Source organism: Janthinobacterium lividum (assembly GCF_011601275.1).
GTDB lineage: Bacteria > Pseudomonadota > Gammaproteobacteria > Burkholderiales > Burkholderiaceae_D > Janthinobacterium > Janthinobacterium lividum_E.
In genome coordinates this window covers 56,449-517,821 of sequence record NZ_JAAOLY010000002.1, presented here as the reverse complement: position 1 = coordinate 517,821, position 461,373 = coordinate 56,449, and the positions used below count along the sequence as shown (strand labels likewise).

At 62.6% G+C, this 461,373-nt stretch carries 410 protein-coding genes, 2 tRNA genes and 2 pseudogenes (2 of these 414 cut by a window edge); 254 read left to right on the top strand and 160 right to left on the bottom strand.

Features of this window, described 5'->3' with window-relative positions; all coding sequences use genetic code 11:
- The 5 genes from astB to GYK42_RS05075 form a co-directional block, all read left to right on the top strand.
- Positions 1-120: the end of an N-succinylarginine dihydrolase gene (astB, locus tag GYK42_RS05095; protein ID WP_166446572.1), read on the top strand. The gene continues 1,221 nt to the left of window position 1, outside the view; the window shows 120 of its 1,341 coding nt (coding positions 1,222-1,341); its start codon lies beyond the left edge, outside the window; it ends in the stop codon at positions 118-120.
- A 151-nt stretch (positions 121-271) separates the two neighbouring features.
- On the top strand, positions 272-4,999 hold the full coding sequence (locus GYK42_RS05090) for an NAD-glutamate dehydrogenase domain-containing protein (RefSeq protein ID WP_166446571.1): 4,728 nt from the start codon (positions 272-274) through the stop codon (positions 4,997-4,999).
- Positions 4,999-5,994 (top strand): succinylglutamate desuccinylase, encoded by a 996-nt coding sequence (locus tag GYK42_RS05085; protein WP_166446570.1) that lies wholly within the window; start codon positions 4,999-5,001, stop codon positions 5,992-5,994. Before GYK42_RS05090 ends, GYK42_RS05085 begins: the two co-directional genes overlap by 1 nt.
- A gap of 147 nt (positions 5,995-6,141) precedes the next feature.
- Complete coding sequence (locus tag GYK42_RS05080) at positions 6,142-7,110, top strand: DUF2167 domain-containing protein (RefSeq protein ID WP_166446569.1); 969 nt, start codon at positions 6,142-6,144, stop codon at positions 7,108-7,110.
- A 106-nt stretch (positions 7,111-7,216) separates the two neighbouring features.
- Positions 7,217-7,726, top strand: coding sequence for a DUF1993 domain-containing protein (locus GYK42_RS05075; RefSeq protein ID WP_166446568.1), 510 nt, complete (start codon positions 7,217-7,219; stop codon positions 7,724-7,726).
- A 99-nt stretch (positions 7,727-7,825) separates the two neighbouring features.
- Here GYK42_RS05075 and GYK42_RS05070 read toward each other — a convergent pair whose 3' ends face one another.
- The gene (locus GYK42_RS05070) at positions 7,826-8,395 is read right to left on the bottom strand and encodes a glycine zipper 2TM domain-containing protein (protein WP_166446567.1); all 570 of its coding nucleotides are present in this window, start codon (positions 8,393-8,395) and stop codon (positions 7,826-7,828) included.
- A gap of 160 nt (positions 8,396-8,555) precedes the next feature.
- Here GYK42_RS05070 and GYK42_RS05065 point away from each other — a divergent pair, with 160 nt between their 5' ends.
- From GYK42_RS05065 to GYK42_RS05040, 6 genes are all read left to right on the top strand, one after another.
- Entirely contained in the window at positions 8,556-9,668 is a 1,113-nt protein-coding gene (locus GYK42_RS05065) for an NADH:flavin oxidoreductase/NADH oxidase (RefSeq protein ID WP_166446566.1), read from the top strand.
- 154 nt (positions 9,669-9,822) lie between these two features.
- A complete protein-coding gene (locus tag GYK42_RS05060; protein ID WP_166446565.1) occupies positions 9,823-11,406 on the top strand; it encodes an ABC-F family ATP-binding cassette domain-containing protein in 1,584 nt (527 codons plus the stop codon).
- Between the two features lie 254 nt (positions 11,407-11,660).
- Positions 11,661-12,119 carry a RidA family protein gene (locus GYK42_RS05055; protein ID WP_058048365.1) on the top strand — a complete coding sequence of 153 codons (459 nt, stop codon included), beginning with the start codon at positions 11,661-11,663 and terminating at the stop codon, positions 12,117-12,119.
- A 116-nt stretch (positions 12,120-12,235) separates the two neighbouring features.
- Positions 12,236-13,666 carry an amino acid permease gene (locus tag GYK42_RS05050; RefSeq protein ID WP_166446564.1) on the top strand — a complete coding sequence of 477 codons (1,431 nt, stop codon included), beginning with the start codon at positions 12,236-12,238 and terminating at the stop codon, positions 13,664-13,666.
- A 288-nt stretch (positions 13,667-13,954) separates the two neighbouring features.
- Positions 13,955-15,427 (top strand): amino acid permease, encoded by a 1,473-nt coding sequence (locus tag GYK42_RS05045; protein ID WP_072457304.1) that lies wholly within the window; start codon positions 13,955-13,957, stop codon positions 15,425-15,427.
- Between the two features lie 67 nt (positions 15,428-15,494).
- Positions 15,495-17,444, top strand: coding sequence for a S9 family peptidase (locus GYK42_RS05040; RefSeq protein ID WP_240943453.1), 1,950 nt, complete (start codon positions 15,495-15,497; stop codon positions 17,442-17,444).
- A 1-nt stretch (position 17,445) separates the two neighbouring features.
- Here GYK42_RS05040 and GYK42_RS05035 read toward each other — a convergent pair whose 3' ends face one another.
- From GYK42_RS05035 to GYK42_RS05025, 3 genes are all read right to left on the bottom strand, one after another.
- Positions 17,446-19,398 (bottom strand): acid phosphatase, encoded by a 1,953-nt coding sequence (locus tag GYK42_RS05035; protein ID WP_166446563.1) that lies wholly within the window; start codon positions 19,396-19,398, stop codon positions 17,446-17,448.
- A gap of 95 nt (positions 19,399-19,493) precedes the next feature.
- A complete protein-coding gene (locus tag GYK42_RS05030) occupies positions 19,494-21,644 on the bottom strand; it encodes an FUSC family protein (protein WP_166446562.1) in 2,151 nt (716 codons plus the stop codon).
- 90 nt (positions 21,645-21,734) lie between these two features.
- Positions 21,735-23,423, bottom strand: coding sequence for a M14 family zinc carboxypeptidase (locus tag GYK42_RS05025; protein WP_166446561.1), 1,689 nt, complete (start codon positions 23,421-23,423; stop codon positions 21,735-21,737).
- Positions 23,424-23,574: 151 nt separating this feature from the next.
- Between GYK42_RS05025 and GYK42_RS05020 the strand changes: the two genes are divergently transcribed.
- On the top strand, positions 23,575-24,153 hold the full coding sequence (locus GYK42_RS05020) for a hypothetical protein (RefSeq protein ID WP_166446560.1): 579 nt from the start codon (positions 23,575-23,577) through the stop codon (positions 24,151-24,153).
- Between the two features lie 68 nt (positions 24,154-24,221).
- Here the strand turns inward: GYK42_RS05020 and GYK42_RS05015 are convergent, their stop codons facing one another.
- The 6 genes from GYK42_RS05015 to purB form a co-directional block, all read right to left on the bottom strand.
- On the bottom strand, positions 24,222-26,375 hold the full coding sequence (locus tag GYK42_RS05015) for a S46 family peptidase (protein ID WP_166446559.1): 2,154 nt from the start codon (positions 26,373-26,375) through the stop codon (positions 24,222-24,224).
- A 307-nt stretch (positions 26,376-26,682) separates the two neighbouring features.
- Positions 26,683-26,952, bottom strand: coding sequence for a GlsB/YeaQ/YmgE family stress response membrane protein (locus GYK42_RS05010; protein WP_034778894.1), 270 nt, complete (start codon positions 26,950-26,952; stop codon positions 26,683-26,685).
- A 165-nt stretch (positions 26,953-27,117) separates the two neighbouring features.
- Positions 27,118-27,693: a YceI family protein gene (locus GYK42_RS05005; RefSeq protein ID WP_034747598.1), complete on the bottom strand. Its 576-nt coding sequence runs from the start codon at positions 27,691-27,693 to the stop codon at positions 27,118-27,120.
- 33 nt (positions 27,694-27,726) lie between these two features.
- Entirely contained in the window at positions 27,727-28,281 is a 555-nt protein-coding gene (locus tag GYK42_RS05000; RefSeq protein WP_139090541.1) for a YceI family protein, read from the bottom strand.
- A 45-nt stretch (positions 28,282-28,326) separates the two neighbouring features.
- The gene (locus tag GYK42_RS04995) at positions 28,327-28,851 is read right to left on the bottom strand and encodes a cytochrome b (protein WP_046684510.1); all 525 of its coding nucleotides are present in this window, start codon (positions 28,849-28,851) and stop codon (positions 28,327-28,329) included.
- Between the two features lie 185 nt (positions 28,852-29,036).
- Positions 29,037-30,416 (bottom strand): adenylosuccinate lyase, encoded by a 1,380-nt coding sequence (gene purB, locus GYK42_RS04990; RefSeq protein ID WP_166446558.1) that lies wholly within the window; start codon positions 30,414-30,416, stop codon positions 29,037-29,039.
- A gap of 277 nt (positions 30,417-30,693) precedes the next feature.
- Here purB and GYK42_RS04985 point away from each other — a divergent pair, with 277 nt between their 5' ends.
- From GYK42_RS04985 to GYK42_RS04965, 5 genes are all read left to right on the top strand, one after another.
- Positions 30,694-31,308: a glutathione S-transferase N-terminal domain-containing protein gene (locus GYK42_RS04985; protein WP_166446557.1), complete on the top strand. Its 615-nt coding sequence runs from the start codon at positions 30,694-30,696 to the stop codon at positions 31,306-31,308.
- Positions 31,309-31,315: 7 nt separating this feature from the next.
- A complete protein-coding gene (locus GYK42_RS04980; RefSeq protein ID WP_240943452.1) occupies positions 31,316-32,344 on the top strand; it encodes a LacI family DNA-binding transcriptional regulator in 1,029 nt (342 codons plus the stop codon).
- A 309-nt stretch (positions 32,345-32,653) separates the two neighbouring features.
- Entirely contained in the window at positions 32,654-34,948 is a 2,295-nt protein-coding gene (locus GYK42_RS04975) for a TonB-dependent receptor (RefSeq protein WP_166446556.1), read from the top strand.
- 15 nt (positions 34,949-34,963) lie between these two features.
- Positions 34,964-36,844: an alpha-amylase family glycosyl hydrolase gene (locus GYK42_RS04970; protein WP_166446555.1), complete on the top strand. Its 1,881-nt coding sequence runs from the start codon at positions 34,964-34,966 to the stop codon at positions 36,842-36,844.
- Positions 36,841-38,169: an MFS transporter gene (locus tag GYK42_RS04965; RefSeq protein ID WP_166446554.1), complete on the top strand. Its 1,329-nt coding sequence runs from the start codon at positions 36,841-36,843 to the stop codon at positions 38,167-38,169. Before GYK42_RS04970 ends, GYK42_RS04965 begins: the two co-directional genes overlap by 4 nt.
- A 54-nt stretch (positions 38,170-38,223) precedes the next feature.
- On the opposite strand, the gene bfr is transcribed toward GYK42_RS04965, so the two are convergent.
- Complete coding sequence (gene bfr / locus GYK42_RS04960) at positions 38,224-38,700, bottom strand: bacterioferritin (protein ID WP_010401839.1); 477 nt, start codon at positions 38,698-38,700, stop codon at positions 38,224-38,226.
- A gap of 249 nt (positions 38,701-38,949) precedes the next feature.
- Between bfr and GYK42_RS04955 the strand changes: the two genes are divergently transcribed.
- The gene (locus GYK42_RS04955) at positions 38,950-39,117 is read left to right on the top strand and encodes a hypothetical protein (RefSeq protein ID WP_166446553.1); all 168 of its coding nucleotides are present in this window, start codon (positions 38,950-38,952) and stop codon (positions 39,115-39,117) included.
- 4 nt (positions 39,118-39,121) lie between these two features.
- Entirely contained in the window at positions 39,122-39,802 is a 681-nt protein-coding gene (locus GYK42_RS04950; RefSeq protein WP_046684505.1) for a Fe2+-dependent dioxygenase, read from the top strand.
- 166 nt (positions 39,803-39,968) lie between these two features.
- Here the strand turns inward: GYK42_RS04950 and GYK42_RS04945 are convergent, their stop codons facing one another.
- On the bottom strand, positions 39,969-40,670 hold the full coding sequence (locus tag GYK42_RS04945) for an energy transducer TonB (RefSeq protein ID WP_166446552.1): 702 nt from the start codon (positions 40,668-40,670) through the stop codon (positions 39,969-39,971).
- Between the two features lie 17 nt (positions 40,671-40,687).
- On the bottom strand, positions 40,688-40,903 hold the full coding sequence (locus GYK42_RS04940) for a (2Fe-2S)-binding protein (RefSeq protein ID WP_034745611.1): 216 nt from the start codon (positions 40,901-40,903) through the stop codon (positions 40,688-40,690).
- Between the two features lie 413 nt (positions 40,904-41,316).
- Between GYK42_RS04940 and GYK42_RS04935 the strand changes: the two genes are divergently transcribed.
- The 4 genes from GYK42_RS04935 to GYK42_RS04920 all read left to right on the top strand — a co-directional run bounded on the left by GYK42_RS04935 (position 41,317) and on the right by GYK42_RS04920 (position 44,024).
- Positions 41,317-41,601, top strand: coding sequence for a FeoA family protein (locus GYK42_RS04935; protein WP_046684504.1), 285 nt, complete (start codon positions 41,317-41,319; stop codon positions 41,599-41,601).
- Between the two features lie 2 nt (positions 41,602-41,603).
- Positions 41,604-43,505 carry a ferrous iron transporter B gene (gene feoB / locus GYK42_RS04930; protein WP_166446551.1) on the top strand — a complete coding sequence of 634 codons (1,902 nt, stop codon included), beginning with the start codon at positions 41,604-41,606 and terminating at the stop codon, positions 43,503-43,505.
- Between the two features lie 9 nt (positions 43,506-43,514).
- Positions 43,515-43,790 (top strand): hypothetical protein, encoded by a 276-nt coding sequence (locus GYK42_RS04925; RefSeq protein ID WP_070254735.1) that lies wholly within the window; start codon positions 43,515-43,517, stop codon positions 43,788-43,790.
- A 72-nt stretch (positions 43,791-43,862) separates the two neighbouring features.
- A complete protein-coding gene (locus GYK42_RS04920; protein WP_166446550.1) occupies positions 43,863-44,024 on the top strand; it encodes a hypothetical protein in 162 nt (53 codons plus the stop codon).
- A 35-nt stretch (positions 44,025-44,059) separates the two neighbouring features.
- On the opposite strand, the gene GYK42_RS04915 is transcribed toward GYK42_RS04920, so the two are convergent.
- Positions 44,060-44,980 (bottom strand): AraC family transcriptional regulator, encoded by a 921-nt coding sequence (locus tag GYK42_RS04915; protein ID WP_166446549.1) that lies wholly within the window; start codon positions 44,978-44,980, stop codon positions 44,060-44,062.
- 108 nt (positions 44,981-45,088) lie between these two features.
- Between GYK42_RS04915 and GYK42_RS04910 the strand changes: the two genes are divergently transcribed.
- The gene (locus GYK42_RS04910; protein ID WP_166446548.1) at positions 45,089-46,078 is read left to right on the top strand and encodes an oxidoreductase; all 990 of its coding nucleotides are present in this window, start codon (positions 45,089-45,091) and stop codon (positions 46,076-46,078) included.
- Between the two features lie 45 nt (positions 46,079-46,123).
- Here the strand turns inward: GYK42_RS04910 and nagZ are convergent, their stop codons facing one another.
- From nagZ to GYK42_RS04890, 4 genes are all read right to left on the bottom strand, one after another.
- Positions 46,124-47,665: a beta-N-acetylhexosaminidase gene (nagZ, locus tag GYK42_RS04905; RefSeq protein WP_166446547.1), complete on the bottom strand. Its 1,542-nt coding sequence runs from the start codon at positions 47,663-47,665 to the stop codon at positions 46,124-46,126.
- Between the two features lie 170 nt (positions 47,666-47,835).
- On the bottom strand, positions 47,836-49,446 hold the full coding sequence (locus tag GYK42_RS04900; RefSeq protein ID WP_046684501.1) for an FMN-binding glutamate synthase family protein: 1,611 nt from the start codon (positions 49,444-49,446) through the stop codon (positions 47,836-47,838).
- Positions 49,447-49,548: 102 nt separating this feature from the next.
- Positions 49,549-50,562: a M48 family metallopeptidase gene (locus tag GYK42_RS04895; protein WP_166446546.1), complete on the bottom strand. Its 1,014-nt coding sequence runs from the start codon at positions 50,560-50,562 to the stop codon at positions 49,549-49,551.
- Position 50,563: 1 nt separating this feature from the next.
- The gene (locus GYK42_RS04890; protein WP_166446545.1) at positions 50,564-51,616 is read right to left on the bottom strand and encodes a DUF898 family protein; all 1,053 of its coding nucleotides are present in this window, start codon (positions 51,614-51,616) and stop codon (positions 50,564-50,566) included.
- Between the two features lie 165 nt (positions 51,617-51,781).
- Between GYK42_RS04890 and GYK42_RS04885 the strand changes: the two genes are divergently transcribed.
- From GYK42_RS04885 to GYK42_RS04875, 3 genes are all read left to right on the top strand, one after another.
- Entirely contained in the window at positions 51,782-52,453 is a 672-nt protein-coding gene (locus GYK42_RS04885) for a glutathione S-transferase (RefSeq protein ID WP_166446544.1), read from the top strand.
- Positions 52,454-52,669: 216 nt separating this feature from the next.
- A complete protein-coding gene (locus tag GYK42_RS04880; RefSeq protein ID WP_166446543.1) occupies positions 52,670-53,443 on the top strand; it encodes a 5'-3' exonuclease in 774 nt (257 codons plus the stop codon).
- Between the two features lie 40 nt (positions 53,444-53,483).
- Positions 53,484-53,891: a response regulator gene (locus tag GYK42_RS04875; RefSeq protein WP_166446632.1), complete on the top strand. Its 408-nt coding sequence runs from the start codon at positions 53,484-53,486 to the stop codon at positions 53,889-53,891.
- On the opposite strand, the gene mnmA is transcribed toward GYK42_RS04875, so the two are convergent.
- Both mnmA and GYK42_RS04865 read right to left on the bottom strand, forming a co-directional pair.
- On the bottom strand, positions 53,888-55,009 hold the full coding sequence (mnmA, locus tag GYK42_RS04870; protein WP_166446542.1) for a tRNA 2-thiouridine(34) synthase MnmA: 1,122 nt from the start codon (positions 55,007-55,009) through the stop codon (positions 53,888-53,890). The two genes, GYK42_RS04875 and mnmA, sit on opposite strands and share 4 nt — an antisense overlap.
- 42 nt (positions 55,010-55,051) lie before the next feature.
- Positions 55,052-55,531, bottom strand: coding sequence for an NUDIX hydrolase (locus tag GYK42_RS04865; RefSeq protein ID WP_034745637.1), 480 nt, complete (start codon positions 55,529-55,531; stop codon positions 55,052-55,054).
- 412 nt (positions 55,532-55,943) lie between these two features.
- Between GYK42_RS04865 and GYK42_RS04860 the strand changes: the two genes are divergently transcribed.
- From GYK42_RS04860 to GYK42_RS04850, 3 genes are read left to right on the top strand one after another with little or no spacing between them, the layout of a single operon-like run.
- Positions 55,944-57,056: a Re/Si-specific NAD(P)(+) transhydrogenase subunit alpha gene (locus tag GYK42_RS04860; RefSeq protein ID WP_166446541.1), complete on the top strand. Its 1,113-nt coding sequence runs from the start codon at positions 55,944-55,946 to the stop codon at positions 57,054-57,056.
- A gap of 24 nt (positions 57,057-57,080) precedes the next feature.
- Positions 57,081-57,395, top strand: coding sequence for an NAD(P) transhydrogenase subunit alpha (locus GYK42_RS04855; protein WP_034745644.1), 315 nt, complete (start codon positions 57,081-57,083; stop codon positions 57,393-57,395).
- Between the two features lie 8 nt (positions 57,396-57,403).
- Positions 57,404-58,858, top strand: a complete 1,455-nt coding sequence (locus GYK42_RS04850) for an NAD(P)(+) transhydrogenase (Re/Si-specific) subunit beta (protein WP_092712002.1) — start codon at positions 57,404-57,406, stop codon at positions 58,856-58,858.
- Between the two features lie 45 nt (positions 58,859-58,903).
- Here the strand turns inward: GYK42_RS04850 and GYK42_RS04845 are convergent, their stop codons facing one another.
- The 5 genes from GYK42_RS04845 to GYK42_RS04825 all read right to left on the bottom strand — a co-directional run bounded on the left by GYK42_RS04845 (position 58,904) and on the right by GYK42_RS04825 (position 64,431).
- Positions 58,904-59,857 carry a GGDEF domain-containing protein gene (locus GYK42_RS04845; RefSeq protein WP_166446540.1) on the bottom strand — a complete coding sequence of 318 codons (954 nt, stop codon included), beginning with the start codon at positions 59,855-59,857 and terminating at the stop codon, positions 58,904-58,906.
- 115 nt (positions 59,858-59,972) lie between these two features.
- Positions 59,973-61,115, bottom strand: coding sequence for a UbiH/UbiF/VisC/COQ6 family ubiquinone biosynthesis hydroxylase (locus GYK42_RS04840; protein WP_166446539.1), 1,143 nt, complete (start codon positions 61,113-61,115; stop codon positions 59,973-59,975).
- Between the two features lie 9 nt (positions 61,116-61,124).
- Positions 61,125-62,447: a Xaa-Pro aminopeptidase gene (gene pepP / locus GYK42_RS04835; RefSeq protein WP_166446631.1), complete on the bottom strand. Its 1,323-nt coding sequence runs from the start codon at positions 62,445-62,447 to the stop codon at positions 61,125-61,127.
- Positions 62,447-63,166 carry an N-acetylmuramate alpha-1-phosphate uridylyltransferase MurU gene (gene murU, locus GYK42_RS04830; RefSeq protein WP_166446538.1) on the bottom strand — a complete coding sequence of 240 codons (720 nt, stop codon included), beginning with the start codon at positions 63,164-63,166 and terminating at the stop codon, positions 62,447-62,449. Before murU ends, pepP begins: the two co-directional genes overlap by 1 nt.
- A 197-nt stretch (positions 63,167-63,363) precedes the next feature.
- On the bottom strand, positions 63,364-64,431 hold the full coding sequence (locus GYK42_RS04825) for an aminoglycoside phosphotransferase family protein (protein WP_166446537.1): 1,068 nt from the start codon (positions 64,429-64,431) through the stop codon (positions 63,364-63,366).
- A 98-nt stretch (positions 64,432-64,529) separates the two neighbouring features.
- On the opposite strand from GYK42_RS04825, the gene GYK42_RS04820 reads away from it, so the two are divergent.
- The 4 genes from GYK42_RS04820 to rsmA all read left to right on the top strand — a co-directional run bounded on the left by GYK42_RS04820 (position 64,530) and on the right by rsmA (position 70,220).
- On the top strand, positions 64,530-66,767 hold the full coding sequence (locus GYK42_RS04820) for an LPS-assembly protein LptD (RefSeq protein WP_166446536.1): 2,238 nt from the start codon (positions 64,530-64,532) through the stop codon (positions 66,765-66,767).
- A gap of 103 nt (positions 66,768-66,870) precedes the next feature.
- On the top strand, positions 66,871-68,265 hold the full coding sequence (locus tag GYK42_RS04815) for a peptidylprolyl isomerase (protein WP_240943451.1): 1,395 nt from the start codon (positions 66,871-66,873) through the stop codon (positions 68,263-68,265).
- A gap of 19 nt (positions 68,266-68,284) precedes the next feature.
- A complete protein-coding gene (pdxA, locus tag GYK42_RS04810; protein ID WP_166446534.1) occupies positions 68,285-69,340 on the top strand; it encodes a 4-hydroxythreonine-4-phosphate dehydrogenase PdxA in 1,056 nt (351 codons plus the stop codon).
- A 100-nt stretch (positions 69,341-69,440) separates the two neighbouring features.
- Entirely contained in the window at positions 69,441-70,220 is a 780-nt protein-coding gene (gene rsmA, locus GYK42_RS04805) for a 16S rRNA (adenine(1518)-N(6)/adenine(1519)-N(6))-dimethyltransferase RsmA (RefSeq protein WP_166446533.1), read from the top strand.
- 8 nt (positions 70,221-70,228) lie between these two features.
- On the opposite strand, the gene GYK42_RS04800 is transcribed toward rsmA, so the two are convergent.
- On the bottom strand, positions 70,229-71,146 hold the full coding sequence (locus tag GYK42_RS04800) for a LysR family transcriptional regulator (RefSeq protein ID WP_034745670.1): 918 nt from the start codon (positions 71,144-71,146) through the stop codon (positions 70,229-70,231).
- A 225-nt stretch (positions 71,147-71,371) separates the two neighbouring features.
- Here GYK42_RS04800 and GYK42_RS04795 point away from each other — a divergent pair, with 225 nt between their 5' ends.
- Genes GYK42_RS04795 through GYK42_RS04765 form a run of 7 tightly spaced genes read left to right on the top strand, consistent with a single transcriptional unit; the run spans position 71,372 to position 78,292 of the window.
- Complete coding sequence (locus GYK42_RS04795; protein ID WP_235432932.1) at positions 71,372-72,487, top strand: porin; 1,116 nt, start codon at positions 71,372-71,374, stop codon at positions 72,485-72,487.
- A 56-nt stretch (positions 72,488-72,543) separates the two neighbouring features.
- Positions 72,544-73,566, top strand: coding sequence for an ABC transporter substrate-binding protein (locus GYK42_RS04790; RefSeq protein ID WP_240943450.1), 1,023 nt, complete (start codon positions 72,544-72,546; stop codon positions 73,564-73,566).
- A gap of 21 nt (positions 73,567-73,587) precedes the next feature.
- Positions 73,588-74,427: an ABC transporter permease gene (locus tag GYK42_RS04785; RefSeq protein WP_046684486.1), complete on the top strand. Its 840-nt coding sequence runs from the start codon at positions 73,588-73,590 to the stop codon at positions 74,425-74,427.
- A complete protein-coding gene (locus GYK42_RS04780; RefSeq protein ID WP_034778814.1) occupies positions 74,424-75,203 on the top strand; it encodes an ABC transporter permease in 780 nt (259 codons plus the stop codon). The genes GYK42_RS04785 and GYK42_RS04780 overlap by 4 nt, the downstream gene beginning before the upstream one ends.
- Before the next feature lie 13 nt (positions 75,204-75,216).
- A complete protein-coding gene (locus GYK42_RS04775) occupies positions 75,217-76,248 on the top strand; it encodes an ABC transporter ATP-binding protein (protein WP_166446532.1) in 1,032 nt (343 codons plus the stop codon).
- Positions 76,249-76,266: 18 nt separating this feature from the next.
- Positions 76,267-77,211: a nucleoside hydrolase gene (locus tag GYK42_RS04770; RefSeq protein WP_240943447.1), complete on the top strand. Its 945-nt coding sequence runs from the start codon at positions 76,267-76,269 to the stop codon at positions 77,209-77,211.
- A gap of 25 nt (positions 77,212-77,236) precedes the next feature.
- Complete coding sequence (locus GYK42_RS04765) at positions 77,237-78,292, top strand: adenosine deaminase family protein (RefSeq protein ID WP_166446531.1); 1,056 nt, start codon at positions 77,237-77,239, stop codon at positions 78,290-78,292.
- A 1-nt stretch (position 78,293) separates the two neighbouring features.
- Here GYK42_RS04765 and GYK42_RS04760 read toward each other — a convergent pair whose 3' ends face one another.
- Positions 78,294-79,676 carry a short-chain fatty acyl-CoA regulator family protein gene (locus GYK42_RS04760; RefSeq protein ID WP_139090566.1) on the bottom strand — a complete coding sequence of 461 codons (1,383 nt, stop codon included), beginning with the start codon at positions 79,674-79,676 and terminating at the stop codon, positions 78,294-78,296.
- 157 nt (positions 79,677-79,833) lie between these two features.
- Between GYK42_RS04760 and GYK42_RS04755 the strand changes: the two genes are divergently transcribed.
- From GYK42_RS04755 to mmsB, 5 genes are read left to right on the top strand one after another with little or no spacing between them, the layout of a single operon-like run.
- Positions 79,834-81,342 (top strand): CoA-acylating methylmalonate-semialdehyde dehydrogenase, encoded by a 1,509-nt coding sequence (locus tag GYK42_RS04755; RefSeq protein WP_346768058.1) that lies wholly within the window; start codon positions 79,834-79,836, stop codon positions 81,340-81,342.
- Positions 81,343-81,351: 9 nt separating this feature from the next.
- The gene (locus GYK42_RS04750) at positions 81,352-82,512 is read left to right on the top strand and encodes an acyl-CoA dehydrogenase family protein (RefSeq protein WP_166446529.1); all 1,161 of its coding nucleotides are present in this window, start codon (positions 81,352-81,354) and stop codon (positions 82,510-82,512) included.
- Positions 82,509-83,294 (top strand): enoyl-CoA hydratase, encoded by a 786-nt coding sequence (locus GYK42_RS04745; RefSeq protein WP_046684480.1) that lies wholly within the window; start codon positions 82,509-82,511, stop codon positions 83,292-83,294. The genes GYK42_RS04750 and GYK42_RS04745 overlap by 4 nt, the downstream gene beginning before the upstream one ends.
- Positions 83,287-84,402, top strand: coding sequence for an enoyl-CoA hydratase/isomerase family protein (locus GYK42_RS04740; RefSeq protein WP_166446528.1), 1,116 nt, complete (start codon positions 83,287-83,289; stop codon positions 84,400-84,402). The genes GYK42_RS04745 and GYK42_RS04740 overlap by 8 nt, the downstream gene beginning before the upstream one ends.
- Positions 84,403-84,424: 22 nt before the next feature.
- Positions 84,425-85,327 (top strand): 3-hydroxyisobutyrate dehydrogenase, encoded by a 903-nt coding sequence (gene mmsB, locus GYK42_RS04735; RefSeq protein ID WP_099409016.1) that lies wholly within the window; start codon positions 84,425-84,427, stop codon positions 85,325-85,327.
- Between the two features lie 187 nt (positions 85,328-85,514).
- On the opposite strand, the gene GYK42_RS04730 is transcribed toward mmsB, so the two are convergent.
- Both GYK42_RS04730 and GYK42_RS04725 read right to left on the bottom strand, forming a co-directional pair.
- Positions 85,515-86,096, bottom strand: coding sequence for a hypothetical protein (locus GYK42_RS04730; RefSeq protein ID WP_166446527.1), 582 nt, complete (start codon positions 86,094-86,096; stop codon positions 85,515-85,517).
- Positions 86,097-86,137: 41 nt separating this feature from the next.
- The gene (locus tag GYK42_RS04725; RefSeq protein WP_166446526.1) at positions 86,138-86,737 is read right to left on the bottom strand and encodes a hypothetical protein; all 600 of its coding nucleotides are present in this window, start codon (positions 86,735-86,737) and stop codon (positions 86,138-86,140) included.
- Between the two features lie 244 nt (positions 86,738-86,981).
- On the opposite strand from GYK42_RS04725, the gene GYK42_RS04720 reads away from it, so the two are divergent.
- Both GYK42_RS04720 and hrcA read left to right on the top strand, forming a co-directional pair.
- Positions 86,982-87,707, top strand: a complete 726-nt coding sequence (locus tag GYK42_RS04720; RefSeq protein WP_166446525.1) for an HAD family hydrolase — start codon at positions 86,982-86,984, stop codon at positions 87,705-87,707.
- Positions 87,708-87,808: 101 nt separating this feature from the next.
- Complete coding sequence (gene hrcA, locus GYK42_RS04715; RefSeq protein ID WP_034745713.1) at positions 87,809-88,825, top strand: heat-inducible transcriptional repressor HrcA; 1,017 nt, start codon at positions 87,809-87,811, stop codon at positions 88,823-88,825.
- Between the two features lie 51 nt (positions 88,826-88,876).
- Here hrcA and fur read toward each other — a convergent pair whose 3' ends face one another.
- Positions 88,877-89,308, bottom strand: coding sequence for a ferric iron uptake transcriptional regulator (fur, locus tag GYK42_RS04710; RefSeq protein WP_034745717.1), 432 nt, complete (start codon positions 89,306-89,308; stop codon positions 88,877-88,879).
- Positions 89,309-89,504: 196 nt separating this feature from the next.
- Between fur and GYK42_RS04705 the strand changes: the two genes are divergently transcribed.
- From GYK42_RS04705 to GYK42_RS04695, 3 genes are read left to right on the top strand one after another with little or no spacing between them, the layout of a single operon-like run.
- Positions 89,505-90,140 carry an outer membrane protein assembly factor BamE gene (locus GYK42_RS04705; RefSeq protein ID WP_235432943.1) on the top strand — a complete coding sequence of 212 codons (636 nt, stop codon included), beginning with the start codon at positions 89,505-89,507 and terminating at the stop codon, positions 90,138-90,140.
- 19 nt (positions 90,141-90,159) lie between these two features.
- Positions 90,160-90,969, top strand: coding sequence for a 4-hydroxy-tetrahydrodipicolinate reductase (gene dapB, locus GYK42_RS04700; protein ID WP_046684475.1), 810 nt, complete (start codon positions 90,160-90,162; stop codon positions 90,967-90,969).
- A gap of 8 nt (positions 90,970-90,977) precedes the next feature.
- Positions 90,978-91,304, top strand: a complete 327-nt coding sequence (locus GYK42_RS04695) for a barstar family protein (RefSeq protein ID WP_166446524.1) — start codon at positions 90,978-90,980, stop codon at positions 91,302-91,304.
- A 112-nt stretch (positions 91,305-91,416) separates the two neighbouring features.
- Here the strand turns inward: GYK42_RS04695 and GYK42_RS04690 are convergent, their stop codons facing one another.
- Entirely contained in the window at positions 91,417-92,664 is a 1,248-nt protein-coding gene (locus tag GYK42_RS04690; protein ID WP_166446523.1) for a CaiB/BaiF CoA transferase family protein, read from the bottom strand.
- Positions 92,664-93,842 carry an acyl-CoA dehydrogenase gene (locus GYK42_RS04685; RefSeq protein ID WP_035822683.1) on the bottom strand — a complete coding sequence of 393 codons (1,179 nt, stop codon included), beginning with the start codon at positions 93,840-93,842 and terminating at the stop codon, positions 92,664-92,666. The genes GYK42_RS04690 and GYK42_RS04685 overlap by 1 nt, the downstream gene beginning before the upstream one ends.
- A gap of 159 nt (positions 93,843-94,001) precedes the next feature.
- On the opposite strand from GYK42_RS04685, the gene GYK42_RS04680 reads away from it, so the two are divergent.
- Complete coding sequence (locus GYK42_RS04680; protein ID WP_166446522.1) at positions 94,002-94,898, top strand: LysR substrate-binding domain-containing protein; 897 nt, start codon at positions 94,002-94,004, stop codon at positions 94,896-94,898.
- Here GYK42_RS04680 and GYK42_RS04675 read toward each other — a convergent pair.
- A complete protein-coding gene (locus tag GYK42_RS04675) occupies positions 94,895-95,260 on the bottom strand; it encodes a VOC family protein (protein ID WP_166446521.1) in 366 nt (121 codons plus the stop codon). The genes GYK42_RS04680 and GYK42_RS04675 overlap by 4 nt on opposite strands.
- Positions 95,261-95,337: 77 nt before the next feature.
- Positions 95,338-96,126: a DUF6597 domain-containing transcriptional factor gene (locus GYK42_RS04670; RefSeq protein WP_240943445.1), complete on the bottom strand. Its 789-nt coding sequence runs from the start codon at positions 96,124-96,126 to the stop codon at positions 95,338-95,340.
- 150 nt (positions 96,127-96,276) lie between these two features.
- On the opposite strand from GYK42_RS04670, the gene leuS reads away from it, so the two are divergent.
- From leuS to GYK42_RS04525, 30 genes are all read left to right on the top strand, one after another.
- A complete protein-coding gene (leuS, locus tag GYK42_RS04665) occupies positions 96,277-98,916 on the top strand; it encodes a leucine--tRNA ligase (RefSeq protein WP_166446520.1) in 2,640 nt (879 codons plus the stop codon).
- Positions 98,917-98,918: 2 nt separating this feature from the next.
- Positions 98,919-99,530, top strand: coding sequence for an LPS assembly lipoprotein LptE (gene lptE, locus GYK42_RS04660; RefSeq protein WP_166446519.1), 612 nt, complete (start codon positions 98,919-98,921; stop codon positions 99,528-99,530).
- 10 nt (positions 99,531-99,540) lie between these two features.
- Positions 99,541-100,557 (top strand): DNA polymerase III subunit delta, encoded by a 1,017-nt coding sequence (gene holA / locus GYK42_RS04655; RefSeq protein WP_166446518.1) that lies wholly within the window; start codon positions 99,541-99,543, stop codon positions 100,555-100,557.
- A 17-nt stretch (positions 100,558-100,574) separates the two neighbouring features.
- On the top strand, positions 100,575-101,846 hold the full coding sequence (locus GYK42_RS04650) for a glutamate-5-semialdehyde dehydrogenase (protein ID WP_046684468.1): 1,272 nt from the start codon (positions 100,575-100,577) through the stop codon (positions 101,844-101,846).
- 68 nt (positions 101,847-101,914) lie between these two features.
- Entirely contained in the window at positions 101,915-102,352 is a 438-nt protein-coding gene (locus tag GYK42_RS04645) for a CopD family protein (RefSeq protein WP_034745744.1), read from the top strand.
- Positions 102,353-102,362: 10 nt separating this feature from the next.
- Positions 102,363-102,980, top strand: a complete 618-nt coding sequence (locus GYK42_RS04640) for a 2-hydroxychromene-2-carboxylate isomerase (RefSeq protein ID WP_166446517.1) — start codon at positions 102,363-102,365, stop codon at positions 102,978-102,980.
- Positions 102,981-103,064: 84 nt separating this feature from the next.
- Positions 103,065-104,270 carry a THUMP domain-containing class I SAM-dependent RNA methyltransferase gene (locus GYK42_RS04635; RefSeq protein ID WP_431190149.1) on the top strand — a complete coding sequence of 402 codons (1,206 nt, stop codon included), beginning with the start codon at positions 103,065-103,067 and terminating at the stop codon, positions 104,268-104,270.
- 74 nt (positions 104,271-104,344) lie between these two features.
- Positions 104,345-105,625, top strand: a complete 1,281-nt coding sequence (locus GYK42_RS04630) for a multidrug effflux MFS transporter (protein WP_200880291.1) — start codon at positions 104,345-104,347, stop codon at positions 105,623-105,625.
- Positions 105,626-105,828: 203 nt separating this feature from the next.
- The gene (locus GYK42_RS04625; RefSeq protein ID WP_166446516.1) at positions 105,829-107,991 is read left to right on the top strand and encodes an HDOD domain-containing protein; all 2,163 of its coding nucleotides are present in this window, start codon (positions 105,829-105,831) and stop codon (positions 107,989-107,991) included.
- A gap of 5 nt (positions 107,992-107,996) precedes the next feature.
- Positions 107,997-110,201, top strand: coding sequence for an EAL domain-containing response regulator (locus tag GYK42_RS04620; RefSeq protein WP_046684464.1), 2,205 nt, complete (start codon positions 107,997-107,999; stop codon positions 110,199-110,201).
- Between the two features lie 2 nt (positions 110,202-110,203).
- Complete coding sequence (locus tag GYK42_RS04615; RefSeq protein WP_346768062.1) at positions 110,204-111,778, top strand: SEL1-like repeat protein; 1,575 nt, start codon at positions 110,204-110,206, stop codon at positions 111,776-111,778.
- 181 nt (positions 111,779-111,959) lie between these two features.
- A complete protein-coding gene (locus GYK42_RS04610) occupies positions 111,960-112,664 on the top strand; it encodes a DUF4197 domain-containing protein (RefSeq protein WP_166446514.1) in 705 nt (234 codons plus the stop codon).
- A 358-nt stretch (positions 112,665-113,022) separates the two neighbouring features.
- Entirely contained in the window at positions 113,023-116,004 is a 2,982-nt protein-coding gene (locus tag GYK42_RS04605; protein WP_346768057.1) for a YjbH domain-containing protein, read from the top strand.
- Between the two features lie 271 nt (positions 116,005-116,275).
- A complete protein-coding gene (locus GYK42_RS04600; protein ID WP_240943443.1) occupies positions 116,276-118,534 on the top strand; it encodes a polysaccharide biosynthesis/export family protein in 2,259 nt (752 codons plus the stop codon).
- Between the two features lie 77 nt (positions 118,535-118,611).
- Positions 118,612-119,817, top strand: coding sequence for a GumC family protein (locus GYK42_RS04595; RefSeq protein ID WP_166446513.1), 1,206 nt, complete (start codon positions 118,612-118,614; stop codon positions 119,815-119,817).
- Between the two features lie 177 nt (positions 119,818-119,994).
- Positions 119,995-121,035 carry a GDP-mannose 4,6-dehydratase gene (gene gmd, locus GYK42_RS04590; protein WP_166446512.1) on the top strand — a complete coding sequence of 347 codons (1,041 nt, stop codon included), beginning with the start codon at positions 119,995-119,997 and terminating at the stop codon, positions 121,033-121,035.
- Positions 121,032-121,943, top strand: a complete 912-nt coding sequence (locus tag GYK42_RS04585; RefSeq protein WP_166446511.1) for a GDP-mannose 4,6-dehydratase — start codon at positions 121,032-121,034, stop codon at positions 121,941-121,943. The genes gmd and GYK42_RS04585 overlap by 4 nt, the downstream gene beginning before the upstream one ends.
- A 93-nt stretch (positions 121,944-122,036) precedes the next feature.
- On the top strand, positions 122,037-122,159 hold the full coding sequence (locus GYK42_RS29510; RefSeq protein WP_277346558.1) for a hypothetical protein: 123 nt from the start codon (positions 122,037-122,039) through the stop codon (positions 122,157-122,159).
- Between the two features lie 71 nt (positions 122,160-122,230).
- Positions 122,231-122,671: a sugar 3,4-ketoisomerase gene (locus GYK42_RS04580; RefSeq protein ID WP_166446510.1), complete on the top strand. Its 441-nt coding sequence runs from the start codon at positions 122,231-122,233 to the stop codon at positions 122,669-122,671.
- The gene (locus GYK42_RS04575; RefSeq protein WP_166446509.1) at positions 122,668-123,759 is read left to right on the top strand and encodes a DegT/DnrJ/EryC1/StrS family aminotransferase; all 1,092 of its coding nucleotides are present in this window, start codon (positions 122,668-122,670) and stop codon (positions 123,757-123,759) included. Before GYK42_RS04580 ends, GYK42_RS04575 begins: the two co-directional genes overlap by 4 nt.
- Positions 123,756-125,021, top strand: coding sequence for an O-antigen translocase (locus GYK42_RS04570; protein ID WP_277346557.1), 1,266 nt, complete (start codon positions 123,756-123,758; stop codon positions 125,019-125,021). The genes GYK42_RS04575 and GYK42_RS04570 overlap by 4 nt, the downstream gene beginning before the upstream one ends.
- The gene (locus GYK42_RS04565) at positions 125,014-125,967 is read left to right on the top strand and encodes a glycosyltransferase (protein WP_166446507.1); all 954 of its coding nucleotides are present in this window, start codon (positions 125,014-125,016) and stop codon (positions 125,965-125,967) included. The genes GYK42_RS04570 and GYK42_RS04565 overlap by 8 nt, the downstream gene beginning before the upstream one ends.
- Entirely contained in the window at positions 125,960-126,643 is a 684-nt protein-coding gene (locus GYK42_RS04560) for a DapH/DapD/GlmU-related protein (protein WP_166446506.1), read from the top strand. Before GYK42_RS04565 ends, GYK42_RS04560 begins: the two co-directional genes overlap by 8 nt.
- A 209-nt stretch (positions 126,644-126,852) precedes the next feature.
- Positions 126,853-128,127, top strand: coding sequence for a hypothetical protein (locus tag GYK42_RS04555; protein WP_166446505.1), 1,275 nt, complete (start codon positions 126,853-126,855; stop codon positions 128,125-128,127).
- A 471-nt stretch (positions 128,128-128,598) separates the two neighbouring features.
- Positions 128,599-129,630, top strand: coding sequence for a glycosyltransferase family 2 protein (locus GYK42_RS04550; protein WP_166446504.1), 1,032 nt, complete (start codon positions 128,599-128,601; stop codon positions 129,628-129,630).
- Positions 129,631-129,691: 61 nt separating this feature from the next.
- Complete coding sequence (locus GYK42_RS04545) at positions 129,692-130,792, top strand: glycosyltransferase family 4 protein (protein ID WP_166446503.1); 1,101 nt, start codon at positions 129,692-129,694, stop codon at positions 130,790-130,792.
- Between the two features lies 1 nt (position 130,793).
- On the top strand, positions 130,794-132,062 hold the full coding sequence (locus GYK42_RS04540) for a glycosyltransferase (RefSeq protein WP_166446502.1): 1,269 nt from the start codon (positions 130,794-130,796) through the stop codon (positions 132,060-132,062).
- Positions 132,063-132,193: 131 nt separating this feature from the next.
- A complete protein-coding gene (locus tag GYK42_RS04535) occupies positions 132,194-134,155 on the top strand; it encodes an acyltransferase family protein (RefSeq protein WP_166446501.1) in 1,962 nt (653 codons plus the stop codon).
- A gap of 128 nt (positions 134,156-134,283) precedes the next feature.
- Entirely contained in the window at positions 134,284-134,922 is a 639-nt protein-coding gene (locus GYK42_RS04530; RefSeq protein ID WP_166446500.1) for a GNAT family N-acetyltransferase, read from the top strand.
- A 309-nt stretch (positions 134,923-135,231) separates the two neighbouring features.
- The gene (locus GYK42_RS04525; protein ID WP_166446499.1) at positions 135,232-135,414 is read left to right on the top strand and encodes a hypothetical protein; all 183 of its coding nucleotides are present in this window, start codon (positions 135,232-135,234) and stop codon (positions 135,412-135,414) included.
- A 108-nt stretch (positions 135,415-135,522) separates the two neighbouring features.
- Here the strand turns inward: GYK42_RS04525 and rfbD are convergent, their stop codons facing one another.
- The 8 genes from rfbD to GYK42_RS04485 form a co-directional block, all read right to left on the bottom strand.
- Entirely contained in the window at positions 135,523-136,395 is an 873-nt protein-coding gene (rfbD, locus tag GYK42_RS04520) for a dTDP-4-dehydrorhamnose reductase (protein ID WP_166446498.1), read from the bottom strand.
- Between the two features lie 64 nt (positions 136,396-136,459).
- Positions 136,460-137,005 (bottom strand): dTDP-4-dehydrorhamnose 3,5-epimerase, encoded by a 546-nt coding sequence (rfbC, locus tag GYK42_RS04515; protein WP_166446497.1) that lies wholly within the window; start codon positions 137,003-137,005, stop codon positions 136,460-136,462.
- Positions 137,006-137,052: 47 nt separating this feature from the next.
- Positions 137,053-137,946 (bottom strand): glucose-1-phosphate thymidylyltransferase RfbA, encoded by an 894-nt coding sequence (gene rfbA, locus GYK42_RS04510; RefSeq protein WP_166446496.1) that lies wholly within the window; start codon positions 137,944-137,946, stop codon positions 137,053-137,055.
- Complete coding sequence (rfbB, locus tag GYK42_RS04505) at positions 137,946-139,025, bottom strand: dTDP-glucose 4,6-dehydratase (RefSeq protein ID WP_166446495.1); 1,080 nt, start codon at positions 139,023-139,025, stop codon at positions 137,946-137,948. The genes rfbA and rfbB overlap by 1 nt, the downstream gene beginning before the upstream one ends.
- A 106-nt stretch (positions 139,026-139,131) precedes the next feature.
- Positions 139,132-140,595 carry an undecaprenyl-phosphate galactose phosphotransferase WbaP gene (gene wbaP, locus GYK42_RS04500; protein WP_166446494.1) on the bottom strand — a complete coding sequence of 488 codons (1,464 nt, stop codon included), beginning with the start codon at positions 140,593-140,595 and terminating at the stop codon, positions 139,132-139,134.
- Between the two features lie 75 nt (positions 140,596-140,670).
- Positions 140,671-142,089, bottom strand: a complete 1,419-nt coding sequence (locus GYK42_RS04495) for a mannose-1-phosphate guanylyltransferase/mannose-6-phosphate isomerase (RefSeq protein ID WP_166446493.1) — start codon at positions 142,087-142,089, stop codon at positions 140,671-140,673.
- A 275-nt stretch (positions 142,090-142,364) separates the two neighbouring features.
- The gene (locus tag GYK42_RS04490) at positions 142,365-142,721 is read right to left on the bottom strand and encodes a diacylglycerol kinase (RefSeq protein WP_166446492.1); all 357 of its coding nucleotides are present in this window, start codon (positions 142,719-142,721) and stop codon (positions 142,365-142,367) included.
- 300 nt (positions 142,722-143,021) lie between these two features.
- Positions 143,022-143,261: a hypothetical protein gene (locus GYK42_RS04485; protein WP_139143361.1), complete on the bottom strand. Its 240-nt coding sequence runs from the start codon at positions 143,259-143,261 to the stop codon at positions 143,022-143,024.
- Positions 143,262-143,560: 299 nt separating this feature from the next.
- Between GYK42_RS04485 and GYK42_RS04480 the strand changes: the two genes are divergently transcribed.
- The 3 genes from GYK42_RS04480 to galE all read left to right on the top strand — a co-directional run bounded on the left by GYK42_RS04480 (position 143,561) and on the right by galE (position 145,591).
- Positions 143,561-143,634 (top strand) — tRNA-Gly (locus GYK42_RS04480).
- A 92-nt stretch (positions 143,635-143,726) separates the two neighbouring features.
- Complete coding sequence (gene trmB, locus GYK42_RS04475; RefSeq protein ID WP_166446624.1) at positions 143,727-144,407, top strand: tRNA (guanosine(46)-N7)-methyltransferase TrmB; 681 nt, start codon at positions 143,727-143,729, stop codon at positions 144,405-144,407.
- A 164-nt stretch (positions 144,408-144,571) separates the two neighbouring features.
- A complete protein-coding gene (gene galE / locus GYK42_RS04470; RefSeq protein ID WP_166446491.1) occupies positions 144,572-145,591 on the top strand; it encodes a UDP-glucose 4-epimerase GalE in 1,020 nt (339 codons plus the stop codon).
- Between the two features lie 177 nt (positions 145,592-145,768).
- Here the strand turns inward: galE and GYK42_RS04465 are convergent, their stop codons facing one another.
- The 8 genes from GYK42_RS04465 to gcvA form a co-directional block, all read right to left on the bottom strand.
- Positions 145,769-147,055 (bottom strand): Glu/Leu/Phe/Val family dehydrogenase, encoded by a 1,287-nt coding sequence (locus tag GYK42_RS04465; protein WP_034745922.1) that lies wholly within the window; start codon positions 147,053-147,055, stop codon positions 145,769-145,771.
- Positions 147,056-147,203: 148 nt separating this feature from the next.
- Positions 147,204-148,184: a LysR family transcriptional regulator gene (locus GYK42_RS04460; RefSeq protein WP_166446490.1), complete on the bottom strand. Its 981-nt coding sequence runs from the start codon at positions 148,182-148,184 to the stop codon at positions 147,204-147,206.
- Between the two features lie 44 nt (positions 148,185-148,228).
- On the bottom strand, positions 148,229-148,711 hold the full coding sequence (locus GYK42_RS04455) for a hypothetical protein (RefSeq protein ID WP_166446489.1): 483 nt from the start codon (positions 148,709-148,711) through the stop codon (positions 148,229-148,231).
- The gene (gene recQ / locus GYK42_RS04450; protein ID WP_166446488.1) at positions 148,711-150,534 is read right to left on the bottom strand and encodes a DNA helicase RecQ; all 1,824 of its coding nucleotides are present in this window, start codon (positions 150,532-150,534) and stop codon (positions 148,711-148,713) included. The genes GYK42_RS04455 and recQ overlap by 1 nt, the downstream gene beginning before the upstream one ends.
- Before the next feature lie 6 nt (positions 150,535-150,540).
- Positions 150,541-151,386, bottom strand: coding sequence for an undecaprenyl-diphosphate phosphatase (locus tag GYK42_RS04445; protein ID WP_166446487.1), 846 nt, complete (start codon positions 151,384-151,386; stop codon positions 150,541-150,543).
- A 155-nt stretch (positions 151,387-151,541) separates the two neighbouring features.
- Positions 151,542-152,690 (bottom strand): MFS transporter, encoded by a 1,149-nt coding sequence (locus tag GYK42_RS04440; RefSeq protein ID WP_166446486.1) that lies wholly within the window; start codon positions 152,688-152,690, stop codon positions 151,542-151,544.
- A 32-nt stretch (positions 152,691-152,722) separates the two neighbouring features.
- On the bottom strand, positions 152,723-153,493 hold the full coding sequence (locus GYK42_RS04435) for a DeoR/GlpR family DNA-binding transcription regulator (RefSeq protein WP_046684438.1): 771 nt from the start codon (positions 153,491-153,493) through the stop codon (positions 152,723-152,725).
- A 115-nt stretch (positions 153,494-153,608) separates the two neighbouring features.
- Entirely contained in the window at positions 153,609-154,520 is a 912-nt protein-coding gene (gcvA, locus tag GYK42_RS04430; protein ID WP_166446485.1) for a transcriptional regulator GcvA, read from the bottom strand.
- A 224-nt stretch (positions 154,521-154,744) separates the two neighbouring features.
- Between gcvA and GYK42_RS04425 the strand changes: the two genes are divergently transcribed.
- From GYK42_RS04425 to GYK42_RS04405, 5 genes are all read left to right on the top strand, one after another.
- Entirely contained in the window at positions 154,745-155,518 is a 774-nt protein-coding gene (locus GYK42_RS04425) for an SDR family NAD(P)-dependent oxidoreductase (protein ID WP_166446484.1), read from the top strand.
- Positions 155,519-155,717: 199 nt separating this feature from the next.
- Positions 155,718-156,062: a carboxymuconolactone decarboxylase family protein gene (locus tag GYK42_RS04420; protein ID WP_070311714.1), complete on the top strand. Its 345-nt coding sequence runs from the start codon at positions 155,718-155,720 to the stop codon at positions 156,060-156,062.
- A gap of 79 nt (positions 156,063-156,141) precedes the next feature.
- Positions 156,142-156,852 (top strand): cupin domain-containing protein, encoded by a 711-nt coding sequence (locus GYK42_RS04415; RefSeq protein WP_166446483.1) that lies wholly within the window; start codon positions 156,142-156,144, stop codon positions 156,850-156,852.
- Positions 156,813-157,952, top strand: a complete 1,140-nt coding sequence (locus tag GYK42_RS04410) for a flavin monoamine oxidase family protein (RefSeq protein WP_166446482.1) — start codon at positions 156,813-156,815, stop codon at positions 157,950-157,952. The genes GYK42_RS04415 and GYK42_RS04410 overlap by 40 nt, the downstream gene beginning before the upstream one ends.
- A gap of 20 nt (positions 157,953-157,972) precedes the next feature.
- Complete coding sequence (locus tag GYK42_RS04405) at positions 157,973-159,001, top strand: alcohol dehydrogenase (protein ID WP_166446481.1); 1,029 nt, start codon at positions 157,973-157,975, stop codon at positions 158,999-159,001.
- Positions 159,002-159,019: 18 nt separating this feature from the next.
- On the opposite strand, the gene GYK42_RS04400 is transcribed toward GYK42_RS04405, so the two are convergent.
- Together GYK42_RS04400 and GYK42_RS04395 are read right to left on the bottom strand one after the other, a co-directional pair.
- Positions 159,020-159,298: a YkgJ family cysteine cluster protein gene (locus GYK42_RS04400; RefSeq protein ID WP_166446480.1), complete on the bottom strand. Its 279-nt coding sequence runs from the start codon at positions 159,296-159,298 to the stop codon at positions 159,020-159,022.
- Positions 159,299-159,368: 70 nt separating this feature from the next.
- On the bottom strand, positions 159,369-160,238 hold the full coding sequence (locus GYK42_RS04395; protein ID WP_166446479.1) for a head GIN domain-containing protein: 870 nt from the start codon (positions 160,236-160,238) through the stop codon (positions 159,369-159,371).
- A 327-nt stretch (positions 160,239-160,565) separates the two neighbouring features.
- Here GYK42_RS04395 and GYK42_RS04390 point away from each other — a divergent pair, with 327 nt between their 5' ends.
- The 4 genes from GYK42_RS04390 to GYK42_RS04375 all read left to right on the top strand — a co-directional run bounded on the left by GYK42_RS04390 (position 160,566) and on the right by GYK42_RS04375 (position 163,837).
- The gene (locus tag GYK42_RS04390) at positions 160,566-161,216 is read left to right on the top strand and encodes a TetR/AcrR family transcriptional regulator (protein WP_046684435.1); all 651 of its coding nucleotides are present in this window, start codon (positions 160,566-160,568) and stop codon (positions 161,214-161,216) included.
- A 169-nt stretch (positions 161,217-161,385) separates the two neighbouring features.
- On the top strand, positions 161,386-162,036 hold the full coding sequence (locus GYK42_RS04385) for a protein-L-isoaspartate O-methyltransferase family protein (protein WP_046684434.1): 651 nt from the start codon (positions 161,386-161,388) through the stop codon (positions 162,034-162,036).
- A 13-nt stretch (positions 162,037-162,049) separates the two neighbouring features.
- Positions 162,050-162,373: a rhodanese-like domain-containing protein gene (locus tag GYK42_RS04380; RefSeq protein WP_034788759.1), complete on the top strand. Its 324-nt coding sequence runs from the start codon at positions 162,050-162,052 to the stop codon at positions 162,371-162,373.
- Positions 162,374-162,514: 141 nt separating this feature from the next.
- Positions 162,515-163,837 (top strand): TolC family outer membrane protein, encoded by a 1,323-nt coding sequence (locus GYK42_RS04375; protein WP_166446478.1) that lies wholly within the window; start codon positions 162,515-162,517, stop codon positions 163,835-163,837.
- A 70-nt stretch (positions 163,838-163,907) separates the two neighbouring features.
- Here the strand turns inward: GYK42_RS04375 and GYK42_RS04370 are convergent, their stop codons facing one another.
- Complete coding sequence (locus GYK42_RS04370; RefSeq protein ID WP_205711268.1) at positions 163,908-164,375, bottom strand: DMT family transporter; 468 nt, start codon at positions 164,373-164,375, stop codon at positions 163,908-163,910.
- A gap of 92 nt (positions 164,376-164,467) precedes the next feature.
- Here GYK42_RS04370 and GYK42_RS04365 point away from each other — a divergent pair, with 92 nt between their 5' ends.
- The gene (locus GYK42_RS04365; protein ID WP_166446476.1) at positions 164,468-165,373 is read left to right on the top strand and encodes a LysR substrate-binding domain-containing protein; all 906 of its coding nucleotides are present in this window, start codon (positions 164,468-164,470) and stop codon (positions 165,371-165,373) included.
- Positions 165,374-165,377: 4 nt separating this feature from the next.
- On the opposite strand, the gene gloA is transcribed toward GYK42_RS04365, so the two are convergent.
- The 4 genes from gloA to GYK42_RS04345 form a co-directional block, all read right to left on the bottom strand.
- Positions 165,378-165,785: a lactoylglutathione lyase gene (gloA, locus tag GYK42_RS04360; protein WP_010401713.1), complete on the bottom strand. Its 408-nt coding sequence runs from the start codon at positions 165,783-165,785 to the stop codon at positions 165,378-165,380.
- Positions 165,786-165,899: 114 nt separating this feature from the next.
- Positions 165,900-166,322 carry an OsmC family protein gene (locus GYK42_RS04355; RefSeq protein ID WP_035828320.1) on the bottom strand — a complete coding sequence of 141 codons (423 nt, stop codon included), beginning with the start codon at positions 166,320-166,322 and terminating at the stop codon, positions 165,900-165,902.
- Between the two features lie 105 nt (positions 166,323-166,427).
- A complete protein-coding gene (locus tag GYK42_RS04350; protein ID WP_166446475.1) occupies positions 166,428-167,738 on the bottom strand; it encodes a PQQ-dependent sugar dehydrogenase in 1,311 nt (436 codons plus the stop codon).
- A gap of 39 nt (positions 167,739-167,777) precedes the next feature.
- Positions 167,778-168,044 carry a hypothetical protein gene (locus tag GYK42_RS04345; RefSeq protein WP_166446474.1) on the bottom strand — a complete coding sequence of 89 codons (267 nt, stop codon included), beginning with the start codon at positions 168,042-168,044 and terminating at the stop codon, positions 167,778-167,780.
- Between the two features lie 262 nt (positions 168,045-168,306).
- Here GYK42_RS04345 and GYK42_RS04340 point away from each other — a divergent pair, with 262 nt between their 5' ends.
- From GYK42_RS04340 to can, 7 genes are all read left to right on the top strand, one after another.
- Positions 168,307-169,278 (top strand): NAD kinase, encoded by a 972-nt coding sequence (locus tag GYK42_RS04340; RefSeq protein ID WP_225242741.1) that lies wholly within the window; start codon positions 168,307-168,309, stop codon positions 169,276-169,278.
- A gap of 47 nt (positions 169,279-169,325) precedes the next feature.
- Positions 169,326-170,993: a DNA repair protein RecN gene (gene recN, locus GYK42_RS04335; RefSeq protein ID WP_166446473.1), complete on the top strand. Its 1,668-nt coding sequence runs from the start codon at positions 169,326-169,328 to the stop codon at positions 170,991-170,993.
- Between the two features lie 148 nt (positions 170,994-171,141).
- Complete coding sequence (gene hemH, locus GYK42_RS04330) at positions 171,142-172,251, top strand: ferrochelatase (protein ID WP_166446472.1); 1,110 nt, start codon at positions 171,142-171,144, stop codon at positions 172,249-172,251.
- Between the two features lie 346 nt (positions 172,252-172,597).
- A complete protein-coding gene (grpE, locus tag GYK42_RS04325) occupies positions 172,598-173,134 on the top strand; it encodes a nucleotide exchange factor GrpE (protein WP_166446471.1) in 537 nt (178 codons plus the stop codon).
- A gap of 91 nt (positions 173,135-173,225) precedes the next feature.
- Positions 173,226-175,169, top strand: a complete 1,944-nt coding sequence (gene dnaK / locus GYK42_RS04320; protein WP_034745982.1) for a molecular chaperone DnaK — start codon at positions 173,226-173,228, stop codon at positions 175,167-175,169.
- 161 nt (positions 175,170-175,330) lie between these two features.
- Positions 175,331-176,464, top strand: coding sequence for a molecular chaperone DnaJ (gene dnaJ, locus GYK42_RS04315; RefSeq protein WP_034745985.1), 1,134 nt, complete (start codon positions 175,331-175,333; stop codon positions 176,462-176,464).
- A gap of 136 nt (positions 176,465-176,600) precedes the next feature.
- Entirely contained in the window at positions 176,601-177,272 is a 672-nt protein-coding gene (gene can, locus GYK42_RS04310; protein WP_034788731.1) for a carbonate dehydratase, read from the top strand.
- Between the two features lie 18 nt (positions 177,273-177,290).
- Here the strand turns inward: can and GYK42_RS04305 are convergent, their stop codons facing one another.
- A complete protein-coding gene (locus tag GYK42_RS04305) occupies positions 177,291-177,776 on the bottom strand; it encodes a tetratricopeptide repeat protein (protein ID WP_166446470.1) in 486 nt (161 codons plus the stop codon).
- A 212-nt stretch (positions 177,777-177,988) separates the two neighbouring features.
- Here GYK42_RS04305 and GYK42_RS04300 point away from each other — a divergent pair, with 212 nt between their 5' ends.
- Genes GYK42_RS04300 through GYK42_RS04285 form a run of 4 tightly spaced genes read left to right on the top strand, consistent with a single transcriptional unit; the run spans position 177,989 to position 181,636 of the window.
- Positions 177,989-178,873: a TauD/TfdA dioxygenase family protein gene (locus GYK42_RS04300; RefSeq protein WP_166446469.1), complete on the top strand. Its 885-nt coding sequence runs from the start codon at positions 177,989-177,991 to the stop codon at positions 178,871-178,873.
- Between the two features lie 33 nt (positions 178,874-178,906).
- Positions 178,907-179,920, top strand: a complete 1,014-nt coding sequence (locus GYK42_RS04295; RefSeq protein ID WP_166446468.1) for an ABC transporter substrate-binding protein — start codon at positions 178,907-178,909, stop codon at positions 179,918-179,920.
- Between the two features lies 1 nt (position 179,921).
- Positions 179,922-180,767, top strand: coding sequence for an ABC transporter ATP-binding protein (locus GYK42_RS04290; RefSeq protein WP_166446467.1), 846 nt, complete (start codon positions 179,922-179,924; stop codon positions 180,765-180,767).
- On the top strand, positions 180,764-181,636 hold the full coding sequence (locus GYK42_RS04285) for an ABC transporter permease (protein ID WP_166446466.1): 873 nt from the start codon (positions 180,764-180,766) through the stop codon (positions 181,634-181,636). Before GYK42_RS04290 ends, GYK42_RS04285 begins: the two co-directional genes overlap by 4 nt.
- Here GYK42_RS04285 and GYK42_RS04280 read toward each other — a convergent pair whose 3' ends face one another.
- Entirely contained in the window at positions 181,637-182,530 is an 894-nt protein-coding gene (locus GYK42_RS04280) for an HTH-type transcriptional regulator ArgP (protein ID WP_034747696.1), read from the bottom strand. It lies immediately after the preceding gene.
- Positions 182,531-182,666: 136 nt separating this feature from the next.
- On the opposite strand from GYK42_RS04280, the gene GYK42_RS04275 reads away from it, so the two are divergent.
- From GYK42_RS04275 to GYK42_RS04255, 5 genes are all read left to right on the top strand, one after another.
- Positions 182,667-185,102 carry a penicillin-binding protein 1A gene (locus GYK42_RS04275; RefSeq protein WP_166446465.1) on the top strand — a complete coding sequence of 812 codons (2,436 nt, stop codon included), beginning with the start codon at positions 182,667-182,669 and terminating at the stop codon, positions 185,100-185,102.
- Positions 185,103-185,106: 4 nt separating this feature from the next.
- On the top strand, positions 185,107-185,730 hold the full coding sequence (locus GYK42_RS04270) for a trimeric intracellular cation channel family protein (RefSeq protein ID WP_034746006.1): 624 nt from the start codon (positions 185,107-185,109) through the stop codon (positions 185,728-185,730).
- 96 nt (positions 185,731-185,826) lie between these two features.
- Positions 185,827-187,734, top strand: coding sequence for a beta-propeller domain-containing protein (locus tag GYK42_RS04265; RefSeq protein ID WP_166446464.1), 1,908 nt, complete (start codon positions 185,827-185,829; stop codon positions 187,732-187,734).
- A gap of 49 nt (positions 187,735-187,783) precedes the next feature.
- Positions 187,784-188,353, top strand: coding sequence for a sigma-70 family RNA polymerase sigma factor (locus GYK42_RS04260; protein ID WP_240943438.1), 570 nt, complete (start codon positions 187,784-187,786; stop codon positions 188,351-188,353).
- The gene (locus tag GYK42_RS04255) at positions 188,350-189,192 is read left to right on the top strand and encodes a hypothetical protein (RefSeq protein WP_166446463.1); all 843 of its coding nucleotides are present in this window, start codon (positions 188,350-188,352) and stop codon (positions 189,190-189,192) included. Before GYK42_RS04260 ends, GYK42_RS04255 begins: the two co-directional genes overlap by 4 nt.
- 6 nt (positions 189,193-189,198) lie before the next feature.
- Here GYK42_RS04255 and GYK42_RS04250 read toward each other — a convergent pair whose 3' ends face one another.
- Entirely contained in the window at positions 189,199-190,344 is a 1,146-nt protein-coding gene (locus GYK42_RS04250; RefSeq protein WP_034746015.1) for an MFS transporter, read from the bottom strand.
- Between the two features lie 282 nt (positions 190,345-190,626).
- Between GYK42_RS04250 and GYK42_RS04245 the strand changes: the two genes are divergently transcribed.
- From GYK42_RS04245 to GYK42_RS04205, 9 genes are all read left to right on the top strand, one after another.
- Positions 190,627-191,394, top strand: coding sequence for a gamma-glutamyl-gamma-aminobutyrate hydrolase family protein (locus GYK42_RS04245; RefSeq protein ID WP_166446462.1), 768 nt, complete (start codon positions 190,627-190,629; stop codon positions 191,392-191,394).
- Positions 191,395-191,448: 54 nt separating this feature from the next.
- Complete coding sequence (locus GYK42_RS04240; RefSeq protein ID WP_035822563.1) at positions 191,449-192,819, top strand: glutamine synthetase family protein; 1,371 nt, start codon at positions 191,449-191,451, stop codon at positions 192,817-192,819.
- Between the two features lie 12 nt (positions 192,820-192,831).
- Complete coding sequence (locus GYK42_RS04235; RefSeq protein ID WP_166446461.1) at positions 192,832-194,292, top strand: aspartate aminotransferase family protein; 1,461 nt, start codon at positions 192,832-192,834, stop codon at positions 194,290-194,292.
- A gap of 151 nt (positions 194,293-194,443) precedes the next feature.
- Positions 194,444-195,592, top strand: coding sequence for an ABC transporter ATP-binding protein (locus GYK42_RS04230; protein WP_166446460.1), 1,149 nt, complete (start codon positions 194,444-194,446; stop codon positions 195,590-195,592).
- Positions 195,593-195,599: 7 nt separating this feature from the next.
- Positions 195,600-196,529 carry an ABC transporter permease subunit gene (locus GYK42_RS04225; RefSeq protein ID WP_166446459.1) on the top strand — a complete coding sequence of 310 codons (930 nt, stop codon included), beginning with the start codon at positions 195,600-195,602 and terminating at the stop codon, positions 196,527-196,529.
- A complete protein-coding gene (locus GYK42_RS04220; protein WP_166446458.1) occupies positions 196,526-197,377 on the top strand; it encodes an ABC transporter permease in 852 nt (283 codons plus the stop codon). Before GYK42_RS04225 ends, GYK42_RS04220 begins: the two co-directional genes overlap by 4 nt.
- 30 nt (positions 197,378-197,407) lie before the next feature.
- Positions 197,408-198,895 (top strand): aldehyde dehydrogenase, encoded by a 1,488-nt coding sequence (locus GYK42_RS04215; protein WP_166446457.1) that lies wholly within the window; start codon positions 197,408-197,410, stop codon positions 198,893-198,895.
- Positions 198,896-199,069: 174 nt separating this feature from the next.
- Positions 199,070-200,359, top strand: a complete 1,290-nt coding sequence (locus tag GYK42_RS04210) for a type II toxin-antitoxin system HipA family toxin (RefSeq protein WP_166446456.1) — start codon at positions 199,070-199,072, stop codon at positions 200,357-200,359.
- Between the two features lies 1 nt (position 200,360).
- Positions 200,361-200,693 carry a helix-turn-helix domain-containing protein gene (locus GYK42_RS04205; protein WP_166446455.1) on the top strand — a complete coding sequence of 111 codons (333 nt, stop codon included), beginning with the start codon at positions 200,361-200,363 and terminating at the stop codon, positions 200,691-200,693.
- Positions 200,694-200,699: 6 nt separating this feature from the next.
- On the opposite strand, the gene panB is transcribed toward GYK42_RS04205, so the two are convergent.
- The 6 genes from panB to GYK42_RS04175 form a co-directional block, all read right to left on the bottom strand.
- Positions 200,700-201,575 (bottom strand): 3-methyl-2-oxobutanoate hydroxymethyltransferase, encoded by an 876-nt coding sequence (gene panB, locus GYK42_RS04200; RefSeq protein WP_205711267.1) that lies wholly within the window; start codon positions 201,573-201,575, stop codon positions 200,700-200,702.
- Between the two features lie 109 nt (positions 201,576-201,684).
- Complete coding sequence (gene folK, locus GYK42_RS04195; protein ID WP_166446454.1) at positions 201,685-202,164, bottom strand: 2-amino-4-hydroxy-6-hydroxymethyldihydropteridine diphosphokinase; 480 nt, start codon at positions 202,162-202,164, stop codon at positions 201,685-201,687.
- Positions 202,165-202,172: 8 nt separating this feature from the next.
- Positions 202,173-203,549: a polynucleotide adenylyltransferase PcnB gene (pcnB, locus tag GYK42_RS04190; protein ID WP_058048420.1), complete on the bottom strand. Its 1,377-nt coding sequence runs from the start codon at positions 203,547-203,549 to the stop codon at positions 202,173-202,175.
- Complete coding sequence (locus GYK42_RS04185) at positions 203,542-204,213, bottom strand: HAD family hydrolase (protein ID WP_034747702.1); 672 nt, start codon at positions 204,211-204,213, stop codon at positions 203,542-203,544. The genes pcnB and GYK42_RS04185 overlap by 8 nt, the downstream gene beginning before the upstream one ends.
- Complete coding sequence (gene hda, locus GYK42_RS04180) at positions 204,213-204,881, bottom strand: DnaA regulatory inactivator Hda (protein ID WP_058048421.1); 669 nt, start codon at positions 204,879-204,881, stop codon at positions 204,213-204,215. The genes GYK42_RS04185 and hda overlap by 1 nt, the downstream gene beginning before the upstream one ends.
- 76 nt (positions 204,882-204,957) lie before the next feature.
- Entirely contained in the window at positions 204,958-206,040 is a 1,083-nt protein-coding gene (locus tag GYK42_RS04175; protein ID WP_133989202.1) for an AI-2E family transporter, read from the bottom strand.
- A gap of 188 nt (positions 206,041-206,228) precedes the next feature.
- Between GYK42_RS04175 and purM the strand changes: the two genes are divergently transcribed.
- Positions 206,229-207,272, top strand: coding sequence for a phosphoribosylformylglycinamidine cyclo-ligase (purM, locus tag GYK42_RS04170; RefSeq protein WP_034746051.1), 1,044 nt, complete (start codon positions 206,229-206,231; stop codon positions 207,270-207,272).
- 64 nt (positions 207,273-207,336) lie between these two features.
- Here the strand turns inward: purM and GYK42_RS04165 are convergent, their stop codons facing one another.
- Positions 207,337-208,668, bottom strand: coding sequence for an MFS transporter (locus GYK42_RS04165; RefSeq protein WP_166446453.1), 1,332 nt, complete (start codon positions 208,666-208,668; stop codon positions 207,337-207,339).
- Between the two features lie 127 nt (positions 208,669-208,795).
- A complete protein-coding gene (locus tag GYK42_RS04160; protein ID WP_166446452.1) occupies positions 208,796-210,412 on the bottom strand; it encodes a GMC family oxidoreductase in 1,617 nt (538 codons plus the stop codon).
- 163 nt (positions 210,413-210,575) lie between these two features.
- Between GYK42_RS04160 and GYK42_RS04155 the strand changes: the two genes are divergently transcribed.
- Complete coding sequence (locus GYK42_RS04155; protein ID WP_166446451.1) at positions 210,576-211,412, top strand: IclR family transcriptional regulator; 837 nt, start codon at positions 210,576-210,578, stop codon at positions 211,410-211,412.
- Here GYK42_RS04155 and GYK42_RS04150 read toward each other — a convergent pair.
- The 6 genes from GYK42_RS04150 to GYK42_RS04125 are packed head-to-tail and all read right to left on the bottom strand — an operon-like array spanning position 211,409 to position 219,344.
- Positions 211,409-212,623 (bottom strand): 6-phosphofructokinase, encoded by a 1,215-nt coding sequence (locus GYK42_RS04150; RefSeq protein ID WP_166446450.1) that lies wholly within the window; start codon positions 212,621-212,623, stop codon positions 211,409-211,411. The two genes, GYK42_RS04155 and GYK42_RS04150, sit on opposite strands and share 4 nt — an antisense overlap.
- Positions 212,624-212,656: 33 nt before the next feature.
- A complete protein-coding gene (locus GYK42_RS04145) occupies positions 212,657-214,678 on the bottom strand; it encodes an alpha/beta hydrolase family protein (protein ID WP_240943436.1) in 2,022 nt (673 codons plus the stop codon).
- Positions 214,679-214,716: 38 nt separating this feature from the next.
- Entirely contained in the window at positions 214,717-216,765 is a 2,049-nt protein-coding gene (locus tag GYK42_RS04140; protein ID WP_166446449.1) for a sodium:solute symporter family protein, read from the bottom strand.
- Positions 216,762-217,076, bottom strand: a complete 315-nt coding sequence (locus tag GYK42_RS04135) for a DUF4212 domain-containing protein (RefSeq protein WP_166446448.1) — start codon at positions 217,074-217,076, stop codon at positions 216,762-216,764. Before GYK42_RS04135 ends, GYK42_RS04140 begins: the two co-directional genes overlap by 4 nt.
- Positions 217,069-218,613, bottom strand: a complete 1,545-nt coding sequence (locus GYK42_RS04130; RefSeq protein WP_346768055.1) for a sensor histidine kinase — start codon at positions 218,611-218,613, stop codon at positions 217,069-217,071. Before GYK42_RS04130 ends, GYK42_RS04135 begins: the two co-directional genes overlap by 8 nt.
- Entirely contained in the window at positions 218,610-219,344 is a 735-nt protein-coding gene (locus tag GYK42_RS04125; protein WP_034746066.1) for a response regulator, read from the bottom strand. The genes GYK42_RS04130 and GYK42_RS04125 overlap by 4 nt, the downstream gene beginning before the upstream one ends.
- 255 nt (positions 219,345-219,599) lie before the next feature.
- Between GYK42_RS04125 and recA the strand changes: the two genes are divergently transcribed.
- From recA to GYK42_RS04090, 7 genes are all read left to right on the top strand, one after another.
- A complete protein-coding gene (gene recA, locus GYK42_RS04120) occupies positions 219,600-220,703 on the top strand; it encodes a recombinase RecA (RefSeq protein WP_034746069.1) in 1,104 nt (367 codons plus the stop codon).
- Between the two features lie 203 nt (positions 220,704-220,906).
- On the top strand, positions 220,907-221,362 hold the full coding sequence (recX, locus tag GYK42_RS04115) for a recombination regulator RecX (protein ID WP_151097258.1): 456 nt from the start codon (positions 220,907-220,909) through the stop codon (positions 221,360-221,362).
- A 155-nt stretch (positions 221,363-221,517) separates the two neighbouring features.
- Positions 221,518-223,056, top strand: coding sequence for a class I SAM-dependent methyltransferase (locus GYK42_RS04110; RefSeq protein ID WP_166446447.1), 1,539 nt, complete (start codon positions 221,518-221,520; stop codon positions 223,054-223,056).
- 278 nt (positions 223,057-223,334) lie between these two features.
- On the top strand, positions 223,335-223,895 hold the full coding sequence (locus tag GYK42_RS04105) for a DUF2889 domain-containing protein (protein ID WP_092711839.1): 561 nt from the start codon (positions 223,335-223,337) through the stop codon (positions 223,893-223,895).
- A 72-nt stretch (positions 223,896-223,967) separates the two neighbouring features.
- Positions 223,968-225,137: an ADP-forming succinate--CoA ligase subunit beta gene (gene sucC, locus GYK42_RS04100; RefSeq protein ID WP_046684394.1), complete on the top strand. Its 1,170-nt coding sequence runs from the start codon at positions 223,968-223,970 to the stop codon at positions 225,135-225,137.
- Positions 225,138-225,150: 13 nt separating this feature from the next.
- Positions 225,151-226,032 carry a succinate--CoA ligase subunit alpha gene (gene sucD / locus GYK42_RS04095; RefSeq protein ID WP_034746085.1) on the top strand — a complete coding sequence of 294 codons (882 nt, stop codon included), beginning with the start codon at positions 225,151-225,153 and terminating at the stop codon, positions 226,030-226,032.
- Positions 226,033-226,245: 213 nt separating this feature from the next.
- Positions 226,246-226,710, top strand: coding sequence for a pilin (locus tag GYK42_RS04090; RefSeq protein WP_166446446.1), 465 nt, complete (start codon positions 226,246-226,248; stop codon positions 226,708-226,710).
- 21 nt (positions 226,711-226,731) lie between these two features.
- On the opposite strand, the gene GYK42_RS04085 is transcribed toward GYK42_RS04090, so the two are convergent.
- A complete protein-coding gene (locus GYK42_RS04085) occupies positions 226,732-227,454 on the bottom strand; it encodes a flagellar brake protein (RefSeq protein ID WP_166446445.1) in 723 nt (240 codons plus the stop codon).
- A gap of 162 nt (positions 227,455-227,616) precedes the next feature.
- On the opposite strand from GYK42_RS04085, the gene GYK42_RS04080 reads away from it, so the two are divergent.
- Positions 227,617-227,997 (top strand): DUF6713 family protein, encoded by a 381-nt coding sequence (locus GYK42_RS04080; RefSeq protein WP_166446444.1) that lies wholly within the window; start codon positions 227,617-227,619, stop codon positions 227,995-227,997.
- Here GYK42_RS04080 and moaC read toward each other — a convergent pair whose 3' ends face one another.
- A complete protein-coding gene (gene moaC / locus GYK42_RS04075) occupies positions 227,998-228,504 on the bottom strand; it encodes a cyclic pyranopterin monophosphate synthase MoaC (protein ID WP_034746095.1) in 507 nt (168 codons plus the stop codon). It lies immediately after the preceding gene.
- A gap of 153 nt (positions 228,505-228,657) precedes the next feature.
- Between moaC and GYK42_RS04070 the strand changes: the two genes are divergently transcribed.
- A complete protein-coding gene (locus GYK42_RS04070; RefSeq protein WP_166446619.1) occupies positions 228,658-230,247 on the top strand; it encodes a M48 family metalloprotease in 1,590 nt (529 codons plus the stop codon).
- Here GYK42_RS04070 and GYK42_RS04065 read toward each other — a convergent pair.
- The 4 genes from GYK42_RS04065 to GYK42_RS04050 all read right to left on the bottom strand — a co-directional run bounded on the left by GYK42_RS04065 (position 230,244) and on the right by GYK42_RS04050 (position 232,550).
- A complete protein-coding gene (locus GYK42_RS04065; protein ID WP_166446443.1) occupies positions 230,244-230,840 on the bottom strand; it encodes a DUF2946 family protein in 597 nt (198 codons plus the stop codon). The genes GYK42_RS04070 and GYK42_RS04065 overlap by 4 nt on opposite strands.
- Entirely contained in the window at positions 230,833-231,858 is a 1,026-nt protein-coding gene (locus tag GYK42_RS04060; protein ID WP_166446442.1) for a YheT family hydrolase, read from the bottom strand. The genes GYK42_RS04065 and GYK42_RS04060 overlap by 8 nt, the downstream gene beginning before the upstream one ends.
- Positions 231,858-232,283: a YybH family protein gene (locus GYK42_RS04055; RefSeq protein WP_034746103.1), complete on the bottom strand. Its 426-nt coding sequence runs from the start codon at positions 232,281-232,283 to the stop codon at positions 231,858-231,860. Before GYK42_RS04055 ends, GYK42_RS04060 begins: the two co-directional genes overlap by 1 nt.
- A gap of 72 nt (positions 232,284-232,355) precedes the next feature.
- Positions 232,356-232,550, bottom strand: a complete 195-nt coding sequence (locus GYK42_RS04050) for a zinc-finger domain-containing protein (protein WP_034780619.1) — start codon at positions 232,548-232,550, stop codon at positions 232,356-232,358.
- A 258-nt stretch (positions 232,551-232,808) separates the two neighbouring features.
- Here GYK42_RS04050 and GYK42_RS04045 point away from each other — a divergent pair, with 258 nt between their 5' ends.
- From GYK42_RS04045 to GYK42_RS03995, 11 genes are all read left to right on the top strand, one after another.
- Positions 232,809-233,543 (top strand): AzlC family ABC transporter permease, encoded by a 735-nt coding sequence (locus GYK42_RS04045; RefSeq protein ID WP_166446441.1) that lies wholly within the window; start codon positions 232,809-232,811, stop codon positions 233,541-233,543.
- Positions 233,536-233,886: an AzlD domain-containing protein gene (locus tag GYK42_RS04040; protein ID WP_166446440.1), complete on the top strand. Its 351-nt coding sequence runs from the start codon at positions 233,536-233,538 to the stop codon at positions 233,884-233,886. Before GYK42_RS04045 ends, GYK42_RS04040 begins: the two co-directional genes overlap by 8 nt.
- 77 nt (positions 233,887-233,963) lie before the next feature.
- Positions 233,964-235,175: a phosphoglycerate kinase gene (locus GYK42_RS04035; protein ID WP_166446439.1), complete on the top strand. Its 1,212-nt coding sequence runs from the start codon at positions 233,964-233,966 to the stop codon at positions 235,173-235,175.
- Between the two features lie 113 nt (positions 235,176-235,288).
- Positions 235,289-236,749 (top strand): pyruvate kinase, encoded by a 1,461-nt coding sequence (gene pyk / locus GYK42_RS04030; protein ID WP_166446438.1) that lies wholly within the window; start codon positions 235,289-235,291, stop codon positions 236,747-236,749.
- A 78-nt stretch (positions 236,750-236,827) separates the two neighbouring features.
- Positions 236,828-237,892 (top strand): class II fructose-bisphosphate aldolase, encoded by a 1,065-nt coding sequence (gene fba / locus GYK42_RS04025; RefSeq protein ID WP_034746119.1) that lies wholly within the window; start codon positions 236,828-236,830, stop codon positions 237,890-237,892.
- Positions 237,893-237,996: 104 nt separating this feature from the next.
- Positions 237,997-238,890 carry a phosphoribosylaminoimidazolesuccinocarboxamide synthase gene (locus GYK42_RS04020; protein ID WP_166446437.1) on the top strand — a complete coding sequence of 298 codons (894 nt, stop codon included), beginning with the start codon at positions 237,997-237,999 and terminating at the stop codon, positions 238,888-238,890.
- A 1-nt stretch (position 238,891) separates the two neighbouring features.
- Positions 238,892-239,389 carry a 5-(carboxyamino)imidazole ribonucleotide mutase gene (gene purE / locus GYK42_RS04015; protein WP_046684384.1) on the top strand — a complete coding sequence of 166 codons (498 nt, stop codon included), beginning with the start codon at positions 238,892-238,894 and terminating at the stop codon, positions 239,387-239,389.
- A gap of 15 nt (positions 239,390-239,404) precedes the next feature.
- Positions 239,405-240,601, top strand: a complete 1,197-nt coding sequence (locus GYK42_RS04010) for a 5-(carboxyamino)imidazole ribonucleotide synthase (RefSeq protein WP_166446436.1) — start codon at positions 239,405-239,407, stop codon at positions 240,599-240,601.
- Complete coding sequence (locus tag GYK42_RS04005; protein WP_166446435.1) at positions 240,598-241,617, top strand: L-threonylcarbamoyladenylate synthase; 1,020 nt, start codon at positions 240,598-240,600, stop codon at positions 241,615-241,617. The genes GYK42_RS04010 and GYK42_RS04005 overlap by 4 nt, the downstream gene beginning before the upstream one ends.
- 241 nt (positions 241,618-241,858) lie before the next feature.
- Entirely contained in the window at positions 241,859-243,244 is a 1,386-nt protein-coding gene (locus GYK42_RS04000) for an SGNH/GDSL hydrolase family protein (protein WP_166446434.1), read from the top strand.
- Positions 243,245-243,342: 98 nt separating this feature from the next.
- Positions 243,343-244,029: an OmpW/AlkL family protein gene (locus GYK42_RS03995; protein ID WP_205711266.1), complete on the top strand. Its 687-nt coding sequence runs from the start codon at positions 243,343-243,345 to the stop codon at positions 244,027-244,029.
- Positions 244,030-244,072: 43 nt separating this feature from the next.
- On the opposite strand, the gene GYK42_RS03990 is transcribed toward GYK42_RS03995, so the two are convergent.
- The gene (locus tag GYK42_RS03990; protein ID WP_166446433.1) at positions 244,073-244,579 is read right to left on the bottom strand and encodes a flavin reductase family protein; all 507 of its coding nucleotides are present in this window, start codon (positions 244,577-244,579) and stop codon (positions 244,073-244,075) included.
- A 177-nt stretch (positions 244,580-244,756) separates the two neighbouring features.
- Here GYK42_RS03990 and msrA point away from each other — a divergent pair, with 177 nt between their 5' ends.
- On the top strand, positions 244,757-245,290 hold the full coding sequence (msrA, locus tag GYK42_RS03985) for a peptide-methionine (S)-S-oxide reductase MsrA (protein WP_166446432.1): 534 nt from the start codon (positions 244,757-244,759) through the stop codon (positions 245,288-245,290).
- An 18-nt stretch (positions 245,291-245,308) separates the two neighbouring features.
- On the opposite strand, the gene GYK42_RS03980 is transcribed toward msrA, so the two are convergent.
- Entirely contained in the window at positions 245,309-246,544 is a 1,236-nt protein-coding gene (locus GYK42_RS03980; RefSeq protein WP_166446431.1) for an SAM-dependent methyltransferase, read from the bottom strand.
- 127 nt (positions 246,545-246,671) lie between these two features.
- The gene (gene pdxH, locus GYK42_RS03975) at positions 246,672-247,880 is read right to left on the bottom strand and encodes a pyridoxamine 5'-phosphate oxidase (protein WP_166446430.1); all 1,209 of its coding nucleotides are present in this window, start codon (positions 247,878-247,880) and stop codon (positions 246,672-246,674) included.
- A 112-nt stretch (positions 247,881-247,992) separates the two neighbouring features.
- Between pdxH and tcdA the strand changes: the two genes are divergently transcribed.
- Positions 247,993-248,850: a tRNA cyclic N6-threonylcarbamoyladenosine(37) synthase TcdA gene (gene tcdA / locus GYK42_RS03970; protein WP_240943433.1), complete on the top strand. Its 858-nt coding sequence runs from the start codon at positions 247,993-247,995 to the stop codon at positions 248,848-248,850.
- Here the strand turns inward: tcdA and thpR are convergent.
- Positions 248,847-249,365 (bottom strand): RNA 2',3'-cyclic phosphodiesterase, encoded by a 519-nt coding sequence (thpR, locus tag GYK42_RS03965; RefSeq protein ID WP_166446429.1) that lies wholly within the window; start codon positions 249,363-249,365, stop codon positions 248,847-248,849. The two genes, tcdA and thpR, sit on opposite strands and share 4 nt — an antisense overlap.
- Positions 249,366-249,460: 95 nt before the next feature.
- On the opposite strand from thpR, the gene GYK42_RS03960 reads away from it, so the two are divergent.
- Both GYK42_RS03960 and cysK read left to right on the top strand, forming a co-directional pair.
- Positions 249,461-249,925 carry an FKBP-type peptidyl-prolyl cis-trans isomerase gene (locus GYK42_RS03960; RefSeq protein ID WP_046684377.1) on the top strand — a complete coding sequence of 155 codons (465 nt, stop codon included), beginning with the start codon at positions 249,461-249,463 and terminating at the stop codon, positions 249,923-249,925.
- A gap of 99 nt (positions 249,926-250,024) precedes the next feature.
- Complete coding sequence (cysK, locus tag GYK42_RS03955; RefSeq protein ID WP_046684376.1) at positions 250,025-250,957, top strand: cysteine synthase A; 933 nt, start codon at positions 250,025-250,027, stop codon at positions 250,955-250,957.
- Here the strand turns inward: cysK and GYK42_RS03950 are convergent.
- Positions 250,918-252,210 carry an SGNH/GDSL hydrolase family protein gene (locus GYK42_RS03950; RefSeq protein WP_240943432.1) on the bottom strand — a complete coding sequence of 431 codons (1,293 nt, stop codon included), beginning with the start codon at positions 252,208-252,210 and terminating at the stop codon, positions 250,918-250,920. The two genes, cysK and GYK42_RS03950, sit on opposite strands and share 40 nt — an antisense overlap.
- A gap of 99 nt (positions 252,211-252,309) precedes the next feature.
- On the opposite strand from GYK42_RS03950, the gene GYK42_RS03945 reads away from it, so the two are divergent.
- Positions 252,310-253,215: a LysR family transcriptional regulator gene (locus tag GYK42_RS03945; RefSeq protein WP_166446427.1), complete on the top strand. Its 906-nt coding sequence runs from the start codon at positions 252,310-252,312 to the stop codon at positions 253,213-253,215.
- Positions 253,216-253,315: 100 nt separating this feature from the next.
- Positions 253,316-253,717, top strand: coding sequence for a DUF2809 domain-containing protein (locus GYK42_RS03940; RefSeq protein WP_166446426.1), 402 nt, complete (start codon positions 253,316-253,318; stop codon positions 253,715-253,717).
- Between the two features lie 46 nt (positions 253,718-253,763).
- Here the strand turns inward: GYK42_RS03940 and GYK42_RS03935 are convergent, their stop codons facing one another.
- The 3 genes from GYK42_RS03935 to GYK42_RS03925 form a co-directional block, all read right to left on the bottom strand.
- Positions 253,764-256,583, bottom strand: a complete 2,820-nt coding sequence (locus GYK42_RS03935) for a M16 family metallopeptidase (protein WP_166446425.1) — start codon at positions 256,581-256,583, stop codon at positions 253,764-253,766.
- 89 nt (positions 256,584-256,672) lie between these two features.
- Positions 256,673-257,014 (bottom strand): hypothetical protein, encoded by a 342-nt coding sequence (locus GYK42_RS03930; protein WP_166446424.1) that lies wholly within the window; start codon positions 257,012-257,014, stop codon positions 256,673-256,675.
- Entirely contained in the window at positions 257,015-257,743 is a 729-nt protein-coding gene (locus GYK42_RS03925) for a hypothetical protein (protein WP_166446423.1), read from the bottom strand.
- 192 nt (positions 257,744-257,935) lie between these two features.
- Here GYK42_RS03925 and GYK42_RS03920 point away from each other — a divergent pair, with 192 nt between their 5' ends.
- Positions 257,936-259,708 carry a GGDEF domain-containing protein gene (locus tag GYK42_RS03920; protein WP_346768054.1) on the top strand — a complete coding sequence of 591 codons (1,773 nt, stop codon included), beginning with the start codon at positions 257,936-257,938 and terminating at the stop codon, positions 259,706-259,708.
- Here GYK42_RS03920 and GYK42_RS03915 read toward each other — a convergent pair.
- Complete coding sequence (locus GYK42_RS03915) at positions 259,698-260,180, bottom strand: CinA family protein (protein WP_166446421.1); 483 nt, start codon at positions 260,178-260,180, stop codon at positions 259,698-259,700. The two genes, GYK42_RS03920 and GYK42_RS03915, sit on opposite strands and share 11 nt — an antisense overlap.
- Before the next feature lie 222 nt (positions 260,181-260,402).
- Between GYK42_RS03915 and GYK42_RS03910 the strand changes: the two genes are divergently transcribed.
- From GYK42_RS03910 to GYK42_RS03900, 3 genes are read left to right on the top strand one after another with little or no spacing between them, the layout of a single operon-like run.
- Positions 260,403-261,020 (top strand): YfiR family protein, encoded by a 618-nt coding sequence (locus GYK42_RS03910; RefSeq protein WP_166446420.1) that lies wholly within the window; start codon positions 260,403-260,405, stop codon positions 261,018-261,020.
- Positions 261,021-263,051, top strand: coding sequence for an ATP-binding protein (locus GYK42_RS03905; RefSeq protein WP_166446419.1), 2,031 nt, complete (start codon positions 261,021-261,023; stop codon positions 263,049-263,051). It abuts the gene before it with no gap.
- Positions 263,048-265,636: an EAL domain-containing protein gene (locus tag GYK42_RS03900; protein ID WP_166446418.1), complete on the top strand. Its 2,589-nt coding sequence runs from the start codon at positions 263,048-263,050 to the stop codon at positions 265,634-265,636. The genes GYK42_RS03905 and GYK42_RS03900 overlap by 4 nt, the downstream gene beginning before the upstream one ends.
- 2 nt (positions 265,637-265,638) lie before the next feature.
- Here the strand turns inward: GYK42_RS03900 and thiL are convergent, their stop codons facing one another.
- The gene (gene thiL, locus GYK42_RS03895; RefSeq protein ID WP_166446417.1) at positions 265,639-266,619 is read right to left on the bottom strand and encodes a thiamine-phosphate kinase; all 981 of its coding nucleotides are present in this window, start codon (positions 266,617-266,619) and stop codon (positions 265,639-265,641) included.
- Positions 266,620-266,708: 89 nt separating this feature from the next.
- Here thiL and GYK42_RS03890 point away from each other — a divergent pair, with 89 nt between their 5' ends.
- Complete coding sequence (locus tag GYK42_RS03890) at positions 266,709-267,317, top strand: hypothetical protein (RefSeq protein WP_166446416.1); 609 nt, start codon at positions 266,709-266,711, stop codon at positions 267,315-267,317.
- On the opposite strand, the gene GYK42_RS03885 is transcribed toward GYK42_RS03890, so the two are convergent.
- On the bottom strand, positions 267,314-267,835 hold the full coding sequence (locus tag GYK42_RS03885) for a MarR family winged helix-turn-helix transcriptional regulator (RefSeq protein WP_166446415.1): 522 nt from the start codon (positions 267,833-267,835) through the stop codon (positions 267,314-267,316). The genes GYK42_RS03890 and GYK42_RS03885 overlap by 4 nt on opposite strands.
- A 122-nt stretch (positions 267,836-267,957) precedes the next feature.
- On the opposite strand from GYK42_RS03885, the gene GYK42_RS03880 reads away from it, so the two are divergent.
- The 3 genes from GYK42_RS03880 (at position 267,958) to GYK42_RS03870 (ending at position 272,065) form a co-directional block, all read left to right on the top strand.
- Entirely contained in the window at positions 267,958-269,157 is a 1,200-nt protein-coding gene (locus tag GYK42_RS03880) for an MFS transporter (RefSeq protein WP_166446414.1), read from the top strand.
- 34 nt (positions 269,158-269,191) lie between these two features.
- The gene (locus GYK42_RS03875) at positions 269,192-269,572 is read left to right on the top strand and encodes a hypothetical protein (protein ID WP_205711265.1); all 381 of its coding nucleotides are present in this window, start codon (positions 269,192-269,194) and stop codon (positions 269,570-269,572) included.
- Between the two features lie 174 nt (positions 269,573-269,746).
- The gene (locus GYK42_RS03870; RefSeq protein ID WP_046684361.1) at positions 269,747-272,065 is read left to right on the top strand and encodes an NADP-dependent malic enzyme; all 2,319 of its coding nucleotides are present in this window, start codon (positions 269,747-269,749) and stop codon (positions 272,063-272,065) included.
- A 51-nt stretch (positions 272,066-272,116) separates the two neighbouring features.
- Here GYK42_RS03870 and GYK42_RS03865 read toward each other — a convergent pair whose 3' ends face one another.
- The 3 genes from GYK42_RS03865 to GYK42_RS03855 all read right to left on the bottom strand — a co-directional run bounded on the left by GYK42_RS03865 (position 272,117) and on the right by GYK42_RS03855 (position 277,647).
- Positions 272,117-272,986 carry a hypothetical protein gene (locus tag GYK42_RS03865; RefSeq protein ID WP_166446413.1) on the bottom strand — a complete coding sequence of 290 codons (870 nt, stop codon included), beginning with the start codon at positions 272,984-272,986 and terminating at the stop codon, positions 272,117-272,119.
- Between the two features lie 306 nt (positions 272,987-273,292).
- Complete coding sequence (locus tag GYK42_RS03860) at positions 273,293-274,306, bottom strand: response regulator (RefSeq protein WP_166446412.1); 1,014 nt, start codon at positions 274,304-274,306, stop codon at positions 273,293-273,295.
- Entirely contained in the window at positions 274,303-277,647 is a 3,345-nt protein-coding gene (locus GYK42_RS03855; RefSeq protein WP_166446615.1) for an MHYT domain-containing protein, read from the bottom strand. Before GYK42_RS03855 ends, GYK42_RS03860 begins: the two co-directional genes overlap by 4 nt.
- A 288-nt stretch (positions 277,648-277,935) precedes the next feature.
- On the opposite strand from GYK42_RS03855, the gene GYK42_RS03850 reads away from it, so the two are divergent.
- The gene (locus tag GYK42_RS03850; RefSeq protein ID WP_431190148.1) at positions 277,936-278,745 is read left to right on the top strand and encodes a class I SAM-dependent methyltransferase; all 810 of its coding nucleotides are present in this window, start codon (positions 277,936-277,938) and stop codon (positions 278,743-278,745) included.
- Here GYK42_RS03850 and GYK42_RS03845 read toward each other — a convergent pair.
- The 3 genes from GYK42_RS03845 to GYK42_RS29045 form a co-directional block, all read right to left on the bottom strand.
- Complete coding sequence (locus GYK42_RS03845) at positions 278,742-279,242, bottom strand: hypothetical protein (RefSeq protein ID WP_166446410.1); 501 nt, start codon at positions 279,240-279,242, stop codon at positions 278,742-278,744. The two genes, GYK42_RS03850 and GYK42_RS03845, sit on opposite strands and share 4 nt — an antisense overlap.
- Positions 279,243-279,306: 64 nt before the next feature.
- A complete protein-coding gene (locus GYK42_RS29180; protein ID WP_166446409.1) occupies positions 279,307-280,053 on the bottom strand; it encodes a M56 family metallopeptidase in 747 nt (248 codons plus the stop codon).
- Positions 280,053-280,469, bottom strand: coding sequence for a GNAT family N-acetyltransferase (locus tag GYK42_RS29045; RefSeq protein WP_240943431.1), 417 nt, complete (start codon positions 280,467-280,469; stop codon positions 280,053-280,055). Before GYK42_RS29045 ends, GYK42_RS29180 begins: the two co-directional genes overlap by 1 nt.
- Positions 280,470-280,597: 128 nt before the next feature.
- Here GYK42_RS29045 and GYK42_RS03830 point away from each other — a divergent pair, with 128 nt between their 5' ends.
- Both GYK42_RS03830 and GYK42_RS03825 read left to right on the top strand, forming a co-directional pair.
- Positions 280,598-280,990, top strand: coding sequence for an Imm10 family immunity protein (locus GYK42_RS03830; protein ID WP_052140012.1), 393 nt, complete (start codon positions 280,598-280,600; stop codon positions 280,988-280,990).
- A gap of 207 nt (positions 280,991-281,197) precedes the next feature.
- On the top strand, positions 281,198-281,854 hold the full coding sequence (locus GYK42_RS03825) for a hypothetical protein (protein WP_166446408.1): 657 nt from the start codon (positions 281,198-281,200) through the stop codon (positions 281,852-281,854).
- Between the two features lie 462 nt (positions 281,855-282,316).
- Here GYK42_RS03825 and GYK42_RS03820 read toward each other — a convergent pair.
- Positions 282,317-282,403: transfer RNA gene (locus GYK42_RS03820), tRNA-Leu, on the bottom strand.
- A 172-nt stretch (positions 282,404-282,575) separates the two neighbouring features.
- On the opposite strand from GYK42_RS03820, the gene GYK42_RS03815 reads away from it, so the two are divergent.
- Entirely contained in the window at positions 282,576-283,340 is a 765-nt protein-coding gene (locus tag GYK42_RS03815) for an SDR family oxidoreductase (RefSeq protein WP_166446407.1), read from the top strand.
- Positions 283,341-283,408: 68 nt separating this feature from the next.
- On the opposite strand, the gene GYK42_RS03810 is transcribed toward GYK42_RS03815, so the two are convergent.
- Positions 283,409-284,725: an enoyl ACP reductase FabMG family protein gene (locus tag GYK42_RS03810; protein WP_166446406.1), complete on the bottom strand. Its 1,317-nt coding sequence runs from the start codon at positions 284,723-284,725 to the stop codon at positions 283,409-283,411.
- Positions 284,726-284,998: 273 nt separating this feature from the next.
- Positions 284,999-287,356 carry a DNA polymerase II gene (locus tag GYK42_RS03805; protein WP_166446405.1) on the bottom strand — a complete coding sequence of 786 codons (2,358 nt, stop codon included), beginning with the start codon at positions 287,354-287,356 and terminating at the stop codon, positions 284,999-285,001.
- A 133-nt stretch (positions 287,357-287,489) separates the two neighbouring features.
- Between GYK42_RS03805 and GYK42_RS03800 the strand changes: the two genes are divergently transcribed.
- Positions 287,490-289,169 carry an AMP-binding protein gene (locus GYK42_RS03800; protein ID WP_166446404.1) on the top strand — a complete coding sequence of 560 codons (1,680 nt, stop codon included), beginning with the start codon at positions 287,490-287,492 and terminating at the stop codon, positions 289,167-289,169.
- Positions 289,170-289,244: 75 nt separating this feature from the next.
- Here the strand turns inward: GYK42_RS03800 and GYK42_RS29720 are convergent.
- From GYK42_RS29720 to hutC, 9 genes and pseudogenes are all read right to left on the bottom strand, one after another.
- A pseudogene (locus tag GYK42_RS29720) lies at positions 289,245-289,364 on the bottom strand (PEP-CTERM sorting domain-containing protein); the annotation flags it as partial.
- A 51-nt stretch (positions 289,365-289,415) separates the two neighbouring features.
- Positions 289,416-290,225: pseudogene (locus GYK42_RS03795) on the bottom strand (choice-of-anchor A family protein); the annotation flags it as partial.
- Between the two features lie 198 nt (positions 290,226-290,423).
- Positions 290,424-292,148, bottom strand: coding sequence for an ArnT family glycosyltransferase (locus tag GYK42_RS03790; RefSeq protein WP_166446403.1), 1,725 nt, complete (start codon positions 292,146-292,148; stop codon positions 290,424-290,426).
- Positions 292,149-292,300: 152 nt separating this feature from the next.
- A complete protein-coding gene (locus GYK42_RS03785; RefSeq protein ID WP_034746247.1) occupies positions 292,301-292,570 on the bottom strand; it encodes a type B 50S ribosomal protein L31 in 270 nt (89 codons plus the stop codon).
- 418 nt (positions 292,571-292,988) lie between these two features.
- On the bottom strand, positions 292,989-294,251 hold the full coding sequence (rho, locus tag GYK42_RS03780) for a transcription termination factor Rho (protein WP_010401543.1): 1,263 nt from the start codon (positions 294,249-294,251) through the stop codon (positions 292,989-292,991).
- A 156-nt stretch (positions 294,252-294,407) separates the two neighbouring features.
- Positions 294,408-294,734: a thioredoxin TrxA gene (trxA, locus tag GYK42_RS03775; RefSeq protein ID WP_034780502.1), complete on the bottom strand. Its 327-nt coding sequence runs from the start codon at positions 294,732-294,734 to the stop codon at positions 294,408-294,410.
- Positions 294,735-295,048: 314 nt separating this feature from the next.
- Complete coding sequence (locus tag GYK42_RS03770) at positions 295,049-295,507, bottom strand: response regulator (RefSeq protein WP_166446402.1); 459 nt, start codon at positions 295,505-295,507, stop codon at positions 295,049-295,051.
- 70 nt (positions 295,508-295,577) lie between these two features.
- A complete protein-coding gene (locus tag GYK42_RS03765; protein ID WP_166446401.1) occupies positions 295,578-298,910 on the bottom strand; it encodes a PAS domain-containing hybrid sensor histidine kinase/response regulator in 3,333 nt (1,110 codons plus the stop codon).
- A gap of 331 nt (positions 298,911-299,241) precedes the next feature.
- Positions 299,242-299,961, bottom strand: a complete 720-nt coding sequence (gene hutC, locus GYK42_RS03760) for a histidine utilization repressor (protein WP_046684347.1) — start codon at positions 299,959-299,961, stop codon at positions 299,242-299,244.
- A 179-nt stretch (positions 299,962-300,140) separates the two neighbouring features.
- Here hutC and ada point away from each other — a divergent pair, with 179 nt between their 5' ends.
- From ada to GYK42_RS03700, 12 genes are all read left to right on the top strand, one after another.
- A complete protein-coding gene (gene ada / locus GYK42_RS03755) occupies positions 300,141-301,196 on the top strand; it encodes a bifunctional DNA-binding transcriptional regulator/O6-methylguanine-DNA methyltransferase Ada (RefSeq protein WP_058048197.1) in 1,056 nt (351 codons plus the stop codon).
- Positions 301,193-301,882 (top strand): 2OG-Fe(II) oxygenase, encoded by a 690-nt coding sequence (locus tag GYK42_RS03750; protein ID WP_166446400.1) that lies wholly within the window; start codon positions 301,193-301,195, stop codon positions 301,880-301,882. The genes ada and GYK42_RS03750 overlap by 4 nt, the downstream gene beginning before the upstream one ends.
- A gap of 74 nt (positions 301,883-301,956) precedes the next feature.
- Positions 301,957-303,615 (top strand): mechanosensitive ion channel family protein, encoded by a 1,659-nt coding sequence (locus GYK42_RS03745; RefSeq protein WP_166446399.1) that lies wholly within the window; start codon positions 301,957-301,959, stop codon positions 303,613-303,615.
- Positions 303,616-303,770: 155 nt separating this feature from the next.
- Complete coding sequence (locus tag GYK42_RS03740) at positions 303,771-304,397, top strand: GNAT family N-acetyltransferase (RefSeq protein ID WP_166446398.1); 627 nt, start codon at positions 303,771-303,773, stop codon at positions 304,395-304,397.
- 72 nt (positions 304,398-304,469) lie between these two features.
- Positions 304,470-306,143: an amidohydrolase gene (locus GYK42_RS03735; RefSeq protein WP_166446397.1), complete on the top strand. Its 1,674-nt coding sequence runs from the start codon at positions 304,470-304,472 to the stop codon at positions 306,141-306,143.
- Between the two features lie 106 nt (positions 306,144-306,249).
- Positions 306,250-307,959, top strand: a complete 1,710-nt coding sequence (gene hutU / locus GYK42_RS03730) for a urocanate hydratase (RefSeq protein WP_166446396.1) — start codon at positions 306,250-306,252, stop codon at positions 307,957-307,959.
- 8 nt (positions 307,960-307,967) lie between these two features.
- Positions 307,968-309,527 carry a histidine ammonia-lyase gene (hutH, locus tag GYK42_RS03725; protein WP_166446395.1) on the top strand — a complete coding sequence of 520 codons (1,560 nt, stop codon included), beginning with the start codon at positions 307,968-307,970 and terminating at the stop codon, positions 309,525-309,527.
- 20 nt (positions 309,528-309,547) lie between these two features.
- Positions 309,548-310,336 carry an N-formylglutamate deformylase gene (gene hutG, locus GYK42_RS03720; RefSeq protein WP_166446394.1) on the top strand — a complete coding sequence of 263 codons (789 nt, stop codon included), beginning with the start codon at positions 309,548-309,550 and terminating at the stop codon, positions 310,334-310,336.
- Positions 310,321-311,697, top strand: coding sequence for a formimidoylglutamate deiminase (locus GYK42_RS03715; protein WP_166446393.1), 1,377 nt, complete (start codon positions 310,321-310,323; stop codon positions 311,695-311,697). The genes hutG and GYK42_RS03715 overlap by 16 nt, the downstream gene beginning before the upstream one ends.
- Positions 311,697-312,272, top strand: a complete 576-nt coding sequence (locus GYK42_RS03710; RefSeq protein ID WP_166446392.1) for a HutD/Ves family protein — start codon at positions 311,697-311,699, stop codon at positions 312,270-312,272. The genes GYK42_RS03715 and GYK42_RS03710 overlap by 1 nt, the downstream gene beginning before the upstream one ends.
- A gap of 12 nt (positions 312,273-312,284) precedes the next feature.
- Positions 312,285-313,511, top strand: a complete 1,227-nt coding sequence (hutI, locus tag GYK42_RS03705) for an imidazolonepropionase (protein WP_166446391.1) — start codon at positions 312,285-312,287, stop codon at positions 313,509-313,511.
- A 21-nt stretch (positions 313,512-313,532) separates the two neighbouring features.
- On the top strand, positions 313,533-315,032 hold the full coding sequence (locus GYK42_RS03700; RefSeq protein ID WP_431190147.1) for a glycine betaine ABC transporter substrate-binding protein: 1,500 nt from the start codon (positions 313,533-313,535) through the stop codon (positions 315,030-315,032).
- Positions 315,033-315,043: 11 nt separating this feature from the next.
- On the opposite strand, the gene GYK42_RS03695 is transcribed toward GYK42_RS03700, so the two are convergent.
- Positions 315,044-315,223, bottom strand: coding sequence for a hypothetical protein (locus GYK42_RS03695; protein WP_034746290.1), 180 nt, complete (start codon positions 315,221-315,223; stop codon positions 315,044-315,046).
- Between the two features lie 14 nt (positions 315,224-315,237).
- Between GYK42_RS03695 and GYK42_RS03690 the strand changes: the two genes are divergently transcribed.
- Positions 315,238-315,576, top strand: a complete 339-nt coding sequence (locus GYK42_RS03690) for a hypothetical protein (RefSeq protein WP_166446390.1) — start codon at positions 315,238-315,240, stop codon at positions 315,574-315,576.
- Positions 315,577-315,798: 222 nt separating this feature from the next.
- On the opposite strand, the gene GYK42_RS03685 is transcribed toward GYK42_RS03690, so the two are convergent.
- The 4 genes from GYK42_RS03685 to GYK42_RS03670 all read right to left on the bottom strand — a co-directional run bounded on the left by GYK42_RS03685 (position 315,799) and on the right by GYK42_RS03670 (position 318,580).
- Positions 315,799-316,305 (bottom strand): GNAT family N-acetyltransferase, encoded by a 507-nt coding sequence (locus GYK42_RS03685; protein WP_166446389.1) that lies wholly within the window; start codon positions 316,303-316,305, stop codon positions 315,799-315,801.
- Positions 316,302-317,246 carry a DMT family transporter gene (locus tag GYK42_RS03680; RefSeq protein ID WP_166446388.1) on the bottom strand — a complete coding sequence of 315 codons (945 nt, stop codon included), beginning with the start codon at positions 317,244-317,246 and terminating at the stop codon, positions 316,302-316,304. Before GYK42_RS03680 ends, GYK42_RS03685 begins: the two co-directional genes overlap by 4 nt.
- A gap of 318 nt (positions 317,247-317,564) precedes the next feature.
- The gene (locus GYK42_RS03675; protein WP_166446387.1) at positions 317,565-318,014 is read right to left on the bottom strand and encodes a glycine zipper 2TM domain-containing protein; all 450 of its coding nucleotides are present in this window, start codon (positions 318,012-318,014) and stop codon (positions 317,565-317,567) included.
- A gap of 137 nt (positions 318,015-318,151) precedes the next feature.
- Entirely contained in the window at positions 318,152-318,580 is a 429-nt protein-coding gene (locus GYK42_RS03670) for a DUF962 domain-containing protein (RefSeq protein ID WP_166446386.1), read from the bottom strand.
- Between the two features lie 96 nt (positions 318,581-318,676).
- On the opposite strand from GYK42_RS03670, the gene GYK42_RS03665 reads away from it, so the two are divergent.
- A complete protein-coding gene (locus GYK42_RS03665) occupies positions 318,677-319,201 on the top strand; it encodes a DNA-deoxyinosine glycosylase (RefSeq protein ID WP_240943429.1) in 525 nt (174 codons plus the stop codon).
- Between the two features lie 3 nt (positions 319,202-319,204).
- Here GYK42_RS03665 and GYK42_RS03660 read toward each other — a convergent pair whose 3' ends face one another.
- Positions 319,205-320,413 (bottom strand): hypothetical protein, encoded by a 1,209-nt coding sequence (locus GYK42_RS03660; protein WP_166446384.1) that lies wholly within the window; start codon positions 320,411-320,413, stop codon positions 319,205-319,207.
- A 106-nt stretch (positions 320,414-320,519) separates the two neighbouring features.
- Complete coding sequence (locus tag GYK42_RS03655) at positions 320,520-321,386, bottom strand: HDOD domain-containing protein (protein WP_058048210.1); 867 nt, start codon at positions 321,384-321,386, stop codon at positions 320,520-320,522.
- Between the two features lie 63 nt (positions 321,387-321,449).
- On the opposite strand from GYK42_RS03655, the gene GYK42_RS03650 reads away from it, so the two are divergent.
- Complete coding sequence (locus GYK42_RS03650; RefSeq protein WP_166446383.1) at positions 321,450-321,677, top strand: hypothetical protein; 228 nt, start codon at positions 321,450-321,452, stop codon at positions 321,675-321,677.
- Entirely contained in the window at positions 321,674-322,252 is a 579-nt protein-coding gene (locus GYK42_RS03645; protein WP_166446382.1) for a DNA-3-methyladenine glycosylase, read from the top strand. Before GYK42_RS03650 ends, GYK42_RS03645 begins: the two co-directional genes overlap by 4 nt.
- On the opposite strand, the gene GYK42_RS03640 is transcribed toward GYK42_RS03645, so the two are convergent.
- Entirely contained in the window at positions 322,249-323,943 is a 1,695-nt protein-coding gene (locus tag GYK42_RS03640) for a methyl-accepting chemotaxis protein (RefSeq protein ID WP_166446381.1), read from the bottom strand. The genes GYK42_RS03645 and GYK42_RS03640 overlap by 4 nt on opposite strands.
- A gap of 68 nt (positions 323,944-324,011) precedes the next feature.
- Complete coding sequence (locus tag GYK42_RS03635) at positions 324,012-324,470, bottom strand: cache domain-containing protein (RefSeq protein ID WP_166446380.1); 459 nt, start codon at positions 324,468-324,470, stop codon at positions 324,012-324,014.
- A 282-nt stretch (positions 324,471-324,752) separates the two neighbouring features.
- Between GYK42_RS03635 and GYK42_RS03630 the strand changes: the two genes are divergently transcribed.
- From GYK42_RS03630 to GYK42_RS03610, 5 genes are all read left to right on the top strand, one after another.
- Entirely contained in the window at positions 324,753-326,117 is a 1,365-nt protein-coding gene (locus GYK42_RS03630; RefSeq protein ID WP_166446379.1) for a lysine 2,3-aminomutase, read from the top strand.
- 2 nt (positions 326,118-326,119) lie between these two features.
- The gene (locus tag GYK42_RS03625) at positions 326,120-327,469 is read left to right on the top strand and encodes an MFS transporter (RefSeq protein ID WP_166446378.1); all 1,350 of its coding nucleotides are present in this window, start codon (positions 326,120-326,122) and stop codon (positions 327,467-327,469) included.
- Positions 327,414-328,262, top strand: coding sequence for a fumarylacetoacetate hydrolase family protein (locus GYK42_RS03620; protein ID WP_046684323.1), 849 nt, complete (start codon positions 327,414-327,416; stop codon positions 328,260-328,262). The genes GYK42_RS03625 and GYK42_RS03620 overlap by 56 nt, the downstream gene beginning before the upstream one ends.
- Positions 328,262-328,828, top strand: a complete 567-nt coding sequence (locus tag GYK42_RS03615) for a carboxymuconolactone decarboxylase family protein (protein ID WP_166446377.1) — start codon at positions 328,262-328,264, stop codon at positions 328,826-328,828. The genes GYK42_RS03620 and GYK42_RS03615 overlap by 1 nt, the downstream gene beginning before the upstream one ends.
- 94 nt (positions 328,829-328,922) lie before the next feature.
- On the top strand, positions 328,923-330,476 hold the full coding sequence (locus tag GYK42_RS03610; RefSeq protein WP_240943426.1) for a S1C family serine protease: 1,554 nt from the start codon (positions 328,923-328,925) through the stop codon (positions 330,474-330,476).
- Between the two features lie 62 nt (positions 330,477-330,538).
- On the opposite strand, the gene GYK42_RS03605 is transcribed toward GYK42_RS03610, so the two are convergent.
- From GYK42_RS03605 to yjgA, 3 genes are all read right to left on the bottom strand, one after another.
- Complete coding sequence (locus GYK42_RS03605; RefSeq protein ID WP_166446376.1) at positions 330,539-331,207, bottom strand: alpha/beta hydrolase; 669 nt, start codon at positions 331,205-331,207, stop codon at positions 330,539-330,541.
- Positions 331,204-331,836 carry a molybdopterin adenylyltransferase gene (mog, locus tag GYK42_RS03600; RefSeq protein ID WP_166446375.1) on the bottom strand — a complete coding sequence of 211 codons (633 nt, stop codon included), beginning with the start codon at positions 331,834-331,836 and terminating at the stop codon, positions 331,204-331,206. Before mog ends, GYK42_RS03605 begins: the two co-directional genes overlap by 4 nt.
- A 91-nt stretch (positions 331,837-331,927) precedes the next feature.
- Complete coding sequence (gene yjgA / locus GYK42_RS03595; RefSeq protein WP_166446374.1) at positions 331,928-332,527, bottom strand: ribosome biogenesis factor YjgA; 600 nt, start codon at positions 332,525-332,527, stop codon at positions 331,928-331,930.
- Between the two features lie 92 nt (positions 332,528-332,619).
- Between yjgA and pmbA the strand changes: the two genes are divergently transcribed.
- Complete coding sequence (pmbA, locus tag GYK42_RS03590; protein WP_166446373.1) at positions 332,620-333,972, top strand: metalloprotease PmbA; 1,353 nt, start codon at positions 332,620-332,622, stop codon at positions 333,970-333,972.
- 44 nt (positions 333,973-334,016) lie between these two features.
- Here the strand turns inward: pmbA and GYK42_RS03585 are convergent, their stop codons facing one another.
- Together GYK42_RS03585 and GYK42_RS03580 are read right to left on the bottom strand one after the other, a co-directional pair.
- Positions 334,017-335,126, bottom strand: a complete 1,110-nt coding sequence (locus GYK42_RS03585) for a cytochrome-c peroxidase (RefSeq protein WP_240943424.1) — start codon at positions 335,124-335,126, stop codon at positions 334,017-334,019.
- 284 nt (positions 335,127-335,410) lie between these two features.
- Positions 335,411-336,535: a M14 family metallopeptidase gene (locus GYK42_RS03580; RefSeq protein WP_166446371.1), complete on the bottom strand. Its 1,125-nt coding sequence runs from the start codon at positions 336,533-336,535 to the stop codon at positions 335,411-335,413.
- Positions 336,536-336,675: 140 nt separating this feature from the next.
- Between GYK42_RS03580 and GYK42_RS03575 the strand changes: the two genes are divergently transcribed.
- Positions 336,676-336,930 (top strand): hypothetical protein, encoded by a 255-nt coding sequence (locus GYK42_RS03575; protein WP_166446370.1) that lies wholly within the window; start codon positions 336,676-336,678, stop codon positions 336,928-336,930.
- Between the two features lie 110 nt (positions 336,931-337,040).
- Here the strand turns inward: GYK42_RS03575 and paaX are convergent, their stop codons facing one another.
- Entirely contained in the window at positions 337,041-337,970 is a 930-nt protein-coding gene (gene paaX, locus GYK42_RS03570; RefSeq protein WP_166446369.1) for a phenylacetic acid degradation operon negative regulatory protein PaaX, read from the bottom strand.
- A gap of 266 nt (positions 337,971-338,236) precedes the next feature.
- Between paaX and paaA the strand changes: the two genes are divergently transcribed.
- From paaA to GYK42_RS03470, 20 genes are all read left to right on the top strand, one after another.
- Complete coding sequence (paaA, locus tag GYK42_RS03565) at positions 338,237-339,226, top strand: 1,2-phenylacetyl-CoA epoxidase subunit PaaA (RefSeq protein ID WP_166446368.1); 990 nt, start codon at positions 338,237-338,239, stop codon at positions 339,224-339,226.
- 28 nt (positions 339,227-339,254) lie between these two features.
- Positions 339,255-339,539 carry a 1,2-phenylacetyl-CoA epoxidase subunit PaaB gene (paaB, locus tag GYK42_RS03560; RefSeq protein WP_034746356.1) on the top strand — a complete coding sequence of 95 codons (285 nt, stop codon included), beginning with the start codon at positions 339,255-339,257 and terminating at the stop codon, positions 339,537-339,539.
- Positions 339,540-339,553: 14 nt separating this feature from the next.
- Positions 339,554-340,306 carry a 1,2-phenylacetyl-CoA epoxidase subunit PaaC gene (gene paaC / locus GYK42_RS03555; RefSeq protein ID WP_166446611.1) on the top strand — a complete coding sequence of 251 codons (753 nt, stop codon included), beginning with the start codon at positions 339,554-339,556 and terminating at the stop codon, positions 340,304-340,306.
- Positions 340,306-340,833, top strand: a complete 528-nt coding sequence (gene paaD, locus GYK42_RS03550; RefSeq protein ID WP_166446367.1) for a 1,2-phenylacetyl-CoA epoxidase subunit PaaD — start codon at positions 340,306-340,308, stop codon at positions 340,831-340,833. The genes paaC and paaD overlap by 1 nt, the downstream gene beginning before the upstream one ends.
- A gap of 40 nt (positions 340,834-340,873) precedes the next feature.
- Positions 340,874-341,953 carry a 1,2-phenylacetyl-CoA epoxidase subunit PaaE gene (gene paaE, locus GYK42_RS03545; RefSeq protein ID WP_166446366.1) on the top strand — a complete coding sequence of 360 codons (1,080 nt, stop codon included), beginning with the start codon at positions 340,874-340,876 and terminating at the stop codon, positions 341,951-341,953.
- Between the two features lie 60 nt (positions 341,954-342,013).
- Positions 342,014-342,805, top strand: coding sequence for a 2-(1,2-epoxy-1,2-dihydrophenyl)acetyl-CoA isomerase PaaG (paaG, locus tag GYK42_RS03540; RefSeq protein WP_166446365.1), 792 nt, complete (start codon positions 342,014-342,016; stop codon positions 342,803-342,805).
- Position 342,806: 1 nt separating this feature from the next.
- Entirely contained in the window at positions 342,807-344,375 is a 1,569-nt protein-coding gene (gene paaH / locus GYK42_RS03535; protein ID WP_166446364.1) for a 3-hydroxyacyl-CoA dehydrogenase PaaH, read from the top strand.
- A gap of 22 nt (positions 344,376-344,397) precedes the next feature.
- Positions 344,398-344,823, top strand: coding sequence for a hydroxyphenylacetyl-CoA thioesterase PaaI (paaI, locus tag GYK42_RS03530; RefSeq protein ID WP_419177867.1), 426 nt, complete (start codon positions 344,398-344,400; stop codon positions 344,821-344,823).
- Between the two features lie 68 nt (positions 344,824-344,891).
- Positions 344,892-346,220: a phenylacetate--CoA ligase PaaK gene (gene paaK, locus GYK42_RS03525; protein WP_046684308.1), complete on the top strand. Its 1,329-nt coding sequence runs from the start codon at positions 344,892-344,894 to the stop codon at positions 346,218-346,220.
- Between the two features lie 22 nt (positions 346,221-346,242).
- A complete protein-coding gene (pcaF, locus tag GYK42_RS03520) occupies positions 346,243-347,448 on the top strand; it encodes a 3-oxoadipyl-CoA thiolase (RefSeq protein WP_166446362.1) in 1,206 nt (401 codons plus the stop codon).
- 79 nt (positions 347,449-347,527) lie between these two features.
- The gene (locus GYK42_RS03515) at positions 347,528-348,679 is read left to right on the top strand and encodes an ABC transporter substrate-binding protein (protein WP_070301131.1); all 1,152 of its coding nucleotides are present in this window, start codon (positions 347,528-347,530) and stop codon (positions 348,677-348,679) included.
- 83 nt (positions 348,680-348,762) lie between these two features.
- A complete protein-coding gene (locus tag GYK42_RS03510; RefSeq protein WP_166446361.1) occupies positions 348,763-349,641 on the top strand; it encodes a branched-chain amino acid ABC transporter permease in 879 nt (292 codons plus the stop codon).
- Entirely contained in the window at positions 349,638-350,621 is a 984-nt protein-coding gene (locus GYK42_RS03505) for a branched-chain amino acid ABC transporter permease (RefSeq protein ID WP_166446360.1), read from the top strand. Before GYK42_RS03510 ends, GYK42_RS03505 begins: the two co-directional genes overlap by 4 nt.
- 1 nt (position 350,622) lies before the next feature.
- On the top strand, positions 350,623-351,378 hold the full coding sequence (locus GYK42_RS03500; protein ID WP_166446359.1) for an ABC transporter ATP-binding protein: 756 nt from the start codon (positions 350,623-350,625) through the stop codon (positions 351,376-351,378).
- Positions 351,378-352,109, top strand: coding sequence for an ABC transporter ATP-binding protein (locus GYK42_RS03495; RefSeq protein ID WP_166446610.1), 732 nt, complete (start codon positions 351,378-351,380; stop codon positions 352,107-352,109). Before GYK42_RS03500 ends, GYK42_RS03495 begins: the two co-directional genes overlap by 1 nt.
- A 9-nt stretch (positions 352,110-352,118) precedes the next feature.
- Positions 352,119-352,733, top strand: coding sequence for a phenylacetic acid degradation protein PaaY (gene paaY, locus GYK42_RS03490; protein WP_166446358.1), 615 nt, complete (start codon positions 352,119-352,121; stop codon positions 352,731-352,733).
- A gap of 95 nt (positions 352,734-352,828) precedes the next feature.
- A complete protein-coding gene (paaZ, locus tag GYK42_RS03485; RefSeq protein WP_046684301.1) occupies positions 352,829-354,880 on the top strand; it encodes a phenylacetic acid degradation bifunctional protein PaaZ in 2,052 nt (683 codons plus the stop codon).
- 379 nt (positions 354,881-355,259) lie between these two features.
- Positions 355,260-356,522: a hypothetical protein gene (locus GYK42_RS03480; RefSeq protein ID WP_166446357.1), complete on the top strand. Its 1,263-nt coding sequence runs from the start codon at positions 355,260-355,262 to the stop codon at positions 356,520-356,522.
- 10 nt (positions 356,523-356,532) lie between these two features.
- On the top strand, positions 356,533-356,937 hold the full coding sequence (locus tag GYK42_RS03475) for a hypothetical protein (RefSeq protein ID WP_166446356.1): 405 nt from the start codon (positions 356,533-356,535) through the stop codon (positions 356,935-356,937).
- A 58-nt stretch (positions 356,938-356,995) separates the two neighbouring features.
- Entirely contained in the window at positions 356,996-358,570 is a 1,575-nt protein-coding gene (locus GYK42_RS03470) for a methyl-accepting chemotaxis protein (protein ID WP_166446355.1), read from the top strand.
- Between the two features lie 34 nt (positions 358,571-358,604).
- On the opposite strand, the gene GYK42_RS03465 is transcribed toward GYK42_RS03470, so the two are convergent.
- From GYK42_RS03465 to GYK42_RS03410, 12 genes are all read right to left on the bottom strand, one after another.
- Complete coding sequence (locus tag GYK42_RS03465; RefSeq protein ID WP_166446354.1) at positions 358,605-359,828, bottom strand: M24 family metallopeptidase; 1,224 nt, start codon at positions 359,826-359,828, stop codon at positions 358,605-358,607.
- 45 nt (positions 359,829-359,873) lie between these two features.
- Entirely contained in the window at positions 359,874-360,410 is a 537-nt protein-coding gene (locus GYK42_RS03460) for a type II secretion system protein (RefSeq protein WP_240943422.1), read from the bottom strand.
- Positions 360,397-360,780 carry a type II secretion system protein gene (locus GYK42_RS03455; RefSeq protein WP_166446353.1) on the bottom strand — a complete coding sequence of 128 codons (384 nt, stop codon included), beginning with the start codon at positions 360,778-360,780 and terminating at the stop codon, positions 360,397-360,399. Before GYK42_RS03455 ends, GYK42_RS03460 begins: the two co-directional genes overlap by 14 nt.
- 5 nt (positions 360,781-360,785) lie before the next feature.
- Positions 360,786-361,256, bottom strand: coding sequence for a type II secretion system protein (locus tag GYK42_RS03450; protein ID WP_346768053.1), 471 nt, complete (start codon positions 361,254-361,256; stop codon positions 360,786-360,788).
- Complete coding sequence (locus GYK42_RS03445; RefSeq protein WP_166446352.1) at positions 361,253-363,133, bottom strand: secretin and TonB N-terminal domain-containing protein; 1,881 nt, start codon at positions 363,131-363,133, stop codon at positions 361,253-361,255. Before GYK42_RS03445 ends, GYK42_RS03450 begins: the two co-directional genes overlap by 4 nt.
- A gap of 17 nt (positions 363,134-363,150) precedes the next feature.
- Positions 363,151-363,690 (bottom strand): hypothetical protein, encoded by a 540-nt coding sequence (locus GYK42_RS03440; RefSeq protein ID WP_166446351.1) that lies wholly within the window; start codon positions 363,688-363,690, stop codon positions 363,151-363,153.
- Positions 363,687-364,307 (bottom strand): type 4a pilus biogenesis protein PilO, encoded by a 621-nt coding sequence (gene pilO, locus GYK42_RS03435; protein ID WP_166446350.1) that lies wholly within the window; start codon positions 364,305-364,307, stop codon positions 363,687-363,689. The genes GYK42_RS03440 and pilO overlap by 4 nt, the downstream gene beginning before the upstream one ends.
- A complete protein-coding gene (locus GYK42_RS03430) occupies positions 364,295-364,837 on the bottom strand; it encodes a hypothetical protein (protein WP_166446349.1) in 543 nt (180 codons plus the stop codon). Before GYK42_RS03430 ends, pilO begins: the two co-directional genes overlap by 13 nt.
- Entirely contained in the window at positions 364,828-365,616 is a 789-nt protein-coding gene (locus tag GYK42_RS03425; RefSeq protein ID WP_166446348.1) for a hypothetical protein, read from the bottom strand. The genes GYK42_RS03430 and GYK42_RS03425 overlap by 10 nt, the downstream gene beginning before the upstream one ends.
- Positions 365,603-367,309, bottom strand: a complete 1,707-nt coding sequence (locus GYK42_RS03420) for a GspE/PulE family protein (RefSeq protein WP_166446347.1) — start codon at positions 367,307-367,309, stop codon at positions 365,603-365,605. The genes GYK42_RS03425 and GYK42_RS03420 overlap by 14 nt, the downstream gene beginning before the upstream one ends.
- 10 nt (positions 367,310-367,319) lie before the next feature.
- Positions 367,320-368,513, bottom strand: a complete 1,194-nt coding sequence (locus tag GYK42_RS03415) for a type II secretion system F family protein (protein WP_166446346.1) — start codon at positions 368,511-368,513, stop codon at positions 367,320-367,322.
- Positions 368,514-368,761: 248 nt separating this feature from the next.
- Positions 368,762-371,293 carry a M4 family metallopeptidase gene (locus GYK42_RS03410; RefSeq protein WP_166446345.1) on the bottom strand — a complete coding sequence of 844 codons (2,532 nt, stop codon included), beginning with the start codon at positions 371,291-371,293 and terminating at the stop codon, positions 368,762-368,764.
- Positions 371,294-371,967: 674 nt separating this feature from the next.
- Between GYK42_RS03410 and GYK42_RS03405 the strand changes: the two genes are divergently transcribed.
- On the top strand, positions 371,968-372,624 hold the full coding sequence (locus GYK42_RS03405) for a hypothetical protein (RefSeq protein ID WP_166446344.1): 657 nt from the start codon (positions 371,968-371,970) through the stop codon (positions 372,622-372,624).
- 51 nt (positions 372,625-372,675) lie between these two features.
- Here the strand turns inward: GYK42_RS03405 and argH are convergent, their stop codons facing one another.
- The gene (gene argH, locus GYK42_RS03400) at positions 372,676-374,073 is read right to left on the bottom strand and encodes an argininosuccinate lyase (RefSeq protein ID WP_166446343.1); all 1,398 of its coding nucleotides are present in this window, start codon (positions 374,071-374,073) and stop codon (positions 372,676-372,678) included.
- Between the two features lie 265 nt (positions 374,074-374,338).
- Between argH and GYK42_RS03395 the strand changes: the two genes are divergently transcribed.
- The 3 genes from GYK42_RS03395 to GYK42_RS03385 all read left to right on the top strand — a co-directional run bounded on the left by GYK42_RS03395 (position 374,339) and on the right by GYK42_RS03385 (position 376,497).
- Positions 374,339-374,545: a hypothetical protein gene (locus GYK42_RS03395; RefSeq protein WP_128141869.1), complete on the top strand. Its 207-nt coding sequence runs from the start codon at positions 374,339-374,341 to the stop codon at positions 374,543-374,545.
- Between the two features lie 164 nt (positions 374,546-374,709).
- The gene (locus GYK42_RS03390) at positions 374,710-375,135 is read left to right on the top strand and encodes a GNAT family N-acetyltransferase (RefSeq protein WP_166446342.1); all 426 of its coding nucleotides are present in this window, start codon (positions 374,710-374,712) and stop codon (positions 375,133-375,135) included.
- Between the two features lie 96 nt (positions 375,136-375,231).
- Positions 375,232-376,497, top strand: a complete 1,266-nt coding sequence (locus tag GYK42_RS03385; protein WP_166446341.1) for an alpha/beta hydrolase family protein — start codon at positions 375,232-375,234, stop codon at positions 376,495-376,497.
- 36 nt (positions 376,498-376,533) lie between these two features.
- Here GYK42_RS03385 and GYK42_RS03380 read toward each other — a convergent pair whose 3' ends face one another.
- Positions 376,534-377,922, bottom strand: coding sequence for a YfcC family protein (locus GYK42_RS03380; RefSeq protein ID WP_166446340.1), 1,389 nt, complete (start codon positions 377,920-377,922; stop codon positions 376,534-376,536).
- 9 nt (positions 377,923-377,931) lie between these two features.
- The gene (locus GYK42_RS03375; protein WP_166446339.1) at positions 377,932-379,068 is read right to left on the bottom strand and encodes a succinylglutamate desuccinylase/aspartoacylase family protein; all 1,137 of its coding nucleotides are present in this window, start codon (positions 379,066-379,068) and stop codon (positions 377,932-377,934) included.
- Positions 379,069-379,267: 199 nt separating this feature from the next.
- Between GYK42_RS03375 and GYK42_RS03370 the strand changes: the two genes are divergently transcribed.
- The 3 genes from GYK42_RS03370 (at position 379,268) to GYK42_RS03360 (ending at position 384,507) form a co-directional block, all read left to right on the top strand.
- Entirely contained in the window at positions 379,268-380,269 is a 1,002-nt protein-coding gene (locus GYK42_RS03370) for a MurR/RpiR family transcriptional regulator (protein ID WP_166446338.1), read from the top strand.
- A gap of 32 nt (positions 380,270-380,301) precedes the next feature.
- Positions 380,302-383,100: a TonB-dependent receptor gene (locus GYK42_RS03365; protein ID WP_166446337.1), complete on the top strand. Its 2,799-nt coding sequence runs from the start codon at positions 380,302-380,304 to the stop codon at positions 383,098-383,100.
- Positions 383,101-383,253: 153 nt separating this feature from the next.
- A complete protein-coding gene (locus GYK42_RS03360) occupies positions 383,254-384,507 on the top strand; it encodes a cyanophycinase (RefSeq protein WP_166446336.1) in 1,254 nt (417 codons plus the stop codon).
- Here the strand turns inward: GYK42_RS03360 and GYK42_RS03355 are convergent.
- Entirely contained in the window at positions 384,498-385,721 is a 1,224-nt protein-coding gene (locus tag GYK42_RS03355) for a DUF418 domain-containing protein (RefSeq protein ID WP_166446335.1), read from the bottom strand. The genes GYK42_RS03360 and GYK42_RS03355 overlap by 10 nt on opposite strands.
- Entirely contained in the window at positions 385,718-386,320 is a 603-nt protein-coding gene (locus GYK42_RS03350; RefSeq protein WP_166446334.1) for a TetR/AcrR family transcriptional regulator, read from the bottom strand. The genes GYK42_RS03355 and GYK42_RS03350 overlap by 4 nt, the downstream gene beginning before the upstream one ends.
- A gap of 210 nt (positions 386,321-386,530) precedes the next feature.
- Between GYK42_RS03350 and GYK42_RS03345 the strand changes: the two genes are divergently transcribed.
- The 13 genes from GYK42_RS03345 to GYK42_RS03285 all read left to right on the top strand — a co-directional run bounded on the left by GYK42_RS03345 (position 386,531) and on the right by GYK42_RS03285 (position 404,294).
- Positions 386,531-387,973, top strand: a complete 1,443-nt coding sequence (locus GYK42_RS03345; RefSeq protein WP_166446333.1) for an IgA Peptidase M64 — start codon at positions 386,531-386,533, stop codon at positions 387,971-387,973.
- Positions 387,974-388,404: 431 nt separating this feature from the next.
- Positions 388,405-388,590 carry a hypothetical protein gene (locus GYK42_RS03340; protein WP_166446332.1) on the top strand — a complete coding sequence of 62 codons (186 nt, stop codon included), beginning with the start codon at positions 388,405-388,407 and terminating at the stop codon, positions 388,588-388,590.
- The gene (fabI, locus tag GYK42_RS03335; protein WP_205711263.1) at positions 388,587-389,369 is read left to right on the top strand and encodes an enoyl-ACP reductase FabI; all 783 of its coding nucleotides are present in this window, start codon (positions 388,587-388,589) and stop codon (positions 389,367-389,369) included. Before GYK42_RS03340 ends, fabI begins: the two co-directional genes overlap by 4 nt.
- A 10-nt stretch (positions 389,370-389,379) precedes the next feature.
- Entirely contained in the window at positions 389,380-390,828 is a 1,449-nt protein-coding gene (locus GYK42_RS03330; protein WP_166446607.1) for an efflux transporter outer membrane subunit, read from the top strand.
- Between the two features lie 18 nt (positions 390,829-390,846).
- Positions 390,847-391,920 carry an HlyD family secretion protein gene (locus GYK42_RS03325; RefSeq protein WP_166446331.1) on the top strand — a complete coding sequence of 358 codons (1,074 nt, stop codon included), beginning with the start codon at positions 390,847-390,849 and terminating at the stop codon, positions 391,918-391,920.
- Between the two features lie 2 nt (positions 391,921-391,922).
- Positions 391,923-394,670 (top strand): ribosome-associated ATPase/putative transporter RbbA, encoded by a 2,748-nt coding sequence (gene rbbA / locus GYK42_RS03320; protein ID WP_346768052.1) that lies wholly within the window; start codon positions 391,923-391,925, stop codon positions 394,668-394,670.
- 1 nt (position 394,671) lies between these two features.
- Positions 394,672-395,796 carry an ABC transporter permease gene (locus GYK42_RS03315; RefSeq protein WP_166446329.1) on the top strand — a complete coding sequence of 375 codons (1,125 nt, stop codon included), beginning with the start codon at positions 394,672-394,674 and terminating at the stop codon, positions 395,794-395,796.
- 48 nt (positions 395,797-395,844) lie between these two features.
- Positions 395,845-398,109 (top strand): DUF3141 domain-containing protein, encoded by a 2,265-nt coding sequence (locus GYK42_RS03310; RefSeq protein ID WP_277346553.1) that lies wholly within the window; start codon positions 395,845-395,847, stop codon positions 398,107-398,109.
- Between the two features lie 9 nt (positions 398,110-398,118).
- The gene (locus GYK42_RS03305) at positions 398,119-399,534 is read left to right on the top strand and encodes a bifunctional enoyl-CoA hydratase/phosphate acetyltransferase (RefSeq protein ID WP_166446328.1); all 1,416 of its coding nucleotides are present in this window, start codon (positions 398,119-398,121) and stop codon (positions 399,532-399,534) included.
- On the top strand, positions 399,531-400,748 hold the full coding sequence (locus tag GYK42_RS03300) for an acetate/propionate family kinase (protein ID WP_166446327.1): 1,218 nt from the start codon (positions 399,531-399,533) through the stop codon (positions 400,746-400,748). The genes GYK42_RS03305 and GYK42_RS03300 overlap by 4 nt, the downstream gene beginning before the upstream one ends.
- 214 nt (positions 400,749-400,962) lie before the next feature.
- Entirely contained in the window at positions 400,963-401,439 is a 477-nt protein-coding gene (locus GYK42_RS03295; protein WP_166446326.1) for a hypothetical protein, read from the top strand.
- Between the two features lie 163 nt (positions 401,440-401,602).
- Positions 401,603-403,933 (top strand): M43 family zinc metalloprotease, encoded by a 2,331-nt coding sequence (locus GYK42_RS03290; RefSeq protein ID WP_205711262.1) that lies wholly within the window; start codon positions 401,603-401,605, stop codon positions 403,931-403,933.
- Between the two features lie 13 nt (positions 403,934-403,946).
- The gene (locus GYK42_RS03285; protein ID WP_166446325.1) at positions 403,947-404,294 is read left to right on the top strand and encodes a hypothetical protein; all 348 of its coding nucleotides are present in this window, start codon (positions 403,947-403,949) and stop codon (positions 404,292-404,294) included.
- Here GYK42_RS03285 and GYK42_RS03280 read toward each other — a convergent pair.
- The 5 genes from GYK42_RS03280 to GYK42_RS03260 form a co-directional block, all read right to left on the bottom strand.
- Positions 404,291-404,479, bottom strand: a complete 189-nt coding sequence (locus tag GYK42_RS03280) for a helix-turn-helix domain-containing protein (protein ID WP_035822224.1) — start codon at positions 404,477-404,479, stop codon at positions 404,291-404,293. The genes GYK42_RS03285 and GYK42_RS03280 overlap by 4 nt on opposite strands.
- A gap of 189 nt (positions 404,480-404,668) precedes the next feature.
- Positions 404,669-407,023 (bottom strand): DNA topoisomerase IV subunit A, encoded by a 2,355-nt coding sequence (gene parC, locus GYK42_RS03275; protein ID WP_166446324.1) that lies wholly within the window; start codon positions 407,021-407,023, stop codon positions 404,669-404,671.
- Between the two features lie 48 nt (positions 407,024-407,071).
- Positions 407,072-408,877: a J domain-containing protein gene (locus GYK42_RS03270; RefSeq protein WP_166446323.1), complete on the bottom strand. Its 1,806-nt coding sequence runs from the start codon at positions 408,875-408,877 to the stop codon at positions 407,072-407,074.
- 12 nt (positions 408,878-408,889) lie between these two features.
- The gene (locus tag GYK42_RS03265; protein WP_166446322.1) at positions 408,890-410,599 is read right to left on the bottom strand and encodes a molecular chaperone HscC; all 1,710 of its coding nucleotides are present in this window, start codon (positions 410,597-410,599) and stop codon (positions 408,890-408,892) included.
- On the bottom strand, positions 410,599-412,596 hold the full coding sequence (locus tag GYK42_RS03260; RefSeq protein ID WP_166446321.1) for a DNA topoisomerase IV subunit B: 1,998 nt from the start codon (positions 412,594-412,596) through the stop codon (positions 410,599-410,601). Before GYK42_RS03260 ends, GYK42_RS03265 begins: the two co-directional genes overlap by 1 nt.
- Positions 412,597-413,058: 462 nt before the next feature.
- Between GYK42_RS03260 and kdpF the strand changes: the two genes are divergently transcribed.
- From kdpF to GYK42_RS03225, 7 genes are all read left to right on the top strand, one after another.
- Entirely contained in the window at positions 413,059-413,148 is a 90-nt protein-coding gene (gene kdpF / locus GYK42_RS03255; RefSeq protein ID WP_034746483.1) for a K(+)-transporting ATPase subunit F, read from the top strand.
- Positions 413,148-414,953 (top strand): potassium-transporting ATPase subunit KdpA, encoded by a 1,806-nt coding sequence (kdpA, locus tag GYK42_RS03250; RefSeq protein WP_166446320.1) that lies wholly within the window; start codon positions 413,148-413,150, stop codon positions 414,951-414,953. Before kdpF ends, kdpA begins: the two co-directional genes overlap by 1 nt.
- A 9-nt stretch (positions 414,954-414,962) precedes the next feature.
- Positions 414,963-417,047: a potassium-transporting ATPase subunit KdpB gene (kdpB, locus tag GYK42_RS03245; RefSeq protein WP_166446319.1), complete on the top strand. Its 2,085-nt coding sequence runs from the start codon at positions 414,963-414,965 to the stop codon at positions 417,045-417,047.
- A 10-nt stretch (positions 417,048-417,057) separates the two neighbouring features.
- Entirely contained in the window at positions 417,058-417,633 is a 576-nt protein-coding gene (gene kdpC / locus GYK42_RS03240; RefSeq protein ID WP_166446318.1) for a potassium-transporting ATPase subunit KdpC, read from the top strand.
- 149 nt (positions 417,634-417,782) lie between these two features.
- The gene (locus GYK42_RS03235; RefSeq protein ID WP_166446317.1) at positions 417,783-420,530 is read left to right on the top strand and encodes a DUF4118 domain-containing protein; all 2,748 of its coding nucleotides are present in this window, start codon (positions 417,783-417,785) and stop codon (positions 420,528-420,530) included.
- Entirely contained in the window at positions 420,527-421,225 is a 699-nt protein-coding gene (kdpE, locus tag GYK42_RS03230) for a two-component system response regulator KdpE (RefSeq protein WP_034746496.1), read from the top strand. Before GYK42_RS03235 ends, kdpE begins: the two co-directional genes overlap by 4 nt.
- Before the next feature lie 131 nt (positions 421,226-421,356).
- The gene (locus tag GYK42_RS03225; RefSeq protein ID WP_166446316.1) at positions 421,357-422,106 is read left to right on the top strand and encodes a TorF family putative porin; all 750 of its coding nucleotides are present in this window, start codon (positions 421,357-421,359) and stop codon (positions 422,104-422,106) included.
- A 54-nt stretch (positions 422,107-422,160) separates the two neighbouring features.
- Here GYK42_RS03225 and GYK42_RS03220 read toward each other — a convergent pair whose 3' ends face one another.
- The 3 genes from GYK42_RS03220 to GYK42_RS03210 are packed head-to-tail and all read right to left on the bottom strand — an operon-like array spanning position 422,161 to position 424,014.
- A complete protein-coding gene (locus tag GYK42_RS03220) occupies positions 422,161-422,670 on the bottom strand; it encodes a cobyrinic acid ac-diamide synthase (RefSeq protein WP_240943419.1) in 510 nt (169 codons plus the stop codon).
- 10 nt (positions 422,671-422,680) lie between these two features.
- A complete protein-coding gene (gene dapA, locus GYK42_RS03215) occupies positions 422,681-423,718 on the bottom strand; it encodes a 4-hydroxy-tetrahydrodipicolinate synthase (RefSeq protein WP_166446314.1) in 1,038 nt (345 codons plus the stop codon).
- Entirely contained in the window at positions 423,715-424,014 is a 300-nt protein-coding gene (locus GYK42_RS03210; RefSeq protein WP_225242621.1) for a hypothetical protein, read from the bottom strand. The genes dapA and GYK42_RS03210 overlap by 4 nt, the downstream gene beginning before the upstream one ends.
- Positions 424,015-424,233: 219 nt before the next feature.
- Between GYK42_RS03210 and GYK42_RS03205 the strand changes: the two genes are divergently transcribed.
- Together GYK42_RS03205 and GYK42_RS03200 are read left to right on the top strand one after the other, a co-directional pair.
- Entirely contained in the window at positions 424,234-425,241 is a 1,008-nt protein-coding gene (locus GYK42_RS03205; RefSeq protein ID WP_200968961.1) for a gamma-glutamyl-gamma-aminobutyrate hydrolase family protein, read from the top strand.
- Complete coding sequence (locus tag GYK42_RS03200; RefSeq protein WP_166446313.1) at positions 425,238-426,317, top strand: alginate lyase family protein; 1,080 nt, start codon at positions 425,238-425,240, stop codon at positions 426,315-426,317. The genes GYK42_RS03205 and GYK42_RS03200 overlap by 4 nt, the downstream gene beginning before the upstream one ends.
- A 272-nt stretch (positions 426,318-426,589) precedes the next feature.
- Here the strand turns inward: GYK42_RS03200 and GYK42_RS03195 are convergent, their stop codons facing one another.
- From GYK42_RS03195 to GYK42_RS03175, 5 genes are all read right to left on the bottom strand, one after another.
- Entirely contained in the window at positions 426,590-427,720 is a 1,131-nt protein-coding gene (locus tag GYK42_RS03195) for a YbdK family carboxylate-amine ligase (RefSeq protein WP_166446312.1), read from the bottom strand.
- Positions 427,721-428,908, bottom strand: a complete 1,188-nt coding sequence (locus tag GYK42_RS03190) for a cation:proton antiporter (protein ID WP_046684256.1) — start codon at positions 428,906-428,908, stop codon at positions 427,721-427,723. It lies immediately after the preceding gene.
- A 312-nt stretch (positions 428,909-429,220) separates the two neighbouring features.
- Positions 429,221-430,390, bottom strand: coding sequence for a vWA domain-containing protein (locus tag GYK42_RS03185; protein ID WP_070256030.1), 1,170 nt, complete (start codon positions 430,388-430,390; stop codon positions 429,221-429,223).
- Entirely contained in the window at positions 430,384-431,022 is a 639-nt protein-coding gene (locus GYK42_RS03180) for a GNAT family N-acetyltransferase (RefSeq protein ID WP_166446311.1), read from the bottom strand. Before GYK42_RS03180 ends, GYK42_RS03185 begins: the two co-directional genes overlap by 7 nt.
- 9 nt (positions 431,023-431,031) lie before the next feature.
- A complete protein-coding gene (locus GYK42_RS03175; protein ID WP_034746522.1) occupies positions 431,032-431,901 on the bottom strand; it encodes an AAA family ATPase in 870 nt (289 codons plus the stop codon).
- A gap of 233 nt (positions 431,902-432,134) precedes the next feature.
- Between GYK42_RS03175 and GYK42_RS03170 the strand changes: the two genes are divergently transcribed.
- Together GYK42_RS03170 and GYK42_RS03165 are read left to right on the top strand one after the other, a co-directional pair.
- Complete coding sequence (locus tag GYK42_RS03170) at positions 432,135-432,464, top strand: c-type cytochrome (protein ID WP_046684254.1); 330 nt, start codon at positions 432,135-432,137, stop codon at positions 432,462-432,464.
- 14 nt (positions 432,465-432,478) lie between these two features.
- On the top strand, positions 432,479-432,820 hold the full coding sequence (locus GYK42_RS03165) for a c-type cytochrome (protein WP_166446605.1): 342 nt from the start codon (positions 432,479-432,481) through the stop codon (positions 432,818-432,820).
- 14 nt (positions 432,821-432,834) lie between these two features.
- Here the strand turns inward: GYK42_RS03165 and norR are convergent, their stop codons facing one another.
- The gene (gene norR / locus GYK42_RS03160; protein WP_166446310.1) at positions 432,835-434,391 is read right to left on the bottom strand and encodes a nitric oxide reductase transcriptional regulator NorR; all 1,557 of its coding nucleotides are present in this window, start codon (positions 434,389-434,391) and stop codon (positions 432,835-432,837) included.
- A 150-nt stretch (positions 434,392-434,541) separates the two neighbouring features.
- Between norR and nirK the strand changes: the two genes are divergently transcribed.
- Genes nirK through GYK42_RS03145 form a run of 3 tightly spaced genes read left to right on the top strand, consistent with a single transcriptional unit; the run spans position 434,542 to position 439,018 of the window.
- Positions 434,542-436,011, top strand: a complete 1,470-nt coding sequence (nirK, locus tag GYK42_RS03155) for a copper-containing nitrite reductase (protein ID WP_166446309.1) — start codon at positions 434,542-434,544, stop codon at positions 436,009-436,011.
- Between the two features lie 29 nt (positions 436,012-436,040).
- Positions 436,041-436,718 (top strand): iron-sulfur cluster repair protein YtfE, encoded by a 678-nt coding sequence (gene ytfE / locus GYK42_RS03150; protein WP_166446308.1) that lies wholly within the window; start codon positions 436,041-436,043, stop codon positions 436,716-436,718.
- Between the two features lie 14 nt (positions 436,719-436,732).
- Positions 436,733-439,018, top strand: coding sequence for a nitric-oxide reductase large subunit (locus GYK42_RS03145; protein ID WP_166446307.1), 2,286 nt, complete (start codon positions 436,733-436,735; stop codon positions 439,016-439,018).
- Between the two features lie 135 nt (positions 439,019-439,153).
- Here GYK42_RS03145 and GYK42_RS03140 read toward each other — a convergent pair whose 3' ends face one another.
- Entirely contained in the window at positions 439,154-439,576 is a 423-nt protein-coding gene (locus GYK42_RS03140; protein ID WP_034746547.1) for a DUF1841 family protein, read from the bottom strand.
- Between the two features lie 442 nt (positions 439,577-440,018).
- Between GYK42_RS03140 and mqo the strand changes: the two genes are divergently transcribed.
- Positions 440,019-441,617 carry a malate dehydrogenase (quinone) gene (gene mqo, locus GYK42_RS03135; RefSeq protein ID WP_346768051.1) on the top strand — a complete coding sequence of 533 codons (1,599 nt, stop codon included), beginning with the start codon at positions 440,019-440,021 and terminating at the stop codon, positions 441,615-441,617.
- A 100-nt stretch (positions 441,618-441,717) separates the two neighbouring features.
- Here mqo and GYK42_RS03130 read toward each other — a convergent pair whose 3' ends face one another.
- A complete protein-coding gene (locus GYK42_RS03130; RefSeq protein WP_034746553.1) occupies positions 441,718-442,350 on the bottom strand; it encodes an RNA pyrophosphohydrolase in 633 nt (210 codons plus the stop codon).
- A 204-nt stretch (positions 442,351-442,554) separates the two neighbouring features.
- Between GYK42_RS03130 and GYK42_RS03125 the strand changes: the two genes are divergently transcribed.
- Positions 442,555-444,294, top strand: coding sequence for a proline--tRNA ligase (locus GYK42_RS03125; RefSeq protein ID WP_166446306.1), 1,740 nt, complete (start codon positions 442,555-442,557; stop codon positions 444,292-444,294).
- Entirely contained in the window at positions 444,291-444,908 is a 618-nt protein-coding gene (locus GYK42_RS03120; protein WP_166446305.1) for a transglycosylase SLT domain-containing protein, read from the top strand. Before GYK42_RS03125 ends, GYK42_RS03120 begins: the two co-directional genes overlap by 4 nt.
- Before the next feature lie 90 nt (positions 444,909-444,998).
- On the opposite strand, the gene GYK42_RS03115 is transcribed toward GYK42_RS03120, so the two are convergent.
- Together GYK42_RS03115 and ffh are read right to left on the bottom strand one after the other, a co-directional pair.
- Positions 444,999-445,394 (bottom strand): SWIB/MDM2 domain-containing protein, encoded by a 396-nt coding sequence (locus tag GYK42_RS03115; protein ID WP_071653383.1) that lies wholly within the window; start codon positions 445,392-445,394, stop codon positions 444,999-445,001.
- Between the two features lie 437 nt (positions 445,395-445,831).
- Positions 445,832-447,199, bottom strand: a complete 1,368-nt coding sequence (ffh, locus tag GYK42_RS03110; protein ID WP_166446304.1) for a signal recognition particle protein — start codon at positions 447,197-447,199, stop codon at positions 445,832-445,834.
- A gap of 239 nt (positions 447,200-447,438) precedes the next feature.
- Here ffh and GYK42_RS03105 point away from each other — a divergent pair, with 239 nt between their 5' ends.
- The 9 genes from GYK42_RS03105 to GYK42_RS03065 all read left to right on the top strand — a co-directional run bounded on the left by GYK42_RS03105 (position 447,439) and on the right by GYK42_RS03065 (position 458,070).
- The gene (locus GYK42_RS03105) at positions 447,439-447,948 is read left to right on the top strand and encodes a sigma-70 family RNA polymerase sigma factor (RefSeq protein ID WP_166446303.1); all 510 of its coding nucleotides are present in this window, start codon (positions 447,439-447,441) and stop codon (positions 447,946-447,948) included.
- A complete protein-coding gene (locus GYK42_RS03100) occupies positions 447,945-448,937 on the top strand; it encodes a FecR domain-containing protein (RefSeq protein WP_166446302.1) in 993 nt (330 codons plus the stop codon). Before GYK42_RS03105 ends, GYK42_RS03100 begins: the two co-directional genes overlap by 4 nt.
- Before the next feature lie 114 nt (positions 448,938-449,051).
- Positions 449,052-451,250, top strand: coding sequence for a TonB-dependent siderophore receptor (locus GYK42_RS03095; RefSeq protein ID WP_205711261.1), 2,199 nt, complete (start codon positions 449,052-449,054; stop codon positions 451,248-451,250).
- A 110-nt stretch (positions 451,251-451,360) separates the two neighbouring features.
- Positions 451,361-451,642 (top strand): hypothetical protein, encoded by a 282-nt coding sequence (locus GYK42_RS03090; protein ID WP_082127733.1) that lies wholly within the window; start codon positions 451,361-451,363, stop codon positions 451,640-451,642.
- Entirely contained in the window at positions 451,639-453,342 is a 1,704-nt protein-coding gene (locus GYK42_RS03085) for a PepSY-associated TM helix domain-containing protein (protein WP_205711260.1), read from the top strand. The genes GYK42_RS03090 and GYK42_RS03085 overlap by 4 nt, the downstream gene beginning before the upstream one ends.
- Entirely contained in the window at positions 453,339-453,680 is a 342-nt protein-coding gene (locus tag GYK42_RS03080; protein ID WP_166446300.1) for a DUF3325 domain-containing protein, read from the top strand. The genes GYK42_RS03085 and GYK42_RS03080 overlap by 4 nt, the downstream gene beginning before the upstream one ends.
- A 91-nt stretch (positions 453,681-453,771) precedes the next feature.
- A complete protein-coding gene (locus tag GYK42_RS03075) occupies positions 453,772-454,959 on the top strand; it encodes an efflux RND transporter periplasmic adaptor subunit (RefSeq protein WP_166446299.1) in 1,188 nt (395 codons plus the stop codon).
- A 5-nt stretch (positions 454,960-454,964) separates the two neighbouring features.
- Positions 454,965-456,959 carry a MacB family efflux pump subunit gene (locus tag GYK42_RS03070; RefSeq protein WP_166446298.1) on the top strand — a complete coding sequence of 665 codons (1,995 nt, stop codon included), beginning with the start codon at positions 454,965-454,967 and terminating at the stop codon, positions 456,957-456,959.
- Positions 456,960-457,086: 127 nt separating this feature from the next.
- On the top strand, positions 457,087-458,070 hold the full coding sequence (locus tag GYK42_RS03065; RefSeq protein ID WP_166446297.1) for an ABC transporter substrate-binding protein: 984 nt from the start codon (positions 457,087-457,089) through the stop codon (positions 458,068-458,070).
- Positions 458,071-458,138: 68 nt separating this feature from the next.
- Here GYK42_RS03065 and GYK42_RS03060 read toward each other — a convergent pair whose 3' ends face one another.
- Positions 458,139-458,678, bottom strand: coding sequence for a hypothetical protein (locus tag GYK42_RS03060; RefSeq protein ID WP_166446296.1), 540 nt, complete (start codon positions 458,676-458,678; stop codon positions 458,139-458,141).
- A gap of 330 nt (positions 458,679-459,008) precedes the next feature.
- On the opposite strand from GYK42_RS03060, the gene GYK42_RS03055 reads away from it, so the two are divergent.
- The 4 genes from GYK42_RS03055 to ampD form a co-directional block, all read left to right on the top strand.
- Positions 459,009-459,812, top strand: a complete 804-nt coding sequence (locus tag GYK42_RS03055; protein WP_046684240.1) for a cytochrome C assembly family protein — start codon at positions 459,009-459,011, stop codon at positions 459,810-459,812.
- Positions 459,809-460,069, top strand: coding sequence for a PP0621 family protein (locus GYK42_RS03050; protein ID WP_166446295.1), 261 nt, complete (start codon positions 459,809-459,811; stop codon positions 460,067-460,069). The genes GYK42_RS03055 and GYK42_RS03050 overlap by 4 nt, the downstream gene beginning before the upstream one ends.
- A 120-nt stretch (positions 460,070-460,189) precedes the next feature.
- Positions 460,190-461,263 (top strand): sigma 54-interacting transcriptional regulator, encoded by a 1,074-nt coding sequence (locus tag GYK42_RS03045; RefSeq protein ID WP_166446294.1) that lies wholly within the window; start codon positions 460,190-460,192, stop codon positions 461,261-461,263.
- Positions 461,241-461,373 carry the 5' portion of a 1,6-anhydro-N-acetylmuramyl-L-alanine amidase AmpD gene (gene ampD, locus GYK42_RS03040; RefSeq protein ID WP_166446293.1) on the top strand. It continues 479 nt past the right edge of the window, so 133 of the gene's 612 nt are visible here — the first part of the coding sequence; it begins with the start codon at positions 461,241-461,243; its stop codon lies beyond the right edge, outside the window. Before GYK42_RS03045 ends, ampD begins: the two co-directional genes overlap by 23 nt.

The window sequence follows — 461,373 nt, the reverse complement described above, 5'->3', positions numbered from 1 at the left end:
CACTACCGCGACCACCTGGAGCCGGGCGACCTGGCCGACCCGCAGCTGGCGCTGGAAGTGCATGCGGCGCTTGAAGAATTGACGATCATCCTCAACTTACCTGGATTGTACGACTTGTAGGCGATAGAAAAATACACAGAAAATCCGAGACAACTATCCGTAGCACAGACAGAATTGGACGGGCGACCCCCGTCTCTTGACACCGCTGCCGCCCAGCCACAAGCCCGAACGACAGCGTTGGACATTCACATTACCGTAATGGAGATGCAAGATGAATCACACGCCACAAGATTTGCGTACACAAACGCTGGAGCTGATTAACGCGGCTGACAAGGCAGGCAAGGCGGCAGCGCCTGTCGTGCAGCTGGTGCAGGCCTGGCTCGACTCGCTCGACGCCGAAGACCTGGCCGATATCGCGCCCGACAGCCTGGCACCCGTGCTGGTCGAGGGCTTCACGCAAGCGGCCAAGCGCACCGGCAACGGCTGCCAGATCGCCACCCTGCGTTATGCGGATGGCCGTGGCGGCATGGCGAGCGCCTTGCTGATCCTGAACGAAGACATGCCTTACCTGGTCGACTCCATCGTCATGGCCATGCGCCGCCAGCACCTGGCCGTGCGCGGCGTGATGAATACCGTGCTGCCCGTGCGCCGCGCCGCTGACGGCAGCGTCGAAGCGGTGCGCCAGCCGGGCGACCCGCTCGAATCGTATGTGCTGGTGCTGCTCGACGAAGAGCTGGCGCCGGAAGCCCTGGCCGCGCTGGTCGCCGCCCTGGAGACGGTCGCGCGCGACGCCGCCATCGTGCGCCGCGATGCCGCCGCCATGAGCGAGCGCCTGGCCGCCGTCGCCACGGCTGCATCGCAGCATGGCGAAGAAGGCGCGGAAGTGGCCGCCTTCCTGGAGTGGGCCCGCAGCGGCGGCTTTGAAGTATTCGGTTACGCCTACTACCGCGTCAAGCCGGGCGTGCGCGAACTGGAACGCGACATTCCTAGCCGTGTCGGCGTGCTGCAGGATACGGCGCACCCAGTCTACGGCACCTGCTTGGCGAATATTCCGGGCGACTTCGACACCCTGGCCAAGCGCGACTCGGCGCTGTCCATCGTCAAGGCCGACGTGGCGGGTACTTTGCACCGCGACCAGCAGCTGGACTTCATCGGCGTGCGCGACATGGATGCGCAAGGCGCGATCCTGGGCGAGCATTGCTTCGTCGGCCTGTTCACCCGTGCCGGCAATTCCACTCCGCTGGCGGCGCTGCCGTTTGCGCGCGGCCGCGTGGCCAAGGTACTGAGCCTGGCCGGCGTGCGCCAGCAAGGCTTCCGTGCCGAGAAATTCCGCGAAATCCTCGAATCGCTGCCACGCACGGAAGCGCTGGAAGCGGACCTCGACTGGCTGGCGCAAGTGTGCGGTTCCGTCGTTTCGCTGTACAAGCAGCCGCGCACCAAAGTCTTCGCGCGCCGCGACGTGTACGCGCGCCACCTGAACGTGCTGGTCTACCTGCCGCGCGAGCGTTACAGCGCCAGCGTCGCATCGAGCCTGGCAAAAGCCCTGCAAGCCAGTTCCGGCGCCACGCACGTGAGCATGCAAACCCTGGTGGCCGACGGCCCCCTGGCGCGCGTCTACCTGATCGCCCACGCCGCGCGCTACCCGCTGGACCTGGAAACGGACATCGAACAGCCGCTGCTGAGCGTGCTCGATGGCTGGCATAACGGCTTTGCCGCCGTGGCCGACGCCGTGCCCGACGTGGCCCTGCGCACCAGCCTGCGCAAACTGTGCGCCACGTTACCGCTCGATTACGTGGCCGCCACGGCGCCGGCCGTCGCCTTCCGCGACCTCGACACCATCCTGCGCAATACGGATCCATCGCACGTCGCCGTGCGCATCGAGACGGGCGACGTCACCACGATTCGCCTGTATTCGGCCAACAAGGTGCCGCCGCTGTCGACCATCCTGCCGGCACTGCACAATGCGGGCGTGGCCATCGACCGCGAACAGGCGTATTCCGTTTCGCTGGCCGACGGCACGCGCTATTTCGTCACCAGCCTGACGGTCGATGCCGCCAGCGCGGCGAAACTGGCGCAGCCGTCCGTCGTCGCCGTCGCGCAGGAGTTGTTTGCTTCCCTGTTCAACGACACGGCTGAAGATGGCCGCCTGAATGGCCTCGTTATCGAAGGCGGCCTGTCGACGCGCGAAGTGCAACTGGTGCGCGCCTACACCAGCTACTGGCGCCAGACGGGCAGCCGCTTCTCGGTGCGCTATATCGCCGAAAGCCTGCGCAAGCAGCCGGCCCAGGTCAAAGCCCTGGTCGAGGCCTTCCTGCAGCGCTTCGATCCTTCGCTGTCCGACGCGCAGCATGCGCAAGCCCTGGAAAGCATCGCCGCCATCAAGGCCGGCCTGCCCTCCGTGAACCACGCCGATACCGAGGAAATCCTCGGCGCGCTGGCCGACCTGATGGCCGCCACCCTGCGCACCAGCTACTTCCAGAACAATCAACAAGGCGACAAGATCATCTTCAAGTTCGACACCAGCAGCCTGGCGCTGGTGCCGGAACCGCGTCCTTACCGCGAGATTTTCGTCTTCTCGCGCCGCTTCGAAGGCGTGCACCTGCGCGGCGGCCCTGTCGCCCGTGGCGGCTTGCGCTGGTCCGACCGCATGGAAGACTACCGCACGGAAGTCCTGGGTCTGGTGAAAGCGCAGATGGTCAAGAACGCCGTCATCGTGCCGGCCGGCGCGAAGGGCGGTTTTGTCTGCAAGATGATGCCGAAGGACGCCGTGCGTGAAACCATCGCGGCCGAAGGCGAAGCCGTCTACCGCCTGTTCATTTCCAGCCTGCTGGAAGTGACGGACAACCGTTCGCTGGGCAATATCGTTCCGCCAGTCGATACCGTCTGCTTCGACGACGCCGACCCGTATCTGGTGGTGGCCGCCGACAAGGGTACGGCCACGTTCTCGGACATCGCCAACGGCATCGCCGTGCAGCGCGGTTTCTGGCTCGGCGACGCGTTCGCTTCGGGCGGCTCGAACGGCTACGACCACAAGAAACTGGGCATCACCGCCAAGGGCGCGTTCGAAGCCGTGAAGCGCCACTTCTATGAAATGGACCACGACCTCAATACCACCCCGATCACCATGGTCGGCGTGGGCGACATGTCGGGTGACGTGTTCGGCAATGGCGTATTGCTGTCGCGCCAGTTGAAACTGGTGGCCGCGTTCGACCACCGCCACATCTTCCTCGACCCGACGCCGGACGTCGCCGTCTCGTTCGAGGAACGCGCGCGCCTGTTCGCCTTGCCGCGCTCCTCGTGGGACGACTACAACAAGGACTTGATCTCGGCCGGCGGCGGCGTGTATCCGCGCTCCGCCCGCACGATCGAACTGTCGCCGCAAATCCGCGCCGCGCTCGATATCGCGGAAACTTCGCTGCCGCCGGAAGAACTGATGCACCGCATCCTGAAGTCGCCCGTGGACCTGTTCTACAACGGCGGCATCGGTACCTACATCAAGGCGTCGACGGAAACGCACGCACAGGTGAAGGACCGCGCCAACGACCATATCCGCGTCAGCGGCAATGAGCTGCGCGTGAAGGTCGTGGCCGAAGGGGGCAATCTGGGCGCGACGCAGGCGGGCCGTATCGAATTCGCGCTGGCCGGTGGCCGCATCTTCACCGATGCGATCGACAACTCGGCTGGCGTGGATTGCTCGGACCATGAAGTGAACGTGAAAATCTGGCTGGATGTGGAAGTCAACGCGGGCAAGCTGACGGAAGAAGAACGCAACCGCGAGCTGTATGCGATGACGGACGACGTCGAGCGCCTGGTCTTGCGCGACAACACGCAGCAGACGCATTTGCTGGTGCGCGAATTGCAGGCGCAAAGCGAAAGCGCCGTGCAGGATGGCTATGCCGCCCTGATCGCCAGCCTGGAAGAGGAGGGCGCCCTGTCGCGCGAGCTGGAGCAGCTGCCGTCGGTGGCTGAACTGGCGCGCCGCAAGAGCGACGGTCGTGGCTTGACGACGCCGGAACTGGCAGTGGTGATCGCCAACGTGAAGAACCGCTTCAAGCGCATCCTGTCCGCCTTGCCGTTGACGGGCGAAACGTGGGCCGAGCCGGTGCTCAAGCCGTACTTCCCGTCCTTGCTGGTGGAAACCCGTTCGGCGCTCGATCATCCGCTGGCCAACGCCATCCTGGCGACCGTGCTCGCCAATGAAGTGATCAACCGCTGCGGCCCGCTGATGATCCGCAACCTGGCGGCGGAACACGGCGTGGACGAGTCGGCCGTGATCCTGGCCTGGGGCCAGGCATGGGTGGCGCTGAACCTGGCGCCCGTGTTCGACGCGCTCGATGCGGATGCCTTGACGATTCCACGCGACGTGTCGATCAAGGTCGATGCGCAAACGCGCGTGCTGCAGCAAACGATGATCGCCGGCGTGCTGTCCGTGCCGGCCGAGCAATTGCGCGGCGCCGGCCTGGCCGAACTGACGCGCCTGTTTGGCGCGGAATCGAAGCGCGAGCTGCTCAAAGCCGTCGGCATCAAGTCGGAAGCGGCGCTGGTGCCGGGCTTGACGCCGGCCTTCGTGCAGGCGTGGGATGCGGTCGATGCGCTGGAAGTCGTCGCCGGCTTCCTGTTCCCGGCCCTGTCCGTGCCGCGTCCTGCTTCGATGGACCTGGCCGCCTTCCTGCAAGTGGGCCTGTCCCTGCGCAGCCAGGCGGGCATCGATACCTTGGAACGTGGCCTGAAGCTGGCCGCGCAAGGCAAGTCGCAGGAGCAGTTGCGCAACTACGCGCAGCAAGCCCTGCGCCGCACGCAACAGCGTCTGCTGACGCAGGTGCTGGCGCGCGCCGAGCAAGGCAATGCGGGCCAGGCTGTCGATGCCGTGACGGGCGCGCTGGGTTTGTCGGCCTATGTGGCGGCGACGGAACTGGAGCAAGCCATGCTGGACGTGTGGACCTTGTCGGAAGCCGTGAATAAAATCACGGCGAAAACCCCAGCGGAAGCGGCGGTGTAATGACGCAAGAAGTAACCCAGGTAGTAACACCGGTAGTGCAGGCGCTGGCGCAGGCCGATTTCAGCGGCGTGGCCCAGCTGTTTTCGGACGCCGGCTTCACGGTGGCCTTGCCGGCGCCCGGCATGCTGCAAGTCGTCAAGCCTGGTGAGGGCCGCGCCAGCGTGGCCGTCTCGGTGGGCGTGCATGGCGACGAAACGGGACCGATCGAAGTGCTGGCGCATCTGCTTGACGCGCTGTCGCGCGATGCGTCCGCACTGGCCGTCGATCTGCTTGTCTGCGTGGGCAATGTCGATGCGATCCGGGCCGGCAAGCGTTTTATTGACGCTGACCTCAATCGCATGTTCCGCCCCGTAAGGGGCAGCCTGGCGCAAGCGGCGGAAAGCGCGCGCGCCGATGAAATGATCGCCGCGACAACAGCGTTCTTTGAAGCGGCCGGTCCCGTGCGCTGGCACCTGGATTTGCACACGGCCATCCGGCCGTCCGTGTACCCCACGTTTGCCATCGTGCCGGACCTGGTGGCCGACGACGCCAAGGCACAGCTGATCGATTGGCTGGGCCAGGCCGCCATCGGCGCCATCATCATGAACCCGCAGTCGGCCGGCACGTACAGCTATTATTCGGCCGAGCATTTCGGCGCGGCCGCCAGCACGGTGGAGCTGGGCCGCGTGGGCACACTGGGGCAGAACGATCTGTCCCTGTTTGACGACGTGTCGCGGGCGCTGGACGGCTTGCTGCGCGGTCTGCCTGCGCAGCCTGTCAAGGCAGCGCCGCACGTGTTCAAGGTGGCGCAGGAAATCATCAAGCACAGCGATGAATTCCGCATGGCTTTTGATCGCAGCACGCAGAATTTCACGTCCCTGCCGCAGCACGCCGTGATCGCCAGCGATGGCGACCACGTCTACACGGTGCAGCACGCGGAAGAACTGGTGGTGTTTCCCAACCCGGACGTGCGCGTGGGTTTGCGCGCAGGACTGATGGTGGTGCGCGTCTCCTGATGATCCAGTAATCGTATCGCCTCAGGCGCCAGCCGGGATATCCCGTCTGGCGCTTTTTTTATATGGAAAATGCCACACAGAAATAATTATCCATTAAGCAATCAATTGATTTAAAATATTTACCCTTTGCAATTTTTTGGACCGATCATGTTGAAATGCCTGCTGACAGCCTTGCTGTGCCTGACCCTCTCCGGCCTGACGGCTGCCGCCCCTGCCGAAGAGAAGGCAGCCGCAACGGAAATGACGGCCGAGCAATTTCTCGCCCAGTTGCACCTGCAGCGGGGCAAGATCACTTTGCCGGGCGGCATCGCCACCCTGGATTTGCCCGCCAACTTCCGCTATTTGTCGCCGACGGACGCCGAGCGCGTGCTGGTCGATGCCTGGGGCAATCCGCCGGGCATGGAATCGCTGGGCATGATCGTGCCCGCCAAGACCAGCGTGCTCGAGCGCGACAGCTGGGGCGTGGTGGTGACGTATGAAAAGGAAGGGCATATCAAGGATGACGATGCGGACAGCATCAAGTACGACGAATTGCTCAAGGATATGCAGGCGTCCGTGCTGGAAAACAATGCGGAGCGCAAGAAGCAGGGTTATCCCGGCATTCATCTGATGGGCTGGGCGGAAAAACCCAGCTATGCCAAGGATACGCACAAGCTGTACTGGGCCAAGGATTTGATGGTCGATGGCGGCGAGCACTCGCTGAACTACAACGTGCGCGTGCTGGGCCGCGAAGGCGTGCTGAACCTGAATGCGATCGCCAGCATGCAGCAGATCGAGTCGATCAAGAAAGAGATGCAGCAAGTGACGGCGTTCACGGAATTTACCGACGGTAACCGCTACACGGATTTCGACAGCAAGACGGACAAGGTGGCCGAATACGGCCTGGCGGCGCTGGTGGCCGGTGGCGTGGCCAGCAAGCTGGGCCTGTTTGGCAAACTGCTGGCGCTGCTGCTGGCCTTTAAGAAAGTGCTGCTCCTGGCCGTGGTGGGCGGCGGCGCGGCCATCGTCAAGTTTTTCACCGGCAAGCGCAAGGACCAGCCGGCGCCGGTACAGCCGCAGGAGTCCGTTGAGCAGCCAGCGCATTTACCGGACGGCAAGGTCAACCTGGACAAGTAAGAGCAAGAGCAACTGGGCCGCTCGGTGCGCTGACGCACACGGGCGCGCTGCCGGAAAACAGCGGCTCGGGTACACTGGCTCATCGTTCAATTTCAAGGAGTCAGCCATGTCCGTGTCCATGTATCAGGCAACCATTCCCGTCTTCATCCGCGGCTTGCGCGTCGTCTCGGCCCTGCTGCAAAAGGGCCAGGCGCATGTGGAGCAAGATGGCATCGTGCCCGAGATTTTGCTCGGTGCGCAGCTGGCGCCCGACATGCTGGACTTGACGGCGCAGGTGCAGCGCGCCAGCGATACGTCGAAGATGTCGGTCGAACGCCTGAGCGGCGTGCCGGCGCCGAAGTTCGAGGATAATGAAGCGTCGTTCGAGCAGCTGCAGGAACGCATCGCCAACACCATCGCCTACATCGACAGCGTGAATGCGGGCCAGATGGCCGGCAGCGCGCAGAAGGAAGTCGTGCTGAACTGGACGGACGAGGGGACAAAGTTCTCGGGCGATGACTACCTGCTCAGCTTTGCCTTGCCGAACTTCTATTTCCACGTTTCCATGGTCCACGCCATCCTGAGAAACAATGGCGTGGCCGTAGGCAAGCTCGATTATCTTGGTCCTTATGATTAAAAATCGTCGCGAGCGGCGATGATTTGTGGCCGAGAAGCGCAACTGTGCTGAAGCACAGTGAGCATCGCAGGCCGCAAAGCGCGACGCGCAGCAGGTTTTTTAACGTTGCGGTTGCTGCTCGACCTGGTTCTGCACTGCATTGCCCAGCATGCCGCCGCCGATCACGCCGGCCACCGTCGCCAGCGCCTTGCCGCGGCCGCCACCTACCTGATTGCCGATCAAGCCGCCGATGACGGCGCCCGTGCCGATGCCCACGTAGTTGGGTTGTGCCGGCGCCGGCGCAGGTATTGGCTGCTGCTGGCGTACGGGTTCGCGGTAGGCCGTCTCGCGGTAGCCATCATTGTTGTCATTGTAGGCAGGGCGTGCTTGCGCCACTTGCGTGTGGTGCACGACGCGCTTGTGCACGACGGGTGCGGGGGCTGGTGCAGGAGCGGCTTGCGCGACAACAGGCGCGGCAAGCGGGGCAGCCGCGGGCGCTGCGAGGGCGGCGGCGGCCGGCGTCATGGCGGCCACGTCGGCAGGCACGGCAGCCGTGGCAGGCACGGTCGCCCGCGAATTGGGCAGGATGCCGGCGATGGATGCCGCGCCGACCAGGCACAGGACCGTCACGGAAATGGCGGCGCCGGCCATCAAAGGGTGGATGCGGCTGGCGGTAGTCGTCGTGTTCATGTGTTCTCCTGGGGTGGTACTGCGGGTGTTATTGATGTGTCCAGATTAGCGGCCCCGCCCGCGCAAGGCTAGCCCTTGCGCTGTATCAAACGTAAGCAGGTGTAAGCCGCGCTTTTCAAAGCACAGTAGAATCGGTGCTTGCCCTTTTTCGGAGTCCGCCATGAGCCAGCTATTCACGCCGTATGTACTGGGGCCGCTGCACGTGGCCAACCGCATCGCCATCGCGCCCATGTGCCAGTACTCGGCCGAGAACGGCAACGCCACCGACTGGCACATGATCCACCTGGGCCATCTGGCCCTGTCCGGCGCGGGCTTGCTGATGACGGAAGCGACCGCCGTCTCGCCCGAGGGACGCATCTCGGCCGAGGACCTGGGCTTGTGGTCGGATGCGAATCAGACTGCGCTGGCCAAGGTGGTGCAGGCGATCCGCCGGCACTCGCCGATTCCGCTGGTGGTGCAGCTGGGCCATGCGGGACGCAAGGCGTCGAGCCGCGCGCCCTGGCAGGGTGGTTCCTGCGTGCACCTGGCCGAGGGCGGCTGGCAAACGGTGGCCCCGTCCGCCATCGCCCATGCACCGGGCGAAACCGTGCCGATCGCGCTCGACGAGATGGGCTTGCTGCAAGTGAAGGGCGCCTTTGTCGCGGCCGCCCAGCGCGTGCATGCGCTCGGCATCGAAGGCATCGAATTGCATGCGGCGCACGGTTATCTGCTGCACCAGTTTTTGTCGCCCCTGGCCAACCAGCGCACCGATGCGTATGGCGGCAGCCTGGAAAACCGCATGCGTTTTCCGCTGGAAGTCTATGAGGCCGTGCGCGCCGCCGTGCCTGCCTCGGTAGCCGTGGGCGTGCGCATTTCCGCCACCGACTGGGTCGAAGGCGGCTGGGAAATCGAGCAAAGCGTGCGCTTCGCGCAAGAGCTCAAGCAACTGGGCGCCGACTTCATCCACGTCTCCAGCGGCGGTATTTCGCCGCAGCAGCAGATTCCCGTGGGTCCCGGCTACCAGGTGGCGTTCGCCGAACGCATCAAGCGCGACAGCGGCTTGCCCACCATCAGCGTGGGATTGATCACGGAAGCGCAGCAGGCGGAAGACATCATCGCCAACGGCCAGTCCGACATGGTGGCGCTGGCACGCGCCATCCTGTTCGACCCGCGCTGGCCCTGGCATGCGGCGGCCCAGCTGGGCGCGCAAGTGCAGGCGCCGCCGCAGTACTGGCGCTCGCAGCCGCGCGAATACAAGAACCTGTTCGGCGACACGACCCTGGGCCAGCGCTAACGTGTCTCGTCTGCTACACTGACGCTTCTTCATCCATTTCTCCAGGACGCTTCGACATGCGCCATTGATACTGCCGTGCTGTGCACGGCCTCGCCCATCCCGCCAGCGCGCCATTGCGCCGCGCGGATTCGCCAGCCTTGCTCAAGGAGTATCCATGCCCGCATTACTGCAACTCGACCGTCTTTCCTTTGTGCTGCCTGATGGCCGCGCCCTGTTTTCCGATCTGCAATTTTCTTTTGCCCCGCAACGTATCGGCCTTGTCGGCGATAACGGCGTGGGCAAGAGCGTGCTGGCGCGCCTGCTGGCGGGCCAGGCGCCGCCGTCTTCCGGCGCCGTGCGCTGCGACGGCAGCGTGCATTACGTGGCGCAGGAACTCGATCCTGAGCGCTATCCTACCGTGGCGGCGCTCGCCGGCATGGAGGATGTGCTGGCGGCGCTGGCGCGCATCGCCGAAGGCAGCGTTGACGAAGCCGATTACGCTCTCGTGGGAGATCGCTGGGATGCCCACGCCCGTTTGCGCCAGGCGCTCGATGCGCTCGACTTGCGCCATGTGGATGCCGCTACGCCAACGGCCAGCCTGAGCGGCGGCGAACGCCAACGCGTCGCCCTGCAGGGCGCCTGGCTGTCGCAGGCGGACTGGTTGGTGCTCGATGAACCGAGCAACCATCTCGACGTGCAGCAGCGCGCCCGCCTGGTGGCGCAGATGGCGCGCTGGCCGGGCGGCTTGCTGCTGGTCAGCCATGATCGCGGCTTGCTCGAGCATGTCGATACAATTGCCGAGCTGTCGAGCCAGGGTTTGCGCAGCTATGGCGGCAATTACGCGATGTATGCGCAGCAGCGCGCGCTGGAACAGGCCGGTTTTGCGGCCGCGCTGCAGGCGGAAAAGGCGGGCGCCAGACGCGAACAGCGCGAGGCGCAGCAGCAGGCCGAACGGCAGCAGAAACGGGTGGTGCGTGGTGAAAAAGACGGCCGCGAAGGCAATCAGAGCAAGCTGCTGCTGGGCGCGAGAAAGGACAACAGCCAGGATAGCCAGGGCAAGCTGCGTCTGCGCGCGCAAGAGGCGCAGCAGGCGCGCCAGCAAAGAGTGATGGACGCCAGCGCCCGCTGCGCGCCCGAGATGGAGCGGTTGCTGCTGGCGCCCGACAGTGCCGTGCCGAATGGCAAGCTGATCCTGGAATTGCGCGATCTGGTCTTGCCCTATGGCCAGGCCCAGCCTGTGAGCCTGGTCATCAGTGGGCCGCGCCGCCTGGCAGTGACGGGCAATAACGGCAGCGGCAAGTCGACCCTGCTGCGCCTGATCGCCGGGCAGCTGGCGCCCGCCGGCGGCGAGGTACTGTGCCACGCACGAGTGGCGTGGCTGGACCAGCATGCGGGACTGCAAGACGGCGAGCGCAGCGCCGTGCAGCGCTTGCAGGCACGCAACAGCATCGTGCCGGAAGGCGAGCTGCGCACGCGGCTGGCGCTGCTGGGCATTGCCGGCGCGCGCGCCATCATGCCCAGCCAGCTGCTCAGCGGCGGCGAGCGCCTGAAGGTGGCGCTGGCGGTCGAACTGTATGCGCAGGCGCCGCCGCAACTGTTGCTGCTCGACGAACCGGACAATCATCTGGACCTGGCCAGCCTGCAGGCGCTGGAGCAGATGCTGCTGCAATATCAGGGCGCGTTACTTGTGGTTTCGCACGACCGGGCATTTCTGGAGGCGATAAACCTTGACCCGGAGGGCTTGACATTGCACAAGTGACAATTTAATGAAAAAAGTCACGCTCGATGCCTGCAGAGCATGCTTCATGAACCGATGCTGAATTTTGTTTGATTGTCGGTATAATCCACTGAATAACCGGGCCTATTTGTGAACTAAAACTGCTGGTTCACCAATATGATGACGTTTAATCTGGCACTGTTGTCGGTCACTACCGCGCTGCCAGGGCGTCATCCTGCGTGCCCTGCCGTGCATGAATTTTGGTTTCGCTTATATTGTTTTCTTGGAGAAATAGCATGTCGTTTTACGAAAAAATCAAAGCCCTCAACATCGAACTGCCAGTCGTTGCCGCACCAGCTGCCGCCTACGTGATGCATGCCCGCACGGGCAACACCGTCTTCCTGTCCGGCCACCTGGCCAAGAAGGACGGCAAGGTCTGGGTTGGCCAACTGGGCAAGGACGTCACCACGGAAGAAGGCAAGATCGCCGCGCGCGGCATCGCCATCGAACTGATCGCGACCCTGCAAGACGCGTGCGGCGGCGACTTGAACAAGGTCAAGCGCATCGTCAAGGTCATGAGCCTGGTCAATTCCACCTCCGAATTCACGGAACAGCACCTGGTCACCAATGGCGCCTCGGAACTGTTCGTCGAAGTCTTCGGCGACAGCGGCAAGCATGCGCGCTCCGCCTTCGGCGTGGCGCAAATCCCGCTGGGCGCTTGCGTCGAGATCGAGCTGATCGCCGAACTGGCCTAATCATCTGAGCATGCCGGCGCTTGCCGCCGGCGCGCCTTTTCCTCCTTTCCAGCAAGAGCGGAACCGCCATTGGGGTGGAGGGATCGGTGTATTCAAGAAAAAAACGGAGACACGTAATGAAAACGAGTGAACAAGGCTTGCACCGCGGCCTGGGCGAGCGGCAAATCCGCCTGATGGCGCTGGGCGCCGCGATTGGCGTGGGCCTGTTTTTGGGTTCCGGCAACGCGATCAAGATGGCCGGTCCCGGCATCATGCTGTCGTACATCATCGGTGGCGCGGTCATCTTCATGATCATGCGCGCATTGGGCGAAATGGCCGTGCACAATCCGGTCGCCGGCTCCTTCAGCCGCTACGCCCAGGATTACCTGGGCCCCCTGCAAGGCTATCTGACGGGCTGGAACTACTGGTTCCTGTGGCTGGTCACGTGCGTGGCGGAAATTACCGCCGTCGCCATCTACATGGGCATCTGGTTCCCCGACGTGCCGCGCTGGATCTGGGCCCTGGCGGCCCTCGGTTCCATGGGCGCCATCAACTTGCTGGCCGTGAAAGCCTACGGCGAGTTCGAGTTCTGGTTCGCCCTGATCAAGGTCGTCACCATCATCCTGATGATCGTCGGCGGCACGGGCATGATCATCTTCGGTCTGGGCAACGACGGCGTGGCCATCGGCATCTCGAACCTGTGGACGCATGGCGGCTTCTTCCCGAATGGCGCGCAGGGCGTGCTGATGTCGCTGCAGATGGTGATGTTTGCCTACCTGGGCGTGGAAATGATCGGCCTGACGGCTGGCGAAGCGGCGAACCCGAAGAAATCGATTCCCGACGCGATCAATTCCGTGTTCTGGCGCATTTTGATTTTCTATGTCGGCGCCTTGTTCGTCATCCTGTCGATCTACCCATGGAATGAAATCGGCACCACCGGCAGCCCCTTCGTCATGACGTTCGAACGCCTGGGAATCAAGACGGCTGCCGGCATCATCAACTTCGTCGTGCTGACGGCAGCCTTGTCGTCGTGCAATGGCGGCATCTTCAGCACGGGCCGCATGCTGTATAACCTGGCGCTGCAAGGCCAGGCGCCGAAGGCGTTTGCGGAAACGACGGCCAGCGGCGTGCCGCGCCGCGCCATCCTCGTGTCTGTCTTCGCGCTGCTGCTGGGCGTGCTGCTGAACTACCTGGTGCCGGAAAAAGTGTTTATCTGGGTCACCTCGATTTCCACCTTCGGCGCCGTCTGGACCTGGGGCGTGATCCTCGTCACGCAAATCCAGTTCCGCAAGACCTTGACGCCGCTGGAAATCAAGAACCTGGTCTTCCGCATGCCGTTCGCGCCCTACGGTTCCTGGATTTCGCTGGCTTTCCTGGCGCTGGTGATCGGCCTGATGGCGTATTTCCCCGATACGCGCATCGCCCTGATGGTGGGGCCGGCCTGGCTGATCCTGCTGACTGTGCTGTACTACGCGCTGGGCCTGGCGCCGAAAGAGCGCCGCGACGACGTGCCGCAAGGCTACGAAGCAGGCTGGCCGCCGGCCGATGTGCCACACGGCAAGAAGTAATTCAGCTGAACTGAGCTGAACCAGAAGCGCGCCCCTGCCCCTGCAGCGGCGCGCTTTTTCTTTCATCTAGGCAATCTCACGCTCCGCTAGCGCCTATGCGCATTACGTGGCGCACGCCTGGCGTTGTTTCCTTGCATCAAAGTTCTGTTTAGCTGAGCCGATGAAAGCCCTATAATCGCTTAGTTTTTAAAATGGACGCGATCTTTCCGGTTTTCTGCCAGGTAGGGCCGGAGCGCTATTTGTTTTTACCCGTCATACGAAAGACGTATGCCTCATAAAGGAATGCTAGTGAGCCAAACCCTGGTCCAGAAAATTTGCCGCACCAAGCCGATCGATACCACGGTCGAATATGGTGAAGGCCTCAGCAGCAGTGGTTTGAGCCGGTCCATCGGCCTGTTTTCCCTCACCATGATCGGCGTCGGCGCCACCATCGGCACGGGCATTTTCTTTACCATGGTCGAAGCCGTGCCCAAGGCAGGTCCATCGGTCGTCCTGTCTTTCCTGATCGCCGCCATCACGGCCGGCCTGACGGCCCTGTGTTATGCGGAATTGTCGTTCCGCATCCCCGCCTCCGGCTCCTCGTATTCGTTTGCCTACGCCACCGTGGGCGAGTTTCTTGCCTTCATCATGGCCGCCTGCTTGCTGCTCGAATACGGCTTGGCGGGCAGTGCCGTGGCCATCGGCTGGTCGTCCTACCTGAACAATTTCTTGGAAAATGCGTTTGGCTGGCACATTCCCGAGATGCTGCGCACGCCGATGATTGTTTCCGGCCCGCACGGCATGGAATTTCATGCCGGCCACATCAACTTGCCACCGATCTTTTTGATCTGCATGTGCGGCTTCCTGCTATTGCGTGGCGCCAAGGAATCGGCCCTGATGAATGCCATCATGGTCGTCATCAAGCTGTCCATCCTCGTATTCTTCATTGCCATTGCCTTCTCCGGCTTCAATGCGGACAACTTCGTGCCCTTCTTCAATACCGACAATAGCAAGGGCTTTGCCGGCATGACGGGCGTGACGGCCGCGGCCGGCACCGTCTTCTTCTCCTTCATCGGCCTCGATACAGTGGCCACTGCGGGTGACGAAGTGAAAGACCCCAAGCGCAATGTTCCGCGCGGCATCCTGTATGGCTTGCTGATCGTCACCGTGTTCTATTTGCTGGTGGCCGTGGCCGCCCTCGGTGCGCAACAGGCGAAATTGTTCGAAGGCCAGGAAGCGGGCCTGGCGGTGATCCTGCAAAACGTGACGGGCAAGACCTGGCCCGCGCTGGTGTTGTCGGCCGGCGCCGTCATTTCCGTCTTCAGCGTGACCCTCGTGACGATCTACGGCCAGACGCGCATCCTGTTTGCCGTCAGCCGCGACGGCCTGATCCCGAAATCGTTCCAGAAGATCCACCCGCGCACCTTGGTGCCGGTCAGCAATACCATCATCGTCTGCCTCGTGGTGGCCGTGGTGGCCGGCTCCATCGATGCGACTTACCTGTGGGACATGGTCAGCATCGGCACCCTGACGGCCTTCATGGTGGTGTCGATCGCCGTGCCCGTGCTGCGCCACAAACAGGGCGCGAACCGCATCGAAGGCTTCAGCGTGCCGTTCGGCCCGTATGTGATTCCTGGCCTGAGCGTACTCGCCTGTCTGTACATCATGCGCGATTTGCCGCATACGACGTTTGTCGTGTTTAGTATCTGGATGACGGTGACGGTGGCCATTTACTTCCTGTACAGCATGCGGCATTCGCACCTGGGCAAGAAGGCCCGCTAGTGCAGTCTGTTCCATCCAAAACCGCCGCGCTTGCCGGCGGTTTTTTTTATTTCTAACCGGAATTTACATGATGAAAATAACTGATCTGGCCGCCTGCGGCGTGCTGGCAAGCAGCCTTTTTAGCGCCACGGTGCAGGCCGCTCCTGCAACCGAGCCGGCATTGCGCGATTACCGCGCCGTAGCCCTGTCCGCCGATGGCCGGCGCGTCGCCGCCATCGAATCGAACAAGGCGGGCGAGCAAGCGCAGCGCCCGCACGCAGCCATCGTCGTGCGCGACGCCGTCAACGGCGCCATCGTGCAGCAATTCGATCCATGTGCCGTGTGTTCCTACGACAAGCCCAGCTGGTCGCCCGATGGCAGGCAGCTGGCCTTTATCGGCTACGACGCCAAGGCGGGCACGGCGCAGCTGTACCTGGCCACCCTGTTGCAGGCGCCAGTGCGGAAGCTGACCAGCATCAAGGGCGTGGCCAGCACGGCGCGCTGGTCGCCGGACGGCAAGCAACTGGCCTTGCTCGCGACGGTGGGCGCGCGCAAGCTGGCCGGCGCCGTCGAGGCGGGCGCGCGCCAGGTGGGCGAAGTGGGCAGCGAAGACGACGCCCAACGCATCGCCGTCGTGCCGGCCAGCGGCGGCGAACCGCGTCTGCTGTCACCAAGTGATACCTACGTGTATGAATACAGCTGGACGCCCGATGGCCGCGGCTTTGTCGCCACCAGCGCGCAGGGCAATGGCGACAGCAACTGGTGGGTCGCCAAGCTCAGCCATATCGATGCGGCCACAGGCGCCCTGCGCGTGATCGCGTCACCTGCCATGCAACTGAACTTGCCTTCGGTTTCGCCCGATGGCAAGACGGTGGTCTTCATCGGGGGCCTGATGAGCGATTTCGGCTCCATCGGCGGCGATATCTACACGGTACCCCTGGCCGGCGGCACGCCGCGCAATCTCACATCCGACTACCGCGGCACCTTCAATGGCGTCGTCTGGCGCGGCGCCGGCTTGCTGTCCACGGCCCTGATCGATTCGCAGCTGGCGCTGGTGCCCGTCGATGCGCAGACCGGCCCCAGCCAACCTGTGATGCTCGGTGAGCTCAGCAGCAGCGGCAGCGATGGCCGTCTGTCCTTCAGCGCCGATGGCTCGCAAGCGGCGGCCGCGCAGGAAGACTTTACCCATGCCAGCTACCTGGTGGCGGGACCGGTGGGCCAGCTGAAAAAGATCACGCGCGACAATGATGGCTTTGCGCCGCAGTTGACGGTGCAGAACGTAGGCTGGAACAACGAGCAATACAAGGTGCAGGGCTGGCTGCTGGGGCCGTTGAAGACGGACGCAGGCAAGCGCCACCCGATGATCGTCAACGTGCATGGCGGGCCCGGCGCGGCTGCCTCGCCCCGTTACGTGGGAGCGGGCACCCTGATCCACGAATTGACGCAAAAAGGTTATTTCGTCTTCCTGCCCAATCCGCGCGGCAGCTTTGGCCAGGGCCAGGCATTTACGCGCGCCAATATGGCCGACTTTGGCGGCGGCGACTGGCGCGACATTCTTGCAGGCATCGATGCGGTGCAAACAGTGGCGCCCGTCGACGGCGAGCGCCTGGGCCTGATCGGCCATTCGTATGGTGGCTTCATGACCATGTGGGGCGTCACGCACAGCAACCGTTTCAAGGCGGCCGTGGCGGGCGCGGGCGTGTCGAACTGGATCAGCTATTACGGACAGAACGGGATCAACCAGTGGATGATCCCGTTCTTTGGCGCCTCCGCCTATGACGATCCGGCCGTCTACCGCAAGGCGTCGCCCATCGAATCGATCAAGGCGGCCAAGACGCCTACCCTGATCTACGTGGGCGAGCGCGACGTGGAAACGCCGGCTGCCCAGTCGCTGGAATTCTGGCACGGCCTGCGCGCCATGGGCGTGCCGTCCAGCCTGTTCATATACGACGGCGAAGGCCATTCCTTCCGCAAGCCCGAACACCAGCGCGACTTGCAGAAACGTACTATCGGCTGGTTCGAACGCTACCTCAAATAGCTTATACGTCCAGACGCAGCTGCAAGCCCGTTGCCGTGTACGTCGGCGTCACCTTGAAGCCATCGACGGTGATGCTGTCGAACTTGCCTTTCAGGCTGGCGGCCTGCAGCACGGTCAGGGTGTCGCCGGCGGCCGGCTTGTAGCCGTTCTGGAACGTCACCTTCAGGCTGCCGCCCGCCACCGTCATCTGGCCCGCCACGCTCAGGCGGCCTTGCTGCCCGCTGCCCAGCTTTAATTCCAGGTTGCCTGTGGCCAGCTGCGTGTACTTGCCGGCCAGCGCCAGGCCGGACTGGGCATTGCTGACCAGGGTGCCGCCGCTGACATACACGTCGCCCTTGCCGAAGGCCGTGGCCGACAAGCCTTCCAGGCGGCCCCCTTCCAGCTGCGTGCCGCCGCTCCAGCTATTGTTGCCGCCCAGCTTCAGGGTGCCCGTGCCTTGCTTGTTCAGCTTGCCCGTACCGCCGATGTCGTTGCGCCAGCGGTCGACGGCGTAAAAGCCGCCCTTGGCCGCATCCATGCTGATGACGACATTGCCCGTGAAGACGGCATAGCCATCGGCGGCGGCAAACAGGTTCAAGCGGCCCCAGCCTTCTGCATCGTCCATCACCGGGTAGCCCGATGGCAAGGCCGTTGTTTTCAGCACCACGCGGCGCTGCGCATCGGACAGGTACGGCAAACGCGTTTCCAGCAGCACTTCCGCGCCTTTCGGCACGACGGCCGGCGCATTGGCGGCGCCCGTCTGCGCGAAACCGAAGGTCAGGCGGCGGATATAGGCGGCCTTGGTGCTGGCGTAGTCCGAAAAGCGGTCGTTGGCGCCGCTGCCCGAATGGGCGTAGTCATAGAAGGTGTCGGCCGTGGTGCCGGTTTTCGCCATCAGGGTCGTGTGCGCCTGCGTCACGGCGGCGGCCTTGGTGGCGGCCGTGGCCGGGTCGAGCAAGTTGGCGGCGACGATGGCTTGCGCCTGCACGCGGCCGCTGATCACGTCGAGCGGCGAATGCATGCCGGCGATGATGCGGTTTTCGCCCAGTTCCAGCCCCCGCGCCACCATTTCCTGGTAGCGCTCGGGCAAGGCATACGCCATGCCCAGCGCACCGCGCACGGCTTCGGCAGAATGGCCGCTGGTAAAGCCGCCATCGGTGGCAGGCGTGGCGCTCCGGGCCAGCAGCAGGGCCGGGATCACGGCCACATTGCTGCTCCAGCGGAACGGGCGCGCATATTTGTAGAAGCGCTTGGCCGGTTCCGTCGAGCCATTGTTTCCCATGGCGTTGACCAGGCCCACCACATTGCCGAATTCAGCATTGGCGCTGCCCGCCACGCCCGTGTTGCTGCCGCTGTCGTTGTAGAGTTTGCTTGTCGCGTCCGGCGCGATGTCGGTGATGCTGGTGGTCTGACGCGCCGCGCTGCGCCAGGCGTCCGTCAGCGGACCCATGCCGTCGGTGATGCTGTAGCCCTTGCCGCGGCGGTCATCGAGGTAGGCGGCCAGTTCCTGCGCCGGGGTGCGGCTGGTCGTGGCTTTGACGACGAAATCGATGTTGGCATTGTGTACGCTGGCATTGACGATGGTGCCGCCTGGCGTACCATCGTTGGGCACGCCCGTCCAGGCGGAAGGCACGACGGCGGGGAAGCCGTCCACGGCTGGCGCCGAGACGCCGGCATCGACGATTTCCGTCAACGGTTTCCAGATGTCGAGCATGCCGATCAGCACGCGCACGCCCGCATTCGTGGCGGCCGTGGCGTAGCGCGCATCGCCGCGCTGGTTGCTGGCGATATTGTCGACAAAGGGGATGGCCGTGGCCGATGGCGGCGCCGTATCGGGCGCGCCCTGGTCGGCGGGCGCGGCGGGAATGACGAGCGCCGCTTCCTGGTGATCGGAGCCGCCGCAGGCGGCAAGGGCGAGGGCGGCGCTGATGGCCAGCGCCAGCGGCAGGCGCCGGCTCAGGGGAAATGCGTGCATGGATGACCTTGGCTGGAAGTGGAAAAACCATGGCAGCATAGAGAGGCCAGATGACCTCCTGATGACACCACTTGCGCCAGGGCGCCCCCAAAAAATTATCTGGGGGCCACGATATGCACGATCGCCGCGCTATGCACCACGATCTTGTCGGCATCGGCTTGCAACAGGCGGATGCGTCTTTTGACCAGCGGCCAGCCCGACCAGTCCACTTCGCTCACGGGCGGGGCGGCAGGGGCCGCCAGCGGGGCGCTGATGGCGGCCTTGTCGTCGAGCTGGTCCAGCGCGCGCGACAGGGTCAGACACACTTGCGTATGGCTGTGCCCAAGCAGGGCGTTGACGGGCGCGACGGGCAGCTGGCTGGCATGGCGCCCGAGGATCGAGCGCAGCGCCGCCACGTGGGCCACCAGCAAGTAATTTTGCACGATGAACAGGTTGATGTCTTCCACTGCCCGCTGCTTGCTGGCCGGTTCGTCGAGCATGCGCACCAGTGCCGAGCTGAGCGCGGCCAGGCTGTCCATCAGTCGCTTGCGTTCGATGCGGTAGGCGAAATCATCGAAACACTTTCCTTGCAGCAGCGCGAAGCTGGCCTGCATATAGCTGAGGTTCACGTTCAGCACCTGGCGCACGAGGCGTGGCAGGCTCTGGTACTCCCAGTTGGCCAGCACGAAGCTGAACACGGTGGCCACGGCCGCGCCGATCAGGGTATCGATCAGGCGTTCGCTGACGAGGTTCGGGTTGCTGGGCGCCACCAGGTGCATTTGCAGCAAGATCATCAGGCTGACGGCGATGGCCGTGTAGCGGTAGCGCAAATAGATGAAGGTGGGCGTGGCCACGATGGAGAGGAACAGGATGGCCATCAGCACGATATTGCTGTGCACGAAGCGGATCACGATGGCCGTGACCACGCAGCCGATGATGGTGCCGATGATGCGGTCGGCGCGGCGTTGGCGCGTCATGCTGAAGGTGGGGCGCAGGATGATGACGATGGTGAGCACGATCCAGTAGCTGTGCGCCGCATACGGCAGCCAGTGGCCGATCAGCAATCCCACGGAAATAGCCATCGATACGCGCAGGGCGAAGCGGAACACGGGCGAGTCCGGGCGCAGGTTGGCCAGCAGGGTCTTCAATTCGTATTTCTGCTGCGACAGGAACGGTGCCATGTCCGCGCCGCTCCAGAACGGCACATTGTCGTAGACTTTTTGCGTGGCCAGGTGCAGCTCGGCTATCATTTTCAGAATGGCGCGGATCTTGTTGCGCTGCGCGCGTAACGTCGCCAGTGCCTCTTGCGCGCTGTCGCCTTTTGCGTGCAGGCGGGCAATTTCTCCTTCGATATCGGCCCATTCCTTGTCATAGCTGATCTGCGCATACGAAGCGCGCTTGCGCGTGACGGCGTAGGCGACGGATTCGATGTCGCGCGCCGCCTTGTAAGCCAGGTCGTGCAGCGATGTCAAGACGTCGGAGTCGGCCAGGTGCTGGCGCAGCAGCGCGTAATCCGTGTGCGTCGAGAGTATCAGTTCATACAGATCGAGCATGCACACGTGCACTTGCACGACGATGGCGTCCTTGCTGTTCTTGTGGCTGCGCAGAATCAGATCGCGCGACGCCTGCTGGCGGTCGGCCAGGATGCTTTGGTGGCGCACCAGCTTGTTGAACTGTTCCGTCAGGTTAAAACGCGTGTCGTAGAAATCGGCCTTGATGTCGATGTAGGCGGCCAATTCGAAAAGGGCTTCGGCCAGCACTTGCTGCTTGATGCGGTGGCGCAAGACCCAGGCGATGGCCATGGCGTAGGCCAGATAGATCAAGCCGCCCAGCATGAACAGGCCCGCGTGGTGAAACGATTGCTGCCACGTCATCTGATGCTCCATCGACATGGTCATGATGAACAGGGCGGCCAGCTGCAAGGGCATGGATTTCTTGCCGTACACCACCATCATGCTGGCGAGAAAACTGACGAGCACGAGCACTGTCATCAAGAGCCACTGCACCGGGCCGCACAGGCTGATCAATAAAGTGACGGCGCTGCACAGCAGCACGGAAGCCAGCATCTCGTTGAACTTGTGGCGCAGCGGGCTGGGCATGTCCATCAGGGTCGTGCACAGGGCGCCGATGCATACCGTCATGGCGGTGGCGCTGTCGCTGATTTCCAGGGTCAGCAGGGTCAGGCCGACCAGGCCGATGGCCACGCGCAAGCCCAGGTAAAAATAATGGCTATAAATAAAGGTGCGCAGGTTCAGTGCGTAGTGCATGGGATTACCTTGTGGGCAGGGCACAGAAAGAGGCGCCGCACCGGGGTCTCCGATGCGGCGCCAGGATGTTGCATTCGCTACAGCCCGGAGTTACATCAGGGCGATCACAGGGTAGCGCCGCCATTCAGGCTCGGCAAAGCGCTGGCAGTGTGCAAAAATGAAGTCGAGCACGGCTTCCTGATTGCTCAGCAGGGCAGGGTTGGCCGCTTTCCAGTCGGCGAACTTGGCCGCCAGCGCCGGCTCATCGCGCAGCAGTTCGGACGCCATGTCCTCGAACACGTAATCGGAAAACGCTTCTTTCTTTTCCAGCACGCTGTTGAAGAAACCCCAGCGGAAGAAGCTGTCGTGCGCCTGCGGTTCCAGGGTTTCCACGGCATAGCGGGCATTATCCTGGTCCAGGCTGACAACATAATCGCCCGCCTGCACGGTGAACTGGCCCGTGCGCGCTTCCACGTCGACCGTGTCGTGGAACATGTGACCTTCGTAGGCCGTGGCGCGCGTGCCGACGTTGGTGATGTGGTAGTAGCGCGCCGTTACCGTCTGTTCGGCGGTAATGCGTGACATTTCGACGCCGTTCCAGCGCAGGCGCTCGATGACTTCGCGCCACGCTTGGGGCACGACATAGGCTTTCGGCGCGGCCACGGTAACGTCCGCATCGAAGCGGTTGTAATACTTGATATCGCGTTCCCACGGCTGCGAGCGGTCGTACGACAGGCGCTGGTAATCGCCCAGGATACTCGGCGTGTATTGCGCCGCATAGCCCTTGAAGGGGAAGGTCGACGGCTGTTCTTCGTTCATGCTCCAGTGGATGGGCCACTGGGCTTGCGTGCGTCCCGCCGCCTTGGCTTGCGCACGCAGTTGCTTGATCTGTTCGCCGTGTTGCACCGTGAATGCCATGGTGATGTCGAGCAGGGCTCGCATGGAAGCGTAGCGGTCGGCAAACGGTTTCAGCATGTGCGTTTCCGGCATGAAACCGATGACGTGATGCAAGGCCGCAAAGCCGGTCGAGAAACGGGGAACTTCGAGGAACTCGGCGATGCCGTGGTCGGGACTATCCTTGACGGGGTTCACATACGGGCAGGTGGGCCAGCCGGCGCTTTCCATCTGCGCAAAGATGTGCGGCAGCATGGTGTCTTGCAGGAAGGGACCCAGGCCATTGCCCAGCTTGTCCGTCTGCGTGTGGATCAGGGTCATCGTGTACGGGTAGTCGGCGCCGTTCGACGTATGCGTGTCGACCATCACGTCCGGGTCCCAGCTGGCCAGCAGGCGGTTGAACACTTGCGCGTTCAGGCTGTCGCACTTGATGAAATCGCGGTTCAAGTCCAGGTGGCGGCTGTTCCCTCGGAAACCGAATTGCTCCGGGCCATCCTGATTCACGCGCGACGTGTTGGCACGGTTCAGACTGCCATCGACGTTGTAGATCGGAATGAACAGCAGCACGGTGCTGCCCAGCGCCGCCAGGCGTTCCTGCTGCGTACACAGGTCGCGCACGATCGCCATGCAGGCGTCGATGCCTTCCGGTTCGCCCGGATGGATGCCGTTGTTGTTGAAGAACACGGTGCGGCCCGCGCGCTTGATCTGTTCACGGTCGAACACGCCGTCCGCGCTGACGACGCCAGCGTGAATAGGCACGCCCGAGTCGGACAGGCCGATCTGTTCGAAATGCAGCACGTGCGGATAGCGTGCGGCGAGATCTTGATAGAAGGTGATGCATTCCAGCCAGGTCGTGGTCTGGTTATGGTTACCGAGTTCGTAGGTCGTGCGCAAGTCTGGTGGCATAGCGGTCTGAGTCTGGGAGGGGGAAGGCGCGCTGGGTAAGTACGCCCGCTAGGGGCCAATTGTAGCACCGGCGTTGGCGCCTTGAGGCGCGGCAGAGGTCCCGGGCCGCACTTGTGTTATGAATAGGTTTCACGCGCGAGGGGGAGGCGGCATGGTGAAGACGCTGACAGCGATGGCGATAGCGGCTCTGCTGTGGTGGGCTTGCCTGGCGGCACAGGCGGCGCCATTGCGCTTGCCAGCAGGCACGGGACCGGTGGCGCAGGGCGGCTCCGTCACAGCCGCTGCACAAGGCGCGCTGATACGCTACCGGGGCTGGCTGCTGGCCGTCGATGGCGCAGTGTCCGAAGAACGGCCCGACGTCTTGCTGACGTCGGCGCTGGCGGGCCACGCGCCGCAGCTGCAGACCGGGTCCACGCAACGCCCTTTGCCCCTGTGGTCGGCCCTCGAATTCGTCAAGGGAAGTGCGCGCCTGCGTATCACGGCGCTGCCGGGGCCTGAGGCTCCCGCGCTGCTGCTGGACTTTGGCGGTGGCGACTACCGTATCGTGATTCCCGCCGCCGGTATCGCCCGGCAAGCCTATCCGCTGCTGGCGCAGCGCTTTCCCGGCGCCGACCTGGCCTTGCTGCTGCAGGACGGCCGGAGAGTGATGCTGCCCTTGGGAAGTGGCAGGGCGCAGGTGTTTGGCGAGGAGCAAGCCGTGCCTTACCGTTTCACCAAGGTAAAACGCTAGGCGAAAAAAAGCCACTCCCGCAGGAGTGGCTCAGGCTAAAGCGCCCGTTGCCGGGTTATTGCTTCTTGTTATTCAGCGCCCATTTCTTTCAGCAGGTTGTCTGCGTGATCGATGTGTTTCATGTTCCACAGCATGTAGCGCAGGTCGACCTGGATCGAACGGGTGTTGGCCTTGTTGTAGTCCCAATCGGAAATGATCGAGTCCAGGGTGCCATCGAAGGCCAGGCCGATGAATTCGCCTTTGGCGTTCAGAGCAGCCGAACCGGAGTTGCCGCCCGTGATGTCCAGGGTGGCCAGGTAGTCGACCGGTACGGTTTTCAGCTTGGGATCGACGAATTTACCGAAGTCCTTGGCTTTGATCGCGGCCAGTTGATTTGCCGGTGCATTGAATTCGCCCTGGCCCGTGGCTTTGGCAACGACGCCATTGACGGTCGTGAAGGCAGACCAGGTGGTGCCGTCGGCGCCATGGTCGCGGCCGGCCACTTTGCCGAACGTGACGCGCAGGGTGCTGTTGGCGTCAGGATAGACGGCTTGGCCCTTGCTCTTCATGAAGGCAATTTTGGCTTTCATGTAGTTGGCGTAGGCTTGCTGGATCTTGCCGGCCAGTTCTTCGTCTTCCGCTTCGTTTTTCAGCGAATCCGGGTACATGGCGACTGCTGCCTGGATGAAGCTGTCCTTGCTGGCCTGGAATTCGGCTGGCGTGCGTTTCAGCCATGCTGCGCGCTCTTCCTTGTCGGCCAGCTTGCTGCCCGCATACAGTTTGTCCAGGGCGGCGGACAGGTCGGCTGGCGACATGCCGTCCTTGATGCCGATGGCGGCGTCGAAGCTGGCGCGGCGCTGTGCTGCCGGTTGCGCGGCGTACTTGGTCAGGCTGTTCAGTACCAGCGCCTTGTCGACTTTTTCATCGTAGGTGCGCTCGACCGAAGTGATGCCCGCTTCCAGGCGTGGCAAGTCGCGCGTCTGGTAGCCGGACTTGCGTTCCGTATCGGCCTTGGTGCCTTCGTTCGACAGGCGGTACAGGCTGCGTGCCGTGTTCAGCAGGCGCGGCTGTGCGTAGCTGAGGAAGAAGTCGCGCTTGGTGTCGGCATCGCGCTCGGCGATCAGCTTTTCCACTTGTTCGATGTCGCCGGCAAATTCGGCCTTGCGTGCTGGCGTGGCGTTGACCCAGGTCTTCAGGGCTTCGTGTTCTGCCGTCTTGCGCGCCAGGAAGTCGCTGCCCGCGTACGAGTCCAGCATGCCCTGGCGGTTCTTGTAGTAATTGTTCACGCCAGCCACCTGACCCGCGTATTTCAGGGCAACATCCTTGTTGTCCTTGGTTTCGCGCGCGATGATGGCCAGGGTTTCGCCCGACGCTTTTACGAAGGCCGGGTAGTTCCAGTCAAACGTGTACGCCACTTCCGATGGCAGGCGGTGACGGTTGGTGCGGCCAGGGTAGCCCAGGACCATGACGAAATCGCCTTCTTTCAAGCCATCCTTGGCCAGTTTCAGCACGTGTTTTGGCTGGTAAGGCACATTGTCCTTGCTGAAGTCGGCAGCTTTGCCGTCTTTGCTGACGTAGGCGCGGTAGAAACCGTAGTCGCCCGTGTGGCGTGGCCACATCCAGTTGTCGGTGTCGCCGCCGAATTTACCCACGCCGGCTGGAGGCGCGTGCACCAGGCGCACGTCGCGGATTTCCAGTTGCTTGATCAGGTAGAACTCCAGGCCGCCGTAGTAGGCCGACACGGTGCAGCGGAAGCCCGCTTCTTTTTCGCATTCGGCGACCAGTTTCTTCTGGTTTTTCTCGATCGCGTCGATGCGTGCCTTGCCTTGCAGCTTGGCCACGTCGGCGGTAATGATCTTGTCGCTGACATTGGTCACGGCCGAGGTGACGAAGATGCGGCTGCCTGGGGCGGCCGGCAATTCTTCAGCGAACGTCTTGGCCAGGAAACCGTTGGCCAGCAAATCGCGTTCCTTGGTCGAGTTGACCGCCACGCTGTTGTAGACGCAATGATGGTTGGTGGCAACCAGGCCTTGCGGCGAGACGAACGATGCCGAGCAGCCGCCCAGGCTGACGATGGCGCCCATCGGGAATTCGGTCAGTTTGGTCAGATTGGTCGGATCGAGTTTCAGTCCGGCCGCTTTCAGTTCCTTGGCTACTTGTGGCAGCTGTTGGGGCATCCACATGCCTTCGTCGGCGTGTGCGAAGTTGCTCAGGATGGCGAGCGCGATGAGAGATTTTTTCATTCGAGTTCTGTTCTTTTACATTGTAGGGAAGTCGGAATCAGCGGAGTACCCGCTGATTGTGCAGCGGGCGACATAGAGTATCCGTATCGAACTCGCACTAGTCAATCACATTTTCCGAGCAGCATGTTCGCATGTGCTTGCTTGAATGGCATTATTTTGCTTGAGGCAGGGGCAGAAACGGGCTGGTAACGGGCATTTTTCCGTGCGGCGGCTGTGGTATTTGTACATACGTGTCTTGGCGACAATAAAAAATGGCCGGGCGCTTGCGCGGCCCGGCCACTTGCTGAATACGCTGCTTTTTGTCTGCTTAGCGTATTTTGCCGCGGCGTAAAAGATTCACGATGCCCAGCAGGATGACGGCGCCCAGGAACGAGACCAGCAACGAAGCCAGGCTGAAATTGTCGCTATTGATGGTGCCCGTGCCGAACAGGGGCGCCAGCAGCCAGCCGCCCAGGAAGGCGCCGACGATGCCGACGACGATATTGAGGAAGATGCCCTGTTGCGCATTGGTTTTCATGACCATGCTGGCCAGCCAGCCAATGACGCCGCCAATAACGATCCAGATAATGAAATTCATGTAGTCCTCCGCGCGTGGATAAGTGGGTGTGCCATGTCAGAACAACATCATGCCAATGGATAGTGATGCCGCACGATAGAAAAGTCCAGCGGATTCGCGTGGCGCATGCAAAAGCCCGCCTGGCTGCGGGCAGCGAGGCGGGCTTGTTGGGCGGCAAGGTCGTGTTTAGTCGGCCTTGATCGCTTCTACCTGGATGGCCAGCTTGACTTCCGGCGAGAACGCCGGCATGCCGTAGTTCAGGCCAAAGTCGCTGCGCTTGAATTCCGCCGTGGCGTCGGCGCCGCACACTTCGCGCTTGTAGCGCGGGTGCATGATGCACTTGAACTTGCTCACGTTCAGCTTGACGGGCTTGGTCACGCCCAGCAGGGTCAGTTCGCCATCGACTTCCACCAGCTGATCGCCGTTGAACTTGAGCGACTTGCTCTTGTAGGTGATTTCAGGGAATTTCTCGACGTTGAACATGTCCGCTTTTTTCGCGTGCGTGTTCATGGCGTCCAGGCCGAAGTCGATCGAATCGGCATCAATGACGAGGTCCAGGCTGCCCGTCTTGGCGGCGCGGTCCAGGGTCACTGTGCCCTTGGTCTTGTTGAACTTTCCGCGCCAGACGGACATGCCCATGTGATCGGCTTCAAAGCTGGGGAAAGTGTGCGTCGGGTCGAGGTTGTAGGTGTCGGTAGCGGCCATGGCCGAACCCGCGCCGGCGGCTGCCAGCACGGCGATCATCAAGTGCGAAAATTTCATGCAGATCCTATAGTTGAACAGGTTTTGGGGTTGTTATTGCGCTGCGACGTGGAATTTAATTGTGACCTCGTCTGCAACCATGCTCGTGTCTTTCCACTCGCCTTCGCCGATGTTATAGGTCAGGCGCTTGATCGGCAGGGCGCCGTCAAAGGCATATTTGCCGCCATCGGCTTTCACCGCCAGGGGGAAGGTCACGTCGGTGGTCTTGCCTTTGATGCTCAGCTTGCCAGTGACGGTCAGCTTGCCCGCGCCGGCGGCCTTGATGCTGCTCGAGACGAAGGTGGCTTTCGGGAACTGGGCCGAGTTGAACCATTCTTTCTTCGCCACTTCCTTGTTGTACTCGGGGTCGCCGATATCGATGCTGGCCGTCTCGATTTCCACCGACGCCTTCGAGGCGTCCGGCGCGGCCGGGTTGTAATCGATGGCGATATTGAATTTCTTGAACTTCGCTTCCACGGGCACGTTCATTTGCTTGAACACGGCCGACACGCTGGTCTTGGCGGGATCGACTTTCAGCAGGGTGGCGGCGGTGGCAGCCACGGACAGGCCCAGCAGGGAAGCGAGGACGATGCGTTGGGTGGTTTTCATCTTGTTTTTTTCCTGTAGTTTTCAGTGAGCAAGGGGAAGTCGGTGTTAGGGCAGCATGCGCTTGAGCACGCCATCGCGGTCGATGAACTGGTGCTTCAGCGCCGCCAGCACATGGGCGGCCACGGCGGCAGCCATCGTCATGTTCAGAACATAATGAATCTCTTTTAAAAGTGGCTTAAGTTCCGGGTTCGGCGCCATGATGACGGGCAGCTGGAACAGGCCCAGGTAGACCACGGGTACGCCGGCGGCCAGCGTGTACAGGTAGCCTGAAACGGGCACGGCGAAGATCAGGATGTACAGCAGCACGTGCATGGCGTCGGCCGCTTTCTTTTGCCAGGCAACCATGCTGGCCGGGTGCGGCGGCGGCACGTTGGCCTTGCGCCACAGCAGGCGGATGGCGGCGATGGCCAGCACGGTCACGCCCAGCCATTTATGCCAGGAGAAATATTTGAGCTTGGTGGGCGTCAGGCCGGGAATGTCGACCATGACCAGGCCCATGACGAAGGCGCTGATGATCAGCAGGGCGGTCAGCCAGTGCAGGATGATGGCGGTGGTGGTGTAGCGTTGCATCGATGGCTTTCTTGAAAGTAGTACGTATTAGGACTAATTCGACCTAATATACCAAAGAAAAGCAAATTGCGCTGCGTGCCGGAGATTCTACAAGAAAGATTGCCGGAAAAACCGCGGGGCGGGCAGCATTTGTGTGCTGGCCGCCCCGCGGGAGTGGGATTGGAAGATCCCCATGTGGAAACTGCTTAGATGGCTTTGGCCAATTGCGCCGCGATACCGATGTAGTTACCCGGCGTCATGGTCAGCAGCACGTCCTTGGCATCTTGCGGAATGGCCAGGCCGTTGACAAAGGTTTGCAGCGCTTCTTTCGAGATGCCCTTGCCGCGCGTCAGCTCTTTCAGCTGTTCGTACGGGTTTTCGATGCCATAGCGGCGCATCACGGTTTGTACGGGCTCGGCCAGAACTTCCCAGGTAGCGTCCAGGTCTTGCGCCAGGCGCGCGTGGTTCACTTCCAGCTTGTTCAGGCCGCGCAGGCAGCTGTCATACGCCAGCAAGGTGTAGCCCAGGCCCACGCCGATGTTGCGCAGCACGGTCGAATCCGTCAAATCGCGCTGCATGCGCGAGACGGGCAGTTTTTCCGACAGGTGTTTCAGCACGGCGTTGGCCAGGCCCAGGTTGCCTTCCGAGTTTTCGAAGTCGATCGGGTTGACCTTGTGCGGCATGGTCGACGAACCGATTTCGCCCGCTTTCAGTTTCTGCTTGAAGTAGCCCAGCGAGACGTATGTCCAGATGTCGCGGTTCAGGTCCAGCAGGATGGTGTTGGCGCGCGCAAACGCGTCGAACAGTTCGGCCATGTAGTCGTGCGGCTCGATCTGGATGGTGTACGGATTGAAGACCAGGCCCAGGCGCTGTTCGATGACGGCCTGCGAGAATGCCGGCCAGTCGAAGCCGGGGTAGGCCGACAGGTGGGCGTTGTAGTTGCCGACGGCGCCATTCATCTTGCCGAGGATTTCCACTTGCTCGATGCGTTTTACGGCGCGCTGCAAGCGGGCTACGACGTTGGCAAATTCCTTGCCCAGGGTGGTCGGGCTGGCCGTCTGGCCGTGCGTGCGCGACAGCATCGGCACGTCGGCATTGTCGTGCGCGATCTGCGTCAGCTTGGTCACCAGGCCGTTCAATGCGGGCAGCATCACGCCATCGCGCGCGGCTTTCAGCATCATGCCGTGCGAGGTGTTGTTGATGTCTTCCGAGGTGCAGGCGAAATGGATGAATTCCGACGCCGCCACCAGTTCCGGCACGTCCGCCACTTGTTCCTTCAGCCAGTATTCGACCGCCTTGACATCATGGTTGGTGACCGCTTCGATGGCCTTGATGCGGGCCGCGTCGGCTTCCGAGAAATCGGCCGCCATCTTGTCGAGCAGGGCGCTCGCTTCTGCCGAGAAAGGCTTGATTTCAGCGAAACCGGCTTGCGACAGCGCTTGCAGCCAGGAGATTTCCACTTTCACGCGGTGGTGCATGAAACCGGCTTCGGACAGGATCGGGCGCAGCAGATCGGTCTTGCTGGCGTAGCGGCCATCGAGCGGAGACAGGGCCGACAGCGTGGAATACGGAGTAGTAGAAGTCATGAGAGCGGACGCAAGTTAAAGAAACGGTTGGCGTGTGGCGCGCGGGGAGGGCAGGGTTATTGCAATACAGCAACATTGACGGCGCCACAGTAAAGGGCGATTTTACCACCGCTGGCCGCTGGCCAGCCGTCCGTCGACTGCGGATGGCCCCCATTTTGGACGAATCCGGCGCCGATGCGGCGTGCCTGCCACATACTGGAGGCCGCCGGGCGCGTGCTGCCAAACACCGCTGCCGCCGATGCTATACTGCTTGCTGCTCCTTTACCTTAAAGTACCTATGAAACTGATCGGTTCCCTCGCCAGCCCGTATGTCCGCAAAGCCCGTATCGTGCTGGCGGAAAAAAAGCTCGACTATGTCTTCGAGCTGGAAAACGTGTGGGCGCCGGAAACCCGCATCGCCCAGGCCAATCCATTGGGCAAGGTGCCTTGCCTGGTGATGGAGGATGGCAGCACGCTGATCGACTCGAAAGTCATCGTCGAATACCTCGACACGCTCACGCCCGTGTGCAAGCTGCTGCCGGCCGGCGGCAATGGCCGCGAGCGGGCCGATATCAAGAACTGGGAAGCGCTGGCCGACGGCATCCTCGACGCGGGCGTGCTGGTGCGCCTGGAGCGCACGCAACGTCCGCCCGAACAGCAAAGCGCGGCCTGGATCGCGCGCCAGCTGGACAAAGTCACCCTGGGCCTGGCGGCGCTGGAAGCGCGCCTGGGCGAAAGCGCCTATTGCGCCGGCAAGAACTACACCCTGGCCGACGTGGCCGTGGGCTGCACCCTGGGCTGGCTCAGCTTCCGCTTCCCGGAAATCGACTGGCGCGCGGATCACCCGGCGCTGGCGCGCCTGTTCGACAAACTGTCCGAGCGGCCATCGTTCAAGGACACCGCGCCGCAGTGAGCGCACGATGACCGGTTCCGACTCGAAGGCGCAGCAGCGCTTGCAGATGGCTGATATCGCGCGCCTGGCCGGCGTGTCCACGTCCACCGTGTCGCGCGCGCTGAGCGGCAGTTCGCTGGTCAATGAAGAGACGCGCGCGCGCGTCATCGCGCTGGCCCGTTCGCTCAAGTATTCCATCAATATCGGCGCGCAAAATCTGCGCCTGAAACAGAACCGCACGGTGGGCGTGGTGGTGCCGTATGACGCGGCCACGCGCCAGCACCTGTCCGATCCTTTCTTTCTGAGCATGCTGGGCAGCCTGGCCGATGCGTTGACGGAGCAGGGCTTCGACATGCTCATTTCGCGCGTGGATGCCGAGACGCTCGATGCGGCCGCCCAGTCCTTCGACAGCGGCCGCGTGATCGGCATCATCCTGATCGGCCAATGGCGCCACCATGACCAATTGAACCAGCTGGCCGCACGCCAGGTGCCCATCGTCGTGTGGGGCGCGCAATTGCCGCAGCAGCTGTATTGCACCGTCGGCGGCGATAACGTCGCCGGTGGCAGGCTGGCCACGGAACACTTGCTGGCGGCGGGGCGCCGGCGCATCGCCTTCTTTGGCGACGCCAAGCTGCCCGAAGTGGCGCAGCGCCACCAGGGCTATGTGCAGGCGCTGGCCGCGCAAGGACTGGCGCCGGACCCGCAACTGTACGTGGCCGGCTCCTTCCTGCCGCAGGGCGGTGCGACGGACGTGCAGGAACTGCTGGACCGCCAGTTGCCGTTCGACGCCATCTTTGCCTGCAGCGACTTGCTGGCCATGAGCGCCATCAACGCCCTGCGCGCGCGCGGCGTGGCCGTGCCGGAACAGGTGGCCGTGGTCGGCTACGACGATATCGAACTGGCCGCGTATTTCCATCCGCCGCTCACTACCGTGCGCCAGCCGATCCGCGCCGCCGGACGCGCGCTGGTGGCCTCGCTGCTGGCGCTGGTCGACGGCGCGCCTGCGCCATCGCTGCAATTGCCAACCGAGCTGATCGTACGCACCTCGGGCCGCTGAAGCTGTTGGCAAGAGATTGCAACCGATTGCAATAATTTCAGATCCACCCGTTTATTTTTATGCTGCACAGCAGCATGAAAAACGCTGTAATCGTCTCAACCTCCCCATGTTTTCCTCTGTATTGTCCGTAATATTCTCTTAAAAACAACAATATTTCCATGTTGCAGCGCTCTATTGCAATCGATTGCAATAAATTCTTATTCGTTGAATAATGGCGTACCGGCTCAGCCAGCGCGCCACGGCATGCGGCGGCCAGTACTCATAACAAGCCGATACCTCGATGTATCGGCATACAACACTGGAGACAAGATGAAGACACGTACTGCTCAACGCGGCTGCATGGCCGCAGCCGTTGCCCTGGCCATGCTGCAACTGGGCGCCGCCCAGGCGCAATCGGCCGCCGACACCGCCAGCGCCGCTCCCGCCGATGGCCTGAACCTGGAACGCATCGTGGTCACGGGCACCACCGGCGGCACGTCCAAAATGAAATCGAGCAATTCCGTCAGCAGCATGGAGCTCGACACCATCCTGCACAACGCGCCGACCAGCGCCGCCGAAGTCCTGCGCTCGGTGCCGGGCTTGCGCGCCGAATCCTCGGGCGGCGAAGGCAATGCCAACATCACCGTGCGCGGCCTGCCCATTTCCGCCGGCGGCGCGCGCTACGTGCAGATCCAGGAAGACGGCTTGCCCGTGCTGCAGTTCGGCGACTTCAACTTCACCACGCCCGACAGCTTCGTCAAGATCGATTCCACGCTCGATCACCTGGAAGTAGTGCGCGGCGGTTCGGCCTCCACCCTGGCCACCAATTCGCCGGGCGGCATCATCAATTTCATCAGCAAGAATGGCAAGGAGAAGGGCGGCAGCGTGGCCATCAGCCGCGGCCTGGGCTACGACCAGACGAGGGTCGATTTTGATTATGGCGCACCGATTTCGGAACGCACGCGCTTCTTCATCGGCGGCTCCTGGCGTACGGGCGAAGGCATCCGCCACAGTGGCGTGAACAGCGAAAAGGGCGGCCAGATCCGCGGCAATGTCACGCATGAATTCGACAGCGGCTTCGTGCGCCTGTCGTTCAAGCACCTCGACGACCAGTCGCCCACGGCCCTGCCCGTGCCCGTCAGCGTGCGCAATGGCCGCATCGGGGAAATCGCCGGCATCGACCCGCGCAAGGCCAGTTTCTATTCGCCATACTGGGTGCCCGACATGGTGCTGAACAAGGATAACCAGCGCGTGGCCACCCGCGTCAACGACGGCTTGCACGTCAAGAGCGATACCGTGGGTGTGGAAGCGTCGTTCAAGCTGGGGCAGGGCTGGAGCGTGAGCGAAAACTTCCGCTATGCCGACAACTCGGGGCGCTTTATCGGCGTGTTCCCGTCGAATAACGGCAGCGACGGCAGCTATGTGTTTGCCAGCGGCCCGAACCAGGGCAAGCCCTACACGGGCCGCGCGTTTTCCGCCGTGGTGTTCAACACGTCCATCGACGACGCCAGCAATACCCTGAGCGACACCAAGCTGGCCAAGACGTTTGTGCTCGACAGCGGCAAGCTGACCACCACGGCCGGCCTGTATTTGTCGCAGCAAAAGCTGGGCCTGACCTGGAATTTCAACGAATACCTGATGCAGGCCACGGGCGACCGGCCGGCGCTGCTGCAAACGGCCAGCGGCACGCCAGGCTACATCGGCCCGGCCTTTGGCGCCTGCTGCTCGCGCGCCGTCGACATGGAATACCGCACGACGTCACCGTACCTGAACCTGGCCTGGGAAAGCGGCGCGCTGAATCTCGACGGCGGCTTGCGGCGCGACCGCCAGCATGCCAGCGGCACGGCCAACCAGGCTACCGGCGCGCAGGCCTATCTGCCGTCGACGGTGCAGCGGGTCGACTACACCCTGGGCCACACCTCGTACTCGCTGGGCGCAAACTACAAGCTGCAAGCGAACCTGGCGGTGTTTGCCCGCGTCAGCGAAGGCGTGGCCTTCAATGCGGACCGCATCCTGTTCGGCACGCCGCTCGATGGCAGCGTGCCCGTGGCGATCAATACCGTGCGCCAGCTCGAAGGCGGCGTGAAATGGCGGCGTGGCCCCCTGAGTACCTTCGTCACCGTGTTCCAGGCCAAGACCAAGGAAAGCAATTACGAAGCGACCACCCAGCTGCGCACGGCCAACAGCTATGAAGCGAAGGGCGTGGAGCTGGAAGCGGCGTACAGCGCCGGCGACTTCCGCATCAATGGCGGCCTGACGTTCACGGATGCCGAGATCACGGGCACGGCGGCGGCCGACGTGGCGCTGATCGGCAATACGCCGCGGCGCCAGGCGCGTGTCGTGTACCAGATCGCGCCCACCTATGAATGGGGGCAGGCTACCCTGGGCGCGAGCCTGGTCGGCACGGGCAAGTCGTGGGGCGACGATGCGCACACGATCACCTTGCCCGCCTATCAGGTGCTCAACGCCTTCGTCAATTACCAGCTCACGCCGCAAATGCAGGTGGCGCTGACGGCGAACAATCTGCTCGACAAGATCGGCTATACGGAAGTCGAGGGCGATGGCCATGCGGCCCGCTCGATCACGGGGCGCGCCGTCAAGGTCAGCCTGAAATACGCATTTTAAGCAAGGATAGGATTCATGATCTCGATACGCAGCCCCCTGGCGCGCCTGCTGGCGCCGCTCCCCACGCACTTGCGCGACGATGCGGCACGCCGCTATGCGCGCCAGGAGGCGGTCTTGCTCGACCGCCTGGGCAGCCTGTATGGCCAGCGGCCGGACTTCCTGCCCTGGCTGGGCGATCTGATGGAAAGCGTGGGGCGGCTATACGCGGCGCGCGCCCCCGAGCTACGGCGGCAGGATGCGCAGCGCGAAACGCAGCCGGACTGGTTTGCCAGCCAGTCCATGCTCGGTTACAGCGCGTATGTGCAGCGCTTTGGCGGCAACCTGCAGGGCGTGGCGGCGCGCATTGCCCACCTGCGCGAACTGGGCGTGACGTATCTGCATCTGCTGCCGTTCTTGCGTCCGCGCGCCGGTGAAAGCGATGGCGGCTTTGCCGTCGCCAGCTTCGAGGAAGTCGATCCCGCGCTGGGCAGCAACGCCGACTTGCTGGCGTTGACGGCGCAGCTGCGCGCAGCCGGCATCAGCCTGTGCTCGGACCTGATCCTCAACCACGTGGCCGACGACCATGCGTGGGCGCTGGGCGCCAAGGCCGGCGATCCGCAGTTGCGCGATTTTTTCCATACCTATCCCGACCGCGTGCAGCCGGACCGCTACGAGCGCACCGTGGGCCAGGTTTTCCCGCAGGCGGCGCCCGGCAATTTCACGTTCGTGCCGGAGCTCGAGCGCTGGGTCTGGACCACGTTTTACCCGTACCAGTGGGATTTGAATTACGCCAATCCGGCTGTCTTCGCGGCCATGGCCGGCGCCATGCTGGGCCTGGCCAACAAGGGCATCGAGGTGTTCCGCCTCGATTCGACCGCCTTCCTGTGGAAGCGCGAAGGCAGCGATTGCATGAACCAGCCCGAAGCCCACAGCCTGCTGCAGGCGTTGCGGGCGATTGCCGCCATCGTCGCGCCGGGCGTGCTGCTCAAGGCCGAAGCCATCGTGCCCACGCCCAAGCTGCCCGCCTACTTTGGCAGCGATGCGGCGCCCGAATGCCATATCGCCTATCACAGCAGCCTGATGGCCGCCGGCTGGGGCGCGCTGGCCGAGGAAAGCACGGACTTGCTGCAGCAGGTGATCGCCGCCACGCCGCCGCTGCCGCCGGCCGCCAGCTGGCTCAGTTATGTGCGATGCCACGACGACATCGGCTGGAACGTGCTGCTCAATGAAGCGGGCGCGAACGGGCCGGCGCGCCTGGCACGCATCGCGCGGTTCTTTGCCGGCGCCCCCGGCAGCTATGCGCGCGGCGCCGCCTTCCAGAGCAGCAGCGCCGACAAGGCGCATGGCAGCAACGGCATGGCCGCCTCGCTGGCCGGCCTGGAAAGCGCCACCACGGTGCAGGAGCAGGAATACGCGTTGCGTCGTCTGCTGCTGCTGCATGGCCTGGCCTTGAGCTTTGGCGCCTTGCCGGTGCTGTACATGGGCGATGAACTGGGCATGACCAACGATCACAGCTACACGCAGCGCGCCGACCGGGCGATGGACAGCCGCTGGCTGCAGCGTCCCGCGTTCGACGACAGCCTGCTGGCATGGCGCCACGATGGCGTGAGCGCCAGCGGCCGGCTGTATCCGGCGTTGCGCCAGCTGATCGACGTGCGCCGGCGCTTGCCGGCCCTGGCCGCCGCCGCGCCGCGCAGCGTGCTGCCCGCCGACACGCCGGCCGTGCTGGCGCTGTTGCGCGGCGACGCGTTTCTCAGCCTGAGCAACTTCAGCGGCGCCACCCAGCGCTACACTTTGCCTGCGGGTGAATGGCGCAACAGCCTCGATGGCAGCGTTCTGTCCGGCACGGTGGGCCTGCAGCCCTGGCATATGCTGTGGCTGGAGCGGGAGCAAGAGCAAAAACGGGAAGCAGCATGAGCGACGCCAGCGCGCACCGTCCGCACCTGTCGTTCTGGCAGATCGTCAACATGAATGTCGGCTTTTTCGGCATCCAGTTCAGCTTTGGGCTGCAGCAAAGCAGCATGAGCCCCATCTACAAATACCTGGGCGCCGACGAGGCGAGCCTGCCCTACCTGTGGCTGGCCGGTCCCATGACGGGCCTGCTCGTGCAACCCTTGATCGGCGCCATGAGCGACCGCACGGTGACGCGCTGGGGCCGTCGCACGCCGTACTTCCTGATCGGCGCCATCCTGTGCAGCCTGGGCCTGCTGGCCATGCCGTTCAGTCCCACCCTGTGGATGGCGGCCAGCCTGCTGTGGATACTCGACGCGGCCAACAACGTGACGATGGAGCCGTACCGCGCCTTTGTCAGCGACAAGCTCGACAAGAAGCAGCATTCGCTGGGCTTTCTCACGCAAAGCGCGTTTACGGGGTTGGGGCAAACGCTGGCCTACCTGACGCCGTCGCTGCTGGTCATGCTGGGCATGAACAAGGATGCCGTCAATGGCAGCCATATCCCGCACATCGTCATCGCCGCCTTCCTGATCGGCGCCGTGTTCTCGCTCGCCTCGGTGCTGTGGACTTTAAAGACGACGCCGGAAAACCCGCTCACAGCCAGCGAACTGGCGGCCATCCGCAGCCGCCCGCCGGGCTGGCGCCACACACTGGCCGATATCGGCGCGGCCCTGCGCGACATGCCGCCGACGATGAAGCAGCTGGCCCTCGTCAACCTGTTCCAGTGGTACGCCCTGTTCTGCTACTGGCAGTACATCGCGCTGTCGCTGGCGGCGACCCTGTTTCACACGACGGACCCCGCGTCGCAAGGTTTTCGCGACGCGGGCCTGCTGAACGGGCAGGTGGGCGCCTTCTACAATTTCGTCGCCTTTGTCGCCGCCTTTGCGCTGGTGCCGTTCACGCGCCGCTTCGGTCCCAAACGCATGCACAGCCTGTGCCTGTGCGCCGCCGGCGTGGGCATGCTGAGCATCCCGCTGATCCACAGCCCGGCGCTGCTGTTGCTGCCCATGCTGGGCGTGGGCCTGGCCTGGGCCAGCATCATGGGCAATCCCTACATCATGCTGGCCGGCTGCATTCCGCCCGAGCGCACGGGCGTCTACATGGGCATTTTCAATATGTTCATCGTCATTCCGATGATCATCCAGATCTTCACCTTGCCCCTGTATTACCGCAGCTGGCTGGGCGGCAATCCGGAGAACGTCATCCGCCTGGCCGGCGCCCTGCTGCTGTGCGCGGCGGTGGCCGTACTGTTCGTCAAGCTGCGCCCGCCGCAGACCGGCAAGGCTTGACGGCAGGCGTAAAAAAACCGGCAAGCCTGCCGGTTTTTTGTTGGGTGCTGCAGATTATTCTTCCACGGCCATTTGGCTCTGGAGATAATTCTGGATGCCGACTTTGGCGATCAGGTCGATCTGCGTTTCGAGCCAGTCGATATGCTCTTCCGTGTCTTCCAGGATCATCAGGAACAGGTCGCGCGAGACGTAGTCGCCCGCTTTTTCGCTGATGGCGATGCCTTCCTTGACGGTGGCGTGCGCGGCGCGTTCCAGCTTCAAGTCGCATTCCAGCATTTCCGGCGTGTTCTCGCCGATCAGCAGCTTGTGCAGCGCTTGCAGGTTCGGCAGGCCGTCGAGCATCAGGATGCGGTCGATCAGCTTGTCGGCGTGTTTCATTTCGCCGATCGATTCTTCGTATTCCTTCTTGCCCAGCTTTTCCAGGCCCCAGTGCTTGTACATGCGCGCATGCAGGAAGTACTGGTTGATGGCCGACAGTTCGTTGGTGAGCTGTGCGTTGAGCATGCGGATGACTTCTTTATCGCCCTTCATGGGATTTCCTTTGTTCTGTGTCGCGTTCGATGATGAAACCGCAGGCTGCTGGCGTTCACTGCCGGGTGGCGTTGGCTGCCTGGTGGCGCGCAGGTTGCCGGTTTCGCTATGCCCGCATGATAGCGCAAAATGCCGGCGATTTCCGGTGCTAAACGGCATTTTTCCGTCTTTTTAACGTAAATATCGTGCGAATAAAACCCATTCTCAAGTGGATTGCCCGCTTGCGCCGTTTTTTATTTGTTAAGGAAAATGAAGGCCATTCTCATTCGCGTTTCTGATGATGTTTTGCCGCCGCTGGCGCGCGTGCACGGCCGCGCTGAAAAGGCGGGAATGTTTGATCGTTCTTGCTTTTGTCTCTTCTTGGCCGCTGCCCGCGATGCGATAATCGGGCAGCGATATTTACTGAAAAAAGGATAGCAAGATGATGCTGCATATACCCGGCGTGCTGACACCGGAACAGGTGACGCAGTTTCGCCAGCGCCTGGCGCAGACGGACTGGGTCGACGGACGCGCCAGCGTCGGGGCGCAAGGCGCGCAAGTCAAGCGCAACCGCCAGCTGGCCGAAGGTTCGCCGCTGGCGCTGGAGCTGGGCGAAATCGTCAGCCGCGCGCTGATGGCCAATCCGCTGTTCTTTGCCGCCGTGCTGCCGCTGCGCATCCTGCCGCCCTTCTTCAACAGTTATGCGGGCGGCGAGCACTATGGCCTGCACATCGACGGCGCCATCCGCACGCCGAAAAACGGCATGCAGTCGATGCGCGCGGATGTCTCGTCGACCGTCTTCCTCAGCGAGCCGGACGAATACGAAGGCGGCGAGCTGGTGGTGGTCGATTCCTACGGCACGCATGAAGTGAAACTGCCGGCCGGCGACGTGATCGTGTATCCGTCGAGCAGCGTGCATCAGGTGCTGCCCGTCACCAGCGGCGAGCGTATCTGCTCCTTCCTGTGGACGCAAAGCATGGTGCGCGAGGACTGGAAGCGCAGCATGCTGTTCGAGCTCGATCAGAACATCCAGAGCGTGCGCGCGGAGCATGGCGATTCGCCGGCGACCGTGGGGCTGACGGGGCATTATCACAACTTGCTCAGGATGTGGGCGGAGATGTAAAAAGGGTCAGACCCCATAGCGGGCAAAAAAAAGTCTGCCTGGCCCGGGGATGTAGGCTGGCAGACTGAAACAAGCAAATCGCTTGACTAAAATGGGCGCAAAAAAGCAAGCAGGGCACGCGGTGCGGTGCTTGCGGGCTGGCAGCGGCGCCTTGCGTCGCCGTGGGCTAGCTCAGTTGGAAGGTCAGCGGTACTAAAACGTACACGGGTACGGGCTTGCCGTTTTCAATCATCGGCTTGAACAGCGCGCGCTGGGCGGCCTGGCGGCCCGCTTCATCGAGGTTGGTGTAGCCGGTCGATTTCTGGATCAGGATTTGCTCGGGCAAGCCCTTTTCATTGATCAGGATGCGCAACACGACGGTCCCGCTTTCGCCCAGGCGGCGCGACAGATTCGGGTAGATCAGTTGCGGCGCCTTGATGTATTCGACGCTGCTGACGGTGCGCGGCGTCGACGGTGCCGGTGGTGTCGGCGACGGTGCTGCTGGTGCCGTTGGCGCGGCGGTAGCGACAGGCGCCGCTTCGGCGCGCGTCGGCTGCGGCGGCGTAATCGTCGGTTCGCTCGGCGCGACGGCGATCAGCGGCAGCGGCGGGATCACGGCGCGCGGCACGGGCGCGCTCAGTTCCACGGTTTTCGGTACGGACGGTGCCGGCGGTTTCGGTGGCGCCGGCGGGGCGATGATGCTGATGGTCGTGATGGTCGGCATGGCCGCCGTGACGACGCGGCTCAGCAGGCCGCTCTGGATGGCGTAAAAGCCGGCGATATGCAGGACAAGGATGGCCATCAGCGGCGCGAATTTGCTGCGCTTCTTGTCGAAGTCGGCAAATTGCTGCACGGCCTGCACCGTTACGGGCGGGGGCATCATCGTCATGGCATTCATCGCTTTCTTTAGTTTGTCAGTACAGCTCGCATCAATACGGTTTCTTGCAGCGCCACGGTGGCGTTCAGGTGATCGTTCAGCACTTCCCGTGCGCAGGTGTGGCATTTGCCGCAGCAGGTGGCCACGCCCAGGTCGCGGCGCAGTTCGGCCATGCTGGACAGGCCAAGATCGACGGCTTGACGGATTTCACGATCAGATATGTTGTTGCAGACACATACAATCATAGCTACACCTTCTGGCTGGAGGATGAACAGACACTAGTGCTTGGAAGCATTGTTGCTAGTGTTTTAATGAGAATCATTATCATTACGTTTCATTGTCGCGCAAAGTGCGGGACAATGCAAGCGATTTTGATCAAGTGTGCGGCAGTTGGCGGCATGGCGCGGCGCATCGATATGCCGTTTTTTCGGATGGCGCAGCCCTTGACGGGGGCGGCTCTCCGGGCTAAATAAAAACTATTCGCATTCATGTTTATAATGCTGGTATTGTCTCGGACGGTCACCGTCCGGACAGTTTGAAAGGCCGCTTGTCGGTAATGCGCAACAGTTGCGTTTTACCTCACAACATCCAGGTCAAAGGCGATGCGCCACGCGCAGCAGTCTGTCCCCGGTGTTCTTAATTTGAACGGAATTTGCTCATGACTCTAGTTCCACCCATGATGACGCTCGACGCGCTGGCAGTCGGCCAGAGCGGCACGGTGTTGCATATCACGCCCCACGCGGCAGGACAGACGGAGGACGGCGTTGACCTCGTCCGCCGATTGATGGAGCTGGGATTCGTTCCCGGCGAACGCATCCGCATGCTCAAGCGCGGCATTCCCGGCGGCGATCCGCTGGCCGTCAAGGTGGGCAATGCCACGTTCGCGCTGCGCCGCTTCGAAGCGGCGCTGATTACGATTCAACCGCTGCTTCAACCGGAATGACCATGGGTGCTGTCGAAACAATCGTCGATGCGGGCGTGCACAAGCCGCCGCATCAGCCACAAATTGCCTTGCTGGGCAATCCGAACTGCGGCAAGACCGCCCTGTTCAACCGTTTGACGGGCGCGCGCCAGAAAGTGGCGAACTACGCCGGCGTGACCATCGAGCGCAAGGAAGGCCATTTCACGTCGCCCGCCGGCAAACCCGTGCGCGTGCTCGATTTGCCGGGCGCCTACAGCCTGTCGGCCACCACGCCAGATGAAGCCATCACGCGCGACGTGGTGGGCGGATTGCGCCGCGGCGACCCGCGTCCGGACGCCATCATCTGCGTCGTCGACGCCACCAACCTGCGCCTGAACTTGCGCCTGGTGCTGGAAGTCAAGCGCCTGGGCCTGCCCATGCTGCTGGCGCTGAACATGACGGACGTGGCCCGCAAGCGCGGCATGCTCATCGACACGGCCAGGCTGTCGGCCGAACTGGGCATGCCCGTGGTGGAAACCATCGCGGTGCAGCACGATGGCGAAAAAGCCCTGCTTGACGCCATCGACGCCATGCTGCCGCTGCCGGCCGTGGAAGCGAAACCGCTGGCGGCCATCGATGCCGTCACCGTTGAAGAAACGCAGCGCGAAGTGCGCCGCATCCTGGCCGCCGTCAGCAACGACACGCGCGACAGCGGCAACCTGACGGAAAAGATCGACGATGTGGTGCTGCATCCCGTCTTTGGCCCCATCATCCTGGCCGTGCTGATGTTCCTGATCTTCCAGGCCGTGTTTGCCTGGGCCGCCACGCCGATGGAAATGATCACCGATGGCGTGGGCCACCTGGGCGCCGTGCTGACGGCGAACATGCCCGACGGTCACCTGAAAAGCTTGCTGGTGGAAGGCATCATCGGCGGCGTCGGCAGCGTGCTGGTCTTCCTGCCGCAGATCCTGATCCTGTTCTTCTTCATTTTGAGCCTGGAAGACTGCGGCTACCTGCCGCGCGCGGCCTTTTTGCTGGACCGCCTGATGGGCGGCGTAGGCCTGTCGGGCCGCGCCTTCATTCCGCTGCTGTCGAGCTTTGCCTGCGCCATTCCCGGCGTGATGGCGGCGCGCACCATCCAGAACCCGCGCGACCGCCTCGTCACCATCATGATCGCGCCGCTGATGACGTGCTCGGCGCGCCTGCCCGTGTATGCGCTGATCATCGCCGCCTTCATCCCCGAGCGCCAGGTGTGGGGCTACCTGAGCCTGCAAGGCCTGGTGCTGTTCGTCCTGTACTTTGCCGGCATCATCTCGGCCATGGCCGTGGCCTGGGTCATGAAGCGCAGCATGGGCGTGCGCGGCAACCAGCCGCTGATGCTGGAACTGCCCGCCTATCACTGGCCGCACCTGCGCAACCTGGCCGTCAGCCTGTGGGAGCGCGCGAAGATCTTCCTCACGCGCGTCGGTACCATCATCCTGAGCTTGATGATCATCCTGTGGTTCCTCAGCACCTTCCCCGGCCCGCCGGACAATGCGATCCATCCGCCGATCTACTACAGCCTGGCCGGCATCCTGGGCCGCGGCCTGGAAGTGATCTTCGCGCCGATCGGTTTCAACTGGCAGATCTGCATCGCGCTGGTGCCGGGCATGGCGGCGCGCGAAGTGGCCGTCGGCGCCCTGGGCACCGTGTACGCGCTGTCGCAAACGGGCGACGCGCTGGCCACCACGCTGGAGCCGCTGATCGCCCATTCGTGGTCGATGGCCACGGCGCTGTCCTTGCTGGCCTGGTATGTATTCGCGCCGCAGTGCCTGTCGACCCTCTCCGTGGTGAAGCGCGAGACGGGCGGCTGGCGCTATCCGCTGCTGATGGCCGGCTACATGTTCGCCCTGGCCTACGCCGCCTCGTTCATCACATACCGCGTCGCCCTGATGCTGGGCGCTTAGGAGAAAAGCATGTGGCAAACCCTCATCGTCGCCCTGATCGTCGCAGCCGCGCTGCTGCATTTTTCGACCAAGTACCTGCCGGCCGGCGTGCGCCGCGCCATCGTGCGTGGCCTCGTGCGCTGCGGCCTCGATGAGGCGAAGCTGTCGACCTTCTTCAAGGTGGCGCCCGGTTGCGGCAGCGGCTGCGGTTCCTGCGGCTCCTGCGACAGCCCGCCGCCCCCGTCCGCCACGCCGCCGGCCGACGGCAGCAGCAAGCGCGTGATCCTGATGCAGGTGCAGCGCTAAGGCCAGTATGTCAGTGTAGCCACGGGCCCGCCCGTGGGCTACACTGGGCCTTCCGCATGGCAAGGAGTGGCAATGGCGATACTGTTGATCTTCATGTTTTTATTTGCGGTCGCCACCTGGCTGCTGGCGAGCCGGCGCGGCCGCCACGGGGGACTGTGGTTCGGCATCGGCCTGTTCCTCGGCCCGTTTGCCTTGCTGGCGGTGGCGGCCCTGCCGCCCGTGCCGACACCCTGATCCTGTATTTTGAAAACCCGCAATCGCGGGTTTTTTTACGCCTGCGCGCCCGCGTGGTGCAGCCGGTACTGGCGCGGCGAACACGCCATCACGCGCTTGAAGGCATGGCTGAAGGCGCTGTCCGAATCGTAGCCCAGCGCCTGCGCGATCGAGGCGATGGACGCGCCGCCGTTCTTCAGGCGTCGCGTGGCCAGGCGCATGCGCCAGCGCAGCAGGTAGTCGAGCGGCGTCACGCCCACCCTGTTCTTGAAGTGCATGGCAAAGGCGGAGCGCGACTGGCCCGCGACGGCGGCCAGCTGCGGCAAGGTCCAGCGCTGCGCCGGCTGCGCATGCATCGCTTCGATGGCGGCGCGCAGCCGGGGATCGGCCAGCGCGAACAGCCAGCCTGCCGGGTGCGATGCCTGCGCGTCCAGATACTGGCGCAGCATCTGCAGCATCATCATGTGGCCCAGGTGGCGCGTCATCAGCGCCGCGCCGGGCGCCGTCGCCTGCAGTTCCTGCGCCAGGCGTTGCAAGGCCCAGTGCAGCACGCTGGCCTGGTCCGTATCGCCGCGCACGTGCAGCAGTGGCGGCAGGCAGTCGAGCAGGATGGCCGCCTCGTCGCCAAAGCTGAAGCGTCCGCCGATGAGAAAAAAATCGTGCGGCTGTGTTCCGTGGCGTGCCACGCCCTGCTGCGCGTGCCGGTACACGTCCAGCGCGTGCGCGGCTGGCAAGCCCGGTGTGCTGGCCAGGGTAAACGCGCGCCCCGGCGCCAGCAGGAAGCAGTCGCCCGTCTGCAGCGGCACGGGAGCGTCGATGCCTGCGACCGTCAGCCAGCAGCCGCCTTCGATGATGGCGTTGAACTTGATGCCGTCCGGCGGCGGAAAATCGATGGCCCACGCGCCGCCCGCCTTCAGGCCGGCAAAGTAGGAACTACGCGTGTCAAGCAATGAGAGTACATCGGAGAGCAAATCCATGGCGGGGGTCAATTCTGGACGATGGCGATAGTATTAAAGATTTTACGCCATTCACAGTCCAGGTTGCGGCGCGCACAATGGGTTTTTATCCATCACGCCCAAGCCACCATGAGCCATGCCACTACCTTTCAAACTCCTCTTCACTCCGGCTTTGGCGCGGCTACCACCGCCAGCGAGGCGCTGGCCGGGCGCGACCTGTCCGGCATGCAGGCCATCGTCACTGGCGGCGCGTCGGGGCTGGGGCTGGAAACGGTGCGCGTGCTGGCCGGCGCCGGCGCCCGCGTGCTGGTGCCGGCGCGCGACCCGCATCAGGCGCAAACGGCCCTGGCTGGCATGGCCGGCGTGGAGATCGCGGCGCTCGACCTGCTCGATCCGCAATCGATCGACGCATTCGCCGCCGCCTTCCTTGCCACTGGCCGCGCCCTGCATGTGCTGGTCAACGGCGCCGGCATCATGGCCACGCCCCTGCTGCGCGATGCGCGCGGCTACGAAGCGCAGTTCGCGACGAATCACCTCGGGCATTTCCAGTTGACGGCGCGCCTGTGGCCCGCCTTGCGCCAGGCACAGGGCGCGCGCGTGGTGTGCGTGTCGTCGCTGGGACACAGGCAGGCGGGCGTCGACCTGGACGACCCGCATTTCCTGCGCCAGCCGTACGACAAATGGCGTGCCTATGCACAGTCGAAAAGTGCCAATGCGCTGTTTGCCGTGGAGCTGGACCGGCGTGGCGCAGCGTGCGGCGTACGCGCCTTCTCGCTGCATCCGGGCGCCATCCTGACGCCACTGGTGCGCCACCTGGACCTTGATGATCTGCGCCGCGTGGGCGCGCTCGATGATGACGGCAAGGTGAATCCACCGCCGCAGTCCGGTTTCAAGAATGTGGCGCAGGGCGCCGCCACGGCCGTCTGGTGCGCCACCAGCGTGCAGCTCGAGGGCCTGGGCGGCGTGTATTGCGAGGATTGCGATATCGCTACCCTGGTGGCGGATGACAGCACGGAAGCGGGCGTGCGGCACTGGGCCGTCAATGCGTCGCAGGCGCGCCGGCTTTGGGTGCTCAGCGAGCAGATGACGGGCGTGCGCTTCGATTGCGACGCGGCATAAAAAATGCCGGGCAATGCCCGGCATGTGCACGAGGGCGGCGTGGCTTTAGGCCTTGCCCGCCAGCTTGTCGACGACCGGCACCAGCGCGGCCGGGCGGCAGCCAAAAGCGGCCAGGCGGCCTTGCGCCTTGGGCGCCAGGTCCAGGTCATACGGCAAACGGCCCGCGACCAGCCACAGTTTATCGTGCGGCAGGGCGTCGACCAGGCGGCGCTGGCCATCGACGAACATGGCGTTATACGTTTGCAGCACGATCTGCTGCGCGCCTTGCGCAAAGGCGATGGCCTCGTTGACTTCTTCGTCCAGCGCTTCCGCCGACAAGGCATATTCGCGCACGTCCAGACCTGCTTCCTGCAGCGCCGGCAGCATCGAGCTGCGCGCTTCCTTGTTGCGGCCCAGCGCCACTTCGTCGATCTCGCTGCGCGAGCGCACTTCCACCGTCAGCAGGGTCACGGGCAGGCTGGCGTCGAGCGGGCGGTAGTCGCCCTGCACGCGCAAGGCCGCTTTTTGCAGCAGCTGCGACAGGGCCATGGCGGCCGGCTGCATCAGTGCCGGCGGATTGACCGGGCGTTCGCGCCAGTCGCGCACGGCGCGGTTGCGCTTGAGTTCAGCCACGCGCGCACAAGCCGCGTCGATGCGCGAGACCGCAATGTCGCCGCGCTCCACGGCGGCGAGGACGGCGTCGATGGCGGCCGTCTGCTGCGCTTCGCGGTGCGAAATGAGGACGATGTCGGCGCCCGCCTGCAGGGTCGCGATGGCGCCCTGGGCGATGCCGATGCCGTCGGCAATCGCCGCCATCTCCAGGCAGTCGGTGATGACCACGCCCTGGTAGTCCATTTCGCCGCGCAGCAGGTCGGTCAGCACGCCTTTCGACAGCGTGGCCGGCACGCTGGTGTCGGCTTCGAAGGCGGGGAAAACCACGTGCGCCGTCATGATAGCGTCCACGCCGCCGGCAATGGCCGCGCGGAAGGGCGCCAGTTCCACGGCGCGCAGGCGTTCCTTGTCGTGTGGGACGAGGGCCATGGCGTAATGCGTGTCAGTGGCCGTGTCGCCGTGGCCGGGGAAGTGCTTGGCCGTGACGGCCACGCCGCTGGCGCGCTGGCCGCGCATGGCCGCCATGCCGTAGTCGATGACGGTGGCGGCATCCTCGCCATACGCGCGCACGCCGATGACGGGATTGTTGCGGTTGTTATTTACGTCCAGCACGGGCGCGAGCAGCATATTGATGCCCACCTGGCGCATTTCATCGCCGCTGATCTGGTTCATGCGCTCGCAGTCGTCGATGGAGCCGGCCGCCTGGAAGGCCATCGCCGCCGGGATCGGCGTGACCCCCTGTTCGATGCGCATCACCATGCCGCCTTCCTGGTCGATGGAGATCAGCAGTGGAATGTCGGATACTTCCGCATTGATTTCCTGCAGTTCGCGGCACAGGGCCGACACTTGCGCGGGCGTGTGCACGTTGCGGCGGAACAGGATCACGCCGCCCACCTTCTTTTCGCGTATCAAGGTCTTGATATGCTCGTCCGCCTGCAGGGCGTCGAAGCCCACCATGAATAGCTGTCCTACTTTTTCACGCAAACCCTGCTCCATGCTGCAACTCCTCCGGTATTCATTCTGATGACGACAAGTCCGTATTCTGGCCCCTGGTGACGCATCTGGACAATCACCGGAAAAGCTGCCTTTTTTTGGTATTGTATTGGATTTGGATTTTTGCGCAAGTGGTTATTAAGTGGTATTGCTCCACTGGCGCAATGTCCGCATCAATCGAGGCGCTGGAACGAGGCCGATTGCGCCTTCGGCCAGTACAGACCGAACACGGGCGGCAGTTGCGGCAGCTGGCTCGGGTCGAGCAGCTGGCCCGCTTCCAGAAACGGCAGCAGGGCCGATGCCAGTTTCACCTGGTTCGGCGAGATTCTGCGCACCAGGTGGTGCGGGCGCAGTTCCTGCGGGTGCGCCAGGCCGGCGGCGGCGATCAGTTCGGCCAGCGCCTTCATGGTGTTCTGGTGGAAGTGCGCCACGCGGGCGATCTTGTCGGGCACCACCAGCGCGCGCTGGCGCTGCGGGTCTTGCGTGGCCACGCCCGTGGGGCAGCGGTCCGTGTGGCAGCTTTGCGACTGGATGCAGCCCAGCGCGAACATGAAGCCGCGCGCCGAATTGCACCAGTCGGCGCCCAGCGCCAGCAGGCGGGCGATGTCGAAGGCCGTGATGATCTTGCCCGAGCAGCCGATCTTGATCTTCGCGCGCAGGTTGGCGCCCACGAGCGTGTTATGCACGAGCACCAGCGCTTCCTGCAGCGGCGTGCCCACGTGGTCCGTGAATTCCAGGGGCGCGGCGCCCGTGCCACCTTCGCTGCCGTCGACGACGATGAAGTCGGGCGTGATGCCCGTTTCCAGCATGGCTTTCACGATGGCGAAGAATTCCCACGGATGGCCGATGGCCAGCTTGAAGCCCGTCGGCTTGCCGCCGGAGAGCGTGCGCAGGCGGTCGATAAAGTGCAGCATTTCCAGTGGCGTGGAAAAGGCGCTGTGCGCGGCCGGCGAGACGCAATCCTCGCCTACCATCACGCCGCGCGTTGTGGCGATCTCGATCGTCACTTTCGGGCCCGGCAGCACGCCGCCGTGGCCCGGCTTGGCGCCCTGCGACATTTTCAGCTCGATCATTTTCACCTGCTCGGAGCTGGCGTTGGCGATGAAGCGTTCTTCGGAAAATGTGCCGTCCTGGTTGCGGCAGCCGAAGTAGCCGGAACCGATTTCCCACACCAGGTCGCCGCCGTTTTCGCGGTGGTAGGGACTGATGCTGCCTTCGCCCGTGTCGTGCATGAAGCCGCCGCTGCGCGCGCCGCCGTTCAAGGCCAGGATGGCGTTGGCCGACAGGGCGCCAAAGCTCATCGCCGAGATATTGAAGACGCTGGCCGAATACGGTTTTGTACGCGGGCAGTCCGGATGGTTGCCGATCTCGATGCGGAAGTCGTGGCCCGTGACCTTGGCGGGAGCGATGGAATGGTTGATCCATTCATAGCCCGCTTCATACACGTCGAGCTGGGTACCGAACGGGCGCTTGTCCGTCTGCTCCTTGGCGCGCTGGTAGACGATGCTGCGCTGGCTGCGCGAGAACGGCGTCGCTTCGCTGTCGCTTTCCAGGAAATACTGGCGGATTTCGGGGCGGATGCTCTCGAAGAAAAAGCGGAAATGCGCGAGGATGGGGTAGTTGCGGCGCAGGGCGCGCTTCGTTTGCAGCAGGTCGCTGATGCCGACCAGGGTCAGGGCACCGGCCAGCACGGGCAGCCAGTAATGATCGTAGTAAAACAGGGACAGGACAAAGATGGCTGCCGTCGCAATGAAGGTCAGGTAGCGAAATGGTACTAGGTGCATGGGCACTCCGGTGAAGTCAGACTGATACAGCTGAGTCTACCTTCGATTCGCGGAACGTGCTGGAGGGAAAGAACGCGGCACCCGGCGGACGCCGCGTGAGGATTAGCGTTGTGCCGCTCTGATGCGTTCGATGCGTTCAGTGCTGGCCGGATGGCTCGACAGGTAGGGCGTGCCCTGGTCCAGCTTGCCCAAGGCGACAAATACTTGCGCCAGGTGTTCCAGCGCGATGCCGTTCTGGCGCAGCATGGCAATGGCATAGTCGTCCGCTTCGCGCTCGACGTCGCGCGAATACTTCAAGTCCAGCAGCAGCGGCGGCAGGGTCGCCACCACGGTCGACACGTCGCCGAACAGCAGCGCCGCGCCGGCGCCCACGGCTGAAGTCTGGATCAGGCGGCGCGTCAGGTGGCGCTGCTGCAAATGGCCCAGTTCATGGGCCAGCACGCCCATGATGGCGTCGTCGTCCGGCATCAGTGCCACCATTTCATCGGTCAGCACGATGTCGCCCGACGGCAGGGCGAACGCGTTCGGACCGATCTTGCTCTTGCGGAAAACGATGCGGTGCTCGGGCGTGCTGTCGCCGGGCGTGGCCAGGCGCGCGAACCGGGCGCGCAAGGCTTGCTGGCGCGCGTCAGCGAGCTTGCTTGCCTCAAACACGTGCTCGTCGAGGAAATCGAGCACGCCCTGGCCCAGCTGGCGCTCGACGGACTGGGGAATCGCATACGCGACGCCCTTCGCCACCACCGGCAGCAGGTACTGATAGCTGAGCCACAGGGCCAGCACGGTGGCGACCGTGGCCAGCAGGGCGCCGCGCCAGCTTTGCTGCAGCCGCACCACCCAGCCGTCGCGGTGGCCCGTGTCGTGCAGCAGGCTGTTGAAGGCCGCCTGGTCGGCGATTTCCAGGTAGGCGCCATCAGTAAAACTGACCTTGCGCACGGCGTGGCTGCTGCGTTCGGACACGTGCAGCTCGCCCAGCGGGCAGCTGCGTTCGATGTCGCCGGCCAGCACGGCCATGCCATCGCGCACGCTGAGCGTGACGTGGTACAGGCGCGAGGTCTGGCCGTCGAAATAGCGCGCGGGCACGGGAGCCGCGCCCGGCGCTTGATGGTCGAGCGTCATGCTACAGCGACAGGTCGAAGTCCAGCAGGTCGACCATGCCTTCGCCCGTGGCAGACACTTGCTCTCCGGTGGCGGCGACAAAGGCATCCAGGTTGCCGTGCACCAGCATCGAGGTCGCTTCCAGGCGGTACTTCAGCCAGCGCACGTGGGCGAATGGCGAAAACAGGCCCAGGGTGACGACAATACCCAGCAGGTTGGTCAGCATGATGAAGGTGGTGCGGCCCCAGGTCAGCTGCGACTGGAACTGGTGCTGCTGCAGGCGCGTGTGGTTCCAGATCAGGTTCTGGATCATGGTCAGGAACAGCGGCAGCACGATAAAGGCCCAGGCATACAGGGCGGCCACGGCGCCGAAGATGCTGCCGGCCTTGGTGACATCGTTGGCATCGGTGGCAAAGGTGGCGAAGACGCTGGCAAAGACGACAAAGATCAGGACGAGGAAACCGGCCAGCAGCAGGGCGAAGAACAGCAAATAGGTTTTGTAGAAGCTGCCGACGCTGGCGTCGAAGCTGAAGTTGCTGCTGCCGAAGCGGCTTTGCGTGTGCTGGAAGCGCTTCAGGCGCTGGTGCAGGAATGGCGTCATCAGGCCAGCCGTGAAGGTGTTCAGGATGGGCAGCCACAGGAAGTATTTGTAGGCTTGCTTGGCGCTGCCGTCAAAGCCGAAGCGGATGCCGCGGTAGCTGGTGTTGTACAGCTTGAATTGCAGGCTTTTCCAGACCAGCCATGGCAGCACGGCCATCATCAGCACGAGCATGACGAGGCCGACGATGGGCGAGACCTGGAAGGCGATGTTGTAGCCGCCGATCAGCACGACGGCCGCGATGCGGCCCTTCAGGATGGCGACGGCATTGCCGTGGTATTCGAAGCTGCTGCCAGCCAGGTGGGTGCTGGAATAGAAATAGCGGTTGCGGCGCACCTTGGCCCAGGCGGAATAAATGCCCAGGGTGACGATGCTCAGCAGCAGGTTGACGATCCAGATACGGAAGTATTCGCTGCCCGTGGCGCTGAAGGTAATGGCTTCGCGCTGGGGCGTGGTGTTGTTGGTGTCGAAATCCACAGGGGGTTTCCTTACTTATTGGAAACAAAACAAGATAAGGGAATACTGAAAAGTTATCAATTGAAAATACTGTTTTTCGCAATTATTTTTGCCGATTCCCTTGCGCCGCCCCGATCCGGCCGTCCCGGCTATACTGGAACTCAACCATCGCCTAACGGGAAAACCATGATCGTCGTCCACCATCTGAACAATTCGCGCTCGCAGCGCGTACTCTGGCTGCTCGAGGAACTGGGCCTCGACTACGAGGTCAAGCGCTACCAGCGCGACCCGAAAACCATGCTGGCGCCCGCCTCGCTGAAGGCCGTCCATCCGCTGGGCAAGTCGCCCGTGATCACGGATGGCGCCAACACCATCGCCGAATCGGGCGCCATCATCGAGTACCTGGTCGAGCGTTACGGCAATGGCCGCTTGATCCCGGCGGCGGGTACGCCGGAGAAGCTGCGCTGGACCTACTGGCTGCATTTCGCGGAAGGCTCGGCCATGCCGCCGCTGCTGATGAAGCTGGTGTTCGACAAGGTCGAATCGTCGCCGATGCCGTTTTTCGTCAAACCGATTGCGCGCGGCATCGCCAGCAAGGTCAAGAGCAGCTTTATCCTGCCCAATATCAACAGCCAGCTGGCCTATATGGAAGCGGAACTGGAGAACAGCAAATGGTTTGCCGGCAATGAATTCACGGCGGCGGACATCCAGATGAGCTTTCCGCTGGAAGCGGCCGCCATGCGCGGCGGACTCGACGAGCGCCAGCCGAAGCTGACGGCGTTCCTGCAGCGCATTCATGCGCGGCCGGCGTACCAGCGCGCCCTGGAAAAAGGCGGGCCCTACGATTTCGCCAAATGAGAACGCCTAACCAAACCTACTGCGCGTCGCGACTTGCGGCCTGCGATGCTCACCGTACTTGAGTACGGTTGCGCTTCTTAGCCACAATTCACTTCCGCTCGCTACGGTTTTGTTAGGCGTTGTTACGCCGCGTACAACCTGCCAAGCGGAATTCGCGGGGAATAGGGCTTGCTCCATACGGTAAAATGATCAATTCAACCAGTATCCATTTACCGCATGGCCAGACTCCTCGCTATCGACGGCTTGAATATCGTACGCCGCGTCTACGAAGCCAGTCCTGAACCCGATTCCGACCTGAAGGCGGAGATCGCGCTGCGCCATGCGCTGTCGTCGTTCCGCACCCTCATCAACGACCACGAGCCGACGCACATCCTGCCGGCCTTCGACTTTGGCGGCCCCACCTGGCGCCACGCCCTGTATGCCGGTTACCGCGAGGGTCGCCAGCCGATGCCGCAGGTGCTGCGCGATGCCTTGCCGGGCTTCTATGCCACGTTGGCCAGCTTCGGCATGCACGTGGTCAGCATTCCCGAGGTCGAGGCCGACGACGTGATCGGCACGGCCGTCATGCGCTGGCTGCACGAGGGGCGCGGCGCGGCCGTCATCGCCACCACCGACAAGGATTTGCATGGCTTGATCGCCCACGGCGCGCTGGTATGGGACCACTTCAAGGGCATCTGGCACGACCACGCCTGGGTCGAGAAAAAGTTCGGCGTGCCGCCGGAACTGCTGCCCGACCTGCTGGCGCTGATGGGCGACGTCACCGACAGCATCCCCGGCGTGTCGAAGATCGGCCTGAAGACGGGCGCGAAACTGTTGCGCGCCTACGGCAATATCGACGCCGTGATGGCCGGCGCGGGAATTTTGCCCGGTGCGCTGGGCGAAAGCCTGCGAAAAGAGCGCGAAATACTGTATCTTTCAAGAAAGTTAGTTGCGCTGAAAACGGATGTCACGTTGGGCGTGACCTGGAACAAGCTGGCGTGGGAAAAGTAAGCGCCAGGCAAGAACAATCAAGCAAGGGAAGTAAATCATGATGTTAAAGACAGTCCTGATCGATAGCAGCGCCGTGGCGCGCGGCCTGCTGAACACGGTCCTGACCGATGGCGGCTACGATGTCTGCGGGCAGACGCATACGAGCGCGCTGGGGCTGGCGCTGCTGGTCAAGCACCACCCGCATTTTGTCTGCATCGCGCGCGAGCAGGTGGAAGACGGGACGAATGTGGTGCAGACCATCCGCGCCCAGTATCCGAAGACGCTCATTTTCATGGTCTCGGGCGGCATCGACGCCGCCTCGCTGCAGGCAGCCCTCGCCATGGGCGTGTCGGGCTTTATCGTGAAACCGTTCATGGCCGACACGGTCCTGAAAACCGTGCGCAATACGGTGATCGCCATGGTGCGCAAGCAGCAGCAAGCGCTTGCCGCCGCGCAAGGCAACAGTTAGACGCCAGCCAGGCCCGTCGCGCTGGCGATGATGCCGCCGCCGAGGCACACGTCGCCGTCGTACAGCACGGCCGATTGGCCCGGCGTGACGGCCCATTGCGCCTGGTCGAAGGCCAGGCCGAAGTGTTCATTCCCGTCCGGCAGCAGCTGGCAAGCCACGTCCGCCTGGCGGTAGCGCGTCTTGGCGCTCAAGGCGCCCGCCTGCGGCGCCACACCCGCGACCCAGCTGGCCTGGTCGGCGCTCAAGGCGGGCGACAGCAGCCACGGGTGGTCATGGCCCTGCACCACCCACAGTGTGTTGTTGGCGATATCCTTGCGCGCCACATACCAGGCGTCGCTGCTGCCGTCCGCGTTCTGGTACGACTTCACGCCGCCGATGCCGATGCCCTTGCGCTGGCCCAGGGTATAAAAACTTAGTCCCACGTGTTCGCCCACGGTCTTGCCATCGGCCGTTTTCATCGGCCCCGGCTTGTACGACAGGTAGCGATTCAAGAATTCGCGGAACGGGCGCTCGCCGATAAAACAGATGCCCGTCGAATCCTTCTTTTGCGCGTTCGGCAGCGCCAGTTTTTCGGCGATCTTGCGCACTTCCGTTTTCGGGATTTCACCCAAGGGGAACAAAGTCTTGGACAACTGCGCCTGGTTCAATCGGTGCAGGAAATAGCTTTGATCCTTGCTGGCGTCGACGGCTTTCAGCAGTTCATAGCGGCCCGCATCGGTGGGTGCCTGGCGCACGCGCGCGTAGTGGCCGGTGGCGATCAGGTCGGCGCCCAGGGTCATGGCGTGGTCGAGGAAGGCCTTGAACTTGATTTCGGCGTTGCACAGCACGTCCGGATTCGGCGTGCGGCCGGCCTGGTATTCGCGCAGAAAATCGGCGAACACGCGGTCCTTGTATTCCGAGGCGAAATTGACGGCTTCGATGTCGACGCCGATGACGTCGGCCACGCTGGCCGCGTCGATCCAGTCCTGGCGCGTGGAGCAGTATTCCGAATCGTCGTCATCTTCCCAGTTTTTCATGAACAGGCCGATGACTTCATAGCCTTGTTCCTTCAGCATCCATGCCGCGACCGAGGAATCGACCCCGCCGGACATGCCGATAACGACTTTCTTCTTGCTCATCTTGCTTTCCAGTGTACTTTAATAATATGGCAATGCGTATTGCTATGCGCTATTGAAAACGGACGCATGCGTGTGCAGCAGGGCCAGCGGCGCGCGCCGGCCAGCCAGGTATTCGTCCACGCACTGCAGCACCAGCGGGCTGCGGTGGCGCTCCTGGCACGCGGCCAGCTCGTCGCGCGTCATCCACAGGGTGCGGATGATGCCCTCGTCCAGCGGGCGGTCATGCTCGGCGCCGGCCGTGCCGCAAAAGGTGAAGCGCAAATAGGTCACGTCCTCGCCCGTGCGCAACGACTGATAGCGCGACATGTACATGCCGACCAGTGCCGTGGGGATGAAATCGTAGGCCGCTTCTTCCAGCGTTTCGCGGATCACCGCCTGTTCCAGCGACTCGAACGGGTCGAGGTGGCCGGCCGGTTGATTGATTTTGATGCCTTCGCTGGTCTCTTCTTCAATCAGTAAAAACAGGCCATCGCGCTCGACGATGGCGGCAACGGTGACAGAGGGTTTCCAGATTCTCGGCATGATTCCATCCTTGAAAGAGCCGACATTTTATCTTGTTCTGCGCGCGCGGTTTGAAGCCGGCCTTTTGTTGCGCGGACATATTGATAAATGACAACGTTTTAGCAAATAGCGGTGGGAGGTACTTACGTCTTTCCCGGGGAGCGCACTAGCATGGGGGCTTAGTCAGCAAGATGGCAGGAAGCGCCCGCTAATATAGGCTTTCCCTGTGGTCAAAACAAGCGCGCACACGTGCTCGACTGTGGTGAGATTGACACACCTTTCCCACAATATGGTCGCCGCGCCGCATGGTGAAACAAATCATGGGATGCTGATGAAATTAGTGTCGTACGACTAAAAGTTGCTGGTTCACAAACGTTTAACGCGCTGCTTTCCGTGTTAGATTCTAGTCAGTTTATCAATTAGCGGAGGCATCATGAGGATAGGCATACCGGCCGAAACACGGCCTGGTGAAACGCGGGTGGCAGCCACGCCCGAGACAGTCAAGAAGCTGGCAGCCAAGCACCAGATCGTCGTGCAGTCCGGAGCCGGCTTGCAAGCGTCGATTCCCGACGACGCCTATGCCGCCGCCGGCGCGCAGATCGGCACGGCCCAGGAAGCCTATGGCTGCGCCATCGTGCTCAAGGTGCGCGCGCCCGATGCCGGTGAACGAGCCCTGATGGCCAGCGGCACCGTGCTGATCGGCATGCTCAATCCGTTTGATGCCGACAATATCGCCGCCATGGCCACGGCCGGCCTGTCCGCCTTCGCGCTGGAAGCCGTGCCGCGCATCACGCGCGCGCAGTCGATGGACGTGCTGTCCTCGCAGGCGAACATCGCCGGCTACAAGGCCGTGCTGGTGGCCGCGAATACCTATCAGCGCTTCATGCCGATGCTGATGACGGCGGCCGGCACCGTCAAGGCGGCCCGCGTGCTGATCATGGGCGTGGGCGTGGCAGGGCTGCAGGCGATCGCCACGGCCAAGCGCCTGGGCGCCGTCATCGAGGCGTCCGACGTGCGCCCGCCCGTCAAGGAACAAGTGGAGTCGCTGGGCGCCAAGTTCCTCGACGTGCCTTTCCTCACCGATGAAGAAAAAGAGATCGCCAAGGGTTCGGGCGGCTATGCGCGCGCCATGCCGGCCGACTGGATGCGCCGCCAGGCCGAACTCGTGCACGAACGGGCGAAACTGGCCGACATCATCATCACCACCGCCCTGATTCCCGGCCGCGCCGCGCCCGTGCTCATTTCCGAAGAGACGGTGAAAGCCATGAAACCGGGCTCCGTCATCGTCGACCTGGCCGTGGAGCAGGGCGGCAATTGCCCGCTGTCGGAGCTGGGCAAGACCGTGGTCAAGCACGGCGTCTACATCGTGGGCGAGCCGAACCTGGCGACCCTGGTGGCGGCCGACGCTTCGGCCCTGTATGCGCGCAACGTGCTGGACTTCTTAAAGCTCATCATCGACAAGGACGATCAATTGCTGATCGACCGCGAGGATGAAATCATCAAGGCCAGCCTGGTTTGCGCAGGCAATGACATCCTCAGAAAATAACGCGGCGCCGGAGAGAACAACATCATGGAAATCAGTCACACCATCACCAACCTGATCATCTTCGTGCTGGCCATTTATGTCGGCTACCACGTCGTCTGGACCGTCACGCCGGCGCTGCATACGCCGCTGATGGCCGTCACCAATGCCATTTCCGCCATCATCATCGTTGGCGCCATGCTGGCGGCCGGGCTGACCGATGGCCCGCTGGCGCAAGTGGCCGGCACCCTGGCCGTGGCGCTGGCCGCCGTCAACGTGTTCGGCGGCTTCCTCGTCACGCAGCGCATGCTCGAGATGTTCCGTAAAAAAGAACCGAAGGCCAAGCAAGGAGCAAAAGAATGAGTCACGCCATGAGCTTCGTCACCATGAACCTGGTGACGATGATGTACCTGATCGCCTCGGTGTGCTTCATCCAGGCCCTGAAAGGCCTGTCGTCGCCATCGACGGCGCGCCGCGGCAATGCCTTCGGCATGAGCGGCATGGCCATTGCCGCCGTCACCACCGTGGCGCTGATCCTGAAACTGAAGGAACAGCAGACGGGCGGCATGGGCCTGACCCTCGTCATCATCGGCATCGTCACGGGCGGCGCCATCGGCGCCTACCTGGCGAAAACCGTGGAAATGACGAAGATGCCGGAACTGGTGGCGGCCATGCACTCGCTGATCGGCCTGGCGGCAGTGTGCATCGCCGTGGCGGCCGTATCGGAACCTTGGGCTTTTAATATTGCCAAGCATGGCGAGGCGCTGCCCATCGGTAACCGCTTCGAGCTGTTCATCGGCACCTTTGTCGGCGCCATCACCTTCTCCGGTTCGGTGATCGCCTTCGGCAAGCTGTCGGGCAAATACAAGTTCCGCCTGTTCCAGGGCGCGCCCGTCAGCTTCAAGGGCCAGCACATGCTCAACCTGGTGCTGGCGCTGGTGATGGTGGGCCTGGGCCTGGCGTTCTGCTTCGCCGACGGCGTCGAACCGGCCTGGACGCCGTTCATCGTCATGACCCTGATCGCCTTTGCGCTGGGCGTGCTGATCATCATCCCCATCGGCGGCGCCGACATGCCGGTGGTGGTGTCGATGCTCAACAGTTACTCGGGCTGGGCCGCGGCCGGCATCGGTTTTTCGCTGAATAACTCGATGCTGATCATCGCCGGGTCATTGGTCGGTTCGTCCGGCGCGATCCTGTCGTACATCATGTGCAAGGCCATGAACCGCTCTTTCTTCAACGTCATCCTGGGCGGCTTCGGCGGCGATGCACCGGCGGCCGGCGCGGCCGGTGCGCAGGAACAGCGTCCCGTGAAATCGGGTTCGGCCGACGACGCCGCCTTCATCATGAGCAATGCGGAAACCGTCATCATCGTGCCCGGCTACGGCCTGGCCGTGGCGCGCGCGCAGCACTCGCTGAAAGAACTGGTGGAAAAGCTCACGCACAAGGGCATCACCGTCAAGTATGCGATCCACCCCGTGGCGGGGCGCATGCCGGGCCACATGAACGTGCTGCTGGCCGAGGCGGAAGTGCCGTACGACCAGGTCTTCGAGATGGAAGACATCAACGGCGAATTCGGCCAGACGGACGTGGTGTTGGTGCTGGGTGCGAACGACGTCGTCAACCCGGCGGCGAAAGATCCGAAATCGCCGATCGCCGGCATGCCGATTCTGGAAGCCTATAAAGCCAAGAGCATCATCGTCAACAAGCGTTCGATGGCGTCCGGCTATGCGGGCCTGGACAACGACCTGTTCTATCAGCCGAACACGATGATGGTGTTTGGCGACGCCAAGAAGGTGATCGAGGATATGCTCAAAGCCGTCGAATAAGGACGGCTTGCAGCGACCGGACGGCCCGCCTTGCGCGGGCCGTTTTTATTCGGCTGCCGCTGCCGCCACGACTTTATTGCGTCCCTGGTGCTTGGCCGCGTACAGGGCCTTGTCGGCATCGGACATGGCCGCGTCCAGCGTGGCGCCGGCCGTCAGGGAGGCCACGCCGATGCTGATGGTCACCTGCAGTTCGCCGCCATCGGGCAACGGTGTGATGGCGGCGGCCACGGCGGCGCGGATGCGTTCGGCCACCACGTGCGCCTGCTGCAGGCTGGCGTCGGGGAACAGCAGGCCGAATTCTTCGCCGCCCAGGCGCGCGGCCACGTCGGTGATGCGTCCCGTATCGCGCAGCGCCTGCGCCACCGTGCGCAGCACGGCGTCGCCCACGGCATGGCCGTAGCGGTCGTTGATCTTCTTGAAATGGTCGAGGTCGGCCACGCCCACGGTCAGGGCGGCGCCGCTGCGCGCCGCGCGCGCCATCGCCTGCGCTGCTTGCGCTTCATAGGCGCGCCGGTTCGGCAGCGACGTCAGCGCATCGTGCAGCGCCTGCTGTTCCAGCTGCGCCAGCAGGCTGGCGTTCTTTGCCGCCAGTTCGCGCCGTTCGCGCACGTCGAGCAGGAAGGCGCCGAAATAGCGCATGCCGTCGACCACGCCCAGGTCCAGCGCCTTCATTTCGATGGGAATCATCTGCGTGTCGCGGTGGCGGATGGCGAATTCGCGTATCTTGCCCAGCACGCTGGAGGTGCGTGAGCTGCGGATGTAATTGATTACGTGGTTGTCATGCTGCGCGCCGACGGCGTCGGGCAGCAGGCCGTTCAGGGTCTGGCCCAGCAATTCTCCGCTGGCATAGCCCGACAGTGCCTGCATGGCGCCATTGATATAGCGGATGCGGCAATGCTCATCGATGATGATGACGGCGTCGAGGGCGTCTTCCAGCAGGCGGGAAAAAAGCACTTCGGGAAGAGCGGCAGGCGGTGCTGCGGGCAATGCATCTGTCATGGAACGGTCGCCAGAAACCAGGTGACAGCCATTGTCGCATCCGCGGGCCGTTTATTCCATGCCGGATCGCCCGCCTGTTTCTTTTTCGCCCGTTCCCTTTCCTTATTGTCAAGCCTTATCGGCGGCCGTACATCATCAGTCCAGCCAATGCCTTGCGTGCTGGGGAAAATGCGTCCAGCAAACCCAGCGACAGGCCCAGCAAGCCTTGCGTGGGGGCGCTGCCCGTGAAGATGCGCGCCATGGTGTCGGTGACGCGCACGGTCAGCCCCCGGTCGGCCTGGCGCAGGCTGGCGTAGCGTGCCAGTCCGGCCGGGCTGCTGTCCTGCGCCAGCACGCGGGCCAGCACGGCGGCGTCGCGCAAGCCCAGGTTCAAGCCCTGTCCCGCCACCGGGTGCAGGGTTTGCGCGGCATTGCCGATGGCGATCGTGCGCGCCGTGCCGTTCACCTGTGCGTTCAGGCCCAGCGGATAGGCCAGGCGCGGCGTCGTGTGGGTAAAACGTCCCAGGCGGCTGCCGAAGGCGGCGCCCAGGCGGGCCAGGAAGGCAGTGTCGTCCAGTGCCAGCAATTGCTCGGCGCGCGTGGGCGGCACGCACCACACCAGCGCGTAGCCGTCATCCTGCGGCAGCAGCGCCAGCGGGCCTTCGTCGGTGAAGCGCTCATACGCGCGGTGCGCGATGGGGCTGCTGACGCGCACATGGGCGATGATGGCGCTTTGGCCATAGTCGCGGCTGACGGCGCGTTCCGGCTGCTGGCCGAACAGGCCGCCCTCGGCTTGCACCAGCAGGCTGGCGCGCAAGCTCGATGCGGCGCCCGCCTGGTCGATCTGCACGCTGACGCCCTCGACGTCTTCCACGCTGCCTGTCACCAGGGCCGGGCGCAGGCTGGCCACGCCCAGGCGCTCGCACACGTCGGCCAGCGAACTGACGACGGCGCCGTAACGGGCCACATAACCGAGCGCTTCGACGCCATGTTCGCTGCGGTCCATCAGGCTGCGACCGAACTGGCCGCGGCGCGACACGTGGATCTGGTGAATCGGGGTCGCTGCCACGGGCCAGGCGCCCGCTTCCTCGAGAATCTGGCGGCTGCCGTGCGACAGGGCGATGGTGCGCGGATCGCGCCTCGCTTGTTCGATGGATTTGGCGTCGAGCAGGACGATGCCGGCGGCGCGGCTGCCGCGCTGCACCAGCAGGGCGGCCAGCGCCATGCCGACGGGGCCGGCGCCGCAGATGGCGAGATCGAAAGGGGACGGTGTATGCATGCGGCGGCGTTAATCCTGTGACATCAGTTGTTCGATTTCAGCGACGCTCTTGGGCGCCGTGCTGAAGATTTCATGGCCTTGCGGCGTAACCAGCACATCGTCTTCGATGCGGATGCCGGTATGCCAGAACTGCTCCGGCACGCCTGCGCCGGGGCGCACATAGATGCCCGGTTCCACCGTCAGCACCATGCCCGGTGCCAAAGCGCGCCACGGCTTGCCGGGAGTATCCGTGTCGCGGTAGGCGCCCACGTCGTGCACGTCCATGCCCAGCCAGTGGCTGGTGCCGTGCATGTAGAAGGGCATGTAGGCCTTGTCGGCGATGACATCCTGCACACCGCCGCTTTTTTGCCGGTCCAGCAAACCCAGGTCCAGCATGCCCTGCGCCAGTACCTGCACGGCCGCCTCGTGGATGGCGCTGTGCGGCAAGCCGGGGCGCACCATGTCCAGCGACGCCTGCTGCGCCGCCAGCACCAGTTCATACAGCGCCCGCTGGGGGCCGCTGAAACGGCCGTTGACGGGCCAGGTGCGCGTGATGTCCGAGGCGTAGCCATCGAGTTCGCAGCCGGCGTCGATCAATACCAGCTCGCCGTCTTGCAGGACCGCGTTGTTGGCGCTGTAGTGCAGGATGCAGGCGTTGCCGCCGCCCGCCACGATGGAGGAATAGGCGGGGAACTGCGCGCCGCTGCGCCGGAATTCGTACAGCAGCTCCGCTTCGAGCGCATATTCGTGCATGCCGGGACGCGTGGCGCGCATGGCGCGCATGTGGGCGGCGCTGGAAATGGCGGCCGCGCGGCGCATCAGCTGCTGTTCCTGCGTGTCTTTCAGCAGGCGCATGGCGTCGAGCATGCCATGGATATCATGCGCGATGGCCGGCGCCGTGACGCCGCTGCGGGCCTTTTGCCGCACGTTGTGTCGCCAGAGCTTCACTTGCGCATCGAGGCCGCCGCCCAATGCGTAGTAGATGGCGGGCGAGTCGGCCAGCAGGCGCGTCATTTCCACGTCGAGTTCCTCGATGGGGAAGGCACTGTCAAAGCCGAACGTGGCGCGGGCCGCTTCGGGGCCGTGGCGGAAACCATCCCAGATTTCGCGTTCCGTGTTCTTGGCGCGGCAAAACAGGATGGCGCGCGCGGGCGCTGTGGCGCTGGCGGCCACCAGGGCCACGGCGCTGTCCGGTTCCGTGAAACCGCTCAGGTAATAGAAATAGCTGTCGTGGCGGTACGGATAATCGCAATCGCTGTTGCGCGGCACTTCGGGCGCCGTGGCGAGGATGGCCACGCTGCCCGGCAGCATCTGCGCCAGCAGCGCCGCGCGCCGTGCCGCGTAATTGGCCATCATGTCGTGCTTGCCTTGGCCGTGACGCCATTGAGCACGTCGAGCTGCTTTGGGGTGCCCACATTCGTCCATTCGCCCGGATAGACTTCGCCGCCCACGCGGCCCTGGTCCGCGTACCGGCGCAGCAAATCGCCCAGCTTGGCGTGGCTGCCCGGCGCGATGCCGTCGAACATCTCGGGACGGTACACGCCGATATTGGCGAAGGTCCACTTGGTGTCGTCTGTATTGTTAATCGCGAACAAGGTCAGGCCGAAGTCGCCCTTCGGGTGGAAGTCGGGATTGGGCACCAGATAGGCCCAGGCGATGTCGCGCTCGTCGGCCGGGTACGGCGTGCCCAGCACATCCTTGTCGGCCAGCACGTCGAGCACCTGCTTGAAATCGAAATACGGGCAATAGATGTCGCCGGAAATGGCGAGGAACGGTTCCTCGCCCAGCAAGTGGCGCGCCTGGGCGATGCCGCCCGCCGTTTCCAGCGGCGTGGTTTCGGGCGAATACGAGATGCGCGCGCCATACGCGCTGCCGTCGCCCAGGGTTTCCTCGATCAGATGGCCCAGGTGCGAATGGTTGATGACGATGTCCGTGATGCCGGCGCGCACCAGGTTCAGCACATGCCAGACGATCAGCGGACGGCCGCGCACTTTCAGCAGCGGTTTGGGACAGGTATCGGTAAGCGGACGCATCCGTTCACCGCGGCCTGCGGCAAAGATCATGGCTTTCATGGTGGAACTCGTTTTCTGTGTCGTTCGGTAAAGGTTGCGTGGCGCGAGCCGCACAATAAGTTAATTCTGCAGTTACGACACCGGACAAAACCGTAGCGAGCGGCAGTGATTTGTGGCCGAGAAGCGCAACCGTACTGGAGTACGGTGAGCATCGCCGGCCGCAAAGCGCGACGCGCAGTAGGTTTTGGCCGGTGTCATCAGAATGTATAGCCGACTTGCGGTGTTTTATTCTCCAGTGCATCGAGCAAACGCACGAGCGGCTTGAGTTCCGTATAGCGGTTGGCTGTCTTGCGCACGTAGTCGAGCACGGTTGGCAGGTCGCCCATGTACAGATCCTTGCCATCGCGGTAATTCAGGCGCGCGAACAGGCCGAGGATTTTCAGGTGGCGCTGCAGGGCCGTGAATTCGAAATCGCGGTAGAAGGCGTCGATGTCGGGATTGACTGGCAAGCCCAGCTGCTTGGCGCGCTGCCAGTAGCGGATCACCCAGTCGAGCACCAGTTCTTCATCCCACTGGATATATGCGTCGCGCAGCAGCGAGGCGATGTCGTAGGTGACGGGGCCGAAGACGGCGTCCTGGAAGTCGAGGATGCCGGGATTCGGGATGGAGCCATCGTTGATGTGCATCAAATTGCGCGAATGGTAGTCGCGGTGCATGAATACTTGTTGCTGCGACAAGATGTTCGCCGTGATGGCTTCAAAGACCTTGTCCAGCTGGGTTTGTTGCACATCCGACAAGGTGGCGCCCAGGTGCTTGCCGATAAACCATTCCGGGAACAGATTCATTTCGCGCAGGATGAAGGCGCGGTCGAATTCGGGCAAGACGTCGGGCTGGCTGGCCAGCTGGATTTTCATCAACGATTCCAGCGCTTCGGCGTACAGCACGCTGGCGTTGTCGTGGTTCAGGGCGTCGAGATACGTGGTCGTGCCCAGGTCGGACAGCAGCAGGAAGCCCTGCTCCAGGTCTTGCGCGATGATCTCGGGCACGGACACGCCGGCGCCTTTCAGCAAGCCGGCCACCTTGATATAGGCGGGCACGTTTTCGCGCTCGGGCGGCGCATCCATGGCGATCAGTGTACTTCCTGGCAATGTTGTGTTGCCTGGCAGAACATCGAGACGGTAGTAGCGGCGGAAGCTGGCATCGCTGGAAGCGGGGCGGGCGGATTCGGGCGCGACGAGGTTAAGCGAGGTCAACCAGGCTTTCAACAGGGTCAGGCGAGCGTCGGCGGAGGCCGGCGCGGTGGAGGAATTGGGGGAGAATGACATTAAGCGGCCTGTGGAATCGGGTTGATGGTGCAGATTCCCATATAATAAGGGATTCAAATCAAAAAATCGCCTGTCATGGTGCTTGCCCCTTCCAATTCATGAGCTGGTTTTCGGCCTCCCCCCCTTCGCAGCGCTGGGCTTTCGCCATCAGCGCGCTCGTCGCCGCCACGACGGTGCCTGTCCACGCCCAGAAAGCACCGCGTCCGGTGCATGTGGAAGATCCCGACGCGCCCACCGTCATGACGGCGAACAGCATGAACGGTCGCCCCGAAAGGGAGGTCAATCTCGACCAGAATGTTGTGATTGAGCGCGGAAAAACCACAAAAATGACGGCCGATACAGCTTGTTACAAACAAGTTGAAGATCGGTTCGACGCCGAGGGCCACATCAAGATGTGGCGTTTCGGCGATTACTATACGGGTGACGTCCTGAAGCTGAACATGGAGACCGGCAAGGGTTTCCTGCTCAACCCGACGTACCGCTTCGAAGTGGGCGGCGGCCAGGGCAAGGCCGAACGCGTCGACTTCATCAACCCCGACGAAGCCACGGTCATCGACGGCACGTACAGTACTTGCGAAGGGCCGAATCCGGACTGGTACCTGAAATCGAGCACCTTGAACCTCGACACGGGCCGCGACGTGGGCACCGGCAGCAAGACCATCATCTATTTCAAGGACGTGCCGATCCTGGGCACGCCGGGCATTTCGTTTTCGCTGTCGGGTGCGCGCCGCTCGGGCTGGCTGGCGCCCACGCCGGGCTTTGCTTCGAAGAACGGTTTCGAGCTGCTGATGCCGTATTACGTGAACATCGCGCCGAACCGCGACCTGACCCTGTTCCCGCGCTATATCCAGCGACGCGGTATCCAGCTCGGTGCGACGGGCCGTTACATGGGCGAGACGGATGCCGGCCTGTACCAGGGCGAGACGTCGTTTGAGTTCTTGCCTAACGACAAGCAGACCAAGACCAACCGCTACATGATCAGGTCCAAGCATGAGCAGGCGCTGGCCAAGGGCTGGAGTTACAGCTGGGACTTGCGCGAGGCGTCCGACAATAATTACCCGAACGATTTTTCAAAAACCGTCGCCACCGCCACCGAGCGCCAGTTGCTGCGCGAATTGCGCACCGATTACCGCACCGAGGACTGGAACCTGACGGCGCGCGTGCAGAATTACCAGGTGCTGCAGGATCCCGATCCCAACGTGGTCGTGCCGCGCCCGTATGACCGTTTGCCGGCGGTGAACTTCCACGCTGGCAAATACGACGTCTGGGGCGGTTTTGACTGGACCTTCGACGCGGAAGCGACGCGCTTCGCGCATCCGACTCTGGTGCAAGGCTCGCGCCTCGTGGCCGTGCCGCAGGTGAGTTTCCCCATCATGCGCCCTGGGTACTTCGTCACGCCCAAGCTGATGCTCAATGCGAGCGCGTATCAGCTCGACAATGACGCTCGGACCAAGGCGCTGTTTAAAACCACCTCGTTTACGCGCGCCGTGCCGACGTTCTCGGTCGACAGCGGCCTGGTGTTTGAACGCGACACGAATCTGTTCGGCGCCAAGGGCGGCACGCAAACCCTGGAGCCGCGCCTGTTCTATGTCTACACGCCGTACCGCGACCAGTCGCAGTTTCCGAACTTCGATACGGCCGAGGGCACGTTCAACCTGACGCAGATTTTCACGGAAAACCGTTTTGTCGGCAGCGACCGCATCGGCGACGCCAATCAGGTGACGGCCGCCGTCGTCTCGCGCTTCCTGCAGTCGGACGGCACGGAGCGCATGCGCCTGACCTTCGGCCAGCGTTTCTATTTTGCCGACCAGCGCGTGCAGCTCAATTCGACGACGCCCGTTAACCAGTCGCGCTCCGATATCCTGCTGGCCGCGACGGGCCGCGTGTCCGAGACTTGGACCGCCGACAGCCTGGTGCAGTACAATCCCAGCGATCGCCGCCTGATGAGCTACAACTACACCTTGCAATATCAGCCAGGGCCGAAGAAGGTATTGAATTTCAGTAACCGTTTTCAGCGTGATGTGCTGCGCAATGCGGAAGTGTCGACGCAATGGCCGTTGACGGACCGCCTGTATGGCGTGGGGCGCATCAGCTACTCCATCAAGGATCGCAGCATGCTGGAAAGCCTGGTCGGGCTGGAATACAAGGGCGACTGCTGGGTGTTCCGCATGGGTGCGCAGCGTTTCGTGACGACGACCAAGACTGTTTCGACGCCGATCTTCTTCCAGCTGGAATTGACGGGCTTGTCGAATGGCCTGGGCCTGGGCGCGAATGGCCTGGAAACTTTTACAAAAACCATCCCTGGTTACCAGACACTGAGCCAGCCACTCCGTTAAGATAGGCACCGTTGCCGCCGCCGGTGTTCCCGGCGCTGGCACAAACCGGTTTTTTTATTCACCTGAACTCATGAGCGCTCTACACATTATGCGTAATGCCAGTATGCACCAACTCAAAATTGCAACGGTTTTGTTGTGCGCCATTTCCGGCGCCACGACCAGTAGTGTCTGGGCGCAACAGGCTGCGCCAGCTCCTGCGGCCAAGCCCGCTGCCGCTGCCCCAGCGCCGGCCAAGGGCTTCACGCCTCCCGCGTCGAGCAGTGGCCAGACCATCGACTCCATCGCCGTCGTCGTCAATGACGATGTGATCACGCGCAATGAAGTGGCGGCCCGTATCAAGAGCGTGGAGCAGCGCATGAAAGCGCAGAACGTGCCCTTGCCCGACCCGGCCGACCTGCGTCGTCAATTGCTTGAGCGCATGATTGTCGAGCGCGCACAAATGCAGCTGGCCAAGGAAATGGGCGTCCGCGTGGATGACCTGACCCTGGACCGTGCGATTGGCCGTATTGCTGAACAGCAAAAGATGACGGTGCAAGAGCTGCGCAACCAGATGGAAAAGGAAGGCACGCCGTTTGCAACCTTCCGCGAAGAAATCCGCGATGAAATCATCATGCAGCGCCTGCGCGAACACGAAGTCGACGCCAAGATCCAGATTTCCGATTCCGAAGTGGATAACTTCCTGGAAGCGGAAAAAGCGGCCGCCAGCGAACAGGTCGAGCTGAACCTGGCGCAGATTCTCGTGCGCATCCCTGAAAACTCGAGCCCCGAACAGATCGCCGCACGCCGCGCGCGCGCCGAAGAAGTCAGCCGCCAGCTGCGCACGGGCGCCGATTTCGCCAAGATGGCCGCCACCTATTCCGACGCCAGCGATGCACTGAGCGGCGGCGATATCGGCTGGCGCCATAGCGACCGTCTGCCGCCATTGTTCACGGAACAGTTGCTGAAATTGAAGCCGGGCCAGATCACGCCTATCATCAAGAGCAACACGGGCTTCCATATCCTGAAGCTGGTGGACCGCCGCAGCGCTGCCGAGGCGCAAGCCGTCGCCGCCGTGCAGCAGACGCATGCCCGCCACATCCTGCTGAAAGTGACGCCGACCCTGTCGGCGGCCGAAGCCAAGCGTAAATTGCTGGAATTGAAAGAGCGCCTCGACAACAAGGCCGCCAAGTTCGAAGACCTGGCCCGTTTGTTCTCGAACGACGGTTCGGCGGCCAAGGGCGGCGACCTGGGCTGGCTGTATCCAGGCGACACCGTGCCGGAATTCGAAACGGCGATGAATGCGCTGAAACCGGGCGAAGTGAGCGAGCCGATCGAGTCGAGCTTTGGCTTCCACCTGATCGAAGTGCTGGAACGCAAGAGCGACGACGTATCGAAAGAGAAGCAGCGCGCTGCGGCACGCAACGCCTTGCGCGAACGCAAGCTGGAAGAAGCGACGGAAAACTGGGCGCGCGAAGTGCGCGACCGTGCTTACGTCGAATTCCGCGCGGAAGACCAGTAATGCCGCTGATTGATTGCGCATGAGTAATTTGCCCCTTGCACGCCGTCCGGCCATCGCCATTACCTGTGGCGAACCGGCTGGTGTCGGCCCGGAAATTTCCATCCGCGCCGCCTGGGCCATGCGGCATGACGTCAACTGCATCTTGCTGGGCGACGCCGCCTTCCTGGCGCTGACGGCCGGCCTGATCGACCCGGAGATTCGCCTGGCGGCGCTGTCGCTGCAAGCCGTGCGCAACAGCGGCCTGCCCCAGTTCGGTCCTGGCCGCCTGGCCGTGATCGATATTCCCACTGTCAACAATGTCATTCCTGGCGTGCTGGACAAGGAAAACGGGCGTTCCGTGCTCGCCACCCTGGACGCGGCCGTGGAAGGCATCCAAGCGGGCTGGTTTGGCGCCATGGTCACTGCGCCCTTGCAAAAGAGCACGATCAACGACGCTGGCGTGGCCTTTTCCGGCCATACGGAATACCTGGCAGAAAAAACCGGTACGCCGCAAGTGGTGATGATGCTGGCCGGCGAACCTGGCCATGGCGAACCGACCCTGCGCGTGGCGCTGGCCACCACGCATCTGCCTTTGAAGGACGTGTCCGCCGCCATCACCATGGACAGCCTGGCCGTCACCCTCGATATCCTCCAGACGGACCTGCAACAGAAATTCGGCATCGCCGCGCCGCGCATCCTCGTCACCGGCCTGAACCCGCACGCGGGCGAGGGCGGCTATCTGGGACGCGAGGAAATCGATATCATCGCCCCGGCGATTGCCGCGGCGCAAGCGCGCGGCATCGATGCGCGCGGACCGTATCCGGCCGACACCTTGTTCCAGCAGAAATACCTGGCAGACGCCGACTGCGTGCTGGCCATGTACCACGACCAGGGCTTGCCCGTGCTGAAATATGCGACCTTCGGGCGCGGCATCAATATCACCCTGGGCTTGCCGCTGATACGCACCTCGGTCGACCACGGCACGGCGCTGGACCTGGCCGCGCAAGGGCTGGGACTGGCCGATGGCCACAGCATGGAGCAGGCGCTGCAAACGGCGCTCGACATGTTGCGCGCCAGCACTCCGACCATAGCATAGCGCGCAGGTCGGGTTAGCCGGCACGGCGTAACCCGACACTGCTTGCCCAACCGATCCCGCCGGCCTGTGCCGGCTTTACCGCATTGATAGAAAACACATTATGAAACACGTTGCCCGCAAACGCTTTGGCCAGAACTTCCTGCATGACCGCTTCGTCCTCGACGACATCACGGCCGCCATCGGGCCGCAGCCGGACGATGCCATGGTCGAGATCGGCCCCGGCCTGGGCGCCATGACGGAGCAATTGCTGCGCCACCTGAAGCAGATGCACGTGGTCGAGCTGGACCGCGACCTGATCGTGCGCCTGGAAAAAACCTTCAATCCGGCCAAGCTGACGATCCACTCGGGCGATGCGCTGAAATTCGATTTCGCGCAAATCCCCGTGCCGGCCGGCCAGAAGCTGCGCATCGTGGGCAACTTGCCATACAACATTTCCAGTCCCCTGCTGTTCCACCTGGCGGACTTTGCGCCGCTGGTGCAGGACCAGCATTTCATGCTGCAAAAGGAAGTCGTCGAACGCATGGTGGCCGAGCCGGGCAGCAAGGCGTATGGCCGCCTGTCCGTGATGCTGCAGTGGCGCTACAAGATGTCGCTGCTGTTCATCGTGCCGCCGACGGCCTTCGATCCGCCGCCGAAAGTGGAATCGGCCATCGTGCGCATGATCCCCGTGGCCGAGCGCCTGACCTGCGACCAGGCCACCCTGGAAGCTGTAGTCATGAAGGCCTTCTCGCAGCGCCGCAAGGTGATCCGCAACTGCCTGGCCGGAATGTTTACGGAAGAGCAAATCAAGGCGGCAGGCATCGACCCGACCCTGCGTCCGGAAACCGTGGGCTTGGAGCAATACGTTGCCTTAGCGAACTTGCTGAAAGCACCTGCTTAAGTATTAACTTAAAACCACTGATCGACCTGCTGCAAATCTTGCCGCAGCGCTGAAAAGCAGTCGTCCACGTGGTGGTTGCGGCTGATTTCATTGCGCCGCATCAGGGCGATCTTGCGCTTGCACGTGGGCTGGCGCAGTGGCGCCACGTGCAGGTCCTCGTCGTTGAGGAAGGTCGTGTACAGGCTGGGCATGATGCCCACGGCGATGCCGGCGCGCACCACGCCGTACAGCGATTCGCTGTGTATCATCTGGTACAGGCTCGACGGGCTCAAGCCATGCTGGCGCAGCGCGCTCGAGGCGAACTCCCAGATGCTGCCCTTGGTGAACACGACGATTTCCTGACCTGCCAGCTGGTCCCAGCGCACTTCCTTGAGCGGCGCCAGCGCATGGCGTCCCGCCGTCACCAGCACCAGCTCGTCTTCGAACAGGCCCACGCTTTCCAGCGAGACGGAACCGGGTACTTCGATGCCCACGCAAAAGTCCAGCTGGCCCGAATGCAGGGCGTGCAGCAAGCCGTCGTTGGGCATGTCCGACAGGACGATTTCCACTTCATCGCCATGCTGCTCGCAGTAGCGCGCCACCACGACGGCCGTCATCGCCATGGCCGACGGGATGGCGCCGATGCGGATGCGGTGCCGGCCGCTGCCGATGGCGCGCTGGATATCGGCAAAAGTGTTGCTTGCCGTATTCAATAAATGCGTGGCGTAGTCGAGCGCAAGCTTGCCTTCGCGCGTCAATTCCAGCTGGTGGGTTGTGCGGTTAAACAACTTTTTTCCCAGCTGATTTTCCAGCAGCTTGATCGACGCGCTGAGGGCCGGCTGGGTCACGCACAATTCCTGTGCAGCCTTGCTGAAGCTGTTTACCCGGGCGAGGGTGGCAAACGCTTGCAAATGTCGTAAGGAAATCTTCTTGCTCAGTTCATGCATGGGTTTGCTTATTAGAAAAAGTAATGGATTTATAAAAATAAACAAATTTTCTTATCCTGCAATTTACCATATTCTGGACTGGTCTTAACTTGTCTTGAAGGCAACAATCTTCGGAGAAGCGCTTGCCAGGCGGCGCCGGTACTCGCGGCAGCGGGCCATGCAAGGGACGCATCAATAAAATAATTCCAAAAAAACTCAGGGTTTATTCTTTTTAGGGTGGCGGCGATGAACAAATGGATGACGGGAACGATGGTAGTGGGGGGCTTGCTGGCGGCGCACGGCGTGGCGCAGGCGCAAAGCAGCGTGCAAGTGTATGGCTTGCTGTCGGCCGGTATCGGCTATGTATCGGATGAGGGTAACGGCAGCCGCACGCATGCGCTGAGCGGCACGAACCAGAATCCCCGCATCGGTTTCCGCGGCCAGGAAGACCTGGGCAACGGCACCAAGGCCGTCTTCGTGCTGGAAAACGGTTTTAACGTCATGACGGGCACGGCCTCGCAAAGCGGCCGCCTGTTCGGCCGCCAGTCGTATGTGGGTCTGTCCAGCAATGACAAGGGTACGCTCACCCTGGGCCGCCAGTACGAAGCCGTCAAGGATCTGCTGGGCCCCGTGGTCATCGCCAGTAACGGCGTGCACATCGGCGACAACGACAATGGCTACAACAACCTGCGCGTGCAAAACGCCGTCAAGTATGTGAGCCCGAACATCAGCAACCTGTCGTTTACGGGCTTGTATGGCTTCAGCGAAAACCCGGAAGATTCGAACCGCAACCGCGTCTACAGCATGGGCGCCGGCTACAAGGTCGATGCCTTCAGCTGGGCCGTCGCCTATACCAAGATGGACCGTCCGAACAGCCCCGATGCACCGAATGGCGCCATCGGCAATGACTACGGCAGCTCCCTGTTGATCTTCAACAAGAGCGCCGTCAAGGGCGCCGGCGTGGACAGCCAGGCCATCGCCGGCACGGGAGGCTTTTATAATGTCGGCAAGACCAAGTTCGGCGCGCTGTACACCAACGTGCGCTACCACTACCTGGATCAAAGCAATCTGACCTTGCAAAACGTGGACTTGAACGTGAACCACAAGCTGACGGAAGCGCTGAACCTGGGCGCCTCGTATTTCTATACCACCGGTAAATATGACGTGATCAACAAGACGCCGAAATGGCATCAGGTCAACTTCCAGGCCGATTACTTCCTGTCCAAGCGCACCGATGTCGCCATCACCTGGAGCTACCAGAAAGCGGCGGGCGATGCGACGTTCGCCCGCGTGTTCGGCTTTGGCGCCTCGGGCGGCAAGACGCAGAGCGTCCTGATCGCTGGCATGCGCCATTATTTCTGACACTGATTCATCTTTACAGGCGCTGTCCCCCGGCGCCGTCCCTGAAAGGAAGCATCTTGAAAAAGCACCTCATGTTGGCGTTGAGCCTAGGCTTGCTGGCTAACGCCGCCCACGCGGAAAAACGCGAGCTGGTCATTTCGGCCTACCCGATTGCCCAGCCCTTGTTCATGAAGTATGTGTACGAGCCGTTCAAGGCCAAATGCGGTTGCGATATCAAGGTGGAAACGGGGAATAACGCGGACCGCATCGCCAAGCTGGTGGTGCACGCCAGGAACCCGGTGATCGATCTGGTGCTGCTGTCCGATTCCGGCATGCTGGAAGCGGCGCAGAAGGGCGTCATCCAGCCCATGGATTACTCCAAGCTGAGCAATTACAAAGCCTTGTACGATGTGGCGAAAAACCCCATCGGCGGCAATTTCGCCGTCGGCTACACCCTGTATTCGGTGGGCCTGGTCTACCGCAGCGACAAGATCGCCCCGCTGACGTCCTGGAAGGACTTGTGGCGCCCTGAACTGAAGGGCCGCGTGGCCTTCCCCGACGTGAGTACCACGCAGGGGCCGTTGATGCTGCGCATGGCCGATGCGGCCTGGGGCGGCAAGACGGACGACTACGCGACCGGTTTTGCCAAGATCGTCGGCATGAAGGGCAACGTCGTCACGTTCTCGAAAAACAGCGCGCAGCTGGCGGCCCTGTTCGCTCAGGATGAAATCTGGGCCGCGCCCGTGGCGCGCTTTACGTGGTCGCAAATGCTCAAGACGGGCCTGCCCCTGAAATGGAGCATCCCGGCCGAAGGCCAGGCGGCCGGCATGAACGTGATGGGCATCGTGGCCGGTTCGAAGAACGCGGACCTGGCTTACCAGCTGATGGATTTCTGGCTGTCCAAGGAAGTGCAGACGCAGCTGGCGACCAACCTGGTCGACTCGCCAGTCAACAAGGACGTGCGCCTGTCCGTGGCGGCCGCGCAATTCAATACCTATGGCGCCGACCAGATCAATTCGCTGAAATTCGTCAAGCCGGAAACCATCATCAAACAGCGCAGCAACTGGATGACGCAGTGGAACAAGGCCATGAGCAAATAGTGGTGACGAGGAGAGAACACCATGTTTGCTGATCCAAAAAAGCGTCTGGGACTGTTGCTGGTCCTGCCGGCGCTGATCTTTATCGTCGTCTGCTTCCTGCTGCCCGTGCTGGCCTTGCTGGTCGACGCCTTCCGTGTCGGCGACGGCATGCAGTGGGGCGTGGACCGCTTCGTCGACTTCTTCTCGCAGGAATTCAACCGCACCATCTTCTGGCGCACCTTGCGCATCGCCGCGCTGGTGACCCTGGCCTCCATCATCCTCGGCTACCCGGCCGCGCAAGCCGTGGCGCGCGTGTCGCCGAAGTGGCGCGGGCTGGTGGTGGGCATGATGATCCTGCCGCTGATGGTCTCGCCGATCGCGCGCACCTACGCCTGGATCGTGCTGCTGGGCCGTAACGGCGCCCTCAACGCGGCGCTCGTCAACATGGGCTTCACGGAAGAGCCGCTGCGCTTGCTGTTCAGCGAGTTTGCCGTGTTTGTCGGCCTGCTGCAATTGCTGCTGCCATTGATGCTGATGTCCTTGGCGGGCGCGCTGGAAAACCTGCCGCGCGACGTGGAACCGGCTGCCGCCACCCTTGGCGCCAATCCCTGGCAAGTGTTTTGCAAGGTCACCCTGCCGCTGACGCAGGAAGGCCTGGTCGTCGGCGGCACGCTCGTCTTTACGGGCTGCGTGACGGCCTATGTGACGCCGGCCCTCCTGGGCGGCACCAAGGTGCTGATGCTGGAAACGCTGCTGTACCAGAAGGTCAGCGTGGAAAGCGATTTCGGCGCGGCGAATGTCATCGCCGTCATCCTCGTCTGCATGACCCTGCTGGTCAACGCCGGCCTTAAACGTATTTCCTCGAGCCGGAGTTCCGTATGAAAGAAAGCTTGTTTTCACGTGCCGTTTTATGGCTGGTGTTCCTGTTCCTGCTGGGGCCTTTCGCTATTGTTGTGCTGGCCGGTTTTAGCGGCGGCGAAACCCTGGCCTTCCCGCCCGAGTCGTACTCGCTGCGCTGGATCATCGAAGTATGGTCGGCGCCCGAGTTCCGCCGCGCCTTCCAGACCAGCCTGGAAATCGGCCTGATCGCTACCGTCATCGCGCTGCTGCTGGGTATCCCCGTCGCGTATGCGTTTTCGCGCATGCCGCCGCCCGGCATCGGCGCCATCCGGCAAATCCTGACGTCGCCGCTGATCATTCCCGCCATCCTGGTCGGCCTGGGCTTGCTGCACCACCTGGTGCTGACCATCAATGCGCCCGTGTATGTGGGCCTGTTGATCGGCCATATCGCGCTGTTGATTCCGTATTCGGTGCGCGTCGTGTACGCCAGCCTGGTCAACCTGCGCGTGGATATCGAGGATGCGGCCATCACCCTGGGCGCGTCGCGCCTGCGGGCCTTCTTCATGATCGTGCTGCCGAATATCCGCAACGCCGTGATCGCCGCCTTCTTCCTCGCCTTCGTCACCTCGTTCAACCAGGTGCCCGTCTCGCTGTTCCTGACGGGACCCGGCATCAGCACCTTGCCGATCGAGATGCTGGGCCATATGGAAAACAGCTTCGATCCGTCGATCGCTGCCCTGTCGACCTTGCTGGTCTTGTTCACCATGGCCTTCGTGATGGTGACCGAGAAGGTGCTGGGCATTTCTAAATACATGTAAGAGGCAACACACCATGAGTTATCTGGAACTGCACAAGCTGAACCTCGGCTACGCGAAGAACACGACGTCCGTGAAAGACCTGGACCTGCACGTCGAGCAGGGCGAACTGATCTCCCTGCTGGGCCCCAGCGGCTGCGGCAAGACCACCACCATGCGCGCCATCGCCGGCCTGATGCCGCTGCAGTCGGGCCGCATCGTGCTCGACGGCCGCGAGATCGGCAAGCTGGCGCCGAACAAGCGCAATATCGGCATGGTGTTCCAGTCGTATGCGCTGTTCCCGCACTTGAACGTGTACGACAACATCGCTTTTGGTTTGCGCCTGCGCAAGGTGGCGCCGGCCCTGCTGAAAACCAAAGTGGAAGCCGTGATCGCCGCCGTGGGACTGACGGGTTTTGAAACCCGCTTGCCGGCGCAGATGTCCGGCGGCCAGCAGCAGCGCGTGGCGCTGGCGCGCGCCATCGTCGTCGAGCCGGCCCTGCTGCTGCTGGACGAGCCGCTGTCGAACCTGGACGCCAAGCTGCGCGTGCAGATGCGTGCCGAGCTGCGCCGCATCCAGCGCGAACTGGGCATCACCATGCTGTACGTGACGCACGACCAGGAAGAAGCGCTGGCCCTGTCCGACCGCATCGTCGTCATGAACGGCGGGCGCATCGAGCAGCTGGCCGCGCCGGAAGCCGTCTTCAATACGCCGTCGACGCGCTTCGTTGCCAACTTCATGGGTTTTGAAAACCTGTTCGACTACCGCGACGGCGCGCTGCACCACGCGGGCGCCAGCCTGCCGTACGCGTCACCCGTCGCTGCCGGCACCACGGTGCTGGGCTGGCGTCCGGACAAGGTGCGCGTGTGTGCTGCCGACGACGCGGCCGGTAACTACCCCGGCACCGTGCTGGCGCGCGGCTTCCTGGGCGACACCGTCGAATACCTGCTGCAAACGCCGCTGGGCCAGGTCAAGGGCATCTGCGCGGCCGGCGGCGCCGCCTGGCGCGAAGGCACGGCCGTGTCCTTCGTGCTGCCGGCCGACAGCGCCCTGTGGCTGGCTGCCTAACTTCGACTGGAAACCATCATGGACAAACCCTTGAAAAAGATCTGGCTCGATACCGATCCCGGTTTTGACGACTGGCTGACGATGCTGCTCCTGGGCAGCAATCCCGGCATCGAGTGGCTGGGCGTGAGCGTGGTGGCGGGCAATGCACCCGTCGCCATCACCTACGACAACGCCTTGCGCATCAAGGCCCATGATGGTTTGCAAGTGCCGATCTACCGCGGCTGCGAAGAACCGCTGGCCGGCGTCATCGAAACGGCGCAGCGCATCCTCGGCGACAGCGGCATGCCGACGACAGGCGAGATCCTGCCGCCCGGCGCGGCCATGGATGCTGCCGGCCACGCCGTCGATGCGCTGATCGCCGCCGTGCGCAAGTATCCTGGCCAGATCACCATCATGGCGATTGCGCCCATGACGAACCTGGCAACCGCCTTGAGCCGCGCGCCCGACATCGCCGAGAAAATCGTCGAGATCATTTTGATGGGCGGCTCCACCGACCAGGGCAACCACACGGCGGCGGCCGAATTCAATATCTATGCGGACCCGGAAGCGGCCGCCCAGGTGTTCCAGGCCGGTATCCCGCTGCGCATGTTCGGCTTGAACCTGTGCCGTCAGCTCTTGGTGACGAATGCGGAAGTGCGGCAGCTGCGCGCCATCGGCACGCCGCGCGCGCAGCGTCTGGCCGGCTACCTGGAAGCGTACGTGCGCATCCGCAGCAGCGACGGTTCCGTGCCCATGCCCATGTACGATCCCGTGGTGGCCCTGTACCTGGAAGCGCCGCAGCTGTTCCAGTTCCAGAGCGCCCACGTGGCCATCGAATTGACGGGCGAACTGACGCGCGGCATGACGGTGTGCGAGTTCCGCGTGCCGCGCCGCGCGCCCATCAACACGCAGGTGGCGATGCTGGCCGATGGCCCGGCCGCCATCGAACTGCTGATGCAGCGCCTGGCCGGCATTCTCGCCTGATCCACTTCATTACGAAACGAGCTTCATGTCTAATTCCCCCCTGAGCATCGAACAGTTTTTACGCGCCATGCCGAAAGTGGAGCTGCATTGCCATTTGTTCGGCACGGTGCGCCAGGCTACTTTCCGCGCGCTGGCCGCCAAGACGGGCAATGTCGTCACCCCCGAAGAAATCGATGCGTTCTACACGCGCGGCGACAAGCCCGTCGGCGTGCTGCGCGTGCTGCGCGCGCTCGACGCGCACCTGATCGTCTCGCCGACGGACCTGTATTGCCTCGCCTACGAATACCTGGAAGACGCGCATGGCCACGGCGTGCGCTATGCGGAGTTCTTCTGGAACCCCACCGGTACCGTGCGCGTGTCGGGCATCCGCTACGAATCGGCGCAGGACGCCATCGTGGCCGCCATCCGCGACGCGCAGCGCGACTTCGGCGTGATTGGCCGTTTGATCCCCAGCATCGACCGTGAAGCGGCTCCCGCGGAAGCCGTGCAGATGGTGGAATGGATGAAGGCCTACCGCGCGCCGGAAGTCATCGGCATCGGTATCGACTACCGCGAAAACGACCGCCCGCCAGAGTTGTTCATCGAAGCCTACCGCGCCGCGCGCGCAGCCGGCTTCAAATGCACGGCGCATGCGGGTGAATTCGGCATGCCGTGGATGAACGTGGAGACGGCCATCGAACAGCTGCAGGTGGACCGGGTCGACCACGGCTACACGATTGTCGACAATCCGCAACTGGCGCAGCGCTGCGTGGAGCGGGGCCTCGTGTTTACGGTCGTGCCCACCAATTCGTATTATTTGCGCACCCTGGCGCCCGAGCGCTGGGCCCTCGATCACCCGATCCGCGCCATGGCCAAGCTGGGCCTGAAACTGCATCCGAACACGGACGATCCGACCCTGCACCACGTGACACCGACGGGCGCCTGGATGATGATGCGCGAGTTCGGTTTCAACCTCGATGACATGCGCGGCTTCATGTTGAATGGCCTCGACGCGGCCTGGATAGACGAGAGCACGCGGCGCGACTGGCGCGCGGAATTTACGCGCGAGTTCGACGCATTGCGCACCCGGGTCGTCGGGTAAATCAGGCTGACGCAGGCGGTGGCGCCAGCAGCGACGGAAACGCCCGCTGCGGGCAGCTTTGGCGCTCGCACACCTTGCAGCCCGTGCCGATCGGCGTGGCGCTGGAGGGGTCGTGCAGATCGAGTCCCTTCGAATAGATCAAGCGGTGCGCCTGCGAGATGTCGCAGCCGAGCGCCACGGCAAACGTCTTGCCGGGCGCGCGAAAGCCCGGCGACGCCGTGCTGACCTGGCGCGCGATCCACAGATAGGTGCAGCCGTCCGGCATGCTGGCCACTTGCGTGAGCACCTGGCCCGGATGGCTGAAGGCGTCATACACGATCCACAGCGGGCAGGTGCCACCCACTCTTGAGAAATGAAAGTCCGTGGCCGACTGGCGCTTCGAGACATTGCCGGCACGGTCCACGCGCACGAAAAAGAAGGGCAAACCCGCCGCATCGGGGCGCTGCATGGTGCTCAAACGGTGGCACACGGCTTCGAAGCCCACGCCGAACTGGTGCGCCAGGCGCTCGATATCGTAGGCGCGCGTTTCCGCCGCCTGCAGGAAGCGTTGATACGGCATCAGCAGGGCGCCCGCGAAATAATTGGAAAACGCCAGGCGCGCGCTTGTTTGCGCGGCCGCGCCGGACAATCCCGCCGCCAGCACGAGAGCGTCGATCAAGTCGCTATGTTCGAGCAGGCTGATTTGCGCCGCCATCTGGAATGCGCGCTGGCCGCCCGTCAGGGTGTCGGGCAGCCACAAAATCTGTTGCTGGGCGTCGTAGCGGTGTTTGCGCACCATGCCCGCGTCGCCATCGGACAGGCGCACTTCGATGCCGTGGCGTTCCAGCAGCCGTCCTTGCAGGGCGTCGAGCGTGCGCAGAGCGGGATCGAGTTCGCCGGCCACCAGTTCCGCCGCCCGGTCCAGTTCGTCGATATAGTTTTGCCGCCGGTTCAGGTATTCGCGCACTTCCTCGTCCGTGGACGGGGCCGCCGAGCTGGCGCCGCGGCTGCCATCGTCGAGACGCGCGGCCAGGGTATCTGCCCGTTCCGCCATCACCCGGTAGCGCCGCTGAAGCAGCAAGATCGAGCGGGCCAGTTCCGGCATGTTTTCCACCAGCATCTTGAGTTCGGCCATCGAGGTGGGCGGCGCGTCGGGCAATTCGCCGAACACGTCGCGCACGTCGGCCACGAGGCTGGCGCTGTCGTGTTCGGAAAAGATTTGCGGATCGACCCCCAGCACCGTACCGATGCGCAGCAAAATAGGCACGGTCAGCGGGCGCTGGTTGCGCTCCATCTGGTTCAGGTAGCTGGGCGAAATGCCCAGGGACTTGGCCAGCGCCACCTGCGTCATGCGCCGTTCCTCGCGCAGCCGCTGCAGGCGCACACCCATGAAAACCTTTGCCATCGCGTTTCCTCTTCCCCGGTTTGTGGAATCTGCAAATTTACAGAATTTGCAGATTAACAGATTCAGCTTTGCATTATCTCGCATTTTCACGCCTTGTTCGCGGCGGCGATTGTGCGAATAATGCAAACAGACCTATACCCAAATGAGGAGACACCGAGTGACCACGCAAACTGCAATTCCGACCGTCCCACTGTTGATCAACGGCGAGTGGGTTGAATCCCAAACCACCATCTGGCGCGACGTTGTCAACCCGGCCACGCAGGAAGTCCTGGCCAAGGTACCGTTCGCCACGCCGGATGAAGTCAATGCGGCCATCGCCTCGGCCCAGCGCGCCTTCAAAACCTGGCGCAAGACGCCGATCGGCGCGCGTGCCCGCATTTTCCTCAAATTGCAGCAATTGATCCGCGAAAACATGGCCGACCTGGCCGCCACCTTGACGATGGAACAGGGCAAGACCCTGCTCGACGCGGAAGGCGACGTCTTCCGTGGCCTGGAAGTGGTGGAGCACGCTGCCAATATCGGCACGCTGCAAATGGGCGAATACGCGCAAAACGTGGCCGGCGGCGTCGATACCTACAGCGTAATGCAGCCGCTGGGTGTATGCGCCGGCATTACTCCGTTCAATTTCCCCGCCATGATCCCCCTGTGGATGTTCCCGATGGCAATTGCCTGCGGCAATACGTTTGTCTTGAAACCATCGGAGCAAGACCCGCTCGTGACGGAAAAACTCGTGCGCCTGGCCTTGCAGGCGGGCATCCCGGCTGGCGTGCTGAACGTCATTCACGGCGGCGAAGACGTAGTCAACGCCCTGTGCGACCATCCGGACATCAAGGCGATTTCGTTCGTGGGCTCGAGCAAGGTGGGCACGCATGTGTACCAACGCGCCAGCCTGAACGGCAAGCGCGCGCAATGCATGATGGGCGCCAAGAACCACGCCGTCGTCTTGCCGGATGCAAATAAAGAACAGACCTTGAACCAGTTGCTGGGTGCGGGTTTCGGCGCGGCCGGCCAGCGTTGCATGGCCGCCTCGGTCGCCGTGCTGGTGGGCGAAGCGCGTGCATGGCTGCCGGAACTGGCCGCCAAGGCGCAAGGCTTGAGCGTCGGTGCCGGCAAGGACAATCCGGACCTGGGTCCCGTCATTTCCTGCGCCGCAAAAGAGCGCGTGCACAGCCTCGTCGCCAAGGGTATCGAGCAGGGCGCAGTGCTGACCCTCGATGGCCGCGACGTCAAGGTTGATGGCTATCCGAACGGCAACTTCGTAGGACCGACGATTCTGTCCGGCGTGAAGCCCGGCATGGTCGTGTATGACCAGGAAATTTTTGGCCCCGTGCTGATCGTCGTCGAAGTCGACACGCTTGACGAAGCGATTGCCCTGGTCAACGCGAATCCGAACGGCAACGGCACGGCGCTGTTTACGCAAAGCGGCGCGGCCGCCCGCTACTTCCAGGAAGAAATCGACGTGGGCCAGGTCGGCATCAACGTGCCCATTCCCGTGCCCGTTCCCCTGTTCAGCTTTACGGGTTCGCGCGGTTCGAAACTGGGTGACCTGGGTCCGTTCGGCAAGCAAGTCGTGCTGTTCTACACGCAGACGCAAACGATTACCCAGCGCTGGTTCACGGATGCGGCCTCGGTGGGCAAGGTCAACACCACCATCAGCCTCAAATAAGGAGCTGGCATGGACTTTGAACTGAGCGACGAGCAGCGCGAGTTCCAGCAGGCGGCACGCGCGTTTGCCGAAGGCGAACTGGCGCCGCATGCGGCCCATTGGGATGCGGAATCGATTTTTCCTGTGGAAACCATCGCCAAGGCGGGCGAGATGGGCTTTTGCGGCCTGTACACGCCGCAGCGCTGGGGCGGCCTGGGCCTCAGCCGCCAGGACGCGGCCATCGTCTTCGAGGAGCTGGCCGGCGGCTGCACCTCGACCACGGCCTACATCACGATACACAATATGGCCACCTGGATGCTGTCGCGCTGGGGATCGGAAGCCCTGTGCGACGAATGGGTGCCGGCCTTGGCCGCCGGGCAGAAGCTGGCCAGCTATTGTTTGACGGAACCGCAATCGGGTTCCGACGCGGCGTCCTTGCGCACCAAGGCCGTGAAGGACGGCGACTTTTATGTGCTGGATGGAACCAAGGCCTTCATTTCTGGCGCGGGCCAGACGAACATGCTGATCGTCATGGCGAGAACCGGCGGCGAGGGCGCTGCCGGTATTTCCGCCTTTGCCGTGCCGGCCAACTTGCCCGGCATCGTGTATGGCAAGAAGGAAGAAAAGATGGGCTGGAACAGCCAGCCCACGCGCATCATCAGCTTCGATCAGGTAAGAGTTCCTGTCGGTAACTTGCTGGGCGCGGAAGGCGAAGGCTTTGCCATTGCCATGAAGGGCATCGATGGCGGGCGCATCAATATCGCCGTGTGCTCGGTGGGCACGGCGCAGGCGGCCTTGACGCGCGCGCAAGCGTACATGAAGGAGCGCACGCAGTTTGGCCGCGAGCTGGCGCAATTCCAGGCTTTGCAATTCAAGCTGGCCGACATGCTGACGGAACTGGTGGCGGCGCGCCAGATGGTGCGCCTGGCAGCCTGGAAACTCGACCAGGAAAGCCCGGATGCCACGGCGTATTGCGCCATGGCAAAACGTTTTGCCACGGATGTTGGTTTTAACGTGGCCAACGATGCGCTGCAATTGCATGGCGGCTACGGCTACATCCGCGAGTATCCGCTCGAGCGCCACGTGCGCGACACGCGGGTGCATCAAATCCTGGAAGGGACGAATGAAATCATGCGCCTGATCGTCGCGCGAGCGATTTTGAAAGACGGCGCCACGGAGACCTTACGATGAGCAAAGTGTATACAAATTTACTGCTGGAACGCCGTGGCCATACGGCCCTGGTGACTCTCGATAATCCTCCGGCCCACACGTGGACTCTGGCCAGCCTGAACGGGCTGACGCAGCTGGTGGCCGACCTGAATGCGGACCCGGACGTGTACGCGCTCGTGATCACGGGCGGCGGCGCCAAGTTCTTCTCGGCCGGCGCCGACCTGAACGTGTTTGCCGACGGTAACAAGGACACGGCGTTCGCCATGGCCGCCGCGTTTGGCGAGGCGTTCGAGGCGCTGTCCGCGTTTCGCGGCGTTAGCATCGCCGCCATCAATGGCTATGCCATGGGCGGCGGACTTGAGTGCGCGCTGGCCTGCGACATCCGCATCGCGGAAGAACACGCGCAGATGGCCTTGCCGGAAGCGTCCGTCGGTTTGCTGCCATGCGCGGGCGGCACGCAGCACTTGCCGTGGCTGGTGGGCGAAGGCTGGGCCAAGCGCATGATACTGTGCGGCGAGCGCGTCGATGCAGCCAAGGCCCTGGCCATCGGCCTCGTCGAAGAAGTCGTGCCAACCGGCAAGGCTGCCGCCACGGCGCTGGCCCTGGCCGCCAAGGTGGCGCGCCAAAGCCCCAGCAGCGTGACGGCATGCAAGACCCTGATCCAGGGCGCGCGCAGCCATCCGCTCGTCAATTCCTTGCCCGATGAACGCACCCTGTTCCTGGGCCTGTTCGATACGCAAGACCAGAAAGAGGGCGTGCAAGCGTTCCTGGAAAAACGTCCGGCGGAGTGGAAGAATGGTTGAAACCGTGAAACTGGAAGAGCGTGACTGTCCCGGCGGCATGAAGCTGGGCATCATCACGCTCGATGCGCCGAAATCCTTGCACGCCTTGACACTGGACATGATACGCGCCATCGATGGCGCCCTCGTGCGCTGGGCCAGTGACGACGCCATCGCCTGCGTGGTGCTGCAATCGTCGACCGACAAGGCCTTTTGCGCAGGCGGCGACGTGCGCAGCCTGCGCTCGGCCATCGTGGAACAGCCCGGTGTCGTGCCGAACCCGCAGGCGCTGGCCTTCTTTGCCGAGGAATACCGGCTCGACCACCGCATCCATACGTATGCAAAGCCGCTGCTGGTGTGGGGCGGCGGCATCGTCATGGGCGGCGGCCTGGGCCTGATGGCGGGCGCCAGCCACCGGATTGTGACGGAAAGCACGCGCATCGCCATGCCGGAAATCACCATCGGCCTGTTTCCGGACGTGGGCGGCAGCTGGTTCCTGGGCCGCATGCCGGGGCGCAGCGGCCTGTTCCTGGGCCTGACGGGCGCGCCGATGAACGCGGCCGACGCCCTGTTCGCGGGCCTGGGCGACTATTTCCTGCGCCAGGAAGAGCGCGCCATGGTGCTCGACGCTCTGGCGCTGGCGCAATGGCAAGCCAGCCCGCAGGCGAACAGCGAGCAGCTGGACCGCTTGCTGCGCGGTTTTTCGGCGCCGGCGTCCGTGCTGCCCGTCTCTGAAGTGCGCGCCAACTTCGACGCCATCGCCGCGCTGACGCAAGCGCCCACCTTGCCCGAAGTGGTGGCCGCCATTGCCGCGTACGACGGCGATTCGGCGTGGCTGCAAAAGGCGGCCCACTCGCTGGACAAAGGCGCGCCCAGCTCGGCGGCCCTGGTCTGGGCCATGCGCGAGCGCACGCGGCACATGAGTTTGGCGCAAGTGTTCCAGCTGGAACTGATCGTGGCCGTGCAATGCTGCGCCCACGCGGACTTCAGCGAAGGCGTACGCGCCTTGCTGATCGACAAGGACAACGCGCCGCAGTGGCAGCCGGCCAGCCTGGACGACGTCAGCGATGCGTATCTGAATGAATATTTCGCGGCGCCATGGGATAGCCATCCTTTGCGCGACCTGCATTAAAAGAACAACAGGAGATTTTTACATGCAACATATCGCTTTCATCGGCCTGGGCAACATGGGCGCACCGATGGCCCGCAACCTGGTGGCCGCCGGCTTCCACGTGTCCGTCTTCGACCTGGCGCCGGCGGCCGTGGCGTCGCTGGTCGAGGCGGGCGCCACGGCGGCCGCGTCCGCCAGCGCGGCCGTGCAGACGGCCGACGCCGTCATCACCATGCTGCCAGCCAACAAGCACGTGCAGGAGCTGTACCTGGCGGCCGGCGGCGTGCTCGACTCGGCCAAGCCCGGCGCCCTGTTCATCGATTGCAGCACCATCGCCGCCGACGTGGCGCGGCAAGTGGCGCAGGCGGCCAGCGAGCGGGGCTTTGCCATGATCGATGCGCCCGTTTCGGGCGGCACGGCGGGCGCGGCGGCCGGCACCCTGACGTTCATCGTTGGCGGCAGCGAAGCGGCCTTGCAGCAGGCGCGGCCTCTGCTGGAAAAGATGGGCAAGAATATCTTCCATGCGGGCGAGGCGGGTGCGGGCCAGGTGGCGAAGATTTGCAACAACATGCTGCTGGGTATCTTGATGGCGGGGACGGCCGAGGCCTTGAACCTGGGCGTGGCGCATGGCCTCGATCCGAAAGTCTTGTCCGACATCATGGCCAAGAGTTCGGGCCGCAACTGGACCCTGGAAGTGTACAACCCGTGGCCCGGCGTCATGGACGGTACGCCCGCTTCGCGCAATTACACGGGCGGCTTCGGCACGGCGCTGATGCTGAAAGACCTGGGTTTGGCGCAGCAGTCGGCCCTGTCGGCAAACGCGCCTACGCCCTTGGGCGGCCTGGTGCGCCAGCTGTACCAGATGCATGCGCAAGCGGGGTATGCGCAGCAGGATTTCTCCAGCATCGTGCAGATGCTGCAGCCCGGCTTGGACAAACCCGCCTGAGGAATTTTGGGCAAAAAAAAGCCCGCTGGTAAAAGCGGGCTAAATCCAATTCTTGGAAGAGTTGGAGGAGACAGATGCATTATGCTGCATCGCCACATATAACTCCAATTTATCTTTGGAATATCAACTATAGATTTCCGTGATATCTCTTCCTGGCAGCCGCTTGGCGGCTGCCAGCGCTACAGCGTTAGCCCGGATTGCAGGCGATCTGCACGGTCGTCACGTTCGCTTCGCCCATGACGCCGACGCCGGTGTCTCCTACCACGGTGCATTTCAAGCCAGTTGGCTGGGCAAATACGCTGATGCCATAGGTGTCGCCATAGGGAACACGCGTTCCCATGGTGAAGGTCGTGCTGTCCTTGGCCACAGCGGTTTGCGCATTGCCGTAGATCAGGATCAGGCCATCTGCTGTCAGGCCAGTCACCGTGCCGCCTACCGTGTAGCTATTTTGCGTGCACAGGACCGCTGCCTGGATGCTCAGGTAGTGACCGGCCGAACCGGTGCCGCCACTGACGGCGCAAGTCATGTGGGCTGGCTGGCTCTGCACGGTGATGTTGTAATCGGTGCCATAGTCGATGCGCTTGGCAAAGGTAAACGAGGTCTGGCCCGATTTAATCGGGAGATTGACGCCGCCGTTGGCCAGGACCAGGCCGTCGGTGTTCAGGTTGCTGATGGTGCCACTGACATCATACGAGGCCTTGCCGCCGCAAGCAGCCAGTCCCAGGGTCAACAGCAGCGCGGCGAGTGGGCGCAGGCAGGATAACTTCATGTATTTCTCCAATCCAATATAGTGGTGACGAGTCGCGTGGCTTACAGCGCCGTGCAGTTCAGTGCGGCACCGGTCGTGGCGGCTGAGCCCATGGTGCCGACGACATCGCGGCCGTTGGCGCTGGCAGAGCCTACGAACTTGCACATCTGGCCCGTTGGATACGTCGCTATGGAAATATTGTAGGCGATGCCGTCATTGACATTCGGGAACGTATAGCTCGTGCTGCCTTTCAGCGGGCTCGTGGTGATACTGCCAATGGCCAGGGTCAAACCGTCGGCGGTCAGGCCCGTGATCGTGCCGCTCAGCGGGTAGGTATTGGTTTCGCAGCTGACGAAAGCCGTGGTCACGGAATAGCTCGATGCCTTGCCTGCGCCATTGGTAATCTTGCAAACGGCGCCTTTTGGCTGCTGCGCGATGCTGATGTCGTAGCGGTCATCGGTATTGACCAGCTTGGTGAAAACAAAGGAGGTCTGGCCTGCGGAGACCGGCAAGCGTTCGCCATCGTTCAAGAGAATCAGGCCATCTTTTGCCAGATTGGACACTTGGCCACTCAGATACAGGTTGCCGCCGCTGCCGCCGCAGGCTGCCAATGTGGCGGCGCAAGCCGCCGCCAGCATCGAGCGCAGGTACAAATTTTTCATACATTCTCCAAAACGAATTAGGTTGGGTAGCGCAACGCGGACGCTGGCGCCGCATTGGAATGGCGCCTATTTTAGTCTATCTGGCAAGCTGAATGATCTTGCCTTGTATCACCCTGTAACAATTTTTCGCCGGGAAGCGCTGGTCCGGCCCCATTTCACGGGGGCGCAGCCATGCCGGCGGCGGCGATCAATGCGACAATAGACGCAGGCTGCGCACTGTGGCGCGGCACCCACCGTGAATCCCATGTCCCTTGCCCCTTTAAAACCTGCCGTGCCGCCCAAGGCCATCCTGTTCGACCTCGACGATACCTTGTGGCCCATCGCGCCCGTGATTGCCGCCGCCGAAACCTTGCTGCACGGCTGGCTGGCCACGCATGCGCCCAAGGTGGCGCAGCAGTTTTCCATCGAGGTGCTGCGCCAGCACCGCCTGGCCATGCTCAATGATCAACCGCATTTCCATGGCAACCTGATCGAGTTGCGCCGCGCTGGCCTGCTGACCGCCTTCGAAGCTGCCGGCGAGGATCCCGCCCTGGTCGACGGCGCCATCGCGCAGTTCCTGGCTGCCCGTCATCGCGTCCAGCCGTATGACGATGTCTTGCCGGGCCTGGCCTGGATGGGCCAGCGCATGCTGGTCGGCTCCATCTCGAATGGCAATGCGGACCTTGAAATTATCGGCCTGGCACAGCATTTTAAAGTGTCGATCGCCGCCAGCGACTTTGGCGTGGCCAAGCCTGACGCCAGCATCTTCCTGGCCGGTTGCGCCGCGCTGGGCGTGGCGCCCCACGAGGCCGTGTATGTCGGCGATGACCTGTATTTCGATGTGACGGGAGCGCAAGGGGCGGGCATGCGTGCCGTGTGGATGAACCGCAAGGGCAGCGACGCCCACCTGGCCGCCGGCGTGCAGCCCGACGCCATCTGCGCCAACTTCGATGAATTGCTGCTGTGGCTGCAGGGGCAACTGGAAGATTGATCGCCGCGGAACGGGCGAACGTGCATAATAGGCGCTGTTGCTGCACGTTCGGCCGCTTTCGTTGCCGCTTGCTTAATAAAATACTTTCTAAATAGAACACAATGCAACTCGATACACGTGCCCAAACACTGCTGAAAGCCCTGGTCGAGCGATATATCGCCGACGGCCTGCCGGTCGGTTCGCGCGCCTTGTCGAAAATTTCCGGCCTCGACCTGTCGCCGGCCACGATCCGCAACATCATGGCCGACCTGGAAGAGCTCGGTTATGTGTCCAGTCCGCATACCTCGGCCGGACGCATTCCCACGCCGCGCGGCTACCGCATCTTTGTCGACACCTTGCTGACCGTCCGGCACCTGGACGAGCATCTGGTGGAGTCGCGCATGCGCCTGCAGACGCCGCAGCCGCAAAAAACCATCGCCAACGCGGCGCAGATGCTGTCGTCGCTGTCGCAGTTTGCCGGCGTCGTGCTCAGCCCGCGCCGCGAATCCGTGTTCCAGCAGATCGAATTCCTGCGCCTGTCCGAAAAACGCATCCTGCTCGTCATCGTCGCTCCCGGCGGGGACGTGCAGAACCGCCTGCTGTTGACGGAGGCCGACTATACGCCGGCGCAACTGGTGCAATCGGCCAACTACATCAATCAGAATTATGGCGGCCTGTCATTCGACGCCGTGCGCGTGCGCCTGCAGGGCGAATTGCGCCAGTTGCGCGACGACATGGGCAGCCTGATGCAGGCGGCCGTGGAAGCGGGCAGCGAAGCGATGGCCGACCATAGCGACGACATGGTGATTTCCGGCGAGCGCAACTTGCTCAGCGTGAGCGATCTGTCATCGAATATGCATTCGCTGCGCCAGATGTTCGATATGTTCGAGCAAAAGACGGGCTTGATGCAGCTGCTCGACGTGTCGAGCAAGGCGACGGGCGTGCAGATTTTTATCGGCGGCGAATCGAACCTGGTGCCGATGGATGAAATGAGCGTGGTGACGGCGCCGTATGAAGTCAACGGCAAGATCGTGGGAACGTTGGGAGTGATCGGACCGACGCGCATGGCTTACGAGCGCGTCATCCCGATTGTCGATATTACGGCCAAGTTGCTGTCAAGCGCGCTCAGCCATCATTGATGCGGTTCAATGCTGCGCCGGCCGGCCCCTTGCGGGAATGGCCGGCGTGGGTCAGGCTGTTTTGTGCGGGCAAGCTGTCTTGGTGCAGTTGCCGTAGATGGCCAGGGCGTGTTCGGCGATCTTGAAGCCGCGCTCTTCAGCCACTTTTTGCTGGCGGATTTCGATTTCTTCGTCGAAGAATTCTTCGACCCGGCCACAGTCGAGGCACACCAGATGATCGTGGTGGGAGCCTTCGTTGAGTTCGAAAATCGCCTTGCCGGTTTCAAAATGGTTGCGGTTGAGCAAGCCTGCCTGTTCGAATTGGGTCAGGACGCGGTAGACAGTTGCCAAGCCGACATCCATATTGTCGGCCAGCAGAATTTTATACACGTCTTCCGCGGTCAGGTGGCGTACCGGGCTACTCTGGAAGATATCGAGTATCTTCAGCCGTGGCAGGGTGGCTTTCAGGCCGCTTGCCTTGAGATCACTAGGATTGTTACTCATGTTTGTTGCTCGTATGTGGGTCAGGTGCTTTATCATATAGCGTTTTGTCGGGGAGTGCCAAAATATGCTTTTTTTTGGCGGGCCGGTCACTCCTGGCGTTTTGTTCATCCAATTGAGGTCATTTATGCGCGTAACACCGGCTGTATTGCCATCTCTCTGGCACCGTATTTCATTTCGAGCACCAGTCGTGGCAGGCATGGTCTGTGTCGCGCTGGCCATGTCCGGCTGCGCCAGCCGTGGCATCCTGGGCGAAAAGCCGGCAGCTGCTCAAAAAGAAGGCAAGGAAGTAGTCCCGGAACAGGGCGCACAAACGACGACCATTACGCCGCTGCAAAAATTCATGTGGTTCTTCTCGCCCTACCGTCCTGACATTCAACAAGGCAACTTTGTCTCGGAAGAGATGCTGGCCCAGTTGAAAGTGGGCATGACGCGCGACCAGGTGCGTTTCGTCCTCGGCACCTCGCTGCTGACCGATATCTTCCATGCCGACCGCTGGGATTACCCATTCCGCCTGGCCCGGGGCAGTGGCGAAACCACCAGCAGCCGCGTGGTCGTGTACTTCGGCAAGGATGGCAAGGTTGAACGTTTTGAAGGCGGCAACTTGCCGACGGAGAAAGAATACATCGACCGCATCGCCGGTCCGTCGCCATTTGCCAAGGTTGCCAAGGCCGACGTGCCTGCCGCCGTCGTGCCATCGCCGGTGGCGCCAAGCGCCGTGCCGGTGCCGGCCGATGCCGCCCCTGCCATTCCTGTGAGTAAGCCTGACGTTGCACCCGCACCCGCAACGGCGCCTGCCGCCGAGCCTGCACCTGCTGCCGAACCCACCAAATAAGCTGTTGTAAGAGAATAAAATGACTGAACTGAAAATCGCCATCGCTGGCGCCAGCGGCCGCATGGGCCATATCCTGATCGAAGCCGTCAGCAACGCGCCCGACGCCGTGCTCGCTGGCGCGCTCGACCGCGCCGGTTCGCCGTCCGTCGGCCAGGATGCCGCCGCCTTCCTGGGCAAGCCTGCCGGCGTGCTGATCGAGTCCGACCTGGCCGCCGGCCTGGCCGGCGCCGATTACCTGATCGACTTCACGCGTCCGGAAGGCACTTTGCAGCACCTGGCGTATTGCGCCGAGCACGGCGTCAAGATGATCATCGGCACCACCGGTTTCGATGACGCGGGCAAGGCCGCCATTGCCGCCGCCGCCGAAAAGACGGCCATCATGTTCGCGCCGAACATGAGCGTCGGCGTGAATGTCACCATGAAATTGCTGGAACTGGCCGCGAAAAGCCTGTCCGAAGGCTACGATATCGAGATTATCGAAGCCCATCACCGCTTCAAGGTCGATGCGCCATCGGGCACGGCCCTGCAAATGGGTGAAGTGGTGGCCGGCGCCTTGGGCCGCGACCTGAAGGAATGCGCCGTGTACGGCCGCGAAGGCGTGACGGGCGAACGCGACCCGTCGACCATCGGCTTTGCCACCATCCGCGGCGGCGATATCGTCGGCGACCATACGGTGCTGTTTGCCGGCATCGGCGAGCGCATCGAGATCAGCCACAAGTCGAGCAGCCGCGTCACCTACGCCCACGGCGCCCTGCGCGCAGCGCGTTTCCTGGCCGACAAGCCGACCGGCCTGTTCGACATGCAGGATGTGCTGTCGCTGAAGAACTGAGGAAGACCATGGCCACTGCCATCCTGAATGGAAAAGACATCACCGACGAAGCGAGCTTTCACGCGCAATGCGTGCAAGCCTTCGGTTTTCCCGAGTTCTACGGCAACAGCATGGATGCCTGGGTCGATTGCCTCAGCTATTTGCGCGACGACGAAAACATGACGCAGTTCCGTTTGAAACCGAACGAAGTGCTCGAGATCGTCGTGCAGGACGCGGAAAGCATGAAGGCGCAAGTGCCTGACTTGCTGGAAGAAATCACCTTCTGTATCGCCGGCATCAACGAGCGCTATGAGGATTATGGCGAAAAGCCGGCGTTGAAACTGGTACTCAAGTAAATAGAACCGTAGGTCGGATTAGCGGCAGCGCCGCGTAATCCGACACATTGTTGGCTGTGCAAGTCGGATTACGCGCAAGCGCTAATCCGACCTACGTCCAGACGACCAACATTTACACCACCTTGCGCTCGCGCAAGCCGTCAATTTCCGCACTGTCCAATCCCAGCCACTGCTGCAGCACTTCCTGCGTATGCTGCCCCAGCAATGGAGGCGGCAAGCGGTACTGCACCGGCGAGCTTGCGAGGCGCACGGGATTGGCCACCAGTGCCACCGTGCCCGCCGTCGGATGCGGCATCTCCACTTTCAAGCCACGCGCCACTACTTGCGGGTCGGCAAAGACCTGGTCGATGCGGTTGACGGGACCGCAGGGTACGGCTTGCGCCTCGAACGCGCTGATCCACTCGGCCGTCGTGCGCATGACCGTGGTCTGGCGCATCAAAGGGATCAATATCGCCCGGTGCGCCACGCGCTGCGGATTGGTGGCGAAGCGTTCATCCTGCGCCCATTCCGGGTGGCCGGCGACGGCGCAGAAGCGGGAAAACTGGCCATCGTTGCCGATCGCCAGAATCATGTCGCCATCGGCCGTGGGAAAGTCTTGATATGGAACAATGTTCGGATGCGCATTGCCCATGCGCTGGGGCACTTTGCCGCCGCACAGGTAATTGGCGGCCTGGTTGCCCAGCGCCGCCACTTGCACGTCGAGCAAGGCCAGGTCGATATGCTGGCCCAGGCCCGAGCGTTCCCGTTCGGCCAGCGCCGCCTGCACGGCGATGGTGGCGTACAGGCCCGTCAGGATGTCCGTCTGCGCCACGCCCACTTTTTGCGGCCCTGCGCCCGGCTGGCCATCGGGCACGCCAGTGATGCTCATCAAGCCGCCCATGCCCTGGATCAGGAAGTCATAGCCGGCGCGCGCCGCATACGGCCCATCCTGGCCGAAGCCCGTGATGGAGCAGTAGACGAGGCGAGGATTGAGCGCCAGCAAGCTGGCCGCATCGAGGCCATATTGCTTCAAGCCATCCAGCTTGAAATTTTCCAGCAGCACGTCCGATTCGGCAGCCAGCTTGCGCACCAGGGCTTGCCCTTCGGGGACGGCCAGGTCGATGCACAAGGAGCGCTTGTTGCGGTTGGCGCACTGGAAGTAGGCCGCTTCGGCCGTGTCGCGGCCGTCTTCATCCTTCAGATACGGCGGGCCCCAGGAGCGCGTATCGTCGCCGCGGCCTGGCTGTTCAACCTTGACGACGTCGGCGCCCAGGTCGGCCAGCATTTGCCCGGCCCACGGACCGGCCAGCACGCGCGACAGATCGAGCACGCGCAAGCCGGTCAGCGGCGCGGGCCGCAAGGTGGAAGCCAAGGCGTCCATTAGTTGAAGGCGGCGATGCCGGTGATGGCGCGGCCGATGATCAGCGCGTGCACGTCGTGCGTGCCTTCGTAGGTGTTGACCACTTCCAGGTTGACCAGGTGGCGGATGACGCCGAACTCGTCGGAAATGCCGTTGCCACCCATCATGTCGCGCGCCACGCGGGCAATATCGAGCGCCTTGCCGCAGCTGTTGCGTTTCATGATGGACGTGATTTCCACGGCGGGCGAACCTTCATCCTTCATGCGTCCCAGGCGCAGGCAGCCTTGCAAGCCCATGGTGATTTCCGTCAGCATGTCGGCCAGTTTCTTTTGCACCAGCTGGTTGGCGGCCAACGGGCGGCCGAATTGCTGGCGGTCCATCGTGTACTGGCGTGCTTTCAGGTAGCAGTCTTCGGCCGCGCCCAGCGCGCCCCAGGCGATGCCGTAGCGGGCGCTGTTCAGGCAAGTGAACGGGCCCTTCAGGCCGCGCACGTCGGGGAAGGCGTTTTCTTCCGGGCAGAACACTTCATCCATGACGATTTCGCCGGTGATGCTGGTGCGCAAGCCCACCTTGCCGTGGATTTCCGGCGCCGACAGGCCTTTCCAGCCTTTTTCCAGCACGAAGCCGCGGATCGCGCCTTCATCGTCCTTGGCCCAGACGACGAACACGTCGGCAATCGGGCTGTTGGTGATCCACATCTTCGCGCCCGACAAGCTGTAGCCGCCTGGCACTTTACGCGCGCGCGTGACCATGCTGCCAGGGTCGGAGCCGTGGTTCGGTTCCGTCAGGCCGAAGCAGCCGATGAATTCGCCCGTCGCCAGTTTCGGCAGGTATTTCTGTTTGGTTTCTTCATTGCCGAAGGCATTGATCGGCACCATCACCAGCGACGATTGCACGCTCATCATCGAGCGGTAGCCCGAATCGACGCGTTCGACTTCGCGCGCGGCCAGGCCGTAGCAAACATAGTTCAGGCCGGCGCCGCCGTATTCTTCGGGAATGGTGGTGCCCAGCAAGCCCAGCTCGCCCATTTCGCGGAAGATGGCCGCATCCGTGCGGCCGTGGCGGAACGATTCGAGCACTCTTGGCACCAGGCTGCCCTGGCAATAGTCGCGCGCCGCTTCCAGCACGGCGCGTTCGTCGCCCGTCAGTTGTTCTTCCAGCAGCAGGGGGGAATTCCAGTCAAATACGGTTTTGCTCATCACAGGCCTCGCAGGTGAGCGCCGGTGATCGGCGCAAGATTGAATATGGCTCATGGTAGGTTTTTGCCTAGCCTTGCGCAAACGATTTTTTCGCACCCAGACATGCGTGTTATGCATATCTTGCGGCATACTGGTGGCTTTCACCTGCCGGGTACGTCCATGTCACGCAAAATTCCGATGCTGCAAGCGCTCAATTGTTTCGAGGCGGCCGCCCGCCACCAGAGCTACACGCATGCGGCGCGCGAGCTGTCGCTGACGCAAAGCGCCGTGTCGCGGCAGATTTCATCCTTGGAAACTTTTCTGGGCGTGCAACTGTTCCAGCGCACGCGCCACGGTGTGCTGCTGACCAGTGCCGGCGCCGCGTATGCGCGGCAGATCGCGGCGCGCCTCGATGGGCTGGAGCGCGACACGCTCGACACCATGGCGCGCCAGGGTGGCGGCGGCGCCCTGCAGCTGGCTTCGGTTCCCACCTTTGCCACGCGCTGGCTGATGCCACGGCTGTCTTCGCTGGCGGGAATGCACCCCGATATCGTCGTGCATATCGACGCGTATACCAAACCGTTCATGTTTGCCGATACGGAATACGACGGCGCCCTGTACGCGGGCACGCCCGAGCAACTGGCGCGCTGGCCCGGCACCCGCGCCACCTTGCTCATGCATGAAGAAATCGTGCCCGTCGCCAGTCCGCGCCTGCTGGCCGCGCGCAGCGCCTGGCAGCCGCAGGATTTATTGGAACTGACTTTGTTGCAGCAAAGTACGCGCCCGGGCGCCTGGCGCCAGTGGTTTGACGCCATGCAGGTCGATGGGGAGCTGGCGCGCTACGGCGCCCGCTATGAACTGTTTTCCATGCTAGCCATGGCGGCCGTGCAGGGGCAGGGCGTGGTCTTGCTGCCCCGTATGCTGGTCGAAGCGGAACTGGCGCGTGGCGAGCTGCGTATCGCATGCGAGCGCCCACTGCGTGGCCAGCGCGCGTATTACCTGATCACGCCCGAAGCGGCGCACGAGAAACTGGCCTTGCAGCAGTTCCGCGTCTGGCTGCAAGGTGAAGCCGCTTAGACGACTTTGCTGGTATCGAAGTGGGGATTGTCGATGAGGCCGATCTGGTTGCCGAACGGGTCGAGCAACTCCACCGTGCGGATGCCGTCGCCCACGTCCGTGATCGGGTGGTGCAGGCTACCGCCCAGCGCCACGATGCGCTCGACTTCCTGCTCGATGCCGTCCACGCCCCAGTACGTCACGCTGCCCTGCGTGCCCGGCTGGCCGTCCGGCAGCAAGCCCAGCTCGAAGCCGCCGATATTGAAGCCCACATAGAACGGCTGGTCGAAGTAGGGCGTGGTGTTGAATACCTGGCTGTACCAGGCCTTGGCCTTGTCCAGGTCGGGGACGGGATAGGTGACGGTGCGCAAACCCTTGATCATGTGCTACTCCTGATGAATGAAGAATAAGGTCATCATGCCACCGGCGCGCGGCGTGTGATTGTAAAAATGGAAGGTATTCAACTGCGCCGGCCCACCAGCCACGCCTCGGGCGAACTGCGGGCGAAATCCTGGAAGTCGTGGATCAGGTGCGACTGGTCGAAATAGCCATATTGCAAGGCCACTTGCGCCCAGTCCTGCTGTCCCGCCATGCTTTGCATGCCCTGGCTGGCCGCGCGAAAACGGCAGATGCGGGCAAACAGCTTCGGGCTGATGCCCACTTGCTGGCGAAATTGCAGCGCCAGGTGCTGGCGCGACACGCCCAGCTGCCGCGCCAGGCCCTCCACGCGCACCTGGCCCGATGCCGCCTCGATGGCCGCGATGGCATGTTCGGCCGCACCTGCCTGGCGCAACGGCGGCGCAGCGCGCAGGCGCAGCAGCAGATATTCTTGCAAAATGGAAACTCGTTGCGCATTCGTCAAAGGCTCGCTCCACAGGGCGTCGCCGAGGCGCGCCGCCAGCTCGCGGCCCCACAGCTGCTGCAATCCCGTGCGGCCATCGTTGAGTTCGCACAAGGGCAACTGGAAGAAGCGGGCGGCCGCGCCCGGCTTGAAGCGGGCCGCCACCGTTTGCACGAGGCCCTGGCTGACGACGGCAATCGGCGCCGTCATCATGCCGACGGCAAAGCTGGCGTCCTGCTGGTCCTGGCACAGGATGTCGATGCAATTGTCGGGCAAGACCTGGTGCGTGAAGGGCGTGGCGCCCGTCCGCACGCGGCAGGTCCAGACGCAGTCCAGCCACGGCCGCAGGGAGGGGAGGGGCGGATATTCCTGGTAGACGATCATGGCCGGCTTTGATGCAAAGAACAAGATTGCGCATATATTACACAGCATAATTGCGCGCCTGCAAAAATATGCCGAGGCGGGCCGCCAGCACGCCGCGCTATCGGGCGGCGACAACCAGTATAATGCTCGGTTCATATTCACTTTTGGCCGGGCCACGCTGGTCGCACATCCATCATGCAAGATAAATATAGTCCCGCCGACGTCGAACAATCCGCCCAATCCTACTGGAAGGCGATCGACGCCTATAAAGCCGTCGAACACGACCCACGTTTCCCTAAAGGCAAGTACTTTGCCTGCTCGATGCTGCCTTACCCTTCGGGCAAGCTGCACATGGGTCACGTACGCAACTATACGATCAATGATGTGATGTACCGCTACCTGCGCATGAACGGCTACAACGTGCTCATGCCGATGGGCTGGGATGCGTTCGGCATGCCGGCGGAAAACGCGGCCATGGCCAACAACGTGCCGCCCGCGCAATGGACGTATTCGAATATCGCCCACATGAAGCAGCAGATGGAATCGATGGGCCTGGCCATCGACTGGTCGCGCGAAATGACCGCCTGCAAGCCCGAATACTACAAATGGAACCAGTGGATGTTCCTGAAGATGCTGGAAAAAGGCATCATCTACAAGAAGACCGGTACCGTGAACTGGGATCCGATCGACCAGACCGTGCTGGCCAACGAACAAGTTGTCGATGGCAAGGGCTGGCGTTCGGGCGCGCTGATCGAAAAGCGCGAAATCCCCATGTACTACGCGCGCATCACCGATTACGCGGAAGAATTGCTGGCCTATGTGGACGACAAGCTGCCGGGCTGGCCCGAGCGCGTGCGCATCATGCAGACCAACTGGATCGGCAAGTCGACGGGCGTGCGTTTCGCCTTCCCGCACACAATCGCTGATGCCGAAGGCGCCCTGATCGGCGACGGCAAGCTGTATGTGTTTACCACCCGTCCTGACACCGTCATGGGCGTGACCTTCTGCGCCGTGGCCGCCGAGCACCCGCTGGCCATCCATGCCGCGCAAAGCAATCCTGCGCTGGCGGCGTTCAACGCCGAATGCAAGCTCGGTTCCGTGATCGAAGCGGACATGGCAACGATGGAGAAGAAGGGCATGCCGACCGGCCTGTTCGTCACCCATCCGCTGACGGGCGCGCAAGTGGAAGTCTGGGTCGGCAACTACGTGCTGATCACCTACGGCGATGGCGCCGTGATGGGCGTGCCGGCGCACGACGAGCGCGATTTCGGCTTTGCCAAGAAATACAATCTGCCGATCAAGCAAGTGATCGAAGTCAAGGGCCAGGAATTTTCGACGGACGCCTGGCAGGAATCGTATGGCAGCAAGGACGGCGTCTGCGTCGCCTCCGGCAAATACGACGGCCTGCATTTCGCGTCCGCCGTCGATGCGGTGGCGGCCGACCTGGCGGAGCTGGGCCTGGGCGAAAAGAAAACCACGTTCCGTTTGCGCGACTGGGGCATTTCGCGCCAGCGCTACTGGGGCACGCCGATCCCGATGATCCATTGCGCCGATTGCGGCGTGGTGCCGGTGCCGGAAAAAGATCTGCCGGTAGTGCTGCCGGAAGACTGCGTGCCGGACGGCACGGGCAATCCGCTGAACAAATATGAAGCCTTTTTGCAGTGCGACTGCCCGCAGTGCGGCAAGCCGGCGCGCCGCGAGACGGACACCATGGATACTTTCGTCGATTCGTCGTGGTACTACATGCGCTATACCTCGCCAGGCTCGAACGACGCCATGGTCGACGCGCGCAACGATTACTGGATGCCGATGGACCAGTACATCGGCGGCATCGAACACGCCGTCATGCACTTGCTGTACGCGCGCTTCTGGACCAAGATCATGCGCGACTTCGGCCTGGTCAAGTTCGACGAGCCGTTCGTGAACCTGCTGACGCAGGGCATGGTGCTCAACGAAACCTACTTCCGCAAGGATGCGGCGGGCAAGACCACCTGGTTCAACCCGGACGACGTGCGCCTGTCCCTCGATGACAAGGGCCGTCCGCAGTCCGCCATCCTGGTGGCCGACGGTCAGCCGGTGGAAATCGGCGGCACGGAAAAAATGTCGAAGTCGAAGAACAACGGCATCGACCCGCAAGCGCAGATCGAGCAGTACGGCGCCGACACGGCCCGCCTGTTCACCATGTTCGCCTCGCCGCCGGAACAGACCCTGGAATGGTCGGGTAGCGGCGTCGAAGGCGCGAACCGCTTCCTGCGCCGCGTGTGGAACTTCGGCTATGCGCAGTCGGCGACGATCCAGGCCGCGCTGGCTGGCGGCGCGGCTCCCGCCACGGGCGACGCGCAGAAAAACCTGCGCCGCGAATTGCACAAGCTGCTGCAGCAAGCCGATTACGACTTGAAACGCATCCAGTACAACACCGTCGTGTCGGCCTGCATGAAAATGCTCAACACCCTGGAATCGGCCAAGCTCGATGACAGCGCGCAGTCGAAGGCGCTGATCGCCGAAGGCTTCTCCATCTTCCTGCGCCTGCTCAACCCTGTCGCGCCGCACATCACCCACGTGCTGTGGCAGGAACTCGGTTACGCTGGCGTGCACGGCGACCTGCTGAACGTGGCATGGCCGCAAGTCGATCCGGCCGCATTGGAACAGTCCGAGATCGAGATGATGATCCAGGTGAACGGCAAGCTGCGCGGCTCGATCACGGTGGCCAAGGATGCGGACAAGGCCAGCATCGAAGCGGCCGCGCTGGCGTGCGAAAGTGTGCAGAAGTATGTCGAGACCACGCCGAAGAAGATCATCGTCGTGCCAGGCAAGTTAATCAGCATCGTGGTGTAATCATGACGACTTCCTCTCCGACTTCCTCTCCAGTATCGCTGTTGGGCCGCCGCGCCGTGTTGGCGTTGGGCCTGACCGTCCTGCTGTCGGCCTGCGGCTTTCACTTGCGCGGCTCGAACGGCAGTTTCATGCTGCCGTTCGCGACGATGTATATCGGCTTGCCCGACTCGTCGCCGCTGGCGATCGGCCTGAAACGCTATATCCGCGCCATTGGCAGCACGGAGGTGGTCAACACCAAGGATGGCGCCGACGCCGTCCTCGAGGTGCTCACCGATCCGGAGAGGAATCGTACCAAGACCATTTTGTCCCTGAATACCAGCGGCCGCGTACAAGAGTACCAACTCGGTTATTCGATCAATTTCCGCGTGGTGGACAAGGCCGGCAACCAGTTGCTGGCACCGACGACCATCAGCCTGGTGCGTCCTATCACCTTCGACGACAGGCAGGTACTGGCCAAGGAAACCGAGGAAGCGGCGCTGTACCGCGACATGCGCAATGACCTGGTGCAGCAGATCATGCGCCGCCTGGCCGCCATCAAGCCGGTACTGCCGGCCATGTCGGTGGCGCCAGTGGCGCCCGTGACGCCGGTCGCGCCGGCAGCCCCGCAGCAGTAACGGGGACGCCATGCAATTGCGGATAGACGCGCTCGATGGGCATGTGGCCAAGCCGCTGGCGCAGCTGTATGTGATCACCAGCGACGAACACCTGCTGGCGCTGGAAGCGGCCGACAAGATTCGCCGCGCGGCGCGCGCGCAGGGCTACTCCGAGCGCGACGTGCTGACGGTGGAACGCAGTTTCAAGTGGGGCGAGCTGCTGGCGGCGAACCAGGAGCTGTCGCTGTTCGGCGATAAAAAACTGATCGAACTTCGCATCCCCACCGGCAAGCCGGGCAAGGATGGCGGTGCGGCGCTGCAAAGCTACGCCAAAAATCTCAGTCCCGACAACCTGACCCTGATCACCTTGCCCAAGCTGGACTGGGCCACGCAGAAGGCGGCCTGGGTCGCCAGCTTGCAGCAGGCGGCCGTGTATATCGACATTCCGAACGTGGAACGGGCGCAGTTGCCGGCATGGATAGCACAGCGCCTGGCCGCGCAGGGGCAAAGCGCCGAACGGGCCAGCATCGACTTCATCGCCGAACGGGTGGAAGGCAACTTGCTGGCGGCGCACCAGGAAATCCAGAAACTGGGCTTGCTGCATGCCGCGGGGAAGCTGACGTATGAACAAGTGCAGGACGCGGTGCTGAACGTGGCCCGCTACGATGTCTTCAAGCTGTCCGAAGCCATGCTGGCCGGCGACCCGGCGCGCCTGGTGCGCATGCTCGAAGGCTTGAAAGGCGAGGGCGAGGCGCTGCCGCTGGTCTTGTGGGCCGTCTCCGAGGAAATCCGCACGCTGTTAAAATTGAAGGCCGGCATGGCACAAGGGCGTCCATTGGGCGCGCTGCTGAAGGAGTACCGCATCTGGGGTCCGCGCGAGCGGATGATGGAACCGGCCCTGCGGCGTATTTCGCTGCCCGTGCTGGAAGCGGCGCTGCAGCAGGCGGCGCAGGTGGACAAGATGATCAAGGGCTTGCGCGCCAAGGGCTATGCGGGCGACGCCTGGGACGCCATGCTGCAGCTGGGCCTGAAGATCGCCCGAGGTTAACTTTTATGGATACGAGCATGGACATCACAGAATATATGCAGGACGTGGGCACGCGCGCGCGCGCCGCTTCGCGCGCCATGGCGCGTGCCGACAGCGCCACGCGCAACCGCGCCTTGAGCCTGATCGCCGCCGCCATCGTGCGCGATGCCGATCTGCTGCGCGCCGCCAACCAGCGCGACCTCGATGCGGCCGCTGCCGCCGGCCTGGCGCCGGCCATGCTCGACCGCCTGACCCTGTCCGATGCGGCGATTGCCACCATGGTCGAAGGCTTGACGCAGATCGTCTCGCTGGCCGATCCGATCGGTGAAATCTCGAACATGAAATTCCGCCCGACGGGCATCCAGGTGGGCCAGATGCGCGTGCCGCTGGGCGTCATCGGCATCATCTATGAAGCGCGTCCGAACGTGACGGTGGACGCGGCCGGCCTGTGCATCAAGAGCGGCAACGCGACGATTCTGCGCGGCGGCTCGGAAGCGATACACTGCAACCGCGCGCTGGCCAAGCTGGTGGCCGAGGGCTTGCAGGGAGCAGGCCTGCCTGCCGATGCCGTGCAAGTGATCGACACCACCGACCGCGCCGCCGTCGGCGCCCTGATCACCATGCCGCAGTACGTGGACGTCATCGTGCCGCGCGGCGGCAAGGGCCTGATCGCGCGCCTGATGGAAGAGGCCACCGTGCCGATGATCAAGCACCTCGACGGCATCTGCCACGTCTATATCGACGCCAAGGCCGATATCAGGAAGGCGATCGATATCGGCTTCAATGCGAAGTGCCACCGCTACGGCACTTGCAACACCATGGAAACCCTGCTGGTGTCGCGCGCCATCGCCGCCACCGTGCTGCCGCAGCTGGCCGAACTGTATTTGACCAAACAGGTGGAACTGCGCGCCGATCCGGAAAGCCATGCGATCCTGGCCGCCGCTGCGTATCCGCACCTGGTGCCCGCCACCGAGGAAGACTGGTCCACCGAATACCTGGCGGCCATCCTGTCCGTGAAAGTGGTCGATGGCATCGACGAAGCGATGGACCACATCAACCAGTATTCATCGAAGCACACGGAATCGATCATCACGGAAGACTACAGCGATGCGCTGCGCTTCCTGCGCGAAGTCGATTCCGCCTCGGTGATGGTGAACGCGTCGACGCGTTTCGCCGACGGCTTCGAATATGGCCTGGGCGCCGAGATCGGCATCTCGAACGACAAGCTGCACGCGCGCGGTCCGGTGGGCCTGGAAGGCCTGACCTCGCTCAAGTACGTGGTATTCGGCCACGGCGAAGTGCGCAAATAGTCTCTTCGCGGGCTGCCCACAAGGCGGCCCGCGCTCTGTTTTTCTCCACCTCCGACACTGGGAACCCCATGCTCTTTCTCTGGACCAAAGCCTTCCACATCATCTTCGTCATGTCCTGGTTTGCCGGCCTGTTTTATTTGCCGCGCATCTTCGTGAACCTGGCGATGGAGACGGAAACGGTGGCCACCGAGCGCCTGCTGCTGATGGCGCGCAAGCTGTACCGCTTCATGTCCCTGCTGGCGCTGCCGGCCATGGTGCTGGGGCTGGCGCTGATGTGGATGCTGTACGGCGGGGGCGAAGGCCGCATGAAGATGCCTGGCTGGATGCACGCCAAGTTGACGTTCGTGGTGCTGCTGCTCGGCTATCACCACGCCTGCGGCTCCATCCTGCGCAAGTTTGAAAAAGGTCTCAACAAGCGCAGCCACACCTGGTTCCGCTGGTTTAACGAAGTGCCGGTGGTGATGCTGCTGGCCGTCGTCGTGCTGGTCGTGGTCAAGCCTTTCTAAGGGAGTCGAGATGAGTGCAAGCCAGAGCAAAGTCGTGCAGTATTTCTTCGCGCCTCACTCGCCATGGACCTACCTGGGTCATGCGCGCCTGATGGCCATCGCCGCGAAGACGGGCGCGCAGATCGACGTGCGTCCCTTCGACCTTGGCAAGGTCTTCAGCGTCTCGGGCGGCCTGCCGCTGGCCAAGCGCGCGCCGCAGCGCCAGGCGTACCGCCTGGCCGAGCTGGCGCGATGGTCGGCCTTTCTGCAAGTGCCATTGACCTTGCAGCCGAAGTTCTTTCCCGTGTCGCCGGAAGCATCGGCCAAGCTGATCATCGCCACGCGCCTGGCGCACGGCGTGGAAGCCTCGCTGAACCTGGCGCATGCCATCATGCGCGGCCTGTGGGCCGAAGAGCGCAACATCGGCGACGAAGAGACGCTGGTGCAGATCGCCGTTGATGTCGGCTTCGATGGCCGCCAGTTGTTGAAAACGTCGGAAACGGCCAGCGTGCAGGCCGAATACGACGCCAACACGGAGGCAGCCACCGCCGCATCCGTCTTCGGCTCGCCGTGGTACATCGTCGATGGCGAGGGGTACTGGGGCCAGGACCGCCTCGATTTCGTCGAGCGCGCGCTGGAGACGTTGTAGGTCGGATTAGCGCTGCGCGCGTAATCCGACAAGTTTTGAAATTTTTAGTTAATTGTTTTTCAACGGATAAAAGGTATCCTAATTATGGCTTCATATTTTTGCCCATGCCCGCGCGGCATGGAAGCGGCACTGGCCGAGGAACTGGGCGAGATCGCCCAGGATAGTGCGACCATGAAGGTCCACAACCAGGTTCCGGGCGGCGTACACTGCTCGGGCGACCTGCTCGATTCCTATCGCATCAACCTGCATTCGCGCATCGCTTCGCGCGTGCTGATGCGCATGGCCCATTCCGGCTACAAGACGGAAAACGATATTTATGACCTGACCCTGGCGCAATCCTGGGAAGACTGGTTCGGCGTGCACCACACGATCCGCGTCGACGTCACGGCCGTCAAATCGCCGCTGCGCAGCCTGGAATTCACGACACTGAAGATCAAGGATGCGATCTGCGACCGCTTCCGCGACCAGTTCAACGAGCGCCCATCGGTCAACACCAAGACGCCGGACATGCGCATCGTCGGCTTCCTCGACGCGCATACATTCACCGTCTACCTCGACACCTCGGGCGAAGCCCTGTTCAAGCGCGGCTGGCGCGAAGAGACGGGCGACGCGCCGCTGCGCGAAAACCTGGCCGCCGGCCTGCTGCGCGTGTCGGGCTGGAAGCCTGGCATGGTGCTGTTCGATCCGATGTGCGGTTCCGGCACCATCCTGGCCGAAGCGGCGCAGATGCTGCAGGGGATTCCACCGGGCGCGTCGCGCCAGTTCGCGTTTGAAAATTTCCACGATTTCGACCCGGCGCCGTGGAATGCCATGAAAAACGCCATCAAGGTCAATCCGCTGCCGGCCAAACCGACGATTTTCGGCAGCGATATCTCGGGCGACATGGTGGCCATGACGCGCCATAACCTGCGCTGCGCCGGCGTGCGCTTCGACGTACCGCTGAAACAGATCGAGGCGCAGGAAGTCAAGCCGCCAAGCGACGTGCCGGGCATCATGCTGACAAATCCGCCGTACGGCGAGCGTATCGGCGTGCGCGGCGACAGCACCATCCCGGAAGACGAGCTGTCGACCTCCTTCTATTCGGCCATGGGCACGACCCTGAAGCAGCGCTTCGCCGGCTGGACCGTGTTCCTGTTTACGGCCGACCTGGGCTTGCCCAAGCTGCTGCGCCTGAAAGAAGCGCGCAAGACGCCATTCTTCAACGGCGCGCTGGAATGCCGTCTGTTCCGCTTCGATATGGTGGCGGGATACAACCGCCGTGAAGAGGCGAAGCCGAAACCACAGCAGTAAGCGTTCACCGTTATACACCCGCAGTAGCCCCGCGCGCGGACCAATGCAGGTCCGCGCGCCACTTTGGATCCGCCATGTTTCCCACCCCTCCGGCCGATGTGCCGCCCGACCCGGTTACTCCCGTTCCACCTCCCACGCCGAGCCACATGGCGCCGCTCAGCCGCGGTGCGCTGGCGATGATGCTGGCCGGGCTGTCGATGCTGGGGCCCCTGTCGATCGACACGTATCTGCCCGCGTTTGGCGCGATCCAGGGTTCGCTGCAGGCCTCGCCACTGGAAGTGCAGCAGTCGCTGACGTTCTACATGCTCGCCTTTGCCGGCATGGTGCTGTGGCATGGCGCCATCTCGGATACCTTTGGCCGGCGCAACGTCATCCTCGTCTCCCTGCTGATGTTTGCCATCGGCTCGCTCGGTTGCGCCTCGGCGCACACGGTGCACTATCTGTGGTTCTTCCGCATCATGCAGGGCGTCTCGGCCGGCGCCGGCGTGGTGATCAGCCGCGCCATCATCCGCGACCTGTATGCCGATGCGGCGGCGGCGCGGCTGCTGTCGCTGGTGACGATGATCTTTTCCATCGCCCCGGCCGTGGCGCCGATTCTCGGCGGCTGGATCGTCATCTGGTTCGACTGGCGCTCGATCTTCCTGTTCCTTGCCTTTTACACGGTGGTGCTGCTGGCGTTCTGCTACTGGCGCCTGCCCGAAACCCTGCCGATGGAAAAGCGCCAGCCGTTCAACCCGCGCTTCCTCGCGTCGAGCTATGGCCAGATCCTGCGTTCGCCCCTGTTCCACATCAAGGCAGGCATCGTCGCCCTCAATTTCGCGGGCCTGTTCCTGTTCATCACGGCCGCGCCGGAAATGCTGCCCAAGCAGCTGGGCCTGGGGCCGTCGCAATTCGCCTGGCTGTTCATTCCCTGCGTGAGCGGCATCTTCATGGGCGCCGCGGCGGCCAACCGCATCGCCGGCAAGGTCACGTTCGCGCGCCAGATCGGCATCGGCTTTGCCTTCCTGCTGTGCGCCGCCAGCGTCAATGTCGTGTATCACCTGTTCCTGCCGCCATCCTTGCCCTGGTCCGTGCTGCCCCTGTTCTTTTACACCTTCGGCATGTCGCTGGTGGGGCCGGGCGCGACCCTGCTGGCGCTCGACCTGTTCCCGCATATCCGCGGAACGGTAGCCTCGTGCCAGTCGTTTGCCAGCACCTTGCTGGGCGCCGTGGTGGCCGGTGTGATCTCGCCGCTGCTGTCCGGCTCCGTGCTGTGGCTGGCCTCGGGCCAGCTGGCGTTTACGGGCCTGGCGCTGGCGCTGTGGCTGATATCGCGGCGCTTCCGCCACCGTTTGCTGGGTTCCTTCAAGGCATAAGTTTCCACTGTAGAACGCTGGATTTATTTCAACTTAATTTTCTATATTGCAAGTAATATCCGGCGCTTATGATAAGATGACTGCTTTCCCGGCATCCTCTCAGGCAACACATTTTTTGCTTACAGGAGTGGAGGATTCCTCTGAACGTGGCCGCGCTTCGCTGCTGAGCGCTCATCCTTTTCGAACCGGCAATGCCTGATACGATGCATCAATCTGATCAAGATATTCGCAATCGCCTGCTGATTGCCCGCTTGCCGGCCATGCCGCAGATCCTCCTCAAGCTGATCGCCCACCTGCAGGCCGACGACGCCGGCATGCCGGAGCTGGCCGCCCTGATCGCCAAAGATGCGGGCATGACCAGCAAGATACTCGGCGTGGCCAACAGCTCGGCCTACCATCGCCAGAGCAAGGTCGTCAGCCTGGAGCAATCGCTCGTGTCGCTGGGAACGGACATGATCAAGACCCTGGTCATCAGCGAATCCGTGTTCCAGACTTTTAACAGCTTCCCCCATTCCGGCAGTACGGATTTGCGCGCTTTCTGGAAAAGTTCGCTGTCGGCCGCCGTCATGGCGCGCGCGCTGGCCAAGGCCATGGGCTATCCGCACGCCGAGGAAGCGTATCTGGCAGGCTTGCTGCACAACGTGGGCCGCCTGGCCTTGCTGGCCACGGCGCCGAAGGAATACGCATTCAATTTCACGGCGCGCGACGATGCCGCCCTGTGCGCGGTGGAGCAGCGCACCTTGCAGATCACGCATGCGGAAGCGGGCGCCTGGCTGATCGAACGCTGGCACCTCGATTCCTTCCTGGCCGACAGCGTGCTGTATCACCATGAACCGCTGGCGCGCCTGGAAGCGAGCCATCCCCTGATCCGCATCGTGCGCCTGGCGCACCTGCTGTGCTGCCATGCCGGCGATGCGGACGAGGCCGAGTCCATCACGCAGGCGGCAAGCCTGTGCGCGCTGGACGTCGAGACACTGGAAGACCTGGCCGGCAGCGTTGCGCGCCAGGTGGAGCAGGCCGCGCAGTACCTGGGCATCGACCTGGCCGGCGCGGACGATATCGCCACGCCGCCCGCGTATGCGCCGCCCGCCCCCGATCCGGTGCAGCAGCGCCTGTCCGACGAAGTGCGCAACATGGTGCTGGTGTCCGAAGTGGGCCAGACCTTCGCCCGCCAGCAGAGCGAGAGCAGCCTGCTCGAAGCCATCACGCGCTCGGCGCGCATCCTGTTCGATTTCGACACCGCCGTCATCCTGCTGCAAAACGCCACCGGCCATGCGCTCGTCGGCGTGGCGGCGGGCGAACATCAGCAGCGCCTGGCCGGCTTCTCGATCCCGCTGGCCAAGGGCGGACCCCTGGCCGCCTCGGCGCTCGAGTCCCAGTTGGCCTTTTTAAAGCGCGACATGCCGGCGCTGGGCATCGTCGAGGAGCAGCTGTTCCGCATTCTTGGCACGGACAGCCTGGTCTGCGTGCCTTTGGCGTCGGGCCAGCGCAGCCTCGGTGTGCTCATTGGCGGCGTGGCGGCGTGGCAGATTCCCGCTTGCCAGAAGCGCGAAGGTTTCCTGCGCGCGTATGCCAACCAGGCCGCCACGGCGCTTGAAACGGCCATCAGCGCGCGCGGCCTGGCGCGGCGCCAGCTTGATCACGTGACCGAGGAATACCGCGCCGCGTCGCGCCGCGTCGTGCATGAAGTGAATAATCCGCTGTCCATCATCAAGAACTACCTGAGCGTGCTCGATCACAAGCTGGAGAAGCAGGAGCCCGTGTCGGGCGAAATGGCGATCCTCAATGAGGAAATCGACAGGGTCGGCCAGCTGATCGGCGGCCTGGCCGATCTGCAGCCGGCAGCGGCCAATGGCGTGACCGATTGCGCGCGCGTTGTCGACGATGTGCTGCGCCTGTTCCGCGCCACCGACTTCCTGCCGCCGAAGATCGAGGTCGTCACGCGCATGCAGGATGCGCCATGCGAGGTAGAGGCCGATGCCGACATGCTCAAGCAAATTCTGCTTAACCTGCTGAAAAACGCCGTCGAAGCCTTGCCCGATGGCGGGCGCATCGAAGTGGCGAACCGTGGCCACGTCAACCGCGACCGCCGCCTGTATCTGGAGCTGTGCGTCAGCGACAATGGCGCGGGCCTGGCGCCGGAAGTGCTGGCCAATCTGTTTTCCCCTGTGCGCAGCAGCAAGGAAGGCGCGCATCACGGCCTGGGCCTGTCCATCGTGCATGACCTGGTCACGCGCCTGCATGGCGTGATCGGCTGCCGCAGCAGCAAGTCCGGCACCTCGTTTGAAATTTTACTGCCCATTCCCTTGCCGACGAGCGCTGCAGCCGCGCTGCCCGCACCCGGCAATACCGCCTTGTCCTCGTAACGTCCATGAACTCCTCCGCCATTCCGTTTGACCTGGAAAACAGCCCGCGCATCCTGCTGGTCGACGACGAGCCCCGTCTGCTCGCCTCCCTCCACGAACTGCTGAAGGACCGCGGCTACCAGCTGCACACGGCCACTTGCGGCAGCGAGGCGCTGGCGCAGTTGTCGAAGCTGCGCTTCGACCTGATCCTGCTCGACCTGCGCCTGCCCGACATGAGCGGCCATGAAATCATGGACCACATCAACCGGCGCGGCATCGAGGGCGACGTGATCGTCATGAGCGGCGACGTCGGCATCGAGGCGGCCATCGGCGCCCTGAAGCGTGGCGCCTACGATTATCTGCGCAAGCCCTACAGCCGGGAAGAACTGCTCAAGACGGTGGAGAACGCGCTGCAAAAGCGCAAGCTGGCGCTGGAGAACGAGCGCATCGCGCTGCAGCTGGAAAACTCGGAAAAGATGTACCGCTATCTGGTCGACAGCTCGCCCGACATCATCTATACGCTGAACCACGAAGGCCGCATCACCTTCATCAATGACAGGGTGCACCAGTTGCTGGGCTTTAGCCGCGAAGAGCTGATCGGCAGCCATTATTCCATCCTCGTGCACGATGAAGACCAGGAGCGGGCGCGCTATGCCTTCAATGAGCGCCGCCTCGACGAGCGCGCCTCGCGCAATGTGGAACTGCGCCTGAAGTGCCATAGCGGCACTGGCAGCGACCGCACCTTCAACAACACCTTGATGACGATTCCGCTCAATTCGATCGGCATGCACAGCCACGATCACGAAGCGAAAAAGCAGGAGTACTTCGGCACCTACGGCGTGGCGCGCGACATCACCGACCGCAAGCGCGCCGAGGAAGTCATCTCTTACCAGGCCTACCACGACATCCTGACGGACCTGCCGAACCGCATGCTGTTCAAGGACCGCCTGGGGCTGGCCGTGATCCAGGCGCGGCGCAAGCTGACGGAGCTGGCCGTGATGTTCATCGACCTCGATCGCTTCAAGCTGGTCAACGATACCCTGGGCCACGTGAAGGGCGACGAGTTGCTGCAGCAGGTGGCGCTGCGCCTGAAGGATTGTCTGCGCCGCGGCGATACGCTGGCGCGCCAGGGCGGCGATGAATTTACCATCGTGCTGCCGGAATTGCGCGACCGGCAGGATGCGCGCCTGATCGCCGACAAGTTCCTCGAATGCCTGCACCAGCCCTTCGACCTCGATGGCAACCAGGTGCATATCTCGGCCTCGATCGGCATCGCCATCTATCCGGGCGACGGCGAAACCATCGACGAGCTGCTGCGCCACGCCGACATCGCCATGTACCAGGTCAAGGCGCTGGGCAAGAATGGCCACAGTTTTTATCACGAGTCCATGCTCGACGTATCGCACCAGAAGATCGCGCTCGAGCAAAGCTTGCGCAAGGCGCTGGAACTGAACCAGCTGGAGATGTATTACCAGCCGCAGGTGGACGTGATGACGGGCCGCATCGTCGGCGCCGAAGGCCTGATGCGCTGGAACCACCCACAGCGGGGCTTGCTGACGGCCGGTGAATTCCTGCCGTTTGCCGAGGAAAACGGCTTGATGCTGCCGATCTCGGACTGGATGCTGGGCGCCCTGTGCCGCGACCTGGTGCAGTGGAACGCGGCCGGCGGCGAAGCCGTGCGCCTGTCGCTCAATTTGTCGCCGCAATACCTGGACCGGGGCGACTTTTTCGAGAAGATGCGCGGCGCGCTGACGCGCTATGGCATCGCGCCGGAAAAGATCGAAGTGGAAATCACGGAAAACATCTGCATCCGCAACCCGCAGTATGCGATCGAGCAGTTGAACAAGCTGTGCCAGCTGGGCGTGTCGGTCGCCATCGACGATTTCGGCACTGGTTATTCCTCGCTGTCGTACCTGCACCGCTTCCCCATCCACACGATCAAGATCGACCAGTCGTTTGTGAAGGAAATCCACGACGAGCACGGACACTATCCCGTCATCCTGGCCATTATCTCGATCGCGCGCGGCCTGGGCCTGCACCTGATCGCCGAAGGCGTGGAGACGGAAGGGCAAGCGCGCTATCTGCAGGATAAGGGTTGCACCACGATGCAGGGCTATCTGTACCATCGGCCCATTTCACTGGGCAGCTTTATTGGCGTGCTGCAGGAGCAGAACCGTCTGATCGCCAATGCCGCCCCCGCGCCGTCCCAGACTCTGGCCATCGAGGCTTGACCGTGCCGCTTGCCGCTCCCCGCTCCACGGCCGCTCATTACACGGCTGATTACCTGCGCCTGAAAGGACTGGCCGAGAAGGGCAATGCGAACGCCCAGCACAGCCTGGGCTTCATGTATTTCAATGGCCAGGGCATCGAACAAAGCTATGCGCTGGCGCTGCACTGGTACGGCCTGGCTGCCGCGCAGGGGCTCGAGCACGCGCAATATAACTTGGGCGTGATGTGCCAGAAGGGCCAGGGCGTGCCACAGGATTTTGCGCAGGCGGCGCATTGGTACCAGCAGGCGGCCGAGCAAGGCTACGCGGCGGCGCAGTACAACCTGGGCTGGCTGTATGCCAAGGGCCAGGGACTCGCGCAAGATAGCGGGCAAGCCATGCTGTGGTTCAGCCGCGCGGCGGAACAGGGCGATGCTGGCGCGCAGAATAATCTGGGCATGATGTATGACAATGGCAAGGGCGTGCCGCAGGATTTCGCGCAAGCCATCGCCTGGTACCGCAAGGCCGCCGAACAGGGCTATGCGCGAGCGCAGTTCAACCTGGGCCTGCGCTACGACAATGGCCAGGGCGTGCGCCAGGACCGCCAGCAGGCGACGGCCTGGATGCGCAAGGCGGCCGAGCAAGGCTATGCGCCGGCCCAGTTCAACCTGGCGCTGCGCTATGAAAATGGCGACGTGCTGCCGCAGGACAGCCAGCAGGCAATCGCCTGGTACCGGCGCGCGGCCGAGCAGGGCCACGCCAGCTCGCAGTTCAACCTGGGCCTGATCTACGACAATGGCCAGGGCGTGCCCTGCGATAAACAGGCGGCCCTTGAGTGGTACGTGAAGGCGGCCGGCCAGGGGCACGCCGCGGCCCAGCACAACCTGGGTTTGCACCATGAACACGCCGCGCACGATTACACGCAGGCGCAGGTGTTCTACCGCCAGGCGGCCGGGCAGGGCTTTCCCGCCGCGCAGTATCAGCTGGGACTGTTGCATGAGCACGGACAGGGCATGCCCGCTGATGCGCAGGAAGCCATCTTCTGGTACCGCAAGGCGGCCGACCAGGGGCATGTGCGGGCGCAGTTCGACCTGGGCCTGCGTTATGAGCATGGCCAGGGCGTGCCGCAGGATCTGTCGCTGGCGCTGGAATGGTACCGCCGCGCCGCGGATCAGTATTACGCGCCGGCGCAATACATGCAGGGTGTCTTGCACGACCGCGACGATGGCCCGGCGCCCGACAGCCAGCAGGCCTGCGCCTGTTACTGCCGCGCCGCCGCGCAGGGGCACAGCCTGGCCCAGTTTGCCCTGGGCCTGCGGCATGACAATGGCCAGGACGTGCCGCAGGACTATGCCGCCGCCTGGGACTGGTATGCGTTGGCCGCGCGCCAGGGCCATGCACGGGCCCAGTTTAACCTGGGTTTGATGGCGGCCAGCGGCCAGGGCAGCCCGCTCGATTTGCAGCAGGCGTATATCTGGCTGTCGATGGCGGCGGCGGCCGGCGTGGCCGGCGCGGAAAAATCCTTGCGCCAGACGGCGGCGCGCATGCGCGAGACGGATCTGGCGCGGGTGCGTGAACAATTGGCGGCGATAGCAGGTTAAGCCAAGCCTGCGGCGTTAGCGTGCGCGAATACAACAGCAGGTGCTGTATAGTCCTCTCCCTCCGCTCTCCGCGGCACCTCCTGTTTCCTCCAGACGCAAAAAATTGCTGCGGTATTTGCAGTTTTGATGTGCTAAGGTTCCAGAAGAAGGTGGTCTGTCTATTCTCTAGAAAAGGAAAACCATGCGCCTGAACCCTTTCCCTGGCCGTCCGGCCGCCGTGCTGTGTGCGCTCGCGCTGCTGTCGTCCGGCGCAGGCGCCGCCGGTCCCCTCGATGCCCTCAGCAACCAGGATGCCAGCAATGGCTTGAAAGCGGCGCTGGAAGCCGGTTCCGCCGCCGCCGTATCGAAATTGGGTGTCGAGAATGGTTTCCTGAACAACGACAAGGTCAAGATCAAGCTGCCGGGCATCCTGGAGCAAGCCAAGCCCTTGCTGAAAATGACGGGCCGCGGCCAGCAACTGGACGACCTGGTGGTGTCGATGAATCGTGCCGCCGAGTCGGCCGTGCCCATGGCCAAGCCCTTGCTGCTCGACGCGGTCAAATCGATGAGCGTGAGCGATGCGAAAAATATCCTGTCCGGTGGCGACACGTCGGTGACGGACTTCTTCCGCCAGAAGACTTCTGCGCCCCTGGCTGTCAAATTCCTGCCCATCGTGAAATCCATCACCGACCGTTCCGGCCTGGCCAGCAAATACAACAGCACCATGAGCCAGATCGGCAAGACGGGACTCGTGCCGCAGCAGCAATCGACGGTGGAGGGCTACGTCACGGATCGCGCGCTTGACGGCCTGTACCTGATGATCGGCGAGGAAGAAAAATCCATCCGCAGCAATCCGCTCGCATATGGCAGCAAGATTATCGGCAAAGTGTTCGGCAGTTTGAAGTGAGTGTTTGAGCGCGCCGCAGGGCTGCGGGCGGCATATGCGCTGCCTTGACAGGTGTGGCGCAAGGGAAACAAGTTAAGCATTTGCTACAAGAAAACAATGTTAAAATTCTGCGGTATACATTCCTGAGGCATGGTTAAGCAACGATCGGTGTCCGGGAGTACCCAGTTTTAGTGGCGAACTGACGCGTGGCATTGCAAGATGCCCGTCGGTTGGCCTTTTTTCGTTTTATTCACGTTTCCCCAAGCTCATTGATTTTCTGAACACATTGTCAGGAATTCCAGGTGCAGGATATTTTAGGTAGCCGGATTTGTTAAGCGTACTCAGAAAATCAATTAAATACACCTGGTGTGGCTGTCTGGTGCTTGGCGCGCCTTCGGTGATGGCCGCCACGCCGAATCATGGTGGTCAATCCGGCTATATCAATATGCCCAGCGCCGTGGTGGAAACGGATGGCACTTTCAGCGTCGGTTACAGCTACGACAGTCCCTATGGCCAGTTATGGGCCACGGCGAACATCCTGCCTTTCCTGCAAATGACGGGGCGTTATGTGTCGATAACGGGTATTCCTGGTTTTACCAACGTTCCCGGCGAATATGGCAGTGGCTATGGCCGCTACAAGGACAAGGTCGTCGACGGCAAATTGCGCTTGTGGACGGAAACGGAGTGGATGCCGTCTGTGGCCGTCGGCATGACGGATCTGTTTGGTACCGAGTTATTCAAGGGGCAATATGTCGTCGCCACCAAGACATTTGGCGCCACCAAGAATATCGAAGCGAGCCTCGGCTATGCCCATAAACGCCCCGATGGCGTGTTTGCCGGTGCGCGCTGGACTCCTGCCGCGTTGCCGCGCTGGTCGGTGGTGGCCGAATACGATACAACGAATTACTTGCGCGACTTCCGCTCCAGCGAAACGAATGCGGGCAAGCGCCGCAAGGGCGCTTCCGTTGGCCTCGAATACCGCTGGGGCTGGCTCGCTCTGCAAGCGGCCCGCAGCCGCGACCAGTTCAGCGTGAACGCCTTTATCAGCATTCCATTTGGCGAACGCGAGTTCATCCCCAAGGTGTATGAACCGCCGTATTTCGTGGACGACAAGAATCCGCCACCGCCGCCGAGCAAGGAAGAATGGCACCGCGACCCCGTGTATGGCGCCGACCTGGTCAATGCCCTCGTGAAGCAGGACTACAAGAACATCCGTGTCGAGCAAGAGGGCAATGTCCTCAGCCTGAGCTTGACCAACAGCCGTATTTCGAACATGGGCCGCGCCGTTGGCCGTGCCGCGCGCACCGCCGTCGCCTTCACGCCGAAAGGCGTGACGACCCTGCGCATCACGTATACCAAGCTGGACCAACCAATCGCCACCTACGAATTCTTTGATTTGCCAAAACTGAACGACTATTTGGCAGGCAAGATCGACCGCAAGGCTTTCCTCGACGTCGTGCTGTTGCGTTATCCTGAAAAAAGCGATGTCATCCGAGACGATCAGCAAGGCTGGCTGCAGGAATTCCTCGACAAGCCGGCACCGGCAGTTGTTGCAGCGCCCGCTCCCGCTCCCGCTCCCGCTCCCGCTCCTGTTCCTGCACCGGTACTCGCTGCAGCACCCATGCCCGCTTCCGCCACTGCGCCTGTCGTTGCACCGGCAGTGCCTGCGCCCGTAGCTGCCAAGGCTGCCGATGTCCTCAAGGACGACGGCAAGCTGGCCGTCGGCGTTGGCGTCGATGGCGACGTGGTGCAAATCAAATCGCTGGACCGGGAGGCGAACCGTTTCAAGATCGCTCCCAAGGTGGGCTTCTTCTTCAATGACCCGAGCGGCGCCTTCCGCTATTCGATTTCGGCCGTGGCCAACTATGACCGCCGCCTGGGTGATGGCCTGTACCTGAATAGCGCCGCCAGCCTGCAGTTGCTGGAAACGGTATCGGGCGTCAAGCAGCCATCGAACAGCAATTTGCCGCACGTGCGTACTGATGTGGCGGAATACTTGCGCGGCGGGCGTTTTTCGTTGAGCCGCGTCTTGCTGAACAAATACAACAATCCCGCCGAGCGCGTGTATACCCGCATGTCGGCCGGCCTGTATGAAGACATGTTCCGTGGCGTGGGTGGCCAGGTGCTGTACCTGCCGAAGGATAGCCGCTGGGCCGCCGACGTGGCTGTCGATGCCTTGCAGCAGCGTGGTTACAAGGGCTTGCTCGACTCGCGCGACTACAAGACGGTGACGGCGATCGGCTCCCTGCATTATCGCTTGCCGCACGATATTACCGTGACGGCGCGCGCCGGCCGCTTCCTGGCCAAGGACATGGGCGTGCGCATGGAATTCAAGCGCCGTTTCCAGTCCGGTATCGAAGTCGGCGCCTGGTACACGCATACGAACGGCAACGACATCACCAGCCCGGGTACGCCATCGAAGCCATACCAGGACCGTGGCATCTTCCTGTCCGTGCCGCTGAACAGTATGTTGCCGATGGACACGCAATCGACGGCCGGCTTTGCCATTGCGCCATGGACGCGCGACGTGGGGCAAATGGTGGCTTCGCCTGGCGACCTGTACGACATGTTCGAGCGCCCGCGCGCCGACATGCATAGCTACGATGGCTTGGGCAACTTTGCCGAGCGTCCGGACGAGCAGCACCTGCCTGCCGTCAATCCGCCCGACCGGCCGTTTGTCAGCCCATGGCCCGCCATGCGCGCGCGCCTGGAGCAATCCGCGTCCGCTACGCCGAGCGCCCCCGAATGGCTCAAGGCAACGGCGTTGGTCGGCGGCGTGGTGGTGGCTTCCGCGCTGGCCGACAAGCCGGTCGACCGATTCGTCAAGAAACATGACGATTCCAAGGTCTACCGCAACTGGGACAAGCTGGGCAAGGCCATGCCGTATGCGCTGGTGGGCGCGGCTGGGGCGGCGTTTGCGTTTGGCGATGAGCGCTTGCAAAATATCGGGCTCATTTCCATGCAGTCGGTGGCGGCCGCTACCGGCCTGGCAGTGGTGGGGAAATATGCGATTGGCCGTGCCCGTCCTGATGAGGAACGGGGCGCGTGGACCAGTGTGGGCAGCGGGAAATCCCGGTCGGATTCATCCTTTCCATCGGGACATGCGGCCATAGCATTTGCCGCCGTCACGCCATTTGCCAAGGAATACGATGCGCCATGGCTGTACAGCGTGGCCGCTGTGGGTTCTGCCGGCCGCGTGTTTGGCCGCAAGCACTGGGTCTCCGACACTGTCGCCGGCGGCATCCTGGGTTATGCCGTGGGCAGTTGGCTCTGGCACGCGCAGCGCGACCAGAGCAAATCGGGTTTGTCGATCAATCCCGGACCGAAGGAAATCAGCGTGACCTGGCAAACAAAATATTAATATGAAGGAAACTATGTAAATATTCATTTGCTTACTCAGCTTATCTAATTTTTTTGCATATATTGCGTTACCGAGCGCTCAAACCGACAAGGTCACGTAGCGGCAGCGTGGCAGCCATGCACTATATTGGTTGAATTATTTCTAGCATTCTGCGATCTACGGTAAGATGGCCGATTGAAGAAACATGTTCCCTGCAGTTCACTATTTACTCATTCAGTTAATGTCAAAACTCACAAATTGTTTCATAGCCGTCGCTCTGGCATCGGCTTCCATGACCGTGTTGGCGCAAAGTAGCCAAAATCAGAGTGATCTGTTAGGTCAGGATCCGGTCACGGAAACCGAAGTGCCTGTAGCGGCGCCAAAGCGGGTGAGTATCACCAACCGGCCCGTAGCAACCGATCAAGCTGCAGAGGGCGATGTGGCTGAGGCATCGAAGCAGCGTCCTGCCAAAGAAGCAGTGCGTAAATCGCGCCCCGTCGTCCAAAGCGAATTCCAGAAATTTGTTCTGGATAGTACCGGCACCGCTTTACCGATTTTCGGTTCTGAATTCTTTGCCAGCGCACCATCTACTTTTTCTCCCCTCGCCAATGCACCGGTGGTAGCCGATTATGCACTCGGCCCTGGCGATGAATTGATGATACGTGGCTGGGGCAGTATCGATATCGATTATCGTGCCACGATCGACCGTAATGGTTTGATTTCGATTCCGACCATCGGCTCGGTCGCCCTGGCCGGTGTGCGTGCGGGAGACGCGGAGGGTGTTATCCGTAATGCCGTAGCCCGCTTGTACAAAGACGTGACAGTCAATGTCAACTTTGGCCGCTTGCGCTCGATTACCGTATATGTTGTGGGGCAGGCCAGCCGTCCTGGTACCTACAATGTGTCGAGCCTGTCTACCCTCGTGACCGCGCTGTTCGCCAGCGGCGGCCCGAATGCCAACGGCAGCATGCGTCATGTGCAGATCAAGCGCGGCGGCAAAGTGGCCGCCGAACTGGACTTGTATTCTTTTATCGGCAAAGGCGACAAGTCGACCGACATAAGGCTGCAGGACGGCGACACTATCTTCATTCCTACCGCAGTTGGCCATGTGGCGCTGGTCGGCAAGGTGAATACGCCTGCCATCTATGAACTGAAAACCGCCAGCGACACCATCGAATCCTTGCTCGCCTATGCTGGCGGTGTGCCGGTCGTGGCTGACCCGCGTCGTGCCTTTCTCGAGCGTATTGATGCCAGCAGAAACCAACCGCGTAGTGTCGAACAGTTCGCCTTGGATGGCGCGGGCCTGAAACGCACGCTCAAGGATGGCGACGTGCTCAACGTCACCTCGATCACGCCGGACTTTTCCAACGCGGTCGTCTTGCGCGGCAACGTCGACCAGGCAGTGCGAGCACCGTTCAAAGCCGGCATGCGCATCAGCGACTTGATCCCCAGCCGCCAATATCTCATCACGCGCAATTCGATCAAGCGCCAGAACAACGTGGTGAATGCGGGCGAGGAGCGCCAGACCAACGAGGCGTCTGAGAGTATCGCCTCGCGTATTGGCGGCCTGATCGACGAAATCAACTGGGACTACGCCGTTGTCGAGCGCATGAATCGTAGTGACCTGAGCGTGAGCCTGGTGCCATTTAATCTGGGCAATGTCTTCACCAATCCGTCCGGTCCCGACAATGTGCAATTGCAGCCTGGCGACACTGTGACGATTTTTTCGCAACAGGACGTGGCCGTGCCAATGGACAAGCGCCGCATTTTTGTCCGCGTTGAAGGCGAAGTGAATGTACCTGGTGTGTATCAGATGACGGCAGGCGAAACGTTGCAGTCAATGTTGTCTAAGGCTGGCGGCACGACCAGCAATGCGTATTTGTTTGGTACCGCTTTCTATCGCGAAGAAGTACGCCGGCAGCAAGAACTGAACCTGGAAAAACTCGTGAAACGGCTGGAAAGCCAAGCGCGTGCTGACCAGTCGCGCTCGGTCGCGAATGCTCGCTCGACGGCTGATGTACAGTTGGCGGAAGTGCGGCGTCAGGCGGACGCCGCTGCAGCAGCTCAGGCAATCGCGCGTTTAAGCCAGTTGAAGCCGACCGGGCGTATCGCATTCGGCCTTGATCCGCGCGAAAAGCGCTTCGCGACCCTGCCGCAACTGAAGCTGGAAAATGGCGACCGCTTGGTGATTCCTGCCAAGCCTGAATTCATCTATGTATTCGGTGCTGTGAATGTCGAGTCGTCGCCGTTGTGGCGTCCGGGTGACCGCGTCAACGATTACTTGAAAAAGGTTGGTCTTACCGCCGAGGCAGACGAGGACAATATCTTCCTGCTTCGCGTCGATGGCAGCGTGGTGTCGCGTGATTCGGGCAGCTGGTTGTCGGGTGGTTTTGGTGGAACCGAGGTCATGCCAGGCGACTGCATTGTCGTGCCGGAGAAGTTTGACAAGGAAACCCGTTGGACGAAATTCATGACCGGCGCGCGTGAGTGGACACAGATTTTGGCCAACTTTGGACTGGGCGCCGCAGCCTTCAAGACGCTGCGTGATTAATTGCTTTCAGGCCAGAGGGGCCTGAAAGCAACACCGAATCTTTCCTATCTGGTATTAAAAATAAGCGGCTCATAAGTATGAATCAGATGCAATCAACGGCCTTACCGCCAACCCCGGACGCAGGTGAGCGGGAATTTAGCGTTCTCGATATTCTCATCGTTTTGGCGAAGCACAAAAAACTCATCATATGGTTGCCTGTCGTTGCGGCAATTGCCTCTGCAGCAATCAGTTTCGCCTTACCTAATGTGTATAAAGCGAGCGCGAAATTGTTGCCTCCTCAACAGGCTCAGTCCGGCGCCTCAGCGCTGTTGTCGCAACTCGGCGGTGCCGCAGGCGCTCTCGCTGGGGCCGCAGGGCTGAAAAATCCCAATGATTTGTATATTGGAATGCTCAAGAGTCGTACCGTTGCCGACAAATTGATTGCAAAATTCGATTTGCAAAAGGCCTACGATGTCGAGACGATGGATAAGGCACGCGCTATCCTGGAAGGGAGCAGTAACTTGGTTGCGGGAAAGGATGGCCTGATTTCGATCGACGTCGAGGGAGAGGACAAGAAGCTCGTCGCCCAGTTGGCCAATGGCTATGTCAATGAATTGGTGTCATTGACCAAGGTGCTGGCCGTGACTGAAGCATCCCAGCGCCGCGTGTTCTTCGAACGTCAACTGGAACAGTCCAAGGATAATCTGGCGAAAGCGGAAATGGCGCTGAAAGGTGCCCTCGATACACGCGGCGTGATCAGCGTCGATGCCGACAGCCGCGCCATCGTCGAAACCGTTGGCCGCTTGCGCGCCCAGATTTCGGCCAAGGATATTCAGTTAAGTGCGATGAAGGCATTCGTCACGACTAACAACCCGGATTACAAACGTGCCCAAGAGGAGCTGATCAGCCTGCGCGCCGAGCTGTCGAAGCTGGAAAATGGCCGTCCTGCCCTTGCCGGTGATGCGGAGGCCGATCCGACCAAGCAAGTTGGCCTTGAGAATATCAAGATCTTGCGTGACGTTAAGTACTATCAAATGTTGTACGAGCTGTTGGCGAAGCAGTATGAAGTTGCGCGCCTCGATGAGGCAAAAGACACAGCATTGATCCAGGTGCTTGATTCTGCGATGGAGCCGGAACGCAAATTCAAGCCTAAACGCTCGATGTTGATCTTGCTCTCGACCATACTGGCATTCATTGCCGCGGTTGCCTGGGCTTTCATGGCGGAGGCAAGAAAAAGAATTCTTGCTGACCCCGACGGTAAAGCGCAATGGGAACAATTCAAGCAACTTGCCCGATCAAAATAACAAGTCGTAAATGTCTCGCTGAGCGCGCTCAATGGCCGCGTCAGTCCGGGAAAGGTGGCGTTGCAACGGAACGCCGCCCAATCCGGCAGCCCCTTCGGCGAGAGTGATATTTTGTAACTGCAGAGCACCTTCGGCAGCGCCGGACCGTATTAATTCTAAATCGAGTACACAAAGAAAATGACCAAAAGAATTGCCCTCATCACAGGAATCACCGGCCAGGATGGCGCTTATCTGACCAAGCATTTGCTGGCGCTTGACTATACCGTGTATGGCACTTTCCGCCGCACCAGTTCGACCAATTTCTGGCGCCTGGCGGAGCTGGGTGTGGAGAACCATCCGGATTTGCATCTGGTCGAGTTTGACCTGACTGACCAGAGTGGCGTGTTGCGCCTGGTTGACCGTGTTCAACCGGATGAGATTTACAATCTGGCTGCGCAAAGCTTTGTCGGCGTATCGTTCGATCAGCCTGCCACCACAGCAAATATCACCGGCCTGGGCGCACTGTACCTGCTTGAAGCGATCCGTTTCGTAAATCCGAAAATCAAGTTCTATCAGGCATCGACATCCGAGATGTTCGGCAAGGTGCAAGAGATTCCACAACTGGAAACCACGCCTTTTTACCCGCGCAGCCCGTATGGCGTGGCCAAGCTGTACGCTCACTGGATGACGATCAACTACCGCGAATCGTATGGCATCTTCGGCGCTAGTGGCATCTTGTTCAATCACGAGTCGCCTCTGCGCGGACGCGAGTTCGTCACGCGTAAAATTACCGACAGTGTTGCCAAGATCGTTCTCGGCCAGCTCGATTGCCTCGAACTGGGCAATATCGACGCCAAGCGCGACTGGGGCTTTGCCCAGGAATATGTGGAAGGCATGTACCAGATGCTGCAGGTCGACGAGCCAGATACCTTTGTGCTGGCCACCAACCGTACCGAGACGGTGCGCGACTTTGTCACGATGACTTGCAAGGCCGCCGACATCACGCTGGAATGGCAAGGCGCGGCGGAGAGCGAGTTTGCTGTCGATACCGCCACTGGCAAGACGATTGTGCGCATCAATCCGAAATTCTACCGTCCGGCGGAAGTAGAATTGCTCATTGGCGATCCAGCCAAAGCCGAACGCGTGCTGGGCTGGAAGCCTGAAACGACGCTCGAAACGTTGTGCAAGCTGATGTATGACGCTGACTTCGCTCGCAACAAGCAGGGCTTTTCGTTTTGAAGATCCTGCTGACAGGCGCATCCGGTTTTACCGGACGACCTTTTGCCGACATGGCCCGCGCTGCGGGTCACGAAGTGGTGGCGCTGACGTGCGACCTGGGCGACAAGGCGGCGTTGCGTCAGCAGGTATTGGCAGCTGCGCCTGACACGGTCGTGCACCTGGCGGCAATCAGCTTCGTCGGCCAGGCGGACGACAACGCGTTCTATGCGGTCAACGTGGTCGGCACCATGAACCTGCTCGACGCTTTGCTGGCCTTGCCGCAGGCGCCGCATCGGGTGTTGCTGGCCAGCAGCGCGAATGTGTACGGCAACTGCGATGCGTCGCCGATCACGGAAAACCAGTCACCGGCACCGATGAACCATTACGCCACCAGCAAGCTGGCGATGGAACATATGGCGCGTACGCTTGGGAACCGGCTCTCGCTGATGTTCACCCGACCGTTCAACTACACCGGGGTGGGCCAAGACAATAAGTTTCTGATTCCCAAGCTGGTCAGCCATTTTGCGCGGCGCGCGCCCGCGATCGAACTGGGCAACCTCTATGTCGAGCGGGAATTCAACGATGTCAACATGGTGTGTGCCGCCTACCTGCAGTTGCTCGAGCATGGGCAGCCGGCCGAAATCTATAACATTTGCTCCGGCAATGCCTACACCTTGCAGCACGTGATTGAGTTGCTGTCCAGGATTACGGGGCACCATATCGACGTGACGGTCAATCCGGCGTTTGTCCGCATCGGCGAGGTGCACCGCCTATGCGGCAGTCCGGCCAAGCTGCAGGCCTTGCCGGCACCGGCAGGCGGAATCCCTGCCACGCGCAGCCTGGAAGAAACCTTGCGTCATATGCTAGCGGCCGCCGAACGTGAGTATCATGCGCTGGCTGCGACCACGGACAGTACTGTGCAGTCATGATCGTTGTGTAAGGTGCGGGCTGAATGAGCAACAAGGCAGTGGATTTCACAAGTAATGATTTGCCCTGAAGGGCAGAAGATAATGGCAGCGAACATGAATGAGTTTTTCGTCCACCCGCTGGCCAATGTACACACGACTGATTACAGCACCGCAAGCCGGGGCTGGCAGGTCGTGGTGATGCTGGGAAATGCCCTGATTGGCTCCGAGCCGTGGTGACATAAAAAATGTTTCTGCTGGCGTCAATGTGGTAGGCAATCCAGTGCGTATTCATCAACTGAATTCATAATATGACAATTATCACAAACAAAGAATTTAACATCGACACCTGTTCGGTCATTACGTTGCCGAAGATCTCAGATCCACGCGGCAATCTCACTTCGATCGAGGGGGGGCAGCATATTCCGTTCGACATCCAACGCGTGTACTACCTGTATGACGTTCCCGGCGGCGCTGAGCGCGGCGGCCATGCACATAAGGGCTTGCACCAGCTGATTATCGCGATGTCGGGCAGTTTCGATGTGGTGCTCGATGATGGCGTCAACAAGAAGCGCGTGCATCTGAGCCGCTCGTATAACGGGCTGTATGTATGTCCCATGATCTGGCGTGAACTCGACAATTTTTCATCCGGCTCCGTATGCATGGTGCTGGCATCGAACCATTACGATGAAGACGATTATTTCCGCGATTACGGCGACTTTTTGAAAGCAGCAGGGGTACCAGCAAAATGAATGTTCCTTTTTTAGATCTGAAAGCCGCCTATCTTGAGTGCCAGGCTGATATCGACGCCGCGGTACAACGTGTGCTGCACAGCGGGTACTACATCGGTGGTCCTGAAGTTGAATCGTTCGAGGTTGAATTCGCACAATTTTGTGGCGCCAAGGAGTGCGTCGGATTGGCAAACGGGCTCGATGCCTTGCATCTGGCCCTGCGGGCGATGGATGTGGGCCCTGGTGATGAAGTCATCGTGCCAAGCAACACGTATATTGCCACCTGGCTGGCCGTCAGCCAGTGCGGCGCGACGGTTGTGCCTGTCGAGCCGGATGCGCGCACCTTCAATATCGATCCTGCGCTGATCGAGGCCGCCATTACGCCGCGCACCAAGGTTATCTTGCCAGTCCATCTGTACGGCCAGCCTGCTGACCTGGATCCGATCCTGGCGATCGCCCGCAAACATGGTTTGCGCGTGCTGGAAGATGGCGCCCAGGCGCACGGCTCGCGCTACAAGGGCAAGCGGATCGGCGCGCATGGCGACATCGTTGCATGGAGTTTTTACCCGGGTAAGAACCTGGGGGCGATCGGCGATGGCGGCGCCATCACGACCGACGATCCGGTGCTGGCCGACCGCATCCGCGTGCTGCGCAATTATGGCTCGCGCGTGAAGTATGTTAACGAATTCCAAGGCTACAATAGCCGACTCGATCCTATTCAGGCTGCGATATTGCGCGTCAAGCTGCTCCGTCTCGATGAGTGGAATAGCCGCCGCGGCGCGATCGCCGCCCACTATCTGGAGCAGTTGCGCAACAGCGGCCTGGGTTTGCCATATGTGCCCGAGTGGGCGACGCCGGCCTGGCATTTATTTGTGGTGACGACTCCTTCCCGTGAAGCGCTGCAGCAGCGGCTCACCGCAGATGGCGTGACAACCCTGATCCATTACCCGATCCCGCCGCACTTGCAGCAATGCTACGCAGAGCTGGGCTGGAAAGCTGGCGTATTCCCGCTTGCTGAACAGATGGCCGAACAGGTGCTGAGCTTGCCGATTGGTCCTCAGCTGGAAACTGAAGAGCTTGCTACGGTCGTGCGCGCGTTGAATCGATGAGTTTGCTCCGATCGAGCCTGTTGAACGGCATTGCAGTGGTAGTGAAAGTCGGCGCAGCAATGATCCTGAACAAGGTTCTCGCTGTGTATGTTGGTCCATCAGGATATGCCTTGATCGGTCAGTTTCAGAATGCACTCGCCGTCGCACTTAGTCTTGGTGGCGGCGTGATGGGGCCGGGCGTCACCAAGGGTACGGCACAGCATTATGATAACCGTGCACAACAGCACGCAGTGTGGCAAACCGCGTTCAAGCTGACGCTGTCCGCAACGTTACTAGCAAGCATTACTTTTATTGTCGCGAACCAGTGGCTATCGTTCAAGCTGCTGGAGCGGACCGACATGGGAACGGTATTCATCGGATTGGGTCTGGCGCTGCCGGCAATTGCCGTCAACAACTTGTTATTGGCGATTATCAACGGCAAGAAGGATGTGGCGATTTACGTCAGTGCGAACATCATCGGCAGTTTGCTGAGTTTGCTGGTGGTCGGTGTTCTCACCTCCGTCTGGGGCCTGCATGGCGCGCTGCTGGCTATTGCAATCAGCCCGGCAGCTCTGTTGCTGGCCACTGGTGCGTTGGTATCGCGTCGCGATTGGTTCAAGGTATCGTTTTTATGGGGTAAGGTTAACCATAAAACGATGCGTGAATTGTCCGGCTTTGGATTGATGGGCCTGACCTCGGCAATCATGTCGCCGCTTGCCTATATGTTTATTCGTAACCATTTGTCGTCCACGTTAGGGCTGAATGCTGCCGGCTACTGGCAGGCCTCATGGAAAATTAGTGAGATTTATCTGATGTTGGTGACATTGACCTTGTCTATGTATTACTTGCCGCGTCTGGCTGAAATCAAGATGCGCGCTGAGCTAGGTAAAGAGATCGTCAAGGTTTACAGCTTGGTGTTGCCAATGGTGGTGATTGGCGCCATTGTGATGTATGTATTGCGCGATTTTATTATCGAACGTCTGTTTTCGCGTGATTTTGCACCCATGCGCGAGCTGTTCATGTGGCAGTTAACAGGTGATGTGCTGAAGATCGGCTCATGGATTTTAAGTTACATAATGCTTGGAAGGGCGATGGTCCGCACGTTCATATTTACCGAGGTGCTGTTTTCCTTGTCGTTTTATGGATTGACCGTGGCGTTCGTCTCTGCCTACGGCTTGAAGGGTGTGGCGATGGCCTATGCAGGTAACTATCTGCTGTATTGGATCGTGATGGCGTTACTCGTTAAAAATGAAATGAAGAGAATGGAAGCAACGCATGTCTAGCCTGAATTCGAACAGCGACCGACCACTGACGTCGGTGTTGATTCCCTTGTACAACCATGCCCTCTATATTGTCGAGTGCCTGGATAGCGTTCTGGCGCAGGGTCCGGCGAATATCGAATTGGTGCTGATCGATGATGGTTCTTCAGATGATGGTTTTTCCATTGCGCAACGCTGGAAAGAAGAGCATGGTAACCGTTTCGCACGCATCGAATTCGAGCGTCAAGTAAATGCAGGGATCACGCAAACATATGATCGCCTTCTGCGTAAGAGTACAGGTAATGTCATTCTGGTTGTTGCCAGCGATGATGTGCTGATGCCTGGATCAATTGTTAGTCGTTTAAGCTTGCTTGGGGAGCCAGGCGTGATGGCGGTGTTTGGCGATGCAATTCCAATCGATGGGCAGGGAAAGGTAACCGGCACTAGCGCGATTAGTGAGCTAGGCCAACCAAGCTCGCGTGCAGCACTGGTCGATCCGCGCACGTTGCCTTGGGAATTGATTTTTCGGTGGAACGTCTATGGTTCCGTATTGCTGTATCGGCGAGAAGCTGTGCTCAAGCCGGATGGCAATTCGGTGCTTAACCTCGACATCTTCAGTGAAGACATGCAACTATATTATCTCTTTGGATCGCGTGGATCACTACGTTATCTGAATCAACCGGTGGCCAAGTACCGTGTGCATGGGACGAATACCTCGCACACACAAGAAAATGTCAAAAAATTAAGAAAAAATATCTATCAATCGCGCAGGCATGCCATGATCGGTATGCCGTTCTGGCGCCGTGCTGTTGTGGCCATGCAGGCCTTTACCTACCATCGCTGGGGTACCGACTGGCGCACGCGCATGTGCCTGCCGATGGTGGCGTTTGCCTACATGGGGATCTTAACTGCACGCTTGATCTACGATTTCTATCGTACACGCGTGTTGAGGCAGGTGCGTGATGTCTGATTCGATACAGTTGATCCCAACAGCTAAGGGCAAGTTGGCGCGCCGAATAAAACAATTCAAGTCCGAGCCACTGTCTTGGGCCCTTTACATGCTAGGTGCATGGGGCTTCGCAAAGTTGCGCAGTGCGATGTATGCGCGCTTGCTCAAGGCACCGGGTCTGAATGTTGGTCCGCGCTGTGCTATCCGTGGCACCCAATGTATCACAATGGGAAGCGGTGTCTCCATCTATGGCGGGTTGTGGCTCGAAGCAGTCCAACATTACCGGCAGCAGTCTTTTTCTCCGACCATTATCATTGGCGACAATGTATCGTTTTCGCTAGATGTGCATATTACTTGCGTGGAAAGAATCGAGATCGGCAATGGTGTACTGTTTGGTAGCCGTGTCCATGTATCTGACCACAATCACGGAAGCTACGTTGGTACGCACCAGAGTCATCCGCAGCAGGCTCCGGCTGAGCGTGAGTTGGCCCTGCGCGGGGCCGTCATCATTGAAGATAACGTCTGGATTGGCGACAATGTCATTATTTTGGGGCCGGTACGAATAGGTGCCGGCGCAATCGTGGGAGCCAATTCCGTGATCAGCACAGATGTGCCGGCGGCGACCATGGTCGTCGGTGCACCAGCAAAAGTGGTCAAGCAATTTGATTACGAACTGAATCTATGGAAGAAAATTTAATCATGTCAACCAGGAAGTTATTGTCGATCTGCATGCCGGCCAATAGTTGTGCAATTGAGTTTCCGTCAAGGCAGTTTGACGTCGCTGCTGATGTTGCGTGCGATTACACGAATTATTTTTTTTATGCGTTAGCGATCAGTTAGCGTTGGGCAAAAGTCCGCGCCTCTGCCTCATTTAAAGCCGACTAGGCTCTGCAATCTTCCAATGACATGACAACCCTCGAATTTTCCCTGCTGGCCCTAAAGCACATGGAGTCCTATTTGGTGCTGTGGCTGGCACTGTTTGTATTGTATCGGCTGCTGTTCTGGAAAACTGTCAAATCAATTTTAGATCCTCTTTATTTCTTTGTTATTTTTACCAACTCGATTTGCACGGCTAATGTCGTCTTCCTGGCCATCTATAACGAAATAAAATGGTATTACACACTAACATATCTGTTTTCGGAAGCGGCCTTGCTTATCGGGATTTTGCTATTCGCCCGCCCACAGCCTGTACTACTGCCATATATGCCATCGCCAGAGTTCGTCAGACGGCTTAAATTCGGCATATTGCTTACTATGACAATTGCTATTGCTGCAAATATGATGATTTACATCAACAGGGGTATTCCTCTGCTGCTCGATAGCCGCAACGACGCGTCTGCTGGCGGATTTGGTATCCTGCTGCGCTTGTCACAAGTTGCCACTGCCTTGTTCGTACTCTTCTACTACGTCAAGAAAAAAATCACCGCATCTCCCAACTCTAGAATGGAGAAAATGCTCTTCGCGATAAGTATTGTCTTTGGTTTGCTTAGTGGCTATAAGGCGTTTTTTCTATTTTATATTTTTGTCTATTTTTTCACTAGCGGCCACACAGTGTCGATGTCGTTCAAGAAAAAAACTGTTTTCACCGCTGGCGGGATAATTGTGATGTTAGTAATGTTCTCGGTGGTGCTTGACACAACAGAATTAGGTCTTCTTGTCCCTGCCCTGCTGACACGATTGCTCGCCTCCGGCGATGTGTATTACATGGCATTCGTCAATGATACGATCGACATGTTGCCCCCTCAAGGATTCTTTTATCAGCTATTTGGATCCCTGTTGGCTTCGTTTCGCGTGGTCAGTTGGGATGCGGCTCCACTCAACTACGGCTATGCTATCAACGAAGTAGTCAACAAAAATGATTTATTGTTCGGCCCGACCTTTCGCTATAACGTCTTGTGGCTCTTGCTGACCAAAAGCCCAATCCTGACCATCATGCTGTCATTTATGGTTGGCGCCACGATCGGTTTGCTCAACAGGGCGCTGTACCGCAGCAAGAAATTAGGCCTCTCTTTTATCGTTATCGCTTTTTTTTACTATAAGTCATTTATGATAATTCTCGGGCCGGATCACGCCGTTAACGACATTGTGTTGTCCGCCACTATTTTCATAGTCATGGCTGCGTTGATATTTCTGCCCATCTATACGAAGCGGACCGTGCTTGCTGCGGGTACGGCATCGTAAGATTCGGTCGGGTATGGTTCATCATGCACCATAGTCGACCACTATCGACAATTCTCTGAAAATGCTTGGGCCCTAGTGAGGCACTATATCGAAGCGTATTTTCTTGTATCTGCAGGCGCGCGAAGCATGGACTAGTTGATGCGTAATCGAACGTGCAGGTCCGGAGCTTAATTCGAGATTGCTCCTTGCTGCAGAGTTTTTTTAGTTTTCTCAGATTCTTCGCGTATGGATGGGCCTAGAACAACATTTCCAGAGGGATTTTTGAGTAAATAACGCACGAATTCGATAAAAATCACTACTCTCACAGCGTATTCCTATTTGATGGAATCGTATTTGAGTCAATGTTTCAATAAAAGAAAAATATTTTTGCAGTGACATGGTCATGAGACTAATATCAAAGAAAGAAATTTTCCGACTTATATCATTTGATACTTTCTTCTTAATGGCACATGGAATTTTTTGGAATAATATATGAAATCTCCTAGTTTATCCGTTTGCATCCCTGCATATAATAGAGCGAAATACCTGAGGCAGGTATTGGATTCAGTTATCAGCCAGAAAGAATATTTATTTGAAATTGTTATTTGCGAAGATGTTTCTCCTCAACGTCAAGAAATTGGGGAAATAGCATGTGAATACAAAAAGAAATATGGCGACATGATTGTATATCATGAAAATATCACAAATTTGGGATTTGATCGAAACTTGCGTCAGTTGATACAGACAGCTAGTGGCGACTATTGTGTATTTCTCGGGAATGATGATGTTCTTTGTCCCGGAGCTCTGAAGAACTTAACTGAGGTAATAACCCGTAATAAAGATGTTGGCGTTATTCTGCGTGGATATGGTTGGTTTAACGGAACTCCAGATAATGTCGCCCAAACTGTAAAATATTTTCCAGAGGAACGGTTTATGCCAGCGGGGTTGGACAGCCTATCATTTTTCTTCCGGCGCGCCTGCGTGCTGGCTGGCTTGACGATCGCAAGGAAGCCGGCGCTCGAACTCGAGACATCGGAATTTGATGGGTCGCTATTTTATCAATTGCATCTGGTTGGAAATATCATATTGAAGCACAACGGTGTGTTCACGCCGGAGATTATCGCTTTGTGCCGTGCCGACGAGGCCCCTGATTTCGGTCATTCCAGCACGGAAAAAGGAAAATATACGCCAGGAGAATATACCATTGATGCGCGTATTCATATGATGACCGGCATCGTAACTATTGCGAAAGCGATCGATAAAAAGTATAAGGGCGCATTGAATGGAATTTTACGCGACATTGCAAATTATTCTTTTCCTTGGCTGTCATACCATGCCGATAAAAAATATGGAATCTTCAAGAGGTATTACCATGCATTAGGAGACATGGGGCTGAAGTCGTTTCCTATGTTTCACGTGTATTACTATCTTATTTTGATAATCGGTGCTGGACGGGTTGAGAAAATTATTAATTTTGCCCGAAATTCTCTGGGCTATACACCAAAACTGGGCGGACGCAAGTAAGAAACTGACTGTTGGTGTTTCCCTTTTTTGTAATATCGATTGATTATGGAATGTTGAAGTTATGAAGTTGTTGATAGATGGTTATTATCTGGATAAGCCACGAGGAATGGGCCGTTATTTACAGGAACTGCTATTCGCCGTGGCTCGCTTTGCACCTGAATATTACATCATTAGCGTAATGGTCCCAGATGATGTTTCCAATGCCTTGCTGGTTTTGCCAGAGCGAATTAATTATATTAGGAAAAAGCGCCTTCCATTTCCGGTATGGGAGCAATTTTCTGTTCCATTAACTGTATTGACGCAATGCCCGGATGTGGTTCATTTTCCTTACAATACGATGCCAGTTTGTATGAATCTTCCGTTTTTGCGCAATATTTTTCATGGCGCGCGGGTGGTTACTGTGCATGATCTCATCTATATGTCTTCGTCCGGTGGAAATTTTTATCAAGGTTGGGGAAATCGCTACCGAAAATTTTGTGTTCAATTGATATCAAAATTTAAGACTCGTATCATTACAGACAGCTATTTCTCGGCTGTTGAAATCAAATCTCTATTGAACCTGACTGCGGAAGTGGTCTATATACCCGTTGAGCGAACTTGTCCTGAGCAATTCGGTGAACGTTCGATTGCCGATAAATGGATCTCATCTAAAAATTATCTTCTGCATATCGGTGGCGTAAGTCCCCACAAGAATTCGAAGCGGTGCGTCGAAGCCTTTATCGCGGCCAAGCTTGAGGGGTGGCAACTTGCAGTGCTGGGTATGCCGTCCGATTGTCCGCTTGCACAAGAGCATGCGGGTAGCGATGCCGTCAAGTTTCCAGGCTGGGTCTCTGATCATGAAATGCGCACAATACTGGGACATGCAGATGGTGTCTTATTTCCAAGTCTGATGGAAGGATATGGCTTGCCTATCGTGGAGGCCTTCGCTTCAGGGAAACCTTTGCTCACATCTGACTTGCCACCAATGAATGAGTTGGCGGCTGATGCGGCTATCCTGGTAGAGCCAACCTCAATGTCAGAACTAACTGCTGGTATTTTGAAAATGGTTCATGATCGTCCCGGTAGTATTGCATTGGTAGAAAAAGGTTATTCCAGAATGCTCGATATTACTTCTGAAAAAATGGCTCAAAAGATGTTTTTGGTTTACGGAGCAATGAAATAAGATGAAAGTTGCGTTGATTTCTACTTTGTATCCTTTTCCTGCCGATGTAGGTAAAAAAGTCGTAGTGACGGGATTAATTCGTTTTTTCTGCGAGAAAATATCTGCGGAAAATTTCTTTTTGATATTTCCGTTGACGGACCTGATGACTAAAAATGTGCATGAATTTAATCAGGCAAATTATGTCTTGCCAACTGGAATGACGAAACTACGTAATATTTTTTTTCATACATTTCTAAAAAGAAAAAAAAGTATCCAGGAATCACTATTTTTTTCCAATGATATTACGACTTCGCTGCAGAAGACAATTAATGAGATTGATGCGGATATTCTGGTTTTCGATACCATTCGCATGGGGCAGTATCTTCCTTTGCTAAATACAGGAAAAGCGAAAAATGTACTATATTTGGAAGATCTTTTTTCTGTACGATATGAAAGTATGATCCGCGCTTTGAATTTGCCAGGAACGAAGAGTTTTAATCCGCTTGGTAATTTTGAGCGGCATGTGCCTCGGATATTTCGTTCGTATATAAAGAAATTTTCATTCGTCCAAAAGATGTTACTGTCTTATGAGTCAAAATTAGTGGCAAATTCTGAGGCGGTTCAGGCAAGAATTTTTCCTGATAGCTTATTGATTAATAAATCGGAAGTGAAATTGCTCAGTTCTTGGGGGGGGCGTGGCGTTCATGTATTTCCACCCTATGTATCCTCTAGCATGCGTCCCTACGCTCGTTCATGGAACAAATCACCTATTTTTGTGTTTCTTGGTGGACTAGATGTGCCGCATAACGCAGTAAGTTTGGAAAATTTCATTGATGCACACTTGCCAAAAATTATTCTGGATATTCCCGACGTACTTATACGTGTGATCGGGAAAAATCCTGCCCCATCGTTATTGGCGCTCGTGAAAAAATTTCCATTGCACGTGAGAATAGAGGGTTACGTTGAGAGTCTTGATGAAGTATTACTCGGAGCTTGTGCGATGCTGGTACCGTTGCTATTTGGTAGTGGAGTCAAGCTGAAAACGATCGATGCCTTGTCTTACGGATTGCCCATCATAGCAACAGATTTTGGCGTCGAGGGCGTCGGAGTTTCTACAGAAAATCAAGATTGCATTATTGAAAATAATTTATCAAATTATGGTATCTGGATGAAAAGGCTTCTTGACTCTCACTTTAATGAACAGATATCACGAAATTCTTATCGGCTATATATGGAAAACTACTCGGACTCCAGCGTTAAAGCCAAATACTCAAAAATATTTAATATTTGATAAATCTTGAAGATGGTGCGCAATTCTTTCAGGTTTTGTCGCAGGACCTGGAATTTTCGGCCTGATGCCGGCACTCGGCTCGTGAAGCGATTTGTTTTTTTATGCAATGATAATTTTATAAGCTTTAATTAATGGACTATAGAAGAGAAATTGATGGATTGAGGGCGTTAGCTGTTTTGCCGGTCATATTCTTCCATGCTGGTTTTGAAATTTTCAGCGGTGGCTTCGTAGGTGTAGATGTATTTTTTGTGATTAGTGGATTCTTGATCACCACTATTATTCTCGCTGAACTTGAAGCTGGAAAATTTTCGCTTATGAATTTTTATGAGCGGCGCGCAAGGCGAATTTTGCCTGTACTATTTTTTATCATGTTACTGTGTCTGCCATTTTCCTGGATGTTGTTAATTCCAGAGGATATGAGGAGATTTTCTCAAAGCCTAGTTGCTGTTTCTGCTTTTGCCTCTAATATATTATTCTGGGGGACTAGTGGTTATTTTGATAGTGCTGCAGAACTTAAACCATTATTGCATACGTGGAGTTTGGCGGTTGAAGAGCAATACTATCTGATCTTTCCAGTTTTTTTGATGTTCGCATGGCGACTGGGAAAGCGTTTTATATTAAGTTCCTTAGTCTTGGTTTTCATTCTAAGTCTGGCGCTGGCTCAATGGGCATCTTCAGCCATGCCGATGGCAGGTTTTTTCTTGTTGCCTACGCGTGGATGGGAATTGCTGATAGGAGCCTTTGTTGCATTCTATTTCGCAAATTCTAAAAGGAAGCCATCTTCAAAGAAGAAAAATGAAATTGGAAGTTTCGTTGGATTTATTTTAATAATTTTTGCAATTTTTGTTTTTGATAAAGAAACACCATTCCCAGGCATTTATGCTTTAGTTCCTACAGTCGGTGCTGCATTAATTATTTTATATGCAAATGGGGAAACATTTACCGGTAAAATTCTTGGAAGTAAGATTTTTGTTGGTGTAGGACTGATTAGTTACAGCGCATATTTATGGCATCAACCTCTGCTGGCCTTCCTCAGGCATAAATCTTTTGAAGATCCCGGGAAATTAGCTTTGTCAGTTTGTATCGGTGTTACTCTGATATTGTCTTATTTAAGCTGGCGGTATATAGAAAATCCTTTTAGAAAAAAATCGATTTTCAGTAGGCGATTCATTTTTACTTTCGCATTTGTCGGTTCTATTTTTTTTACCGTTGTAGGAATTTCTGGGCATTTCACTACAGGATTTCCCGACAGAGCAATGGCATTACCATTTAAAGCGCTGGAATATGAAACAAGCCGTTTGGGATATGTGAAATGCGATGATAAGGAGCTTGTTGCTGGGGCTAAAATTAACTATTGTCTGCAATCGAAAAAAGGTGAAATCAATGCGGTGTTAATCGGTGATAGCCATGCAGATGATAAGTTTTATGGACTGGGGAAAAATAGTAAGGACCTGAATTGGGCACTTATTGGAAATTCTAGTTGTCCACCCGTTCTTGATATTGATGTTGAAGCAGATCAAAAAGGTTGTCGGGAAAAGTTTGAGAAGATAATATCATGGGTAAAAAAATCACCATCCATTGATACAGTAGTACTTTCTTTTTATGGAAATTATGCATTAACTTCATCATTTGCAGCAGATCATATCAAACGCCACACAGGTCCAGATACGGTAAAGATTACCAGCGACGGTCACAAAAATTTTAACCGACTGGATTTGTTTTATTATGGCCTGAGTCAAACCGTTCGTGCACTAATTCCTTCTGGAAAAGAAATAGTTGTTTTGGTTGATATTCCAGAGTTGCCATTTTTTCCTTTGGATTGTATTAAAGGGAGGCCAAATTGTGAAGTTTCGCTTAGTGCCGTTCTTGTACGTCAGCATGAGCACAGGAAAACTCTGGATAGATTGAAAGATGAATTTCCATCTATATATATTTATGATCCTATAAATTTGTTTTGTACTGATAAAATATGTACATATAAGGCTCAGCAGAAAATACTGTATCGTGATTCCCATCATCTGACTTTTGATGGAAGCGATCTATATGCGAAAGACTTCCTTCATTGGCTGTCAAATTTGCCAATGCAGGAGTAACTTTCAATTGTGAGATTTGCAGACGCTGCCATGCTCGTCTGTGATCACATCATAAGGTAAGGTTTGTTTTCTTATTTAAGAGCATTAAACTTTTAATGTTTCTAAATATTGATAATTGAAATTTAAGCATGAAAAGTGATGAATTTAACTTTGAAATATTTTCATCATTGTCGGAAATTTATAACGTATCTATCGAATTGGGTAATAATGTGAAAAATATTGCTTTTGTTAAACCTGCCAAGGTAATCGGGAAAAATGTTGTGTTCCGCAACGTGAATAAGAATGATGCTGAGTTTATTCTACAGTTACGGACAGATCCAGAAAAGGGAAAGTATTTATCGGCTACGGCGGCAGACCTTGATTTACAATTAGCTTGGCTGGGAAAGTACGCAGATGATAATAGTCAGATATATTTCATCATTGAGGATAAGAACGGCGAGCGCTATGGAACAATCCGGCTCTACGATGTAAGAGAGGATTCATTTTGCTGGGGTTCTTGGATTTTGAGGGACGGTAGGCCCAGTGGCTTTGCCATGGAATCAGCTATTCTGGTCTACCAATTTGCACTCAGCTTGGGATTCAAAAAATCTCATTTTGATGTTCGCAAGGAGAATGTATCGGTTTGGCAGTTTCACGAGCGTTTTGGCGCTGTAAGGATCGAAGAGCAAGGAGAGGACTATATCTATAGTATTTCTCATGAAGCCATAAAAAATTCATTTGAAAAGTATAAAAAGTATATAAATGATGAAATGGAAATATACTCCTAATGAGAAGCGCTTGACGAATTAATTTTTTCTCGTTTCATTCTTTGAATGCTGAAATGAGGACTATAAGATCCAAGGCGAGTGCATGGTGGTTCTGTTGTAGATAAGAGATTGCTGCACAACGTTGTAACCATTTTTTTTCTATGGAACCGAATCGTGGGACTTACCATGTACTCCCTCTGTCAAAATAGTTGTCACCTCCAGGATTTGGAGTTCTAATCTGCCCTAGGGCGATGGATTTGACGATGACGAAATACACCAACGAGAAGAAAGAGTACGCGCTTGGCCAGATGAGCGCCGCATAACAAGCCTGTGGTCGAAGAACAGCGCCACAGCGGCGTTGCCGACGCCGTTCTGAAACAACGGCGCGAGGTCTACGCGCAGGCGCGGGAGCGCCATCCGTTGCGCTGGAAACTGTCGCCACGCGCCTGGCAGCTGGCCGACGAGGTTTGGCTTAACCCTCCGTCCAAACTTGACCAGCGTCACGCCGAATGACCTGTTGAAGAAAGGAAAAATCGATGCATTCTAAAATAGATTTATGCGACAACTGTCTTGACGCGTACCGAGGATTACTTAGCGGGAGGATCGTTTCGTAGAAAGCCTTTAGCCTTGGCATAGCCTTAGTGCATCTCGCCATTGTGGCAAATTGCAAAAGGTATCAATCAGCCGTTGTGAAGACAGCAGCGAGTTGACCGGACGCTTGGCCGGTACGGGATAGTCTTGCGCCAGGATCGCTTTCAACAGCGGCTTTTTCTCGATCGATGGATGTCCCATGATCGCTTCGGTGAAACCGAACCACGTGGTCTGACCTTGCGCGCTCAGATTATAGATGCCGGCGTGTTGTTGCAACCAGGCATATGGATCTTGCGCTGTCAGGCTTTGCGCGATGATGTGGGCGGTGGTGTCGGCGATGGTACGGCTCCACGTTGGTGCGCCATATTGGTCGGAAACAATGCTCAGCGTATCGCGCTCTTGCGCCAAGCGACGCATCGTGAGCAAGAAATTCTTGCCATGCATACTGTAGACCCAGCTAGTGCGCAGAATCAGGTGTGCAATGCCGGTGGCCGTGATCGCCTGTTCACCGGCTAGCTTGCTGCGACCGTAGACGTTGATGGGGCAGGTGGGATCATCTTCCGTGTATGGCATTTCTTTCGTGCCATCAAATACATAATCGGTGCTGTAGTGAATCATGGCGGCGCCCAGTTTACTGGCTTCTTCCGCCATGACGGCCGGTGCTTCGCCATTGATGCGCATCGCCAACTCGACGTCGCTTTCGGCCTTATCGACAGCGGTGTAGGCAGCGGGATTGACGATCAGCGTCGGTTTGATACGGCGGATCACGTCACGCACGTGATCCAGATCGGCCAAGTTCATTTGGCTGCGGTCGACGGCGATGATTTCGCCTAAGCCTTGCAGGCTGCGTTCAAGTTCATAACCGACTTGGCCAGTTTTTCCTGTGAGTAAGATACGAGTCATAGGTGATTTTTATAGTGGTGACTACGGCGCCGCCCGGCGGCGTCGTACAGATAGGGGTTCTGGATCAGGCAAATACGTCGGCGTTGACCAGCAGCGTCCCGGCCTTGTCCTTGCCGGACAGTAGTGGCTCACCATCCAACTGCCAGTCAATGCCGATCGCCGGATCGTTCCACAAGACGCAACGCTCAAACTCCGGCGCCCAGTAATCGGTGGTCTTGTAGATGAATTCAGCGCTTTCGCTGGTGACCACGAAACCATGGGCAAAACCTTCCGGCACCCACAACTGGCGTTTGTTCGTGGCCGACAGCACGACGCCGAGCCATTTTCCGAACGTTGACGAGCTTTTTCGCAGGTCAACGACGACGTCGAATACTTCGCCAGCCGTGACGCGCACCAGTTTGCCTTGTGGATGCTGGATCTGATAATGCAGACCACGCAATACCCCCTTGGCAGACTTGGAGTGATTGTCTTGTATAAACTCGCGTGTCACGCCGGTCAGTTCTGCGAAGCGTTTTTTGTTGAAGCTCTCATAAAAAAAGCCGCGGTCGTCACCAAATACGGTGGGTTCGAGTATCAACACGTCAGGTAATGCTGTGGTCTGAATTTGCATGGTCTATGATTAGTACGGTATGAACTAAGTGGAAGGCGTGGAGCGCCTCAGAATATCTTGTCGTCGAGTAAGCGCAACAAATACTGGCCATAGGTGTTCTTTTTCAATGGCTGGGCCAGTTGCTCCAGTTTGGCGGCATCGATATAGCCTTTACGATAGGCGATCTCTTCCGGGCAAGCTACTTTAAGTCCCTGGCGATTTTCGATGGTGGCGATGAACTGGCCCGCTTCCAGCAAGGACTCATGCGTGCCAGTATCGAGCCAGGCCATGCCGCGCCCCATCAGTTCAACGTTCAACTGACCGCGTTCTAGGTAGACCCGGTTGACGTCGGTGATTTCCAGCTCGCCACGTGGGGACGGGGCGATGCCGGCGGCGATATCGCATACCTGGCTGTCGTAGAAATACAGGCCGGTGACGGCGTAGTTCGATTTAGGCTTGAGCGGCTTTTCTTCGATGCTGATGGCGCGCCGCTGCGCATCGAAATCGACGACGCCGTAGCGTTCCGGATCGTGCACATGGTAAGCGAACACGGTCGAGCCGCTGGTACGTGCCGAGGCTTCGCGTAACTGAGATTCAAAGTCGTGCCCGTAATAGATGTTGTCACCCAGAATCAGCGCCGATGGTGCATCGCCGACAAACTCTTTGCCGATGATGAACGCCTGTGCCAGGCCATCCGGGCTCGGTTGCACGGCATAGGTCAGGCTGATACCCCACTGGCTGCCGTCGCCCAGCAACTCCTGGAAGCGCGGCGTATCTTGTGGTGTGGAAATGATCAGGATATCGCGTATGCTGGCCAGCATCAGGGTGGTCAGCGGATAGTAGATCATCGGCTTGTCATATACGGGCAGCAGTTGCTTCGATACGGCCATGGTGACGGGATACAGGCGCGTCCCTGAACCACCGGCCAGGATGATGCCTTTGCGTTCAATGGTGGTTGCCATTATTGCTGCTCCTGGGCCGTATCGCGCGCCGCGTAGTTTTTCTCCACCCACTTCAGGTAGTCGCCCGACTGGACATCGCGTACCCAGGCCTGGTTGTCCAGGTACCACTGGACGGTCTTGCGGATGCCGGTGGCGAAGGTTTCGGCCGGCTTCCAGCCCAGTTCGCGCTCGATCTTGCGTGCATCGATGGCGTAGCGGCGGTCATGGCCTGGACGATCCTGTACATAGGTGATTTGTTCGCGATAGCTGCCGGATGTCTTGGGATCGAGCGTGTCGAGGATATCGCACAGGGTGTGCACGACTTCCAGGTTGGCCATTTCATTCCAGCCGCCCACATTGTAGACCTCGCCCAGGCGTCCCGCCTCGAGCACGCGGCGAATCGCCGAGCAATGGTCGCCCACGTACAGCCAGTCGCGCACTTGCATGCCATCGCCATAGATAGGCAAGGCTTTGCCGGCACGGGCATTGCTGATGATGAGCGGAATCAGTTTTTCCGGGAAATGGAAGGAGCCATAGTTGTTCGAGCAGTTGGTGGTGAGCACCGGCATGCCGTACGTATGGAAATAGGCGCGCACCAGATGATCTGACGCCGCTTTCGATGCCGAGTAAGGGCTGTTGGGCGCATACGGCGTCGTTTCCGTGAACGGCGGATCATTCGGCCCCAGGGTGCCATACACTTCATCGGTCGAGACGTGCAGGAAACGGAAACCATCCTTGGCCTCGCCTGTCAGGCCGGACCAATAGGCGCGCGCGGCTTCGAGCAGGTTGAATGTGCCGTTCACGTTGGTCGTAATGAATTCACCGGGGCTATGGATCGAGCGGTCGACATGGCTCTCGGCGGCAAAATGCACGATGGCGCGGGGCTGGTGTTCCGCCAGCAGGCGGGAGATGTGGGCGGTATCACAAATGTCACCGCGTACGAAGATATGTCGCGGGTCTTGCTCCAGGCTGGCTAGATTGCTGAGATTGCCAGCATAGGTCAGTTTGTCAAAATTTACTACGGGCTCATCGTTGAGCGCCAGCCAGTCGCGTACAAAATTGGAACCGATGAAGCCGGCGCCGCCAGTCACTAAAATCATGCTGCTATCCTTTTTCTGGAACATTGCCACAATGCCCCGTCGATAAATTGTCTTGAGAGCGAGGGCAATTAAATTCTTAAATGAAATTATTTAATTAATAACCTTACTAATACGCGCCATCTTTCTTGAAAATGACTTTAACCGTTTTCAGCAGGATGACAATGTCATTGAATAAAGACCAGTTCTTGACATACCATGCATCCAGATAAACGCGCGTGTCATAGCTGACGTCATTCCTGCCGCTGACTTGCCAAAGACCCGTGACACCAGGCTTGGCTTCTAGGTAATAGTCTACCTGGGGGCCATACCGCTCCAGTTCCGCATCGACAACCGGGCGCGGTCCGACCAGGCTCATTTCGCCTTTCAGCACGTTCCATAGCTGAGGTAGTTCATCGAGGCTGGTCCGGCGCAGGAAGTGGCCGATCGAGGTAATGCGAGGGTCGTTTTTCAGTTTGAAATCACGGTCCCATTCGGCACGGGCTGCAGGATCGCGCTCCAGTAACTCCTTGAGCAAGACGTCGGCATTCACGGCCATGGTGCGGAATTTGTAGCAGAGAAAATGCTTGCCATTCTGGCCGACGCGTTTGTGGCCATAGAAGATGGGACGGCCCGATGCCATGACCTTGGCCGCGATCCACAGCAAGATGGGGGCGCCAACGATCAGCACGCCGATCGAGGCTATCAGATCAAAGCAGCGCTTAATCAGTTGCAAGCCTGGCCGCGCCAAGTTGTTGCGCATGGTCAGTAGCAGCACTTCATGTGCAAAGAAATGGTTCACTTCCATGCCGTACAGGGGCAGACCGCGTACGGCAGGTACCACTTGCACATTGGCAACACAACGGCTGACCTGCTGGATCATACCCTGATAGGCATCGATACCGCCTTGCTCCAAGGCGACAACCGTATGTGGGTCACCCAGTAACTTGAGCGTTTGTTCCGGGTTCTCGCCCAGTTGAATGCAAGGCACCGCTTGTTTGCTGCGATTCACATAATGATGTTCCAGGCGCTCTTGGCCCTCGGGAATAAGGAACGCAATCAGGCGATAGCCCATTAACGCCTCCTCATCGAAGGCGCGCGCGGTTTGCAAGGCATTGTCTCCCCATCCGATGATGACCATAGGCCGTATCCAGCCACCAGTTTTCATCAGCAGGTATTTGAAGAGGCCGCGCAGCAGCAAGACACAGCACGGCACCAACAGCCAGGTGGCCAATAGTGCCTCGCGAGAGGAGTCGCGCTTGTCGAGGAAGACCAGGGCCGCGTCAATCAAGCCCATGACCATGGAAACCTTCAGGAGTTCCTTGATTTCATTCGAGTACGGACGGCGTTTGGCATGATGGCCCTTCAGCTTGAAGATCGCCAGGGTTACCACGGATAGCAGGCTGTAACTGAGCAGGCGCGAGCTATCCAGTCCGAAGCTGTTCAAGTCGCTGGCATCGAGCGTACACTTGCCAGCAAACCAGAATGCCATGAACATGGCAACTGCATCGGCAAAGGTGAGAAAATATTTCTCTGCCCTACTGCTGCAATACCATTTCACTTCTTGTACAAAGATGCCTTCGATTGGTTTCATGATGCCTTGCTAAACCTTATAAACTTCAGTGTGAATTCTTGGTACCGCATGTGTGGGGATGACGTATCTGCTTGTTTAAGCGCGGCCGTAGCGGTCTTCAAAGCGGACAATATCGTCTTCCCCAAGGTAGCTACCCGATTGAATTTCAATCAATTCCAGTGGTAGCTTGCCGGGGTTCGCCAGGGAATGGACGACGCCGAGCGGGATGTAGGTGGACTGGTTTTCGGTCAGCAAATATTCCTTGTCGCCATTGGTGATCTGGGCAGTGCCGGATACCACGATCCAGTGCTCGGCACGGTGGTGATGCATTTGCAATGACAGCTTGGCGCCAGGCTTGACCGTGATCCGTTTGACCTGGAAGCGCTCGCCGTTGCCGATGGAATCGTACGATCCCCACGGACGGAACACTTCGCGGTGCATGGTGGCTTCAGCACGGTCTTTGGCAATCAACTGCGCCACCAAGGTCTTGGTATGTTGCGCCTGATCCGCATCCATGACCAGCACGGCATCGGCCGTTTCCACGATGACGGTATTGCGCATGCCGATGGCGGTCACCAGGCGGCTATTCCCATGCACCAGGCAATCATTGCAATCCTGCATCAACACATCGCCGTGGGCGCTATTGTTGTTGGCGTCTTTTTTCGCCACGTCGAGTACGGCTTTCCAGGAACCGATATCATTCCAGCCGGCGTCGAGCGCGACGGTGGCCGCATGGCTGGTGCGCTCCATGACGGCGTAATCGACGGCGATATCGGGACTGGCGGCGTAGGCATCGTGGTCCAGGCGGATGAAATCGAGGTCGCTTTTCGCCTTGGCCAGCGCTTCCCGGCACGCCGCGACGACGACAGGCTGAAAGCGTTCAAGTTCTGCCAGGTAACGGCTGGCGCGGAACACAAACATTCCGCTATTCCAGAAATAATCGCCGCTGGCAATATATTGTTCCGCCAGCGCCAGGGCAGGCTTCTCGACGAATTCGACAATACGCTGGACCTGGCCAGCTGCACCGCCCTCGGCGCGGATATAGCCGTAACCTGTCTCCGGTCCGGTCGGGGAAATGCCGAAGGTGAGCAAGTTACCTTGTTCCGCAGCATCGCGCGCCAGCTTGATGGCGCGGTGGAACGCTGGTGTATCCAGGATGACATGGTCGGACGGCAATACGAGAAGGATGGGGTCGTCGCCGTTTTCCATGGCTTGCAGGGCAGCTGTGGCAATGGCCGGCGCCGTATTGCGGCGCATCGGTTCGAGCACCATGCGGGCATTGTTCAGGCCTATCTCACGCAACTGTTCCGCGACAATGAAACGCGACGAGTCATTGCATACCAGCAAAGCCGGCGCCAAGGCTTCAATACCAGTCAGCCGTTGCAGTGTCTGCTGCAACATGCTGGTCTCGCCAGACAAACGCAAGAACTGTTTAGGGTAGCCTTCGCGGGACAGGGGCCACAAGCGTGTGCCGGAGCCACCGCAAAGAATCACTGGTACAAGGGGAGTATTCATCTACGCATCAATTCAAAAATTAAAACAGCTTCGCTAGAGGAAAACTGAGTCGTTAGCCGCTTGAAAATAAGCGATTATTGTTTTATGTAATTGTCATGCAAGCCACAAGGCGTGCTGAAAATCAGTATTGGTAAAGATAAAATATTTCAAAAAGGCATTATTTTAATGAATTATAGAAATTCATGTATTTCGTCTCGCCGCCTCGAATGTTGACGTGGACAGGGGAGGCGCCTTGGCGAACCATGCATTGTAATTTGCTTGGCAGCTATAGCTACTCAACTGGAAAATTTTTCCAGCAAAAAAGCAACAAAAATGCAGGCGGCACTCATGCTGAGAATGAACACAGCCCCTGCGGCGCAATCCTTGACGATCTTGATGCTGGGGTGCAGGCCAGGATGCAGGTGGTCAATCAAGTGTTCAAGCGCCGTATTGAACAGTTCAGCTGCCAGTACTAGGCCACAGTTGAGTAGCAGCAGTGCCCACCAGATCATTACCGGCTTGCTCCAGGCGAGCACGATTACGACCAAGAAGGCGGCAAGGCATTGCAAGCGAAAGCTCGATTCGAGACGCAGGGCGGCGGCAATGCCGCTCAAGGCAAATCCCATGCGCTTGAAAAAGGGCTGGTTCTTCATGGTGAGCGAGGCGCTTGAATAGGGTATCTCACGAACATGTCAGCTGGATTTCTTAATGGATAAATGGATACCGTATGTATGCACGCGCAATATTGCATCGTCCATCAAAACAGAAAAGTTGACGTCAGCCTCTTCGTTATTTTCTAAAAAGAAAAAAGCCCGTTTTCAAATGAAAAGGGCTTTTATGCAATAGTCGACTTATTTCATGTATATCAACTATTGCGGCACCAGGCCGTCACCTTTCGGCTCGACATCAAGCTGCAGGATAGGCCTACCTGTCGCTGCCTGGACAGCCAGGTATTAATGGTGGGTTGGGGTCGTGTGCGCGGTGGTCGAATCCGAGCTTGCTGCACCGGCCACAACGGCAACTGCTGCGCCGATTGCGATCATGGTGCTGACGCTCAGGCCGGCAACGGTGGTGCCGGCAGCGGCGCCAGCTGCTGGTGCAGCTGCTGCTGGTGCAGGAGCTGGTGCCGATTGAGCCATGGCTTGTGCGGAAGCGAAGCACAGGATTGCCGAAGCGATCAGAATTTTCTTCATGGGATTTCCTTTTAGGTTGAACAGCGGGAATGCTAAACTGTCACGCGATTGTAGCAACATTTCTCTTGCTAGTCTGTGCCACACAGTTCAAGACAACAACAATTTATTCTATTTTAGTCGTGTTCGAGCCCATTCATGCTGCCTGACCGCTCACGATGTTGTTCTCTATCAACAAAAATGCTGCCGCGCCGATGCCGCTCTCTGTCTTTTTTGTCAAATACCGCGAGAATTCCTGAGGAACTCGAATGCGATCTACAAGTTTGCCAAGTTCTTGCCATCCCGCGTAAAATGCAGGCTTCGCGGGTGTAGCTCAATGGTAGAGCAGAAGCTTCCCAAGCTTACGACGAGGGTTCGATTCCCTTCACCCGCTCCATTTTTCGCTGGCGCCTGGTTTTATGCGGCACGGCCACTTATTTCTTCATTCCCATGTCTTCTGATACCCCAGCAAACGGCCCGGCGCGGCCGATGATGTACGATCCGACCGAACACCGCATCCGCAGCTTCGTGACCCGCGCGGGACGGCTGTCTGTCGCGCAGGCGCGCGCGCTCGAGACCCTGGGGCCGCAGTTCCTCGTGCCTTTCGCCAAAGAACCGATGGACTTTGAGCAGGTGTTTGGCCGCAAGGCACCCGTGATCCTGGAAATCGGTTTTGGCATGGGCGCGACGACCGCGCATATCGCCAAAGCCATGCCGGAGAAGGATTTCATCGGTGTTGAAGTGCATACGCCCGGTGTCGGCAGCCTGTTGAAGCTGATCGGCGAAGAATCGCTGACGAATCTGCGCCTGCTGCAGCACGATGCGGTGGAAGTGCTGACGCACATGATACCGGCCAATTCGCTGGCCGGCATCCACGTTTTCTTCCCCGATCCATGGCACAAGGCGCGCCACAACAAGCGCCGCCTGATTCAGTCGCCATTCGTCAAACAATTGACCGATCGCCTGGCGCCGGGCGGTTATCTGCATTGCGCCACCGATTGGGAAGATTACGCAGGGCAAATGCTGGACGTGCTGGGCGCCGAGCCCCAGTTGCACAATAGTGCCGACGGCTATGCGCCGCAACCGGCGTACCGTCCCCTGACCAAGTTCGAGAACCGCGGCTTGAAGCTGGGCCATGGCGTGTGGGATCTGGTGTTCATCAAGAAATAAGCGCGAATGCGCTGGGGGCTGTCGGCCCGTGTACCGGAACAGAATCAGCCTGCCGCCACCGCGCCGCAGGCTTTTTTTATGCCAAATGGCGATTCGTCTGGTGTGCCGGCTTGGCAGGCCGGACGAATTCAGGTAGTCTTATCTTTTTTGCATTGATTGACATTATGGCCAAGAAAATACTCGTGACCGGCGCATCCGGTTTCATCGGTTCGCATACCTGCGTCGAATTGCTCGCTGCCGGCTTTGATGTCGTCGCGGTGGATAATTTGTGCAATAGCGCGCGCGAAGCGATGGCGCGCGTGGAGCGCATCTCCGGCAAAAGCGTGCCTTTCTACGAGGCTGACGTACGCGACCGCACGGCCATGGCCGCCGTCCTGCGCGAGCACGCCATCGATGCGGTGATCCATTTCGCGGGCTTGAAAGCCGTGGGCGAATCCGTGGCCCAGCCTTTGATGTACATGGACAACAATGTGACGGGCACCGTGGCCTTGCTGGAAGTGCTGGCGGCGGCGAACGTGAAGCGTTTTGTCTTCAGCTCGTCGGCCACCGTGTATGGCGACCCGGAAGCCTTGCCGATCCTGGAAACGTCGCGCCTGTCCGTGACCAATCCATACGGCCGCTCGAAACTGATGGTCGAGCAGATCCTGGCCGATCTCGTGCATGCCGATGCGCAGTGGCAAGTCGGCGTACTGCGCTATTTCAATCCGGTCGGTGCACACGCCAGCGGCTTGATCGGCGAAGATCCGGCAGGTATCCCGAACAACCTGATGCCCTTCATCGCCCAGGTGGCCGTGGGCCGCCGCGAGCGCCTGGCCGTCTTCGGCAACGATTACGATACGCCGGATGGCACGGGCGTGCGCGATTACATCCACGTGGTCGACCTGGCGCTGGGCCATGTGGCCGCGTTGAATCGCCTGTTTTCCACTGACGGCGGCTTTACCGTCAACCTGGGTACGGGCCACGGCTACAGCGTGCTCGACACCGTGCGTGCTTTCGAGGCCGCCAGCGGGCGCAAGGTACCGTACGACATCGTGCCGCGCCGCCCTGGCGACATCGCCAGCTGCTACGCCTCGGCCGACAAGGCCAAGGAGCTGCTGGGCTGGCAAGCGCAGAAAAACATCGACGACATGTGTACAGACCACTGGCGCTGGCAGCACCAGAACCCGCAAGGCTACGCAGTGTAGAAAATCCGGCAGACGTAAAAAATCCCGCTCACACGCAAAGTGTAGCGGGATTTTTTTAGATTGCCAGAAACCCAATGGCGCCTGAAAAATGCCCAGGGCTAGGCGCCGCCCCGAAGACAGTACGCTAGTACGGCGAGGGGCAGGCAACAACGCCTTGGGCTTTTTCTCAGGCAGCCATTATGGATACAGGCCGCGCACTTCGCGCGCTTGCAGCACGCGCGTGCACGCCAGGATGAAGGTCGCGGTACGCATCGATACTTTCTTCTCTTGCGACACTTGCCATACCGAATCGAACGCTTCGCGCATGATGCGGGTCAGGCGGCTGTTGATTTCTTCTTCCGTCCAGAAGAAGCTCGAGAAGTTCTGCGCCCACTCGAAGTAGCTGACGGTCACGCCGCCGGCGTTGGCCAGCACGTCCGGCACGATCAATACGCCGCGGTCGGTCAGGATGTCGTCCGCTGCCGGCAGGGTCGGGCCGTTGGCGCCTTCCAGGATGATCTTGGCGCGGATGACTTGTGCGCGTTCGGCCGTGATCTGCTGTTCCAGCGCGGCCGGGATCAGGATGTCGCAATCGATGCCCCAGAAATCTTCGCGTGGCACGAATGCCTCGGCGCCCGGGAAGCCTTCGACGCTGCCCACTTCGGCCACGTGTGCCAGCAATTGCGGGATGTTCAGGCCGCCGGAGTGCACGACGGTGGTCTTGTGGTCTTGTACCGCGACCACTTTCGAGCCCGCTTCAGCGAACATGCGTGCAGCGACGCCGCCCACGTTGCCGAAACCTTGCACGATGACTTTCGCGCCTTCGAGCGACATGCCGACCTTGGCGGCCGCATCGCAACCGACGACGAACACGCCGCGGCCCGTCGCGTCGCGACGACCCAGGCTGCCGCCCAGCGAGATCGGCTTGCCGGTCACCACGCCGGTCGACATATTGCCGCCGATCATGGCGTAGCTGTCCATCATCCAGGCCATGACTTGCTCATTCGTGTTGACGTCCGGCGCCGGGATATCCTTGTTCGGTCCGATGATCATGCTGATCTCGCTCGTGTAGCGGCGGGTCAGGCGTTGCAGTTCGTTGCGCGACAGGGTCTTCGGATCGACACGGATGCCGCCCTTGGCGCCGCCGTATGGCACGTTGACGGCTGCATTCTTGACCGTCATCCAGGCCGACAGGGCCATCACTTCCGACAGGGTCACGTCCTGGTGGAAGCGCACGCCACCCTTGCCCGGGCCGCGCGACAGGTTGTGCTGCACGCGGTAGCCTTCGTAGTGGGCAATGGTGCCGTCATCGCGCTCGATAGGCACGTCGACCGTCAGGATGCGCTTTGGACGCTTCAGCGTTTCCACCCAGCGCGACAGGTTACCCAGGTACGGCGTAACGCGGTCGATCTGCTCGAGGTAGACGCCCCATGGGCCCAGGTCTTCAGGATTGAGGTAGGAAGGAAGTGCGTGCTTGCTGGTCATGCTTGATAAGCTCCTGACAATACGAATACGTTAGAGGCACAGCCGAGATGCAGCTGCGCGCAGCGGAACCGCATCGTAGGCGATAGCATCATGCCCCGGCCAATGCTTTGTGCGCATCCGGTTATGCATTTATTGCATAGTTGAGAGATCAGGAGGGAGTTGGGGGGACAGCCGCGCGCCGGCGTTTTTTCCCGCCGCGCGCGGCGCTTTCCTGCGCCTGCACCAGGTATTGCCACAGGCTTTCGACGATCTGCTTTCCCGGACGCAGGCTGGACGGGCGCTCGCGATATAAACGGATTTCCAGCTCGATTTCCCAGCCTGGCGCGCCGCCGTCGGCGCGCGCCAGGTGCTTGTACTTGACGTCGCGCATGACGGCCGATTCGGGCAGGAAAGCGATGCCGCGCCCTTCCAGCGCCATCATTTTGAGGCCCTCGGCCATGTCCGTTTCGTAGCAGGTTTCCAGGAACAGGGGCGCCTTGGCGTCGGCCAGCAGCAATTCCACCATGCGTCCCAGGTAGGCGTTGCTGGTGTAGGAAAGGAAGGGCAGCGGCTCCTTGGCGCTGCCGGGCAGGACGAAGTCCGGCACCTTGTCCTGGCCGCAGCGCGCATACGCGCGCAGGGTTTCGCGGCCCATCACCAGCATGTCGTAGCGGCCCGGGTCCAGCTGCACCGGCTGGCGCGGATGGTGATAGCACAGCAGCAGGTCGCAGCCGCCGTCGACCAGCTGCAGCACGGCGTCGTGCACGTTCAGGGCCATCAGGCGGCTGTTGATGGGCGCGAAACCAACTTCGAGCGCCGTCAGCCACTTCGGCATGAAGGTCAGCGACAGGGTGTGCGGCACGGCGAAATCGACGCTCGTCTGCGTGGCCGCGCGCTTGCCGCGCAACAGTGCGCGCACGCCATTGATCTGCCCCAGCATTTCCAGCGCCTGTTCGTAGAACACGGCACCAGCCGGCGTCAAGCGCGTGGGGTAGGAGGTGCGGTCGACCAGGTCGATGCCGAGCCAGTTTTCCAGCGACTGGATGCGCCGCGAAAAGGCCGGCTGGGTCACGTGGCGCAGGGCTGCGGAACGGCTGAAATTATGCGTTTCAGCGAGCGAGATGAAGTCTTCCAGCCATTTGGTTTCCATCGCGGGACCGTTCTCTTGTCAAGGGCAAACGCAAGGTGCAGTGCTCAGGGCGTATCAGCCGATACCGCCGGCTGGTACAGGGCGGCGGGCAGGCCGAAGAAGGACGGCGGACCCAGGGTCGTGCCATCGAGCGAGCCGCCCGCGTTCAAGGCCTTGTTGATGGCCGACAGCAGGGAACTGCGGTCGGCCAGGTTTTGTATCAGCGCGCGCGGTCCGTTGTGGAAGGTGTGCTGGGCGATGTCCGCGGCGACGACAAAGATCGGCTCGCGGCGCAACGGGAACTCCACCCATTCGCCGTCCTCGTCCTGCGCGCAGAAAGTGTCGGGCAAGGTCATGTTTTCGGCGCCGGGAAGGTGCGATGCCAGCACCAGGCCGAAAGCTTCCGGCACCACGTCGGCCAGGCGGCGCACGGTGAGGTCGTCCTGCACCAGGGCGCGTACTTGCGCTTCCACCGCGTCGTCCGCGTCGGGCTGGGCGCCGAGGATTTTCACGGCCTGATAAATCAGGTCGGACGAGAGTGCTTCCATCAAATCATCTCCAGAATCATGGCGACGATTTCGTCGCCGTACGAAGCCAGTTTTTTCTCGCCCACGCCGCTCACGCCGCGCATCTGCTCGAGCGAAGTGGGCTTGGCTTTGGCGATTTCGCGCAGGGTGGCGTCGACGAAAATCACGTAGGCGGGCACATTGTGCGTGCGCGCCGTCTCCACGCGCCACCAGCGCAGCTTGTCGAAGATCGCCTGTTCGCTGGTGGACAAATCCGTCTCGACATAGCCTTTCGCCACGCTGGTGCTGCGCTTGCTGGTTTTCACCGGTTTCTGGTACTGGCGCAGCTGCACCTTCTGGCCGCCCTTGAGCACGGGGCGCGAGGCGTCCGTCAGCTTCAGCGAGCTGTATTGTTCATGGTCGACCGAGACGAGGCCCAGCGCGATGGCCTGGCGCAGGATCGATTTCCATTCCGCTTCGCCCAGGTCCGAGCCGATGCCGAACACCGACAAGGAATCGTGGTGCCAGGTCTTGATGCGTTCCGATTCCACGCCGCGCAGCACGTCGATCACGTGGCCGCCTGCGAAGCGCTGGTCGACGCGGTAGATGGCCGACAGCAGTTTTTGCACGGGCACCGTGCCATCGAACGACACGGGCGGCACCAAACAGGTGTCGCAATTGCCGCACGGCGAAGCCGGTTCGCCGAAGTATTCGAGCAAGCGCATGCGGCGGCAGCTGAGCGTTTCGCACAGGCCCAGCATGGCGTCAAGTTTGACGCCCAGCACGCGCTTGAAGGTGTCGTCCGCTTCCGATTCGTCGATCATGCGCCGCTGCAGCACCACGTCCTGCAAGCCGTACGCCATCCAGGCGTTGGCGGCCATGCCGTCGCGGCCCGCGCGCCCCGTTTCCTGGTAATAGCCCTCGATGCTTTTCGGCAGATCCAGATGCGCGACGAAGCGCACGTCGGGCTTGTCGATGCCCATGCCGAAGGCGATGGTGGCGACCATGACGATGTTTTCCTCGCGCAGGAAGCGCGCCTGGTTGGCGCTGCGCTTGGCGTACTCCATGCCGGCGTGATACGGCAGGGCGCGGATGCCGCTCTGGTTCAGAAATTCCGCCGTCTCTTCGACCTTTTTGCGCGACAGGCAGTACACGATGCCGCAGTCGCCCGCGTGTTCCGTGTTGATGAAGTCGAGCAGCTGCTTGCGGCCATTCGCCTTTTCCACGATCTGGTAGCGGATGTTCGGGCGATCGAACGACGAGACGAACTGGCGCGCGTCTTCCAGCTGCAAACGCAGGGCGATTTCGGCGCGCGTCTGCGGGTCGGCCGTGGCCGTGAGCGCGATGCGCGGCACGTCCGGGAACTGCTCGTGCAGCACCGACAGCTTGATGTATTCAGGTCGGAAGTCATGGCCCCACTGGGCCACGCAGTGCGCCTCGTCGATGGCGAACAGGGCGATCTTCGAGGCCTGGAACAGGTCCAGGCAGCGCTGCGTCATCAGGCGCTCGGGCGCCACGTAGACGACGTCGATGCCGCCCGTGCGCACCAGGCGCTCGATGCGGCTCGCTTCTTCGTAGGTCTGCGTGGAGTTCAGGAAGGCGGCGCGCACGCCGACTTCCTCCAGCGCGTCGACCTGGTCCTGCATCAGCGCGATCAAGGGCGAGACGACGACGCCGACGCCGTCGCGCAGCAGCGCGGGAATCTGGTAGCACAGCGACTTGCCGCCGCCCGTGGGCATCAGCACCAGCGCGTCGCCGCCATGGCTGACGTGGTCGACGATGTCGGCTTGCTGGCCGCGGAAGGCCGGGTAGCCGAAAACGGTTTGCAGCAGGTGCAGCGCGCGCTGCTCAAGATCTTGATTCATAGTGCCTTATTCTGCCCAAACAACCCAGCCGTAGTGGGCGCTGGCCAGGACCAGCAAGCCGAACACGATGCGGTACCAGGCAAAAAACGTGAAGTCGTGCGAGCTGATGTAACGCAGCAGCCAGCGCACGCACAGGAAGGCGGAGATGAAGGCGGCCACGGTGCCCAGGCCGAACAGGGGCACGTCGGTGGTCGACAGGATGTCGCGCGCTTTATACAGCGAGTAGAAGGTCGCCGCCAGCAGGGTGGGGATGGCCAGGAAGAACGAGAATTCGGTGGCCGTCTTGCGCGACAGGCCCAACAGCATGCCGCCGATGATGGTCGAGCCGGAACGGCTGGTGCCGGGAATCAGCGCGAACGCCTGCGCGCAACCCACTTTCAGGGCGTCGAACGGCGTCATTTCATCGACCGAGTTGACGCGCACGGTGACGGGGTTGGTGCGCGCGCGGCGCTCCACCAGCAAGATCACGATGCCGCCGATGATGAAGGCCATGGCGACCGGTACTGGCTTGAACAGCGCATGCTTGATCATCTTGCCGATAGCCAGGCCGATGATGGCCAGCGGCAGGAAGGCGATGGCCACGTTGAGCACGAACTTGCGCGACTTGACCTCGCTGCCGAAGGTGGACAGCACGCTGCCGATGCGCTGGCGGTATTCCCAGCACACGGCCAGGATGGCGCCGGCCTGGATGGCGATCTCGAAGACATCCATGACTTCCTTCGATACATCCTTGGTGAAATCGAGCAGACTGCCGGCCAGGATCAGGTGGCCCGTGGACGAAATTGGCAAGAATTCGGTGAAACCTTCGACCAGCCCCATGATGATGGCTTTTAACGCAAGAATGAGATCCATAGATGTATAAACGAGTATAAGTGGCAGGATGGGGGGAGTGCATGGCGCCAGCAATGTGCGCGGGGTCGAAGCTTACCACGCCGCAGGCCCGCGGACCTTATTGGGCGCTGCCGGGCGGCGCTTTTTTAGCGCCTTGCGGCAGGCAGGAGGGACGATCAGGATGCCTGTTTTGCCGGCGCCACCAGGCGCGCGCTGGCCGCCACCAGCAGCAGGGCGGCGCCCAGCATGGCGAAGGCGATATTCAGGCTGGTGGCGTGCGCGACAAAACCGATCACGGCCGGGCCGGCCAGGATGCCCGCATAGCCGATGGTGGTGATGGCCGCCACCGCCAGGCTGGCCGGCATGGCATGCTGCTGGCCCGCCGCCGTAAACAGGATGGGCACGATATTTGCCGCGCCCAGGCCGATCAGCACGAACCCAAGCATGGCCAGGCTGGCATGCGGCGCCAGTACCGCCAGGAAGAAGCCTGCCGCCGCGCACAGGCCGCCAACAGTAAGCACCCGCTTGCCGCCAAAGCGGCTGACCACCTTGTCGCCGGTGAAGCGTCCCACCGTCATGGCGATGGCGAAGGCCGCGTAACCGAGGCCGCCCTTGGCTTCTTCCACGCCGCGCGTGGTGGTGAGGAACAGGGCGCTCCAGTCGAGGATAGCGCCTTCGGCCAGGAAGACGATAAAGCACAGCAAGCCGATGAAAATGACGGCGCCATGCGGCATGACGAACAGCGGCGTCTTTTCGCCGGAGGCGGACGCCGTCGGCAGCAGATGGCCTTGCGCCGCGCCCAGCACGCCGCACAGCAGCAACATCACCACCACGCAGGACCAGGCCGGCGTCAGTCCCAGCCACAGCAGCAGGGCCATGCAGGCCGCGCCGGCAAAGCCGCCCACGCTGAACAGGGCATGAAAGCCCGACATCATGGCGCCGCCGTTGGCCTTTTCGATGATCACGGCCTGGATATTAATGGCCACGTCAAACGTGCCCATGGCCGCGCCGAATACCAGCAGCACCAGGCCCAGCTGCAGCGGCGTGGCTGCCAGCGCCAGGCCGGGCAGCACGGCGGTCAGCAGCAGGCCGGCGCCGACGATGACCTTGCGGCAACCGAAGCGTGCCGTGAGCATGCCCGTAAACGGCATCGCGCACAGCGAGCCGGCGCCCAGGCACAGCAGCAAAATGCCGAGGGTCGCTTCATCAAGGCCCAGGCGCGACTTGGCGTAGGGAACCAGCGGGGCCCAGGCGGCCATGCCTAGGCCGGCGGCGAAAAAGACCAGGCGCGTGGCGCGTTGCTGCAGGATGCCGGTGAGATGCATGGGTGAGCTTTTCAAGAGTCGGGTGGATAAAATCAGGCGTGGGCGCGCAACACTTGCACGCCCAGCCGTTCAAAGGCGGCCACGTGGACCGCATCGGCATCGGCTTCCAGCACCAGGTGCTGCAGCAAGCCCGTGGCCAGCACGCCGAAGGGCGCGGCCGTGCCCAGCTTGTCGCTGGTGACGGCCACGACGACCGCCTTGCTGGCGCCGGCGATGCTGCGCTTGAACTCGGCCTCGTCGTAGTTGAACGCCGTTACGCCCGCGTCGGCATCGGCGCCGCAAGCGCCGAGGAAACACAGGTCGGGATGCATGCGTTCGACGGTGCGCAGCGCCTGCGGCCCCAGGCTGGCGCCGGCACGGCGGTCGACCCTGCCGCCAGCCATGATCAGTTCGATTTCCGGGCGTTCCATCAGCGCCATGGCGATCGATGGCGCGTTGGTGATGACAGTGAGCGCCAACTGTGGCAAGGCGCTGGCGATGGCCAGGTTGGTCGAGCCCGCATCAAGAAACAGCACCTGCCCTGCGCGTACGAGGGACACGGCCGCCTGCGCCAGACGCGCCTTGCGTTCTGGCGCTTCCTGCTTGCGCTGAGTCAAGGTCCCGCCGTCGGGCGCCAGCGGCAGTGCACCGCCATACACGCGCTGGCACAAGCCAGCCGCCGCCATCTCGCGCAGGTCGCGGCGTATCGTATCTTCGGAAACGTCGAGCTGGCGCGCCAGGTCCAGCGCCAGCACGCGGCCGTCGGCCTGCAATTGTTGCTGGATCAGCGCGTGGCGCTGTTTGAGTAGCAGGGTGGCGGACATGTTGAACTTATAAACGTGCAGGAATGTGCATGAATATACGTAAACGTGCAGATTGGGTCAATGCTTATTTGCATGTCAGGGGCAAACAGCCTGACTGTCGTGACACTGCGCCTGTCTACTTTTTCGCCTCTTCGAGCAGCCAGTCGCGAAATGTCGCCAGCCGTGGCAGGCTTGCGGACTCCGGACGGTAGACTATGTAGTAGGCCAGCGGCGAGACAAAGCTTACCGTGCCGCACAGGCGCACCAGCCGTCCGGAAGCGATATCGTCATGTGCCATCACGCTGCGCGCCAGTGCCACGCCGTGGCCTTCGGCCGCCGCCTGCAGCACCGCTGCCGAGTTGTTGATCTTCATGCCGCGCGCGCTGGCGCTATCGCGTACGCCTGCCTTGTGCAGCCACGCTTCCCATGTTGGAAAATCGCCATGGCCATCCATCGACAGGTCGTGAATCAGCGTTTGCCGCGCCAAGTCGGCCGGCTGCCGCAATGGCGCATGCTGTTGCAGAAACGTAGGTGAACACACGGGATAGACTTCTTCATCCATCAATTTGTCGGCGCTCAGTCCCGGCCAGTTGCCGGTGCCGTAGCGCACGCCGATATCGATGCGTTGCGAGACAAAATCGACCGCCTTCAGATTGGTATCGAGCCGCACGTCGGTTTCCGGGCAGACCGTCTGAAAGCGATCGATCCGTGGCAATAGCCACTTGGCGGCGAAGGCGGGGCTGACGGTCACCGTCAGCACCCCGTTAAGCGAACCTTCCTTGAGTCTTTCCAGACCAAGCAGCAAGCGGTCGAAGCCGGCACGCAAATCCGGCAGGGCGCGCTCCGCAACGTCAGTCACTACGAGGCGCGTCTTGCCTGCCGTGTGCCGATGGAACAGCGGCGCGCCCAGCCAGTCTTCCAGGGTGCGCACCAGCTGGCCCACGGCGGCCGGGCTGACGTTGAGTTCAGCGGCGGCGGCCGAAAAGCTTTGGTGGCGGGCGCTGGCTTCGAATGCCCGCAAGGCGTTCAGATGGATCGGTGTCTTCATGATTTTCTTCCATGGTATCGCGTGATTGCGCGTCTCTGCGTGCCTATTCTAGTCACTCCGCGGCCGTGCCGCTAAAGATTTTCTTTCAATGACTGACATTTAATCTGGTTTGTTCCAGTGCGTAGGCAAGCGCAGAATGCATTGCATCGCGGCAGTACACAACTGCACGGAAGTTTTTCTTCAACAGCGCCTGCCTGGACGGCGGGTATAGGAAAGGAATGGAAATGAGCAAGCAATTCGAAGGCAAGAAACTGCTGGTCGTGGGTGGCACCAGCGGCATGGGTCTGGCGACGGCACGCGTGGTGCTGGAGCAAGGCGGCAGCGCCGTGATCGTCGGCCACCTCGCAGAGAAAACCGAAGAGGCGCGCAAGGCATTGTCGGCCCTCGGCACGGTGTGGGCCGTGACCGCCGACCTGTCGAGCGACGCGGGCCTGGCCGCGCTGCTCAAAACGCTGGACGAACAGCATCCGGACATCGATCTGCTGGTCAACGCGGCCGGCGTGTTCTTCCCCAAACCGTTCCTCGAGCACGGCGCCGCCGACTACGACCAGTACATGAATCTCAACAAGGCCTTGTTCTTCATCACGCAAAAGGTGGCCGCGCACCTGGTCGCCGGCGGACGCCCGGGAGCGATCGTCAACATCGGCTCGATGTGGGGCAAGCAGGCGATCGCCGCCACGCCATCGTCGGCGTATTCGATGGCCAAGGCCGGCCTGCACTCGCTGACCCAGCATCTGGCGATGGAACTGGCGTCAAAGCAGATCCGCGTCAACGCCGTCTCGCCAGCCGTCGTGCAGACGCCTATCTACGAAGGTTTTATTCCCAAGGCGGATGTCCATGAGGCGCTGCAGGGCTTCAACGGTTTCCACCCGATCGGCCGCGTGGGGACGCCGCAGGACGTGGCGGAAGTGGTGGCGTTTCTGCTGTCCGACAAGGCCGCCTGGGTCACCGGCGCGGTGTGGGACGTCGATGGTGGCGTGATGGCCGGCCGCAACTAAATACCTGGGGCAAGCCCGCCTTGCCCTGCTTTTTCGTCACTGTGCAAACAGGGCGCATCGCATGGCCTATCTGCAAATTGCCCCAAGATCGCTGACGCCAACCGCGCAGCCGCGGCGCCCGACGTGCGCATTTATACCGTGGCATAAGCGGGCACCCGCCCGCTGCTACCTACTATTCCCTTTTTATGGAGCAACAATCATGATGCAAGACTGGAATACCTACCGCGACTCCCTGCTCGAAAAAGTCGGCGATTACGCCGCACAGAGCCCCGACGTGATGCGCGGCGTAATGGCCATCGATGGCGCCGCCGCCAAGACCGGCCACCTGGCGCCGAAGATCCACGAGCTGATCGCGCTGGCGGTGGCCATCACCACGCGTTGCGACGGCTGCATCTCGGTGCACACCAGGAAAGCGGTGGAAGCCGGTGCGACCTTGGAAGAAATTTCCGAAGCGCTCGGCGTGGCGATCGCGCTCAATACCGGCGCGGCGCTGACGTATTCGGCGCGCGTGATGGAAGCCTACCAGCAACTGCCGAAGCAGTAAGCGCTGGCCGCCGCCACCACCGGTCAGGGCGCCATGCCTTGGCTGGCGGTGGCCGTTTTTTCAACTCTGGAAGTTTGCCATGCTGATCAATGCCGATTTTTCGCGCCCCGTCATCCTGGCGCCGCACCAGTACCGCTGGATTGCGTCGCCGCAGGGCGGCGTCGAGCGCATCATGCTCGATCGCATCGGCGCCGAGCAAGCGCGCGCAACGAGCATCGTGCGCTATGCGCCCGATTCCTTCTTCCCGCCGCATCGGCATCCGGGCGGCGAGGAAATCCTGGTCCTCGACGGCACGTTTTCCGAAGACGGCGTGGATTATCCCGCCGGCTGGTATTTGCGCAATCCGCCCGGCTCCAGCCACCGGCCGTCGAGCGGCGCGGGGGCGGTGATTTTCGTCAAGTTGCAGCAGATGCAGTCGCAGGAACAGCGCCATGTCCGCATCGACACCCGCGACCCCGCCAACTGGCGCGAAGAGCGGGGGCGGGCCGTCTGCCCGCTGTTCGACGATGCTGCCGAGCAGGTCAGCCTGCAGCGGCTGGCGCCGCATGAAGCCTTGCTGGCCGAGGCAGGCGGCGGCCTGGAACTGCTGGTGCTCGAGGGCGAGGTGCGCGCACGCCAGCATGCCTGCGCGCCGCGCAGCTGGATGCGCCTGCCTGCCGGCGCCTTGCCCGCCATCGTTGCCGGTGCGCAGGGAGCCACCGTCTACCTGAAAGTCCGGCATGTGGCGGACACGACTTTGAAAGGCTCAGCATGCAACACGCACGCATCATCATTATCGGCGCCGGCTTGAGCGGCCTGTACGCGGCCCACCTGCTGGAGCGGCTGGGCGTGGCCAATGTGGTCGTGCTCGAAGCGCGCGATTTCATCGGCGGGCGTATCGCCGGCATGCAGGCAGATGGCGGCAGCGACCGCTTCGACCTGGGCCCGGCCTGGTTCTGGCCCGAGCAGCAGCGTGAGCTGCATCGTCTGGTCAACGAGTTGGGACTGCAACGCTTCGCCCAGTACGACCAGGGCGACATGCTGTACCAGCGCGCGGCGGTGGAGGCGCCGGTGCGCATGCGCACGTACGCGAGCGCGCCGCCGTCGATGCGCCTGATTGGCGGCATGAATGCGCTGACCGATGCCTTGCACGGCACCTTGCGCAGCACGCGCATCGTCACCGGACAACAGGTGCTGCGCCTGCGCCATGCGGCCGATTACGTCGAAGTGGCGAGCGCGGATGCGGCGGGCGCCGTCACCGCGTGGCGCGCCGGACACGTGCTGTTGGCATTGCCGCCGCGTCTGGCTGCCGCCGGCATCGCGTACGAACCGGCCCTGCCTGCGGCGCTGGCGCGCGAGTGGGGCGCCAGCGCCACCTGGATGGCGCCCCATGCGAAGTACGTCGCCGTCTACGAGCGGCCGTTCTGGCGCGAACAGGGTTTGTCCGGCTCCGCGCGCAGCCAGAGTGGGCCGCTGGGCGAGATCCATGATGCCTCGATGCCGGGCGGCAGCGCGGCCCTGTTCGGTTTCCTGGCCGTGCCGGCACGCACGCGCCAGCGCCTGGACGACGGGGTCTTGCTGGCGCATTGCCGGGCCCAGCTGGTACGGCTGTTCGGCCCGCAAGCGGCCGCGCCGCGCACCGATGCCATCAAGGACTGGTCGCAGGACGTGCTGACCGCCACCGCCGCCGACCTCGACGCCGGCGGCGAGCATGGCCACGCCCCGGCAGCGGCGCCTGCGGCCGGTCCCTGGCAGGGCTGCCTGACGGCCATCGCCAGCGAATGGTCGCCGCGCTTTCCCGGCTATCTGGCCGGCGCGGTCGAGGCGGCCGCTCTGGGCGTGCAAGCCTGGCAAGGGGGGCAGCAGCGCGCCAGCGCGCCCACCGTGGCGCCCGGCAATTCTGTGACTTAACTCAACGAAGGAGAATGAAGATGAAAGCAACTTACCGCGCCATGCAAGTGAGCCGCCCCGGCGTGCTGGAACTGGTCGAGCGCACCACGCCACTGCCTGGCGTGGGCGAAGTCTTGATCGCCGTCGAAGCCTGCGGCATCTGTGGCGCCGACAGCGCCGACATCGACGGCGCCGACCCGGCGCTGCAGCCGCCGCGCGTGCCCGGTCACGAGGTGGTCGGGCGCATCGTCGCGCTGGGCGAACACACGCCGGGCATCTGGAAAATCGGCCAGCGCGTCGGCGTCGGCCGTTTGGGCGGCCACTGCAACGCCTGCCCGCCGTGCCGCCAAGGCCGTTTCCAGTTATGCCAGGACCAGCCGTTCGTGGGCGCCAGCCGCGACGGCGGCTATGCCGAGATGATGCTCGCGCGCGCCACCGGCCTGGTGTCCATTCCCGGGCAGCTCGATGCGGAAGAGGCGGCACCCATCCTGTGCGCGGGCCTCGCCACCTTCAATGCGCTCAAGAAGAGCGGGGCGCAGGCGGGCGATACGGTCGCCATCCTGGGAATCGGCGGCCTGGGGCATATGGCCTTGCAGTATGCGCGCCGCATGGGCTTCAAGGTGGTGGCGATCGGGCGCGGCAACGACATTGCGCAGGACGCCCTGGAGCTGGGCGCGCACGTGTATGTCGACAGCCTGGCCGAGGATGCGGCCGCCGTGCTGCAAGCGCATGGCGGGGCGCAGGCGGTCATCACCACCGTCTCCAGCGCGGCTGCCGTGACGGCGCTGATGGATGGCCTGGCGCCAGCCGGACGCTTGGTCGTGCTGGGCGCGGGCAAGGACCCGCTGCTCGTGTCTTCCGGTAAATTGGTGGTGGGCGAACGCGGCGTGCTCGGCTCGATCACCGGCACGCCGTATGACAATGAAAAGACGCTCAGTTTCAGCGTGCTGGCCGGCGTGCGTCCACGCATCGAAACCATGCCGCTGGAACGTGCGGCCGAAGCCTATCAGCGCATGAAGTCCGGGGACGTCAAGTTCCGCATGGTGCTGACCATGTTGCCGAAGGCCTAGGCGCGGGACGGCGGCGCCTCAAGTCTGCGGCGCCGTTGCCTGCTCCAGGTCGTCGAGCCAGCGGATGGCATGTTCGCGGCTGGCGCCGCACATGTCCTCGGAGGGCTGCAAGCCGCCGCAAAACGCGGGCCGCTCTGGCCGGCCGAAGATCTTGCAACGGTTGTCGTCAGCCAGCTGCACGCAGCGCACGCCCGCGGGTTTTCCATCCTGCATGCCAGGAATCGGGCTGGTGATGGAGGGGGCGGTGCAGCAGGCGCCGCACGATGGACGGCATGCCAGGGGGGCAGAGGGTGACATGGGATTTCAAACGGGCGGGTGAGGAGCCGACAGTATAGCAAGCCGGCTCCCGTACATCGCAGGTGCGCGGTCAGTGCACGACGCTGACGCGCTTGCCCGACAGGGTGCGGCGGGCCGGATCGCCATGCACGGTGATGCGGCCTGAACCGCTGGCGCGGGCATTGACTTCATTCTGGACGGTGACGTCGATGTCGCCCGAACCATTGCTCGCCAGATACGCGACGTCGCTGCGCAGGGCGGCCAGGTTGATGTCGCCCGAGCCGTTCACGTTGGCGTCGAGGCGCTGCACGGCGCCGCTGGCGCTGATGCTGCCCGAGCCGTTGACGGCCACGTTGATGCGTTCGCCGCGCACGCTGCCCAGCTGGATATTGCCCGAACCGTTCTGCACCGCGTCCGTGTTGCCGCTGGCTAGGGTCGCCGCGTTGATGCTGCCCGAGCCATTGTTGGCCACGTCGAGGCGTCCCACCGTGCCCGACAATTCGCTCTTCATCGAACCGCGCTGCTCCAGGCTGAAATCGTCGCCATTGAAACCGCTGGCCACCAGGCGGCCAGCGCCGGACACATTGACCTTCTTCAATTGCGGTGTCGTGTAGATGACGTGGATGCCGTTGCTGCTGCGAATGTTCGTGTCGCTCCAGATGCGCAGGGTATTGCCGCTCACTTCGCTATGGATACGCGGCTGCAGATTGCTGTCCGCTTCGATCACCAGCGATGTCGCCGGCCCCACGCGCACGTCAATCTTGATGTCGATGCGCTTCATGCTGTCGATGTCGAGCGTGTTGATGTTGCCGACCTGGCGCACGTCGCGGCTCACTTGTTCGTTGCCCTGGATGGCATTGCCGGCCGAATCAGCATGGCGCACTTCGCCATCGTTGGGGTTGATGACGATGGCGCAACCGCCGAGGGCAAGGGCGCAGCACAGGGCCAGCAAGGTACGCATGGTGTTTCCTTTATGATTGTTTTAGTTCGGGACAAGAAATAAGCCGGCTGCCGCGCCGCGGCTGCCGTGCTGTCGATGTCAAGATAGCAAAGCGCCTGTCTTTGCTGAACGCCAATGCGATGAACTGCGCAAAACGGGGGCTGAAACGCATTCTGGTTCACCCGGCGCCACAGGTCAGGCGCCAGAGCAGGTGTCGCCAACGCCGGCACGGAGCGTACAATACCCGTGTTCAGCATACGGGGCGGTGGTCCACGTCGCTCGCGCTTGACCTTGCCCGTAGACAGGGCTACTATTAATGACTCAAAAGTAAGTTACTTGGAAACATACATGCAAGCCCCGATTGATACCAAGCCCCGCTGGGAGCGGCGCAAGGATGCCCGCCCGCAGGAATTGCTCGCCGCCGCACTCGACCTGTTTGTCGAACGGGGCTTTGCATCGACGCGCCTGGAGGATGTGGCCAAGCGGGCTGGCGTGTCGAAAGGCACCTTGTACCTGTATTTCGAGAATAAACAGGAGCTGTTCAAGGCCGTGGTGCGCGACAATATCGTGCAATCGATCGGCGAGGCGGAAGACAGCATGGCCGCATCGGACAGCAGCAGTGCCGAGTTGTTGCGCAAAGTGATGATGCAGTGGTGGGAAGAATTCGGCGCCACCAAGCTGGCCGGTTTGACCAAGCTGATGCTGGCCGAAGCGAACAATTTCCCGGAACTGGCGCAGTTTTACAACGAAGAAGTCGTCACGCGCGGCAATGGGCTGATCGTCAGTCTGCTGGAACGGGGCATGCAGCGCGGCGAATTCCGCCAGGTCGATCCCGTGCTGGTCAGCACCATCCTCAGCGCGCCCGTCACCATGCTCATGATGTGGACGCATTCCTTCCTGCCGTGCGAAGTCAAGAATATCGATCCGATCGCCTACATGGATGCGTTTATCGACATGAGTTTGCGCAGCCTGCAGGCGGAGACGCCCGGGAAAAGCTGACCCGCCGTGCCCGCTACTACCGTTCAGTTGCCCCTTTTCCAAGGTTCGCCCCCCCAAATCTGCAGATCGTCGCAAATTTCCTCCATTCCCCGCCTTTATGGTTAACATGTGCTTTCAGCCAGTTCAACGATAAAATGGCGGATTATTACTTCACTTACCGAGTCCAAAGATGAATATCGAACAAGCCCGCTTCAATATGATCGAACAGCAGATCCGTCCGTGGGACGTACTGGATATCGACGTGCTGGAGCTGTTGAACGTGGTCAAGCGTGAAGATTTCGTGCCGGCTGCCTATAAAAACCTGGCCTTCGTCGATACCGAAATTCCACTGGGCGGCGGCGAATGCATGTTGACGCCGAAGCTGGAAGCGCGCATTTTGCAAGACGTAGCCGTCAAGAAGCATGAAAATGTGCTGGAAATCGGTACCGGCAGCGGCTACATGGCCGCGTTGCTGGCGCACAAGGCGCGCCATGTGACGAGCGTGGAAATCGTTCCCCAATTGAAAACCCTGGCTGAGCAGAACCTGGCCGCCAATGGCGTGACGAACGTCACCGTGGAACTGGGCGACGGCGCCCAAGGTTGGAGCAAGGGTGCACCGTACGACGTGATCGTTGTGTCCGGCGCCCTGGCCGTGTTGCCGGAAGCACTGTTGCAACAAGTAAAAGTCGGCGGCCGCATCCTGGCCATCATCGGCGAAGCGCCAATCATGTCGGCGCACCTGATCACGCGCAGCTCGGACAAGGCTTACGACACGCGCAAGCTGTTTGAAACCAATGTCACGCCGCTGCAAGCCGTGGCACCGTCGCATTTCCAGTTCTGAGGCGACCGATTCGATGGAGCATTTGAGTGCACCGCAGCTGGCCGCCTGGCTGGCTGACCCTTCCCGACCGCGTCCGTTCCTGCTGGACGTGCGGGAACAGTGGGAGTTCGACCTGTGCCACCTCGACGGTGCCACCCTGATGCAGATGAACTCGATTCCTGCCCGCATCGATGACCTCGATGAAGACGCCGAGATCGTCTGCATCTGCCATCACGGCATGCGCAGCATGCAAGTGGCGGCCTTCCTGGAGCGCAATGGTTTTGGCAAGATCAGTAATTTGACGGGCGGCGTGCATGCCTGGGCGCTGCAAGTCGACAGCGCAATGCCTAAATACTAAGTTATTTTGCAGTAGATGCACCCAGGCATGTTTTCCTGCATGCCTGAGGAGGCCTGTACCCCGCTCATCCGGCGGGCGCAAGGCAAGCGGTAGCAGATTTTTGATTCCATCAACTTTTGACGACTCCAACGGAGAAATGCAATGCGGAAACCCCTTATCGCCGTGCTGATGACCAGCGCCTTTGTCTCGATGACATGCTCGCTGCAAGCGCAGGCGGCCGATCTCATCCAGGTGTACCAGCAGGCGCTGGCCAATGACGCGCAGTATGCCAGCGCGCGCGCGGCCCTGTCGGCCGGGATGGAGCGGGTTCCGCAGGGGCTGGCAGGCTTGCTGCCGCAAGTGTCCGCGTCGGGCAGCAATACGCGCAACAGTATCGAGCCGATCACCAGCACGATTTCCATGCCGACGGTCAAGGTGCACACGAACACTTACAACCTGACTCTGGCGCAGCCGCTGTTCCGCTGGGATCGCTGGGAAACCTATCAGCAAAGCAAGCTGGCGCAGGCGATTGCGGAAGCGCAATTTGCACAGGTGCAGCAAGACCTGATCACGCGCGTGGCGCAGGCGTATTTCGACGTGCTGAGTGCGCAGGATAACCTGGGTGCCACGCAGGCGCAAAAAGTGGCGACGACGGAACAGCTGGCATCGGCCAAGCGCAATTTCGAAGTCGGCACGCAAACGATTACCGATACGCACGAAGCGCAAGCGGCGTACGACTTGGTGGTGGCGCAGGAATTTGCCGCCATCAATGACCTGGCCAACAAGCGCAGCGCCCTGCAAACCATCATTGGCGAGGCACCAACGTCGCTGGCGCCGATGCGCACGGGCGTGGTCATCAGCGCGCCGGAACCGGCCGCCGTCGAACCATGGGTGAGCTCGGCGGAAGAGCAGAACTTCGGCGTCGTCACGGCCCAGTTCAACGTGGAATCGGCCAAGCGCGACATCGGCCGCAACCGGGCCGGCCACTATCCGACCCTGGACCTGATCGCCAACGCGGGCCATACCTACACGACGGGCGGCGGCAGCGGCAGCTCCAACAACAACGCCATCGGCGTGCAGTGGAGCATCCCGATCTTCAGCGGCTTTGCCGTCACCAGCAAGGTGCGCGAATCGATCGCGCTGGAAAACAAGGCCCGCAACGACCTGGAATCGGCACGCCGCGCGGCATCGCAAGGCGCGCGCCAGGCTTTCCTGGGCGTCAACAGCGGCCTGGCGCAAGTCAAGGCGCTGGAAGCGGCGGAAGTGTCGAGCAAATCGGCACTGGAGTCGAACCAGCTCGGCTATCAAGTGGGCGTGCGCATCAATATCGACGTCTTGAATGCGCAGAAACAATTGTTCTCGACGCAAAAAGACCTGTCGAAAGCCCGCTACGACACCATCATGAACGGCTTGCGCCTGAAGGCGGCCGCCGGTACTTTGAAGGAAACGGACTTGATGCCTGTGAACGCCTTGCTCGACAAGTAATATTTGTCTCGGGATTCAAATGAAAACCAGCATCGGCGACGGCGCTGGTTTTTTTTCGTCCTGAACTGTTTCACACGGCGCGGCTGTTGGCGAATTGGGTCAGCACGACACCGGCCACCACCAGCCCCGCACCGGCCCAGTGCAGCGGAGAAATATGCTTGACGGCAAAACCTAGCAAGCCGTAGCGGTCGATGGCCAGCGCGGCCAGCATCTGTCCGCCGATGACGGCCGCCATGAAGGGGCCGGAACCCATGCGCGGCGCCAGCATCAGCGCGGCCGTAATATAAAACACGCCGGCCGCGCCACCAAGCCCGGACCAGCCCGGTCCCCGCATGGCGAGGCTGACATCGGGCGCCGGTACCCGCCAGACCAGCATCACCAGCGACGCGAGCACGGCGCTGACGGCCAGCGAGGCGAGGGTGGCCCACAGCGGGTGGCCCAAGTTGCGGCCCAGCGCGGCATTCGCGCCGGCCTGGAACGGGACGACGGCGCCGGCCAGCATGGCCAGCGGGGCAAATACGGTAATCCATCCATGCATGTGCGACTCCATTACGTTGAGTTGATGGAGTCATCGTATTATGCTGTTATCATTAAATCAAATTCGTAGTTTGTCATTAAAATATGCACCAAATGAATAATCTGCGGGCCGTCGATTTGAACTTGCTGGTGATCCTGGAAGCGCTGCTCAGCGAGCGCCACTTGTCGCGCGCGGCCGAGCGCTTGCACATGAGCCAGCCTGCCGTCAGCCATGCGCTGGCCCGCCTGCGCCATCTGCTCGGCGACCCGCTGCTGCTGCGTGGCAAGGGCGGCTTTCAGCCGACGGCGCGCGCTTTGGAGCTGGCGCGGCCGCTGGCCGAAGCCCTGCAAAGTGTGCGTTCCGTGCTCGGCGGCGCCGTCTTCGAGGCGGCCACGGCGCAGCGCGTGTTTCGCCTGGCCATGTCGGATTACGGCGCGGCGCTGATCTTGCCGCGTTTGTTGCGCCGTTTGTGCGTAGAAGCGCTCGGCATCGACCTTGCCATCAGCTATGCGAGCCGATCAGCTGTGATCGCTGGCGTGCAGGATGGCGAGATCGACCTGGCGCTGGGCGTGTTCCCGCAACTGCCCGAGCAGTTACATCGAGAAACCCTGTTCGAGGAAACCTTCGTGTGCGCGCTCGATCCGGCCAGCTTGGCGGACGGCGCAACATGGAATCTGGACACTTATCTGGCGCGCCCGCACGTGCTGGTGGCGTCTAGCGAGGGCGGCATGGCGGCCGAAGTCGACGCGGCCCTGGCCCAGCTGGGACAGACACGCCGCATCGCCGTGCGTGTGCCGTACTGGACGGTTGCACCGGAGGTCGTGAGGGGGACGGACTTGATCCTGACGGTGGCGCAGCGTGCCTTGCAGGGAAGTGCTGCGCAGGGGCTGGCGCTGTACGCTGCGCCATTTGCCATCGCGCCGTTTGCGTTTGAAACGATACGCCACCGCCGCACGGACGGCGATGCGGGCATCGCCTGGCTGCGCGCGGCCATTGCACAGGCCGCCGAGCCAGACTGAGCCACTACAAGCCGCCGCCCTGGCCGTCGAACTTGCGTTCGATCAATTCGATCTTGTAGCCGTCCGGGTCGGTGATGAAGGCGATGACGGTATTGCCGCCTTTCACGGGACCCGGTTCGCGCGTGACGTTGCCGCCATTCGCGCGTGCCGCGTCGCAAGCGGCGACGATATCGTCGGCCGAGATGGCGATGTGGCCATACGCCGTGCCCAGCTCGTAACTGGTGGTGCCATAGTTATACGTCAGTTCCAGTTCCGCGTGGTCGGGATTCGATCCGTAGCCGACGAAGGCCAGCGTGTACTGGTATTCCGGATTGTCGCTGGTGCGCAGCAATTTCATGCCCAGGACCTTGGTGTAAAAATCGATGGAGCGCTGCAGGTCGCCGACCCGTAACATGGTGTGCAAAATACGCATCGTAAATCCTTGATGATGATAGGGGAATGGCAGGATTTTATGCGTTTTACGGCTTTCGTGCCGAGACCGCCCCTGCCGGCCGGTGATGGAACAGCAGCGGACGGCAGGCCGGCATTACTCCAGATGGGCGTCCAGGGTGATTTCCGTGGCCAGCAACTTCGATACGGGGCAACCGAGCTTGGCGCGCAGGGCCGCGTCCTGGAACGCTTCGTCGGTGGCGCCGGGAATGGTCGCCACCAGGGTCAGGTGCACGGCCGTGATGGCATAGCTGCCATCGATTTTTTCCAGGCTGACGTCGGCCGTGGTTTTCAGGGCCGTGGCGCGCAGGCCTGCCTCGCCCAACTGGCCGGACAGGGCCATGGTGAAGCAGGCCGCATGGGCGGCGCCGATCAGTTCTTCCGGATTGCTGCCGGGACCGTCTTCGAAGCGTGTGTTGAAGCCGTATGCCACATTGTCGAGCGCGCCGCTCTGGGTGGAAATAAACCCTTTGCCATCTTTAAGGCCGCCACTCCAGACGGCTGATCCTGTTTTTTTCATGATGTACTCCTTGCGTGGTTCGAACGTCCATCATGCGCGAGCCTCCTTTGCCCTTCCGTTCGTTGCGCCACACAGGGGGCGCATGCGCGGCGCGGGTGTGGCCGCTCACGGCGCCGGCGTCACGCGCCAGATGACATTGCCTACGTCGTCCGCCACCAGCAGCGCGCCCGCCTTGTCGACGGCCACGCCGACGGGGCGTCCCTGCGCCTTGCCATTGCTGTCGAGGAAGCCGCTGACGACGTCCTGTGGCAGCCCGCTGGGCACGCCATTGGCGAAGGGCACGTAAATGACTTTATAGCCGCTGTAGGGCTTGCGGTTCCAGGAGCCGTGTTGGCCGACGAAGGCGCCGCCCCGGTAGCGTTCGGGCAGCAATGTGCCGTCATAAAACGCCAGGCCCAGCGAGGCCGTGTGCGCACCCAGCGCGTAGTCGGGCGCGATGGCGGTGGCCACCAGCTCGGGGCGCGGCGGCTTGACCCGCGCATCGACGTGCTGGCCGAAGTAACTGTAGGGCCAGCCATAGAAGGCGCCGTCCTTGACGGAGGTCATGTAGTCGGGCACCAGGTCGTTGCCCAGCTCGTCGCGCTCATTGACGGCCGTCCAGAGTGCCCCGCTGTGGGGTTGCCAGGCCAGACCGACAGGGTTGCGCAAACCCGTCGCATACACGCGTGCCTTGCCCGTGGCGCGCGTGAACTGCCAGATGGCGGCGCGGCCATCTTCAGCCGACAGGCCATTCTCTCCCACGTTGCTGTTCGAGCCGACGGTAACATATAAAAACTTGCCGTCGGTGCTGGCGATGACGTTCTTGGTCCAGTGGTGATTGATGGGCCCGCCCGGCAAATCCATCACCTTGACACCGGGCGCCGTGATGGCCGTCTGGCCTTCCTTGTAGGGAAAACGCAGCAGCGCATCGGCATTGGCGACATACAGCTCGTTGCCGACCAGGGCCATGCCAAATGGCGAATTCAGGCCTTGCAGGAACACGCTGCGCGTTTGCGCCATGCCGTTGCTATCGATGCCGCGCAGCAGGGTGATGCGGTTGGCGCTGGGTGTGGCGGCGCCCGCTTTTTTCATCTGCATCTGCATGATGGCGCCCTTGATGCCCTTGTTATCGTCGGGCTTCGGCGGCGCATTTGTTTCCGCCACCAGCACGTCGCCATTCGGCAGCACGTATAGCCAGCGCGGATGGTCGAGGTCGCGCGCATACGAACGGATGGCCAGGCCGGCCGCGACCACGGGGCGCTGCGTGGTCGACCAGCGCTGTACCGGGGCCACGTTGACGGTGGGAATCAGTTGCTTGTCCGGCGCGGGCAGGGCGGGTTGCGGGCCGAAGCCCACGGGCATGGCGGGCGCCTGGGCGTGGGCGATGGGTGCGCCGCAGGCCGCGGCCAGCAGGAATGAACAGACGTAACGGTGCATGGCGTACTCCGGAAAAATAGCGGTGCCTGACAGTTCGATTCAGCGCGCTTTCTTTGGTTCCAGCTGTGGGTCGGGACGCGCTTGCTGCGGCGTGGCGGGCTTGACCTTTTCCACGCCGGGCTGGGCGCGGCGGTCCGTATCGACCAGGCCCTGCTCCAGGTCGCTGGCCGCCTGTTCCATGATTTTGCGCGGGCGCACGTTTTGCGCATCGGGCGATTCATCGCGCTCGTGCGGCAGACGGTCGACGCCGTCATTCTTGACCTTTTCATCGGTATTGATCTTGCGTTCGCTATGCTGGGTAACCATATGGCCTCCTGACAGTAAAAGTGACGTGAAACCAGTGTCCTGCCGCGGCAAGCCCTCTGCAAGCGGATTTGTCCATGCAGGGAGCGCTGGCGCACGCATGGACGATTCTTTTTCTGCGCTACACTGCGTGCAACACCAAGAACGCCCCTTGCGGGCACACGGCAGCCGCACTATACTGTGCATATATACAGTATCATGCGATGCCGGCGTGCGACGCGACAGCCAGGGGCGGCTTGCCACCGAATTCACTACCGAGACTCTTATGCCCGTCGATACACACGCCGAACAGCGCGCCGAACAGCCAGCCGCGACCTTGCCAGCCCCGGGCGAGCGCTTCAACCTGGGCGCCAAGACCATCGCCCTCGTCGTGCGCCAGAATACGGATGGCATTGCCGAACCCGTGAAAAGCATCGTCGATTTCCTGCAAGTGCTGGGCCACACGGTGGTCTTCGAGGCGGAGACGGCCGCGCACCTGAACCTGGCGTTTCCCGGCGTGCGCGCCATGTCGCCGGCCGAGATCGGCGCCGCCGCCGATTGCGCCATCGTCATGGGCGGCGATGGCACCATGCTGGGTATTGCACGCCAGCTGGCGCCATTCGACGTACCCTTGATCGGTATCAACCAAGGACGATTGGGTTTCATGACCGATATCCCGCTCGAGCGCATGCTGCCCGTGCTGGCGCAAATTCTCGGCGGCCGTTTCAAGGCCGAACGCCGCACCTTGCTTGAAGGCAGCGTGCTGCGCGACGGCGAGTCGATTCACGTAGGCATGGCCGTCAACGATGTCGTCGTCTCGCGCGGCGCCGGCGCCGGCATGGCCGAATTGCGCGTCGAGGTCGATGGCCACTTCATGTACAACCAGCGTTCGGATGGCTTGATCATTTCCACGCCGACGGGCTCAACCGCGTACTCGCTGTCGGCCGGCGGCCCCCTGTTGCACCCGACCCTGGGCGGCATCGTGCTCGTGCCGATCGCCCCGCATGCGCTGTCGAACCGCCCCATTGTCTTGCCCGATTCCAGCCAGATCGTCGTGGAAATCGTGCGCGGGCGCGATATCAGCGTCAATTTTGACATGCAGACCTTTGCCAGCCTGGTGCAGCAAGACCGCATCCTCATCCGCCGTTCGCCGCACACGATTACCTTCCTGCATCCGGAAGGGTGGAGTTACTACAACACCCTGCGTGAAAAATTGCACTGGAATGAGTACCCGTCGGGCGAGGGCAAGCTCAGCTAAATTTTTCTCCACCTCAACCCGCGGTGCGCCGCCCAACCACAGAAGCCATGCTCCATACACTGTCCATTCGCGATTTTGTCATTGTCGATACCATTGAACTGGAATTTTCCGCCGGCTTCAGCGTGCTGACGGGCGAGACGGGCGCCGGCAAGTCCATCCTCATCGATGCGCTGACCCTGGCGCTGGGCGGGCGCGGCGACGCCAGCGTCGTGCGCGAAGGCGCGGCCAAGGCTGACATCACGGCCGACTTTTCCGTCAGCGAGGTGGCGCAAGCGTGGCTGGTGGCGCATGAATTCGCCAACGACGATGGCGGCGCTCTGCTGCGCCGCGTGATCGACAATGCGGGCCGCTCGAAGGCGTATATCAACGGCATCCCCGCCACGGCCGCGCAGTTGCGCGAACTCGGTGACATGCTGGTCGACATCCACGGCCAGCATGCACACCAGTCCTTGCTGAAAAGCGAAGCGCAGCGCGCCTTGCTCGACGGCCAGGCGACGGCGCGCGAAGCGGGCGCGGAACAGGATGCGCGGCAAGTGGCGGCCCTGCACAAGCGCTGGCGCGCCCTCGTGCGCCAGCGCGAAGAATTCGAAACCAACGCCGCCAACGTGCTGTACGAACGTGAGCGCCTGGAATGGCAAGTGGGTGAACTGGAAAAACTGGCTGCCAAGCCCGGCGAGTGGACGGAGATCACGAACGAGCACAGTCGCTTGTCGCACGCGGCCAGCCTGCTTGAAGGGGCGCAGGAAGCCTTGTCCCTCATTTCCGAGTCGGAAGACCATCCGATCGTGTCGCAACTGTCGGCCCTGAACCAGAAGCTGGGCAAACTTGTCTCCGTCGATGCGGAATTGCAGCCGATCGTCGACCTGATCGAATCGTCGCGCATCCAGCTGCAGGAATCCGTGTACGCGCTGAACAATTACCTGGACCGGGTGGAACTGGACCCGGAGCGCCTGCACCAGCTCGACGCGCGCATGGAAGCCATGCACGGCACGGCCCGCAAGTTCCGCGTCACGCCGGAAGAGTTGCCCGAGGAACACGCGAAGCTGTCGGAAAAGCTGCAGCACCTGGCCGACGCTTCCGACATCGAAGGCTTGCTGCGCCAGGAAGCGAAGATCGAGGCTGAGTACCGCGCCGTGGCCGAGCGCCTGTCCGCCACGCGCCGCGCCGCCGCCCTGGAACTGGGGCAAGCCGTCACGCGCGCCATGCAGGAACTGAGCATGACGGGCGGCAGCTTTGAAATCGCCCTGCACCCGTGCGAGCCGGCTGCCCACGGCCTTGAACAAGTAGAGTTTCTCGTCGCCGGCCACGCGGGCACGGCCCCACGCTCCCTGGCGAAAGTCGCGTCCGGCGGCGAACTGGCGCGCATCGCGCTGGCCATTTCCGTCATCACCTCGCACGCCACCACCACGCCGACCCTGATCTTCGACGAGGTCGACAGCGGCATCGGCGGTGCCGTCGCCGAAGTCGTCGGGCGTCTGCTGAAACGCCTGGGGCAGGGACGGCAAGTGCTGTGCGTGACCCACTTGCCGCAAGTAGCCAGCCAGGCCAATCAGCATTTTCAGGTGGCAAAAAGCACCCTGGACAATGGCAAGACGGCCTCGCGCATCGACATGCTCGACGCCAAGGCCAGGGTGGAAGAAGTGGCGCGCATGCTGGGCGGCCTGGAAATCACGGCCACCACGCGCAAGCATGCGCGTGAACTGCTCGCGATTTGATTCATGGCTGGGGCAGGCCGTAAATCCGGGGTCAGACCCCCGGTTGCGTTGGCATCGAGCTTGGCGTTAGCGGCATTGAGGGTCTGACCCCAGCAGTTAATACAACTATAATAACTGGCTATCCTATCCAACGATTTCGAAGAGTCTCATGTCATTTCAAACAGAACCGCCGTACACGCATGGCAGCATCGACCGCAGCGCCGTGGTGCTGGTCAACCTGGGCACGCCCGATGCACCGACGTCGTCAGCCGTGCGGCGTTACCTGAAGCAATTTTTGTCGGACCCGCGCGTGGTGGAAATTCCCCGCATCGTCTGGTGGTTCATCCTGAACCTGATCATCTTGCCATTCCGCTCCGGCCAGTCGGCTAAGAAATACGCGTCGATCTGGACGCGCGAAGGTTCGCCCCTGAAAGTGCATACGCAAAAGCAGGCCAAGTTGCTGGCCGGCGCCCTGGCCGAGCGGGGCCATGACGGCGTGACGGTGGCGATGGCCATGCGCTACGGTTCGCCTTCCTTGCCGGAAGTACTGGCCCAGCTGAAAAGCGAAGGCTGCGAGCGCATCGCCATCCTGCCGGCCTATCCCCAATACTCGGGCACGACGACCGGTTCCATCTACGACGCCGTGTTTGCCCATTACGCCACCGTGCGCAATGTACCGGAATTGCGTTTTATCAAGCAATATCACGAGCACGACACGTATATCGACGCCTTGCGCGATTCCGTGCTGAACCACTGGGAAGCGCATGGCCGTCCGGAAAAACTGGTGATGAGTTTTCATGGCGTACCCAAGCGTACCTTGCTGCTGGGCGACCCCTACCATTGCCAATGCCTGAAAACCGCGCGCCTGCTGGCGGAAAAGTTAAAATTAACTAAAGAGCAATATGTGGTGACCTTCCAGTCTCGTTTTGGCAAGGCCGAATGGCTGCAGCCGTACACGGCGCCCACCTTGGTGGCGCTGGCCCAGCAAGGTGTCAAGCGGGTCGACTTGCTGTGCCCGGGTTTTACCAGCGATTGCCTGGAAACTCTGGAAGAGATCGCCATGGAAGCGAAGCATGATTTCGAGGCGGCCGGCGGCCAGCAGTTTCATTACATCGCTTGCCTGAACGAAACGCCAGCCTGGATCGCGGGCATGGCGGAAATTGCGGAACAGCACATGATTGGCTGGCCGACGATGAAGACGGCGGCGCAGCGCGAAGTGGACAAGAAAGCGGGCGAGCAGGCGCGCACGGCGGCGCTGGCGCTGGGCGCGACGAACTGATATTCCTGCATTTTTTGCCATCGTAAAGCCGCGCTTGCGCGGCTTTGTCATGTCTGGCGCGGCCAAGTAACTTTCCAAATAGCAACACCGCCAGTGGCGATGGCCGTGGCGGGGCTGGTAGAATGCCCGCTTTGCCGCGGGAAGCCTGGAAAATCAAGGGTGGGCGCGCACGGATGAATGCCCGAAATGGGAAGCGCTTTGTAATAGGCTGTAACATGGACCGATGTAATGCTGGTTTTGCCACGCATACCCCTTGAAACAATAGGATATAGCCCCATCTGCCCGTTAGTGTTGTAAAGATAGTTAGACTAACTCATTTAAGTCATTGATTGTAGGAGCTTTTCAGATGCAAGATCAGGAAAACCAAGCTGTACCTAATCCGCAAGCGGACGCCACGGCGACTGCCCCATCGACTCCCGCAGAGCCTACTTTGGAAGAGCAGCTGGCGAGTACCGAAGCGCGTCTTGCAGAGATGCACGATGCCTTCATGCGCGCCAAGGCCGATGGTGAAAATATCCGCCGCCGCGCACAGGAAGATGTTGCTAAAGCACACAAATTCGCAGTCGAGAGCTTTGCCGAAGCCATGGTGCCCGTCAAAGACAGCCTGGAAACGGCGCTGACGGTGGAAGCACCGACCATCGAATCGTTGAAAGAAGGCGTCGAGATGACCTTGAAGCAATTGAATGCTGCGTTCGAGCGCAACCGCCTGGTGGAAGTGTTGCCAGTGCAGGGTGAAAAGCTCGATCCGATGAAACACCAGGCCGTTGCCGTGGTGCCAGCGGACCAGGAAGCCAATACCATCGTGTCAGTCCTGCAAAAGGGCTATATGATTGCGGACCGCCTGCTGCGTCCAGCCATTGTAACGACCGCGCAAGCAAAATAATCAGAGGGCGGCATCAAGCAAGCCTTGAAACCATGCCGCTTTGCCACATATAAGAACCATCTGAAATCTAGCAAATAAAAGGAAATAAATCATGGGTAGAATTATCGGTATCGATCTGGGAACCACGAATTCCTGCGTTTCCATCATGGAAAACGGTCAACCAAAGGTAATCGAAAACGCTGAAGGCGCACGCACGACGCCGTCGATTATTGCTTATCAAGAAGATGGCGAAATTCTCGTCGGCGCGCCAGCGAAACGCCAGGCCGTGACCAATCCGAAAAACACGCTGTACGCAGTCAAGCGTCTGATCGGTCGCAAGTTCGACGAAAAAGAAGTCCAAAAAGACATCGCGCTGATGCCGTACCAGATCATGAAAGCCGACAACGGCGATGCATGGATCGGCGTACGCGACAAAAAACTGGCGCCGCCGCAAATTTCGGCTGAAGTGCTGCGCAAGATGAAGAAAACGGCAGAAGACTACCTCGGTGAAGAAGTCACCGAAGCCGTCATCACCGTGCCTGCGTACTTCAACGACTCGCAGCGTCAAGCCACCAAGGATGCCGGCCGTATCGCTGGCCTGGACGTCAAGCGCATCATCAACGAGCCAACCGCGGCAGCGCTGGCGTTCGGCCTGGACAAGACCGAAAAAGGCGACCGTAAAATCGCCGTGTACGACTTGGGTGGCGGTACGTTCGACGTGTCGATCATCGAAATCGCGGATGTTGATGGCGAGAAACAATTTGAAGTGCTGTCGACCAACGGGGACACCTTCCTGGGCGGCGAAGACTTCGACCAGCGCGTCATCGATTACATCATCGACGAGTTCAAGAAGATCAACGGCATCGACCTGAAAAAAGATCCGATCGCCCTGCAGCGCATCAAGGCTTCGGCCGAGCGCGCGAAGATTGAATTGTCGTCGTCGCAGCAAACCGAAATCAACGAGCCGTACATCGCCATGGCGAACGGCGCACCGGTCCACTTGAACCTGAAGATGACCCGCGCCAAGCTGGAATCGCTGGTGGAAGAGCTGATCACGGCCACGATGGAACCATGCCGCATCGCTATCAAAGATGCTGGCGTGAAAGTGTCGGACATCGATGACATCATCCTGGTCGGCGGTATGACGCGTATGCCGAAGGTGCAGGAAAAAGTGAAGGAATTCTTTGGCAAGGATCCACGCAAGGACGTGAACCCGGACGAAGCCGTCGCCGTGGGCGCAGCGATTCAAGGTTCGGTCCTGTCGGGCGAACGCAAGGACTTGTTGTTGTTGGACGTTACTCCTCTGTCCCTGGGTATTGAAACCCTGGGCGGCGTGATGACCAAGATGATCCACAAAAACACGACGATTCCGACCAAGTTCAGCCAAGTGTTCTCGACGGCCGACGACAACCAGCCTGCGGTGACCATCAAGGTCTTCCAGGGTGAGCGCGAAATCGCCGCCGGCAACAAGGGTCTGGGCGAATTCAATCTGGAAGGCATCCCGCCAGCATCGCGTGGCACGCCACAGATCGAAGTGACCTTTGACATCGACGCCAACGGCATCTTGCATGTCGGCGCGAAAGACAAGGCCACCGGCAAGGAAAACAAGATCACGATCAAGGCCAATTCCGGCTTGACCGAGGCTGAAATCCAGAAGATGGTCAAGGATGCCGAGCTGAACGCGGAAGAAGACAAGAAGGTCAAAGAATTGGCCGAGTCGCGCAACCAGGCCGATGCTCTGGTACACTCGACCCGGAAATCCTTGACCGAATACGGCGACAAGCTGGATGCGGGCGAGAAAGAGAAGATCGAAGCGGCCATCACCGACCTGGAAGCAAGCATCAAGGCGGGCGACAAGGCTGAGATCGACGCCAAGGTGGAAGCACTGTCGAGCGCATCGCAGAAACTGGGCGAAAAAATGTATGCCGACATGCAAGCACAGCAAGCTGCCGGCGGCGCGGAAGGTGCACAGCAAGCTGCTGGCGCATCGGATGCAGGCGCCAAGCAAGACGACGTTGTTGACGCTGACTTCAAAGAAGTCAAAGACAGCAAGTAATTGTCTTGCGCTCCCATGAACTGGGGGCAGCCGGGCTGAACGCTACATCGCGGGATTAGCCGCGAAGACCGGCCGAGCCGAGTCGTTGCCCAGTGCAGCACTCGACTCGGCTTTTTCGTGTAATTTTTACATCAGTAGATAGACTGCAAGGTGCCGACAACATGGCAAAGCGTGATTTTTACGAGACACTCGGTGTCGCAAAAAATGCTTCGGAAGAAGAGATCAAAAAGTCTTACCGTAAACTGGCGATGAAATACCATCCGGACCGCAATCCGGATAGCAAGGAATCGGAAGAAAAGTTTAAGGAAGTCAAAGAAGCCTACGAGATGCTGACCAATCCGGAAAAGCGCGATGCGTATGACCGTTATGGTCACGCTGGCGTGGACCCGAACATGGGCGGCGGTGGCGGCTTCGGCGGCGGCGCTGGCGGCTTTGCCGACAGCTTCGGCGATATCTTCGGCGACATCTTTGGCGGTGGCGGTGGACGCAGCCGCAATGCGGGGCCACAGGTGTACCGTGGCGCCGACTTGCGCTACAACCTGGAAATTACACTGGAGCAAGCTGCTCACGGCTTCGACACGACTATCCGCGTGCCGAGCTGGGACAAGTGCGACACCTGCCACGGCAGCGGCGCCAAGCCGGGCACTTCGCCAACCACCTGCGGTACCTGCGGTGGCCACGGCCAGGTGCGCATGCAGCAAGGTTTCTTCAGCATCCAGCAAACCTGCCCGAAATGCCATGGCAGCGGCAAGGTCATCACCGACCCGTGCACGCCATGCGGCGGCGCCGGTCGCATCAAGCGCAACAAGACCCTGGAAGTCAAAATTCCAGTCGGTATCGACAACGGCATGCGTATCCGTTCATCCGGCAACGGCGAACCGGGCACGAATGGCGGTCCGTCGGGCGACCTGTATGTGGAAATCCACATCAAGCCGCACGCCGTATTCCAGCGCGAAGGCGACGACCTGCATTGCGAAATGCCGATCTCGTTCACCAAGGCAGCTTTGGGCGGCGAAATCGAAGTGCCTACCCTGAACGGCAAAGTGTCGTTCACGATCCCGGAAGGCACCCAGTCGGGCAAGACCTTCCGCCTCAAAGGCAAGGGCATCAAGGGCGTGCGCTCCGGTTACGCGGGCGACCTGTTCTGCCACGTGGCCATCGAAACGCCGGTGAAACTGACGGAAAAACAGAAAGACCTGCTGCGCGACTTTGAAAAGTCGACGACCGAGGGCGGTGCCAAGCACAGTCCGCAAAGCAAGACCTGGAAAGACAAGGTCAAGGATTTTTTTGAATAAGCACACGTAATACCATGCGCCGGGATGCTTCAACATCCCGGCGTTTTTTTCATCACGACTGAGAAATGTGCACGCATCGCCAGCCTATGGGCGCGATCTGCCGTCAATTCAGTCGTACGTACACAATGGGAGCGATATGACCGAACAGAAAAATGGCCCGGCCCTGGCGGAGCTGCTGCAGCGTAACCGCCGCTGGGCCGACTCGATGGTGGCGAAAGACCCGAATTTCTTCAAGAACCTGGAAGCGCAAACGTCGCCCGAATACCTGTGGATCGGCTGTTCCGACAGCCGCGTGCCCGCCAACGAATTGCTGGGCATGGCGCCTGGCGACGTGTTTGTGCACCGTAATATTGCCAATGTGGTCGTGCATTCCGACCTCAACTGCCTGTCCGTCCTGCAATTTGCCGTGGACGTGCTGAAAGTCAAACATATCATCATCGTCGGCCATTACGGCTGCAAGGGCGTGCATGCGGCCATGACGGGCACGCGCATCGGCCTGGTCGACAACTGGCTGCGCCACGTCCAGGACGTGGGTCAGAAGCATGAACGCTACCTGGGCGACGTGCTGACGAGCCGCCAGCGCGGCGACCGTCTGTGCGAACTGAACGTCGTCGAGCAGGTCTTGAACGTGTGCCAGACCACCGTCGTGCAAGATGCGTGGGAACGGGGCCAGGAACTCAGCGTGCACGGCTGGGTTTATGGCTTGAAAGATGGCTTGCTGAACGACCTGGAAGTGACCGTCACGGCTGGCCACGAGCTGGCGCCACGCATGGCGACGCGCCTGGCCCGTTACGAAGCAATCGCGTAATCGATGCCGGCGCCGTGCCTACGGCGCCGCATTATCCAGGCGGCCCAGGTAATCGGCCGCCTCCCGCACGCCTTCCTGCGCCGCCTGGCGCAGCCAGTTTCTGGCCTGGGGAATGTCCTGCGGCGTGCCCCGGCCTTCGGCCAGCGCCACGCCATAGTGGTAGCGCGCGAGCCGCGCATAGGCCGCGTCATCGTTCGTATGCGCACCGCGCCGCATCAGCGCCGTCGCCTGTTGCAAGTCCTTGGGCACGCCGATGCCCGTTTCATACAACTGGGCCAGCCAAATCATCGAATACACATCGTTCCAGCGCCGGATGCAATCTTCAAAGATGGCGACGGCGGCCGCATGGTCGCCCGTCTTGTCGGCCGCATAGCCGTACAAACACTTGATGCGCTTGTCGCTGTGCACGTAGGCTTTGTAGCTGAGATCACTTTCACTCTCGCTATCCTGCGCGTGGACGAAAGCAGGGAACAGCAAGGCGAGCAGCAGGGCATAGGTGGGCATGGCTTTCCTGATCAACGATTGAAGCTTGGTAGATAAGCAAGTTGCGTGCTGGCTCCATTCCCGGGCAAAGCCGGCGCTGCTGTGCCATTGCGTGACAGTGCCTGTTGCCGAGTGGCGCAACGCGCCGCGCATATCCATATAGTAAATGCTTCGTTTGCAAGCAAGGCTGGCCGGCATACAGTGGACTTCCCCAGACTCTTGGCGAACTCCCCATGTCGGCCGTCCTGAAACCCGTGCAGTCCACCAGCCATTTCCATATCGAGACTTTCGATGCGCCGCTGGGCGCGCAAGTGCTGGGGCTGGACCTGGCGCAACCGTTGTCGCAGGGCGATTTCCAGCGCCTGCACCATGCCCATCTCGACCATCACGTGCTGGTGTTCCGCGACCAGCGCATCACGCCGCAGCAGCAAGTCGATTTCAGCCGCCGCTTCGGTCCGCTGCAAATCCACGTGCTGCGCCAGTTCCAGCTGCCCACGCAACCGGAAGTGCTGATCATCTCGAACATCGTTGAAAACGGCCAGCCCATCGGCCTCGGTGACGCCGGTCATTTCTGGCATTCCGACCTGTCCTACAAGGAGGTGCCCAGCCTCGGCTCCATGCTGCATGCGCAAGAGTTGCCGGATGAGGGCGGCGATACCGTGTTCGCGAACATGCACCTGGCCTGGGAAAGCTTGCCGGCCGCGCTGCGCCACGCCGTGCGCGGCGCCCGTGCCGAGCATAGCTATTTGAGCCAGTATGAGGAATTGCGCCGCCGCAATCCATGGCGTCCCACCCTGACGCAGGCGCAGATCGATGAAGTCAAACCCGTCACCCATCCCGTCGTACGCGTACATCCGGAAACGGGACGCCGCGCCCTGTTCGTCAGCGAACATTTCACCACGCGCATCGTCGGCTTGCCCGACGATGAAAGCCGCGCCCTGCTCGATGAACTGTTTGCCCACAGCGTACGTCCCGAGCACCTGTATGTGCACCGTTGGCAACCGCATGACCTGGTGTTCTGGGACAACCGTTCCCTGATGCATCTGGCCACCGGTTGCCCGCCCGACCAGCGCCGCAAGCTCTACCGCACCACCATCGAAGGCGATGCGCCGTACTGATTTTTTCCTGTAAGCCTGACCCAAGGAGTGTCCATGTTGCCGATCTTGACCTTTTCCCGCCGCCTGCTCGCCACCATTGCCGTGCTGTGCATGGCCATGTCCATGGCCCGGGCCGAAGGGCAGATCCGCATCGCGGGCCAGCACGGCATCACTTTTCTTTTGCTCAATATCGCGCAGGAACAAAAGCTGATTGAAAAGCATGGCAAGCAGCAGGGCGTCGACGTGAAGGTCGAGTGGATCACCCTGTCTGGCGGCCCGGCCATCAACGATGCTTTGTTGTCGGGCAATATCGATATCGCCGGGGCTGGACTGGGACCGCTGCTGACCATCTGGGACCGCACGAAAGGCCGGCAGAACGTGCGCGGCGTGGCTTCGCTGGGCAACTTCCCCTATTACCTGATCAGCAATAATCCCAAGGTGAAAACCCTGACGGACTTGACGGACAAGGACCGCATCGCCCTGCCCGCCGTCTCCGTTTCCGTCCAGGCGCGCATCTTGCAAATGGCCGTGGCGAAACAGTGGGGCGACAAGGAATTCGCCCGCCTCGACAAGATCACGCAAACCTTGCCGCACCCGGATGCGGCCGCCGCCATCATCGCCGGCGGCACGGAGCTCAGCGGCCACTTTGGCAATTCGCCGTTCCAGGAACAGGAACTGGCGCAAAACCCGAACGCCCATATCATCCTGAACTCGTATGACGTACAGGGCGGGCCCAGCTCGTCGACCTTGCTGTATGCGACAGAAAAATACCGCAAGGATAATCCGAAAACCTATCGCGCCTTCATCGCCGCCTTGGCGGAAGCGGCGCAGTATGCGAGCAGCAACCCGCAAGGCGCGGCCGACATCTACATCAAGGTCAACAAGAGCAAAGTGGACCGCAATCTGCTGCTGAAAATCTTTGCCAATCCGCAAGTGCAATTCAAGATTGCCCCGCAAAACACCTATGGTCTGGCGCAATTCCTGCATCGCGTGAGCGCCATCCGCAATTTGCCCGACAGCTGGCGCGATTATTTCTTTGACGATATTGCCATCACGCAAGGAGGCTGACATGAACGCGCCCGCTTTCCACCTGGTCCGTCCTCCGGTTGCTTTGCAGCCCTTGCTCAGCGTCAAACATGTCAGCCTGGAATACCGTACGGAGCAGCGCACCGTGCGCGCCACGCATGGCGTCAGTTTCGACGTGTTCCGGGGCGACCGTTTCGTGCTGCTGGGGCCATCGGGCTGCGGCAAGTCGTCATTGTTGAAAGCCGTGGCCGGTTTCATCGCGCCGCGCGCGGGCAGCATCGCCATGCAGGACAAGATCATCACGAAGCCGGGGCCGGACCGTGTCGTCGTGTTCCAGGAATTCGATCAGTTGCCGCCATGGAAGACCGTGCTGGAAAATGTCATGTTTCCCCTGCTGGCCAGCAAGCGGCTGGACAAGGTAGCGGCCCGCGAGCGCGCCCATCACTGGATCGCCAAGGTGGGCCTGGCCGGCTTTGAAGACGCCCATCCGCACACCTTGTCGGGCGGCATGAAGCAAAGGGTGGCCATTGCCCGCGCCCTGGCCATGCAGCCGGAAGTGCTGCTGATGGACGAGCCGTTCGCCGCCCTCGACGCCTTGACGCGGCGCAAGATGCAGGAAGAGCTGAGCCGCTTGTGGGAAGAGTTGCGTTTTACCCTTGTGTTCGTCACACATTCGATCGAGGAGGCTTTGGTCGTGGGCAACCGCATCCTGCTGCTGTCGCCCCATCCGGGCCGGGTGCGCGCTGAATTGAACAGTCACCAGTTCGGCTTGCACAGCGCGGGCAGTGCGGAATTCCAGGCCGCCAGCAGCCGCATCCACGGCTTGCTGTTCGATGGGGAAGTCGCTCCCGTCCCGCAAGCAGTGACCGCGCAGCGGGAGGCCGTATGAGCGCGCTGCTGGAGCCGCCTATCCGCCAGGAATTCGTCTATGCGGCGCCGCCGCCGGCCGGCGTCACCGTCGAGCAGCCGCTGTCGCGCTGGCAGCGTGTGAGCCAGCATGCGCTGTGGCGCAAGGTGCTGATTTTGCTCAGCCTGGCCCTGTTGTGGGAAGGCGCGGCGCGCTGGACGCAGAACGATTTATTGCTGCCCGGTTTTCTACAGACGGCGCAGGCGTTTATCGGCGGCATCGCCAGCGGTGAATTGCTCACGCGCACGGCCGCGTCCCTCGTCGTCTTGCTGCAAGGTTATGCGGTGGGCGTGCTGGCCGCCTTCGTGCTGACCTTGCTTGCCGTGTCGAGCCGTATCGGGCGCGACGTGCTGGAAACCCTGACGGCCATGTTGAATCCCTTGCCGGCGATTGCCCTGCTGCCGCTGGCTTTGCTGTGGTTCGGCCTGGGGCGCGCCAGCCTGATCTTCGTCATCGTCCATTCCGTCATGTGGCCGTTGGCCCTGAATACGTATGCGGGCTTCCAGGGCGTGCCCGAGACCCTGCGCATGGCGGGCCGCAATTACGGGCTGAACGGCTTGCGTTTGGTGCTGCACATCCTCGTGCCGGGCGCTCTGCCGTCCATCGTTTCGGGTCTGAAGATCGGCTGGGCGTTTGCCTGGCGCACCCTGATCGCGGCCGAGCTGGTGTTCGGCACGACGTCGGGGCAGGGCGGCTTGGGCTGGTACATCTTCCAGAACCGCAACGAGCTCTACACGGACAAGGTGTTTGCCGGCCTGGCGGCCGTCATCGTCATCGGCTTGCTGGTGGAAAACATCGGCTTCCGCACTCTGGAACGCGTGACTCTGAAGCGCTGGGGCATGCAACGATAGCTATTTCAGCATGCTGCGCGCCGCCGCGATGATTTGCCGCGACAACTGCTCCATGCGCGGCGACTGCACCTTCCACGTATGCCAGTACAGGGCCACGTCGGCCGGGGTCTTGGGCGTGAGCATTTCCACCAGCTCGCCGTCCGTGTTTGCTTTCAATAACAGCTCGGGCACCATGCCATAGCCGAGGCCATAGCGGATGGCGTTGAAGTGCGAGGTGGCACCCGGCACGTAATGGCAGGGGTAGGCCCCTTCGGGCAGCCCCAGCGCCTCTTGCAGGAACGACGATTGCAGGGTGTCCTTGCGCGTGTAGGCGACGACGGGCGCCGTGCGCGCCGCCTTGCGCGTCAGGCCGTGCGCGAACCACTGCTGGCGGAACGCCGGCGTGGCCACCAGCCAGTAGCGCATCACGCCCAGCGGCTCGGCAGTGCAGCCGCGCATGGGTTTTGGCTCCGTGCTGATGCAGCCGATCGCCATGCCCGTTTCCAGCAAGGTATACGTGTGGTCCTGGTCTTCCACGGTCAGGTCCAGCAGTACGCGCTCGCGTATCAGCACCTCGGACAGGGCGGGGAAGAACCACGTGCCCATCGAGTCCGCGTTCAGCGCCAGCACCAGGGTCAGCGGGGCATCTTGCTGCACCGCCAGTTCCGCCTGCAAATCCGCTTCCAGCAGCTTTGCCCGTTTCAGATACTGCATCAGGCGCTGGCCCATGCGCGTGGCGCGCGCGGGGCGGCTGCGCACGATCAGGGCATTGCCCAGCTGGCTTTCCAGCGCCCGCACCCGCTGGGAAATGGCGGGTGACGTCAGGTGCAGCCGCAGCGCCGCCTGTTCGAAGCTGCCCGTTTCAACGACGGCGCGGAATGCTTCCGTGTGCTTGGGATTGAGATCCATGGTCATCACCTGCATAAGAAAAATTTATCAATACTAAATAATACTTACTTTTCATAAGGATGGATGTGTTGCAGTGCACAATGCCTCTTTGATGGAGTGCTGCGCGCCAGCGCGCGGCCTTCTGGCAGCAAGGAATACCACCATGGAAGCACAAGCGAACGACAGCAGCACCCGCAAGCCCCAGTCTAAGCTGGCGCGCAATCTGAAATTCGGCCTGGGATTGACCCTGGGCCTGGGCATGGCCGCCGCGCTGGCGGGCGGCTGGTGGCTGCGCCAGGCGTGGCAGGATTTGCCGGCCGTCGAACACCTGGCCCAGTACAAGCCCGCGCTGCCGCTGCGCATTTTTTCGAGCGAAGGCGAGCTGCTGGCCGAATACGGCGAAGAGCGCCGCGAATTTTTGCCGTTGAAGCATATCCCGCTGCGCATGCGCCAGGCCTTGCTGGCCATCGAGGATGCGCGCTTTTATGAACATGGCGCCGTCGACTTCTATGGCTTGACGCGCGCCACGCTCGCCAATGTCGTCACGGGCCACCACGCGCAGGGCGCCAGCACCATCACCATGCAGGTGGCGCGCGACTTCTTCCTGTCGCGCGAAAAGACCGTGCAGCGCAAGCTGACGGAGATGCTGCTCGCCTACAAGCTGGAACAGCATTACGGCAAGGACAAGCTGCTGGAACTGTATATGAACCAGATCTACCTGGGCGAGCGCTCCTACGGCTTTTCCGCCGCTTCGAACATTTATTTCGACAAGCCACTGGCCGACGTCAGCATCGCCGAAGCGGCCATGCTGGCCGGTTTGCCGAAGGCGCCATCGGCTTACAACCCCGTCGCCAACCCACAGCGTGCCACCGTGCGCCAGCACTACATCCTGCAGCGCATGCGCGAACTGGGCTACATCACGCCGGCCGAATACACGGCCGCCGTGGCGGAAAAGCTGGCCCTGAACAAGGACCGCAACAGCTCCGTGCATGCGGCCGCGTATGCGGTCGAGGAAGCGCGCCAACTGATCCTGCAAAGCTATCCCGAAGGCGCCTACAGCATGGGACTGGACGTGACGACGACCATCCGCATGGCGCCGCAACGGGCGGCCGACAAGTCGCTGCGAGATGGACTGTTGAACGCGCAGGCGCGGCGCGGCTACCGTGGCCCGGAAGCGCGCCTGGCCGCTTCCGAAGACAGCGTGGCGCGCCAGCTGGCCCCTTACCCGGACAGCGGTGAACTGCGCGCCGCCCTCGTGCGCAAGGCCGATACCGCCGGCAAGCGCCAGCTGACGGCGCAGTTGCGTAATGGCGACGAGATCGTGCTGACGGCATCGGAAGCGCGCCTGGGCGGCAAGCTGGCCTGGGATGGCAAGCGCGCCATCGTTGCGGGCAGCGTGATTCGCGTGATGCATGACGCGGCAAAGAAGGGTTGGCTTGTGAGCCAGCTGCCCGAGATGGAAGGCGCGCTCATTTCCGTCGAGGCGCACAGCGGCGAAATCGTCGCCATGGCGGGCGGCTTTGATTTCTACCGCAACCACTACAATCACGCGATGCAGGCCTACCGCCAGCCCGGCTCCAGCTTCAAGCCCTTCGTGTATTCGGCGGCGCTGGAAAAGGGATATTTCCCCGGCACGGCCGTCGACGACACGCAGCGCCTGCTGCTGCCGCAGGAAACGGGCGCACGGCCTTGGCGTCCACGCAATTACGGCAACAACTATGAAGGCTTCATCAGCGTGCGGCGCGGCCTCGTGCGCTCGAAAAACCTGGTGGCCGTCAGCCTGATGCAGGCGGCCGGCCCCGGCTACGTGCAGCACTACGCCACGCGCTTCGGCTTCGAGGGCGCGCGCAATCCCGTCTCGCTGCCGCTGGCGCTGGGCGCGGGCGCCGTCACGCCGCTGCAGCTGGCGCAATCGTATGCCGTGTTCGCCAATGGGGGCATGCAGATGCCACCGAAACTGATCAAGGAAGTGCGCAGCCGCAGCGGCGAAGTGCTGTTCAGCGATGCGGCGCTGCGCGCCAAGGGCGAGCCGGCGCCTGGTACGCAAGTCATCTCCACGCGCAATGCCTACGTCATGGACAGCATGCTGCGCGACGTCGTCAAGAGCGGCACGGGACGCGGCGCGCTGGCGCTGGGGCGCGGCGACGCGGCCGGCAAGACGGGCACCTCGAACAACGCCTACGACGCCTGGTTCGCCGGCTATTCGTCGGGCCTCGTGTCCGTCGTCTGGCTCGGCTACGATCAGCCGAAAAGTCTGGGCAATGCCACCGGCGGCACCCTGGCGCTGCCCGTCTGGCGCGACTACATGCAGGTGGCCGTGCAGGGCCGCCGCGAGCAGGTACTGGCCGAACCGCCAGGCCTGGCCCTGCTCGACGGCGATTACGTGTATGCCGAATACCTGGCCGGCGACTGCCTGAAGGATAACTTTGCTTTTATCCACAGCAGTGTCGGCTGCGGCAGCGGCGGTGCGGATACGCGCATGGCGCACGGCGAAGCTGGCGCTGGAAATGGCGGCTCCAGCACGGGCACGAATGAAGCGCGCACCCTGAGCGAAGCGCGCGAACGCGAACAAATTCTCAAATCATTTTCGGAAGAATAAGAGCATGCTGCTATATACGATTTACCTGGTGGCGATTGTCGCCGAAGCGATGTCCGGCGCCATCATGGGGATGCGGCGCGGCATGGATTTGTTCGGCATCTGCATGATCGGCACCGTCACGGCGCTCGGTGGCGGCACCGTGCGCGACGTGCTGCTGGGGCACTATCCGCTGGGCTGGATCGCGCATCCCGAATACCTGCTGTTTACCATCGGCGCGGCCATTGTCACGGCCTTCGTCGCGCGCTATTTGCACCATCTGCGCGCCATCTTCCTGCTGGTCGATGGACTGGGCCTGGTGGCGTTTTGCGTGATCGGCTGCGACATCGCCATGTCGGCCAAGATGCATCCGGCTATTGTCGTGCTGGCGGGGATGATCACTGGCGTCTTCGGCGGCCTGCTGCGCGATATCCTGTGCAACCAGATTCCCCTCGTGCTGCAGCGCGAAGTGTATGCCACCGTGGCCCTGTTCACGGGCAGCCTGTATGTCGGCCTGCTGTACTTCAAGGTCGACAGCTCGGTGGCGCAGCTGGCGTCCATCGGCGCCGGTTTCCTGTTCCGCTTCCTGGCCCTGCACTTCGAATGGCGGCTGCCGAATTTCAATGGCGACCGCATACGGGGTTTTGAATAAGGTGAACGCTGCGTGAATATTTTCACGTGTATTTAACCCCTTTTTCTGCGCTGCTGCGTTTCATGTTGGACACCCCAGCCAACCGGAGAAGAAGCGATGTCCAGCGCCCTCAAGATCACATTGACACTGTCCCTGCTGCTGTCGGCAGGCAGCCACGCCGCCGGCACGGCGCCGCGCAAGACCCTGGCGCCGTTCGCCAGCGAGCAAGCCTTGAGCAGCTACCTGCAGCAGCTGCACGCGCGTCAGGAGGCGTTGCTGCTGAAGCAGCAGAAACTGCAGCGCGCCACGGCGCAGTATTCGGCACAGTCCATGGCGCCGCCGCCCGCTTTTCCCGCCTCTCCCGCACCGATGGCGGCCAAGGCTGCCCCCGCGCCATCGGCAGAAGCTGCCGAATCCATCACCAATGTGCAGACGGCGGGCGTGGACGAAGGCGGCATCGTCAAGCTGCATGGCAAGCACCTCGTGATGCTCCGGCGCGGCAAGCTGTTCACGGTGGCGGTGGGCGGCAACGTCTTGCAGCCCGTGTCGTCGCTCGACGCGTTCGCGCCCGGCAGCGACCCGTCCGGCAGCTGGTATGACGAAATGCTGATCGATGGCGACACGGTGGTAGTGATCGGCTACAGCTACAACCGTGGCGGCACGGAGATCGGCCTGTTCGACGTCAACGGGGACGGCAAGCTGGCCTACCGTTCCACGTATCACTTGCGCTCCAACGATTATTACTCGTCGCGCAATTATGCGAGCCGGCTGGTCGGCGGCAAACTGGTGTTCTATTCGCCCCTGTCGCTGAACTTGCGCCGGGGCGACCCGTTCGGCGGCTTCCCCGCGTTGCGGCGCTGGCGTCCTGATGCCGTGCCGTCCGATTTCAAGCGCATCGCCCCGGCCACGCGCATCTACCGCACCGATGAAGAACCAGAAACGGGCTTCGGCCTGACCCTGCATACGGTCACCGTGTGCGATCTGGCGCAGCGCGACATGCGCTGCGAAGCGACGGCCGTGATGGGACCGCAGGGCCGCGTGTTTTATGTATCGGGCGAATCCGTTTTCGTGTGGACGACGCGCCGCGGCAGCGACTCGGGCGTGTTCCGCATTCCCCTCGATGGCGGCGCGCCCAGCGCCCTGAAGGTGGCCGGCGCGCCCGTCGACCAGTTCTCGTTCCTGGAAAGTAGCGATGGCCACCTGAACGTGCTGCTGCGCGCCGAAGGCCAGGGCGACGCCATGTGGGATGGCGCGCGGGGGCGCGGCGACATGGCCTTGCTGCGCGTGCCTTTGGCGTCGTTTTCCGATGGCCGCGACAGCGCGCCCGCCAGCAGCTACAAGGCGCTGCCCGGTGGTGGCGGCTACGGTTTGCAGAACCGCTATGTGGGCGCGTATCTGTTGTACGGCAACCCTGGCAATGCCGGACGCCGCAAGGCGGACCAGGCCTGGCCGCGCCAGCCCCTGTTTGCAGTGCGCTGGGCCGATGCGGGCAGCGTGCAAGCCTTGTCCCTGCCGCATGGCGTGGAACGTATCGAGGCGCTGGGCGATGACGCCGTGGTGATCGGCGCGCAGGGCAGGAACCTGCACTTCAGCAGCATCCGCCTGGGGGCGCAGGCGGCGATCGCCACGCGCTACATCCGCGCCGACGCGGCGCAGGGCGAGTCGCGCAGCCACGGTTTTTTCTACAAGCCGCAAACGGCCAGCGAGGGTGTGGTCGGCTTGCCCATCCTGGGTGCGGACGAGCGCCCTGGCCTCAACAAGCCAGCCGCCTCCGTCCTGTATCTGCGCAACAGCGGATTGCAGTTGACGGAGCTGGGCGCGCTGGCGGCTCGGCCGGGTCAAGTGCCGGACGACGGCTGCCGCGCGTCCTGCGTGGACTGGTATGGCAATGCGCGGCCATTGTTCCTGCAGGGCCGGGTCTTCGCCTTGCTCGGCTATGAATTGGTGGAAGGGGCGCTCAGGGATGGACAGATCCGCGAAGTACGCCGCATCAGCTATGCGCCCATTGTGTCCACCGTACGCTGACGGCGCAGGGAAATTGCCGCTGCCGCGCAGTTCGGCTACACTGCTCCGCATGCCCGACACCCTGATTACTGCGACGGATGAAGACCTGATGCTGCGCTACGGCGCTGGCGATCTGCCGTCGTTTCGCGAATTGTACCGGCGCCATAGCCAGGGCCTGTACCGTTTCGTGGCCTGGCGTGCGCCGCGCCGAGCGTGGGTGGACGAGATCGTGCAGGATGCGTGGGCCAGCCTGCATGCGGCACGCGCCGGCTACCAGCCGCAGGCGGCGTTCCGCACCTATCTGTACCAGATCGCGCGCAACCGCCTGATCGACATCCTGCGCCAGAGGGAAGCCTCGCCATTCGATGAAGGCAGGGACGAAGCGCCGCACGATGGACTGTCGCCGCAGCAGTCGCTGGAGCAGAAACAGCAGCACGCGCTGCTGCATGCGGCCATCGCCGCTCTGCCAGCCGAGCAAAGAGAAGCACTGGTGCTGCAGCAGTTTAGCGGCATGAGCATCCTGGATATCGCCGTGGTGACGGGGGCGGAAGCGGAAACCGTGAAAAGCAGGCTGCGCTACGCCATGCAGAAATTGCGGGCCCAGCTCGATAGCGCGGCCGGCACGGGAGGACAGGCATGAATACGCACGATACAGACAAGCACGAAGCCGATGACGAGGAATTGAACGCGCTGCTGGCCAGCCTGCCGCAGCCTGCGCCTTCCAGCGCGCTCGATGCGGCCATTCTGGCGGCCGCGGAAAAAGCCTTGCACCAGCCGGCGGCCGCGAACGACAGCGCCGATGGCGTGCTGCGCACCCTGCCTGCGAAAAAGACGCCCGATTCCCTGCCGCGCTGGCGTGTTCCGCTGGGCCTGGCCGCGGCCGTGCTGTTGACGGTCAACCTGATCGGCGTGGACTGGTTCGGATCGAAGCCGGCGCAGTTTCCCGTGATCGGGGAACCGGTCACGCCGGAGGTGACGCCGGCACCTGGCGCTTCTGCTACCACGTCCGTTCCGCCGCCGGCGGCTGAGGCACCGCCGCAACCCGCAGCTTTGCCAGCGGCACCGGCACCGCGCGCGGTGGCCAAGATGGCACCGAGACCGACACCGCAGGCCGAGCCAGCACCGCTGACAGCGCCGCCAGCGCCAGTCTCGTTTCCCACGCCTCAGACAGCACCAGTGGCGCCGCCAGCACCGCCGCCCCCGCCGGCGCCGGCGCCGGCAATGCGCGAGGCGATGGAGCAGCAGGCGGCCATGAAGGCTGAATCTGGCCTGCAACGCCAGGCGCCGGTGCAGCGCGCGCTGGCCATGCCGCCGCCGGCAAAGCTTGACGCTTCCGTGTGGCTGGTGAAGATCGACGCCCTGCTCAAGGCAGGCGAGGGCGCCCTGGCGCAGCAGGAATGGATGGCGTTCCGGCAGGCGTATCCCGATTATCCGGTGGCCGAAGAACTGCGGCAGCGCCTGGAAAAGCAGAAGCAGTAGCGCAAGCTACACGATCCCCTTCCTGCGCTCCCATACGGCGCTGCCGACAAAGATGGCGGCGCATACCCACATCACTGCCGGCAGCGCGTTCACGCCGACGGACTGCATCAGCACCCCTGTCAGCAGGGGGCCGCCGCCGCTGGTCACGCCCCAGGTGGCGTTGACGATGGCGCTGGCACTGGTCAGCGACAGTCCTGTAAACCGTTCGCCGCAGGCCACCAGCGCCAGCATGTAGATGCCGCCCGCCGCCGCGCCCAGCAGCAATAGCAAGGTCCACCACAGCCATGGCGTGCCGACGGCAAACGGCAGCAGCGGCAGCAGCAGGCAGACGGCCACGCCGCAGCCCGCGTGGACCTTGGCGCGGCCGTAGCGGTCGGCCATCCATCCCAGTGCGAATTGCAGGCCAGTGTCGCCCACCAGCACCACGGTGGCCGACAGCAGGGCCAGGTCCGTGCCGATGCCGTGTTCCATCGCGTACAGCGGCAGCAAGCTCAATGCCAGGGTGTCGAACAGGGCGAAGAAGGCGGCGCCCAGCACGATCATCGGCATGCGCGGCAGAATCAATGTCCACTTCACGCCATGTTCTTCCGGCTCCCTTTCCGGGCCGCTGTTCGAGATCAGCATCAAGCCGGGCACGGCCAGCAAAAACAGCAGGCCGCAGGCGGCAAAGCTCCAGCTGATCTTGTCGTTGAACAGCGCCACGAGGGCAGGACCGATCAGCTGGAAGAACGTAAAACTGGTGGTGTACATGGCCACCACGCGTCCGCGCGAATTGTCGGGCGCCAGGCGGTTTACCCACGCTTCGCCGATGGTAAACAGCACGCCCATGGCGCCGCCGAACAGGAAGCGCAGCACGCTCCACGCCAGCAGGTGGTCGGTACACTGCATGGCGATCGTCGCCAGCGAGGCCACCCACACGGCGCCCAGCATGGTGGCGCGCGCGCCGAAACGCCCCACCCAGCGCGAAACGAATGGCGAGGCGGCCAGGATGCCCAGGGCGCTGACTGCCGTGATCATGCCGATGATGTCCGTGCCCACGCCGCGCTGGTGCAGGGTCAATGCGGTGAGCGGCATGGTGGCGCCCAGGCCCAGGCCGACCACGCCGATGCTGACGACGAGGGCGAAGAAGTCGCGCCATGGCATGTGCTTCATGGCCGCCCCCTCGGGGTGGAAAAGGTGTTCAGGAAGGCTGGAATACGGTGTGGATGCATGGGAAAGTAAGGGACTTTGCCTGCGGCGCTGGTGTTTGGCGCCGGACGGGCATATGATGATTTTATCAAGAGCAATATTGCAAAGCCGTAGTGTAGGCGATGTGCGCCGCCGCTGGCCACGTCCATCGGTGTGGCCGCTGCCTGCGGCTCTGCTGTACAGTGAAGCGAGCGGCAGCGCTGTCATGGCGCTGTCATTGGATCGTCACGCCAGCGAGGAAGCTTTATGCGCCGTCCCATCGTTCTCGTTCCTGCCTGCCAGCGCCAGCTTGGCAGCCACGCCTGGCACATGGCGCAGGACAAATACCTGCACGCCGTGGTGCGCGGCGCCGGCTGCATGCCGCTGCTGCTACCCGCCCTGGGCGCGGATGCGGACCTGGAAGCGGCGCTGCACGTCGCCGATGGCGTCATGCTGACCGGTTCCGCTTCGAACGTCGACGCGCGCCTGTATGGCGAAGACATCCTGCATCCCGACCTGCCGCAAGACCCCGCGCGCGACGCCACCACCTTGCCCCTGATCCGCGCCGCGCTGGCGCGCCAGCTGCCCTTGCTCGCCATTTGCCGCGGCTTCCAGGAAGTCAACGTGGCCCTGGGTGGCAGCCTGCACCAGGCCGTGCACGCGGTGCCTGGCATGCAGGACCACCGTGAAAACGTGCTCGATCCTTTGGAGCGCCAGTACGGGCCCGCGCACCGCATCAAGCTGATGCCTGACGGCCTGCTGTCACGGCTCTTGGGCGGCGAGAGCGAAATGATGGTCAATTCCCTGCATGGCCAAGGCATCGCCCGGCTGGCCGAGGGCTTGCTGGTGGAAGCCCTGGCCGACGACGGCCTGGTGGAAGCATATAGCGTGGCCAGCGCCGCCGGTTTTACGCTGGCCGTGCAATGGCACCCGGAGTGGCAGGTGGAAGACAACCCGCAGTCGATGCGCCTGTTCGGCGCCTTCGGCCAGGCTTGTCGCGATTACCTGGAACAGCAGCACAGAAAGAATGGATGACAGGCGCGCCGCCGGCAGTACGCGGCGTTTGATCAAGACCAGCGAGAGGGAAGCATGGCAATACGCGAAAATTTCACCTATACGGACATGGATTTGTGGCTCAATGAAAAGCGCGTCACGGAAATCGAATGCCTGGTCCCCGACTTGACGGGCGTGGCGCGCGGGAAGATCCTTCCGCGCGGGAAATTCACCCAGGAGCGCGGCATGCGCATCCCGGAAGCAGTACTGGGCATGACGGTGACGGGCAATTATCCGGTCGACGATGGCGGTTATGACCGCGCCATTTCCAGCACCGACCGCGACATGATTTTGAAGGCCGATCCCACCACCATCACCATGGTGCCGTGGGCAACCGATCCCACCGCCCAAGTCATCCACGATTGTTATTTTGCCGACGGCGCTCTGGTCGATTTCGCCCCGCGCTCCGTGCTGCGGCGCGTGCTGAAACTGTATGCGGACAAGGGCTGGAAACCCGTGGTGGCGCCCGAGCTGGAGTTCTACTTGACGGCGAAAAACACGGACCCTGACTTGCCATTGAAGCCGCCCATCGGGCGCAGCGGCCGGGCCGAGACGAGCCGCCAGGTGTACAGCATTGACGCCGTCAACGAATTCGACCCGCTGTTCGAGGATATCTACGATTACTGCGAATTGATGAACCTTGACGTCGACACGCTGATTCACGAGATTGGCGCGGGTCAGATGGAAATCAACTTCCTGCATGGTGACCCGCTGGGCCTGGCCGACAAGGTGTTTTTCTTCAAGCGCACCTTGCGCGAAGCGGCCTTGAAACACGATATGTACGCCACCTTCATGGCCAAGCCCATGGCGGGCGAACCGGGCTCCGCCATGCACGTGCACCAGAGCGTCGTCGACGCGAAGACGGGCCTGAATATCTTCAGCAACGAGGACGGTTCGGCCGCGCCCATCTTCAAGCATTACATCGCGGGCCTGCAGCGCTACATGCCGTCGGCCATGGCCATCGTCGCGCCGTATGTGAATTCCTACCGGCGCATCGTGCGCCACACTGCCGCGCCGATCAACATCCAGTGGGGCCTGGACAACCGTACGGTGGGTTTTCGCGTGCCCGAGTCCGGCGTGCAGGACCGACGCGTGGAAAACCGCATCATCGGCGCCGACGCGAATCCCTACCTGGCGCTGGCCGTCACCCTGGCCTGCGGCTACCTTGGCATGACGGAGCAGCTGGAAGCGACGCCGATGATGGTGGGCAGCGCCTACGACATGAAGTTCGAATTGCCGCAAGGCTTGCCCGAGGCCCTGCAGCTGCTGCGCGCGGAAGACAAGCTGCGCACGGTGCTGGGCGAGCGCTTCATCGACGTGTATGCGGCCATCAAGGACCTGGAGCACCAGGAGTTCATGACCGTCATCAGCCCGTGGGAGCGCGAACATCTTCTGCTCCACGTTTAAGAAAGGATCTCAATGAGCACATCCAATAATCCGCTGGCGCCAATTGCCGCCCTGGTTGCCTCCGTGGCGCAGAAAAACGCGGCGCCGCAGGTGTATGACACGGCCGCCATCCAGCAGATGGACTCGGCCCACTACCTGCACCCATTCACCGATTTCCAGGACCTGGCGTCGAAAGGCGCGCGCGTGATGGTGCGCGGCGACGGCGTCTACCTGTGGGATAGCCAGGGCAAGAAGATCGTCGACGGGATGTCGGGCCTGTGGTGCGTCAACGTGGGCTATGGCCGCACGTCGATTTCGCAAGCCGTGTACCGGCAGATGGAGACGCTGCCGTTCTATAACAGCTTCTTTGGCACGACGAACGTGCCGGCCGCGCAGCTGGCGGCCAAGCTGGCGCAAATATCGCCGCCGCAGTTCCAGCACGTGTTCTTCACCAGTTCCGGTTCCGAAGGCAACGACACGAATTTGCGCATGGTGCGCCGCTACTGGGATATCCTCGGCTACAAGCAGCGCCACACCATCATCAGCCGCCACAACGCCTATCACGGCAGCACGGTGGCGGGAGCGTCCCTGGGCGGCATGGACGGCATGCATGCGCAGGGCGGCATGCCGATACCGGGCATCGCGCATATTGGCCAGCCCAATTACCTGGAGTCGGGGCACGGCTTGAGCCCGGAAGCCTTTGGCCTGAAGGCGGCCGGCTGGCTGGAAGACAAAATCCTGGAAATCGGCGCCGACAAGGTGGCCGCCTTCATTGGCGAACCGGTGCAGGGCGCCGGCGGCGTCATCATCCCGCCAGCGACGTACTGGCCCGAAATCCAGCGCATCTGCGACAAGTACGGCATCTTGCTGATCGCCGATGAAGTCATCTGCGGCTTCGGCCGCCTGGGGCGCTGGTTCGGTTCCGAACTGTTCGGCATCAAGCCCGACCTGATCACGTTCGCCAAGGGCGTCACCTCGGGCTATGTGCCGCTGGGCGGCGTGCTGGTGGGGGATCGCGTCGCTAAAGTCTTGATTGAACAGGGCGGCGAGTTCACGCACGGCTTCACGTATTCGGGCCACCCCGTGGCCTGCGCGGCCGCGCTGGAAAACATCCGCATCATCGAGGAAGAGCAGCTGGTGGCCAAGGTGGCCGAGGACACGGGGCCATACCTGCATCAGTGTTTCGCCAGCCTGGGCGAACATCCGCTGGTCGGCTATGCGGACAGCTGCGGCCTGGTCGCGGGCCTGAACCTGGTGCGCAGGAAGGGCGCCACCGTGCACGAGAACGAGCTGTTCGACGAGGGCCAGGGTGTGGGCATGATCTGCCGCGGCCACATGTTCGACAATGGCGTCATCATGCGCGCCGTGGGCGAGCGCATGATCGTTGCCCCGCCGCTGGTGATGACGCGCGCGCAGATCGATGAAATGGTGGGCTTGATACGGCTGTGCCTGGACAAGACGTATGCGGATGTGAAAGCGAAGGGCTGGGTGTAGGTTTTTGCCCCATTTTGCCGCCATCTGCGCATTTTTTGGACCGCAATGGCGGCAGTTCCGCTAAACTTCCATCTTGGCCGCTGCATTCGCGGCCAGTTTTTCATTTTGACACCATCTTATTGACATCCCCTTACCCAGAAGCCACCCACACATGACGATAGCAACACCCGCCGCGTCGGCCAGCGACGCCTCAGCGCCCTTCTTGCTGATTGATCAACTGGTCAAGGAATTCGATGGCGTGCGCGCCGTCAATGATATTTCCGTGACGATCAACAAGGGCGAGATCTTCGCCTTGCTGGGCAGTTCAGGTTGCGGCAAGTCGACCCTGCTGCGCATGCTGGCCGGTTTCGAGACGCCGACGTCGGGGCGCATCGCCCTGGCGGGCAACAGCATCGTCGATGTGCCGCCGCACCAGCGCCCGATCAACATGATGTTCCAGTCGTACGCGCTGTTCCCCCATTTATCCGTGTGGGACAACATCGCCTTCGGCCTGCGCCGCGACGGTTTGCCGAAAGCGGAAGTGGCGGCGCGCGTCGAGCAGATGCTGGCGCTGGTGCAGCTGGGCCAATACGCGAAGCGCAAGCCGCACCAGCTGTCGGGCGGGCAGCAGCAGCGCGTGGCGCTGGCGCGCAGCCTGGCCAAGCGGCCGCAATTGCTGCTGCTCGATGAGCCGCTGGGCGCGCTGGATAAAAAACTGCGCGAGCGCACGCAGATGGAACTGGTGAACATCATCGAGCAGGTGGGCGTCACCTGCGTGATGGTCACGCACGACCAGGACGAGGCCATGAGCATGGCCACGCGCATCGCCGTCATGAGCGAAGGGCGCATCCTGCAGGTGGGCGCTCCCGGCGAAATCTATGAAACGCCGAACTGCCGTTTCGTCGCCGATTTCATCGGCAGCGTCAACCTGTTCGACGGCCGCATCGCGCATGACGAGCCCGACCACGTGGTCATCGCCACGCCCGATGGCGAGCACTATGTCTCGCACGGCATCACGGGCAATCTGGGCATGGATGTCTCGGTGGCCGTGCGTCCCGAGAAAATCGGCATCCAGATCGCGCCACCCGCTTTGGAAGAACGGGCGTCGCCAGCGGAACATGGCTACAACTGCGCGCAAGGAGCAATCGTCGCCATGGCGTATTTTGGCAATGAAACCAGCTACCACGTGCGCCTCGACAGCGGCACGGTGGTGAAAGTGTCGCGCACCAACGCGGCTCGCCACGACGTCGCGCGCCTCGAGCGCGAACAGCGCGTGTGGGTGTGGTGGGATGGCGCCGACATCGTCGTGCTGACCAGCTGAGGCCATCATGACGTCCCTCCTGCAATCGCTGCGTAAGCTCGTCACCCTGCGTTGGGTGACTGGGCGCAACGCCGTCATCGCCGTGCCCTCGCTGTTCCTGGCGGCCGCCTTTTTGGTACCATTCCTGATCGTACTGCGCATCAGCCTGTCCGACATGGACACGGCGGGCAGCCCGTTCGGCGGCTTGCTGTCGTACGTCGACGGCATCGTCGTGCTGAAGGTGAAAATCGCCAACTACCTGTTCATCGCCGCCGATGAGCTGTATCTGCTCACCTACCTCAGCTCCATCAAGTACGCGGCCATCACCACGGCCATTTGCCTCTTCATCGGCTACCCGTTCGCCTACTTCATGGCGCGCGCCAGGCCGTCCATCCGGCCCGTGCTGATGATGCTGGTGATGCTGCCGTTCTGGACTTCGTTCCTGCTGCGCGTGTATGCGTGGAAGGGCATCCTCGCCAACCACGGCTTGCTCAACGACCTGTTGATCGCGCTGGGCGTGGTGAGCGAACCGCTGCACATGATGAACACCTCGTTTTCGCTGGTCGTCGGCATGGTGTACGCGTATCTGCCGTTCATGATCCTGCCCCTGTACGCGAATCTGGTGAAAATGGACATGCGCTACCTGGAAGCGGCGGCCGACCTGGGCGCCACGCCTTTGCAGGCGTTCTGGCGCATCACCGTGCCCCTGTCGAAGTCGGGCATCATCGCCGGTGCCATGCTGGTGTCCATTCCGTCCGTGGGCGAATATGTGATTCCCGAGCTGCTGGGCGGCCCGGAAACCCTGATGATCGGCCGCGTGCTGTGGGATGAATATTTCACCAATAACGACTGGGCCATGGCTTCGTCGGTGACGGTGCTGGTGGTCTTGCTGATCCTCGTGCCGATGGCGATTTTTAACAAATACAAGAAGGACCAGGACGCGGAGGAGCGCACATGAACGGACGTACTTTCCTGCAGCGCTGGTTCGGCCGCGGCTGGCTCTCGCTCGGCTATCTGTTCCTCTACCTGCCCATCATCGTGCTGATCGTCTTTTCGTTCAACAGCTCGCGCCAGGACATGGTGTGGAGCGGCTTTTCGCTGCGCTGGTACCGCGAGTTGATGAGCGATACGGAGATCATCTCGGGTTTTGGCCTCTCCCTGAAGATCGCCTTCATGTCGGCCACCTCGTCCGTCATCCTCGGCACGTTTGCCGCCTTTGCCTTGACGAGCTACCAGCGCTTCCGTGGCCGCACCTTGTTCTCGTCCATGGTCAGCGCACCGCTGGTGATGCCGGAAGTGATCATCGGCCTGTCCCTGCTGCTGATGCTCGTGTCCATGCAAAAGGTCTTCGGTTTTCCCGAACGGGGCGTGCTGACCATCTGGCTCGGCCACACCCTGCTGGGAATGGCGTATGCGGCCGTGGTGGTACAGTCGCGTCTCCAGGAAATGAGTAAATCCCTGGCCGAAGCGGCCATGGACCTGGGCTGTCGCGCGCATCAGGTGTTCTTCCTCGTGACCCTGCCGAACATCACGCAAGCGCTGGCATCGGCCTGGCTGCTGACATTCACCCTGTCGCTCGACGACGTGGTGCTGTCGGCCTTCCTGTCCGGTCCCGGTTCGACGACGATGCCGCTGGTGATCTTCTCGCGCGCGCGCCTGGGGCTCGATCCGCGCGTCAACGCGATCGCCGCGCTGACCATCCTGGTGGTGACGCTTGCCGTGATCGCGTATGCCGTGATGCTGGCGCGCGCCGACCGGCGACGGCGCAAGCAGATGTCTGCGGCCTATTCTCTGGAAAAGGAGTAGGCTGGCTCTTTTACTTGTCTGGAGACGACAATGACGGAGAACACCAGCTGGCATGCACGGGCCGCGGAGCTCAAGATCGATGGCCGCGCCTTCATCAATGGCGAACGCGTGGGGGCCGCATCAGGCCAGAGCTTCGACAATCTCTCGCCCATCGACGGGCGTGTGCTGGGGCAGGTAGCCCGTTGTGACGGCGCTGACGTCGATGCGGCCGTGCTGGCGGCCCGCGCCGCTTTCGAGGACCGCCGCTGGGCAGGCAAGTCCCCCGCGCAGCGCAAGCGGACATTGATCAAGTTCGCCGACCTGGTGCAGAAATACGGTCCCGAGCTGGCCCTGCTGGAAACCCTGGACATGGGCAAACCGATCAAATACAGCCAGAGCGTGGACGTGGGCGCCACGGCCAATTGCCTGCGCTGGTATGGCGAGGCGATCGATAAAGTCTACGATGAAATCGCACCGACTCCCGCCAACAGCCTGGCCCTGATCACGCGCGAACCGGTGGGCGTCGTCGCTGCCATCGTGCCGTGGAACTACCCGATGATCATGGCCGCCTGGAAGATCGCGCCCGCCCTCGCGGCCGGCAACAGCGTGATATTGAAACCGTCCGAAAAATCGCCGCTGACGGCCTTGCGCCTGGCCGACATCGCGCTGGAAGCGGGCGTGCCGGCGGGCGTCTTCAACGTGCTGCCCGGTTACGGCAATGAGGCCGGCGCCGCGTTGGCGCTGCACATGGACGTCGATTGCATCGGCTTTACGGGTTCCACGCGCACGGGAAAATTGATCGTGCAGATGGCGGGCCAGTCGAATTTGAAACGGGCGTGGACGGAGCTGGGCGGCAAGTCCGCCAACATCGTGTGCGCCGATTGCCCGGACCTGGACAAGGCCGTGGCGGCCGCCGTCGGTTCCATCTTCTTCAACCAGGGCGAAAGCTGCAACGCGCCCTCGCGCCTGTTCGTGGAAGCATCGATCAAGGATGAATTTATCGCCAAGGCGCTGGCCATGCTGCCCCGTTTCCAGCCCGGCGATCCGCTCGACGAAGCCACCGTCATGGGCGCCATCGTCGATGCCACGCAGATGCAAACGGTGATGGGCTATATCGCGGCCGGCAAGAGCGAAGGCGCGCAGCTGCTGGGCGGCGGCGAAGCCGTGCGCGCGGAAACGGGCGGCTACTACGTGCAGCCCACCATCTTTGGCGTGGATACTAGCATGACGATCGCGCGCGAAGAGATCTTCGGTCCCGTCCTGTCCGTGCTGGGCTTTACGGATATCGCCGAAGCCATCAAACAGGCCAATGCCACGCCGTACGGCTTGCAGGCGGCCGTGTGGACATCGGACATCACCAAGGCCATCCAGACGGCGCGCGCCCTGCGTGCCGGCACCGTGCACGTCAACCAGTACGACGGCGACGACATCACCGTGCCGTTCGGCGGCTACAAGCAGTCGGGCAACGGGCGCGACAAGTCATTGCATGCGCTGGACAAGTACACGGAATTGAAGACGACGTGGATACAGGTGGGATAATTTTCATGATGGTACTTAAAAGGGCTAATTATTGGTATTAATGGCTTAAAATAGTTCTTTTAAGAGCTATTGAGTTTTCCATAGCGACGTATTTTTTGCAATTTGGATCGTATAAGTACTAATTTAAGGATAAACTGGACACAATTAGTTACTATAAGATCCAGTGGAGCCGCCATGCAGTGCCATTTTCAAATTTTTCATGATGATGCGTGGCGCGATTGCGCATCGCTGACTTTGCTTGATCCTACAGGCGGCAATCCACGCACCGCTGCCCTGTTCGAGTATGACCTCGATTATGCTTTCGGTCATGGTGCCGAGCCGATATCTTTGTGCTTTCCTGTCACGGCGGAGATGCAAAAGCTGGCGCACTGGCCTGCCTTTATCTTTGATCTGATTCCGCAGGGAAGCGGGCGCAGCTATCTGTTGGGTAAACTCGATCTGACGGACGGACCGGCCGCCAATTTTCCCCTGATGTGTGCTGGCGCTTTTAATCCCATCGGGCGCGTGCGCATCGCCGAAGCCGTCCAGTATTACACCCGACATCTTGCAAGCCACGACAAGGGCAAGCCATTGCCCGGTTTTTCACTGGACGAGATCATAGGCCGTGGCGATGCCTTCAATGAACGCATGCTTATTCATAGTATGCTCGCAGCGGGCACCTTGGGAGTGCAGGGAGCAGCACCGAAATATCTGCTGACAACCGACCATGCTGGTCTCTGGCATGCCGATGGCGCCCTTCCGGACCAGAACGCGGCTGCGCATTTCATCGTCAAGCGTCCGCGCGGAAAGACCGCCAGTGACGCCAAGGTGTTGAGAAATGAAGCGGCCTACATGGCTGTGGCGCGCGCGGTGGGCTTGCGCACCGAAGGCCAACTGCGCTACCAGGACGATACCTTGTTCATTCCCCGTTTTGACCGCCGCATCCGCGATAGAAAAGTGCTGCGACTGCATCAGGAAAGCGCTGCTTCGCTGGCAGGTATCGTTGGCTTTGAAGCCACGCCCAGCCAGTTCGTACTATTGCAGGCGCTGCGCGCCGTCGTCAGCGACAAGACTGCGGAAACCATCGAGTTTCTCAAACGCGATATCTTGAACCTGGCCATGCGCAATACCGATAATCACGCACGCAATACGGCGGTACAGCAAGTGGGTGCCGAGGTGCGCCTCACGCCGCTGTTCGATTTTGCGCCGATGTACCTAGACCCCGATGGCATACCACGCGCGGCGCGCTGGTATCACCCGGATACCAAGAACGAGCTGCATGACTGGACGACGATACTGGCGACGATCGGCATGCCGGACGTCGAGCGCCAGCAGGTCCGCCTTGCGCTATACGGATTTGCCCAGCAACTGGCTGCGCTGGAACAGCATATGCAGGAGGCAGGCGTGGATGATGACATCATTGCTTTCCTCCGGCCCCATATCGCCGGGCAGATCGAACAGCTCAAGGCATTGGGAGAACACTGACATGGCGCGTACGAAAAAAACCGTTGGCAAGGAAGAGTTGCGGCAGCGCAGGGCGGTGCTTTACGAAGCCATTGAAGCAGGCGCCGTCACGCTGCAGCACGCCGTCAAGGAAATGCGCGCCATCTCGCGCATGACGCAGGCAGAGTTTGCAGCGCACCGGGGCGTGAGCACCAAGGTCATCAAGGAGATCGAGGGCGGCAAGGGCAACCCGACTATCCAGACGTTGAACCGTATCGGGCAGTTCTTTGGCCTGGAGGTGGCTTTTGTACGGACAGAAACGCTGCGCGAAAAAAAAATCGCCCCGGCGAGTACCGGGGCGATATCGCCTCAATAGGCTACCTCAGAAGCAGTGCTCCAGCGCCGGGAAGCTGCCATCCTTGACGGCTTTGACGTAGCCGGTGACGGCGTCGTCGATGCTGGCCGCGCCTTCCATGAAGTTGCGCACGAAGCGCGCTTTGCGGCCTGGGAACACGCCCAGCATGTCGTGCATGACGAGGACCTGGCCCGAGCAGTCGGGGCCTGCGCCGATGCCGATGGTGGGTATCGTCAGCATCTCGGTCACTTCCTTGCCCAGTTGCGACGGCATCGCTTCCATCAGCACGATGGCGGCGCCCGCGTTTTGCAGCACCAGCGCGTCGTTCTTCAGTTCGGCCGCGCTTTCCGTGCTCTTGCCCTGCACTTTATAGCCGCCCAGCTGGTGCACGAATTGCGGCGTCAGGCCGATGTGAGCGCAGATGGGGATGCCGCGCTCGGTGAGGAAGCGGACCGTCTCGGCCAGCCAGGCGCCGCCTTCGATCTTGATCATGTGCGCGCCTGCCTGCATCAGGATGACGGCGTTGGCGTACGCCGTTTCAGGCGTGCCGTACGCGCCGAACGGCAGGTCGGACAGGATCATGGCCGACTTGCTGCCGCGCGCCACGGACGCCGTGTGGTAAGCCAGTTCGGCCACGGTGACGGGCAGGGTGGAATTGAGGCCGTTGCAGACCATGCCGAGCGAATCGCCGATCAGCAGGATCTCCACGCCGCAGCGGTCCATCAGGGACGCGAAGCTGGCGTCATAGCAGGTCAGCATGGTGATCTTTTCGCCAGCGGCGCGCAGCGTGGCCAGCGTGTGGATGGTCACGGCCTTGTTGGCGACAGGCTTGGCTGGCGCCGGCGCCGGTGTGGCGGCCTTGTCTTTGGCTGCCAGATCTGTTCCTTGCAAATAAGCGGACATAGGTATTCTCTAGAGTGAAAGGGGGTGATGCGATTGCGACGCCGCTAGTGTAGTACTTTATAGGGCGGCGTGCAGGGGCGGCATTGTAGTGTATGTCCGGCGCGGCGGCTCAGAGCTGGCTGATGGCCTGGTCGGCCACCGTGGCCAGGTAGTCCTGCGCCGGTCCGAGCCCGGGCACGACGATGGCGGGCGCCAGTGCCAGCAGCGGCACCAGCACGAAGGCGCGCTCGGTGATGCGCGGATGGGGCACCGTCAGGGTGGCGCTGGCGATCTGTTCATCGCCGTACAGCAGCAAGTCGAGGTCCAGGGTGCGCGGGGCGTTGCGGTAGGGCCTCTCGCGCCCGTGCGCCGCCTCGATGGCGTGCAGCGCCAGCAGCAGTTCCTCTGCCGGCAGGGTGGTCGTGATGCGCGCCACGGCGTTGATGTAGTCGTCACCGCTCGAATCGATGGGCTCCGTGCGGTAGCTGGCCGAGGTGTCGACCAGCGATGCGCCGGGCAGGCGCGCCAGGCGCGCGATCGCATCGTGCACGTTCGCGCGCGCGTCGCCCAGGTTGGCCCCGATGCCGATGTAAGCGGTAACCGGCTGCATGACTACGTTCACTCGCCGCTGGTGCTGCCAGTGGTCGAGCCGCCGCCCGTGCCGGTCTTGCTGCGCGTGCTGCGGCGTGGCGGGCGCTTCTTCTTGACGGCGCCCGGTGCGGCATTGGCGCTGACGAGCAGCGCTTCGCGCGTTTCCTCGTCGCCTTCATAAAAGGCTGTCCACCATTCGCCGATGTCCATGTCGATCTCGCCCGAGGCGCAGCGCAGCAGCAGGAAGTCGTAGCCGGCGCGGAAGCGCAGGTGTTCGAGCAGCTTGTACGGCGCCTTGCCGACCCGGCGCTCGAAGCGCGGCTGCATCGACCAGATGTCGCGCATGTCGGAACCGATCTTGCGCTGCAAGGCCAGTTTTTCCGTTTGCGAATCGAGCACGTCGTCAGCCGCCAGGTGCAGCGCAGGAATCGTTGACTCGCCGGCGGCACGGTAGGCCGTCCATTTTTCCAGCACCTGGTGCCACAGCAGCGAGGCAAACAAAAAGCCTGGCGAGACGGTCTTGCCGGCGGCGATGCGCTGGTCGGTCGCGTCCAGCGCCAGGGTGACGAATTTCGCGCCCAGCGGCTGCTCCAGCACCACGTCGAGCAGCGGCAGCAGGCCGTGATGCAAGCCTTCCTTGCGCAGCTGCTGCAGGCAGGCCAGCGCGTGGCCGCTCATCAGGAGTTTCAGCATTTCGTCGAACACGCGCGGCGCTGGCACGTTGTTGATCAGCGGCGCCATGACGGGAATCGGCGCGGCCGTGTGCGGCTCGATGGTGAATTTCAGCTTGGCGGCGAAGCGCACCACGCGCAGCATGCGCACGGGGTCTTCGCGGTAGCGTTCTTCCGGTTTGCCGATCATGCGCAAGGTCTTGGCGCGGATGTCTTCCACGCCGCCGTGGTAATCGAGCACTTCCTGCGTGGCCGGGTTGTAGTACATGGCGTTGATGGTGAAGTCGCGGCGCAGCGCGTCTTCATGCTGCAGACCGAAGGTGTTGTCGCGCAGGACGCGGCCATGTTCATCCTTGGGCGCGGAATCTGCGCCGGCGCCGCGGAAGGTCGTCACTTCCAGCAAATCCTGGCCGAACATCACGTGCACGATCTGGAAGCGCTTGCCGATAATGAAGGCGCGGCGGAAAAGTCGCTTGACCTGTTCCGGCGTGGCGTTGGTGGCGATGTCGAAGTCTTTCGGTTTCACGCCCAGCAGCAGGTCGCGCACGGCGCCGCCGACGACAAAGGCCTCGAAGCCCGCTTCCTGCAGGCTGCTGGTGACGCGGATGGCATTCGACGACACCAGTTTCGGGTCGATTCCGTGTTGCGCAGGACCGAGCACGATGGGTGCCGTGGTGTCGCGCGCTGCCTCTTTTTTAACGCCGAGGATCTTGCGGATGAATTTTTTAATCATTGAATAAGTGAAGTGATGGCCAGCCGTGGAGGGATGCGTGTGCGCTCAAAGCGGTGTTGGGGTTGGTCGCGACCGGGTGGGTCACGACCGACAGCAGGGGAATGTCGTTGTGCGAATCGCTGTAAAAATAGCTGCGCTCGAACTGCCCCAGTTCCTTGCCCATCTTTTCCAGCCAGGCGTGGGTGTGGGTCAGCTTGCCCGCGCCCAGGGTCGGCGTGCCGACCAGCTTGCCCGTGACGTTGCCTGCGTCGTCATATTCGGGCATGGCGGCCAGCAGGTGCTCGACGCCCAGCGCGTCGGCGATGGGTTTGGTGATGAAATGGTTGGTGGCCGTGACGATGGCCAGCAGGTCGCCCGCGTCCTGGTGCTGTTTCAGCAGGGCCACGACTTCCGGGCGGATGACCGGCATGACCACTTCGGCCATGAATTGCCGGTGCAGCGCCTCCAGGCGTTCGCGCGGGAATTGCGCCAGCGTGCCGAGCGAGAATTCCAGGTATTCCACCGGATCGAGCGTGCCGGCCTGGTATTGCGCGAAAAATTCGTCGTTGCGGCGGGTGAATTCGGCGGCGTCCACGGCACCGATGCGTACCAGGAATTCGCCCCACTCGTGATCCGAGTCGATGGGCAGCAGGGTGTGGTCGAGGTCAAACAGGGCCAGATTCATCATTCTTTCGCTTCCGCCTGCAGCAACTCGCGCAACAATGGCAAGGTGATCGGGCGTTGGGTTTCAAGGGAGTAGAGGTCGAGAGAGTCCAGCATCGTCGACAGCGAACGCATGTCGCGCCGGAAATGGGACAGCAGATAGGGTAACACGCCGGGCGACAAGGTCAAGCCGCGGGTGGTGGCCGCCTGGGTCAGGGCGGCGATTTTTTCATCGTCGGTCAAGCCGTGGATCTGGTAGATCAGGCCCCAGCCCATGCGCGTGCGCAAGTCTTCGCGCACGGGCAGTACGGCGGGCGGCACGGCGCCGCTGCACACCATGAACGCCTTGTTGGCGCGAATTTCATTGAACAGGGCAAAGGCATCGATCTGCGCCAGCGGCGACAGCTTTTCGCAGTCGTCGAGCAGGTACAGGTCGACGTCGGGCGAATACACGAATTCGGACTCGATCGAGAAGGGCGAAATGTAGCGCGCGCGCTCGGTGCTGGCCAGGGCCTTGAGCAGGTGGCTCTTGCCGGCGGCCAGTTCGCCCCACAGGTAGGCAAAATGTTCGCGCGACGTGCGCGCGGCGAACTGGCGCATCAGCTGCGCCACTTCGGCATTCTGTCCCACCTCGAAGGTATCGAGGCTGTGCGCCTGGTCTGTGCCTAAATCGAGCACCAGTTGTTTCATGGCGTACGCCTTGTCCTGTTTTTCATTACTGCATGGGCATCGTGGTATTGCTAGGTTGATATGATATCCGCTTTTACTAGGTATTATAGAAGCTGCTGGAGAGGTAGTGGCGTCTTAGATGCTTAAAAGCGACCATCAGGACGGCAGAAGCGGGTAAAGCAAGCAAAACGCCCACGAAACCGAACAATTGTCCGAAAGCCAATAAGGCGAAGATCACTGCCAGCGGATTTAAACCGATGCGCTCGCCCACCAGGCGCGGCGTGAGGAAAAAGCCTTCGATGACCTGGCCGCAGCCGTAGATGACGGCCACGGCGATGACGCCGCTCCAGTCGGCAAACTGCAGCAGGGCGGCGATCAGCGCCAGCATCAGGCCCAGGCCGAAGCCCAGGTAGGGGATGAACACCAGCAAGCCCGTGATGATGCCCACAGGCAATGCCACTTCAAAACCGGCAATGGCCAGCGCCACCGAGTAATACGTGGCCAGCACCAGCATGACGAGCAACTGGCCGCGCAGGTATTGCGCCAGCAGGGTGTCGACTTCCTGCGCCATGCCTACCGTGCGGCCGACCCAGCGGCGCGGCACGGCGCCGGCGATGCGCGCCAGCATCGGATGCCAGTCCAGCAACAAATAAAACAGCACCACGGGAATCAGCACGACGGTGGCCAGCCAGCCCAGCACGGCCGTGCCGCCGATGCGGGCCGAGGCCAGTACCGTGCTCCAGATTTCATCGCCGCTGGTAGCCATCTGCTGGCTCAGCATGCGCTTGATGCCCGTGCCATCGAGGCGCACGCGGATGCCCAGGTCGCGCAGTTTCGGCGCCAGGAAATCGTTCGCCTTGTTCAGGAATTGCGGGATTTGCGCCTGCAGCAGCGGAATTTCCTTCTGCAACACCGGTACGACGATCAGCACCAGCGCCGTAATGGCGAGGAAAAACAACACTACGACGACCAGCACGGCCAGCGGACGGGGCACGTAAAAGCGCTTGTAATGCAGGCGTTGCAAGCGGTCCACGCCGGGATTGAGCACATAGGCGAGGATGGCGGCGGCCAGGAAGGGCGTCAGGATGGGACCGAGGCTGACGAGCAGCAGCAAAAATGCCAGCCAGACCGCGATCCAAAATGCTGTTTGCTTCTGTTCGGCGGTGATGGCGAATGGCATGTAGTTTGTGCTGTTGCGTTAAAAAAAGGCAGTTAATTACGAAATGGCGGGGCAGTTTGATAAAATAGCGTCTTGATCGACCGAATTCACCCGCTGGCGCCCTGCCGCACGATGTTGAAAAACATGCTTGCGCGCGCGTGCCGGCGGGTATCCGCCTTCTATTTTACCGCCTCCGCTGCCACCACACCATGAACCAGACTTCTAATGTTTCCCTTTCCTACCGTGACGCTGGCGTCGATATCGACGCAGGCGACGCTTTAGTCGAAGCAATCAAGCCGTTTGCCAAGCGCACCCTGCGCGAAGGCGTGATGGGCGGCCTGGGCGGTTTTGGCGCCATGTTTGAAATCAGCAAGAAGTACAAGGAACCGGTGCTGGTCTCCGGCACCGACGGCGTAGGCACCAAATTGCGCCTGGCGTTCGAACTGAACCGCCATGACACGGTCGGCATCGACCTGGTCGCCATGAGCGTCAACGACATCCTGGTGCAAGGCGCCGAGCCGCTGTTCTTCCTTGACTACTTCGCTTGCGGCAAGCTCGACGTGGCCATTGCCACCGACGTCATCAAGGGCATCGCCCAGGGTTGCGAACAAGCCGGCTGCGCGCTGATCGGCGGCGAAACGGCGGAAATGCCGAGCATGTACCCGGCCGGCGAATACGACCTGGCAGGTTTTGCCGTCGGCGCCGTGGAAAAATCGAAAATCATCGACGGCACCAAGATCGCCCCCGGCGACGTGGTGCTGGGACTGGCCTCGTCGGGCGTGCACTCGAATGGTTACTCGCTGGTGCGCAAAATCATCGAAGTGGCGAAACCTGACCTGGAAGGCGACTTCCACGGCCGTAAACTGGCCGACGTGCTGATGCAGCCGACGCGCATCTACGTCAAGCCGCTGCTGGCACTGATGGATGCCATGGAAGTCAAGGGCATGGTGCACATCACCGGTGGCGGCCTGGTGGAAAACATCCCGCGCGTGCTGCAGCCTGGCCTGGTGGCCGAACTGGATTCGAAGGCATGGACCATGCCGCCGCTGTTTACGTGGCTGCAACAGCACGGCGGCGTGGCTGACGCCGAAATGCACCGCGTCTTCAACTGCGGCATCGGCATGACCGTCATCGTCTCGCAGGAAAACGCGGACGCGGCCATCGCCCAGCTGCAAGCGGCCGGCGAAACCGTCTCGCGCATCGGCACGATTCGCGCGCGTAACGGCGACGAGCACCAGACTATCGTCATCTAAGTTGTAGCTTGAATGGAAAAGGCAGGCACTCGCGAGAGGCCTGCCTTTTTTTACGCCCGAATGTCTACCGCGCGTGCGCCGGCTTCATGCGCCCATCCGGCTGCGAGCCTCCTTTTCCGATCATGGCCACGCTGACGGCCGAGACGAGGGCGGCGAACAGGATGTAGCCGACGATGTGCCACGGCTCGCCATTGCCCGTCTTGAGCAGATAGGTGGCGATGATGGGCGTCAGGCCGCTGGCGAAGATGCCGGAGAACTGGTACACGAAGGAGATGCCCGTGTAGCGCACCTTGGCGTCGAACAGGTCGCAGAACAGGGCTGCTTCCGGGCCGTACACGGCTGAATACAGCACGCCCAGCGGGATGATCACGGAACACCACAGCAGCAGCGGATTGCCGGCGTGGTGGAGCATGATCCAGAAGGCGGGAATGGCCGACACGCCCGTGATCAGCGAACCCCAGAAAAATACCTTGCCGCGGCCGATGCGGTCCGACAGACGGCCGAAAAAGGGGATGCAGAAGCACATCACGACGGCCGACGCCATCACGCCCATCAGCGCTTCCGTGCGGTCGATCTTGATGGTGTTGGTCAGATAGGTGATGGAAAACACGCCGAAGATATTGAAGAACACGCCATCGATATAGCGCGCGCCCATGCCCTTCAAGACATTGCCCGGATAGCGTTTCAGCAGGTCGAAGAACGGGATCTGCGTCTCCGCGTTCTTCTCCTTGACGGCCTGGAACTCCGGCGTTTCCATCACGTTCAAACGTATCCACATGCCGATGAAGACGAGGGCGGCCGACAGGATGAAGGCCACTCGCCAGCCCCAGGAGAGGAATTGCGCATCCGTCAGCGTGTATGACAGGATGGCCACCACGCCGGAAGCGAGGCACAGGCCGATGGCCAGGCCGATCTGCGGCAGGCTGGCATAGAAGCCGCGCTCTTTGGGGGGCGCATATTCATACGCCATCAGCACGGCGCCACCCCATTCGCCACCGAGGCCGATACCTTGCAGTACGCGCAGGAACAGCAGCAGGCCGGGCGCCCAGTAGCCGATATGGTCGTAGGTCGGCAGCACGCCGATCAGGAAAGTGGAGATCCCCATGATCATCAGGGTCATGACCAGCATGCTCTTGCGGCCGATCTTGTCGCCGAAGTGGCCGAAGATCACGCCGCCGATGGGGCGCGACAGAAAGCCCACGGCGAAGGTGCCATAGGCCAGCATGGTCGAGACGAGCGGATCGCCGCCCGGGAAATACAGCTTGCTGAATACGATGCCGGCGACGACGCCGTATAAAAAGAAGTCATACCATTCGATGGTGGCGCCGATCACGCTGGCCATCACGACTTTCCGCAGCTCTTTGGCCTTTTTCGGATGGTTCGTATTGTTATCCATAATATCCAGTCTCCAATCGATATCGATTATGTGTTTTTTTCTGATGCTTGGCTTGTCGCCGCGTCATTGGAGGCGGGGCCGTCTGCCCGCCGCTGGCATCCTCCTTTGAGAATAAAATGGGGGCGAGTCAGGCTGCCTTGGGCAGGCGCACGGCGTCCGCCAGGATCATGTCGGCCGCTTTTTCGGCGATCATGATGGTGGGCGCGTTCGTATTGCCCGAGACGATTTCCGGCATGATCGATGCATCGACCACGCGCAGGTTCTGCATGCCACGCACGCGCAGACGCGCATCGACGACGGCCATGGCGTCATGCCCCATCTTGCAGGTGCCGCTCGGGTGGTAGATCGATTGGCTGAAGCGCCGCGCCGCGTCCAGCAGTTCCTCATCGCTCTGGAATTGCGGGCCGGGCACGAACTCGGAAATGATGTGCGGCGCCAGCGACGGCGCGGCGGCGATTTTGCGCGCCACGCGCAGGGCGGCGATTGCCGTTTGCTGGTCGCGCGGGTCGGACAGGTAGTTCGGGTAGATGCCCGGATATGCAAACGGATCGGCGGACTTGATCGACACGTGGCCGCGGCTGTGCGGGCGCAACTGGCACACGGACGACGTGAAGGCGGAAAATGGATGTGCGCCTTCGCCCGGCTTGTCGGCGCTCAGCGGCTGCATGTGGAACTGGATGTCGGGTCGCTCCACCTCGGGCGAGGAGCGGGTAAACACCGTCACCTGGCTGGCCGCCAGGGTCAACGGTCCCGAGCGGGAAAACACATATTGCATGCCCACCCACAGCTTGCCCCACAGGCTGTTGACTTCATCGTTCAGGGTTTTCAGCCGCGTCTTGAAGACGAGGCGGATTTGCAGATGGTCTTGCAGGTTCTGCCCCACGCCGGGCAGGTCGTGCACCAGCGGCACGCCCACTTCATCGAGCAGGGCGCGCGGTCCGACGCCCGAGCATTGCAGGATTTGCGGCGAACCGATGGCGCCCGCGCAGAGTATCACTTCGCCGCTGGCGCGCGCCTGGCGCAGCTGGCCATCTTGCCGGAATTCGATGCCGACGGCACGCTTGCCCTCGAACAGTACGCGCGTGATTTGCGCGCGCACTTCCACGCGCAGGTTGGCGCGCTTGCGGGCGGGCCGAAGAAAGGCTTTCGCCGTACTCCAGCGCAAGCCCTTGCTGGCCGTCTGCTGGAAGTAGCCGACGCCTTCCTGCGTGGCGCCGTTGTAATCGGCATTGAAGGGAATACCGCTTTCCGTGGCGCCCGCAATGAAATGTTCGGCGATGGGACGGCGCAGCCGCAGGTCCGACACTTTTAACGGGCCGCCCACGCCGTGGTAATCGCTGGCGCCGCGTTCCTGGTCCTCCGATTTCTTGAAGTACGGCAAGACGTCGGCATAGCTCCAGCCCGCGTTGCCCAGTTCGGCCCAGCGGTCGTAGTCCTCCTTCTGGCCGCGCACATACAGCAAGCCGTTGAGCGAGCTGGAGCCGCCCAGCACCTTGCCGCGCGGCCATTGCAGCTGGCGCCCGGCGATGCCGGCGTCCGCTTCCGTGCGGTAGCACCAGTCCAGCTTGGGATCGTGCATGGTCTTGAAATAGCCGACCGGCACATGTATCCAGGGATTGTTGTCCTTGCCGCCCGCTTCCAGCAGCAGCACCTGGTTGGCGCTGTCGTGCGACAGGCGGTTGGCCAGCACGCAGCCGGCCGAACCGGCGCCGACAACGATGTAATCGTAGTGTGTTTGCAACATTGCTCTTGTCTCCTGCGTTGCGGTATCGCGCCACCTCGGCGGGCGTTTTTTGCGATACACTGGTCTTTATTGGTTATTTTTGGAACGTCTGGTTCCATTTATAAAAGACGTGCAGCACCGGGACAAGCGGAAACAGCCGCATACGCGAGAGGTGAAACAGAACATGCATGATGCGTTTCAAAAACGGCCGGGCGAGGCCGAAGAAGGTGGTCAAGTGGAGACCGGCACGACGGCCAGCCATGGCGACGAGGCGCGGGGATTGCGCGTGCTGCGTTTGATCGAGCACCTGGCCAGCGCCAGCCAGCCCTTGACCCTGTCGCAGCTGGCCGCGCGCATGCAGGTGCCCAAGGCCAGCATGATGCGTTTGCTCGATACCCTGGAGCAGCATGGCTATGTGCTGCGCACGCCCGTGGGACGCGGCTATGTGCCCGGTGCCGCCTCGACCAACCTGGCGCTGGCGACCCTGCGCAACAATGCCCTGATTCGCGTGAGCCGCAGCATCCTGGGCAGCCTGGTGGCCGTCACGGGCGAGACGTGCAACCTGGCCATTCCCGAAGGCAATGCCATCGTCTACGTGGACAGGGTGGAAACGCAGGAACCGCTGCGCCTGCATCTGGTGCTGGGTACCCGCGCGCCCATGCATTGCACGGCCAGCGGAAAACTGTTTCTTGCGCACATGAGTTTGCTGGAGCGGCGCGAACTGCTGGCCATGCTGACCCTGCAGGCGCGCACGCCGAAAAGCATTACGGACCCGGCACTGCTGGAGCGCGAGATCGTGCGTATCGCCCGCCTGGGGATCGGCATCGACGACGAGGAATTCGTGCACGGCATGGTGGCCGTGGCCGTGCCCATCTGCGCGGCCGACGGGCGCATCGTGGCGGCCGTCGCCTGCCACGCCCCCGTGGCGCGCAAATCCGTGGAGCAGCTGATGCAGCACGTGCCGCAGCTCAAGGAGGCGGCCGTGAAACTACGGCCGCTGTTGCTGGCGGAAAACAGCTAGGGTTTGAGCACCTTCGCCACTTTCGCCGCGCGCAGGCGGAAGGCATCAGGCATGCCCGAGCCCAGCAGCGGACGCAAGTACAGGCGGAAAGCATCGGTGACGTCCGTGCCGCTGGCGCTGATGAATTCGTCTTCCATGGTGCGCGTCTTGCCTGCGACCTCGGTGAGCGGCAGCAATTCATAATCGACGGAATAAAAGCCCGTGCGCTTGATGGCGACTGAGCCGTCGCGGTCGCCCCACATGGCGAATTGCACCGCCTTTTCGCCCACTTCGCGGGCTTCGCGCTGGTCCACGTCGGAAACGCAGCCGATGAAGGAGCGCTGCAGATAACCGAAGGTATCGCCGCGCACGCGCTTGATGCCGAGCTTGGCCTTGATTTCGTCGCACAGCAGGTCGGCCAGCGCACCCGTGCCCGACAATTGCACATTGCCGTGCGCATCGCGTTCGACTTCCTGGGCGAGCAGGCTGGCGATCGGTTCGCCCGAGGCATCGTGGATGCCTTCCGAGACGGCGATTACGCAGCGGCCGTATTTTTCATAGGTCGCTTTCACGTCGGCAAGAAAGTTCTCCAGCACGAAGACGCGCTCAGGCAGGTAGATCAGGTGCGGGCCATCGTCGGGGAATTTCTTGCCCAAGGCCGAGGCGGCCGTCAAGAATCCCGCGTGGCGGCCCATCACGACGCCCACATAGACGCCGGGCAAGGCGGCGTTGTCGAGGTTGGCGCCTGCGAACGCTTGCGCGACGAAGCGCGCGGCCGAGGGAAAGCCGGGCGTGTGGTCGCTGCCCACCAGGTCGTTGTCGATGGTTTTCGGGATATGGATGCAGCGCAGCGGATAGCCGGCCTTGTGCGCTTCCTCGCTGACGATGCGCACCGTGTCGGACGAGTCGTTGCCGCCGATGTAAAAGAAATGTTCGATTTCGTGCGCGCGCAGCACTTCGAAGATTTGCTGGCAGTAGGCGATGTCGGGCTTGTCGCGCGTGGAGCCGAGGGCAGAGGACGGCGTGGCGGCCACCAGTTCCAGGTTATGGCTGGTTTCCTGCGTCAGATCGACGAATTCTTCATTGACGATGCCGCGCACGCCGTGCAGTGCGCCATACACGCGCGTGACATGTTGAAAGCGCCGCGATTCGAGCACCACGCCCACCAGCGACTGGTTGATGACGGCGGTGGGGCCGCCTCCCTGGGCAACAAGAATTTTTCCAGACGGCATGGGATTTCCTCGTAAGTGGAACGGCCCTCCAGCCTACTCCTTTTTTGCCGGGGCGCTGTCTTTTCCGATAGTTCTGTCGAGGAATTTTTCCACGCGGCCCCAGAAGTCGATGCGGTTCTTTGGCAATGTCCAGCCATGGCCTTCCTCGTCGTAGACCACCCATTCGACATTGCGGTTGTGCTGCTTGACGGCCGCGTAAAACTGCTTGCCGTGGTACAGCGGCACCCGCTGGTCGGCGGCACCGTACGCCAGCAGCAGGGGCTGGGTGATGCGCGTCGCCTGGGCGATGGGCGAGGTGGCCTGGAACTGGGCCGCGTCGGCCGTCCGGTCGCCAATCAGTTCGGGCATGCCGTACTGTTTCCAGTCGTCGCCGAGGTCGGACTTGAAGCTCCAGTGGCCGCTATACATCAGGTTGATGTCGGTCACGCCCACCCAGTCGACGGCGCAGCGGAACAGGTCGGGATCGTTGACCAGGCCCATCAGGGCTGCATAGCCGCCATAGCTGGCGCCGGCGATGCAGATGCGGCGCGGATCGGCGATCCCTTCGCCGATGGCCCAGCGCGCGCCATCGGCAAGATCGTCCTGCATCTTCAAGCCCCATTGCTTCCAGCCGGCCCGAAAATGCTTGGCGCCAAAGCCTGTGCTGCCGCGAAATTCCGGCTGCAATACGGCATAGCCACGCGAGGCAAGAAATTGCACTTCGGCATTCCATTGCCAGGAGCTGCCGCGCACATACGGGCCGCCATGCACGAGCACGACCAGCGGCAGCTGCTTGCCGGAAGTCGTGGCGGGTACGGTCAGCCAGGCGGGAATGGACAGGCCATCGCGCGCCTTGTAGCGCACCAGCTGCTGCTCGCTCATCTGCGCCGGCTGAATGAGCGGCTGCGCCTCGCCGATGATGCTCAGCTTGCCCGTGTCGCTATTGAACAGCGAGAATTTGCCCGGCTGCCGGTCGGAATACGAAGTCACCAGCATGAAGGGCGTGGCGGGGCGGGCCGCCAGCGAGAGCAGGTTGATGGTCGCTGGCAGCAGGGCGTCGATGCGCGCCTGGGTCGCCGTCATGGCCGGATCGAACCAGCGCGTGGCGCGCGCATCGCTCAGGTGGCGCACGCCCAGCAGCTTGCCTTGCCCGGCGATCAGATTGCCGCTGAAGTCATAGCCGTCGAGCGAGATGAGGGGCGTGGCTGTGATGCGGCTGCTGGCCAGGTCGTAGGCATGCACGGACAGCGTATCGCTGCCCATGCGGGCGCTCACGTACAGGGTGCCGTCCGGACCGAAGGAGAGCGGAGTGAAGGCGTCGGGGCCGCCGAGGTAGGCGTCGAATTGCGCCAGCGTACGCCAGGCGCCGCCGTCCGGCTCCCTGTACATGACGCTTTCGATATTGCGTTCCCGCGTTACGGCCAGGCGCGGTTCGCCATGCTGGTCGAGCAGCCAGCGGCGCACCTTGCCCGGCGGCTTGACGCTTGTGCTGCGGCCCGTGAGCGTATCGAGCTGCCGCAAGCCTTCGTAGTCGACTTCACCCGTCGAGGCGTACACGGTGCTGCGCACATACACGGCCTGGGAATCCTGCGCACCGCGCTGGCCCGTCAGGTAGGTATGCCAGGGCAGCAGTTTATAGATCGAGGTGGAGGCATCGGGCATGGCGCTGCGGGCGGCCAGCTGGCGAAAATTGCCGCCGTCGCGGTCGACGGCAAACAGGCCCGGCCCGAAACGCATGTCGCCGGGCGCCGTCTGGCGGTCGCGCGTGTTCAGGATCAGGCGTTCGTTGTTGACCCATTCGACGTCGCCCACGTCGACATCGCTGAATTGCGCCACGACCTTGATGCTGTTATCGAGCAGGTTGACGATGGCCAGCCGTTCGCGATTGTTCGCGCCGCTCACTTTCACGGCCAGGTGGCGCGCATCGGGCGACAGCTGGGGGCCGCTGAATTCGGGATTGGCGAAGAAGGCCGACAGCGGTGGCGGCGCGACGGCGGTGTGCGCCTGTGTGGGGATGGCAAACAGGCTGGCGCAGGCGGCCAGGATAGGTAGCAGACGCAAGAAAGCCTTGGGCATGGTGTGTTGTAACCTGGAAGAAAAATTGAGATGGACGCTCACTCCGGCGCCCGGATATGCTCGACCAGCCCCGTGCTGCGGCGTCCCGGCGCCGGCGTCAGCCAGCTGACCAGAATAGCGGCGGTCAGGCCGGCCGGCACGCCGAAGATGCCGGCGGAAATCGGTGCAATATGAAACCATTGGCCGCTGGCATTACCACCCAGCATGGTGCTTGTATGCAGCATGTAATACAGGCATACGCCAAAGCCCGTCAGCATGCCGGCCAGTGCGCCCTGGTAGTTGGCGCGTTGCCAGAAGACGCCCAGCACCAGCGGCGGGAACAGGGTCGAGGCGGCCAGGGAAAAGGCCACGCCCACCAGAGACAAAATGTCGGCCGGTTTTTGCGAGGCCGCATAGGCGGCGATGAAGGCCACGGCCAGTAGCAGCAATTTTGAAATCGTCACGCGCTTTTGCGTCGAAGCCGTGGGATCGACCACCTTGTAATAGATGTCGTGCGACAGGGCGTTCGAGATGGCCAGCAGCAAGCCATCGGCCGTCGACAGGGCGGCGGCCAAGCCGCCGGCCGCCACCAGGCCGGAAATCACGTAGGGCAGGCCGGCGATCTCGGGCGTGGCCAGCACGAGCACGTCGGCGTCGATGGAAATTTCCGCCAGTTGCACGATGCCGTCGCGATTGACGTCGACGATGCTGATCAGGGGACTGAGCTTGTCCACATTGGCCCAGTACGACACCCAGGTGGGCAGGTTCGCGTATTGCGTGCCCACGAGCGCCGAGTAGATATCGTACTTGACCAGCACGGCCAGCGCGGGAATCGTGAGGTAGATCAACAGGATGAAGAACAGGGTCCAGAAGACGGACACGCGCGTGTCGTGCACGGAGGGCGTGGTGTACGATCGCATGAGGATGTGCGGCAGCGCGGCCGTGCCCAGCATCATGCAAAACACGAGGGCCAGGAAATTGTTGCGCTTGATGTCGGATTGCTCGCGGTCCGCGGCGGGAAACGGCTGCGCGTGCGGAATGATGGGCTCGGCGCGTTTCTGGTTCTGCGCCTGCGCCGCTTGCCACAGCACGCGTGCCTCGTCCGGACTTTTCGGATAGGCGATCAGGTAGCGCTCCGCGTTGCGGATGTCGAACAGCGAGGTATTGCGTTGGCGCAAACTGTCGAGCTGGCGCTGGGCCGCCAGGCGGCCTTGTTCCCAGGAACCGGGCAAGCCGCCGATGCGCGCCTGGTAGCTTTGCGCGCGCTGGCGGAAGATGGCGCGCACTTCGTTTTCTTTCGGGTCCGTTTCCAGTACGTGTTCGCGCGCGCTCAGCTGCGTCAGCACCTTGCCGTAGGCGATCTGCGGCACGGGATTGTCCGCATGCTTGACCGACAGCCACATGGCGGGAATCAAAAAGGCGACGAGGATGATGATGTATTGCGCCACCTGCGTCCAGGTGATGGCGCGCATGCCGCCCAGGAAGGAGCAGACGAGGATGCTGGCCAGGCCCAGGAAGATGCCGACGGAAAAATCCACGCCCGTGAAGCGCGAGGCGATCAGGCCGACGGCGTAGATCTGCGCCACCACATACGTAAACGACACGATGATGGTGGCGGCCACGGCCACCACGCGCACGCTGGCGCCCCGTTTGTCGGTACCGCTGCCGTAGCGGGCGGCGAGGAAATCGGGAATCGTGTACTGGCTGAACTTGCGCAGGTAGGGTGCGATCAATAGCGCCACCAGGCAATAGCCGCCCGTCCAGCCCATGATGAAGGCCAGGCCGTCGAAGCCATTCAGGTACAGGCCACCGGCCAGGCTGATGAAGCTGGCGGCCGAAATCCAGTCGGCGGCCGTGGCCATGCCGTTGAACATGGCCGGCACCCGGCGCCCCGCCACATAGTATTCGGTGACGTTCGACGTGCGACTGATGACGCCGATGGTGGCGTACAGGGTAATGGTGACGAGCATGAACAGGTAGCCGATCCACGCGCGCGGCATGCCTTCCTGTTCCAGCACGGACAAGGCCAGCAGGAAGGCGGCGAAACCGGCCGTAAACAGCAGGTAATAGCGGCTCAGCCGGGCAAAGAAGGTGGGGTGGCCGCTCATGCTTGCTCCTCGGCATGAAAAGCCCGGTCGAGGCGCCGCATGCGCCAGGCATAGAAAGCGATGATGGCCAGGTACACGAGCGAGGCGCCCTGTGCCGCCATATAGAAGGGCAACGGCCAGCCGAACAGGTTCAGGTGCAGCAACTCGCGGGCAAAAAAGACGGTGAGGAAGCCCGTCAGCAGCCAGACCAGCAGCAGGATGGCCGTCAGGCGCCGCGTCTTGCGCCAGTGCACATCGCGGCGCGCCTGCAACTCGGGGCTGGGCGCCTGCGATGGCCGCGCCGGGACAACGGGTGGGCTCTGCTTATCCATACGTGATGTCATCCTCTTCTGGCGCGTCCGGCAACAGCAGGGCGATGCTCAGGCGCAGCAGGGTGCCCGGCAGCTTCGGCGACTGCGCGCGCGGATTGTTGAAAATATCGACTTCGGCGCCATGTTGCTGGGCAATTTCGCGCACGATGGCCAGGCCCAGGCCGCTACCGTCGACATTGCTGCCGAGAATGCGGTAAAAGCGTTCGAACACGTGCGCCCGCTCGGCCGGCGCAATGCCGGGGCCCGTATCTTCCACTTCCAGGATGGCCAGTTCCAGGGTGCTGCGCACGCGCACCGTGACGCTGCCGCCCGACGGCGTGTAGCGCAGGGCGTTGTCGATCAGGTTGCTCAGCAGCTCGCGCAGCATCATGGCATTGCCGGAAATCATGATCGAATACGCGGGCTGCTCGAAGCCCAGGTCGATATGCTGGGCAAACGACGCTTGCACCCAGTCCTGCACCACGCCGCGCGCCAGTTCGCTCAGTTCGATCGGCTCGAACGCCGTGCCCGCCTGCGGCTGGTTTTCCGCGCGCGCCAAGGCCAGCAACTGGTTGACCAGGCGCGTGGCCGCTTCCGAACTTTTTGCCAGTTGCAGCAGCGAGCGGTGGATCTCGTGGTGGTCGGTCTGGCGCAAGGCCAGCTCCGATTGCATGCGCATGCCGGCCAGCGGCGTCTTCATCTGGTGCGCGGCATCGGCGATGAAGCGTTTCTGCATGTCGATCGACAGCGACAGCCGCGCCAGCATCTCGTTGAGCGAACCGACCAGCGGCGTGATTTCCTCGGGTACCTGGCCCGATTCGATGGGCGATAAATCGTCGGGCGGCCGGGCGCGTATGCGTTCCTGCAATTGCGCCAGCGGCGACAGGCCGCGCGCCAGGGCAAACCAGACCAGGGCCAGGATCACGGGCAGGATGATGAACTGCGGCAAAATCACGCCCTTGATGATTTCATTGGCCAGCTGGGCGCGCTTTTCCAGGGTCTCGGCCACTTGCACCAGTGCGCGGCTTTGCTCATCGTCGTTGCCGGAAGCAATATCGAGATAGCTGAACGCCACGCGCACGGGCGTGCCGTGGATGGTGTCGTTGCGAAACAGCACCATGCCGCTGCGGTATTTGTCGGGGTCTTGCGGTGGCGGCAAATCGCGGTCGCCGGCCAGGTATTCGCCGCGCGGTCCCACTACCAGGTAATACAGGGTGTCGACATCGTCGCCACGCAGCAAGTCGCGGCCATTATTATTGCTGCTCTTTTGGTTCTTGTCCGGCGCGCGGCGCAGCATGGCGCCGTCCGCCTGCTTGACCTGCTGCGTGAGCACTGTCACGCTGTCTTCCAGCGCATGGTCAAACGGCTGATTGGCGATGCTCTTGGCCACCAGATAGGTGATGGCGATGCTCATCGGCCACAGCAGCAGCAGGGGCGCCAGCATCCAGTCGAGGATTTCGCCGAACAGCGAATGCTCGATGGTGTCATCCTGCTCCGTGGTGGGCGGCTCGAACCAGTCGTCGTCCGGTTCGTCCGCTGGCGCCTCGCGCGCCTTCACTTGCTGGCGGGTCCGCTGGCCGGGCTTGCCGACTCGCCCGCTTCGGCGTTCAGGCGCGCCGCTTCCGAGTATTTTTCCAGGCAATAGCCGAGGCCGCGCACGGTGGCGATGCGCACGCCGCCCACCTCGATCTTCTTGCGCAGGCGGTGCACATACACTTCGATGGCGTTGTTCGACACTTCCTCGCCCCATTCGCACAAGTGGTCGACCAGCTGCTCTTTCGAGACGAGACGGCCGGTGCGGCCCAGCAGGATTTCCAGCAAGCCCAGTTCGCGCGCCGACAGGTCGAGCATCTGGTCGTTGATGTAGGCGCTGCGTCCCACCTGGTCATAGCTGAGGGGGCCGTGCTTGATGATGGTGGCGCCGCCGCCGGCGCCGCGGCGCGTCAGGGCGCGCACTCTTGCCTCCAGTTCCGACAAGGCGAACGGCTTGGCCATATAATCATCGGCACCGAGGTCGAGGCCATTCACGCGTTGTTCGATGGAATCGGCGGCCGTCAGGATCAGTACCGGCAGCAGCGAGGCGCGCGCGCGCAGGCGGCGCAGCACTTCCAGGCCGGACATTTTTGGCAGGCCCAGGTCGAGGATCAGCAAGTCGAATTCCTGGGTGGACAGGGCCGTATCGGCCTCTTGCCCCGTCTTGACGTAGTCGATCGCATAACCGGACTGGCGCAGCGAGCGGGTCAGGCCATCGGCCAGCACGCTGTCATCTTCGGCAAGTAAAATACGCATGGTGCACTTCCTATGCTTTGCGGCGTTAGAAGCTTGTATTGTGTTTCATTTTCCGCAAGGTGGCGAATTTTTGTGAAAATCCACGGTTGTATTGATCTGTTTCAAAACAAATCCATGTTCCGCTTGCATTGATCACTGTTTTTTTATACAGTACTGTCTGTGTAAAGAATTTAACCCACTGGCGCTATCGCAGGCTGCACGGTTCACGTAGATGCGTCACGTGAATCGGCAACTGTAGAACGGCTGAAAGAACATATGGACGATAAAAAAGCTGTAGTACCCGCATCGGAAAAAGCCAAGGCGCTCGCCGCCGCACTGGCGCAGATCGAGAAGCAGTTTGGCAAAGGTTCGGTCATGCGCATGGATGCCAGCGCACCGATCGAAGAAGTGCAAGTCGTGTCGACCGGTTCGCTCGGCCTCGATATCGCGCTGGGCGTGGGCGGCTTGCCGCGCGGCCGCGTGGTGGAAATCTACGGTCCGGAATCGTCGGGTAAAACCACCCTGACCCTGCAAACCATCGCCGAAATGCAAAAACTGGGCGGCACGTGCGCCTTTATCGATGCCGAGCACGCGCTGGACGTCGGTTATGCGCAAAAACTGGGCGTGAACCTGCATGAATTGCTGATTTCGCAACCGGATACGGGCGAGCAGGCACTGGAAATCTGCGACGCCCTCGTGCGTTCGGGCAGCGTCGACCTCGTCGTCATCGACTCCGTGGCCGCGCTGACGCCACGCGCCGAGATCGAAGGCGACATGGGCGATTCCCTGCCAGGCTTGCAAGCGCGTCTGATGTCGCAAGCGCTGCGCAAGCTGACCGGTTCCATCAACCGTACCAATACCCTGGTCATCTTCATCAACCAGATCCGCATGAAGATCGGCGTGATGTTCGGCAGCCCGGAAACGACCACCGGCGGCAATGCGTTGAAATTCTACGCTTCTGTGCGCCTGGACATCCGCCGCACCGGCTCGATCAAGTCCGGCGATGAAGTGATCGGCAACGAAACCAAGGTCAAGGTCGTCAAGAACAAGATCGCGCCACCGTTCAAGGAAGCGCACTTCGACATCCTGTACGGCGCAGGCACTTCGCGCGAAGGCGAAATCCTGGACCTGGGCTCGGATGCCAAGATCGTGGAAAAATCCGGTTCGTGGTACAGCTACAACGGCGAACGCATCGGCCAGGGCAAGGACAACGCCCGCGCCTTCCTGCAAGAGCGCCCGGCGCTGGCCCGCGAAATCGAAAACAAGGTCCGCGCTTCGCTGGGCGTACGCGAACTGCCGCCACTGGCTGCTGAAAAACCGGAAAAAGCCGATAAAGCCGCCGACAAGGCTGCCAAGGCTGCGGAAGCCAAGCCAGAGTAGGTCGGATTAGCGCGGCAAAGCCGCGCGTAATCCGACAACACCACAGACGCCAACAATGTTGTCGGATTACGGCCCAAGGGGTCTAATCCGACCTACGCATGGCTTGCCGCAAGGTAGGACCATAATCGCCGTCCCGCGCTGTTGCGCCGGGCGGCGATTGTGTTTGGGTGACGTGATCGTGGAATGAAAGACAAGGTGGGTGTATGGCCGCAGTACAACTAAGCCTCAAGGGCAGGGCGCTACGCTTTTTGTCGATGCGTGAACACAGCCGCATGGAATTGCGGCGCAAGCTGCAGCGCCATGCGCAAGAGGGCGATGACGTGGAAGCCTTGCTCGACAGCCTGGAGCAAGCCAACTGGCTGTCGCAGGAGCGCTTTTCCGAGTCGCTGATCCACCGCCGCTCGGCCCGCTTCGGCAATAGCCGCATCATGGCGGAGTTGCAAAGCCATGGCATTGGTGGCGAGGCGCTGCAGGAACTCAAGGCGGGCCTGGCCGAAGGAGAAGTTGCACGCGCCTGCGAAGTGTGGCGCCGCAAATTTGGTGAAGTAGCGCAGGATGCGGAGCAGCGCAACAAGCAGATGCGTTTCTTGATGCAGCGCGGTTTTTCCCAGCGCGCCGTGCAAGTGGCCTTGAAGGGGCTGGATCCCGACGAGGAATAAGGCTGGCCAGGGCACGCCGGCCGCCCCCGCCGTGCCGCCATGAACTGCGCTTTCAAACGCCGTCTGTTTCCCGTATGGCGACGCCGCGCGATCGGGTATGCTGGCGCTCGAACGCTGTGCGATGCGCAGCAACACTGACCGTGACAGGATGCAAGATGAGCAACTGGAATGCCGGCTATGTGGCCGAAATCGCCTATACCTATGGCTATTACGAAGAATTGAATCCTCTGCGCCTGCGGCTGCCCCTGCTGGCTGCCGGGCTTGCCTTGCCGGACAGCGGCACTGCTTGCGAGCTGGGCTTTGGCCAGGGCATCAGCGCCAACATCCACGCGGCGGCGTCCTCCACACGCTGGCATGGCAATGATTTCAATCCATCCCAGGCCGCCTTTGCGCAGGAGCTGGCCAGCGCGGCCGGCGCCGGCGCGCAGTTCACGGACGAATCGTTCGCGCAGTTTTGCTGTCGCGACGACTTGCCCGATTTCGACTTTATCTGCCTGCACGGGATCTGGAGCTGGGTCTCGGCGGACAATCGCGCGCTCATCGTCGACTTCCTGCGGCGCAAGCTGAAAGTGGGCGGTGTCGTCTTCATCAGTTACAACACGCAGCCAGGCTGGGCCGCCATGATGCCGATGCGCGACCTGATGGCCGAACATAGCCGCGTCATGAGCGCCCCGGGCCAGGGCGTGCTGGCCAGAGTCGCTGGCGCCATCGATTTCGTCGACAGGATGATCGCCGCGCAACCGCGCTTCCTGGAGGCCAACCCGCTTCTGGCGGACCGCATCGACAAGCTCAAGGCGATGGATGGACATTATCTTGCCCATGAGTATTTCAATGCCGACTGGCAGCCGATGGCCTTTTCCAGCGTCGCGGCCATGCTGGGCGAAGCCAAGCTCGAGTTTGCCGCGTCCGCCACCTATACCGCTCTGGTCGACATGCTGAACCTGACTGCCGAGCACCAGCAATTCCTGGCCGAGATACCCGATCCCATCTTCCGCGAGACGACGCGCGCCTTCCTCGTCAACGAGCAGTTCCGCAAGGATTACTGGGTCAAGGGCGCGCGCAGGCTGACGCCGTTCGCCCAGGCCAGCGCCTTGCGGGCCGTGCGCGTGATGCTGGCCGTGCCGCGCGACGAAGTGGTGTTGAGCGTGCATGGCGTGCTGGGCGACGCCGATATGGATGAGCGCGTGTATGCGCCCGTGCTCGATGCCATGGCCGACCATCGCGTGTACACGATAGGCGAGCTGGAGCAGCAACTGGCGGGCAGCGAAGCCGGCTTGGCCGCCTTGCTGCAGATCATGCTGGTGCTGGTCAGCAAGGGCAGCGTGCTGGCTGTCCAGGATGAGGCCGACATTGCCGTGGCGCGGCCGCAGACGGCGCGCCTGAATGCGCACCTGCTGGAACAGGCACTGGCAAGAACCGATTTGAACATCCTCGCCAGTCCCCTGACGGGCAGCGGCGTGGCTGTGCCGCATTTACAACAGCTGTTCCTGTGGGCGAAACTGCAAGGTTGTTCAACGCCGCAAGAATGGGTGGCCGCGGCATGGCCGGTGTTGCTGCGCCTGAAGCAGCTGCTGACGAAGGACGGGCAGCCCTTGTTGACGGAAGAAGAAAACCTGGCCGAACTCTTGGCGCACGCACAGTATTTCTCTGCGCGTAGCTTGCCCATCTTGCGCGTACTGGGCGTGACAGACTGAGACGCGGCGCTGGCCAGCTTGCCGGTGCCCGCATACCCGCATCCAGGTTATTCATATTGTGAATGCTTGTCATTCATTTTGCGATTTTCATTAATAATTTGCGGCGGGCGGCCAGATCAATAAAAAATTATGTTGCGGCGCAACTAGCGCCCTGTGTGCTACACTTTTAGGGTTTTTGCGGCGCCGCAGGTGCGGTTGCTGTTCGTAGAAGCTGCGAACGGCGTGCTTTATGCACATGGCTGCTTACTAATTATGGCCGCGCAAGCGGCATCGGTCTTATGCCCCTGTCAACTCCCGTATCCCGGCGCGCCCTACGGCACTCCCGCGTTATCGACGTCCAAGCGTATGTGCGCGACGACGGCCTGTGGGATATTGACGCCCATATCACCGACATCAAAAGCTATGACGCGACCCTGGCCTCCGGCCCCCGTCCCGCCGGCGCCCCTCTGCATGACCTCCACTTGCGCATTACCGTCGATCGCGAACTGACCATTGTCGAGGCCGAAGCTGCCTCCGATGCCGTGCCCTATCCCGGTTTTTGCGATACCATCGGCCCCGCTTACCGGGCGCTGATCGGTCTGAATTTATTGAAGAATTTCCGCCGCGACTTGAAACAGCGCCTGGCGGGAATCGCCGGCTGTACCCATTTGACCGAACTGGCGCAAGTCTTGCCGACTGCGACGGTTCAGGCATTTGCCGGCGATGTCTGGTCGACCCGCGACGGTGAGAATGCTGATTTGCCGCATGAAAAGCCGTTTCAACTCGACAAATGCCACGCCCTGCGCACCGATGGCGGGGCGGTTGCACAGTATTACCCGCGCTGGGTAGCCAAAGCGTGACCCCGGCGCTTACCTGTTTTTTTTGCACCACTAACCGTATTTTTACAAATCAGTATCAGAAGGGAAGCCAGCATGAAAATCCATGAGTATCAAGCCAAAGAAATCCTCCGGCAATTCGGAGTGACGGTACCACGCGGTATTCCGTGCATGTCCGTCGAAGAAGCCGTCAAGGCTGCGGAAACCCTGGGCGGCCCGGTGTGGGTTGTCAAGGCGCAGATCCACGCAGGTGGCCGCGGCAAGGGCGGCGGCGTGAAAGTGGCAAAATCGATGGAACAGGTCAAGGAATACGCTGACCAGATCATGGGCATGCAGCTGATCACGCATCAGACCAGCGCCGAAGGCCAGAAAGTCAACCGCCTGCTGGTGGAAGAAGGCGCCGACATCAAACAAGAACTGTACGTTTCGCTGGTCACCGACCGCGTTACCCAGAAAATCGTCCTGATGGCGTCGTCCGAAGGCGGCATGGACATCGAAGAAGTGGCCGAGAGCCACCCGGAGAAGATCCACCACGTCACCATCGATCCAGGCGTAGGCCTGACCGATGCGCAGGCAGACGATATCGCCGCCAAGATCGGCGTGCCTGCCGGTTCCATCGCCGACGCACGCGTCAACCTGCAAGGCCTGTACAAAGCATACTGGGAAACCGACTGCTCGCTGGCCGAGATCAACCCGCTGATCGTTACCGGCAGCGGCAAAGTCATCGCTCTGGACGCCAAGTTCAACTTTGACCCGAACGCCCTGTTCCGCCACCCGGAAATCGTCGCCCTGCGCGACCTGGACGAAGAAGATCCAGCTGAAATCGAAGCGTCGAAATTCGACCTGGCCTACATCTCGCTCGACGGCAACATCGGTTGCCTGGTGAACGGCGCTGGCCTGGCCATGGCCACCATGGACACCATCAAGCTGTTCGGCGGCGAGCCAGCCAACTTCCTGGACGTCGGCGGCGGCGCCACGGCAGAAAAAGTCACCGAAGCGTTCAAGATCATGCTGAAAAACCCAGGCCTGAAAGCCATCCTGGTGAACATTTTCGGCGGCATCATGCGTTGCGACGTGATCGCTGAAGGCGTCATCGCCGCAGTGAAAGCCGTTTCGCTGAACGTACCGCTGGTCGTGCGCATGAAGGGCACCAATGAAGACCTGGGCAAAAAGATGCTGGCCGATTCCGGTCTGCCTATCATCGCAGCCGACACCATGGAAGATGCAGCCAAGAGCGTCGTTGCCGCTGCTGCCGGTCAAGCTTAATTAAGGAATCAACATGTCCATTCTGATCAATAAAGATACCAAAGTCGTTACCCAAGGGATCACCGGCAAGACCGGCCAGTTCCATACCCGCGGTTGCCGCGACTACGCGAACGGCAAAGCTGCCTTCGTGGCAGGCGTGAACCCGAAGAAAGCCGGCGAAGATTTCGAAGGCATTCCTATTTTCGCTAACGTTACCGAAGCGAAAAAAGAAACCGGCGCCAACGTTTCCGTGATCTACGTGCCGCCAGCAGGCGCGGCAGCGGCGATCTGGGAAGCTGTCGAAGCTGAAATGGATCTGGCCATTTGCATCACCGAAGGCATTCCTGTCCGTGACATGATGGCCCTGAAAGACCGCATGGCTAAAGCCAACAGCAAAACCTTGCTGCTGGGCCCTAACTGCCCAGGCCTGATCACGCCAGACGAAATCAAGATCGGCATCATGCCAGGTCACATCCACAAGAAGGGCCGTATCGGCGTGGTGTCGCGTTCGGGCACCCTGACCTATGAAGCAGTGGGTCAATTGACCGCACTGGGTCTGGGCCAATCGTCGGCAGTCGGCATCGGCGGCGACCCGATCAACGGCCTGAAGCACATCGACATCATGAAGATGTTCAATGATGATCCAGATACCGACGCGGTCATCATGATCGGCGAAATCGGTGGTCCGGACGAAGCCAATGCGGCTTATTGGATCAAAGACAACATGAAAAAACCGGTCGTTGGCTTCATCGCTGGCGTGACGGCTCCTCCAGGCAAGCGCATGGGCCACGCCGGCGCGCTGATCTCGGGCGGTGCCGATACGGCACAAGCCAAGCTGGAAATCATGGAAGCTTGCGGCATCACCGTGACCAAAAACCCGTCGGAAATGGCGCGTCTGCTGAAAGCCATGCTGTAATTCCAGCCTGGTCACCGCAGTACAAAAAAGGAGCTTCGGCTCCTTTTTTTTGTCCGCAAGACAGGCCGGTTCCCGCCCTGGGCGGACGGCGCTGGTCCGAACCCGCCCAAATGTGTCGCTTTTCTTGCCATGCGTACCGCCGCCGCCCGGGCGCACCGTTGGCATGGCGCTTGCAGCGTGCACGGCACGAACAACGCACTATGGGAGGATACGATGCGCGCGCAAAGCGGATTTACCTTGATAGAACTGATGATTGTGGTGGCCATCGCCGGCATCCTGGCGGCCGTGGCCATTCCCCAGTACGGCGACTATACGATGCGGGCCAAGGTCAGCAATGTGCTGGCGGCCGCCGCACCCTTGAAGACGGCCGTGGCTTTGTGCGTGCAGGAAAATGGCGGCGAGGCGGCCGCCTGCAGCACGCCCACCGAGAGTGTGCCCAGCGCCATCCCCGTGTTCAGTGCCACGCGCGAAGTGGCCAGCGCCACAGTGAGCAAGGGCGATATCGTGCTGACCCTGGCGGCTGACCTGGGCACGGGTATCGGTGGACAGAGCGTGACGATGACCATGAAGCCGGGCACCAGCAGCCTGACCTGGTTCAATAGCACCACCGTGACGAATCCGGCAGCGAAGGAAGCGATAACCAAAAACAACATTCCCGACGTGACATCGACGCTGTAAGTGGCGCTTGCCAGCTGGGTCTCAGACGATTTTTTGCCGGTCCGCGATCAGCGCTTCATAGGTGAGGTTTTGCAGCAAGGTGTAGTGGGTCGGTTCCAAGTCGATGAATTGCACGCCGTACGTATAGATTTCGGCCACCCCGGCGGCGTGGCCATTCGACGGCTTGCCCACGCTGACGTTCTGGATGCGGGCGCGTGTGTTGACGCGCATCTGATGCTTGTTCGGCTGCACCAGCAGGGTAAAGCTCAGTGCCACGCCTTCGTCATCGGGCGTGAGCATGCTGGGCGCCTCGATCAGCGCGCCCGTGACGCTGAGATTGACGATGAACACGGGCACGGCCGCCACGTCGCGGTAGCTCAGCTGCGCCGGAATTTCCACTTTCACGCGCATGGCCGTGCGCAGGCTGGTGCCTTGGATGGCGTCGGGAAAGCTCAGGTGTACGTAATTGAGCGGGCGGCCGAAGATGCGCAACACGCTGCAGGAAAAGGAACAGACGGTGACGCCGGAAAACACGCGGATGGTCAGCTTGTCGCCCTCGTTGAGCACGATGGACGCGCCGTTTTCCATGGGAATCTTGACGATCAGGTACTCGTCTTTCACATAGCCGATGACGGCCGAGAAATGCTGGATGGGTTTGATGGTGCGGTGCGTGATGAACTGGATGCGTCCCCCCACTTGCAGATTCATGGCCTCGAAGTCGAAGTCCTGGAGCTTGGTTTCCGCGGCGGGCTTGTTGCTTGTCATGCGATGCTCATGTGGATATGGACGACACGCAGTATGCATGATTTCTTGATGAAAAAGCATTTATATCAATGAAATTCATTTTTGCATCGAAAGTGCCATGGGCACATGCGGGTGCTCGGTGCAGGCTTTACAATAGGATCAATATTGACGTATGTAAATCTTATGCCACGCAGCTACTTCTGGACCATGTTGTTCCTCATCCTGCATCAAATCGACGCTGCCTACTGGAAAGAGTGGGAAATGTTTCATGTGCCGGGCGGCGTTCAGGGTTTTCTCGTGTTTAACCTGGCGGCCATTGCCCTGGTGCTGGCCGGTTACCGGCATGTGCTGCTGGCCACTCCGCGGGCGCCCCTGTATGCGGGCATCTGCGCCGCGCTGGGCGTGGGGACTTGCCTGATTCATGCCGGCTTTGCGCTGGCAGGGCTGGAGCAATTCCACCTGCCCCTGTCCACGACCATCATCGCGCTGTGCCTGGCCAGTGGCGTGTGGCTGCTGCACGACTTGCGCCGCGTCCGGGGCCAACTGGCGCGCCAGGCGGCATAGTTACACTTCCGCGTGCCAGTCGCCCGACTTGCCGCCATGCTTTTCCAGCACGCGCACATTCGTCATGACCATGCCCCGGTCGACGGCCTTGCACATGTCGTAGATCGTCAACAAGCCTATCTGCACGGACGTGAGCGCTTCCATTTCCACGCCCGTCTTGCCCGTGGTGTCGACCTGGGCGCGGCAGTGCACGCTATTGGCCGCTTCATCCACTTCAAAATCGACGGTGACGCGCGTGAGGGCCAGCGGGTGGCACAGGGGAATCAGGTCGCTCGTGCGCTTGGCGCCCATGATGGCGGCGATGCGGGCAATGCCCAGCACGTCGCCCTTTTTTGCATTGCCGGAAATGATCAATGCCAGGGTGGCCGGTTGCATGCGGATGGTGCCGGCGGCCACGGCGCTGCGGCGCGTGTCTTCCTTGCTGCCCACGTCGACCATATGGGCCTGGCCCGTGGCGTCGAAATGGGTCAGTTCTCCGGCGGGGGCTTGCTTGTCTGCTGTTGTCATGGCGTCAAAAATAGGTGAGGAGTGGGGCGCGGCACGCGTGGGAATGGGCGCCGCTAACAAGGTATGATAGCACCCGTGAATTCAAAAACTCCCCTTCCGACCACCGTTGCAAACGCCGCTGCGGCATGGCTGCGCGGCTCCCGGCGCGCGTCGGTGCTGGCCGCCTTCTGCGTCGCAGTGCCGTCTGCATTGGCGCAAACCTATACGTCCGCGCCAGCGGTCCCGGCCTCCAACGCGGCGGCCAAGCCGGCCGGCAGCTGGACGCAGCTACCCGTGCCACCGGCGCCGAACCTGCCGAACCTGGGGGACACGTCGCGCGAAGACCTGTCGCCGGCGATGGAGCGCAAGATCGGCGAGGAAATCATGCGCGGCATCCGCGGCGACCGCGACTATCTCGACGACGCCCCCTTGCTCGAGTACCTGAATACCTTCGGCAACGCCCTCGTGGCGGCGCGCCCCAGCGTGCGCGGCGAAACCAATTACGACTATTTCTTCTTTGCCGTGCGCGATCCCCAGTTGAACGCGTTTGCCCTGCCCGGCGGCTTCATCGGCGTGCACTCGGCCCTGGTGCTGGCGGCGCAAACGGAGGCGGAACTGGCTTCCGTGCTGTCGCACGAGATCGGCCATGTGGCGCAGCGTCATATCGCGCGCATGCTGGGCCAGCAGCGCCAGGATGCACTCATGCCGTTGGCGGCCATGCTGCTGGCGGCGCTCGCGTCGCGCGCGGGCGGCGACGTGGCCATGGGCGTGTTTGCCGCCGGCCAGGGCCTGGCCATCCAGCGCCAGCTCAATTTCGGCCGCGACGCCGAACGCGAGGCGGACCGCATCGGTTTCCAGATCATGGGCGAAGCCGGTTTCGACACCACCGGCATGGTGGCCTTCTTTGGCCGCATGCAGGCGGCCAGCCGCTCGTACAGCGACTTGATGCCCGCCTATCTGCAGACCCACCCGCTGACGACGGAACGCATTGCCGACATCCAGGCGCGCATCCGCGAGCAGCCGTACAAGCAGCGTGCGGACAGCCTGAGTTTCCACCTGGCCCGCGCGCGGGCGCGCGTACTGCAGGATGAAAGCGTGCAAGGCCTTTTGAACGCCAAGGCCGTCTTCAAGACACAGCTGGAGCAGCAAAGCCGCTTCCAGGTGACGGCCGCCCATTACGGCTTGTCCTTTGTCGCCGTCAAGCAGGGCAAGCCGCTTGATGCGCAAAAGGAACTCGATGCGGCCAATGCGGCCCTGCACCAGCCGGCCGGGCCGAATGTGTTTACCTCGGGCGGCACGCAAGCGCCCAATTCGCTGCTGACGGCGATGGGGCTGGAAGTGCTGCTGATGCCGGCGCAAAAGAAGGAAGTGGCGCAACAGGCCCTTAAAGCGGCGGACGCTGCGCGCCAGCAATTTCCCCTCTCGCGCGGCATTGCCCATCAATATGCGGAAGCCCTGATGGCTGCCGGCAAGCTGGAGCAATCAACCGTGTATTTGCGCGAGCAGGTGCAGCTCTACAAGGAAGAGCCGGAACTGTACGATTTACTGGCGAAAGCCTATGCGGACCAGGGCAAGATGACCTTGCAGCACATGGCGCTGGCCGAATCCTACGTGCTGCAGGGTGCCACCATGGCCGCGCTGGACCAGCTGACGATCGCCCGCAAATCGACGGACGCGACCTTTTATGACCAGGCCGTGATCGATGCGCGCGAACGCGAGCTGCAGGAAAAGCGCCGCGAACAGATCAAGGACCAGAAGAGCTAGTCCTGATCGGCTTGCGGCACCGGCTGGAAGCCGAAGGTCTGCGGCACGGAGCCATAGGCCAGCGGCTGCACGGCGATCTCCTTGTTGTCATGCAATAACATCAAGGTGCCTTGAGAATGCTCCAGCCAGGCCAGCAGGGCCTCTTCGCTCAATGCCTGCCCATCAACGCGCAGCGACGCCAGCATCTGCGCCATGTCGCGGTCGTCGACCTGCGCCACGATATCGGTGTGGCGCAAGATCATCGCGCCGTTGTCGCACAGGTAAACCTGCTCGATTTTCGATAGTGGCGCACCCGTCTGCAAGACAAAACCGTGCTGCGGATCGCTGCGGGCGATGTACGGCGCCGCTTCCAGGTTCACATACACGCGCTGCGGGCCATTCTGGAAAAACCAGCAACCGCGTTCGTCCTGGGCGTAATTGCGGTTGATGAAATTCAACAGGGCCGCATGGACGATCTTGTCGCCGGGCAGCTGTTGCTGTTGCGCCTGCTGGTCGCGCATGCGCCAGTGGCCGCGCGCGTCCAGGCCCAGCCAACCGTAGCAGTGGGGCACGTTCGGCCATTTGGCCAGGGCCTGCTTGACGAGTTCATCCATGTGTAGCGTTTTCCGTGTGAGTGCGTGCACCGCCAGCGTGCCAGCTTTGCGGTGCGGACGGCGCCATGTTGCCGTTTTCAAAAAAGGAGAGCAGCCGTTGCGGCAGCCAGCGTGTGCTTCCCGGCAGCTTGCCGGCCGCAAAGCCGACGTGGCCGCCGTGGCGCGGATACTCGAGCGTGACGTTCGGCGCGGCGCTGCGCGGCAAGAAGCGCCCGGGCAGGAAAGGATCGTTTTGCGCATTCAGTACCAGGGTCGGCACGGTAATGTCATGCAAGACGTGCTTGGCGCTGGCGCGGTGCCAGTAATCGTCGGCGTCGTGGTAGCCGTGCAGGGGTGCTGTGACGACGTTGTCGAAGGCGTGCAAATCGCGCGCGGCCAGCATGGCGTCGCGCGCAAACAGGCCGGGAAACTGTTCCAGCTTGGCCAGGCATTTCGGTTTCAAGGTGTTCAGGAACATGTGCGTGTAGAGCCGGTTGGCGCCCGAAGACAGGGCCTTGCCTCCCTGCGCCAGGTCCAGCGGGGCCGACACGGCCGCTGCCGCATCGATGAAATCGGCCTGGTGCTGCGACTGGCCCAGCCAGCACAGCAGGGCGTTGCCGCCCAGCGAGACGCCGGCCGCGTAGAATTTTCCCGTGGCGCGCGGGCGCAGGCGCTGCACGATCCAGTCCACTTCCTGCGCATCGCCCGAATGGTAAAAGCGGGGCGCCAGGTTCGCTTCGCCCGAGCAGCCGCGAAAATGCGGCACGGCGCCGGACCAGCCGCGCGCGGCCACCTCGGCCATCAGGGAGCGCGCGTAATGGCTGTTCGACGAGCCTTCCAGACCGTGGAACAGCACCACGAAGGGCTGGCCCGGCTGGCCGTCGACCAAGTCGACGTCGACGAAGTCGCCATCGGGCGCTTGCCAGCGTTCGCGGCGGAAAGCCACGGCCGGCTTGGCGAGGCATACGGCCGGATAAATCGTCTGCGCGTGGCCGCCAGGCAGCCACAGCGGTGCGGTGTAGGAAAGAGACAAAGCCATCAGTGCAGGATCTGCGTCCCCGCGGCGTCGGCCGGAGCGCCACCCGGGGCGATGGAAGCGTGGTGCAGCACGATGCGCCAGCCGCGCGGGGTTTTTACATATACGTTTGTTGCCAGCAGGTGCGCCGGACCGCCTTCTTCCTGGGTTACGCCTTCGATCACCGTGTGCACTGAACTCATCAGATTGTGCGTTTCATGCAGCTGCGCCGGCACGATGTGCAGGCCGCCGCCCGCCAGAATGGTTTCCCACGAGGCGCGGATGGCGGCATGGCCGATCAGGCGCGCGCCGCCCGGGTGGATGCAGACGATCTCTTCATCGTCGGCCCATAGCGCCATCAGCGCTTCGAGATCGGCGCGGTGCAAGGCATCGTAGAATGCCGCTTCGACTTCGGCGGCGCTGCCATTGAGTTCTTTCAGACGTTTCATGACGACTCCGGGCTGATCTGTATAACTTGATACAAATAAAAACGGCGCGCTGGGGGCGCGCCGCTGGGCAGTTTAATGATGGCCGGCGCTGGCGCCTTCCTTCAGGGTGTAGGCCGTGCCGCAGTACGGGCACTTGGCGATACCGTCCTTGTTGAATTCCAGGAACACACGCGGATGCGACGACCACAGCGGCATGGCCGGGTTAGGGCAGTGGGCTGGCAAGTCTTTACTGTCGAGTTCGACCGCTGGCTGGGTGGTTTTTGTCATCTTGTCATGCTCCGTGAGGCTGTATGGAAGGAAGTCGGCTGCTGCCAAAAGCACGATTTTAACGGATTCAGGCAGACAGCAAAAATCATGGCTAAAATGTCGCCTTGATCATCTTCGGCTGCGGCGCGGATTTTTGCGGAAATATGGCAGCTGCAGCGCCACACTGACTGGATTTGCCTTGCCGGTATCACCGTTGCGGAGCTTTTCTCCGCGCACCATTGTTGTGCAGTTACCACACTCCCTGAGCCGGAGCGCCGCGTGAACGCTGTCCTGGCCGCCAAGGACGACGCCCTGCTGAAAGATGCCTGGCGCGCCGGCCTGAACCTGGGTGCACCCACCTTGCTGGGCATCGCCGCCTGGGGCATGGTGGTGGGCGTGGCCATGGTGAAAAGCGGCCTGACGGTCGCGCAGGCGGGGGCCATGACCCTGTTTGTCTTTGCCGGCTCGGCCCAGCTCGCGTCCTTGCCCCTGCTGGCCGCGCAGGCGCCCGTGTGGGTGATCTTTGCCACGGCCCTCGTCGTCAATTTGCGGTTTGTTATCTTTTCCGTGCTGCTGGCTCCCCATTTCGCCCATCTGCCATGGCGCCAGCGCTTTGCGCTCGGCTATGTTGCCGGCGACATCACGGTGGGCCTGTTTCTGCAGCGCTACCCCCATGAAACGCCGGACCCGGCCAAGCTGCCTTTCCTGAAAGGCTTGATCTACCCCAACTGGCTGGCCTGGCAAATCGGTTCCTTTATCGGCATCGTGCTGGGCGCAGTCGTGCCGGCCGAGTGGGGGCTGGGCTTTGCCGGGACCCTGGCGATCCTGTGCGTGACGGTGCCGCTGATCCTCAGCCGCGCCGCCCTGTGCGGCGTGCTGGTGGCGGGCGCGGTGGCCGTGCTGGCCTTCAGCCTGCCGTATAAGCTGGGCTTGCTGGTGGCCGTCGTGGTGGGCATGGTCAGCGCCATGGCCGTGGAAGAATTGACAGAAAAATGGACAAAACGCCATGTTTGACGGCATCGACTGGGGCAGGGCAGACGTGTGGATCGCCATTGCCGTGCTGGTGGTGGCAACCGCCGCCACGCGCAGCACCTTCTGGCTGATCGGCCACCACATCACCATTCCGCGCCGCGTGGGCGAGATGCTGCGCTATGCGCCGGCCTGCGCGCTGGCGGCCATCATCGCGCCCGACATGCTGATGGAGGGACAGCAAGTGCACTTCGACTTATCCAATTTGAAACTCTTGTCCGGTATTGCCGCCACGCTCTTTTTCGTGATTCGCCGCAATATGCTGCAAACTATCGTCTTCGGCATGCTGGTTTTCACGGGCTTGCGACTGTTGCATGTTTTTCAGTAAAGCAGGACAAATCGGGGATTTGGTCTGGGCATTGCGGTAAAATAGCGCACTTCCTTCCACTCGTCATCTGGATCGCCATGTCAGCTGTTCTCAACTTCATCCGTCTGCAAGATTTGATCGCCCAAAATGCACTGCAAGGCAAGCGCGTGTTTATCCGCGCCGACCTGAACGTCCCGCAAGATGACAGTGGCAAGATCACCGAAGATACGCGCATCCGCGCCTCGGTGCCGGCCATCCGCGTCGCCCTCGACGCTGGCGCTGCCGTGATGGTGACGTCGCACCTGGGCCGTCCGACGGAAGGCGAGTTCAAGTCGGCCGACAGCCTGGCGCCCGTGGCGACACGTCTGTCCGAGCTGCTGGGCCAGGAAGTTGCACTGAAACAAAACTGGATCGATGGCGCCGGCCTGGAAAACCTGGCCGCCGGCCAAGTGGTCTTGCTGGAAAACGTGCGCGTCAACAAGGGCGAAAAGAAAAATAGCGATGAGCTGGCGCAAAAAATGGCCAAATTGTGCGATATCTACGTCAATGACGCGTTCGGCACGGCCCACCGCGCCGAAGCGTCCACGCACGGCATCGCCAAGTTCGCCCCCGTCGCCTGCGCCGGCCCGCTGCTGGCCGCCGAACTCGATGCGCTGGGGAAAGCGCTGCATGCCCCAGCCCGCCCATTGCTGGCTATCGTTGCCGGTTCGAAAGTGTCGAGCAAGCTGACCATTTTGAAAGCCCTTTCCGACAAGGTCGATAACCTGATCGTCGGCGGCGGCATCGCCAACACCTTCATGAAAGCCGTCGGCTTGAATGTCGGCAAGTCGCTGGTGGAAGCGGAACTCGTTGAAGAGGCGAAAGCCATCATCGAGATCATGGCCAAGCGCGGCGCGCAAGTGCCGATTCCCGTCGATGTCGTGTGCGCCAAGGAGTTCTCGCCTACGGCCGTTGCCACCGTCAAGGATGTGGCCGACGTGGCTGACGACGACATGATCCTCGATATCGGCCCGAAAACGGCTGCCCTGCTGGCGCAGCAGATCGCTGCCGCCGGCACCATCGTGTGGAACGGCCCCGTGGGCGTGTTCGAATTCGACCAGTTCGGCAACGGCACCAGGACCCTGGCCCTGGCCATTGCCGATTCGAAAGCATTCTCGATTGCCGGCGGTGGCGACACCCTGGCGGCGATTGCCAAATACGACATTACCGATAAAATCAGCTATATCTCCACCGGTGGCGGCGCTTTCCTGGAATTCCTGGAAGGCAAGACGCTCCCAGCAGTTGAGATTCTGATGCAACGCGCCGCTTGAGGCGCTGCCGTTAGCAGTTCAGTACCAAGCGCAGCCTGACCGCTGCGCTTTTACCTTGCCGGGCGGCTCAGCCGCCAGGTCTTGCTCACCTTCGCTCGCGCACAAGGAATCCTATGCCACGCGGTACAAAAATCGTAGCAACAATTGGCCCCGCTTCCACTGACTTCGATATCCTGGTCAAAATGATACGTGCGGGCGTCGACGTAGTGCGCTTGAATTTTTCCCACGGCAAGGCGCAAGACCATATCGACCGTGCGGCGCTGGTGCGCCTGGCGGCGGCCGAGTGCGGCCGCGAAGTGGCCATCATGGCCGATATGCAAGGGCCGAAGATTCGCGTCGGCAAGTTTGAAAACACGCGCATCCAGCTCGAAGCGGGCGAGCGTTTCATCCTCGACGCCAAGTGGGGCGAAAACGGCGAACTGGGCAACCAGGAAAGAGTCGGCCTCGACTACAAAGCCTTGCCGCGCGACTTGCACAAGGGCGACGTGCTGCTGCTCAATGACGGCCTGATCGTGCTGATCGTCGAGCGTATCCACGGCAGCGAAATCCACACCACCGTCAAGATTGGCGGCGAGCTGTCGAACAACAAGGGCATCAACCGCCAGGGTGGCGGACTGTCCGCGCCCGCGCTGACGGCCAAGGATATGGAAGACATCAAGACGGCCATGAGTTTCCAGGCCGACTATCTGGCCATTTCCTTCCCGAAATGCGCGACCGACATGGAAATGGCGCGCCAGCTGGCCAATATCGCGGGCGAACCGTACCACCACAAGCCGATGATGATCGCCAAGATCGAGCGTGCCGAAGCGATCCCTGCCTTGCAAGAGATTCTCGACGCTTCCGACGGCATCATGGTGGCCCGTGGCGACTTGGCCGTCGAGGTGGGTAACGCGGCCGTGCCGGCCTTGCAAAAGCGCATGATCAAGATGGCGCGCGCATCGAACAAGCTGGCCATCACTGCCACGCAGATGATGGAATCGATGATCGTCAACGCCGTGCCGACCCGCGCCGAAGTGTCGGACGTGGCCAATGCCGTGCTCGATGGCACGGACGCCGTCATGACGTCGGCCGAGACGGCCTCGGGCAAGTACCCGATCGAGACGGTGGAAATGATGGCCGCCATCTGCGTGGAAGCGGAACAGTCCGAATATAACAAGCTCGACGCCGATTTCCTTAACGTCACCTTTACCCGCATCGACCAGTCGATCGCGTATGGCGCGCTGTTTACGGCCCACCATTTGCGCGTGAAAGCCATCGTGGCGCTGACGGAATCCGGTTCCACCGCCTTGTGGATGAGCCGCCACAGCATCGACACGCCGATCTATGCGTTGACTCCCAGCGTGACGACTTTGCGCAAAGCCGCGCTGTACCGCAATGTTCGGGCGTATCATCTGATGCAGAACGCCCCCAGCGCGCAAGTGTTGAGGCAGGCGGAAGACTTGCTGGTGGCGCAAGGCATCGTCCGCAAGGGCGACATGATCGTCGTCACCTGGGGCGAGCCGATGGGCCAGGCAGGCGGCACAAACGCATTGAAAATCGTCAAAGTCGGTGATCTCGAGTCAGTATTGCTTTGATTGAATGAATTCAGGCGCCGCCGCGGTCATTGATCGCGAAGCGCCGCAACGGTTTCTATTGTTATCTGGAGTATTACCATGTCTCTCGTATCCATGCGTCAACTGCTGGACCATGCCGCCGAAAACGGTTATGGCATTCCTGCTTTCAACGTCAACAACCTGGAGCAAGTGCAAGCCATCATGGCTGCCGCCGATGCGCTGAACTCGCCGGTGATCATGCAAGCGTCCGCTGGCGCGCGCAAGTACGCCGGTGAAGCGTTCCTGCGCCACCTGATCGACGCCGCCGTCGAAGCGTATCCGCACATCCCTGTCGTCATGCACCAGGATCACGGCCAGTCGCCGGCCGTCTGCATGGCCGCCATCCGCTCGGGTTTTACTTCCGTGATGATGGACGGTTCGCTGGAAGCGGACGGCAAGTCGGTCGCCTCCTACGAATACAACGTGGAAGTATCGCGTGAAGTGGTGAAATTCTCGCACGCCATCGGCGTGACGGTGGAAGCGGAACTGGGCGTGCTCGGTTCGCTGGAAACCATGAAGGGCGACAAGGAAGACGGCCACGGCGCCGACGGCACCATGACCCGCGAGCAACTGCTGACGGACGTGGCGCAAGCGGCCGACTTCGTGCAGCGCACCCAGTGCGACGCCCTGGCGATCGCCATCGGCACCTCGCACGGCGCCTACAAGTTCACGCGCAAGCCGACGGGCGACATCCTGGCGATCGACCGCATCAAGGAAATCCATGCGCGCATCCCGAACACCCACCTGGTGATGCACGGTTCCTCGTCGGTGCCGCAGGAATTGCTGGCCATCATCCGCGAATTCGGCGGCGACATGAAGGAAACCTACGGCGTGCCAGTCGAGGAAATCCAGGAAGGCATCCGTCACGGCGTGCGCAAGATCAACATCGACACCGATATCCGCCTGGCGATGACGGCCGCGATCCGCAAATACCTGTTTGAAAACCCGTCGAAATTCGACCCGCGCGACTACCTGAAGCCAGCCCGCCTTGCGGCAGAGCAAATCGTGCGCGCCCGCATGCAGGCATTCGGCTGCGAAGGCCAGGCGTCGAAAATCAAGGCCATGCCACTGGAAAAAATGGCCGAGCGCTACAAAGCCGGCGAGCTGTCGCAAATTGTGAAGTAAAATTCTGTCTGGAACGGGCCGGACGCTATCCTCCGTGCCCGATTTTCTCGACCGGCAGGCGCCCCCTGCCTGCCGGTTTCGTTTCATCCAACTATTCCCCCGCTATGAACAGCCTCTATCAGACTTCCATCCACTCCCTGCCATTGCTGGGCCACGGCAAGGTCCGCGACAATTACGCCGTTGGCGACGACAAGATTTTGATCGTTACCACGGATCGCCTGTCGGCCTTCGATGTCGTCATGAACGAGCCTATCCCCGGCAAGGGCAAGGTCCTCAACCAGATGAGCGATTTCTGGTTCGAGAAACTGGGCCATATCGTGCCGAACCACCTGACCGGCGTGGCGCCGGAATCCGTGGTGGCGCCGGAGGAAGTGGAGCAGGTGCAAGGCCGCGCCGTCGTGGCCAAGCGCTTGAAACCGATCATGGTCGAGGCAGTCGTGCGCGGCTACATCATCGGTTCGGGCTGGAAAGATTACCAGGACACGGGCAGCATCTGCGGCATCGCGCTGCCGGCCGGCCTGCAACAGGCGGAAAAACTGCCGGAACCGATCTTCACCCCGGCGGCCAAGGCCGAATTGGGCGAGCACGACGAAAACATCAGTTTTGCCGAAATGGAAGAGCGCATCGGCTTTGAGCTGGCCGCCAAGATGCGCGACGTCGCCATTCAACTCTACAAGACAGCCGCCGAATATGCGGCCACGCGCGGCATCATCATTGCCGACACCAAGTTCGAATTCGGCCTGGACGACAATGGCGTCATGCACCTGATGGATGAAGTGCTGACGGCCGACTCGTCGCGCTTCTGGCCCGCCGATTCGTACCAGCCTGGCATTTCGCCACCGTCGTTCGACAAGCAATTCGTGCGCGACTACCTGGAAACGCTGACCTGGGGCAAGACCGCGCCGGCGCCAGCGCTGCCGGCCGACGTCATTGAAAAAACCCAGGCCAAGTACTTTGAAGCCATCGAACGCCTGACGGGCGAGAAGCTGAAGGCCTGAGATGACTGAGCAAAACAAGCCGCTGGTCGGCGTCATCATGGGTTCGTCCTCGGACTGGGACGTGATGCAGAACGCGGTCGCCATGCTGAAACAGTTTGGCGTGCCGTACGAGGCGCAAGTCATTTCCGCGCACCGCATGCCCGACGAGATGTATGCGTACGCGAAAAGCGCGCGCGCGCGCGGCTTGCGCGCCATCATCGCCGGCGCCGGCGGCGCGGCCCACCTGCCTGGCATGGTGGCGGCGATGACCATCGTGCCCGTGCTGGGCGTGCCCGTGCCGTCGAAATACTTGCGCGGCGAAGATTCCATGCTGTCCATCCTGCAAATGCCCAAGGGCGTGCCGGTAGCCACGTTCGCCATCGGCGAAGCGGGCGCGGCGAATGCTGCGCTGACAGCGGTGGCGATGCTGGCCGCCAATGACGACGCCCTGGCCGAGCGCCTGGAAGCGTTCCGCGCCACGCAAACTGCCGCCGCCAAGGCCATGGTCTTGCCTGAATAATGTGTTTGAAAAATAATGAATAGTAAATCGACTTCCCCATTGCTGCCTGCCGCCAATCCACCGGCGTGGCTGGGCGTGATGGGCGGCGGCCAGCTCGGCCGCATGTTTGCCCAGGCGGCCCAGAGCATGGGCTATCAGGTGGCCGTACTGGAACCGTCCGATGCCTGCCCTGCGGGACAGGTGGCGCAGCGCCTCGTCAATGCCGGCTACAGCGATGCAGCCGGACTCGACACCCTGGCGGCGCAATGCCTGGCCGTCACCACGGAATTCGAGAATGTGCCGGCCGACAGCCTGTCGCGCCTGGCCGAGCGCGTGTTCGTGGCGCCGAACGCCCATGGCGTATCGGTGGCGCAGGACCGCATCGCGGAAAAGCGTTTCTTTGTCGACTGTGCGGCCAAGTCGGGCGTGCTGCCGGCGCCGCACATGGTGATCGCCACGCAGCTAGACATCGACGCCATCGGCGACGACTTGCTGCCGGGTATCTTGAAAACCGTGCGCATGGGCTATGACGGCAAGGGCCAGTTCCGCGTGCGCACGCGCGACGATGTGCGTGCCGCGTTTGCGGAAATGGGCGAAGTAACTTGTCTGCTGGAAAAGATGCTGCCGCTGGCGTATGAAGTGTCGGTGCTGACGGCGCGCGGCGTGGACGGCGAATCGGTCGTGTATCCGATCGCCGAGAACGTGCACCGCGACGGCGTCTTGTTTACCACCACCGTGCCGGGCCCGAACGTGTCCGACGACTGCGCCGCCAAGGCGCAGCGGGCGGCGCAAGCCATGGTGTCCGAACTCGGCTATGTCGGCGTGCTGTGCATCGAATTTTTCGTGCTGGAAGATGGCAGCCTGGTGGTCAATGAAATGGCGCCGCGCCCGCACAACAGCGGCCACTACACGATGGATGCCTGCGTCACCAGCCAGTTCGCACAGCAGGTACGGGCCATGGCGCGCTTGCCGCTGGGCGACGTGCGCCAGCATTCGCCGGCCGTGATGCTCAATATCCTCGGCGACGCCTGGTTTGCCGACGACAGCGATGCGGTCACTGAACCGGCATGGGACCAGGTGCTGGCGCTGCCTGGCGCCTGTCTGCATCTGTACGGCAAGGACGATCCGCGCCGTGGCCGCAAGATGGGTCATTTGACCTTCATCGCCGCCACGTTGCCGCAGGCGCAGCAGCGCCTGCGCGACGCTTGCCTGATCCTGGGAATCGCGCCGTGAGCGTGCCCGCACACGACCTGGCGGCGGCCGCCGCCGTGCTGGAAGCGGGCGGCCTCGTCGCTTTCCCGACGGAAACCGTGTACGGCCTGGGCGCCGATGCGGAAAACCCGGCCGCCGTGGCGCGCATCTACGAAGCCAAGGGCCGTCCCTCGGACCACCCCGTGATCGTGCACGTGGCGCCCGGCGCCGACTTGGCGCACTGGTCCGACGATATTCCTGTCGAGGCCGAACAACTGGTAGCCGCCTTCTGGCCCGGTCCGCTGACCCTGATCGTCAAGCGCGCCGCACATATCCCCGACGCCGTTTCCGGCGGCCAGGATACGGTGGGCCTGCGCTGCCCGTCGCACCCTGTGGCTATCGCTTTGCTACGCACGTTCAAAGGCGGCAAGGGCGGCCTGGCGGCGCCGTCGGCGAACAAATTCGGCAACGTCAGCCCCACCACGGCGCAGCACGTGCGCGATGAATTCGCGGCCGAACTCGACCGTGGCTTGCTGGGCCTGGTGCTCGATGGCGGACAGAGCGACGTGGGCATCGAGTCGACCATCGTCGACCTGTCGCGCCTGGGCACACACGGTCCCGTGTTGTTGCGTCCCGGCCATATCAGCAGCGAGCAGATCGCCGCCGTCATTGGCCGCGCACCGGCTGTTGCCGATGCAGCCGCGCCGCGTGCCTCGGGCACCCTGGAATCGCATTACGCGCCACATACGCCTGTTGCGATGCAACATAGCGACGACGTGAGCGCCACCCTGAACCGTTTGCTCAATGACGGGCGCCGCGTGGCCCTGATCCACTACTCGGATCTGCCGCCGGCCAGCGCCAGCGTGCGCCTGGCAGCCAACCCGGAAAATTACGCACATGCGCTGTATGCCTCGCTGCGCATGATGGACCAGGTCGGCGCCGAGCTGATACTCGTCGAAGCCCCACCGACCGGCCCCGCGTGGCTGGGCGTCAACGACCGTTTGCGGCGTGCCGCGTTCGGCTCAAGTGGTATCTTGCAGCAATTCCTGTCCGTCTGAAAAAAGCCCCGCAAGGGGCTTTTTCTTGATGCAGCGCAATAGCGATGCTTGCCACGAAACATAGTAAATCCTCCATAATTCAGCAGATCGGCCGGCCATGACAGGGCGCCGGCGGTGTTGTTATTTCGTTGATTTTTAAAACATATTTTCTATACAAGCCTGAGGAACGATGGCATATTAGTTGGGTAGCGAATAGCACGCCCGTTCGTTTAGAAACCAGAAAAAAGACCGAGGAGACAAAATGCATCAAACAAAATTCGCGCTGGCCGTGCTGGCTGCGGCTGTCCTGGCAGGTTGCGGCGGCGCCAGTGGCGGTGATCAAACCTTGAAAGTCAAATACACGGCGCAGGTATCGTTTGGCGACAGCCTGTCCGATGTCGGTTCGTATGCCGTGGGCACGGTGAAGGCGAAAGGTGGCGGCAAGTTCACCATCAATGGCGACAATACCAAGATCAATCCTGAACTGACGGGCAAGAACTGGACCGAGCACCTGGCCGCACAATTTGGCCTGGCCGCGCCATGCGCCGCCGAGACTGGCCTGGAGGGAAATGCGGCGCAAGGCCTTTCCGTGCCGCGCGTCAAGCATGCCGGCTGCTACGGCTACGCCATGGGCGGCTCGCGCGTGACCAATCCGGTTGGCCCGAACAACAAGGCGACGGGCAGTGCGCTGGGCGCCCTGACCGTGCCCGTGGTGACGCAGATTGCGAACCATCTGGCTGTTTCCGGCGGCAAGTTCAGCGGCACGGAAGCCGTTTTCGTGATGGCTGGCGGCAATGACGTGCTGTATCAGCTGGGCGCATTGCAAGCGGGTGCGACTGCCGCTGGCCAGGCTGCTGGCGCGGCCGCTGGCGCCCAGGCTTTCGCCACCAATTTGACCATGGCGCTGGCTGCCGGCGCCACCAACCCTGCCACGGCAGCGGCAGCCATCGGCGCCGCCATCAAGACGGCCAGCGCCGCGCCGGGCGCCACGTCGGCGGCCATCGTCGGCGCCGCCGTGCAAGCTGCCGTGATTGCAGGCAATACCAATGCCCCAACCCTGGCCCCTGCTTTGGCCGCCAAGGCGCAAGCCGATGCGACGGTGACGGGCAACGCTGCCGGCGCCAAGGCCGGGGCCGACTACGCTGCAGCCCAAGGTCCGACGCTGGTTGCCGCCATGAAACAGGCGGGTACCGAACTGGTGGCGCTGGTCAAGGACCAGATCATTGCCAAGGGCGCCAACTATGTCATCGTCAACAATCTGCCTGACGTGGCCGGTACGCCATCGGGCCTGAGCAAGGATGCCAATACCAAGGCGCTCATCAACGCCATGGTCAGCGCCTTCAATGGCGAACTGAGCGGCGGCCTGAGCGCCAACGCGAAAGTCTTGCTGGTCGACGTGTTTGCCGTCAGCCATGACCAGGGTACCAACCCTGGCCCGTATGGCTTGACCAACGTCAGCGAGACGGCGTGCGACTTGAGCGCGCCAGGCAATATTCTGGGCAGCTCGCTGGTCTGCAATGGCACGAACCTGAAAGCGGGCGACGTCAGCCACTACTCGTATGCCGACGATGTGCATCCTACGCCGTTCAACAACCTGTTGCTGGCCCGTTATGTGGCCAAGGACATGGTCGTGCGGGGCTGGCTGTAAGGAATCGCCGCGCCAGCTGCGTCCCCGGGGCGTGGCTGGCGCTGGCAGCGACACGACTGGATAGCCTGGCTATCCGCACATAATGATCAGGAGACAAGATGAAAAATCGTTTGAATACCGCTGTACGCGTGCTGGCCGCCGCCGCCGCGATGGCCATGGCGACGGGCGCTTCGGCGCAAAGCGCAGGCACCTGGATGGCCAAGGCTGGCCTCAACAAGATCACGCCGCACGTCGACAGTGGCGACATTTCCGCGCCAGCACTGCCGGGTACGAAAGCGGACGTCAAGGCCGATACCAAGCCCATCCTGACCTTTGCCTACATGATCACGGACAATATTTCCGCTGAAATGATCCTCGGCGTGCCGTACAAGCATGACCTGTTGGGCGCTGGTGCCATCAAGGGCACGGGCAAGCTGGGGACGGCGGAAGCCTTGCCGCCGACGGCCTTCATCCAGTACCGTTTCTTCCAGCCCAATGCGATGATCCGCCCTTATGTTGGCGCGGGCTTGACGTATGCCTATTTCCAGAAGGAAAAAGGCTCGGGCCAGATGACGGCCTTGCTCGATCCGGGTGGATCGCCTGTCACCTACCGCCTGGACAACAAGCTGGCGGGCAGCCTGGTGGTCGGCAGCAGCCTGGCGTTCAACGAGCGCTGGTTTGCCGATGTGGCCGTGGTCAAGACCTTCCTGAAAACCAAGGCGAAATTCTCGACGGGACAGACGCAGGACATCAAGCTCGACCCGATTGCCGTGAGTGTCAGCATCGGATACAAATTTACGCTGTAAAACAAAAAATCCGCCTCGGCGGATTTTTTTTTGTTCATCAGGCTCAGGCCGGTGGCGTATTGAACTTTCCATTGTGGAAGATCAAGGGCGGCTGCGCGGCAAACGCGCATTGTTCCACTTCGCCCACGAAAATGACGTGGTCGCCTTCCGGATAGCGGCTGCGGTTGTGGCATTCGAACCAGGCCGACGCGCCTTTCAGGATGGGCTGGCCCGTGCGCGACAGTTCGTATTCGACGTCGTCGAACGGGTTCGGCGTGCGGCGTGAAAAGCGCGTAGCCAAGTCCGCCTGCTCGGCGCCCAGCACGTTGATGACGTAATGCGAATTGCCGCTGAAGATGGGCATGCTGTTCGCCACAGAACCGAGGCTCCACAGCACCAGGGGCGGCGACAGCGAGACGGAATTGAAGGAACTGGCCGTCAAGCCGCGGAAACTGCCGTCGGCCAGGCGCGTCGTGATGACCGTCACGCCGGTGGCAAACTGCGACAGTGCCTGACGGAAATGTGCCGTATCGAATTCTTGCGCTGGCGCGCGGGGAGAGCGTGTGTTCATGGGTGACCTGTCTATTTGCTGACATTATGCCAAAAATCGGCCATGCCAGCGCAATCGTGACCGGCATGCCCCTTATGTGCGGTGCACCACGCGCCGTTTCAAGCGGCACTGCAGGCCATGGCGCTTTGCGTTACAGTAATGAAATGATACGTCGCAGAGGCGTTGCAGGAGGACATCATGCATCAACAGACGGAAGTGGCGGTATTCGGCGGTGGCTGTTTCTGGTGCCTGGTCGCCGTGTACGGGGAAGTGCGCGGCGTGACGCGTGTCGAGGCCGGCTACACGGGCGGCAACGTGCCCAACCCCACGTATGAACAGGTATGCACGGGCGAGACGGGCCACGCGGAAGTGGTGCGCCTGGAATTCGATCCCGCCGTCATCGCTTACCACGACTTGCTGGAAATCTTTTTTACCCTCCACGATCCCACCACCGTGAACCGGCAGGGCAACGATGTCGGCACGCAATTTCGCTCCGTCATCCATTACCAGTCGGCGGAGCAGGAAAAGGTGGCGCGCAAGGTGCTCGCCGAGATGGCCGGCGTGTGGGATGCGCCCATCGTCACGCAGCTGGCGCCGGCATCGGCCTTTTATCCGGCCGAGGATTACCACCAGAATTATGTCGAGCAGCATCCCTTGCAGGGCTATTGCGCTTTGGTCGTCGCGCCCAAGGTGGAGAAATTCCGCGCCATGTACGCGGGGCGCCTGAAGTAAGCGCCCCGCGCGCGGCTTTCAGGTCGTCAGCACGGGCGCCGGCCTGGCATCCTGCGTATACATATAGTTGCGCGACCAGGGCAGGGCGGAAGAACGCCGGCCCGCCTTCACGCAGACGATCTGGTACAGGCTGATCAAATCTTGCTCGAAGGCATAGGCGCAGCCAGCCAGGTAGACGTGCCAGATGCGGAAGCGCCGTTCGCCCGCCAGCGGACGAATCTGCTCGGCATGGGCTTCGAAATTTTCCGTCCACAGGGCGCAGGTGCGCGCATAGTGGCGCCGCAGGTTTTCCACGTCCAGTACTTCCAGCCCCCCCTGCTGCATGGTTTTCAGGACGTTGCCGATGTGCGCCAGTTCGCCGTGCGGAAACACATATTTTTCGATGAATTCGCCGCCGCCGTATGGCGTCTCGCCATTGTCCGGATCGGTCGAGGTGATGCCGTGGTTCATCGCCATGCCGTCCGGCGCCAGCAGCTTGTTGATGATGGAAAAGTAGTCGGGCAAGTGTTTCAGGCCCACGTGCTCGAACATGCCCACGCTGGTGATGCGGTCGAACTGGCCCGTCACGTCGCGGTAGTCTTGCAGGCGGATGTCGATCAGGTGCGCCAGGCCAGCCGCCGCCACGCGCTCGCGCGCCAGCGCGTACTGGTTTTCCGACAGGGTCACGCCCACGCAGCGGGCGCCATATTGCTGGGCGGCACGCATGACGAGCGCACCCCAGCCGCAGCCGATGTCGAGCAGGGTCTGGCCCGGCTGCAGCTGGATTTTCTTCAGGATATGGTCGATCTTCTTGACTTGCGCCTGCGCCAGGGTTTCGTCGCCCTGTTCGAAATAGGCGCAGGAATACACGAGGGCGGGGTCGAGAAACTGTTCATAGAACGCGTTTGACACGTCGTAGTGGTAGCGGATGGCTTCGGCATCCTTGCTCTTGTCGTGCGTAAAGCTGCGCACGATGCGGGCCAGCTTGCCTTCCGGCTTCAAGGTATTGCGCGCCAGGGCATTGCAGATGGAAATCATGTCCATCGCCGTGCCCTTGACCTCGATATTGCCTTCCACATAAGCCGAGCCCAGGTTGGCCAGCGAGGGGTTCAGCAGATAGCGGGCCGAGGCGACGGTCGGCAGGCGGATGGTGACTCTGGGCGTTTCGCTGGACAGGTCGACGTGCTGGCCGTTCCACAATTCTATGCGTAGCGGCAAGGCGGTCTTGCTGCGGATGCTGGCGATCCAGGACTTGAGTTGGTTTTGTACAAACAAAATGGCCTCCAATGAAGCAGCCCCAGCCGGGGCCGCAAATTGAGAAACAATGTTATTTAGTAACTTCTACCCTCATAGCCTACACCGATATTGACCAGCTTGCTTTGCGCCGCCTTGGCTATCCTGCTTACGGTTGCAAGCGTTGCATGCTCCATTGCCCGTCAGCACCGCGCGTAAACACGATGCGGTCGTGGAAGCGCGAACGGCGTCCCTGCCAGAATTCGATGCGCTCCGGTTGCAAGCGGTAGCCGCCCCAGTGGGCAGGACGGGGCGGCTGCGCGTCGCCGACGGCGGCGGCCACGGCCGCGTAATTGCTTTCCAGCGCGGCACGGTCGGCGATGGGGGCGCTTTGCTGCGAGGCAATCGCCGACAAGCGGCTTTGTACGGGGCGTACATTGAAATACTCGTCGCTTTCGGCGGCCGTGGTTTTTACCACCGTGCCCTCGATGCGCACTTGCCGCTCCAGCTCACCCCAGAAGAACAGCAGGGCCGCGTGGGGATTGTGTTCCAGCTGCTGGCCCTTGTCGCTGTGGTAATTCGTGTACCAGGTAAAGCCCCGCTCGTCGAATTGCTTGATCAGCACGATGCGCGAGCTGGGCTTGCCGTCGGGACTGACGGTCGCCAGGCTCATGGCGTTCGGCTCCATTACCTGGGCCTTGACGGCTTCGGCAAACCATTTCTGGAACTGGGCGATGGGATCGGCCAGCACGTCCGTCTCGCTCAGGCTCGATTGCACGTAATCGGTGCGCATGGCGGCCAGCACGGCGGCCGGATCCGGCTGGGCCGCTGCCGCGGGCGCTTCCGGCGCGATGCCGCGGCGGCGCTGCATGGCCGTGCCCAGCTGCTCCATCTGCTGCGCACTGAACAGGCGCTTGGCCATGGGCGCCAGCTGGCCCTCTTCCTTGCTCATGTGGGCCTGGTAGGCGGCGACATAGTCGCGCACGCCATGGGCGGACAATTGGACACCCGTGCCGGCCGCGATGGCGTCCAGTTCCGGGCGCAGGGTCAGCCAGGCCAGGTCCATGCGCTGGTGATCGGCCAGGATTTCCGGCACCAGGGTCGTCAGCAATGCCGCATCGTCGCCCGTGGCCGTCGCCTGCAGCATGGGCATCAGGTCCTGCTCTTCATCGTCATGGTGCAGATGGGCCGCTTTATTGAAATACTGCAACACCGCCTTGGCCGCCTGCTGCGCGTCCGCCGTGTTGCCGTGCTGCGCCAGGTGGCCCAGCAGGTTTTGCAGGGTGGTCAGCTGCTTGCGGATCTTGTCGTGGCAATGCTTGAGCACGGCGATGGGTTGGTCAAAGCCGGGAACGGAGTCGAACAGGGGAGAGGTCATGGCGCATTCTCGTGGTGGGCGGTGTGGGGCATGGCGACAAACGCTGCTTGTCGCTGTGTCAATTCAGCTATTTTAGAATATCCGTCAGCGCAGTGTCCGTTAAAATGGCGCCATGCATACCTCCACCAATGAACTAATTTCCATGGACTTGACCGAGATCGATTTTGAGCGGCGTTTCGGCGGCATTGCCCGTTTGTACGGCGCGCCGGCGCTGGCGCGCTTCCGTGCCGCCCATGTGTGTGTGATCGGCGTGGGCGGCGTCGGTTCCTGGATCGTCGAAGCGCTGGCGCGCAGCGCTATCGGCCGCCTGACCCTGATCGATCTCGACAATGTTGCCGAATCGAACATCAACCGCCAGATCCAGGCCATGAGCGACACCATCGGCCAGGCCAAGATCACGGCCCTGGCCGAGCGCATCGAGCTGATCAACCCGTTTTGCCAGGTCACGCAGATCGAGGATTTTATTACCCCCGATAACCTCGAGCAGTTGCTGGGCGGGCGCGATTTCGACTATCTCGTCGACGCCATCGACAATGCCAAGGCGAAAGCGGCCGTGATCGCGTATTGCCGTGCGCGCAACATTCCCATGCTGACCATCGGCAGCGCGGGCGGGCAGACGGATCCGACCTTGATCGCCGTGCGCGACCTGTCGAAAACGGAACAGGAACCGCTGCTCAAGCGGGTGCGAAAACTGTTGCGCACCGAATATGGTTTCCCCCGTGGCGTGAAAAACAAATTCAATGTCGACGCCGTGTTTTCCATGGAGCCGTTGAGCACGCCCGAAAGCGCGGAAGCGTGCGTCATCGATGGCAGCGCGCCCGCCGGCGTGACGGGCCTGAACTGCGCCGGTTTTGGTTCCAGCGTGGTGGTGACGGCCAGCTTCGGCATGGTGGCGGCCGCGCATGCGCTGAAAAGCTTGCGTCAGGACAAACTGGCCGAGGTAGCCGTGTCGATGCCGGACGCCGCCTAGCTTAATTTCCTGCTGGCCAGGATGCGGTAGTCGCCGCTGCTCTTGAGCGACTCCACCAGCACCAGCTCGTCCGCCTGCCAGGCGATGGGCGCGAAGTCCCCGATGGCCGGCGGCGGCGCCTGGCGCGCCAGGGTGATGTGCGGCGTAAAACGGTCGTGCTCGAAGCGGGGCGCCAGTCCCTGTTCCGCCAGCTTATGCATGCAGGCCGCGCGCAAGTCCAGCAGGGCTGGCGACGGTTGCGCCAGGGCGGCCCAGGCCAGCATCAGCTTCGTAAAATGGCTGGCGTGATCGAACAGCAAGGGCATGGGATGCGCCGGCAATTGCGCCAGGATGTCGAGCAGGGCTGGCAGCTCGCTGGCCGGGCGCTGGCCCAGGAAGGCCAGGGTCAGGTGCAGCTTGTCGGCGCGCACGGGTTTGCCTTGCAAGCGCGCCTGCCAGGCGGCCAGGGCCGCGCGCGTGGCCGCATCGGGCCACAGCGCGTAAAACAGGCGAGGGCAGTGTGTATCGGGCGACAAGTTTTTCCTATCGTTGCGGCGGTTTGCTATTATTGGCGTTCCCTGCCCACTTGCACTGGCAGGGATCTCACCGAAACTCACTGAAAGAATACATCATGACGCGTAGCTCCGTTTTGTTTGCCCTGATCTGCTCCGTCGCCGCGTCGCTGGCGCAGGCACAGGCGCCAGCGCCTGTTCCCGCCTCGGCCGTCTCGCTGAGCCCCGGCCCTGTCGCCGATAAATTGATCATCATCGACAACAAGGTTGGCACGGGCAAGGAAGCGTCCGCCGGCAATAACGTCACCGTGCACTACACGGGCTGGCTGTACCGTCCGCTGGCAAAAGATTCGCGCGGCAAGAAGTTCGACAGCTCCGTCGGTCGTGGCCCGTTTGACTTCCCGCTCGGCAAGGGCATGGTCATCAAGGGCTGGGACCAGGGCGTGGCCGGCATGAAAGTGGGCGGCAAGCGCACCCTGATCATTCCAGGCGAACTGGCTTATGGCCCGCGCGGCGCCGGCAATGGCGACATTCCACCGAACTCGGCACTGATCTTCGACGTGGAACTGCTGGACGTTAAGTAATTGTTCAGTTTGGCGGCGGCGCATGCCCGCGCCGCCGCCATTTACGCTCTGAAACGCGGTAGACTGGGTTCTCCTGAAATTGCTGTGGAGACCACACCCATGAACATCGCCAACGACGTCACTGAACTGATCGGCAACACCCCCCTGGTGCGCATCAACCGCATCGCCGCCGGCAGTGTGGCCACCATCCTGGCCAAACTCGAATTCTACAATCCCGCGCACAGCGTCAAGGACCGCATCGGCCTGGCCATGATCGTTGCCGCCGAAGCCGCTGGCAAGATCCATCCCGATACCGTCATCGTCGAGCCCACGAGCGGCAACACGGGCATCGCGCTGGCCATGGTGTGCGCCGCGCGCGGCTACCGTTGCACCCTCGTCATGCCCGACACCATGAGCCGCGAGCGGCGCATCCTGCTGCGCGCCTACGGCGCCGAGCTGGTGCTCACGCCCGGCAGCGAAGGCATGCTGGGCGCCATCCGCAAGGCAGAGGAACTGGTGGCGGCCGACCCGCGCTACCTGATGCTGCAGCAATTCAACAATCCCGCCAATCCCGCCATCCACCGCGCCACGACGGCCGAGGAAATCTGGCGCGACACGGATGGGCAAGTGGACATCGTCATCGCTGGCGTGGGCACGGGCGGCACGATTACCGGCATCGGCGAAGTGCTGAAGGAACGCAAGCCTGGCCTGCAGGTGATTGCCGTGGAACCGGAAGCGTCGCCGATGCTGTCGAAAGGCACAAAAGGGCCGCACCCGATCCAAGGCATCGGCGCCGGTTTCGTGCCGCAGATCCTCAACACGACCATCTACGACGAAATCATTTGCGTCAAGAACGACGACGCCTTCGCCACAGCGCGCCTGGCCGCCAGCGATGAAGGCTTGCTGGTCGGCATCTCGTCGGGCGCCGCCCTGTGGGCCGCCCTGCAAGTGGCGCGCCGTCCGGAAAACGCGGGCAAGACCATCGTCACCATCATCCCGTCGTTCGGCGAGCGCTACTTGAGCACGGCCTTGTACGCGGGCCTCGGTGATTGATTTGTAAACAGTAGGGACAGGTCTATCCCTTCCGCCAGCGCCCGGTTGCCCGCGTCGCTTGGGTGCAAATGGTCGCCCGAGTCGTAGACGGGCAGCAGGCGCAGCGGGTGCGCCGGGTTGCGGACCAACGCATCGAAGTCGAGTACGGCATCAAAAAGGCCGCTGGCGCGTATCCACGCATTCAATTGCTGGCGCAGCGCATCTTTTTCTGGATGGTAATAGTTGCTCAAGGGCGTGCCGGGCAGGGCGTTTTCGAACGGCGTCAAGGTGGCAGCGAGCACGCGCACGCCGCGGCTGCGGGCCTGGGCGACCAGCTGGGTGTAGCCGCTTGTTAATTCTTCCAGGGTCGGCCGTTTTTGCCTTGGCGCAAACGCCGTACCGGGCCAGCTGATGTCATTGATTCCCAGCAAGACGATTACCGTGCGCACGCCAGGTTGCGCCAGCACGTCGCGCTCGAAGCGGGCCAGGGCATTGTCTCCCATGCCATCGGACAACAACCGCGCACCGGAAATGCCCGCATTGATCACGGCCACGCCATGCGGCGCCAGGTGCCGGGCCAGAAAATCGGGCCAGCGTGCGTCCATTCCCAGGCTGGCGCTGGCGCCATCGGTAATCGAATCGCCGAGGATGGCCACGGCTTGCGCCCCCGGCGCCGCCTCCACCTGAATCGCACTCAGTAAAAGGCGCGCCGTGGTGGTCTGCATGCCAGGCGCGTCATCGATGCGCGCGGCCCGTGTCTGGTCCTGCGGGGCGATCCACGCCGTCTCGCGGCCATCCCAGTGAAACGTCGACATGGGACTGGCTTGCGGCAGGTGGAGGCTCACCGTCAGCCGGGTCAGGTCCGGCACGGACAGCTCGACGGGGTCGCTGACGAGCGGAGCGCCCGGCGCCACGCTGGCCGCCGGCTGGCCGGAAAATGTCAGTGTGCGCAAGCTGCCGGGTTCGATGGCGGAAGTGGACGCGGCCAGCGCCACGGTGGCCGCGCCGATGCGCAGCGGCGTCTTGCCATACGCGTTCGACAGCACGATGCGCACGCGCGGGCCGCCCACGCTGAGGCGCGCCACTTGGCGCACGGTTTGTGCTTGCAGCACGGCGGGCACATTGCTGGGGAACAGGAAGTCGCTGCTCCACACGGCTTGCGGGCTGGCCGTCCAGCTGGCCAGCCAAGTGGATGCGGGATCGGCCGCATGGACGGGGGGAGCACTCAGTGCCAGGCTCAGCAGTGCGGCGGGGAGGAGGGACAATCGTTGCATGGCGGCTCGCTTCATCAAGGGGAATGTGCGCATGATGCAAGCAAAGCCATTTATGCACTAGACTATCTCATCGAAGAACATTTATGAGACGAATTCACAATGGCCAGACTGGAAGTGAACCGTTCCGGCGAGCTGGAAGTGTTCGTGCGCGTGGTCGAACTGGGCGGCTTTTCCGCCGCCGCGCGCGCTTGCGGCATGACGCCGTCGGCCGTCAGCAAGCTCGTCTCTCGGCTGGAAGAGCGCCTGGGTGCGCGCCTGCTGAACCGCTCCACACGCCAGCTGCAGCTGACGGCCGAAGGCTGCGGCCTGTATGAACGGGGACAGCACGTGCTGGCGGCGCTGGACGAGGCCGAGCGCTGTGCCGGCGTGCAGGATGTGCCGCGCGGCAAGATCAAGGTCAATGCGAACGTGCCGTTCGGCCAGCATTTTTTATTGCCGCTGGCGCCGCTCTTCCTGGAGCGCTATCCGCAGGTGACGCTCGACATCGTGCTCACGGATGCCGTCGTCGACATCCTCGAGCAGCGCACGGACGTGGCCGTGCGGGCGGGGCCATTGAAAAGTTCCAGCCTGCTGGCGCGCAAGCTGGGCCAGACGCGCATGGTCATCGTGGCCGCGCCAAGCTACCTGGCGCGGCGCGGTACGCCGTTGACGCCCGCCGAGTTGGCATCGCACAACTTGCTCGACGCTAATTACGCGCGCGCCCGCTTGGGCTGGCCGCTGCGTCTGCCTGACGGCGACATCGTCGTGCCCGTCGCGGGCAATGCGCAAGCGAGCGATGGCGAAGCCTTGCGGCAACTGGCGCTGGCGGGACTGGGACTGGCGCGTCTGGCCGCCTTCCAGGTGCGCGCCGATATCGCGGCCGGCCGTTTGCAAGCTGTGCTGGAAGAGTGCAACCCGGGCGACAGCGAGGAAGTGCATGCCGTGTTCGTGGGGCAAGGCGGGCATGTGCCGCTGCGTGTGCGCGTCTTTCTCGATTTCCTGGCGCAGCACGTCGACCTTGGCTGAGGTTGTCCAGGCGCATTAGGCTACAGGCAGACACGGCCGCGCAGTACAATATCGGACGGGCCGCAATGGTTCGGCCCGTATTGTGCCTTTGAATGGAAATATGTTCCTGGTAAAACCTGAACGCCGCCGCCTGCTGCAGGTGGGCGCAACCGTGGCTGTCATCGCGCTGGGCCTGGCTTCGCGCGCCTTTCCCCAATTCGTCCCTGCCGCGCTCGGCAAGTATCCGGGCGACGCCCTGTGGGCCATGATGATCGTCTTTGCGCTGGGCATTGTCGCCACGCGCATGCGCACGTGGCAGCTGGCGCTGACGGCCTTGCTGATCTGCTTTGCCGTGGAATTCGGCCAGCTGTACCAGGCGCCGTGGATCGTCGAGTTGCGCGCGCATCCGCTGGGGCACCTGGTGCTGGGCTCCGCCTTCGGCTGGGCCGACCTGATCGCCTACGCGGCGGGCGTGGCGATCGCGGCGCTGGTCGATAAAGCGGCGCTGTTCAAGCGCCGCTAAACTTTGATATGTGGGGCCAGGCCTGACAGGACTAGCCCCATAAGTATCACTTTACGTTACCCTCCGCGTCGCGCAATTCGACGGGCGCCAATTTCAGCTTCGACAATTGCGGGGCGATTTTCGCCTTGTCGCCCACGCCGATGACGATCAGCTTTTCCGGCTGCAGGTATTTTTTCGCCACCTGCTGCACCTGCTTGTCCGTCACGCTGGCAAAGCTCTGCGGCAAGGTCGTGTAGTAGTCGAGGCCCAGGCCGTAGATGTACGTGTTGGCCATGCTGGCGCTGATGCTGGCATTCGTGTCGAACTGGCCCGGCAAGGACAGCACTTGCGAGTTGCGCGCATTCGCCAATTCCTTGTTGCTCAAGGGCTTGGCGATCATGGCGCGGATTTCCCTGACGGTTTCCGATACGGCCGGGCCCGTCACATCGGTGCGCACACTGGCGGCAATCGAGAACGGTCCAGGTTGGTTGCGGTACTGGAATTGCGAGCGCACGCCATATGTATAGCCTTTTTCTTCGCGCAAGTTGGTGTTCAGGCGGCTGGTAAACAAGCCGCCCAGCGCCGCATTCATCACTTGCAGCGGCGCGTAATCGGGCGTGGCGCGCGGCACGGCGATGGTCGACAGGCGCACGGCCGTTTGCGGCGCGCCCGGCTTGTCGACCAAAATCAATTTTGCCTTCGCCGTCTGCGGTGCGGCGGCCACGGCCGGCGCCACCGTGCCTGGCTTCCAGCTGCCAAACCTGGCTTCGGCCAGCGCCTTCAATTCCGCTTCGCCGATATCGCCCGAAACGATCAGGGCCGCATTGTTGGGCAGGTAATGCTGTTGCCAGAAACCTTGCAGGTCGGCGCGGCTGGCCGCTTTCAGCGCCGCTTCCGTGCCCAGCTGGATATAGCCATACGGATGCTGCGGGCCATACAGGGCCGCCGCTTCCACTCTGGCCGCCACCGCGCCCGCGTTTTCGCGCTGCTGCGCCAGCTGTCCGATGCGGCTGGCGCGCTGGCGTTCCACTTCTTCCTGCGGGAATTGCGGGTGCAGCACCACGTCGGCCAGCACGTCGAGCGCTTGCGGGAACGTGGCTTTGAGCGACGTCAGCTGGGCGAACGACGCGTCCACGCCGGAGCCGGTATTGAGCAGCGCGCCCAGCTGCGCCACGTCGTCGGCGATCTGCGGCGCGCTGCGCGTGGCCGTGCCTTCCTGCAGCAATTGCGCTGTAAAGCTCGACAAGCCCGGCTGCGCCAGCGGATTGGCGCCCGAGCCGCTTTTCACCACAAGCTGGCTGGACACGAGCGGCACGGCCCCGTTGTAGTGGTGGATCACGGTCAAACCGTTCGCCAGGGTGAACGATTTTCCTTGCGGTAAAACAATCTTCGGCGCGGGGCCGGCCTTCGGCACGGCATTGCGCCATGGTTCGTCCGCATTGATGGCCGTGCCAGGCGCAGGCTTGACCTTGCCAGGCGCCGGCGTCGGCACTTCCGCGCCCAGGTCCGGCGTGCCCGGCACGCCGTAGACGACCACGCGCGACTGGTTTTTCAGGTACTGATCGACGGCGCGCTGCACGCCGGCCGCCGTCACCTGACGGTAGCGCTCGATATCCTTGGCCAGGTAGCCGGGGTCGCCCACGTACTGGTTGTATTCGTTGAGCAAGTTGGCCACGCCGTGGCCGCCCATTTTTTCCACTTGGCTCAGCATGCTCGTCTCGATGCTGTTGCGCGCCCGCTCCAGTTCTTTCTCGGACGGGCCCTTGGCGCGCAATTGCTCCAGTTCCGCCTGCAAGGCTTGCTCGATTTCCTCTGGCTTGCGGCCCGGGCGCGCCGTCGCGTCGATGGTGAAGATGGACGTGAGGGCGTTCGAGCCCTGGCTGGCGCCCACGTCCTGGGCGATCTGCTTGTCGTACACCAGCGATTTATATAAACGGCTGGACTTGCCGCCGGCCAGGATGTGTGCGGCCATCGACAGTTCCGCGTCATCCCTGGTGTAGGCGGATGGCGTCAGCCAGGCCATGAAGACGCGCGGCAACTCGACCCGGTCCTGCACCACGACGCGGCGTTCCTGCGTGATGGGCGGCGTCACGACATCGGGTTTCGGCACGGCCGGGCCGCTCTTGAAGCTGCCAAAATACTTGTTGACCAGTTCCTTGGTCTTCGCCTTGTCGATGTCGCCGGCGATCACGAGGCTGGCGTTGTTGGGACCGTAGTATTTGGTGAAGAATTCTTTGATGTCGGCCAGTTTCGCGTTCTGGATATCCGCGTGCGAACCGATGACGCTGGCGTAATACGGATGGGTCTTGGGAAACAGCTGGTGATACAGCGCTTCCTGCACGATGCCGTAGGGCGCATTTTCCACGCTCTGGCGGCGCTCGTTGCGCACCACGTCCTGCTGGTTCGTCAGCGCCGTCTGGTCGAGCACGTCCAGCAGATAGCCCATGCGGTCGGAATGCGTCCACAAGGCCAGTTCCAGCTGGTTCGACGGCACCGTGTCGAAATAATTGGTGCGGTCGAAATCCGTGCTGCCGTTGGAATCGGTGGCGCCCGCGCCTTCGAGCAACTGGTCGGCCATGCCACGCGGCACGTGCTTGGTCGCGGCAAACATCATGTGCTCGAACAGATGCGCAAAGCCCGTCAGCCCCGGCGCTTCATTGGCCGGTCCCACGTGGTACCAGATATTGACGGCCGTGACGGGCAATTTATGGTCTTCCACGAGAATCACGTCGAGGCCGTTCGGCAAGGTGTATTTTTCGTAGGCAATGTTTGGCACGGCCGTGGCGCCCGTCGTGACGGCCGCATCGGCGGCGTGGGCGAAGGTGAGCGGGGCGCCGTACAGCGACAGCAACAGCGCTGGAATGGCCAGCAGTTTGATCGGTTTCATGCATGCTTCCAGGGATGGGTGGAAAAACGCTGCGGCTCGCTCGTGGCTGGCGCAGCGGGACGTTACGACGGTCGGTACTACGGTCGGTGCTACAGTTTATACAGCAGGGCCGCGCCACCCAGCACCAGCAGCGCGCTGGCGATGGAGACGATGGCCGCCGCGCCCAGCAAGCGCCATTCGCGCGGAGAAAACCAAGGGGCGGACAGGGGCGCTTCCGGCCCAGGCTGGGGCGCGGCCGCAGGCAAGCCGCCCGCCGCGCGCGCCTGGACCGCCAGCGCCTGTGTGGCGGCGTCCAGCAGGGCCAGCTGGCGCTCGACGGTTTCCTCCAGCACGGCTTCGTTCAGCGCCACGAGGGCGAATATCGGGTCGTCGACGTCGACCTTGATGCCCGTCTTGTCGAACACGTGGCTGCGCAGTTTGTGCTGGTCCATCTACCACTGCACCTTGTCGAGCTGTTCGAAGATGTCGCGGTAGACAACCTTGATGCGCTGTTTTTCCATGATGTTGAACTTGTCGTTCTGCAGCACTTCCTGCATCGTCAGGCGCGCCGTGTTCATTTTTTTCACGTCCGCGCCGAAAGTGTCGGGGTTGCGCTGGCTCAAGGTGATGCTGCCTTTCACGCGCGCGCGGTTGTCGGCGTACGACTGCGATTCGACGAATTGCTTGCCGGACGCCGATTGCAGCAGGCCGAAGTGTTCGTTTTGCCACAGCACCAGCGGCACTTTCGTCGATTGGGCCGTGGCAACAAAACCCGTGGCCGTGTCATGCAAGGTATCGCCGCCGCCGACGATGGTGTGGATGTACACCTTGCGGCCCGATTCTTCCAGCAGCGAAAAACAGTCGTTTTCCAGCAGGTAGCCCATCAGCGGCGAAAAGGTGTTGGCGCCATTGTCGACCACGCAGTTGCCGTCCGTGTCGAGAATGTCGATCATCAGCGCGTCGAAACGTTTCGGGTCGATGTTGCGCGCATCCGTCATCACGGGCACGTGCTTGACGTTCATCGCCTTGTAGCGCGAAAAAGTCGCGTTTTCCTGGTCGGTGTCATAGCAGCGCAAAGGCGTGTCGTCCTTGCCGCCTATCCACTGGGCCAGCAGGGTCGAGACGAGGGTCTTGCCGATGCCGCCCTTGCCCTGCAGGATGAAATGTACCGTGTTTTGCATTGCGACTACTCCAAGTTGTTGCGTCAGTGACAATCCAAGATCCGTGACAGCGGCGACTGGCATTTTTACCACAATCCTTTGCAAATATGCCATGCGGAACAGCGAATCTGGTTATGATGTTAATCAGGATACCATTGATGCAGAGCAAGTTTTGTGTGAAAAATGCACCCCCAGAGTGTGAATGAGGACGCAGTGCCGATCTCCAGTCTCGATAAAGCCGACATTGACCGTCTGAATCAGCAAGCCCTGTCTTGCCTGGTCGGCAACCGCCGCCAGGCGCGCCGGCTGGCGCAGATGGCGCTGGCGGCGGCGCAACGACAACAGTATGCACGCGGCGGCGCGTATGCGGAACTCAATCATTGCTGGCTCGCGTACTACGCGGGCGAGGCCGAACCGTCATGCGAGCGCCTGGGCGCGTATTTCCAGCAAAGCGGCGACCTGGAAGGGGGCATGGAAGTGGCCGCCCTGCAGGGCGCGTATGCGAGCCGGCGCGGCGATTTTGCCGATGCCGAGCAGCATTTCCTGCAGGCGCGCAGCCAGGCCGCGCAGATACCTGATTCCCTGCACAAGTTCATGCTGTACGCGCGCCTGGGCGTCGATGCCTTGAACCGTGGCGATACGCAGGACGGTCCGCGCAATTTCCTGTTGGCGCTCGACATCGCCGAGCGCTTCGGCAGTCCCGCGCACCGCGTCAACAGCCTGTCGAACCTCGCGTCGTCGCAGCATGACCTGGGCAACGATGAAGACGCCATTCCCCTGCTGGTCGAAGCGCTCGAGATCATCGGCACGCAAAAGCTCAAATACCAGCAAACCATCGTCTCGGCCAACCTGGCCATGTGCCTGCTGGCCACGGGCAAGCCGGCCGAGGCGCTGGCGCTTGTGGAACCGTTTTACGAGTGGCCGGAAGAAGACCTGGCCGTGCGCGCTTTCCTGTTCTGCATCGCCGCCCATGCGGCCATCCTGCTGCGCCAGCCAGACAGCGCCTTGCAATTGCTGTTGCGGGCGGAAGAATATGCGCGCCGGGGCCAGGACCTGGAAGAGCAGATGCATGCGTGGCTGGTGCGCGGCAAGCTGGACTTGCACGCGGGCCAGACGGCGCAGGCGCTGGCGTCCCTGACGCAGGCGCACAGCTTGCTGAGCTGGACGCGCAATCCGTTTCACCAGCAGCAGATCCTGCGGGGGCTGGCCGACATCAACGCCCAGCTGGGCGAATGGCAGGCCGCGTATGGTTTCCTGCAGCAATACCAGGCCGCCTACGAGGCCAGCAGCAAGTCGGCGCGCGCCTCGCGCAGCCTGATGCGCAATCTGGAAAAGGAAATGCACAGCCTGAAAGCCGAGCGCGACAAGGCGCTGGAATTGCAGGCCGCGCGCGAATCGGAAAACGTCAAGCTCGAGCACCTGAACCGCGAACTGGCGCACCAGATCCTGCACGTCAATTCCCTGCAGGACAGCTTGAAGGAGCAGGCCATGCGCGACCACCTGACGGGCCTGTACAACCGCCGCCACTTTGAAACCTGCCTCAACGCCATCCTGCACGAGGCCGATGCGGATGCGCCCGTGGCCATCGCCATCATCGACCTGGACTTTTTCAAGCGCGTCAACGATACCTACGGGCATAACTTTGGCGATGAAGTACTGATCCAGTTCGCGCGGCTGGTGGAAGGCCAGCTGCGCGGCACCGATATGGTGTGCCGCTATGGCGGCGAGGAATTCTGCCTGCTGTTGCGCGAAGCCGACAGCGTCATCGCCGCGCACAAGATCGACGATATCGCCGCGCGCTACCGCCAGTTGCTGATTCAGCAGGCGCCGCACAGCTTGACGGGCTGCACCTTTTCGGCCGGCATCGCCGAATATCCGCGCCACGGCGCCGGCCGCCACGAATTGCTGATGCGCGCCGACAGCGCCCTGTACGCGGCCAAGCAGGCGGGCCGCGACCGCGCCTGCATCGCCGACGCTACTGGATAAAACGCAGCAGTTCGCGCAGGGCGTGCGCCACGGCCTGCTCGCGCACGGCCTGGCGGTCGCCGGCGAATACCAGCCGCTGCGTCTGCACGCGCCCGTCCATGGCCCAGCCGAAGCAGACGGTACCGACGGGCTTGCCCGGTACGCCGCCCGTGGGGCCGGCGATGCCGGTGGTCGAGACCGCCACCTGGGCCTCGCTGTGGGCCAGGGTGCCTTGCGCCATGGCGGCGGCCACTTCCTCGCTGACGGCGCCGTGTGCGGCGATCAGTTCGGCGGGCACGCCCAGCATGCTGCTCTTGGCCCCGTTGGAATAGGTGACGAAGCCCCGTTCGAACCAGGCGCTCGAGCCCGGGATATCGGTGACGGCCTGCGCCACGCCGCCGCCCGTGCACGATTCGGCCGTGGCCAGCAGCAAGCCTTTCGCCTGCAAGGCCAGGCCGAGGGCGGTGGAGAGGGGGGCGAGTTCGTTGCTCATGATGACTCCTGCATGCGGTGAAAATGGTGGCGAGACTGTAGCATGGGCAACGGTAAAAGAAACTTTCCCCGGTACCAGCGAAAATGCGTACACTCTTTTATACATTTGCTACCACTTCGGGCTGGCAGGCGCTCTGTCGCTGCGCTACCCGGGTGCGCATCGCTCGAACAGGCAAGCGGCATGGTGCCGCGCCTTCGTATGCATTATCTTTACTCGGTTGTCATGGCAATTCTGAACTGGACCTGGTGGTGTCATCCTGGCCCCTTGCGCCGCCCCGCGCGCGGCGCTGCTTGCCGCTCCCTGCGCTGGGGCTGGCTATTGCTGCTTTTTGGCGTGCTGTGCGCCGATGCGCGATCGCAGGTGCCGGGGGAGCTGGAACGCCAAGTCAAGGCCGGATATCTGTACAAGTTTGCCGGCTATGTCGAATGGCCCGACGGCAGCTTTGCCCGGCCCGAGTCGCCGCTGGTGATCGGCGTGGCGGGCGCCGATGCGCTGGCCGAGCAGCTCGAGCAGAGCGTGGCCGGGCATAGCGTCAACGGCCGCGTCGTACAAGTGAAAAAAGTGCGCCGCGGCGAAGCGCTGGCCGGGCTGCACGTGCTGTACCTGGGGGCGCTGGAGAAAACGGCGCTGCAGGAAATGCTGGCCGCCAGCCGTGGCCTGGCGTTGCTGACGGTATCCGATTCGGATGAGGTCTACGCGATGGGCAGCATGATCAATTTTGTGATGGCCGAAGACAAGGTCCGCTTCGACGTGGCCTTGAAACCCGTGGCGCAGGCGCATATCCGCATCAGCGCGCGCATGCTGCTGGCCGCCTACCGCGTGCAGACGGGGGGCGCCTAGATGATACGACTGCGTTCCATCCGCCACAAGCTGATGTCGGTGGTCTTGCTGACCACCCTGGTGGCCCTCGTCATTTCCCTGGGCACCATCGTCGTCTACGACTTGCGCGCCTACCACCGCAACCTGGTGGCCGACATCAGTACCCAGGCCGAGCTGCTTGGACACATGAGCTCAGCCGCGCTGGCTTTCGACGACGAGCGCCTGGCGCTGGAAAACCTCAATTTGATGCGCATCCGTCCGCGCGTGACGGCCGGTGCCCTGTACAAGGCCGACGGCAGCCTGTTTGCCAGTTACCGCGCGCATCAGCACGTGGGCGAGCTGCCGGCGAAGGCGGGCAAGGAAGGCGTCAGCATCGCGGGAAAATCCGTCGAATTGTTCAAGCCCATCGTCGACAATGGCGAATTGCTGGGTACCGTGTATCTGCGCGCCGATTACGAGCTGGCCGGCCGCACGGCCGATTACCTGGCCATCGCGCTGGGCGTGACGGTGCTGGCGCTGCTGGTGGCCTTGCTGCTGCTGCGCCGCCTCGATTTCGTCATCACCCAGCCCATCCTCGATATCGCCGACGTGGCGCGCGAAGTGATCGAGACGGGCGATTACTCGCGCCGCGCGCGCAAGCTCAGCGTCGACGAAGTGGCGCAGCTGGTCGATTCCTTCAACAAGATGCTGGCCGAGATCGAGCTGCGCACGCAGGCGCTGGAGCGCTCGAACGGCGAGCTGGCGCGCGAGGGCGAGCAGCGCACCGAGGCGCAGCAGGAAGTCATGCGCCTGAACCAGGAACTGGAAGTGCGCGTGCACGAACGCACGATGCAGCTGGAAATGACGAATGGCGAACTGGCCATGGCGATGGAAGAGGCGCGCAGCGCCAACTACGCCAAGTCGGCGTTTTTGTCGTCGATGAGCCATGAATTGCGCACGCCGTTGAACGCCATCCTGGGCTTCGCGCAAATCCTCAGTTCCGACCGCCTGCCGTCGACCCTGGAGCAAAAGAAGGAATTCGCCGGGCATATCCTGAAATCCGGGCGCCATCTGCTGACACTGATCAATGAAATCCTCGACCTGGCCAAGGTGGAATCGGGCACGGTCAGCCTGTCGCTGGAACCCGTGGGCCTGGACGCCATCTTGCAGGAATGCCGCGACATGATCGCGCCGCTGGCCAGTCAGCGCGGCATCGGCATGACCTTCCCCGACGCCTGCCCCCTGAACGTGCTGGCCGACCGTACGCGCCTCAAGCAAATCCTGTTGAACCTGTTGTCGAATGCGCTCAAGTACAACCGCGAGCGGGGGCAGGTGGCCATCGATTGCGCGCCGCAGGCGGGCGGGCGGGTACGCATCAGCGTGCGCGACACGGGCGTGGGTCTCGACGGCGAACAGGTGGCGTTGCTGTTCCAGCCTTTCAACCGGCTGGGGCAGGAGGGCGGCACGGAAGAAGGCAGCGGCATCGGCCTGGTGGTCACCAAGCGCCTGGTCGAGCTGATGGATGGCAGCATCGGCGTCTCCAGCGCGCCCGGCGAGGGCAGCACCTTCTGGATCGAGCTGCGCGTGGTGGACGCCTTGCCCATTCCAGCGACACCCGCCTTGCCGCGGCCGGACCTGGCCGGGGCGCTGCTCGATCACAGCGCCCCCGTGACCTTGCTGTACGTGGAAGACAATCCCGCCAACCTGACCCTGGTCGAGGAAATCGTGCGCTATTGCCCCCAATTGCAGCTGCTGACGGCCACAGATGGCCGCCTTGGCGTGGAAATGGCGCGCACGCACCTGCCGCAACTGATCCTGATGGACATCAACCTGCCGAACGTGAATGGCACGGATGCGCTGAAACTGCTGCGCGCCGATCCGCGCACGGCGCACATCCCCGTCATCGCTCTGACGGCCAACGCCATGCCGGGCGACGTCGAGCGCAGTCTGGCGCTGGGCTTTTACCGCTATCTGACCAAGCCGATCAACCTCGATGAATTTACCGAGGCGATCAACAGTACCCTGGCCTATGTGGCGCAGCAGCGCCGGCAGAAGGGAACAGGCGCGCCATGATCAGCCAGGCCGATATCTATGCGGCGAAAATTCTCATCGTCGACGACCAGGACGTCAATCTGCGCCTGCTCGAGCATTTGCTGCAAAGCGGCGGCTACACGGCCATCACCAGCACCCTCGACGCGCGCGCCGTGGCCGGCCTGCACCAGCGCCACCAGTTCGACCTGATCATCCTCGACCTGGTGATGCCGGGCATGAGCGGCTACGAGGTGATGGATGCCTTGCGTCCGCTGGAGCTGGAAGGCTATCTGCCCGTGCTGGTGATCGCGGCCGACCCGGACGCCAAGCTGGCGGCGCTCGAAGCGGGCGCGCGCGATTTCATCAGCAAGCCCTTTGACGCGCTCGAGGTGCTCACGCGCATCCGCAACATGCTCGAAGTGCGGCTGCTGCACCGCGCCGCGCGCCATTACAACACCCTGCTCGAACGTACGGTGGGCCAGCGCACGGCGGAACTGCAGCGCTTTCGCGGGGCCATGGACGCCACCACCGACGCCATCTTCCTCGTCGACGTGCTGGGCATGACCCTGGTCGACGTCAACGACGGCGCTTGCCGCCTGCTTGGCTATGCGCGCACCGAACTGCTGGCGCTGGCGCCCGGCACCTTGCTGCCATCGCCTCCGGCCCCCCCGCTGGCCGCGCTGCCGGGCGGCCCGGCCCACCTGGCCACGGAAGTGACGGAATGCGAACTGGTGCGGCGCGACCTGAGCCTGATCCCCGTGGAACTGGGCTGGCACTGGTATGCGCAGGCGCCCGTGGCGGGCGGCTATCCTGGCACCCCTGGCGCGGGCGGTCTGCTGCTGATCGCCGTGGCGCGCGACATCAGCGAACGGCGCCAGGCGCAGGAGCGCCTGAAGCACCTGGCCCATTACGATGGCTTGACGGGCCTGCCGAACCGCAGCCTGTTCTACCAGACGCTGGCCCAGGCCGTCGAACTGGCGCAAGAGAAAAGCTGGCGCATCGTGGTGCTGTTCATCGCGCTCGACCGTTTTAAAAGTATCAACGACACTCTGGGCGCGGCGCTGGGCGATGAATTGCTGCGCCAGTTCAGCAACCGCCTGGTCGAATGCGTGCGCCTGCGCGACACGGTGGGGCGCCTGGGCAATGACGAATTCGCGCTGATACTGACCATGAGCCGCAACCAGCAGGAAGCCGTGGCCGTGGCGAACCAGGTGCGCGAAGCCTTGCGCGCGCCATTCGACTTGCGCGGCCACGCGGCCACCCTGACGGCCAGCATCGGCATCGCCATGTATCCGGACGACGCCACCGACCCGGAAACCTTGATCAAATACGCGAATACGGCCATGGGCGGGGCCAAGCAGGCGGGCCGCGACGGCTACCGCTTTTTCACGGCCGGCATGAACGTGCAGGTGCTGGCGCGCCTGGACCTGGAACTGGCGCTGCGCCATGCGCTCGAACACGAACAGTTCATCCTGTACTACCAGCCCAAGGTGGATTTGCGCACGGGCCGCATCAGCGGCGTGGAAGCGCTGCTGCGCTGGCGCCGTCCCGGCTACGGCCTGGTGGCACCCGCCGAATTCGTGCCCGTGCTGGAAGACACGGGGTTGATCGTGCGCGTGGGCGCCTGGGTGATTCAGGCCGCCTGCCACCAGATTGCCGAGTGGCGCGACAGCGAAGTGGGACCCGTGCACGTGGCCGTGAATGTATCGAGCCGCCAGTTTGCCGAAGGCGACCTGGAAGGCGAAGTGACGCGCGCGCTGGCGCTGCATGGCGTGGCGCCGGAACTGCTGGAACTGGAGCTGACGGAAACGGCGCTGATGTCGAACGCCGAGCGCACCATCGTCGTGCTGGGAAAATTGAAGAAAATCGGCGTGAAGGTGGCCATCGACGATTTCGGCACCGGCTATTCGAGCCTCGCCTATCTGCAGCGCTTCCCCATCGACAAGCTGAAAATCGACATCGCCTTCGTGCGCAACATCACCAGCAATCCGAACGACGCGGCCATCGCGCTGGCCATCGTCAGCATGGCGCACAGCCTGAAACTGAGCGTCGTGGCCGAGGGCGTGGAGTCGCGCCCGCAGCTCGAATACCTGCGGCGCAACCGCTGCGATGAGATCCAGGGCTTTTATTTCAGCCGCGCCCTGCCGGCGCTGGAACTGGGGCAGATGATCGTCGCCGGCGCCGGCCTGCCGCCCGGCCATGACCCGGCCGCACAGCCGGCGCAGACGCTGCTCATCGTCGACGACGACGTCAACGTGCTGTCGTCATTGCACCGGCTGTTCCGTCCCGAGGGTTATCAGATACTCACGGCCAGCACGCCGGCCGAAGGCTTTGAAATGCTGGCCCTGCACCGGGTGCACGTGATCGTCTGCGACCAGCGCATGCCGAGCATGAGCGGCACGGAATTCCTCAGTAAAGTCAAAGAACTGTACCCGGAAACCATCCGTATCATCCTCTCTGGCTACACGGGCCTGGAAGCTGTGCTCGACTCGATCAACCGGGGCGCCATCTACCGTTTTTATACGAAGCCGTGGGACGACACCCAGCTGCGCGATAACATCCGCCTGGCCTTCCAGCACTACTGGATGGTGAACCAGCCGGGGCTGGCGCGCGTGGCCGTGCGCTAGCGTTACTCGCTGAAGTGGTCGAAGGAACTCAGCGCCAGATCGAGCGGCTGCCCGGCCGCATCCACCAGGCGCAAGCCTGTTTGCGTCTCGATGCGGCCCACGCGCGTGACAGGCGTGCCGCAGCTTGCCGCCAGGGCGGCGATGGCGTCGCGCGACGAGGCCGGCGCCGTGAAGCACAATTCATAATCGTCGCCGCCGGCGGCCGTGTAGCGGCGGCGCAGGCCTGTTTCCTGCCGCGCCAGCACGGGGCCGGCCGGCAAGGCGTCGACGTCGAGGGTGGCGCCCACCTGCGACGCTTTCAAGATGTGGCCCAAATCTCCCACCAGGCCGTCCGAGATGTCGATGGCCGCATGCGCCAGACTCTGTTCCGCCAGCGCGCAGCCCAGCGCCACGCGCGGCGTCGGCGCGTGCATGCGCGCGGCGGCCGTCAGCAGGTCGGCTGGCGACAATTCCTGTTCCATGCGATAGCCGGCCAGCGCCAGGCGCGCGTCGCCCAGGGTGCCGCTGACCCAGATATCGTCGCCCGCCACGGCCGCGCCGCGGCGCAGGGCCTGGCCCGGCGCCAGTTCGCCAAATACGGTGATGCAGATATTGAGCGGGCCCTTGGTGGTGTCGCCGCCGATGAGTTCGCAATCAAAGGCGTCGGCCAGCGCGAACAGGCCTTCGGCAAAGCCCGCCAGCCAGGCGCGCTCCGCTTGCGGCAGGGCCAGGGCCAGCGTAAATGCCACGGGGCGCGCGCCCATGGCGGCCAGGTCGGACAGATTCACGGCCAGGCTTTTGTGACCGAGCATGCGGGCGTCGGCGCCGGCAAAGAAGTGGCGGTCCTCGACCAGCATGTCCGAGGAGATGGCGATCTGCTTGCCGGCGCCGGGCGTGATCAGCGCGCAATCGTCGCCGATGCCCAAGGTGGCGCGGCCGGGGCGCTGGCGCACGAAATATTGTTTGATCAGGTCGAATTCGGAAAGCGCGTCGTGAGGGGCCATGGCGTAGTATGTGCGTTGAATGATGGTGTGGCCCGGCTATTATAGGCTGGCCTACAATAGACGCCTTTGCCACTGCCGAGCAGCTTACTATGCCCATCCTCGATATTCACGTCCTGTTGCAATCCTGGCTGGACCATGGCTGCTTGCGCGATCCGCAAGCCGTCGGCTTGAGTACTTTCGAGGCGCAGGAGCTGGTGGCGCGCGGCTTCTATGCCGTCAGCGACGTCGACCAGCTGTGCCTGTACGAGGACGAGCGTCTGTTCCGTCGCGCCGGCCGGCCCGTGCATGTATTGTTCAAGGCGTTTCTGCAGCGCGGCCAGCTGGTCGCGAATGGCCTGGGCCTCGGTGATCAGGTGCACCTGGCCGGCTTCCTGCGCGCGGCGGGGCAGCCCCTGCCGGCGTGTCGCGTGCTGCTGGAACAGGGCGGCCGCAGCGGCGCCCTGCTGTTCGACAGCGGCCTGGTGCTGCAGTTTTCCGCCAACTTTTGGGGCAAGCCCCGTCATTACTATCTGACCCTGGTCGAGGGGCACGTGGCCGACGCCCATGTTCCAGGCCGCCGCGACAGCGATATCGACCTGCGCGCGGCCAGCGCGCGCCACGTCCAGGCCATCTACGACAGCCGCGACCCTGCCGACCTGCAGCGCCTGGTCCGGCGCGGCAATGCGGCGCTGCGCGAACTGGCGAGTCTGCTCGCCTAGGCTTTCTTCGCCTGCGCCATGCCGTGCAGCAGCTTGGCCAGCAACTGGTCGAGCTGGCGCTGCTCGTCCGCGCCGAGCGCCGACAGCATGGCGCGTTCGTTTTCCACGTGCAGCAGCACCAGTTTTTCTATCAGTTCCAATCCCTTTTGTGTCAGCGCCACCAGCACGCCGCGCCGGTCCGTCGGGTGCTTCTGGCGTTCGATCCAGCCGGCCGCTTCCAGCCGGTCGATGCGGTTGGTCATGCCGCCCGAGGACAGCATGGCCGCTTCGTACAGGGCCGTCGGCGTCAAGCTGTAGGGCGCGCCCGAGCGGCGCAAGGTCGCCAGCACGTCGAATTCGCCCGGTTGCAAGCCGTGTTCGGCGAACAGCGGATTGAGCCAGTCGCGCGCCATCAGCTGCGCCACCGTGCCCAGTTGGCCCACCAGCTGCATGGCATGGGTATCCATTTGCGGCAGCTCGCGTTGCCATTGTGCGGCGGCAAATTGCGCGCGCGTGTGTTCTTGCGGGGTATCCGTCATGGCGTATGCATTTATCTCGACATCAAGATAGATTTCTATCTTTGTGCTAAGATACTTTTCATCAAGTGATTATGTCACGCATTAAACCATGTGCCTCCCTGCGAGGCAAGGACTACTCTGCCATGCCTGTTGAACGCCCCGTATCTTCTCCGCTGCCTTCGTCCGCCCTGCTGGTGGCCGCCATCATCCTGCTGGGCCTGAATTTGCGCCCCATCTTGGCCGCCATTGGCCCCTTGCTTGACAGCATCCAGGCCGGCACGGGCCTCAGCAATGCCGACGCGGGCTTGCTGACCACCGTGCCCGTGTTTGCCATGGGCGTGTGCGCGCTGGCGGGCGCGCAGCTGCAGCGCCGTCTTGGCGTGGCGCGCGGTATCTCGCTGGGCATCGCCATCATCGCTGCCGCCTGCGCGCTGCGCTGGCCCTTGCACGGCAGCGGCGGCCTGATCGCCACGGCGGCCCTGGGCGGCCTGGGCATCGCGCTGGTGCAGGCGCTGCTGCCCGCTTTCATCAAGCGCCATTTCCCCGAGCGTGCAGGCCAATTGATGGGCTTTTATACGACGGGCATCATGGGCGGCGCGGCCATTGCCGCCGCGTCCGCTTCGCCCTTGGCGCAATCGCTGGGCTGGCAGGCGCTGCTGGCCCTGTGGGCGCTGCCGGCCGTGGCCGCCGCGCTGCTGTGGCGGCGCGCATCGGCCGCGCGGGTGGACGTGTCCGGCGGCGCGGGCGCCAGCCTGCCCGTGCGCAGCTCCCGCGCTTGGCTGCTGATGGTGTTCTTTGGCATCGGCACGGGCGCCTATACGCTGGTGCTGGCCTGGCTGCCGCCGTTTTACACGGAGCTGGGCTGGAGCGCGGCCGACAGCGGCCTGCTGCTCGGTGGCCTGACCCTGGTGGAAGTGCTGGCCGGACTGGTGATTTCCAGCATCATCCACCGTTTCCCCGACCGCCGCATCCTGCTGTTGTCCGTCCTGCTGGCTGTGCTGGGCGGCCTGGCTTGCCTGATTGTGGCGCCCGCGCAACTGGCGCTGCCTGCCGTGATATTGCTGGGCTGCGGTATCGGCTCCCTTTTCCCGCTGTCGCTGATCGTCAGCATGGACCACGTGCGGGACCCGGCTGGCGCCGGCGCGCTGCTCGGTTTTGTGCAGGGCGGCGGTTACATCATCGCCAGCAGCATGCCGTTTATCGCGGGCCTGATCCGCCAGCATTCGTCAAGCCTGGCCCAGGCGTGGATGGTGATGGCCGCTGGCGTCGTGCTCTTGCTGCTGATCGCCGTGCGCTTCGCGCCAGGTGCGCGGCTGGCGTCGCCTGCGGGAAAAATCGCGTAGGCTGTCGGTTTGTCCTTGATAGAAAGATGCCGCCATGGCCGACCACATCGCCACGCCACCATCGCTGCTGCCCGCCAACCGCCGCATCGTGCTGTCCGGCGAGGATGCGCTGCGCATCCTGCGCGAGATCGAATTCCTGCTGCAGTCGCTGCATCACATCGGTCGCCATTATTATCCCGACGGCGACGATGATGGCGCCGATGCCCAGCGCCGCGCGCAGTATTGCGTGGAGACGACCCGCTTCATCGACGCGCAGCAAGCGACGACGCGCCTGGCGCTGATGCGCAGCATTTTGTCCGCGCCGTTCGACACCACCCTGGGGGCGGACGACATGGACGATATCGAGCGCGCCGTCGAAGCGCTGCCGCTGTGGCGCACCCCTGGTGATTCATCACAAAAACTAATTGAAATCTAAAATTTGATAGTTTTTCCTGTTCAGGACGTTTGTGCCGCCGGACGGCCTTACAATGCTAGGTTATGCGTTTTCGTGATATCAGACTGTGGCTAGCGGAAAATACCTAGCTAATTGAAAGAATCGGTCTGATAAAATCCGGAACACCCGATCGACCAAACAGGAAGGCAGCACAGCATGGATTCGTCATCTGATAAAAAAGAAGAATTGCGTCAACAATTGCGCTTGGCCGCACTCGAGTATCACGAGTGCCCGCGCCCCGGCAAAATCAGCGTGACGCCGACCAAACAACTGACCAACCAGCGCGACCTGGCACTGGCCTACTCGCCAGGCGTGGCCGCTCCCTGCGAAGAAATCGTCATCGATCCGGCCAATGCCTATAAATATACGGCGCGCGGCAACCTCGTGGCCGTCATCACCAACGGCACGGCCGTGCTGGGACTGGGCAATATCGGTCCGCTGGCCGCCAAGCCGGTGATGGAAGGCAAGGGCGTACTGTTCAAGAAATTCGCCGGCATCGACGTCTTCGACATCGAGATCAACGAGATGGATCCCGATAAACTGGTCGACATCATCGCTTCGCTGGAACCGACCTTCGGCGGCGTGAACCTGGAAGACATCAAGGCGCCCGAGTGCTTCTATATCGAGCGCCAGCTGCGCGACCGCATGAAGATTCCCGTCTTCCATGACGACCAGCACGGCACCGCCATCATCGTTGGCGCGGCCATCCTGAACGGCCTGAAAGCCGTCGGCAAGAAAATCGAAGAGTGCAAACTGGTCGTGTCGGGCGCGGGCGCCGCAGCGCTGGCCTGCCTGGACCTGATCGTCGACCTGGGCTTCCCGCTGAAAAATATCTACGTCACCGACCTGGCCGGCGTCGTCTACAAGGGCCGCACGGAATTGATGGACCCGGACAAGGAACGCTTTGCGCAAGACACGCCGCTGCGCACCCTGGCCGAGATCATCCCGGACGCCGACATTTTCCTCGGCGTCTCCGCCGGCGGCGTGCTGAAACAAGACATGGTGCGCAAGATGGCGCCGAACCCGCTGATCCTGGCGCTGGCCAACCCGAATCCGGAAATCCTGCCGGAAGAAGTCAAGGCCGTGCGCAGCGACGCCATCATCGCCACGGGCCGTTCGGACTATCCGAACCAGGTCAACAACGTGCTGTGCTTCCCGTACATCTTCCGCGGCGCCCTCGATTGCGGCGCGACGACGATCACGCGCGAAATGGAAATCGCCGTGGTGCACGCGATCGCCGACTTGGCGCATGCCGAGCAGTCCGACATCGTGGCCACCACGTACGGCATCAGCAACCTGTCGTTCGGTCCTGAATACCTGATCCCGATGCCGTTCGATCCGCGTTTGCTGATCAAGATCGCGCCAGCTGTGGCCAAGGCAGCCGAGGATTCGGGCGTCGCCACGCGTCCGATCAAGGACCTGCAAGCCTACGCGGACAGCCTGCAGCAATTCGTCTACCGCAGCGGCACCTTCATGAAGCCGCTGTTCCTGATGGCCAAATCCACGCCGGCCGAACTCAAACGCATCGTCTACGCCGAAGGCGAAGAAGAGCGCGTGCTGCGCGCCGTGCAAGTGGTGGTCGATGAAAAACTGGCGCGTCCTATCCTGGTCGGCCGTCCACCCGTGCTCGAAGCGCGCATCCAGAAGTTCGGCCTGCGCCTCAAGCAAGGCGTCGACTTCGACGTCATCAACCCGGACTTCGACGAGCGCTATCGCGATTACTGGAACACGTATTACGCGATGACGAGCCGCAAGGGCGTCACCGAGGAATACGCGAAGCTGGAAATGCGCCGCCGCCACACCCTGATCGGTTCGATGATGATCCACAAGGGCGACGCCGACGGCATGATCTGCGGCACCTTCGGCACCACCCAGCTGCACCTGAAATACATCGACCAGGTGCTGGGCAAGCGCGCCGGCAGCAACGTGTACGCCGCCATGAACGTGTTGATCATGCCGGAGCGCCAGCTGGTGATGGTCGACACGCACGTCAATGAAAACCCGGACGCCGAGCAGCTGGCCGAGATCACCATCATGGCCGCCGAAGAGATGACCCGTTTCGGCCTGTCGCCGCGCGCGGCCCTGCTGTCGCACTCGAACTTCGGTTCCAGCGACAGCGCCTCGGCGCAAAAGATGCGCGCCGCCCTGGCCATCGTCAAGGAGCGCGCGCCGGACCTGGAAATCGACGGCGAAATGCACGGCGATACGGCTCTGGACAGCAAGCTGCGTCAAAAACTGATGCCAAATTCGGCACTGAAGAACGACGCCAACCTGCTCGTCATGCCGAACATCGAGTCGGCCAACATCGCCTACAACCTGGTGAAAACGGCCGCCGGCAACGGCATCGCCGTGGGCCCGATCCTGTTGGGCTGCGCCAAGCCCGTGCACATTCTGACGCCATCGGCCACCGTGCGCCGTATCGTCAACATGACGGCGCTGTGCGTCGTCGACGCAGTGGCTCAGCGTAAAGTCTAAGCGTTAGCTGCGCATGAAAAGCCGCCCCGTCCGCAAGGAGGGGCGGCTTTTTTACGTGGGTGGCACGGGCAGGGCCGTGGCGGCCGGATGGCGGCGCAGGTAATAGTGGCGGTACAGCAAGATCTCGCCCCACACCAGCAGCAGCGCCGCCAGCGCGAGCAGGCCCAGCGTGATCTTGAGCGAATTGAAATACGCGCCGGCCTGGCGTTTGATGGCGTCGATGAAAATCATCGGCACTGATTTGTCGAGTTTGCTGAAGTCGGCCTGGCGCGCCACTTCGGTGGTCAGGCGCACTGCCAGGTCGGTGCCCAGACTGGCCAGTTCGCCCGTCGCCTGGCCACGGAAGCCGGCGCCCTTGAGCGCTTCGCCCAGCACCTCGGCCTTGGCGATCAGCTGTTCCTGCAGTACTTGCGTCAGCAGCACGCTGCCGCGGCGCAGGATGAATTCATTGATCCAGCGCGCCTTGCTGCGTTCCCAGTAACTGCCTGATGTCGGCCGGTAATACATGTCTTGCACGAAGGGCTCGATCAGGCTGCGCATGCTGATAGCCTGGCCCGGGGCGATCAGCTTGACCTGCTGTTCCAGGTAGACGCGCAGCGCCGGCATCTGCGCTTCGACCACCGGCTGCAGGTCGCGCTCGAGGGCCTGATTGACGACGCGGTGCACGCTGTGTACGGCGCCAAACCCGCCACCGAGGAGCGGCAGCGCGACCAGGATCAACACATAGCTGAGCTTGGCTGCAACATGCCAGGCGGGCGGACGGCGCACCAGCAGGCATTTTCTGGCCAGCTGGTAGCAGATGCCGAGCGCCAGCACAAAGCCGACCACGCCATACAGCAGCATCCACGGCAGGGCGGTCCACAGCAGGTCGCTGCCGAACGGCGCCAGGGTGCTGCCCCAATTGACAAGTTGTTGCTTCATGTACATTGCCTTAAAGTAAGTAATCAGGCAATTATAGCTATTTAACAAATAGACATGGCGCGCTATACCTCAGTGCGCCATCAGCACCGGTTGATGTGGGTCAAAAAAGCACAGGCCCTGGTCATGTACAAGCGCGTTTGCCAGAAATGCCGCTCTATTTGATGTGCATCAAAATGCTTCGCTCCCTGCCGGCGATAATGGCATCGAACTCCTTGCCCTTCCAGTGGTCTGCAACGGCGCCGGCGCCATCTGTCCGGCACTTCCTTGTGTGACGCAACAACGCTGGCCGTGGCGGGAGTTCACTCTTCATGCCTGCGCGTGGTGTTCCTCTTGCTCTGCCCAGCGCAGCCGGATGGCGTCGATGGCGGGTAGTTCCTCGACAAACAGCTCGACCAGCCGCGCATCGAAATGGCTGCCTTTTTGTTCTTGCAAATAGCCCACGGCATCGATCACCGACCATGCGCGCTTGTACGGGCGCACCGAGGTCAGCGCGTCGAAGACGTCGGCCACGGCGACGATGCGTCCCGCCAGCGGGATCGTCTCGCCCGCCAAGCCGTTCGGGTAGCCGCTGCCATCCCATTTTTCATGGTGCGCCAGGGCGATTTCGCGGGCCAGCGCCAGCATGCCGCCCTCGGCATGTTCGCCGATGATGTCGGCGCCGATGCGCGCATGCGTCTGCATGACGGCCCATTCGTCCGCGTCGAGCTTGCCCGGCTTTTGCAGGATGCGGTCGGGGATGCCGATCTTGCCCACGTCGTGCATGGGCGCCGCGAGCAGCAGGTCGTCCGCGGCGGCCTCGTCCATGCCGGCGGCCACGCCCAGCAGGCGCGCGTAATGGCTCATGCGGATCACGTGCAAGCCCGTTTCATTGTCCTTGTATTCGGCTGCCAGGCCCAGGCGCTGGACGATCTGCAGCCGCGTTTCCTTCAGTTCGTCGATGCGCACCAGCGACAAGTGCGTGCGCACGCGGGCACGCACGATGGCGGGGCTGAGCGGCTTGGTGATGTAATCGACGGCACCCGCTTCAAAACCGCTCAGTTCGTCGCGCATGTCGTTCAGGGCCGTGACGAAGATGACGGGAATGGCGGCCGTCAGCGGCGCCGCTTTCAGCTGGCGGCAGGTGTCGTGGCCGCTCATGCCCGGCATCATCACGTCGAGCAGGATCAGGGCCGGGCGTTCCTGCCGCGCCAGTTCCAGGGCCCGCGCGCCATCCTTGGCGAACAGCAGCGCATAGTCGTTCTGCAAGATCTGGCGCAGCAATTGCAAATTGGCCGCTTCATCGTCGACGACGAGAATCACGGGCTTGGCGCGTGCATTCATGGGGACTCCGGTGCGAAGGTGGGCAGCAGGTCGTGCAGGAGCGACTGCGCCAGGGCGAAATCAAAGTCGTCGATGGCGTGCAGCAGCGGCGCCAGCGCGTCCGCTTGCGCGCCCATGGCGTGCTGTAACTGTGCTTGCGCCGCGTCATCGAGTTCGCCGCGCCGCAGGGCGTGCAGCAGGGAACTGGCCGCTTGCCGGGCGGCGGGCGCGTCGATGGCAGCCGCCGTTGCCGCTGGCAAGGCAGGCGGCACCAGCCGGGCGATGGCGGCCAGCGCCGCCGGCCATTGCGTCAGCAGGTCGCCCAGTGTTTCGTCGAGTTGCTGTGCCGTGGCGGGGCCGGGGCTGGCGCAGCATTGCTCCAGCGCCGCCAGGCTGGCGGCCAGTTGTTCCAGGCCCAGGTTGGCCGCCACGCCGCGCAGTTTGTGGCTCTGCGGCAAGAGCGTCAGGTGATCGCGCGCCTCGATGGCGGCCAGCAGGGCAGGCGGCAAGCGGGGATGCTCGTGGCCGAAACGGGCCAGCGCTGCGTGGTAGGCGCTGTCGTTGCCGGCCCAGCGCTGCAGGGCGCCCGCATGGTGCAGCACTCTTGCGCCAGCGGGCGCGCGGCTGTCATCGGCCGGGTCCGCCGCCAGGCCCAGCACGCGGGCGATTTCCTGCGACAGCGCCTGCCATTCGACGGGCTTGGTGGCGAACCCGTCCATGTCGGCCGCCCGCGCCGCCTTGCGGTGCGCATCGAGCACGCTGGCCGTCATGGCAATCACGGGCACGCGCGGGCGGCCATCGCGCAGGGCGGCGGCGCGGATGGCTTGCGTGGCGGCCAGGCCATCCATGCGCGGCATTTGCAAGTCCAGCAGCAGAATGTCGAAATCATCCTGCTGGGCCAGCTGCAAGGCTTGCGCGCCATCGCCTGCCGTGACCACCGTGTGGCCGCGCTTGCCCAGCAGCAGGCTCAGCAGTTCCAGGTTTTGCGGCACGTCGTCGGCGGCCAGCACGCGCAGGAGCGGCAGGCGCACGCTGCGGCGTTCGCTGGCGGGCAGCGCCGCCTGGCGTGCCGGCAACAAAGGCAACATGACGTGGAACACGCTGCCGTGCGGAACGCTGGCGTCGGCCCAGATGCGCCCCTGCATCAGGGTCACCAGCTGCCTGCTGATGGTGGTGCCCAGGCCCGTGCCGCCAAAGCGCCGCGTGGTCGAAGCATCCGCTTGCACGAAGGGATCAAAAATGGCGTCGCGCCGTTCCGCGGAGATGCCGATACCGCTGTCCCGCACCAGCAGGTGCAGCTGGCCGTCGTCGAGGCGCGCCGTCAGGCTGACGCCGCCGCTGGGCGTGAACTTGATGGCGTTGTCGAGCAGGTTGCCCAGCACTTGCCGCATGCGCAATTCGTCGCCATGCAGCACGGCCGGCAGTTGCGGGTCGTACTGCACCTCCATGCGCAAACCCTTGTTGCGCGCATGGACGCCATACGTGGACGCCAGTTCATCGACCAGCGCCAGCAGGCTGTAGTCGCGCATTTCCAGCGCCACTGCGCCCTTGTCCAGCTTGGCCGTATCGAGCACTTCGTTGAGCAGGCGCAACAGCGAGCGGCCGGACTGGCGCACGGTATTGAGGTGGCGCCGCTGCTCCGGCGCCAGCGGCGAGTCGAGCAGCACATCCGTGAAACCGAGGATGGAATTCATCGGCGTGCGGATTTCATGGCTCATGTTGGCGACGAAGCTGGCCCGCGTGGCGGCCGCCAGCTCCGCTTTTTCCTTGGCCATCCGCAAGTCCTCCTCCATCTGCCGCCGTTCGCTGATATCGAGGATGACGCCGTCGACCCAGCGCACGGCGCCTGCCGCATCGTGCACGACGGTGCCACGCTCCCACAGCCAGCGGGCCGTGCCGTCGGCATGCAGCAGCCGGTATTCCAGCAGGTAGGGCTCGCCGCTGGCCACGCTGCGGTTGAAGACGTCGACGACGTAGGCGCGCTCTTCGCTGGCGATCAGGCCCGTGATGCTGCGGCGCGGCGTGGCGCCGAGAAAGTCGGCGGGCGGATAGCCGGTGACGGCTTCCACGCCATCGCTGATGAACAGCATGGGCTGGTTTTCCGCCGTGGTGCAGCGAAAGGCGATGCCGGGAATATTGCCGATCAGCGAGCGCAACTGTTGCTCGCTTTCGCGCAGGGCGGCCAGCATGGCGCGCCGTTCGCTGATGTCGGTAATGAACAGCACATACAAATCCTGGTCGGCCAGGCGCGCGCTGGCCATCGAACGTTGCACGGCCACGGGGGCGCCATCCTTGCGCAGGTAGACGATTTCCTCGCTGGTGTGGGACACCTCGCCTTCGCCCATGCGCAGGTAGTGCAGCAGGCCGTGCCGTTCCGACTGGCGCACATCGCTGACCAGCACGCTGATATGGCGGCCGACAATTTCCTCCGACAGCCAGCCCAGAATGCGCTCGGCGGCGCCGTTGAAGTCGATGATGCCGCCGTGCCGGTCGATGGTGATGACGCCGTCGACCGTGCTCGTCAGCAGGGAACGCGTCCAGTGTTCGCTCTGGTTCAGGTGGCGAAACAGCTCGCGGTAGCGCAAGACGCCCACGGCCGAGGCAACCAGGATGGTCAGGGCGATGGTCAGCAGGGTCACGCTGATCACCAGTATCGGCCGGTTGGCATCGGCATCATTGCCGGGCGAAATCGTCCCCACGAAGCGGGCCGCTTGCATGCCCATGTAATGCATCCCGGTGATCGCGCAACCCATGACGCAGGCGCTGATCAGCGTGCGCTGCGACGAGGGCACGCGGCTGCTCCAGCCGCGCAATCCGAAACGTATCCACAAGGCCAGGGTGGCCAGTGCCACGGCAACGACGAGCGACAGCGCGAACAGCAGCGGATCGTAGCGCAGCGACAGACCTACACGCATGGCCTGCATGCCCGTGTAATGCATGGCGCCAATGCCCAGGCCCACCAGCAAGCCGCTGCGCAGCAGCAGCGGCGCCGTGACGGCGCGCCGGCTGATGTTGGCCAGGGCCACGAACGAGGCCGCCACGCTGGGCACGATGGAGAGCAGGGTCAGGCCCGGATCGTAGGCGACGCTGGTGCCCAGCTCGAAGGCCAGCATGCCGATGAAATGCATGGCCCACACACCGCAGCCCAGCGCCAGGCTGCCGGCCAGCAGGCACAGCAAGTGCAAACGGCGGCTGATGCTCGCCTGCGCGCGGCTGTATCCCGTCATCTGGAAAGCCATCCACGACGTGAAAATGGCGATCACGAGCGACAGCAGCACCAGGCCTGGCGCATGCTGGCCGTGGTGCAGCTGGGCCGGGTCGGCGGGAAGGTGGAACAGGTGCTGGACGCTGGCAGGTATCATCGTAGGCAAACAGGTGGCGCGTTGGGCGCTGGCATGGGCGCTTGCCGCCACTGCGGGTGATCGATGCGAATTACCTTACCATATTTCAGGAAACAAATATCTTAATTGTAATTATTTTCCCTGTCGTGCAAGCGATTCCCGAGCGGGACAAGTGGGACGCGGACTTGTCGTGCCCGTGGAATGGCGATGCTGGCGAGGAAGTTGCTATCAAGAATTGTGTGGTTTTTTTGCAAGGTGCGACGCCTTGCCGGGTGTCATGCTACATTCGCGTCCTGTTTTTCTGAAAGGATGACGATGCCTTTAAGTGACAACCTCTTGCGGCATAATCAGCAAGCCTGGGATGCCCAGGCTGTACAGAATAGCCCATGGTCGCAACCTGTCGACCGCGCCACCATCGCCGCAGCGCGCGCCGGGCAGTGGCAAATCCATTTGACGCCCGGCCCCTTGCCGGCCGGTTGGCTGGGCGATGTGCAAGGCAAGCGTATCCTGTGCCTGGCCGGTGCCGGCGGGCAGCAGGCGCCCGTGCTGGCCGCCGCCGGCGCACATGTGACCGTCTTCGATTTGTCTGAGCAGCAACTGTCGAAAGACCGCATGGTGGCTGAACGCGACGGCTTGCACCTGGCCACCGTGCAGGGTGACATGCGCGACCTGCGCCGCTTTGCCGACGCCAGTTTCGACCTCATCGTCCATCCTGTATCGAACCAATACGTGCCCGACATCGCTCCCGTATGGCGCGAATGCGCACGCGTGCTGGCTGACGGCGGCGTGCTGCTGAGCAGTTTCTTCAATCCGGCCGTGTTCATCGGCGACCGCGATCCGCAATGGGCAAAGCAGGGCTTGATACGTCCCCGTTTTGTGCTGCCGTATTCGGATGTGGAGGATATGCCAGCCGATGCGTTGGCGGCGCGCATGGACAGGGGCGAGGCGCTGATCTTCGGCCACGGCCTGGACAGCCAGATCGGCGGCCAGCTGGCGGCGGGTTTCGTGCTGGCAGGCTACCACGAGGAAATGCATCCCCAGCCGCGCTTTGAAATTGAAAAATACCTGCCCAGCTTTATCGCCACGCGCGCCGTCAGGCTGGCGCGCGCGATAGCTTAGTTGTAGGGCTGCAGATCGAGCCACACGGCATACGACAGGCGCTTGCCGTTCCACAGACCGCCGCCGCGGATGACGGCGTCGCACGAGGTCAGCTGGCCCACCAGGTCCATGCGGCCCAGGTTGCGGCGCAGGCGCAGGGCGTCGTTGTGCGACAGGTAGCCGACCAGCAGGCCATCGATGAAGACGGCCATGGCCTTGTCCTGGAACGGATTGGCGTCGTCGCAGACGAGCAGGGCCAGGCATTTTTCTTCCGCATTGCCGGGACCGTGCTCGCCGGCCAGCTTGGCGATGGCGGGCTGGTACATCGCTTCGTTTTCCACTTCCGACGCAAAGCGTCCCTCATCGCTCCAGTGGTGCGCGGGTGCGCCGGGAGGAATCGCGGGCACGTACTGGCGCACCGAGACGAGCGGCTTGTGCAGCGGTTTGACGGGCGTGCGGCCGCTGAAGACGTAGTACAGCAGGGCGATGACGATCACGATGGCAAGCAGGTAAAGCATGGTATCTCTCTGATTTCGAAGGGGGGAGCCGGGCTCGCGGACGCGCCGCGCGGCGTTGCCGCTACTATAGCAAGTTCGTCGCCTGGCCTCGGGTAAATCTGCCCATGATCTGCCGCCGGCGCCGCAGTGCCAGCGGGTCGCTCAGCACGATGGGCGAGGCGCCAGTCAAGCCCGAATAATACTGGCCATGGCGGCGCAGCACGAAGGCGTAGGCGCGTAGCGCGTGGCCATGCGCCAGCATGCGCGCATCGCAATCGACCTCGATGGTAAAGCGCAGCCGGTGCAGTTGCCACCACAGAGGCAGGTTCCACGGCATGAGCACGATCAAGGCGTACGCCACGGCCAGCAGCAGCGGATCGCGCGCGGCCAGCCGGCATTGTTCGTGCGCCAGCAGCAGCTCCTGTTGCTGGGGTGGAATCAATTGCAGCCAGACGGGCATCACGATGCGGGGCCGCAGCAGCCCCGCCACGCAGGGGCCGATACCGCCGCTCAAAAATACCGGCGTGCCCAGCAAGGTGCTCTTTTGCCAGCGGCGCTGGTGCGACAGCAGCCAGGCGCTGCGCAGCGCCAATATCAACAGCATGCCCATCGACAAGACAAACCAGCCCAGCTTCAGCTGCGCCTGTTCCGCCGGCATGGCCGCCAGCACGCCGGGCAGCCATGCCAGGGGCACGATGACGGATGCGGCGATGGCCGCCAGCCACAGCCAGCGGGTCGTGCGTCCGCGCCGCTGCAGCACGGGCTCGGTGCGCCAGGCGGTGGCGCTCAACAGCAGCGCCAGCGCCATGCTGCATAGCAGCCAGGCCGGCACTAGCGTGTCAGCGCCATGCCGACGGAGGCGGGCGCCGTGTGCTTGAAACCGAATTGCGCATACAGTTCTTGCGCCTGGCCATCGGCGATCAGGCTGACGTACGCGCTTTCCGGCACGTCCGTTTCGATGAATTGCATGATCTCGCCCATGATGCGCTTGCCCAGGCCCTTGCCCTGGTGGGCCGGCAGCACGGCGATATCGGTGACCTGGAAGAAGCAGCCGCCATCGCCGATGACGCGGCCCATGCCCACCACCTCGTCGCCATGCAGGATTTGCACGGCAAACAGCGAGTTCGGCAAGCCCTTGGCCGCCGCTGCCGTGCCTTTCGCGCTCATGCCGGCGGCAACGCGCAGGTGCTGGTAGGTGGCGATGGCGGGAATGGCCAGGCGGGTGGTGTAGGGCGATGCTGCGGTCAAGACGGTCTCCTGTGCAATATGGATGGAATGACCATTATAGGCGGCACGCTTTATTCGCCGCGCGCTATGTTGTCCGGAGCGCTTTTGCGCTATGGTGGCGTCATCCATTTATTTGTTGAAAGCACGCCATGTCCGCAGGATTTACCGCCACCGAGTTATCCGTCATTAATGAAGACGACGCCCTGATCACTACCCTGGCCGCGCCAGCCGGCAAAGGCGAGCCCGTCTACCTGATGCTGCAGCGCGCCGACGAGTATGACGAGCAGGACGTGGCCATGGGCATGGACGAGCCCTACATCGAATACTGTGGCCAGGAGTTCGCCTGGTATGGCCACATGCACGCCGTGATTTTGCATCCGAACCGTTTGTCCGTGCAGATGGATGCCGAGGCGGCCATGCAGATGGATGACGACGGCCAGATCGACGTGCGTTTCAATTTGACGCCGGAGCGCTACGCCCAGCTGCAGCAGGCGCTGCGCACCACGTTCGAGGGCTGTGATTACTATCGCGAGGAACGTTGATTTGCGGGGACGGCGCCGGCTTATTTAGTGTGCTTTCAACACGAGCGGATCGAGGTTCGGGAGGTTCATTGTGATCAACGACATAGGCAGTCACGAAGCTCATAAGAGTAAAGAAATTTACGCAGTAGCAGAACCGTCACGTTCATGCGTATGCACACGGCATTGCATGGAAACCGAAAGCCTGGTTTTTCTTGCTATCTGGCAATCATGTCAACCAATCCATACGGAAACTCGTTATTCCTCAAGGAAATATTAAATTCATTTTTTCAAGGGATGACTATGCGTAAAATACTTGCCTTGCTTCTTTTCGGAACGATTCTCGGTGGCTGTGCTGGGCAGCGTGTTTCTTCGGATGATCCGATAAACAGAGCGTTGAAGCTTTGTGGTCTTGGTATTGATACCAAGTCTGCCGACGTGTATAAGGCTGCCGTGGATTTCGCAAACAAAAAAGGTTCCGTTTCATTTGGTAGCGAGGTATCTGAAGCCGTGGATACGCAGATCGGTATTCTGTTAAAGCAAACGGATTTGAAGTCTGACACTGGGCGCAAGGATGTCGTGGACGAGATCCAAAGAACTCGCCAGTGTGTTATTAGTCAAGTTGAGCTGGCAAGGCCTCTCAAGAAGGCGGAGTTACTTGAGCAATGCCGGGTCGATGTTCAAAGAAAAATTTCTCCACCGGGAAACACGTCCTCTGGCACGCTTCGCAACTGGAATCAAGCATCAGGTAGTTTCAGCGATTCAGAGATTGTAACGATGACCGGCTTATTTGATACTCGCGGAAGTTCATCATTCTGGCTAAAGGCGCAATGTGATCTTCGGGGAGGTACATTCAATGAAGCCGTGATTCAGCAAAGCAGTAACTAGCGACAGAATCAGAGTGATGTGTACGTCACTTCTAGTGAAAAATAACTGTTCCGGAGGTTATTTCCTGTCCCTTTGGTTCCTTTCATCGGGAATTTGATTGAGGCAAGTTTTTCGCCTTCCCCGGAACTCCATTCTGGATATCATCCAAATAATTTCCCAGCGCTGTATTATTTGCTTTCTGGCTGGGAGGGGCACAGTGCGGTTGCAGGCCCCCTTAGGGAACGATGACTGCATGTGCCGTTGGTATTCGATGAGGTCGATGTGCTCACTAAGCACCTCGTCGAGGATAGTGATGCGCTATCGCCACCTACCGTCGTTGCACGGAATTTCTCCGTACTTTAGCAAGAAGAGCGGGCACATACCGTCAATTTATGCGACCTGTCAAACGACAGGCTGAGCCAATAAAAAACCCGCAGCATCTGGCGATGGGCGGGTTTGATCAGGTGCTACTAAAGTGTTCTGTGGTGCCGGGAGCCGGAATCGAACCGGCACGCTGTTTCCAGCGCGGGATTTTGAGTCCCGTGCGTCTACCTATTCCGCCATCCCGGCAACGCGAGACGCATTATCACTGATTTGTCACAATCTGGCAAGTTTTATGCTTGGCGTGCGTTTGCAGAAGCATCGAGAGTCCTTGAGCGCGCCGATTCCAGCGCAAGAAGCGGAGTGCCGCGCCTGGCCTGCCGTCCTATCGTATCCCTTCATTCACCTGGAGGGATATCCCATGAAGCAACTGGAAAACAAGGTCGCCATCATCACGGGCGCCAGCTCGGGCATCGGCCATGCGGCGGCGCGGCTGTTTGCCCGCCATGGCGCGCGGCTGGTACTGGTGGCGCGGCGGCGGAAGGAGCTCGATGCGCTGGTGGCGCAGCTGGCGGACGGGGGCGCGCAAGCCGTGGCTTGCGTGGGCGATGTGGGCGACGCCGCGTGCGCGCAAGGGGCCGTGGCGCTGGCGCTGCAGCGCTTTGGCGGCCTCGATATCGCTTTTAATAATGCGGGCACCCTAGGGCCCATGGGGCCCACGCAGGACGTTGCCCTGGAAGACTGGCGGGCGACGGTCGATACCAATCTCACGAGCGCCTTCCTGGCGGCCAAATACCAGCTGCCAGCCATGGCGGCGCGCGGCGGCGGCTCGCTGATTTTCACGTCCACGTTTGTCGGCCATACCTTGGGCATGCCTGGCATGGCCGCGTATGCGGCCAGCAAGGCGGGCGTGATCGGCTTGACGAAGGCCCTGGCGGCCGAGTATGGCGCGGCAGGCATCCGCGTGAATGCCTTGTTGCCGGGCGGTACCGATACACCGTTGGGGCGGCAAGTGGCCAGTACGCCCGAAGCGCTGGCCTTCGTGGCGGGACTGCACGCATTGAAACGCCTGGCCATGCCGGACGAGATCGCCCGCTCGGCGCTGTACCTGGCGTCCGATGCATCGAGTTTCACCACTGGTACGGCGCTGCTGGCCGACGGCGGCGTGTCCATCGTACGGGCATAACGGGGCGATGGAAACGCCGACGGCCCGGGGATGAGCCGGGCCGTCGGTGCTGTGCTGCTACATCAAGCTCAGTTGTGAGCCGAGTTCAGCTGGCGCGCGATGATGTCGTGGTTGAGCCAGACGACCGGTGCTGGCGGTTCCGACATGGTGTGGAACATCAGCGGGCCCGTGCCTTCCAGTACCAGCGAGCTCAGGTGGTCGGTGATCAGTTCCTTGCGGTCCTTGTGCAGCTTGGTGATGTCGTCCGAGGTGCCGATCATGACTTCGGCCAGCTCCGGGGTGTTGTCCATCGGCCAGGCGGCGAAGTTGCGGAACTGCACGCTGGTGGCGTCGCCATTGTAGGCGGCGATACGGTCGAGCAAGTCTTGCAGAGAAACGCCGTCTTCCAGCAAGCCCTGGCAGGTTTTCCACTGCTCTTCTGCCCAGGCCGCGCCGCCTTCTTTTTTCAGCGCGTCGAGCAGCGGGAACAGGGACAGTTCCACGCCGACGAAAATGTCGGACGAGTTCGTGCGGATTTCCGGGCAGTTGAAGACGGTGGCCTTGATGCCTTTGTCCCACGCGGCCTTGGCCACGTTTTCCAGGCGCATCTTCGCCAGGCCTTGCGTGTAGTTGCTGTAGGTTTGCCACTGGTACTTGCCGTCGATCAGGATCTCGGTGCCGTGGTAGCCGTAGGCGCTGTAGCGTACCTGGCCGCCCGTTTGCTCGATGCGGGCGCGGATGGCGGCGCTGCCGTCGATCAGGTGCTGCAGGGTGTTGGCCGTGACTTCGTCGAAGTTCATCAGGATCAGCTTGCCCAGGTCGCTGTCGAGCAGGGCGCGCGAGGACATGAAGCGCTCGCCGCGGCCTTTGTAGATGCGGTTGGCGATCGCCAGGAAAACCTTGACCTTTGGAATGCCGCCAGCCATGGTGTGGGCGAAATACACATTGCTGCCGTCAGGAATCAAGCTGTCCAGCTCGGCCATGGCTTTTGCCACGGAAGCGCTGAAACGGGCGATGCCGGCTTCGCGGCAGCGTTCGATCTGCGCCCAGTCCAGCTTGTCTTCCTGCCAGCTCTTCAGGGTCATGTCGGCCAGCAGGGCCGTCGGCGTCGGTTCGCCGGCTGGCGCGTCGAGGTCAAAACCGGCCATCAGCGGCACATTGATGATGCGCCCGCCCAGGTTGGCTTCGGCTTCGGCCAGCTCTTCCGCGTTCAGCGGACGCAGCGCCATGTTTTCATCGCGGCGGCCGACCGTCATGCCGACGATATTCATGCCCGCCTTGCGCGCTTCGTCCAGCAAGCCATTTACATAGCCGCGGCCGAACAGCTCGCCGAACAGCACAAAGGTGTCGCCCTTGCGGAAGATATTTTTTTGCGGGATGTCTCTTAAGGACGTGATCTCGGTCATGGTGTCAATTCATTCTAAAATTAGCAGGGCAGATGGCTGATGCGACTGCCCGCTGGTTCAACATAGTTGTAAATTATGCGCCATTTCAGCGAGGAAAATCCTGTTGCGAACGATTCTCGTCTGGAATGGCATCTTCTTCTGCATGCAGCTCTTATTCTTTCGCCATGGCGTATTTTACGCTGCCACGGCGCACAGCGCCCGCGGACAGGGTCAGATAAGCCCGGAAGGCGCCGATATTACCTCAGCTTGGCCGCGCAGGTAAGCAGATTTGATCTAGAACAAATCCTGCTGGCCCGACACAAGCCGCGAAAAATCATCGCCCAGGAAGGGCAGGATGGCGTCGGCCACCGGCTGCAGCTGGCGCGTCAGGTAGTGGTGGTAGTCGATGGGCGAGCGCTGCGTTTCCAGCGGTTCCGGCCCCGCCACCGTGATGACATAGCTGATCCAGCCGCCGTTCTGGTATTGCAGCGGCCGGCCCTGCGACTTGTTGTAGGCGTCGGCCGTGCGCGCCGCGCGCACGTGGGGCGGCACGTTGCGCTGGTAATCGTCGAGCGGGCGGCGCAATCGCTTGCGGTAGACCAATAAAGCGTCGAATTCGCCGCGCACGGTGCGCGCCACGTAGTCGCGCACATAATCCTGGTAGGCGGCGCGCTGGAAGATGCGCCGGTACAAATCCTGCTGGAATTGCTGCGCCAGCGGCGTCCAGTCGCTGCGCACGGTTTCCAGGCCCTTGTAGACCATGTCCTCGCTGCCGTCGGGTTTGCCGACGAGGCCCGCGTAGCGCTTCTTGCTGCCTTCTTCCGAGCCGCGGATGGTGGGCATCAGGAAACGCCGGTAATGCGTCTCGAATTCCAGCTCCAGCGCATTCTCGAGGCCAAACTCGTCGCGCAGATAGGTGTTCCACCAGGCATTCACGTGCGCCACCAGGGCGCGGCCTATCTTGCCTGCCGCTTCGTCCGTATGCGCCGTTTTCAGCCACACGAACGTGGAATCCGTGTCGCCATAGATCACTTGATAACCGTGCTCGGTGATCAGCTCGCGCGTGCGGTGCATGATGTCGTGGCCCCGCAGGGTAATCGACGACGCCAGGCGCGGATCGAAAAAGCGGCAGCCGCTCGATCCCAGCACGCCATAGAACGCGTTCATGATGATCTTTAACGCTTGTGACAGCGGGGCGTTGCGCTCGCGCTTGGCTGCCTCGCGGCCTCGCCACACCTGCTCCACGATAGCGGGCAGGCAATGTTTCACACGCGAAAATTGCGCGCCCCGGTAGCCGGGCACGGTTTCCGCCTCGTCGCCACGCGTGCCCACCACCAGCCCCACGGGATCGATCAGAAAGGTGCGGATGATGGATGGGTACAGGCTTTTGTAGTCGAGCACCAGCACCGAGTCGTACAGGCCCGACTGCGAATCCATGACGAAGCCGCCGGGGCTGTTTTCGCCCGAGACATCGCCCAGGTTGGGCGCCACGTAGCCTTGCCGGTGCATCAGCGGCAGGTACAGGTGCTCGAAGGCGGCCACGGAGCCGCCACTGCGGTCGGCCGCCAGACCCGTCACGCTGGCCCGCTCCAGCAGGAACGTCAGCAGCTCGGTCTTGGCGAAGATGCGCGTGACCAGCTCGCAATCCTTGAGGTTGTAGCGGGCCAGCGCCGGCTTGTCTTCGCGGAAGCGCCGGTCGATCTCGGCCATGCGCTGGTAGGGATTGTCGATGGACTTGCCTTCGCCCAACAGCGTCTGCGCCACGTTTTCCAGACTGAACGAGGGAAAATTCCACGTCGCGGACTTCAATGCTTCGATGCCGTCGATGATCAGGCGTCCCGCCGCGGCCGCAAAATAGTGTTCCTGCTTGCCGCCATGCTCGCGCCATTCCATCACGGCGCCGCCGCGTCCCAGTTTCAACGGTATCTGGTAGCGCTCGGCGTGCTGGCGCAGCACGCGCAAGTCGAACTGCACCAGGTTCCAGCCGATGATGGCGTCCGGATCGTGGCGCTCCATCCACGTGTTCAGGCGCTCGAGGATCTGTGCGCGGCTATCGCAGTATTCCAGGTCGAAATCGAGTGTCTCGTCGCCGCCGTTTGGCGGCCCCAGCATGTAGACCTGGCGCTGGCCGCAGCCTTCCAGGGCCAGCGAATACAGTTCGCCATGGGCCGTCGTCTCGATATCGAGCGATACCAGTTTTAATGTGGGGCGGTAGCCAGGCGCAGGTTTCAGCTGCACTTCCGTTTCTCCGCTGAACGTTACCGGCGCCGTGATGAAACGCTCCATCAGGTAGCGCTCGGGCGGGCGGATGTCGGCTTCGTACACGTCGACGCCGTGCGCGCGCAGCTGCTTTTCCAGCTTCAGCAAATGCCGGTATTGCTTGCAGTACAGGCCCAGCACGGGGCGGTGGTGGAAATCGCACAGCGACAGGGGACGCAGTTCCGCATGGCGCTCGCCGCGCAGCAGCTGTTGTGCCTGCTCCTGCTGCTCCATGGGAATGAAGGCGACGGCCGTCTGCACGGGCAGGCGCACGTGGCGGGGCCCGGCATCCGTTGCCAGCCAGAAATCGACTTCCGTGCCGGCGCTCGTGTCGCGCCAGTGGCGGGTCAGGATGAAGCCCTGTTCGGGCGTGTGCTGGGTGTTGCCTGTCATGGTGCCGTGAGTGTCGGATGTGCTGGCCTGCACATTACAGCAAGCTGACGCAGGGCGGGGGCGGTTGCGGCTATAATTTTCTGCATCGAAGACGATAACAAGAGCGCGCCGCGCCACCCACCCCGGAGACAGCATGCAAGCAATGAGTTATGTACATGGCGCCCACGAGACGCCGTTGATCGGCGACACCATCGGCGCCTACCTGGACGGCATTGCCGCCCGCTACGGCCAGCACGACGCCCTGATCGTGGCGCACCAGAACGTGCGCTGGACGTATCTGGAGTTCCAGCAGCGCGTGCACCGCCTGGCCGCCGGCTTGCTGAAACTGGGCTTGCAGCCGGGCGACCGGGTCGGCATCTGGTCGCAGAACTGCGCCGAATGGGTGCTGACGCAGTTTGCCACGGCGAAAGCTGGCTTGATCATGGTCAACATCAATCCGGCATACCGGCGCTCGGAACTCGAATACGTGCTCGACAAGGTGCAGTGCAGCGCGCTGATCCTGTCGCCCAGCTTCAAGTCCAGCGACTACCTGGCCATCGTGCAGGACGTGGTGCCGGAAATCGCCCGTTCGCGCGTCGGCGCCCTGCAATCGCCGCGCCTGCCGCAATTGCGCCACGTCATCCGTCTGGGCACGGCCGCCACGCCGGGCATGCACAACTTTGACACCCTGATGGACGGCATCATGGATGCCGACCTGGCGCACTTGGAAGAAGTGAGCGCTGGCTTGCAGTTTGACGACGCCGTCAACATTCAGTTCACGTCCGGCACCACGGGCGCGCCGAAAGGCGCCACCTTGACGCACCACAATATCCTGAACAACGGCTTTTTCATCGGTGTAGCCATGCGCCTCACCGAACGGGACCGCCTATGCATTCCCGTGCCCCTGTACCACTGCTTCGGCATGGTGCTGGGCAACCTGGCTTGCGTCACGCATGGCGCGGCGATGGTGTTTCCCGGCGAAGGGTTTGATCCGAAAGCCGTGCTGGAAACCGTGCAGGCCGAGCGCTGCACGGGGCTGCATGGCGTGCCGACCATGTTCATCGCCATCCTCGACCATCCCGACTTCAAGCAATACGATCTGTCGAATTTGCGCACCGGCATCATGGCCGGCTCGCCCTGCCCGATGGAAGTCATGACGCGGGTCATCGAGCTGATGCACATGGCGGAAATCACGATTGCCTATGGCATGACGGAAACGTCGCCCGTCAGTTTCCAGACATCGATCGAGGACCCGCGCGAAATGCGCGTGTCGTCCATCGGCAGGGTCCACCCGCACCTGGAAGTGAAAATCATCGATGCGGAAGGGCGCATCGTGCCGCGCGGCGAGAAGGGTGAGTTGCTCACGCGTGGCTATTCCGTGATGCAGGGCTACTGGGGCGACCCTGAAAAAACCAGCGAAGCCATCGACGCGGCGCGCTGGATGCACACGGGCGACTTGGCCGTGATCGATGACAACGGCTTTTGCAGCATCGTCGGCCGCTCGAAGGACATGGTGATACGCGGCGGTGAAAACATTTACCCGCGCGAAGTGGAGGAATTCCTGTATCGCCACCCGAGCGTGCTCGACGTGCAATGCGTGGGCGTGCCGGACGCCAAGTATGGCGAAGAGCTGTGCGCCTGCATCATTCTGCGTCCAGGCACGCAGGCCACCAGCGACGATATCCGCGCCTTTTGCGACGGGCAGATCGCCTACTACAAGATTCCCCGCTACGTGCGTTTCGTCGAGGAATTCCCCATGACGGTGACGGGCAAGATCCAGAAATATGTATTGCGCAAGCAGGTGGCGACGGATCTAGGTTTGAGCACGGAGTAAGATTTTCGCCAGCCCATAAAAAAACACCGGGACGCTCGCGCGGCCCGGTGTTTTTTTATGGATTCAGCGTAAAGCTCAGGCCATCGCGGCTTGCGGTGCGCGCGCTGGCGTGCGGCGGCGCATGAACGCCAGCAAGCCCAGGCCGGCCAGCAGCATGGCGTAGGTGCCTGGTTCCGGCACGGCCGACACGTTGACCGTGTTGAAGCCGGCGCCGTTCATCGCGACGTGGCCATAATTGATCGAGCTGACCGAATTGGCGATCAGGGTGCCGTTCATGTCGCCCGAACCCGAGAACGCGCTGTTCGGCGCCAGGATGCTGCCGTTGATGCCGACGTTCTGCAGGTTGGTGGTGGTGGCGTTGGCGAAGTTGAACAGCGTGCGGTTGGCGAAGCTGGCGAAATTGTCGAAGCCGCCGCTCATGGTGATGTTGCTGGCCGTGCCGTTGATGATGATGCTGGCCGTGCTTTTCAGCGAGGACAGGTCCAGGGTCAGGTTATGCAGGTTCGACGCATCGATGTTGAAAATATTCACGTCGGCGTTGACATTGCCCACCAGGGTCATGTTGCCGTACTGCGAGATGACGGTACCGTTCGATTGCAGCTTGGCCACGTCGCCCGACAGGGTCGTCAATTGCTGCTTGGCGCCCGCGAAGTCCAGGGTGGAAGCGTTGCCTTTGCTGATGTTGTTTGTTGGGAACCATTGTGGCGCCGTCAAGGTGGCGTTAGGGTTGCTGACGCCGTACACGGCCGAACCGCCGAGCGTGCCCCAGCCCGTGTTCAGGTTACCGCCAGCAACGACCGAATTGACGGCGTTACCTGGTTTTTTGTTCGTGCCGACGTTGTAGTTGTCGAGGTAGATATTGCCGCCAGCGGCGATGCTGCCGCCGACGCTGGTAAAGCCGCTGGCGCCGCTGCTGCCGATGTTGCCGAAGATGAAGGCCGAGTAGCCATTGGCGACGCCGAGGTCAACCACGGTGGCCTGGGCCGAAGCGCTGAAGGAGAAAGCGAACAGGGCGGCGCTGATCAGCGGCAAGGTGCGGGTAGCAAATAATTTCATGGACAATCTCATAGTAAATTGGGGGACGAATAGGGCGGGAAAGCAAGACACCGCCATCGCGCAGTCCGCTATTATAATATAAAAAGCAATGTTAGTTCAATTTAGGTAATTAACTATATTTTAAGGCAACACTTTTCCTGTGGGTCGCAATTGTCTGGCGGACATAAAAAAACCGGGGCTGGCCCGGTTTTTTTGTACTTATTTGACGCGCTGATACAGGCGGAAACGCTCCACGTCATCCGTGGGGCGGCGTCCTTCCCACAGTTTGATCCAGTCCGCGCCGTGGTGCTCGGGCAGTTGTTCCTTGCTGTCTGGAACCTTGATGCTGTCTTGCAACAAGAACACATCGCATTGCTGCTGCCCCACGCTGGCAAACGGCAGGTGGCCGAAATAGGCGAACGAGGCGCGCTGGGCGGCGCCGACGTTGCTGTTGATGCACTTGCTGCCTGGCGGCAGGTGGACTGAAATCTGGTGCGCCACGCTGGCGTAGCTCTTGCTGTAGTTCAGCGGCGGCAGGAACAAGGTCATGATCAGCACCCAGATCAGGATCAGGCCGCCGGATGACAGCACCACGGCGCGCCACAGCACGGCCGGCTGGCGCGAGATGCGCCAGTGCACCAGCGCCACCCAGCCAGCGCTGGCGCAGGCGGCCACGAAGAAAGCGAGCAAGTCCAGCTCGGGCTTGAAGCCGGGCATCAGTTTCAGGGCGTTATGCGACAGTTTCGGCGGCCAGCCCGTCAGGATGGCAAACCAGAACAGCCACAGCGCGAGGGCGCAGATGGTCAGCACCATCACGGAGAACCAGTCGATGGCGTTGATGGCGCCTCGTTTCATGGTCAGCAAGCCGAACGCGGCCATCACTGCCAGCGGCGGCAGCAGGGGCAGCAGCTGGCTCGGGTCGGGATCGGGATGGCATAGGCCCAGGATGGCCAGCATGGCGACAAAGGTCAGCGGCACGACGATGTGCAGCACGTGGTGCTGACGGCGCCAGGCGTACACGGCCCAGGCAGCGAACGGCCAGGCGGGCCAGAAGAACCAGATGCCGACACGCAAGAAGTATTGCAGGCTTTTCAGGCTCGGGGCGCTGAACTGGCGGCAATTCCACTCCATCCATGCCTGCAGCGGCGAGTGGCCGTACGGACGCAGCCATTCGCCCGGCAGCAGCCAGACGAGGGTCAGCGCGATGCCGATCACGATGGCCAGCGCCAGGTGGCGCACGCTGCGCAGCAGCGGCAGGCGCAGGAAGACGGTGCACAGCAGCAAGGCGATGCTCAGCGCCGCCGGGGTGATCCAGCCGCGCGCGAGGGTCAAACCGCCCAGCGCCAGGCCCAGCAACGCTGCATTGCGCACGGACGGGCCTTCCACGTAGCGCACGGCGCGGTACAGCAGATAGGCCATCAGGGACACGTACAGCGCTTCGGCCGTGATGTCGTGGCTGTGCTGCAGCAGGCCCAGGCAGCCCAGATAGATGAGCACGGCGGCATCGGCCAGGGTGCGACCGAAGTCGTCCGGTTCGGGCTGGCCGCCGAAGGCCAGGCGCAGCGGCTGGGCGTCGTTGCGGCGGCCCAGGTTGAAGGCGGTATACCAGACGGACAGTGTGCTGACGACGAAGATGCCGATGGTCGACATGCGCGCGCCGAAGACGTCGCCGTCGATCCAGCCGAACAGCTTGATGAAGATGGCGCCCAGCCAGAAGGCCAGCGGGCCCTCGTCGGGCAGCGACAGGCCGGCGATATTGGGCCACAGCCAGTCGTTCAGGCCGCCATGCGCCATGGTCCACATGATGCCGAAACTGGCGGCGTCATCGTTCTTCCACGGTTCGCGGCCGATCAGGCCAGGCAGGATGTACAGCAGGCCGAGCGCAAACAAGGCCCATCGTGGCAGCGCGAGTGTGGCGGCGGCGGGAAGGCGGACTGGCTTCATCGATAATCGGTATCAGAATAGTGGCAAGACGCGACGAATGGCGTCGGGTATGCGCGAGTATAAAGTAAAGCGGCCAAAGACAAAAAAGGCAGCCGTGGCTGCCTTTTCTCTGGGAGCCGAAGCTGCCCTTTTTTGCCGCAATGCGGCAAAAATTAGCCTGCTGCGACTGCGGTTTTCGAACCAACCGAACCGAACTTCTGACGGAACTTCTCGACGCGACCAGCGGTATCGACGATTTTGTGCTTGCCCGTGAAGAATGGGTGCGATTCAGCCGAAACCTCGATCTTCACCAGTGGGTATTCTTTACCGTCATGGGTGATTTTTTCGCGGGTTTGGATGGTCGAGCGGGTAACGAATTTGAAATCGCACGACAGATCGTGGAAAACAACTTCGCGGTATTCTGGATGGGTATCGACTTTCATGGTCTTCTCTCTAGTTTGGTAGCCAAACAGCACTTCGTCGGTCGTCTTGCTTCTTGACCCGATTGCCGATCACTTGCCAGGGTTAAAATAATGCAACCGCAGATTATATAGCGCTTTCGGGCTGGCGGCAATAAAAAAGCCGCTCGAAAGCGGCTTTGCATGATCGCGAGTGGCCGGCGTGGCGCAACGTAGGTCGGATTAGCGCGCAAGCGCGTAATCCGACAACACCACCGCCTGCGCCAACAATGTTGTCGGATTACGGCCCTGCTGGCCTAATCCGACCTACGTCTTTGGTGGCAGCATGTTGCCGCCGGTGAGGGAGAAACCGTAGCGAGCAGGCCGCAGTTGCGATCAAGTAGAGCAACCGTACAAAAGTACGGTGAGCAACGGAAATCGCAAACGTGGCCGCGCAGTAGGTTTATCCCCCCCGGCGCATCATGTCGAAGAACTCAGCGTTGTTTTTGGTCGCTTTCATCTTGTCGAGAATGAACTCCATCGCCTCGATCTCGTCCATCGAGTACAGCAACTTGCGCAGGATCCAGATTTTTTGCAGTTCGTTCGGCTTGATCAGCAGTTCTTCGCGGCGGGTACCCGATTTGTTCAGGTTGATTGCCGGGTAGACGCGTTTTTCGGCCAGACGGCGTTCCAGATGTACTTCCATGTTGCCGGTACCCTTGAATTCTTCAAAGATCACGTCATCCATGCGCGAACCCGTTTCGATCAGCGCCGTGGCGATGATGGTCAGCGAGCCGCCTTCTTCGATATTGCGCGCGGCGCCGAAGAAGCGTTTTGGACGTTGCAGCGCGTTCGCGTCGACACCACCGGTCAGGACCTTGCCCGAGGCAGGGATGACGGTGTTGTAGGCGCGCGCCAGACGGGTGATCGAGTCGAGCAGGATGACCACGTCTTTTTTCATTTCGACCAGGCGCTTGGCTTTTTCCAGCACCATTTCGGCCACTTGCACGTGGCGCGTGGCCGGCTCGTCGAAGGTCGAGGCGACGACTTCGCCGCGCACGGAGCGTTGCATTTCGGTCACTTCTTCCGGACGTTCGTCGATCAGCAGCACGATCAGCGTGATATCCGGGTGATTTGCCGTGATCGCATGGGCGATGTGCTGCAGGATCACGGACTTGCCGGATTTCGGCGACGCCACCAGCAAGCCGCGCTGGCCTTTGCCGATCGGGGCGATCAGGTCGATGATGCGGCCGGTGATGTTTTCCTGGCCATTCATTTCACGTTCCAGGCGCAGCGGCTCGTTCGGGTGCAGCGGCGTCAGGTTTTCAAACAGGATGCGGTGCTTCGAGGCTTCCGGCGATTCGCCGTTGACCTTGTCGACTTTGACCAATGCGAAATAGCGTTCGCCATCTTTCGGGGTCCGTACCTCGCCTTCGATCGAATCGCCGGTGTGCAGATTGAAGCGGCGGATTTGCGAAGGGGAGATGTAAATGTCGTCGGTGGACGCCATGTAGCTGGCGTCGGGCGAGCGCAGGAAGCCGAAGCCGTCAGGCAGCACTTCCAGGGCGCCGTCGCCAAAAATCTGTTCGCCGGACTTGGCGCGTTTCTTCAGGATAGCGAACATCAGCTCCTGTTTGCGCAAGCGGGCCGCGTTGTCAATGTCAAGACCGATCGCCATCTCAAGCAGGGCGGATACGTGTAGGGCCTTTAGTTCGGATAAATGCATATGTGTTGAGTGTCCCGAGACGGGATGTAAAGGTAGGGGAGGGGACTGCGTGGCGTTGATTAATTATTGGGGAAGGCTGTGCACGAATGAGGGCAAAGCCGCTTCCCGGTCTATCCAGTCAGGCGGCGCTGCGGGCGCAGCGCTGCCCATCATACATTAAATGTTGCTGTCGACGAAAGCGGTCAACTGGCCCTTGGCCATGGCGCCCACTTTTTGAGCAGCTGCAACGCCATCCTTGAACAGGATCAGGGTCGGGATGCCGCGGATGCCGAACTTGGCAGGCACTGCCTGGTTGGCGTCCACGTCCATCTTGGCGATCTGGATGCGGCCGGCATATTCCTTGGCCACTTCTTCGAGGATCGGGGCGATGGCCTTGCAGGGACCGCACCATTCCGCCCAGAAGTCGACCAGTACTGGCAACTCGGATTTCAGGACGTCTGCTTCAAAAGATGCATCGCTAATGTGTTTGATATTTTCGCTCATATTTTCCTCAAATGAGGGTGGGATCAATAATGCCTGGAATTAACCATACGCTGGTTCGCCATCCATGCTTCCTGGAATGCAATGAGAAGATGGGGACAATGGGCACGAATTCAATGTTCTTGGAAGGTGCGACCAGAGGTATGCAGGCGGGGATGGCTGAAATAATAACCCATTTTTTCAAAGCGTGGCGATTATTGCAGAAAAACTTGAGGCATATCGCCAGCATATCGCTCCTGCAGGTGCCGGCAGGGCGCCAAAGCCGCATGCCTGCTGGCCTGCAGCGCCGTGCCCGCCCCTCCTGCCTGGTCCTGAGATCAGGCTTGCGCGCTGGCCTGACGCGCCGTGTGCTGCAATTGCAAGTTCACCATCAGCTGCAATTCCGCGCTTTCCATCGGCTTGCGGAAGGTGCCCAATATATGCAGGCCGTTGGCCATGGCCAGGCGCTCGGCAGCCAGGCGCACGGCTGAATGCAGGCCCGACAGCAGGACCACGCCACCGCGGAAGCCGTTTTCAGCCGCCATGCGCAAGAATTCGATGCCGTCGATGTCGGGCATGGACAGGTCGCAGATCAGCAGGTCCGGCTGGTGCTGCTTCAGGGTCGACAGCGCCTGTTCGCTGTGCGACTCGCAGCGGATGTCGAACGGGCCCATTTGCTCGAGCATGTCGCTGAGCACGTCGAGCATGAAAACGTCGTCGTCCAGCAGCAGCACGCGCAACGGCGCCAGGCCTGCTTCATTGTGTTCCTGGTTTGTTTGGTTGGATACAGTATTCATCGTTCAGTCTTTCTGTTGATATGCATCGCTGTCGATGCCGATACCTTGCCATAGCATAATTTGGCGGTAGCTAATCGTCATTGGCAAAGCTGGTGTTATTCATGATTTGTTCGGTAATCTGTTCCAGCAGGGGCCACAGGCGCGCGACGATGTGCCGTGCCCGCTCCGCCTCGTCGGCCGGTTCGCCCGGCGGCAGGGTTTCCAGGTTGTGGCACAGCTCGGCCAGTCCCAGGGCACCCACGGTGCGCGCCGACGACTTGATGCGGTGCCCCAGTTCGCGCACCTGGTGCACGTCGCCGCGCGCCAGGGCCGCATCGATGTCGCCGAAGCCATCCTGCGTGGTCTGCAGGAACTTGAAGGCGAACTTGCGCACTTTCTCCGGGTTGTAGCCCAGCAACTTGGCCAGGATCGACAGGTCGATCACTTGCGGATCGCCCGCCAGGGTGGTCTTGAAGGCGGGCGCGGCGCGGCTGCGCGCCGGTGGCGGCGGCGTCTCGCGCGCCGGCAGCCAGCTGGCGATGGTCTGGTACATCATGGCCGGCTGGATGGGCTTGGAAATGAAATCGTCCATGCCCGCGTCCAGGCAGCGCACGCGATCTTCGCTGGTGGCCGTGGCTGTCATGGCCAGCACGCGCAAGTGCGCCAGCTGCGGGTCGGCGCGGATGTGGCGCGTTGCTTGCAAGCCATCCATCAGCGGCATCTGCACGTCCATCAGCACGCAGTCGAACTGGGTCTGGCGCAGCAAATCGAGCGCTTCCTCGCCATTGTTGGCCAGGCAGACGGAGGCGCCCGCTTCTTCCAGCAATTCCAGCGCCACTTGCTGGTTGAACGTATTGTCTTCCACCAGGAGGATGCGCGCATGCTTGAGCGTGCGCATCACCAGGGCCGCGTCGGCGCTGGCGCGCATGGCCGCCGCCGTTTGCACCATGCTGTCGAGCATGGCCGGTGCGGCCTGGTCGGAAATGCCCAGGTTGGCCGTGAACCAGAAGGTGCTGCCGGCGCCGGGCTGGCTGTCGACGCCCACGTCGCCGCCCATCAGCTGCGCCAGCTGCTTGCAGATGGCCAGGCCCAGGCCCGTGCCGCCATATTCGCGCGTGGTGGACGTGTCCGCTTGCTGGAAAGATTGGAAGAGCTTGCTCATTTCATCCTGCGACAGGCCGATGCCGTGGTCGCACACTTCAAAGCGCACCAGGCAGTGCTTGGCGTCCGCCACCACCTTGCCCACTTTCACGGTAATGCTGCCCTGTTCGCTGAACTTGATGGCGTTATTGGCGTAGTTGATCAGCACCTGCCCCAGGCGCAGCGGGTCGCCCACGAGCACGGCCGGCAATTGCGGGTCGATTTCAAACAGCAATTCCAGGTTCTTGCCGGCGGCGCGCGGCGCCACCACCGTCATCAGGGTTTGCACCACGTGGTCGAAGCTGAAGTTGACGCGCTCGATTTCCAGCTTGCCCGCCTCGATTTTCGAGATGTCGAGAATATCGTCGATGATGCCCAGCAAGTGTTCTCCGGCAAAACGGATTTTTTCCAGGTAATCGCGCTGGCGCGGTTCCAGATCCGTCTTGAGCGCCAGGTACGCCATGCCGATCACGCCATTCATCGGCGTGCGGATTTCATGGCTCATGTTGGCCAGGAACTGGCCCTTTGCCAGGCTCGCTTCTTCGGCCACCTGCTTGGCCTGGTCCAGCTGCTCCGTACGCTGCGCCACGCGCTCTTCCAGATGTTCATTGAGTTCGCGCAGAGCGCTCTCGCTGCGCTTGTGATACGTGATGTCGGTCAGGCTGGCCACCACCATGCCCACCTTGCCGTACTCATCGCGGATGGCTTCCGTATTTACGGACAGCCACGACAGGCTGCCGTCGGGCTGCTGCACGCCCATCAGCACGTCGCGCATGGCGACACCCGTCGACAGGGTGATGTGCACGGGATGGCTGCGCTGGTCGAAGGGGGAACCGTCTTCGTGGATGGCTTGCCACAGGCTGCGGTTGGACTGACTGGCCGGACTGGCCGCCAGCATGCGCTCGGCGGCGGCGTTGCTTTCCAGGATGTGGCCGTGGCTGTCCTGCACCACCAGGCCGTTCGTCACGGCGCCGAACACGGACGCCATGCGCTGGCTCGAGTTCGACAGCGCGATCGACGCCTGGCGACGCTCCGTGATGTCGGTGATCATCGCCAGGGTGCCGCCCGGCTCGCCATTGTCCGACTGGATGCTGGTGCTCGACAGCAAGCCCCACAGGCTGGACTGGTCCTTGCGGAAGAAGCGGAAATCGACCTGGTCCGGCTGGCTGGCGAAGCTGCCGTGGCTGGCCAGGCGGCGCTGCATCAGCAGCTGGCTGTCGCGGTCCATGAAGTCGAGCAGGGGACGGCCCAGCATTTCCTGCACCGTGTAGCCGAGCATGTGCGCCATCTTCGGATTGACGAAGGTGGTCTTGCCGTCCGCATCCGTCATCCAGATGCCTTCGGCCGCCGTCTGCACGATCAGGCGGTAGCGTTCGGAACTGGCGTGCAGCGCTTCCTCGGCGCGTTGCCGCTGCGTCATGTCGCGCAGCGAGACGATGGAAAACACCTGGCCGGCCATGCGTAGCGGCGATAAGCTGACCTTGGCGGGGAAGTGCGTGCCGTCGCGGCGGCGCGCCATCATCACCCGGCCCGGCAGGCTGTGCCGCCCTTGCGGGTCGCCTGCGGATTGGCCGGCCGTGCTTTCCGGCACCAATTGCTCCAGCGACATGCCCGTCAATTCGGCCAGCGGATAGCCGAAGCAGCGCGCGCCGATCTGGTTGGCATAATGCACCTTGCCCTCGACGTCGGCCACCAGCATGGCTTCCGGCGCCGCTTCCAGCATCGAGCGCATGCGCGATTGCTCGTCCTGCTTGCGTTCGCTGATATCGCAGATGATGCCGCTGGCCTGCGTGGCGGCGCCATCCGAGGCGCGTGTCAGCACGGCGCCGCGCGCCAGCAGCCAGCGCCAGTGGCCATCGCTGTGGCGTAATCGGAATTCGCAATTGAAGGTGCCGGGCGCCTGGCCATCCAGATGCTGGTGAAATGCCAGACTCAGGCGCGCGCGGTCATCGCGGTGCACTTCGGCCAGCCAGTCGCCCAGGGCATGCTCGAGTTTGGCGCTCTTGTCGCCTAGCACGTCCTGGTACTGGGGCGCGAACTGCAGCCGTCCGGACTGGCGCCGCCAGGTCCAGCCAGCCAAGGCCGCGCCGCGCAAGGCTTGCCCGGCATCCTGTTCCGCCAGGGCGTGCGCGGGCAGGAGCAGGCGGTGCAATCGTTGCCGCAGCCGCCAGGCTTGCCAGCAAGCCAGTCCCGCCAGGGCCGTGGCGCTGGCGGCTGCGTACGGCCACAGCAGTGTTGGCGCCATGCCGTGTACCGCCGCCTGCACCGGCAGCGAAAGCGCCATGCCTGCCGCCAGCATCGTATGAGCGAGCCGGTGCAGCGCAGGGCGCCGAAGGCGTGATGCGCTGAAACTCGTGTGGCTGCAATACGACAAATGCATCCCTTTCTGGGGCATGATGGAACTGGTCTGACAGTGCATGATGCGCGCTCAAATAAACGCCTGCGGCGCTTTCTGGCGGCAACTATAGCATCGAATATTTGCTCACAGTAGTTAAGTTCTGAAACAGCCAAAACGGGATTTTTTTTACCCCTGAATGGCTATTTTTTTCGCGATTTGGTGAGAATTCGTGAGAAATTTGGCGCGAAATCGTGCTAGCGAATCGCGATGTCTGACCTCAAGTAAAACTTCCCGCGAACTGATAGCGGTGCCCGGGATGCCACATGGTGGCGATCGAGGCGATCTTGCCGCCCGAGCGCGTCTGGCGGCGCAGCACCAGGCACGCCTGTTTCGTGTCGATGGCCAGCATTTCGGCGATGTCGCGCGGCGCCGACAGCGCCTCGATGCTGTAGGTGGCGCCTTGCAGGGGCGCGGCGGCCATCAGGTATTCGTTCGGCGTGATGCTGGAAAAATCCTGCGTCATGTAGTCGGGCGCGCACTCGGGATTGACCCAGCGGTCTTCCACCTGGATCGGCACGCCGTTTTCAAAATGCACGATCAGCGAGTGGAACAGCGGGTGCTCGGGCGGCAGGCCGAATTGCTTGGCCAGCAAGTCGGATGCCTTGGTGCGTTCCAGCAATTGCAAGCTGCTGCGGTGGATATGTCCGCGTGCCCGCACTTCATCGGCGATACTCTTGATTTCCAGCAGTGTCGCCTGGTATTTTTGCTGCGCCACATAGGTGCCGGAACCCTGGCGACGGGTCAGCACCTGTTCGCTGGTCAGTTCGCGCACGGCGCGGTTGACCGTCATGCGCGAGACGCCGAATTGTTTCACCAGTGCTTGCTCGGATGGAATCACGTCGCCTTCCTTCCAGCGTCCGGCGGCGATGCCGGCCAGCAAAAAATCCTTGATGCGCTGGAAAATGGGCGTATTTTCTTGTGTATTGTGATCGTCCAATGCGGTTTCTCCGAGGCGCGGGCAGGGCGCGCCGCCGGCTGGAGGCGCGATGGCCGATTTTAGCACCGAGCACGATGCCTGCCGCCAGCCTTTTTGAATTCAAAAGCAAGCGCCGGAGTGTGGCGCGCGCCGGTGCTGGCTATGCTGGTGACTTACTATTGACTTGCACGGAGTTCGCCATGGAACACGCTTACCTGACTGACGATGAACGCTGGGATGCCCTGCAGCGGCGCGCGCCCGATGCCGACGGCGTCTTTTATTATTCGGTGCGCACGACGGGCGTGTATTGCCGGCCTTCCTGCGCCGCGCGTCCCGCCTTGCGCCGCAACGTGGCTTTCCACGCCACGTGCGAGCAGGCGGAGGCGGCCGGCTTTCGCCCCTGCCTGCGCTGCAAGCCGAACCTGCCGCCACTGGCCCAGCGCCAGGCGGCCATCGTGGCCGACATTTGCCGGCTGATCGACGCCAGCGACGAGCTGCCCGACCTGGATAGCCTGGCACAGGCGGCCGGCATGAGCCGCTTTCACTTCCACCGCGTTTTCAAGGCGCACACGGGCATCACGCCGAAAGCGTACGCGGCGGCGCGGCGCGGCGAGCGCCTGAAAGCCGGCTTGCAGGGCGAAGCGAACGTCACGGAAACCTTGTATGCGGCCGGCTTCAATTCCAGCGGCCGCCTGTATGCGGCCACGCCCGGTTTGCTGGGCATGACGCCGGGCGCGTTTCGCGCCGGCGGCAGCGGCGCCGTGATCCGCTTTGCCATCGGCGCCTGCTCGCTGGGCGCCATCCTCGTGGCCAGCACGGACAAGGGCATCTGCGCCATCCTCATCGATGACGACCCGGAAGTGCTGCTGCGCGACTTGCAGGACCGTTTTCCGCAAGCCGAGCTGCGCGGTGCGGAAGCCGACTATGAACAGACGGTGGCGCAAGTCGTCGGCCTGGTCGAGGCGCCGGGCCTGGGACTGGACTTGCCGCTCGACGTGCGCGGCACCGTGTTCCAGCAGCGCGTCTGGCAAGCCTTGCGCGAGATTCCCGCCGGCAGCACGGTCAGCTATGCCGAGCTGGCCCGCCGCATCGGTGCCCCGCAAGGCGCGCGCGCCGTGGCCGGTGCCTGCGCCGCGAATGCGCTGGCCGTCGCCATTCCCTGCCACCGGGTGGTGCGCAACGATGGCGCCTTGTCCGGCTACCGCTGGGGCGTGGAGCGCAAGCAGGCATTGCTGGAACGCGAGGGCGAACGGTGAGGGCGCTCGATTGGCGGCAGATCGAGGATGAGCTGAATGCGCATGGTTGCGCCGTCGTGCCGGGCTTGCTCAATCCTGCGCAGTGCGCGGCGCTGGCGGCGCAGTACGACGATGCGTCGCGCTTTCGCAGCAAGGTGGTGATGCAGCGTCATGGTTTTGGGCAGGGCGAATATCAGTATTGGGCGCATCCGCTGCCGGATGTGGTGGCGGCCTTGCGCACGAGCTTGTATTCCCCCTTGGCGGTCATTGCCAACCGCTGGCACGCCAGCATGGGTATCGAGACGCGCTTTCCGTCCAGTCACGCCGATTTCCTCGCGCGCTGCCATGCGGCCGGGCAAACCCGGCCCACGCCCTTGCTCTTGCGCTACCGCGAAGGCGATTACAACTGCCTGCACCAGGACCTGTATGGCGAGCACGTGTTTCCGCTGCAGCTGGCCGTGCTGTTGTCGCGCCCGCAAGACGATTTCACGGGCGGCGAGTTCGTGCTGACGGAGCAGCGCCCGCGCATGCAGTCGCGCGCCGAGGTCGTACCGCTGGCGCAGGGCGACGCCGTCCTCTTTCCCGTCGCGCTGCGTCCCGTGAATGGCACGCGCGGCAGTTACCGCGTGAACATGCGCCACGGCGTGTCGCGCCTGCGCTCGGGCTTGCGTCACACCCTGGGCATCATTTTCCATGATGCGAGCTGAACGCTAGCTGCAGCGCTTGAGTTTCCAGGATTACATGGCATGATGGCTACTCCCTGTCACTTTTCATTGCTGCCATGTCCGCGTTGCTCCGCCTGTTGTGCCTGTTGACCATTTTCCTGTTGCCCGCAGCCCATGCGGACGATGGCGTGCCTGCGCTCGTTGCGGAGGCCGGGACCGTTGTGGCGCCGTCGCAGCTTGCCGCGGCCAGGACGGCGCCGCTGATGTTCGCCAACCGCAAGGTATTCGTCTTCCGCGCCGTGCTGGCCGGCTATCCGCCTGACGAGCGTGCCATCGGTGCGCAGCGCCGCCTGGAAAGCGTGCTGGCAAAAAACGGTCCGTTGCTGGCGAGCACGCGCATGATTTCCGAAGGCACGCAAGTGCTGCTCGATGGCGTGCAGCTGTTCGTCGTCGTGCCTGGCGACGTCAACCAGTTGGCTGGCGACACGACGGAAAGCGTGGCGAAAACGGCAGCCGCCGAGCTGAGCAAGGCTGTGTTTGACTATCGAGAGCAAAGCAGCTGGCGCTACCTGGCCATCGCCGCCGCCGTGTGCGCGGCCGCCACCCTCGTGTTCTGGCTCGTGTGGATGGGCTTGACGCGTTTTTACCACTGGGCCAAGCGCCGCAGCGGCATCCTGCTGGCCTCGCGCCTGCGCGACGTGCGTCTGAAGAATGTGCGCGTGCTCGACGCCGAACATTACATCGCCTTCGCGTATCAGCTGCTCAGCGCCGTGCTGTGGGGCTTGCGCCTGATGGCCACCTATCTGTGGGCCGCCTTCGTGCTGGGCCGCTTGCCCTACACGCGCTCCTGGGGCGAAAGCCTGAGCGGCTATCTGTTCGACGTGGCGGCCGACGTCTTCCACGCCATCATCGGCGCCTTGCCGGGGCTGGTGCTGGTCTGCGTGATCTTCGCCATCGCGCGCCTGATCGCCGCCACGGCCGCCTCGCTGTTCAAACGCGTGGAAAGCGGCGAATTGCAAATCGGCTGGCTCGACAAGGACACGGCTCTGCCGACGCGCCGCATTGCCAGCGTGGTGATCTGGCTGTTCGCGCTGGCCATGGCGTATCCGTATCTGCCCGGCTCGCACACGGCCGCCTTCCAGGGCCTGTCCGTGCTGGTCGGCCTGATGGTGTCGATCGGCGCGTCGAGCATCGTGGGCCAGGGCGCCAGCGGCCTGATCCTGATGTACACGCGCGCCCTGCGCAAGGGCGAATATGTGCGCGTAGGTGACAGCGAAGGCACGGTGGTCGACGTGGGCATGTTTGAGACGCGCTTGCGCACTGGCCTCGGCGAAGAGGTCGCCTTGCCGAACGCGTGGGTGATGTCGCAAACGACAAAGAACTACTCGCGCGCCCAGCCCGGCGGCGGCTTCGTGCTCGACTCCACCGTCACCATCGGCTACGCCACGCCGTGGCGGCAAGTACACGCCATGCTGGAACTGGCAGCCTCGCGCACCACGGAACTTTCCACTTCGCCAAAACCGTACGTGATGCAGCTGGCCCTGCAAGACTATTATGTGCAATACCGCCTGGTCGCCTACGCCAGCGCCGAAGTCCCCCGCCAGCGCGCCGAAGTACTGAACCGCTTGCACCAGAACATTATCGACGTCTTCAACGAATTCGACGTGCAGATCACGTCGCCGCATTACATCGATGACCCGAAGGAGTCGCACGTGGTGCCGCCCGGTGAATGGTTCAGGGCGCCGGCGCACAAGCCGGAGGACGGGGCCAAGTAAGGTCGCGCGACATGATGCTCGGTCATGGCGCTGCGCATGAAATGCCAGTGCCGGCCCGTGGTGTCCTGTGGTATTGGCCAGGCGCGAGGCCTGCGCGCTTGCGTTAAGATGCCGGACGTCTCAATGAAAAAACACAACGAAAAGAAAAAGAGTCCATGTCCAGCCCATGCCCCGCCGACACCTCCCGCACCGCCCGCAGCCTGGCCGCCGCCCTGATCGGCGACCCGTTCTACCGCACCGTCACGGTGGCGTGCGGCGAGGACGAAGCGGCGCGGCTGGCGATGCTGGAAGTGTACTTTGCGCTGGCGCTGGCCGAGGGGGAGCAGGCGGGCCGCGTCGACCTGGCTGACGAGGTGTGCAATGAGGCCGGCAATGGCGCCGCCATCTGGACGACGGACACGCCGGCAGCCCAGCGCCAGGCCGCGTATGCGCAGCGCGAGGATGCCTTGCGCGTGCTGCTGGGAGAGCAGGGCTACGCGCATTTCACGGCCATCGTCGGGAACATGGAGCACGCGCTGGCATTGCACGACTTGAGCGCGGCCTGGTATCTGTCGATCGCCGGCATCGCCCCGGACGCACAGGGCCGGGGACTGGGCGCGTCCGTGCTGGCGCCTGGCCTGGCGGCCGTCGATGCGGCTGGCGCCGCATGCTTTCTGGAGACATATAACGAACGCAGCCTGCCGTTCTATGGCCGTCTGGGTTTCGTGGTGGCGGGGCGGTACGCTGAAGCCGTCACGGGTTGCGATTACTGGCTCATGGTACGGGAACCTCACGCTGCCTGATTGACCATTTTGCCAATTTCTATACACTCGTCTTTTCACTTATTTACTTAATTAAAAGACCTGGAGATGGAAATGCCGAACCTGCCATTGCGCCGCACCCTGCTCACGCTCGCCTGCCTGGGCGCCCTTGGCCACGTTCATGCCGACACGGTCATCGACAACGCCAACGGCTACACGCTCAACGCAAATGGCAAGGTGGTGCGTTTCACGGCGCTGGCCTTTGACGATGCGGGCAAGCTGCTTGCCGTCGGCAGCGCCGCGCAGGTAAAACGCAAGGCGGCCAAGGGCGCCACGCATATCGACGTGCAGGGAAAAACCGTGCTGCCGGGCCTGATCGACGCGCATGGCCACGTGTTCGGCCTGGGGACGATCGCCAGCGGCGTCATGCTGTACGGTTCGTCCTCGCTGCCGGGGGCCGTACAGGCCGTGGGCGACTTCGCGCGCGCGCATCCGGAACGCAGCTGGATCATCGGCAATGGCTGGAACCAGGAGATATGGAAGCTGGGGCGCTTTCCCACGGCTTTGGAACTCGATGCGGCGGAAAGTGCGCGGCCCGTGTGGCTGCGCCGGGTCGATGGCCACGCGGGCTGGGCCAACAGCCGCGCGCTGGCGCTGGCCGGCATCACGCGCGCCACGCCGGATCCGGCAGGCGGCAAGATAGTCCGCGACGCGGATGGCGACGCCTCCGGCGTGCTGGTCGACAGCGCCATGGACTTGATGGACGCCGTGCTGCCCAAGCCGGGCGACGTGGAAAACCGCGCCGCCCTCGATGGCGCGCTGGCGCAGCTGTCGCAGGTGGGCTTGACCAGCGTGCACGATGCGGGCATCGGCCAGATGCAGGACCGGCTGTTCCGCGATTATGCGGACCATGGCAAGCTGACGGTGCGCGTGTACGGCATGATTGCCGACACGACGGAAGACTTCGACGCACTGTCGAAAAACGGCCCCTTGACCAGCTATGCGCGCGACATGTACGCCTTGCGCGCCGTCAAATTGCTGTCCGACGGCGCCCTGGGCAGCCGCGGCGCGGCCCTGCTGGCACCGTACAGCGACGATCCCTCTACCCGTGGCCTGCTGTTCTACAAGGATGACGTCATGCGCGCGAAGATGGAAAAAGCCATGCGCGCCGGCTATCAGGTGAACGTGCACGCCATCGGCGACGCGGGCAACCATCAAATCCTCGATGGTTACCAGACCTTGATCGCGCAATACCGCAGTGTGGGTCTGCGCCACCGCATGGAACACGCTCAGGTGGTGCAATTGAGCGATATCCCCCGTTTCAAAAGCCTGGGCATCGTGCCGTCGATGCAGCCGACACATGCCACGTCCGACCAGAATATGGCGGAGCAGCGCGTGGGGCACGAGCGCATCAAGGGCGCGTATGCGTGGCGCACCTTCCTCAAGCAGGGTTCGCGCATCGCCTGCGGCTCCGACTTCCCCATCGAGTCGCCGAACCCGTTAGAGGGCATCCACGCGGCCGTGACGCGGCAAAACAGCGAGGGTTTCCCGGCCGGCGGCTGGTACCCGCAGCAAGCCATGACGGTGACGGAAGCGCTGCGCTGTTTTACCTTGGACGCGGCTTGGGCGGCGCACCAGGAAAAGGTCATCGGCACCCTGGAAGCGGGAAAATGGGCGGACTTCATCGTCGTCGACCAGGACCTGTTCAAGGTGACACCGGCCGCCATCGGCAAGACGCAGGTGCTGCAGACGTGGGTGGCGGGCAAGCGCGTGTTCGAGAAAAAATAGGCAGTTTTCGCTTGCAAAAATCTGTTGACTTGGTTGTATAGACAACCTATGCTGGGAGCACCAGAGCGGGCCACGCATGTCCGCTCGCACCCTATGAGGAGACAGCATGAACAGCACAATGGACACCGATCCACGCTTTGATGCCAGCCGTACCATCCGCGCGCCGCGCGGCACGGTCATGGCTTGCAAGAGTTGGCAGGCCGAGGCGGCCTACCGCATGTTGCAAAACAATCTGGACCCGGAAGTGGCGGAAAATCCGCAGCACCTGGTCGTCTACGGCGGCATCGGCCGCGCAGCGCGCAACTGGGCCTGTTTCGACCAGATTCTCGCCTCGCTGCGCGAACTGGAAGACGATCAGACCCTCCTGATCCAGTCCGGCAAGCCGGTGGGCGTATTCCAGACCCACGCGGATGCGCCGCGCGTGCTGATCGCCAATTCCAACCTGGTACCGAAATGGGCCAACTGGGAACACTTCAACGAACTCGATCGCCAGGGCCTGTTCATGTACGGCCAGATGACGGCCGGCAGCTGGATCTATATCGGCACGCAGGGCATTGTGCAAGGCACGTATGAAACCTTCGCCGAGGCGGGCCGCCAGCATTTCGGCGGCGACTGGGGCGGGCGCTGGATCTTGACGGCGGGCCTGGGCGGCATGGGCGGCGCGCAGCCGCTGGCCGCCACCATGGCGGGCGCCGTGTCGCTCAATATCGAATGCCAGCAAAGCAGCATCGATTTCCGTCTGCGCACGCGCTACCTGGACAAGCAGGCGGCCAGCCTGGACGAAGCCCTGGAACTGGTCAAATACCATACCGAACGCAAGGAAGCGATCTCCATCGGCCTGCTGGGCAACGCGGCCGAAGTGCTGCCGGAACTGGTGCGCCGCGCCAGGGTGGGCGGCCTGGTGCCCGACCTGGTGACGGACCAGACGTCCGCGCATGACCTGGTCAATGGCTATTTGCCGCGCGGCTGGAGCGTGTCGGACTGGAAGGCGGCGCAGCAGGACCCGCAGCGCCATGCGCGCCTGACGGTGGCCGCCGCCGATTCCTGCGCCGCCCACGTGCAAGCCATGCTCGATTTCCACGCCATGGGCGTGCACACCGTCGATTACGGCAACAACATCCGCCAGGTGGCGTTCGACCAGGGCGTGCAGAACGCCTTCGACTTCCCCGGCTTCGTGCCCGCCTACATCCGCCCGCAATTTTGCGAAGGGCGCGGGCCGTTCCGCTGGGTGGCGCTGTCGGGCGACCCGGAAGACATCTATAAAACGGATGCGAAGATCAAGGAGCTGTTCCCCCACCACAAGCAGGTGCACCACTGGCTGGACATGGCTCGCGAGCGCATCGCCTTCCAGGGCCTGCCGGCGCGCATCTGCTGGCTGGGACTGGGCGAGCGCCACATCGCCGGCCTGGCCTTCAACGAGATGGTGCGCACGGGCGAGCTGAAGGCGCCCATCGTCATCGGCCGCGACCACCTCGATACGGGTTCCGTCGCCAGCCCGAACCGCGAGACGGAAAGCATGAAGGACGGCACGGACGCCGTTTCCGACTGGCCGCTGCTGAACGCCATGCTGAACACGGCCGGCGGCGCCACCTGGGTCTCGCTGCACCATGGCGGCGGCGTGGGAATGGGGTATTCTCAGCATGCTGGCATGGTCATCGTGGCCGACGGCAGTGAAGCGGCGGCGAAGCGCCTGGCTAGAGTGCTGGTCAACGACAGCGGCTCGGGCGTGATGCGCCATGCCGATGCCGGCTATGAAACAGCGGCCGCCTGCGCCAAGCGCAACAACCTGAACCTGCCGATGCTTAATACGAAGTGAAAGCAAACATGACACAGCACTCCAAAAGTTGGACCCTGAAACCGGGCGCGATGACCCTGGGCGACCTGCGCGCCGTCTGGGCCGCGCCTGCGAAACTGATCCTCGCCGCCGAAGCGTATCCCGTCATCGAAGCGTCGGCCGCCGCCGTGCAAGCCATCGTCGCCAAAGGCGATGCGGCCTACGGCATCAACACGGGTTTCGGCCTGCTGGCCAAGACGCGCATCCCCGATGAAAAGCTCGAGCAATTGCAGCGCAACCTGATCCTGTCGCACTCCGTCGGCACGGGCGAACTGCTGTCGGACGCCGTCGTGCGCCTGATCATGCTGATGAAGATCGGCAGCCTGGCGCGCGGCTTTTCCGGCGTGCGCCCGCTGATCGTCGACACCCTGATCGCCCTGTACAACGCCGGGATCATGCCGGCCATTCCCGCCAAGGGTTCCGTCGGCGCCTCGGGCGACCTGGCGCCGCTGTCGCACATGACCCTGGCCATGCTGGGCGTGGGCGAAGTGCGCGTCAACGGCGAATTGATGGCGGCGCCCGAAGCGCTGGCGCAGGCAGGCATCGCGCCCGTCGTGTTGGCGGCGAAAGAGGGCCTGGCGCTGATCAACGGCACGCAAGTGTCGAACGCGCTGGCGCTGCATGGCCTGTTCATGGCCGAGCGCCTGCTGGAAGCGGCCATGGTCACGGGCGCGCTGTCGCTCGATGCGGCCAAGGGCAGCGATTCCCCATTCGACGCGCGCGTGCATGCCGTGCGCGGACAGCCGGGGCAGATCCTGGCCGCGCAGATGTACCGCCAGCTGGTGGCGCACAGCGCGATTCGCGCCTCGCACCTGGAAGGCGACGAGCGCGTGCAGGACCCGTACAGCCTGCGCTGCCAGCCGCAAGTCATGGGCGCCTGCCTCGATTTGATCGGCAATGTGGGCCGCACCCTGCTGATCGAAGCCAATGCCGTCACGGACAATCCGCTGATCTTCCAGGATGGTCCCAACGGGCAGGCGGAGATCGTATCGGGCGGCAATTTCCACGCCGAGCCGGTCGCCTTTGCAGCCGACACCCTGGCGCTGGCGATTGCTGAAATCGGCGCGCTGGCCGAGCGCCGTATCGCGCTGCTGATCGACGCCACGCTCTCCGGCCTGCCGCCCTTCCTCGTGCGCGATCCCGGCGTCAATTCCGGCTTCATGATCGCCCACGTGACGGCTGCCGCGCTGGCGTCGGAAAACAAGTCGCTTGCCCATCCGGCCAGCGTCGACAGCCTGCCCACTTCCGCCAACCAGGAAGACCACGTGAGCATGGCCACGTTCGCCGGGCGCCGCCTGGACGACATGGCGCACAACACGGCCGTCATCGTCGGCATCGAGCTGCTGGCCGCCGCGCAGGGCATCGATTTCCACCGTCCGCTGAAAACCTCGCCACACCTCGAGCACGTGCATCATCAGCTGCGCCAGAAAGTGCCGTTCTTCGACGCCGACCGCTTCTTCGCGCCCGATATCGAAGCGGCCAAGCAGATGGTGCTGCAGGGTGAGTTGAGCAGCAAGTGCAAGAATTTGTTCGCCCCGCTGTACGGCTGAGCGGGCGCAAGGAGACAAGCATGGATTTCCGCTTCAACGAAGGCAGCATCCCGCTGCTCGTGTCGATGCCCCACGTGGGCACCGACATACCGGACGATATTGCCGCGCGCATGACGCCCCAGGCCCTGGTCAAGGCCGATACGGACTGGCATCTGCGCGAGCTGTATGGCTTTTTGCAGGAGATGGATGCGTCCGTGCTGTCGGCGCGCTGGTCGCGCTACACCATCGACTTGAACCGTCCGCAGGAAGATACGAATCTGTATCCGGGGCAAGATACGACGGGCTTGCTGCCCAGTGATACCTTCCACCGTGAACCGCTGTACCTGGCCGGCAAGGAGCCCGATGCGGCCGATGTACAGCGCCGGCTGCAGCGCTACTGGGCGCCGTATCATGCGCGGCTGCGCACGGAACTGGACCGGCTGCTGCGCGTGCATGGCGCCGTGGTGCTGTGGGATGCCCATTCCATCGCCTCGCGCGTGCCGCGCTTCTTTGACGGCAAGCTGCCCGACCTGAACTTCGGCACGGCCGATGGCGCCAGCTGCGATAGCGGCCTGACGTCGGCCGTGGTCGATATCGCGCGCGCACAGGATGCATTTACCGTGGCCTTGAATGGCCGCTTCAAGGGCGGGCATATCACGCGCCATTACGGCCAGCCGGAAAACCGCGTGCATGCGATCCAGCTGGAGATGTGCCAGTGCCTGTACATGGACGAGGCGGCACCTTTCGGCTACCGGCCCGACCTGGCGGCCCAGGTGCAGCCGCTGCTGCGCCAGATGATGGAAGCGGCCGTGGCATGGGTGGCGCGTTGAGCGGCTGTCTGTTCGCGCGCCACGCGCTGCTGCCGCAGGGCTGGCGCCGCGACGTGCTGCTGGAGTGGAATGCGACGGGCGACTTGACGGCGGTGACGGACAACGCCGCAGCGCCTCTTGGCGCGGAAGTGGCCGAGTATGTCTTGCCCGGCATGGTCAACCTGCATTCGCACGCGTTCCAGCGGGCGCTGGGCGGCATGACGGAAAAGGCGGGAGAAGGGCCCGACAGTTTCTGGACCTGGCGCGACCTGATGTACCGCTTCGCGCGCCACATCACGCCGGAACAGATGGAAACCATCGCCGCGCAGCTGTTTGCCGAATGCCTGCGCCATGGCTACACGGCTGTCTGCGAGTTCCATTACCTGCAGCGCGATGCGGCCGGCGCGCTGTATGCGCACCCTGCGGAAACGGCCGAACGGGTGCTTGCCGCGGCGCGCCTCAGCGGCATCGGCATGACCATGCTGCCCGTGCTGTACAGCCATGCGGGTTTCGGCGCACAGCCCCTCCAACCCGAGCAGGCGCGCTTTCGCACCGGTGCGGATGATGTCTTGCGCATTGTCGAAGCGCTGGCGCCGCAGCGCGGCGGGCAGGTGGAAGTGGGCTTTGCGCCGCACTCGCTGCGTGCGGCCGACGTGGCGCAGATCCGCGCAGTGGCGCAAGCGCTGCCTGCGGACCGCCCCATCCACATCCACATCGCCGAGCAGCAGGGCGAGGTGCGCCAGAGTCTCGATGTCAGCGGCCGGCGCCCGGTGCAGTATCTGTACGACCAGGTCGACGTCGATGCGCGCTGGTGCCTCGTGCATGCCACGCATGTGCAGCCCGATGAAGTGGCGCTGATGGCGGCCAGCGGCGCCGTGGCGGGCCTGTGCCCGACGACGGAAGCGAACCTGGGCGACGGCCTGTTCCCGCTGGCCGAATTCATCGCCGCCGGCGGGCGTTTCGGCGTCGGCAGCGACAGCCATGTATCCCAGTCGCCGGTGGAAGAATTGCGCTGGCTCGAATATGGCCAGCGCTTGCAGCGCCAGCGGCGCAATGTGGCCGCCACGCCGGATCAACGCCATGTGGGCGACTACCTGTGGCAAACGGCCTTGCAGGGCGGCGCGCAGGCGGCCGGGCGCAAGCTCGGCGCCCTGTCACCGGGCTGCCGCGCCGACTTGCTGGTGCTCGACGACGCGCACGTGAATCTGTGCGGCGTGGACATCGCCGATGTGCTGGGCAGCGTACTTTTCTGCGGCAACGACAACCTGGTGCGCGACGTGCTGTGCGGCGGCCAGTGGCAGGTGCGCGATGGGCGCCACGTGGCGCAGGACGCCATCGCCACCGCCTACAAGCGCACCCTGGCGCAATTGAGAGCACTCTGATGGCGACCTTCATCCCGCAGGAGTACCTGTGCGCCGCGCCGTGGAAAAACGGCGGCGGCAGCACGACGGAAATCGCGATCGCTCCCCCTGGCGCCGGTTTCGACGATTTTGACTGGCGTATCAGCCTAGCGACGATCACGGCCAGCGGGCCATTTTCCAGTTTTCCCGGTATCGATCGCAGTCTGATACTGGTCGATGGCGACAGCGTGCAGCTGACGCTGGACGGCACGCGCAAGGTAACCCTGAGCGCGGCGCAACCGATGCTGTGGTTTCCAGGCGAAGCGGCCGTATTCGCGCAAGTCAAGGGTCCGACGACGGATTTCAATGTGATGACGCGACGCGACCGCTGCCGCCACCAGCTGGAAAAAATCACGGCGCCGGGCAAGCTGGCGCGGCGCAGCGCGGCGACCCTGCTGTTCGTCGCCGGCGAAGGCCACGTGCTGGCGCACGGTGGCGAGCAGCAGTTCGCGCTGGCCCGCCATGATGCGCTGCTGCTCGATGCCGACGATGCGCCGGACTGGCGGCTCGACGCCTTGCAGCGCACGGCCGTGTTGCGCGTCGACCTGTTCATCTAGGAAGGAAACACCATGCAAGACTGGGATATGGTCATCCACAACGTCCACCTGGCCACCATGGAGCATGGCTATGGCGAACTGCTGGACGCGGCCATCGCCGTCAAGGATGGCCGCATCGCGTGGTTCGGCCCCGGCGACGAGCTGCCGGCCAGCGGCGCGGTGCTGCACGACGGCCAGGGCTGCTGGCTGACGCCAGGCCTGATCGACTGCCACACGCACATCGTCCACGCGGGCAACCGCAGCGACGAATTCGAGGCGCGCCTGAATGGCGCCAGCTATGAAGACATCAGCCGCGCCGGCGGCGGCATCATGTCCACCGTGCGCGCCACGCGCGCGGCCAGCGACGACGAATTGCTGCGGCAAAGCCTGCCCCGCGTGCTGGCGCTGCTGGCCGAGGGCGTAACGACCCTGGAGATCAAGTCCGGCTATGGCCTCGACGCGGACAGCGAGGCGAAGATGCTGCGCGTGGCGCGCAAGATAGGGAAACGGCTGCCGGTCACTGTGCGCACCACCTTCCTCGGCGCGCACGCGCTGCCGCCCGAGTACGCGGGCCAGGCCGACGCCTATATCGAGCTGCTGTGCGCGCAGATGCTGCCCCGGCTGGCCAGTGACGGCCTGGTCGACGCCGTCGACGCGTTTTGCGAACGCATCGGTTTTACGCCGGCGCAAACGCAGCGCATGTTTGACGCGGCGCAGGTGCTGGGCCTGCCCGTGAAACTGCATGCGGAGCAGTTGTCGGACCTGGGCGGCGCGGCGCTGGTGGCCCGTTACGATGGCCTGTCGGCCGACCACCTGGAATTCTTGTCGGAAGAGGGCGTCGCCGCCATGGCGCAACATGGCACGGTGGCCGTGCTGCTGCCGGGCGCGTATTATTTTTTGCGTGAAGTACAGCAACCTCCTGTCATGGCCTTGCGCGCGGCCGGCGTGCCGATGGCGGTGTCCACCGATTGCAACCCGGGCACGTCGCCGATGACGTCCTTGCTGCTGGCGATGAACATGGCGTGCACCCTGTGGCGCCTGACGCCGCAGGAAGCGCTGGCCGGCTGCACGATCCACGCGGCGCGCGCGCTGGGCTTGCAGGATCAGACGGGCAGCCTGGTGGTGGGCAAGCGCGCCGATTTCGCCCTGTGGCGCATCGCGCGCCCGGCCGACCTGGCGTATGCGCTGGGCCTGAACCCGTGCGCGGGCGTGGTGCATGGCGGTGTCTGGCGCGCGCCGGTGGTAAGCTTGCCGGATTGATCATCCGCCCTGGAGCGCCGCGTGCGTGTTGTTTACTCGTTGTCTTACCTGCTGCTGTTGCTAGTCTTCGCCATCGCGCCCGCGCATGCTCAGGATGGCGGCACCCTGAAGGTGGGTTCGAAGCGTTTTACGGAATCGTATATTCTCGGCGAAATCCTCCAGCAGAGCGCCGCGCCGCACGTCAAGGCCGAGCACCGCCAGGGCCTGGGCAACACGGCCATCGTGCTGGCCGCGCTGCAGGCGGGCAGCATTGACGTGTATGCCGAATACATGGGCACCATCGGCAGCGAAATCCTCAAGCACGACAACGCCATCGACCTGGCGCAGATGCGGCGCGAGCTGGCGCCGCTGGGCCTGGGCGTGGCCGTGCCGCTGGGCTTTAACAACACCTATGCGCTGGCAGTGCGCCATGATGAAAAATCCATCGCCAGCCTGGCGCAACTGGCCCAGCACCCGGCCCTGAAATTCGGCCTGTCGCATGAATTCATCGGCCGTGTCGATGGCTGGCCGGGCCTGGCCGCCCGCTATGGCTTGCCGCAGCGCCCGCGCGGGCTTGATCACGGCATCGCCTACGAAGCCTTGGCGCAGCGCCAGGTGGACGTGATCGACATCTATTCGACGGACGCGAAGATCCGCCAGTACGGCTTGCGCGTGCTGGCCGACACGCAGCAGTATTTTCCCCGCTACGATGCCATGCTGTTGTACCGGCTCGACGTGCCGCAGCGTTTTCCCGCCGCCTGGCTGGCGCTACAAGGGCTGCAGGGGCGCATCAGCGAGGCCGACATGATCGCCATGAATGCGGCCGTTGAAATCGATGGCAAGCGTTTTTCCGAGGTGGCCCGCCAGTGGCTGGCTTCCGGCACGCAGGCGAACAAACCTGCCGCCGCGCGCGGCAAGCTGCTCGATAAAATCATCGGCGACGACTTGTGGACCCTGACGCGCCAGCATGTGACCCTGGTGCTGTTGTCGGTGGCATTGGCGTGCCTGATCGGCGTTCCGCTGGGCGTGCTGGCGGCGTTTTCGGCGCCGCTGCGGCAAACGGTGCTGGCCTTCGTCGGCGTGCTGCAGACGGTGCCGTCCCTGGCCCTGCTGGCGATATTGATCCCCGTGCTGGGCATGATCGGCACGGTGCCGGCGCTGGTGGCGCTATTCGTGTACGCGCTGCTGCCCATCGTGCGCAACACGTGCACGGGCATTTTGCAGGTGCCGCAAGGCTTGCGCATGGCGGCGCTGGCGTTGGGCTTGAACAAGCGCGACCGCCTGCTGCACGTGGACTTGCCGCTGGCCTTGCCCGTCATGCTGGCGGGCGTGAAAACGGCGGCCGTGATGAGCGTGGGCACGGCCACCATCGCTGCCTTCATCGGCGCGGGCGGCTACGGCGAACGCATCACCATCGGCCTAGCGCTCAATGACAACGACATGCTGCTGGCCGGCGCAATCCCCGCAGCCGTGCTGGCCTTGCTGACGCAGGGCTTGTTCGAGCTGGTGGAGCGCTGGGCCGTGGCCGGCCGGCAGCACTGAAGGCGTCACGGTTACAGCGAGTGCAGTTTGGAGCGCACCGAGACGACGGCCTGGTGCAGGATGCGTTCGGCCTGGAAGTCGTTCTCGCGCTGTTCGGCGATGGCTTGCAAGTCGCGCGTGTAGCGCTCCAGGCGGGAGCGCAGATAGGCGCGGTAGATTTTCATGACGAGCGGTTTGGCAGAAACATTCATGATGTGGCTCCCAGATGCGTAACGATGCGTTCATTTTGTGTGAGCGGAATGCTGCCACTTTGTGCCATATCAAATGCCATGACCCCGTCAAATTGGCGCGTTTGACATTGCACAATGCTCCCAAGGCCGACGATGCCACACTGAATTTTCCCTGCTCGCCTGATCATCATCAGCCGCGGGCCCTGATTCCCTCAAGCATATTCAAGGAGCGTCGCATGGTCATTTTTGCCGTGGTTGCTGGCTGCATCGCCTGCCTGACAGTGTACCAAATCTATAGAAAATCGCAGGGTGGCAGTGGGGTTGCGCAACAACATATCGGCTTGCACGGCACATTGATTGAACCACGGAAATAATCAGTGTCATCCCAGCGACACTTGGTGAGACTTGGTTAGCAGATTTAAGTCAAATGTAAGGCCCGGTAAGCAAATGTAAAGGTCTGCGCTATCGCAAGCGGCAGCGGTTATATTGATAACCGTTGATTGCATTCTCCCCCTCCCACTTGACAATGGGTTCTACCCCGCGGTGCCGCTAGCCCGCGGGGATTTTTTTTGGGACTTACGCTTAAGGTTCCCCCATCAGGCCGATGTTGGCGTGCCTGCCGATAATTGCGTCAAGGCATTGCCAGCGACGCGGCAAATGCGCCAGTCCGGCATCACGTCCGCACCCATGCCCTTGTAGAAGTTGATCGCGTTTTCATTCCAGTCCAGCACCGACCATTCGAAGCGGCCGCAATCGCGTTCGACGGCCAGTTGCGCCAGCGCCACGAGCATCTGTTTGCCATAACCTTTGCCGCGCACCGATTGCTTCACGTACAGGTCTTCCAGGTACAGTCCCTTGCGGCACAGGAAGGTGGAAAAATTATGGAAGAACAGGGCGAACGTCACTACTTCTCCATTTTCCTCGCCGACCAGCGCTTCGCACGCGGGATGGGCGCCGAATAGGCTGTCGTGCAGCATGGATTCCCTGGCGATCATCATGTGTTCGAGTTTTTCAAACACGGCCAGTTCATGGATCATGCCGAAGATGGCTGCCACGTCGGATGCGGTCGCGGGACGGATGGCGAGGGAGGAAGAGGTGCTCATGTTGCCTTTGTTGATGGAGTGGTGGAAAGGGAAGCAATGGTATTCGTCTTGCGCGCCCCCGACGTCAGGGCCCAGGCCACGCTGGACAGGCACAGCACCATGCCCACCCATTCGATGGCGGCGGGCCGGTAGTGTTCGAACTGCACCGACAGCAGGACGGAAATGACGGGCGTGACGACGCCGATATACACGGTCTTTTGGGTACCGATGCGGGCGATTAACGTGAAATAGGCGCTGAAGGCGATCACCGAACCGAAGATGGCCAGGTACACCAATCCCATCCAGTAACTGGGGCGCGCGGGCAATTGCCACGACTGCCCCGTGGCGATGGCCCAGGCGGCCACTATCAAGGTGCCCCACAGCATGGTCCAGGCCATGGTCAGCATCACGTTGCCGGAATGTTCGCGTACTTTCATGACGAGGGCATTGCCTGCCGTGCTGGAGATGGTGGCCACCAGGGCCAGCATGAAACCGAGCAGGAAATGGCCATTGCCGCCGCCCAGCATATCTTGCAGCGCCGCGCCGATGGATTGGTAAAACAGCAGTACGATGCCGCAGATGGCGACGAATGCCGCGCAGCAGGTGCTCCAGGTAATCGGTGTGCCAAAGGCGATGCGGTTGAGCAATGGCGTCCAGAACACCATCAGCGCGAACAGCACGCTGACGAGGGCAGACACCAAGTATTGCTCCGAGCTGTAGGTGCACACATAGCTGAGGGCGAACGAGGCCAGGCCTTGCAGCAACATCCATTTTTGCGCGCGCCAGGGCAGCCGCAAGCGGTCGCCGCGCACGGCGCACCAGGCAAACAGGGTAGCGGACGCGAGGCCGAAGCGGTAGACCACGGAAACGGCGGGGGCGACGTCGCCCAGCTGCAAGGTGATGGCCCAGAAGGTGGAGCCCCAGATCAGGCAGGCAATGATGAACAGGAAAGGAGAGGACATCGCGCAAGTATACGGGCATCGCGCGGGGATGGCGAGTGCGGTCGAGTTTGCTCAATGTGTCGTCAGGAGACAGCCAGGATTGAGCCAGCGCAGCGCTTATGGAAAATGTTGAATTTATGAAAATATTTACTTTATTATCAAGTAAATATTTTCCGGATTGCATCTTTGAAGGGGACCGCCATGCCAGCCTCACTGCAGATCAAAGTATGGAGCGTGCTTGTGTATGTGGTCGTGACGGCGGTGATTGCCATCTGGCTGCACCCTTCGGTCTTGCTCGCTGCCGGCGCCTTCGGCTGAGCGCGTGCGCCGGCAAGCGGATCAGTGCGTGACGCGGGTCTTGCGACCGTCGGACAGCAGACGCACGCGCTCGCCCGCGCGGAACATTTCGTCCGCGTCTTGCACGATGGCGCGCATGTCGCCGTTGTCCAGGCGCACGGTGATTTCCAGGCCGGGCTTGTTCGAAGCATTCGCTTCGATGCTCTTGCCGGCCATGCCGCCCGCGACGGCGCCTAGGATGCTGGCCGCGATGGCGCCCTTGCCGCCACCGACAGTTGAACCGGCCACGCCGCCCAGCGCCGCGCCCGCCAGCACGCCCGTGCCAGTTTCACCCTTGTCGATGGTCACCTGGCGCACGGATTCAACCGTGCCCATGCGGACCGACTGTTCATTTTGCGCCTGGCGCGCATTGTAGACATTTGCCGAGTTCGGTTGTACGGCGCAGCCGGCCAGGGTGGCGAGCAATGCCACTGCAATAATTGGTGCTTTCATGTGGGACTCCCTTGGACAAAAGTTGGTTGCCGATTGCGTCGACCGGCCGATGATGACTTATCATAAGGACACTTGCCGCAGATAACTAGTTACGAATGGTAAAAATCTGTTACCAGCTACACGTAACCGCTTGCCGCTCAATACGCCAACCGCAGGCGCCGGTATAAAAATCCCAGCACGAACAGCGGCCCCACCAGCAAAAAGCGCAAGTCGTCGAGGAACGACGGTTTCTTGCCTTCGATCTGGTGGCCGATGAACTGGCCTATCCAGGCCAGCACGAACAGCGCCAGCGACACGGGCAGAATGGTCAGCGCCGGCATGAGCAGCAACAGGCCCAGCATGGCGGCCAGCATCGCCAGCATGCCCGCCGCAAACGGGCGCGACAGCTTATAGTAATAGTATAAGGCCAGAATACTGCCGAGCAGCGCCACGCTGGAATGTACGCTCCACAGCAGCCCCAGCAAGCTGAAAACGATCAGCGGCACGCACACGATGTGTACCCATTCATTGACGTGATTGCGGTGGCTTTCGCCATACTGGGCCAGCAGGGTGTCGATGGTGCGCATGGGTAGTCTCGTGTGTGGGGAAAGGTTGTGCGGGAATTCTACACCGTCGCGTGGCCGGGTAAAATGGTCCTTCGTTTTCCCTTCCGGACATCTCATTTGAATAGCCCAGCCATCTTGCCAGACGTTGCCGTTGACCCGCGCAAGCGCTGTTTCGATCCCGTCGTCGACGCCGGCACGCGCTTGCTGATACTGGGCAGCCTGCCTGGTGAAAAATCGCTGGCGCACAGCCAGTACTATGCGCATCCGCAAAACAAGTTCTGGATGCTGCTGGGCGAGGTGCTGGACGTGGATTTGAAGAGCCAGCCTTATGAGGAACGTCTGGTGACCTTGCTGGCGCACGGCGTGGGCCTGTGGGACGTGGTGGCGCAGGCGCAGCGCACGGGCAGTCTGGACAGCAATATCCGCGACCGCGACGATAACGACCTGGTGACCCTGGCCGCCAGCCTGCCGCGACTGCAGACGATCGCCTTCAATGGCGGCACGGCCGCGAAGCTGGGCATCAAGGTGCTGGGCGAACACGCCCAGCGCTACCGCATCGTCAGCTTGCCGTCGAGCAGCCCGGCTTATACGCTCGCGTATGGCGCCAAGTTGCTGCAATGGAAAACACTACAGCCCTTGTAAAGCTTACGCCGGCGCGTACGGCTGCGCTTCCAGCGGCTGTCCCTTGGCGTCGAATTTCAGCGCCACGGACAGTTGCGTCACGCCTATGGTGGCCAGCGCGTCGCAGATGTCGTCGACTTCGTCCTGCAGGTCGGCGGCCAGGTCCAGCGGCTTGTCGGCGCTGTGCAGCAGTTCGCCGCCTGCCGCGCTGACGTTGACGCGCAACAGCATTTCGCCGTGCTCATCGGCGGGGCCGACGACCACCGAGACATCGGCAGCATCCACGTTGTTCTCTGCCAATGCATGGTTGATGCCCGACATCATCTGCAGCATCGCATATTCGCTCATGCCTTGCTCCTTGCCGCCGTGGAACAAATCCTGGTAGAGGAAGCTCACTTCCAGGGCGCTGCCGGCTGGCGCCAGGCAGCGCTTGACGAGCTCCCCCACTTCCGTCGTCCACTGCTGGTAGCGGGCCATGCGCGCGTCGAACCAGGCGTCGAGCGCCGCTTCGTCCTTTGGTTCCGCATAGAACGGGTCGTCCACGCGCTTGAGGGCAAAGCCCAGCAGGAAGCGCAATTCGACGGCCGTGTCCTGCGGACCGAAAGCCGTCTCGCTCCAGCCGACGATGCTGCTTTCCAGGCCCGGCGTGGCAACGATCTTCTTGTCCGTCATCGAGCTATAGGCATCGCGCACCATCTCGTGCAAATGGCTGTAGGTGATGCGGTCGATTTCATCGAGGTCGTAGGCATGGCTCATCAGGACCACCTTGGCCTTGGCGCTTTCCAGTTCTGCCTGCTGGAAACTTTTTACCAGCGCTTCGAACGCGTCCTGGTCCTGGAAGCTGTCCGCTTCCTTCAGGCCGCCCGTGCTTTGCACCAGCAGGGGCACGACAAAGGCGTTGATTTCCATGGCCGGCGCATTGTCGCGGCGGATCACGGAAATGGAGGCCGCTTCCTCGATGTGGCTGCGCAGGTACTGGTAGGCGCCCACGTCTTCGTATTTCGAACGCTCGATGGCGTCGTACAGGATTTCATCCTTCTTTTGATTCAATGCCTTGCGGATCAGGCGGCCGAACTCGACGGCTTGCTCGGCCAGCACCGTGCCCTGCGATTCGCTGTCTTCCTGCTCCGCCAGGTTCAAGGCCATCGTGCACAGCATGCGCGTAACGGACTCGTCCTTGTCTTCTGGCGTGTTAGCGGATTTACGGGGGACAGGGCGCTTATTTTTGGGCATGGCGATCAACAGGTTAAGAAATACGGGTCAGGCAAACGGAAACGGGCGCCATGGCTTTGCCAGGCGCCGGGACAGATCATACAGGCGGACGAGGCCGCCTGATACATCAATGGTCGGTATCGAACATCTCGTGCAATTCGTCGAGCAGGTCGGCGGCTTCTTCCTGCGACAGGCCGAGATGCTGGCAAGCAAGTTCGCCGCCCTTGTCCCACTCGAGCGAAGTACTGTTGCCATGGTAGCGCTGAATGCCCTTTTCGGCCAGCAGCGACAGGGCGACGAGCGAACGGATGGCGTCGTCCGTGGACGGGTCGGCCAACACCGTGTAGTCGTGGTGGTGCAAAATTGCCCAGGAGACATCGGAGGACAGGCCCCAGTTGCGCGCCAGCAAGCAGCCGATGGCCGCGTGGTTGGTCTGGTGGCGCGCGTCCTCCAGTGTAGTAAAGCAATTCTGCGCATCGTTGGCCGCCGCCGCGTACGTGTTGACGTAGTCGGGAAAACGGTTCATCAGCAGGGGCACGCCGATATCGCAGAACAGGCCGAAGGTGTGGGCGATGTCGGGCGGAGCGATACGCAGCTTGCGTGAGGTAAATACCAGGGCGCGCGCGCGCTTGGCTGAGACATCCCAGAAGTTCGTCAGTTCCACACCTTCCGCTTCCAGCGCCTGGCGTGCCAGCAAGCCCGTCATCATGGCGCTGCACTGGTTAATGCCAAGAAAGTTGATGCCTTGCTCAACGGACTTGGCCTTGCGCGCGGCGCCATAGAACGGCGAGTTGGCCAATTTCAGCAGGGCGCCGGACATGCCGACATCATCGGCGATGATGCGCGCGATGCGGCGCGGCGACGGGTCCTGTTCCGCCAGTTCGCGCTGCAAGTCGACCAGCAGGCTGGGTCGCGGCGGGATACGGATGGAACGCATCAAGGCGTCAACCGGATCTTCCTGCACTACCTGCTTTTGCGCTGCCGCTCTCATCATCACGCTTTCATCATCATTTTTGTGCCCGGTGCTTATTCTGTGCGCGCTGCCGCTGCCCGCCTCATGAGCGTCTGGCGCAGTGCCCGACGATTATCGCTGTTTATGCATGGCAATAGTTCATCTCTGCAATATATTGTCGCAAAAATCCCTGTTTTCGCCTGCTCCAGCCCCGATTTTCGTCATTTTACGACGCTGCCCATGAAGATGTTCATGATGAAAATAGCAAGTTTATTTGTTTTCAAGGCCGGCAGGGCGTGCGGCGGGATGCACGGCGGTACAATTGCCGGATGAAAAAAATCCTCGCGGGTATCGATTTTGCGGACGATTCCAGCAGCGTGGCGCGCCAGCTGATCGGCGTGACCGTGCTGGTCGACGGCGTGGGCGGGCGCATCGTGGAAACGGAAGCGTATGACCGGCTCGACCCGGCCTCGCACACGTATGGCGGCATGACGCCGCGCAATGCAGCCATGTTCGGTCCGCCCGCGCACGCCTATGTCTACCGTTCGTACGGCATCCACTGGTGCCTGAACTTTGTGTGCCGCGAAGCGGGCCACGGCGCGGGCGTGCTGATCCGCGCCATCGAGCCGCTCGTGGGACTCGATGCCATGCGCGAACGGCGCGGCGTCGAAGATGTGCGGCTGCTGTGCTCGGGGCCGGGCAAGGTGTGCCAGGCGCTCGGTGTGAGCCATCTGCAGAACCGGCTGGCGCTCGATGCGCCGCCGTTCATGTTGCTGGCGCGCGAGGAGGAGGTGACCGTGCACGCAGGCCCGCGCATCGGTATTTCCAAGGCGATGGACACGCCATGGCGCTTCCTGCTGGCGGGTTCGCCCTACCTAAGCAAGCCGATGCGCACGCCAACTGCCTAGCTGCGCCGGCGCTGTGGCGTCGTGTTTGCGCCGGGCAAGCCGGGCATGCCGCGCAGCGGGCTGTGCAGTGCGCGCCGCTCCTGCTGCGCACTGGCCGGATGCCGGAACGCTTCCTCGTCAGGCGCGGCTGGCTGCGCGGGCGCCAGCGGGTCGAGGGTAAACACGGCCACGGCCGCCGACAATTTGACGGCCTGGTCCTGCAAACTGGCTGCCGCCGCTGCCGCCTGTTCCACCAGGGCCGCATTTTGCTGGGTGACGTCATCCATTTGCGTGACGGCCTGGTTCACTTCCGTGATACCCGACGCCTGCTCCGCGCTGGCCTCTTTCACGCGCTGGATGATTTCATTGACTTGCTGCACCGAGGCCACGATGGCGCCCATGCTGTCGCCCGCTTGCTGCACTGCCACGCTGCCGCCATCGATGGTGGTGACCGAGGTGGCGATCAGGGTCTTGATTTCCCTGGCCGCTTGGGCCGAGCGCTGCGCCAGGGTGCGCACTTCGGACGCCACGACGGCAAAGCCGCGGCCTTGCTCGCCCGCGCGCGCCGCTTCTACCGCCGCATTCAGCGCAAGGATATTGGTCTGGAAGGAAATGCCGTCGATCACGCCGATAATTTCCACGATCTGGCGCGAATTGGCGCGTATCGTCGCCATCGTCGTCACGGCCTGCTGCATCGACTCTCCCCCTTGCACGGCCAGGGTGGAGGCTTGTCCCGCCAGCTCGCAGGCCAGCTGGGCGTTGTCGGCATTGTCATTGACGGCTTGCGTCAGCGCTTCCATGGCGCTCGACGTTTCTTCCAGCGAACTGGCCTGCATTTCCGTGCGCGCCGACAAATCCAGATTACCGGTGGCAATTTCCCGCGAGGCCATGTCGATCGATTGCACGGCGCCCATGATGGTGCGCAAGGTCTGGTTCAGGTGGGCGATGGTCTGGTCCAGCACGCGCGAGGTGGCGGCGATTTCGTCATTGCCCTGCTTGGGCGGGCCGGCCGTCAGCTTGCCCGCCGCCAGGTCTTGCACTGCGTCGGCGATGCCGCGGATCTCCGCCAGCATGGCGCGGCGTACCAGCATGGTCACGACGATGGAAACGAGGATCGATAGCAGCACCGTCAGCAGCAAGCTCCAGCCGAGGCTGCGAAACTCGGCGCTGGCCGTCGCATGGGCCTCGTTGCTGAGGGTTGTTTCCAGAGCAGACAGCTGCGTCAGCTGCGTATTGAACTGGACGAATTGGGTTTCCGCCTTGAGCATGGAATTGGTGGCGATCGACTGGTCCATCTGCGCCATTTCCATGGTTTCCAGCACGGCCTTGCGATAGCCGGCCAGCGCCGTGATGGCCGCATCGACGAGGGTGCGCTCGGCGCCCGTGGCCGTGGTGCGCAGCGTGGCCAGCTGGGTGCCGATGGCCGCATGGCGCGCCTTGATCTGTTGCTCCAGCGTATAGAGGCGGGCCTTGGCGAAGCTGCCATTCGTCCACGACAGCAACTGGTACATATTGCCGTGCACCTGCCTGGCCTCGCCTAGTACGTCGGCGGCCGCCTTCAAATGCGTGATACGTACCCGCACCATGTTTTCCAGCGAGGCATTTTGCCGCACCATGCCATACCAGGCGCCGGTGGAGCTGAGTATCAGCAGCAGCAAGACCAGGGCGGGCGCCAGCAATAATTTTGGTCCGATGCGTAATTGATTGAGCATGCTTGACTCCTGGCTATGGCTGTTCCAACCGCAGGCGGCGTGCGGCGTGCGTGCGCGCCGCCCCTATCTTATTTTTTGTAGATGCCCGCTTCCAGCACCACATCGTTGACGCGCAGGATGTAGGTGGTCTTCGGCTCGATCTTGCCGCTGGTGGGATTCTTGTACTGGTAGTCGACCCAACCCTTGCCTTGCTTTTGCGCCAGTTCGATGATTTCACGGCGATATTTCTTGCCATTTGCATCGGGCACGTCCGTCAGATCCTTGCCCACGATGGAAGGATTGATGGGGTGGGCCAGCACGATGCCCGTCTTGATGTCGCGCATGTCGACATACAGCGAGCCCTGCACGAAGTCGGGGTCTTTCGCCGTGATTTTCTTCATCATTTCTTCCTTGCCATACGCCTTCATGAAGGCAGCGCCCCGTTCGGCCATGGCGATGGCGTCCTTTTCCGTTGGTTCGACCGCGGCGCTGACGCTGCCGCCGGCAAATGCCAGGCACAGCAGACTACCCGTGAATAAGCGTTTCATGAAAGCTCCTTGTGATATCGAGGGATGTGTTGCCAAGTCACAATTTACGTCGCCGAAGTCCGCCTCAGATTGCGATGGAACAAACTAAAGTGTTGCTTGTAGGCAGCTTGCAACGTATCGACGGCTTGTTGATATGCAGCAATTTGGTTCTTCGCAGCAAGAACTATGATGACTTTCGCAGCATGCCGAGGTGGTCTCGCATGTAGGAGAAAAAAGCTGGGATTGGCCGATATGGGGCCAATTTCATGAAAGTTATCGCTATTTACAGGCAAGGAGCCGATCGTGTCCGCACTCATTACCGAGCCGTTTTCACCCAAGTTCAAGCCGTACACGCGGCAAACCATTCAGCAGGCGCGGCAGTGGGAATGGCTGCCGGAAGAGCTGCGCGAAGCCGTGCAGGTGGTGTCGCACGTCTTGCCGTTTCGCACCAATGAATATGTACTCGATCAGCTGATCGACTGGAACAATATCCCCGACGATCCCATCTACCGCCTCGTCTTTCCCCACCGCGACATGCTGCCGCCCGAGCAGTACGCGCACTTGCGCGACCTGGTGCTGGTCAAGCAGGACAAGGCGGCTATCGACGCCTATGTGCATGGCTTGCGCCTGGGTATGAATCCCCATCCGGCTGGCCAGATGACGCATAACGTGCCGCGAGTCAACGATGCGCCCGTGCGCGGCTTGCAGCATAAATATGCGCAAACGGTGCTGTTCTTCCCCAGCGCGGGCCAGACTTGTCACGCGTATTGCACCTTCTGCTTCCGCTGGCCCCAGTTCGTCGGCATGGACGACATGAAGTTCGATGCGCGCGAGTCGCATGAGCTGGCCGCGTATTTAAAACTGCGTCCGGAAGTGACGGACGTGCTGATCACGGGGGGCGACCCGATGATCATGAACACGCGGCAACTGGCCGCCTACCTGGAACCGCTGCTGGCGCCGGGCCTCGAGCATATCCAGAACATCCGCATCGGCACCAAGGCGGTGGCGTACTGGCCGCAGCGTTTCGTCTCCGACCGCGATGCGGATGACTTGATGCGCCTGTTCGAACGCATCGTCAAGGCGGGCAAGAACCTGGCCGTGATGGGCCATTACAGCCATGCCGTCGAGTTGCGCCAAGACATCGCCCAGCAAGCCGTGAAACGCATTGTTTCCACGGGCGCCACCTTGCGCATGCAGGGACCGCTGATCCGCCACATCAATGAAGACCCGGCAAGCTGGGCCGAGCTGTGGCAGACGGGCACGCGCCTGGGGGCGATTCCGTATTACATGTTCGTCGAACGGGACACGGGGCCGCGCGGCTATTTCGAGTTGCCCTTGGCCAAGGCGCACGAGATTTTCCAGGCCGCCTATCAGATGGTGTCCGGCCTGTCGCGCACGGTGCGGGGACCGTCCATGAGCGCCTTTCCCGGCAAGGTCGTCATCGACGGCATCGTCACCATCCATGGTGAAAAGCTGTTTGCCCTGCAATTTTTGCAGGCGCGCAACCCGGACTGGGTGCGCCGGCCGTTTTATGCGAAATTCGATGCGGAAGCAACGTGGCTGGACGATTTGAAGCCGGCGTTCGGCCACGACAAGTTTTTCTTTGAGAAGGATGAGCCCGTGCCGCAGCTGCCGCACAAAATCATCCGTCTGGCACAGGCCGCCTGAGCATGCACGGCGCCGGCGCTTCTTCCCGCTCCGGCGTGGCCGTGTTTTGCCTGGTGTTCCTGCCGTTCGCGCTCGGGCATTACCTGTCGTGCCTGTTGCGTGGCGTCAATGCCGTGCTGACGGCCGAATTGCTGGGCGCCATCGCCCTGACACCAGCCCAGCTGGGCTTGCTGACCAGCGCTTTTTTTCTCGCCTTTGCGCTGGTGCAACTGCCGATCGGCATGGCGCTCGACCGCTACGGCCCCCGTACGGTGCAATTGTGGCTGCTGGCGCTGGCGGCCCTGGGCGTGTGGCTGTTCAGCCGGGGCCACAGCTTTGCCGAGCTGATGTGGGCACGTGCCTTGATGGGGGCGGGCCTGGGTGGCTGTTTCATGGCCGCCGTGAAAGCGATCTCGTGCGCCGTCACGCCATCACGCCTGCCGTCCGTACATGGCTACCTGATCGCCGTGGGCGGTCTGGGCGCGGCCACGGCCACCATGCCCGTCAAGCTGGTTCTGCACTACACGGATTGGCGCGGCGTGTTCCTGGGCCTGGCGCTGGCGGCGCTGGCCATCGGGCTGCTGATCCGCCTGCTGTCGCCAGTCATGCCCGCGTCTGCCGCTGGCATGGTCAAGGTGAACAAGGTCAGCGTCTGGAGCGTGTACCGCGATTCCGGCTTTCGCCGCACCATCGCGCTGATCCTGCTGCCGCACACGGTGTTCTTTGGCGTGCAAGGCTTGTGGATAGGCCGCTGGCTGGCCGACGTGGGCGGCTTGTCCGACGACAACGTCGCGTATTTGTTGTACCTGGGCATGGCGGCCGTCATCTTCGGCGCCATCGGCATGGGCATGCTGACGGAATGGGCCGGGCGGCGCGCGATTGAACCAATGCAAGTGGCGGGCGCCGGCATTGTCCTCTTTGTCGGCGTGCAAGTGGCGATGGCGTGCAATGTGGTGCCCAGCCTGCCTTTGCTGTCCGTGCTGTTTACCTTGCTGGGCACGGTGACGGGGCTCGAGTATGCGATCGTCGCGCAAAGCATGCCGGCCAGCCTGACGGGCAGGGCGGCCACCTGCCTGAATTTGCTCATTTTCACGGGCGCCTTCCTGGTGCAGGCGGGCTTTGGCCTGATCCTCGGCTGCTGGCCCCTGAACAGCCAGCAGCAGTATCCGCCGCAGGCCTACCAGACGGCGTTCGGCGTGCTGGCGGCCTTGCAACTGCCGGGACTTGCGATGTTTTTCATAGACCGCTACAGGCGTGCCGGGCCATCCGGTAAAATGGCAGCCTGCACAGCGGCAATGATCAACTCCAAGGAAGACTATGAAACTCGTTCGTTATGGACGTCCAGGCAAGGAAAAACCGGGCCTGATCGATGAAGAAGGCAAACTGCGCGACCTGTCCGGCGTGATTGCCGATATTGACGGCGCACAACTGTCCGACAAGGCCTTGCGCAAGCTGGCCAAGCTCGATGAAAAGACGCTGCCCCTCGTGCGCGGCAATCCACGCTTCGGCGTGCCGCTGGCGAAAGTCGGCAAGTTCATCGGCATTGGCCTCAATTACGCGGATCACGCAGCCGAATCCGGCATGGCTATCCCCGCCGAACCCATCGTCTTCATGAAAGCCATCACTTGCCTGAATGGCCCGGACGACAATGTCGTGTTGCCAAAAGGTTCCAAGAAGACGGATTGGGAAGTGGAGCTGGGCGTGGTCATCGGCACGCGCGCGCAATACGTGAGCGAAGAGGACGCCCTGAAATACGTGGCCGGCTATTGCGTCGTCAACGACATCTCCGAGCGCTCGTTCCAGCTGGAACGGGGCGGCCAGTGGGACAAGGGCAAGGGCTGCGACACCTTCGGCCCCGTCGGCCCGTGGCTGGTGACGCGCGATGAAGTCATCGACGAGCAGGATCTGGACCTGTACCTGGAAGTCAACGGCAAGCGCATGCAGACGGGCAATACGCAAACCATGATCTTCACGGTGGCGCAGATCGTCAGCTATTTGTCGCAATTCATGACCCTGGAACCGGGCGACGTCATCGCCACGGGCACGCCGCCGGGCGTGGGCCAGGGCCGCAAGCCGCAGCGCTTCCTGAAAAAAGGCGACAGCATGCGCCTGGGTATCGCCGGCCTCGGCGAACAGCAGCAGGACGTGGTCGCCTGGACGGCCTGATGGCCGGTAGCGATATCGACCGTTTGCCCCCGTTGCCGCTGGACCAGCTCGACCCGCAGCAGCGTGCGGCCGCGCAAGCCATCATCGACGGTCCGCGCGGGGCGCTGTACGGCCCCTTCGTGCCGCTGATCCGCAGCCCCGAGCTGATGGAAACGGCGCAGCGCATGGGGGAATATTTGCGCTACCGCAGCGCCATCGGCACGCGGCTGTCGGAACTGGCGATCCTCGTGACGGCGCGCCAGTGGGACCAGCAAGTCGAGTGGGCCATCCACGCGCCGCTGGCCGTGCAGAACGGCATCGCGCAAGCGGCCGTGGACGCCATTGCTGAACGGCGCTTGCCGCTTGCCCTGAAAGACGATGAGCAAGCCGTGCACGACTTTTGCATCGAGCTGCAGCAAAACAAGAGGATCAGCGACGCCACGTATGCGCGGGCGCTGGCGCTGTTCGGCGAGCACGGCGTGGTGGACTTGATGGGCATCAATGGCTACTACACTTTCCTGGCCATGGTGATGAATGGGGCGCAGACGGCCGTACCGGCCTTGGGTGTGACGCCCTTGCTTGCCTGATTAGAGGAGTTCTTCGGCAAAGATGGACAAAGTGTAATGAAGTTGCAATTATTCAATATATAATTTTACTTCCCTTCCATTGCCAACAAGCTCAATGAAAACTCGTCCGTGCTCCACCCTGATGGGCCGCGCCTTCCTGGCGCTGGCCCTTTCTTTTTGCCCGTTGATGACGGTGCGCGCCCTTGCCGCCGAGACCGCCGCCAGCGCCAGCGCTTCCGCCCTGGAAAACTCCGTCGTCAAGGTGTTTTCCACCCTGCGCGGGCCCGATCCGTATAAACCCTGGAGCAAGGCTGCGCCACAGGAGGTGACGGGCTCAGGCGTCGTCATCGAAGGCCGGCGCATCCTCACCAATGCGCACGTGGTCGGCTATGCCAGCCAAGTGCAGATCCAGGCCAACGGCGCCGGCGACAAGATCCCGGCAACCGTGCTGGCCATCTCGCGCGGCATGGACCTGGCCTTGCTGAAAATCGACGACGACAGTTTTTTTGCCAGCCACAAAGCGGTGCCGCGCGCCAACGTCATGCCGGACGTGCGCGATGCCGTGCTGGCGTATGGCTATCCGACGGGCGGCACTTCGCTGTCGATCACCAAGGGCATCGTCTCGCGCATCGAATTCGTGCGCTACAACTTCCCCGTCTCCGGCCTGCGCATCCAGATCGATGCGGCCATCAATCCGGGCAATAGCGGCGGCCCCGTGATCGCTGGCGACAAGATGATCGGTCTGGCCTTTGCGGGCATGCTCAATGCGCAAAACATCGGCTACATCATCCCCAACGAGGAAATCGAGCTGTTCCTGCGCGACCAGGAAAGTGGCGCGCCCAAGGGCAAGCCGGCCATGCGCGACGTGACGCAAACGCTGGAAAACCCCGCGTTGCGTACCTATTTGAAGCTGGCCAAGGGCGTCGAGGGCGCTGTCGTGATGACCCCGGCCAGCAAGGATGCGGCCTACCCGCTCAAGGAGTGGGATGTCATCACGCATATTGGCGATTTTCCCATCGACAACCAAGGCATGGTCAAGCTGAATGCCAACAGCCGCGTGCGCTTCCAGTACCGGGTGCAGCAGCTGGCGAAAGATGGCGAATTGCCGCTGACGGTGGTGCGCCAGGGCGCGTCCCTGAAAATCAAGGTACCCGTTTCGGCGGCGCATCCGATGCTCATTGGCGGCCTGCAGGGCAATTACCCGTCCTATTTCATCTTCGGCCCCATGGTATTTTCACGCGCCACCACGGAATTCATGGCGGCGCCGAATGGCAATCCGGCAATCCTGGGCGGCATGGCGTTTGCCGGCAATCCCCTTGCCACGCGGCGTGGCGACGCGCCCGATAGCGAGCGCGAAGAGCTGGTGGTGATCGCCGCGCCATTCTTCCCGCACAAGCTGATGAATGGCTACAGTACCCGCTTCTTCTCGGTCGTCGATTCCGTCAATGGCGTGCGCGTGCGCAGCCTGGCGCACCTGGTGGCCTTGCTGCGCGACCAGACGGATGAACTGCTGACGTTCCGCTTCCAGCAGCGCGATGCGGAAATGGTCGTCGTGCCCCGCAAGGATATGCTGGCAGCGACGGAATCGGTGCTGACGGACAACGGCATCCGCTCGGAAGCGTCGCCCGACATGCTGAAAATCTGGAACGAAAAAACGCCGGCGAACTGAGCGTTCCCGGCGTTACGTACACCTACAACAACAGGCGCGGCGCACACCGCGCCTGTTTTATCTTAGGCGAGGACTTTTTTCAGCCACGCGCCGATGGCGTCGATCTCTTCCTGGCACAGCGAGTGCTGCATCATGTATTCGTGCCATTCCACCTTGTAACCCATGCCGGTGAGCAAGTCACGTGACTGTTGCGCGCGGGCGACCGGCACGACGGGGTCGGCCGTGCCGTGCGCCATGAAGATCGGCGTTTCCAGGCTTGCCGGGGTGCGCTCGGCCGCCGTCTTGTCGGCCAGGGGCAGATAGCCGGACAGGCACATCAGGCCGGCCAGCGGTTCCGCATGGCGCAAGCCCGTTTGCAAGGTCATGGCGCAGCCTTGCGAGAAGCCGGCCAGGATGATGCGGCTGGCGGGAATGCCGCGCGCCTTTTCGCGCGCGATCAGCGCCTCAATTTGGGCTTGCGAGGCGCGCAAGCCGCTCTCGTCTTCGCGGCGCACCAGGTCATTTTCGCGGATGTCGTACCAGGCGCGCATCACATAGCCGTTGTTGATGGTGACGGGCATGGTGCCGGCGCTGGGGAAGATGAAGCGGATGGCGGGGCAGCCGCGCAAATCGAGTTCTTTCACCAGGGGCACGAAGTCGTTGCCGTCGGCGCCCAGGCCGTGCATCCAGATGATGGAGACGGTGGGATTCGGTGCGCTGTCGAGTTCTATGGTTTCCAGCAAGTTGCTCATGTGTTTTCCTCAGGTAGGGGTTGCGCCGGACGCAGCGCCGATTTGGGACGGAAGGCCTTGCAGATGGCCGGGTCGGTTTCCATGTAGGGACCGCCGATGAGGTCGATGCAATACGGTACGGCGGCAAAGATGCCGTTGACCAGTTGTTTGCCGTCAGCGTCTTTCAAGCCTTCCAGGGTTTCCTTGATGGCTTTCGGCTGGCCCGGCAAGTTCATGATCAGGGCGGCGCGCTCGGGCGTCTCGCGGATCACGGCCACCTGGCGCGACAGGATCGCCGTCGGCACGAATTGCAGGCTGATCTGGCGCATCTGTTCGCCGAAACCGGGCATTTCCTTGGTCCCGACGGACAAGGTGGCGTCCGGCGTCACATCGCGCCGCGCCGGCCCCGTGCCGCCCGTCGTCAGGATCAGATGGCAGTGGCTCAGGTCGACCATGTCGATCAGGGTGTTTTCAATCTGCGAGCGCTCGTCCGGGATCAAACGCTTTTCCAGGCGGAATGGCGTGCGGATGGCGGCGGACAGCCAGCTTTCCAGGGCCGGGATGCCCAGGTCTTCATACACGCCGCCGCTGGCGCGGTCCGAGATCGACACGAGGCCGATAATCAATTCGTCTTCGATGGTGTTGGGCATCTTGCACCTATACAGTCTGGTCGTGGCGTAAAAACAATAAAACCGGGATTATCCCCGGTTTTTTGTCCATCCTTGCGTTTCGGACGGCGAATTACTCGTCGTCTTCCGCTTCTGCGTCATCTTCGTCGGCATCTTTCTTGCCGCCGTTTTTCTTCTTGGCGATCTCTTTCAAGATCTGGAAGATTTCGCGGTAGGCTTTTGGCGGCTTGTTCTCGGCCTGCTCCTTGCGGGCATTGCGGATCAGGGTGCGCAGGTGCTGCACGTCCAGTTCCGGGTTTTCCGACAGCAAGACGGTCAACGCCTTGTCATCCGTCAACAGCTTGTCGCGGCGGCGTTCCATCGCGTGCATATTGGCCGTGTCGGCTTTCGACAAGCCTTTCCAGCTATCGATGGTGCGTTGGATGGCGGCAACTTCTTCCTCATCCAGGGTGCGCATCTTCTTGCCCACGTATTGCAACTGGCGGCGGCGGCCTTCGTGGTCCTTGATTTGCTGGCATTCGAGAATGGCGTCGCGCACGTCTTCCGGCATCGGGACGCGCTTGACGCGGTCACGTGCCTCATTGACGAGTTCTTCGCCCAGCTTTTGCAGGACGGTCATCTGGCGCTTGAGTTCCGACTTCGAAGGACGTTCATATTCCTGTTCGAATTCGGTCGATTGGAAGCCGCAAGCTCCCCGGTTTGGATTTGGCATGATAAGGCGGGATTGGCCGCGTAGGCCGCACCTGTAAACTGTAAACGACTGCTATGATAACCTTTTTAGCGGCTTTCCGAAGAAAACAGCGCATGAACGACTCCGTATTTACCCATAGTCAAGAGCAATTGCAGCAACTGGCCCGTGATGTGTTGTCTTTTGCGCGGGAAGCGGGCGGTACCGACGCTGCCGTCGAAGTCAGCGAAGGCGGTGGCCTGTCCGTTTCTGTACGAAAAGGCAAGATCGAGACGATCGAGCAAAACAAGGACAAGGGCATGGGCGTGACCGTGTTTGTCGGCAAGAAGCGCGGCAATGCCAGCACCTCCGATTTTTCGCCGTCCGCTCTGCGCGCCACGGTGGACGCCGCCTACAACATCGCCCGCTTCACGGCCGAGGACGATTGCGCGGGCCTGGCCGACGCCGACATGCTGGAAATGTCCCCCCGCGACCTGCAACTGTTCTATCCCTGGCTCATTTCCACCGAGGAAGCCGTCGTACTGGCTCAGCGGGCCGAAGCGGCCGCGTTCGCCGTCGACCCGCGCATCACGAACAGCGAGGGCGCCAGCGTGCACGTGCAGCAATCGCACTTTGTGTCTGCCAATTCGCGCGGCTTCATCGGCGGCTACCCGTTTTCGCGCCACACCCTGTCCGTGGCGCCCATCGCCGGCAAGGGGGCCAAGATGCAGCGCGACGACTGGTATTCGTCCGTGCGCGACGCCGCCAAGATGTCGAGCCCGGAAGCCATCGGCCGCTACGCCGCCGAGCGCGCCCTGTCGCGCCTGAATGCGCGCAAGCTGGGCACGCGCACTTGCCCCGTGCTGTTCGAGGCGCCGCTGGCGGCCGGTTTGCTCGGTACCTATGTGCAAGCGACCTCGGGCGGCGCCCTGTACCGCAAGTCCACGTTCCTGAACGATTCCCTGGGCACGCAAGTGCTGCCCTCGCACGTGCAGATCTTCGAAGACCCGCACGTGATCGGCGGCGTCGGTTCGGCACCGTTCGATGAAGAGGGCGTGAAAACCGTCAGCCGCGACGTCGTCAAGGATGGCGTGGTGCAAGGCTATTTCCTGTCGACTTACACGGCCCGCAAGCTGGGCATGCAAACGACGGGCAACGCGGGCGGCTCGCACAATCTGTACCTGACCTCGAAACTGACGGCCGCCACTGACGATTTTGTTGCCATGCTGAAAAAGTTGGGCACGGGCTTGCTGGTGACAGAACTGATGGGACAAGGAACGAACTACGTGACGGGCGACTATTCGCGCGGCGCGTCCGGTTTCTGGGTGGAAAATGGCGTAATTCAATACCCGGTGGAAGAAATCACCATCGCCGGCAACATGAAGGACATGCTGCGCAACATCGTGGCTGTGGGCGCCGACGCCTTGCGCCGTGGCACCAAAGAGACGGGTTCCATCCTCATCGAGAGCATGGTGGTGGCGGGCGGCTGAGCTGTTGCCTGTCACAACTGCTGCAACGCCTGGCAGGCGCCCCTTTACTGCTGGACTTGATAGCCATCCGTCAGGGTAGCCAGGAATTTCACCATATCCTCGATCTCGCCCGCCGTCAGCGCGGGCGCCATGCCGCGCTTGCGGTCGAACGGCGCTTCGCTGACGTTCACGTTGGCGCGGTACCTGGCGGGTACGTCATTGAATTTCTGCACTTTCCCCCGCTTGTCGCGCGGATACCATTCTTGCGGATGGGTATCGCGCCGCACATAGAAACGCAGGGCATCCGTCAGGTTGTCGAACACGCCGTTATGGAAAAACACTTGTCGCGTGGCCACATTGCGCAGGCTGGGTACCTTGAAGGCGCCGCATAACTCGCCTTTCGTCGTCAGGTCCGTGCGGTCGGGGCCGCACAAGCCCAGGTCGAAATAGGCAGGATCGGCCGTGGCGGGAATGCGCGTATTGCGCGGCACGCCCAGATTGTCGAAACTGAAGTCTGTGAACAAGGGCGGCGTGCCATGGTCGCCCCGCACGCTGGGGTGGCAAGCGGCGCAATTGCCCTTGCGTTCATCGTTGAACAGGGCCAGGCCCCGCAATTCGGCCAGCTCCAGCGGAACCTTGTTGGCCAGGTATAGGTCATATTTGGAATCGTAGCGGTGGAAATCCGGTTCTTCCTGTTGGAATTGCTGCAAGGCATAGGTGATGCGGCGAAATGCCTGTTGTGGCTGGGCAAAGATGGCCTCGCCAAAGACGCACTGGAATGCGTGCGCGTAACTGCCGTTGCGCAGCCGTTCCACCACCGCATCCGTACTGGCATTGGCCATTTCGTGCGCTGCCAGGAATGGCCGCTCCGCCTGTTCTGCCAGGCTGGCGGCGCGGCCGTCGCGGTTGATGCCGCCGTTGGGCGCGCCTTCCTCATCAAAGCGGAAGGGCGGAGTGTGTTCCAGGTAGCGCAGCGATGGTGTGGCGCGGTAGCCGGGCGCCTGGCCATCGGCGCCTCCCAGTTGCACGGCCAGCTTGTTGCCGGGCGCGTAAGCGTGGGCCGGGTCGTGGCAGCTGGCGCATGACTGCTTGCCCGAGGCGGACAGGCTGGCATCGTGGAAAATCTGCCGTCCCAGCTGCGCGGCCGGGCTGAGTTCGGCCGCGGTGCCTGGCATGCCATGCAAGCTGGCAAACCAGAGTATGCACACGTGTGCAAATTTGCTCCTGAAAAAGCGCGCCACGGCGCATGGCTGGTCTCGAGTGGTCATGGGCAGGATGAGTTGTCGGCAAGAAGGAGGACAGAAGTGCTGGGGCCAGTATAGGCAGCAATGGGCGGTGTGGCAACGATTTACGATGTTGCGCTGCGCAAGAAAGTGGCAGGAAAATAGCCGGCGGCAGGGGCGCCGCCGGCTTCGCCTGGCCCGCCACAGCATGTGTGGCGGGCCAGTATCTCGCCGGATCAGGCGCGCAAGGTCGACAGGATAGGTTGCAGCACGGCCGCACCCAGTGCGGCGCTGCGGGCGCCGCTCCAGCCCGTTTGCGGGTCGGGATCGTTGGCGTTGTCCTTGAACGGCAATTCCAGGGTCAGCGACAGGCAGCCGAAGGCATGCGTGATGTGGGGCGAACCCATGGTCAGCACTTCCGGCGTGAACGGGCCGTCTTCGTAGCCATGCTCATCCTGGAAGTCGGGGCTGGCCACCTTGAAGTCGGCGATGAAACGGTCTTGCTCGGCTTTTTGTGCTGGCGTGAAATTTTCCAGCGCATCGCTGCCGGCCACGAAGACGTACGGCAAGCCTTCATCGCCATGCACGTCGAGGAACAGGTCGCAGCCGATTTCATGCATCTTTTGTTTCACCAGGAACACTTCCGGGCTGCGCTCCATCGTCGGCGTCATCCATTCGCGGTTCAGGTTGGCGCCGGCCGCGTTGGTGCGCAGGTTGCCATGCACGGAACCGTCCGGGTTCATGTTCGGCACCACGTAGAAGACGGCATCCTGCAGACACTGGCGGGCAAATGGATTGGCCTGGTCCAGCAAGGCTTCCAGCATGCCTTCGGCAAACCATTCAGCCATCGTCTCGCCTGGGTGCTGGCGCGCGATGACCCAGACTTTTTTCTCGGCATCGGCGTCGCCGACGACCAGCAGATTCATGTCGCGCCCTTCCACGGTGCTGCCCAGGTCGATCAGGCGCACCAGCGGGGACGCTTGCGCGCTGTCGATCAGGGCCAGGTGGCGGTCCCATGGATACGGCTCGAAGTAGGCGTAGTACACGCTTTCTTCTTCCGGCGTATGTTCGATGGTCATCACCGTGCCGTCAAAGCTGGTCGGCACGCGGAACCAGGTTTCGCGGTCGTAGCTGGCCACGGCCTGGTAATCTTTCCAGCCGTCCGGGTAGGCCGACTTGCCTGCGTTCATGAAGCGGATCGTGCACGCTTCGCCTTGCGCACCTTGCAGGCGGAAGTAAAACCACTGCGTGATGTCGGCGTGGGAATCCTTGCGGATGTTCAGCTCGATGGATTGGGCATCGTCGGCGCGCAGCACCTCGATCGCGCCGGCGTCGAATTGCTGGCTGATTTTAATGGTCATGTGTGTTCCTGATAAAAACGTATGGGTTTTGCATCGTGTGCAATGGCGCGATGATACCCGTTTTAGCCGCGCCTTTGTGCTGGCGCAAACGACGACGGACGTGCTTTGCTAACGTGGAAGTTCCAACACGGGAGAGCATCATGGACGACAACGGCAACCACATACGCGAACTGGAAAAGAAAGTCAGCGCCCTCAGCGACGCCCTGGCGCACCTGGGCAAGGGCGCGACCTTGCAGGAATTGCTGCGCATCCTGCGTTTCCCCGGCTATACGACGCCGGCCGAATTCACCTTCAACGTCGCCATCCTCGACACCATGCTGGTGCAGGCCAATGCACTGGAAAAGCTGGGGCAGGATTTATTGGCGGGCGCGAAACAGGTGGTGGTAAAGCAGTGAGCAGGCAGTGACTTATTCCTGAACGCCTGAAAAATGTTCAGGGCAAGGCGCAGGGTCGCAGGTAGTACGAACGTACGCCCAGGCCCTGCAACGCCGCCATGGACGTTTTGTCAGGTGTTCAGACCGCCAAATCGTTCGTAGAACCACGGCTCGACGTCCGGCGCTTGCGCATCCTCGCGCCGCAATGTAGCCAGGATATGTTCCTCGGCCGCCGCATACGTGATGCGATACAGGTTGCGCGCCAGCGCATAGGCTTGCGTGCCGGGCCACGGTTCGGGCAGTAGTTCGACGGGTAGTTGCGGGTCGTGCAATTGCACGCGGCGGTAGGCGTGCGTCAGCAGCGAGCGGATGACGAACGCTTGCTCGGCATCGAACACGGGTTCTTCTTGCAGCAAGGTCAGCAGTGGCTGGAAGCTGGCGATGAATTTTTCGTAGCCGGCCATCACTTCCGACAGGTCCCAGCAGTCGCCCACCATGTCGCGCAGGGGGCGCGTGCTCACGCCCGGCAATTCTGTAGTGTGGCAGACGTACAGCTTGCCCTGCACCTCGTTGCGCACGAGGATATCTTCGAGCGCTTCCGCATTGCTGGCCGGGTGGCCAAAGATGCCGGGAGAAATCAAGCCATAGCCGGCCCACAATAATTCCTTGCGCAGCGCCCCCCGCTCGGCGGCGCCGATGCTGCCGGCCGGCCCGATCACCAGGGTCCAGCTGCCATCCCAGTGCACGACCAGCGGCGCATAGATGCGGCGGTAGGCGCGTTCGAAGCGGGCCAGCGCCTCCGGGCGTATCGTATAGGCGCTGCGGCGGCCGTCGCGCTGCGAGCTGAGCCAGCCTTCCTGAGCCAGGCGGAACACGCTGGTGCGCAATAGCCGGTCATTGACGCCGAATGGCGCCAGCAGTTCGATCAGGCTGCCCAGCCAGATGGCGCCGCCGCGCGGCACGATGGCGTCGCCAAAGATGGTCATCACCAGGGACTTCGAGCGCGGTGGGTCGCTTTCCAGGAAATCGGCTATCCATGCCGTGCAACGGGTGTTCTTCATGTGGTTCCGGTCTGGCCGTGTTGCGGTCTGTTCAATAAAAGCAGCAGTTTACTTGGCTGCGCGGGTAGCGCGGCAATAATTTGCCGGAAGCGCTGGTGGCGCTCCATAGTGTTTTCTCATAAGCAATATCATACGCACAAAAAAGCGGCACAAGATACGATTTTTTAAAATGATTCATATCAAGTGTATGCAAATCGTTTTTTGTATCGTATTATTGCTTCATCGCGCTGCGCTGCTGCGCAACATCAAGACATGGGAGACACATCATGTACGCACAAATGGTTGAAACCGGCCTCAAAAATGTCCGCTCCATCGACGACATGGGGCAGGAAGAACGCGCTTTCCAGACGCGCATCGACGAAGGCATCAAGATCGAGGCGAAGGACTGGATGCCGGACGCCTACCGCAAGACCTTGATCCGCCAGATTTCGCAGCACGCGCATTCGGAAATCGTCGGCCAGTTGCCTGAAGGTAACTGGGTCACGCGCGCGCCCACCCTGAAACGCAAATCCATCCTGCTGGCGAAGATCCAGGACGAAGCAGGTCACGGCCTGTACCTGTACAGCGCAGCGGAAACCTTGGGCGTGTCGCGCGACGACTTGCTGGCCGCCTTGCACTCGGGCAAAGCCAAGTATTCCAGCATCTTCAACTATCCCACCTTGTCGTGGGCCGATATGGGCGCCATCGGCTGGCTGGTCGACGGTTCAGCCATCATCAACCAGATACCCCTGTGCCGCTGCTCGTATGGGCCGTATGCGCGCGCCATGATCCGTGTCTGCAAGGAAGAATCGTTCCATGCGCGCCAGGGCTACGACATCATGATGTCGCTGTGCAAGGGCACGCCCGAACAGAAAGCCATGGCGCAAGATGCGCTGAACCGATGGTGGTGGCCATCCCTGATGATGTTCGGCCCGTCCGACGCCGCCTCCGTCAACAGCGCCCAGTCGGCGCAATGGCGCATCAAGCTGTTCTCGAACGACGAACTGCGCCAGCGCATGGTCGACCAGACCGTGCCGCAAATCGAATACCTGGGCTTGACCGTGCCCGACCCCGACCTGAAGTTCAATGCGGAAACGGGCCACTATGAATTCGGCGAGATCGACTGGTCCGAATTCAACAACGTCCTGAAGGGCAATGGCCCGTGCAACCGCGAACGCCTGCAAACGCGCGTAAAAGCGTATGAAGACGGCGCATGGTTCCGCGATGCCTTGGTCGCGTATGCAGACAAGCAAGCTGCTAACAAAGCGGCAGCGTAAATACATAAGACAGATAGGGGATAGCAACATGAGCAAAGAATGGCCATTGTGGGAAGTTTTCATCCGCAGCCAGCACGGCCTGGCGCACAAGCATGTGGGCAGCCTGCACGCGTCCGACGCCACCATGGCGGTCAACCACGCGCGCGACGTCTACACGCGCCGCAATGAAGGCGTGAGCATCTGGGTGGTGCGCGCGGCCGATATCGTCGCCAGCAGCCCCGGCGACAAGGGCGCCCTGTTCGAACCGTCGAACAGCAAGGTGTACCGCCATCCCACCTTCTTCCCGATGCCGGAAGAAGTCAAGAACCTGTGATGGGAGCGCCTGCAATGGATGACAAGGTCAACTACCTTTTGCGCCTGGGCGACAACGCCTTGATCCTCAGCCAGCAGCTGTCGCAGCTGTGCGGCAAGGGCCCGGCGCTGGAAGAAGACATGGCGCTGACCAACGTGGCGCTCGATCTTCTGGGGCAGACGCGTTTGTGGTTCAGCTATGCGGCCGAACTGGAAAACGCGGGCCGCGACGAGGACGACATCGCCTTTTTGCGCGATGCCCACGACTTCAAGAACTGCCTGCTGGTCGAACAGCCGAACGGCAATTACGCCGACACCATGATGCGCCAGTTCTTCTTCGACAGCTGGCACTATTTCCAGCTGCTGGAGCTGACGAAATCGACGGATGCGCGCATCGTCGAGGTGGCGCAAAAGTCGATCAAGGAAGTGACCTATCACTTGCGCCGCAGCGGCGACCTGATCGTGCGCCTCGGCGACGGCACGGCCGACAGCCACGCGAAAACGCAGGCCGCGGCCGACAAGCTGTGGATGTACACGGGCGAGATGTTCACGTACGACGCCGTCGACCAGACCATGGTTGCCGCCGGCATCGCGCCGCCATCGGACGTGCTGCGCCGGGCTTTCCTCGAACACGTGGCCGAGATCTTCGCCGAAGCCACCTTGACCATGCCGGCGCCTGACGCCTGGATGCAGAAGGGCGGCAAGCAGGGCACGCACACGGAGCACCTGGGTTTTATCCTGGCCGAGATGCAGTTCCTGCAGCGCGCCTACCCCGGGTCGGAGTGGTAATGAACACGGCCACGGTAGCGCTGGACGCCGCCCAGGTCTGGGCCTGGCTGGGCGACGTGCCGGACCCGGAAATCCCCGTCATTTCGGTGGTGGACCTGGGCATCGTGCGCGCCGTCGATGTGGTCAGTGGCGAAGAGTGCATCGTGACGATCACGCCCACGTATTCGGGCTGCCCGGCCATGCAGGTGATCGCCGACGCCGTCACGGATGCCTTGCGCAGCCACGGCGTGGCCAAGGTCACGCTGGTGAACCAGTTGGCGCCCGCCTGGACGACGGACTGGATGAGCGAAGCGGGCAAGGCCAAGCTGAAAGGCTATGGCATCGCCCCGCCGCAGCAGCAGGTGATCGATATCAGCGGTTTGCGTGGTGGCGTCAAGCGCCAGGCGATGCCGAAACTGGACGTGATCTGCCCGAACTGCGGCTCGGCGCATACGCAGCTGACCAGCCAGTTCGGCTCCACGCCGTGCAAGGCCCTGTACAAATGCATCGATTGCCGCGAACCGTTTGACTACTTCAAGTGCCACTAAAAAAAACAGGCACACGTTCCGAAGAAACTGGAGATGAAGCATGAGTAAATTTTATCCGCTGTGCGTAGCGAACGTGCGCAACGAAACGCGCGACACGATCGCCGTCACGTTCGACGTGCCAGCCGAATTGCAGCAGCAGTTCCGCTTCCAGCAGGGCCAGCACCTGACCCTGCGCGCCAACATCAATGCGGAAGACGTGCGCCGCTCGTATTCCATCTGTTCGGCGGTGCAGGACGGCACCCTGCGCGTGGCCATCAAGCGCACGCCGGGCGGCGCTTTCTCCACCTGGGCCAACGATACACTCAAGGCGGGCGCCACCATCGAGGTGATGCCGCCCATGGGCCACTTCAACGTGCCGCTCGACTGCGTCAACCGCAAGCACTACCTGGCGTTCGCGGCCGGCAGCGGTATTACGCCCATCCTCTCCATCATCAAGACGACCCTGCTGACGGAACCTCTGAGCCGCTTCACCCTGTTTTACGGCAACCGCGCTTCGTCGTCCGTCATCTTCAAGGAAGAATTGACGGACTTGAAGGATGTGTACCTGGAGCGGTTGAACCTCGTCTACGTGATGAGCCGCGAGCAGCAGGATATCGAATTGTTCAATGGCCGCATCACCCAGGAAAAATGCGAACAGTTCCTGCAACACTGGATCAAGGTGGAAGACTACGACAACGCCTTTATCTGCGGCCCGGAAGACATGATGCTGGGTGTGTCCGCCGCCCTGCAGGCGGCCGGCATGCCCAAGCAGAATATCAAGATCGAACTGTTCGCCGCCAGCATCCCGAAAAACGCCCACAAGCCGCGCGCCCAGCTGGCCGCCGACGCCGTGCAGGAAACGCAAGTGACCGTCATCATGGATGGCAACCACACCACCTTCACAATGGACAAGGACAAGGAATCCCTCCTCGACGCGGGCCTGCGCGCCGGGCTGGACATGCGCTACTCGTGCAAGGGCGGCGTATGCTCGACCTGCCGCTGCAAGATCCTCGATGGCAAAGTCGAAATGGACGTCAACTACGCGCTGGAAGACTACGAAGTGGCGCGCGGTTTCGTCCTCAGTTGCCAGAGTTTTCCGCTGACCGACAAGGTGGTGGTCGACTTCGACCAGGCTGAATAAAGCCGGGGGCAGACCCCAGATTTCCGCTGCGGGCCAATAACTAAAATAGCGAGACACGCCATGACCTACCAAAACATCCTCTTCACCATCGAACAGGGTATCGCCACCCTGACCCTGAACCGTCCCGACAAGCTCAATAGCTTTACGCAAGCCATGCACGAGGAAGTGCGTGATGCCATCGCCAAAGTCAATGCCGACAGCTCCGTGCGCGTCTTCGTATTGACGGGTGCGGGCCGCGGTTTTTGCGCGGGCCAGGATTTGTCCGACCGCGCCGTGGAACCCGGCTCGAAGGGCGTGGACCTGGGTGAGTCGGTGGAAAAGAACTATGCGCCGCTGGTGCTGGCCTTGAAGGCATTGCCGATGCCCGTCATCTGCGCCGTCAACGGCGTGGCTGCTGGCGCGGGCGCCAACCTGGCGCTGGCCTGCGACATCGTCATCGCCGGCAAGTCGGCCAGCTTTGTCGAAGTGTTCTGCAAGCTGGGCCTGATCCCGGACACGGGCGGCACCTTCTTCCTGCCGCGCCTGATCGGTTCGGCGCGCGCCATGGGCCTGGCCATGCTCGGTGAAAAACTGACGGCGGAAAAAGCGGAAGACTGGGGCCTGATCTGGAAATGCGTCGAGGATGCCCAACTGGCCGAAGAAACGCGCAAGCTGGCCGTGCACTTTTCCACGGCGCCCACCAAGGGCCTGGCCTGCACCAAGCAGGCGCTGGCCGCCAGTGGCGCCAACACCCTGCCGCAGCAGCTGGCGCTGGAAGCGCGCATGATGAGCGATCTCGGTAACAGCGACGATTACCGCGAAGGCGTGGCCGCCTTCATGGAAAAGCGCGCACCGCAATTCAAGGGACATTGATATGGCAGCTTTGGACAACAACAGTATCGTCGCCGTCATCGGCAGCGGCGCCATGGGCGCCGGCATCGCGCAGGTGGCGGCCGCCGCCGGTTACCGCGTCAAACTGTATGACACGCGTGCGGAAGCCGTCAGCAATGCGCTGGCCGACATCGGCAAGATGTATGCGAAGCTGGCCGAGAAGGGCCGCATGACGGCGGACGAAGCGGCGGCCGCCACGGCGCGCCTGCAGGCGGCCGGCAGCCTGGCCGATGTGAGCGATTGCGTCCTGGTGGTGGAAGCCATCGTGGAAAACCTCGACGTCAAGCGCGGCCTGTTCGCCGAACTGGAAGCATTGGTCAGCGACGACTGCATCCTGGCGACGAATACGTCGTCGATTTCCGTCACGGCGATTGCCGCCAAGCTGCGCCGCCCGGAACGCCTGGTCGGCATGCATTTCTTTAATCCCGTGCCCCTGATGGCGTTGGTCGAAGTGATCAGTGGCCTGGCCACCAGCGAGCAAGTGGCCGCCACCGTCTATGACACCTCGCTTGCCTGGGGCAAGAACCCCGTGCATGCGAAATCGACGCCCGGCTTCATCGTCAACCGCGTCGCCCGTCCGTTCTACGCGGAAGGCTGGCGCCTGCTGAACGAGCAGGCGGGCGACGCCGCCACCATCGATGCCGTGTTGCGCGAAGCGGGCGGTTTCCGCATGGGGCCATTCGAGCTGATGGACCTGATCGGCCACGACGTGAATTTCTCCGTCACGCAATCCGTGTTCGGCGCCTATTTCAACGACCCGCGCTTCACGCCGTCCGTGCTGCAACAGGAAATGGTCAACGCCGGTTTCCTCGGCCGCAAATCGGGCCGTGGCTTTTACCCGTACGGGGAAGGCGCCAGCGCGCCTGTGGCGCAGGCGGAAAGCGCGCAAGCGAAACCGGAATTCGTCTCCCTGTCGGCCGCCATCGGCGGCGATGGCCGTGGCCATAGCGGCATCATCCACAGCCTGGTGCAGCGCCTGGAGCAGGCCGGCATCACCGTCAGCCGCCGCGTGACGCAGGAAGGCCAGGCGCACGACGAAGCGCCGGCCCTGCATTGCCATGGCGCCGCGATTTACCTCACTGATGGCCGCAGCGCCACCCAGCGCGCGCACGACAACCAGCATCCGGACACGGTGCTGTTCGACCTGGCGCTCGATTACGCCGGTGCCAAGCGCATCGCCGTGGCCCGCGCCGACCAGTGCGGCGACGCCGCCTACACGGCCGTCGTCGGCCTGTTCCAGGCGGCCGGCTTCATCGTCACGCGCCTGGACGACGTGCCTGGCCTGGCCGTCATGCGCACGGTCGCCATGCTGGCCAACGAGGCGGCCGACGCCGTCAACCAGGGTGTTTGTACTGTGGCCGCCGTCGATATCGCCATGCGGAAGGGCGTCAACTATCCGCGCGGACCGCTGGCCTGGGCCGATGCCGTCGGCGTCCAGCACATCGTGAACGTATTACAGCACCTGGCGCTGGGCTACGGCGAAGACCGCTACCGGGTCTCGCCGCTACTGCGCCGCAAACTCGCCAATGGAGTACCGTTTCATGCCGAATGATATGTCAAATAAGGACCAGAACATGACCGCGCAAGCCCTGGCCGAAGCGGCCGCCGCTTCCATGCTGTCGCGCGATAATGCCACCGCCGCCATGGGCATCGCCCTGGCCGACGTGGGGCCCGGCCATGCGCGCATGACGATGACGGTGCGCGCCGACATGCTCAACGGCCACCAGACCTGCCACGGCGGTTTTATCTTCGCCCTGGCCGACAGCGCCTTCGCCTTTGCCTGCAACAGCTACAACATGAACACCGTGGGCGCCGGCTGCACCATCGACTACCTGGCGCCGGGCCGCGAAGGCGACGTGCTGACGGCGCATGCCGTCGAGCAGGCGCTGGCCGGCAAGAGCGGCGTCTATGACGTCAAGGTCAGCAACCAGGAAGGGCGCGCCATTGCGCTCTTCCGCGGCAAGTCGATCCGCGTGGCGGGTGAAGTCATCAGCAATTGAAGTGACAAGAGCAGGCTTGAACTGCCGGTACAAATTACACAGTGATAGTAACGATTCAGGAGACAGAGATGGTCCAGAGAACCCCAGCACCGAATGACCTCGAGCCGATCGAGCGCGCCAGCAAGGATGAACTGCAGGCGCTGCAACTCGAACGCATGAAATGGACGCTCAAGCACGCGTATGACAACGTGCCCCATTACCGCGCCGCTTTTGACGAAGCGGGCGTGCATCCGGACGACCTGAAATCGCTGGCCGACCTGGCCAAATTCCCGTTCACCGATAAAAAAGTCTTGCGCGACAATTACCCGTTCGGCCTGTTCGCCGTGCCGCGCGAGCAAGTGGTGCGCATCCACGCGTCGAGCGGCACGACGGGCAAGGCCACGGTGGTCGGCTACACGCAGAACGACATCGATACCTGGGCCAACGTGGTGGCGCGTTCGATCCGCGCCGGTGGCGGCCGCGCGGGCGACATGGTGCACATCTCCTACGGCTACGGCCTGTTCACGGGCGGCCTGGGCGCCCATTACGGCGCCGAGCGCCTGGGCTGCACGGTCATTCCGATGTCCGGCGGACAGACGGAGAAGCAGGTGCAATTGATCCAGGACTTCAAGCCGTCGATTATCATGGTCACGCCATCGTACATGCTCAACATCATCGAGGAATTCACGCGCCAGGGTCTCGATCCGGCCGAATCGTCGCTGAAGGTGGGTATCTTCGGCGCCGAGCCGTGGACGGACGCAATGCGTTCGGAAATCGAGGCGCGCGCCGGCATCGACGCCGTCGACATCTACGGCCTGTCCGAAGTGATGGGCCCTGGCGTGGCGTCCGAATGCATCGAAAGCAAGGATGGTCCCGTCATCTGGGAAGACCATTTTTATCCCGAGATCATCGACCCGGAAACGGGCGAAGTGCTGCCGGACGGCGAAGAGGGCGAGCTGGTGTTTACCTCCTTGTCGAAAGAGGCGCTGCCCATCATCCGCTACCGCACGCGCGACCTGACCCGCCTGCTGCCGCCGACGTCGCGCTCGATGCGCCGCATCGGCAAGATCACAGGCCGTTCCGACGACATGCTGATCATCCGCGGCGTGAACGTCTTCCCCACGCAGATCGAAGAGCTGATCCTCAAGATGCCGCGTCTGGCGCCGCAATACCAGCTGGTGGTGACGCGCGACGGCCACCTCGACAAACTCGAAGTGATCGCCGAGCTGCGCATCGACCTGACAGCCACCATCTCGGCCAGCGAGACGGACGCGCTGGCGCGCGAGCTGGAACACCGCATCAAGACCCACGTGGGCGTGAGCACGCGCGTGCGCCTGGTGGCCGCTGCCGGCATCGAGCGCACCTTGACGGGCAAGGCCCGCCGCGTGGTCGACCAGCGCCCGAAGATTTTCTCCTGATAGCCAGAACAAGGAAGCAAACATGAACGAAGCCTTTATCTGTGACGCCGTACGTACTCCGTTTGGCCGCTATGGCGGCGCGCTGTCCAGCGTGCGCGCGGACGACCTGGGCGCGCTGCCGATCGCCGCGCTGATCGCCCGCAACCCGTCTGTCGACTGGTCCGCCATCGACGACGTGTTCTACGGCTGCGCCAACCAGGCGGGCGAAGACAACCGCAACGTGGGCCGCATGGCCGCGCTGCTGGCCGGCTTGCCTGCGGCCGTACCGGCCAATACCATCAACCGCCTGTGCGGCTCCAGCCTGGACGCGGTCGGCATGGCTGCCCGTTCCATCAAGGCGGGCGAGGCGGAACTGATCATCGCCGGCGGCGTGGAAAGCATGACGCGCGCGCCTTTCGTGATGGGCAAGGCCGACAGCGCATTTTCGCGCGCGGCTAAGATCGAAGACACGACCCTGGGCTGGCGCTTCGTGAACGGCAAGATGAAGACGCAGTACGGCATCGACACCATGCCGGAAACGGCGGAAAACGTGGCCGTGGAGTTCGGCATCAGCCGCGCCGACCAGGATGCCCTGGCCTTGCGCAGCCAGCAGCGCTGGGCCGCCGCCCATGCTGCCGGCGTATTCGAGCGCGAAATCGTGCCCGTCGCCGTACCGCAAAAAAAGGGCGACCCGAAGATGGTCACCAGCGATGAACATCCGCGCCCGGATACGTCGATCGAGATGCTGGCAAAGCTCAAGGGCGTGGTCAAGCCGGATGGCACCGTCACGGCCGGCAATGCTTCGGGCTTGAACGACGGCGCCTGCGCGATTTTGCTGGCGTCCGCCGCCGCCTTGGACAAATACAAGCTGACGCCGCGCGCAAAAGTGCTGGGCATGGCCACGGCCGGCCTGGCGCCGCGCATCATGGGCTTTGGCCCTTCGCCCGCGTCGCGCAAGGTGCTGGCGCAAACGGGATTGAGCATCGATCAGATGGACGTCATCGAGCTCAATGAGGCGTTTGCGGCGCAGGCCCTGGCCGTCACGCGCGACCTGGGGCTGGCCGACGACGCGGCCCACGTGAACCCGAATGGCGGCGCCATTGCCATCGGCCACCCACTGGGCGCATCGGGTGCGCGCCTGGTGATGGCCGCGCTGAATCAGCTGGAACGCACTGGCGGACGCTATGCGCTGTGCACCATGTGTATCGGCGTGGGACAGGGGATTGCCGTCGTGATCGAACGCGTATAACACAGTAAAAAAAAAGGCGCAGGCTTGTAAAAAAGCGCCGACCATAATTGACCGTAGTGCCAACCTGGTGGAGACCATAATGATTGCCAATATCTTCAAGAAAACCCTGATCGCCGGCGTACTGGCCATGTCCGCCGCGGGCGCGTATGCGGCCGAGAACATCAAGATCGGTTCCGTGCTGTCCGTCACGGGACCGGCCGCCTTCCTGGGCGACCCGGAACTGAAAACCCTGCAGCTGTACATCGAGAAGATCAACGCGGCCGGCGGTGTCCTGGGACGCAAGCTGGAACTCGTGCATTACGACGATGGCAGCGATGCGGCCAAGGCCAACGGTTTTACCAAGCGTTTAATCGAGTCCGACAAGGTCGACGTGCTGATCGGCGGCACGACCACGGGTGCGACGATGGCGATGGCGCCGCTGGTGGAACGCGCCAGCATGCCGTTCATTTCGCTGGCTGGCGCCGTGGTGATCATCGATCCGGTCAAGAAATGGGTCTTCAAGACGCCGCATACGGACCGCATGGCGGCCGAGAAGGTGTTCGAGGACATGAAGAAGCGCGGCATCAGCAAGGTGGGCCTGCTGTCGGAAACGAGCGGCTTTGGCGCCTCGGGCCGCAAGGAATCGCAAATCGTCGCCTCGAAATACGGCATCACCCTGGTGGCCGATGAAACCTATGGCCCGAAAGATACGGACATCACGGCGCAGCTGACCCGCATCAAGAACACCAAGGGTGTGCAAGCCGTCTTCGTCTTCGGCCTGGGCCAGGGTCCGGCCGTCGTGACCAAGAACTATGGCCAACTGGGCATGGCCGCGCTGCCGCTGTACCAATCGCATGGCGTGGCGTCGGACGAGTATCTGAAACTGTCGGGCAAGTCCGCCGAAGGCGTGCGTCTGCCAACGCCGGCCCTCTTGATCGGCGCCATGCTGCCAGACAGCGACGCACAGAAGGCCGTCGTCGTCGGCTACGACAAGACGTACAAAGACCGCTACAAGATCGATCCGTCGACCTTTGGCGGCTATGCGCTCGACGCCCTGAATCTGTCCGTCGACGCCATCAAACGCGCCGGCGGCACGGACCGCGAAAAAGTGCGCGCGGCGCTGGAATCGACCAAGGGCTTTGTCGGCACGACGGGCGTGTTCAACATGTCGGCCAAAGACCACATGGGCCTGGACCTGTCGGCGTTCCGCATGGTGGAAGTGAAGAACGGCGAATGGCAATTGTCGAAATGATGTTCGAAATACGGTAAGCCAGAGTACCTGCGCGAGGCCGCCCTCGAGGCGGCCCGCGCGTAGCCGAACATATTGGAGACACCATGGAAGTCGCACAATTTCTACAATTTCTGTATTCCGGGATGACGGTCGGTTCCGCCTATGCGCTGGCTGCGCTGGGCTTTACCATCATCTACAACACCAGCGGCGTGATCAACTTCGCCCAAGGCGAATTCATCATGCTGGGCGGGATGCTGGCCGCCGTGATGTCGGCCGCCGGCGTGCCGCTGCCGCTGGCCATCATTCTGGCCGTCATCGCCACCGGCCTCGTTGGCCTGCTGATGGAAAAAACCGTGATCGAGCCGGCGCAGAACGCGCAGGTCATCACGCTGCTGATCATCACCATCGGCGCCTCGCTCGTGCTGCGCGGCCTCGTGCAAATCTGGCTGGGCAAGGATACGCACTCGCTGCCGGCGTTTTCCGGCGATGCGCCGATCGATTTTTTGGGCGCCAGCCTGCTGCCGCAAAGCCTGTGGGTGCTGGGCGTGACGGTCGTCATCGTGCTGGTGCTGGGCTGGTTCTTCGGCCGCACCCTGATGGGCAAGGCCATGCTGGCCACGTCGCACAACAAGCTGGCCGCGCAACTGGTGGGCATCAACACGCGCAAGGTGCTGCTGTTCTCGTTCGGCCTGTCGGCCCTGCTGGGTGCTGCGGGCGGCATCCTCGTTGCACCGATCACTTACACGTCCTACGACGCGGGCATCATGCTGGGCCTGAAAGGCTTTGTCGCCGCCGTCCTCGGTGGTCTCGGTGGCGGCGCGGGTGCGATTGCCGGTGGCCTGATCCTCGGCATCGCCGAAGCCATGACTGCCGGCTACATCTCTTCGGCGTATAAAGACGCGGTGCCTTTCGTGCTGATCCTGCTGATCCTGTTCTTCCTGCCGCAAGGCTTGTTTGGCGCCAAAAACTCGGAGCGTGTATGAAGAATTTCTTTACCCGCTCGCGCCACGGCGGCCTGGTATTACTGGCCCTGGTGCTGGCCATCCTGCCCCTGTTCCTCACGAATGCGTTCTACTATGACGTGGCGATCCGCATTGCCCTGAACGCCATCGTCGTCATCGGCCTCAATCTCCTGATGGGCTACACGGGCCAGATCAGCCTCGGTCACGCGGGTTTCTATGGCCTGGGCGCGTATGCGTCGGCCGTGCTGACCACGCACTATGGCTGGCCGCCGCTGGCCGCCCTGGCCGCCGGCGCTGTCGCCACGGGGCTGCTGGCGCTGCTGCTGGCGCGCCCGGTCTTGAAACTCAAAGGCCATACGCTGGCCATGGCGACCCTGGGCCTGGGCATCATCATCTCGATTGTCATCAACAACGAGACGCAGTGGACGGGTGGCCCGGACGGCATCGGCGTCTCCGCCTTCAGTGTCGCCGGCCTGGACATCGCCGGTGAAAAATCGTGGTACCTGGTGTGCGCCGTACTGCTGTTGCTGGTCACGTGGCTGGCGCTGAACCTGATCGATTCGCCCGTCGGGCGCGCGCTGCAAGCCATCCACGGCTCGGAAGTGGCGGCCCGCGTCGTCGGCGTCGATACGACGCGTTTCAAGGTGCGCGTGTTCGTGCTGTCGGCCGTCATTGCCAGCATCGCCGGCAGCATCAGTGCCCACTACATCGGTTTCATCACGCCCAACCTGGCCGGTTTCTTCCACTCGATCGAGCTGGTGACGATGGTGGTGGTGGGCGGCATGGCGTCGATCTTCGGTTCCATCATCGGCGCGGCCCTGCTGACGATCTTGCCGCAGCTGCTGTCCAGCTTTGAAGGCTGGGAAACGGTGGTGTTTGGCGTGATCCTGATGGCCACCATGATCTTCATGCCCAAGGGCCTGGTACCGAGCCTGGCCAGCCGTTCGCGCAAGCGGGCCGCCACTCCGAAGGCGCCCGTCAAATCCGCACAGGAGGTCTGAGATGCTGACGATTACCAACCTGAGCAAGAGCTTCGGCGGCGTGCACGCGGTGCAGGACGTCAGTTTTACGGTCAAGGAAGGCAATATCCACTCCGTGATCGGGCCGAACGGGGCCGGCAAGACGACCCTGTTCAACCTGATCACCGGCGTCTACACGCCGACCAAGGGCGAAATTTTGCTCAATGGCGAGAACGTGGCCGCCATGTCGCCCGATGCGCTGGCGCGGCGCGGCATGAGCCGCACCTTCCAGAACCTGCAGGTGTGCATGAACATGACGGCCATCGATAACGTGATGGTGGGCGCGCATCTGCGCCTGAACCAGAACCTGTTCGCCTCCATGCTGCGCTTGCCGTCCGTGCGCCGCGCGGATGCGGCCTGCCGCGACGAGGCGGCGGGCCTGATGGAGTTTGTCGGCGTGGGCCGGCATATCGATGACGAGGCGGGGCAGATGTCGTATGGCGCCTTGAAACGCCTGGAAATCGCCCGCGCGCTGGCGGCCAAGCCGAAAGTGCTGCTGCTCGATGAACCGGCTGCGGGCTTGAACCACACGGAGACGGGCGAGATTGAAACCCTGATCCGCAAGGTGGCGCAATCGGGCGTGACGGTGGTGCTGGTCGAGCATGACATGAAGCTGGTGATGAATCTGTCGGACCATATCCTGGTGCTCGACTATGGCAAGAAGCTGGCCGAAGGGACCGCCGCTGAAGTGCGCGCGAATCCCGACGTGGTGGCGGCATACCTGGGAGTGGCGGCATGATGAAGATGGAAAAACCTCAGACACCGCTGGTGCTCGACATCCAGGGATTGACCAGCCATTACGGCCGCATCCAGGCCCTGCACGGCATCGACCTGCAGGTACGCCAGGGCCAGTTGGTGGCGCTGGTGGGCGCGAATGGCGCCGGCAAGACGACCCTGTTGCGGGCGATTTCCGGCGTCCAGCCGGTCAGCGCCGGCAGCATCGCTTTCGCCGGCCAGGACGTCAGCCGCATGAGCGCCGACAAGCGCGTGCGCAGCGGCATTTGCCAGGTGCCGGAAGGGCGGCAAGTGTTCGGCCCCATGACGGTGGAAGACAATCTGCGCCTGGGCGCGTTTACACGTCCCGCACAGGACGTGGCGGGCGACATGGAGCGCATGTATGGCCTGTTCCCGATCCTGAAGGAAAAGCGCTTGCTGCTGGCCGGGACGCTATCTGGCGGACAGCAGCAGATGCTGGCCATGGCGCGCGCGCTGATGGGCCGCCCGCAACTGCTGCTGCTCGACGAACCGAGCATGGGCCTGGCGCCTTTGCTGATCGCGGAAATCTTCCGCATCGTGGCCGAACTGCGCGACCAGGGCATCACCATCTTCCTCGTCGAGCAGAACGCCCATGCGGCCCTGTCGATCGCCGACGTGGGCTACGTGATCGAGACGGGCGCCATCACCTTGTCCGGCCCCGGTCCCGAATTGCTGCATAACGAGCAGGTACAAAGCGCCTATCTGGGCATGTAAGGAGTCTGTATGGTCAAAGTCTACGAAATCAACGGCGTCACCCCCGTCGTCCACCCCAGCGCCTACGTGCACCCGTCGGCCGTGCTGATCGGCGACGTGATCGTCGGTCCGCGCTGCTATATCGGTCCCCTGGCCTCGATCCGGGGCGACTTCGGCCGACTGATCCTGGAAGAGGGGGCGAACCTGCAGGATACCTGCGTCATGCACGGTTTTCCCGGCTGCGACACGGTGGTCGAAGTCGACGGCCATATCGGCCACGGGGCCGTGCTGCACGGCTGCCGCATCGGCCGCAATGCGCTCGTCGGCATGAATGCCGTGGTGATGGACAACGCCGTCATCGGCGAGGAATCCATCGTCGCCGCCATGAGTTTCGTCAAGGCAGGCATGATCGTCGCGCCGCGCAGCATGGTCGTCGGCACGCCCGCCAAGATCATCCGCGCGCTGACCGATGATGAAATCAAATGGAAAAGCTCGGGCACGGACCAGTACCACGAACTGGCCGTGCGCTCGATGCAGACGATGCGCGAAGTGGAAGCCCTGACTGAAGTCGAGGCGAACCGCCAGCGCCTGAATTTCGAATCCGCCTTGCCGCTGCACCTGCACAAGAACGCAGCGGCGCAGTAAGCAATATGGGCGTAGGTCGGATTAGCGGGGCAGCGCCCCGCGTAATCCGACACTACCACCAACATCACCACACCCTCGTTTTACGGAGAAACCACATGGCTCAAATATCCACCCTGCAAAGCCTGATCGCCGGCCGCTGGCTGGGCGAAAGCGCCGCCGTGCCCCTGCACAGCGCCTTGAACAACCGCGTCATCTATCACACGCATGCGGAAAAGATCGACTTCGACGAAGCCGTTACGTATGCGCGCAAGACGGGCGTGCCGGGCCTGATGGCGCTCGACTTCCAGCAGCGCGCCGCGCGCCTGAAGGCGCTGGCCCTGTACCTGGTCGAACGCAAGGAAGAGCTGTACGCGATCTCGCACCTGTCGGGCGCCACGCGCGCCGACAGCTGGGTCGATATCGAAGGTGGCACGGGCACCCTGTTCGCCTACGCCAGCATGGGCAGCAACGAGCTGCCATCGTCGAACGTGCTGCACGAAGGCCCGGCCATCGCGCTTGGTAAAAAAGGCGGTTTCGCCGGCACGCACATCCTGGTGCCGCGCGGCGGCCTGGCCGTGCATATCAACGCCTTCAACTTCCCCATCTGGGGTTTGCTGGAAAAATTCGCGCCCAGCTTTTTGGCGGCCATGCCCTGCATCGCCAAGCCGGCCACGGCGACGAGCTATCTGACGCAGGCCGTCGTGCGCATGATGCACGAATCGGGCTTGCTGCCGGCCGGCAGTCTGCAACTGGTGATCGGCTCCACGGGCGACTTGCTGGACCGCCTGAACGGCCAGGATTTCGTCACGTTTACGGGATCGGCCGCGACGGCCGCCAAGCTGCGCACGAATCCCAACCTGATCGGCCAGTCAGTGCCCTTCAACGGCGAAGCCGATTCGCTCAACTGCGCCATCCTGGCGCCGGACGTCACGCCCGACGACGTGGAATTCGACCTGTTCGTCAAGGAAGTCGTGCGCGAGATGACGGGCAAGTCGGGCCAGAAGTGCACGGCGATTCGCCGCATCATCGTGCCCGAGCACCTGATGGACGCCGTCGGCACGCGCCTGCGCGAGCGCCTGGCCAAGGTGGTGGTGGGCGATCCGTCCATCGAAGGCGTGCGCATGGGCGCGCTGGCCTCGAAAGAGCAGCAGAACGACGTGGCCGAGCGCGTCGCCACCCTGTCGCAGGGTAATGAAGTGGTATTCGGCGCGGCCGACGGTTTCAATCCGCTCGGTGATGGCGCGCAGGACGGCAGCTTCTTCTCGCCGACCTTGCTGATGTGCCGCGACGCCTTCGGCAACGACGCCGTGCATGACGTCGAAGCGTTCGGCCCTGTCAGCACCATGATGGGCTACCACGATATCGACGAAGCGCTGGCCCTGGCCGCGCGCGGCAAGGGCAGCCTGGTGAGCACCCTGGTGACGCGCGATCCGAAGATCGCCGCGCGCGTGGTGCCGCAAGTGGCGGCCACGCATGGCCGCGTGCACGTGCTCGAGCGCGTGGCTTCCGTCGATTCGACGGGCCATGGCTCGCCCCTGCCGCAACTGAAGCACGGCGGCCCTGGCCGCGCGGGCGGCGGCGAAGAATTGGGCGGCGTGCGCGCCGTGCGCCACTATCTGCAACGGGCGGCCGTGCAAGGTTCGCCGACCATGCTGGCGGCCATCACCGGCGAATACGTGCGCGGCGCGGATGTCAATGAAAGCCCGATCCACCCGTTCCGCAAGCACTTCGAGGACTTGAAGACGGGCGACTCGCTGCTCACGCACCGCCGCACCGTCAGCGAAGCGGACATCGTCGCCTTCGGCGGCATCTCGGGCGACTTTTTCTACATGCACTTCGACGAAATCGCGGCCAAGGAATCGCAGTTCGGCAAGCGCATCGCCCACGGCTACTTCGTGCTGTCGGCCGCCGCCGGCCTGTTCGTTTCGCCTGGCGTCGGTCCCGTGCTGGCCAACTATGGCCTGGACAACCTGCGCTTCGTCGCGCCGGTGGCGATTGGCGACACCATCCGCGCCCGCCTGACGTGCAAGCGCAAGGTCGACCGCAACCGCAAGGACGTTTTTGGCGTGGGCCAGGGCGTGGTCGCGTGGGACGTGCAGGTGACGAACCAGAACGAGGAACTGGTGGCCAGCTACGATATTCTGACCCTGGTCTCGAAGCGCGAATAAGCGTCTGCCGCAGCACTGGTGTAAACGGCGCCGCCCGCGATCTTCGCGCAGGCGGCGTTTTTTTATTCGGCTTCTCTTGAATTATCCATAAGTGTATGAAAAATATAGCGTAAGTGTGGTTTTGCACCGCGTGCTATTTAGATAAACCCCTCTAGAACGCGTGCTTTTTTCGTGAAAAGGGGCGAATTCACTCATTGCCGCAAGAAAACTTTCCAACGTAAAACCTTTTCTCTGTAGCATGGTTTTACTCACTGGTCACGCCGCCATGCACGCTCCTCGAAGCGATGGCGGCGCGAAAAAACGGACCCGGCCTTTTACGGCCGGTGAGCCATCGACCTCGAGCCCACTCCACGTTCACCGCTACGGGTATTTAATTACTATGAATAAACACGTCCTGATTTTCCTGTTGGCCATGCCCCTGGCCATCAGCCATGCCTATGCCGAAGAGGCCACGGGCCCTGCGGTCAAGATCAGCGGCTACGGCACTGCCGCCCTGACCATGGCCGATACCGACAATGCGCAGTTCGCGCGCCCGAACCAGGCGGCTGGCGCCAGCAAGACAGCCCGCACGGGTGTCGATTCCAACCTGGGACTGCAAGCCAATGTCACCGTCAACCCGTGGCTGTCGGCCACCGTGCAGGGTCTGGCGCGCAAGGATGGCGAGGACGATTTCGGCGCCGAATTGGCGTGGGCCTTCGCCAAGGCCAAGGTGTCGGACAGCTTCAGCGTGCGCGTCGGCCGCATGGGCCTGCCCGTCTTCATGATTTCCGATTACCGCAACGTCGGCTATGCCAACACCATGCTGCGCCCGCCCGGCGAAATGTATTCGCAGGTACCGCTGAACAGCATCGATGGCATCGACGGCACCTACCAGTTCAGCGCGGGCGACACCAGCATCACCACGCAGCTGGCGCTGGGCCGCACCAAGGCCACCCTGGCCACAGGCCCCGCTTCGACGGTGCAGGTGGAAGGCAAGTCCATCGTCGCCCTCAACGTGGTGGCCGAGCATGGCCCCGTCACCGTGCGCTTCGGCCGTGCCGAGACCAAGCTGACGATCAACGATTCGCCGAGCCTGAATACCTTGATGGGCAGCCTGCGCGCGGCCGGCAACGGCTACAGGATCGCCCAGCTGGGCGCCCTGGCCGATGCGCTGGAAGTTAAGGACAAGAAGGCGTCCTTCACGTCCGTTGGCCTGGGCCTGGACTGGAACAACGTGCTGCTGCAGTCCGAATATGCAAAGCGAAAGACGGACAGCTATGTCAGCGACAGCACCTCGTGGTACGTGATGGGCGGCTACCGCATCGGCGCCTTTTTGCCGTACTACAGCCACGCCAGCCTGAAGGCCGATGGCCGCGTGAACAACACCGTGCCCGCATCCTGCCCTGCCGGCTATCCGGCCGCCTGCACGCCGACCCTGCGCGCGCTGTCGGCCGGCGTCGACACCCTGGCTACCATGCGCAACCAGCTCGAGCAATCGACGGACAGCATTGGCGTGCGCTGGGATTTCCACCGTTCGGCCGCGCTGAAGGTGCAGATCGACCGCATCAAGCCGAAGAATGGCCCGGGCCTGTTCGTGCAAGCCAAGCCAGGATTCCATGGCCCCGTCACGGTGGCTGCCGCCGCCATCGATTTCGTTTTCTAAGGAGCGCCGCATGAAACCTTACATTTTTGCGGCTGCCTTGCTGGCGCTGTCGACCGCTTTTTCCGCCATGGCCGAAGTGGTCGTGGTGGTCAATCCGAAGAGCGCCGCCGGCGCCATGACGAATGAACAGGTGGCGCAATTCTTCCTCGGTAAGTCGACGGCCATGACGCCGGTTGACCAGCCGGAAAGCGCACCCGTGCGCGCCGAGTTCTACAAGAAGGTGACGGACAAGGAACCTTCGCAGGCCAAGGCACTGTGGTCCAAGCTGGTTTTCACGGGCAAGGCCACCTTGCCGAAGGAGGTGGCGAATAGCGCCGACGTGAAGAAGGCCGTGGCCGCCGATCCGAAAGCCATCGGCTATATCGAAAAGAGTGCCGTCGACGGCAGCGTCAAAGTGGTGCTGACGGCGCCATAAAGCCGGCCCGGGCCGCGCGCCATGCGGCGGCCCGGTACACATACATCAGGAGACAGCAATGAGCATCAAACGCAAGATATGGGCGCTGCCTGTCGTCTCGGCCGTGATTTTCGGACTGGGCCTGGCCGTCAGCGCCTATCTGTCCACGGCCACGCTCAATTCCATCCACGCCACCGAAAGCGCCGACTATCCGGTGCTTGACCTGGCCAAGTCGCTGACCCTGGACGTGGCCGCCGTCGGTGACGCCTTGCGCGATGCCGTCAGCGAAGGCGACAAGGAGCGCATCGGCCAGGTCGGCGGCCAGGCAGTCAAGCTGCGCGAAAAACTGGCCGCCTTTGCGGCGATTCCCGGCCAGCGCGAGCAGGGCCAGCGCCTGGCCAGGGAATTTGATGCCTATTACGCGCCGGCACTGAGCGCGGCGCGCATCATGCTGGAAATGGAAGAGGGCGACCCGCAAGCGACCGTGGCGCGCATGCAGGGCGCGCTGGCCGTGCTCAACACGGACCTGGCCAAGACCAACGAACAGGCGCAATTGCAGTTCAAGCAGGGCATCGAATGCAGCGCGGCCAATGTGCGCAATGCGCTCAATACCAGCATCGCCGTGGCGCTGGCCGTCATCGTCTGCCTGGTGGCCGTGTCGCATTTCGTCGTGCGCGCCATCTGGCAGCAGCTGGGCGGCGAACCCGAATACGCGCGCCAGATCGCGCGGGCCGTGGCCGATGGCGACCTCTCGATGCAGATTGTGACCGAGGCGGGCGACCAGGACAGCCTGCTGGCGGCGCTGAAGGAGATGCGCGGCCGGCTGGCCGGCATGGTATCCGGCATCAAGGCGTCGGCTGAAACCATCCAGGTGGCTAGCGCGGAAATCGCTCAGGGCAATGCGGACCTGGCAGCGCGCACGGAATCGCAGGCGGGCAGCCTGGATCAGACAGCGCGCAGCATGGACAGTCTGACTTCCACCGTGCGCGACAACGCCGCCAACGCGGGCCAGGCGCACGAACTGGTGGTGTCGGCATCGTCGGTGGCCGTGAAGGGCGGGCAAGTGGTCAGCCAGGTGGTCACCACCATGGGCGAGATCAATGATTCCTCGAAACGCATTGTCGACATCATCGGCGTCATCGACGGCATCGCTTTCCAGACGAATATCCTGGCCTTGAACGCGGCCGTGGAAGCGGCGCGCGCCGGCGAGCAGGGACGCGGCTTTGCCGTGGTGGCCTCCGAAGTACGCAACCTGGCGCAGCGCAGCGCGGCTGCGGCGCGCGAGATCAAGCAATTGATCGGCGATTCGGTAGCCAAGGTCAACGTCGGTTCGAAGCTGGTCGACGAGGCGGGTCTGACCATGGGCCAGATCGTCGACTCCGTGAAAAAGGTGGCCGACATCATGGCCGAGATCAGCGCCGCGAGCCAGGCGCAAAGCGCCGGCATCGGCGACATCGGCGTGGCCATCGGCAGCATGGACCAGATGACGCAGCAAAATTCCGCGCTGGTGGAAGAAGCGTCGGCGGCTGCCGAATCACTGCAGGAACAGGCCGTGCAGCTGGGCACGGCGCTGGCCGTGTTCAAGCTGGCGCAGGGCGTTGTGGCGTCGGATTACGCGCGCAGCACTCCTGCGGCTTACCTTGCGTTGCGGTGATGTCGGATTAGCGCAGCGTAATCCAACACCCGGCTTATGCGCGCAGCCCGAACGGATCGTCGATGCTGTGCGCCGGCTGCGTGAACCAGCGCGGACCGTTTTCCGTCATGTAAAAATGGTCTTCGTGGCGGATGCCGAATTCGCCGGGGACGCAGATCATCGGCTCGTTCGAGAAGCACATGCCCACGTCGAGCGGCGTCGTGTCATTGCCCACCAGGTAGGGCCATTCGTGGATATCGAGGCCGATGCCGTGGCCGGTGCGGTGCGGCAGGCCCGGCAATTTGTAGCCGGGACCGTAGCCATCTGCTTCCAGCGACACGCGGGCGGCGCGGTCCACGTCGCCGCAGGGCACGCCCAGTTGGGCGGCCGCGAATGCGGCGGCCTGCGCCGCCTTTTCGCTGTTCCACACGCTGCGCTGGCGTTCGCTGATGGCGCCAAACACATAGGTGCGCGTGATGTCGGAGATGTAGTTCATCACCTGGCAACCCGTGTCGATCAGCACCGTGTCGCCCGCTTTCAAGGTTTGCACGTAGTTGACGCCATGCGGGTAGGCCGTCGCCTCGCCGAACAGCACGATGCAGAAATACGAGCGGGGCGCCCCCACCTTGCGGTGCGCGCGCTGGATGAATTCCTCTACTTCCACCGTCGTGATGCCTTCGTACAGCATGCTGGCCGTGGCCACGTGCACGGCCAGGGTCATGTCCATCACGCGCTGCATCAGGGCGATTTCCGCCTGTGATTTTCTGCTGCGGCAGTAGGCCGTGACGGCGCGCGCGTTTTCCAGCGCATAGCCGGCGGCCAGCGGCTTGATGCCGTCGTAGATGAAGAAGGCGGCGCTTTCGCAGATGCCCACGCGCGGCGGGGCAGCCGAATCCTGCGCCACGCCCATGCGCGCCAGCACGTTGACGAACAGCTGGTACGGGCTTTCATGCTCTTCCCAGCAATTGACCTTGCCTTCGATGAGCATGAAGCCTTGCAAGGTGCTTTCCTCGAAGGCGGGGGCGATGTATTCGATGTCGCCGCTGGCCGGCAGGATGGCGCCCACCATGCGCTCGCTGGCATACCATTTGGTGCCCGTGAAATAGGTGAGGTTGGCGCCCGCGTTCAGGTAGATGGCGGCGATGCCCTGCTGGCGCATGAACGCTTGCGCCCTGGCGATGCGTTGCGCATGTTCGTCCTTGCCGATGGCGACCATGCCGCCCGTCATGTCCGACAGCGATGCCAATGCCTGTTCGATGGAAATGCCACCTATGCTCATGCCTGCTCCTTTGCTCGATGCTGAATATGGAATGCGGGCATGATATCAGTTCGCGCCTTTCGGCTTGAGCCCGGGCGCGCCGCCGGCCGCATCTGGTGGGGCCAGCACCAGGTCGTGCGGATACGTGAAGTGCCAGTCCGCGTAGCGCTGCTTGCGGCGCAGGCTCGCGTCTTCGTCGAGAAAATTATCCTGCTTGATGGGCAGCTGCGGCGACAGCGAATGGATGCCGACGATGCGTCCTTCCTGCCGTAGCACGCCCCATTCCGCCTTGCCCGTGACAGGGTCCGCATATACGCGGCGCAAATGGCGCCGGGCGTTGGCAAAGCGCGGATCGCGCAGCAGTTCCTGCAGGGTCAATGGATAGCGGGGCCGCCCGTCGCCCGGCGTGCTGTCGTAGTAGCGGCCCAGCGCGTTGCGAAATTCATGGCCGATGAACAGCAGCTCGCGTTCCTTGTCGCGCCGCGCGGCCGTGGCATGCAATTCGCTGGCCAGCACCAGGCCCACGCCCATGAAGGCCACCAGCATCAGGGTCCAGATATACGCGAAGCCCCGTGCGCGGCGTCGAAAATCAGAGCTGCTCAAAGGGAATGCCCTCGCGCGTCTTGCCCTTGGCGCCGCTGCGCACGTCGGCCACGCCGCCGATCTCGCCATTGGGCGAAGGGATCAGCTGCCACGTAGCGGCGGACTCCGTGACGGGGTCCAGCGGCACGCTGCGGAAATAATGGTGGGTCACCAGGTCGGCCAGCGCGGCCGGATACTCACCCTTGTCGGCATAGTATTTATCGAGGCCGCTCCTGAGCACCTGCAGGTTTTCCTTCAGGGCGATTTCCTTCGATTTTTCCACGGAACCGAAATAGCGGGGGATGGCGATCGTCAGCAGCAGCGAAATGATCGCCAGCACCACCAGCAGTTCGACCAGGGTAAAGCCGCGGCGTAGAGAAGAGGCAGGCATCGGGTTCACCATTGATTGAGCGGCACGCCGTTCAGGCCCACCTTGGTCGAGCGCGAGGCGACATCGAACACGTCCTCGCCTTCGCTGGGATTGTCGGGCGGCGAGGCATAGGCGCGCTTGCTCCAGCTGTCGGCGGCGCTGCCTTCTTCCCTGGGCTGGAACGGGTCGCGCGGCAAGCGGCGCAGGAAGTAGATGTTCTGCTTCGAGGGACTGCGCTGGTCGGGCACGCCCTCGACCAGTTCATCGAGTTTTTTCGGATAGCCGGAGGCGCCCAGCGACAGCTTGATGCGGCCATTGTCCGAAGCGCGCTTGTAGGCATCGATCGCTTCGCGCATCTCGATCAGGGCGCTGCGCAATTGCTGCTCCTTCGCCCGTTGCAAGGCCACCTGCGCCATCGGCACGGCCACCGTGGCCAGGGTCGCCATGATGGCCAGGGTGATCATCAGCTCGATGAAGGTAAATCCCCTTGGTTTCACTGGCCGCCCTTGCCTGATTTTTCGCCGGCGGCGGGCGCTTCGTCGCCGCCCGTCATGGGCGAGCCGGCGCGCGGCGGAGCCTGTTCCGGCGCGGCAATCGCCTCTGGGGAGCCGCCCACGCTGGCGCGGCCGCCCACGGATGCTTCGGTGCCGGAATTGAATTCGGCCGTCATCAGGTCCGGGCGGCGGATGCTGCGCAGCAGGCGCGGCGTGATCGACAGCACGATCTCGCTGCGCATGGCGTCGTCCTTCTGGCTGCCGAACAATCGGTTCAGCACGGGCAGTTCGCCCACGCCCGGCACCTTGTTGGCCGTGCCCCGGTCTTCGTCGCTGATCAGGCCTGCCAGCACCTGCGTCTCGCCATCCTTCAGGCGCAAGACCGTCGACGCGCTGCGCGTGCCGATCTGGTATGCCTGTGTGCCCGTCTTGCTGATCACTTCCTTGACGACGTTCGACACTTCCAGGTTGATCTTGATGGCCACTTCGTCGTCCAGGTAGACGTTCGGTTCCACGTCGAGCTTCAAGCCCACGTCGATGTAGTTGACGCTGTCGGAACTGACGCCGTTATTCGTCGTGACGGTGATGACGGGCACACGGTCGCCGATGAGGATCTTGGCCTTTTCCTTGTTGCGCACGCGGATGCGCGGGTTGGCGAGGATATTGCTGTCGCTGTCCGTCTTGTTGGCGTTCAGGGTGACGCCGCCGATGCCCAGGTTGATATTGTCGCCATTGATGCGGTGCAGGTCGGCCACTTTCAGGCCACCCAGGCCTCCTGTAATACCTGCAGCACCGGCCAGTGTCAGGCTGGCCTGGTCCGGCCAGCGCACGCCCAGTTCCATCAGGCGCGTGCGCTTGACTTCCAGCACTTCCACTTCCAGCATCACTTCCGGGTCGGCCAGGTCTTGCACGTTGATGATGCGCTCGGCCATGCGCACCATTTCAGGCGTATCGCGCAGCATGATGATGCCCAGGCGTTCATCCGTGACGACGTCCTTGGCCTTGAGCAGTGTCTTGATGGAAAACGCTACCGTCTTGACGTCGGCATTGGCCAGAAAGAAGGTGCGCACCACGAGCTGCTGGTAATCCTTCACCTTTTGCGGCGTGTTCGGGTAGATCGTGATCGATTTGTCGCTGGTGACGCTTTGTTCCAGCTGGTTCGCGCCCAGCAGCATGGCGATCGCTTCTTCGATGCTGGTGTCGCGCACGGAGATCGTGGCGCGCAAGGCTGGGTCGACTTCCTTGTCGAAGACGAAGTTCAGGCCCGACACCTTGCTGATGAAGTCGAATACGGAGCGCAGGGGCGCGTCCCGGAACTCCAGGGTGACGGGTTTGCGGTAGGCGGCCGCCAGCTTGCCGCCGGCCGGCAGGCTTTTCGACTGCGTCTCGCCGATGCGGCTTTTCAGGGCCAGCGCCTCGCGCTGCGCGGGGCGCTCCTGCAGCACCTGGCGCAAGGCTTCCTGCGCCTGCGCGACATTCGCCTCGCCACCGCGCTGGTAGCTGGCCTGCGCTTCCTGCACCAGTTTTCGGTGCCGTTCGTCCTGCGCCACGCCGGCCAGGCCCCGCTGCGCCACATCGTTGCTGGCGTCCAGTGCCAGCGCCTGCTGGTACAGCGCCTGTGCTTCGGGCAGCTTGCCCTGCTGGCGCAGCGCCTCGGCGCGGCCATTGAGGTTGTTCAGCGCGCGCATCCTGCCGTTGGTGACGGCGATGCGGTACTTGGCGTTGGTCGGCTCGGCTTGCGCCGCCTGTTCCAGCAGGGCCAGGCCCTGTTCCGTGCGCCCCGCGCCCAGCATGGCCTGGCCATCGTTATAGGCCTGGTTGCCGGCGCAGGCGGCCAGCAGGGACAGCATCGGCAGCAGGGTGATGAGATTACGAGACATACGTGTGGCGCGTCGTTTCAATTGAGATCCCCTACGGCGAGTGTCTGTTTCAGGTTGAGCGGCAGATAGGTAAATTGCAGGGCGCCTTGCACCACGCCATCGAAGCGGTAACGCTCTTCGAGCGTGTCGCCGGGGCGCGCGACCACGTTGCGTTCGCCCGCTTGCAGGAAGTAGGCCGCCTTGCCTTCGTCGACGAAGCGGCCGAGGAATTGAAATGGCAGCGGTGGCGGCGCGTTCGCATCGACGCGGGCCGGGGGCAGCGCGGCCTGGGCCGCCTGCTGGTCGAGCATGATCTTTTTTGGCGTCTCCGGCTGCCAGCTTTGCTTGGCGAACAGGGTGGCCGCTTCCTCGTCGTCGAGTCCCCGGCGCGGTTCGATGGCCAGCGCGCGATTCGTTTGCGCAGCTGCAGTGGCGGCAGCGATGGGAACTGGCGCCACCCGCTCCACGTGGCGCGGCGTGGCCGTGGCCGGCCCCACGATGCTGCCTTCGTCCTCGGGCGCGAAGAGGGCGGCCAGCAAGGTCGCCACGGCGGCGGCTCCCAGTACGGCTTTTTTCATCGGCGCACCTCCGCCTTCTTCACCAGCAGGATGAACTGGATGCGCGCGTCGATTTCGCCCGCCTCGATCTGCTCGCGCTTGAAGAGCACGGAGTCCAAGGTCAGGGTGGGCAGTGCCTGCAGGGCATCGACGATAAAGGTTTGCAGCTGCGCGTATTCGGCCTTGACGGGCAGAGTGATCTGGTAGCGCAAAAAGGCCGTGTTACCGTCTTCCTGCGGCTTATAGTCGGCCTTGGCCAGGGTGACGCCGCTCTTTTGCGCCACTTCCAGCAATGCCTTCAATTGTTCGGGAATGCTGTCATGCGCAGGCAGGTAGGCGTGAAAGGCGGCCAGGCTGTCGGCATCCGCATCGAGCGTGACAGGTGCCGACGGCAGCGCCGCCTGTTTCGCCATCATGGCCAGCTGCGCGCGCAATTGCTGCTGGCCTCCGGCCAGGGCATCACCCTGCTGCACGGCGAAAGCGGCCAGCGCCAGGCAGGCCGCACCGATGGCGCTGGGCCAGCCCAGCATGCGCCACAGACGCGTGGTTTCCCACGCCAGGCGCGGCGGCACGTGAAGCTGCAGACGCGCGCGGGCCACGGGCGTGCCGGCTTTTAACACGGGTTTTATTGCCGCCATTGCGCCTCCAGCTGAAAACGGTAAGGGTGTTCGGGGGCGTTCGCATTCATCTCGTGCTTGAGCAGATACACGGAGCTGAACATCGGCTGCTGGTTCAGGAAGGCCAGGTAATTGAGCATGTCCTGCGGGGTTTCACCCTCGGCGGCGATCTTCAGGACGCTGGCACCGTCCTGTCCCTGCTGTGCGTTCAGGTCCAGCCCCAGCAGGGCCACGCGCACGTCGCGCGGCGCCTGCACCGTCTTGATCAGGCGCGTGACGGGCAGGTTGAGCTGGCGCACGGCGGCGGCCACCTGTTTCAGTTCGAGGTCGCGTTCGCGCTGCTGGCTCGCCGACAGGGGCGCGCGCACGGGACGCGCGGGCTGCAGCTGCGCCAGTTGCGCTTCCAGGCGCCGCGTTTCCTGCGCCTGCACCAGCCAGTACCCGGCGGCCGGCAGCAGCATCAAGCCGCCCGCCAGGCACAGGGCCAGGCGCCAGCCCTTGAAGGTCTGCATTGCGCTGGGTGGCAAAAATTCCAGACGGCTCAGGCCCATGCGGCCTCCCGCATCAGGTGGGCGCCGCTGGCCACGGCGATGGGCACGAAGCGTTCGGGCACATTCGTTTGCGGCACACCGCTCAAGTCGATCAGCGCCACCTGTTCGATGGCGTCAAGCTGCGGCGCGCGCAAGTTCCAGCGCCGCCAGGCCCGGTCCAGTTCATCGCCCCAGTCCGCGGCGCAGGACTGGCTGTGCAGGGCCGTGATGCACCCGCCGCTCGCCGTTGCCAGCAGCAGCCGGCCCGCCTCCACCAGGGCGAAGGCGGCGGGTTTGCCGCCGGCGATGCTGCGCCAGGCCGGTCCGGCGATGGGTTCGATGGACAGGCAGCGCCGGCCATGCGCGGCCGCCGCATCCTGCACGCCTTGCAGCAGGGCCGCATCGATGCCGCAGGCCAGGCGCGGCTTGCCATAGGATGCGTCGTCCGCAGCCAGGCGCCAGCCGCGCGCGCCATCGCCGTACACGGCGGCGAACTGGCTATGCAGGAAGCGCTGCGCGCTGGCCCGCTCGAGCAGGGCGCCGCTCCACGGCACCACTTGCATGGCGCACCAGCGGCTGGCCAGGCTGACGGCCAGCGGCAGTTTTTTTTCATTATGCTGTTCGAGCCAGCCGCGCAGGGCGGCCAGCGCCACTTCCCAACTGGCGTCGGGATTGGCGATGGGCAGGTGGAAGGCGCTGTCCGCCACGGGACGGCCGGCGCGGCGCAGCACGCCGTGCAGCCCGTGCGGCGCCAGGTGCAGGCACACGGTGGCGCGGGCAAGGCGTTCAATAAGTGACACGATTGAGCTCCGCTAAAGTGGTTTCGCCGCGCCGCACCAGGTCCAGGCCCGCTTCGCGCGCCAGGCGAAAACCGTTGCGCGCCGCTTCTTCCTTCATCTGGCTCAGGGGCGCGCGCGTGCAGATCATTTCGCGCATGGCATCGCTGAGCATCAAGACTTCGGCGACGGCCTTGCGGCCCTTGTAGCCGGTGCCGCGGCAGTGGCCGCAGCCCTTGCCTGCCATGAACTGCCAGTCCTGCACCTGGTGCAGGGCCAGGCCGCTGTCGCGCAGCTGCTGCGCATCGGCCAGCACCTCGGCGCTGGCGTCGACGGCGCAATGGGCGCAATTGAGGCGCAGCAGGCGCTGCGCCACGATACCGTTCAGGGCCGCCGCAAAGCTGTAGGCGTCGACGCCCATGTGCAGGAAGCGGCCCACCACATCAAAGACGTTGTTCGCATGCACGGTGGTAAACACCAGGTGGCCCGTGAGCGCTGCCTGCACGGCGATCTGCGCCGTTTCGTCGTCGCGGATTTCGCCGATCATGATCTTGTCCGGGTCGTGGCGCAGGATGGAGCGCAGGCCGCGCGCGAACGTCAGCCCCTTCTTTTCGTTGACGGGAATTTGCAGCACGCGCGGCAAGCGGTATTCCACCGGGTCCTCGATGGTGACGATCTTGTCGCGCCCCGTATTGATTTCCGTGATGGCCGCGTACAGGGTGGTGGTCTTGCCGGAACCCGTGGGGCCCGTCACCAGCAGCATGCCGTGCGGCTTGGCGGCCAGGCGGCGTATCTGCTCGATGGCGTCCTCGTTCAGGCCCAGGCTTTCAAGGCGCAGCGCCTGCGCCGCCTCCGTTAGCGCGCGCCGGTCCAGCAGGCGCAGCACGGCGTCTTCGCCAAAGATATTGGGCATGATGGAAACGCGAAAATCGATCTCCGCCCCTTTCACGCGTACCTTGAAGCGGCCATCCTGGGGGATGCGCCGCTCGGCGATATCGAGATCGGCCATGACCTTGATGCGCGAGATGATCTGCTCGGCCATCTGTAGCCCCTGCACCTGGCCCGCCTGCACCAGCACGCCGTCGACGCGGTATTTGATGACGAGGCTGGCCACGTCACATTCGAGGTGGATGTCGCTGGCCTGGAATTTCAGGGCGTCGTAGATGGTGGAGTTCACCAGTTTCACCACCGGGCTGCTGTCTTCGCTGATGCGAATGAGCGAGATATCCTCGATGCTCTGGTCCAGGCCCGGCACGTCACTGTCGTCATCCTGGTGCTGCATTTCCTGCATCGCCTGCTGCACGCTTTCCTGCTGCAGCAGATAGGCGGCCAGGTCGTCCGGGTGCGCCAGCGCCACCGTAAAGGGCGTGGACAGGGCGAAGTCGGCCCACTGCAGCAAGTCTTCGGCAAACGGGTTGCCGATGACGAGCACGGGCGGCGCGCCGGGGACGCCTGGCTGCAGCAGCACGCAGTCGCGCTGGGCGCAATCCGTGTAGGGCAGCAGGCCGAACGCGGGCAAGGCGGCCTGCAGCTCGGCCATCGTCCAGGCCGGGTAACGGAACAGGGCGGCCAGCTGGCGCAAAAAGACTTCGGGCGGCAGGGCCGCCGTTTCCTGCAGCACGGCCATCTGCGGGCGGCCTTGTTCCAGCGCGCTGGCGTGGGCGCGACGCAGCATGGCGGCATCGAGCACGGCCCGTTCCTCGTCGCGTGCGTTCATGTCATGACTCTCACGATAAGCTCCCGGCCAGTTCAAAGATCGGCATGTACATCAGCACCACCACGCCGCCGATGACGACACCGATGATGGTCATCAAGAGCGGTTCGAGCAGGCGCGACGCCCAGTCCACCCAGCGGGCGAATTCCTCGTCGTGGAACTTGGCCGAGCGTTCCAGCATGTCGCCCAGGCGGCCCGTGTTCTCTCCCACTTTCAGCAGCGATTGCGCCACCGGCGTGGCCATGCCGGCCTGTTCCAGCGCGGTGGAAAACGGCATGCCTTCCTGTACCGCGCGGCGCGCCTGCGCCAGCTGCTCCTGCTGCGCCGGCAGCAGCATGGGGCCGACCATGGCCAGCGCCTTGTGCAGGGGGATGCCGGCGTGCAGCAACAGGCTGAGGGCGCGGTAGAAGCGCGCCAGGCGAAATTCCGCCGCCTTCCCTGCCAGCACGGGCAGGCGCAAGAGGCGCAGCACCAGCGCCATGCGCATGGTGCGGTTGGCGATGCCAAAGACCACGGCGGCCAACACGGCGGCCAGCGCGCCGGCGCACAGCAGCGGATGCGCGGCCAGGGTCTGGCCAAAGCCGAGCAGCATTTGCGACATCCAGGGAATCTCGCGGCCCGAGCTTTCGTAGACGACGCTGAACTTGGGCACCACGTAGCCGAGCAGGAACAGGGTCACGAGGCCGCCGACAACGAGCAGCATGCACGGGTAGATGGCGGCGGAAATGAGTTTTTTTCGGATGGCGTCGAACTGCAGCTGGTAGGCGACGAAGCGCGCCAGCGCCTCGGGCAGGTTGCCCGAGCGTTCGGCCGCATGCACGGTGGCGATGTAAATGTCGGGGAAGATGTCGGGAAAACCGGCCAGGGTGTCGGAAAAGCTTTGCCCTTGCTGCAGGGTGAGGACGATGGCGGCCAGGGTGGCCTTGGCGCCAGGGCGGGTTTCCTTGTTGTGCAGGGTGGCCATGGCCTCGCCCAGGTTCAGGCCCGCTTCGAGCAGGGCCAGCAACTCCTGGCTGAATTGCAGCAGAGGCAGGCCCTGTTTGCCGGGACGCAGCGCGGCGCCTGTGTCTGACGTGGCGCCAGCGTCGACGGCCAGCACGCGCCAGCCGCCGCGCACGGCCGCGCGGATCGCCTCGGCCTCGCTGGCGGCGTCAATGGCCAGCGTCTGGCTGCCCGCCGGGCCCTGCACCTGGAGGTGGAACTGCATCGTCGGCTCAGGCGAGCATGGCGAGGGCCTGGGGCGTGAAAATGGGAGTATGTGAAAAGGGGACGGCGCGTGCGGACAAGGTCGAAGTAGGCATCGGTCAGGAACAATCCAAAAAAAGTTCAATTCGTCGCGGGTACCGGCAGCAGGCAAGAGGCAATCACTGCCTCAGGGTAGACTGGAATTGCCAGGAAATCAATCGTGCCGTGCGGGCAAGCCTTGTATCGATGGCTTGCCCGCAATTCAGCCGCTTACTGCGTAACCAGGCTGACCTTGTCGATCACGAACGAGGTTTGCAGCGATGCATCCTCGGTCGCGGCAAACGAGATCTGCACGGTCTGGCCCTTGTAGGCGATCAGGTCGAAGGTGCGGATCTGGTAGCCGGCAGCCTTGTTCACGTTCGAATACGAGGCCAGGGTGCCCAGCACCGTACCGGCGCTGTTCTTCACGGTGACGACCAGCTTGTCGTACACGGTATTGCCTGTTTCAGCCGTGTCGATATGCAGCGCGAAGGTCAGGCTGGCGGAAGTGGCGGCGGCCGGAATGGCCACGCTTTGCGTCAGCGATTCGCTGGCCGTGGCGCCATTGCCGCCCAGCCAGGCGTACTTCGTGCCTTCATAGGCGGTTTGGCCCGTGAAGGTGCCGATGGCGCCCGTGGTGCCGCTCCAGCCCGTGGCGCCGGACTCGAAGCCGCCGTTCGTCACTCTTTCGGTGGCCGAACTGGTGCCGACCGTCAGCGTGGCGTTGTTCGACGTGGCCGTCACGGCAGGCGAGGACGAATCCGTCACCGTTGCCTTGAAGACGGCGCCGCTGTCGGCCGCCACGGTCGTGAAGCTGTAGGCTGGCGACGTGGCGCCGCTGATCACGGCACCGTTGCGGTACCACTTGTAGGTGTACGGCGCCGTGCCGCCGCCCGCGCCTACGGCGAATGAGGCGGTGGTGCCCGGTGCGACGGTGATGCTGGCCGGCTGGCTGGTGATGGTCACCGCGCCGCCCGTCGTCGATTCATCGACGTCGGCGCCCACGTTGATGGCTGCATACGCGCGCTTGACGGCGATGGACTCGGCGCTGCCCACGCCATACAGTTCCTCGGCTGCCTGCAGCACCTTGTTGCGCGCATCGGCGTAGTTGGTCGACGAGGTGAACTTGGTGGTGGCGGCCTTGAACCAGATGCGGTACGCCTTGTCGCTGCCGATGCCGGTCATGGCCAGCGGGCTTTTGTTCAGGTAGGAGCTGTAGTAGTCGCTGCTGGACGTGGAATTCGAACCTTGCGACAGGAAGTAGAACATGCGGTTGTTCGGGCCGCTGCTGTAGTGGACGTCCAGGTTCTTGATGGTGCTGCTCCACGCATTCGGGCTGCTGCCATCCTTGCTCGGCTTGTACAGCCAGCGCAGCGGCTGGCCATTTTTGGCGATTTCCTTGCCCGTCATCCAATCGTTGCCCGTGTTGGGAATCGTCGTGCCCGTGCCGCCGGCGCGCGCATAGGCTTCCACCATTTCGCCGGCGATGTCCGAACTCGATTCGTTCAAGCCGCCCGACTCCTGCGAGTAGATCAGGCCCGAGGTGGCGTCCGTGATGCCGTGGCCCATTTCATGGCCGATCACGTCGATGGAACCGAGGTTGTTGAACGAGCTGCCGCCGTCGCCGATGTACATGCACTTGCAGTTGCTGTCGTAGTAGGCGTTGTCGTAGGCCGTGTTGACGTGGGCGGCGATGTGGGTGGCCGTGTTGTTGCCGTCCAGGCTGGACCAGCCCAGCACGTTCTTGTGCGTGTCGTAGGTGTTCATCAGGCCCCACATCGCGTTCACGGCCGCCGTCTGGCCGTTGGCGTTGGTGGTGCTGCCACCGTTGATGTATTGCTGGCCGTCGCCCCAGGTATTGCTGGTGCTGCTGTACACGCTGCCCGAGGTGGTGCCGTGGTTGGCATTCGTGATGGCCATGCCGCCGAAGCTGCCGCCCGTGCCGCGGCTGGGGTCCTTCATGGTGTAGGTGCTGCCCGTGAGCGTGGTGTTGAGCGGCACCTGGCCGTTGTACTGGCTGTTGCCGATGCCGGCGACGGTTTTCAGGGCTTTCCATTGGCGCAGGATGCGGCCATCCCTGGCGCTGACGACGGTGTCGTAGTAGACCGGTTTGCTACCGCTGATCATGCGCGTCTGCACCAGGTAGGCCAGCTCGTAATGGTCGACCACGTCCTGCACGTCGAGGGCGTTCAGCGCGGCTTCCGACTTGTTCTCGGCGCCGGCCACGCGCACGGTTTTCATGACGGGGTAGATCAGCAGTTGCGCATGCGGCGGCACGTGGTCGACGGCGCGCACGCCAATGCTGTCCACTGCGGCGGCGATGGCGGCGGCGGCGCTGATGGCCGGTGTCGTGTCGATATCGGTGGTGGCGCTGCGGGTGACGGAATTGACGCCGCCGCTGCCGAGGCCGGACGCGCGGTCCGACACGGATTCGCTGACGATGTCGCCGGCGCTGTTGCTGACCACGACCGTTTCGGAACCGAAGACGGGCAAGCCCTTGTAGGTGTGCTGCACGCGGCTGACACGCGTGCCGCTGACACCCGGATGCTGGGCGCCGACGGCAAAGCCATGTTCGGTGTTCAGGCCGCGGCTGCGCGCCTGCGCTGCCAGCTTGTTGACCAGGCTGGCGGTCTCTTGTGGAGAAGCCAGGGCGACCGGGGCAGCCATCAGGGTGTGTGGCAGCGGCGTGGCGGCGTCTGCCGTGGTGGCCATCAGCGGCAGGGCGGCGATGGATGCGGCAACTATCGTCAAACGTAAATTCATTTCTGCTCCATGGTATCGGTTAAGGAAATGGTGAATGAGCTGGCCGCGATGCCTGATGGCCACCCCGGCGTGCCTGGCGGCGGGCGGATAGCCTGCCGTTTTGTGGTGGCATGACGCCGGGTAGGGCGACACTAAACTTGTCGAGATCGCCATGTCAAAAAATTCAAGAAATGGGTCACTCCACGAATTTTTGTTAAGAATTGAACATTTATCGGCGCCACATCGTTGGAAAGTTTGATCTACCACAAGCTGCAACTTTTGTTATGGACTACTTCCCCTAATGGAGCGTTCTGTTGGAAAAACACTGTTGCATTTTCTAAATGTTGCGATCTACACTAGCTCTTCGCGTTGTCCCCGGCGGACCAGGCGAAAACAAAAAAAGCGCACGCGGCAATGACCGCGTCCAGATACAGCGCATCGGGAAAAAAATCGGGAGTTTCACATGACGTCAGTTCTGTTTTCTGCTGTTGGTTTCAGCCATTTCCCCTCTGGAGCGGCATTCATGCTGCATCCGCCTTCCTAGCCGACGCTATCCGGCTCTTCCCCCCGCGAGGGGGCTTTTTTCAATGAGTCCGACCGCGCCGCCCGGCGCGGCCGCTGGCGCAGTGCATCCTTTTTTCAGGAAGGGTTGCCGGCTCCTGGTGCGTGCACCGGAATCACCGGCCCGAAGAACTATGCTTTCGATAGCGACCAAAGTGGAACAGATCGTGATGGAATCGGCCTTTCTCAGCGAGGGATTGGGCCGGGGCTTGCTGAACCTGTCGGAACTGGCGCGCCAGCTGCAGCCGCAATTGCAGACCGACTTGTGGAAGCCGGTGGGGCAGGCCGCCGTGGTGATGGCGCTGCGCCGCCTGGCCGAACGGATGCCGCAGCAGAAAAGCGGCGAGATCATGCTGGCGCACCGCGCGGGTGAACTGTCCACGCGCAGCGAATTGATGATTTTTACCTATCGCTACTCCGACGAGACGTATGCCTGCCAGCGCCAGTTGCTGGCGCTGGCGGCGCCCCAGCGTGGCACCTTCATCACGGTGACGCGCGGCGTCAATGAGGTGATGGTGATCTGCAGCCGTTCACTGCATGCGCTGGTGGAAGAGGTATTCGGCGAAGAGCAGGAACTGGCGCGCCTGGAACGGGTGACGGCCGTGACCTTGCACCTGGCGCCCGAAACCTGTTATACGCCGGGCGTGTATCACGCCATCCTCAAGCGCCTGGCCTGGGAGCGGATCAACCTGATCAACATCATCTGCACCTATACGGAGCTGACCTTGCTGCTGGAGGCGTCGCAGACGGGGGCGGCTTTTTCCGTGCTGTCGAAAATCGTCGCGCAATGAAAAACGCCCCGCTGCATCGCTGCAGCGGGGCGCTGGCGGGACGCAGCCCGTTTATTTTTCCAGTTGCGTACGCACGCGGGCGATCGCGGCGCGTACCTGGCGTGGCGCGGTGCCGCCCACGTGATCGCGCGCGGCCACGGAGCCTTCCAGGGTCAGCACGGCAAACACGTCTTCATCCGTCAACGGGGAAAACGCGCGCAGCTGCTCGAGCGTCAGGTCGGCCAGGTCGCAGCCGGCGTCGACGCAGGCGCGCACGGCCAGGGCCACCGCTTCATGCGCATCGCGGAACGGCAAGCCCTTCTTGACCAGGTAGTCGGCCAGGTCGGTCGCCGTGGCGTAGCCCTGCAGGGCGGCCGCGCGCATCGCTTCCGGTTTCACCGTGATGCCGCCGGCCATGTCGGCGAAGATACGCAAGGTGTCGATGACGGTGTCGACGGTGTCGAACAGCGGTTCCTTGTCTTCCTGGTTGTCCTTGTTGTAGGCCAGCGGCTGGCCTTTCATCAGGGTCAACAGGCCAATCAGGTGACCGTAGACGCGGCCCGTCTTGCCACGCGCCAGTTCCGGCACGTCCGGGTTTTTCTTTTGCGGCATGATCGACGAGCCGGTGCAGAAGCGGTCGGCGATGTCGATGAAGCCGATGCGTGGGCTCATCCAGATCACCAGTTCTTCGGCCATGCGCGACACGTGCATCATCAGCACGGCGGAGGCGGCGCAAAATTCGATGGCGAAGTCGCGGTCCGAGACGGCGTCGAGCGAGTTGTGGCACACGTCGTCAAAGCCCAGCGTTTTTGCCACGCGCAGTCGGTCGATGGGAAAGGTGGTGCCGGCCAGGGCGGCGGCGCCCAGCGGCAGGCGGTTGACGCGTTTGCGGCAATCGGCCATGCGCTCGGCGTCGCGGCCGAACATTTCGACATACGCCAGCATGTGGTGACCGAAGGTGATCGGCTGGGCCACCTGCATGTGGGTAAAGCCCGGCATGATGGTGTCGGCATGCTGCTCGGCCAGGTCCGTCAGCGCGCTGCGGAACGTCGCCAGCAGGGCGGTGATGTCATCGATGGCGGAACGCACGTACAGACGGATATCGGTCGCCACCTGGTCGTTGCGCGAACGGCCCGTGTGCAAGCGCTTGCCCGCATCGCCTACCAGTTCGGTCAGGCGTTTTTCAATATTCAGGTGGACATCTTCCAGGTCCAGCAGCCATTCGAACTGGCCGGCGGCGATTTCCTGCGAGATTTGCGCCATGCCGCGCTGGATTTCCGCGTAGTCGGCCGGGCTGATGATGGCTTGCGCATGCAGCATTTCCGCATGGGCCAGCGAACCTTCGATGTCGAACAGCGCCAGGCGCTTGTCAAAAAATACAGAAGCTGTGTAGCGCTTGACGAGGTCCGAGACCGGTTCGGAAAACCGGGCCGACCAGGCTTCGCCCTTTTTGGAGAATTGATCAGTCATGAAAGAAGTCCTTTAGTGTAGGGCGATTATAAACAAGGTTGGCCGGCGGTAGGGCTTTTAGGGGCTTGCAGGGCGCTGAAATGGCCAGGAATGGGGTTGGCAAGCGTCAAATGCCGCGGCGATGGCCTGTTACGCGTTTCATCCGGGCTTTTTGTATTCTGTCCCGCGTATCGTGCGTTTGGTCGCAATCCGATGGCAGTTCAGGGGCGATCGGCCTACAGTTCAATCATCGCAGCACACAACCAGCCACCCAAAGGACACCATCATGAACATCGCTAAAAACATGGAAGCCATCTTCGTTGCCATCATCGCCGTTGCCGCCGCCACCAGCCTGGCCACCGCCGCCGTGCCGAAGTTCCGCGCCGCGCCAGCCGCTTCCGCCGCCCTCGTCGCCAGCGCAGACCAAGCCACCATGCACACCGTGTATGTGAGCGCCAAGCGCCTGAGCGCCGAAGAAAAAGCGGCCCTGTAAGCGTGGCGATGCAATGCCGGCAGTACGACAAGCATCAGCAGAAAATAGCAGTACCGCATCATGGACAGGCAGAACGGGCGGCGCCCCCGGTTCTTTCCAAGCCTGGTGACAGCAGCAGCAAAATGGCCGATGATCGTGTTTTCAACGATAGCAGGGCCTGCGCGATGCCACCTTTGATGATCAGCACCGACAAGGCAGAACTCGACGTTCCAGCCATCCACCATTTTCTCAGCACGCAATCGACATGGGCCATCGGCATCCCGTACGCTACCGTACAGCGCGCGATCGACCATTCCCTGTGTTTTGGCGGGACCCTCGACGGCCGCCAAGTGGCGTTCGCCCGCGTGGTCAGCGACTACGCCACCTTTGCCTATCTGGTCGATGTGTATGTGCTGGAAGAATACCGCGGCCGCGGCTACAGCAAGCGCCTGATGGAGGCCGTGATGGCACATCCTGACTTGCAGGGCCTGCGCCGTTTCATGCTGGCCACCAGCACGGCGCATGGCTTGTATGCGCGCCACGGCTTTACTGCGCCGCTCAGGCCTGAGACGCTGATGGAACGGTATTTTCCCGATATATACCGGCGTTGAACAGCCGACGCGGTGTGCGCGTGGCCCTGGTGTTGCCCAGATATTTCCGTTTTCCTGATTAACAATGCGACAGCCCCGTATCGGACACATGACTCCATGACCTCTTTTTTTCTCTGGCCTCTTCTTGCCGTATCTCTCACGGCGACTGGCGCATCCATGCCGGAGGCATTCAGTCCGGCGCCTTGCGAGACGGGCATTTTTCGCCAGGACCAGACGGGCTTCGTCTCTGTGACCAAAGGTGGCAAAGGATACGGCTACACCTTCAGCGACGGGATAGTGGGCAATACGCTGGATGCCGGGGCGCTGGTCGCGTGCGGAAAGGACGCCGTGCTTGTCCGCGGCAACGAACGCTGGCCGAAAGTGGCATTGGCCGAAGCGGATACGCGCTTTGAATCGGACGGCGTCATGCTCGCTGGCCGCTTGATGGAAGCGCCGGGCGCAGGCAAGGACACGCCACTGGTCGTGTATGCGCACGGTTCCGAAGGCACTGGCTGGATAGACCGCGCGCGCGATCCCTATCAGATGCTTGGCCGGGGCGTGTCCGTTTTCGTGTATGACAAGCGCGGTACCGGGCTGTCTGAAGGTGAATATACGCAGAATTTTCCACGTCTGGCCGATGACCTGGTGGCCGCGTCGCGCGAAGCCAAACGGCTGGCGCAAGGGCGTTACGGCCGCTTCGGCCTGTTGGGCGTGAGCCAGGGCGGCTGGATCGTCCCGCTGGCGCAGGTGCGTGCCAAGGCGGAATTCATCGGCATTGGCTATGGTCTGGCGGTCGATATCACGGAGCAGGATGCGGCGCAGGTCGCCAGGGAACTTCAGGATAAAGGCTATGGCGGCGACGTCATTGCCCAGGCCCGGACGCTGACGGATATCACGGCCAGGATCGTCAAATCCGGCTACAACGATGGCCTGGATGAGTTGTCGGCGTTTCAGCAGCAGTTTGGCAGGGAACCCTGGTTTTCCCTCATCAAGGGAGGCTACACGGGCGTGTTGCTGGGTATGCCGGCCGACGAGCTGCGCAAGCATGGCATACCGCGATTCGACAAGCTCGATATCGACTGGTCAATCGATCCTGTGAAGGTGTTGAGCCAAGTCACGGTGCCGCAGTTATGGGCCTTGGCGGAGGACGACCGCCAGGCACCGCCGGCTGTCACCGTGGAGCGCCTGATGGCGTTGCGCGGCCAAGGCCAGGCCATCTCGGTCTACCTCTTCCCGCAGGCCGACCACGGCATGCGCAGCTACGCCCAGGCGCCCGATGGAACGCGCAAGTCCACCGTCATCACGCCTGGGTTTTATGAGCTGATGGCCGACTGGGCAAAGGGCGGCGTAAAAGGCGCGTACGGAACGGCGTATCGCAAATAAAAAAGCCACGGCGGCCATGCATCGCCGTGGCTTCTTTCATTGCCAGTGCATCAGGCAGGGAGGAATCAGCAGCAGCAGCGCCAGCACCAGATAAATCAGCTGCAGCGGGATCATCCACTTGGCCCACGTAAGCCAGGGCACGCGCGCCAGCGCCAGCACGCCGACGGTGATACCGGAAGTGGGGATCATCGGCGTGGTGAATTCGCCGAACTGGAAGGCCAGGATGGCTGTCTGGCGCGTCACGCCCACCAGGTCGGCCAGCGGCGCCATGATGGGCATGGTGAGCGCCGCCTGGCCGCTGCCCGAGTGGATGAAGAAGTTGATCACCGACTGCATGAAGAACATCTTTTGCGCGGCGAAGACGGGGTTGGACGAGGCCACCAGAGGCGTGAGCGCATGCAGTATGGTGTCGATGATCTGCGCGTCGCGCGCCAGGATCATGGTGCCGCGCGCCAGCGCGATGACCAGCGCCACGCTGACCATGTCGCGCGCGCCCTGCACGAAGGACGCTACCAGGCTGTCCATGTCGAGTCGGCCGACCAGGCCGACGATGATGGCCATCACCAGGAACAGGGCGGCGATTTCATCGATGAACCAGTCGTACTTGACGACGCCGACGACCATCGTCAGCAGGGTCGCCATGAAAATCCACAGCACGGCGCGGTGCGTGCGCGTCATGCCGGCAAAGCTGTCCAGGTCCATCGAGTGCTCGCTGCGCTTTTCGATGTCAAGCAGGTAGGTCGGGCTTTTTTCCGGATGGCGCTTGATGCGCGCCGCGTACCACATCAGGAACACGATGCTGACCGCCGTGGCGATGGCCCACACGATCAGGCGGTAGCCGATGCCGGAAAAGATCGGCACGCCCGCGATGCCTTGCGCGATGCCGACGTTGAACGGATTCAAAAAGGCGGCGGAAAAGCCCACCTGCGATCCGATGAAGGGAATCGACACGCCCGTGATGGTGTCATAGCCCAAGGCCAGGGCCAGCGGCACGAAGATCATGATAAAGGGGATCGCTTCCTCGTTCATGCCGAAAGTGGCGCCGCCCAGCGAGAACATGGTGAAGAAGACGGGAATGATGGCGGCGCGCACGAAGCGCGAACTGGTATGCGCCTTGGCGATGGCCTTGATCAGCGAGTCGAAGGCTTCCGTCTTTTGCAATACTGCGAAGGCGCCGCCGACGATCAGCACGAAGCCGATGATCAGGCTGGCGTCGACGAAGCCCTTGATGGGCGCCATCATCAGGGCGGCCAGGCCCTGCGGCTTGTTGTCGACGTAATGAAACGTGCCGGGGATGATCAACTGCTTGCCGTTCACCAGCTGGGTGTCGAATTTCCCGCCCGGCACCAGCCACGTCGCCACGGCGATCATGGCCAGGATGGCGCACAGCAGGACGAAGGTATTGGGGAGCTTGAATTTTCTCATGGATGTCACTTATTGGCTCAGCAGGCTGCCGCCGCGGAAGGCGATGCTGCCGGCGACCTTGCCGACATTCATGCCGCGCAAGACGTGGCGGTGGGCGCTGCGCGCAAAAAAGACACCGGCCACGGTGCAGCGCAAGGTCGTCGTCTCGCCGCTGACGGGGTCGATCAGGTCGGCCACCGCGTCGCCGGCGGCCAGCACGTCGCCCATTTCGCGCAGGTAGACCAGCACGCCGTGATGCGGCGCGAGGATCGGTTCCACGCCGGCCAGCGGCGTCGGCTGGCATTGCGGCGCGGGCAGGTTGTCGCCGGCGCCGTCGATTTCCAGCACGCCCTCGATGGCGAGAAAGCGCAGCAGGGCGGAAGCGTCGCGTTCGGCCAGGGCGTAGCTCACTTCCACTTCGCCGCGCAATTCGACGGTGCTCGACAGGCAGGCGGCGGGAATCGGATAGCGTCCGCCGAAGTGCGCGTCGAGATCCCACCATAACCGGCTGCAGGCTTCGTCGAACGGCTCTTCGCCGGCCGCCAGTTCCAGCAGCACGGCGCGCGCACCCAGGAGCGCGGACAGGGGCGCGATTTGCGCCGCCAGCGGCGTGCCCGTATAGATGTGCAGGGCCGCCTCGTTATCGCAGTGCAGGTCGAGCACGATGTCGGCGTCGATGGCCATGCCCAGCAGGGTTTTCTTCAAGGTTTCCGCATCCGTGCCCGGTCGCCAGGCGGCGACGGCGGCGCGCGCGTGCTCGCGTATCAGGGCCACGTTGGCTTGCGCATCCTGTCCCAGCTGGCCATCGAGCGTGGTTTTCAATTCATCGGCCACGTGGCGGTAGGCGCGGTTGAAGTTGATGCCGGTGGTCAGGTCGAAGCGGCCGAACGGCGCGCCATGGATGGCTTGCACCAGGCCGATCGGGTTGGCGGCCGGCACCAGGATGATTTCGCCGTGGATCTTGCCGGCCGCCTCCAGCGCCAGCAGTTCGCGGCGCAAAAATTGCGACACCAGCATGCCCGGCACCTCGTCCGCGTGCAAGGCCGCCTGGATGTACACCTTCTTTCCGCTGCGGCTAGTGGCGGCCGCAGTGCCGAAGTGGAAGCTGCTCAATTGGCAGGACATGCTGGCGTGCGCGGTGGAGATGGGATGCTGTTGTACTTGCATGGTGGGTGCCCTGAAAAGGTGCATGGTTGATGGATTCCGGTCGATTATGTAGCAATATTTTCACGAAGTAAATCAATGAAAATCCTTTTACAAATATTTGTTGAGTTTTCTTTTTGATATGAGTACAGTAAGTTCCAGCGACCCGATTTCGCCTTTCGCCAGTGATCCGCAGTGCCCAAGAATACAGGCCGCCAGTGATATGAGAGCATCCGCCAGTCCTGCCCGCAGCAGCGCCCCTACGCCAGTGGCCACCACGCTGGCGTCGCCCGATGCCGCGTTCGCGCAATCGCCGCTGGGGCAGGCGCTGATGCACGTGCTGGCCAGCGGCTCGGCTTCGCAGCGGCAGATCGCCGATTATCTGCTGCGCAACCAGATGCGCGTGACGGCGCTGGGCATCGAGGAACTGGCCGACAGCTGCCAGGTGTCGACGGCCACCATCAGCCGCTTCGCGCGCGATATCGGCCAGAAGAATTATTCGGCCATGCGCGGCGCCATGGCCGAAACCCTGCAATCGCTGTTGCAGCCGGTCGACAAACTGCGCCGCACGATAGAACGGCGCGCGCGCGCCACCTCGCCCATCACGGAAAGCCTGGAATATGCGGCCGCGAACATCGCCGCCACGTCCGACGCCCTGTCGCCGCCCGCCATGCAGGCCGTCGTGCGCCGCCTGACGCGCGCCAAGGTGGTGTATGTGATGGGTTTTGGCCTGTCGGCCAACCTGGCCGGCATGCTGGTGCAGCATCTGCAGCCGTTTTGCCCGCACGTGGTGGAAGTGGTGGGCATCGGTGGCTCGGAAGTGGCGGCCGGCCACCTGGTCAACCTGACGGCGCACGACGTGCTGGTAGTGATCTCGTTCCCCCGTTACACGCTCGACTGCATCGGCTTGGCCAGCTTCGCGCGCGACCGCGGCGCCTGCATCGTGGCGCTCACCGACTCGCTCGCGTCGCCCCTGGCCGAACTGGCCGACCACGCGCTGTACGCGCAAAGCACGCATCCCGTCTTGCCCAGCAGCGCCAGCACGGCGCTGGCCATGATCGAGGCGCTGGCCGTGGCGCTGATGGTATCGAACAGGAAGAACGTAGAAAAAGCGGCCCGCTTGAGCGAAGTCATCGCCGCCTATCTGTATGGCGGCGAACATGGCGTGCAGGGTCCGCGCAAAACAGCTTCAAAACAACGCAAGGCAGTCGCAAAATCATTATAAAAGTCAGGCATCAACATCCGGGGAGAATGACAATGCAGATGAAAAGACAGGAGGGCGGCTCCTTGCCGCGCGAGTCGGTGCTGGCGCAAGGCGTGCGCCTCGCGCTGGGCGCCTTGAGCGTGTCGGCGGCGCTGGGCATGCTGGCCGGCGGCGCGCAGGCACAAGAGCAGGCGCAGGCGCAGGATGGCGAACCTGCGCCGAAAAAAATGCAGCGCGTGGAGATCACGGGTTCGGCCATCAAGCGCCTGGAGTCGGAGACGGCGCTGCCCGTGCAAATCATCACGCGCGCCGAGATCGAAAAGGCGGGCGTGACGACGGCGGCCGAGCTGATGGCGCGCGTGTCGGCCAACGTGGGCGGCCTGACGGACGGCGCCAGCATCAACGTGGGCGGCGACCAGCGCGGCTTCAACAGTGCCAACCTGCGCGGCGTGGGCACCTCGTCGACCCTGGTGCTGCTCAATGGCCGGCGCATGGCCAACTTTGCCTCGCCCGGCGACGATGCGGGCGTGGACTTGAATAACATTCCCGCCGCCGCCCTGCAGCGCGTGGAAGTGCTGCTCGACGGCGCTTCGGCCCTGTACGGCACGGACGCCATCGGCGGCGTCATCAATTTCATTACACGCAAGGATTACCAGGGCGTGGAGCTGAATGTCTATGGCAGCCGCACCGATGAAGGCGGCGCGGGCAAGCGCACAGCCAGCATCACGGCCGGCACGGGCGACCTGGCGGTGGATGGCTACAATATCTTTGCCGTGGTCGACCTGCAAAAAACGGACCGCCTGCGTTCCTCGCAGCGCAAGTTCATCCCGAACCTGCAGATTCCGCAGCGCCTCGGGCATTTGCTGTCGAACTTTACCAGCCCGGCGAATATCCGTCTGTCCAGCGCCCAGCGCGATCACCTGCAGGACAATGGCTTCCTGCTCAATGGCCAGCCGATCACCAACCGCCAGATCAATTTTGGAATTCCGAACTGCGCGCCGCCGGCCAATCTGTACCTGCCGGCGGGCACGGGTGGCGTCGATGCCTGCACCTACGACTACATGGGCGACACGGAGCTGTATCCGAAGACGGACAAGCAGAACCTGCTCACGCGCGGCGTGCTGAAACTGAATAACAATCACCAGCTGTACGCGGAAGTGGCGCTGAGCCGCTCGCGCAGCCATTACGTGGGCTCGTCGGCGCGCGTGACCGGTTTTCTCGATTACAGCAAGGTGCCGCAGCTGGCCAATGCGGGCTTCGATACGCTGCTCGATGACGATGGCAAGCAGGTGGAGCGTGAACTGGAGCTGCGCATGCGCCTGAACGAGGCGGGCATGCGCACCAGCCAGCTGACCAGCGAAAGTCAGCGCTTCGTGGTGGGCGCCACCGGCACGCTCGCCAGCTGGGATTACGACGTGGGCTTCAATCACAGCGTCAACATCGTCAAGGACCGCGATACGCATGGCTACGTCCTGTACGACAAGCTGATCGAAGGGATCGCCACCGGCGACATCAACCCGTTCGGGCCCTCCGGCGCGCAAGGCCGGGCGCTGCTCGACAGCATCCAGATCGACGACGAGGTACGCCATGCGCGCGGCACCATGGATGGCGTGGACTTCAAGGCCTCGCGCGCGCTGATGGCCATGGGCGGGGGCGACATGGCGCTGGCCGTGGGCGGCGAAGTACGGCGCGAACGCACCGAGTTCCGTCCATCGGCACTGCTGATGAGCGACAACATCAACAACGATGCGGCGCCGGAAGGCGGCAAGGGCACCAGCGACAGCCGCAATGTACAAGCCGTCTACGGTGAATTGCTGCTGCCGTTCACCAGGCAATGGCAAGCGCAGTTGTCTGGCCGCTACGACCATTACGAGCAAGTGGGCGGCGCCCTCAGCCCCAAGGTGGGCCTGACCTACATGCCCAGCAAGCAGGTGCTGCTGCGGGCCTCCGCCGGCAAGGGCTTCCGCGCGCCGTCGATGTCGGACCTGCACCGCCCCACCGTCTATAGCAGTACGGCGACCTTGCCCGATCCCGTGCTGTGCGCCACCGTGGAAAACAATTATGCCGATTGCGCGCAGAACTGGGACACGCGCCGCTACAGCAACAACAAGCTGAAACCGGAACGCAGCCGCCAGTTTTCGGCCGGCCTGGTGCTCGAACCGAGCCAGCACTGGACCTTCAGCTTCGATTACTGGAACATCAAGCGCACGGACCTGATCAGCGAAATCGGCGACGACATCATCCTGGGCAACCTGGCCAAATATGGCGACCTCGTACACCGCAACGAGGATAATGAGATCGACTACATCGAGCTGCGCAAGGAAAACCGCGGCGCGCAAAAAGCCTCGGGCATCGATATCACGGCCGACTTGCATGGCGTGAAAACGGCATGGGGACGCTTTGGCGGGCACCTGAACGGCACCTATGTGCTCGACTCGAAAATCCAGACCAGTCCTGGCGACACCTTTGTCAGCAATCTCAATCGTTTCGTCACGGACGGCGTGGTGCAGCGCTGGCGCCACACGATCACCCTCGATTGGGACAACGGGCCGTATTCGGCCAGCCTGTCGAACACCTATTCGAGCGGCTACGCTGACCAGAACTCGGCCATCAACACGGACGACGGCAGCGTCGTCAAACCGAACCGGGTGAAGGCGTACACCTTGTGGGACATGTCGGCGGCTTATGCGGTCAGCCAGCAGTTCAAGCTGCGCGCCGGGATACAAAATCTGTTCAATACCAGCCCGCCATACTCGAACCAGGCCTACTTTTTCCTGTCCGGCTATGACCCCAGCTACACGGACCCGCGCGGCCGGCGTTTCTATGCGAGCGCCAATTACAGCTTCAAATAAGTGGGAAAGCAGGAGTTGTCGCCATACCGCTGTCACACGCGGCGGTTAGTATCGTAGTTCGATGGCGTTGGGTTGCAAGCAGCAGTTTTGGCAGCAAGGGCGCGCGCCGGTATCAACAAGTGCGCGCCACTTTCCTTGTATTCGAAAGGCACCATGAAATCATCTTCAAGCCTGTATCGCACCTTCCGCGCCGCGCTGCTGTTCACGCTGGCATTGTGCAGCGTCCATGCCGTGGCGGCACCGGCCGGCAGTGCCATCGGCAGCGCGCCGCAGGGCACCCTCGTCATCATCGGCGGCGGACTGCGCGCCGACAATGCCGAAGTCTGGCAGCGCATCGTCAAGCTGTCGGGCGGGCCGGGCGCGCGTATCGCCGTGCTGGCATCGGCCGCGATGAACCCGGAAAAATCCGGTGAAAGCATCATCAGGAAACTCAATCAATATGGCGCCGACGCCTTTTTTGTGCCCCTGGCCGTCAAGCTGGCCAATCGCGATTACCGCAAGGCGGCCGAAGACCCGGCCATCGTCACGCAGATCAAGTCGGCCACCGGCATCTACTTTGCCGGCGGCGACCAGGGGCGCATCACGCAAGCCTTGCTGCGCCCGGACGGCAGCCGCACGGCCGCGCTGGAAGCCATCTGGTCGGTCTACCGCAACGGCGGCGTGATCGCCGGTTCCAGCGCCGGCGCGGCCATCATGAGCACCACCATGTTCTACGACGCCAAGCCGGTGCTCGACATGCTCAAGATGGGTGTGACGGATGGCCGCGAAATCGCGCCGGGCCTGGGCTTCATCGGCAGCGACGTCTTCGTCGACCAGCATCTGCTGGTACGCGGGCGCTTTGCCCGCATGATTCCCGTGATGCTGAAAAAAGGCTATCACCTGGGACTGGGCATCGATGAAAACAGCGCCATGGTGGTCGACGCCATGCGCGACGTGGAAGTCATCGGCTACAGCGGCGCCCTGCTGATTGACCTGTCCGGCGCCATCAGCGACCGCGGCGTGAAAAATTTCAATATCAGCAATGCGGCCATCAGCTATCTGGACCGGGGCGACAAATTCAACCTCGTCACGCGCGTGTTTACGCCGTCACCGGACAAGGCCGACAACAAGCTCGATCCGAACCAGCCCGACATGCGCGAACCCGTGTTTACCAACGATATCCTCGGCAACAACGCCGTGCTGGACCTGATGGGCAATTTGATCGACAACGCCCAGCAGGAAGCCATCGGCATCGCTTTCGGCAACCCGCGCGACCCGTACCCGGACCTGGGCTTCGAGTTCCGCTTCAGTAAAACCGTCAACAGTGTCGGCTACAGCTCGACCGAGGCGGAAGCGTATTCCGTGCTGAAGCTGCGCCTCGATATCCGCCCGATCCAGCTGCGCCAGCCGTTGTACCGTTACAAGTAAGCGGCGCGCTGGCGCCGCCAGCGCGGCCACGCGGCGATCGTCAGGGCCCGCAGCAGCCACTCGACGGGGCCATACGCATGGCCGCGCAACCACCAGCGGCTCAATGGCAGCTGCACGCAAAAGATGATGGCGGCCAGCGCCAGGGCTCCCAGCGGCGAGACGCTGCCCATCAGCCGCGCGCCGTATGCAAGGAACAGCATGGCGCAGGTGGCCGACTGCAGCAGGTAGTTCGACAGGGCCATGCGGCCCGTGTCGGCCAGCAGCGCAAACAGCGTGCCGTCGCGCAGGCGCTCGAACAGAGATAGCGCCAATGCCAGGTAGGCGCCCGCCAGCAGCGGCGCGGTGGCCAGGCCCACAGCCAGTCCCGCCACCTGCCATGCCTGGCTGTCGCCATACACGGAGGTCCACGCATAGAAGGCGGCGCCGGGCAATCCCGCCAGCGCGCCGGCCCGCAGCAGGCGGCGTAGTGGCAGATAATCGCTCGCATGCAGCAGCATTTCGCGCTTGCCGGCGGCCAGACCGCACAGGAACATGGCCAGCGCGCACGGCGCCTGCACCAGCAGCAGGACGAGCCAGATGTCACTGAGTTCGCGCAGATGCTGATGGACGACGGCGGCCGGCGTGGCGCGGTAGGCGGCCAGCGCGCTTGCCGCCTTTTGCGCCATCGCCACGGCGTTGTCTGCGGCGTCGCCCGCCGGCTGCAGGCTTTGCAGCCAGGCCATGCCCGCCCAGAATGCCACGCAGACGGCGACGAGCATCAACGCCAGCGACAGTGCCCGGCGTTCGCCGCAGCGGTGCAGCGCCAGCAGCACGATGCCCAGCACGGCGTAGGTGGTCAGTATGTCGCCATGAAACAGGAGCACGGCATGCAGGGCGCCGATCAGCCACAGGCCCGCTTGCCGGCGCAGCATGCGCGGCACGAACGGCGCACCGGCGCGCGCGGCCGCCTGCATCTGCAGGGTGAAGCTGTAGCCGAACAAAAAGGAAAACAGCAGGTAGAACTTGGTCTCGAACAGGAGGGCGACGAGAAAATGCGTGGCACGGTCCACGCCGCCGTGAAAGGCGGGATCGGTCAAGCCCAGGCCGAACCAGGGCGTGGCGAAGGCGCCGATATTGACGACCAAAATGCCGAACAGGGCGCAGCCGCGCAGGGCGTCGACGTCGGCGATGCGCGTGGACGGCGTACTCAGTGAGCCGCTCGTGGTGGCGCTCATGCCAGGGCAGGGCGCAGGAAGCGCGCCAGTAATAGACGCAGGCTGGCCCGCTGCGCCAGCGGCGCGTAATGGGGATCGACGGCGACCCGGTTGAAGATGCCGTCGATCAGCGCGGCGATCCAGCTGGCCGTTTGCGCGGGATCCAGCGCGGCGTCGACCTGGCCTCCTGCTGCCGCTTCTTCCAGCAAGGTTTGCAGGCCGCCGCGCAGGCTGGCGTCGTTGCGCGCCACCCTGGCCGCGATGTCCGTGTCGCGCATCGCTTCGGCGGCGATGTCCAGCGCCAGTCCCGCAAAGTCCGCGTCGGCCGCCAGCGCCAGCACCAGGTCCGTGAAGTCGAGCAGAGCACCGTAGGCATCGGCGCTGCCTTGCACGCCGGCGAAATAGGCGGCCGTCTCGCTGCCTTCCTGGTCGACGATGGCGGCGATGATCGCTTGCTTGGTGGGGAAGTAATGAAACAGGTTGCCGGGGCTCATGCCCGCCTGCGCGCAGATGGCGGCGGTGCTCGTCTGGTGAAAGCCCTTGCGCGCGAAGCAGCTGCGCGCGGCGGCGAGAATGGCGTCGCGGCGTGCCGCGTGTTTGTCGGGATCGATGGTGCGCATGGGCTTACCCTTTAATTAGTAGACTGGTCAATCTAATATAGGCCGATTGCCTTGCGGGGTCAAGCAAATCGCGTGAAATGGCCGCTTTGCACGCTTGCTTCCTGTCGCTACAATGTGCCGCAGCGGTTTTTCCCGCGCCTGCCGGGCAGGCCCGCCGATTGTTTGGAAAACCGTTCCCTTTACCTGTTTTTCTACCGTTTTAGGAATGACATGCAGCAGACCCCGATTCGATCCTTCCTCTGCGCGCTGGCGCTGGCCGCCGGCATCGTCCCTGCCGCGCAGGCGGCCGATGCGCCGCTGCCGGCCACCATGCGCCTCGATTACCAGCACAGCGGCAATGCGCTGGGCGAGCATTACGCGGTCGAGCGCGTGCTGGTCGAGCCCCTGCCATGGCCGGGCAACCTGGCGCGTCCCATCGATGACAGCAACCGCGGCAACAATATGCTGGAAGTGGTCGACATCAAGTCGGGCAAGGTGCTGTATTCGCGCGGTTTTTCCACCATCTTCGGCGAATGGGCCAGCACCGATGAAGCGAAAACCACCACGCGCGCGTTCCAGGAGTCAGTGCGCTTCCCGCAGCCCGAGCAGCCCGTACGCGTGCGCATCCTCAAGCGCGACGAGCGCGGCCTGTTTTCCATTGTGTGGAGCACGGACGTCGATCCGGCCGCGCAGGACGTGATCCGCAGGCAACCGCCTGCGCCCGTCAAGCCGATCCCGATCCGCATCAGTGGTCCATCGTCCGGCAAGGTTGACCTCTTGATCATGGGCGACGGCTATACGGCGGCGGAAATGGGCAAGTTCGAAGCGACGGCGCGCAAGCTGGCCGAGCATCTTTTCACGGTGTCGCCGTTCCGCGAGCGGGCCAATGACTTTAACGTGTGGGCCATGGCCGCACCGACGCAGGAGTCGGGCGTGTCGCGCCCATCGACGGGCGTGCACCACGCTTCGCCACTGGGCACGCGCTACGACATCTTCGGCAGCGAGCGTTACGTGCTGACGACAGACAACCGCGCGCTGCGCGACCTGGCGCAGTACGCGCCGTACGAATTCATCGAAATCCTCGTCAATAACGATACCTACGGCGGCGGCGGCATCTTCGGCCAGTTCAGTACGGCGGCGGCGAACAACGACTGGGCCAACTACCTGTTCGTGCACGAATTCGGCCACCATTTCGCCGGCCTGGCCGACGAGTACTACACCTCGCCCGTGGCCTATCAGTCGAATGGAGAGCGCCAGGAACCGTGGGAGCCGAACGCCACGGCGCTGCGCGATCCGGCCAAGCTGAAATGGAAGAACCACGTAAAGGCGGGCACGCCGCTGCCCACGCCATGGCCGAAGGAGGCGTACGACAGCCATGCGCGCGAATACCAGAAACAGCGTGCGGCCCTGCGCGCTGCCAACCGCCCGGAAAACGAGATGAGCGACTTGTTCAAGGCCGACCTGGCGTACACGCAGCAGCTGTTCTCGAAGGCGCCGCAGCGCCATGCGGTGGGCGCCTTCGAAGGCGCCCACTACGAGTCGTCCGGCTACTACCGCCCCGAGATGCAATGCATCATGTTCGACCGCAGCGAGACGTTCTGCTCCGTATGCCAGGATGGCATCAGCACCATCATCGACCTGTATTCGCGTCCGGCTCCGGCGCCGGGCAAATAAGGCCGTGATGTTTTAGTCAGCAGTAAGGCCAGGCGGGCCATGTTGCATCGCAATAGCATGGCCCCCATTTTTGCACGTTCCCGCCTGGCGCCTCGCGCCAGGTCGCTCCACCGCTTGTTTTCCAGGCAATCTCCCCTTCTTTTGCACGGCCGCTTTTCTGTGCGCCAGCCCCACGATGCTATCAAAAAAGCACCGCGATTCGCTTGCTTGTCAATTAGTTCATTTAAATAATATTGATGTAGAATTTGATCTACATCAATGTTGCATTGCCGCAATCGCACTTATAGTTGACCAAGCTCAAAACGATAAGCATGCGGACCGGACTCATCGCGAATCACGTATCTAAATGCTGTAGAGTAATTTTCGCCCTGTACCAGTTCCCCGAGAATGCACTGGTGCCGGCCTCGAATTTCAGTAACGGAAGCCGATTCATGAAGATGCAGACCCCCGCGCCTGACGCGTGCAGTACCCTCCATCCCCACACTCCGATTGCCTTGCCGTATGCACGCGCCGGCGGCGTCACCCTGGCCATGTGCGCCGCCGCCATGCATGCGGGAGCCGTGCGCTGCGTGCATGCGGCCACGCCGTGGCCCGCCCTGCGTCCAGTCCCGGCATGACGGCCCCCTTGCCGTACCTGCCCTTGCAGGGCAAGCGGGGGCTGGTGGTGGGCATCGCCAATGCGCAAAGCATCGCCTGGGGCTGCGCCGGCGCCTTGCGCGCGGCCGGCGCCGAACTGGCCGTCACCTGGCTCAATGACAAGGCCAGGCCGCACGTGGAACCGCTGGCGCTGCAAGTGCAGGCGTCCATCATGGCGCCGCTCGACGTGGCCGTGCCGGGGCAATTGGAGGCGCTGTTCGCGCAGATCGAACGTCAGTGGGGGCGCATCGACTTCGTCGTCCATTCCATCGCCTACGCGCCGAAACACGATTTGCATGGCCGCGTGACGGACAGTTCCGCCGACGGCTTTGCGCAGGCGATGGATGTCTCCTGCCACTCCTTCATGCGCATGGCGAAACTGGCCGAACCGCTGATGCCGGATGGCGGCAGCTTGATGACCATGAGTTATCTGGGCGCCGAGAAAGTCATCGCCGACTACGGCCTGATGGGGCCCGTGAAGGCGGCGCTGGAAGCGTCCGTGCGTTACCTGGCGGCCGAACTGGGGCCGCAAGGCATCAGAGTCAACGCCATTTCGCCCGGTCCCCTGGAGACGCGGGCCGCTTCCGGCATCGCCCATTTCGACCGCCTGATGGCCGACGCCATCGAACGTTCGCCCATGCGCCGCCTGGCCACCATCAAGGACGTGGGCGCGCTGTGCGCCTTCCTCGCCGGCGACGGCGCGCGCGCCATCACGGGCGGCACACTGTACGTCGATGGCGGCTACAACATTCTGAATTGACTGGAAGATGATGACCATGGCTGTTTTCACTTTGCCACACCGCGCCATGCTGGCCGCGCTGGCAACCACGCTGGCCCTGGCCGGCTGCGCCTCGATGGCGCCGCCCTATGCGCCTCCGCCGCTGCCCGTGGCGGTGCAGTATCCGGAAACCGATCCGGCCGGCGCGCACGCGCCCGACGTCGCCTGGCAAAGCTATTTTGCCGACCCGCGCCTGCAGGCGCTCATTGCGCAGGCGCTGGCCAGCAACCGCGATATCCGCATCGCCGCGCTGCGCGTGGAAGAGGCGCGCGCCGCGTATGGCATCCAGCGCGCGGAGCAATTTCCCACCATCGCGCTGGGCGCCTCCGGCAGCCGTGCGCGCGTGCCCGGCGACCTGAGTCCGACGGGCCGCGCCATGACGAGCGCGCAGTACCAGGCGGGCTTGAACGTGAGCGCGTGGGAACTCGATTTCTGGGGCCGGGTGCGCAGCCTGAAAGACAGCGCGCTGCAAACCCTGCTGGCCAGCGACGAGGCGCGCCGCGCCGTCGGCGTGGCCCTGGTGGCGCAGGTGGCCAACGGCTACCTGGGCTTGCGCGAACTCGACGAAAGGGTGGAACTGGCCCGCGCCACCGTCGACAGCCGCGCCGAATCGCTGCGCATCTTCACGCGCCGTTTTGAAGTCGGGTCGATTTCCAAGCTGGACCTGACGCAGGTGGAAACCCTGCTCAGCCAGGCCCTCTCGCTGTCGGCCCAGCTGGAACAGGCGCGCGCCGTGCAGGCGCACGCACTGGCCCAGCTGGTGGGCGGCCCCGTCGATCTGACGCCGGTGGCTGGCGAGATGCGCCGCTTCGACGACGCCAGCGTGCTGCAGCCGCTGCATGCGGGCTTGCCCTCGGCCTTGCTCACGCAGCGTCCCGACCTGATCGCGGCCGAACACCAGCTGCGCGCCGCGCAAGCCAATATCGGCGCAGCGCGCGCCGCCTTCTTCCCGACGATTTCGCTGACGGCCGCCTACGGCACGGCCAGCGCGGAATTGAACGGTTTGTTCGACTCGGGCAGCGGCGCCTGGAATGTCGCGCCGCGCCTGGTGCTGCCGATTTTCGATGCGGGCCGTTTGCGCGCCAATATGGACCTGGCCGAGGTGCGCCGCGACGTGGCCGTGGCCAATTATGAAAAGAGCGTGCAGGGCGCGTTCCGCGAAGTGGCCGACGCGCTGTCGAACCGGCGCTGGCTGGCGCTGCAGGTCGACATCGGCAAGACGACGTTGGCCGCGCAGAGCGAACGGGCGCGCCTGGCCAAGCTGCGCTACGACAATGGCGCCGCGCCCTACCTGGAAGTGCTCGACGCGCAGCGCGACCTGCTGACGGTCGAGCAGCAGCTGGTGCAGACGCGCCGCGCGCTGCTCTCGAGCCAGGTCAGCCTGTATGCGGCCCTGGGCGGCGGCGCGCCCGTCGCCTCTGCCGCCGCTTCCACCCACTAATTTGATCGCCCCGATACCATGAATGCTCAACTGAAGAAAAAACTCATCCCCGCGGCGCTCGTCGTGGCTGTTCTCGTGCTGGGCTATGTGGCCTGGCAAAAAATGCGTCCCACCGGTCCTGGCGAAGGTTTTGTCAGCGGCAATGGCCGCATCGAAGCGACGGAAGTCGACGTCGCCACCAAGCTGGCGGGGCGGGTCAAGGAGATCCTCGTGCGCGAGGGCGACTTCGTCAAGGCGGGCCAGCCGCTGGCCACCATGCAGGTGGACTCGCTGGCGGCCCAGCGCGACGAGGCGCGTGCGCGCCAGCAGCAGGCATCCGATGCGGTGGTGGGCGCGCAGGCGCAGGTGGCGGTGCGCGAGAGCGACAAGGCGGCCGCGCTGGCCATGGTGGCGCAGCGTGAAAGCGAACTCGATGCGGCCAGGCGCCGCCTGGCCCGCTCCGAGACACTGTCGAAAGAGGGCGCGTCCTCGGTGCAGGAACTCGACGACGACCGCGCCCGCGTGCGCAGCGTGGCCGCCGCCCTGAATGCGGCCAGGGCGCAGGTGACGGCGGCGCAGGCGGCCATCGACGCGGCAAAAGCGCAGGTGGTCGGTTCGCGTTCCGCCGTCGTGGCGGCCGAGGCGACGACGGCGCGCATCGATGCCGACCTGGCCGACGGCCAGCTGGCGGCGCCGCGCGACGGCCGCGTGCAATACCTGGTGGCGCAGCAGGGCGAAGTGCTGGCCGGCGGCGGCAAGGTGCTCAACCTGGTCGACCTGTCGGACGTCTACATGACCTTCTTCCTGCCCGAGACGGCGGCCGGCAAGGTGGCGCTGGGCGGCGAAGTGCGCATCATCCTCGACGCGGCGCCCCAGTACGTGATTCCCGCGACGATTTCGTTTGTCGCCGCCAGCGCGCAGTTCACGCCGAAGACGGTGGAAACGGCCAGCGAACGCCAGAAACTGATGTTCCGCGTGAAGGCGCAGATCAGCCGCGAACTGCTGCAAAAGCATCTGGCCCTCGTCAAAGTGGGCTTGCCTGGCGTGGCCTGGGTGCGTCTCGACGCGAAGCAGGCCTGGCCCGCTGAATTGACGGCGAAGGTTCCGCAGTGACTGTGGCTTCCACATCCCCAGTCGTCAGCATCCGCGGCGTCAGCCAGCATTACGGCAAGACGGTGGCGTTGGACGGCATCGACCTGGACGTGCCGGCCGGCCGCATGGTGGGCTTGATCGGGCCCGATGGCGTGGGCAAATCGAGTTTGCTGTCGCTGGTGGCGGGCGCGCGCGCCGTACAGCTGGGCAGCGTGATGGCGCTGGGCGGCGACATGCGCGATGCGCGCCACCGCGACGACGTCTGCCCCCGCATCGCCTACATGCCGCAAGGGCTGGGCAAGAACCTGTATCCGACCCTGTCGGTCGAGGAAAACCTGCAGTTTTTCGCGCGCCTGTTCGGCCACAACGCGGCCGAGCGCCGCCGCCGCATCGACCAGCTGACCCGCAGCACGGGCTTGCAATCGTTCCTCGCGCGCCCGGCGGGCAAGCTGTCGGGCGGCATGAAGCAGAAGCTGGGCCTGTGCTGCGCGCTGATCCATGATCCCGACCTGCTGATTCTCGACGAGCCGACGACCGGCGTCGATCCGCTGGCGCGCGCCCAGTTCTGGGACCTGATCGCCGGCATCCGCGTGCAGCGCCCGCAAATGAGCGTGATGGTGGCCACCGCCTACATGGACGAAGCGCAGCGCTTCGATTGGCTGGTGGCCATGGATGACGGCAAGGTGCGGGGTACGGGCACGCCGGCCGAACTGCTGGCGCGCACGAACAGCAGCAACCTGGAAGCGGCCTTCATCAAGCTGTTGCCCGAAGCCAAGCGCGCGGGCCACCAGCCCGTCGTCATCACGCCGCTCGATGCCGCCAGCGCGCAGGATGTCGCCATCGAAGCGCAAGACCTGACCATGCGCTTCGGCGATTTTACGGCCGTCGACCATGTGAATTTCCGCATCGGCCGTGGCGAAATCTTCGGTTTTCTCGGCTCGAACGGCTGCGGCAAGTCGACCACGATGAAGATGCTCACGGGCTTGCTGCCGGCGACGGAAGGCAAGGCCTGGCTGTTCGGCAAGCAGGTCGATTCCAGCGATATCGACACGCGCCGCCGGGTCGGCTACATGTCGCAGGCCTTCTCGCTGTACAGCGAGCTGACGGTACGCCAGAACCTGGTGCTTCACGCGCGCCTGTTCCACGTGCCAGAGGGCGAGATACCTGCGCGCATCGACGAGATGGCGCAGCGCTTCGACTTGCGCGCGGTGATGGACGACTTGCCCGACAGCCTGCCGCTGGGCATACGCCAGCGCTTGTCGCTGGCCGTGGCCATGGTGCACAAGCCGGAAATGCTGATCCTTGACGAGCCCACGTCCGGCGTCGACCCCATCGCGCGCGACAATTTCTGGCGCCTGATGATCGAGCTGGCGCGGCGCGACCGCGTCACCATTTTCATTTCCACCCACTTCATGAACGAGGCCGAGCGCTGCGACCGCATCTCGCTGATGCATGCGGGTAAAGTGCTGGTCAGCGATGCGCCGGCCGAACTGGTGCGCAAGAAGGGCGCGCCTTCGCTGGAAGCGGCCTTCATCGCCTACCTGGAAGAGGCGGGCGGCGGCACGGCGGCGGGGGCGGTGCAGGAAACGCCGGCGCCCGTGCAGAAAGCTGAAACGGCCGCAACGCAACAGGGACACCGGCGCAGCCGCTTCAGCCTGGGCCGCATGCTCAGCTACATGTGGCGCGAGACGCTGGAGCTGCGCCGCGACCCCGTGCGCCTGACCCTGGCGCTGGGCGGCTCCGTGCTGCTGCTGTTCGTCATCGGCTTCGGCATCAGCCTCGACGTCGAAGACTTGAGTTACGCGGTGCTCGACCACGACCAGACGACGTTGAGCCAGAATTACACGAACAACCTGGCCGGCTCGCGCTATTTCATCGAGCGAGCGCCGTTGCGCGACTATGCCGATATCGACAAGCGCATGCGTAGTGGAGAACTGTCGCTGGCCATCGAGATCCCGCCCGGCTTCGCGCGCGACGTGCAGCGCGGCGCGCCGGCACAGGTGGGCGCGTGGATCGACGGCGCCATGCCGATGCGCGCGGAAACCGTGCAAGGCTACGTGCAGGGCATGCACCAGCTGTGGCTGGCCGACCAGGCCCTGCACCGTTACGGCATTAAGATGAACAATCCGGTGGCCATCCAGACCCGCTACCGCTACAACCCTGACGTGAAAAGCCTGCCGGCCATGGTGCCGGCCGTGATTCCCTTGCTGCTGCTGATGCTGCCGGCCATGCTGGCGGCGCTGTCCGTGGTGCGCGAAAAGGAGTTGGGCTCCATCATCAACCTGTACGTGACGCCCGTCACGCGCCTGGAATTCTTGCTCGGCAAGCAGGTGCCGTACGTGGCGCTGGCCATGTTCAACTTCCTTCTCATGGCGCTGCTGGCCGTCACCGCCTTCGGCGTGCCGGTCAAGGGCAGCCTGGCGACCCTGATCGGCGCCACCTTCATCTTCAATATCTGCGCCACCGGCATCGGCCTGTTTGCCTCGACCTTTACGCGCAGCCAGATCGCGGCCCTGTTCGTGACCATGATCGGCACCATGATCCCGGCCATCCAGTTTTCCGGCCTGCTCAATCCCGTCTCGTCGATGGAAGGCGTGGGCAAGGCCATCGGCCTGATGTACCCGGCCACGCACATGCTCAATATCAGCCGGGGCGTGTTCAACAAGGCGCTGGGACTGGGCGACCTGCACGCCTCGTTCTGGCCATTGATCATCGCGATACCCGTGATCCTCGGCGTGACCGTGGCGCTGCTGAAGAAGCAGGAGAGCTGATATGCGCCACCTTGAAAATATCTACCGCCTGGGCGTGAAGGAAATCTGGAGTCTGATCCGCGATCCCATGATGCTGATCCTGATCCTCTACACGTTCACTTTGGCCATCTACGTGGCCGCCACGGCCAAGCCGGAAACCCTGCACATGGCGTCGGTCGCCATCGTCGACGAGGATGGCTCGCCGCTGTCCGGGCGCATCGCCTCGGCTTTCTTCCCGCCCCAGTTCACGCCGCCGGCCATGATCAACCAGAGCCAGGTCGACGCGGGCCTGGACGCGGGACAGTACACCTTCGTGCTGACGATTCCGCCCAAGCTGCAGGCCGACGTGCTGGGCGGACGCCAGGCGGAACTGCAGCTGAACGTGGACGCCACGCGCATGAGCCAGGCCTTCAGCGGCAGCGGCTACATCCAGCAGATCGTCGCTGGCGAGATATCGGAATTCGCCAAGCGCTACCGGGGCGCGACCGTCTCGCCCGTGGAGCTGGTGATGCGCGCGCGCTTCAACCCGTCGCTGAGCCAGGCCTGGTTTGGCTCGCTGATGGAGCTCATCAACCAGGTGACGATGCTGTCGATCATCCTCACCGGCGCGGCGCTGATACGCGAGCGCGAACACGGCACCATCGAGCACTTGCTGGTGATGCCCGTGACGCCGGCCGAGATCATGCTGGGCAAGGTCTGGTCGATGGGCCTCGTGGTGCTGCTGGCCGCCGCCCTGTCGCTGAACCTCGTGGTGCGCGGCATGCTGCACGTGCCTATCGAAGGCTCGATCGCGCTGTTCCTGTGCGGCGCGGCGCTGCATTTGTTCGCCACAACGTCAATGGGCATTTTCCTCGCCACCGTGGCGCGCAGCATGCCGCAGTTCGGCATGCTCCTGATCCTCGTGTTGCTGCCGCTGCAGATGCTGTCGGGCGGCAGCACGCCGCACGAAAGCATGCCGGAACTGGTACAGAACATCATGCTGATCGCGCCGACCACGCATTTCGTCGAATTGAGCCAGGCGATCCTGTACCGGGGCGCCGGCATCGACGTGGTGTGGAAACCGTTCCTGGCCCTGCTGGCCATCGGCACGGCCCTGTTCACGTTTGCCCTTGCCCGTTTTCGCAAGACCATCAGCCAGATGGCGTAGCCCCCGCGCCGGAATGGTCCGGCGTGTGTTTGCATGAAAAGGATAGCCATGAAGACCGAAGCTGCACCATTTTTTTCCCCCGGCGGCTTGCCGTCGCTGGGCGTGCTGGGCGACTATGCGCGCGACTCGTGGCAGCGCATCGTGCTGTACGCGGACGTGATGCGCCGGCGCGGCAACCAGTACCAGGAACACATGGCCGAGGAAGTGCCGAACGTGCTGGACTTCCCCGCCGAACTGGTGATGTCGGGCCTGGAGCTGGCGCGCCCCGTCAATTACGGCCTGGCGCGCATCCTGACGCCCGATGCGCCCGAGCCCGATCCATCGAAGCGGCCATTCGTCGTCGTCGATCCGCGCGCCGGTCATGGTCCCGGCATCGGCGGCTTCAAGGCCGAGAGCGAGATTGGCGTGGCCCTGCGCGCCGGCCATCCATGCTACTTCATCGGCTTCCTGCCCGATCCCGTGCCGGGACAGACGGTGGAAGACGTGATGCACGCCGAGGCGGCCTTCCTGGAAAAAGTCATCGCCCTGCATCCGCACAGCGAGGGTAAACCCGTCGTCATCGGCAATTGCCAGGCGGGCTGGCAAATCCTCATGACGGCGGCCATGCGCCCGGAATTGTTCGGTCCCATCATCGTGGCCGGCGCGCCCGTGTCGTACTGGGCCGGCTGGCATGGCCGCAATCCGATGCGCTATGCCGGTGGGCTGATGGGCGGCAGCTGGGCCACGGCCCTGGCGGGCGACCTGGGCAACGGCCGTTTCGACGGCGCCAGCCTGGTACAGAATTTCGAAAAGCTGAACCCGGCCAACACCCTGTGGAGCAAGCAGTACAACCTGTACGCGAACATCGACACGGAAGCGCCCCGTTACCTGGAATTTGAAAAATACTGGGGCGGCCACGTCTTCCTCAACGACGTCGAGATGCAGTACATCGTCGACAATCTGTTTATCGGCAACCGCCTGGCCACGGCCGAATTGATCACCTCCGACGGCGTGCGCCTGGACTTGCGCAATATCCGTTCGCCCATCGTCGTATTCTGCTCGAACGGCGACAACATCACACCGCCACCACAGGCCCTGGGCTGGATCACGGATCTGTACCGCGACGACAAGGACGTGCTGATGCACGACCAGACCATCGTCTACGCCGTGCATGACAGCATCGGCCACCTGGGCATCTTTGTGTCGGCCAAGGTGGGGCACAAGGAACACCAGAAATTCGCCAGCAATATCGACCTGATCAACCTGCTGCCGGCCGGTATCTACGAAGCGAGGATCGTTGACAAGACGCCCGACACGCCGAATGCGGACCTGGCCAGCGGCGACTACGTGCTGCAGGTCGAGCACCGCGGCATCGACGAGGTGCGCGCCATCGTGCAGCCCAGCATGGAAAACGACCGCAAGTTCGCCGCCGCCGCGCGCGTGTCCGAAGTGAACCTGGCCCTGTACCGCACGTTTGCGCAGCCGTGGGTGCGCGCCATGGTCACGCCGCAGACGGCGCGGTTTTTGCAGCTCGCGCACCCGCTGCGCGTGTCGTACGAGCGCTGGACGGACCACAATCCGCTGGCCAGGCTGGTGGCCAAGGAAGCGGACAAAGTGCGCGCCCAGCGCCAGCCGGTATCGCCCGACAATCCGTTGCTGGCCATGCAGGAAGCCATCTCCGGAGCCATCACGGCCGGCTTGAACGGCTGGCGCGACTGGCGCGACATGGTGCAGGAAACGACCTTCGACCTGGTGTACGGTTCGCCCCTGGTCCAGGCGCTGACGGGACAAGCCATCGGCGATACGACGCCGCCGCGTCCCCATCCAGGCATCTCGCCCGAGCATTGCGAATACGTGCGCTGCGAAACGCGCAAGATGGACGAGGACATGCAGCGGGGCGGCCTGGTGGAAGCGGCCGTGCGCGCGCTGTTCTACATCTACCGCTTCCGCATGATCGCCGACGAACGCAGGGTCAACCTGGCCCTCAAACTGATCAAGCCGCAATACCGGCAGGATGTCGGCATGGAGGAATTCCGCGGTATCGTGCGCCAGCAGGCGCGCCTGATGCTGCATGATTTCGACGCCGCCATCGCCGCCTTGCCGGCCTTGCTGTCGCGCGCCGACCCGGACGACATCGGCGCGCTGGCCGAGTGGCTGCAGCAAGTGTTGCAAGTGCCCGAGGCGCCGACGCCGGACGAGGAAGCGAGCTTGCAGCAGATGCTGGACGTCTTCGACCGCGCGGTCAAGGCGCAAGCGAAGGCGCTGCCGCCGGACGCGCACACATCCGCTACCGGCCCCAAAGCCAAACCGGCCAAACACATTACCCCTGCATAGAAGACCACGATGACTACTCCCCAAGACGACGATCTGAATATCGTACGCAACCGCACCTTCGACCAGATCGCCATCGGCGACACTGCCAGCATCACGCGCACCCTGAGCATGGACGATATCGCCCTGTTCGCGGTGATGTCGGGCGATGACAACCCGCAGCACCTCGATACGGAATTTGCCGCCGCCACCCGCTACGAGGGCGTGATCGCCCACGGCATGTGGGGCGCGGCCCTTATTTCCGCCGTGCTGGGCACGCGCCTGCCCGGCGCCGGCACCGTCTACACGGGGCAGACCCTGCGCTTTTTACAGCCCGTGCGCGTGGGTGATACCCTGGCCATCAGCGTCACCGTCACGGCCCTCGAGCCGCGCAGCCGCCACGTTACCCTGGTTTGCCGCTGCGTCAACCAGCATGGCGCAGTGGTGCTCGATGGCGAGGCGCAGGTGATCGCGCCGGCCGAGCAGATCGAACGCAAGCGCGCCACCTTGCCGGAGGTACGCCTGCATAACGGCGACGGCACGCGGCGCCTGCTCGAGCACGCGCGCACCCTGGGCCCGATCAGGGTGGCCGTGATCCACCCTTGCGATGAATTGAGCCTGTCAGGCGCGCTTGACGCTTACGCGGCCGGCCTGATCACGCCCGTGCTGGTGGCGCCGCGCGCGCGCCTGGAAGCCGTGGCGTTGGAGGCGGGCCTGAGCCTGGACGGCATCGCCATCGAGGACGTCGAACATAGCCATGCAGCCGCCGCGCGCGGCGCCGAACTGGCGGGCAAGGGCGAAGTGGAAGCCTTGATGAAGGGCAGCCTGCACACGGATGAACTGATGTCGGCCGTGCTGTCGGCCAGCGCCGGCCTGCGCACCAAGCGCCGCATCAGCCACTGCTTCCTGATGCAGACACCCGCGTATCCGCGCCCCTTCATCATCACGGATGCGGCCATCAATATCGCGCCCAACCTGGCCATGAAGGCCGACATCGTGCGCAACGCCATCGACCTGGCGCACGTGATCGGCGTAGCCTGCCCGCGCGTGGCCATCCTGGCCGCCGTGGAAACGGTGAACGCAGACATGCCGGCGACCCTGGACGCGGCCGCCCTGTGCAAGATGGCCGACCGTGGCCAGATCAAGGGGGCGATCCTCGACGGCCCGCTGGCTTTTGACAACGCCGTGTCGATCGCCGCCGCCACCGTCAAGGGCATCGTCTCGGAAGTAGCCGGCCGCGCCGACATCTTGCTGGTGCCTGACCTGGAAAGCGGCAACATGCTGGCCAAGCAGCTCGAATACATGGGCGACGCCGACAGCGCAGGCATCGTGCTGGGCGCGAAGATTCCCGTGATCCTGACCAGCCGCGCCGACTCGCGCGCCAGCCGCATCGCCTCGTGCGCCATCGCCGTGATGCTGGCCAACCATTACCGGAGCACGCCCCCATGAACGCACCAGCCACCCATGCAGATGGCACCCTGATCCTGGTGCTCAATTGCGGCTCGTCGAGCATCAAGTTCGCCCTCTTCGAACAAAGCGGCGGCGTGCTGCCGCAGCAGGCGCAATGGAGCGGCAAGGTCGAAGGCATCGGCCGTGAAAACGCCACGTACCGCGCCGGCGGCCTGCCGGCCACCGCCTTGCAGCTCGATGCGACGCAGCCGCATCACGCGGCCCTCGAATACATCCGCGCGCAAGTCGTGGCGCAGCTGGATGGGCGCCCACTGCGCGCCGTGGCGCACCGCGTGGTGCATGGCGGCAGCAAGTATTTCGCCCCCGTACGCATCGATTTCACCGTGCTGGCCGACCTGAAAAGTTATGTACCGCTGGCGCCCCTGCACCAGCCGTTCGCGCTCGAAGCGATAGAGGTGCTGCTCGAATCGCGGCCCGACATCGCCCAAGTGGCGTGCTTCGACACGGCCTTCCACCACACGGTGCCGCAGGTCGAGCAGATGCTGGCCCTGCCTTACGACGCGTGGGAGCGGGGCTTGCGCCGCTATGGCTTCCACGGCCTGTCGTACGAATACCAGTCGCTGGTGCTGGAGCAGAGTTTTGGCGCCGTCGCGCGCGGCAAGGTCATCGTGGCCCACCTGGGCAGCGGCGCCAGCCTGTGCGCCATGGACAATCTGCACAGCGTGGCCACCACCATGGGCTTTTCCGCGCTCGACGGCTTGATGATGGGCACGCGCTGCGGTTCGCTTGATCCGGGCGCCGTCATCTACCTGATGGAGATCGAAAAACTGTCGCTGGAAAAAGTGGCGCACGTGCTGTACCACGAGTCGGGCTTGCTGGGCGTGTCGGGCGTGTCGGCCGACCCACCGGTGCTGCTGGCGCAGCAGGACCGGCAGGATGCCACGGGCGAGCGCATCCGCGCCGCGCTGGCTTTATATATCCGCCGCATCGTGCGCGAGATCGGCGCCCTGACGGCCGTGCTCGGTGGGCTGGACATGCTGGTGTTTACGGCCGGTATCGGCGAGCACAGCGCCGAGCTGCGCCAGCGCATCTGTGCCGAGCTGGGGTTTATCGGCCCCGTGCTCGATGCGGAGGCCAATGCGCGCAACGCCAGCCGCATTTCCACCGATGCCAGCCGCATCGTGGTGGGCGTGGAGCCGGCCAACGAGGAGTGGGTGGCTGCCCGCCACGCGGCCCTGGCCGTGGGCGCATGAGGCTATGAGACCTGCATCGCACTCAATGGAAAATTTGCCGAATTACACATATTTTCCGTTGAGTGCGCTAACGCACTGTGTGGTTTGCCAGATATCTTTACTATGAAGTCATGCCATTGCGCTACATCAAGAAGCAGCGCGATGCCTGGCAAATTTTGAACATTTTGCCCGCCTTTAGTAAGAATAAAATTAAACCATATTGAAAGGTCTCATCATGAACAAATTACTCGCCACCCTGATCGCTACCCTGTTTGCCACCGCTGCCATCGCGCAAACGGCGCCAGCTACCCCAGCCGTTGCCAGCGCCCAGGCGTCTGCGCAGCATGACATCAACAAGGCTGCCAACAAGGAAGCCAAAGTTGATGCCAAGGCTGACTCCAACGTCGCCAAGGCCGAAATGAAGGCCGACGAAAAGAAAGCCGACGCCCAGCACAAGGCAAATAAAACCAAGGCCAAGGCCCACGACAAAGTGGTCGACGCCGATCCGGAAGACAAGATGAAAGCGCAAGCCAAGGCTGACAAGGCCGCCGCCAAAGCGGATGCGAAAGCGCACAAGGCCGCCGTGAATGCGGATGCCAAAGTGGCCAAGGAAAAAGTGGAAGCGAACCAGGATAAAGCCATCGCCGCCACCAAGACGGAAGAAGCCAAGGCCAAGGCCGACGCTGAAGTCAAGGCTGCCGCCGCCAAGTAATGCACCGTTTGCAGGCCACGGCCTGCAAGCCAAAAAGACAGCTTCGGCTGTCTTTTTTTTCGTCCGCCACTTTTCCCTGGCCCGCTTGCCAGTCTTGATCTCGCGCAAATGCTCCTCTTTTCGCCGTGCCATAGTGAATTGGCACACAGACGAAGGAGACATCATGAGCACCGCTAAAACGAAAAAATCGCCGGCCACCGGTTCGGCGGAAGGCGCGCCAGCCACGTCCGCCACGCAGTCCATGCCGGTTGAAGGCGACATGCAGGCCGGCGCCGATGCGGCGGGCGACGACGCCATGCGGGGGCAGCGCCTGGGCGTGTCGTACGCGGACCAGGCGGCGCTCGCCCAGGGCACGGCGGCCGCGAATGCCGGCGACATGCCGGGCGGCGGGATGCAGCAGGCATCGCAGGCCATGGCCGGCGCCAGTTGCATGCAGGTGGGAGTTGGCGGCGGCATGGGAGGCGATGGTGGCGGGAGTGGCGGCATGGGGGGTGATGGAGGACAGGGCGGCGGGCAGGGTGGCGGCACGCCGCAGACGCGCACCTGCGCCACGATGGACGTGCATCGCCGTCTGCTGACCGAAGATCCAGCGTACGCGAACGTGCGCGCCGATATCGAAAACCTGGCCGGACTGTACGAGGGCGACGGCAGCATTGCCGGACGTGCCGGCGTGACCCACATCCCGGTGGTCGTGCACGTGGTGTGGAATACGGCCGCGCAGAATATCTCGGATGCGCAGATCGCCAGCCAGATCGATGTGCTCAATCGCGACTTCCGGCGCGTCAATCCGGACGTCAACAGCACGCCGGCGCCGTTTCTGCCGCTGACGGCTGATGCGCGCGTGGAGTTTGCGCTGGCCACGACCGATCCGCATGGCGCGGCCACCAGCGGCATCGAGCGGCGCCAGACGACGGTGGCCTCGTTTGGCGCGGACGATGCCGTCAAGTCGCAGGCGACGGGCGGCATGGATGCCTGGCCGGCCGACAGCTACCTCAATATCTGGGTCTGCCAGCTCGGTGGCGGCTTGCTGGGCTACGCGCAGTTTCCCGGCGGCCCGGCCGCCACCGACGGCGTGGTGATACTGCAATCGGCCTTTGGCACGACGGGCACGGCGGCGCCGCCGTTCCACCTGGGGCGCACGGCCACGCATGAAATTGGCCACTGGCTGAACCTGAACCATATCTGGGGTGACGACGGCACCGGTTGCTCGGGCACGGACAACGTGGCCGACACGCCGAACCAGGGCGGGCCGAACACGGGCCAGCCCTCGTTTCCCCAGGTGTCGTGCAATAACGGGCCGAATGGCGACATGTTCATGAACTACATGGATTACGTCGACGATCCCGCGATGTTCATGTTCACGGCAGGCCAGGTGGCGCGCATGCAGGCTTGTCTCGATGGCCCGCGCGCCAGCATCGGCACGGGCGGGACGGGCGCAGGCGCCACGCCGCGCCAGGGTTCTTCCCCCGTCGTGGCCTGGGGCGCGAACCGCCTCGACGTCTTCGTGGTGGGCACCGACCGCGCGCTCTTCCACAAGGCCTGGAATGGCACGGCCTGGGCGCCGTCCGTCACCGGCTATGAAGCGCAGGGCGGCATTTGCACCAGTGCGCCGCAGGTGGTGTCGTGGGGGCCGAACCGGCTCGACGTGTTCGTCACGGGCACCGACAGCGGCTTGTTCCACAAATGGTGGAACGGCACGGCCTGGGGACCGTCTCTGACCGGCTATGAAGCGATGGGCGGCCTGTGCGTGGGCGACCCGCGCGCCGTGGCCTGGGGGCCGAACCGCCTCGACGTGTTTGTCGTCGGAACGGACCGCGGCCTGTATCACAAGTGGTGGAACGGGTCCGCCTGGGGGCCATCCTTGACGGGCTATGAAGCCATGGGCGGTCTGTGCCTGGGGCAGCCGGAAGCTGCGACCTGGGGGCCGAACCGCCTCGATGTCTTCGTCGTCGGCACGGACCGGGCCCTGTACCACAAGTGGTGGGACGGCACGGCCTGGGGACCGTCGCTGACGGGCTATGAACGCCTGGGCGGCATCTGCACCTCGTCGCCGAAAGCCGTGGCGTGGGGACCGAACCGCCTCGACGTCTTCGTCACGGGCACCGACGGCGCGCTGTACCATAAATGGTGGGATGGCGCGAAATGGGGGCCTTCCAACGATGGTTTCGAACGCCTGGGCGGTGTCTGCGTGGGCGAGGTGGAAGCCGTGTCGTGGGCGCCCAACCGGCTCGACCTGTTCGTCATCGGCACGGACAGCGCCCTGTATCACAAGGCGTGGAATGGCACGGCCTGGACACCGTCCCTGACGGGCTTTGAAAACCTGGGCGGCGTGTGTACCTCGCGTCCGCGCGCCACGGCCTGGGCGTCGAACCGCCTCGACGTGTTTGTCACGGGCACGAATGGCGCCCTGTTCCACAAGGCGTGGAACGGCACGGCCTGGTCGCCCTCCGTGACTGGCTATGAAAACCTGGGCGGCGTGGTATCGTGTTTCTGAGGGAGGGATCGCCATGCACGACATGACCACGGCACTGCCCAGCGGCAGCTGGACGCACTCGTTCGAGGAAGATGCGGACGGTATCGAGGTGTACCGGCCCACGGCCACGTTTGCCTTTCCTCCCAGCCGCAAAGGGCGCAAGGTGCTGGAATTCGGCGCCCCCGCCGGCGCCATGGCGCAAGGGGCGGCGACCTTGACGTCGATGGCGCCCGGTCCCGACGACCGGCCCCGCGCCGGCCCCGTTACCCGGCTGGTGCCCCTGGGCATGGGCCGCTATGCGCTCGGTGACGATGCGGGCGCGCAGGATGTGATCGATATCGTCGAAGCGACGCCCGAGGTGCTGCGCCTGTCGCGGCGCTAAGGCTGGCCGCGCAGCTTGTGCGCGAGCGCCGTGCGGTTGCCCACGCCCAGCTTCTGGTAAATCGCATGCAGCTGGTTGCGCACGGTGGCCGGCGACTTGCCCAGTTCCCTGGCGATGCTTTTATACGGCAAGCCTTCGGCCGCCATGGCCGCCACCAGCCGCTCGGCCGGGGTCAAACGCTGCATGGCAGCCTGCCTGAAACGTTGTTTCTCATCCCTGTTCTCCTGTCCGTGGGCGGCATGCCGGTGGCATGCCTGCAGGGATAACGGGGACGCGCGCGTATTTGCAAAACTATCTGTAAAACTATTTTTTCCGCGGCGATAGGCGAAAAAAAAGACAGGCGAACCTGTCTTTTTCGTATGGCGCGATGCCGGTCAGCCGATGGCCGCCATCGAAACAGGCTTCAGCTTGGCCGCCAGCGCCTTGCCTTTCTTCGAACGCTTGCCGAAGTGGTCGGCCAGGGCCGTAGCGCCCAGCGACGCATCCTGCGGTTTCGACGCCCGGCCGATGCCGGAGACCACCACGCCGCGCTGGGTGATCGGTTGCACGGCGAGCAGCTTGTCCTTGGCATCGAGGTCGATCAGCTTGACGCCGGTGCCGCCCTTGGACAGGGTTTTCATTTCATCGAGGCCGAACACCAGCAGGCGCGCGCCTTCCGTCAGGCAGGCCAGGGCGCTGGCTGTCTCGGCGATGACCTTCGGTTCAAGCGGCACGTCGCCGTCGTCCAGGGTGATGAAGGCCTTGCCGCCTTTCAGACGGCTCGTCATGTCGCCCGCCTTGGCGATGAAGCCGTAGCCGGCGCTCGACGCCAGCAGCAAATTGGTGGCGCCATTGCCCGCAAAGTAGTGCAAGATGCGCACGGCGTTGCCCGGCGTGCCGCCGCTCAGGTCACACAAGGTCGTGATCGGCACGCCGTCGCCGCGCGCGTTGGGCAGCGCCGAGACGGGAACCGAGTAAATCTTGCCGTTGTTGCCAAAGCCCAGCAGGGTGTCGACCGTGCGGCACTCGAAGGCGCCATGCAGGCTGTCGCCCGCCTTGAAGGTGAACTGCGCCGCATCGTGGCCGATGCCGGTACGCGCGCGCACCCAGCCTTTTTCCGAAATGATGACGGTGACGGGTTCGTCGACGACCTTCTGTTCGGCCACGGCTTTCTGCGCTTCCTCGATCAGGGTGCGGCGTGCGTCGCCGAATTGCTTGGCGTCCGCTTCGATTTCGCGGATGACGGCGCGCTTCATCGAGCCCGGGTTGTCGAGCAGGTCTTGCAGCGATTTTTCTTCCTTGCGCAGCTCGGCCAGCTCCTGCTGGATCTTGATCGTTTCCAGGCGCGCCAGCTGGCGCAAACGGATTTCCAGGATGTCGTCGGCCTGGCGTTCGGACAGATTGAACGCGTCGATCAGGGCCGCTTTCGGTTCATCCGAATTGCGGATGATCTGGATCACCTTGTCGATATTGAGCAGGATCGCTTCGCGCCCTTCCAGGATATGGATGCGGTCCTTGACCTTGCCCAGTTTGTAGCCGGTGCGGCGGGTGACGGTCTCGAAGCGGAAGTCGATCCACTCGCGCAGGATGTCGCCCAGGCCTTTCTGGCGCGGACGGCCGTCGCCGCCTATCATCACCAGGTTGATCGAAGTCGACGATTCCAGCGACGTGTGCGCCAGCAGCATCAGCATGAATTCCGTCTGGTCCTGGTTTTTCGACTTCGGCTCGAACACGAGGCGCACGGGGGCGGCGCGGCCCGATTCGTCGCGGATGGTGTCGAGCGAATTGAGGATCAGCGCCTTCAGGGCCACCTGGTCCGGCGACAGCGCCTTCTTGCCCAGCTTGATCTTCGGATTCGTCAGTTCTTCGATTTCTTCCAGCACCTTTTGCGACGAGGTGCCAGGCGGCAGTTCCGTCACGACGGCTTGCCACTGGCCGCGCGCCAGTTCCTCGATCTTCCAGCGCGCGCGCACCTTCATGCTGCCACGGCCGCTCGCGTACATATCCTGGATCTGCGACGGCGGCGTGATGATCTGGCCGCCGCCGGGGAAGTCCGGGCCGGGAATGATGGCCATCAGCTCGGCGTGCGTCATCTTCGGATCGCGAATCATGGCGACGGCCGCTTTCGCCACTTCCGCCAGGTTGTGCGACGGGATTTCCGTCGCCAGGCCCACGGCGATGCCGGAGGCGCCGTTCAGCAGCACCATCGGCAGGCGTGCCGGCAGCAGCTTCGGTTCTTCCGTCGAGCCGTCGTAGTTGGGCTGGAAGTCCACCGTGCCCATGCTGATTTCATCCATCAGCAGCTTGGCGATCGGCGTCAGACGCGCTTCCGTGTAACGCATGGCCGCCGCGCCGTCGCCGTCGCGCGAGCCGAAGTTGCCCTGGCCATCGATCAGCGGGTAGCGCAGCGAGAAATCCTGCGCCATGCGCACCAGCGCGTCGTACACGGACTGGTCGCCGTGCGGATGCAATTTACCGAGCACGTCGCCGACCACGGCCGCTGATTTGCGGGGCTTCGCCGTGGAGTTCAGGCCCAGCTCGTTCATCGCATACAGGATGCGGCGCTGCACGGGCTTCTGGCCGTCGCACACGTCGGGCAGGGCGCGGCCTTTGACGACGGAGATGGCGTAATCGAGATAGGCGCGCTCGGCAAAAGTGGACAGGGTCAGCGCTTCGCCGTCGAATACCGGTTCATCCGGCTCGATCGGCTCAGGCTGGGCATCGTCAAATAAATTGGTTTGTGTGGACATGGCGCTTGTTTCGGTGTTGAGTGGTTGCGGTTGAATTCGTGGGGCTGATTATGACAGCCGGGATTTGGAAAAGGACTTGCCGTACGTCAGATACATATAGCGCAAGGTCAGATACAGCACGGCCAGGGCCAGCTCGACGCTGTTGTGCATCATCGGCATGGTGCGGATGGCGGGGGCGTGGCCGGCCAGCACGACGCTGGCGAGGGACGGCACCAGCACCACCGGCCAGATCGTCTTCCATTTGAAATCGGTGGGGGAAAACAGCAGGCCGGCGCACGACCAGGCATACAGCACGGCGCCGACGAGGGCGGCCGGCAGCAATTGCAAATACAGTTGCAACAGCAAGCCCGCACAGCCGATCAGCCATGCCGCGCGCAGGCGGGGCAAGAGCGCCTCCGGCCAGCCGCAATCGCCATACAGGCCGGTGGCGCTGCGCAGGGCCAGCGCCGCCAGGCAGAACATCAGCGGCATGGCGTCACCGATGGCCAGCGCCGACTGGCCTTTGCCGCTCATGAACATGGCCGCGAACAGCGACAAGCCCAGACACAGGAGCAGCAGCATGCCATGCAGCAGCTGGCGGTTCATCGCATACGCGAGCAGGGCGGACGCGCACAAACCGGCTGCGGTAACGAGGCGCATGCTCTCGCTGCGCTCGGGCAGGAACAGCAGCAGCGCCACCACGAGGTAGGGCACGATCCAGCCCAGCTGCCGCAAGCCGGGCCGCTGCCACAGCGCGGGCAGGCGTTCCTGCAGCGAGTCGAACCGCGTGAACAGGGCCGCCGGCCAGCGCAAGGCATGCATGGCCAGCAGGGAAAAGGCCAGCGCCTGGAAACCCAGCAGGCTGGCATAGGCGGCCGTGTCGCCGAGCTTGAAGCCGGCCGCATCGAGCACGCCCGCGAGCATGAAGTGCAGCACGAAACCGAGGCCGCCCGAGGCCAGCGCCGTCTGCTTGAAGTAGCGCTTGGCATGGACGGCGTGCTCCCATTGCTCGAACAGGTCCGTATTGAGTTTGTAAGCGAGCATCTCGCCGTGCTGCCAGCGTATCGCATGCAGCAGTTCGCGCAGTTGCAGCGTGAATTTTTGGTCGAACAGCTGGCGCGCGTAGGCCGAAGGCGGCTGTTGCGACATGATGCAGTCGAGGCCCGGGTAGCTGTCGCGGTTGTCGCTGAAATGGGCGAACGAGCGGTCGGCCCGGTAGCGCTGCACGGCGCTGCGCACCAGATCCCCATGGCTGCGCGCCAGGTAGGAAAAATCGCGGTCCCAGCCCAGTTGCTCGAACAGGGCCTGGCGCAGCGACAGGTCATAGCCGGCGCTGGCGCAGTAGCGCAGCGCGCACAGCTCGAATTCCTCGCGTACGTCGAGGTTCAGCATGGCGTCGTCCTGCAGGATGCCGGCCAGTACCTCGCTGCCATCCGCGTGCCGCGACTGTTCCAGGAATGCCTGCCACAGGCTGGCCGCTTCCTGCGCCGGATCGATGGCGACCACGCCCCATAGTTCCGGCGGCGGTGCGGGCTCCTGGGCAATGACGCCCCACAGTTCCGCAGGCGGCTCCTGCGCTTCCTGCGCGGGTTCGTCGATGACGCCCCACAGCTCGGCCGTTTCCATGGGTGGCGCTTCTGGCGCTTTGGCTTCGACCTCGGCTTCGGCCGCTTGCGCTTCCGGGAACTCCTCGGCAAACAGGTGGGCATGGCGCAGCGCGTATTCATACGCGTCACGCAGTTCCTGGAATGCGGCCGGATCGTCCTCGGGACGCGTCGCCTTCAGGCGCTTCGCATACGCGCGCTTGAGGGCGCGCTCGTCGCCGGTCGGCTCCGTGCCCAGGATTGCCCACAGGCTGCGCTGTCCGTTGTCCATGCCGCCGTCCATTTACAGGAAGCTCTCGCTCTCGACCTGGCGCAACACGTCATCCAATGCCTGGCGCGCCTTGCGGATGGTGTTCGGGTCCTGCGTTTCCAGCGCGGCCTGGAAGTTGGCCGTGTGCGCCGCCAGGTACTGGCGCACATCGCCCAGCGACTGTTCGTACAGCCGGTCGGCGCGCGTGACCAGGGTGCGGTTTTCCAGCTGCTCGCGCGGGTGGATCTTCAGGTCGGCCAATTCCGCAAAGCGCTGCTCGATCTGTTCCGGCGTCATCACGCCCGCGTTGTCGCTGATGATCATCTTGTGGCGTTCCTGCGTGGCCAGCACCGTCACTTCCGCTTCCAGCACGCCGCTGATGTCATAGGTGAAGCGCACGTCGATGCCGATCTCGCCCGCTTTTTTCGCGGGGATCGGGAAGCTGATCTTGCCGAGGAAGACGTTGTCGGCCACCAGGCGCGACTCGCCCTGGAAGATCGCCACGTTGATTTCCTTCTGGTTGTCGTGGATGGTGGTGATGTTTTCCGTGCGCGAGACGGGCACGACGGAATTGCGCTCGATGATGGGCAGGTAATGGCCGCCTTCATACTGGTTCGCGCCGACCTGGCGCGAAATCGAAATGCCCAGCGAGTACGGCGCCACGTCCGTCATGACCACTTCGTCCAGGGCCGCGTCGCGCATTTTCAGGCCCGCCTGCACGGCGGCGCCCAGCGCCACGGCTTCGTCCGGGTCCAGGTGGATGGCGGGGAAGCGGCCGAACATGCGCGACACGAGCTTGCGCACCAGCGGCATGCGCGTGGCGCCGCCGGCCAGCACCACTTCATTCAATTCCGCGGCGCGGATGGTGGCGTCGCGCAGTGCCCGTTCCACGGGCAGGCGCAGGCGGGCCAGCAGCGGCTCGCACAATTGTGCCAGCTTGTCTTCGCCGATCTCCCAGCTGTATTCCTTGTCCTGGTAGCGCGTGGCCATGCGTACGGACGGCTGCTCCGACAGCAGGCGCTTGACGCGCTCGGCCTCATCGCGCAGCAGCTGCTGCTGGCGCGGTTCGAGCAGGCGGCTGCCGACGGCGTCGCGCAAGCCGCTGCCTTCCATGAAAGCGTCGACCAGCACGGTGACGAAGTCTTCGCCGCCCAGAAAATTGTCGCCGGCCGAGGCGCGCACTTCCATCACGCCTTCGAACAGCTCGAGGATCGACACGTCGAAGGTGCCGCCGCCCAGGTCGAAGACGAGGAATTTGCTTTCCTGTTCCTTGTCGCGGATGCCGTAGGCCAGCGCGGCGGCCGTCGGCTCGTTCAGCAGGCGCTCCACGCGCAAGCCCGCCAGCTGGCCGGCGATGCGCGTGGCCTTGCGCTGCGCATCGCTGAAATACGCGGGCACGGTAATGATGGCTTCCTCGACCTTGTGGCCGAGAAAGGCTTCGGCATCTTCCTTCAGCGCGCGCAGCACCATCGACGACAGTTCTTCCGGGCGGAATTGCTGCGTGCCGAGGGTGATCTTCTTTTCGCTGCCCATGTAGCGCTTGAAGACGGCCGCCGTCAGCTGCGGGTGCGTCTGCAGGCGCTCGCGCGCCGCGCGGCCCACCAGCACGGTGCCGTCGTCATCGATGCTCACGCACGATGGCGTCAGGTGCTCGCCGAGCGCATTCGGGATGATGGAAGCCTTGCCGTCGCGCCAGATAGCGACCAGGCTGTTGGTGGTGCCCAGGTCGATGCCGATGATCATCAGATATCCGCCTCCGCCTCATTGCCGTGTTCCTCGATCCAGGCGCGGCGTCCGGCCGCTTCGCCCTTGCCCATCAACATATTGAAGCGCGAGGCCGAGGCCATGTGGTCGACTTCACCGAGCGTCACTGGCAGCAAACGGCGCGTGTCCGGGTTCATCGTCGTTTCCCACAGCTGCTCGGCGTTCATCTCGCCCAGGCCCTTGAAGCGCGAGATCGACCAGGCGCCCTGTTTCACGCCTTCCTTGCGCAGCTTGTCCTCGATGGCCACCAGTTCGCCGTCGTCGAGCGCATAGATTTTCTGCATCGGCTTCTTGCCGCGCGCCGGCGCGTCCACGCGGTACAACGGCGGGCGGGCGATGCAGATGTGGCCCTTGTTGATCAGGACGGGGAAGTGCTTGAAGAACAAGGTTAGCAGCAGTACCTGGATGTGCGAGCCGTCCACGTCCGCGTCGGACAGGATGCAGATCTTGCCGTAGCGCAGGCCGGACAGGTCGGGTGTATCGCCCACGCTGTGCGGATCGACGCCGATGGCCACGGCGATATCGTGAATCTCGTTATTGGCGAACAAGCGGTCGCGGTCCGTTTCCCACGAGTTCAGCACCTTGCCGCGCAGGGGCAAGATCGCCTGGAATTCCTTGTCGCGGCCCATCTTGGCCGAACCGCCCGCCGAGTCGCCCTCGACGAGGAACAGTTCATTGCGCGCGATGTCCGACGATTCGCAGTCGGTCAGCTTGCCGGGAAGGACGGCCACGCCCGAGGATTTTTTCTTTTCCACTTTTTGCAGCGAGCGCTGGCGCGACTGCGCCTGCTTGATCACGAGATCGGCCAGCTTCTTGCCGTAATCGACGTGCTGGTTCAGCCACAGTTCCAGCGGCGGCTTGGTGAAGGTCGAGACGAGGCGCACGGCGTCGCGCGAGTTCAGGCGCTCCTTGATCTGGCCCTGGAATTGCGGGTCCAGCACCTTGGCCGACAACACGAACGAGGCGCGCGCGAACACGTCTTCCGGCAGCAGCTTCACGCCTTTCGGCAGCAGCGAGTGCATTTCGACGAAGTTTTTCACGGCGCCGAACAGGCCGTCGCGCAAACCCGATTCGTGCGTGCCGCCATTCGAGGTGGGAATCAGGTTGACGTACGATTCGCGCACGATGGCGCCTTCTTCCGTCCACGCCACCACCCAGGCCGCGCCTTCGCCTTCGGCAAAGCCCTCCGAGTCCGGGCCCGCGTACTGCGCGCCTTCGAACAGGGGGATCAGGGTTTCGCCATTCGATACCTGCGCCAGCGTTTCGGTCAGGTAGCCGCGCAAGCCTTCCGCATACTGCCAGGTCTGCGTGTCGCCCGTTTTCGCGTTGGTCAAGGTGACGGTGACGCCCGGCAGCAGCACGGCTTTCGAGCGCAGCAGGCGCTGCAGCTCCGTCTGCGAGATGTTGGGCGAATCAAAGTATTTTGCATCGGGCCAGGCCGTGACGCGCGTGCCGGATTTTTTGCCGTCGCGCGGGGCGGGGCGGGAATTCAATGGTTCGATCACGTCGCCATTCGCAAACACCATGTGATGCAAGCCGTTGCCGTCGCTTTCCTTGCGCCAGACGGTGATTTCCAGGCGCGTCGACAGCGCGTTGGTAACGGACACGCCGACGCCGTGCAGACCGCCCGAGAACGCATAGGCGCCGCCCGAACCCTTGTCGAACTTGCCGCCCGCGTGCAGCCGTGTAAACACGATTTCCACCGTCGGCACGCCTTCTTCAGGGTGCAGGCCGACGGGAATGCCGCGGCCATTGTCTTCGACGGTGATGCTGCCATCCGTGTTTTGCGTGACGGCGATATGCGTGCAATGACCGCCCAGCGCCTCGTCGGAGGCATTGTCGATCACTTCCTGAATGATGTGCAGCGGATTTTCAGTGCGGGTGTACATCCCCGGGCGCTGCTTGACGGGTTCCAGTCCTTTCAGGACACGGATGGATGATTCGCTGTAGTCGGATGCTGGTTTTTTAGTGGCCATACGTGTTCAAGCTAAGTAAAGACAGTGGTTGGAACGCCAGGCCAGGGCACTGCGGGCGCAATGACAGCGGCGGCGATAACTGTATAAATATACAGTATATCCCGTCCAGCGTCACTGGGGGAGGGCAGTGCGGCAGGCTTGGCGTCCTTGTGCGGACGCTCGCGCATTCTATCTTGATCGGCGGGCAATAGCGCTACTCCAAGGCAACAACAGTGCGCCGCGCGCGTGGTTTTGCGCCAATTGTGATGGATTTTATGCGGTAAAGCCGCCGTTTTTACATCTTGTTTACAGCTGCCTCCCCAGTCTTTACGAATTTTTTAGATCCTTTTGGCTAATCTGCTCACTATCAAAACAAACCTGAATGAGGGTGGGAATGGATCTCGTGTATCTCGGCTTGATTGCCGTGTTTTTCGTCCTGGCGGCCGGCTTTGCCGTCGCCTGCGACAAATTAGGGAGCGTCAAATGAACGCCTTTTATGTGCTGGGCGCCGTCGTCTCGGCTGGCCTGCTCGTGTACCTGCTGGTGGCGCTGCTGAAGGCGGAGGAACTGTGATGACGACGCAATCGATACTGTTATTGGTGGCTTTCCTGGCCGTGCTGCTGGCCGCCGGTTATCCGCTGGGCTTGTACATGGCCAAGGTGGCCGGCGATGCGCCCGTGCGCGGCCTGGGCTGGCTGCAAAAGCTGGAAAACCTGCTGTACCGCTGGTCCGGCCTGCCCGCCGACAAGGCCATGGGCTGGAAAAGCTATGCCATCGCCCTGATTGTCTTCAATACCGTGGGCGCCGTCTTCGTCTACGGCCTGCAGCGCCTGCAGGGCTTCCTGCCACTCAATCCGCAGGGCTTGGGCGCCGTCAGCCCCGATTCCTCGTTCAATACCACCGTCAGCTTCGTCGCCAACACCAACTGGCAGGGCTACGGCGGCGAACAGACCATGAGCTACCTGACCCAGATGCTGGGCATGGCATGCCAGAACTTCTTTTCGGCGGCCACCGGTATCGCCGTGATTTTCGCGCTGGTGCGCGGCTTCGCCTCGCGCTCGGGTAAATCGATCGGCAATTTCTGGGTCGACCTCGTGCGCTCGACCTTGTACATCCTGCTGCCGCTGTCGCTGGCCCTGTCCGTCGTCTTCATGGGCGAAGGCATGATCCAGAATTTTTCTGCCTACAAGGAAGTGACCCTGCTCGACCACGTGGCGTATGAAACGCCAAAGGTGGCGGCCGACGGCCAGCCAGTGCTGGATGCGGCCGGCAAGCCCATAATGGAAGCGCAAGTGGCGACGACGCAGACGATCGCCATGGGCCCCGTCGCATCGCAGGAATCGATCAAGTTGCTGGGCACGAATGGCGGCGGCTTCTTCAACGCCAATTCCTCGCATCCGTATGAAAACCCCACCGTGCTGTCAAACTTCCTGCAGATGCTGGCCATCTTCATCATTCCCGCCGGCCTGTGCTTCACCTTCGGCAGCATGGTGGGCGACATGCGCCAGGGTTGGGCCGTGCTGGCCGCCATGACATTGATCTTTGTCGCCATGACGGCCGGCGTGATGAGCGCCGAGCAGCAAGCCAATCCCGCCCTGCAAGCGCTGGGCGTGGACCAGCAGGCCAGCAGCCTGCAATCGGGCGGCAATATGGAAGGCAAGGAAACGCGCTTCGGCATCAGCTCCTCGACTCTGTTCGCGGCGGTGACGACGGCCGCATCGTGCGGCGCCGTCAATTCCATGCACGACTCTTACATGCCTCTGGGCGGCATGGTGCCGCTGCTGCTGATGCAGTTCGGCGAAGTGATCTTCGGCGGCGTGGGCACGGGCCTGTACGGCATGCTGATGTTCGCCATCCTGGCCGTCTTCATCGCCGGCCTGATGATAGGGCGCACGCCTGAATACCTGGGCAAGAAAATCCAGGCGTATGAAATGAAGATGGTCTCGCTGGCCATCCTGATCACGCCAGCCCTGGTGCTGACGGGCACGGCGATCGCCGTGATGGTCGAACCTGGCACGGTAGGCGTGGCCAATCCGGGTGCGCATGGTTTCTCGGAAATCCTGTACGCCTTCACGTCGGCGGCCAACAACAACGGCAGCGCGTTTGCCGGCCTGTCCGCCAACACGCCGTTCTATAACGTGATGCTGGCGATCGCCATGTGGTTCGGCCGCTTCGGCGTGATCGTGCCCGTGCTGGCGGTGGCCGGTTCGCTGGCGGCCAAGCAGCGCCTGTCGGCCAATGCCGGCACCATGCCCACGCACGGCCCCATGTTCATCGGCTTGCTGATCTGCGTCGTCGTCCTCGTCGGTGTATTGAATTACGTTCCCGCGCTGGCCCTGGGCCCGATCGTCGAACACCTGCAACTTTTCATCAAATAAGAGGCTACCATGTCACGCACAAGCCTGACTTTGTTCGATTCCGCACTGATCGGCCCCGCCGTCGTCGATGCGTTCAAAAAACTCGACCCCCGCACGCAGTGGCGCAGCCCCGTGATGTTCGTCGTCTATGTGGGCAGCATCATCACGACCCTGCTGGCGACCCAGGCCGGGATCAGCGGTGGCCAGGGCGAAGCGCCATTCGGCTTCATCATCGCCGTCGCCGTATGGCTGTGGTTTACCGTGCTGTTCGCGAACTTCGCCGAAGCGCTGGCCGAAGGCCGCAGCAAGGCGCAGGCGGCTTCGCTGCGCGCCCTCAAGCAGACGGTGATGGCAAAGAAAATGCAAACGCCGAAATACGGCACCTCCTGGCTGCCCACGCCGGCGACCGACCTGCGCAAGGGCATGACGGTGCTGGTCGAGGCCGGTGACGTCATTCCCGCCGACGGCGAGGTGACGGCCGGCGTGGCCTCCGTCGATGAAAGCGCCATCACGGGCGAATCGGCGCCCGTCATCCGCGAGTCGGGCGGCGACTTTTCCGCCGTCACGGGCGGCACCCGCGTGCTGTCGGACTGGTTGCTGGTGCGCGTCTCCGTCAACCCTGGCGAAGCATTCATCGACCGCATGATCGCCATGGTCGAAGGCGCCAAGCGCCAGAAGACGCCGAACGAGATCGCCCTGACGATTTTACTTGTGGCCCTGTCGATCGTGTTCCTGATCGTCACTGTGACCCTGCTGCCGTATTCGCTGTTTTCCGTGGCGGCGGCCGGCAGTGGCACGCCCGTGACGATCACGGTGCTCATCGCGCTGCTCGTGTGCCTGATTCCGACCACCATCGGCGGTCTGTTGTCCGCCATCGGCGTGGCCGGCATGAGCCGCATGATGCAGGCCAACGTGATCGCTACGTCGGGTCGCGCCGTGGAAGCGGCCGGCGACGTGGACGTGCTGCTGCTCGATAAAACGGGCACCATCACACTGGGCAACCGCCAGGCGTCGAGCTTTGTACCTGCGCCCGGCGTGACGGAGCAGCAACTGGCCGATGCGGCGCAGCTGGCCTCCTTGGCCGATGAAACACCGGAAGGGCGCAGCATCGTCGTGCTGGCCAAGCAGAAGTTCAATATCCGCGAACGCGAGATGGCCAGCCTGCACGCCACCTTTGTGCCTTTCACGGCGCAAACGCGCATGAGCGGCGTCGATATCCCGGGCGAGCAGCAGGTGCGCCAGCTGCGCAAGGGCGCGGCCGATTCCATGAAAAAGTATGTGGAAGCGCTGGGCCAGCCGTATCCGGCCGAGGTGGGACGCGCCGTCGACGACATCGCTCGCCGCGGCAGCACGCCGCTGGTGGTGGTCGACGACGGCCGCGTGATGGGCGCCGTGGAGCTGAAGGATATCGTCAAGGGCGGCATCAAGGAACGCTTCGCGGAATTGCGTCGCATGGGCATCAAGACCGTCATGATCACGGGCGACAACAAGCTGACGGCCGCGGCGATCGCTGCCGAGGCGGGCGTGGACGATTTTCTCGCCGAGGCGACGCCGGAAGACAAGCTGAAACTGATCCGCAGCTACCAGTCCGAAGGCCGCCTGGTGGCCATGACGGGCGACGGCACCAACGATGCGCCGGCGCTGGCCCAGGCCGACGTGGCCGTGGCCATGAACTCGGGCACGCAGGCGGCCAAGGAGGCGGGCAATATGGTTGACCTGGATTCGAACCCGACCAAGCTGCTGGAAATCGTTGAAATCGGCAAGCAGATGCTGATGACGCGCGGTTCGCTGACCACGTTCTCGATCTCGAACGACATCGCCAAGTACTTCGCCATCATCCCGGCGGCGTTTGTCGGCACGTACCCGCAGTTGAAGGCGCTCGACATCATGCACCTGGCCAGCCCCGCGTCGGCCATCATGTCGGCCGTGATCTTCAATGCCCTGATCATCGTCGTGCTCATTCCGCTGGCGCTCAAAGGCGTGCAATACCGGGCCATCGGCGCGGCCAGCCTGTTGCGCCGCAACCTGCTGATCTATGGCCTGGGCGGCATCGTCCTGCCCTTCATCGGCATCAAGCTGATCGACATGCTGCTGTCCGCACTCAATTTAGTATAAAGGAACCATCATGAGCATCATCGTACGTCCCGCCCTGGTCCTGTTTGCCGCGCTGACCGTGATCTGCGGCGTCGTCTATCCATTTGCCACGGCCGGCATCGGCCAGTTGGCTTTCAGCGATGAAGTCAACGGCAGCATCGTCGAGCGTGGTGGCAAGCCCGTCGGCTCGACCCTGATCGGCCAGTCATTCACCTCGCCCAAGTACTTCTGGGGCCGTCCATCGGCCACCGCGCCGATGGCGAATAATGGCGCCGGTTCGGGCGGCTCGAACCAGGGCCCGACCAATCCGGCCCTGGTGGACGCCGTCAAGGCGCGCATCGCCGCCCTGCAGGCCGCCGACCCGGGCAACCGCAATCCGATTCCCGTCGACCTGGTGACGGCGTCGGGCAGCGGCCTGGATCCTGAAATCAGCCTGGCGGGCGCCTTGTACCAGGCGCCGCGCGTGGCCCGCGTGCGCGCCATGCCGCTGGCGCAGGTGGAAAACGCTATCGCCAAGGTGCAGAAAACCGCGTATATCGGCTTTTTCGGCGAACCGCGCGTGAATGTGCTGGAACTGAATCTGGCGTTGGATGCCATGGCAAAGTAAGCTGGCAACCGTGCGCAGGTCGGCGCAGGTCGGCTTAGCGCAGCGTAAGCCGACACCACCACCAGCCAGGCCAACAATGTTGTCGGATTACGCGCGCCCTTCGGACGCGCTAATCCGACCTACAATGCCCAAGAAGATTAAAATACAACATGCTTCCCAACGACAGCCAACGCCCCGATCCTGATGCCCTGCTGGCGCAAGTGCAGGCGCAGGAAAAGAAAGCCGCGCGCGGCCGGCTGCGCATCTATTTTGGCGCCTCGGCCGGCGTCGGCAAGACCTATGCGATGCTGGCCGCCGCGCGCAAGCTGCTGGCCGATGGCCAGGATTTGCTGGTGGGCGTGGTGGAGACGCATGGGCGCCTGGATACGGCGGCCCAGCTGGACGGCTTGCCCGTGCTGCCCCTGAAGGCCATCGAGTACCGGGGCAAGACCCTGTACGAATTCGACCTGGACGAGGCCCTGCGTCGCGCGCCGCCTTTGATACTGATGGATGAGCTGGCCCATTCGAACGTGGCCGGTTCGCGCCATCCGAAGCGCTGGCAGGATGTCGAGGAATTGCTGGCCGCCGGCATCGACGTGCTGTCGACCGTCAACGTGCAGCACCTGGAGAGCCTGAACGACGTGGTGGGCGGGATCACGGGCGTGCGCGTGGCCGAGACCTTGCCAGACACGGTGTTCGACCGCGCCGACGAAGTGGTGCTGGTCGATATACCCGCCGACGAACTGCTGCGCCGCCTGAAGCAGGGCAAGGTGTATCAGCCGCTGCAGGCCGAGCGGGCGTCGCAGCATTTTTTCCGCAAGGGGAATCTGATCGCCTTGCGCGAACTGGCCTTGCGCCGCACGGCGGACCGGGTGCAGGACGACGTGCAAGCCTACCGTGTCGAAAAATCGATCAATCCCGTGTGGAAGACGGGCGCCGCGCTGCTGGCGTGCGTGGGACCGCACGCGGGAGGCGAACACGTGATCCGCAGCACGGCGCGCCTGGCCAGCCAGCTGAATGCGGAATGGCATGCGCTGTACGTGGAAACGCCGCGTTTGCAGCGCCTGCCGGCGGGCCAGCGCGAGCGTATTTTGAAAACCCTGAAACTGGCGCAGGATCTGGGCGCGCGCACTGCCATCGTGCCGTCGGCCGACATCGCCGGCGCCGTGGTCGAGTATGCGCGCAGCGCGAATATCTCGAAAGTCATCGTCGGCCGTGGCCATGCCAACTTCAATGCGCTGGCGCGCCTGTGGCAGGCGCCGCCGGCCGCGCGCATGGCCAGCCTGGCGCCCGATATCGACCTGATCGAAGTAGGCTTGCCGCCAGCCGATGCGGCGCCCCGGCGCGCAGCCGGCGACGATGCGGAAGCGCCGCGCCGGCCATCGCGCCATTGGCGCTACATCCTGGCCGCCGGCGCCAGCCTGGCCACGGCCCTCGCCTCGGTTCCATTGCAGCCTTATCTTGACCTGGCCAATATCGCCATGCTTTCCCTGCTGACGGTGGTGCTGGTGGCGGTGCGCCTGGGGCGCGGGCCGGCGGCGCTGGCCAGCCTGGTGGGCGTTGCCTGTTTTGATTTCGTCTTCGTGCCACCGCGTTTTTCGTTTGCCGTGGGCGACTTCCAGTACGTGATCACGTTTGGCGTGATGCTGGCCGTGGGCCTGATCACGGGCCACCTGACGGCGGGCCTGCGCTTCCAGGCGCGCGTGGCCTCGCACCGCGAAGCGCGCGCCCGCGCCCTGTATGAATTCTCGCGCGAGCTGTCCGGCGTGCTGCAGACGGAGCAGATTTTCGACATCACGAAAAGCGCCATCGAACGGGCTTTCCGCGCGCGCGCCACCTTGCTGCTGCCCGATGACGAGGGCAGCTTGCAGGCCCCGAATGGCGGCGAGGCGCTCGATATCGGCATCGCCCAGTGGGCCTTCGACCATGCGCAGGCGGCGGGGACTGGCACCGACACCTTGCCGGCGTCGCCCATTTTCTACCTGCCGCTGATCGCGCCGATGCGCACGCGCGGCGTGCTGGCGCTGCTGCCGCTCGAGGGAACGCAGCGTGGACGCTGGCTGCTGGTGCCGGAACAGCGCCAGCACCTCGATACCTTTGCCGCCCTGGCGGCCATCGCCCTCGAGCGCGTGCACTACATCGACGTTGCCCAGGGCGCGCTGCTGCAGATGGAATCGGAGCGGCTGCGCAATTCGCTGCTGGCGGCCCTGTCGCACGACTTGCGCACGCCCTTGACGTCGCTGGTGGGCCTGGCCGAATCGCTGGCCCTGTCGCGGCCAGCGTTGTCGAGCGCGCAGCTGGACATGGCGCGCTCGCTGCAGTCCGAAACCGTGCGCATGAGCGCCCTGGTGGCGAACTTGCTGGACATGGCGCGCATCGAAAGCGGCCAGGTGCGCCTGAACCTGCAGTGGCAGGCGCTGGAAGAGGTGGTCGGCAGCGCGTTGCGCGCCAGCGGCCCGCAGTTGCAGCAGCATGCCGTGCAGACGCAGCTGGCGCCGGACCTGCCGCTGGTGCGCTACGACGCCGTGCTGGTCGAGCGCGTGCTGTGCAACCTGCTGGAAAACGCGGCCAAGTACACGCCGGCCGGCAGCACCATCACAGTCGCGGCCGGGGTGCACGGCCAGTTCCTGCAGGTGACGGTGCTTGACGATGGCCCGGGCTTGCCGCCGGGCCGGGAGGAAGCCATCTTTGAAAAATTCACGCGCGGCGAACGCGAATCGAACAAGCCGGGTGTCGGGTTGGGGCTGGCCATCTGCCGCGCCATTGTCGAAGCCCACGGCGGCACCATCCACGCGCAGCCGCACGCGCCGGGACAGGGCGCCGCCATCGTCTTCAGCCTGCCGCTGGGCACGCCCCCGGCGCCGCCGGAGATCGAGCTCGATGACGCGAACGACTTTGAAACAGGAAAACCAATATGAACGAACCTTCCGCCACCGCCTTGCTGGTCGAGGATGAACCGCAAATCCGCCGCTTCGTGCGCGCCGCGCTGGAAGACGAGGGGTGGCAGATTTTCGAATCGGCCACCATGCAGCGGGGCCTGATCGATGCGGGCACGCGCCGGCCCGACCTGATCGTGCTGGACCTGGGGCTGCCGGACGGCGACGGCATCGATTTCATCGCCGACATCCGCAAATGGTCGGCCGTGCCCATCATCGTGCTGTCGGCGCGCGTCGACGAGCAGGACAAGATCCGTGCGCTGGACGCGGGCGCCGACGATTATCTGACCAAGCCGTTCGGCGTGGGCGAATTGCTGGCCCGCGTGCGCGCCACCCTGCGCCGCCAGCGCCAGCCCGCCGCCAGCGACGATGGCGTGGTGCAGTTTGGCGACGTGCGCGTCGACCTGAAGGACCGGCTGGTGACGCGCAACAAGCAGCTGGTGCACATGACGCCGACGGAATTCCGTTTGCTGTCGGTGCTGGTGAAAAACGCCGGCAGGGTGGTCACAAATCCGCAGCTTCTGCGCGAAGTGTGGGGGCCTTCGAACAGTGAAAACGGCCACTATCTGCGCATCTACATGGGCCATCTGCGCCAGAAGCTGGAAGCCGATCCGGCCCAGCCGCAGTACCTGCTGACGGAAACGGCCGTCGGCTACCGGCTGCTGCTGCCGCTCTAACACCTGTTATTTCCCCTGTTTGAAAACAGGCGCCGCGCGCGCCAGGGGGACGCTGTACCCAAATTTTTGCAGCGGCGGGCCAGCTGCGCCATGTTGGCAAAGGCCCATACCACCCATGAAGAAGAACAACCATGAACAAAATGCTACTTGCACTTGCCGTCGCCACTGCTTTTACGGGCAGCCTGGCCCACGCGGACGAGGCAAAGCCCGACAATGAAGTGAGTTTCAACGTGGCCGGCGTATCCGACTACCGCTACCGCGGCATCTCGCAAACGCGCTTGAAGCCCGCGCTGCAAGGCGGCATCGATTATGTCAACAATCCGATGGGCCTGTACGCGGGTGCCTGGGCTTCCACCATCAAGTGGACCAAGGACGCGGGCGGCAGCGGCGACGTGGAAGTGGATCTGTATGCGGGCAAGCGCGGGCAGCTGGGCGGCGATGTTGGCTATGACGTGGGCGTGCTCGCCTATGTATATGCGGACAACGGCTTGAAGCACGTCGCCGGCCTGGCCGACGCCGACACGCAGGAAGTCTACGGCCAGCTGTCGTACGGCCCCGCCTACGTCAAGTATTCGCACGCCGTCTCGAACCTGTTCGGCATCGTCAACAGCAAGAACAGCGGCTACCTGGACATTGGCGCGAATATCGACCTGACGAACGGCTGGACCGGCAACCTGCACGCGGGCCACCAGAAGGTCAAGAATAATGATGCATCGAGCTACACGGACTGGAAAGTGGGCGTCACGCGCGACTTCGGCATCGTTACGGGCGCGCTGGCCGTGATCGGCACGAACGCGGGCAAGTCGGCCTATGCCTCGCCCGTGAATGGCAAATTCATGGGCAAGACGGCGCTGCAGCTGACGGTCAGCAAGACGTTTTAATTGACAGGGAAGGGAGGCGGCGCATGCGCCGCCTTTTTTGCGTGCCCGGACGGGCTAGGCGGAAAGGTTGAAAACGGCGCAGTACAACTGCCCCAGGCTGACCACGCGGGCGGCTGGAATCTGCGCGGCCAGGGCATGGGCAGGCGCCGCTTGCGTGTCCGTTGCCAGCAGCACGCGCAGGCCCGGATTGACGCTGCGCGCGTGCGCGATGCGGCGCGCCAGGCCTGATTGCGCGGCGGCGTCGACGACACCGTCGAGCGGCACCACCAGAACGCGTGCGGCGATCAGGGCCGAACGGCTGCCCATGGAGTCGCGGCCTTCGCTGTCGATGACGATGTCGTGATAACAGTTCACCAGATGTTCCAGTTCCGGTTGCAAGCCCTTGGCGCTGATGGCGCGCGCCATCAGGCGCGGCCGCGTCAGGCTGCCGTGCATGGCGCCGTCGTGCATATTTCTGGCCTGCGCCATGGCGCTCTGGCGTGGGTCGGCATCGAGCAGCAAGACCTTGCGGCCGGCCAGCGCGCGCGAAGCGGCCAGCCGTCCGGCCAGGATGGATTTCTCCATGCCCCCGCGCTCATCCGTGATGGCGATGATCATCTTGGCGCACGGCTGGCATGATGTTGGCAGGGGAAACCAGCTGCAGCAGACAGCCTTCGCGCGGCTCTTCCCTGTCGCTGGCCGTCCATGCGGGCAGTTCCAACAGTGGCTCGAGTGCCGCGGCCAGGGCGGCCTGGCCGGGGGAAGACATCGGCGTCATCGGCAGGCGCAAGGCGTTGCGCACCTTGCCCTGCATGGCCAGCGCTGCTTTGACGGGCGCGGGATTCGGTTCGGCAAACAGCAGGCGGATGACGGGCAGCATGGTCTTGAACAGGGCGCCGGCCGCGCCGTGGCGGCCCTGCTTGACGAGGTGGTACAGCTGCGCATACAGGTCGGGGCGCACCTGGGCGGCGGCCGACATGGCGCCGTGGCCGCCCATGGACAGGCTGGCCAGCAGCAGCGCATCGTCGCCGCACAGCACGTCCAGGCGCGTGTCGAGCAGCAGTTCGCCCAGTTGCTGCAGCTTGCCGCCCGCTTCCTTTATGGCGACGAAGTGCGAGTCGCGCGCCAGCAGCGCGGCCGTTTGCGGTTCGATATTGACGCCCGTGCGGGCCGGCACGTTGTACAGCACGATGGACTGGTCGGTGGCGCCGGCGATGGCCTGGAAGTGGCGCACGATGCCGTCCTGCGAAGGGCGCACATAGGCGGGTGCGCAGACCAGCAGGCCGGCCAGCGGATGGTCGTTGTAGCGCTGCACCGTGGCGACGACACTGCGCGTATCGCTGCCGCCTATCCCCATCACGACGGGGAAGCGGGGGCCGACGGCTTCAAGCACGCTGTCTAACAGCATTGTCTGTTCGGCGGCGCTCAGCATGGCCGCTTCGCCCGTGGTGCCGCATACCACCAGGCCGTCGATGCCGCTGGCGGCCAGCTCGCACGCGAGCTGCTGGGCCGCGTCGAAGTCGATGTCGCCATCGCCATCGCGGAAGGGCGTGACCATCGGCACCCAGATGCCCTGGAAGTGCGCGGTGATGCGCATCGAGGACATCGCCTGCTCGCAGGAATACTGGTTCATAGCGATTTCCCCTGGCTGATGCGGCCAAATTCCGCCGCCGGCAGCAGGCGCATGACGGCGTCCATCGTCAGGCGCAGGGCAGGTTCCGTCACGCACAGCCACACTTTCATGCGTTCGGCGTGGTCGACCGCCTCGACGCGCATGAACGACAGCATGCCGCCGCACGTCCTGACGACCAGCTGGCGCAGCTCGGCCAGGCAGGCTTTGTCGACCGTGATATGCATGAGGAAGGTGGGCAGGCGAGGGTGGCGGTGGGGCAGTGCGTGATGTGCGGACAGGCGTGAATGGGGTTCCATGGTGGCTTTGCAGCGGTGGTTGAGGTACGTTCAAGATTAGCAGCGGGGGCGTAAAGATTCTCTAAAAAGCGGGGCCGCCAGCGTAAACGGGGCGTATGCGTTTGCCGCCGGCGTGTTGCGTGGATGCCCGCAGGTATGCTTTTGTTACAAAATTGAATCGTGCTTTTGAAGGCGGGGGTTTATATTGAAACCGTTCTCCGCTTTCAGTCAGCCCCCGCCATGTCAGACGAAAAAGATCCCCAGCAGCCCCCGTCCACCGATCAAGCGGCGCCAGAGCCGGCACCGGCGCGGCCCGACCGGGTGGGCCGCCGGGCGCCCGATGACGAGCACCGCGCGCGCGACGCCGCCCCCCGCTACCTGAAGGATAACGACACGCCGCTGGCGCTGGCCTGGCGGGTGATTTCGTCGCGCTACCGGTCCATGCGCGACAAGGCCAGCCGCGATTTCATGCGGCGCACCCTGCGCATCGGCATCTCGGCGCGCATTTTTCACCCCGAGCCTGGCGCCACTGGCTTGCGCAGCAAGAATCTGCAATACCTGGAAGAGTCGATCGCCCAGTGGGTCATGTCGCGCGACGTGCTGGTGTTCATGATCCCGACCGTCAATACCAGCGGCCAGCTACACCCGAGTAACATCACCTTGCGCCACTATGCGCGCCACCTGGACGGCCTGGTGCTGCAGGGCGGCGCCGACGTCTCGCCGCAGACGTATTCCGAGGCTGCCACGCGGCCCGAATGGAACGGCGACCGCGCGCGCGACCTGTACGAGCTGGAACTGCTGCACGAATTCGTCGACGCGGGCAAACCCGTGCTGGGTATATGCCGCGGCTGCCAACTAATCAACGTGGGCTTTGGCGGCACCCTGTACCAGGACATCGCTTCGGACGTGGAAGGCGCCACCTCGCACGTCAACGACCTGTATGACCGTCACCGTCACACCATCGTCTTCCCGAAAGGCTCGTCGCTGGCGGGCATGTTCCCGAAGGCGGGCGAGGCGCTCGTCAATTCCATCCACCACCAGTCGGTCAAGGACCTGGGGCGCGACGTCACCGTGGAAGCGTATTCGCAAGGAGACAACATCGTCGAAGCCATCCGCTACCAGCGGGCCCGTTTCGTCATGGGCTTGCAGTGGCACCCGGAATTCCATTCGGCGGGCGGCGTCGAACTGCTCGATTGCACACCCATCCTCGATAACTTTTTGCGCGCGGCGCGGGAGACGCGGTTTTGAGTGCGCATCTGATCCGCCGGCGCACGCTGCTGGCCGGCCTGCTGGCGCTGCCCCTGGCGGGCTTGCGCGCGGCGCCACGCCCGCACGACGGCCCGCTGCCGTTTGCGCTGACCTCCGCCGCGCGGGCCCGCACGCTCAAGGCGCAGGTGGCGCCGGCCGTTGCCGAACAGGTGCTCAAGGCGGCGCGCAAGGATGCGGCGCGGCCCGTGCACCTGATGGCCGAAGTGCGCACGGGCGGCTTGCTGAAGGGAGAGGGCGGACGCGAGACCAGCCAGCAGGCGCAGGAAGACTGGCGCCAGGCGCGCTTGCAGGCCCTGGCCTGGCGGCTGTCGGGCGAGATGGCGCATTTCGAGGCGGCGCGCCAGCTGCTGCTGGCCTGGAGTGGCAGTTATCAGCCGTCGTTCAGTCCCGTCGACGAGACGGAGCTGGCCAGCTTGCTGATGGGCTTTGACCTGGTCCAGGAACGCTTGAACGGCGTCGAACGCGAGCAGGTGCAGGCGTTTTGCCGCACCCTGGCGAACGGCTATCTGAGTGACCCCATCAAGGTGGGCGGCCCGTCCACGGCGCGCAACAACTGGCACAGCCACCGCATCAAGATCGGCACGGCCGCCGCGTACGTGACGGGTGACTCGCTCCTGATCGCGCGCGCGAAAGAGCGCTTCCTGGCGCACGTGCCGCGCAATATCGGCGTCGGCGGCGTGCCGTTCGACTTCGAGCAGCGCGACGCCCTGCACTACACCACCTACAGCCTGGAGCCGCTGCTGACGACAGCCCTGATGGCGCAGGCGCATGGCGACGACTGGTATGGCGCGCCGGAAGCGCGGCGCCTGGCCGAGGCGCTGGCCTGGTTGGCGCCGTATGCGCAGGGCAGAAAGACGCACGAGGAATTCGCGAAGAGCGCCGTGCCCTTCGACCGCAAGCGCGTGGCGGCCGGCGAAAAGGGCTTTACGGGAAATTGGGAGCCGAAGGGCGCCGCCAATGTTTACCTGCTGGCGGCGCGCTTCGATCCCGCATACCTTTCCCTGGCGCTGGAACTGCGCCCGCCAGCCTGGGCGCTGGCGCTGTATGGCAGTTGATTAAAACTTCGTGCGCACGGTGAACATCACATTGCGCGTCTCGCCGTGGAAGCCTGTCTGGAACAGGCCCAGGCCCGTCATATTTTTTATCCAGCGCTAATAATGTTGTCGGATTACGCGGCCATGCCGCTAATCCGGCCTACGGTCCCAGGCTGAGCAACATCAGTCATTCATGCGTTGTCGGGGTAAAAACGGGTAGGTCGGATTAGGTCCGAAGGACCGTAATCCGACAGCATTGTTGGCGGCGCCAGTCGGATTACGCTTGGGCAGCGTCAGTAGTTCATCGGCTCGCCACGGAAGCAGCGGATCGCCGAATCGACCATGCCCTCGGCGCTGCCCTGCACATTGTGCTGCTTGCGCAGGTATTGCGCGTCGCTCCACTGCTTGGCCACGTCCGACAGGTGTTTCAGGGCTGGCGTGCTGCCCAGCGCCTCGGCGTGCGGCTCCATCTTGCGCAGGGTGGTCATGATGTCTTCGCGCAGGGACATCGTTTCGTAGGTTTTCGGATGCGTGATGGCACCATCGAGGCCGAAGCGGCAAGCCTGGAAGCGGTTGTAGTTATATACGAGGTAATCGTCTTCCACGGGCGGGGCTTCCTTGCGTTCGAGCAGGTAGCGGCATAGCGCCTGCAGGTAGGCGGCCAGCGCGGCGGCCCGTTCCACCGTCAGCGGCGTGTCGCACACGCGCAGTTCGATGGTGCCGAATTCCGGCTTGGGACGGATATCCCAGTAAAAATCCTTCATGCTCTTGATGATGCCCGTGTTCTCCATCTTGGCGAAATATTCGTTGGAGAACTGGTCCCAGCTCAAGGTGAACGGTGCGCGTCCACTCATGGGAAACGCGAACACGGAGTTCAGGCGGGCCGAGTCGAACAGGGTGTCGCGCCCCTGCACGTAGGGCGAGGACGCCGACAGGGCGATGAAGTGGGGGATGTAGCGGTTCAGCGAATGCAGCAGGAACATGGCGTCATCGCCCGAGGCGCAGCCGATGTGCACGTGCTGGCCGAAGATGGTGAACTGCTTGGCCAGGTAGCCGTACAGTTCCGAGATTTCCTGGAAGCGGGGCTTGGAAAAGATCTTTTGCGAGGACCATTGCTGGAACGGATGCGTGCCGCCGCCTGCGATGCCGATATTGAGCTTGTCGCCGGCCGTGATCAAGGTGTCGCGGATTTCCTGCAACTGCTCCAGCAAAGGGCCGTGATGTGTGTGCACGCTCGAGTTGATCTCGATCATGCTCTCGGTGATTTCCGGCGTGACGTTGCCGGGGAACGGCTTTTTATTCAGCAGGTGCAGCAAGTCGGGGCTGGCGGCCGTCAAGTCGTAGTCCGACAGGTTCACCAGTTGCAGTTCCAGTTCGACGCCGAAGGTCAGCGCGGCCGATTGGCCAAAGGGTTCCAGCGGCATTTAGCGCTCCTTGATTTCGTGGGTTTCTTTGGCCAGCATCAGCACGCGCTGCACCAGCACGGGGCCGACCAGTTCCAGGCCCAGGGTGATGGCGGCCAGGGCGTTCAATTCGTCACCGAAGTTCACGCCGTGCTGGCGCGCGTGTTCGAGCAGCAGGATGATGAAGACGGAAACGGGCGTCAGCGCCACGCCCGTCAGCACGCCCTTGCGCCAGGAAATGCCGCTCACGTGCGAAAACGCGGCCACGCCGGCGACCTTCGTCAGCAAGCGTCCGCCGACGACGGCCAGGGCCAGGCCCGCGCCGGCCGTCACGCTGGCCCATTCCAGGGTCGAGGCGGCATACACGAACAGCAGTACCGTCAACAGCTCGCCCATGGCGCCGAAATTGCGCTGCGCCTGGCTGAAGGCGACACGGCGGTGGCGCGCCACCAGGCCGAAGGTGAGCGTGGCCAACAGCGGCGACAGGCTGGTGGTGTAGGTGAGGGCGACGAGCAGCATCACCGACAGCGCGAACGCCACGGTGGCGTCCTGCGCCATATTGCCCAGGCGGCGCAGCATGGCCGGCACGACGATGCCGAAGACGGTGCCGGCGGCCACCGAGGCGGCCAGCACGGCGGCGCTGCTGCTGCTCGCCTCGATCAGGTCGGTGGAACTTTGGAACATCCAGAAGCCGACGATGATGTTGAACGTGAAGACGGCCAGCACGCAATTCAAGGCCGTGAGGTGGACGATGCGTTCCGTGACCTGGCCCGAACTGCGTTCCTCGTTGATGACGCGCATGATGGTGGCCGGCGAGGTGGACATGGCCAGCGACGCCAGCAGCAGCGCCGTCATCGAGGTGCTGCCGAATTCGATGCCGATGAAGTAGACGACGGCAAACGTCAGCAGCGATTCGACCAGGCCCGTGACGGCGATCCACGGGTTGTTCTTCAGCCAGCGCAGGTTGATGCGGTAGCCCACCTCGAACAGGATCAGGCCGAAGGCCACGTCGGCCAGCACCAGCATGGGGCCGGCGTCCGTCTGCGGCAGGATGCCTACCTGCGTCTGCGCGAGGACGAAGCCGATCACGCCGTAAAAACTGATGCGCGGCAGGCCCGTCCAGCGGTGGCCGAATTCGCCCACCACCCAGGCCAGGGTAATGGCGAACGGCCAGGACAGGTCGGCGGCGATCGAGATCAGACTTTGCATGCTCATTCCTTTGAAGTGGCGCTGGCACCGGCCGGCAGCACGGGGGCTGGCGCGGCTATGTCGTGGTGCAGCGGTGGTGCATAGTTTGCGCAGAGCGATGCGCCGATTCTACCGGAGCAGAAGGCGCGCACGATGTGCGCAATCGAACAGTGTCGCGGCCATGGCGGCCGCGCACGGGATGCAGCAGGGTAGGGCAGGGCTGGTATCAGCGTATGGTACCCGCCCGCAGCGGAGATGCTCCGCACGGTAGTGCCGTGTCGCAGTGTACGGCATGGCGGCCCCCTGCCGCCATGGACTTTTTGTTAGGTGCTTTTATTTACTGAGCAGGCGCATGCCCCGTTCCAGCCCGTCGATCGACAGGGGGAACATGCGGTTGTTCATCAACTGCCGCATCACGCCGATCGACTGGCGGTATTGCCACAAGCCTTCCGATTCCGGATTGAGCCAGATGAATTTCGGGAACGCCTGGGTAAAGCGCGCCAGCCACGTCGATCCTGCTTCCTCGTTGTTGTATTCGACGCTGCCGCCCGGCTGCAGGATTTCGTAAGGGCTCATGGTGGCGTCGCCGACGAAGATCAGCTTGGTGTCGGGCGGGTATTTGCGCAGCACGTCCCAGGTGGGAAAACGCTCGGCATTGCGGCGCCGGTTGTTCTTCCACAGGTAATCGTAGACGCAGTTATGGAAGTAAAAGAACTCCATGTTCTTGAATTCCGTCTTCGCCGCCGAAAACAGTTCCTCGGTGCGCTCGATATGGTCGTCCATGCTGCCGCCCACGTCCAACAGCATCAGCACCTTGATGCGGTTCTTGCGCTCGGGCCGCATCCTGATGTCGAGGTAGCCCGCATTGTTCGCCGTGGCGGCGATGGTGGCGTCGAGCGCCAGTTCGTCTTCCGCGCCTTCGCGCGCGAACTTGCGCAGGCGGCGCAAGGCCACCTTGATGTTGCGCGTGCCCAGTTCGCGCTCGCCGTCGTAATCCTTGTAGCTGCGCGCTTCCCACACTTTCACGGCCGTGCGGTTGCCGCCCTTGCCGCCGATGCGGATGCCTTCCGGATTCGTGCCGCCATTGCCGAACGGCGACGTGCCGCCCGTGCCGATCCACTTGCTGCCACCTTCGTGGCGCTCCTTCTGCTCCTTCAGCAGCTCGTTCAGGCGGTCCATCAGCTTGTCGTAGCCGAATTTTTCCAGCTGCGCCTTCTGCTCCTCGGACAGTTCGCGCTGCATGCGTTTCAGCAGCCAGTCGAGCGGAATCGCCGCGTTCGTGTCGAAGGCCGCGTTGACGCCCTTGAAGTACTGGGCAAACGCGCGGTCGAACTTGTCGAAATGGGCTTCATCCTTGACCAGGGTCAGGCGCGCCAGATAGTAGAAATCATCCATCGAGGCATCGATGACGTTCTTTTGCAGCGCTTCAAGAAGGGTCAGAAATTCCTTGATCGAGACGGGAATCTTCGCATCCTTGAGCGTGAAGAAGAAATCGATCAGCATGGCGCGCGCTCTCCCGCGCGGGGCAGTGCGGCGATGGGGCGCTGCGCCAGCTTGTAGCGCAAATGGGCGGCGATTTCCGGCCACTCGCCGCGCGTGATGCTGTACATGACGGTGTCGCGCACGGTGCCGTCGCGGCGCAGCGCATGGTGGCGCAGCACGCCATCCTTTTTCGCGCCCAGGCGTTCGATGGCCGCCTGCGAGGCGTGGTTGAAATTGTCGGTGCGCAGGCCCACCAGCGCGTAGCCGAGCGTGTCGAAGGCGTGCGCCAGCAGCAGCAATTTGCAGGTGGTGTTGACGTGGCTGCGCTGGCAGCGCTTCGCATACCAGGTGTAGCCGATTTCCAGGCGTCCGATGGCCGGCACCACGTCGTGATAGCTGGTGGTGCCGAGCACCTCGCCGCTGGCCGCGTCGACGACGGCAAAGGCGAAGCGCGTGGGGCGCATCTCGATGCCCTTGAAAATGTACTGGTCCACCTGCTCCGGTTCGGGCACGGAGGTGACGCGCAGATTCCACAGTTCGCCATCCATGGCCGCCGCGCGCAGGCCGGCCGCATGGTGCGGCGCCAGCGCTTCGAGGCGGATGCCGTGCAGTTCCAGGGGGACGAAGACCTTGTCGGAGCTGATGTCGTTCACCGGCGCTCCTTAGCGGTTGGTGCGCGACATGAACATCAGACGCTCGAACAGGTGCACGTCCTGCTCGTTTTTCAGCAGCGCGCCGTGCAGCGGCGGCACGACGGCCTTGTTGTCCTTGCTGCGCAAGGCTTCGGCCGGGATGTCCTCGGCCAGCAGGAGTTTCAGCCAGTCGAGAAATTCCGACGTCGACGGCTTTTTCTTCAGGCCAGGCACGTCGCGCACCTCATAGAAGGTTTGCAGCGCCTGCGCCAGCAATTCCTGTTTCAGATGCGGGTAGTGGACGGCGACGATCTGCTCCATCGTGTCCTTGTCCGGGAATTTGATGTAGTGGAAGAAGCAGCGGCGCAAAAAGGCGTCCGGCAATTCCTTCTCGTTGTTCGAGGTGATGATGACGAGCGGGCGGTGGCGCGCCGTGACCATTTCTCGCGTCTCGTACACATAGAATTCCATGCGGTCCAGTTCGCGCAGCAGGTCGTTCGGGAATTCGATGTCGGCCTTGTCGATTTCATCGATCAGGAGCACCACCGGTTCGGGCGCCGTGAACGCCTGCCACAGCACGCCCTTGACGATGTAGTTCTGGATGTCGCGCACGCGCTCGTCGCCCAGCTGTGAATCGCGCAGGCGCGACACGGCATCGTATTCGTACAGGCCCTGCTGCGCCTTGGTGGTCGATTTGATATGCCACTGCATCAGCGGCATGTTCAGCGCGGCGGCCACTTCCTCGGCCAGCATGGTCTTGCCCGTACCCGGCTCGCCCTTGATCAGCAGCGGGCGTTGCAGGGTCAGCGCCGCATTCACGGCCAGTTTCAGGTCGGCGGTGGCGACGTAGCTGTCGGAACCTTCGAAGCGTTGGCCTTGCTGGGTGTGCTGAGCTTGCATGAGCGTTCTGCCAAAGTGGGGAAATGGTGAGTATAAACAGAACTGTGGCGTACTGCCACGCGGACGGCCTGTGCCTGCCTGCCTACAATGCGGGTTTTATAGGTGGACTTGCAAGAATATCTTGGCTAGAATCGGCAAGCAGCAGATTAATTGGCAACCTTAATTGTCAACACATAAAATCAATAAAAACCAGCTCTGGCGTTTCTCCGATTACCTTTGTTCACATTGCCACTATGAAAAAAATATTTGCACTTCTCGTGCTTGCCGGCATAGCAAATGCCGTCACAGCGGCTGACATTGTAGGAAACGCCAAGGCAGCCCCTGCCAAGGTGGAAATGTGTATCGGCTGCCACGGCATTCCCGGTTACAAGGCAACCTTCCCTGAAGTGTTCCAGGTGCCGATGATCGGCGGCCAGCCGGCAAAATATATCGAGAATGCGCTGCAAGCGTACAAGAAGGGCGACCGCAAGCACCCCAGCATGAAGGGCATCGCCAGCAGCCTGTCGGACCAGGATATCGCCGATGTCGCCGCGTATTACGCGCAACAAGCCAAGCCGAACTGAGGACCAGCCAGATGATGAAAACACTACTCGCCGCCCTCGTTTGCGCCACCGTCTCGTTTTCCGCCAGCGCCGCCGGCAATATCAATACGGGTAAAGCCCTGGCCGAAAAGTACAGTTGCGCCACCTGCCACGGCAAGGATTACGGCTCGCCCATCGACCCGTCGTACCCGAAACTGGCGGGCCAGCACAAGGATTACCTGGAACACGCGCTGACCGCGTATAAACGGGGCGACAAGGCCAACGGCCGCAATAACGCCATCATGACGGGCCAGGTAAAACCGTTGAGCAACCAGGACATCAAGGACCTGGCCGCCTATCTGCACAGCTTGCCGACCAGCCTGGTGACCCACCGCTGAGCGGTAACGCCGGCTCAGGCTTTCAGCCCCACCCGGCGAGCAAGTTTATGCAGATTGCTGGCGTCCAGCCCCAACTGCCGCGCGGCGGCGGCCCAGTTATCCTGATGCTGCACCAGCGCTTGCCGGATGGCCTGGCGCTGGCTCGCTTCCACGATCTGATGCATCGATAGCAGCGGCGCCGCTGGCGTGCCGCACGCGGCTGGCGGCAACGGCAGCGCCTCCGTGCCGGCCGGCGCTTCCAGCGCGTCGAGGTCGAGCATATCCGTTTCCAGGGTCACGATGTCCTTGCGGTCCGCGCCGCGTATCACGGCTTTCAGCGCTGCCCGGCTGATCACATGTTCGAGTTCGCGCACATTGCCCGGCCAGCGGTAGTGGCACAGGGCGTTTTCCGCCGCGGCGGACAGGCGCAGGCTGCGCAAGCCCAGGCGCGCGCGGTTCAGTTCCAGGAAGCCGCCCGCCAGCAGCAGCACGTCATTGCCCCGCTCGCGCAGCGGCGGAATCGGCACGGGATACACGGATAAACGGTGGTACAGGTCGGCGCGGAACGAGCCGTCGCGCACGTGTTCGCGCAAGCTGCGGTTGGTGGCGGCGATCACGCGCACGTTGACCCGGCGCGGCCGGTCCGCGCCCAGGCGCTGGATTTCGCCATTTTGCAAGGTGCGCAGCAGCTTGGCCTGTATCGACAATGGCAATTCGCCCACTTCATCGAGAAACAGGGTGCCTCCTTCGGCCGCCTCGAAGCGCCCGGGCCGGTCGCTGACGGCGCCGGAAAACGCACCGCGCACATGGCCGAACAATTCGCTTTCGGCCAGCGACTCGGGCAAGGCCGCGCAATTGACGTGGATCAAAGGCTTGCCCGCGCGGCGCGACAGCCGATGCAGGCGGTGCGCGCACAGCTCCTTGCCCACGCCCGTTTCGCCCAGCAGCAGTACGGGCAGCTCGGAATCGGCGACCACCTGCAATTCGTGCAGCAAGTGCGTGATGGCGCTGCTCTGGCCCACGAAATCGTGTTCCTCGCGAGGCGCTTGCGCATCGGCCAGCATGGCGCCGCCCGACAGGCGCAGGGCGCGGATTTCCGTTTCCAGGCGGGTCACGCGCACGGCCGCTTCGATGGCGCAGGCCAGTTCGCCCAGGTCGCGCTGGGCCTGTCCGTCGAAGGTGCCTACCTGCAGCGCGTCGAGCGTGATCACGCCCCAGCGTTCGCCTTCCAGGTCCAGCGCCATGCCCATGCAGTCATGCACGGGCAGCGGCTCGCCGGCCCGCTCGGCGATCAGGCCATCGTAGGGATCGGGCAGGGAACTGTCGTGATGGAAGCACAACACGCCGCGCCGTTGCAGGATGGCGGCCAGGCGCGGATGGTCGGCGACGGCGAAGCGGCGTCCCAGCGCGTCGCTGGCCAGGCCGGCCATCGCCACGGGGCGCAAATGCTCGCCATCGAGCTTGAGCAAGGCCACGGCCTCGCAGCCGAAGTGCGCGCGCAGGCTGCCGACGAGGCGCTGCAGGCGCACGGCCACGGGCAGGTCGGCGACCAGGTCGGTGAGCAGCAGCAGGTGGATGGCGGTGGTGGTCATAAGTACCATGCAGGGTACAACGGACCACGCTCAAAGAGGGTCATGCCGACCGTGCATTTTTCAAATCGTTGATTTAAAACAAGTTTTTCCTGGCACACGGATTGCCTAGGTAAGAGTGCCGAACCGGCATACAAGACCAAGGAAAGCCTGATGAAAACGACTCCCTCCCTCCACGCCATTGCCGCCGCCGTCTGCGTACTGGCCATGCCCCTGTCCGTGCAAGCCCAGGCCAGCCTGCCGGCCAGTGCCGCCGCCACTGCCGCTAAATCTTCTGCCGCCGCCACGCTGAAACGCTACGAACTGCAAACCAATATCGTCGACGGCAAGATGGTCTTCATCGACGCCAAGGGCCAGGTCAACCCCGTGCTGGCGGCCAAGGTGGGCGACACGGTGGAACTCGTGCTGAAAAGCGGCGAAGGTGCCGAGCACGATCTGCTGATCCCGGAACTGAACGTCGCATCCGCCAAGTTCAGCGCCAACAGCGGCAGCACCACCGTGCGCTTCAAGGTCACGCGCGCCGGCACGTTCACCTATTACTGCTCGATCCCCGGCCACCGCCAGATCGGCATGGAAGGCAAGCTGGAAGTGAGCGGCACTTCGCTGGCCGAGACGGCGGCGCCGAAGGCTGCCAGCGAATCGAGCCAGGCCGCGGCGCTGGCCCTGTACACGCCCGCGCCGTCGCCGATGCGCGGCCCCGATCCTTCGGCCGTCAACGTGGCGGCCAATCCCGCCTCCGTGCCGACCGCCATCGGCGCACGCGCGCCGCAAACCCTGAAATACCGTATGGAGACGGTGGAACTGCCGGGCAAGCTCGATGACGGCACCAGTTTTACCTACTGGACTTTCAATCGCCAGGTGCCCGGCCCCATGCTGCGCGCGAAGGTGGGCGACACGGTGGAACTGACCCTGTTCAACGCCAAGGACAGCAAGATGATCCACTCGATCGACCTGCACGCCGTGACCGGCGGCCATGGCGGCGGACAGCACACGCAGGTGGCGCCGGGCCAGGAAAAGACCGTCACCTTCAAGGCGCTCAACCCGGGCCTGTTCGTGTACCACTGCGCCACGCCGCTGGTGCCGCAGCATATCGCGGCCGGCATGTACGGCATGATCCTGGTCGAACCGGAAGGCGGCCTGTCCAAGGTGGACCGTGAGTATTACGTGATGCAGGGCGAGATGTACACGGGCCGTCCGCACGGCGCGCCCGTGCACCAGGAAGCGAACCTGGAAAAAATGGCCAATGAACTGCCCGACTACTACGTCTTCAATGGCGAAGTGGGCGCCCTGAGCAAGACGCACAAACTGCAGGCGAAAGTGGGCGAGACGGTGCGCATCTACTTTGGCGTCGGCGGCCCGAACAAGATTTCATCGTTCCACATCATCGGCGAGATCTTCGACAAGGTGTACAGCGAAGGCTCGATCAGCAGCCCGAAACACGACGTGCAGACCACCCTGGTGGCACCGGGTGGCGCGACCATCGTCGAACTCAAGGTACAGCACCCTGGCAGCTATCTGCTGGTCGACCATGCGCTGTCGCGCGCCGGCAAGGGAGCCGTGGGCGTGCTGGAAGTGACTGGCGAACCCGTGCCCGGCGTCTACCACGCGGGCGCGGTGCAATAAATCTACCTATTCATCCTCAAGGAACCATTATGGAAATGATCGAGCTATCCCTGGGCCAGCTGGCCCGCCGCATCCCCGGCGCCACGCGCCTGTTCGATGCCCACCGCCTGGATTTCTGCTGCGGCGGCAACAAGACCCTGCGCGCGGCGGCCGAAGCGGCCGGCGTGGACACGGCGCCCATCGTCAAGGAACTGCAGGTGCTGGCGGGACGGGCTGACGCCAGCGGCGAGCGTGACTGGCAGGAAGCTTCGGCCGCCGAGCTGGTGGAACACATCCTGTCGCGCTACCACGCCGTGCACCGCGAGCAGCTGCCCGAGCTGATACGCCTGGCGCGCAAGGTCGAGCAGGTGCATGGCGACCGCGCCGACTGTCCGCACGGGCTGGCGGAGCACCTGTCGGCCATGGCGCAGGAACTGGAAAGCCATATGCGCAAGGAAGAAGACGTGCTGTTCCCCATGATCGTGCGCGGCCAGGGCCCCCGGGCCGGCGCACCCATCAACGTGATGCGCATGGAGCACGACGACCACGGCGTGGCCTTGCGCGCGATGGAGGCGATGACGAACGACATCACCGCGCCGGCCGGCGCCTGCACCACCTGGCGCGCGCTGTACACGGGCTTGCGCACCTTCCGCGAAGACCTGATGGCGCATATTCACACTGAAAACAATATCCTGTTCGAGCGCTTTGCGCCGGCCGTGGTGCACTGACAAAGGAAAGACCCATGGGTCCCTACAAAAAACTCTGGTTCACCCTGATCGGTGTGCTGATCGTGACGTTTTCGCTGCTCGGCTACTACGGCACGGAAGTCTACCGGCAGGCGCCGCCCATCCCTGCGCAAGTGCTGGCGCAGGATGGCCGGCAGCTGTTCGACCGCGAGGGCATCCTCGACGGCCAGACGGCCTGGCAATCGGTCGGCGGCATGCAGCTGGGCTCCATCTGGGGCCACGGCGCCTACCAGGCGCCCGACTGGACGGCCGACTGGCTGCACCGCGAACTGACGGCCTGGCTGGAACTGGCCGCGCAAGAGCAGCATGGCAAGGCCTATGCGGCGCTCGACGGCCCCGCGCAGGCGGCGCTGCGCGAAGCGCTCAAGCTTGAATACCGGGGCAACCGGACCGATGATGCGCAAGTGCTGCGACTGTCGCCGCGCCGCGTGCAAGCGATCGCCAACACGGCGCATTATTACGACCAGCTGTTTTCCGACGCGCCGACGCTGCACGCCAGCCGCGAACACTTCGCCATGAAGGAAAACACCCTGCCCAGCGCCGAGCGGCGCGCGCAGATGACGCAGTTCTTCTTCTGGACGGCGTGGGCGGCCGCCACCGAACGTCCTGGCCAGAAAGTGACCTATACGAACAACTGGCCGCACGAACCGCTGATCGGCAACCAGCCCAGCGGCGAAAACCTCGTCTGGTCGGTTGCCAGCGTGGTGGTGCTGCTGGCAGGCGTGGGCTTCCTCGTCTGGGGCTGGGCCTTCTTGCGCGACCATGACGAAGCGCTGCCGGCGGCCGGTCCGCGCGACCCGCTCACCACGTTCGCGCTGACGCCTTCGCAGCGGGGACTGGGGAAATATCTGTTCCTCGTGGTGGCGCTGTTCATCTTCCAGGTCTTCATCGGCGGCTTCACGGCGCACTACACGGTGGAAGGGCAGCAGTTCTACGGCATCGACGTGTCGCGCTGGTTCCCGTATGCGCTCACGCGCACCTGGCATATCCAGGCCGCGCTGTTCTGGATTGCCACGGGCTTTCTGGCCGCCGGCCTGTTCCTCGCGCCCCTGATCAATGGCGGCAAGGACCCCAAGTGGCAGCGCCTCGGTGTCGACGTGCTGTTCTGGGCCCTCGTCGCCGTCGTTGTCGGCTCGTTCATCGGCAACTACCTGGCCATCGCGCAAGTGATGCCGCCCGAGTGGAATTTCTGGCTGGGCCACCAGGGTTATGAATATGTGGACCTGGGACGCTTGTGGCAGATCGGTAAATACGTGGGCATTTTGCTGTGGCTCGTCTTGATGCTGCGCGGCGTCGTGCCGGCCCTGCGCAAGCCGGGCGGCGACAAGAATTTGCTGGCGCTCTTGACCGCATCCGTGGGCGCCATCGGCCTGTTCTACGGCGCCGGCCTGTTCTACGGCGAACGCACGCACTTGTCCGTGATGGAATACTGGCGCTGGTGGGTGGTGCACCTGTGGGTGGAGGGTTTCTTCGAAGTGTTCGCCACGACGGCGCTGGCCTTCATCTTCTCGACCCTGGGCCTGGTGTCGGTGCGCATGGCTACGGCGGCCAGCCTGGCCTCTGCCTCGCTGTTTATGCTGGGCGGGATACCCGGCACTTTCCACCACCTGTACTTCGCCGGCACCACCACGCCCGTGATGGCCATCGGCGCGAGCTTCAGTGCGCTGGAAGTGGTGCCGCTGATCGTGCTGGGACATGAAGCGTGGGAAAACTGGCGCCTGAAGGAGCGCGCGCCATGGATGGAAAACCTGCGCTGGCCGCTGATGTGCTTTGTCGCCGTCGCCTTCTGGAACATGCTGGGCGCGGGCGTGCTGGGCTTCATGATCAATCCGCCCGTCGCCTTGTACTACATCCAGGGTTTGAACACGACCCCCGTGCATGCGCATGCGGCGCTGTTCGGCGTGTACGGTTTCCTGGCGCTGGGCTTTACCTTGCTGGTGCTGCGCTATCTGCGTCCCGACTACCGCTTCAGCCCTGCCTTGATGAAGACGGCGTTCTGGGGCTTGAATGCAGGTTTGGTGCTGATGATCTTTACCAGCTTGCTGCCGATAGGCATCATCCAGTTCCACGCCAGTGTGACGGAAGGCCTGTGGTATGCGCGCAGCGAAGCGTTCATGCAGCAGCCGCTGCTGCAGAACCTGCGCTGGGTGCGTACTTTCGGCGACGTGGTCTTCATCGGCGGCGCCATCGCCATGGCGCTGCAGGTGGTGCTGGGATTGATGGAAAAGGGACCTGCGCAGGCCTTGCCTCAGCGTATGAAGGAGGCAGTAAAGTCGATGTGAGGCAATACTGGTAAAACACCTGGCAAAACCGTAGCGAGCGGCAGCGATTTGTGGCTAAGAAGCGCAACCGTACTCTAGTACGGTGAGCATCGCAGGCCGCAAAGCGCGACGCGCAGTAGGTTTTGACAGGTGTTCCTACCGGCGGCGGACGCAGTCGATGTAGGCTTCAGTATCCGGCGGCAAGCCCGAGCGCTGTGAAGCCCAGATCATCTGGCCCAGGCATTCCATCACTTCGTGCTGGGCCGCATGGGCCGAATCGAGGCGCTGGGTCAGCTGCTGGACGGCCGGGCGGATGCCGCGCGGCTGGTCCACCTGCACCTGCTCCGTGATCGACAGATGCATGGACAGGTGCAGGAAGGGATTGGCCTGGCCCCCTTCGACGGAGTAGTCGCGCGCCAGCGCCGCTTCGACGTCGGAGAGCTCGTTTTCATACTCGGGGTGTTCGAGTATCCAGTCGAGCGCGATGGCTTCCATCGGCGTGAGGATTTCATGGGCGCGGTGCTTGCGCAAGGTGTCGCAAAAGAAGCGGCGCACGTCGTCGGAAGAGGGGTTGAACATGGCTGAATGATATGGCTAAAGGGCAGCCGGCATTGTACCGCGTACGTCAACGAAGGGCATCGAGGATGCCCTTTTTGTCGTCCGGCGCCTGCTTTCATGACCCGATAGTCACCGAAATTTAATACCCTGCAGTAAGTATTATCCACTACCGCCACGGCCCGGCGGCGCCAAATAACGGTGATAAAATCGCCGCTCTTGATATTTGCACTGGACATGACGGCGATTTTATTGCCATTCCCCTGTTTCCATTGCCCGCACTTTTGCCACCAGATCTTGCTCCTGGCTTATCCCGGAGCGCGGCAGCATGCCTATCACCATCGACATCGACCTGTCCGGCCGCCCTGGCGTTCCGGCTGGCTGGCTGTTTGCATTCCATGCAGCGATGGTGCCGCCACGGTGGCGCGCAAGAATCATCCTTCAGTATTCATAAACGGAGTTACGTATGCGTAAATCGCTATTACTTTTGATGTCGTGCCTGATCCTGGCGGCATGTAACAAGACCCCTCCGGCCTCGTCCGAAAAACCGGTCGACGTGCTGCTGATCGGCGCCGGCACCATGAGCGCCACCCTGGGCAGCATGCTCAAGGAACTCGACCCGTCGCTGACGATGGAAATGGTCGAGCGCCTCGATTCCGTGGCCGCCGAAAGTTCGGACGCGATGAACAACGCAGGCACGGGCCACTCGGCGTTTGCCGAGCTGAATTACACGCCGGAAGCGGCCGATGGCAGCATCGAGACCAAGAAAGCCGTTGCCATCAACGAGCAATTCGAAATTTCCAAGCAATTCTGGGCCTATCAGGTGGCCAACAAGCACCTGGGCGCGCCGCAAACCTTCATCAACAATGTGCCGCACATGGCCTTTGTGTGGGGCGACGACAATATTGCCTTTTTGAAGAAGCGCTACGCCGCGCTGCAAAAGGAAAACCTGTTCAAGGGCATGCTGTACTCGGAAGACCAGGCGCAGATCGAGCAGTGGGCGCCGCTCGTCATGCAAGGGCGCGACAAGGGCCAGAAAGTGGCGGCGACGCGCATGGAAATCGGTACCGACGTCAATTTCGGCAATCTCACGCGCGGTCTCGTGAAATATCTGACGGACAGCCATGGCATGATCCTGCACCTGCGCCACCAGGTGGAAGACATTCAGCGCGGCGCCGATGGCGTGTGGAACGTGACGGTGAAAGACTTGAACGCCGGCACGGAAAAAACCATGCGCGCCAAGTTTGTCTTCATCGGCGCGGGCGGCGGTTCGCTGCCCCTGCTGGAAAAATCGGGCATTCCTGAAGCCAAGGGTTACGGCGGCGTGCCGGTGGGCGGCCAGTGGCTGGTGACGACCAATCCGGAGCTGGTGGCGGCGCATGCGGCCAAGGTCTACGGCAAGGCGTCCGTCGGTTCGCCGCCGATGTCCGTGCCGCATTTGGACACGCGCATCATCGATGGCAAGAAAGCCCTGCTGTTTGGCCCGTTTGCCACCTTCTCGACCAAGTTCCTGAAAAACGGTTCGTGGATCGACTTGCCTGCCTCGATCGGCACGGGCAACGTGAAACCGATGCTGCAGGCCGGTTACGACAATATTCCGTTGACGAAATACCTGGTGGAACAGGTCATGAACACGCCGGAAGACCGTTTGAAAACCCTGCGTGAATACCTGCCGAACGCCAAGATGGAAGACTGGACCCTGCAAAACGCCGGCCAGCGCGTGCAGATCGTCAAGGATGACCCAGTTAAAGGCGGCTTGCTGCAGTTCGGCACGGAAGTCGTCGGCGCCGCTGATGGCAGCATCGTTGCCCTGCTGGGTGCATCGCCAGGCGCTTCGACCGCGCCGCCGATCATGATCAAGGTGCTGCAAACGGCATTCAAGAGCCGTCTGGCCACGCCGGAATGGCAAGCGAAGATGGTGGAAATGGTGCCGTCGTATGGCCAAAAGCTGAACAACGATCCGGCCCTGGCCAACAAGATCCGCCACTACAGCAGCAATATCCTGGGCTTGAAAGCGATTACGCTCGATGTTCCCGCCGCTGCGCCAGTTGCGGCAGCAAACTAAGTCAGCCTGACCGGCAGGGGAGTTTCCTGCCGGCATGAAAAAAGGGGCAGCCTGTTCAGGCTGCCCCTTTTGCGTGGGAGAGTGCGTTCATTGCGGCGGACTACTCCTTGCCCGGCAGAATCAGCTCCGGCGTACACCCTTCGGCGGCGATGCCGTCGCAAGGCTTGGCCACAGCCGTACCATCCTGCGCCCGTGGCGCATGGGGCTGGCGCAGGTAGCGCGACGTGTGGCGGTGCGCTTGCTGTGCGTTGCCATGCACTGGCCAGGTCAGGAAGCGGGACAGCTCCTGCAAGGCGCGCTGGTACACATCGCGTTTAAATTCAATGACGACATCGAGCGGGACCCAGTATTCATGCCAGCGCCAGGCGTCGAACTCGGGATGGTCGGTCAGGCGCAGATTGACGTCGTTATCGCGCGCGCACATTCTCAGCAGAAACCAAATCTGCTTCTGGCCACGGTAATGGCCGCGAATCTCGCGCTTGATGAAGTGGTCTGGCACTTCATAGCGCAGCCAGTCGCGGGTGCGGCCGACAATTTTGACGTGTTCCTGTCTGAGTCCGATTTCCTCTTCAAGTTCGCGAAACATGGCTTGTTCCGGTGTTTCGCCATATTTGATACCGCCTTGCGGAAACTGCCATGAGTGCTCGCGCACCCGCTTGCCCCACCACACCTCGTTCTGGGCGTTTAGCAGGATGATGCCGACGTTGGGCCGAAACCCTTCACGGTCGAGCATAATGCACCTCAAACTTTCTGCGACAGTGCGTCTTTTTTTACATAATTACCCACAACTTCGCAAGCCGGTGACCTTTTCGGGGTGCGAAAAGCGCCGGAATCGCACCAATTGAGCGCATTTGTGTAAAGTATGGACGCATCAGCCAGCTAATCCTTTAAAATTAGGTTGATTATAACCCTCTCTTTTTAAAAAGAATTCACCGTTATGCGCGCCTCCCGTTTTTTTATTTCCACACTTAAAGATGCACCTTCTGACGCGGAAATCGTCAGCCACCAATTGATGATGCGTGCAGGCATGATCAAACGCCTCGGTTCCGGCATCTATACCTACATGCCGATGGGCTTGCGCGTGATCCGCAAGGTGGAAGCCATCATCCGTGACGAGATGAACAAGGCCGCCGGTATCGAACTGCTGATGCCGCTCGTGCAGCCAGCCGAACTGTGGCAAGAGACGGGCCGCTGGACCAAGATGGGCGACGAACTGATGCGCGTGAAAGACCGCCACGGCCGCGAATACGCGATCCAGCCGACGTCGGAAGAAGTCATTACGGACGTCGTGCGCACGGAAATCAAGTCCTACCGCCAGCTGCCGTTGAACTTTTATCACATCCAGACCAAGTTCCGCGACGAGCGCCGCCCACGCTTCGGCCTGATGCGCGGCCGCGAATTCACGATGAAAGACGCCTACTCGTTCGACCGCGACCTGGCCGGCATGCAAGCGTCGTATAAAGTCATGTTTGACGCCTACACGCGCATCTTCACACGCTTCGGCCTGAAATTCCGCGCCGTGGCAGCCGACAACGGCGCCATCGGCGGTTCCGGTTCGCATGAATTCCACGTCATCGCCCACACGGGCGAAGACGCGCTCGTGTACTGCCCGACCTCCGATTACGCGGCCAACATGGAAGCGGCCGAAGCGCTGCCGCCAGCGGGCGAGCGCCCGGCCGCCGCCCAGGCACTGACGAAAACGGCCACGCCGGACACCGTCAAGTGCGAAACCGTGGCTACCCTGCTGGGTATCGAGCTGTCGCGCACCGTGAAAACCATCGCCCTGACCGTGGAAACGACGGGCAAGGACGAGAAAGTCACGAAACAGCATTTCATGCTGCTGCTGCGCGGCGACCATGAATTGAACGACATCAAGGTGGGCAAGGTTGCCGGCCTGGCCGGTCACCGTTTCTCGACGGAAGCGGAAATCCTGGAAGTCTACGGCACCATCCCTGGCTACCTGGGCCCGATCGGCACAAAAGCACCGGTCACCGTGGTGGCGGACCGCACGGTCGCCCACATGAGCGACTTCGTGTGCGGCGCGAATGACGCCGGTTTCCACTACACGGGCGCCAACTGGGGCCGCGACGTGGCCGAGCCAGCCATCGTGGCCGATTTGCGCAATGTCGTCGCCGGCGATGCTTCGCCGGACGGCCAGGGCGCACTGGCCATCGAGCGCGGCATCGAAGTGGGCCACGTATTCCAGCTGGGCACGGCGTACTCGGAAAGCATGAAAGCCACCTTCCTCGATGAAAACGGCAAGCCTGCGCCGCTGCAGATGGGCTGCTACGGCATCGGCGTGACGCGCATCCTGGGCGCCGCCATCGAACAGAACTTCGACGACAAGGGCATCATCTGGCCCGCGTCGATCGCCCCATTCGAAGTCGTGCTGTGCCCGATGGGCATGGACCGCAGCGAACTGGTCAAGGAAGAGACGGAGAAGCTGTACGCGGCCCTGCAAGGCGCCGGCGTGGACGTCATCGTCGACAACCGCGGCTTGCGTCCAGGCGCCATGTTCGCCGACTGGGAACTGATCGGCGTGCCGCACCGCATCGTCATCGGCGAGCGCGGCCTGAAAGAAGGCAAGCTGGAATACCAGGGCCGCCGCGATGCGGAAGCGACCGGCGTGGCGCCGGACGAGATCGTCGCCTTCATCCAGGGCAAAATGGCGCAGTGAAGCGTTTATCAGTAAGCAAGACGGCTGGCGCGCTCGCGCTGGCCGCCTGCCTGGCCTGCGTCTCTCCGGCGCAGGCCGGCAACCAGAAGGAGGAGGCGCTGGCCGACTCCGTCCGACTGGCCCTGTCGCACGCGATTCGCGACGAACGCCCGCCGCAACCCAAATTTGCCACGCCCGCCGACTTGCAGCGCTACCAGCAATGGCTGGCGCAGATGTCGCAACGCCTGCAGCGCAAGCTGCCGGACGCCCAGCTGCGCACGGAATTCCTGGAAACCGTATGGTACGAATCGCGCCGCGCGGGCCTCGAGCCGGCCCTCGTGCTGGGCCTGATCCAGGTCGAGTCGGCCTACCGCAAATACGCCGTCTCGCTGGCCGGCGCGCGCGGCTACATGCAGGTGATGCCGTTCTGGACTGGTGTCATCGGCGACCACGACCGCAGCAAGCTGTTCCACATGCAGACGAATCTGCGCTACGGCTGCGCCATCCTGCGCATGTACCTGGATATGGAAAAGGGCGATTTGTACCTGGCACTGGGGCGGTATAACGGCAGCCGGGGGCGTGCCGAGTATCCGAATGCGGTCAGGGCGGCGTGGACGCAGTGGGAATTCAAATGAACGCTGAACGGGTCTGACCCCAAAAAAAATGCCCCGCTCGCGGATGCGGCGGGGCACTCACACGGCGCAAAACGCCCTGTGCGTATCTGATTATTTCAAATGATCGGAGATCAGTTTGGTCATTTCAAACATGGAGACTTGGGCTTTGCCGCCGAAAACTGCTTTCAGCTTGTCGTCCGCATTGATCATGCGGCGGTTGGCCGGATCTTGCAGATCGAGTTTTTTGATGTAATCCCATACCTTTTTGGTCACTTCCGTGCGCGGCAGTGGTGCTGCGCCAACAACGGCGGCCAGCTCTTTCGATGGCGTCATTGCTTTCATGAATGCTGCGTTTGGCTTGCGTGGTGTTGCCGGTGCTGCCGCTTTCTTCGCCGCTGCTGGTTTAGCTGCTGCCTTGGCTGCGGGTGCTGCTTTCTTGGCGGCTGCAGGCTTGGCTGCTGCTGCTTTGGCTGGCGCTGCTACTGGGGTTTTTTTGGCTGTTGCCATCTTCGAGCCTCCTTAACAAACACATGGGAAATTGCGCAATTAATCGCACGGCTAATATTGGTGTGGATTTACCTTGTATGCAAGTGTTTTTCACGTTTTCACGAGGAAAAAGCAGGGAAATGGCCATGCTGTCGCCCGGGCGCACCGCTTGGGAGCGCAGAACAGCGTTTTTGCCCGTAAATGGCATGGTTGCTGGCTATGCGGGGAGGGGGGCTGCGGAGGGAGGGAAGAGTGATGCCGGACACATGAAAATGCAATCCGGCATTATTTAGAACAATGTTTTTTGGCTTTCAAACAGCGATCCTGAGACATCATGAAGGCCTGCAAAATCACAGCGAGCGGAGGTGATTTGTGGCCGAGAAGCGCAAGCGCACTTCTGGTGCGCTGAGCATCGCCGGCCGCAAAGCGCCCCGCGCAGCGGATTTTGCAGCCTTCCACTACCTCATGCCAGGCATCATGCCTTTCATACTGCGCATCATCTTCATCATGCCGCCGCCCGACAATTTCTTCATCATCGTCTGCATTTGCTCGAATTGCGTCAGCATGCGGTTCACTTCCTGCACCTGCACGCCGGCGCCGGCGGCGATGCGGCGCTTGCGCGTGGCCTTGATCAGTTCAGGCTTGGCGCGTTCCTGCGGCGTCATCGAATCGATGATGCCGCACATGCGGCGCACCTGTTTATCGGCCTGGTCCATGTTCTTGCCGCCTGCCGCCTGCTGGAACTGGGCCGGCAGCTTGTCCATCAGGTTGGCCATGCCGCCCATTTTCTTCATCTGGCCCAGTTGCGCCTTGAAGTCGTTCATGTCGAACTTGCCGCCCACCTTGATTTTTTGCGCCAGGTCGGCCGCCGCCTTGCTGTCGACGCCCTTGCGCGCTTCTTCCACCAGCGCGAGGATGTCGCCCATGCCCAGGATGCGGTTGGCCATGCGGGCCGGGTCGAACGCTTCCAGGCCGTCGAGTTTTTCCGAGACACCGGCAAACTTGATCGGTTTGCCCGTGATGTGGCGCACGGACAGGGCCGCACCGCCGCGCGCATCGCCATCGAGCTTGGTCAGCACGATACCGGTCAGCGGCAGCGCATCGTTAAAGGCTTTGGCCGTGTTGATGGCGTCCTGGCCCAGCATGGCGTCGACGACAAACAGGGTTTCGATCGGTTTCACGGCGCCGTGGACGGCGGCGATTTCGCGCATCATCTCTTCGTCGATACCGAGACGGCCCGCCGTATCGATGATCAGCACGTCGTGGTAATGCTTTTTCGCCCAGTCCAGCGCGGCCAGCGCGATATCGACCGGCTTGTCCGTGCTGGTGGACGGGAAGAAGTCGGCGCCCACCTGGGCGGTGACCGATTGCAGCTGGGCGATCGCGGCGGGACGGTACACGTCGGCCGAGACGGTCAGCACTTTCTTCTTCTTTTCTTCCTTCAGGTATTTCGCCAGCTTGCCGACGGTGGTGGTTTTACCCACACCCTGCAGACCGGCCATCAGGATGATGGCGGGCGGCTGCTGCGCAAAGCTGATCTGCGACGCTTCCGGTCCCAGGTCGGCGCCCATCAGGGCGGCCAGCTCGCGCTGCACCACGCCTACCAGGGCCTGGCCTGGCGTGAGCGAGGAAATGACATCCTCGCCCATGGCTTTTTCTTTGACTTTGGCAATGAATTCGCGCACGGCGGGCAGGGCGACGTCGGCTTCGAGCAGCGCCAGGCGCACTTCGCGCAGCATGTCGGCGGTGTTCGCTTCGGTCAGGCGCGCCTCGCCGCGCATGGTCTTGACGACTTTGGCAAGCCGTTGGGTGAGATTATCTAGCATGATGAACCTGCAATGAAAAGCTTGGGAGTGGGCGGCGCAAGCCGGACGATGGCCGCCATTTTACCCCATCGCGGGTGGCTGGCGGTCCCGCGCTGCAGCGCCTGGCGGTTGGCCGGCGTTTGAATTAGTTGGTATTTCTGGCAATGCCGCGATTGCATGAATGGCAGGAACGCGGTTAGAATGAGAATAATTCTTATTTACATTCTCGGGCGCCGCACGCCCGGGCGGAAAGGGATGCCATGTCGGCCGCCGATTTTGCACAGCAACAAGACCTGCACGCGCTCTACAGCAGCCATCACGGCTGGCTGCAGGGCTGGCTGCGGCATAAGCTGGGCAATGCGGGCGACGCGGCGGACCTGGCGCAAGACACCTTCATCAGCGTGCTGACGGCCCATGCCGCGCCGCAGATCCGCGAGGCGCGGCCTTTCCTGGCCACTATCGCGCGCCGCCTGGTGGCGCACCGCCACCGCCGGCAAGTGCTGGAAGACGCCTATCTGGAAGCGCTGGCCTGTTTGCCGCCCGACGTGGCGCCCGCGCCGGAAGAGCGGTTGCTGGCGCTGGAAGCCTTGCAGGAAATCGACCAGGCCCTCGACGGCTTGCCCTCACCCGTGCGCACGGCGTTCCTGCTGGCGCAACTGGAAGGCCTCAGCTATGCCGATATCGCCGCGCGCCTGGACGTGTCGGCAAGCTCGGTCAAGCAATACCTGACGCGTGCCAACCGCCAGGTGTTTTTCTCGCTGCCGGCATGAGCACGCTGGGGAGTGCTGCGGCCCCGGCGGCCATCAGCGATGCGGTGCAGCAGCAGGCGGCCGAGTGGCTGACCATGCTGATGTCGGGCGAGATGGACGCGGCGCGGCACGCCGCATGGCAGCGCTGGCGCGAGGCCGACCCCGAGCATGAGCGGGCCTGGCGGCATATCGAGGCCGTGTCGCAGCGCTTCAACGGCTTGCACCGCGGTGCGGCCGCGCAGGCGCTGGCCGGCACGGAGCAGAAAGCCGTCAACGGCAAGCGGCGCCAGTTGCTGGCGTGGCTGGGCGTGGCGGCCGGCGGCGGCATGCTGGCCGCGCAGACGGATGCGTGGGACGGCGTGCGCACCCTGCGCGCCGACTACCGCACGGCCACGGGCGAGCGGCGCGAGGTGGCGCTGGACGATGGCAGTGTGCTCAGCCTGAATACGGGATCGGCCGTGAACGTGCGTTTTGACGCCAGCCGCCGCCGGATCGAGCTGCTGGCCGGCGAGATCCTCGTCACCAGCGGCCATGGCGCCGGCAGCGGCGCGCCTTTGGTCGTGGCCACGCGCGAAGGCCTGGTGCGCGCGCTGGGCACGCGTTTTGCCGTGCGCCAGCAGGATGACTACAGCACGGTCGACGTGTTTGAAAGCGCCGTTGAAATCCATCCCCGCGACGGCGACGGCGCCCCCTTGCTGCTGGCGGCCGGGCGCGGCGTGGCATTTTCTCGCCAGGCGCTGGACGCGCCGCACGCCATCGGTGCGCATGCGGACGCCTGGTCGCGCGGGCAGCTGATCGTCGACGACGTGACCCTGGGCGATTTCCTGGCCGACCTGGCCCGCTACCGCCCCGGCGTGATCGATTGCGCGCCGCAGGTGGCCCAGCTGCGCCTGTCGGGAGTGTTCCCGCTGGCTGACACGCAGCGCATTTTGAACATGCTGCCGGACTCGCTGCCGGTGCAGGTACGTAGCCGCACGCGCTACTGGGTGACGGTCGAACCGGCCCCGTAGTACTCCACAAAAAATATTTGCAGTCGGACTGCCCGTTTTTCGTTTTCGCGGCACCTACAGAGTAGGGCGCCTGTTTTTCACCGTCTGATGACGCCACTACTATCAGGAACTTGCATGTCGCACGCTTTGAATTTTGTCAGTTTGCCATCTCCTCACTGCGCATTGCGTCCGCTGGCGCAAGCGGCTGCGGCCCTGTGCCTGGCCGCCAGCTTGCCGGCCATCGCGCAGCAGGCGCCAGCCACCCCCGCCGCCGAACAGACCATGCTCGGCGTGTCCGTTACGGCGGGGCGCGATGCGACAACAGAGGGCAGCGGCTCCTACACGACGGGCGTGAGCAATACGGCAACCAAGCTGAATTTGTCGTTGCGCGAGACGCCGCAGTCGGTCAGCGTGCTGACGCGCCAGCAGATCGACGACCTGGGCATCACCACACTGGACGACGCGGTGCAGTCGATCACGGGGTTGGTCATGCAAAAGGGCAACTTTACGGGCGATTCGGGCAGTTTCAGCGCGCGTGGCTTTCCAATCGACAACATTCTGTTCGATGGCTTGCCCACCAGCCTGGGCGCGAACGGCACCTTCAATGGCGACAATGACGACCTGGCCATCTATGACCGCATCGAGGTGGTGCGCGGCGCCACTGGTCTGATGACGGGCAGCGGCACGCCCAGCGCGGCCATCAACATGGTGCGCAAGCGCCCGACGGCCGCGCCGCAAGCCACGTTTTCAGCCAGCGTGGGCAGCTGGAGCAACTACCGCCTGGAAGCCGATGCGGCCAATGCGCTCAACGAAGCGAAAACCCTGCGCGGGCGCATCGTCGTGACGGTGCAGGACAAGAAGGATTTTGTCGACGCGCTGCATGGCCGCAACCACCAGCTGTACGGCATCATCGAAGCGGACCTGCGCCCCGACACCACCCTGACCGTGGGCGCGCACTACCGCAAGACGGACAACGACGGCGTCGCGACGGGCGTGGTGACGGCCGCCGATGGCCGCTTCCTGGATTTGCCCCGCTCGACCTATTTGGGCAGCGATTTCGACGACTGGCGCCAGACGGACAAGACCATCTTCGCCGAACTGGAACACCGCTTTGCCAATGGCTGGAAGGCCAAGCTGGCCGCCACGCGCAAGACGCCCGAGATCGACACGACGTTTTCCGGGATCAACCGCCGCGGCGACACCCTGCGCTTCAATTCGCAAAGCTACCGCGCCGAGCTGGCCAACACCAGCTATGACGCGTATGCGAGCGGCAGCTACAGCCTGTTCGGCCGCGAGCACGAGCTGACGGTCGGCGCCAGCCACCGCCGTTCGTCGAAAAACAGCTATGGCGGCTGGGCCCCGTACAGCTGGGGCGCGGCGGCGCCCGTGCTCGACCCGTTCCACTGGGATGCGGGCAGCGTGGCGCGCCCCGTCATCAACTACGCGCAGTGGCGCACGGCCAGCATCACCGAGCAAAGCGGCGTGTATGCGGGCACGCGCATGCGCCTGGCCGACCCGCTGTCGCTGGTGCTGGGCGGGCGCGTGAGCTGGTACAAGGACGATGCCGGCTACTCGGTGGCGCGCGAATTCACGCCGTACGCCGGCGTCGTGTATGACCTCGACAAGCATCATTCCGTGTACGCCAGCTGGACCGAGATCTTCCAGCCGCAGGCGGCCACCGACGCCCATGCGCAGCCATTGAAACCGATCAGCGGCACCAACTATGAAGCGGGGGTGAAGGGCGAATACTTCGGCGGCGCCCTCAATGCCAGCGCGGCCGTGTTCCAGATCCGCCAGCAAAACCGTGGCGTGGACGACCTGGCCGGCCCGAACCCTTGCCCGGGCAGCACTTGGGGCTATTGCCAGCGCGCGTCGGGCGAAGTGCGCAGCGAAGGCGTGGAGCTGGACGTGGCGGGCGCGCTGACGCCGGACTGGCAGCTGTCGGCCGGTTTTACGTATGTGAAGGCGCAATTCAAGCGCGACAGCGATCCGGCCAATATCGGCAAGGATTTCAACAGCCGCTATCCGCGCCAGCAGCTCAAGCTGGCCACCAGCTACCGCCTGTCCGGCGCGGCGCAAGGCTGGCGCGTCGGCGCCTCCGTGTACGGGCAGGGTCCGACGGAATCAAACGACGGTACCTACCGTCTGCGCCAGGGTCGCTACGCGATCGTGGGCTTGAACGCGGCGTGGCAGATCGACAGCCGCGCGGAGCTGCGACTGAACGTGAACAATGCGCTCGACAAGCACTATTACCAGAGCATCTATTCCGATGTCTTCGGCAACATGGTGGGTACGCCGCGCAACCTGATGCTGACCTTGAACTACACACTGTAAATAACCGCTTTTGAATGATTTATCTTGATGAAGGATGCCTGGCTTATGGAAGTGCAGTTGAATCTGGCCCGCGATGGCGCGCGCCAGCGCATGCCGCAGGGAGCGCCGCGATGATGAAATCGGCCCACATGATGTTGTTCTCGCGCGTGCTCGCCGCCATCTTTGGCGGCTATGCACTGACGTCCGGCGTGGCCGTGCTGCTGTCGGCCGTGCTGCCGCTGTCGCGCGCCGAAGCCGTGCTGACGGCCACCCTGAGCGCCTTCGTTGTCTACACCTGCGCCGTGATCTGGGTCTTTGCCGTGCAAGACCTGCGCCGCGCCTGGCTCGGGATGCTGTTGCCGGCCATCGTCTGCGGCGGCCTTGGCCTGCTGCTGTCGCGGGGTGCTGCATGAACGCCGTCAAGGTAGACAAAGTGATCAAGACGCCGCAGCAGGGCGGTTTGCGCCAGGCGATGGCCTGGCTGCACACGTGGAGCGGGCTGTGGATTTCCTGGCTGCTGTTCGCCATTTTCCTGACCGGTACCCTGGCCGTCTTCGACGAACCGATCACCCACTGGATGACGCCCGAACATGCACTGGAAGAGGCGGCGCATGCGAACGATCCGCCGCTGCCGAAGGTCACGGACCGTGGACACCGCCTGGAGCTGGCGCTCGACTTCATGGCCAAGGAACATCCGAAGGCGGACATGTGGGAAATCTGGCCCGTGCAGCGCCCGGGCCACGGCCTGTCCGCCTACTGGTTCCAGCCCGCCGGCGGCTATGGCTCGGCTGACCTCGATCCGTTGACGGGTGCCGTCGTCGAACATGCGCGCGAGGCAACGCAGCGCGACACCATCGGCGGCCATCATTTTGTCGATTTCCACTACGAGCTGCACGCGGGACGCATCGGCGTGTGGATCGTCGCCATCACCACCATGATCATGCTGGTGGCGCTGGTGAGCGGCGTCATCACGCACAAGCGCATCTTCAAGGATTTCTTCACCTTCCGCCCGGCCAAGGGCCAGCGTTCGTGGCTCGACGCGCACAACGCGGTGGCCGTGCTGACGCTGCCGTTCCAGTTCATGATCGCCTACACGGGCCTGGCCTTCTTCAGCGATGACTATGTGCCGGCCCCCGTGGTGGCGCAATACGGCATGGACAATGCCAAGAAGGCCTTCCTGGCCGACTGGAACGATGTGGGTAAACCCGCGAAGACAGGCCAGCCGCTGGCCATTCCCGCGCTGGAATCGTTTGCGCTGCGCGCCGAACAGGCCATCGGCCAGGAAATCCGCGCCGTGGTGCTGGACAATCCGAACGACGCCTCCATGCGCGTGTGCATGTACGGCTGGAATGAAGAGACGGACACGATGGAACGCATCAGCGCCAACACGGGCAGGGCCTGCTATGCGCTGGCCACGGGCGAACAGGTCGCCTTGCGCCGTCCCGGCGAGTCGGATACGGGCGGCGCGGGCCTGACGCGCTCCGTCATGTCGAACCTGCACATGGCGGGCTTTGGCGGCACACCGATGCGCTGGCTGTACTTCTTCTGCGGCCTGGCCGGCACGGCCATGATGGGCACGGGCGCCATCCTGTTCATGGTCAAGCGCCGCCAGAAATCCGGCGGCGAATTCGGCGCCTACACGCAGCGCGTGTACCGCGTCATCGAATGCCTGAACGTGGCGGCGATTGCCGGCCTGGCCATCGCCTGCGTGGGCTTCCTGTGGGCCAACCGCCTGATTCCCATCGGCGTCGAGCACCGCGCCGGTTGGGAATTGCGCGCCTTCTTCGGCGTGTGGTTTGTGATGCTGGCGCACGCCTGCCTGCGCGCTGAAAAGCGCGCGTGGATAGAACAACTGGGCTTGCTGGCCGCCCTGTGCCTGATGCTTCCCGTCCTGAATGTACTGAGCACGGGCGATAACCTGGCGGCGCAAACCGCGCGCGGCGACTGGGAAAGCGCCGGCGTGGAACTGGGCGGCATGGCCTTCGGCCTGCTGGCCGCCTGGGGCGCGTGGAAAGTCCACAAGCGCAAGGAAAAGCCCGTGAAAAAGGCCGCGGCCAGGGAAAACGCTGCGTCCACGGCCAGCCTGCACGTCACTACGGAAGGACAGTCATGATCCCTACCATCCTCTGTGCGCTGGGCCTGTCGTATGCGGGCATGGCCAGCCTCTCGCTGGCGATGGACCGCCACCACGGCCAGGTCTGGGGCAGGGACGCGGCGCCGAACGTGCGGCGCGCGCTGCAGTTGGCCGGCACCTTCCTGCTGGCGCTGGCCATCTGGCCCTGCGTGGCCGGCTGGAGCGCGACCGTCGGCGTCGTCGCCTGGCTCGGTTTCATATCGGCCGGCGCGCTGCTGGTGGCCCTGCTGCTGCCGTATGCCCCACGCTTGCTGTTTCGTAGTTCCCTGCTGGCAGCCGTCGCCGCGCTGGCAGGTCTTGTGACGTTCCTGCGGTGATATTCACCGCCATTTTCAAGGATAGACCGATGCACTTTTCACGCCTGGCGACACCGATTGATGTTTTGAATGTATTGAAAGCGGCTGCCTGATGGCGGCCCGCCTGCCTACCCGCCGCGCCCGGATCCTGGGCGGCGTGGTCTTGCTGGCGCTGTTCGGCGCCGGCGCATTGTGGGCCACGCGCGGCCCGAAAACCGTGTTCGACACGGCGCCCGTCAAGCGCGGCAATATCGAGGCCAGCGTCACGGCCATCGGCACCCTGCAGCCGCAAACCTATGTCGACGTGGGCGCGCAGGTGTCGGGCCAGATCACGCGTTTGCACGTGCAGCCGGGTAGCGCCGTGGAAAAAGGCCAGTTGCTGGCCGAGATCGACCCCAGCGTGCAGCAGGCCACGGTCGACGCGGGCCGCGCCGCGCTGGCGGGCTTGCGCGCGCAGCTGGCCGACCAGCAGGCGCAGCACCGCCTGGCCGGACAGCAGCACGTGCGCCAGAAGCAGATGGCCAAGTTCGATTCGACCCCCTTGGCCGACCTGGAAACGGCGGAAGCCACCCTGGCCTCGGCCGGTGCCAAGATCGACCACCTGAAGGCGCAGATCGACCAGACCCAGGCCAGCCTGAAGGCGGACGAGGCGCGCCTCGGTTACACGCGCATTTATGCGCCGATGGCCGGCAAGGTGGTGGGCCTGGATGCGAAGGAAGGGCAGACCCTGAACGCCACCTACCAGACGCCTAACATCCTGCGCATCGCCGACCTGTCGGCCATGACGGTATGGACGGAGGTGTCGGAAGCGGACGTGCGCCGCGTGCGCCCGGACATGCCCGTATACTTCACCACCCTGGGCGGCGACCAGCGGCGCTGGAGCGGCAAAGTGCGGCAAGTGCTGCCGGCGCCGCCGGTGCCCGGCGGTTCCGCCGCCGGCACGGCCCTGGCGCCGTCGACCAGCAAGGTGATCCTGTATACAGTGCTGTTCGACGTCGATAACGCCGATGGCGAATTGATGCCGCAGATGACGGCGCAAGTAGTGTTTGTCACGGCCGCGGCGAACAATGTGCTGGCCGTGCCCTTGCCGGCCCTGAAACCGTCGACGGAAGAAGGCGCCAAGCCGGGGCAGTTCACGGCCCGCGTGATGGATGCGGACGGCAAGGTCGATACGCGCGCCGTCACCGTGGGCGTGCGCAACCGCCTCAGCGCGGAAGTGCTGCAAGGCTTGCGCGAAGGTGAATTGCTGGTCACGGGCGAGCAGCCGGCCGGCAACGGCAGCAGCAGGTTCCAGCTGTGAGCGCGATGAGCGAGGCCAGGTCGCTGGGACAAGCAGGAGAGCCTGGCCGGGCGGCGCCTTTGATTGAACTTGCCGGTATCCGCAAGCGCTACGGCGGCCATGACGGCGCGCCGGCCGTGGAAGTGCTGCGCGGCCTGACCCTGTCGATTGGCGCCGGCGAATTCGTCGCCATCGTCGGTGCGTCCGGTTCCGGCAAGTCGACCCTGATGCATTTGCTGGGATGCCTGGACCGCCCCAGCGACGGCACCTACCGCTTTGCCGGCCAGGATGTGGCCAGCCTGAATGCCGATGAACTGGCGTGGTTGCGGCGCGAAGCGTTCGGCTTCGTTTTCCAGGGTTATCACCTGATCGCCACGGAATCGGCGCGCGAAAACGTGGAAGTGCCGGCGCTGTACGCGGGCATGCCGGCCGCGGCCCGCCATGCGCGCTCGGAAGCGCTGCTCAAGCGCCTGGGTCTCGGTGAGCGGCTAGACCACCGGCCGAACCAGTTGTCGGGCGGGCAGCAGCAGCGCGTGTCGATCGCGCGCGCGCTGATGAATGGCGGGCGCATCATCCTCGCCGATGAACCGACGGGGGCGTTAGACAGCAGCAGCGGCGCCGAAGTCATGGCCCTGCTGGGCGAGCTGGCCGACGCGGGCCATACCATCATCCTGATCACGCATGACCGCAAGGTGGCGGCCCAGGCGCGCCGCGTGATCGAGATCAGCGATGGCGAAATCGTCGAAGACTCGGGCGCCATCGCCATTCCCGCCACGTCGACGGCCCTGCCGCCGCTGGACATGTCGCGCGCCGCCCACGATACCGGTGCGTCGCTGGGCACGGAATTGCTTGACGCGGCGCGCGCCGCATGGCGCGTGCTGTGGATCAACCGCTTCCGCACGGGTTTGACCCTGCTCGGCATCGTCATCGGCGTCGCTTCCGTCATCGTCATGCTGGCCATCGGCCTGGGCACGCGCCAGCAGGTGATGGCGCAACTGGGGGCGTTCGGCTCGAATCTGCTGTACATGGCGTCGCGCGGCGAAAGCTCGCGCATCCCGGGACGCAGCATCACCCTGGCCGACCTCGATGCGCTCAAGGACGTGCCGGGTATTTCCCACGTGCTGCCGAATGTCACGGGCAACAAGGTGATACGCCACGGCAACCTCGACGTGCAGACCTATGTGCGCGGCACGGGGCCGGCCCTGCCGCAGATCCAGACCTGGCCCGTGGCCAAGGGCGGCTTCTTTACGGAGGAAGACGAGCGCGAGATGGCCACCGTGGCCGTGCTGGGCGCACACCTGGCGGAAAAGCTGATGCCCGACGTGCCCAATCCCGTGGGGCAGAGCATCCTGATCGGCAACGTGCCGTTCCAGGTGATCGGCGTGATGAGCGCGAAGGGTGCGCTGACGGGTGAGAAGGATGAAGACGACGTGCTGCTGCTGCCGTTTTCCACGGCCGGCATCCGCGTCTTCGGCCAGCGCGAGCCCACCTACACGGTAATGGCGGTGGATGACGTCAAGCGCGTGACGGAGGTGGAGGCGGCCGTCGATGCCACCATGTTCGAGCGCCACCGCATCCGCGACTACGGCATCAGCAACGCGGCCGCGTCGATCGCCGCCGAAGCCAAGACGCAGGACAACATGACCATGATGCTCAGCCTGATCGCCGCCGTCTCCCTGGTGGTGGGCGGCATCGGCGTCATGAACGTGATGCTGATGACGGTGCGCGAGCGCACGCGCGAAATCGGCATCCGCATGGCGACGGGGGCGCGCCGGCGCGACATCCTGCGCCAGTTCCTCACCGAAGCCGTGCTGGTGTCGGTGGTGGGCGGCGTGGCCGGCATCGTGGTCGGCGTAACGGTGGCCGGCCTGCTGCTGGTGTGGGACGTGCCGGTGATCTTTTCGCTCAGCGCCATCGCCGGCGCGTTTGCCTGCGCCGTGGTAACGGGGCTGGTGTTTGGCTTCATGCCGGCGCGCAAGGCGTCGGGACTCGATCCGGTGGTGGCGCTGGCGGGACAGTAAGTGCTGTGACGCTGCCGGCAAAAAAAATGTTTCTCTGGCTTCAACACACGGTACTATCTCCCCATAATAAAAAAGCAGTGTTTCGCGTGCCCTTGCGGGCACACACCAACCACCACAGGAGAACCCGATGCAGAAAAAATCAACCCTGAAGACCGGTATCGCCGCCGCCCTCATGCTGGCCTTCGGCATGGGCGCCGTCCAGGCGCAGGAAGTCGTGCGCCTGGGCAATTTGAAATTCGCCCATTACGGCGCCGTGTCGTACATCAAGGAAATCGCGCCCAAGTGCGGCATCAAGGTCGAAGAGCATATCTTCGCCAAGGGCCTCGACGTGATGCAGGCGATTATCGCGGGCGAGCTGGACGTGGGGGCGACGGCGTCCGAAGCGGCCATTTCCGGCCGCGCCGGCGGTGCGCCGATCTACGTGGTGGCCGGTTTTGCCAAGGGCGGTGCGCGCCTGGTGGGCGGGGCGGGGCAAAAGATTAGCAGCGTCAAGGAACTCAAGGGCAAGCGCGTGGGCGTGACGCGCGGCGGCATCCAGGAAGTGCTGCTGCTGGCCGAGCTGTCGCAGGCGGGCCTGACGTATTCGGAAACCAAAGGCAAGGATGTGCAGCTGGTATTTCTCGCCTACGCCGACTTGAACCAGGCGCTGATGGGCAAGAATATCGACGCCATGATGCAGTCGGAGCCGCAATCGTCGCAGGCGATCAACAAGGGTTTCGGCACCGAAGTCATCAAACCGTATGACACGCCGATCGGCGAACCCGTACGGACCATGGTGATGACGGAAAAGTTCTACAAGGAACGCCGTCCCGTGGCGGAAAAGTTCATGCGCTGCTTCGTCGAAGCCACCAAGACCTTTATCGACAACAAGGCGACGGCGGAAAAATATGTGCGCGAAGTCGTGTTCCGCGGCCAGATCACGAAGGATGACTTCGACGACGCGATCAGCAATTCGCCGTATTCGTACGACATCTCGCCCGAGCATATCCAGGTGACCACGGACGTGATGGTGAAAACGGGCGTGGGCCGCATGACGAAGCCGCCCGTGGCCAAGGACTGGGTCAAGACGGACTTGCTGGAGCAGGCGAAAAAGAGCCTGAACGTGAAGTAAATCAGACAGCCATGAAAAAAACCTCCGCACCAGCGATGGCGCGGAGGTTTTTTTGTGAAGGAGTGGCTTTAGCGGGCGTTAAAACCCATCCAGCCTTTTTCCGTCTGGCGGAAGCTTAGTGTGTAGATGCGGGTCAGTTCATCGCCTTTCTTCAGCTGGCGGCTGATGATGGCGCCGTAATTGTCTTGCACGAGCTGGTCCGACCATTGCATCAGGTTATCGAAACGCTCGGCCGTCATCGCCGCCTGGCGCGCCAGCAGCGGTGCGGGAATCGCCTTTTTTTCCAGCTGCTGTACCCAGAATTCGCGGAAAACCTTGTTCTCTCCGCCCATGCCGCGCGCCATCAGACCCAGGCCCATGGTCATGCCCACGGAGCCATCCGTCTTTGCCTGCGCTTCGAGCTTGTCGGCCACGTCGGCCAGCAATTCCAGATAGCCCACCTTGGCGCGCAGCACGGCCGAGCCCTTGATTTCATACTGTTCGTTCTCTTTCCAGCCGTTGAGCTTTTCCAGCTTCGCGATGTCGAAGTAATCCTTGTACAGGTCGTAGCTCTGGACGGATGTGCGGAAATACTCTTCGTACGTGGATTGGGAAGGTGCGTCTTTCATGCAGCCGCTTAATATAGTGCAGGCGGCCAGCAGCAGACAGGTCCAGGAAATTTTCTTGAAAGAGAACATGGCGGTGGGGGCGAGTGGCGAAAGGTGAAAGACTGTTGCTCTATGGACATAATTATAGGGCTGGCTCATCGGGATGGCAACGTGCCCGCGGCGCGGCGGCAGTGCGCCGCAGGAAAGATTGCCGAAATCTTGAGGCTGCGCCACCCGTCGCGGCCGAGGCGCGATATCATGGCAGGCTTGCGGTATCGGCTGGCGGCAAATTGCCTGCAGCCCATACTGCCGCTTGAATCGCGCTTGCCGGCTATGGTGTAAACTTAAACTATGCAGATCTATTTCTTTTTCATCGCCGCCCTGTTGTACGCGGCGTGCGCAGTGCTTCCTTCGTCCCGTGCCCGGCTCATTGCCGGCCTGACCGGCGTCGCCTGGCTGGCGCACGCCGCCACCCTGTGGTTCGACCTGATGGCGCCGGGCACCTTGCGCTTCGGTTTTTCCGCCATGCTGTCGGCCGCGCTGTGGGTTTCGGTTGGCGCCTACTGGATAGAGAACCGCAATTTCAGCCTGGATGGCCTGCGCCGCATGGTCATGCCCAGCGCCGTCCTCGCCATCGGCCTGGCCTGGGCCTTCCCTGGCAGCCAGGTCAGCATGGAAGGCAAGTCGGCCGTCTTCGGCTGGCATATTGCCGTGGCCGTGCTCGCCTACAGCACCTTGACGATTGCCGCCTTTCACGCCGTGCTGATGGCGCTGCAGGAATCGCGCTTGCATACGCGCAGTGAAAGCCGCGGCTTCATCGGCACGGCGCTGGACCAGCTGCCAGCCTTGCTGACGATGGAAAAGCTGCTGTTCCGCATGATTGGCTTGGGATTTATTTTGCTCAGCCTGACCGTGCTGTCGGGCATCGTGTTTTCCGAACAACTGTTTGGCAAGGCGCTCAACTGGGATCACAAATCCGTGTTTACCATGCTGTCGTGGCTGCTGTTCGCCTCGCTGCTGGCAGGCCGGCGCTTTCGCGGCTGGCGCGGCAAGACGGCCCTGAGCTTTACCCTGGCCGGTTTCGCCACCTTGCTGCTGGCCTATGTCGGCAGCCGTTTTGTACTGGAAGTGGTTTTACACCGAGGATTCGCATGACACGTGTTTTATTCTGGCTGGCGCTGGTGTTCCTGGTGCTGTTTGCGATCCGCAGCAAGATCCGTGGCATGCAACAGCGCGCCCGCGCGCAGCAGCAACAGCAGCCGAACCCGTTTACGCCGCCCGGCCGGCCGCAGGAATTGCCTGATGCCGAGCTGATGCTGTGCTGCGCCCATTGCGGCGTGTATTACCCGGCCTCGGAAAACGTGCAGGCCAAGGGCCACGATTACTGCTGCCACGCGCACGCCACCTTGTAAGGGCAGGCCGGCAGGTTCGCGCGCGTTGCTCATCCGTATCGTAACGTCCTCCGGCATCCGTCTGGCGTAGCATCTGCATGAGGCGGTTCGTCGCCGCCATAGCGGAAAGGCGCGCTCCCCATGTCCCGTCCCAGTCCCAGCCAGCATCCTGCCGCCAATATGCCGCCGGCGCCGCAACTGAGCGGCAACTCGCTGCCCATGCAGGCGCTGCGCGCGCAGATCGGCCGCATCGCCCGCTGTGGCGCGCCGGTGGCCATCCGCGGCGAATCGGGCACGGGCAAGGAACTGGCGGCGCGCGCCATCCATGCACAGGGCGCGCGCGCCAGCTTCCCGTTTATCGCCGTCAACTGCGGCGCCATTCCCGAAGCGCTGATGGAAGCGGAATTCTTCGGCTGCCGCCCGGGCGCCTATACGGGAGCGCTGCACGAACGCCAGGGCTTGTTCCAGGCGGCCCACGGCGGCAGTTTGCTGCTCGACGAAGTCGACGATCTGCCGCTGGCCATGCAAGTAAAACTGTTGCGCGTGCTGCAGGAGCGCCGCGTGCGCAAGCTGGGCGGCAGTAGCGACGAGGCCATCGACGTGCGCATCCTGTGCGCCAGCCAGCATGGCCTGGCGCGCGGCGTGGCGGCCGGCACGTTTCGCCATGACCTGTTTTACCGCCTGAATGTGATCGAACTGGCGTTGCCGCCGCTGCGCGAGCGGCGCGGCGATCTGCAGGTATTATGTGAGGTGATCCTCGCGCGCCTGTCGCCACGCAGGACCGTGAGTCTGGCGCCGCCCGTGCTGGCGGCCCTGGCCGCGTATGCGTTTCCCGGCAATGTGCGCGAACTGGAAAACGTGCTGGAGCGGGCGCTGGCCTTTGCCGACGGCGGCGTGATCGCGCTCGACGGGCTGGCCTTGCCATCGGCGGCGGGCGACATGCCGTTGCGGGCGGCGCCGGCATTGCCGGACTTGCCGGAACGGCAACTGTGCCTGCCAAGCATGGCGGCGCATGGCGTGGCCCCCGTCCTGCCGCTGGACGTGTATTTGCGCCAGGCCGAGCGCGACATGATCATGCTGGCGCTGGTACAGGCGCGCTACCACCGGGCACGGGCGGCGCGCCAGTTGGGCCTGAGCGTGCGCCAGTTGCGTTACCGCATGCAGAAATTGACGATACAGGAAGCCTTACTTGATGAGCGGATGGACGATAGATGAAGACGGCTGGTGCGACGGCGCGCTGCGCTATGACTCGCCGCACCACGATGCGCGCCCGGACGGTGCGCAAGTCGACTTGCTGGTGATTCATAACATCAGCTTGCCGGGCG

Bases quoted from the DNA above. Each gene is read 5' to 3' on its own strand.
- GYK42_RS05090 (WP_166446571.1), top strand. From the start codon at position 272: ATGAATCACACGCCACAAGATTTGCGTACACAAACGCTGGAGCTGATT.
- GYK42_RS05085 (WP_166446570.1), top strand. From the start codon at position 4,999: ATGACGCAAGAAGTAACCCAGGTAGTAACACCGGTAGTGCAGGCGCTG.
- GYK42_RS05080 (WP_166446569.1), top strand. From the start codon at position 6,142: ATGTTGAAATGCCTGCTGACAGCCTTGCTGTGCCTGACCCTCTCCGGC.
- GYK42_RS05075 (WP_166446568.1), top strand. From the start codon at position 7,217: ATGTCCGTGTCCATGTATCAGGCAACCATTCCCGTCTTCATCCGCGGC.
- GYK42_RS05070 (WP_166446567.1), bottom strand. From the start codon at position 8,395: ATGAACACGACGACTACCGCCAGCCGCATCCACCCTTTGATGGCCGGC.
- GYK42_RS05065 (WP_166446566.1), top strand. From the start codon at position 8,556: ATGAGCCAGCTATTCACGCCGTATGTACTGGGGCCGCTGCACGTGGCC.
- GYK42_RS05060 (WP_166446565.1), top strand. From the start codon at position 9,823: ATGCCCGCATTACTGCAACTCGACCGTCTTTCCTTTGTGCTGCCTGAT.
- GYK42_RS05055 (WP_058048365.1), top strand. From the start codon at position 11,661: ATGTCGTTTTACGAAAAAATCAAAGCCCTCAACATCGAACTGCCAGTC.
- GYK42_RS05050 (WP_166446564.1), top strand. From the start codon at position 12,236: ATGAAAACGAGTGAACAAGGCTTGCACCGCGGCCTGGGCGAGCGGCAA.
- GYK42_RS05040 (WP_240943453.1), top strand. From the start codon at position 15,495: ATGATGAAAATAACTGATCTGGCCGCCTGCGGCGTGCTGGCAAGCAGC.
- GYK42_RS05035 (WP_166446563.1), bottom strand. From the start codon at position 19,398: ATGCACGCATTTCCCCTGAGCCGGCGCCTGCCGCTGGCGCTGGCCATC.
- GYK42_RS05030 (WP_166446562.1), bottom strand. From the start codon at position 21,644: ATGCACTACGCACTGAACCTGCGCACCTTTATTTATAGCCATTATTTT.
- GYK42_RS05025 (WP_166446561.1), bottom strand. From the start codon at position 23,423: ATGCCACCAGACTTGCGCACGACCTACGAACTCGGTAACCATAACCAG.
- GYK42_RS05020 (WP_166446560.1), top strand. From the start codon at position 23,575: ATGGTGAAGACGCTGACAGCGATGGCGATAGCGGCTCTGCTGTGGTGG.
- GYK42_RS05015 (WP_166446559.1), bottom strand. From the start codon at position 26,375: ATGAAAAAATCTCTCATCGCGCTCGCCATCCTGAGCAACTTCGCACAC.
- GYK42_RS05010 (WP_034778894.1), bottom strand. From the start codon at position 26,952: ATGAATTTCATTATCTGGATCGTTATTGGCGGCGTCATTGGCTGGCTG.
- GYK42_RS05005 (WP_034747598.1), bottom strand. From the start codon at position 27,693: ATGAAATTTTCGCACTTGATGATCGCCGTGCTGGCAGCCGCCGGCGCG.
- GYK42_RS05000 (WP_139090541.1), bottom strand. From the start codon at position 28,281: ATGAAAACCACCCAACGCATCGTCCTCGCTTCCCTGCTGGGCCTGTCC.
- GYK42_RS04995 (WP_046684510.1), bottom strand. From the start codon at position 28,851: ATGCAACGCTACACCACCACCGCCATCATCCTGCACTGGCTGACCGCC.
- purB (WP_166446558.1), bottom strand. From the start codon at position 30,416: ATGACTTCTACTACTCCGTATTCCACGCTGTCGGCCCTGTCTCCGCTC.
- GYK42_RS04985 (WP_166446557.1), top strand. From the start codon at position 30,694: ATGAAACTGATCGGTTCCCTCGCCAGCCCGTATGTCCGCAAAGCCCGT.
- GYK42_RS04980 (WP_240943452.1), top strand. From the start codon at position 31,316: ATGACCGGTTCCGACTCGAAGGCGCAGCAGCGCTTGCAGATGGCTGAT.
- GYK42_RS04975 (WP_166446556.1), top strand. From the start codon at position 32,654: ATGAAGACACGTACTGCTCAACGCGGCTGCATGGCCGCAGCCGTTGCC.
- GYK42_RS04970 (WP_166446555.1), top strand. From the start codon at position 34,964: ATGATCTCGATACGCAGCCCCCTGGCGCGCCTGCTGGCGCCGCTCCCC.
- GYK42_RS04965 (WP_166446554.1), top strand. From the start codon at position 36,841: ATGAGCGACGCCAGCGCGCACCGTCCGCACCTGTCGTTCTGGCAGATC.
- bfr (WP_010401839.1), bottom strand. From the start codon at position 38,700: ATGAAGGGCGATAAAGAAGTCATCCGCATGCTCAACGCACAGCTCACC.
- GYK42_RS04955 (WP_166446553.1), top strand. From the start codon at position 38,950: ATGAAGGCCATTCTCATTCGCGTTTCTGATGATGTTTTGCCGCCGCTG.
- GYK42_RS04950 (WP_046684505.1), top strand. From the start codon at position 39,122: ATGATGCTGCATATACCCGGCGTGCTGACACCGGAACAGGTGACGCAG.
- GYK42_RS04945 (WP_166446552.1), bottom strand. From the start codon at position 40,670: ATGACGATGATGCCCCCGCCCGTAACGGTGCAGGCCGTGCAGCAATTT.
- GYK42_RS04940 (WP_034745611.1), bottom strand. From the start codon at position 40,903: ATGATTGTATGTGTCTGCAACAACATATCTGATCGTGAAATCCGTCAA.
- GYK42_RS04935 (WP_046684504.1), top strand. From the start codon at position 41,317: ATGACTCTAGTTCCACCCATGATGACGCTCGACGCGCTGGCAGTCGGC.
- feoB (WP_166446551.1), top strand. From the start codon at position 41,604: ATGGGTGCTGTCGAAACAATCGTCGATGCGGGCGTGCACAAGCCGCCG.
- GYK42_RS04925 (WP_070254735.1), top strand. From the start codon at position 43,515: ATGTGGCAAACCCTCATCGTCGCCCTGATCGTCGCAGCCGCGCTGCTG.
- GYK42_RS04920 (WP_166446550.1), top strand. From the start codon at position 43,863: ATGGCGATACTGTTGATCTTCATGTTTTTATTTGCGGTCGCCACCTGG.
- GYK42_RS04915 (WP_166446549.1), bottom strand. From the start codon at position 44,980: ATGGATTTGCTCTCCGATGTACTCTCATTGCTTGACACGCGTAGTTCC.
- GYK42_RS04910 (WP_166446548.1), top strand. From the start codon at position 45,089: ATGAGCCATGCCACTACCTTTCAAACTCCTCTTCACTCCGGCTTTGGC.
- nagZ (WP_166446547.1), bottom strand. From the start codon at position 47,665: ATGGAGCAGGGTTTGCGTGAAAAAGTAGGACAGCTATTCATGGTGGGC.
- GYK42_RS04900 (WP_046684501.1), bottom strand. From the start codon at position 49,446: ATGCACCTAGTACCATTTCGCTACCTGACCTTCATTGCGACGGCAGCC.
- GYK42_RS04895 (WP_166446546.1), bottom strand. From the start codon at position 50,562: ATGACGCTCGACCATCAAGCGCCGGGCGCGGCTCCCGTGCCCGCGCGC.
- GYK42_RS04885 (WP_166446544.1), top strand. From the start codon at position 51,782: ATGATCGTCGTCCACCATCTGAACAATTCGCGCTCGCAGCGCGTACTC.
- GYK42_RS04880 (WP_166446543.1), top strand. From the start codon at position 52,670: ATGGCCAGACTCCTCGCTATCGACGGCTTGAATATCGTACGCCGCGTC.
- GYK42_RS04875 (WP_166446632.1), top strand. From the start codon at position 53,484: ATGTTAAAGACAGTCCTGATCGATAGCAGCGCCGTGGCGCGCGGCCTG.
- mnmA (WP_166446542.1), bottom strand. From the start codon at position 55,009: ATGAGCAAGAAGAAAGTCGTTATCGGCATGTCCGGCGGGGTCGATTCC.
- GYK42_RS04865 (WP_034745637.1), bottom strand. From the start codon at position 55,531: ATGCCGAGAATCTGGAAACCCTCTGTCACCGTTGCCGCCATCGTCGAG.
- GYK42_RS04860 (WP_166446541.1), top strand. From the start codon at position 55,944: ATGAGGATAGGCATACCGGCCGAAACACGGCCTGGTGAAACGCGGGTG.
- GYK42_RS04855 (WP_034745644.1), top strand. From the start codon at position 57,081: ATGGAAATCAGTCACACCATCACCAACCTGATCATCTTCGTGCTGGCC.
- GYK42_RS04850 (WP_092712002.1), top strand. From the start codon at position 57,404: ATGAGCTTCGTCACCATGAACCTGGTGACGATGATGTACCTGATCGCC.
- GYK42_RS04845 (WP_166446540.1), bottom strand. From the start codon at position 59,857: ATGACAGATGCATTGCCCGCAGCACCGCCTGCCGCTCTTCCCGAAGTG.
- GYK42_RS04840 (WP_166446539.1), bottom strand. From the start codon at position 61,115: ATGCATACACCGTCCCCTTTCGATCTCGCCATCTGCGGCGCCGGCCCC.
- pepP (WP_166446631.1), bottom strand. From the start codon at position 62,447: ATGGCCAATTACGCGGCACGGCGCGCGGCGCTGCTGGCGCAGATGCTG.
- murU (WP_166446538.1), bottom strand. From the start codon at position 63,166: ATGAAAGCCATGATCTTTGCCGCAGGCCGCGGTGAACGGATGCGTCCG.
- GYK42_RS04825 (WP_166446537.1), bottom strand. From the start codon at position 64,431: ATGTCATTCTCCCCCAATTCCTCCACCGCGCCGGCCTCCGCCGACGCT.
- GYK42_RS04820 (WP_166446536.1), top strand. From the start codon at position 64,530: ATGAGCTGGTTTTCGGCCTCCCCCCCTTCGCAGCGCTGGGCTTTCGCC.
- GYK42_RS04815 (WP_240943451.1), top strand. From the start codon at position 66,871: ATGCACCAACTCAAAATTGCAACGGTTTTGTTGTGCGCCATTTCCGGC.
- pdxA (WP_166446534.1), top strand. From the start codon at position 68,285: ATGAGTAATTTGCCCCTTGCACGCCGTCCGGCCATCGCCATTACCTGT.
- rsmA (WP_166446533.1), top strand. From the start codon at position 69,441: ATGAAACACGTTGCCCGCAAACGCTTTGGCCAGAACTTCCTGCATGAC.
- GYK42_RS04800 (WP_034745670.1), bottom strand. From the start codon at position 71,146: ATGCATGAACTGAGCAAGAAGATTTCCTTACGACATTTGCAAGCGTTT.
- GYK42_RS04795 (WP_235432932.1), top strand. From the start codon at position 71,372: ATGAACAAATGGATGACGGGAACGATGGTAGTGGGGGGCTTGCTGGCG.
- GYK42_RS04785 (WP_046684486.1), top strand. From the start codon at position 73,588: ATGTTTGCTGATCCAAAAAAGCGTCTGGGACTGTTGCTGGTCCTGCCG.
- GYK42_RS04780 (WP_034778814.1), top strand. From the start codon at position 74,424: ATGAAAGAAAGCTTGTTTTCACGTGCCGTTTTATGGCTGGTGTTCCTG.
- GYK42_RS04775 (WP_166446532.1), top strand. From the start codon at position 75,217: ATGAGTTATCTGGAACTGCACAAGCTGAACCTCGGCTACGCGAAGAAC.
- GYK42_RS04770 (WP_240943447.1), top strand. From the start codon at position 76,267: ATGGACAAACCCTTGAAAAAGATCTGGCTCGATACCGATCCCGGTTTT.
- GYK42_RS04765 (WP_166446531.1), top strand. From the start codon at position 77,237: ATGTCTAATTCCCCCCTGAGCATCGAACAGTTTTTACGCGCCATGCCG.
- GYK42_RS04760 (WP_139090566.1), bottom strand. From the start codon at position 79,676: ATGGCAAAGGTTTTCATGGGTGTGCGCCTGCAGCGGCTGCGCGAGGAA.
- GYK42_RS04750 (WP_166446529.1), top strand. From the start codon at position 81,352: ATGGACTTTGAACTGAGCGACGAGCAGCGCGAGTTCCAGCAGGCGGCA.
- GYK42_RS04745 (WP_046684480.1), top strand. From the start codon at position 82,509: ATGAGCAAAGTGTATACAAATTTACTGCTGGAACGCCGTGGCCATACG.
- GYK42_RS04740 (WP_166446528.1), top strand. From the start codon at position 83,287: ATGGTTGAAACCGTGAAACTGGAAGAGCGTGACTGTCCCGGCGGCATG.
- mmsB (WP_099409016.1), top strand. From the start codon at position 84,425: ATGCAACATATCGCTTTCATCGGCCTGGGCAACATGGGCGCACCGATG.
- GYK42_RS04730 (WP_166446527.1), bottom strand. From the start codon at position 86,096: ATGAAGTTATCCTGCCTGCGCCCACTCGCCGCGCTGCTGTTGACCCTG.
- GYK42_RS04725 (WP_166446526.1), bottom strand. From the start codon at position 86,737: ATGAAAAATTTGTACCTGCGCTCGATGCTGGCGGCGGCTTGCGCCGCC.
- GYK42_RS04720 (WP_166446525.1), top strand. From the start codon at position 86,982: ATGTCCCTTGCCCCTTTAAAACCTGCCGTGCCGCCCAAGGCCATCCTG.
- hrcA (WP_034745713.1), top strand. From the start codon at position 87,809: ATGCAACTCGATACACGTGCCCAAACACTGCTGAAAGCCCTGGTCGAG.
- fur (WP_034745717.1), bottom strand. From the start codon at position 89,308: ATGAGTAACAATCCTAGTGATCTCAAGGCAAGCGGCCTGAAAGCCACC.
- GYK42_RS04705 (WP_235432943.1), top strand. From the start codon at position 89,505: ATGGTCTGTGTCGCGCTGGCCATGTCCGGCTGCGCCAGCCGTGGCATC.
- dapB (WP_046684475.1), top strand. From the start codon at position 90,160: ATGACTGAACTGAAAATCGCCATCGCTGGCGCCAGCGGCCGCATGGGC.
- GYK42_RS04695 (WP_166446524.1), top strand. From the start codon at position 90,978: ATGGCCACTGCCATCCTGAATGGAAAAGACATCACCGACGAAGCGAGC.
- GYK42_RS04690 (WP_166446523.1), bottom strand. From the start codon at position 92,664: ATGGACGCCTTGGCTTCCACCTTGCGGCCCGCGCCGCTGACCGGCTTG.
- GYK42_RS04685 (WP_035822683.1), bottom strand. From the start codon at position 93,842: ATGAGCAAAACCGTATTTGACTGGAATTCCCCCCTGCTGCTGGAAGAA.
- GYK42_RS04680 (WP_166446522.1), top strand. From the start codon at position 94,002: ATGTCACGCAAAATTCCGATGCTGCAAGCGCTCAATTGTTTCGAGGCG.
- GYK42_RS04675 (WP_166446521.1), bottom strand. From the start codon at position 95,260: ATGATCAAGGGTTTGCGCACCGTCACCTATCCCGTCCCCGACCTGGAC.
- leuS (WP_166446520.1), top strand. From the start codon at position 96,277: ATGCAAGATAAATATAGTCCCGCCGACGTCGAACAATCCGCCCAATCC.
- lptE (WP_166446519.1), top strand. From the start codon at position 98,919: ATGACGACTTCCTCTCCGACTTCCTCTCCAGTATCGCTGTTGGGCCGC.
- holA (WP_166446518.1), top strand. From the start codon at position 99,541: ATGCAATTGCGGATAGACGCGCTCGATGGGCATGTGGCCAAGCCGCTG.
- GYK42_RS04650 (WP_046684468.1), top strand. From the start codon at position 100,575: ATGGACATCACAGAATATATGCAGGACGTGGGCACGCGCGCGCGCGCC.
- GYK42_RS04645 (WP_034745744.1), top strand. From the start codon at position 101,915: ATGCTCTTTCTCTGGACCAAAGCCTTCCACATCATCTTCGTCATGTCC.
- GYK42_RS04640 (WP_166446517.1), top strand. From the start codon at position 102,363: ATGAGTGCAAGCCAGAGCAAAGTCGTGCAGTATTTCTTCGCGCCTCAC.
- GYK42_RS04635 (WP_431190149.1), top strand. From the start codon at position 103,065: ATGGCTTCATATTTTTGCCCATGCCCGCGCGGCATGGAAGCGGCACTG.
- GYK42_RS04630 (WP_200880291.1), top strand. From the start codon at position 104,345: ATGTTTCCCACCCCTCCGGCCGATGTGCCGCCCGACCCGGTTACTCCC.
- GYK42_RS04625 (WP_166446516.1), top strand. From the start codon at position 105,829: ATGCATCAATCTGATCAAGATATTCGCAATCGCCTGCTGATTGCCCGC.
- GYK42_RS04620 (WP_046684464.1), top strand. From the start codon at position 107,997: ATGAACTCCTCCGCCATTCCGTTTGACCTGGAAAACAGCCCGCGCATC.
- GYK42_RS04610 (WP_166446514.1), top strand. From the start codon at position 111,960: ATGCGCCTGAACCCTTTCCCTGGCCGTCCGGCCGCCGTGCTGTGTGCG.
- GYK42_RS04600 (WP_240943443.1), top strand. From the start codon at position 116,276: ATGACCGTGTTGGCGCAAAGTAGCCAAAATCAGAGTGATCTGTTAGGT.
- GYK42_RS04595 (WP_166446513.1), top strand. From the start codon at position 118,612: ATGAATCAGATGCAATCAACGGCCTTACCGCCAACCCCGGACGCAGGT.
- gmd (WP_166446512.1), top strand. From the start codon at position 119,995: ATGACCAAAAGAATTGCCCTCATCACAGGAATCACCGGCCAGGATGGC.
- GYK42_RS29510 (WP_277346558.1), top strand. From the start codon at position 122,037: ATGAATGAGTTTTTCGTCCACCCGCTGGCCAATGTACACACGACTGAT.
- GYK42_RS04580 (WP_166446510.1), top strand. From the start codon at position 122,231: ATGACAATTATCACAAACAAAGAATTTAACATCGACACCTGTTCGGTC.
- GYK42_RS04575 (WP_166446509.1), top strand. From the start codon at position 122,668: ATGAATGTTCCTTTTTTAGATCTGAAAGCCGCCTATCTTGAGTGCCAG.
- GYK42_RS04570 (WP_277346557.1), top strand. From the start codon at position 123,756: ATGAGTTTGCTCCGATCGAGCCTGTTGAACGGCATTGCAGTGGTAGTG.
- GYK42_RS04565 (WP_166446507.1), top strand. From the start codon at position 125,014: ATGTCTAGCCTGAATTCGAACAGCGACCGACCACTGACGTCGGTGTTG.
- GYK42_RS04560 (WP_166446506.1), top strand. From the start codon at position 125,960: ATGTCTGATTCGATACAGTTGATCCCAACAGCTAAGGGCAAGTTGGCG.
- GYK42_RS04555 (WP_166446505.1), top strand. From the start codon at position 126,853: ATGACAACCCTCGAATTTTCCCTGCTGGCCCTAAAGCACATGGAGTCC.
- GYK42_RS04550 (WP_166446504.1), top strand. From the start codon at position 128,599: ATGAAATCTCCTAGTTTATCCGTTTGCATCCCTGCATATAATAGAGCG.
- GYK42_RS04545 (WP_166446503.1), top strand. From the start codon at position 129,692: ATGAAGTTGTTGATAGATGGTTATTATCTGGATAAGCCACGAGGAATG.
- GYK42_RS04540 (WP_166446502.1), top strand. From the start codon at position 130,794: ATGAAAGTTGCGTTGATTTCTACTTTGTATCCTTTTCCTGCCGATGTA.
- GYK42_RS04535 (WP_166446501.1), top strand. From the start codon at position 132,194: ATGGACTATAGAAGAGAAATTGATGGATTGAGGGCGTTAGCTGTTTTG.
- GYK42_RS04530 (WP_166446500.1), top strand. From the start codon at position 134,284: ATGAAAAGTGATGAATTTAACTTTGAAATATTTTCATCATTGTCGGAA.
- rfbD (WP_166446498.1), bottom strand. From the start codon at position 136,395: ATGACTCGTATCTTACTCACAGGAAAAACTGGCCAAGTCGGTTATGAA.
- rfbC (WP_166446497.1), bottom strand. From the start codon at position 137,005: ATGCAAATTCAGACCACAGCATTACCTGACGTGTTGATACTCGAACCC.
- rfbA (WP_166446496.1), bottom strand. From the start codon at position 137,946: ATGGCAACCACCATTGAACGCAAAGGCATCATCCTGGCCGGTGGTTCA.
- rfbB (WP_166446495.1), bottom strand. From the start codon at position 139,025: ATGATTTTAGTGACTGGCGGCGCCGGCTTCATCGGTTCCAATTTTGTA.
- wbaP (WP_166446494.1), bottom strand. From the start codon at position 140,595: ATGAAACCAATCGAAGGCATCTTTGTACAAGAAGTGAAATGGTATTGC.
- GYK42_RS04495 (WP_166446493.1), bottom strand. From the start codon at position 142,089: ATGAATACTCCCCTTGTACCAGTGATTCTTTGCGGTGGCTCCGGCACA.
- GYK42_RS04490 (WP_166446492.1), bottom strand. From the start codon at position 142,721: ATGAAGAACCAGCCCTTTTTCAAGCGCATGGGATTTGCCTTGAGCGGC.
- GYK42_RS04485 (WP_139143361.1), bottom strand. From the start codon at position 143,261: ATGAAGAAAATTCTGATCGCTTCGGCAATCCTGTGCTTCGCTTCCGCA.
- trmB (WP_166446624.1), top strand. From the start codon at position 143,727: ATGATGTACGATCCGACCGAACACCGCATCCGCAGCTTCGTGACCCGC.
- galE (WP_166446491.1), top strand. From the start codon at position 144,572: ATGGCCAAGAAAATACTCGTGACCGGCGCATCCGGTTTCATCGGTTCG.
- GYK42_RS04465 (WP_034745922.1), bottom strand. From the start codon at position 147,055: ATGACCAGCAAGCACGCACTTCCTTCCTACCTCAATCCTGAAGACCTG.
- GYK42_RS04460 (WP_166446490.1), bottom strand. From the start codon at position 148,184: ATGGAAACCAAATGGCTGGAAGACTTCATCTCGCTCGCTGAAACGCAT.
- GYK42_RS04455 (WP_166446489.1), bottom strand. From the start codon at position 148,711: ATGGAAGCACTCTCGTCCGACCTGATTTATCAGGCCGTGAAAATCCTC.
- recQ (WP_166446488.1), bottom strand. From the start codon at position 150,534: ATGAATCAAGATCTTGAGCAGCGCGCGCTGCACCTGCTGCAAACCGTT.
- GYK42_RS04445 (WP_166446487.1), bottom strand. From the start codon at position 151,386: ATGGATCTCATTCTTGCGTTAAAAGCCATCATCATGGGGCTGGTCGAA.
- GYK42_RS04440 (WP_166446486.1), bottom strand. From the start codon at position 152,690: ATGCATCTCACCGGCATCCTGCAGCAACGCGCCACGCGCCTGGTCTTT.
- GYK42_RS04435 (WP_046684438.1), bottom strand. From the start codon at position 153,493: ATGTCCGCCACCCTGCTACTCAAACAGCGCCACGCGCTGATCCAGCAA.
- gcvA (WP_166446485.1), bottom strand. From the start codon at position 154,520: ATGAAGACACCGATCCATCTGAACGCCTTGCGGGCATTCGAAGCCAGC.
- GYK42_RS04425 (WP_166446484.1), top strand. From the start codon at position 154,745: ATGAGCAAGCAATTCGAAGGCAAGAAACTGCTGGTCGTGGGTGGCACC.
- GYK42_RS04420 (WP_070311714.1), top strand. From the start codon at position 155,718: ATGATGCAAGACTGGAATACCTACCGCGACTCCCTGCTCGAAAAAGTC.
- GYK42_RS04415 (WP_166446483.1), top strand. From the start codon at position 156,142: ATGCTGATCAATGCCGATTTTTCGCGCCCCGTCATCCTGGCGCCGCAC.
- GYK42_RS04410 (WP_166446482.1), top strand. From the start codon at position 156,813: ATGCAACACGCACGCATCATCATTATCGGCGCCGGCTTGAGCGGCCTG.
- GYK42_RS04405 (WP_166446481.1), top strand. From the start codon at position 157,973: ATGAAAGCAACTTACCGCGCCATGCAAGTGAGCCGCCCCGGCGTGCTG.
- GYK42_RS04400 (WP_166446480.1), bottom strand. From the start codon at position 159,298: ATGTCACCCTCTGCCCCCCTGGCATGCCGTCCATCGTGCGGCGCCTGC.
- GYK42_RS04395 (WP_166446479.1), bottom strand. From the start codon at position 160,238: ATGCGTACCTTGCTGGCCCTGTGCTGCGCCCTTGCCCTCGGCGGTTGC.
- GYK42_RS04390 (WP_046684435.1), top strand. From the start codon at position 160,566: ATGCAAGCCCCGATTGATACCAAGCCCCGCTGGGAGCGGCGCAAGGAT.
- GYK42_RS04385 (WP_046684434.1), top strand. From the start codon at position 161,386: ATGAATATCGAACAAGCCCGCTTCAATATGATCGAACAGCAGATCCGT.
- GYK42_RS04380 (WP_034788759.1), top strand. From the start codon at position 162,050: ATGGAGCATTTGAGTGCACCGCAGCTGGCCGCCTGGCTGGCTGACCCT.
- GYK42_RS04375 (WP_166446478.1), top strand. From the start codon at position 162,515: ATGCGGAAACCCCTTATCGCCGTGCTGATGACCAGCGCCTTTGTCTCG.
- GYK42_RS04370 (WP_205711268.1), bottom strand. From the start codon at position 164,375: ATGCATGGATGGATTACCGTATTTGCCCCGCTGGCCATGCTGGCCGGC.
- GYK42_RS04365 (WP_166446476.1), top strand. From the start codon at position 164,468: ATGAATAATCTGCGGGCCGTCGATTTGAACTTGCTGGTGATCCTGGAA.
- gloA (WP_010401713.1), bottom strand. From the start codon at position 165,785: ATGCGTATTTTGCACACCATGTTACGGGTCGGCGACCTGCAGCGCTCC.
- GYK42_RS04355 (WP_035828320.1), bottom strand. From the start codon at position 166,322: ATGAAAAAAACAGGATCAGCCGTCTGGAGTGGCGGCCTTAAAGATGGC.
- GYK42_RS04350 (WP_166446475.1), bottom strand. From the start codon at position 167,738: ATGCACCGTTACGTCTGTTCATTCCTGCTGGCCGCGGCCTGCGGCGCA.
- GYK42_RS04345 (WP_166446474.1), bottom strand. From the start codon at position 168,044: ATGGTTACCCAGCATAGCGAACGCAAGATCAATACCGATGAAAAGGTC.
- GYK42_RS04340 (WP_225242741.1), top strand. From the start codon at position 168,307: ATGCCCGTCGATACACACGCCGAACAGCGCGCCGAACAGCCAGCCGCG.
- recN (WP_166446473.1), top strand. From the start codon at position 169,326: ATGCTCCATACACTGTCCATTCGCGATTTTGTCATTGTCGATACCATT.
- hemH (WP_166446472.1), top strand. From the start codon at position 171,142: ATGTCATTTCAAACAGAACCGCCGTACACGCATGGCAGCATCGACCGC.
- grpE (WP_166446471.1), top strand. From the start codon at position 172,598: ATGCAAGATCAGGAAAACCAAGCTGTACCTAATCCGCAAGCGGACGCC.
- dnaK (WP_034745982.1), top strand. From the start codon at position 173,226: ATGGGTAGAATTATCGGTATCGATCTGGGAACCACGAATTCCTGCGTT.
- dnaJ (WP_034745985.1), top strand. From the start codon at position 175,331: ATGGCAAAGCGTGATTTTTACGAGACACTCGGTGTCGCAAAAAATGCT.
- can (WP_034788731.1), top strand. From the start codon at position 176,601: ATGACCGAACAGAAAAATGGCCCGGCCCTGGCGGAGCTGCTGCAGCGT.
- GYK42_RS04305 (WP_166446470.1), bottom strand. From the start codon at position 177,776: ATGCCCACCTATGCCCTGCTGCTCGCCTTGCTGTTCCCTGCTTTCGTC.
- GYK42_RS04300 (WP_166446469.1), top strand. From the start codon at position 177,989: ATGTCGGCCGTCCTGAAACCCGTGCAGTCCACCAGCCATTTCCATATC.
- GYK42_RS04295 (WP_166446468.1), top strand. From the start codon at position 178,907: ATGTTGCCGATCTTGACCTTTTCCCGCCGCCTGCTCGCCACCATTGCC.
- GYK42_RS04290 (WP_166446467.1), top strand. From the start codon at position 179,922: ATGAACGCGCCCGCTTTCCACCTGGTCCGTCCTCCGGTTGCTTTGCAG.
- GYK42_RS04285 (WP_166446466.1), top strand. From the start codon at position 180,764: ATGAGCGCGCTGCTGGAGCCGCCTATCCGCCAGGAATTCGTCTATGCG.
- GYK42_RS04280 (WP_034747696.1), bottom strand. From the start codon at position 182,530: ATGACCATGGATCTCAATCCCAAGCACACGGAAGCATTCCGCGCCGTC.
- GYK42_RS04275 (WP_166446465.1), top strand. From the start codon at position 182,667: ATGGAAGCACAAGCGAACGACAGCAGCACCCGCAAGCCCCAGTCTAAG.
- GYK42_RS04270 (WP_034746006.1), top strand. From the start codon at position 185,107: ATGCTGCTATATACGATTTACCTGGTGGCGATTGTCGCCGAAGCGATG.
- GYK42_RS04265 (WP_166446464.1), top strand. From the start codon at position 185,827: ATGTCCAGCGCCCTCAAGATCACATTGACACTGTCCCTGCTGCTGTCG.
- GYK42_RS04260 (WP_240943438.1), top strand. From the start codon at position 187,784: ATGCCCGACACCCTGATTACTGCGACGGATGAAGACCTGATGCTGCGC.
- GYK42_RS04255 (WP_166446463.1), top strand. From the start codon at position 188,350: ATGAATACGCACGATACAGACAAGCACGAAGCCGATGACGAGGAATTG.
- GYK42_RS04250 (WP_034746015.1), bottom strand. From the start codon at position 190,344: ATGAAGCACATGCCATGGCGCGACTTCTTCGCCCTCGTCGTCAGCATC.
- GYK42_RS04245 (WP_166446462.1), top strand. From the start codon at position 190,627: ATGCGCCGTCCCATCGTTCTCGTTCCTGCCTGCCAGCGCCAGCTTGGC.
- GYK42_RS04240 (WP_035822563.1), top strand. From the start codon at position 191,449: ATGGCAATACGCGAAAATTTCACCTATACGGACATGGATTTGTGGCTC.
- GYK42_RS04235 (WP_166446461.1), top strand. From the start codon at position 192,832: ATGAGCACATCCAATAATCCGCTGGCGCCAATTGCCGCCCTGGTTGCC.
- GYK42_RS04230 (WP_166446460.1), top strand. From the start codon at position 194,444: ATGACGATAGCAACACCCGCCGCGTCGGCCAGCGACGCCTCAGCGCCC.
- GYK42_RS04225 (WP_166446459.1), top strand. From the start codon at position 195,600: ATGACGTCCCTCCTGCAATCGCTGCGTAAGCTCGTCACCCTGCGTTGG.
- GYK42_RS04220 (WP_166446458.1), top strand. From the start codon at position 196,526: ATGAACGGACGTACTTTCCTGCAGCGCTGGTTCGGCCGCGGCTGGCTC.
- GYK42_RS04215 (WP_166446457.1), top strand. From the start codon at position 197,408: ATGACGGAGAACACCAGCTGGCATGCACGGGCCGCGGAGCTCAAGATC.
- GYK42_RS04210 (WP_166446456.1), top strand. From the start codon at position 199,070: ATGCAGTGCCATTTTCAAATTTTTCATGATGATGCGTGGCGCGATTGC.
- GYK42_RS04205 (WP_166446455.1), top strand. From the start codon at position 200,361: ATGGCGCGTACGAAAAAAACCGTTGGCAAGGAAGAGTTGCGGCAGCGC.
- panB (WP_205711267.1), bottom strand. From the start codon at position 201,575: ATGTCCGCTTATTTGCAAGGAACAGATCTGGCAGCCAAAGACAAGGCC.
- folK (WP_166446454.1), bottom strand. From the start codon at position 202,164: ATGCAGCCGGTTACCGCTTACATCGGCATCGGGGCCAACCTGGGCGAC.
- pcnB (WP_058048420.1), bottom strand. From the start codon at position 203,549: ATGATTAAAAAATTCATCCGCAAGATCCTCGGCGTTAAAAAAGAGGCA.
- GYK42_RS04185 (WP_034747702.1), bottom strand. From the start codon at position 204,213: ATGAATCTGGCCCTGTTTGACCTCGACCACACCCTGCTGCCCATCGAC.
- hda (WP_058048421.1), bottom strand. From the start codon at position 204,881: ATGAAACAACTGGTGCTCGATTTAGGCACAGACCAGGCGCACAGCCTC.
- GYK42_RS04175 (WP_133989202.1), bottom strand. From the start codon at position 206,040: ATGCCATTCGCCATCACCGCCGAACAGAAGCAAACAGCATTTTGGATC.
- purM (WP_034746051.1), top strand. From the start codon at position 206,229: ATGAACCAGACTTCTAATGTTTCCCTTTCCTACCGTGACGCTGGCGTC.
- GYK42_RS04165 (WP_166446453.1), bottom strand. From the start codon at position 208,668: ATGGATAACAATACGAACCATCCGAAAAAGGCCAAAGAGCTGCGGAAA.
- GYK42_RS04160 (WP_166446452.1), bottom strand. From the start codon at position 210,412: ATGTTGCAAACACACTACGATTACATCGTTGTCGGCGCCGGTTCGGCC.
- GYK42_RS04155 (WP_166446451.1), top strand. From the start codon at position 210,576: ATGCATGATGCGTTTCAAAAACGGCCGGGCGAGGCCGAAGAAGGTGGT.
- GYK42_RS04150 (WP_166446450.1), bottom strand. From the start codon at position 212,623: ATGCCGTCTGGAAAAATTCTTGTTGCCCAGGGAGGCGGCCCCACCGCC.
- GYK42_RS04145 (WP_240943436.1), bottom strand. From the start codon at position 214,678: ATGCCCAAGGCTTTCTTGCGTCTGCTACCTATCCTGGCCGCCTGCGCC.
- GYK42_RS04140 (WP_166446449.1), bottom strand. From the start codon at position 216,765: ATGAGCGGCCACCCCACCTTCTTTGCCCGGCTGAGCCGCTATTACCTG.
- GYK42_RS04135 (WP_166446448.1), bottom strand. From the start codon at position 217,076: ATGGATAAGCAGAGCCCACCCGTTGTCCCGGCGCGGCCATCGCAGGCG.
- GYK42_RS04125 (WP_034746066.1), bottom strand. From the start codon at position 219,344: ATGCGTATTTTACTTGCCGAAGATGACAGCGTGCTGGCCGATGGCCTG.
- recA (WP_034746069.1), top strand. From the start codon at position 219,600: ATGGACGATAAAAAAGCTGTAGTACCCGCATCGGAAAAAGCCAAGGCG.
- recX (WP_151097258.1), top strand. From the start codon at position 220,907: ATGGCCGCAGTACAACTAAGCCTCAAGGGCAGGGCGCTACGCTTTTTG.
- GYK42_RS04110 (WP_166446447.1), top strand. From the start codon at position 221,518: ATGAGCAACTGGAATGCCGGCTATGTGGCCGAAATCGCCTATACCTAT.
- GYK42_RS04105 (WP_092711839.1), top strand. From the start codon at position 223,335: ATGCCCCTGTCAACTCCCGTATCCCGGCGCGCCCTACGGCACTCCCGC.
- sucC (WP_046684394.1), top strand. From the start codon at position 223,968: ATGAAAATCCATGAGTATCAAGCCAAAGAAATCCTCCGGCAATTCGGA.
- sucD (WP_034746085.1), top strand. From the start codon at position 225,151: ATGTCCATTCTGATCAATAAAGATACCAAAGTCGTTACCCAAGGGATC.
- GYK42_RS04090 (WP_166446446.1), top strand. From the start codon at position 226,246: ATGCGCGCGCAAAGCGGATTTACCTTGATAGAACTGATGATTGTGGTG.
- GYK42_RS04085 (WP_166446445.1), bottom strand. From the start codon at position 227,454: ATGACAAGCAACAAGCCCGCCGCGGAAACCAAGCTCCAGGACTTCGAC.
- GYK42_RS04080 (WP_166446444.1), top strand. From the start codon at position 227,617: ATGCCACGCAGCTACTTCTGGACCATGTTGTTCCTCATCCTGCATCAA.
- moaC (WP_034746095.1), bottom strand. From the start codon at position 228,504: ATGACAACAGCAGACAAGCAAGCCCCCGCCGGAGAACTGACCCATTTC.
- GYK42_RS04065 (WP_166446443.1), bottom strand. From the start codon at position 230,840: ATGGATGAACTCGTCAAGCAGGCCCTGGCCAAATGGCCGAACGTGCCC.
- GYK42_RS04060 (WP_166446442.1), bottom strand. From the start codon at position 231,858: ATGGCTTTGTCTCTTTCCTACACCGCACCGCTGTGGCTGCCTGGCGGC.
- GYK42_RS04055 (WP_034746103.1), bottom strand. From the start codon at position 232,283: ATGAAACGTCTGAAAGAACTCAATGGCAGCGCCGCCGAAGTCGAAGCG.
- GYK42_RS04050 (WP_034780619.1), bottom strand. From the start codon at position 232,550: ATGACAAAAACCACCCAGCCAGCGGTCGAACTCGACAGTAAAGACTTG.
- GYK42_RS04040 (WP_166446440.1), top strand. From the start codon at position 233,536: ATGTTTGACGGCATCGACTGGGGCAGGGCAGACGTGTGGATCGCCATT.
- GYK42_RS04035 (WP_166446439.1), top strand. From the start codon at position 233,964: ATGTCAGCTGTTCTCAACTTCATCCGTCTGCAAGATTTGATCGCCCAA.
- pyk (WP_166446438.1), top strand. From the start codon at position 235,289: ATGCCACGCGGTACAAAAATCGTAGCAACAATTGGCCCCGCTTCCACT.
- fba (WP_034746119.1), top strand. From the start codon at position 236,828: ATGTCTCTCGTATCCATGCGTCAACTGCTGGACCATGCCGCCGAAAAC.
- GYK42_RS04020 (WP_166446437.1), top strand. From the start codon at position 237,997: ATGAACAGCCTCTATCAGACTTCCATCCACTCCCTGCCATTGCTGGGC.
- purE (WP_046684384.1), top strand. From the start codon at position 238,892: ATGACTGAGCAAAACAAGCCGCTGGTCGGCGTCATCATGGGTTCGTCC.
- GYK42_RS04010 (WP_166446436.1), top strand. From the start codon at position 239,405: ATGAATAGTAAATCGACTTCCCCATTGCTGCCTGCCGCCAATCCACCG.
- GYK42_RS04000 (WP_166446434.1), top strand. From the start codon at position 241,859: ATGCATCAAACAAAATTCGCGCTGGCCGTGCTGGCTGCGGCTGTCCTG.
- GYK42_RS03995 (WP_205711266.1), top strand. From the start codon at position 243,343: ATGAAAAATCGTTTGAATACCGCTGTACGCGTGCTGGCCGCCGCCGCC.
- GYK42_RS03990 (WP_166446433.1), bottom strand. From the start codon at position 244,579: ATGAACACACGCTCTCCCCGCGCGCCAGCGCAAGAATTCGATACGGCA.
- msrA (WP_166446432.1), top strand. From the start codon at position 244,757: ATGCATCAACAGACGGAAGTGGCGGTATTCGGCGGTGGCTGTTTCTGG.
- pdxH (WP_166446430.1), bottom strand. From the start codon at position 247,880: ATGACCTCTCCCCTGTTCGACTCCGTTCCCGGCTTTGACCAACCCATC.
- tcdA (WP_240943433.1), top strand. From the start codon at position 247,993: ATGCATACCTCCACCAATGAACTAATTTCCATGGACTTGACCGAGATC.
- GYK42_RS03960 (WP_046684377.1), top strand. From the start codon at position 249,461: ATGACGCGTAGCTCCGTTTTGTTTGCCCTGATCTGCTCCGTCGCCGCG.
- cysK (WP_046684376.1), top strand. From the start codon at position 250,025: ATGAACATCGCCAACGACGTCACTGAACTGATCGGCAACACCCCCCTG.
- GYK42_RS03950 (WP_240943432.1), bottom strand. From the start codon at position 252,210: ATGCAACGATTGTCCCTCCTCCCCGCCGCACTGCTGAGCCTGGCACTG.
- GYK42_RS03945 (WP_166446427.1), top strand. From the start codon at position 252,310: ATGGCCAGACTGGAAGTGAACCGTTCCGGCGAGCTGGAAGTGTTCGTG.
- GYK42_RS03940 (WP_166446426.1), top strand. From the start codon at position 253,316: ATGTTCCTGGTAAAACCTGAACGCCGCCGCCTGCTGCAGGTGGGCGCA.
- GYK42_RS03935 (WP_166446425.1), bottom strand. From the start codon at position 256,583: ATGAAACCGATCAAACTGCTGGCCATTCCAGCGCTGTTGCTGTCGCTG.
- GYK42_RS03930 (WP_166446424.1), bottom strand. From the start codon at position 257,014: ATGGACCAGCACAAACTGCGCAGCCACGTGTTCGACAAGACGGGCATC.
- GYK42_RS03925 (WP_166446423.1), bottom strand. From the start codon at position 257,743: ATGCAAAACACGGTACATTTCATCCTGCAGGGCAAGGGCGGCATCGGC.
- GYK42_RS03915 (WP_166446421.1), bottom strand. From the start codon at position 260,180: ATGAGCAACGAACTCGCCCCCCTCTCCACCGCCCTCGGCCTGGCCTTG.
- GYK42_RS03910 (WP_166446420.1), top strand. From the start codon at position 260,403: ATGGCAATTCTGAACTGGACCTGGTGGTGTCATCCTGGCCCCTTGCGC.
- GYK42_RS03905 (WP_166446419.1), top strand. From the start codon at position 261,021: ATGATACGACTGCGTTCCATCCGCCACAAGCTGATGTCGGTGGTCTTG.
- GYK42_RS03900 (WP_166446418.1), top strand. From the start codon at position 263,048: ATGATCAGCCAGGCCGATATCTATGCGGCGAAAATTCTCATCGTCGAC.
- thiL (WP_166446417.1), bottom strand. From the start codon at position 266,619: ATGGCCCCTCACGACGCGCTTTCCGAATTCGACCTGATCAAACAATAT.
- GYK42_RS03890 (WP_166446416.1), top strand. From the start codon at position 266,709: ATGCCCATCCTCGATATTCACGTCCTGTTGCAATCCTGGCTGGACCAT.
- GYK42_RS03885 (WP_166446415.1), bottom strand. From the start codon at position 267,835: ATGACGGATACCCCGCAAGAACACACGCGCGCGCAATTTGCCGCCGCA.
- GYK42_RS03880 (WP_166446414.1), top strand. From the start codon at position 267,958: ATGCCTGTTGAACGCCCCGTATCTTCTCCGCTGCCTTCGTCCGCCCTG.
- GYK42_RS03875 (WP_205711265.1), top strand. From the start codon at position 269,192: ATGGCCGACCACATCGCCACGCCACCATCGCTGCTGCCCGCCAACCGC.
- GYK42_RS03870 (WP_046684361.1), top strand. From the start codon at position 269,747: ATGGATTCGTCATCTGATAAAAAAGAAGAATTGCGTCAACAATTGCGC.
- GYK42_RS03865 (WP_166446413.1), bottom strand. From the start codon at position 272,986: ATGAAGCAACAACTTGTCAATTGGGGCAGCACCCTGGCGCCGTTCGGC.
- GYK42_RS03860 (WP_166446412.1), bottom strand. From the start codon at position 274,306: ATGAATGCACGCGCCAAGCCCGTGATTCTCGTCGTCGACGATGAAGCG.
- GYK42_RS03855 (WP_166446615.1), bottom strand. From the start codon at position 277,647: ATGATACCTGCCAGCGTCCAGCACCTGTTCCACCTTCCCGCCGACCCG.
- GYK42_RS03850 (WP_431190148.1), top strand. From the start codon at position 277,936: ATGACGATGCCTTTAAGTGACAACCTCTTGCGGCATAATCAGCAAGCC.
- GYK42_RS03845 (WP_166446410.1), bottom strand. From the start codon at position 279,242: ATGCTTTACCTGCTTGCCATCGTGATCGTCATCGCCCTGCTGTACTAC.
- GYK42_RS03830 (WP_052140012.1), top strand. From the start codon at position 280,598: ATGTCCGCAGGATTTACCGCCACCGAGTTATCCGTCATTAATGAAGAC.
- GYK42_RS03825 (WP_166446408.1), top strand. From the start codon at position 281,198: ATGTCAACCAATCCATACGGAAACTCGTTATTCCTCAAGGAAATATTA.
- GYK42_RS03815 (WP_166446407.1), top strand. From the start codon at position 282,576: ATGAAGCAACTGGAAAACAAGGTCGCCATCATCACGGGCGCCAGCTCG.
- GYK42_RS03810 (WP_166446406.1), bottom strand. From the start codon at position 284,725: ATGACCGAGATCACGTCCTTAAGAGACATCCCGCAAAAAAATATCTTC.
- GYK42_RS03805 (WP_166446405.1), bottom strand. From the start codon at position 287,356: ATGACAGGCAACACCCAGCACACGCCCGAACAGGGCTTCATCCTGACC.
- GYK42_RS03800 (WP_166446404.1), top strand. From the start codon at position 287,490: ATGCAAGCAATGAGTTATGTACATGGCGCCCACGAGACGCCGTTGATC.
- GYK42_RS03790 (WP_166446403.1), bottom strand. From the start codon at position 292,148: ATGAAGCCAGTCCGCCTTCCCGCCGCCGCCACACTCGCGCTGCCACGA.
- GYK42_RS03785 (WP_034746247.1), bottom strand. From the start codon at position 292,570: ATGAAAGTCGATACCCATCCAGAATACCGCGAAGTTGTTTTCCACGAT.
- rho (WP_010401543.1), bottom strand. From the start codon at position 294,251: ATGCATTTATCCGAACTAAAGGCCCTACACGTATCCGCCCTGCTTGAG.
- trxA (WP_034780502.1), bottom strand. From the start codon at position 294,734: ATGAGCGAAAATATCAAACACATTAGCGATGCATCTTTTGAAGCAGAC.
- GYK42_RS03770 (WP_166446402.1), bottom strand. From the start codon at position 295,507: ATGAATACTGTATCCAACCAAACAAACCAGGAACACAATGAAGCAGGC.
- GYK42_RS03765 (WP_166446401.1), bottom strand. From the start codon at position 298,910: ATGGCGCTTTCGCTGCCGGTGCAGGCGGCGGTACACGGCATGGCGCCA.
- ada (WP_058048197.1), top strand. From the start codon at position 300,141: ATGGAACACGCTTACCTGACTGACGATGAACGCTGGGATGCCCTGCAG.
- GYK42_RS03745 (WP_166446399.1), top strand. From the start codon at position 301,957: ATGTCCGCGTTGCTCCGCCTGTTGTGCCTGTTGACCATTTTCCTGTTG.
- GYK42_RS03740 (WP_166446398.1), top strand. From the start codon at position 303,771: ATGTCCAGCCCATGCCCCGCCGACACCTCCCGCACCGCCCGCAGCCTG.
- GYK42_RS03735 (WP_166446397.1), top strand. From the start codon at position 304,470: ATGCCGAACCTGCCATTGCGCCGCACCCTGCTCACGCTCGCCTGCCTG.
- hutU (WP_166446396.1), top strand. From the start codon at position 306,250: ATGAACAGCACAATGGACACCGATCCACGCTTTGATGCCAGCCGTACC.
- hutH (WP_166446395.1), top strand. From the start codon at position 307,968: ATGACACAGCACTCCAAAAGTTGGACCCTGAAACCGGGCGCGATGACC.
- hutG (WP_166446394.1), top strand. From the start codon at position 309,548: ATGGATTTCCGCTTCAACGAAGGCAGCATCCCGCTGCTCGTGTCGATG.
- GYK42_RS03715 (WP_166446393.1), top strand. From the start codon at position 310,321: ATGGGTGGCGCGTTGAGCGGCTGTCTGTTCGCGCGCCACGCGCTGCTG.
- GYK42_RS03710 (WP_166446392.1), top strand. From the start codon at position 311,697: ATGGCGACCTTCATCCCGCAGGAGTACCTGTGCGCCGCGCCGTGGAAA.
- hutI (WP_166446391.1), top strand. From the start codon at position 312,285: ATGCAAGACTGGGATATGGTCATCCACAACGTCCACCTGGCCACCATG.
- GYK42_RS03695 (WP_034746290.1), bottom strand. From the start codon at position 315,223: ATGAATGTTTCTGCCAAACCGCTCGTCATGAAAATCTACCGCGCCTAT.
- GYK42_RS03690 (WP_166446390.1), top strand. From the start codon at position 315,238: ATGCGTAACGATGCGTTCATTTTGTGTGAGCGGAATGCTGCCACTTTG.
- GYK42_RS03685 (WP_166446389.1), bottom strand. From the start codon at position 316,305: ATGAGCACCTCTTCCTCCCTCGCCATCCGTCCCGCGACCGCATCCGAC.
- GYK42_RS03680 (WP_166446388.1), bottom strand. From the start codon at position 317,246: ATGTCCTCTCCTTTCCTGTTCATCATTGCCTGCCTGATCTGGGGCTCC.
- GYK42_RS03675 (WP_166446387.1), bottom strand. From the start codon at position 318,014: ATGAAAGCACCAATTATTGCAGTGGCATTGCTCGCCACCCTGGCCGGC.
- GYK42_RS03670 (WP_166446386.1), bottom strand. From the start codon at position 318,580: ATGCGCACCATCGACACCCTGCTGGCCCAGTATGGCGAAAGCCACCGC.
- GYK42_RS03660 (WP_166446384.1), bottom strand. From the start codon at position 320,413: ATGCCCAAAAATAAGCGCCCTGTCCCCCGTAAATCCGCTAACACGCCA.
- GYK42_RS03655 (WP_058048210.1), bottom strand. From the start codon at position 321,386: ATGATGAGAGCGGCAGCGCAAAAGCAGGTAGTGCAGGAAGATCCGGTT.
- GYK42_RS03650 (WP_166446383.1), top strand. From the start codon at position 321,450: ATGAGCGTCTGGCGCAGTGCCCGACGATTATCGCTGTTTATGCATGGC.
- GYK42_RS03645 (WP_166446382.1), top strand. From the start codon at position 321,674: ATGAAAAAAATCCTCGCGGGTATCGATTTTGCGGACGATTCCAGCAGC.
- GYK42_RS03640 (WP_166446381.1), bottom strand. From the start codon at position 323,943: ATGCTCAATCAATTACGCATCGGACCAAAATTATTGCTGGCGCCCGCC.
- GYK42_RS03635 (WP_166446380.1), bottom strand. From the start codon at position 324,470: ATGAAACGCTTATTCACGGGTAGTCTGCTGTGCCTGGCATTTGCCGGC.
- GYK42_RS03625 (WP_166446378.1), top strand. From the start codon at position 326,120: ATGCACGGCGCCGGCGCTTCTTCCCGCTCCGGCGTGGCCGTGTTTTGC.
- GYK42_RS03620 (WP_046684323.1), top strand. From the start codon at position 327,414: ATGAAACTCGTTCGTTATGGACGTCCAGGCAAGGAAAAACCGGGCCTG.
- GYK42_RS03615 (WP_166446377.1), top strand. From the start codon at position 328,262: ATGGCCGGTAGCGATATCGACCGTTTGCCCCCGTTGCCGCTGGACCAG.
- GYK42_RS03610 (WP_240943426.1), top strand. From the start codon at position 328,923: ATGAAAACTCGTCCGTGCTCCACCCTGATGGGCCGCGCCTTCCTGGCG.
- GYK42_RS03605 (WP_166446376.1), bottom strand. From the start codon at position 331,207: ATGAGCAACTTGCTGGAAACCATAGAACTCGACAGCGCACCGAATCCC.
- mog (WP_166446375.1), bottom strand. From the start codon at position 331,836: ATGCCCAACACCATCGAAGACGAATTGATTATCGGCCTCGTGTCGATC.
- yjgA (WP_166446374.1), bottom strand. From the start codon at position 332,527: ATGCCAAATCCAAACCGGGGAGCTTGCGGCTTCCAATCGACCGAATTC.
- pmbA (WP_166446373.1), top strand. From the start codon at position 332,620: ATGAACGACTCCGTATTTACCCATAGTCAAGAGCAATTGCAGCAACTG.
- GYK42_RS03585 (WP_240943424.1), bottom strand. From the start codon at position 335,126: ATGCCAGGCACCGCGGCCGAACTCAGCCCGGCCGCGCAGCTGGGACGG.
- GYK42_RS03580 (WP_166446371.1), bottom strand. From the start codon at position 336,535: ATGACCATTAAAATCAGCCAGCAATTCGACGCCGGCGCGATCGAGGTG.
- GYK42_RS03575 (WP_166446370.1), top strand. From the start codon at position 336,676: ATGGACGACAACGGCAACCACATACGCGAACTGGAAAAGAAAGTCAGC.
- paaX (WP_166446369.1), bottom strand. From the start codon at position 337,970: ATGAAGAACACCCGTTGCACGGCATGGATAGCCGATTTCCTGGAAAGC.
- paaA (WP_166446368.1), top strand. From the start codon at position 338,237: ATGTACGCACAAATGGTTGAAACCGGCCTCAAAAATGTCCGCTCCATC.
- paaB (WP_034746356.1), top strand. From the start codon at position 339,255: ATGAGCAAAGAATGGCCATTGTGGGAAGTTTTCATCCGCAGCCAGCAC.
- paaC (WP_166446611.1), top strand. From the start codon at position 339,554: ATGGATGACAAGGTCAACTACCTTTTGCGCCTGGGCGACAACGCCTTG.
- paaD (WP_166446367.1), top strand. From the start codon at position 340,306: ATGAACACGGCCACGGTAGCGCTGGACGCCGCCCAGGTCTGGGCCTGG.
- paaE (WP_166446366.1), top strand. From the start codon at position 340,874: ATGAGTAAATTTTATCCGCTGTGCGTAGCGAACGTGCGCAACGAAACG.
- paaG (WP_166446365.1), top strand. From the start codon at position 342,014: ATGACCTACCAAAACATCCTCTTCACCATCGAACAGGGTATCGCCACC.
- paaH (WP_166446364.1), top strand. From the start codon at position 342,807: ATGGCAGCTTTGGACAACAACAGTATCGTCGCCGTCATCGGCAGCGGC.
- paaI (WP_419177867.1), top strand. From the start codon at position 344,398: ATGACCGCGCAAGCCCTGGCCGAAGCGGCCGCCGCTTCCATGCTGTCG.
- paaK (WP_046684308.1), top strand. From the start codon at position 344,892: ATGGTCCAGAGAACCCCAGCACCGAATGACCTCGAGCCGATCGAGCGC.
- pcaF (WP_166446362.1), top strand. From the start codon at position 346,243: ATGAACGAAGCCTTTATCTGTGACGCCGTACGTACTCCGTTTGGCCGC.
- GYK42_RS03515 (WP_070301131.1), top strand. From the start codon at position 347,528: ATGATTGCCAATATCTTCAAGAAAACCCTGATCGCCGGCGTACTGGCC.
- GYK42_RS03510 (WP_166446361.1), top strand. From the start codon at position 348,763: ATGGAAGTCGCACAATTTCTACAATTTCTGTATTCCGGGATGACGGTC.
- GYK42_RS03505 (WP_166446360.1), top strand. From the start codon at position 349,638: ATGAAGAATTTCTTTACCCGCTCGCGCCACGGCGGCCTGGTATTACTG.
- GYK42_RS03500 (WP_166446359.1), top strand. From the start codon at position 350,623: ATGCTGACGATTACCAACCTGAGCAAGAGCTTCGGCGGCGTGCACGCG.
- GYK42_RS03495 (WP_166446610.1), top strand. From the start codon at position 351,378: ATGAAGATGGAAAAACCTCAGACACCGCTGGTGCTCGACATCCAGGGA.
- paaY (WP_166446358.1), top strand. From the start codon at position 352,119: ATGGTCAAAGTCTACGAAATCAACGGCGTCACCCCCGTCGTCCACCCC.
- paaZ (WP_046684301.1), top strand. From the start codon at position 352,829: ATGGCTCAAATATCCACCCTGCAAAGCCTGATCGCCGGCCGCTGGCTG.
- GYK42_RS03480 (WP_166446357.1), top strand. From the start codon at position 355,260: ATGAATAAACACGTCCTGATTTTCCTGTTGGCCATGCCCCTGGCCATC.
- GYK42_RS03475 (WP_166446356.1), top strand. From the start codon at position 356,533: ATGAAACCTTACATTTTTGCGGCTGCCTTGCTGGCGCTGTCGACCGCT.
- GYK42_RS03470 (WP_166446355.1), top strand. From the start codon at position 356,996: ATGAGCATCAAACGCAAGATATGGGCGCTGCCTGTCGTCTCGGCCGTG.
- GYK42_RS03465 (WP_166446354.1), bottom strand. From the start codon at position 359,828: ATGAGCATAGGTGGCATTTCCATCGAACAGGCATTGGCATCGCTGTCG.
- GYK42_RS03455 (WP_166446353.1), bottom strand. From the start codon at position 360,780: ATGCCTGCCTCTTCTCTACGCCGCGGCTTTACCCTGGTCGAACTGCTG.
- GYK42_RS03445 (WP_166446352.1), bottom strand. From the start codon at position 363,133: ATGTCTCGTAATCTCATCACCCTGCTGCCGATGCTGTCCCTGCTGGCC.
- GYK42_RS03440 (WP_166446351.1), bottom strand. From the start codon at position 363,690: ATGAAAAAAGCCGTACTGGGAGCCGCCGCCGTGGCGACCTTGCTGGCC.
- pilO (WP_166446350.1), bottom strand. From the start codon at position 364,307: ATGGCGGCAATAAAACCCGTGTTAAAAGCCGGCACGCCCGTGGCCCGC.
- GYK42_RS03430 (WP_166446349.1), bottom strand. From the start codon at position 364,837: ATGGGCCTGAGCCGTCTGGAATTTTTGCCACCCAGCGCAATGCAGACC.
- GYK42_RS03420 (WP_166446347.1), bottom strand. From the start codon at position 367,309: ATGAACGCACGCGACGAGGAACGGGCCGTGCTCGATGCCGCCATGCTG.
- GYK42_RS03415 (WP_166446346.1), bottom strand. From the start codon at position 368,513: ATGCAGTTCCACCTCCAGGTGCAGGGCCCGGCGGGCAGCCAGACGCTG.
- GYK42_RS03410 (WP_166446345.1), bottom strand. From the start codon at position 371,293: ATGAATTTACGTTTGACGATAGTTGCCGCATCCATCGCCGCCCTGCCG.
- GYK42_RS03405 (WP_166446344.1), top strand. From the start codon at position 371,968: ATGCTTTCGATAGCGACCAAAGTGGAACAGATCGTGATGGAATCGGCC.
- argH (WP_166446343.1), bottom strand. From the start codon at position 374,073: ATGACTGATCAATTCTCCAAAAAGGGCGAAGCCTGGTCGGCCCGGTTT.
- GYK42_RS03395 (WP_128141869.1), top strand. From the start codon at position 374,339: ATGAACATCGCTAAAAACATGGAAGCCATCTTCGTTGCCATCATCGCC.
- GYK42_RS03390 (WP_166446342.1), top strand. From the start codon at position 374,710: ATGCCACCTTTGATGATCAGCACCGACAAGGCAGAACTCGACGTTCCA.
- GYK42_RS03385 (WP_166446341.1), top strand. From the start codon at position 375,232: ATGACCTCTTTTTTTCTCTGGCCTCTTCTTGCCGTATCTCTCACGGCG.
- GYK42_RS03380 (WP_166446340.1), bottom strand. From the start codon at position 377,922: ATGAGAAAATTCAAGCTCCCCAATACCTTCGTCCTGCTGTGCGCCATC.
- GYK42_RS03375 (WP_166446339.1), bottom strand. From the start codon at position 379,068: ATGCAAGTACAACAGCATCCCATCTCCACCGCGCACGCCAGCATGTCC.
- GYK42_RS03370 (WP_166446338.1), top strand. From the start codon at position 379,268: ATGAGAGCATCCGCCAGTCCTGCCCGCAGCAGCGCCCCTACGCCAGTG.
- GYK42_RS03365 (WP_166446337.1), top strand. From the start codon at position 380,302: ATGCAGATGAAAAGACAGGAGGGCGGCTCCTTGCCGCGCGAGTCGGTG.
- GYK42_RS03360 (WP_166446336.1), top strand. From the start codon at position 383,254: ATGAAATCATCTTCAAGCCTGTATCGCACCTTCCGCGCCGCGCTGCTG.
- GYK42_RS03355 (WP_166446335.1), bottom strand. From the start codon at position 385,721: ATGAGCGCCACCACGAGCGGCTCACTGAGTACGCCGTCCACGCGCATC.
- GYK42_RS03350 (WP_166446334.1), bottom strand. From the start codon at position 386,320: ATGCGCACCATCGATCCCGACAAACACGCGGCACGCCGCGACGCCATT.
- GYK42_RS03345 (WP_166446333.1), top strand. From the start codon at position 386,531: ATGCAGCAGACCCCGATTCGATCCTTCCTCTGCGCGCTGGCGCTGGCC.
- GYK42_RS03340 (WP_166446332.1), top strand. From the start codon at position 388,405: ATGAAGATGCAGACCCCCGCGCCTGACGCGTGCAGTACCCTCCATCCC.
- fabI (WP_205711263.1), top strand. From the start codon at position 388,587: ATGACGGCCCCCTTGCCGTACCTGCCCTTGCAGGGCAAGCGGGGGCTG.
- GYK42_RS03330 (WP_166446607.1), top strand. From the start codon at position 389,380: ATGACCATGGCTGTTTTCACTTTGCCACACCGCGCCATGCTGGCCGCG.
- GYK42_RS03325 (WP_166446331.1), top strand. From the start codon at position 390,847: ATGAATGCTCAACTGAAGAAAAAACTCATCCCCGCGGCGCTCGTCGTG.
- GYK42_RS03315 (WP_166446329.1), top strand. From the start codon at position 394,672: ATGCGCCACCTTGAAAATATCTACCGCCTGGGCGTGAAGGAAATCTGG.
- GYK42_RS03310 (WP_277346553.1), top strand. From the start codon at position 395,845: ATGAAGACCGAAGCTGCACCATTTTTTTCCCCCGGCGGCTTGCCGTCG.
- GYK42_RS03305 (WP_166446328.1), top strand. From the start codon at position 398,119: ATGACTACTCCCCAAGACGACGATCTGAATATCGTACGCAACCGCACC.
- GYK42_RS03300 (WP_166446327.1), top strand. From the start codon at position 399,531: ATGAACGCACCAGCCACCCATGCAGATGGCACCCTGATCCTGGTGCTC.
- GYK42_RS03295 (WP_166446326.1), top strand. From the start codon at position 400,963: ATGAACAAATTACTCGCCACCCTGATCGCTACCCTGTTTGCCACCGCT.
- GYK42_RS03290 (WP_205711262.1), top strand. From the start codon at position 401,603: ATGAGCACCGCTAAAACGAAAAAATCGCCGGCCACCGGTTCGGCGGAA.
- GYK42_RS03285 (WP_166446325.1), top strand. From the start codon at position 403,947: ATGCACGACATGACCACGGCACTGCCCAGCGGCAGCTGGACGCACTCG.
- GYK42_RS03280 (WP_035822224.1), bottom strand. From the start codon at position 404,479: ATGCAGCGTTTGACCCCGGCCGAGCGGCTGGTGGCGGCCATGGCGGCC.
- parC (WP_166446324.1), bottom strand. From the start codon at position 407,023: ATGTCCACACAAACCAATTTATTTGACGATGCCCAGCCTGAGCCGATC.
- GYK42_RS03270 (WP_166446323.1), bottom strand. From the start codon at position 408,877: ATGGACAACGGACAGCGCAGCCTGTGGGCAATCCTGGGCACGGAGCCG.
- GYK42_RS03265 (WP_166446322.1), bottom strand. From the start codon at position 410,599: ATGATCATCGGCATCGACCTGGGCACCACCAACAGCCTGGTCGCTATC.
- GYK42_RS03260 (WP_166446321.1), bottom strand. From the start codon at position 412,596: ATGGCCACTAAAAAACCAGCATCCGACTACAGCGAATCATCCATCCGT.
- kdpF (WP_034746483.1), top strand. From the start codon at position 413,059: ATGAACGCCTTTTATGTGCTGGGCGCCGTCGTCTCGGCTGGCCTGCTC.
- kdpA (WP_166446320.1), top strand. From the start codon at position 413,148: ATGACGACGCAATCGATACTGTTATTGGTGGCTTTCCTGGCCGTGCTG.
- kdpB (WP_166446319.1), top strand. From the start codon at position 414,963: ATGTCACGCACAAGCCTGACTTTGTTCGATTCCGCACTGATCGGCCCC.
- kdpC (WP_166446318.1), top strand. From the start codon at position 417,058: ATGAGCATCATCGTACGTCCCGCCCTGGTCCTGTTTGCCGCGCTGACC.
- GYK42_RS03235 (WP_166446317.1), top strand. From the start codon at position 417,783: ATGCTTCCCAACGACAGCCAACGCCCCGATCCTGATGCCCTGCTGGCG.
- kdpE (WP_034746496.1), top strand. From the start codon at position 420,527: ATGAACGAACCTTCCGCCACCGCCTTGCTGGTCGAGGATGAACCGCAA.
- GYK42_RS03225 (WP_166446316.1), top strand. From the start codon at position 421,357: ATGAACAAAATGCTACTTGCACTTGCCGTCGCCACTGCTTTTACGGGC.
- GYK42_RS03220 (WP_240943419.1), bottom strand. From the start codon at position 422,670: ATGGAGAAATCCATCCTGGCCGGACGGCTGGCCGCTTCGCGCGCGCTG.
- dapA (WP_166446314.1), bottom strand. From the start codon at position 423,718: ATGAACCAGTATTCCTGCGAGCAGGCGATGTCCTCGATGCGCATCACC.
- GYK42_RS03210 (WP_225242621.1), bottom strand. From the start codon at position 424,014: ATGGAACCCCATTCACGCCTGTCCGCACATCACGCACTGCCCCACCGC.
- GYK42_RS03205 (WP_200968961.1), top strand. From the start codon at position 424,234: ATGTCAGACGAAAAAGATCCCCAGCAGCCCCCGTCCACCGATCAAGCG.
- GYK42_RS03195 (WP_166446312.1), bottom strand. From the start codon at position 427,720: ATGCCGCTGGAACCCTTTGGCCAATCGGCCGCGCTGACCTTCGGCGTC.
- GYK42_RS03190 (WP_046684256.1), bottom strand. From the start codon at position 428,908: ATGCAAAGTCTGATCTCGATCGCCGCCGACCTGTCCTGGCCGTTCGCC.
- GYK42_RS03185 (WP_070256030.1), bottom strand. From the start codon at position 430,390: ATGCTGATCGATTTCTTCTTCACGCTCAAGGATGCGAAGATTCCCGTC.
- GYK42_RS03175 (WP_034746522.1), bottom strand. From the start codon at position 431,901: ATGCAAGCTCAGCACACCCAGCAAGGCCAACGCTTCGAAGGTTCCGAC.
- GYK42_RS03170 (WP_046684254.1), top strand. From the start codon at position 432,135: ATGAAAAAAATATTTGCACTTCTCGTGCTTGCCGGCATAGCAAATGCC.
- GYK42_RS03165 (WP_166446605.1), top strand. From the start codon at position 432,479: ATGAAAACACTACTCGCCGCCCTCGTTTGCGCCACCGTCTCGTTTTCC.
- norR (WP_166446310.1), bottom strand. From the start codon at position 434,391: ATGACCACCACCGCCATCCACCTGCTGCTGCTCACCGACCTGGTCGCC.
- nirK (WP_166446309.1), top strand. From the start codon at position 434,542: ATGAAAACGACTCCCTCCCTCCACGCCATTGCCGCCGCCGTCTGCGTA.
- ytfE (WP_166446308.1), top strand. From the start codon at position 436,041: ATGGAAATGATCGAGCTATCCCTGGGCCAGCTGGCCCGCCGCATCCCC.
- GYK42_RS03145 (WP_166446307.1), top strand. From the start codon at position 436,733: ATGGGTCCCTACAAAAAACTCTGGTTCACCCTGATCGGTGTGCTGATC.
- GYK42_RS03140 (WP_034746547.1), bottom strand. From the start codon at position 439,576: ATGTTCAACCCCTCTTCCGACGACGTGCGCCGCTTCTTTTGCGACACC.
- mqo (WP_346768051.1), top strand. From the start codon at position 440,019: ATGCGTAAATCGCTATTACTTTTGATGTCGTGCCTGATCCTGGCGGCA.
- GYK42_RS03130 (WP_034746553.1), bottom strand. From the start codon at position 442,350: ATGCTCGACCGTGAAGGGTTTCGGCCCAACGTCGGCATCATCCTGCTA.
- GYK42_RS03125 (WP_166446306.1), top strand. From the start codon at position 442,555: ATGCGCGCCTCCCGTTTTTTTATTTCCACACTTAAAGATGCACCTTCT.
- GYK42_RS03115 (WP_071653383.1), bottom strand. From the start codon at position 445,394: ATGGCAACAGCCAAAAAAACCCCAGTAGCAGCGCCAGCCAAAGCAGCA.
- ffh (WP_166446304.1), bottom strand. From the start codon at position 447,199: ATGCTAGATAATCTCACCCAACGGCTTGCCAAAGTCGTCAAGACCATG.
- GYK42_RS03105 (WP_166446303.1), top strand. From the start codon at position 447,439: ATGTCGGCCGCCGATTTTGCACAGCAACAAGACCTGCACGCGCTCTAC.
- GYK42_RS03100 (WP_166446302.1), top strand. From the start codon at position 447,945: ATGAGCACGCTGGGGAGTGCTGCGGCCCCGGCGGCCATCAGCGATGCG.
- GYK42_RS03095 (WP_205711261.1), top strand. From the start codon at position 449,052: ATGTCGCACGCTTTGAATTTTGTCAGTTTGCCATCTCCTCACTGCGCA.
- GYK42_RS03090 (WP_082127733.1), top strand. From the start codon at position 451,361: ATGATGAAATCGGCCCACATGATGTTGTTCTCGCGCGTGCTCGCCGCC.
- GYK42_RS03085 (WP_205711260.1), top strand. From the start codon at position 451,639: ATGAACGCCGTCAAGGTAGACAAAGTGATCAAGACGCCGCAGCAGGGC.
- GYK42_RS03080 (WP_166446300.1), top strand. From the start codon at position 453,339: ATGATCCCTACCATCCTCTGTGCGCTGGGCCTGTCGTATGCGGGCATG.
- GYK42_RS03075 (WP_166446299.1), top strand. From the start codon at position 453,772: ATGGCGGCCCGCCTGCCTACCCGCCGCGCCCGGATCCTGGGCGGCGTG.
- GYK42_RS03070 (WP_166446298.1), top strand. From the start codon at position 454,965: ATGAGCGAGGCCAGGTCGCTGGGACAAGCAGGAGAGCCTGGCCGGGCG.
- GYK42_RS03065 (WP_166446297.1), top strand. From the start codon at position 457,087: ATGCAGAAAAAATCAACCCTGAAGACCGGTATCGCCGCCGCCCTCATG.
- GYK42_RS03060 (WP_166446296.1), bottom strand. From the start codon at position 458,678: ATGAAAGACGCACCTTCCCAATCCACGTACGAAGAGTATTTCCGCACA.
- GYK42_RS03055 (WP_046684240.1), top strand. From the start codon at position 459,009: ATGCAGATCTATTTCTTTTTCATCGCCGCCCTGTTGTACGCGGCGTGC.
- GYK42_RS03050 (WP_166446295.1), top strand. From the start codon at position 459,809: ATGACACGTGTTTTATTCTGGCTGGCGCTGGTGTTCCTGGTGCTGTTT.
- GYK42_RS03045 (WP_166446294.1), top strand. From the start codon at position 460,190: ATGTCCCGTCCCAGTCCCAGCCAGCATCCTGCCGCCAATATGCCGCCG.